Raw genomic sequence first — 461,373 nt, 5'->3', positions numbered from 1 at the left:
ATTTCGCCCTTCAACTTCTTTCCACCAATTATTTCAAATGCATTCATATTGTCAATAAGTATTTGTATTTTAAGATTGGTAGGCTAGCTTCTTTGTTTTGGATTGTTATTACGCTGCTGCGGGCGGCCATTGTTACTTCCTTGTCTGTTTTTGCTATTGCTGTTGTTGTTGTTATTGTTTCTTCCACGATTGTTGTTAAGAGGCCTGGCAACAACCGGTTTAAATTCAACCTTAGCTAGATTGATGTTTTCATCTAATTCTAGTTCTCCGTTTGAAAGTTCACGTAGGTTTTTGATGATCGTCTCGTCAGTTACTGAATCTTTATTCCAGGTAACGTATGCCATTTTCATGAAGTTGGCGATGCCCTGCACCATAGAAGCTCGTTTTTCAGGTTCATCTTTTACAGCTTTGGCTTTCTCAATCATTACTTCGACAGTTTTGCCATAGTGTTTATATTTAATCTTTTGTTGAGGGTAACCGATATGCGCAGGTTTAACTAACGCAGCTTCAGGTGTTGGTTTTGGATAAGGAGAATCTACGTCGATCTTATAGCCGGAAATGATGTGTAAATGGTCCCAAAGTTTATGTTTGAAATCAGCAACATCTCTTAAATGCGGATTTAAAAATCCCATAAGGTCAATTACTGCTTGTGCGTATCTATTTCTTTCTTCAAGATCCGGTAACTCTATAATGTACTTAACCATATTTTGTACATTACGGCCATATTCTGCCAGAATCAGCTCGTTTCTTGTGGTGTTATAATCAAAATTCATGCGTATTTATTTCTATGAATGTAATCGTTTATCTTTTATTTAACAATTCGCAATTTAGCAAATTTTAGCAACAACTGTTTGTTGCCCAATCCCTGGAAGAATACAGTGGCTTTGACATCAGGAAGATTACCTTCCAAACTTACAATCTTACCGAATCCAAACTTCTCGTGCTCAACATCCATACCATTTTGAAATGCTGATGCCACATCTGGAGTAAAGCCAGGTGTTGGAACGTGTGCTTTAGGAAGTATCGAAGTAGTTTTCGGTCTCTGAACCGGTGTTCTCGAAGGGGTAGAGGACGCTGTAGCCTCCCGCTGCTGTGACCAGGTTCTGCGTTCGGTATCGAAACTATTATCTCCCAATACACTTTTTGTCGGCTTTACCACCTCTAACTCAAGAAATTTAGCGTTTATTTCATTGATAAAGCGGCTAGGTTCACAATTCGTCAAAGTTCCCCATCGGTATCGGGAGGTGGCGTAGGTTAAAGTAAGCTTCTTTTCAGCACGAGTGATAGCGACGTAGAACAATCGGCGTTCTTCCTCAAGATCTGTTCTTGAATTGAGACTCATTTGTGATGGGAAAAGATTTTCTTCCAAGCCGACGACGAAAACGTTCTTGAATTCCAATCCCTTAGCGGAGTGAATGGTCATCAAAGAGACTGTATCCCTTGTTTTGTCGTCCTGACGGTCGTCGTTCGTTAGTAGTGCGATGTCCTGCATAAAAACAGCCAAACTCCTGTCTTCAATGTCTTCACGCTCTGCGAATTCTTTTATACCATTTAATAGCTCTTGTATATTTTCATAGCGACTACGGCCTTCAACGCTGTCGTCTGTATGTAACTCTTTGAGAATACCTGAATGCTGTGCGATATACAGGGCTGTTTCATAGGCGTCTAACTTCTTTGATTCTGCAGCGAAACTTTGGATTAACATCGCAAAGTCGTTAAGCTGATTCGCTATCCTGCCTTCAATATATTGCTGTGGGGCACAAATTACCTCCCACATTGTGATATCATTTTTGTCAGCAGCAACAATTATCTTATCGACTGTTGTATCACCTAGTCCTCTTTTTGGATAGTTAATAACCCTTTTTATAGCCTCCTCATCAGACGGATTAAAGGTTAATCGAAAGTAAGCGATAATATCTTTTACCTCTTTGCGCTGATAGAAAGAGAGCCCACCATATATTTTATAAGGTACATTCAGTTTTCTTAAAGCTTCCTCCATTGCCCTCGATTGGGCGTTAGTGCGGTAAAGTATAGCGAAGTCATTGTGGTTATATCCTTTGGATGTTCGCTCTTGAACAATCGCTTCTGCAACTAGCTTTCCTTCCTCATTGTCCGTGAACGCGCGCTGAACTTTAATCCGGTCGCCTGGTTCATTGTCGGAGAATACATTTTTCTCCAGCTGATTTTTATTATTGGCGATGATACTATTAGCGACTTCAACGATGTTTTGTGTAGATCGATAATTTTGCTCAAGCTTATAAACTTTCAAATCGGGGTAATCCCTTTCAAAATTCAATATATTTTGAATGTTCGCCCCCCTAAAGGCGTAGATACTTTGAGCATCATCACCTACAACACAAATGTTTTGGTAAGCAGCAGCTAACTTTTTAACGATTGTATACTGTGAAAAGTTTGTATCCTGGTACTCATCCACCATTAGATACTTGAACTTCTGTTGATACTTGTTAAGCACGTCGGGGTGGCTTTTCAACAATACGTTTGTTTTAAAGAGTAGATCGTCGAAATCCATAGCACCAGCTTTAAAGCAGCGCTTGGTGTAGGTTTCGTATATAGTGCCTAGTAAAGGTCTTTTATTACCGACATCTTCTGACTGAATTTCGGCACTTTCCAAATATTCAGAGTGAGAAATAAGATTGTTTTTTGCTGAAGAAATTCGGTTGTAGACGAAGTTTGCATTGTAAAGCTTATCGTCGAGCTGTAACTCTCGAAGGATGGATCTGATCAGGCTTTTGCTATCATCGGTATCATAGATTGTGAAATTTGATGGGTATCCAATTTTTTCAGCCTCTACTCGAAGTATCTTCGCAAATACCGAGTGGAAGGTACCCATCCAGATATTCTTAGCCTCAGACCCCACAACTTTCATGATACGCTCGCGCATATCCTTGGAAGCTTTATTAGTAAAAGTCAGCACTAAAATGTTGAAAGGGTCTATTCCTTTCTCAATTAAGTAAGCTACCCGATAAGTGATTACACGGGTTTTTCCAGAGCCGGCACCTGCCACTATCATTGCCGGGCCTTGTGTATTTTCTACTGCTGCACGTTGTTGGGGGTTTAAACCTGCTAAATAATCCAAATCCGTTTCCTGTTCTTGCTGTTTAAGATATGTTTGCTAGGAAGCATGAATATGCTTCTGAACCACAAAACTACATTTTTTTCAGATTACATCCAGTCCTTTTCCGAACTTTCAACCTGATATAACCAATAATTCATCAACATTTGAAGGGTATCATAGTTGCCGAATCTGAAGGTGATATTTCCTGCTGCAGTGTGGCAGGTGATATAGCCAATATTGGCTTTACGGTGCCAAAGCATTTGCTTGATGGTCATGGCTTGAATCTTATGCGGTACGATGATTTGGCGCTCAATATCCCAAATTCCATGTTGCTTTATGATGTACTCACCGGACACAAACAGCCGGTGGTTTCTAAACCTATAGTAGATCATAGTTGCAGCCAAGATTGCATAAGCCACGAAATACGGAACGTAATCCAGCATCGGGTAACGCCAGTTATTTAAGGTTAGGAGAATTAAAAACGGAACAATGATCCAGAAAACTATGCTTAGAAATACAAAGCGGTAATTAGGTGACAATTTAAGTCCTTCTTTTGGCACCTCATTAAAGATCATTGTGAGTATCTGGTCGCGCTCTTTTGAACTGCAACCAGGTATTTCTATATCGCTATTTTTGGTTTCCTTGTTACTTTGTGTGACCGTTGAATTTTGTTTCATTCGCATGTCCAACATGTTCAGTTTCTTCTGGAAGTAGTTTTGCGTATAGACGCTGATCTGAACACGATGAGGATTTAAAAAGGTGTTCTTCTTTGCCAGTAAGCCAGAGTTGACCACAAGGGAGTTTTTTTGCTTAAAAACCTCGAAGTCGAAATACTTGATAAATGTTCGGATAATGTTCAGGACAAGAAGGAAGATGAGCACCCCAGAGATCATGATGCCGATGGAGATAAGGGTAATTCCTTGTTGAAATGCTTGACCAACTTGATCTCGGTCCACTTCAAAGATGTCTATGATATCTTTCAAACTTTGGAAACCGGCAGCCAAAAATGCGATAACAAGTGCTATAGTCTGTCCGTAATTAGAAGTAGCACCGATTTTAAGCAACGTTAAAGGGCTTAATTTTAAGAAAGGCGTGGTAACTATTGGCTCGTTGGACAACTCGGCAGAACTCATTTCTTTCTGCAATTCCGGCCTGTTATCCCGGTTTAGCAGTTTCTTTTTTAACTCTTCAGCAGATGTCTTATCTATTGCTCTGATTGTTCCTTCCTTTTTGTCGCTCCCCGCAGTATCAATTTGCAGGGTGTAGAAACCAATAATCCGTTGTAAAAAAGACTGATTGATATTCACTTGCTGAATTTTATCGAGGTGTATGGTCAGACTTGTTTTTACGAACACACCTTCGTTTATCACAAAGGCATCATCCTTTTCATTGATGTAAAAAGTGAAGGATTGGTATCTGAAGTATGCAAACACTGCCACTAAAAGAACAACAATGCACATTCCCAGAAAGATATAGGATCTTGAAGAGGTATCAGATCTAAAAATAATAACAAGAAGAGGTATCGCCAGGTTTCTGATAAGTTTCTGAAGTGTATTAAGAAACATAAATATTATCCCAGTAGCCGATTGTTTTCTTGGGCTACTGAAATCGTAATTATTGGATTCCATTATTGAGGCGTTTAGCTAATAATTCTCTTATGCTTTTTGCCTGATTGATTTCAAGGCCATAAATCTTAATGTTTCCTGTAGCCCCACCGGCTGTGAAAACATCAATCGCACCCAGATGATACATTCTAGAAAATATCCCTTCGTTTAGCGTCACATGTTGGACGCGATTGAAGGGTATCACAGTTGTCGTAGCAGATAAAATTCCACTCCGATATATGATGTCTCTTTCTCTGACTGCTAGTCCGCGTCTTTTAAAACTAAGCCTAAACAGAATGAAAAGGAATGCGCTGAAAAAAATTATTGCTAGAATGATATATATGATATAAGCCCTTGTTTCTTCACGAAGCACCAGGATCAATGCTGCTGCTGCGCAAATAAATAAAATACTGATACAAATATTCAGCACTATCACTTTCCAATAGTTAGGATGGAGTGATTCGAGCGGTATTTCCTGATAACGAGGTAGTGAATTGATGTCAATTGGCTCGTTGCTGAAATTCTCCATTAGGACTTTAAGTTATGGTAGGTAACGAAAGTAAAGAATAATTATATTTGTCCAAAATCAATCGTATGCAAGAGATCAAAAACTATGTAGAAAGCAATAAACAGCGTTTTTTAGAGGAGCTGTTTGAGTTGCTGCGCTTCCCATCGGTAAGTGCAGACCCGAAATATAAAGCTGATGTTTTAAAGACGGCCGATTTTGTTGCACAGAAGCTAGCTGATGCTGGTGCAGACAAAGTAGAGATTTGTGAAACTGCTGGATACCCGATCGTCTATGGCGAGAAATTAATTGACCCTTCATTACCTACTGTACTCATTTATGGTCATTATGATGTTCAGCCTGCTGATCCACTGGAACTATGGAAGACACCTCCTTTTGAACCAACAATTAGAGACGGTAAGATTTATGCGCGAGGTGCCTGTGATGATAAGGGCCAGTTCTATATGCATATAAAGGCATTTGAGTTGATGATGCAAACGAACACCCTTGCTTGCAATGTTAAATTTATGATTGAAGGCGAAGAAGAAGTGGGTTCCGCTAATCTTGGGATCTTTGTTAATGCTAATGTTGGCCGCCTTAAAGCAGATGTCGTTTTAATTTCAGATACTTCTATGATCAGCATGGAAAACCCGTCTATTGAAACCGGACTGCGTGGACTAGCCTATATGGAGGTCGAAGTCGTTGGACCAAATCGCGATCTTCACTCCGGTGTTTACGGTGGTGCTGTAGCCAATCCGGCGACTATCCTGTGTAAGATGATCGCTTCTCTGCACGATGAGAACAACCATATCACTATTCCGGCATTTTATGATAAAGTTGTCGAGCTTTCTGATGAAGAAAAGCTAGCACTCAATTCGGCGCCTTTTGATTTGGAAGATTATAAAACAGATTTGGATATTGCAGAAGAATGGGGTGAGCAAGGCTATTCAACGTTAGAGCGGACTGGAACCAGACCGACTTTAGAAGTTAACGGAATCTGGAGTGGTTATATTGGAGAAGGTGCCAAGACGGTGTTACCATCAAAAGCTAATGCAAAAATTTCAATGCGTTTGGTTCCGCATCAAAGCTCAGAAGAGATCGCAGAAATCTTTACCAAGCACTTTGAAAGCATTGCTCCTTCTAATGTAAAAGTAAAAGTGACGGCTCATCATGGTGGCGAGCCAGTAGTAACGCCGACCGATAGTATTGCATACCGTGCTGCGGAACAGGCAATTCTGGATTCCTTCGGAAAGCTACCGATTCCTACGAGGGGCGGAGGAAGTATTCCTATTGTTGCTTTGTTTGAAAGTGCGCTTGGAATCAAGTCTGTACTATTTGGCTTTGGTCTTGACAGCGATTCACTTCATTCTCCCAATGAGAAGTATGACATATATAACTACTATAAGGGAATTGAGACTTTGCCGTTGTTTCATAAATACTTTGCAGAATTGAGTAAAGTGTAGCGTTCTTTCGCTCTGTTGAAAACACCAATATTCCTTCTCTCCTCGGATTTTGAAGTAAATCCGGATGTCGATCAGGAACATTGGTGTTTTCAATTTGGCGGGAAGAGTGGGGTTTGAGTTATGGACGAATTATTACTGGTATGAAATTAACGGATGGAGCGTAAGAATCCGATTTTACAGAAAGGGAAGGGTAATGCTGGGGTTACAGGGGCGAAGGGTACAAGCCGGGCGAAGGCGGGTGTTGGCGGAGCACCAGGTAGGAGCCGAACGAAATCTGCTACTCCGAGGAAGAGAAAAAGCACAGGTAAAGGGCTTTCGTCGGGTTTAAGGGTTGCTCTTGTCTGTATGGTGCTAGTTCTACTATCACCTTTCTACTATGGATATGTGATCAAGGTTTTTAGTTCAAGCTGGAGATGGATCACAGATATAGGAGAAGATCCGAATTACAGGACGTATAGTAGCTATAACATTAAGATTCCAAAGGGGCATTCGGTGCATGGGATTGATGTCTCCTCCTATCAGGGCAAGATAGATTGGAAGATGGTAAAAGCGATGCGGGATGACGATGTCGGCGTTACTTTTGCCTTTATTAAGGCTACAGAGGGGATGTTTAAGGTTGATCCGTATTTCCAACGGAATTGGCGGGAAGCCCCCAAATCCGGTATCATCTGCGGTGCCTATCATTATCTGATACCGAAAAAGTCTGGAGAATGGCAGGCTAAATTCTTTTTACAGACCGTGAGGTTCGAATCTGGGGATCTACCGCCTGTATGCGATATTGAAGAACTTAGTGGTGTCCCTGCTTCAAAGATGAGGGTTCAACTCAGCGAATTTTTGGAACATGTGGAAAGTAAAACCGGTGTAAAGCCAATAATATATACAGGCTTGTCATTTTATAAGGACTATTTAGAGGGGCACTTCGATGGGTACCCTTTGTGGATCGCACACTATTACCAGCCAAAGCTCAAAGTAGGAAAGCGTACAAAATGGCAGTTTTGGCAACATTCGGATAAAGCAAAAATTTCAGGTATCGGACATGTAGTCGATTTCAATGCATTTAATGGTGACAGTCTGGCCTTCTATAATATGCTAATTAAGTAGAAGCCTTTGAGCAATGTTTGCCTTCCAAATCTTCTGCTTTTCGTCATTGAAGCCATGTTCGGTTTCAATATCGTATCTTCTATTTTCTTCGGCAAGAACCTTCATAAGTTGAAGGTAAATAGTTCTTGTTTTTGTTTTAAAGTTCGTTGGTAGATACCTCTGCGAGCTTAATTGTTTATATAGTGTTCTCCCGTAGATAACGGCTAAATCAGTATGGCCTTGCTCGTGCTCAAGTAATTTTAGCTTTCCGCTTGTTCTGAGGTTTTGCAGCCGCTGGAAGTTGACTACGGTATTTGGAGTATCTAGCATTATCCGCACCTCAAAACTCAAACTAACGCTGTTTCCTTTTTGAATTGCACGATATTTATATAATGTCTTATGAGCCGTATATGCAATATAGGGTAGGCGAGAATTCTCTGTCTTTTTGAATGCGCTCCAAGTGAGCTTTATCCTGGGTATTTTTTGATTTTGTGCAAACGGTTTGCTCGCAGTCAAGCAAAGGAGTTGTAGGAATACTAATATTTTAAAGAGATAAAGAGAAACTGCTCTGCTCAAATTATCGGCTATTTAATGAATTGTCCATTTCTCGCAAGTGTCAAGGAATGCAGGATCGGCGTCTGCACCAATGCCGGGCGTATCTGGTACATCAATGGTATACCCATTGTATGTAATGCCGCCTAGTACAGGATCAATGAGATGGCCAAGTAAAGGCGAGTCCATATCAAAAAAGGTAATATTCGGACTTGCCAAGGCGAAGTGCATACTTGCACTAATAGCAATTCTCGTTTCTAACATTCCTCCCATCATGCATTTTATCCCACTTTGTAAGGCAATCTCATGTATTTTTTGGGCTTCTAGTATTCCTCCAGATTTAGAAAATTTGATATTCAAATAAGAACATGAAGCACTATTAATCAGCTTTCGAGCGTCGTGGTGATTATAACAACTTTCATCAGCCATGATTTTAATTGGAGAGTTTGCGTGTAGTTCGGGTAGCCTGTCATCGTACCATGTACGCATTGGTTGTTCACAAAATTCAATGTTAAAATCTAGCATTGCAGTTAATGCATATAGCGCTTCGTCAAAATCCCAGCCTTGATTGGCGTCGAGCCTGAGTATCATTTCTTCGCCAACTGCGGACCTGATTTGCCTTACTCTTTCGATGTCATCATGTATGCCTTTTCCTAGTTTGACTTTGATTATGCTACATCCCGTCGCTTTTAAATCACGGGCCGCTGCAGACATGTTTTCAGGGCTGTCAATGCCGATTGTTATATCAGTCACCAGGCTACGTTTTTGTCCGCCGAGAAACTGGTATAATGGCACTCCGGCATCTTTGGAAGCAATATCGAACAGTGCCATATCAAATGCACTCTTGATGGTACCGTTGTGTGCAGCATACCCTAATAAATCATCCATTCTATCTGGGATTGCTAAAGGATCTTTGCCAACAAGAATTTTAGCAAATTCTTTTGCCATGGCAATGCAGGTCTCCTGATTTTCACCTACAATCATTGGGAAGGCGGAGCACTCCCCAACTCCAACAATATTTTGGTCTGTATATATTCTAACCAAAACATTCTGAGCAAAGTACATTGTGCCCGTCGAGATAACAAAGGGCTTTATCGGGATGCTAAACCTGTAAATTTCAACATGTGTGATCTTCATGGCATAGGGCTTGTGGCGTAAAAGTACGATATATCTTTTACCTTTAAAACATGAATTCACAACCTAACCGTTTGATAGAAGCCTCGTCTCCATACTTATTGCAACACGCTTACAATCCTGTAAACTGGTTTGAGTGGGGTCCGGAGGCGCTGCAAAAAGCTCAAGATGAAAACAAACTTATCCTGGTAAGTATTGGTTATTCCGCCTGCCATTGGTGTCATGTAATGGAAAGGGAAAGCTTTGAATTGACTGAAGTGGCCGAAGTCATGAATGCTCATTTTGTTTGCATTAAAGTAGATAGGGAAGAGCGGCCAGATATCGATCAAATTTACATGATGGCTATTCAATTGATGACCGGTAGTGGGGGCTGGCCTCTGAATTGTATCTGTTTGCCGGATCAACGCCCAATTTATGGTGGTACTTATTTTGGAAAGGATGACTGGATCAATGTCTTGTTGAGCGTTTCAAACCTTTGGTCACAGGAACCTGAAAAGGCATTCCAATATGCCGACCGGTTAACAGATGGTATTCAAAAATCTGAAAAGTTCGTACCTAATGAATTGCTCAAGGACTTCGATCGTGAGGATCTTGTTAATATTATCACACCTTGGAAACGACATTTTGATATGGTTGAAGGCGGTTATAGTAAAGCGCCTAAATTTCCGTTGCCTAACAATTGGCAGTTTATGCTCCGGTTTAGCAAACTAATGGCAGATGACGTTACACATGTGTCTGTTATGCACACACTTGAAAAGATGGCTATGGGTGGTATTTACGATCATATTGGTGGTGGGTTTGCCAGATATTCAGTGGATGGACAATGGCATGTTCCGCATTTTGAAAAAATGCTTTATGATAATGCACAGATGCTAAGTCTTTATGCAGAGGCTTATCAATATTCAAGAGCACCTAGATTTAAAGAGGTAGCGGATGAGATCATCGCATGGCTTCAACGGGAAATGATGTCAGAACAAGGACTTTTCTATTCCGCTTTAGACGCAGACAGTGAAGGAGTAGAGGGGAAGTTTTATGTTTGGGATAAGCAAGAGTTTGATGAAGTACTGGGTGATGATGCATCATTGCTGCACGATTATTTTGATGTAACCAAAGATGGTAATTGGGAAGAGGAACAAACAAATATTCTCCGTACCAAATACGCTGAAGAAGAATATGCGCAGGTAAAGGGAATAACTGTTTTAGAGCTGCAGGAGAAAATACTTGAGGCCAAGAAGAAACTGCTGCTGCGGCGAACTGATCGTATTAGACCTGGCTTGGACGATAAGTGTTTAACAGCATGGAACGCAATGACAATTAGAGGTCTCATCAACTGTGCCCAGGTTTTTGAGAATGATCACTATTACCAGCTTGCTACCAAAGCCGCGAAGTTTATATTATCCGACTTAAAAACAACTGAAGGCAGCGTCTATCGTAATTTCAAAAGTGGGAACAAGAGTATCCCGGGATTCTTGGATGATTATGCCTTTTTGATTGATGCGCTCATCGGACTTTATGAGTTTGACTTTAACGAACGCTGGTTGGACGAAGCAAAAGAATTGACAACATATGTGTTGAGCAACTTCGCAGACGATGATTCGCCGATGTTATATTATACTTCCCAGGAAGGAGAAACTTTGATTGCAAGGAAACATGAAATCATGGACAACGTAATTCCCGCATCAAACTCTATAATGGCTCAAAATTTGCAAAAACTAGGTTTGATGTATGACGTAAGGGAGTTCTCTGAACGCGCGTCTGCTATGTTGGCGTCCGTTCATCCGCAGATTAGCAATTACGGTTCCGCCTATTCAAACTGGTGCATTCTGTTGTTGTATGAAGTGTTTGGAATAAATGAGATTGCGATAATTGGAGAAGAGCCCGAGAAAACAAGGCGGGAGTTCAATCACAATTATATACCTAACAAACCTTTTTTAGCAGGAACAAATTCTGAACTTCCTTTGTTAAAAGATAAGCAAAGCTTTGAAACAAAGATTTATATTTGCCGGAATAAGGTTTGCCAGTTGCCCGTGAGTACGGTTGAGGAAGCATTACTATTGATAACTAAATAACATCATAATGAGTATTAAACCCAATACAGTAGTATCATTAACGTACGAATTACATACTACTAATGAAGAAGGACAACAAGTTTTTGTAGAGAAAGCCGATGAACAAAATGCATTGGTATTTCTATATGGTACAGGAATGATGTTACCAAAATTCGAAGAGCATTTAGCAGGCTTGCAGGTTGGTGATGAATACGGCTTTGAACTTTCTGCAGCCGATGGTTACGGAGAGTTAGATCCAGGGGCGTTTGCAGATCTTCCAAAAGATATGTTTAAGGATGTAGATGTTCCATCTGTTGGCGACGTAATTCCTTTGCAAGATAATGAAGGCAATCATTTTCAGGCTGGTGTTACGGCGGTAGGTGAGGAAACCATTTCCGTAGATCTGAACCATCCAATGGCTGGCAAAGATTTAATATTTGCAGGTAAGATCATCTCTGTTCGTGAAGCGACACAAGACGAATTAAGTCATGGTCACGCTCATGGAGCTGATGGTCATGCGGGTCACTAATTGACCACTAGCTAAAAAAACCTTGTTTGATTCCCCTCCTCGGATTTTGAAGTAAAATCCGGATGTCGGTAAATCAAACAAGGTTTTTTTATAGACGGGTAATTGTTAGGGCTTTGATTAGGAAATGAGGTAGAAGTGATGAGACAACTCGATCAATTAGTTAATTAATTAGTTAATTAATTAATGAGGCGACTAAGGCAATGGGAGGATTGTCCATTGCGTTTCCAACGTTGAGCTTCAGTGTTCCTTTGACTTTCACCGTTTGATAGGTAAACTTTATCGGTTCGGTCATTTCAACCATGACCATTATGGGAACTCCATTTTTACCGCAATAAAAACATTGGTTTATAGGCAGGGTAGAAAGCATGAATTTTGTTTGCTTCATTCCATCTTTAATGGGAACGATGTATCCTTCCAGTTCAAAAGTTTTGTTAGCGAATTTCTTTATATTGTTGTTGTAGACAGCATACATTTCTGTATCCTTCACAATTTTGAAATCAACGCTACCGATAACATCCCAATTGTCCGAAATAATCTGATCATCAGGGTTATGTTGTGCTTTAACAGCTAGTCCGGTAAATAGTATAAGTGCTAAAAGTATCTTTCTCATAGGTGATTAGTTTTTAGATAGTATTTTCGAAATATTTGCACCGTAAGCTTGTATTGCGGGTATCACAGAAGCAAATATACCGATTGCTAATCCTGCAACAAATAGATAAATCTCAGTATTAAGTAAAACTAGCCCCGTTAGCTTTGCCTGGCTGCTTTCCTGGTAAGCACCTACAATTTCGATTGCCAAATGCCCTAAAGCTATTCCTATGACTGTTCCGGCGAGAGTTAATAGTACACCTTCCGAAATAATAATAAAGAATAACGTCCCTCTGGAAGCGCCTAGTGTACGCATTATGGCGAGGTCATAATTTCTTTCTTTAAGAGAATTGTATAGATTGATAAATACGCTGATAGCAGCAATCAACATGATCATTACAGCAAACCATTGTAGGGTCTCTACGCCAACGCCAATTAGAGAAAAAAGACGGGTACTTTCTTGTGCAGGTGACGCTGCTTGCATATTTGTTGACTCATTTACCATCCTTGGGAACATCACCACAGACATCGGAGATCGGTATTGAATTAAAAGTGAAGTTAATTCCCGCTCTTCATCCTCGTGACTTCCCTTCGTGTCGTGGTCGTGATCGTCATGCATTTCCCAAACACTTTCTACATCGGTTAGTATTAAGTTGTCTGTTACATTGCCCTGACTCTCGAAGATACCAACCACAATATAAGGATGAGCCTTATGTACATCAGAGCTTCCTGTAAGTCCGTGTGCGCCATTGAATTTATCACCAACTTTTAGCTTTTGTTCTTTAGCTACATTACTACCAATGTTGGTTTCGAATTGCGCTGAACGGAGCTTACCTGACGCGAGCTTTAAATTATATAAGTTAACAAAATTACTGTCCGTACCCACAATCCTAACTCCATTATAATTGTCTCCCAGCGCAAGAGGTACCGCTCTCTTTACAAAGGGACTGTGTGCAAGTTCCATCGCTTCTTTTAATGGAATATTTCCAGTAGGAAAATCTATATAGTATATACTGCTTAAAATTAGTTGAAGTGGACTCCCTTTTGCACCAACTACCAGGTCAATATCCTTTGAATTATTCTCCAGCTTATCACTAATTTGTGATGACGCAAGCAGAAGAATTGTTAATATACCTGTGCCAAAAGCAATTAGCAGAATATTCAATGCAGAAGATAACGGTTTAGACCAGATACTTTTCCAGCTGATTTTTAGTGGGCTCATTGCAACTCGTATCTACGGGTAAACGCTTCTTTAACTCTATTGTCATGTGTTGCTACCACTAGTGTTGCCTGATTCAAACTTGACTGAGTTAACAGTAAATTTAATACCGCTAATGCGTTTATGTTGTCTAAGCTTGATGTAGGTTCATCAGCAATCAGCAATGATGGTTTATTTATAACTGCCCTGGCAATGGAAACTCTTTGAAGCTGGCCCTGGCTAAGTTCATTGGGATAAGCATGTCTTTTCTCTGCAATATCGAGGGACTCCAGAACTTCTAATATCCGAGTCTTATCTACAGGAAGTTTTGCGAAGCTCTGCGCCATTGCTAGATTTTCAATAGTAGTAAGGCTCTTGATAAGATGCGGCCGTTGGAAAACAATGCCAACGTTTCGCCCCCTGAACTGATCAAGTTGTTTAGGACTAAGGTTATAGATGGAGGTGTTGTCAATCGCTACCTCTCCCTTTGTTGGTTTCAAGATACCGGTCAGAATATGCAATAACGTAGTTTTTCCACTCCCTGAGGAACCTAACAACAACCATTGCTCCCCAGTGCCTATTTCCCAATCTTTAAAGGAAATTACTTTGTCAGCAGTGTAGCTATGGAAAATGGATTTTAGCGTAATCATAGAAGGATATACGGAGTTTAAGGCAAAAATAGTATATCGCTTTGAATTGAATATACATTGGATGTAAAGGATTTGCTACTGCAATGCATTCTCTACCTTCTTGGTCTCGAATAAATTATCAGGACGGCATATCCAAAGAACTGGTATTAGTAAAACGGTAGCAATGGGTAGAATTCTGTAATAAAGCAAAAGTTGGTAAGGCATGCTGCCAATGACGTCCCTGCCTATGATAGGTGTAAATATTACACCAACAATAACTAGCATAATCCACATAGGAATAGTCATTCTTAGCTTAATGGAAGTCCAGTTTGTGACAAAGAACCAGCTGAGATAAACAAAAGCTGGAGCTATATAAAGAAAGGCATACAGTTGTTGATGAGGATAAATTAAGGGGACCGCAATAAAAATATAAGACATTTCCCAATACTGGCGTAATCTATTACTGATGCTTTTGAACGGTAGACTGCGTAAAAATAACAATGTTAGAAGGACGAAAAATGCCCGCACTACATTAAGGATAAGTGTCGCCTGCTCAATGGGCAGATTTATAAAATTCCTTTTATAGGGAAGAATTCCTACAGTATCTGTCAGGTATACCGGGATCAACGCTACAAGGCTACTAGGCCCATCTTCTGCTTCAATCGTCCACTCCTTATTTACAGGGTTAATCACACTAAACCATTCCTTAAGCAAGCTCGCGTTCTTTTCCCACCCGAGGAAAAGAGCAGGAAGATACAAGTATATGCCATACAATAAGCAAGTTAGTAATCCTGCCTTAATTTTCTTTCTGTAAAAGAGGTAGAAAAGGAAAGCGAGCGGCAAGAGCTTAATATTGATCGCTAAAGCCAGTAAAGCAGCGCCGGAAAAGTTCTTTCCATTTCTAAACCAATGCATGCTTTGCAACGTGGCCCAAAGTAGGAAAGTCGTCATCTGCACACAGCGCATATCGAATAAGATAAAGCGTAGCGTAAAGAGTACTACCAAAAATAACCACCACTGCTTCTGCTTCTCGGTGAGTGTGGAAATGGCGAAGTAATCGGTAGAGAGAACCCAAATTCGGTACATCAAAAAATAGGAGAAAAAGATCCAGATAATTTGGGGTACAATAATGGGTAAGGAGGAAAATGGTGCTAAAAGAAGCGCAAACAGAGGACTATAATAGTAATTCAAGTTTTGAGCAAAAGGTGGCCTATAGATATTTAGTCCATTGATGATCTTATGACCAGCATCCAGAAACACCTCAAAGTCGTGACCGTTTTTAGCACAGTTAAAGGCATAAATAGAAGCGATAAGAAAAACGCCAATCTTAAAGATTAAAATTCTGTTAGTCCGAAGCGTTTTTAGCATACCTATCCCTGAGCCATCATTTTACCGGTTGTCGAAAATTATTTATTTCCTCTTGATGCGGCAAATTCTTCTGTCTGAATATACTCATCATAACTCATCATCTTATCAATTCCACCATTTGGCGTTAATTCAATGATCCTTGTTGCGACAGACTCGGTTAAAGCGTGATCTCGTGAAGTAAATAAGGCAGTGCCTTTGAAATCTTTAAGGCCATTATTGAGGGCAGTAATTGATTCCAGGTCAAGGTGATTGGTCGGCTCATCTAACAACAACAAGTTTGCATGTTTAAGCATCATCTGCGAGAACATACAACGCATCTTCTCTCCACCAGATAAGACTTTAACATTCTTAAGTACCTCTTCACCAGAGAAAAGCATTCTCCCTAAGAAGCTTCTAACAAACTGCTCATCCTGATCTGTTCCCGAGTATTCGCGGAGCCAGTCTACCAGATTCTCATCTTTATTCTCAAAATATTGTGAGTTATCGTTAGGGATGTCTGCAATATTAATAGTTACGCCAAATTTGAAATCGCCTGTGTAGTTTTTCTCACGTCCGCTTAATATATTGTAGAAAGCGGTAGTAGCAAGACTATTTTTAGACAGCATGGCAATCTTATCACCTTTGTTGACCATGAAGCTCACGTTTTTGAACAACACGTCACCGTTAAGCGTACAAGACAAATTCTCGACCTGTAAAATTTGGTCACCTGCCTCGCGTCCTAAGTTATTAAATAGGATCGCAGGATATTTTCGGCTCGAGGCTTTAATTTCCGATATATCAATTTTATCAAGCGCTTTTTTACGGGAAGTAGCCTGTTTTGACTTCGATGCGTTCGCACTAAAGCGTTGAATAAATTCCTGAAGTTCCTTTACTTTCTCTTCCAGCTTTTTGTTCTGATCACTTCTTTGCTTAAGCGCTAATTGACTGGACTCGTACCAAAAAGTATAATTACCTGAATATATATTCATCTTAGCAAAATCAATGTCTACGATATGCGTACATACCGCATCAAGAAAGTGCCTATCATGAGAAACCACTAAAACGATACTTTGATAGTCAGCTAAAAAGTTCTCTAACCAGGCAATTGTATCTATATCGAGATCATTCGTTGGCTCATCCAGTAAGAGAATATCTGGATCACCAAACAAGGCTTGCGCAAGAAGTACGCGTACCTTCTGGTTACCATCAAGCTCTTTCAACTGTTTGTAGTGATGTTCTTCCTTAATACCCAGGTTGCTTAGCATTGTTGCAGCATTGCTCTCCATGTTCCATCCGTCCATTTCGGCAAACCTATTTTCGAGCTCACCAGCGCGTTCTCCATCTTTATCTGAGAAATCTTCTTTTAAATAGATAGCATCCTTCTCTTTCATGATGTCATAGAGTTCTTTATGACCCATCATAACAGTTTCGATCACGCTAAACTCATCAAATTCATAGTGATTTTGTTTCAATACCGCCATCCGCTCACCGGGTGTAAAAGCAACTGTCCCAGAGGTTTGGTTGACTTCCCCAGAAAGTATTTTGAGGAATGTTGACTTACCGGCACCGTTGGCACCGATTACGCCATAACAATTCCCCTGGTTGAACTTTAAATTAACATCTTCAAATAAAGTGCGTTTTCCGTAGCGGAGGGATAGGTTAGATACTGAAATCATATATTGAATATAAGCCGCAAAGGTAAGTAATATTTATAAAATGATTTAAAAACAGACATCGAAGTTTTATACGAGATCATAACGCGAAGAAGAAGTGTCTTTCCAATAAGCAATAGGTTCAACTTCATCCAAAAAGCTACCTGAGTCGGAAGAGATTACTGCAGCCTGTGCTATGCAAATATGGCCCTTACATAAAAGGCTTTTAATGTAGGTGCGTACTGGAGTTCTCCTTGAATGGTTGTAGAATTAAAGGATTATCTTAACTTAGGGGGAACAAGAAAAGTGTGTTGGCTTGTTACACATGGAATATCTTAAAGAAAAACCGAAAACAGCTACACGCACACCAATTGATAACAAGATCAAGTGGATAGACTCATAAGTTATGCAAGCAATTAAAAATCAACTATATCAACAAAGTTTAACCTTTATTGAACAACGAATTCAAACCGCTGAAACGGCTTTACAACAAGCCAGAGAGGCAAGTAATGATGACACTAAGAGTAGTGCTGGGGATAAATATGAAACCAGTAGAGAAATGATGCAACAGGATATTGATAGGAACAAACGCTTGTTATTAGACGCGCAAGACAATTTACGCGTGTTGCAATCAATAGATTCTTCTGTGAAATCGATAAATGTTGCACATGGTAGCTACGTGATCACCAACCAAGGCTCTTTTTATATTAGTGTGAGTGCAGGTCAGCTTCATGTAGGTGACAAAACCATATTTGCCATATCGCCCGCGTCACCGATAGGTAAGTTGTTACTTGATAAGCAAAAGGGAAATGGCTTTGAGTTCAATGGTAAGAAATACCAGATAGAAAGTGTAGAATAAAGATTAAGAACAGCTTAAAAGCTGTTCTTAATGCTGTTGCTAAGTGTTTTTGGACTCCAATATCCGCTAGCAATGATTCTTCTTATCGTGAACAATGGTTCTTTCTCATCACGTTTTGTGGATAAAGCAAAAGCCATCTTAAACCCACGTTTTTTTAACTCAGGAATACCTTCTGCGTTCCATAGTCCAAAGGGGTAGGCAAATTCGGTCATTTTCTTGCCCGTAATTTCCTCCAACTTCTTTGTCGGCTTGTCCAGTTGTTCTTCCCAATCTTTGCCCGTGTATTTCTTAAAGTTTTTATGGTCGTAAGTGTGGCTTCCAATCACATTTCCAGCATCTGAAAGCGATTTGATTTGCTCTCTGGTCATGTAATCAACAAACTTACCTTTGCGTCCTATTGAAACCGTCATAATAAAATACACGGCTTTAAACCCATATTTCTTTAGTGTAGGTGCAGCAACGGTATACTGATCCATATCAGTATCATCGAAGGTGAACATAATTGGTTTACTCGGTAAAGACGCTCCCGTATTCAAATACGCATACAATTGGTCGGGAAGAATAGAGTGATAACCGCTGTCCGCAAGCATCTTAACCTGATCCTTGAAATTTTGTTCTTCAACAATATAGTCTTTGCCAACCTTCCCGTCTGAAGCTTTCCAGTTCCGAATCTGGTGATAACAAAGGATAGGTACCTGCCTGCGGCCAAGAATAACTTTTGCATCAGCAACCTTAATCGTATTGATATCAATTTTTGTGTTAGTTATCGAGTCGTCGGAATTCTGACCGTTTTCATCTTTCGCAGCTGACGTAAGTTCCGTCTTGCCTTCAAATGCACCGTTGGCTTCTGAATTTGACTGGCATCCTGAAGTAACAATGGTAGCGGCTGTTAAAAAGGTTAATAGATAATGCTTCATTTAATGATTTTTGCTACAAAACTATAAAATCAACTGATTATTTACTCCGGTTGCTAACACATTTATTACAATTAATATCCCTGCAAGAATATTTTAATCAATAATTTAGGCAGCTAACTAATTCACGTTATGAAGAGACTTTACATACTGTTTTTATTGATTTCATTCGTTTGCTATAATGCGACTTCGCAGGTTAAAACTTATACGATGTCTGAAGTAGCGCCACCATCGCCAAAAGCTAATTACCAACTCGCCTCTAGATTCTCTCCTAACAAAGTGAGAAAAATGGTTTATTCTACCGCCGTAGATCCTCATTGGTTAAAAATGAGCAATCGTTTCTGGTATGAGTATGAAACTCCAAATGGGAAGCAATGGTACATCGTGGACCCAATTGCTAAAAGCAAAAGAAAGATATTTGATAATGCGAAATTAGCTGCCGAGATCACTACGATCATCAGAGACCCCTTTGATGCACAGCATTTGCCGTTAATGAACGTCAAATTTGCGGCCGACGAAAAGAGCCTCACCTTTGAAGTTTTAAGTTCTATTGATGAGCTGAAGAAAGACCGTAAAGACAAAAAAGCTGCAGATTCCATGCAGAAAAAGACTTATAATTTTAACTATGTTGTTGCAAGTCAAAAGCTGACTGAAGTGCCAAACTTTAGTAAGCCAAAGGCGAAACCTATGTGGGGTTCAGTAGCCCCAGATTCTTCGGCAATTATATTCTCCAGAAACTACAACCTGTATTGGATGGACAAAGTGAATTACAAAAAGGCCGTTAAAAATGAAGAAGATAGTACCATAGTGGAACATCAACTCACTAAAGACGGGGTTAAGTTTTACGCATATGGAAGTGACGGAGATGGGGAAAGCAACGAAGATGAATTAAAAAACATTAAGAAGCGGAAAAGAGCATTTGTGTTATGGTCTCCAAACGCTAAGTATTTTGTCCTGTCTCGTACGGACTCCAGAAAAGTGAAAGACCTTTGGGTGATAAACAACGTAGCTCCAGGCCGTCCGACACTTGAAAGCTATAAATATCAGATGCCTGGCGAAAAGGAGTCGCCAATAGATGAGCTTCTGCTTTTCAATTTCCCTGCTAAGACCTTTAAAAAACTTAATATTGCTGCTTTCAAGGACCAGTCTGTATCGTTGTGGTCTGCTCCCTCTTTGAATAAAGACAGAGACAACGAGTTCAGACCCTCTCTATGGTTAGGGGACAATAGCAAACTGTATTTCTCCCGGACGAGCCGGGATTTAAAGAGAATTGATGTCTGTACCATTGATATCAATACAGAAAAAGTGAATCCGGTTATCGATGAGCGGTTCAATACATACGTTGAGATCTCCCGTCCCGGTCTGGTTGATGGCGGTAATGAATTGATACATTGGTCGGAGCGGGACGGATGGGGCCATTTTTATCTTTTAGATAAGGCTGGAAAAGTAAAGAACCAAATTACCAAAGGTCCTTTCCACACCGAAAACATCATTAATATCGATCAAAAGAACCGAGTGCTTTACTTTACAGCTAATGGCCGAGAAGTGAATGAAGATCCATACTACTATCACTTGTATAGGATAAATTTTGATGGCACAGGGATGAAACTTCTGGATGGGGGCGACTTTGATCATGCAATTAATATGAATGATGAAGGGAAGTTCTTTGTAGACAATTCGTCAAGAGTTAATACTGCACCTAAGTCCGTGCTAATGGACAATACGGGGAAGGTGGTGATGAATCTGGAAGCTACGGATCTTAGTCTTTTAATGGCAACAGGTTATAAGTTTCCTGAACCGTTTAAAGTGAAGGCTGACGACGGCGTTACTGATATATATGGAGTAATGTACAAACCTTTTGATTTTGACCCCAACAAAAAATATCCAATTATAGAATATGTGTACCCTGGGCCACAGACGGAAGCTGTGAATAAGTCTTTCACAAAGAGCATGGACAATACGGATCGCCTTGCACAATTGGGATATATCGTAATCTCAGTAGGTAATAGGGGAGGGAATCCGGCAAGATCAAAGTGGTACCATACATTTGGATACGGTAACCTACGTGATTATGGTCTAGCGGATAAGAAAGCTGCTATTGAACAATTGGCTGATAAATACAAATTTATTGATGCAACTAAGGTTGGCATCACCGGGCACTCTGGAGGTGGCTTTATGTCTACAGCAGCAATGCTCGTTTATCCGGAATTCTTTAAGGTAGCTGTTTCAAAAGCAGGTAATCATGATAATAGTATTTACAACAGATGGTGGAGTGAAAAACACCATGGAGTAAAAGAGATTATATCTGCCAAGGGAGATACTACGTTCACCTATGACATTGAGAAAAATCCACAAATTGCCAAGAATCTAAAAGGTCATTTAATGATCATGACCGGTGATATTGACAACAATGTTCATCCTGCAAATACCATTAGACTAGCTAATGCACTCATGAAAGAAGGTAAGCGGTTTGAATTCGTAATTTTACCAGGTCAACGTCATAGCTTTGGTGACTTAACAGAATACGCCTTTTGGAAGCTTGCAGATCACTTTAACAAATATTTGATCGGTGATTTTGAGACGCCGGATCAGGTGGACATGGTTGAGATAGACCGGGAGGTGGAAAGAAAGAAATAGTTATTGCAATAAAAAAAAGGTCTATATTATGAAACCTTTATACGTATTACAAATGTTATCTAAAAATGAGACTATTAATAGAACGTAAACCAGTAAAAGTATATCCCGATCCTAAAAGGGTAATAGCAAGATTCTTCTTCAACGGAGATAAAAGAGCCCTAGATGTAGTTAAACATGTGATGAGTCTTACTCCCGTTGAGGTTTTTGGGATTATTTCACCATTACTCCAAGAGTACTCTAAGAGACACCGAAACATAACAAAAATACTCACCAGGCACTGCAAAAAAGTGAAGCCTAGCATTGAGGAAGCAGGGCATGATTTTGAAAGCCTGGAAAAATATCATAGGTTATTGATAGGTTCTTACTTTACTCATGAATATTCGATTGAATCTGCAGCTTTCTTCAACCCTTCTATTGTTGAAGATCCTGACCAGTCAGACCTGGTAGAAGGGGAGCGCAGAGTGATCATTAGTTTCAGGGCTGTTGGCGAGGGTCACATTTCATCAGTCGTTTTTAGACGGGCATTGATTGATAGGAATAATGATATTACAGTTATTCCGGCAGGGAACTATATCGATGAAGCCGAAGTCATAAAAAATGCGGTGTACAATAAGAAATTATTCCTGAAGAAGGCCGCCGACTCGAAGATAGATGTAGAAATATTAGACGAGGTGGGTACAAAATTGGAAGAAAAATTTGATTACGCTACCCTTCGTAAAATCATTTTAGACTCTAAACATCTCCAACAAGAGGATTTGAGGAAACTAGAGTATGATAAGATCCTCTGGCTTTCTGATACCTATCATGAGATCAGTTTTTCTAGAGACACCGATATCTCAGATCGGGTGATCTTCCCTATTTCGGAATTTGAACGTAAAGGTATTGAGGATGCAAGGTTTGTCCGTTTCGTAAAAGATGACGGTTCCATAGTATACTACGCTACTTATACTGCATTCGATGGTGCTATGATTATGCCCAAATTGCTTCAAACGACAGATTTCTACGATTTCAAGATCAGTCCGCTACATGGTGTTGGAGCGCAAAACAAAAACCTGGCGTTATTTCCTCGCAAGATCAACGGGAAATATGCAATGATGTCAAGAATTGATGGTTGCAACAATTACCTGATGTATTCAGATAAACTAACGGTTTGGGATAACCCAGTGAAGCTACAAAGCCCTAAGTTCCCTTGGGAGTTTATCCAAATAGGAAACTGTGGTTCGCCAATAGAAACCGAAGCTGGATGGTTAGTCATCACTCATGGAGTCGGACCAATGCGCCGCTATTGCTTAGGCGCTAGTTTGTTTGACCTTAATGATCCTTCTATTGAAATAGGAAGATTACGTGAGCCTTTGGTAATTCCCAATAACGATGAACGTGAAGGGTACGTGCCAAACGTGTTGTATTCATGTGGTGCCATTATCAATAATGGTGAACTGATAATCCCCTATGGATTATCAGATTATTGTTCATCATTTGCCACAGTAGGCCTTGATGTTCTATTGGAAAAGTTGAAAAACTCCGATACTTTATAAGCCAATTATAATATTTGATGGTAGAGGGCGATATAGTCTTCTACCATTTTTTGTTGAGAGAAATTGTCTGTCGCCCAGTTTCTACAATTAAGCCTGTTCAGCTCTGAAACATTAGCAACTGATTCCACAGCTTCGTCAACATTATTTACCAGGAAGCCTGTCTCTCCGTCTCTAATCAATTCGGGCATCGAGCCGCGATTAAATGCGATGACCGGGGTGCCGCACAACATTGCTTCAGCAACACTAAGGCCAAAAGGTTCATCGAAACTGATAGGATGCAAGAGTGCGAAGGCATTGCGCAACAATTCGTTCCTTTTCTCTGGACCGGCAGAACCTATAAATTTAATATCATCATTTAGAAAAGGCTCAACCTTTTCCCTGTAGTATTCCGAATTCTGTATGATACCCGCAATTACCAGCTTTCTTTTGGTCTTAAGCGCAATTTCTATGGCCTCAGCAGTTCCTTTATCAGGATGAATGCGACCAAAAAATAACAGGTAGTCACCCGGATGGTCGTTGAAATCAAAACCTTTAATGTCTAACCCATTATATACAGTTGCTAAATACGCCAAAGACGAATGTCTGTTTGCATCACTTATAGAGACATAATGTCCTAAAGCGTTATATTTTTGATATACTTTTAAGATCTTTTCAGAAGAAAAACCATGTATAGTAGTAATCAAAGGCGTTTTGATTAAACCGCTATAGCTTAGTGGCAAGAAATCGTAATGATTGTGGATGATATCAAACTTGTCGGCCTTCTCCATCAGGTTACTGATATGCAAGCATTCTGCCACCTTGGCATCCTGAGTCCGGTCTTCCTCATAGCTTGCATCTATCACTGAATCCAGGGACCCAGCGGTCAGAGAGTCGCCAGTTGCAAAAAGTGTAACATCCATTCCCTTTTCTACCAATCCTTCGGTAAGATTAGAAGCCATTTGTTCCCAGGGCCCATAATGGCGTGGAGGAGTCCTCCATGCCACTGGTGCCAATACTGCTATCTTCATCTTAACTAAAATGTCTGTTGTTGTGCAGCAACAAGGTCATTGCTTTGCATAAACTCGTATTCAAACTCCATCGCTTTCAAAACAACCAAATGGGATATCCAATAAGCCAGCGTACTCTCTGCACCTTGATTTCTATTTAATCCGTGCGTCTGTAAGCCATCAGCACACCCTTTGGTCTCATGATCAAATAATGGAATTCGCAGGATGTTTTCGCCCAGGAACCATTGGTACGAAAGGTACATTTGTTTAATATAGGTCTTGTCATGAGTAATTTCGTAGGCTTTGAAATACATCAACACCATCGCCATAGTTTCTATAGCCTGCTGATCATAGACCGCCATTTCTGAGCCATCTCTAAACAACCATCCATCATTTCCAACTGGATTCAGGTAACCATTGATCAGAGTTTTTTGAGTCAGGTACTCCATGCTTTCAAAAGCTATATCATATGCTTCCTGATCCTTGCTGATTTCATAATAGCTCAAAAGGGCTAATGGCAAAATAGCATTATCGTAGGTCATCTTTTCTTCAAACCAGTTCCAATGACCCTTCTTATTCTTGCGGTAAGCAGCTTTCAGCGGCTCCGCTAATTTATCCAATTGATCTTTGATATGCTCATCCCCAGGATGTGCCTTTAGAAAATAGGTCAGGCCAATAATGGTATTTCCGAAACCTCGTAAATGCTTCAAGCCTTTGAAATGCGGAACAGATCTTAAAAACAACTCTCTGGCAAATTCCCTATAGGAGTTGTTAGGTGCATTCTTGATCAAATAACCTAGCGACCAGATGGTTCTTCCGAACGAATCTTCCGTCCCTATTTCATCCAGGTACTCTCTTCTGAAGCTTAAGAAGTTTCTAAAGTTTCCATCATCACATTGCATGTATTGGATATAACTCAAGTAGATTGGCAGAAGCTCTAAAGCATCTTTACTTTTATTCTGTTGATAAGCAAGGATGGTAAGTATTAAAGCTCTGGCATTATCATCAACACAGTACCCTTCCTTCAAGTTAGGAATGCCATATTTCGCATGCTGAACAATACCAGTGTCATCCGTTAAACGTTTAATATGTGCCAGATTAAACGCAGGCATGATATCCGGATCTATTATAGGTTTACCACCAGTTGCTTTTTCAGAAAGATATTTGTCTATCGCTTCGTTTAGAACATCAACAAAAACGTCGCCGGTGCTTGGCCAACGCAGGTGCAACCCATACTCATAGGCATTTGCTTTTAACTCTTTAAGTTTTACTTCGTCGGCGAAAAGCTCATTGACAATTTCTGCTAATAAAGTAGAATTTTTAAAATCAAAAAGTCTGCCCCGTTGTTCGGAAAGCAACTCCTGTGCATGCCAGTAGGGCGTCGAAACTACTGCGGCACCCGCACCTACTGCGTATGAAAGCGTACCACTGGTAATCTGGGCCTCATTAAGATAAGGCGTGATATACATGTCACAAGCGGTTAAGTAATCGTGCAACTCTTCCTCAGACACAAATTTATTTATAAATGTGAGGTTATCCTCAACGTTCAGACTCTTAGCCAGTCGCTTCAAACTATCTCTATACTCTTCGCCAGAATTCTTTATTACACCAGGGTGAGTAGTTCCTAATATAACGTACATCACATTAGGGTTCTGGGCAACAATAGCAGGCAAGGCTTCAATAACCGTTTCCAGACCCTTATTCCTACTGATCAAACCGAAAGTAAACAACACCTTTTTGCCTTTAAAAGCAATGGAATTCTTCACCGGATTTTCTTCTTTTGGCTCAAGATCCGGAACACCGTGCTCTATAAGTTGAATTTTATGATAGGGTATGCCATAAATGGTAGTTAGAAAGCGCACGGCGCGGTGACTCATAACTACAATCCTCGAAGAATATTTAGCTATTTCACGCAACACCGTAAGTTGCATGTAATTCGGGTCTTTAAGAATCGTGTGGAAAATAGTGATTAACGGCTTTTGTAGACGGGCAATAAGCGGAAGGATGTAGACTCCACATTCTCCGCCGTAAATTCCATATTCATGTTCTAAAATACAGGCATTTGCCAAACTTGTGTTTATATAGTCTGCTGCACGGATATAGTCTTTTTGATTCTCTTGTCTGATAACACATTTTACTTCTTTAGGATACTCGTATTCATCTAACGAGTCCGCGTCATTCATGGCAACAACAAAACTCTCCTCAGAAACCGCGTTTTTATTAGAGCCGATTGCTCTAAGCAGATTATGATTGAAAGTTGCGATGCCGCATTCCCGAGGGGGATAAGAAGATATGTAAGCGATTTTCATAATTAATATTGTCTTATATATATAACAAAAAAAACAGAGAAATGTTCTCTATTGGAGTATATGGGAAACAGAATTTACCATTAAGTTAATTTTTATTAACCATTTAGAATCATAGCTGTTTGTAATGTGGCAAAATAGAAACGGGAATTATTAACTTTGGGCTTTTTATACAAAACCTATGAATAACACGGCTCCAACTTCAGATATTGTTGAAAAGACTGTATTCCCAATCCTTTTTGCAATAAGCTTCTCCCATCTGCTCAATGACACCATACAATCCCTAATTCCTGCAATATACCCAATCGTAAAGAATACTTACCATTTAACTTTTTCGCAGATAGGTTTAATCACCCTGACGTTCCAAATGGCAGCCTCTCTTTTCCAACCGTTTGTTGGCATGTACACCGATAAAAACCCACAGCCGTACTCTTTAGCCTTGGGTATGAGTTTCACCCTTTGCGGTCTGGTTATGCTAGCATTTTCAACCGGCTTCTACATGATGCTGTTTTCTGTCGCATTAGTAGGAACGGGCTCTTCAGTATTTCATCCTGAAGCCTCCAGAATGGCAAGTGCAGCATCAGGCGGCAAACGCGGTTTGGCCCAATCTATCTTTCAACTTGGTGGTAATGCCGGCAGTTCCATCGGACCGCTATTAGCCGCTTGGATTATTGTCCCGAATGGACAGTTTAGTATTGTATGGTTTTCTGTTATTGCATTGCTCGCGATTTTTATCTTAAGCAGAGTAGGGGGTTGGTACAAACAACATATTGTGTTAAAGGCAAAACAGGGTTCTCGCCAACAACTGATCACAAACCATTTTTCCCGTAGAAAAGTGATTTTTGCAGTAATCATTTTGTTGATACTTATATTTTCTAAGTATTTTTATATGGCCAGTTTAACCAGTTATTTCACATTCTATGTGATTGATAAGTTCCATCTTTCTGTCCAAAGCTCCCAAATTTACCTTTTCGTTTTTCTATTTTCAGTTGCAGCCGGAACTTTAGCTGGCGGTCCAATAGGAGATCGATTCGGAAGAAAGTACGTGATCTGGTTCTCCATTCTTGGAACAGCTCCATTCGCGTTAATGCTGCCATATGCAAACTTATTCTGGACAGGTGTTTTAATCGTTCCAATAGGCATGATTCTGGCATCTGCCTTCTCCGCAATACTCGTTTATGCTCAGGAGCTCATTCCAGGTAAAGTAGGTTTGGTGTCAGGTCTGTTCTTTGGTTTTGCTTTCGGAATGGGCGGAATCGGATCGGCCTTACTAGGTAAACTGGCCGACATAACCAGCATCAATTATGTATTTCAGGTCTGTTCATTTCTCCCACTGATCGGTCTTTTAACCGGGTTTCTTCCAAATATTGAAACCAAGAAGAAATAAAGAAAAACGGCTTGTGTCGGATTTCAACACGAGCCGTAGCTAGTTACTTGTTGTTAACGAAAACAAACTGATGTTCGAACATGTCAAGCTTAATATGACTATCCTTGTCGATCTTTCCTGCCAGAATCTCTTTAGACAATTCATTTAGTATGCGTTTCTGAATGACACGTTTCAGTGGTCTTGCTCCAAACTGTGGGTCATAGCCTAACTCCGCAAGCCAGTCCAATGCCTCCGGCGAAGCCTCGATGGTTACGCCCATTTCGGCAAGCGTTTCCTGTACATGCCTGAACTGTAGATCTACAATGTTTCTGATCTCTCCTCTATTTAACGGAGTGAACATGATTAATTCGTCTATCCTGTTCAGAAACTCTGGTCTAATGGTCTGCTTTAACAATTCGAATAGTTCGTTCTTAGTCTTTGCTATAACCTCGTCTCTGTTCTCATCGCTTAGTGACTTGAAGTTATCCTGTATCAAATGAGATCCGATGTTTGAAGTCATGATAATGATCGAATTCTTGAAATTTACCACCCTACCCTTATTGTCAGTCAATCTTCCATCATCCAACACCTGTAGAAGAATATTGAATACGTCGGGGTGTGCTTTCTCGATCTCATCCAGAAGGATTACTGAATAAGGTTTCCTTCTTACCGCCTCCGTTAGCTGACCACCTTCATCATATCCTACATATCCCGGAGGCGCTCCAATCAAACGAGAAACCGCATGACGTTCCTGATATTCACTCATATCTATCCTCGTCATCGCATTCTCGTCATTGAAAAGGAACTCCGCCAATGCTTTCGCCAATTCTGTCTTACCAACTCCCGTGGTGCCTAAAAATATAAAGGAACCGATTGGTTTACGTTTATCCTGTAAGCCAGCTCTGGACCTCCGGATCGCATCAGATATAGCTTCAATAGCTTCATCTTGTCCTGCAACACGTTTGTGAAGTTCCGCCTCTAAGTTTAGTAACTTCTCCCGTTCACTTGAGATCAGCTTAGTGATAGGAATGCCCGTCCATCGTCCAACAACGCCGGCGATGTCATCAGCAGTCACTTCTTCTTTCAGCATTCTGCTTTCGCTTTGCTGACTGGCCAAAGTTTCTTTAAATTTTTCCGTCCTGTCCTGAGCTTCCTTAATTTTTCCGTAGCGGATTTCAGCAACTTTACCGTAATCACCGGCACGTTCCGCCTGTTCTGCCTCGAGCTTATAGTTCTCTATTAGCTCTAACTCGTTATTAATATTGTCTACAAGGTCTTTCTCACCTTGCCATTTTGCTTTGATCTCATCTCTTTCTGCCGAGATATTAGCGATCTCTTCTCCAAGACTTGCAACTTTCTTTATATCGTTCTCCCGTCTAATCGCTTCCCTTTCGATTTCAAGCTGCATGATCTTGCGATTCAACTCATCCACTTCCTCCGGAACGGAATCCATTTCCAGCCTCAGCTTTGAAGCCGCTTCGTCCATTAAATCTATCGCTTTATCTGGTAGAAAACGGTCTGCTATATAGCGTTGTGACAATTCAACGGCAGCAATAATCGCTTCATCTTTAATTCTAACCTTATGGTGGGTCTCATATCTTTCTTTAAGTCCGCGCAAAATCGAAATTGCATCTTGAGTATCCGGCTCATTCACCATTACCTTTTGGAAACGCCTTTCTAATGCTTTATCTTTTTCCAGATACTTTTGATATTCGTCAAGAGTCGTCGCGCCAATAGCACGCAGTTCTCCTCTTGCAAGCGCAGGTTTTAAAATGTTTGCGGCATCCATTGCACCTTCACCACCACCAGCGCCAACTAAGGTATGAATCTCATCAATAAACAGGATGATATCTCCATCACTTTGAGAAACCTCCTTGACTACAGCCTTAAGCCGCTCCTCAAATTCTCCCTTGTACTTAGCTCCCGCGATTAAAGCGCCCATATCCAATGAGTAAACGGTTTTGCTTTTTAAGTTAGTTGGTACATCACCTTTAATAATTCTGAAAGCGATACCTTCAGCGATGGCAGTTTTACCTACACCCGGCTCACCGATTAATATAGGATTGTTCTTAGTTCTTCTTGATAGAATTTGAATAACCCTTCTGATCTCGTCATCACGGCCGATTACCGGATCTAACTTACCAGATTCTGCATATTCATTTAAGTTCCTGGCGTACTTACCGAGTGCCTGATACGTAGCCTCTGCGTTTTGATCCGTAACCCTGTTATCGCCCCGAAGACTTATGATCGCCTTTTTAAGGTCCTTTTCATTCACTCCCTGGTCTTTCAGCAAATTAGAAGTTGCATCGTTAACCGATAAAATACCCAACAGTACATGTTCTACGGAAACAAACTCGTCCTTGAATTCTTTCAGATAAGACTGTGCTTTTTGTAAAGTTGAATTGCTTCCGGAAGTTAAATATGGACTGCTTCCGCTAACTTTTGGAAACTTTGAGATCTGGGAATCAAGATTCTGGTTAAGTATATTTAAGTTGAGGTTCAACTTCTTCAAAACATACGAAACCACATTTTCATCAACAGTAAGCAAGCCTTTAAGGAGGTGTGCTGTCTCAATAGCTTGCTGCTGATTGCCTTCTGCTATTGCGGAAGCCTGTTGAATTGCTTCCTGAGCTTTGATTGTGAAGTTGTTGAAGTTCATATCTCCAGTTCAACAAAGGAGATGCCAGCAGGCTTTAGTCTTTAGATATCGGAAATTATGTCCGCTCTCCGCATATCAAAATAACTAATTGTCTGATAAATAATGATTTAACCGGAAAAATTGTCTTGTCTGAAGAAAAAGAACTGACGTTCTTTCCTTGGAACCTCTTACTTTTCAGTTATAACATGGGATGGCCCTGAGAAGATTATTTAAGAATCTCTTTCAAACGCTCAGTTTGATGATCAGCAAGTTTCTGCAAGGGACCTGCAGCAAGCATCTTCATCATCATATTCAAATCAGCAGATAAAATATGTTTCGCAGTAGTGCCCCCGTGACCATTGTCCTCAACAGTCCATTTTAATTCCACATCAAAAGGTGGTTTCTCGGTAGGTATGGCGGTCAATTCTTTATTCTCAATGCGTTCAGAGATTTTGATCGCAAGTTTAGCCATGTTCTGGATGGTGAAACTTGCTTCGTCTTTTGTCGATGACCAGTTATAAATGTTTTCAGGCATCAACTGTTGATGGTTGTTTAGATCCGCCAAAAACTCATATACCTGTGGAACCGGAAGATTAATCTCAGTAGTACTTTCTATAACTGTCATTCTATGATTATGATAATTTTTCTAATTCTTTACCCCATTCTGATGGGTTGCTGCGCCATTTCGTAAGCATGTCAACGTCATTCTGCGCAATAATACTATGCTCGGCAGCATAGGAGATCAGCGTGTTGTAATCTGATAATGTGGCGTATCTGCACTTTGCAGCCTTGAAATTCTCATCTGCCTGATCAAAGCCGTAAGTAAAAATAGCCACTAAACCCGCTACTGAAAGGCCAGCATTTCTTAAAGCATCAACCGCTTGTAGACTGCTCTTCCCTGTAGAGATCAAGTCTTCGATAACAACTACCCGTTGACCTTCTACAATTTCACCCTCAATTAAATTACCTGTTCCATGCTCTTTTGCCTTAGCTCGTACATATGCAAATGGCAAACCAAGCTCCTGAGCGACTAAGGCGCCTTGTGGAATTCCTGCTGTAGCAACACCCGCAATTAAGTCTACAGAACCAAATTCCTCTTGAATTAATTGTGTAAGTTTTTGTCTGATGTATGTTCTCACTGAAGGATGAGATAGCGTGACTCTATTGTCACAATAAATTGGCGATTTCCAACCCGAAGCCCAAGTAAATGGATTATTAGGTTGTAACTTTATTGCTTTAATTTGTAATAAAAATTCCGCTACCTTTAGTTCAATATCACTTTTATTATACATGGCTCAAAAATACAGAATTTATATTAATGACAATACCTTGTTTATCGCAGATTCTGCGCCGAAGCAACTGAAGAAAATCCAACAACTTGAAGCAGAGGATTTTGATTTTCCAACATTTTACAAAAACATAGACAAGGCCGCTCTTCAAGACTACCTCCTAATTGCTTCAGACCCTAAGAAGTTGTTCAATAAGATCAAAAAAAGTTGTGAATTAATCAAAGCAGCAGGCGGTCTGGTAAAGAACGCGAAAGGTAGTTACCTTTTTATTTTTCGCAATAAAAAGTGGGATCTTCCAAAAGGAAAGGTAGAAAAAGGGGAGAAAATGAAGGAAGCTGGATTGAGAGAAGTAGAAGAGGAATGCGGAGTAAAAATTCATACCAACGATAAAAAGCTTTGTAAAACTTACCACGTCTATACACTTGGCAACAAGCCTGTTCTAAAGAAAACAAACTGGTACAGCATGACAGTGAAAGGGGAACCTAAACTGATCCCTCAAAAAGAGGAGGGTATCACCAAAGCAGTATGGCTCAGAGCAGACGAACTGAAGCCAGTTTTAAAAAACACATTTCCTTCCATCGTACAGGTACTTGAAGAGGGTAAGTTGCTTTAAAAAAGAGAAATTTATTTTATAAAGGGCACAGCTTCGACAGGAATAAACTTACTGACGTCACCGCCATGCTTTAAAATTTCGCGTACTATCGTCGAGCTGATCGCACCGTATTCAGGTCTGCTAAATAATAGAATGGTCTCAATGTCAGGCATCATGGTTTGGTTGATCTGGGCAATTGGTTTTTCATACTCAAAATCACCAACGGATCTTACGCCCCTGATGATAAAGGTCGCACCGTTTTGTTTGCAAAATGTAACCGTCAGTCCTTCGTAAAGTTGAACTTCCACCTTATCAATTCCAGCGAAAACCGCCTTAACAACGCCTTTTCTTTCTTCAGGACTAAAACACCCTTGCTTAGCGCTATTAATACCAATTCCAACTATAACCTTATCAAACAATGGTAACGCTCGTTTCAGAATGTCTGCATGAGCTATGGTTATAGGGTCAAAGGAACCTGGAAAAACTGCGATCTTCATAAGTACGGATATGCTAAATAATTTTTTCAAAGAAGCTAAAAGAAGAATTTCCGTATCGCCGTGTCTCTTTAAAACCGGGTTGTGCATTCAATTTCAATAGCGATGGATGTTCTACAATCAGTAAGCCGTTATCGGCCAGAAAACCGTTATTCATAACCAATTCCGGAATCTTAGGAATAGTTGGTAGATCATAAGGTGGATCAGCAAATATGATTTGATAACTTCTCTTAGGTAAAGCCAGGTATTTGAAAACGTCAGCTTTCTCCACAGTGATCTCCTTCAACTGATGTGTGTCAATCACGGATTTTACCCAATAAATGCAGCCAGAATGCTTGTCTACAGCAGTTACGCTTCTGATTCCCCTTGAAGCAAACTCGAAACTAATGTTTCCCGTCCCGCAGAATAGATCGAGTACATCACAACTGTCAAAATCGTACGTATTGTACAAGATATTGAACAATGCCTCTTTAGCCATGTCAGTAGTAGGACGCACCGGCAGACTTTCAGGAGCATTAAATCTTACGCCTTTTAAGCGACCTCCGATTATTCGCATAATTGCAAAGCTAATAAGCCACTATAATATTGATTAGGCATGTCATAAAGAATTGTGCCATTCAGCTTCTCTGCGTCAGGCTCTAAAAATTCTATTGCAGAAAAGTATCGCCCTATAACTTCGAACTTCTTATCCTCCTCGTGAATGATGCCACTTATATATACTTTAGTTGTCTGTGTATCAATGGTCAACTGTTTGATCATCAGTAATAAATAATAATTAAATTCTTCAGCGTCGGCTGTTTCATAGTAGTTCTCAAAAATCAACTTCCCATTATCCATAAGCAGTCCATTAAACGAACCAACAGTAAAATCTAATATAAGATGCTTGTTAGACTGCATACCGGATAAAGCAAAAAGAGGCGCCGTATGGTCATAGATCTTGCTAATTCCAAACCTGGTAATCAGCAGTTCTTCCATATCGTGATCGAGGTTAAAAATAGATGTGAACTTTTCTCCGCCTTGTAAATGCAATTGCTCGGACTGCCCGGGAATAAAAAATTTAGCATAAACATTTAGATTCCTGGCGTCTAGCAATTCATTAGGGATGGCAATCGTATTCCGGGTATAAACCGAAGCTTTTATAGTCTGGAAAGAGATGGACAGGTAAGGATCATTACTTAGAACATCAGAAAGCTCAGCGACCACATTTTTACTTTCCTGCTGGTCGTAAAGAACAACCAGGCGGTTTGCTGTTGTATCAATAATCGCATAAGAAAAGTTGTCTGTAGTAACTTTAATCAGCAAGTCACAATTGTGAGCCGAGTTCAAGTCAAATTCCGGATCAACTAATATTATGCTATTTTTGCTGTTCATATTCACAAACATATTCTTTTTTTTTAAAATCATCACCACCGCACATTTGATAAATGGATAAAGCCAGCTTAATCGCGCAATCATATCAATTTAGTCCTACCGAAGAGCAACTTGTTTTCTGCCAGGAAATGGCTACTTTCCTATCGCAACCACTGGATAAGCAATGTTTCATCTTGCGTGGTTATGCCGGAACCGGTAAAACCACCTCTGTTGGCGCTTTAGTTAAAGCGCTTCCCAGATTTGGATACCGGAGTGTGTTAATGGCTCCAACCGGTCGTGCGGCAAAAGTGATGAGTAATTATACCGGTCGGATGGCGCTAACAGTGCACAAAAGAATCTATCGTAAAAAATCCTCGGTCGCCACTGAAATGTCCTTCCAGCTTGCACCGAATCTTGCAGAATACACCCTGTTTATTGTGGATGAAGCCTCCATGATCGCCGATGAATGGAACCTTAAAACGGGATCCTCTTTTTTGAAAGACCTCATGCAATATGTTTATAACGGAAAAAATTGTGCAGTCGCTTTTGTCGGTGATACTGCTCAGCTGCCCCCCGTAGGAAGTTTAGACAGTCCGGCATTAAACGCAAGTTACATTGCGCAGCAGTTTGGCCTGGCCGTCAAAGCCGTCGAATTAAAAGAGGTAGTCCGACAAGAGAAAAAATCAGGCATTTTAGCAAATGCGACCATGCTTCGGAAGATTATTAACAAGGAACTAGAGGAGGATGAGAAGATTGAGCTTCCCAAGTTCCTCACGAAAACTTACAAGGATATCTTCAGAATGACCGGTTTGAAGTTCGTGGAAGGACTAGAATATGCGTACAGTAAGTTTGGTATAGAGAATGCACTGGTTGTTTGTCGCTCCAACAAGTCTGCCAACATCTACAACCAGCAGATCCGTTCCCGTTTACTATATCGCGATGAAGAGCTGACTGGCGGGGATCAGATCATGGTGGTAAAAAATAACTACTTCTGGCTCCCGGAAAATGAATCGGCGGCCTTTATAGCCAATGGCGATATGGCTCGAATCACAAGAGTAAGGGGTATTGAAGAACGTTATGGTCTTCGGTTTTGTGAGGTGAATCTGGAACTGATAGATTTTCCGGAAGCAGGAAATATCACTTGTAAGGTAATGCTCGACACGCTCACGTCGGAGTCCCCAAGCCTCAATTATGAACAAAACAATAAGTTGTTCGAAGACCTCAATCTGGATTACGACCATTTAAGCAATAAGAGAGAACGATTTGCCGCCATTAAAGAGGATCCATATTATAATGCCTTACAAATAAAATTTGCTTATGCGGTAACCTGCCATAAGGCTCAAGGCGGGCAATGGGACGCTGTATTTGTAGATCAGGGGTACCTTACAGATGAAATGGTAGATATGGATTTTATGCGTTGGCTATACACAGGGGTTACCCGTGCAAAGAAAGAGTTGTTTCTCGTCAATTTTTCCAGTAACTTATTCACCAGTGTAATGGAAGACGAGTATTAACAGAAGACTTATGAAGCTTGCATATGGAGTGAAGCAGAAAACAAAGATAGCAGCAATCTTATTGTGCATCTTGGCTTGTACGATGTCGATCAGAGCGCTCGAAGAAAGAAATATAAAAAGCTTGAACAGCTCGTTTTCCTCGGTTTATTCGGATAGACTGGTTCCTACGATACTCCTTTTTGATATCGCAGAACACCTTCACGCAAGAAGCGCTTTATTTAATATAGTAAGCTATGACGAAAGTGATGTACGGCTGCCGGCTGATTTCAATGTAAATATAGCTGCACATGATGCCGCCATCCGCGAGCTATTGACGAAGTATGAAAAAACTTATTTGGTAGAATCTGAAAAACAGCAATTGAGAAAGTTGAAAAGCTTACTGACCGAATACAAGTTGGTAGAGCATCAGATCGCACTATACACTCATCTTAAGGATACGTTATCTGCCAGGCGGATCCTGGATCTCAAGAGAAATACAACATTTGATGCTGCCTTTAAAAGCCTTAAAGCGTTAATGAATATACAGAACCAAGTAGGCGAGGAGTTGATAAAAGATTCAACCTTCATTATTTCCGATAGCAAGTTATATTCTGCTTTACAATCGGCACTGGCCGTAATTATTGGTGTTTTGATTGTGAATCTGGTGTTCGTGTCGAAAGTGACCATAAGGCCTACTGATAATTTTCATTTGAACTAACTTGCACGTGGCATTGATATGATAAATGTAGACCCTTTATTCTCTTCTGTTTCGAGAGTTAAAGTACCACCATGCTGTTCCACGATGTCTTTAGAGATGTGTAAACCTAAACCTAACGATTTCTCTCCATTTAACCCGGCCCTCCCTGCTTTAGAGAACTGATCAAACAGCAGATTTCTTAAATTCTCAGGGATGCCTATGCCATAGTCCTTAACGCTGATCAGGCAGTGTTGCTCAAATCTTGACACCTCTATTTCTATTGGAGTGTCATTATCCGAGAACTTGATACCATTACCTATCAGGTTATCGATAACCCGATTAAACTTCGCCGGGTTTAAAGGGGTGAATAAAACTGCTTCTGCACAGTTAAATTTAATCTTTCTGTTCTCTTGAGCGTTCATTTGCCAACTGGCGCAGATGCTGTTGATGTAATCAACCAAGTCAACGGTCTGAAGCTGATAAGGTGCCTTTTCCACTTGAATTACCTCTACAAGGTCGTTAATGATGTCTTTCGCCTGCCTTGCAGAACCTAAAATCAAATCAAGTTCTGTGTGCTCATTTTGTTGGTTCTCCTCAATGAGTATGCGGCTCAAAGCTTCAATATTATTAAGCGGATTTCTAAGATCATGTGCAACAAAGCCCAGTATCTCTCCTTTTTGCCTGTTAAGTTCCTGAACTTCTATATTCTTTTCTTCCAGCTGCCTCAGCTGTACAAAATGTTGCGACTTATAAAAATAACTATACCGGGAGCAGATGTAAAGCACAAATGCCATTAGGATAGAGGCTACCAGATTTAAAAACTGCTGTGCGGGCGTTAGGCTTGGAACGATCATCCCAACGGCAAATAGAAAGATGACAAACAGCGATAGCGAAATAATGTACTTAAACTCAAGGGCGAAAAAAAGACTGACCACAACTATACCGGTGAGAAACAAGGTAAGCGTGTTTTTCGCATTGTGCATCGAATAAACATAACTTAAAAAGAAGGTCACCGAAAGTAAGAATAACGTAAAAGCGAAGGTCAGCAGGTTTCTTTGTTGTGCGTTCCAGTTCTTATATTTTAGGGCTATTGAACTCAATATAATAAAGCTGGAAGATCCGATCAGCTGTATTAAGTTGCTCAGATTGTATTCCATGATGTTTGGAACGGTGATAATATTAGCATACTGCAGATGGGCAAGGAACCTGATGAAAGAAGCGAGAATAAACAGCGCGGTACTCAACAGTCGGACTTGCCTAACGTTTATATAGCTGTATGCATCCTTAAAATCTAAGGAGTAGTTAACTGGCGTTTTATAATTGAGAAGGTTAAGCAATCCAGGGATTTTAAACACAATATTACACAAAAGGAATCTTTTATTATCTTATTTTTGGCAAAAGATTTTCTATGACCCATATCGCCGCAATCGAATTCAATAAAGCCTTTATTCTAAAGTTTATAAAGTTTGGTGTAGTCGGTTTTTCGGGGATGATTGTTGATTTTGGAATCACCTTCCTTTTTAAAGAAAAGCTAAAGATTCATAAGTATGTTGCTAACTCTCTGGGTTTTATTGTCGCAACAGGTACAAATTATAGCTTAAATAGGCTCTGGACCTTTAACAATCATGATCCCAATACGGCAATGCAGTTCGGGAAATTTTTTGTGATCTCTTTGATAGGACTTGCAATGAGTAATGGCATCATTTATCTATTCCATGAAAAGCTGAAGTGGAACTTCTATTTTGCAAAAGCTTTCGCAATTGGCCTGGTTTCTTTATGGAATTTTTTCGCAAACTATCTCTACACCTTTACAGGATAAAGGATGTTGAAAAAAGTCAAAACCGCTAAGCAGTTACTTCCTATATTCCTTGCGCTCTGGGCCATCATGAACCTGATACAGGCCTTTTTTATGGATCTGCATCCCGATGAGGCTTACTACTGGCTGTATTCGAAGTTTCTAGCCTGGGGATATTTCGACCATCCGCCAATGGTGGCTTTATTTATAAAAATAGGCGACACCCTCAGTCATACACCGTTGGGTCTCCGGCTGGTTACGATAATTAGTACCACAACCGCATTTTACCTGCTTTGGAAGGTAGTTAGCGCCTATACGCAGCACATCACACTATATATTCTTCTCGCCGGTTCTATTGTTTTATTCCATGTTTATGGATTTGTAACCACTCCGGATGCTCCGCTCTTCTTCTTCACCGCGCTGTTCTTTTATGTATATCAGCGATACCTTAAAGAAGATAGCTACCTAATGGCCTCTATTTTAGCCCTTGTGGTTGCCTGCCTGCTCTACAGTAAGTATCACGCCATTCTTATACTATTCTTTACTATCCTATCTAACTTTAAGTTATTCAAAAGGCCTTCTTTCTGGGTGATCATCGTCTTTGCGATCACTGCCTTTCTGCCGCACCTCTGGTGGCAGTTTCAGAATAATTACCCTTCTTTCTATTATCATATCATAGATCGGTCAGCAGAAGCCTATCGTTTTGAGTTCACTTACCAGTACCTTTTCGGACAGCTGGCTCTGGCCGGACCATTAGTTGGCTGGTTCTTATACCAAAGTGCTTCCAGGTACAAATCTGAGGATTACTTTACTAAAGCACTGCTCTTTAATTTTTACGGAATCTTTATCTTCTTTTTCTTAAGCACATTCAAAGGAAGGGTAGAAGCCCACTGGACGCTACCAGGGATGATCTGCCTGATGCTACTTGCTTACCTGCAATTGGCAAAAAAAGGAGTTCCAGGGTGGTTTACAAAAGTCGCCATTCTCAACATATTCATCATCCTGATCATCAGAATCATCATGATCGTACCTATTCCAATCCTAATGAAGAATAAGTTGGTCAAGAGTTATTTCGGTAATAAGGAATGGGCATTGGAGATCCAAAAGTTCTCAGGTAACAGTCCTGTATTATTCGAAGACTCCTTTCAGCTCGCCTCCAAGTATAATTATTATACCAACAGCACCAAAGGGTTCGCATACAACTCCAGAAATTACAGGAAAAATCAATATGATATTTGGCCACTTGACGATCAATTCAGGAATCGTCAGGCCTACTATCTGATGCTTCAGCCAGATCCGACTAAAAAACTCGATACCATGTTTACCAACAAGGGAATTGTGTTTGGTACCGGGATCAACCACGTCAGGATGTACCAGCGTGTAAACATAGCATCAGTAGCAGCTATAGGAATACTCAAGCCCGGAACTGTTGTCCAATTGAAACTGAAGATCACAAACCCATATCCCGATACCATCACCCTTGGGAACAAAAATCAGATATGGAAGTGTTTCCTTGAATATGGTTATAAGGTGAACAACAAACTCATCCACCCTATGATCGCTGTGACTGCGAATTTAGAAGGCACTATAATCCCTCAAGGACAATCTGTTGTCGTTCCTGCAACAATTATCTCGCCGGAAAAGGCTGGCAAGTACAAGCTCGAATTCTCAGTAAGAACAGAGCCTTTCATTGGCAGTAGAAACAGCAGCCGCATCAGTGTAGAAGTTGCTCCGTAAAACAGCTAATTAACCCATGCGGCCTTTCAAACTATTGTGCGTCGTAGATAACAACTTTTTCAAACAGCTCGCGAAATTGGTCTAAAAATGCCGTGTGTAACTCATGAACCTGGTATACATCATGACCTTCCATGCCTTCGAAAAAGATAATCAGTGAAAATGTATAGGTAACGTCAACCACCGCACGGTCAATAGCTGCGGGAGTTCCAATGTGGAACGTTTTAACGGTTTCTATATTTTCAAGTGATTCCAGGCCTTTTTTAAAAGCGGCGATTTGATCTTCTGTAGTTTCGGCTTTCAACCAAAATAAAACGTGATGAGCTAACATAGTTATCGATTTTCAGCAAATATATAATTATTACTGCATCCGGCCTCTCTCGTCTTCGGAAGCATTGTTCTGGTGTTTACTCTTTCTAGCGAAGCTGTCGCTGCCAAACCGATAGGTAAAAGCAAGTCCAACCCGCTGTGTATCCGTTCGGGTCGTCTGGAAGTACTGCGCATTTCCCAGGCCAACAGAACCATTGTTATACACCCATGAATTAAATATGTCGTCAAAATTGAGGCGGATGCTTGCCTTATCATTCCATATCTTCTTCTGGATCCCTGCATTCACGCGGTACATACCTGAAGTAAACGTTTGTCCGTTATAGTCCCTGCTGGCATAATAGCCACCTGCTTCAGCAGCCCAACCACCCTTAAAATTAAACTGGTTATTTAAGTTAAACCTCGCTATGTAGGTGCTGAAATGAATGATCGACTGCGTGGTTTTGCCTTTTAATCCTATGTTAGAAAGCTGGATGTCACTGTTTGCAGTCCACCATTCTGTAACAGGAACATTCAAGCCTGTATTAAACAGTATCATATACCCCTGTCCAATGTTATCCTGCTTGGTATAGAATATGTCGTCGATAACAGTGGTTGTTGGTAGGATCACATCAATAAAATGGTTGTAACTCACCCCAAACCTCAACCAGCGCTGATGTTGGTATTTAAGCTCATAGCGGTATTGTGCCTGCGCTCTAAGCATCGGATTGCCTACTGTATAAGAATATTTGTCCCTGAAAAACACAAAGGGATTCAGATTTTGATAGTTCGGCCTGTTGATCCGCCTGCTTAGCACAAGACTAAGGGACCTCGTATTGGTGCTGTCAAGCTTATACATAAAAGCAACTCCAGGGAAAAACTGCGTGTAACTCCTGCTAAAGTTGCTTTCGGCGACGTCTGCGTTCCCAAATTGCTTGCCCGACGCGTTCGTGTTCTCCACTCGCAAACCCACTTGAACGCTCCATGCCTTCCAGGCCTTCTGACCATTCAAATAAGCAGCATTAATGTTTTCTGTATAGTTGAAATCGTTTGACCTTGTATTATCCAACAAAGGAGCGGAGCCGTTCAATAGGTAATAGTTCGCTATATTGTTGTTGTTGACTAAGCTACTTTTAAATCCTGCCTCCAACTTCGCTTTGTTTTTTAGGGGATGTACATAATCTCCCTTTACTGTGTAGATTCTACTATCAGAAGGTAAAAGGTATAAAAATTGATCGTTGGTATTTTGATCGCCATCACCATTGTACCTTAAGTAGCTGGCATCGAACGACAACTCTTTTCCGCTCTTTCCAAAATTATGAGCAAGATTAAGGTTGAGCCCAACGTTTGTTCTGTCGTCTAAAGAGCGTGTATTTCCAGCGCTTAAGCTGTCAAGCTGATCGCCAGCATTGAAGGACTTACTGTCATAATCCAGCAGAACATTCCGTTTATAGGTACTTAAACTAACTTGCATGCCGACCGTCGTAAAAGTGGTTAGAGCGTAATCAACTCCCAAGCTTCCATTTAACCCTTCAGCTGCGGACTGTTGATCATTCAGCAAGATAATCCTGCTGGTCAATTGTTCCTTTTCGCTGTAAAAGTTACGGTTGTAGTATCCAAAGAGAAACCCTTATCTCTGCTGTAACCGAGATTGCTGAAAACGTTCAGTTTTTTGCGGTTGTAATTTAAATTCAATGAGTGGTTGCTTCTACCCAACTGTCCCTGACTGTAGGCTGTAGCCAAGTTTCCGATGACACCAGCTGTCCTGTCTTTTTTCAGCTTAATATTTATGATCCCATTGCCTGCAGCATCATATTTTGAAGAAGGATTATCTATCAGCTCTATTTTATCGAGGCTGCTCCCCGGCAAGGATTTCAAGTAATTAGTGAGATCAGAGGCCGACATATACGTTTGCCTGCCGTCAATAAGCACCATGACCCCAGCTCTTCCATTTAAACTAATCACACCGTTCGCATCTATAATTACGCCAGGCGTTTTTTCCAGGACCTCCATCGTGTTGCTACTCGAACTACTGATCATAGACCCTACATTTACAATCGTTTTATCAATCTCCATTTGTATCAAAGGTTTCTTCCCTTTGATAGTTACTTCATTCAGTTTGATGTCTTTCGTTTCCTTTTGAAGGGAGTCTTTAAGAGCGGAGGTTTTCGTTGGGGGCTTTTGCGCAAAAGCAATAGTTGTGGTAAGCAATGCGAAGAGGAACGTAGTATACATTTTCATTTGATTGTTGTTTTACAATTCAAATGTTGTCTTAATCGCTTATTGCCGAGAATATAAATGTTGTACCTTAGGAAGGCGATGATAGAAGTGTCTTTATCGGTGACCAACGAACTGATCCCCGTTTAACAGGGGTTCGTCACTAATAGCTTATCATTTGACCTTTATTATTTCTGTCTTCTGAAAACTTGTGCAGCTTTGTAGCCATGGTTCAATTAATTTATAGTACTGTTTAAATGAAACTCTTCAGCAAAGGATCAGCTAATAGTTTCTTCGGAAACAACCTCTATTTCATACTTGCCTGCCTTAGCGGCATCCCCATATTCATTGCTATACATCCCTATGTAGAGTCCATTTCAATAAATGACGATGAATCTGTTTCTTTTGCTGCCACTGTTTTTTTCATATTGGGCGTCTTTAGTGGGAGGTACATCTCCCAGGTGTGGTCGGCCAAGTTAACCAAGCTCCCTATTCCTTTGATGTTTTTCCTCGCGGTTTTGATCACAAGTTCAGTTGGTTGGCTTTTTTTTCATGCAGACTTCCCGTTACAAGGCCGCGCCGCTATTAACCTGATCTTGTTTTGGATACCCTTCATTTTGGTCAGCATTGCACTGGGTGTCATGATCAAGGTCGTTCATGCAGTCACACAAAATCAACTGATCGAAGCGCAAAGCGATGCAGCGCATAGCAAGAGCGAGCTTAATCTTCTACAATCGCAGTTAAGCCCTCATTTTCTGTTCAATACGCTCAATAACTTATATGGCCTTTCCATCTCTGATCACGAGAAAATTCCTCAACTGTTATTAAAGCTCTCAGAATTGTTAAGATATTCGGTATATGATGCAACTGAGGTGTATGTCCCCCTAAAAAATGAGATGTCGTACATCAGGAACTATATTGACTTTGAAAAGATTAGAATAGGAGATAGGCTGCTGCTTACTACAGAGATCGAGGAAATGTTGGATCCGGAAATTAAAATAGCGCCCATGCTGCTGATTGTGTTCATAGAAAATGCTTTTAAGCATTCCAAAAATACCGCTTCTCCAGAGATATTTGTGGACCTAAAATTAAGGATATGGGGCAACTCAATTTTGTTCCTTATTAAGAACAGTTTTGGAATAGAAAAGGAAGAGAACAGTATATTGGGTAAAAGTGGCGGTATCGGATTGGCAAACGTGACTAAGCGGTTGGAACTGCTCTATCCAAACGCACATGAGCTTATTGTGAAAAGTGACGAACGTTTTTATTCAGTAGAACTGCGCTTAAATATCAGATAATATGACTGCATTGAACTGCCTAATCGTAGATGATGAACCTATCGCAAGAGATATCATTAACAGCTATTGTGCGCATTTAACTAACTTGAAGGTCATCGCATCCTGCGGAAACGCACTTGAAGCTAAAGCGATTCTCCAAAATCAACACATTGATATTTTGTTTCTGGATATTAATATGCCAGTAATTGACGGGGTATCTTTTGCAAAGACCTTGAAAAACAAACCGCAGATCATTTTTAGCACAGCCTATAAGGAATATGCAACCGACGCTTTTGACCTGGAAGCATGCGACTACCTTCTAAAGCCCTTTTCGTTCGACCGTTTCATGATCGCGGTGGACAAAGCGATTGCCCGGTTAAAGCCAGGAATGGCAATTGACAATTCTGGCCTAACTTCCGGAGCGCCCGATCAAAAGGAGGATTACCTATTTATAAAGACCGATGGAAAAATTTTCAAGGTATTATTTGATGAATTAAAGTACGCAGAGGCGCAAGGTAACTATACAAGGATCGTCACTCAAACGACTACTTTGATGCCTAAAATGCCTTTTTCCAGTTTTGAAGAACTGTTGCCCTCTAGTCGCTTTATTAGAATTCACAGATCCTTTATGATCAACAAATCGAAAATAAGTCACATTGAAGGCAACAGGGTGTTTATTGGCGAGGCCGAACTTCCAATAGGAAATAACTACAGGGAGCTGTTGTTGAAAGAGTTAGGGTTTAATAAAGCATAAGTTCAAAAGGGGCGACAAGTTCTCCTGCCGCCCATTAAATCAATTGTGTTATCCCTAAGACACGCTTAGTTTAAACCTTATCTGACTTTGGTACACGAGTACCTTTTTCGCCTTTTTGTTTTCCAGCATGGTCTTTCATGCCTTGTTTGCGTTTCTCTTTCCATTCTTTGTAAGATGCACGTTGTTTTTCATCAAGAACGTTGTTGATTTTGGTATCTCTCTCTTCCATAGCTGCTTTCATAGCAGTTCTGTCCCTGTTCTCACCTTTAACGTGTTTCGCTTTAACCTTTTTTGAATCTTCAAGGTTTAGCGCATAGATCTTAGATTTCTGGTCCGCCGTTAACGATAACTTTTTATCCAGTACGTCTGTTGCTCGTTGAGCACGTTCTTCAGGGGACTTCTGAACTCTCTTAGAGTCTGTTGTTTGTGACATTGCTACCGTACCCATGCTGATGAGTAGTATAGCGCTTAGAATGAACTTTTTCATAGGATTTCCGTTGTGTTTAGTGAATAGATCGAATCGGCAGACAATAGTTTAATCCTTAAATGTTAAGAAATGTTAAAGGAAGTTAAGGAGTTCGACCGTTTATACTTCAGGGGAACTTAGACTGGGTGCTGGACTGCCTAAGGGCAGGGTTTGACGTAGGGCGAAGGTTAATCGTATTTAACCAGGACTTAACAGGGTGTTGACAGGGGCAACCTCCCTGTTAGGTCCCTGTTATCTCCCTGTCGGATACAACTAAATCCGGTCTTTAACAGCTATGCGTTGGCTATTGCTCGGGTTACTTTGTCGTTAAAGTTAACAATTTAATCGCATATTCTATTATGCTCCATTTAACCGTTGAAATCCTAACATACCAGGGTCGGTTTAACATATTTTAACACAAAACACTTGATTTAAAACTTGCAGGAAGTCTAACGTTTGTCTAATTTTCGCAGCGAAAAAATCGGTCTAAATGGAAGCGTTAAATACAAATACAGACAATTCAAACTATGGCACAGATCTGCGTGCCTTGAATGAAATGATACAGAAAGAGAGCACCTTCATTGATCTCCTTTTTAATGAAATGGATAAGGTTATTGTTGGCCAGCGGTACATGGTAGAACGTCTGATGATTGGTCTTCTGGCTGATGGTCATATACTTTTAGAAGGTGTTCCTGGATTAGCGAAGACATTAGCCATCAATACTTTGTCGAAATGTATCGATGCTGGTTTCAGCAGAATTCAGTTTACTCCAGACCTTCTTCCTGCCGATTTATTAGGTACAATGATCTATAACCAGAAAAAGGAAGAGTTTATTGTAAGGAAGGGTCCTTTGTTCTCTAACTTCATCCTAGCTGATGAGATCAATAGAGCGCCAGCAAAGGTACAAAGTGCTTTATTAGAAGCAATGCAAGAACGTCAGGTAACTATCGGCGACAACACTTTTCCGCTTCCGACCCCATTTTTAGTACTTGCTACACAAAACCCGATTGAACAAGAAGGAACGTACCCGCTTCCTGAGGCGCAGGTCGACAGGTTCATGTTGAAGGTGGTGATTGGCTATCCTAAGAAAGAAGATGAGAAGCAGATCATGCGTGCAAACATAGCCCCTCAGGGCATGCCTAAGCCATCAAAAATTCTTCATCCAGACGATATCATCCGGGCAAGAAAAGTGGTGAGAGAGGTATATATGGACGAGAAAATTGAGCAGTATATCATCGACATCGTGTTTGCTACACGTTTTCCGGAGCAGTATAAGCTTGCAGATTACAAGAATCTGATCAGCTTCGGTGCATCGCCCCGCGCAAGTATTAACCTTGCCCTGGCAGCTAAAGCATACGCTTTTATTAAAAGAAGGGGATATGTGATCCCGGAAGATGTGAGGGCGATCTGTCATGATGTGCTAAGACACCGCATAGGCCTGACTTATGAAGCCGAAGCGGAAAATGTAACCTCGGAGAATATCATCACAGGAATATTAAATGCAGTTGAAGTACCATAATTTATGGATACCAAAGATCTCTTAAAAAAGGTTAGAAAGATCGAGATAAAATCCCGTGGATTGAGTAACCAGATCTTCTCTGGGGAGTACCAATCTGCTTTCAAAGGACGTGGCATGGCCTTTTCTGAGGTTCGGGAATACCAGGTTGGCGATGAGATCCGAACCATCGACTGGAATGTCACTGCCCGTTTTAACCACCCTTACGTTAAGGTTTTCGACGAAGAACGGGAAATGACTGTCATGCTGCTGGTCGATGTCAGCGGGTCAAAGAACTTTGGTACGCAGACGCAACTTAAGCAGGAGTTGGCTACGGAGATCTGTGCAGTACTTGCCTTTTCAGCGATTCAAAATAACGATAAAGTCGGCGTTCTTTTTTTCAGCGACCAGGTAGAAAAGTTTATACCTCCAAAGAAGGGAAGGAGTCATATCTTGATGATCATCAGAGAGCTGATTAATTTCGAGCCTAAACAAAAGGGTACGAACGTTGCAGAAGCGCTTAGGTTTTTTACTGGAGCGATCAAAAAACGATGTACCTCATTTTTAATATCAGATTTCATGAGCAGCAGCTTTGAGAATGAGCTGAAGATTGCCAATAGAAAACATGATCTGGTGGCATTGAGGCTGTTTGATTTACACGAAGAAGAGTTTCCGAACCTCGGACTTATCCCTGTAAAGGATGAAGAAACCGGTCAGGTAGCCTGGATAAACACAAGTGATAAAGAAGTGCGATTTGAATTTAAGCGCGCGGCTTTAGAACGGAATGGTAGGCTAGAGGATTTGTTTAAAAGATCTGGTGTTGATTTTACCAAAATAGGTACCCATCAATCTTATATAAAACCGTTAATGACATTGTTTAAAAAGCGAGGAGCAAAGAGGTAAGTATGAAAGGACATATTAACTGGTGTTTACTGCTGTGCTTAACGGCATTTAGTTTTTCGGCTAAGGCACAGGATGTTAGGGTTTCATCTAAGCTTGATAAAGCGACTATCCTACTAGGAGATCAGACGATATTGCGACTAACCGCGGATCTGCCGGTAAACGGAAAGGTAAGCTTTCCGATCGTTGGGGATACGCTTTCTTCAAAGGTACAGGTGGTCAGTGCTGGGAAATTGGACACCTTAAAGGATCAATCTGGAAGGTGGACCATCAGTCAGGCATATACCATTACCGCTTTTGATGCGGGGGTGCAGATCATTCCCTCCTTTACCTTTACTTCAAACGGTGCAGCGGTTAAAACCGATCCGATAACACTGCAGGTGCAGGCCGTAAAGGTGGATACCACAAAGGCAATTTACGACATCAAGCAGCCTTTAGCTGTGAAGTACAGCTTTATGGATTGGCTTCGGGACAATTCTGTTAAGGTTTTGTTAGGACTACTGCTGATTATTATTTTGATTGGGGTATGGTTTTATTTCAAGAAGAGAAAGAAGCCAGAGCCGGTTGTTATAGCCGTAAAGCCCGTTATCCCTCCGGATGTGCAGGCCTTAAATAAGCTAACGGCTTTACGTGATAAAAAGCTTTTGGAGCAAGACGAAGTAAAGCAATATCACAGCGAACTTACTGATATCATCAGAGAATTTCTGGAGAAAAGGTATAAGATCAGAGCAATGGAGCAGACTTCTGATGAGATCTTCTCTGGAATACGACACCTGGAGATTACTGAAGAAAACAAGAACAGGTTGAGACAGATGCTGATGCTTGCCGATTTGGTCAAGTTTGCTAAACAAAAGCCTTTAAACAGTGACAATAACCTCAGTATGGATAATGCAATAGGCTTTGTAAGTGCCTCAGCAGAAGTGAATCCATTCCCTAATGATGCAGCAAAGAGAGATGGACTTATTTAAAGGAATTGAATTTGCAAACCCGGGCTTCTTTTGGCTTCTGGTTTTTCTTCCCTTGATGATCGGCTGGTATATCTGGAAGAATAAGACGTTACAAGGTACATTGAGGATGTCGACCGTGACTGGTTTTACGAAAGTTAAGTCAAGTTATGGTGTTTTGAGGCACTATGGAATTGTGTTCAGAGTATTGGCAACGCTGTTTTTGGTGATTGCAATGGCTAGACCTCAGTCGGCCTTAAGTTGGCAGAACTCTACCACCGAAGGTATAGACATTGTGATTGCAACTGATATTTCTGGAAGTATGCTGGCGGAGGATTTGAAGCCTAACCGTCTAGAGGCAAGTAAAAACATCGCGATAGATTTTATAAAAGACAGGCCGGATGACAGGATCGGATTGGTGATCTTTAGTGGAGAGAGCTTTACGCAATGTCCGCTTACTATTGATCATGATGTGCTGATCAACCTTTTCAAAGATGTAAACAACGGGATGATCGAAGATGGAACGGCGATTGGAATGGGACTTGCAACCGCGGTTAACCGGTTGAAAGATAGTGAAGCGAAGAGTAAAGTGGTTATACTACTTACTGATGGATCCAACACAGGAGGCTCGATCCCTCCGTTGACGGCGGCTGAGATTGCAAACAAGATGAAGATCCGTGTGTACACGGTAGGTGTGGGGACGAAGGGCATGGCGCCTTATCCGGTGCCTACGAGCCAAGGGATCCAGTATCAGCAGGTGCCGGTGACCATTGACGAAACAACATTGACCGGAATAGCAAAGGCTACCGGCGGTAAATACTTCCGGGCAACCAACAACGAGAAGCTTAAAGAGATTTATCAGCAGATTGATAAGCTTGAAAAAGCGAAGATCGCTGTTACAGAATACCACAAAAAGACCGAGCGTTTCTTGCCTTTTGTGCTAATTGCATTGCTGCTTCTACTGATAGAATTCGCATTGAGAAACACCATATTTAAAGGAGCCTTAAGTTAGTATTATGTTACGTTTTGAACACATACAGTTGTTATGGGCCTTGGCATTGTTGCCAATAATGATCCTTGTATTTATTCTGATCAAAAGATGGCAACGGCAAGCGCTTAAAGCTTTTGGCGATCTTAAGACGGTTAGACAGGTGATCCCTGAGGTCTCATTTAGCCGACCAAAGATCAAGTTCTGGATATTTCTGATCGCTTTTGCTTCATTGATCCTTGCTGCGGCAAACCCTCAGATTGGAACGAAGACGGAGGAGGCGAAACGTAGTGGATCAGACCTGATGATCTTGCTGGATGTTTCTAATAGCATGCTAGCCGGTGATCTATCGCCCAACAGATTGGAGAACGCTAAGCGGGCAATATCGCAACTTATTGATAATCTGCATAATGATCGTGTTGGAATCATTATTTTCGCGGGGGAGGCCTATGTTCAGCTTCCAATAACGACCGACTATTCGGCTGCTAAACTCTTCTTAAACAACATTACGACCGACATAGTCCCAACGCAGGGAACTGCAATCGGGGCTGCCATTGAGATGGGAATGAAATCTTTTGACCTAGTAAACGGTACGAGTAAAGCGATGATACTGATGACTGATGGAGAAAACCATGAGGATGATGCGGTTAGTGCGGCAAAAGCGGCGAATTCGAAGGACGTAACCATCCATGTGATTGGGTTAGGTTCAACGGAGGGTGCGCCAATGCCAATTTTCGACAACGGAAACCCTGTTGGCTTCCGGAAAGATGAGAATGGTCAGACTGTGGTAAGTAAATTGAATAAAGAGATGTGTAAAGAGGTTGCCGCTGCTGGGAATGGGGCGTATGTTAGGGCTTCCAATGCAAACAGCGGCTTAAATATCATAATGGACCAGGTAAATAAGATGCAGAAAAAGACCTATGATAGTCGCATGTTCAAAAACTACGAAAATCGGTTTCAGTTTTTTATCGGCATCACTCTGATCTTGCTCCTGGTAGAATTCTTTATCTCTAACAGGAAGAATTTGAAGTTAAGTGCATTAAATCTATTTGAGGTAAGGGAGTCATGAGGGTATTAATTATTATCAGTTTTATAGCATTTCAGGGTTCTTTGCTCTACGCACAGAAGGAAAAGAAGGACATCCACGAGGGTAATCAGTTGTATCAACAGAAGAAATATAAGGAAGCGGAAGCCAGTTACAGGAAATCAGTTGTGAAATCCCAACAGTCTGTGGCTGGTAATTTCAATCTTGGAGATGCTTTATATAAGCAGAAAAAGCTGGAAGATGCAGGTAAGAAATTCACAGATATCGCCAATACCTCTACTGATAAAGCAGTCAAATCACAAGCTTATCATAACCTTGGTAACTCGCTTTTAGAATCTAACAAGATTGAAGAAAGTATTGCGGCTTATAAGAAGTCTTTGATCAACAATCCAAAAGATGATCAGACGAGGTACAATCTTGCCTATGCGCAAGAGAAGCTTAAGCAGCAACAGCAGGACAAGAAGAACGATAAGAAAAAGGACGATAAGGATAAGAAAGATCCGAAGGACAAGGATAAGCAGGATCAGAACAAAGACCAGAAAGACAAAGATAAACAGGACAAGGACAAACAGAATCAGGATAAGAAGGACCAGGATAAGAAAGATGAGAAAGGCGAACAGCCACAGCCTGATAAATTGTCTAAGGAGGAAGCGGAGCGCTTATTGGAAGCTTTAAATCAGGAAGAGAAACAGACGCAGGATAAGCTTAAAAACAAAAAAGCTAAGGGCGTTAAAGGGCGTATCGTAAAAGATTGGTAGGTTTGACTGACAATGAAATTTAAGTATATCATATTATTTCTGGGCTTCCTGCTGGTCGCGAAACCGCTTTTAGCCGCAGATATTACATTTACAGCTTCGGCAAGCAGGACCAGGGTAGCTGTAGGTGAAGTTTTTGAAGTAAGTTTCGCTGTAAACGGAAGTATTCAACGTTTCGGACCTCCTGCATTTGAAGGTTTCCAAGTTGTCGGCGGGCCTAATCAATCCTCAAGCATGACTTCTGTGAATGGCGTTACTACGGTGAGTATGTCGCTCGGTTACGACCTCGTCGCTGCCAGGGAAGGGGTGTATACGATTCCTGCTGCTGTAGCAGTGGTTGACGGGAAGCAATACCGGTCTAACGCGATAAGAATTACTGTTGTGAAAGGACCGCCCGCCGGGCAGGGAGGTAATCGTGCTGGCGCAGCCGATTTAAGCGCATCTAATACTGATCCTTCTTTTGATATTAAGAAACGGCTGTTCATCAGGGCAGTTAGCGATAAAACAAGCGTATATCAAGGTGAACAGCTGGCAGTTACTTACAAACTTTACACTAACATTGATATTGTGGACAATGCGCTGGACAAGTTGCCGGATTTCAATGGTTTCTGGAGCCAGGAGATTAAGATAAATACCCAGAGTATTGACTGGACCACTGAGATCTTCAATGGCGCGAGATATAATGTTGCCACCTTAAAAAAGGTGCTTTTATTTCCAGAAAGGTTTGGGAAGCTTGCTTTGGATCCACTAGCGATGACGTTCGTTGTAAGACAACAGGTGCCATCGAATGACCCTATGGAACAGTTTTTCGGCGGCGCTGTTAAGGATGTGAAGTATAAGATCAAAAGCTTACCGATCAGTATCAATGTAAAGCAGCTTCCGGAGGCAGGTAAGCCAGAAGGATTCCAGGGCGCTGTAGGTAATTTTGCGATCGCTTCCTCAATCGATAAAAGTGCTTTAAAGGCCAATGAGGCCTTGAATTATAAGCTTAAAGTCACAGGATCAGGAAACTTCAAACTCCTAAAAACACCGGAACTGACCGTTGCTACGGATATAGAAAAGTATGATCCAAAGATTGCTGACCAATTGACACAAACGCTTGAAGGGGTATCAGGAAACAGAGAATACACTTACTTGCTTATTCCCAGGCATGAAGGAACCTATCAATTAGCTCCTTTCCAATTTTCTTATTTCAATCCTGCTACCAGGAAGTATGTCGTGCTTAATACAGCCGCCTATGATTTGAAAGTGGCAAAAGGCGACCCTGGAACTAACGTTACGGCATTTGCAAATGGCGGTCAGCAGGACGTAGCGGAATTAGAGAAGGACATCAGGTACATCAAGACTTCCCCCTCGGATCTTGCAATGTCCGGTAATGGTTTTTATGGCTCGGTATTGTTTTTCTTTTCTTTAATTGCTGGTCCGATAGCTTTTTTACTAGCGCTTGGATACCGTACATGGTCTCGCGATCATAACAAAGATGCGGTGGCGGTGAAAGGTCGCAAAGCCAGTAAAATAGCTGCAAGACACATGGCTAACGCACAGAAACAGCTGACTTCAGGAGATACAAAAATTTTCTTCGAGGCAGTCTATAAAGGGCTGTATGGATACCTTGCCGATAAATTGAATATCTCAGCGGCGGATTTGAGCAAGGAAATCATTGGTGATGCCTTAAGGAAAAGGTCGGTGGATGCAGCAGTGATTAAAGATGTGGATGAAACAATAGACCTCTGCGAAATGGCAAGGTATGCACCTATGTCGGGCGTATCTCAACCTGAGGTACTTGAACGAGCTAAACGTATAATTAAAGACATTGAAAATGCACAGACGTAACCTGATACTATTTCTCGGGCTTTTACTCATGCCCTTCTTTAGTGTTGCTAAAGATTCAGCGGAGTCGCTGTATGTTAAAGCGAATAAGGAATTTGCAGAAAAAAAGTATGAAGCAGCTGTGAATACCTACCAGAGGGTGCTGGATGCAGGTGCCAAAACTGCGGCAGTCTACTATAATTTAGGAAATGCACATTACAGGTTGAACAGCTTTGCTTCTGCTATATTGAACTATGAGCGGGCGCGTCGACTGGCTCCGAACGACAGGGACGTTATTGTGAACCTGGCTTTGGCCAATTCAAAGATTACAGATAAAATGGAAGTACTGCCCGAGTTGTTTTTAACGAGGTGGTGGACCTCTTTTCTATTACTACTGACCGTGCAGGGCTGGTCGATGATAGGCGTGCTGTTTTTACTTACCGGGTTTACGGGTCTGATTATCTACCTTTATTCTCAAGCATATAGATCCAAGCGCCTTTCTTTTTATAGCGGTCTGGTGATGGTTGTGCTGGGTATCTGCTTTATATCTTTTGCCAGGGCAGTAGAGAGTTATATGGAAGCGCATAAAGAAGGTGTTGTTTTCAATGGAACAGTCAATGTTAAAAGTGCGCCAGACGCAAAGCAGAAGACGTTAATGCTGATACATGAGGGAACAAAACTCCGGATCATTGACTCGAAGAACGATTGGCTTAAAGTAGAGCTTCCTAATGGAACAATCGGGTGGGTAGAAGCTAGAACGTTGCAACTGATTTAACCTTTTTTACTTGTTTCTTATCAAAATTACCATTTATAGACCGTAATGCCGCTATTAAAGTCCATATGCCTTTTCATATGCATGCTGATCTCGCACTTGGCTGTTGCACAACAGGAGCAGATTCAATTCTCCAGACTTGATCTTGCGAATGGACTGTCCCATGATCAGGTAAATAGCATTTTTAAGGATGACAAAGGTTTCCTATGGTTTGGAACATTGGCTGGCCTTAACCGATTTGATGGCTATGAGTTTAAAGTTTTCAAGCATGATCCCAGAGACAGTACATCCATCAATGATGATTACATACTGAACATTTATGCGCTTCCAAACGATTGCTTATATATCCTGACTCGCAGTGGCGGCAATATCTACGATCCACGACAGCAAAGATTTAGCAGTGATGTGAATGGTTACCTTAAGAAATTACATATTCAGGCAACTGGGATTCTTGATATTTTAAAAGATAAGAACGGTAATTTCTGGTTTAATGCCGGAGCAGAGGGAGTGTTTAAATATGATCCTTTAAAGGCTTCTACCCGTCATTTTCCGATAAGGGGCAGAGGAGCTGTGCTGCACAACAACCCGGTATCGGCATTGCAAATGGATACCAATGATAATGTTTGGCTGATCCATCGCGATAAGGTCATAGAGATGTTAAGTGTGACTACCGGAAAAGTACAGCGACGGATCACTACGCTGCAGGTTAAGGCAGCCGCCGATCAACAGGACTTTAAGCTCTTTATTGACCGTGATGGTGATTTTTGGGTGTATACATTGAACAATCAACGAGGAATTGAATTTTACTCTACAGATAAGAACATCAGACGTTTTATTGATAAAGGAACAGGGGCGCTCAATAATAATCTAATTAATGGAATACTCCAGGATGCAGCAGGGCAGATCTGGATCGGCACGGATCATGGTGGCCTAAATTTGTTGGATAAAGAAGATTTCAGTGTCAGGTACCTTACAAACAAGGAAGACGATCCAAAGAGTATTGGACAGAATAGCATTCTATGTTTATATAAAGATCCCACAGGAATCATATGGCTGGGTACTTATAAAAAAGGCATCAGCTTTTACCATAAAAAGATCCTTAAATTTCCCCTTTATCGTCATCTATATTCCAATCCTAATGGTCTTACCTATGATGATGTTAACCGTTTTGTGGAGGATGAAAAAGGGAACCTTTGGATTGGTACAAACGGAGGCGGTCTCTTCTACTTTAACCGCAAGACGGGGCAGTTCAGGCAATACAAACATCAGGCAGGTAATACCAATAGCCTGAGCAACGACATCATTGTTGGCCTTTACATTGACAGCGCCAAAAAGCTATGGATAGGCACTTATCTTGGTGGACTGGACTGTTTTGATGGGAGTACGTTCCGACATTACAAACACGATCCAAAGGATCCAAATAGCCTGGTAGACGATCGTGTCTGGGATATTATGGAAGACAGTCAGCAGCGGTTGTGGATTTCTACCCTTGGGGGTGGTTTAGATATGTTTGATCGCCAGAAGAATACATTTTTTCATAGAAGAGTTGTACAGCCGAATAGTGTCAGTTCTGATTTTATTTCCTGTACAGTTGCCGATAAAAAAGGCAACATCTGGATTGGTACATCAGATGGACTGGATCAGTTGCAGCCTAACGGTAAAATGTTGCATTATAAAGCCGAGGCTGGGAAACCAAACAGCCTGAACAATAAGGTAATCTACGATCTGATGCTGGATAGCCGCGGCTTTCTTTGGATAGCCACACGAGATGGGCTTAGCAGGTTTAACCCACAAACCAGAAAATTTAGAAATTTTGAAGTAAAGGATGGCCTGAAGGAAATGGCAACCTTAAAGATTGTAGAGGATCATAACCAAAACCTTTGGGTGAGCACTGCAAATGGCTTGTTCTCCGTTACCGTGGAGAAGGACAAGCAAGATTATGCTTACACCTTTAGAAAATACGATGCCTACGATGGTTTGCAGGGTAATGCTTTTAATGCGAATGCAGGATATAAAATGAAGTCTGGGGAACTGCTTTTTGGCGGTGCAAACGGTTTTAACCTGTTTTTACCTGGAAATATCCGGAATGATAACAGCAAACCTACTATCATTCTATCGGATCTTCAGATCGCAAACAAAAGCATAGAGATTGGAGAAACCTATAACGGGAGCATAATATTAAATAAGTCCATCTCCTTTACAGATACATTGAACCTTAATTACAGTCAAAATGGCTTTACCCTTGAGTTTGCAGCGCTTAACTTCTTTGATCCGAAAAAGATCAGGTACCGCTATAAGCTTATCGGGTTCAACAAACACTGGCAAGAGCTGTCTGGCGACAACAGAAGAGCCACATATACCAATATTGATCCTGGAAACTATGTTTTTAAGATCGTTTCCACAGATGCTTCTGGAAACTGGGTAAACAATGCGGTAAGCTTGAACGTTGCGATCCGGCCACCTTTTTACCGTACCTGGCTGGCTTACCTCATCTATCTTTTAGGGATTGCGACCGCTTTGCTGCTCATCCGGCGCAGGGGTATCCAACGACTTCGCGAGGAATTTCTTCTTGAACAAGAAAGGCAGCAGGCCAGGACCATGCATGAACTGGATATGCTGAAGATCAAGTTTTTTACGAACATGAGCCATGAGTTCAGAACACCGCTATCACTAATTATTACTCCGCTTGAGAAATTAATAAAGCATTCCCGTGAACAGCAAAAGCAACCGCTGATGATGATCCAGCGAAATGGACGTCGGTTGCTTAACCTCGTTAATCAACTTCTAGACTTCCGTCGCATGGAGGTTCAGGAACTGTTGCTGCACCGTAAGCCTGGTGACCTGATCAAGTTCATACGTGAGCTTTCTTTTTCTTTTACGGATGAGGCGGAGAAAAAGAATATACGGTTCGCCTTTAGAAGCAGTCGCAATAGTCTGATCACACTGTTTGATCATGATAAGATTGAGCGGATCTTGTTTAATCTTCTATCTAACGCTTTTAAATTTACACCCGAAGGCGGCCAGGTCACCGTAGAGTTAAAGGACGGACCAGACTTTAAGCAGTTGCCCACCTTGGTCCTTCTTGTTATGGATACTGGTATTGGTGTTCCTGATGATAAGCGGGAGAAGATCTTTGAGCGCTTTTTTCAAAGTGATGTCCCTGATTCGATCGTTAATCAGGGAAGTGGTATCGGCCTCTCTATTACCAAAGAGTTTGTTAAACTGCACAACGGGGACATCTCTGTTACAGCCCGGGAAGGAGGAGGGTCCATATTTACGGTCATTATGCCATTGCCAGAAGTGCAATCGCCATTCGAGTACGAAGACGAAGTAGCAGCTTCCGATCCCGAACAGGTTTTGGTGGAAACGGTCGGCAATATCAAGAAGCCGCTTGTCTTGCTTGTGGAAGATAATGACGACTTCAGGTTTTATCTGAAGGATAACCTCAGGGAATACTATGACATCGTTGAAGCGTCAAACGGGCGTTCCGGATGGCAGAAGGTATTGGCCTTGCAGCCGAATCTCGTGGTTAGCGACGTCAGCATGCCGGGGCTTAGCGGTACAGAACTGTGCAGGAAGATTAAGGCGGACAAACGTACGGCCGCTATCCCTGTTATTTTGCTCACTGCCTTGGTAGCGGAAGAGGAGCAGCTGGAAGGATTGGAAACAGGAGCCAACGATTACATGACTAAGCCTTTCAATTTTGAAATTCTTTTGTACAAAATAAGGAACCTGGTTACCCAGCAAAGGATTTCCAAGCAAACCTATCAAAAGCAACTCGAGGTAAAACCTTCTGAAACAATCATAGAGTCGCAGGATGAGAAATTTGTAAGGATGGTTTCTCTTCGTATGGACAATCACTTGTCGGATCCGGATTATTCAGTAGATCAGTTGAGCAGCGAAATGAACATTAGCAGGGTAGGCCTGTACAAGAAATTACTGGCACTAACCGGCAAATCACCCGTTGCCTTTATGCGCAGTCACCGTTTAAAGTGTGCCCTCCCGCTGTTAGAGAAGTCGCAGCTCACTATTGCACAGATCGCCTATGAAGTTGGTTACAACAACCCTAAACAGTTCAGCAAGTACTTTAAACAGGAATATGGGGTGCTGCCATCTGCCTATGTAGCTACTCTAGCGGACAAAAAATAGGCAGTTAACATTTGAGTACCTAATCGTTAACATCTGCATGCCCTCTTCATTTACTCTTAACACTAATTTCGTTATCAATAAACCAATTATAAATCAGCGCCAGGCAGGAATTAATCTTCCTAATGGGTGAAACGAGTTTTTGAATGCAACGACCCAGGCTAAATCAAGCTGTACTATTTTTGTTTTGCGCCGTTACCTCTATTTCTGTTTTTGCACAGGGGCAACGAGATTATACACAGACTCCAACTGGCGTCGAGATTTCCATCAAGCAACCGTTATATGGTATAAAGCTTATACGACTTGAACCGCTCAGTGATAAGATCATTCATGTGACCGCTGGCCAGGATTTGAGTAGCTCCAACAGTTTGATAGCCATTAAACGTAACGATACGAAGGTCGCTTATACTTTAAAGCAAACTGGTGATGTTTTGATCCTGTCTACCAAAGCCATCCGTGCTGAAGTCTCTACCACAACCGGCAACATTATTTTCAAAGATCTGCAGGGTAAAATATTATTAGCTCAATCTAAGACACCCTATCAGGCATTGCTACCCAAGTTGTATAGCGGCGAATCGTCTTACCAGCTGACCCAGGTATTTGATGCTCAGAATAACGAAGCCTATTACGGACTGGGGCAGCACCAGCAAGGTATGGTGAACTACCGTGGACGGCGCGTGGATCTTGTGCAGTACAATACGGAAGTGGCTGTTCCTTTTTTTGTTTCTAATAAAAACTATGGCATATTATGGGATAACTATTCCATCACCCGGGCAGGTGATATCCGTGATTACGAACCGCTAAATGCCCTTCAGCTATTTTCAAAAGACGGTGAAGAAGGATGGCTGACTGCCAGCTATGCAACTAAAGAAGCACCCGAGAAAGTAGTGCTCAGTCAGCCTGCATCTGAAATATCCCTGGACTGGTTGAGTGATCAACATAAATTTCCAACAGCGCTTAAAATGCAGGATGCCATTGTTACCTATGAAGGTGCGATCGGCAGTGGAATTAGTGGTCGCTACCAGTTGCAACTTAAATATGCCGGATATGTAAAGGTTTGGTTTGAAGGAAAGCTTGTTGCTGATTATTGGCGTCAGGCCTGGAATCCGGGTGCCGCGGTCATTGATCTGGACCTTACCAAGGGCAACAAGTCAAAGTTTAAGATCGAATGGATACCTGATGGCTCTGAATCTTACTTGGGTTTAACCTGTTTACCTCCTCAAACGGAAATAGAGAAAAACACCTTTGCATTGCAATCTGAATCTGGAAAGGCTGTGGATTACTATTTCATCCAGGGGGATAACGCAGATCAGGTGATTAGCGGCTATCGCGAGATCAGTGGAAAAGCAACGATGTTACCTAAATGGGCAATGGGTTTTTGGCAAAGTAGGGAGCGTTACAAAACGCAAGATGAAATATTGAATACCGTAAAAGAATTCCGTTCGCGCAAGATTCCGCTGGATAATATCGTACTCGATTGGTCCTATTGGAAACAAGACCAGTGGGGAAGTCAGGAATTTGACCTTAGCCGCTTTCCTGATGCGGATCAGATGATCAAAAAGCTCCACGAACAGCATGTCAACTTCATGATCTCTGTTTGGCCTAAATTTTATAAGGACGTAGATAGCTACAACACCTTTGATAAAGCTAATTTCCTCTTCAAAAGGAACATTGCAGATGGCCGACGCGATTGGATTGCGAAAGGTTATCAAAACACGTTCTATGACCCTTTTAATGCCAATGCCCGAACGGCATTTTGAGAGCTGATGAGCAAAAAACTCTACCACAAAGGAATTGATGCCTGGTGGATGGATGCTACAGAGCCGGATATGCACTCTAATCTTTCTGTGCCACAGCGTAAAGAGCTGATGACGCCTACGGCAATTGGTGCTTCGACAACGTATTTTAATGCCTTTCCTTTACAAAATGCTAAAGCAGTATATGAGGGACAACGGCAGGAGAACCCTGAGAAGCGGGTGTTTATTCTGACCCGCTCTGCCTATGCAGGTTCGCAGCGCTATGCGGCCACAACTTGGAGTGGTGATATCGCCTCCCGCTGGGAGGATATGAAATCGCAGATTGGTGCAGGTATCAACTTTTCGCTATCAGGAATGCCTTTCTGGACCATGGACATCGGCGGTTTTTCGGTAGAACGACGTTACGAAAAAGCTACAGGCAAAGACCTGGATGAATGGCGCGAATTAAACACTCGCTGGTTTCAATTTGGAGCCTTTGTTCCGTTGTTCCGTGTGCATGGACAATTTCCCTTCCGTGAGGTCTACAATATTGCACCTGCCGATCATCCGGCTTATAAGAGTATGCTTTATTACAATCAGATGCGTTACCGCCTGATGCCATATATTTATACGCTTTCTGGCAGGAGCTATCATGAAAATTATACGCTGATGCGTGGGCTCATGATGGATTTTCCATCTGATCCTCAGGTGTTAAATATTGGAGACTCTTATCTGTTCGGACCTTCGTTGCTCATCAATCCAGTATATACTTATCTGGACCGCACACGTAGTGTATACTTGCCCGCCGGACAAGGCTGGTACGATTTCTATACCGGTAAGTTTTTCTCTGGCGGCCAGCGCATCAATGCGGTAGCAGACTATGAAAGGATGCCGGTGTATGTCAAAGAAGGGTCGATCATCCCGATGGGACCAGCTTTACAATACACAGATGAAAAGCCGGCCAACACCATTACCTTATATGTTTATACAGGCAAAGATGCCAGTTTCTCGTTGTATGAAGACGAAGGAAACAGTTATAACTATGAGAAAGGGGCATATTCGAATATCGACCTGCGCTACAAAGAAAGTACACGTACGCTGACTATTGCAGCGCGGAAAGGCAGCTTTAAAGGGATGCTGGAAAACCGGACGTTCAGGGTCATCTGGATAACTCCCGACCGGCCTGTGAAACTGGACTTCGATAAGGAACAGGCGGTCACTATAAAATACTCGGGAAGCGCAATTGAACTAAAAAAGTAACTTATTAACAAATCACCAAATTATAAACGCATGAATAAATTAATTACAAGAAAGGCCTGGCATTCTGTATGCAGATTGCTGTTTCTGCTTTGTTTCTTTGCAATGGACTCTTATGGGCAGGAAAGCCGTATAACAGGAACAATAGCAGACACCCAGGGGGCGGCCATACCAGGTGTAAATGTCAAAGTGAAAGGCACGTCTAATGGGACAATTACTGATGCCTCAGGCAAGTTTAGCATTGCCGCTAAAACCGGTGATGTGTTAACCATCAGTTATATCGGCTTTGAAACGAGAGAGCTTACTGTTGGAACTGCGACCAACCTGGGAAATGTTCAGTTGACATCAGATAATGTGACACTTCAGGAAGTCTCTGTGGTTTCTATCGGTTATGGTACTACCACCAAGAAAGATCTTACCGGAGCCGTATCATCTGTACGTGCTACTGATATCAAGAATGGTTCACTGGCTACCTTTGATCAGGCCTTACAGGGCAGAGCGGCAGGTGTTGTAGTCAACACCAATTCAGGTCAGCCTGGGGGAGGAGTTTCTATTCAAATCCGCGGTGTCGCCACTCTGGGAGGTGCAGAACCATTGTATGTCGTAGACGGTATATTTTACGGGGGTGATGGGAACAATCAAATCTATACCGGAGGAACGCCGACCACTAATCCACTCGCTTCATTGAACCCGAGTGATATTGAGTCTGTCGATATTTTAAAAGACGCTTCGGCGACGGCCATTTATGGTTCAAGAGGAAGTAATGGTGTTGTTATCGTTACCACAAAGAGAGGTGCGTCTGGTGCGCCAAAGCTAAACTTTGATGCCTCTTATGGCGTACAGCAACTGCCATACTATATGCCGGTAATGAGCCTGCAAGAGTTTGCTGTTTTCAGGAATGAAAGAGTTAGGAATATCGGAGGTACTTTTACACCGGAATTTGCAGATCCATCAGTGCTTGGTGAAGGTACCAACTGGCAAAAGGAGATTTTTAACAATGCGCCATTGCAGAACTATAACCTAAACCTGAGCGGCGGTGATGACCGTAATAAGTACCTGATCAGTGCGGGTTATTTTGACCAGGAAGGTATAGCGACGAATTCAAACTTTAAACGCTATAGCAGTCGTATTAATTTTGATAATAAAACCACTAGCTGGCTTAAATTAGGAACGAGTGTATCAATGTCCCGAGTGATAGAAAACATCAATAACCAGAGTGGAAACCTGATTTCCTTTGCCATTCGTCAGTCTCCAGATATACCTGCCAGGAATCCTGATGGTACTTATGGTGGACCATATGATCCCAATTTCCCTTTATCGGGCGGTAACCCGCTTGCCATCGCCGAACTATCTTTGAACGAGCGTAAGCGTGTGGAGCTTTACGGTAACTTTTACTCCGACATCCTATTTTATAAAGACCTGACCTTAAGAAGTGAGGTAAGTGGAAACCTGAACAGCGGTAACATTTACCAATTTACCCCAACTTACAAATTCGGCGTAGTAGAGAATCTGGTAAGTTCTGCTACTCGTGGCAACACCAACGGAACGGGCCTTACCTATAGGAACTATTTTACCTATGTCCATAAGTTCTTTGATAAGCTTGATGTGAATGCTACCCTTGGGCATGAGGCTACTTCATCTGTTTATGAATTTGTCAATGCCGGAACCACTGGACTGTTAACTAATAATATTTCTGAGTTGAGTCAGGGTAACGCCGAAGACGCAACAGCGACGAGCGGTAAAGGGCATTCGGCTATCGAGTCTTATTTCGGAAGGTTTAATGTAACTTTTGCTGATAAGTATTTGCTAACCGCAACCGTAAGGAATGATGGTTCATCAAACTTCGCTGAGAATAAAAGGTGGAATTTTAACTCGGCATTTGGCTTCGCCTGGCGTGTATCAGAAGAGGCATTCATGAAAGAGAGTAACGTCAACCTTAAGCTACGTCTTGGATATGGAACGTTAAATAATCAAAATATCGGGAATTACGCCTACGGCGCTAAACTGAATACGGTGCAGACCGGTGGCTTCGGAACTACAGTTCTGATCTCCAATCTTTCTAATCTTGACCTCACCTGGGAGAAAACCAAAACTTCAAACATAGGTATAGATGTAGGCTTTTTTAACGACCGTATTCAGCTTACCGCTGATGCCTATTTGAAGAAAACAGATGGACTACTACAGACATTGCCATTGGCTTTGTATTCTGGAACCAGTGTTGGTTATGCTACTGGCGCTCTAGGTGCTCCAGCATATAATCTGGGTTCCATAGATAACAAGGGTTTTGAGTTCACCTTGAATACCGCAAATATCAAGTCAGAAGATTTCAACTGGAGCAGTACGCTGACTTTATCCAGGAACAAAAATAAGGTAACTGGCCTGGTGACCAATAATACCATCATTCCTACGTATGTAGATGGAACTACAATTGTTTCACAAACGTCCGTTGGCACTTCTATTGCAGAATTTTATGGTTATGAAATGATTGGGATCTTCAAAGACGCCGCAGATTTACAAAATAGTGCGAGGCCTGCTGGCTCTAATGGCGAGATCCTTCCAATTGATCCCAATAATGTTTGGGTTGGAGATATCAAGTTCAGAGACCTTGACGGAAATGGTATCATAGATGAAAAAGACCGTACCTATTTGGGCTCGCCTATGCCGAAGTTTCAGTTCGGAATTAACAATGCCTTCCGTTACAAAGCGTTCGAACTAACCCTTTTTCTTAATGGAAACTATGGCAATAAGATCTTCAATAATCTTAAAAGAGAGAATGAAGACACTGGAGGTAACTTCGGAATGCTGAAATCTGTAGCCGACTTCGCAAGAATCGGTCTTATCGATCCTGCAGGATCAGCAACAGATGTAAACAATGTTTATCTGATCAACGGAGATACTAAAGTACCACGGGTAACTTATGCGAATGTGAACAACAATGCCAGACCTTCGACGCGTTTTATTGAGGATGGTTCATACATCAGGTTGAAATCTGCTGTGTTGGGATATAACCTACCATGGAACCTGATTCACAAAGCGAAATTAAGCTATATGAAGGTATACGCTAATGTTCAGAATGTGTTTACGATCACCAATTATACCGGATATGATCCGGAGGTTGGATCGGCCTCACAAAGTGCATTATCTTCAGGTATAGATTATGGCCGTTACCCTTCGTCCAGGACGTTCACTTTTGGTTTATCGGCTGGGTTTTAACATTTAATATAACAATTATGAAAAATATAAAATTGCTGCTTAGCACCATCGCCATTTTGATTGTAGCAGCCGGTTGTAAAAAAGACTTTTTAGAGCGCATTCCGTTGGATGCTGTAACTATTGACAATTTTTATCAGACAGAGGGTGACTTAAGAAAAGTGACTGGAGCCTTATATGGTTCTCCATGGTTCGATTATAATGATAAGGTGCTTCTTTTCATCGGGGATGCCTTGTCCGGCAACCTTGGTGGTGGTAATGCCGGCTCCTGGAACAGTTTTGCAGTATCATCAGGCGAAACCGGAGTCAACGAGGGTTGGCGTTCTTTGTACCGCATCATTGCACATTGCAACATGAACATCATCTATTTCAATGAAAAGGCTTCAGCTTCTATTTCTGCAGAATCAAAAAATGCAGCCATAGCTGAACTAAAGTTCTTAAGAGGAACGGCTTACTTCCAACTGGTGCAACTATGGGGAGCGGTGCCGATTATTGAAGACAACAGGACACTGGTAGATATGCCTTCCAGACCAAGAAATACCATTAAAGATATCTATCGTTTCATCATTAATGATTTGCGTTTTGCTTCAGAAAACCTAAGAGTGGTAAAAGATGCAGGACGGGTTAACAAATGGTCGGCTGAAGGTATGTTGGCTAAAGTATACCTTACAAGATCGGGTTTGAAAGATGATGGCACTGGCAATGGAAACGGTATGCGAACACAGCTTTACCTGGACAGCGCTAAATATTATGCTGGCGATGTGTGTAAGAACAGTGGTCTAAATCTGATGCCTGTCTATACAGATCTATTTAAAATTGCGAATAACAACAATGACGAATCACTTTTCGCCTTACAATGGGTAGGTAGTACGACCTATGGTATCGGCAACTCTACCCAATCTTACTATGCTGCCGAACCGAAGTTAACGGGAGTAGGAAATGGCTGGGGGGCAGCCAATACCATAAGTATTGACCTGTTTTCGAATAAGTTTGTAAGCGGCGATACACGCCGCAAAGCAACTTACATGCAGAGCGGGGACGTCTATCCTGAGTTGCTGAAGGCAACTGGTGGTTATACGGTAACTAGTACCACCCCTAATCTGAAGAAATATATTGTTGGTACCCCGGCTGATAATGATGGCAAAGGTGTTTTCTTTTTATCGACAGGCATCAATACGTATATGCTGCGTTTAGCCGATGTATACCTGTTATATGCAGAGGCCATCTGTGCCAATTCATCATCCACAGCTGATGCTGATGCACTGTTATATTTTAACAAGGTGCATACAAGGGCAGGTCTAACTGCCAAAACTGGTAGCCTGACGATTACGGATATCCTTGCAGAAAGACGAATTGAACTTGCTTTTGAAGGCCAGTATTGGTTTGATCTACTTAGACAGCACGACATCAATCCTGCTCAGACAATCGCTAGGTTGGCTAATCAGGATAGAGGAACGGTATCTTACAATTCAACTACCAATACTACCGTATATACAAGCAAAAAAGTAGCGCCATCTGAATCAGCTTTTAAATTGCCTTATCCTGAAGCTGATGTGGTCACCAATCCATTGCTTAGAGATGCACCGGTACCTTATTACAAGTAGATTATTCAATCCAAAATCACTAAAGATGAAAAACTTAATATTCCACCGCCATAAATTACAATTGTTTATTATACTGATCGCGCTTGCCTGCTTTACGGCCTGCAAGAAAGAGAATACTTACAGCAGTAGCGACGCCCCGGTAATCACCCGGATCAGGGCCGTAAGCGCTGCTCCTAACGATTCTACGCTGACTAAGGTACTACCGGGACAACTGGTGGTAATTCAAGGAGACAATCTTCTTGGCGCAACAGCAGTCTATTTTAATGGCGTGTCTGCGACTTTTAATGCCGCTTTGGTAGCTAAAACGAACCTGGTGGTTACGGTACCTGAGCCGGACTTTTCAAAACCTGTTGCCGGTCAGGAAAATACAATCAGAGTGGTTACCAATGCTGGGGAAACTTCTTTCAATCTGCCCCTAGTACCACCGCCACCGACGATCACAGGTGTAGATTATGAATATAGAGCTGCCGGACAAGTGTTAACCATCTATGGTCAATACCTTTATATGGTTAGTAAAGTAGCTTTTACCGGGGGTGATGGGACTAATATTGTCAGCAACGCTACGGGCACTTCGCTGCAGGTAACTATCCCTGCGGCTGCTACCACTGGAAGAATCGTCTTAAGCACTAAAGGTGGCTCAGTATCTTACGCAAGCTACAATGACAGAGTAACAGGAATGTTTTCTAACTTCGATGATATTAATAAATTCCAATATTGGTCGGCTTCACAAACAAACGATGCCACGCTGTTCCCGGGTGGTACTGGCAGTTATGTACAGATGAAGTTTGACAATGTAGGCATCAATGATCAGGCATGGTATGATGGAGGAAGGTCAATCAATATGAATGATGGTGAGTGGGTGCCAGCTGCCAATATCTCTGATCCTACGACAGATTGGGCGTTGAAATTTGACATTTATGTAAAAGAAGCATGGAAGACTGGTGCTTTGCTGATCCGTACAGATTCCTATACCTATATGGCACGTTATGAGCCTTGGAAAACAGCCACGGGTGGTTCTTTTACTACGGCGGGCTGGACTACGGTTACCTTACCACTTTCTAATTTCAAGAAGGAAGCTGCTGGTTTCCAGGGTACGGGTGAGGCTATTCCTAATTTGAGCACCTTGCTAGGTGCGAATGGCACAAAGGCGATGTCATTTATGTTCTATAATGATTCTTCAACGCCAATTGCCAAGTTTGATGCTGCGATCGATAACATCAGGATCGTTAAAATTAAATAGTACATGAGCAGGAAATTGTTATTTCTGGTGGGAGTGATCGCTTTGTCGGCCAGTTCCTGCAAGAAAGATAAAACGACCAAGGCAGAGAATTTGCCTGAGGTCGTCAACCCACCTGTTACACCGGTTACTCCGCCTACAGAAGCTGCGCTAGCGGCCTCTGTAGGCTTTTTTCTGGATGATTGGCAAGCACGGACTTTTACTGCGCCTGCTTTTGCTGAGATTGCAAAACCTACTGCTGCAGCAACAGTAAATGTCACGGTGGATTACAGTAAGACACTGACAAAGGTCTCCAAATACCTGTTCGGTACCAATGCGAATACTTACATCGGGCAGATGGTCAATGAACCGATTTTGATCAACCACTTGAAAAATCTGTCACCCAATGTGATCAGATTTCCAGGAGGAAATCTGTCCAGTATCTATTTCTTTAATGCGACCAACGGGGTTAATCCAGCTGATGCGCCCGGCAAGCTGTATGATACTAATGGCAACCCGGTAGACGCCGGTTATTGGTATGGTAAGAATACAGAGAGCTGGACCTTATCTCTGGAAAACTATTATGCGATGCTGCAACAAACCAACACCAAAGGGATTATTACGGTCAACTATGGCTATGCCCGTTATGGCACGAGTGCACATCCCGATCAAGTAGCTGCTCACCTGGCCGCGGATTGGGTACGAGCTGACCGGGGAAGAACGAAGTTCTGGGAGATTGGTAACGAAAGCAGTGGGCCGTGGCAGGCCGGATGGAAGATCGATGTCCGTTTGAATAAAGACGGTCAGCCGGAGATTATTGACGGCGAGACCTATGGAAAGCATTTCAAGGTCTTTGCAGATTCAATGCGTAAAGCAGCTGTTGAAGTGGGCGCACAGATTAAGATTGGCGCACAACTTGTTCAGCATGACCCTGTTAGTTCCTGGAATATGGTAGACAGAACCTGGAATACCGGTTACTTCAAACAAGCGGGCAATGATGCGGATTTCTACATTGTACATGACTATTATACTCCATTGGGTGAGAACACAAATGCGGTAACAATTTTGAATTCCCCGGTCGGTATTAGCAAGTCTATGATGGATTGGATGAAAACGACCACTCAAAGGGCAGGGGTGCCACTCAAACCAATTGCACTCACAGAGTGGAATATCGGAGCAGAAGGCAGTAAGCAGATGGTTTCTCACGTTGCAGGTATCCACGCGGTGATGGTATTGGGAGAGCTGATCAAAAATCAGTTCGGTATGGCGTCAAGATGGGATATTGCTAACGGCTATAACTATGGCAACGACCACGGGATGTTTAGTTTAGGCGACGAAGGTAATGGCGTAGCTAAATGGTCGCCTAGACCCGCGTTCTACTACCAGTACTTCTTCCAGCGCTTTACAGGTGACCGAATGGTCAATAGTACTGTATCAGGTACTGAGGATGTACTTTGCTATGCATCTGGCTTTAGTTCAGGTGAAGCAGGTATTGTTTTGGTCAACAAAGGTACAAATGCTCAGGTGACCAATGTTAGTATCAATAACTTCAATGCCGGCAAGCGATATTATTATTATGTGCTTACAGGTGGCACTGATAATGGCGAATTTTCAGGAAAGGTGTTGATCAATGACAATGGTCCTGAAGGTGCAGCCGGTGGGCCGTTGACCTATCAAACGCTTTTGGCAAGATCAGTGGCTATATCAGGCGGCATAAATATCACTTTACCACCAAGGTCTGTGGTTTTTGTTGCTGCGGAATAGTATTGCCAGTACAGAAAACGGGCGATTAACCCTGCTAGCTGGAACATTGCAGCTCATCTGATCTAGTTTGGCAAAAGACAATAAAAAATGCCCCAAAGGTCTTAAAAAGCTCTGGGGCTTATTTTATTTTAGTCCTTCTTTTAGTTCTATAGACTTTTGCTCGATTAGTATCTTAGCTTCTTTTAAACTAATATTCGCGACAGCTCCATTTGTATTTTTGACGTAGATGGCTGTGAATCCGATGCCGGTAGTTTCACCAATCGCGACAAGTGTGCTCCCCTTCGCGAAATACACAGTGTCATCGTCGTCTCCAACTAATGTATACCGCTCCAAGTAAAAGGTACCGAAGTCTTGTGGAACAATGTTAGCAGTATTAAATACGACTATTGAGCCCTCCAATAAATTGTTCTTGAAGCTGTAAAATATGTTGCTGATCTTGGTATTCTCCCCATTATACATTAAAGAGGTTGCATCTTCACCACCTGTGGCCAAAGTTCTGGTTTCTTTAGATTTGACATTGGCTTTAGTGAAAGTGAAATCAATGTAGGGCTCTGTGAATAAAGTCGAATAGGGGTTAATAGTTATTTGGGAAGTCAGCGTTTTCCCATCTTTAGTGGCCGTCACTGTCGTTTTGCCAATACGTTTACCTTTAAATAATCCCGATGTTTCGATTGTCCCGATGGTTACATCACTTGATTTCCAGACATAAGTAGATTCATCAATGTCATTGTTTCCTTGTTTAACGGAGAACTGGTGCTCTTTGTCGTAATTCAACGTGAGTTCGGTTGCGTCAATTGTACTTTCAGGAGTAGACTCCTTCTTACTGCAAGCGCTAAGGATGAGAGAGAACGCTACAAGCGTTAATAGATGTTTTTTCATTGCTTTTTTTAAATAAGGTATAAATAAAAGTAGTAAAATATACTCATATCCTTCTTATGAAAAGCTTCAAAATATCGGTTGTGAAATAAAGAGAGCCAGTATCACAAGCCAAGTAATATATATCGGTAGAAAGGCCGTAGAAGCAGGTACTGGCAAAAGACCAGCAGTAACTATACGTCTAGTGAGACCTTTATTGGTTCGTACTGATTGACAACGATTCCATTACTGCAATAAATAGAATCTACTAGCGTAAATGCCTGTCGACTCTTAAAAATGGACAGTCCGGAACCCAGGGCCGTAGGGTTAACAAACAAATGCAGTTCATCTATCAGCTGGCATTCGATAAGCTCAGAAACAAAGGTACCACCACCATACACAATAAGGTCTTTCCCCTGCTGCTGTTTCAATTTGTTGACTGCGCTTACCAGGTCGCCATTTTCCACCTGTACGTTTCTGCCGCTTATGTTTTTCATGGTTTTGCTGAAGACAATCTTTGGCGTATCCACAAATTTTTTCGCATAAGGATATTCGGAGCTGTCGGGCTGGTTGTCAACTACATTTTCCCAGTAGGTAATAAAACCAGCTGCCATCTTACGGCCCATGATGATGGTGTCCATACCATCAGTAAGCGTTTGGAGCCGCTCCAATTGACGACCATCCATTTCGGGTGACATCCAATCCAGTTCGCCGTTTTGGCCTGCAATAAATCCGTCTATCGAGATGTTTATCTGTAACTTAAGCTTTCTCATATTTTTGTTTTTGAAGCGTTCAAGTTAGTTAAAGCTAATAGGTTCTACTGTTTAATTTTCTTGCGAAATGGCCTGAGTGAAATACATAATGGTGGTCACAATGAAATAGTTGTTTTACCCTACTGGCTTAAATTAAGCGTAGAACGATTATTTTTGAAGAGTTATCGCGCATGTTGTACATATATGTGTGCTAAGTATAAAAATTTTAAAAATGGAACTGTTTGATCTGATTAGAGATAGTAGTGAAAACCTACTTCCCAAAGACGGAATTGTAAATTACTATGGGAAAATATTAGAGACAGCACAAGCTGACCAATATTTGGATACGCTGCTGAAAACCATTGAGTGGCGTAATGATGAAGCATTGATCTTTGGAAAAAGGATCATTACCAAACGGAAGGTGGCATGGTATGGCGAAAAGCCTTTTGAATACACCTACTCCAATATAACTAAGCTCGCCTTACCCTGGACTCAGGAACTGATTGAACTTAAGGGTATTGCAGAACAGGCCTGTGGAGAGATATTTAACTCTTGCCTTTTAAATCTTTACCATTCGGGTGAGGAGGGCATGGCATGGCATAGTGATGGTGAAAAAGATTTAGAAACAAATGGTGCCATAGGTTCAATAAGTTTCGGTGCTGAGCGGAAGTTCATGTTTAAACATAAAGAGTCAAAGGACACGGTGGTTTGCCAATTGGAACATGGAAGCCTATTAGTGATGAAAGATACTACTCAAACTCATTGGCTGCATCGATTACCGCCAACAAAGAAAGTTATCACGCCACGTGTTAATTTGACTTTTAGATCGATTGTGAATGGTTAAAACTGATTTACATCGGCTTTTAATAGCTAATTTCCTAGTACTACCTTAACAAGCAATGGTCTCGGATAGTTTGTGAGTTGCTGAGTATACGTAACTTCCTCCTTCCAATAGTCTGTACTTCTATGGGTATTTTAGATACTCTTTATCCATTCCATATTTTTTCTATGTCTTTGGAGCCGAAAGAAAGTATCATAGTTTCTTTTTACGTTACTAACGTCATAGATAAGTATAGAGATTGTTATATCAAGATTAAGCAGCGTATCTAGATACCAATTAGCCTTTGGTGGTCTCCTATGGAACTATTCTATCAACAAAGCCTATAGGTTCTAATTTCGATTAACGGCACATTAAGTGCTAAAAAAAATGGACAAGTGCAGAATTATCTGACTTGTCCATTTTTGTGGAGCCGAAGGGGTTCGAACCCTTGTCCAGTTGTGTGGCAAATTATGCCTTCTACATGCTTATTTTCCAATTGATTTTCGGGATCTGGCGGGCTGGAAACCGACCTTACCGTTCACCTTAGGTGCTTTATCTCACATCTGTACCACACCTTACAAATGCCAGCGTCGTTATTTCGATGCCCCGGATTCTAGCCTAACATCGCGGCAGCCAGAGGGACAAAAGCAAACTAATTCTAAATTAGGCTGCTAAGGCGTAGTTATTTTCGCCAATCAAAGTGTGAACGTTCTCTTTTAAGTGCTCTCCGTACAACGCACTGCATGCTAACATACGTACCTCCACCCTGTCAAATCCAAAACGGCCCCGTTTGTTATTATTGCAAAAGTACTAAAATTATGCCATAATTCTACCAGGATACTGTTTTAAAGCAACATCCAGACAGTCCATCGCTCTGTTAAGATCCTCAGTATTCAATACATAAGCCATTCTAACCTCGCTTTTTCCTGATCCTGGAGTCGAATAAAAACCTGTAGCCGGTGCCAGCATGACAGTTTCACCGTTGTGCTCGAAGCTTTCAAGCATCCACTGACAGAATTTATCGGAGTCATCAATTGGAAACTTCGCCACAACATAAAATGCTCCGCCCGGGTTAGGACAATAAACACCTTCTATGTTATTAAGCCTTTTCACAAGGGTGTCCCTGCGTAAGGTGTATTCCTTGTTCACTTCTTCGAAATAGCTATCTGGGGTGTCTACAGCTGCAGTTCCAGCAATCTGCTCGACCATACCAGGGCTGAGTCTTGCTTGCGCAAACTTGAGTCCGGATTGGATAACTTCTTTGTTTTTTGTTATTAAGCAACCAAGGCGTGCGCCACAAGCACTGTAGCGTTTTGAAACCGTATCCATGATGACTACATGTTCTGATAAGCCATCAAGGTGCATCGGAGAAATGAATTCCCTGCCGTCATAACAGAACTCTCTGTATGCTTCGTCAGAGAAAAGGAACAGATCGTATTTCAAACACAGCTCTTTCAATGCTTCCAATTCTTCTCGCGAGTACAAATAGCCAGTGGGATTGTTGGGATTGCAAATGATGATTGCTTTAGTCTTATCGGTTATCAGCTTCTCAAATTCTGCAATAGGGGGGAGTGCGAAACCATTCTCAATATAGGATAGAATGGGCTTAACAACCACGTTGCTCATGCAGGCAAAGCCATTGTAATTTGCGTAGAAAGGTTCAGGAATAATGATTTCGTCGCCTTCGTTTACGCAGGTTTGCATGGCAATGGTTATAGCCTCGGAGCCGCCAACTGTAACCAGGATATCAGCAGGTGTTATGCCATAACCTAACTTATTGTAATACTCTGCAAGTTTAGTACGGTAGCTCAACGTACCTTCAGAAGGTGTATATGCCCAAACATCAAAGTCAATGTTTTTAATAGCATTCAGCATGCCCTCCGGAGTGGCAATGTCTGGCTGACCGATGTTCAAATGATAAACTTTTTTACCCTCTTGTTTTGCCTTGTCGGCAAAGGGTGTCAACTTCCTGATGGGTGAGGCGGGCATCTGTACCCCTTTGTCTGAAATCTTAGGCATGGCACAAAAATAAAAAACCTCGTTGATTAACGAGGTTTTTTACAAAATATGTTTATTAAATATTATTCGGCAGCAGCTGTAGCAGCTCCAGGAGCAACCGTCTGACCTTTAATGTAAAGGTATTTGGTGCTGATTTTCGCATTTGAAGTAATGGTTACTGGTTTAGTAAATGGCATTGCAGTTGGAGTTGGCGTGTAAGTAACTTTAATTACACCACTTTGTCCTTTTTTAATAGGTGTTCTTGGCCATTCCGGAACGGTACATCCACAACTTGCAGATACGTTAGTAATGATCAGTGGCTTTTCGCCTATGTTTGTGAATTTGAATTCAACTGAAACCGGTTTTGTTGTTGGTATTTTACCGAAATCATATGTTTCCTTGTCAAATTTAAAATCCGGAGCATCAGATTGCTCAGCAGGTTTAGCGGTTTGCGCCTGAGCAGCAACTCCGATCCCTAAGACAAAGGCAAATAGTACGACTAACTTTTTCATTTTACTTGGGTTTTAAAACAAATTTAATGTTTTATACATCAAATCAAAAAGTATTCCAATATATAAATTAGGTCCCCCGCTTAAGTCATACTTTAGATTTTATGTATCTTTGTGATATAACCGATTTGCTTATGATGCCAGATAGTAAATTTACGACAAACCCAATCGACGCTTCCGAATTGAGTTTTGACGACTTCAAAACCATCGTCATCAACGACTACAAAATTGCCTATGAGAGCAGACAAGCTAGCTTATTAGGACGAAAGGAAGTGCTGACGGGTAAGGCTAAATTTGGTATTTTCGGCGACGGCAAAGAAGTTCCGCAAATTGCAATGGCAAAGGCCTTCAAAAATGGTGATTGGCGTGCAGGTTACTATAGAGATCAGACCTTTGCATTTGCAGCTGGTATTTGCACCATGAAGGAGTTCTTTGCTCAGCTATACGCTCATCCAGACCTAGAGGCAGAACCTGCTTCCGGAGGGCGACAAATGAACTGCCACTTTGCTACCCGCTCTTTAAACGAAGATGGAAGCTGGAAAGATCTTACCCAAATGAAGAATTCTTCTTCAGACATTTCTCCAACAGGTGGTCAGATGGCCCGTTTGGTCGGTCTTGCTTACGCCTCAAAGTTATATAGACAAAACAAGCAACTTGACTACCTAACCAACTTTTCAGTTGATGGCAATGAAGTGGCTTTTGGTACCATTGGTAACGCCTCCACCTCTGAAGGAGTGTTTTTCGAGGCCATAAATGCCGCTGGCGTGTTACAGATTCCCATGGCAATATCTATTTGGGATGACGCCTACGGTATCTCTGTTCCTGCTAAATATCAAACTACAAAAGAAGATATATCTGAAGTATTAAAAGGTTTCCAAAGAGAAAAAGGTACCGCAGGTATTGAGATCTATAAAGTAAGGGCCTGGGATTATCCTGCGCTCTGTGAATTGTATGAAACAGCTATCGCGGTTTGTCGCACAGAGCATGTGCCGGTAATGATCCATGTCACCGAAGTTACCCAGCCCCTTGGGCATTCTACATCCGGTTCTCATGAGCGTTATAAAGAGAAAGCGCGGTTGGAATGGGAGAAAGAGTACGACTGCATTGTTCAAATGCGCAAGTGGATGATTGAATCTGCAATTGCTACTGATGAAGAAATTACTAAACTAGAAGAAACCGCAAAGATATTTGTACGTGAAACTCAGCGTGAGGCCTGGAACGAATTTCTAGCTGCAATTAAGGTGGAGAAGGATCAGGCTGTTACCTTGATAGGTGCGGTTGCTAACGGAGATGCGGAGATTAAGAAGATTGCTTCACAGCTTGCTGCGACTGCTGATGCCTCAAGAAAAGACGTTATCTCTTCTGTACGTAAGGTGTTAAGACTGACTACGTCCCTGGATTCAGAGGAGCGGACTGCGCTGTTAGACTGGTACAACGCACAGGGTGAAATCAATGAAGATCGCTACCATACCAAGCTTTTTACAGATGGAGCAGAAAGTCCTTTATTGGTACCACAAGTTGCCCCTGAATACCTGGAATCAAGTAAAATGATCGATGGTCGGGAGATTTTGAATGCTTGCTTCGATGCTAATTTCGCGAGAGACATGCGTTTGGTGGCCTTCGGAGAAGATTTAGGAGCCATCGGCGATGTAAACCAGGGTTTTGCAGGCTTACAAAACAAGTACGGAGAACTGAGGATAACGGATACCGGGATCAGAGAGATGACGATTATCGGACAAGGGATTGGCCTTGCATTGCGTGGATTGAAACCTATCGCAGAGATCCAGTACATGGATTATTTGTTATACGCTTTAAATGTAATGAGTGATGACCTTGCCAGTCTTTCTTATCGGACTAAGGCAGGTCAGAAAGCGCCTGTAATCATCAGAACACGTGGTCATCGGTTAGAAGGTGTATGGCATTCTGGGTCACCAATATCGATGATTTTAGGTTCTCTGAGAGGTCTGCATTTATGTGTTCCAAGAAATATGACGCAGGCTGCCGGTATGTACAATACTTTGTTCAGGGCGGATGAGCCTGCGCTGATGGTGGAGTGCTTAAATGGATACAGACTAAAAGAAAAGCTTCCCGAGAATGTTGGCGAGTATACGGTGCCTCTTGGCCAGGCGGACTTGCTTCGGGAAGGATCAGACATTACCATCGTTTCTTACGGTGCAACACTTAAAATCGTAGAAGAAGCGGCTATAGAACTATCAACCCTTTTTGGTATTTCTGTAGAAATCATCGATCCTCAAACATTGATGCCATTTGATATTGATCACCAATGTGCAGAATCACTTAAGAAGACGAACAAGCTACTGGTAGTGGATGAAGATGTACCGGGAGGTGGTGCTGCTTACATAATGCAACACATTTTAGAAGAGCAAAACGGATATTATTACCTGGATGGTCAGCCAAGAACATTAACTGCTAAAGCACACAGACCGCCTTATGGGTCTGATGGGGATTACTTCAGCAAACCATCTGTGGATGACGTAGTAGAGGCGGTTTACAAAATGATGCATGATCATAACGCATCAAAGTTCCCCGCCATATTTTAACAGGATTAGTTTAGATTTTACTCACTTGAGTTCTTAAGAAGTGATCTGCTAAGACCAGGGCGGCCATTGCCTCGACAATGACTACGGCCCTCGGTACTACGCAAGGATCATGTCTGCCTTTGCCCTTGATCTCTGCTGCTTCACCAGCCGCATTAATCGTTTGCTGGTTGTGCATGATGGTAGCTACAGGCTTAAATGCAACTGTAAAGCTGATCTCCATGCCGTTTGATATACCGCCTTGCACACCTCCCGAAAAGTTCGTTAACGTTCTAGGTTGCTGGCTGCCAGACAAAAAGATATCATTATGTTCTGAGCCTCTCATTTCACTACCGGCAAAGCCAGATCCATACTCAAAACCATGAACCGCATTGATGCTAAGCATTGCCTTACCTAAGTCGGCATGAAGCTTATCAAAAACGGGTTCTCCTAACCCAACCGGACAATTCCTCACAATGCAATTGATCCTTCCACCAACCGTATCACCATCTTTTCGCACATTATCGATGAAATCAATCATTTGATTTGCCGTTGCTGGATCTGCACAGCGAACGATGTTTTCTTCTCTGACGGCCAATAGGTTCTCAATGGAATCACCGCTAAGGTTGGGTGCTACAATCTTCCCTACGGATGAAACGTGCGCAAATATCTCGACTCCATGGTGTTTCAGAAGCAGTTTTGCGATGGCACCAGCTGCCACGCGTGCAGCCGTTTCGCGAGCGGAAGAACGACCACCGCCACGGTGATCTCTGATTCCATACTTCGCATCATAAGTATAATCGGCATGGGAGGGACGGTAAACATCCGTATTGTGACTGTAGTCCTTACTGCGCTGGTCCTCATTTGGAATCAGCATCATAATTGGCGTACCTGTACTTTTTCCTTCAAAAGTACCTGAGAGGATCTGTACCGTATCACTCTCCTTACGTTGGGTAGTTATCTTAGATTGTCCGGGTTTCCGTTTGTCGAGTTCCGACTGGATGAAATCCAGGTCTATGGGTAACTGCGCCGGACAGCCGTCTAGTATGACACCGATGGCAACTCCGTGAGATTCTCCAAAAGTACTGATGCGAAATAACTGACCAAATGAATTACCTGCCATGTGTCTTTATATTTTAGTGTTCTTTAATTGTGAAACCTGCTTTTTCCAGATCTTTCCAGAAGTCGGGATAAGACTTTTCTACCACATCCATATCTTCCAGCTCAACGGTGTTAATGAGCAGTGCAATTGGTGCGAAAGCCATCGCCATTCTGTGGTCATCGTAGGTTTTAATGGTAACATGGTCGGGGAAGTGCAGCCCCTCGCAGTTTAAGCTATAAAACAGATCTTTTTCAATGAGCGAAACGCCGATCTTAGCCAGTTCATTTTGTAAAGCCAACACCCTGTCCGTTTCTTTAATTTTAAGGGTTTCCAGTCCAGTAAACTTTAAGTTTTTACCGAGGACAGCAGCGCATACGATGATGGTTTGAGCTAAATCCGGACAATCTTTCAGGTCCATCACCTCGTCTGAGAAGTTCTTTTCAGCCGTGTTCAGTATTATACCTTGAGTTGTTGACTCGGTTGAAACGCCAAAACTGTGCATGATTTGCCGGATGCGGCTATCACCCTGTAAACTTTTGTCTTTTAGATAGGGAAGGGTAATCTCTGCATTGTCAGCTAAGGCCGCGATGCTATACCAGTAAGATGCAGCACTCCAATCTGGCTCAACTGTCAGGACCGCTTGCTGGAATTCGTGCGGTTTTATCGTGATGTTTTTACCCTGCCATTCATGAGCAATTCCCGCCTCGGCGAGCATCTCTAAGGTCATTTTTACATAAGGAAGAGAGGTCAGTTCGCCCTCAATTTCGAGTGTTAGTCCCTTAGAGAGCGTAGGAGCGATCATTAAAAGCGCTGAAATGTACTGACTACTGATATCGCCTTTTATCTTAACTGAATTTGCAGACTGCTGGAGTGGCCCCTGTATTAAGATAGGCGGAAAGCCATTTTGTTCTGCATAAACGATGTCGGCACCAATGGCTTTTAAAGCTTCGGCTAAAATTCCTATGGGGCGCTGCTTCATGCGCTCAGAGCCTGTGAGTAGAAACTTGCCCTCTTTAGCAGCTAAAAAAGCCGTTAAGAAACGCATTGCAGTTCCTGCAGGTCCAACATCAACAGTTTGCTGATCTTCGGTATTTTGCAAAAGCCCATCGAGTATCCGTTTCAACGTAACCGTATCAGCTGCGTTCGACATGTTTTCAACTGCAACGAGGCCTTTGCTAAGGGCGCTGATGATCAGCGCCCTGTTACATTCACTCTTTGATCCCGTTAAGGTAATTTCCGTACGGATCTGTTTGTCGCCCGTAAAGGAAACAAGCGCATTCTTTATCATATTTTCGTCTGAACGGTCTGACTAAGATTGAACAGTATCTGTATGCGCTTCGGCAGCGATACCTTTTTCAGCCTGACCAGCGTTCATGATTTCAGTTTGTTTTCGAATAGATTCTCCGTGAACAAGCTCTAAAAACTTCTCAATAAAGCTTACATCTAATTTCAAGGCTTTAGCGAAAGAAGCACCTTTTTTAATGATCGCTTCCCAACGGTTAACCTGTAAAATAGTAACTTGGTTGTCACGTTTATATTCACCTATTTTGCCTACAAGAGCCATTCGCTCACCCAATTTCTGCAATAAAACGTCATCGATCTTATCGATTTGCTTGCGAAGGTCAGCCAATTGATCAACAAAAACTTCGTTAGCGGATTCTGGTTCGCGAATAGTAAGGCGATCAGCAAGCTCTGATAAAGCCGCAGGAGTTAGTTGTTGTTTAGCATCTGTCCAAGCCACTGATGGATCAACGTGGGCTTCGATCATTAGTCCTTGCATATCAAGATCCAATGCTTTTTGAGAAATGTATGGAATCAATTCTCTATTTCCACAAATATGACTTGGATCGTTAAGAATCGGTAATTCAGGACATAATGTTTTCAACTGTATGGCAAGTTCCCACATTGGTTCATTGCGGAAAGATGTTTTTTCATAAGAGGAGAATCCGCGGTGAATAGCACCTAATTTAGTGATACCAGCACCGTTGATTCTTTCTAACGCACCGATCCATAACTGCAGATCAGGGTTAATAGGATTTTTTACTAATACTGGGATGTCGACGCCTCTTAAGGCATCAGCTATTTCCTGAACAGTGAAAGGATTAACGGTTGAACGTGCACCAATCCATAGAATATCTACACCAGCAGCCAAAGCTTCTTCCACATGTTTTGCATTAGCAACTTCCACAGCTGTAGGTAATCCTGTTTCTGCTTTAGCCCTTTTTAACCACTCTAAACCGATACTCCCGATACCTTCGAATTCTCCCGGACGAGTACGTGGCTTCCATATTCCTGCTCTTAAAACAGATACTTTACCTGTCACAGCCAAAAGGTGGGCAGTAGTTAACAGTTGTTCTTCAGTTTCTGCACTGCATGGTCCAGAAATGATTAGTGGTTCATTTTTGATGTTTAACCAGGTGCTCAACGGCTGGATGTTTAATTCTATTTTCATTGTTTTGGGGTTTGTCTTGTTTTCTATTCTAGTTAAGGGAAAAGTTAAACTTTATCGTTTTTTTGGTATTCTCCCAGTATATTAAAGTTTGAGGTATATTTTAGTGTTTGTCTAATCGCCTTGTCGTACTTCTCAGTACTTGGCCATTCCAGATCGACGTAGAAGTAATATTCATTTCTCTTGCCTAATACCGGGAGCGACTGGATCTTAGTTAAACTCACTTCCTGTTCAGCAAAGATGTTCAGCACTGTAGCCAACGAACCTGGCTTGTGGCCGACTTGAAAGCATATTGATGCTTTATCAATTTCTTTCCCTTCATCTGTCTTTTCCTTTTTTAGGATCAGGAAACGGGTGTAATTCTTTTTGTTGGATTCAACACGGCGTTCTAAGATGTTTAATCCATAAAGCTCAGCAGCAAGACTATTGGCAATTGCCATAGTATCGGTAAGTTGCTCTTCCTTAATACGTTTTGCGCAAGCTGCGGTATCAGTGCTTTCTTCAATTTTGATGTGTGGGTAATCATAGAAGAAGTCAATACACTGACGAATAGCGATAGGATGGGAGGTCACCGTTTTAATGTCTTCAAATTTCACTCCTGGCAAGGCCATTAAGTGGAGCTGAATCGCTAAATACACTTCGCCGACTACCGAAAAACCGAAGTCCCTGATGAGCGTATAATTTGGTAAAAGGCTTCCGGCGATGGAGTTCTCAATCGCCATCACGACAAAGTCGGCTTCATTCTGCTCTAACTTATCGCAGGTTTCTTTGAAAGAGTTACACTCAACAGTTTCTATATCCTTTCCAAAAAACTTAAAAGCAGCTTCTTCGTGGAACGATGCTTTGATACCCTGGATAGCTACTCTTGATTTTGTCTTCATTTTTATGTTAATCGGTGGTGTTGTCTTAGCTTTAAACGCAAAAAAGTCCCGGCTTCAGGCCGGGACTTTCTTATACAATTATCTTAGTTGAATATGTGCATATCAGTCCCGGCTCTTACTAAAGTAATAGAAGTAACCAAACCAATATGTAGTGATGTTTTTCAAAATTTTCTCTTTTCGTTATTTCAAATGTACTAACAAAATTTAATTTGTCAATAGTTAATTAAAAAAAATGTTCAATTGTTTTAGCTTTAGGTATTGGATAGGCTTCAAACCACGATTGTTCCTTTACTAGTACCGGAACAAGTAGTTATCGCTTTAATGCCTTGATTTGTTCGTTAAAGTAGATTAGGCTGTCTAGAATGTCCTGGGTGGTTACCCTGCAATTGTAACTGCAAGCGCCGATATTTTTCAATAACGAAAACATGATGTGTCCATCTTCATTCTTTTTATCGCTTTGCATGAACTGAAGCAGCTTTGGATGACTTTTAGGCTTTATCTCGTATTTAGGGTATAGGCTCAATAAATAAGCGGTAATTTCAGCTAGCTCTTCTTCTTGTAAAGTGTTGTTTCTGACGGATAGGAATGCCTCGCATATCATTCCAATGGCGATTGCTTCCCCATGGTTTAACGGTTTTTTGTCGTTGATAAGCGAGTAAGTTTCTACAGCATGACCGATTGTGTGACCGTAGTTTAGGATCTTTCTCAATCCTCTCTCTTGTGGGTCGGCTGTTACCACTTCATTCTTTATCTCGACGGACCTATATATGGCGGCTGCGGCTACTTTTTTATAATCAGCTGATTTTAGCTCCTGAAAATACTTTTCATCAGCAATCAGACCGTGTTTAATCATTTCAGCAAATCCGGAAAGCATTTCTCTTACTGGCAGTGATTCCAGGAATTTGGTCTCGATAAAAACCGCCTGAGGTAGCGTAAAAGTACCTACCATATTCTTTACGTTGTCAATATCAATCCCTGTTTTTCCTCCTACAGATGCATCTACCTGGGACAATAGGGTAGTGGGGATGTTGATGAAGTCGATACCACGTTTATAAGTTGAAGCTACAAAGCCGCCCATATCGGTAATGACACCTCCACCAAGATTGATCATCAGACACTTCCGGTCGGCTTCAAAATCCAGAAGTGTTTTCCATATACCTATACAGAAGTCAATGTTTTTATTTTCTTCTCCAGGATCTGTTTCGATCAGGTCGAAGCCCGTATAATCATCAAGCATCTGCTGAAAAACCGGTAGACAGGCTTCAGCGGTGTTACGGTCTACAAACACAAACACTTTGCTGTATCTTTCAGAGCTGATGATATCTGCCAATGGCGCCAATTGTGTGTCAAAATGGATGGAGTGTCCGGCGCTGTCTAAAGTTTTCATTAAATCACCTTTATTTTCTGTCCCATAAAATCAATCACATCGCCAACGCGAACCTTCAATCTCTTGCGGTAATCGACTTTGCCATTGTATTTAACAAGCCCATCTTCTACGACAGTTTGTGCTTCACCACCACTTTGAACAGTTCCAGTTGCCTTAAGCAACGCTATTAGTGGTATAAATTCGCCTTCTAGTTTAAATTCCATCATCGTAAGAGCAAACTTACAATTATTTACAAAGTGTTTTACCTGTCCTTGCTATGGATTGCATATTTTTGCCGCAAAAGAATTTAACTTAATGAAATTGTCCCCCAAGAAAGAACTGAACTTTGACAATACTGAAATAGCTTTTAAAAATAAATCAAATGCTGAGTTGAACGCTGCTTACTTGCTGTTCAAAATAATCAGCAGTAATTTCCTTACGCGCGTTGGTCCGCCAATCACTAACTTTTTTCTAAATATTGGCCTTCCAATCAAGGGGATAATTAAAGCGACGATTTTTAAACATTTTTGTGGTGGAGAGACGATTGCAGAATGTGAGCATACCATTGAGCAATTAAACTCTGGTAAAGTGGGTACCATTTTAGATTACTCGGTAGAGGGGGAAGAAGAGGAAGCTGTTTTTGACTTTACCTGCGAGGAGATTATCAGAACCATTAACCGTGGGGCAGGAGATAGCCGCATTCCAATTACGGTATTCAAGGTTACGGGAATTGGAAGATTCGGTCTCCTGGAAAAGCTGGATGCTAAACAATCTTTGAATGCCGACGAACAGAAGGAGTTTGAAAGAGTTCAGCGCAGGTGCGAGAAAATCTGCAGAGCTGCCTTTGATACCAAAGTACCCGTGATGATCGATGCCGAAGAAACCTGGATACAGGATACTATTGATCAACTGGCTTTAGAGATGATGCGGTTATTTAATAAAAATGGCATCATTGTATACAACACCTACCAGATGTACAGGCATGATAAATTAGCCGATATGAAAGCAGATCACGAGATTGCCAGACGGGAAAGATTTATTCTCGGCGTAAAAATGGTTCGTGGTGCATATATGGAAAAAGAGCGCAGAAGAGCCGAAGAGATGGGTTATACATCACCGATACAGCCAACGAAGCAGGCTTCTGATGATGATTATGATGAGTCGTTACGTTATTCAGTAGCTCATCTGGATGAGATCGCGGTTGTTTGTGGGACACATAATGAACAAAGTTCAAAATTGTTGGCGCAGCTCCTTGATGAGTATCAAATTGACCACAATCATCCACATGTATATTTTGCCCAGCTTTTGGGAATGAGCGATAATTTGAGTTTCAATTTATCAGACGGTGGCTACAATGTTGCAAAGTATGTGCCTTACGGCCCTGTGAAAGCAGTAATGCCTTATCTATTTAGACGGGCACAGGAAAACACTTCGATAGCTGGACAAACGAGCAGGGAATTGGGGCTGATCATCAAAGAGAAAAAGCGTAGAAAGATTGCCGGCTAGGTTGGACGCTAATAGGCGCTATCAATCTGTTTAAAGTTTTAGCAGCTCTTCCATGATTCCTGTAAGAGGTATTGCCGTAACATTTTCTCCCAGCGGGAATTTATCTTGACCGGCATAAACAACAAAGCGCTTATCTGGAGCTATGTCCTGACAAGCCAGGTAATATCCTTTAGAGAGAGACGGCGAGGTGCTACGTTTAATCTCTGTCACCCATTTCTCCCGCCCGGAAAATTCCAGTACCAGGTCGATCTCCGCCCCGCTTATAATTACCATGCAAATTAAACATTAAATGTTGGATTTGCATGGTTCATATCAAATTGGTGCCACTAGACACTATAAATCAAAAAAAAGCCTCCCAGAAAACTGGAAGGCTTGTGGGCCATGATGGGCTCGAACCATCGACCAAAAGATTATGAGTCTTCTACTCTAACCAACTGAGCTAATGGCCCTGAAAAATCTATTAGATTTTGCGAGTGCAATGTTACATATTTGTATCGAATTATGGAAACAGTTTTAGCACAAAATATAAAAAACATTATTTTCGATTATGGCAATGTCATCTTCGAAATAGACTTCAAGAAGGCACAAAATGCGCTTGCACAGTTAGGTATCCCCAACATCGAATCTTTTTTCGGTCACAAAGGGCACAACGAACTTTTCTCTGACTTGGAAACGGGAGCGATTACTGCCGCCGAGTTCCGAACTGGAATTAGAGATGCAGCAAACAATCAGGACCTGACTGATGAGCAGATAGACAATGCCTGGAACAGTATTTTTGTTGGTGTGCCTCCCCGAGTGCATGATACGCTTTTGGAAATGAAGGGCAAATACCGAACGTTTCTGCTCAGCAATACCAATGAAATCCATTACAAATACTTCCTTAGTTACTTAAAAAGAGAGTATGCAATTGATAGCAACGACCACCTTTTTGAAAAGACATATTACTCACAGCTCATGTTTCTTAGAAAGCCGCATGTCGAAATCTTTCAGCGGGTACTAACAGAGAATGGACTTGTACCTGAAGAAACTCTCTTTATCGATGATAGTCCACAGCATCTAATAGGAGCAGCACATGCAGGTATGCATACATTACTGATGGATAGGAAACCAGCGGAACTTAGACAGTTCCTGATCGATCATAAGCTGCTTTAATTAAACCTTAGTTCTCGCAGGCTCAGTTTTCCCATTATGACACGTAATGCAGGAGATGGCGATCATCGCTTTTCCCTCTTTGTCTTTCATGTCATGAAAGTATTTCTTGTTGATTTTTGCCGTCATGCGCATCATGTAACGTGCAGTTTCTTTTTCCTGCTTTTCATCAGATGCAAAGTCCATCTTCTTTGGATTATCTTTCATTGGCGAATGACAAAATCCGCATTTTACACCCAGACCAAGCTTAAAACCATCCATCACCTTGTCAAGATCATCTTTGCTGATGTTCTTTGGCAACACCTTTAAATTTTTAAACTTAGGCTCCGCAGGTTGTTGTTTAGGCATAAATGCACTTAAACTAACAATCATTGCCAATAATAAAGTTAAGGTGATAGTTTTCTTATGCTGCATAGTCTCTAATTCTTGAAACTAATTAAAGCAACCCTTAAATAGCTGAAATTTAGAAAGCTTCAAGATAGACAGCTAATCCAACTGTAAATTTAGAATTTATGAGTATTTTAACATTTTATTACCACCATGAAACGTTTATACTCTATTTTTTTGCTGGTCTTTCCCTTTTTGTGGTTAACCAGTGGCGAAAGCTCCATTCCAACTGCCATTACCGAATCCCGGGAGTTCTCTAATCCTGTTCTTCCATCAGGGGCTGATCCATGGACTATATATAAAGACGGGTACTACTACTATACCAATACTAGCGGCAACAGACTAGAGATTTGGAAAACTAAAAACCTGGTTGACCTTAAAACGGCAGAACGCAAGGTGGTATGGAGGCCACCTCTGGGTACTAAGTATTCCAAAGAGATCTGGGCGCCAGAGCTGCATTATCTGGATGATAAATGGTATATGTACTTCGCAGCTGATGATGGGAATAACAACAACCATAGAATGTATGTCGTAGAAAACGCTTCAGAAGATCCAATGGAGGGCGATTGGGTGTTCAAAGGGAAAGTAGGGGATAGCTCAGACACCTGGGCTATTGACGGCACTGTATTCGAACATAAGAAGGAGCTGTACATGCTATGGTCAGGATGGGAAGGTACAAAGAATGGCCAGCAAAATATCTATATCGCAAAGATGTCTAACCCATGGACGATTTCTACCGAACGCCGGCTTTTATCGTCCCCTCAACTTGATTGGGAAAAAGTAGGTTCTTCTAAAGATCCTTATGTAAGTGTTAATGAAGGGCCACAGATCCTTACACATAAGTCAAAGATATTTTTAGTGTACTCATCGAGTGGTTGCTGGACAGATTCTTATAACCTGGGAATGCTGACTTTTACCGGAAAGAAAGACCTCTTAGATCCTAATTCATGGGTTAAGAGCAAAACGCCGGTATTTAGCAAGTCTGAACAAAACGGAGTTTATGCACCCGGTCACAATTCCTTTTTCAAATCCACGGATGGAAAAGAAGATTGGATCCTGTACCATGCCAACGACAGTCCCGGACTGGGTTGTGGTCGTTTTAGATCTCCAAGAGCACAACGCTTTACCTGGAATAAAGACGGATCACCGAACTTCGGAGTGCCTGTGAGCTTAGGAGAGCAGGTGAAGGCTCCCGAATAATTAAAGGATAAAATACTTTTTTAGCAGTTCTTCCAGTTCCTTTGGATACAAGGGCTTTTTCAACAGCTTGATCACGTTTGGATTAGCCTCTGCCTTCATTAAATCTCCAAAATCAAGGGTAGAAGAAAGAATCGCAATTACACACTTTTCTTTAACCTCTTTAGAGAACTTCTTAAAACTCTCCAGGAATTCAAAGCCATCCATATCTGGCATTTGAATATCCAATAATATGAAATCAGGTATCTCATCGAGCTGATGAATACGCTCGTTAATGTATAATAAACCTTCCTCAGCAGATTGGCAAAGTATGATTTCTTCGAAAAGTCCGGACAAAGTGATGAGTTTTGAATTGACCTTTAAATCAATCATATTATCATCAATTAACATTACTTTTCTTTGCTTATTTGCCATTCGGGATCGTGATTATAAAAGTAGTACCTTCTGAAGTATTGGAACTTACAGAGATTTTGCCATCTATCTTGTTTAAAGCTTCTTTAACAATGAACAACCCAAGGCCACTACCTTGATTGGTCTTGATCTTAAAGAATTGAGTAAAGATCTTCTCCAGGTGCTCATTCAGAATGCCCATTCCATTATCACTAATGGTAATCTCAGCTTCAGTTGGAGTAACCTGGATATGGATGTCAACCTTTTTATCAACTGAATCCTCTCTTTGATATTTTATTGCGTTAGAAATCAAATTGCCTAAAATCACCTCAATACGAAACGCATCGCCATAAAAGGCGATATCCTGTCTAATATCAGTGTGAAAATAAGTTTCCTTATCCGTGTAGGAATATAACTCAATCAGAGAAGGCACCAATGCTTCAAAATCAATTTCGGTATGTTCCGAAACATCCTTACTGTTTTTGTAGTATTGAAGCGTCTTCTGAACATAGTAGTCCAGCTTATTAGAGCAGGTTTCGATTAAACTCCAGTATTCTCCACTAGATTCAAACAATCCTTCCATCTTAACCAGATTAACAATCCCCATGGCAGAAACAAGAGGTGCTCTTAACTCATGAGAGATACTGTAGATAAACCGGTTTAGCTCATCGTTCGTTTTCTCTAACTCAGCTACTTTGTCTCTTAGATCAATCTTCGTCCGATATGCGTCATAGGCATTCTTAATGGAATTATGAAGCTCAAGGTCGTTCCAAGGTTTCGTGATGTACCTATAAATATCACCATGGTTGATCGCGTCTGCCAATGCCTCTATATCCGTATATCCAGTCAGTAGAATTCGTATTGGATCAGGATAAGTGTGTATAATGCTTTTAAAAAACTCAACACCTGTAGTCTGGGGCATCTTTTGATCCGCAATGATTACGTGCACTGAAATATTTTCAAGGATCTTTAGTCCTTCAGCAGCAGAATTTGCGGTATAAATTTCATACTGTCGTCTGAAACCAGCTTTGAAAGCATGTAGATTATTCTCTTCATCATCAATGTACAGTACCCGTACGGTCGTTGCATTCATTCTACGTTTTACTTAGAGTTTATAGGCAATGTAATAATAAATTCTGTACCCTGATTTAATTTTGTAATAACATCTATATTACCATTGTGATTCTCTATAATTCTGAACACAATAGACAATCCGAGACCTGTTCCTTCACCCACATCCTTAGTTGTAAAAAACGGCTCGAAGATCTTTTGCTTAACCTCATCAGGCATTCCGGTTCCAGAATCCTTAATACTGATTTTTACATTTGCGCCATCCTGCCAGGTCTTAATCGATAATATACCTTCATTGTCTTTCGGTTCTTTAGACTTGATCGCATGCACTGCGTTGGTGATTAAATTCATAAATACCTGATTAATTTTTCCAGGCAAGCATTCAACTGGCGGTAGGTCTCCAAAGTCCTTAACTACCTGCAAATGATCGGGGAAAGTGTTCTTAACCAATACAAGAGTGGAAGCAATTCCTTCATTTAAATCAACTGGCTTCGTATCATTTTCATCCAGGCGACTAAAGTTTTTCAGGCTTCTTATAATTTCGGCTGTTCTTCGTGCACCCTCACCGATCCCAGAGAGCAATGATTTAATTTCGTCTCTAACAAAGACAATATCTATCTGCTTCTTGAAAGATTCAATCCTTGCGATTTGAGGTTGAAGATCAGCTTCCGTATCAAGGCTTTCATACATTTTGATAACGGTGTCCAGATCCAGGATGTCTAGCTCAAGGGGCTTAATGTTTGAAGTAACAAAGTTGATAGGATTGTTAATTTCATGGGCAATACCAGCGGTTAGCTGTCCCAATCCTGCCATCTTCTCTGAATCGACCAGCTGGCTTTGAGCTTCTTTCAATTCAGTTAAAGTGATGTTCAGCATCTCATTGGTTTCCATCAACTCCTCTGTTCTCTCCACTACTTTCTTTTCCAAAATAATGTTTTGTTCCAGAACAATTCTTTCATTCTCTTTCAATGCCTGAAGCGTCGCTTCCTGTGATTCTTCCTTATCCTTTTTATAGATATTGATCTTATCCGCAAGAGCAAAGGAAAGTAGGATGACCTCCAACATGGAACCGAGCGTTATTGAATAGTTCGTAAAAGAATTATATGGCAGTATGCCAAACTCTCTCAACACGTAAATAAAAATACCAGCTAATAACGGTAGCCAAGCTAAGAGGAAGAACTTTGCTGGTCTATAGTTTTGACTTGCTGCCCTAATAGAAACGAATAGAATAAAGACTGATACGATGCCGGCAAAGAATTGTAGAATGGTATAAGAGGTACCAAAGTCGCCAATCAGCGTTAACGCTATCGCAACTGAATAGACGATATAAAACAGAAAGAACGCCCTGCTTAACACAGGAAATAGTATTTTAATGTTCAAGAACCGGCGTGCAAATTCTAATCCGCTGATGTTTACTAAAGCAGTTAATACAAAGAATGCCCTGGTTGCAATATACGGGCTTTCGGGCCAAAGATACTGAAAGGAATAACCCTCTATGGTAGCCTGAGTCAGCCCTACAATAAGGATATAGACTACATAGTAAAGATAAATAGAATCATCAACGGTAAAATAAATGAAGAGGTTGTAGAAGAACATCACTGCGATTACGCCGAAAAATACTCCAAAGAGCAAGTTTGAAAGAAGAATGTTATCAATTGCAGTAGGCTTCGTAGTCAAGCTTATGGGGAGCTGGAGGTTTTGCGTAGATAGTATTTTGAAGTAGTACGTTTCGGTAGAACCTATAGGGATGGTGAGATCATATATATACTTATGAAAATTCAACATTCTTGCCGTAAACGGTACAGATTGCCCTGCTCGGCTAACGTCATACCTTCCATTATTGGGATAATAAAATTCGATCTCACGAAATGGAGACTGATCAAATTGAAGGCTTAGCTCTCCCTCGCTGCTGGTATTAGTAACCTCAATTTTTAACCAGACTGGAGTCTTTTGAATACCAAGATCTGGAACTTCATTGACAAAGTGCTTAAATTGAGTAATCCCCCGGATAGCTTGTATATCAGCTCTCCCTGAGCTATCAATATAATACTTCATATACTTGCCTAGCTTAACGGGCTCATCGCTTGCAGAGAAAACGATTTGGGCGTTCAAGGAACCAATGGAAAGACACAGCATTAAAAAGGAGGTAATCATGCTGCGGAAAAAAAACACGTCGTTGTTGTTCATATAATTTATAACGGAAGAACGCTTTTTGGAATTACCAGGTCATAGTGTATGTGAACTTCTCTTTTTCTATGCTTTTCAATACGCTCGATATTTGGAGTTTTAACTAGTTCGCTAATCGCCTGGTATTCCTGCGGACTAGCTTTAGAGAGCACCTGAACATCTTTTAAAATCATGAAGGTAGCCAATAAGTCTAGCTTTGGGTAATAAAAAGTGCCATTATTCCCAGCGGTTGGCTCAATTTCGTAACCCACGTCTTGGGCCATTTGTACCGTATAAGGTGCACACAACGCAAACAGAGAGTTCAAACCAATCTGAACAGATGCTACAACAGCCGCCCTAGTTAAAAAAACAGCTCCTATGCCCATTCCAGCCACCTCCCTTGAGTTCCATAAACCACATATCTCTCCTGTACCAGCAGCTACATACTGGTCGATAATCGACGGGACATACGGGTCTATTATCTTCGTCGCCTCTTCCATCGGTAATCTAAAATCTTTTGTCGCTATATGCACCCTCGCGCCTCCTAATACCCGACCGTTATCTGTGTCAAACACCGTTAGTACATATACATTGGGGTTGTACATCCATGTGTCGGTGGACGAGGTAACCTTCATAATTCCTATATTTTCGAGAACGTGCCTGTGTCCCTGTAGGAACTTCTGACAAGATTCAATATCGTCAACTGCTTTGAATAGCTTTATACGTATCAACTTGTCTTAATTGTTTAGATGAAAAAATGTAGATTCAATCGGTCGTCGCAAAGATAGTGTTGAAGGTTGATTCGCCAATGCCAATCGAAAAATGAATACAGCTTGTCGCCCTCCCAGCTCTGGAACAAGTGTTGCAAATTTTGCTTTGCTGTCCTCAAATTGTTGCTGATAGTAGGGGTCCAGGTCTTCTCCTCCTCCCTCAGTTAATCTTGCGAGCATGAATACAAGCTGTGAGATGGGCTGAAATGATATACCCCTCAGATTAGCTTCGATCCAGATACGTTCCACTGCCCGTCCACCTTTTAAAAAATTTATTGCTGAATATTCAGGCATTGAAATGATCCCCAATGCAGAGGATGCCGCCACCGCTTTGTGAACACTTTTCTTGAAAGCATGACCGCCTTTTAATTCGCGGACCATGGCTATCGCATCAGCATCTTTGGCAATATGCAATGCGGCAACTTCAGAGGCAGTAGCGCCAAGTGTTCTGGTATCTAGACCGTCTCGCTTTAATTCGTTTTCTTCAATGGTCCACCTTAATTCATTTTGGAAAGTATCATAGTGTCCCCGTGGGTGAATAATCCGCAGCATTTCTGTTGTAGCCAAAATCTCTCCAAGGTCGCCCATCAACTGTGGATCCGTCACAAAGTGCAGTTGTGCACCTTCAAAAGATTCAATGGATTTTTGCAGCTCAACATAAACACTTTCATCTAGAAGTTTCTTCTCGGTAAGCGTTCTGTTCGTCAGTCTAAGACCGATTCCTTTTGCAAGGTTGGCCATTGACCGTTCTTTGCTTTCTTTGAAGCTAACTATTGCTACTAATCTTTGATCATCTTCAAGTGGAAAGTACCCCAGACTAGTCGCAATCCCTAAAGACGATGATTTAATATATATGTTCTCTACAACTGCTCCAATAGCTAGGTAGGAGCCAAGATGTTTGTAGTCCAATAGGGAGTGAGAGAAATGTGCATCATGAAATATATGCAGCTTATTGTTTTTATAAACGAACTTCCAGGCCTGTGCGTTGCCACCAGAAGGGGCAAGCGTCCCGGCTGTAACAATTTCAGTAATCGTTTGATTATCCAAAGTTAGGGCATCATTTGAAGAAACTGGAAGCTTCGAAATTACCTTCAACATCTCCGCCTCTGTTAATTCTGCTGGTGGGATAAATGCGGGCAGTATTGCAGCCCCATCTTTCGGGGTCCTATCACCTACCAGTTCATCTAAATCGATATAATACCTACCAGAATCCTTAAACTGATCCAATAATATGCGCCTTGCTACATCTGTTGTTAGTGCGCCGCCCAACACTACTGAAGAGGCAAGTTGCGGCCAGGTGTTAATTGAAGACTCGACCTCAATCATCGATGCCTTTAATCGCTTCGAAATACTGTCGGCTCCAACCATTTTCAAAATATGAGGTATTTTCTGTTCGTTGGTGAGGTCTTTTATATTGTCTGGATTCAAGGTTCCGACGTAGCCATGTAAAATCGGTCGTTCGGGCTCCAAATCAAATCGTTCCACATCAAGCATGCCTCTGTCATTCGTATCCATCACCACAGGCACCTTAAGTTCGCGGGCCTTGAACCGGCTTTCAATTTTTATATCCAGCCCATCGCAAACCTCTACAAATAGGTCAAGGACTCCACCTTCCTGGAAGAACTGGTCCATGTTGTTCTTGTTCAGACCATCAGAAAATAAGACTACATTGATAAAAGGATCGATCTCAGAGATTTCTCTCGCTGCAATAATCGTCTTTTGGATGCCCAAATTATGTACCCCTGTACGCAGTCTGTTCAGGTTACTTAGTTCGGCAGTATCGAAATCCGCAAGTCTCAACTCCCCGCAGGTCCGTTCCATCGCCAGTGTAAGTGCGATCGACTGTCCAACTGAAAGCCCTACAATCCCGATCTTCTTTTCGCTTAGGAGTTTTTGTTCGGCCCTGGTAATCTTATTCTGATTTCTATTGGTACGAACCTCTACAAATTCTACTTCGTCCAGCAAATGTACCAGCATGTTGTTCCAGGGATAATAGACCCATACGCCATACTCATCTATTGGCAGACCATTCAAATGTTTAATTGTTAAAGCACTGAGTTCATCGGACGTTAATCTTTTTGCAGGATTCAGACACTTCATCAACTCATGCAACTGCGAGTTAATTTCATCATGAATCCGCAAAGCGGGGTTTGTAGATAGAAGTTCTTGCAAGGCAAGTTTAGATTTCTGACTATTTTTCCTGTAAAAGAGAGGTTTAAATGCCGACATGAGGGGTACGGATTGGTTACCAGATTTTATCATTAGAAATTATATTTTTAACAATTAAATGTATAAGGTTTGACGAAACAAAAATAGCTATATTTAATAAATTATTACGGTCTGGCTAGTTATTAATCGCTTTTGTTTAATTTTGATCTTGAATGTCAAACATACCAATTAACATCTTGTATGTGGATGATGAAATCCACAATCTCACAGCTTTTCAGGCAACGTTTAGAAGAGTCTTTAATGTTTATCTGGCTGAGTCAGCTAAAGATGGATTATCCATCTTAAAAAAGGAAGATATTCATATAATAATTACTGATCAGCGGATGCCGGGTATGACGGGAATAGAGTTTCTGGCTTCTATACTTATTGATTATCCAGACCCTATTCGCTTCCTCTTAACTGGGTACTCAGATCTTAATGCAGTTATAGACGCTATAAACGTAGGTCAGGTTTACTTGTACGCAACGAAGCCCTGGATGGAAGAGGAATTAAAGAATAACATCATCCGAGCCTTTGAGGTATTTTCTCTCAGAAAAGAAAATAAAGTGCTCAACGATCAGCTGTCAATAGTCAACGGTCAACTCGAATTTATGTTAACACAAAAATTATTGTCATAGCTTTTTAATTTAAAAAAATTCCATTGTGTATTCGACTCATCTAACCACTACCTTTGACAAATGAATTCTGAGGCGGTAATTAATGTTTTATACGTAGATGATGAAGTTCATAACCTGAACGCGTTTAAAGCCAGCTTTAGACGGCTGTTCAATATCTTCATTGCCGAGTCTGCCCTTGAGGGCCGTGCTATCCTGGAAAATAATGACATCCACGTAATCATCACTGATCAACGAATGCCAGTTACTACTGGAATCGAATTCCTGGAATCCATTATTCCTCATTTCCCTGAACCGATAAGAATCTTACTTACTGGATATGCTGATATAAATGCGGTAATCGATGCCATAAACCGGGGTCAGGTCTATAAATACATACAAAAACCCTGGACGGAGGATGACCTTCGTATCAATATTCAGAAAGCCTTTGAAATCTATTCCCTAAGAAAAGAAAACCGGGAGTTGACAGAACGCTTACTACTTGCAAACAAACAACTAGAAATTCTGTTAAGCCGAGACTAACCTAGTTCGTCTTTTTCACGTATATAGTGTTATGGTATGAAGAACTGGGCACTTGTTTTCTTGTTATTATGCAGCTATGCCTTTGTAAATTGTGCAAAAGGGCAGAATATATCAAACGAAGGCACTAATTTTTGGGCTGTCTTCCCCACGCATGATCCCTCTGGTACAAACCTTGCAAGAATCAGACTCTATATTACGGCTAAAGCTTCTTCAGAAGTAACTATATATGTTGGAAATACTCCGATTTTAAGAAAATCTGTAGAGCCCAATGTTGCGGTTCCTATTGACGTACCAAGATCAGCGGCATATATCGATTCTGCCGATAGAAACAAGGTGCTCAGCGGAAGGGGAATTCGCATTCAAGTTACGGAGGGTAGGCCTAAAGTTGCTGTCTATGCACACATCTACGCTGGATTCAGGTCCGCCGCCACGCTCGTACTGCCTGTCGAGTCCCTCGGACAAAAGTATTATTCCATGAATTACACCCAGTCCGAAAACAGGAATTCAACCAACCGGAATTTCATAGTGCTCGTTGCTACCGAAGATAATACGCGCCTTTTAATTCATATGAAGGGAAGTTCTCAAAAGATCTCTGTCCACCTGCCAAAAGCTGGAGATGTGTATGAGTATCTTCCCAACGGTTTAAATGACCTCACAGGTACCTTCGTCGAGGTAGATAAAGCATATGCCAATAATTGCGATAAACGGTTCGCCATGTTTTCCGGAAGTACATCTGTTACCATTGGTGGCAGTTGCGCGCAATCGCTTGATCCCTTATACCAGCAACTCTATCCCACAACGAGTTGGGGCAGAACGTACGGGGTTGTTCCCTTTATCAACCGTTATTATGCCTTACGAATTGTGGCCGAACAGGACGGCACTGTGATCAATTTCAACCGCAGGTCAGTCACTTTGAAGGCAGGGGAATTCTACACTACCGAAGAATTTCTGAGTGAGCCAATGTTTGTCACCGCCAATAAGAACATTAGTGTAGCACAGTATGCGTTGTCACAGGCTTGCGGCAATGTGTCTGGCCCGCCCTTAGGCGACCCCGAAATGGTCATCCTCAATCCGGTCGAATTTAATATCAAGTCGGTGACCTTATTCTCTTCCACATTGGAGGCGATAAGCGTAAAATATCTGAATGTTTTTATAAAGACCGCAGCCGTCAGCTCCTTCCGGATTGACGGCAGGAGAGTAGGGGGCTGGCAGCAGATGCCTGAGAATCCTTCGTACTCCTATGTTCAATTCCAGGTTATCGACAGCACTTTCAAAATTTCTGCCAACGATGGTTTTAACGCTGTGGCCTATGGATTCGGCTCCACAGAGTCCTATGCTTATTCCGCGGGAACAAATCTTGCAGCCAATAATTTCCTGCTTATCAACAATGCAATTACAAAGATTGACGCGCCCAATGCCTGTATTAATCAGGCATCAAGTTTCAAGATCACACTTGATTATAAAGCCGTCAGCATCACATGGAAACTCGACAATCTACCTGCTAGAGAATATACACCGGTCCCCCAGGAAGTTCAGACATCTAGGGGAGTAAGTTACATTTATGAGTACGACGAAAAGTCCACCTTTACAGAAATCAGCAAGCATCAAATGTTGGTCACTGTTGTTAAACCCGATGACGGAAATTGTTTTTCCGGAGCCATCGATTACGAATTTGACTTTGACGTTTATCCGCTTCCAATAGCGACAGCGCTTATAGATTTAAACCCATGCCCCGATACTGAAATCCAGTTTACGGATGACAACAGTGATTCTCAGATCTCTGATAAACCCGTAAACAGATGGCTTTGGGATTTTGGAGATGGTCAAACCTCTACAGAACAGAACCCTACACACGTCTATGTCAGGTCCGGCGTTTTTGAAGTTAAGTTCTTTGCAGGGGTTGACGACGGCTGTTTGTCGGACGTATTTACAAAGAAGGTCACTGTTAAACCCCTAATAACGCCCTTGTTTACTGTTAACGAAACGGGGTGTGTAAATACTGATCTGCTTTTTACCGATGCCTCCACCGTAGAAAATGGAAGTACGATCACCAGCAGGGAATGGGATTTCGGTGATGGCAAAAAGGCGACTACAAACAACGTCAACCATCAGTATGTGGCAAGCGGGATTTACACAGTTAAACTAACTGTTAGATCAAGCGATGGATGTATTAATACTACGACTAAAAGTGTTACCATCCTGAAAGTACCTACTCCGGATTTTAGTTTACCCGACGCTTGCACGAGCGATATTGTGATTTTTCCGAACTTAAGTACAGATGCAGATGCTAGTAGCGGCCCCTTAACTTATGTTTGGGATTTCGGTGACGGTACGGTACCTGCTGCTAGCAATAGATCCACCGAAAAGAACGGCTCCCATCAATTCGCCACAGCAGGTACATATACGGTTAGCCTAACTGGGACCAATGTAAGCGGTTGCTCTTTCACAAAAACACAAGTTTTTACGGTAAATGGAGCTGTAATCACGCCAAGTTTTACAGTTAAAAATGAAGCGAATTTATGTAGCAATCAAGAGATTACTCTAATCAACACCTCCACTGTCAACTCAGGAAAAATTACCAGGGTCGAGTTCTACAGGGGCGCTAATGGCGCCCCGAACGGCCAGCCAGACATCAGTGATACCAGCCCGAACAACACCAAAGAATACAACACCTTCAAATACCCCGCATTCACGACACCAATAGCGCGAACGTTTACAATCACTATGATCGTTTACTCTGGAACGTCTTGCTATGAGCAAGTAACCAAAACCATTACTTTGAAACCTTCACCTGCATTGGTGTTTGATCCGGTTCCACCAATATGCTACAACGCCGGAGTAACCCAGATCACTCAGGCGAAAGAAACTCTGGGCGTTGCCGGCGTCGGAATATTCTCTGGAACCGGGATAACAGCAGATGGTCTGTTCGACCCTGCTCGGGCTGGCGTAGGAACACATTTGATCACTTACACTTACAATGGTCAAAATACCTGCGCTGAATCCATCACTCAAAACGTAGTCGTATATCCTTCCCCAACAGTGACCCTCGACAAAGAGATCTTTCTACTGATAGGCGGACAAAAGAGGATAGAGGCTTCGGCTAGCGGCAACGGATTAACCTACAAATGGACGCCTTCCATAGGTTTGGACAGGGATGACGTTTTAAATCCAGTGGTACAGGGCGATGACGATCGTTTGTATACCCTTACGGTTACGTCGAATCAAGGCTGCTCTACCTCCCAAACCATCATGATAAATATCTTAAGGGCGGTTGAGCCCTATACGGCATTTAGCCCCAATGGTGACAGTGTTAACGATACCTGGAGCATCAAATACATTGATTCCTACCCGGATGTTGAAGTGGAGATTTTTAATCGTTACGGACAGAAAGTGTTCTACAGCAGGGGCTACAAAAATCCATTCGATGGAAATTTCAATAATCAAGCGCTACCTGTCGGAGTTTATTACTATATTATCAATCCAAATATAGGTACGAAGAAAGTTACAGGATCTTTAACAATTTTAAGATAAGTGAAACGACGGGCAACGATATTCTCGATCTTGTTACTGCTTTCTGCGGCGGCTTACGCCCAGCAAAGACCGCAGTATACTCAATATATTTTTAATAATTACCTGCTCAATCCTGCCCTCAGTGGGATGGAAAACTACACCGATCTTAGGTTTGGCTACCGTAAGCAATGGACGGGCATAAATAATGCGCCCCAAACCTCTTTCGTGTCAGCCAACTTTAGCCTTGGCGACGACTATCTCTGGAGAAACGCGCTCTCGCTGCCTGATAAGGGCGACAATCCAATGAGCCGGAACTATATGCAAAACTATACTTCCTCTCCCGCGCACCATGGCTTTGGGGTGATCGCAGTGCTGGATGATGTAGGACCGCTATCAAGGTTAGATGCAAGCCTAACCTACGCTTACCATTTACAGGTTAACAATGCGCTGAATTTTTCAGTAGGAGTGGCTGCGGGCGTATCCAGAATCGGCCTGGACAGGAGTCAATTGACTTTTGAGGAGCAAAACGATCCAGCGATTGCAAATACAATCGTTAGCCAGGTTAAGCCTGATCTTGGGCTTGGTGTATGGTTATATGGAGCCAATTTCTTCGCAGGTGCCTCAGTGCAGCAGATCTTGCCGCAAAAATTGGTGTTCACAACCAGCCCTACAGAATTCAGTACGGGTAAAGAAGTTCCACACTTGTTTCTTACGACAGGATACCGCTTCTTTGTCGCAGAAGATATAGCTATGACACCATCAGTTATGGTCAAACATGTGAGTCCGACCCCAGTATCTGTAGACGCCAACTTAAAAGTTGCCTTCCGGGATAGACTGTGGATAGGAGGTAGCTACCGTAAAAGCGACTCTTTTTCTGCGCTCGCCGGCATCAATCTCAACAAGACCTTCAATCTCACCTACTCTTACGATTTCATTACTTCGGAACTGAATACCGTTAGTAATGGAAGTCATGAAATCGTCCTCGGCATACAACTAAATAATGTGTATGAAGTAATGAGTAGCATGAAAATGTGGTAGCTGCTTTACTTTTCAAATATAAATTACAACTCCTTACGTAAGCGTGCGACAGGAATATTCATCTGTTCCCTATACTTAGCTACAGTCCTTCTGGCGATGTTATAACCTCTTTCTTTAAGAATGTCAGTCAGCTTTTCATCAGCCAATGGCTTGCGTTTGTCTTCATTTCCAATGCAGTCTTCTAAAATCTTCTTAACTTCTTTGTTGGACACTTCTTCTCCACTTTCAGTTTGAATAGCTTCAGAGAAGAAAGACTTTAACAGGAATGTTCCAAATTCAGTCTGCACATATTTGGAGTTGGCAACTCTGGATACCGTAGAGATATCCATATCGATCTTGTCAGCGATATCTTTTAGAATCATAGGACGCATCTTGCGTTCATCACCCGTAAGCAAATATTCATACTGATATTGCATGATCGCATTCATCGTTTTCAGCAAGGTTTGCTGCCTTTGTTTGATGGCATCAATAAACCACTTTGCTGAGTCTAATTTCTGCTTTACAAACTGAACTGCTTCCTTCAATTTTTTGTCTTTTGTGGCAGCTTTATCATAGTGATCGAACATATCGATGTATGAACGGCTTACTCTTAACTCCGGTGCATTTTTGGAGTTCAAAGTCAGGATAAGCACGCCATCATTGTTTGATACGTGGAAGTCTGGAATGATTTGTAATTGTTTGGTGGTAACCTGATTAGAATCTCCGGGCTTAGGGTTGAGCCTTAAGATTTCCGCGATGATCTCTTTAAGATCTTCACTATTTAATCCTAAAGATTTTTCCAGTTTATCGTAGTGCTTACGTGTGAACTCATCTAAATGGAGCTCAACAATCTCAATTGCTTTTTGAATAATGAGGTTGTTGGGATCTTTTCTTTTCAATTGGAGCGTTAGGCACTCTTGCAAATCCCTTGCAGCGATTCCCGGAGGATCGAAGCTTTGAATGACTTTCAGCATGTCTAAAACATCTTCTTCTTCAACCATTAGGTTTTGTGAAAATGCGAGGTCATCTATCATGGAAGTAATGGGTCTCCGCAAATAACCATCATCATCTAAACTCCCGATGATCTGTTTACCAACGATAAAATCCGGGTCTGATAGCGGTACCAGATCCAGCTGCTCTTGCAGACTTTCAAAAAAAGTACTTTCGATAGCTATCGGTGTTTCCTTTTTTTCTTCGTCATCATCGCCATTATTGTAAGATGTACTGTAGTCGTTGGTATTGTCATCCTGCAAATAATCGTCTACGTTAAATTCGTCCGTGTTTTCTTCTTTACTGCTTGAATCATAATCGTCGGGCGTATCATTTAAGTCGTCATATTCACTTTTAACTTCTTCGGCAACCATCAGGCTGGGATCTTCCAGAGCTGGATTCTCTTCTAATTCTTCCTTAATACGTGTATCTAGAGCAACAGTCGGTACCTGCAACAATTTAATAAATTGAATTTGTTGCGGAGATAACTTTTGAAGTAGTTTTTGTTGTAGATGTTGTTTAAGCATAAGAAGATTAATCGGTATATTAATACCAGTTCCAAAAATAGGAATTTTCAAGAATATAAAGTACTATAGTGTTTAATATGTTTGGGGGCAAAAGATTATGTTGCCGGATATCGAATACCATTTTAGTTCGATGCTGGTTCGGGTTTTGCTTTGGGTGAGGCCACCATGCGGCCGCAGTGAGGCCACGGTGAGGCCGCCTTTTGCTTGAAAAAAGGTGGCCTCACCGTGTGAGCACTATGCCTTCTAGGCGGCAACAACCAAAGCCAGAACCGAGCGAGAACCGAACGCACCCGAACTGTAAATCGTCAGCTATATGCCTTCCTTAGCAGTTTTTTGTAAAAAAACATGAACTATATATACGACCAAGCCTATATACTTTATATATTTGCTTTATGAAAACAGCGAATCCTGTCTTTAATAGTATTTTCACGTATTACGTGACCCTTTAAGATCAGAAGTTGTTTCAAAAAAAACTTCGAGCTTCATCAGTCGCCAGGCAGAGTAGCTTTTTTTACTTAAGACCAAACTTAGATGCAAAGCTTTAGAACAGAGTTAGAGAATCCTATTGTCGAAAAAGATATCATTGATCTAGAAAAAAAGATCAGACTATTCCGCGAAGGTAAGATCCATGATGAGAAATTCAGAAGTCTTAGATTAGCCCGTGGAGTATACGGCCAGCGCCAGCCAGGTGTACAAATGGTACGTCTAAAACTTCCTTTTGGTAAAGTCACATTTAAGCAGCTGCTTCGCATTGCGGACGTTGCAGATGAGTACGCGAGCGGCAATTTACACCTGACTACAAGACAAGATATTCAGATTCACTATGTGAGTTTAGATAGAACCCCTCAACTTTGGGAAGAGTTGGAACGTGATGATGTCACCTTGAGAGAGGCTTGTGGAAACACAGTGCGCAACGTAACGTCTTCGCCAGATTCTGGTATCAATCCAAACGAGGTATTCGATGTTTCGCCCTATGCGCACGCATTCTTTACGTATTTTTTAAGAAATCCGATCTGTCAGGAAATGGGAAGGAAGATCAAGTTCTCGTTTTCTTCTGATGACAGGGACACGGCTTACAGCTATATCCATGATCTTGGTTTTATACCGAAGATCAATGAACAAGGTGAACGTGGTTTTAAGGTAATGATGGCTGGTGGATTAGGTGCTCAGCCGTTTCTGGCGTCGCCGATCTTTGATTTCCTTCATGAGGATCAAATTATCCCATATGCAGAATCTTTGCTGAGGGTGTTTGATCGTTACGGCGAAAGAACCAATAGAAATAAGGCACGACTAAAATACCTGGTACAGAAACTTGGTCTTGACGAAGTTTTAAGACTTGTAGAAGAGGAACGCATTGCCAATAAATCTAAGTCCTTCAAGATAGATAGAAATACAGTTCCTGCACCCAATTTGCCGGAAGCAGTAAGTTTTCCCGTGTTGAATGAAGTAGTGAATGCTATGGATTACAAACACTGGCGCGCGACAAATGCCGTTGCACAAAAGCAAGAAGGTTTCTTCGGTGTATACATCAAGGTATCTAAAGGAGACATTAAAACTGAAAGCGCCCGTGCACTAGTGAATGCCATCAAGCCATATGTGGCTGATGAAATCAGGATTACGCAGAATCAGGGATTGCTATTAAAGTTCGTTAGAGAAGATGCATTGCCTTTGTTGTTTTCAGTGCTTAAACCACTTGGATTTGCGGTTCCAGGCTTTGACAGCATCGCCGATGTGACCACTTGTCCGGGTACTGATACATGTAACCTTGGAATCTCAAACAGTATGTCGCTTTCTGTGGCTTTGGAAGATGTGATCTACGAAGAGTATCCAGAGTTAATTTACGATAAAGACCTTAAAATAAAAATAAGTGGCTGTATGAATTCATGCGGACAACATGGTTTGGCGCACATCGGCTTCCATGGTAGTTCTGTGAAAGCAAACGGTAAAGTGGTGCCTGCTGTTCAAGTCATGCTTGGTGGTGGCACTGTTGGAAACGGCGAGGGTAGGGTAGCAGAAAGGGTGATCAAAGCACCTTCTAAGCGTGCTACTGATGTTTTGAGAACGTTATTGAATGATTTCTCGGGCGGATCTGAAGACAAAGAAACCTTCCATAGCTATTACGACAGACAAGGTAAAGATTACTTCTATCAGTTGTTGAAGCCTTTAGCGGACCTTACCAATCTGAAAGATGAAGAGTATGTAGATTGGGGTCATGAGGAAACTTTCGTTACTGCAATTGGTGTTGGAGAATGTGCTGGTGTAGTGATTGACCTTGTCGCGACCTTGCTTCTGGAAGGTTTTGAAAAACTGGAATGGGCAGAGGCGTCTTATGAGTCAGGTGCATGGGCTGATGCCATTTACCATACTTATGCTGTGTTTGTGAGCAGTGCTAAGGCTTTGTTATTAGATAAAGGAGTGAGCAGTAGCACGCAAATTGGTGTGATCCGTGAGTTTGATGCCAATTATGTGGAGACAGGGGAAATCAGTTTACCGAATTCTTTCAATGAACTGGTATTGCAGATTAATAAAAATGAGCCGACAGAAGAGTTTGCGACTGCATATTTATCAGAAGTAAGGGCATTTATTGCTCAGATTAAGACTATGAAATCGCTTTAAGCACAAAAGGGGAAGACCAAAATGACGACTAAAAATATAAATATTAAGGAGCCAAGAATTACCTTGGTTGGAGCAGGTCCGGGTGATCCTGAATTGATCACTATGAGGGGTGCCAATGCCTTAAAAAGTGCCGATGTGGTGTTGTATGATGCCCTTGTGAATGAAGGTGTGTTGGATTACGCAAACCCTGAGGCGATCAAAGTTTATGTTGGAAAAAGATCAGGAGAGCATTCTTTTGGTCAGGAAGTCATCAATAAACTGATGATCGATTACGCTTTGAACTTCGGACATGTGGTGCGTTTAAAAGGCGGAGATCCATTTGTTTTTGGAAGAGGATATGAAGAACTGGATTTTGCGGCTGGTTACAGCATTCCAGTGACGGTGGTTCCAGGGCTTTCTAGTTCAATTTCTGTCCCAGGATTACAACAAATTCCGGTCACACACAGGGGATTGAGTGAAAGCTTTTGGGTAGTAACAGGTACTACAGCTAACGGAAAAATCTCTAATGATCTCTATGAAGCAGCGCGTTCTAAAGCAACCGTGGTTGTATTGATGGGACTTGGCAAATTGAAAGAGATTGTGAAGTTGTTTCAGAATGAGGGTAAAGGTTTATTGCCTGTGGCCGCCATTCAAAGTGGGTCGACCGATAATGAGAAACTGGCGGTAGGTGTGGTGGATACAATTGTAGAGATTGTACAGGAGAAAGGAATTAAGGCTCCAGCATTACTGATCTTCGGTGAAGTGGTTTCTTTACATCCTTCCTTCCAGCCGATCAGAGACTTTTACCAGGCATTGAAAGAAGAGTTATAGTTTCAATGGAAGGCAATCAGTTATTTCCTGTCTTCATAAAACTCGATACCATCCACACCTTGCTCATTGGAGCAGGGCCAATTGGTCTGGAGAAGTTAACGGCTATATTGGACAATAGTCCGAATGCCCGTGTGACTGTTATCGGACAAGAGATATCAGAAGAATTGGCTGAGAAGGCTGCTTTATTTGAGTTTGTTAAGGTTTTTCAAAAGAGCTTTGAGCCATCAGATTTAGAAGGGAAAGATTTGATTGTTGCGGCGACCAATAACGCGCCTTTGAACGAAGAAGTGAAACAGTTGGCCAGCTCGAGGAACTTGTTGGCAAACTTCGCGGATAAACCCGAGTTGTGCAACTTTTACCTGGGATCGGTAGTTAGAAAAGGAGACTTGAAGATTGCAATCTCTACTAACGGTAAATCGCCGACAATTGCCAAGCGTTTGAAAGAAGTGTTGAACGACAATCTTCCCAATGAATTGAACGACACTTTGCAGCAAATGCAAGCATTACGAAATATACTAAACGGCGACTTTGCATCTAAAGTAAAAAAGCTGAATGAAGTGACCGCTTCATTGGTAAGTGATAAAAATACTGCAGTTGTTTTGCCATCGAGTGTTCCAGCGGTTACTTCTAAAGACAACAGGGTCAGTTTGAAATGGCTGATCTGGTTGGCTATTGTATTTTCATTCGCTATAGTAATCACAGCCTTTTGGAATAAGGAACCACAGTTTCAGGCGTTCGTAGCCGATATTAACCCTATATTTTATTGGTTTCTTGTAGGAGGTTTTATCTTCTCTATGATTGATGGCGCTATTGGAATGTCTTACGGTGTTACTTCCACATCATTTTCGTTGGCGATGGGTGTTCCGCCTGCTTCGGCAAGTATGGGCGTTCATTTGTCAGAGATTCTCAGTAACGGCATTGCCGGATGGATGCATTATCGTTTTGGAAATGTGAACTGGAAGCTGTTTAAGTTACTGGTTATCCCGGGTATTTTGGGAGCTGTAACGGGTGCCTACTTGCTTTCTTCTCTGGAACATTACAGCAATTATACCAAGCCCTTTGTGTCTCTTTACACGTTGATCTTAGGAGGTGTTATTTTATCTAAGGCGTTAAAACCTAAACAGAAAGGCAGGCATCAGGGTGGCAAGATCAAAAGGATTTCACTTTTGGGCGCTTTCGGAGGATTCATCGACGCTGTAGGCGGAGGAGGATGGGGTTCCATTGTGCTTTCTAGTTTGATGGCAGGAGGAAGAAGCCCTCGTTTCTCATTGGGCACAGTAAAAATTACCAGGTTTTTTATTGCGCTAATGAGCTCTTTGACATTTATTACCATGTTAAATGGTAAACATTGGGAAGCTGTTGCCGGACTGGTTATTGGCAGCGCTTTGGCATCGCCGATTGCGGCAAGAGTTTCTAATAAGATTTCGGCAAAAGCCATCATGTTATCGGTCGGGGTGATCGTCATTTTGGTGAGTTTGCGCAGTATCATTAATTTTATCGTTAAATAGGTTTGATCATGAAGGAACATTTTGAAGCAATAGCAGAGAAAATAAAAGGCCTTGATCCGGTAGACGCCTTGAGGTATTTTGCAGAGGCGTATAAAGGGAAGATCGTTTTTTCTACTAGTTTTGGCTGGGAGGATCAAGTGATCACGCATATGATCTTCGCTAATAATATTCCAATAAAGGTTTTTACGCTGGAAACCGGAAGATTGTTTCCAGAAACTTATTATGTTTGGAACAGGACTTTGGATATTTATAAGAAGCCCATTCATGCTTATCATCCAAATGCAGAGCTGCTACAGGATCTGGTAAGCGCAAAAGGGCCAAACAGTTTTTATGAATCGGTAGACAATAGAAAGCAGTGCTGCTTTATCCGTAAGATGGAGCCACTGAAACGTGCCTTGTCTGGGAATACTTTTTGGGTAACCGGGATAAGATCGGAACAGTCAGTGAACAGGCATGACATGTCTAACCTGGAATGGGATGAGCAAAATCAGATGATTAAGTTCCACCCGATCTTTGACTGGTCGCTCGATGAACTAAAGGCATATATTAAAGAGAACAACATAGTTTACAATACTTTGCACGATAAAGGTTTCCCAAGTATAGGATGTGCTCCTTGTACCAGAGCGGTTGCTCCGGGTGAAGATTTCAGGGCAGGAAGATGGTGGTGGGAAGACCAGTCGAAAAAAGAATGCGGCTTACATGCCACCACGTAATTGCAATAAGACACATGAGTAAATATAATTTAGATTATTTAGACGAACTAGAAGCGGAGGCCATTCACATTTTACGTGAAGTGGCGGGGCAGTTCGAGAAGCCTGCGCTGCTGTTTTCCGGTGGCAAGGATTCCATTACTTTAGTCAGGCTCGCAGAGAAAGCGTTCCGACCAGGTAAATTTCCTTTTCCATTGGTGCACATCGACACTGGTCACAACTTTGAAGAAACGATTACCTACCGGGATCAGATGGTTGAGCGGATTGGCGAAAAACTGATAGTTGGTCATGTTCAGGATTCAATAAATCAGGGGAAGGTTGTTGAGCAGACTGGCAAGAACGCGAGCAGGAATGCTTTGCAGACAGTTACGCTGTTGGATACCATCGCTCTGCATGGCTTCGATGCCTGTATTGGTGGTGCAAGAAGAGATGAAGAAAAGGCAAGAGCTAAAGAAAGAATCTTTTCAGTTCGTGATGAATTCGGGCAGTGGGATCCTAAAAGACAACGCCCGGAGCTTTGGAACATTTATAACGGGAAGATCCACAAGGGCGAGAACGTACGTGTTTTCCCAATCAGCAATTGGACCGAGCTAGACGTTTGGAACTATATTAAAAGAGAGAACATTGAGTTGCCGACGATATATTTCGCGCATGATAGAGATGTAATTACCCGGAACGGCCAGTTAATGGCGGCCTCACCTTTTCTGAATATGGATGGCGATGATGTGGTGGAGCATAAGAAGGTAAGGTTCCGTACGGTTGGTGATATGAGCTGTACTGCAGCTGTAGAGTCTGACGCCGATCAGCTTGACGACATCATCGCTGAGATCAGTGCATCAAAAATAAGTGAACGAGGTGCCCGCATGGACGATAAAGTATCCGAAGCCGCGATGGAAGACCGCAAAAAAGGGGGATATTTCTAATGAATTTACTAAAGTTTTTTACAGCGGGAAGCGTTGATGATGGGAAAAGTACCCTGATCGGAAGGCTGTTATATGATACCGATTCTATACTTGCAGATCAGCTTGAGGCGTTGCAACAATCGAACCGCAAAAACGACGATGGCAGTATTGACCTGGCCATTTTGACCGATGGATTAAGGGCAGAAAGAGAGCAGGGGATTACCATTGACGTAGCTTATAAGTATTTTCAAACGGCTAAACGCAAGTTTATTATTGCGGATACGCCGGGCCATATCCAATATACCCGTAACATGGTAACCGGTGCTTCGACAGCCAAGTTGGCGATCATTCTGATCGACTCCCGTAATGGTGTGGTGGAGCAAACGATCAGACACTCCTACCTGGTATCCTTGTTAGGTATAGAGCACGTTGTGGTTTGTTTGAACAAGATGGACATGATTGATTATAGCGAAACCGTTTTTGATGCCATTGTTGAAAGGTATAAGCTACTTGCGTCAGACCTGGGATTGAAAGACGTTACTTTTATTCCTGTTAGCGCTTTGAAGGGCGATAACGTGGTGAATGAGTCGGAAAACATGCCTTGGTACCAAGGAACAAGCCTTCTTCATTTCCTGGAAACGGTTGACGTGGAAGTTGGTCCAGATTATAACCTTGCCCGTATGCCTGTCCAGTGGGTGGTACGGCCTCAAACCGACGAGCTACATGACTATAGGGGATATGCAGGCCGTGTATTAAGTGGTGCCTTTAGTGTAAACGATAAGGTAACTGTATTACCTTCAGGGAGTACCTCTGTTATTGAGCGTATCGAAATATTTGACCAACGGCCGCAAGAAGTCGTTGCAGGTCAGTCGGTGACCCTTCATTTGCGTGACAACATTGACATTAGCAGGGGAGATGTATTGGTGAATTCAAATCACTTGCCACAGAGCTCCCAATTAATTGAAGCGGATGTTTGCTGGATGGATTCCCGTCCACTTGACGAAAGCATCACTTATCTGCTACAGCACAACAGTAAGGTAACTAAATGTAAGATCCGTGAGATTGTTTACAAAGTAGACATTAATACCCTTGAAAAGCAGCCTGCTTACGATTTCAAATTGAATGATATCGGTAGGGTAATCCTTAAAACAGCTGATTCATTGCCTTTCGATTTTTACACCGAAAACAAAGCGAATGGTGCTGTAATACTGATAGATAGTCGTACTAATTTAACAGCTGCCGCCCTTATGTTCAGGGCAGTTGCTGATTAGTGTTTAAACATTTTCGATACAACCTGGAAGCTTTTTTCGATGCTGCCAGGTTGTAGTTGTTTTTATCTCTTTCTGTTGTCCGTATTTGTGCTTTCTACTGCAGCTCCGGCAGAGACAATACCTAGTACACCAACACCCGTAATTATGTTGCCATGTGTGGTTGTTCTTTTTGTGTAGAAGACGTCTGAAAAATTTCCGCCGTTATAATCAACCAAATTATTTGGGCTTACATACGACCTGATAGATCTTGAAATATAAAATTCATTGTCAAGTGCGAAAGCTTTCTTTCCAGTTTCTGATTCAGTATATAGTGTAAGATAACTTCTAAAGAATACTGGAGAGTTTTCTCTCGTGAAATTCACAGAATGAACTTTAACCCGCCCTTGATGACTAGCGACTTGTTCCGTTTTCTTGAATGTTGTGTCAGGAAGAGCAATAAAGGCTGCACTTTTTAGAAATATTGTCTTGCTCTCTACTTTTGAGTTTGGTGGTATAAAACTAGTTGGGTTCGGAGTGGCGATTTCACCTTTAATTTCTCCATCAGTTCCTGTGATGTTCGACTGCCGCCAGGTGTCTAAAGAAAGGTCGCCATTGAATGCGATTTTATCCGGGACATAGCTTGTTGACTTTTCTTCAAAGATTAGAGAAGATTTGGCCCAGTCAACATACAGTGGCACTTGCAGCTTATTCTTCACGGTGATCTTGACGGGGGCATTTTCCCCTGCAAAACTGTAGGTGACTTGAACTGAATCGTTTTCAATGTTGAACTGCCCCGTTTGCTCATCCTTGAGCGCATTGGTGCTACTAAGCGTGCTGATGTAATACTTCGAACATGACGTAATGCTCAAGAAGCAAACAGCGCTTAAACAGAGGTTAAATAATCTTTTCATTTGTGTGTTTTTTGTGTACTACAAGTTAAGAATCGCCTATTGAATTTTAAATGGATAACCGCAATGTTACATTAGAGGACTCATTGCTCACGTCTCTCCATCGCATTGGCCTTCCAAAATAGACTTGAACTAAAACTGTTTCTTCCTCTTTCGCTTCCCTTACTTTCCCTTCATTTGCTTTTCGATATACTGCACAATCATTTCATAAAACTTGTTTTTCCATCAACGCACCCCGGAAAACAAAATTTAAATTATTTGTTGCACTTATTTGCTTTCTTCTTGTTATTGCCTAATTTAACTCACTATTAAAACCTCAAATAGAATTATAATGGAAATTATTCACCTCAGTGCAGAATGTTATCCTATCGCCAAAGTAGGCGGTTTGGGAGATGTGGTTGGGGCCTTACCAAAATATCAAAACAAGATCGGGCACATTGCTAAGGTGGTGATGCCTGCCTATGATACTAAGTTCCTAAGAGAGAACGAATTCGAAGTAGTGTATGACGGCTGGGGAAAACTGGGTTTCCAAAATTTTCCTGTCAGAATTTTCAGAGAGATCACCAACAAGTTGGGCTTCGATCTTTTTCTGGTACACATCTCGGGTCTGATGGATAGGCCTAATGTGTACGGTTATGCAGATGATACAGAGCGTTTTCTTGCTTTTCAAATCGCGGTATTAGATTGGATTGCCCAATGGGAGCACCGTCCGGATGTGATTCACTGTCATGACCACCATACAGGTCTCATTCCTTTTATGGCGGCTTATTGCGGTCAGTACCGTCAGCTGCGACAAATTCCAACTGTTTTAACGATTCACAATGCCCAGTATCAGGGTCAGTTTGGCTGGGACAAGCTACATTATCTCCCTGCATTTGACGCCTGGAAGTCGGGGATGTTAGAGTGGAAAGGGATGATCAATCCATTGGCCTCGGCCATTAAGTGCGCCTGGAAAGTAACAACAGTATCACCAAGTTATCTGGATGAGATCAGTTACAAAGCGAACGGTTTAGAATCGCTATTCGCGCAGGAGCGCGGTAAATCGGTTGGCGTTTTGAATGGGATAGACAATGATGTCTGGAATCCTGCTGCGGATTCAATGCTGGAAAAACAGTTCAACTTAAGAACCGTAGATAGCGGAAAAAAAGCAAACAAAGAGGCCTTATGTCGTGTTTTCAACCTGGATGCGAGCAAACCATTGTTTACATTCATAGGCAGACTTGTCGGAGAAAAGGGAGCTGATCTTTTACCAGAAATATTTTATAATGCCTTGCAGCAATTCAGCGGGGCGATGAACGTATTGGTTTTAGGTTCCGGAGACCCGGAAGTAGAGCGCCGGCTGGCACAATTAGAGAGTGTATTTCCTGGTAATTACAATGCTTATATCGGTTACAACGAAGTATTGTCGCACCAGATCTATGCAGGGGCAGATTTTCTGCTGATGCCGAGTAGGGTGGAACCTTGCGGATTAAACCAGATGTACGCCTTGAGATATGGCACAATCCCTCTTGTGCGAAGGATCGGTGGATTAAGAGATACAGTGATAGATATTGGTGATGGAGGATTTGGAGTTTGTCATGATCAAACGAGCGTCTCTGACGTAGGACACGCAATAGGAAGGGCAATGGAATTGTACACAGACAAGAAAAAAGTAAAAGATATCCGTAAGGTGATGATGAAGATCGATCATTCTTGGGATAGAGCGGCACAAGAATATATAAATCTGTACCAAATATAACGACAAACAAACTATGACTGAAAAAGTATTAGGTGTAATTCTTGGCGGTGGCCAAGGTTCCAGGTTAGCCCCACTTACACAAACGAGATCCAAACCAGCGGTACCGATCGCAGGAAAATATCGATTAGTTGATATCCCTATTTCTAACTGTCTAAATTCAGGCATACATCGTATGTTCGTTTTGACTCAGTTTAACTCGGCATCACTAAATAAGCACATCAAGAACACCTATCATTTTAGCCATTTCAGCGACGCTTTTGTAGATATTTTAGCAGCAGAGCAAACTCCTGATAACCCAACCTGGTTTCAGGGTACAGCTGATGCGGTAAGGCAAGTGATGCACCATTTATTAAATCATGAATTTGAGTACGTATTGATACTTTCGGGCGATCAATTGTATCAGATGGATTTCAATGAGATGGTGGATGCACATATTGCTGCCGGCGTGGAGGTTACTTTAGCAACCATACCTGTAAATGCAAAAGATGCGCCTGATTTTGGAATTCTAAAAGCTAATGAGAGCAATATTATTACCTCATTTATTGAAAAGCCTAAAACGAATCTACAAGATTGGACTTCTGACACTGGTGAGGAGATGCATGCAGAAGGTCGCGATTACCTGGCCTCTATGGGTATCTATATCTTTAACAGAGATCTTTTGATCAAGATATTTGCAGAGAACGAAGATGAGAAGGATTTCGGGAAAGAGATTATTCCAAGAATGTTGAACGAATATGATGTGCTAAGCTATCAGTATGAAGGCTACTGGACAGATATCGGTAACATTTGTTCATTTTTTGAAGCGAACCTGGGGCTGACTGACGACATCCCTAAATTTAACTTGTTTGACCATAACCACAGCATCTTTACAAGGGCGCGCATGCTTCCTCCTTCGAAAATTCTGGGAACAACGCTGGATAAAACGATCATCGCAGAAGGCTGTATCTTACAGGCAGAAAGCATCAAACATGCTGTTATTGGCATTAGGTCACGAATAGGTGTTGGTACTCATATCCAAAGTTGTTATATCATGGGAAGCGATAAGTACCAGACGCTGGAAGAGATTCAGGAAGATAAGGACAACGGAAATCCGATGATTGGCATCGGAGATAACTGTAAGATCACCAATGCTATTGTAGATAAAAATAGCCGAATTGGTGATAACGTAACCATCAATGGGGGTAATCATTTGGAAGATGCCGACTTCGAATTATATACAGTTAAGGACGGAATTGTAGTGGTTAAGAAAGGCGCTATCATCCCGGACGGAACTGAGATTTAGTTTCAGTTATATTTAAATACCAGCGAGAAGGTGGTCTTGACTAACGGTGCGGAAGTCACATCTAAGCTGCCATAGTGCATTTTCATAATGTTTCGGGTAATGGTTAGTCCAATACCCGAACCATTTTTCCTAGTAGTGAAAAACGGCACAAATATCTTTTCTGTAAGTTCAGGAGAGACTCCGTTACCATTGTCAGATACATCTATATAGAGCTTATTGAGCTCCAATCGGTAGGCCATCTCTATCTTTCCGTTTTCAATACCTTCCAATGCATATATGCTATTGGTAACCAGGTTAATCAGCGCTTGCTCTACTAGTTTAAGGTCAATGTTCAGCGTTATTTTAGAAGAGGTTTGCGCGACGATCAAAGTAATGTTCTTTTGCTGAGCAAATGATTGCATTAAGGTCTTCATGTGTCTCAGGATTTCACCAATGGTGTGATAGGCAAGAACCGGCGTAGGCAATTCAGCTATTAAACGGTAGTCTTTAACGAAATCTAACAGACCCTCTGACCTGCGTTTAATGGTTTGAATGGCAGGTTTTAGATCTTCCAGTTCATCATAAGTCAACACCGATTTATCTTGTATCATCGAGTTCACTGTATCCGAAAGGGAACTGATTGGGGTGATAGAATTGAGTATCTCATGAGAAATAACGCCGATTAACCTATTCCATGCCTCAGATTCTTTCTGTTCGATCTCATCTTTTATGTTTTGGAAGGAAATGATAGTATAGTTATTTTGATACAGATTCAATGGGATGATCTCTGTTGACAGCTGAGTCAACTTGTCCTGGATCTTGATCTCAATAAACTTTTTACCACCTGCTTTAATGCTGGTTATCTCTTTAGCGAACTGCGGAAGGTGTTGTTCAAGGCGGTGCCAGTACTTATAGGCAGGTACATTAAGTAAGGTTACCGCAGTCTGATTGATCAGAACGATTTCTTTTCGCTCCTCTGCTTCTGTGGTTTCCTGGACTACGATTACACCAACAGGAACTTGCTCCAGGATCGTTTTGATGAGGAGAAACATGGAGTCTTTCTCCAACTGGATATTCTTATGCACCTGAATGATGTCATTAAATGACTCGTAGAGTTCCGGAAAGCTTCCGTTGGTAACCTTGTTACGAAAGTTCAATGTGCTATCTCTTGTCTTAACCGCAAGGATGAACCTTTTGATGTCCTCCCTGATTTGATCGATGTAGTAATAAAGACTGATCAGGGCTGCCAATAAGATAATTGAGACACCAGTTATAGTGAAGTATAGGTTGGTTCGCTTGATCAGGTGATATAAAAGGATCGCCAGTAAGTTGATGACCAGCAAGCGGAAGAGGAGACGGTAGGTGAACCTTTGGTAAAACATTATAGTTCGAATTTCTCTATCCTACGGTACAGCGCTGCACGTGTCAGGCCAAGATCTGCCGCTGCTCTTGAAATGTTCCCCTTGTGCTTGTCTATCGCCTTCTGGACCATTAACTTCTCCATTTCTTCTAATCCAAGGTTGCTGGAAGAGATGGCGTGGTTGCCGAACTTCTGCGGTCTTAGTTGAAGGTCGTTGATGGTTATTTCAGACCCTTCGGACATAATTACGGCACGTTCAATTACGTGCTGCAGTTCTCTTATATTTCCCGGCCATGGATAACTTAGCAGCGCAGATTGGGCGTTTTCGTTGATGTTTGCAAGGTCTTTGTGATACTTATTGCTAAACGTGCTCAAAAAGTGATTGGCCAATAGAATGATATCTTCACCCCGGTTGCATAGGCTTGGAAGCATCAGCTCGACCGTGTTGATCCGGAATAGTAAATCCTGTCGGAACGAACCTTTTGTCACCATCTCATTTAGCGGCATATTGGTTGCAGTGATCAACCGGACATTTATCTTTCGTTCTTTACTTTCCCCCAGTCTGTTGATGGTTCTGTTTTGGATCACACTGAGGAGCTTCGATTGTAACGCAAGGGATAAGTTACCTATCTCATCTAAGAATATTGTACCGCCTTCTGCCATCTCGAATCTGCCGGGCTTGTCTTCTTTTGCGTCGGTGAAGGCGCCTTTTGCATAACCGAACAGCTCACTTTCGAAAAGATTCTCGTTGAGGGAGCCAAGATCAACATGCATAAATACCTGGTTTTTGCGGGGGGAAAGCTTATGCAGTTCATAAGCGAAGACTTGTTTCCCAGTGCCATTTTCGCCAAGGATCAGGACGTTAGCGTCAGTAGGGCCAACTTTCACCAATACATTTTGAAGGTGCTTAATGGGTTCAGAGGTACCGATAATGTTTTCGAACTGACGATTGACGTCTTTCTGCAACGAGGAATGAATCTTTTCAAGCTTGTTAACTTTCTTATTGGATTGGCGGAGTTTCGACGCAGAGGAAAGCGTAGCAAACAACTTCTCGTTTTCCCAGGGCTTTAGGATAAAATCGGTAGCCCCTTTTTTTATCGCTTGAACGGCGAGTTCAACATTGCCATAAGCGGTCATTAAAATCACCACATAATCTTTGTCAATCGATAAAATATGTTCCAGCCAATAAAGGCCTTCTCTACCATCACTGACACCCTTCTGATAGTTCATGTCCAGCATAATGATATCAATTTCATTGCGACTTAAGAGCACATTTATCTCTTTTGGAGATTTACAGGTGACTATCTTAGCAAAGTGCTGTTTAAGGAAAAGCTTTGCACTTAATAGAATATCTTCATCGTCATCAATAACTAAAACTGTAGCATCTATCATAATGGAAGTTTTAAAAATGTGGTGGTCTGGTTAACATTTCAAAATTAATAAAACTGTTCATTGATGCACATCAACTGTCCGGTAATGAACATGAAATGTTATTGAAATTTGTTAATTATTTGATTTACAGTAATATGTACAGATATTTCACTGTGGCATATCGTTGGTATAGAACGAATTGAGTTTTAGCATATAATGGATAAGATAATAGAACGTAAGAGATTTAATAAGAAAACGATACTAATGATTGTGGGCGCTCTCCTTTTTGTGGGCCTTGTGGGATATGGATATAGCTTGTCTTTAAATAAGGTTTATAAGGCTGATGCTGATAAGGTGACTATTAGTCCTGTGATTTATGGTGATTTCGAGGATGTAGTGTTGCTAAATGCGAGTGTAGTGCCGTTGACGTCGGTCATTATTAGTTCACCGGAGGGAGGAACGGTTGCAGAGATATTCACGGAAAATGGGGCGAACGTAGTTAAAGGAACGCCCTTGCTTAGAATTACTAATCCAAATGCGCTATCCAGCTACACCTCTAGTGAAACGGGGATTACCGAACAAATCAACCAGCTTCGGAAGTTGAGGTTGGATCTGGAACAGAATCAACGCGTTATGAGTCAAGACATGATGGAGATTGAAAACAGTCTGAGAACGGCGAGCAGGAAGTTTAAAGTCGATAGCACTTTGTTCTCAAAAAAGGTAATCACTACACAAGAATTTGCTGCTTCGAGTCAGGATTATGAGTATTACCAGGGACGTAAAAAAATTCTTAAGGAGGCGGTTAAACAGGAGAATCAAAGCAGGATTATGCAATTGCAGCAGATAGATTTTTCAATTGGCAGAATGAATGAGAGCCTGGAGACCATTAGGCAGAATATTGAAAACATGACTATCAAAGCGCCTGTGGCCGGTAGCTTATCATCCTACGATCCCATTATTGGTAAATCTTATAATGTCAATGAGATGCTTGGGAAAATTGATGTGATGCAGGGGTATAAACTTCAGGCAGGAGTTGATGAATACTACATTAACAGGGTGAAGGAAGGGCAGACTGCGAATTGCGACTTTAATGGGAAAACATATAAGCTTAGTGTGAAAAAGGTAATCCCTGAGGTTACGTCCGGACAATTTCAGATAGAACTCATTTTTGAAGGTCGGTCGCCTTTAGAGTTGCGAAGAGGCTTATCGATGCAGGTGAAATTAACCTTGTCAGACAATAGTAAATCGTTACTGGTTAGTCAGGGCCAATTCTTTCAAAGCACAGGAGGATCCTGGGTCTTTGTGTTGAAGAATGGTAAAGCCACCCGCAGAAACGTGAAGATTGGGCGTAAGAATTATTTGTATTACGAAATACTGGATGGGTTACAGAATGGAGAACAGGTAATCACTTCGTCTTACGATCAATTCACCCAGTATGACATCATTGAAATAAAGAATTAAAGATATAACCATGATAAGAATCGAAAATCTGGAAAAAGTTTACAAAACAGAAGAGATAGAAACTACTGCATTGAACGGCATAAACATGCATGTTGTAGCAGGAGAATTTGTTTCGATAATGGGTCCATCGGGCTGCGGTAAATCCACCTTATTAAACGTTATGGGACTTCTGGATAAGCCGGAAAGCGGAAGTTATAAGTTTCTGGAAACCGAGCTGTTAAAGCTTAATGATAGAGCACGGGCTAATTTTAGAAAGCAAAACATGGGCTTTGTCTTTCAGAACTTCAATCTTATAGATGAGCTTACTGTATTTGAGAACATTGAATTGCCATTGATCTATAATAAAATTCCTTCTGCGGAAAGAAAGAGGTTAGTTAATGAAATTATTGAAAGGATGAACATTGTGAACCGGAGCGGCCATTTCCCTCAGCAATTGTCAGGTGGTCAGCAGCAACGTGTAGCCGTAGCACGTGCGCTGGTTACCAAGCCGAAGTTGGTTTTGGCGGATGAGCCGACGGGTAATTTGGACAGTTCACATGGGAATGAAGTAATGGAGTTGCTTTGTGAATTAAATGAGACTGGCACAACGATCGTGATGGTTACTCACTCTTCGCATGATGCAAGTTTTTCTAACCGGATTATTAACCTAAAGGATGGCCATGTGATCTCGGAGAAGATTAACAAGAGCCGTAATGAAGAACTGATTTAACCTTTCAAGCCTGATGTTTAGACTCAACTTAAAAATCGCACTGCGCAACCTTTGGAAAAATAAGGGGTTCACGTTAATTAACCTTGGCGGATTGGCAATCGGCTTAGCCAGTTGTATGATACTGCTGCTTTATGTAGCGTATGAGTGGAGTTATGATAAGCAATTTTCAAACAGTGACAAGACTTATGTAGTCTACCAAAGCTCGGTAGCTAATGGTAAAACCTTTAGTTGGGCCTGGACCCCGGGTGTGATGGCGAATGAAGTTGCGGCAAATGTGCCGGGAGTTAAATATGCTTCACACTCAACCTACCCAAACTCTAACCTGATTAGTTACGGAGATAAGAAAATAACCAGCAGAACGGTTTTTGCGGATCAGTTTTTTACAAAGATTCTAGATTTTAAGTTTATTAAGGGCAATCCTGGAAACGTACTGAGGAACGTGAATAGTATAATACTTACCGAGTCTTTTGCGCATAAACTTTTTGGAAATGAAGATCCGATTAATAAAACGGTGGTGCTTGAGAACCAGGATGTATTGAAGGTAGAGGCTGTGATTGAAGATATTCCAGAGAACAGCAGTATACAATTTGAGAGTTTAATGCCATGGGCGTTATTTGAGAAAAGGGAGGAATGGGCTCGTGGAATAAACTGGGGAAATAACATGTGCCTTACTCTGGTTCAGTTAAAAAGCAATGATTTTTTTATGGGTGCAAATGCCTCGATAAGTGGAATTTATAAGCGCAACCAGGAAGAAAATAAGGCTGAAGCTCTTTTGCATCCCTTAACGAAGTGGCACCTGTATAGCGACTTTGACAATGGGAAGTCCGTTGGTGGAAAGATCTCGCAGCTTAAGATATTTTTGCTTTTAGCCTTTTGTATACTACTTATTGCATGTGTCAACTTTATGAATTTATCTACCGCACGCTCTGAGCGGAGGGCAAAAGAAGTGGGTATCAGAAAGGCAATTGGTTCTACCCGTAAATCACTCATAGGCCAATTTCTGATCGAATCAATAGTCATCACGTTTGCGTCGGCAGTACTAGCGTTCGTACTTGTGGAAATTAGTCTGCCTTACTTCAATAATTTATTGAATATTAAATTGACGATTGACTATAGTAGTTTGACTTTTTGGACTACGCTTGTGGGTTTAATGGCGTTTACAGGATTGGTTGCAGGAAGTTATCCTGCACTATATTTATCCTCTTTTGAGCCTATTGCTGTATTAAAGGGTTTGAAAATTAAATCGGATTCCTCTGTCTCTATCAGGAAGGTTTTAGTTGTGGTACAGTTTGTTTTTGCGGTGTGTTTGATTGTCGTGACGCTTGTTATTTATCAGCAACTCAGATTCGTGCAAAACAAACCGATTGGATATGATAAGGCTAATCTGGTTCAGATCAATATTCAGGGCAAAATGGGGGACGAGCATAAGCTTGAACTACTTAAAACGCTAATTATGAAATCTGGAGCAGCAACTCATGTAACCTTTTTTAGCAAGGATATCACGGAAGATGGGAACAATACAACGAATATTTCCTGGGAAGGTAGGATAAAAGGTGAATCCATCTTGTTTAATACCAGAGGCATAGGTTCAGATTTTATTAAAACTATAGGCACATCGCTTGTAAGTGGTAGGGAGCTTTCGACAAAGTTTAGGAACGATAGTGCCCGAGTAATGTTGAATGAAGCGGCAGTAAAAATGATGGGTCTAAAGAACCCGGTGGGCGCAACCATTTATTGGGGTGATACCAAGCTTACTAATATTGGGGTAATTAAGGATTTTGTAGTGGAAAGCGCCTTTCAAAAGGTAGCACCAATGATATTTTATCCAAGTTATATAGATGGGGCATCCGTAATTATCGTGCGTTTGAATTCGAAGCAGAACATCAGTTCTTCCCTGGAAAAAATAGACCAGTTGGTTAAACAAGTTGAACCAGAATACCCGGTGAACAGGAAGTTTGTGGACGAAAGCTTTGCATTAAAGTTCCAAAACGAAAAGCTGCTTGGGATTTTGTCCAACTGGTTTGGAGGTTTTGCAATATCCATTTCCTGTCTGGGATTGTTAGGATTAGCACTATTCATGGCAGAGCAGCGCAAAAAGGAAATCAGTATACGTAAGGTTTTGGGAGCGAGCACCGCCAATATACTTACGCTATTAAATAAGGACTTTATTAAACTGGTTGCTATTGCAAATGTAATTGCATTTCCTTTAGCCTATATCGCTAGCAGCAGATGGCTTTCTGCCTACGAGTACCGGGTTTCTATTTCAGCTATACCTTTCCTTGTTGCAGTTGGAGTGTCGGTGATTATCGCTGTATTGACTGTCAGCATACAATCCGTCAAGGTAGCCAAAGCAAACCCTATTGATGCCTTAAAATACGAATAACGAAGCTATGTTTAAACTTAATTTAAAAATCGCCTTAAGGAACCTTTGGAAAAACAGGGGAATCACGACCATTAATATTGGCGGATTGGCTGTTGCTTTGGCGGCGTTCATTTTGGTAATGATTTACGCTACCTATGAAACCACATATGATAAGGAAAATCCGAATTACGACAACATCTACATTGTGGGTAGAACGCTACCTGAATTCAACACTAATTTTACCCCTCCGCCTTTAGGCAGGGCCATTAAAGCGAATTTTCCAGAAGTTGAAGCAGTTGGGACGACCAAAAAAGGGGGCTTTGAGTTTGCGATAAGCACTGAACAGCATACAGTTTTCGCCACCAATTATCTGATTATGGATTATGAGGCAGCAAAATTGTTTCACCTGAAACCTGATGGGGGCTTGGAAAAGCCAGAGAGTAGTGACCGCCACTTCTTTTATTTAAATAAGGAGACGATGAAAACCTTATTTCCTAATAAGAAAGACACCAAGCCTGAAATGGTAAAGATAGGGGGGCGAATTGCTGGTCAGTCGGGAGAGTTAAGGGGTTCTATAGCCAGTAATCCGCATTCTAATATAGCTTTCAACGCACTGTCATTACGAAGAGAACTTGGTATAGGAGAGAGTTACGGTTACAACAACTACAATACCTACATATTGGTCAGACCTGGAACAGATATTTCAAATCTAGAACGTAAGATTGATGCGCTCTATCAGAGAGAGCAGGTTAAGGACGGTATAGAGTTAGCTTCAGATCACTCTAAGAGAACAAGTATCTTTTTAGACCCACTTAAAAACCTGCATTTACGGCCTAAAGCAGCAAACGACGCTAGTTATAAGGTCATTGTTGCCTTGTCTGTATTGGCGGTTTTAATATTGGTCATTGCCTGTATTAACTTCACGAATTTAAGCATAGCTCAGGCCACCAAAAGAGCTAAGGAAGTTGGAATTAAGAAAGTGCTGGGCGTGTACCGTTACCAACTTACCTTTCAGTTTATAATGGAAATTTTGCTACAATGTTTCGTTGCCACGATACTAGCGCTTGCAATCGCTGAGCTTTTACTTCCGAAATTTAATGCCCTATTTGACGTTTCATTAAGTATTTGGAAGGGTCAAAGTATGTTAGTCTATCAGCTTCCGCTTATTTTACTGGCTATAACGCTCATTGCCGGTGCTTACCCAGCAGTTGTACTTTCAGGTTTTAAACCGGCACTGGTACTTAAGGGTAATTTCAATACTGCTCCCAGTACCTCTTGGTTGAGGAATGCGCTCCTTGTGATTCAGTTTAGCGTTGCCGTTATATTTATTATTGGATTGCTGATCATCAGCAGTCAACTGAAGTACATGCGCACCCAAGACACTGGGTTTAATCCGAAGCAAGTGGTTTACCTAAAAAATATGACTATTTTTTCTAATCCTAAGATCTTCCAGCCTTTTAGAGAGAAGGTAATGGACATCCCCGGCGTGCAGTCTGTTACGGTTGCGAGTGATATTCCTGACGGATCTGAAAATGGCTCAAATACTTATACTGCTAACGGTAAAGAGGCTATGATTGATTTCCTGGATGTAGACTTTGATTATTTTGAAACCCTAGATATCAAACTGGCAAAGGGTCGGTTTTTTTCCAACGATTATAAGACAGATACAGCCAATTCAGTGGTTTTAAACGAATCTGCAGTCGCTAAATATGGCTTGACTGATCCAATTGGAAAGAATATAAGAGGCTGCAACATGGATTACAAGATTGTTGGAGTTGTCAAGGATTTTAAATCTCAAGGTTTTGAGATCCCCGTTCAGCCTACTTTATATGCCATTAAAAATCCCTGTGGCAATATGAAGCTGCAGGTGATGGTTAAGATTGATCAGGCACATATGGCGGAAGCGCTAAAAATCTTGCAGTTACGTTGGTCGGAGATCAACGTAAAAGATGGCGAGAACTTCAGGTATCATTTTTTAAATGACTTATACGGTAAATTGTTTCATAAACAGGAGCAACTCCAATCTGTATTTTTTGCGGCTGCTTTATTAACAATCCTCATTGCCCTACTGGGATTGTTTGCCTTTGCGAAGTACATGACGAACAATAGAATCAAAGAAATCGCTTTGCGTAAGATACTTGGCGCAAGTGATCTGCAGGTATTGCGGTTATTGAACACGTCTTTTTTCAAAATAGTATTGCTTGCTAACCTGGTGTCATGGCCAATAGCCTATGTACTTACTCAGAAATGGTTAGAAACATTTGCTTACCGGGTGGAAATGCCAATACTTCCTTTTGTATTAAGTGCATTGCTAACCATTGTGTTGACAGTAATAACTGTTAGTGCACAAGCAGCAGCAGCAGTGAAAGCAAATCCGGTAGATGCTTTGAAATATGAATAACTAACTAATCAAAATATGTTTCGACTGAACTTAAAAATTGCGTTACGGAACCTTTGGAAATACAAAGGGTACACTGCGATCAACGTCATGGGGCTCTCGGTGGGTTTAGCAGGATGCCTGATGATATTTATTTTCTTGAACTATCAATTGGGATTTGACAAAGGCTACGAAAATAGCGACCGGATATACAGGGCGGTTTCTTCTTTCCAATATCCGGATGACAAATTCTACACCAACGGAGTACCAAGACCCTTTGTGCCTGCTTTAAGGCAAGATTTGAGTCAGCAGTTCGAGAAAGTGGCTGGTGTAAGGGCTAGTGGCGGCATAGTAAGGTATATTGGTGATGGTACCAGGGCAGAGGTTAAAAAAAGTGAACGGATTATCTATGCGGAGCCTGAACTTTTTGATATTTTGAAAATTAAATGGCTTGCTGGCAGTCCGGTTTCCTTGAAAGAGCCTTTTACGATCACGCTATCTAAACATACAGCAGAAACTTATTTCGGCAGATGGGAGAATGCAGTTGGCAAGCGATTGATTTTCAATAATAGAGAAACGTATAGGGTGACTGGAGTATTTGCTGACTTCCCGCAAAACACGAGTTTCCCTTTCAAGCTGGTGATGTCTTACGAAAGCGATAAAAACAGGCCCAATGATGGTTGGGGCTCAGTTTCTTCCAGTCAAGAATGTTATATGCTGCTTAGAAAAGGAATTGACATCAAGAGTCTTGACGGTCCGTTAGCTGCTTTTATTAAAAAATATTACACAAGCAATGCCCCAAGTAAGGAAAACCACATATTTCAGGCGTTGAAAGATATTCATTACGATGAACGCTTTAATAATTTCGGAGGCAACGTTACGCCACGGTCGCAGCTAATCGGACTCACTGTTATTGGCTTATTTCTGTTATTAACTGCCTGTATAAACTTTATCAATATTGCTACTGCCCAGGCGGTGAGCAGGTCTAAAGAGGTTGGTATTCGCAAGGTAATGGGCAGTATGCGTAAGCAACTCATCTGGCAATTTTTGAGTGAGACCACGTTAATAACGATGGTAGCGCTGATGTTTGCCTGTGTAATTACCGAACTTAGTTTGCCAGGAATGGAGTCTTTATTCGGCGAAGGCATCACGTTTAGCCTTTTTGGGCATAAAGAAGTTTACGTATTCATGGTTTTGTTAATTGTCATTGTTAGTTTTCTTGCTGGCTTGTATCCCGCGTTGGTAATGTCGGGTTTTAGTCCGGCGCTGGCAATTAAAAATAAGATCAGCTCGACGAATGCGGGAGGTATAGGATTGAGAAAGACGCTTGTTGTGGTACAGTTTGCCATTACCGCAATCCTGATCATTGGAACATTGGTAGTAATGAACCAGATGAGCTTCATGAGAAGTAAATCTCTTGGATTCGATAGTACCAGTATTGCGGTTGTGCAGATGCCTGCCGATAGCCTCAGCATGGTAAAATTTAATACGCTTAAAGACCTATTGCTAAAAAACAGTAGTATTAAAAGCGCTAGTTTTTGCCAAACGCCGCCTTCTTCTTATAACAATAGTGAAACTAGTTTCTCGTTCAACGGCAGCAAGGATCTTGATTTTCAAGCCAATATCAAAGTGGTAGATGAAGACTATTTTCGTACATTCTCTCTGCCGATAGTGGCTGGGCGTTCGTTGTCTAAAAGCGATACCACTAAGGAGTACGTAGTTAATGAGACACTGCTTAAAAAGCTGAATGTATTGAAGCCAGAAGACGCTTTAGGTAAGCTTATTCTCTTAAATGGCCTTTCGGCGCCCATAGTAGGGGTGGTGAAAGATTTCAATAACGTATCCTTACACGAACGGATCTCTCCTATTATTATGTTCTCCAATAAAAATCGGCTGAGCCAACTTGCAATCAAGATAGAATCAAGCCAGATGATGCCCACAATGAAGATGGTGGAACGCGAATGGAACAAAATGTTCCCTGACTATGTATATTCTTCCATTTTTATGGATGAACAAATCAATAATTACTATCAATCAGAACGGGTGATGGGCACCTTGTTTAAGGTCTTTGCGGGCGTGGTGATCTTTATCTCATTCATAGGGCTGTTCGGCTTAATTTCTTTTGTAGCTACTCAGCGAACAAAAGAGATTGCCATAAGGAAGGTGTTGGGTGCAAGCACGGTTGAACTGGTTAGAATGCTTAATAGTTCGTTTCTGTGGATGGTTTTTATTGCTAATTTAATTGCATGGCCAATAACCTACATTTTTGTATCAAAGTGGCTTGCGGGGTTTGCTTACAGGGCGCCTTTGAATATCTGGCCATTTGTGCTCGCTGCAGTATTATCGGTGGTCATTACGCTGATTACAGTGAGTTTGAGATCATACGGCGCGGCAACCGGTAATACCATTGATTCCTTAAAATACGAATAAAACCATGATAGATTTACAAAACATAGAAAAGTATTACTCCAGTAAAGGCGTTAAAAGTTACATTTTACGTCATGTTTCGACCAGTATTCAAGAAGGTGAATTTGTTTCCATCATGGGCCCTTCGGGTGCTGGTAAGTCGACCTTACTGAATATTCTCGGGATGCTGGAAGAGCCGACGTACGGGGTATATAACTTCATGGGTGAAGATGTGACATCTTTAAACGAACGTAAAAGAATTGAGCTTTACCGCAACCATATAGGCTTTGTCTTTCAAGCCTATCATTTGATTGACGAAATGACCGTTGCAGAGAATATTGAGGCACCTTTATTATATAAAAAGATTGGAAGCTCTGAGCGTAAAAGCAGGGTTGCAGACATGCTTGACCGATTTAATATGGTTGGTAAGAAAGATTTGTTTCCCAATCAGTTGTCAGGCGGTCAACAACAGTTGGTAGGAGTAGCAAGGGCTCTGGCTGCTCAACCAACCATCATATTGGCTGATGAACCAACCGGTAACCTCCAATCCGCACAGGCGCTGCAGATTATGGAATTGTTTAGAAAGTTGAATCAGGAAGAAGGAATCACAATAATCCAAGTGACTCACTCTGAGGTTAATGCACAATATGGAACCCGCATTCTTAATTTGTTGGATGGTGTTATTAAAGAGGATATTCTGACTGCTGGATAACAGAAGTTTAGACTGAATGTCAAACTTACAAGGCAGCCGCTTCTAATCCGGTTGAGGCATTGAAGTATGAATAAGGCTATCTATCTTTGTGGCATGCAGCGAGGTTTTACTGATCAGATTGGTCGCCAGGTTACTTTTGATTATCCCCCTAAAAGGATTGTTTCCTTGGTTCCATCGCAGACTGAGCTTTTGTTTGACTTGGGATTGGACGCAGAGGTAGTTGGTCTGACTAAGTTTTGTATTCATCCGATTGACAAGTTTGCGCGCTGTGTAAAAATAGGAGGAACCAAGAAGGTCAATATTGAGCTGATCAAGAACCTTCAACCTGATTTAATCATCGGAAATAAAGAGGAGAACTCAGTAGCAGACATTGAAGAATTGTCCTCCCTTTTCCCTGTCTGGATGAGTGAGATTTACACAATAGATGATGCCAAGCGGACTATTGTGCAGATTGGCGAGCTGGTAGACCGACAACCTGAGGCGTCATACTTAATACACCTTATAAGTGCAGGTTTCTCAGATCTTCAAACGCTTGCAATAGAGCGTGGGATTAATAAGAGAGTAGCGTACTTAATTTGGAAAAATCCTTTTATGGCTGCTGGCCGAAATACGTTCATAAGTGATATTCTCGTCGGGAATGGAATGAACAACGTGATTAAGGTACCGCGTTACCCGGAAGTGGACTTGTCAGAACTTGCCCTTTTGAAACCCGATTTGGTCTTTTTATCCTCTGAACCTTATCCTTTCACTGATAAGCATGTTCAAGAAATTCAATTACTACTGCCTGATGCCAAGGTGATGCTGGTTGATGGAGAAATGTTTTCCTGGTATGGCAGCAGGCTCGTAAAAGCTGTACAATACTTCTTTGAGTTTCAAAAAGAAATATCGGCGAAATAATATTTTTAGTATTCACCGATATTTTTTGTGCATTTACCGGGGTATGACTGGCTAATACCTGCTAAACATTGATGTGCAAGTGTTTTCATGATAGTTTTGAAGAAAAAAAGTCATGGAAACTCTAAACAGAAAAAACAACCGCAATTTCAATATTGGTGTCCTCTTTATCATCATAGGGGCGATATTCATCGCTAAAAATCTGGGACTACTCATTCCCTTCTGGATCTTAAGCTGGAAATCTTTTCTACTGATTATGGGTCTCTTGATCGGATATAATAAGAACTTCAAACCCGGTGGATGGATTGTTATGGTCTTTATGGGGTTCTTGCTAACGTTAAAGACTATTGTGCCATTCTCGTTGGGTCAATTTGCATTACCATTAATATTAATTGGATTAGGCATATACGTGATATTTAAGCCTAACGGTAATTTTGGCGGAGGTCACTTTAGAAAAGACAAGTTGAACTTTGATCAGCCTACGTCAGAGGGAAAATAATTCTTATTTTTATGGCTTATGGAAAATAAGGCCATTGCACGTAAGCTTCGTTTGTTGTCCCAATTAATGGAGCTTCATAATGTAAATCCATTTAAGATTAAGTCAGTAGCGAATGCTGCTTTGAAGGTCGACAAGCTGCCATTTGCAATTAAGGATAGGTCTCTTGAAGAGATCGGACAAATTGACGGCCTCGGTAAAAGCATCTCAGGGAAAGTTTGGGAATTGCTACAAACAGGAACAATGGGTGACTTACAGGCTATCCTGACAGACACTCCGGAAGGCATTGTAGAAATGCTTGGAATTAAGGGGATAGGGCCGAAAAAGATTGCGGTAATCTGGAAAGATCTTGCCATCGAAAACATAGGTGAACTTTATTATGCCTGCAATGAAAACAGGCTCATCGAGGCGAAAGGGTTTGGTTTGAAAACTCAGGAAGAAATTCGCAAAATCATCGAGTTTAGAATGGCTGGTGAGGGTAAATTTCTTTACTCGCTTGCAGAACCGCTTGTTAATAAGCTCTTCGAAGATCTGTCTGTATGGCTGAATGGTTTTGAAGGCGAGTCCTTGTTGGGCGTTGCTGGAGAATACAGACGGTGCCTTGAGGTTATTAAGGAAATAGAATTGGTATTAGGTGCACAGGATATTGAAGAGGTGGCAGATTGCCTGGCAGACTTTGAGCCTTTACAATTTGAATTACAAACATCTGGTACATATGAAGCAAAAACACCATTTGGACTACAGGTATATCTTCATTTGGTACCAAAGGAGGCATTTTATCTCAAGTATTTTGAACTGACCGGTAATTTAAGTCATGTCGAGCAAGTGCTGTCATTAGCCGGTGTTGGTAATTATGTCAACGAGCACGCTATCTATGAAAAAGCAGGCCTAGCTTATGTAGAGCCTGAGTTGAGAGAAGGACTTGATGAGATTGAGCTGGCTAAATTAAATCGTTTACCAACACTGATAAAATATGAAGATCTGAAGGGAAGTTTGCATAACCACTCGACCTGGAGTGATGGCGTAAATACGTTGGAAGAGATGGCACTTTATTGTAAAGACCACTTGCAGTTGGAGTATCTCGGTATTTGCGATCACTCTAAATCTGCATTTTATGCGAGTGGTTTAAGTGAGCAAAGAATATTTGCTCAACACAAAGAAATCGATGAACTTAACGCAGGGCTAGCGCCATTCAAGATCTTTAAGGGAATCGAAAGTGATATCCTTTATGATGGCTCGTTGGATTATCCACAGGAAATTCTGAATACTTTTGATTTCGTAGTTGCGTCAGTGCATAGCATTCTTCGTATGGATGAGGAGAAGGCAACAACACGATTAGTGACTGCAATCGAAAACCCTTATACTACGATATTAGGTCACCCTACCGGCAGGCTACTATTGAGCCGAAAAGGGTATCCAATCAATTATAAAAAAGTTGTTGACGCTTGTGCGGCGAACAATGTAGTGATTGAGATAAATTCCAATCCACTACGGCTCGACCTGGATTGGCGGTGGCATCGCTATGCTTTAGAAAAAGGTGTTTTGCTTTCTATCAATCCAGACGCACATAGGGCAGAGGGCTTGCATGATATGCGGTACGGCGTGTTGATTGGTAGGAAAGGTGGGTTAGAAGCAAGTCAGTGCCTAAACGCCTTAGGTTTGCAGGAGATTACTCAGCATTTTACTAGTAAGAAAGGTAAATGAGCGCCAAGGGCAAAATATTAATTATCCGGTTTTCTGCCATGGGCGATGTAGCAATGACATCTCCAGTGTTAAAGGAGTTTTCTAAAGCATATCCTTTAGAAGAACTTATAGTGGTAAGTCGAGGCTCGTATCAGCCATTTTTCAGTGATATTCCCAATGTGGAGTTTATCGCCTTTGACTCAAAAGGAAAACATAAGACGTTCTTTGGGCTCTTAAAGTTCTTTTTGCAATTAAGAAGATACAAAATCAAGTGCGTTGCTGACCTTCACAATAATTTAAGAAGTAGAATATTGTGCATTTTGTTCTTTTTCAGCGGGATCAAAACGGCTTCTGTAGATAAAGGGCGTCCAGAAAAGAAGCGGCTTACCAGGAAGCGCGAGAAACAGCTCATACCTTTAAAATCTACCGTATCACGATATGCGGAAGTATTTGCGAAGCTAGGATTCCCTTTCAACTTACGTAATCATTTAACGTCCCATGCGTATGATAAGCCTGACAATGAACATTGGGTTGGAGTCAGTCCTTTTGCTCAGCACTTACAAAAAGTATATCCTTTGCATAAAATGGAACGGGTAGTGCTTGAACTTGCAGGAAAAGGAATTAAGCTATTTATTTTTGGAGGTTCGTCTGACGAAGCTGTAATTGCGAATGACTGGGCATCCAAGCATCAAAATATCACTTCAATGGTTAACAAGATCACATTGGCTGAAGAATTGGAATTTATAGCTAGGCTTGACCTAATGCTTAGCATGGACTCTTCGGGAATGCATTTAGCATCATTAAGTCAGGTACCAGTGGTATCCGTTTGGGGCGCTACCCATCCCTATGTCGGTTTTCTGGGATATGGCCAATCAATAAATGATGCTGTTCAAATAGATTTATATTGTCGACCTTGCTCTGTCTATGGAAATGTTCCCTGCTATCGAGGTGATTTCGCTTGCATGAACAATTTACCAGAGCAGAATATTGTTGATAAAGTACTTGATAAACTTTATAACTATGAAACAGCTATTGTTAATTAGACACGGGAAGTCTGAATGGGGAAATGCCCATCTAAGTGATTTTGACAGGCCTTTAAACCCAAGGGGGCACCGGAATGCACCGGAAATGGCGCTTCGGTTAGTCCGTAAAAATTTAGTACCAGAGATTACTATAAGCAGCCCAGCGTTGCGGGCTCTTACTACGGCCAGCCATTTCGAACATGCATGGCATAGGTCAATAGCGCAAATTAAACAAGATAGTTCAATTTATGAGGCTGCGGTTCCTGCTTTGTTACATCTTGTAAATAACATCGAAAACAAATACAATCGCGCAGCATTGTTTGGACACAATCCAGGTTTTACCGATTTAGCAAATTACCTAACAGATGCGAATATCGACAATTTACCTACTTGTGGGATTGTAATCTTAGAATTTACGACGGATCACTGGAGCGAAATCGCCGTCGGCACCGGAAGATTGCTGGACTTTGATTATCCTAAGAAAGTACAATAACTAGAACTTCAAGTGCTTAACCGTCAGCCCGTTATTTTTCAATTGTTTTAAGGAATCAATTCCTATTTTAAGATGTGTTTCTACGTAGGTACTTGTTACCGCGCTATCGCTTTCGGCAGTTTTAACACCCTCTGGGATCATAGGCTGATCTGAAACCAGCAGTAAAGCACCAGTCGGAATCTTGTTTGCGAAACCTGCCGTAAATATCGTAGCGGTTTCCATGTCTACAGCCATTGCTCTCAACGTTTTCAGATACTTTTTAAAGTGTTTGTCGTGCTCCCAAACTCTTCGGTTGGTAGTAAAACAAGTTCCGGTCCAATAATCCCTGGAGTGGTCTCTGATCGTTGTGGAGATAGCTTTCTGCAATGCGAAGGATGGTAGGGCTGGTACTTCTGGAGGAAGGTAATCGTTGGAAGTTCCTTCACCTCTTATTGCCGCTATTGGTAGAATGAGATCTCCGAGCTGATTCTTCTTTTTCAAACCGCCGCATTTGCCAAGAAATAAGACGGCCTTTGGGCTGATGGCTGTAAGCAAATCCATCATGGTTGCAGCAAGAGGGCTTCCCATTCCAAAGTTGATAATCGTGATCCCGTTCGCAGTTACGCTTTGCATTGGTTTGTCCAGACCCATGATTGGAGCGTTATCGTTCCACTCAGAAAACATTTGTACATATTTGCTAAAATTAGTTAGCAAGATATAATCACTGAACTGATCAAGAGGTCGTCCAGTATAACGCGGCAGCCAATTTCTAACGATATCCGCTTTTGTTTTCAAGCCAGACTTGACCGCGGAATTAACTTCCTTAACCTTTTTAGATTTTGCTACTACCGTTTCATCTTTCTTTACGTCTTTCTCTTCGTTCATATATAATTGATTTTAGTTAATGATGTTGTTAACTGATCTCTTGTAGGTTATCAGTGAGAGGTTGTTCGTTTGCGCTTAATGGTAGCCTGCAGTTTATAGTTATAGCCACGTCTTTACGGCGAAGACAAGGACCTCGGACTGGGTGGTATCGCCATGCCGAGGTCCTGAAATGAATTCAGGATGACGGGGTACTAAACCTGTCATTGTCACTTCTTTGTATTTGCCAAAGCACTAAAACCGCAGATGACGGTGATGTTACTGTTATCACAACTTCTTATACATCGCTAAAAAATACCTGATAAAAAAAATCCCCGGACAAACCGGGGATTAGATATTTTAAGCAGCCTTTAGTTTTTTAAAGTCGGCCTTTTCAAATTTCTCCACCGCATAATCTAATGAGATGTGAAGGTCCTTAATGTTAGGATCGGATGGGATATCGAACATGGCATCCAGCATAATTGCCTCGCATATGGATCTCAAGCCCCTCGCACCTAGCTTATATTCCATTGCCTTATCAACAATGAAGTCAAGAACATCGTCCTCAAAAACTAGCTCCACGTTTTCATATTCAAACAACTTCACATACTGGCGGAAGAGTGAATTTTTTGGCTCTGTCAAGATGTTTCTTAATGCATCTTTATCCAATGGATTTAAATGTGTTAATACAGGTACCCTACCAATCAATTCAGGTATTAAACCGAAAGATTTTAAATCTTGTGGAGTAATGTATTTGTAGAGATTTTTTAAGTCAAGATCGACATCATCTTTCTTTACCTTATAACCAACAGCCTGAGTGCGCAATCGGTTCGCAATCTTACGCTCAATGCCATCAAAAGCACCACCACAAATAAATAGAATATTGTTAGTATTGACCGGGATCATCTTCTGATCCGGATGTTTACGACCACCTTGAGGGGGTACATTAACTACTGTTCCTTCTAAGATCTTAAGTAACGCCTGTTGAACACCTTCACCTGAAACATCTCTGGTAATAGAAGGATTATCGCTTTTCCTTGCTACTTTATCCACTTCGTCAATGTAAACGATACCTCGTTCTGCAGAAGCAACATCATAATCTGCAGCTTGTAACAGACGGGTTAAAATGCTTTCCACATCCTCACCTACATAACCGGCTTCAGTTAATACTGTCGCATCGCATATACAAAATGGAACATGCAGGATTTTTGCAATAGTTTTCGCCAAAAGCGTCTTTCCGGTGCCAGTTTCGCCTACAAGCATGATGTTAGACTTTTCAATCTCAACTTCATCGCCTTTATCAACCTTCTGGCTCAATCTTTTATAATGATTGTAAACCGCTACCGAAAGAACCTTTTTTGCGTCATCCTGACCAATAACATATTGGTCAATATGTGCCTTGATTTCATGGGGTTTTAAAAGCGTAACCGAGGTGTCAAGACCTTTTGATTTTTTGCTTCCTAACTCTTGAACAAGCAGCTGATTGGCCTGGGTAACACATTTGTCACAGATAAAAGCATCAAGACCTTCGATTAACATCAAAGTATCCTGCTTACCAGATCCGCAAAATGAGCAACGGGATTCTTTAGTTTGTTTAGCCATTATTAGTCTTTCTTATTCGCAGTCAATACCTCATCGATCATTCCAAACTCTTTCGCCTGGTCAGCTTTCATCCAGTAATCCCTGTCCGAAGCCTTTTCTACCCAGTCATAAGTTTGTCCAGAGTGATTCGAGATGATATCGTATAATTCTTTCTTCAATTTAAGCATCTCTCTTAAGTTGATCTCCATATCTGAAGCCACACCCTGTGCACCACCCGATGGCTGGTGAATCATAACGCGGGAGTGAGGTAACGCTGCGCGCTTGCCTTTCGCTCCGGCTACCAAAAGTACAGCGCCCATTGAAGCAGCCATACCGGTACATATTGTAGCTACGTCTGGAGCAATGTATTGCATGGTGTCATAAATCCCTAAGCCTGCATAAACAGACCCACCCGGTGAGTTAATGTAAATCTGAATATCTCTGTTGTTATCTGTAGATTGTAAGAATAACAACTGTGCCTGGATGATGTTTGCGTTACCTTCATAGATCGCGTCACCTAAAAATATGATTCGATCCATCATCAAACGAGAAAACACATCCATCTGCGCAACATTCAATTGACGTTCCTCAATGATGTAAGGAGTCATGCTTTTTGGGGAGTTATTGGTAGCACCAATATAACGGTCAACATTCAAACCATTAATGCGGTGATGCTTAACTGCATATTTTCTGAATTCGTCTTTATCTATGTTCATAATATTTTCCTGTCTTTTATCAAACTTTGTTCACCAAATTAGTTAATCTAATGTGGTTATTTATTGTGGTATTGTAAAATTTAACTATTGTGTATAAACAAGGCGGCCTTAAGAAAGCCGCCTTGTGTTAAAAATCCATAAAGTTGTGCTGTTATCAGCCTATTTCAACGCTATAAATTCATTATAAGGTATATCCTTTTGATCCAGGGTTGCAACCGACTTGATGTATTCGAAAACTTTTAATGCTTTCACTTCATCAAAGATGCGATTTGCGTTATCTTTCTCTTTCAAGAAGGTCGCGGTATACTGTGCCAGTTCAGCTTCAGGCATAGGAGCAGGGCTGTACATTCTAAATTGAGCATCCAAACGCTGTTTGGCTGTTGCAAACACATCTTCATATTTAATCTCGATGTTATTGTCCTTAATCAGCTTGTTCTCGATCAAGGTCCACTTCAGGTTCTTAGCGAAGTCGTTATATCCTTCAGCAAGTTCTTCATCAGTCAATTTCTCATTCGTTGCTTTCAACCACCTGCGTAAAAATTCATCTGGAAGTTCGATATTCACACTTTCAAGTAACTGATTGTAGATGTCGTTCTGCAGTTTACGATCTGCATCCTGCTGAAACATTCCTTCTACTTCTTCCGTAATCCTAGTGGTGAAACCGGCTTCGTCCGTCACTGTACCTTCACCAAATATTTTATCAAAGAACTCTTGGTTTAAATCCGACTCTTCTAAACGATTTACGTTTTTGATCGTCACTTTGAATTTTGAATCAAGCTCTTTGGCGTCTTCCTCACTAATGTTTAACAATTTGGCGATAACCACCTCGTTTTTATCAAAAGCTTTCGGAACATCCAGCTCAATTACGTCATCCTTCTTTAAACCAATCAGAGATTCTGCAATCTCTTTGTTAGTAACCAAGTCTAAGCGAATAGAACCGGTACTCGTGATGCCACCTTCAAAAACTGAACCATCAGCAGAAAGTTGTGTTAATTCGGCATAAAGAACATCATCCTCTGCCGAAACTTCAGGGTTTGTCATCTTGCCATAGCTCTTGCGGATGTTCTTGATACGTGATGCAAGGGTCTCTTCGTCAGCTTTAACTTTATATTCAATAAATGTATCTTTCGATGTAATGTCAATATCAATGGTAGGAGCAAGGCCTAGTTCGTAATCAAATTCGAACTCATCAGTGTTGTCCCATCTAAATTCTATGGAGTCGTCCATTACTGGTAGCGGCTGACCAAGAATTTCTACTTTATTATCTGTTAAATGTTTGTTTAGGGTCTCGCTTAGTAAGTTATTCACTTCTTCAACAAGTATACTTCTGCCGTACATCTTTTTGATGTGTGCTACAGGAACCATTCCCTTACGAAAACCAGGAAGGTTAGCTTTTTTTGCTTGCTCTTTTAGAGATCTATCAACCTTTTCAGTATAATCTTCAGGCGCTATTTTAATTTTTACAACTGCACTTAAGTCGTTAATATTTTCCTGTGTAATGTTCATCTTTCTGAATCAATGTTTTATAATCGTCTTTATATAAAAATTCCCCCGTTTAGCGGGGGAATTTTTGTGCGGATGAAGGGACTCGAACCCCCACGCCGTGAAGCGCCAGATCCTAAGTCTGGTGCGGCTACCAATTACGCCACATCCGCAGTTAGGATTGAATTAGGATTGCAAAGATAGAGATAGTTTTTAATTGTCAAAACGCTTTGCAAATTATTTTCGACCTCCAGGCTTAAAGCGCTGGATCTCAGCTAAACATTTTATCTAACAATGAAATCGATTTGAAGACTTATTGTACTTTTATCTCAAAAGGCATCCTCATTTGTACGCCCGACTTCATAATCGTCGATTTAATTTGTTCATATAAATAGAAATGAGCGCCTAACTCCTGCTTCGCATAATACATTCTGATCTTATCAGAACTGCTGTCAATGAAGGACTGAAGTGGGTCGAGAATTTCCGGATATTCAACCACTTTATATTCTTTTACTTTTCCTTTTTTCGCAGCAGCAACAATCGCATCATAAAAACTACCTGTTCTATCAGCGAGGCCGATTCTCACTGCGTCAGTCCCTACCCAAACCCTGCCACCTGCAATGCTATCGATATAGGCTTTTGACCTCTTTCTGCCGTCGGCCACTCTTGTTATAAATCCATCATAAACTCTGTTTACATCCGTCTGGATAATCAATCGCTCCCCCGGGGTAAGTGGGCGATCTGTACTCATAATGTCGGCATACTTGCCAGTCTTAACGCCATCAAAAGTAATCCCTAGCTTTTCGTTATATAATTTTTGAAAGTTTGGAATGACCCCAAAAACACCAATAGAGCCCGTAATGGTATTTGGCTGTACAAATATAGAATCCGCTGCGCAGCCAATGTAGTAACCTCCAGAGGCGGCCACATCACCAAAGGAAGCAATCACCGGTTTAACTTTCTTTGCCAAAACAATCTCTCTCCAGATTACATCGGATGCTAGCGCACTACCACCAGGAGAATTTACCCGCAATACAATGCCTTTAATTGTAGAATCCATTCTTGCTTTTCTAATGGTTCTTGAAATCCGCTCAGAACCAATCTGCATATCAGAACCCTCGCCACCAATGATGTCGCCATTTGCATAGATAATGGCAATCTTATTTTTTCCACTTTCACTTTTCTCATTCGCAACGTTTTTCGCATAATCGTTGATCGATATGGAAGACAGATTGCTCTTGGATTTTTTACCACTCAATGCTTTTAGCTCTTCAAGAATTTGATCTTCATATCTTAGTCCGTCTACGAGCTTCTTGTCCACTGCATCCTGAGGCTTCTGAATTTGGTAATTGTCAGCTATACTATGAAGTTCTGCTACGCTAATTTTTCTGGATCCTGAAATACCTTGTAAAAATGTTTGATACAAACCTCCCATATAGGCAGTAACCTGCTCGCGATTTTTATCACTCATTTTAGTTGTAAAGAAGGGCTCGACAGCACTTTTGTAATTTCCTACACGAATGATCTGAGCCTCTATCCCTAATTTATCCAGGGCACCTTTAAAGAACATCACTTGAGAGCTCAATCCTTTAAATTCTAAAGCACCCTCAGGGTTCAGATAAACTTTATCCGCTGCAGAAGCAAGGTAATAGGCACCTTGGGTGTACACCTCGCTATAAGCAACTATTTTTTTACCACTCTTTCTAAAATTAAGCAGGGCATTACGTACCTCCGTCATTGTTGCATAGCCTGCATTCGGTGAGCTTACATTTATATAGATACATTTGATGTCATCATCTGTCTTTGCGCTTTCCAATGCCTTGATCAGATCGTTAAATCCAATGCTTTTTTCACCGTTGCTTCCAAGTAGAGGAAGATTAGCAAAGGTGTCATCCGGACTACGTTCTACTATAGCTTGATCCAGGTTCATAAACAGCACTGAATTCTTGCTTACCGGAACAGATTTATCTGTCTCCATAGAAGAAACTAAACCTACAATGAGAAGAATGGAAACAAGGATGATAAGGAAAAAAGAAATGACAACACCAAGGACAGTCGCAAAAACGTATTTAAAAAATTCTCTCATTTGAAGGTTAAAGTTTTAATTTGTAAATATAAAATAAAATAGCCTCTGGCTTTTATGGTATTGGATCACAATAAGATTTATTTGTTACTGGGCAGCAATATGGGGGCCAGACTTCAGCTACTCGATAGCGCCGTTAAAAATATCAATAATCAAATCGGAGAAATCCTGGACAAATCTTCAGTTTATGAAACGGCAGCATGGGGCAATACCAATCAGGCAGGCTTTTTAAACGTTGCTTTAGCTGTAAATACGGTGCTTACACCGCTTGAAGTCTTAGGTAAGGCGTTGGAAATAGAAGCGGGGCTTGGCCGCATTCGGGAAGAAAAATGGGGTGCCCGACTTATTGACATCGACATCATTTTTTACGGAAACGAAATTGTTAACGTCCAGGGTTCTCTTTGTATTCCACATCCCGAAATGCACAATCGGAGATTTGTACTTGAACCATTGGCGGAGATCGCTCCAGATCTTGAGCATCCAGTGTTAAAAAAGTCAGTTTCAGCCCTCTTAAAAGAGCTCGATGACCAACTGGAGGTTACTAAAATATAAAATTCACTCATTGCATATAAAAACATTTTTATCTAAGTTTGTTCAACAATGATCGACGTAAACAAAAACAACAAGCCTTTAGATCTTTCTTATCTTAGAGAAATGTCTGGCGATAGTCCGGAGTTCATTATTGAAATGATCGATCTCTTTAAATCCCAGACGCCTATCTATTTATCGGAGCTTGAAGACGCCATTGCTGAAAAAGATTGGGATAAAGTGGCTTCCAGCGCGCACAAGATGAAACCAACATTCACTTATGTAGGTAGGGAAGATGTTAAAGATCACTTGCAGGGAATCGAGCAGGGTGGTCGTGATAAATCAGATATGCAAGGATTAGCAACTGCCTTCGAAGAAGTAAGGGTTTTTATGGGAACCTTGTATGCGCAGTTAGATGACGCAAAAGCCGATCTTCAAAAGAAACTTTAAGCTTTAATTTTTCTAAAGTGTGCCAGTGAAAACCCTATGTACAATAGTAGGATAAAAGGTACGGCAACAAATTTCAAAACCATTGCAAGCGCAATTGAACAGATTAAAAAGAGGTATTTGTATTTGTTATGATTCCAGCTTAAGTTGCTAAGCTTCATTGAAAAAATCTTTATTTCACTTACCAATAACCAGCTTAAGATAACGATCAAAGCGATCAAAACTAGCGTTGAACCTACGATTTGGGGATAGTCTTCCCGGATAAATGGCAGTGAAACAATCAGTAAGGTATTCATTGGCGTATTAAGCCCTATAAAATCTTCTGTTTGCCGCAAATCCACATTAAACTTTGCAAGGCGCAATGCAGAGAACACCGTAACAATAAATCCAAGGTAAGGGACAATTTCAGAATTATAGTCGCTCTCTGATAACAATTTGAACAGTACCACTCCAGGTAAGAATCCGAAGCTGACCATATCTGCCAACGAATCCAATTCTTTACCTATAGAAGATTTTACGTTTAGCGCACGGGCGGCCAGTCCGTCAAAGAAATCGAAGACTCCGGAAAGTAAAACAAAGTAGGCTGCTATTTCAAGCGCCCCATTAAAAGCATAAACTATCCCAATGCAACCTGAGAAAAGATTAGCGCAGGTAATTGCATTGGGAATGTGCTTTTTGATCATCTATTGTAAACTCTAGAATTAACTGTTCATAGAAATAAGGAACTCTTCATTAGATTTTGTCCCCTTGATCTGTGCCTGAACAAATTCCATCGCTTCCTGTGCATTCATATCTGCAAGGTGGTTTCTTAAGATCCAAACCCTTTGCAAAGTATCTCTGTCATGCAGTAGGTCATCTCTTCTCGTACTTGAAGCCGTGATATCGATTGCAGGGAAGATACGTTTGTTTGATAATTTACGATCCAACTGAAGTTCCATATTACCGGTACCTTTAAATTCTTCAAAGATCACTTCATCCATTTTAGATCCTGTATCAGTTAACGCAGTCGCCAGGATAGTAAGTGAACCACCCTTTTCGATGTTACGTGCCGCACCGAAGAAGCGCTTAGGCTTGTGTAAAGCATTTGCATCGACACCACCTGATAAAATTTTACCGGAAGCAGGCGCAGTGGTATTGTATGCTCTGGCCAATCTGGTGATTGAATCCAGTAAGATCACAACATCATGTCCGCATTCTACTAACCTTTTGGCTTTCTCCAAAACGATGTTTGCAATTTTTACATGGCGCTCTGCAGGCTCGTCAAAAGTTGAAGCAATTACTTCAGCTCTAACACTTCTCGCCATATCTGTTACCTCCTCAGGCCGCTCATCTATCAATAAAATGATTAAATACACTTCAGGATGGTTTTTAGCGATCGCGTTGGCCACTTCTTTCAACAAGTTTGTCTTACCGGTTTTAGGTTGTGCAACAATTAAACCACGCTGACCTTTTCCTATTGGAGTGAACAAATCAATAATTCTCGTCGAATAGTTATTTGTTTCTGTAAACAGATTTAACCTTTCTGTAGGAAACAATGGAGTGAGGTAGTCAAAAGGAACCCTGTCTCTAACATCCGCAGGAAGGCGACCGTTAATGGTTTCTACCCTTACTAATGGAAAATATTTTTCTCCTTCTTTCGGTGGACGAATGCTTCCTTTTACAGTATCGCCAGTCTTTAAACCGAACAGTTTGATTTGCGACTGTGATACATAGATATCATCAGGTGAAGAAAGATAATTATAATCCGCAGATCTTAAGAAACCATATCCATCAGGCATGATTTCTAATACACCTTCGTTGGTGATGGTATTGTCAAAATCAAGGTTGGAGTAACTGTTCTCATTCTGTTTCTGAGCAGATATATTACCAGTATTTTGTCCTTTTTGTCTGTTGTCATCTCTGGGTTCTCTTGGTCCTTTAACTTTCTTTTCAAAGGCCGGAGCGGGAGCAGCAACGTTTGGAACAGCTACCTCTGTTGCCGGAGCAGCTTCAGGTGTGTCAGGTGTTACTGGCGCAGTTTTTTCTGCAGATGGAGTGGGTTCCACTTTTTCCTCTGGAGCAGCTTCTTCCTCAGTCTTACCTTCAGAAATACCAACCGGATCAAATAACGAAGCCCTGTTGAATGGTTTTATGGTGTTTTTCTCTTCTTCCTCTTTAGGGATTCTGATTCTTTTTCTTGTAGATTTTTCAGCAGTAGCTTCTTTAGGAGCTTTAGATTTTAAGGGCTTTACAGCCGCGACAGTCTCAACATCAGCGGAGACTTCGATAGGTCCGTCCTGATCTGTAATCTGAGCGATGATTTCCACCAATTCGGCTTTGCGTAACTCGTCTGCGTTTAAAATACCTTGTGATTTTGCTAACTCACGCAGTTCTGCAGTGAGCTTTTCATTTAATTCTGTTTTGTTAAACATTATATGATATTCGGTGTTGAGAAATTTTTATAAAAATATCTATCAGTCAAAGCAAGAAATTCGGCTATTATTAATCGTAGGAAACAAAATTTTGCGAATATTTTCTGGAATGGTCAGATAAACTTTTAAGGAATTATGTTGCAATTGTATGTAATTGTAAACGAAACTGCAAGGAATATTTAAAATTGTTTTTCAAATTATAGCTAAAAACCAAACCTATGGAACATAAACTAAGGTTAAATTTAACATCTTTGTGCACCCATTTCGTACCATAATGAATAAAAAGCAGCTATTTGGACATATAAAAATTAAGAGATCTTTTTTATGTGTTGGTCTTGATCCCGTTTTGGAAAACATACCCAAACATCTTTTAAAGTATGATAATCCTGTTCTGGAATTCAACAAGCAAATTATAGATGCAACAAAAGACCTGTGCGTAGCCTACAAACCTAACACTGCTTTCTTTGAGTGTATGGGTTTGAAAGGTTGGGAAACTCTTATTGAAACATGGAAATATATTCCTACTGACATTTTTACAATTGCTGATGCAAAAAGAGGAGATATAGGGAACACTTCAGCCATGTATGCCAATGCTTTTTTTAATGAAGCGCAGTCCGGTATGAGTTTCGATGCCATTACGGTAGCACCCTATATGGGTGAGGACTCTGTAAGTCCTTTCTTAAATCACAAAGAAAAATGGGTAATCTTGCTAGCGCTAACTTCTAACCTGGGGCACAACGATTTTCAGCTTACAGAAAGTGAAAACGGCAAGCTATATGAGCAAGTAATCAGAACTTCCTCAAAATGGGCAGATAGTGAACAATTAATGTATGTCGTTGGTGCCACCAAGGCTGAGGAATTCAAGAATATACGAACCCTCGCTCCAGATAATTTTTTGCTTGTTCCGGGAGTTGGTGCGCAAGGCGGAAGTCTTTCCGATGTCTGCCAGTTTGGTCTCAACAAAGAATGTGGTCTTTTAGTTAATTCATCAAGAGGTATTATATATGCTTCGAAGGGCGAAGATTTTGCCGAAAGAGCAAGGGAAGAAGCGCTAAAGTTACAGCAGGAAATGGAGCAGATCCTTTACAGTGCCAATATTGTATGAAAGTAAAACCGGATTTACGTCTTGTCCTCGCTTTAGTCGGTGTCGCATTAATCTGGGGCACTACTTATCTTGGGATACGGGTAGCGGTTGATACCATTCCACCATGGTTTGTTACCGCAATGAGGCAAGGGATAGCCTCTCTTATTTTATTTGCAATACTTTGGCATAAAAATGAATTCAAATGGCATGGATGGCCTTATCTGCGCCGTCAATTCCTGGTTTCTACGTTGATGATTGTCATCGGAAACGGGATGACTACCGTGGCCGAACAAAGCATTCCGAGCGGATTGACATCCTTGCTAAATGCATTGAGTCCGCTGCTTGTTTTCATAGGGAGCGTAATTTTCGGCTTGCAAAAACCAAGTTTAAAAGGAGTGCTCGGTGTACTTATAGGGTTCCTGGGTGTCGCTTTCATCTTTAGGGATGGCATCGCCGATCTGGTCGATCCTAATTATCGCTTTGGCATTATTTGTATATGCACAGCGCTTACAGGTTGGTCGCTGGGAACTATATACACTAAAAAGAACTCCTATAAAACAAGCAATATTTTTCTTGATCTTTTTTATCAATTTTTATTCTCTGCGGTCGTGCAGCTTGGGCTTGCTCTGGTGATCCATCGAAATGCTGATTTTTCTACCTGGACCGCAGTAAGCTTGCTTGCGGTTGTCTACCTGGCGATTTTCGGTTCTGTAGTTGCATTCTTTTGTTACCATTACGCATTAAAACGCATAACTGCCACAGAGGTGTCTGTACTATCATACTTCAATACCGTTATCGCTCTCTTCTTGGGCTGGCTTATACTTAGTGAAAAGATTACCTTCGATATCGTGATCGCTACTCTTCTTATCATTCTAGGCGTTTTCATTACCAACTATAAGAAAGAGCCTAAAGCAGCTAACCTGTTATAATTTCACAAAGATAGTAGAGGTTGGTCGGATGGAGATATCCGAAAACTTCCTTTTTTTTATCTGGCGATACCGACTGTTAAACAGTGCTCATCATACATGTGTCAATGGAGAAGTGCTGGAAATCTTACAGCCAGGGATCCTGAATACGCATGCCGGGCCGGACTTTACTGAGGCTAAGCTCTTGATAGATGGTAGAAGATGGGCCGGAAATGTGGAGATCCATACCAAATCATCTGACTGGCAATTGCACAAGCATCAAACCAATGAATTCTATGAGTCGGTGATTTTACATGTGGTGTATGAGAATGATCTTGCTATTAAAAACAAAAGCGGACAATCAATCCCTACTTTGATCATGAAGGGGCTATTCCCCGAGCTGCTCTTTCAAAACTACGTAAAAATGCTTGCAGGCACTGATAGCTTTCCATGCCGCCCACAAATTAAAGAGGTGGAACCAATTGCCGTAACTGCTTTTCTTTCCCGGATACTAGTAGAGCGCTTAGAACAAAAAACAACTGAGGTCCTTGAGAAGGTCAGGGATCTCAAAGGCAACTGGTATGAAACCTTTTATTTCTTCCTTGCAAGAAACTTCGGATTCAAAGTGAATGCTTTGCCATTTGAACTGCTTGCTAACGCGCTGCCGTTGCAGCTGCTTAATAAGCACAGCGATAGTCTTATTCAGGTTGAAGCGATGGTATTTGGGCAGTCGGGCTTCCTTGAAAATTCTGAGCTGGATGGCGAACATGCACAGCTTCTCCAAAGCGAATACCGGTTTCTGCAGCTTAAATACAACTTGAAACCATTAGATGTATCGGTTTGGAAGTTCTTGAGAATGAGACCGGCAAGTTTTCCAACTATTCGGTTGGCACAATTTGCGGCGCTTCATGCCCAGTCAAACCAGTTGTTCGCAAAAGTAATTAAGGCTCCTGATCTTAAAACGATCCATGTCTTGTTTAACAATCTGCCAGTAAGTCCTTATTGGCAGACACATTACCATTTTAAGAAACCAGCGCTTGAAATGAAGGTTCAGCTTGGAAAGAAATCTGTGGAGAATATTTTGATCAATACCGTTTGTGTTTTTCTATTTGCTTACGGTAAATATACTGCCCAAATGCATTTGGCAGACAGGGCGTTGGAATACCTTGAGAAGATTCCTGCAGAACAGAATTCAATTGTAAATCAATATGTTGATGCTGGACTGAAAATTGATAGTGCATTTCTATCACAATCATTGCTGCACTTAAATAAATATTATTGTGTTCACAAAAAATGTTTAAATTGTAGCATTGGAATTAAAATATTAAGGAGGTAACATGTTTCAGAAGACCATCACTTATTTTGAAAAACAAAGTTTCGGTGTATGTACTTACATCGCTGAGCGACTGAACATGTCTATCGGTAAGATCCGACTTTTCTTTATTTACTCCTCATTTTTAGCAGTAGGCTTTCCCATTGTATTCTACGTATTGGCGGCGCTGGTACTTGATATCCGTGGCTATATAAAAAAGATCCGTGTCCGCATTTGGGACGTATAAATTTGATGTTAAGTTACCCCTTGGTTTGTAAGGCATTTATATGGGGTTTTTCTGACTACGTCCTGGCTTTGTGTAAGCTACGTCTATGTTATGTGTTTACTATGTTCCCACCCGAAGTGAAGACATAAATTACACCAAGAGAAGAGCTATGTCAGAACGGGTCTTATAAACTTCATATAAACCAATTATAAACCGCTTCATCCATTTTCCAATGATTTCGAGGATCCTGATTATTATATTATATTCGTATTAGCATCCCATATCGCCGAAATAATTTACGGTCTCGATAAATGCTTAGACAATTTATTTAAGTTTGTTGATTCATAATATTTGTAACGAAAAATGTCGGTAAGGGGTAATCAGTTCAAGTCCAATTCTTTCAAAAACGAACCATCTGGTAAAGAGAATCCCCGCCCATCCAATGCCCGGACGGTGAGAGAGAAAGTAGACTTTATGCCTTCTTTAGACTTCCAGAATGGCAGAGCCATTAAGATAATTGGATTGGTCTTTATCGTATTTGCTTTATATTTCCTCATTGCATTTACCTCCTATTTGTTTACATGGCAAGAAGACTACAGCTATGTAGTAGACGCTAATGGTGGATGGAGTAATTTGTTCAAGTCTTACGAAGAGCTTCAGCTCGTAAATATCCCTCCGGTTGTACAAAACTGGTTAGGTAAATTTGGTGCACTGCTATCACATCAATTTATTTACGAATGGTTCGGTGTTGCTTCCTTCCTTTTCATATTTATATTCTTTGTAATCGGTTATCGATTGTTATTTAAAGTAAAGATCGTTTCTATAGAAAAAGCGTTGGGTTACAGCTTGTTTTTTCTATTGTTCTTTTCACTTGTCTTTGGTTTCGGACATTCGTTCTTAGGTGACACTCCGCATTTTATGGAAGGCGAATTTGGCTATTGGAGCAATAGACTTTTAGTTGCGCAGATCGGAAGGGCTGGAGTAGGTGGGCTGATTGCTTTCCTGGCGTTAAGCATTCTTATCATCGCTTATAATATTGATTTTAAAATGCCTGAGCGTATAAGAGAGGATTCAATCGTACCGGATGAGCCTGAAAGTGTTGAACTCGTATCTGAGGTACGATCGGAACCAGTTGAGTTTACCGTGAATGATAAATTGGGGAGGGTAAAGAAACAGGAACAGAATGTTGTAATCACTCCTTCCAGATTTGAAGAGAAGATTGAAGACGAGGTAATCATACCGAACTTTACACCAGCGGTAAACGTAATGAACGCGCCGATAATCTTGTCTCCCACCATTGATACTCCCTTGGCGAAGCCTGAACCTGTTCTCACCATTGAAAAATCGCCTGAACTCACAATTGAGCTAACTGAAGAAGATAAGAAATCTGAGGAGTTGGTAGAACAGTTCGGAGCGTACGATCCAACTTTGGACTTGGCGAGTTATAAATATCCACACCTGGACTTGCTTGAAAATTACGGGTCTAACAAGATCTCTGTTGATGCCGATGAGCTTGAAGCGAATAAGAATAAGATTGTAGAGACCTTAAATCACTACAATATTGAGATTGATAAGATTAAGGCGACAATTGGCCCAACAGTTACACTTTACGAAATCATTCCGGCACCGGGTGTGAGAATTTCGAAGATCAAGAATCTGGAAGACGACATTGCCTTAAGTTTAGCCGCTTTAGGAATTAGGATTATTGCGCCCATGCCTGGAAAGGGAACAATTGGTATTGAGGTGCCTAATCTGCATCCGGAGATGGTTTCAATGCGTAGTATTCTAGCTACTGAGAAGTTTCAGACCACTACAATGGATCTGCCGATTGCCTTAGGAAAGACCATTTCCAACGAAGTTTACATTGCAGATTTGGCTAAGATGCCCCATTTGTTAGTTGCAGGAGCAACCGGCCAAGGTAAATCAGTTGGGATCAATGCAATCCTGGTTTCTTTACTTTATAAAAAGCATCCTGCGCAATTAAAGTTTGTCTTGGTAGATCCAAAGAAAGTAGAGCTAACGCTGTTTAACAAGATCGAGCGTCACTTTTTGGCTAAACTGCCTGGCGAGGCCGACGCAATTATCACAGACACCAAGAAAGTTATTAATACCTTGAATTCCTTATGTATTGAAATGGATCAACGTTATGATCTACTGAAAGATGCACAGGTGAGGAACTTAAAAGAATATAATGAGAAATTCATTAAGAGAAAGCTAAATCCCAACAATTCACACCGGTTCTTACCTTACATCGTGTTAATTGTGGATGAGTTCGCAGATTTGATGATGACTGCAGGTAAAGAGGTTGAAACACCAATCGCAAGGTTGGCGCAATTGGCACGAGCTGTAGGAATCCACCTTGTTCTGGCGACACAAAGGCCATCTGTAAATATCATCACCGGTACAATAAAAGCCAATTTCCCGGCGAGACTTGCCTTCAGGGTGCTTTCAAAGATTGACTCCAGAACGATTTTAGATAGCGGCGGTGCTGATCAGTTGATTGGTAGGGGAGATATGTTGTTGTCTACAGGCAACGACCTGATCAGGTTACAGTGTGCTTTTGTTGATACCCCGGAAGTCGACCGTATTTCTGACTTCATTGGCACCCAGAGAGGTTATCCGGAAGCTTACCAATTGCCGGAATACATTGATGAAGCTGCAGAATCTGCGAAGCTGGACTTCGATCCAAATGATAGAGATTCTATGTTTGAAGACGCAGCCCGTTTAATCGTTATGCACCAGCAGGGATCTACTTCTTTGATCCAGCGAAAACTGAAGTTAGGATACAACCGGGCCGGAAGGATTATTGACCAACTAGAATCAGCCGGGGTCGTTGGTCCGTTTGAAGGCAGCAAAGCGAGAGAAGTTCTCATCCCTGATGATTATGCTTTGGAACAGTTCTTGAATGGATTGAACAGTAAGTAATCATTAACATCACACAACATGAAACAAATAACGGCGCTTTTGCTATTGACCGTTGGTACGGTATTGGGTTTACAAGCCCAAACAGACACAAAAGCAAAGGCTATTCTTGCAGAGGTTAGCAAGAAATACAGATCCTATAATGTCATCAAGACAGATTTCAGCTTTACGCTGGAGAATCCTCAGGCAAAGATTAAAGAGACTCAACAAGGAAGTCTGATCGCTAATTCTGAAGCTAACAAGTATAAAGTGAGCATGACAGAGCAAGAAGTATATAGCGATGGAAAAAGTCAATGGACGTATTTGAAGGAAAATAAGGAAGTTCAGATTACGGATGTAGACAACAACGCTGATGGTGTTAACCCTGCGAAGATCTTCACCATCTATGAAAAAGGCTACAAATATCTGTTTGTGAGCGAAAAGAAAGTTGGGGCTAAGACGCTTCAGACTATAGATCTTAGTCCGCTCGATATCAAGAAAACCGTTTTTAAAATCCGGTTAACTATTGATAAAGTTGCGAAGCAAATTACTAATGTGGTAATCTTTGATAAAAGCGGAAATAGATATACTTATGCCATCAAAGCCTTCACCCCGAACGTAAAAGTTGCAGAGACAGTGTTCGCTTTTGACGCTAAGAAATATCCTGGCGTTGAGGTTGTAGATCTAAGGTAACATGGTTACATTTGAGCCTTAACGATTCCGATTTGAAAATTACTTTTTTAGGTACCGGTACTTCCCAGGGCGTTCCTGTTATTACGTGTAACTGCGAAGTTTGTCAGTCGGACGATAACAGAAACAACAGATTACGCGTCTCGATTTTAATTGAGACTGCAGATAAGACGATCGTTATCGATAGCGGGCCTGATTTCAGGTACCAGATGTTACGTGCGAAAGTTAAGGACCTTGACGCCATATTGTTTACCCATGAGCATAAGGACCATGTTGCTGGATTGGACGATATTCGCCCTTTCAATTACTTGCTACATAAGAATATTGATATTTATGCAACTGGTCAGGTGCAGGACGCTTTGAAGAGAGAATTCGCTTATATTTTCTCTGATGCTAAGTATCCTGGTTTACCACAAATTGAACTTCATACAATAAATAAAGATCCTTTTTCTATAGGTGAAACTAAGGTTATTCCGTTGGCAATTATGCACTATAAGCTTCCAATCTTAGGGTTCAGGATTGGCGACTTCACTTATATCACTGATGCAAAGACGATCTCTGATGAAACAGTTGAGAAAGTAAGGGGGACAAGGATTCTAGTGGTGAACGCTTTACAACGTGAAAGCCATATTTCGCATTTCACATTGAAGGAAGCGATTGCGTTCGCTGAGAAGATTGGGGCGGAGCAAACCTACTTTACGCACATCAGCCACAATCTGGGTCTGCATGAAGAGGTGGAGAAAGAATTACCTGCAGGCATGAAATTAGCTTATGATGGCTTGACTTTATTGTCTGAATAAATATATATTTGCAACTCTTTAACACCCGGGTGGCGAAATTGGTAGACGCGCCAGCTTGAGGGGCTGGTGCCGGTAACGGTGTGGCAGTTCGAATCTGCTCTCGGGTACAATGGTTAGAGTTAAAGCCCTGTAGATTATACATTTACAGGGCTTATTCATTTTAAGGGTACGTATATGGGGACACTTTTGGCCGTTAATTTTTAAGATATTCAAATTTTAATTTCCAAGCGTATTGCGCCACTGTGTTATTTGTTCTATCCAATCGCGAGTCAAGGAATTGGGCCTTTTAATTCTTAGAAAGGTTCATTAAAGAACTAAGCCACCAACCTTTCCCGACATCCTCGCATTATAACCTTGCCATACACCGAAATTATACATGTTTGTCCTATCAGCATCAAATTGATTCCTTAAATAATCATCTTGGACAATAATGGTCATGTCAGAGTACAGGTTCCTTATTTGATTGTTCGGGTCAGAGGTGATGAAATACACCGGAATGAACCCGTCAGTATAATTGAAGGTTCCGGTTGAAGCGTCAAGTCCTCCAGGGGAAAGCATGTTCATCTGAAAAAACTTAATATCATAAGTCATAGAATACTCAGGATGGTCGCTCAGAACACGACCTCTATAATATTCTCCAACTTCAAGACCAACTTTAAAACCTTGCTCATAGAGAGGATTTAATAGTGGATTCTGTGCATTAGCTTTAAACGCACCAACGTAGCCTACAATGATTAAAAGTGTAAAGATGAATTTTTTCATAACAAAATTTTTTAGGTTATATTTTTGCTTAATTTAACTTATTACTGTGTATAAACAACACGGAATGTAAAAATCATTTCACAATAGTTCCACTCTATTCAATATGCATTTTCTGTGCATCCCTGTATCTTGAGTGATAGTAGAAAAACCTTGATCAATCGCAGATGTTTCACAGCTTTAAGATCAAGTGACCGTATTAAAGTCTTCGCACTGTATCGACTATAAGCCTCCCACACGCGTACGTAAAGACCCCCTTTAATTGCTGATGGCTGCTCCACTATACGTGTAATGATGTGCGAAAAACCTTCAGTACATCCAGATGCTAATATTCTTTTAATGTAAGGTTTTGTAAGGTTTTGATTAATTGCTTTTTATAGTGTCGGAATTTGTAGGATCAGATATTCCTTACACGCACGCGTAGTGACCGACGATAATTATAATTGAACGTTAACATTTGTTAACAGTCGCACGTGTAATAACCTCCGAAAAACCTTTATTAGTTTCAGGTTTTATCAGGTTTTACTTCTGTTATTGATGCTTTTCCCTCGCGCGCACGTATCGTTTTGAAAATTCAATATACCATTTGATCCAGCCTCGCGCGTGTGCGCGTACCGTTCCGAATTCTGCAAATAATGTTAGGTTTTGTTAGGTTTTTGAATAACAAGTTTCAAAGGCTTAACTAGTGGAATGAGGACAGTCCAAAATTAGCCACTCCTATAGGTTGAACTATATTGAACTATAATTTAAAGGGATCCTGTTATGATTAACCTGTTAATGTCATCGTGGGTTATATGATTCACCCGTTCTTTCCGCCTCATCAAATTGCTGTACTTCTTAGTTGGCTTGCCTCTATAAGTTTTTTTAAGGTGCTTCTGCATCAGCTGAGCACAGATATCGTTATTACCAAACACGAAATCTAAGAGCTTATCCAAATCCCTTCCTTTTCTAGATTTTGTTTGACAGGTGTACAAACCATCTATTTGAGACTGGTGTACGAATCTTTGACCATTGAAAAATAGTTTCCAACATAGCTTATTGGTAACCGGGCAAATGAACAACCATATCAAAGCATTATTGCCTAAGTTGGATGTTCTTGAAGTGATCTCAATACGATGTTGCTGCGCTTCTCCTCCAATGTTATAACTCAAATTAATATGACCTCTGCCAGCATTTACGTGAGTCATGGAATGTGTACCCACCTTGGCATTCATTTTAAAGTACTCACTCCATTCCAAAGGACCACTAACCATATGACCGGGTATAATAAAGCCCATCTGCTTTAGGATACTAATGTTTAGTCCCTTGTCTCATCAATTAAGGTTCTACCCTGGCAATGGTATGGCATAGTAATTTATTATTTGAAGCCTAGATTATTAGGGAACTCTAACTTTTTGCAAATATCGCTATTCACTAGATGACGTTGGTATAGCATGGTCTGAACCATAACATTTGATAACAAGCTTGCACGCGCCTGCGTAAGGATAGTGGATAATCCCTCACAGATAGTAACCTTTGGTGTATACGCGTGTAGTGATAGTGTTTAACCTTTAAAATCCCTTAACGCGTATGATAGTAGAAAAACCTTTAGCAGCCTACACGCGTACAGATAGCAACATAAATAGTAAGTCATTTTTGGAGTCGAAAGTTATGCTCCATGACTGACTCTAAAAACACTTCAATAGATCCCGCTAGAATCATTGTTGATTCGTTCCAAAGTAGTATCTATTCGTCTGTCTTTATAAAGGAATCTCGGTAAGAGCTGGCATTAACTAACTTTTTTTATTTTTCGCAAATATTGATATTGAAATGGCTCGAACTGGATTTGTCTATTTTCAATGTGCCTCATAATTTTCATGATTAGTTGCCGTCCTTTTTTAAAAGTTACGCAATATGCGGCTGCACGATAAAACACTTTAGGTTCTTTCAATGTGCTTAAAAATGCCCCTGGATTCCAATTGTTCTTTATTGTTTTATTACAAAATGTACGAATCAAGTTCTCGCAGTAGTCCCATGATTCAACTTGATATTGCTTTTTAGGTTTGAATTTCAATATGTTTACCAGTGTTTCTATAATCCCCCAATCATCATTATCCATATTCTCTTCGAAATCTTTCGGAATTATATTCCAATTATGCTGGCCGAGTTGCAAATTTTCTGCAAAAACATAAACATCTTGAAAAGTGACAGATACTAGCCATTCTGAATTGGCAATATCATTGTTAAAGCCTATCGTTAATAAAAGAGAGGCAAGATATTCAACATTACCTCGATACTCCGTAAGTTTAAGTTTCTTGTAAGCTGTTAACCATGTATTATGGCTGAAACCGAGTGTGAGAATTTTTCTACTGGCGAGATTATCGAAGATTAACGCAAACATTTTGGAATGTATTCTTCTTTCGTTAGATCTTAACCACTTGATAAACTGTTGATCTTTTTCTTTTGTAATGAAGTTTTTCCAACCAGCAGTAAATTGTTGTGTTGCTTTACCCTGGTTATACCATTCTAACGAAGAGTTAAATACTAAATCGTTATTCTTCCAGTATAATTCAAAAATTATTTCACTTCCGACCTCAAGTATGACTTTGATGAGACGCGGCCAATCGCGAATTAAATTATGTTGAAGAAACTGAAAAAATAAATCTCGTTGCTGGTGATGTGGTAACCGCCAGATGGTTTCACTGTAAACTATGTTTTCAGAACGTAATATCAGAGGTAAGGCGGTGGCATAGTTCCTTGACAGCAAATCTAATATTAGATTATCCGGAAGCTCAATTTCATCCCACAGATGGTCTGAAATCCTTCCACTTGGACAATCAGAGATCATAGATAAGAGTTCTTCCAGTTGAATTTTTCCATTCTGTAACAAATTGATTAGCCGACGTTCAATATTCAAAGTTATGCCGTCCAAATAGTCCAAATCAGACGCAAATAGAATAAATTTAACTATTTCTTTCTCTGATTCGGGATAGTCTATCAAGCTATCTTCTGTATAAATTTTTGACTTAAGATTTTTTCCCTGCTTCGGGTTAGAAAAATTATTCTGAATAAGACTGTTAACCTCATGGAAATCTTTTTCAAAATATATTAAATGATACAACTTGATTAGAGGAATATAATTTTTCCTAAAACCGTCAATGTCAGAGCCATAATTCCACAAGAATTTACGCAAGTCGTTCTTTCTACTAGTATGTAGTATCTTAACCCAATCGTTAATCGGATCACTTTTGTGATATATTAATATTTCTGCTTCAGATCGGCTAACAGACTTTATACTTTCTTCAGGAATTATCTGCAAATCAAACAAACGATTGTTCAGGGATTTTAAATTTAAGGCTCCGCTACAGAAAAAGAAGTTTCTTCTTAGACGTGGCCACTGATTACTCCAAAGATTAATAATTTCACTTTCATATTCATTAGGTGAGCCTGCTGGTACAATTATCGGCACACCCGAATTTTCGTATACCATTTGATAAATTGAGTCGTCGATTTCTCTGTTAGAAATAGTCTCTGAACTTCTTAGTAGTGAATTGAATTCAACTTCAATCTGTAAGTTATACTTATCATATTCGTTTACAGTTGGTCGCTCGAACAACTTAACAAGAGCGATTAAGTCAGGTATTTTGCCCAAATCTGGGTATCTAATTAATAAAGTTTGCGTCCAAACACAACCTGGCCGTCTCATTTCACTTGCATACCAAGTCCTTGCAAAAGCATATAGGCTTTCAGAGGCCAGAGGATAGCCTGTAACATAACTTTCAAAATTTGCATTAATCAACGTTCCGGAAAGATCAGACTGGAAGAGTAATACTTTATTACCTTCTTCACCAATGGGAAAAGAACTGGCAAGTACCTGATGCCCGTTTTGATAACCATGCAAAGTTTGTTGTAGTGTGATGATCATTCAATTAACCAGGTTATGGGTGTTGCTATATCTTTAGAATAATTCGCACCATCAAAAATATTTACTCTATCTTCAGGAAGCATCTTAACAAACTCATCTAATCCGTCCGTATTATCATAGTCAACACCTTGTGCACTTACACCAAAGAACTTAAAAATCAAATCACTAGTATTACAATATAAAAATTGATACAGTAAAGGTAAATTACTTTTCACAACTTCATCAGGCCTCTTATTTGGGAAATTTTCCATTACCTTATCCCATTTGGAGACGACAATAGCTACTTTAGATGGTTCTGCTCTACTTAAGCTAAATAAAAGGTATTGTAATATTTCTACTAGTTTTACTTGATTAGAGCTATTGATGTGCTGATAAATCTTTGCATTTGCCAAAGGAGACTTACTTTCCTTGGTATCTACTTTGCCACTTTCTTTATTCTCTTCCTTACCACGCTGTTTTTGCTTGGCTGACTCTTCCATAACGTCTTCCAAATCACCATATTGCTCCAATATCTGCCGCTCATCCATAATTGTTCTAGCGATATTATTCTCATGGTAGGGATCTACAAATAAGATTAATTGATGAGAAGTTTTCATTAAATGGAAATAGTCTTCCGTCCATTCCCGATCTTTGAAATGAGCATCGAAAAGTTCTCCAAAGAAATCTGGAATATTGAGCACAGCAACTTCTTGTGAATCCTTATATTGTAGGTTCATTACAACTTCACCAACATCTTTCGCTAAAAACGTACGGCCGATTTCAGAAAAAGATAACCAAGCCTCACTGATCTTATTTAAATATTGCTGATTGCCAGATTTTAGTGAGTGAAGCCGTAAAGAACAATGAGGACTATTGTTAAGCATTAGCGCCCACAATGCTGCAATATAGGTGGTCTTCCCAGACGCAGGCAAGCCAATAATTGAAATGTTTTTTCCTGGCATATTAAAATAGAAGGTTATCAATCATTCTGGCAGATTTTTCCAGAACAATTGGATTAGGTAAATCCTGAACTTTAACGGTCCATAAATCCATTAACCTGGAAAGACCATGACCAAGTTTGTATTTAACAAAAGTCCGTGGCCTCACCGCGATTTGTAAAAAGCTTAAATCCATGAAATTATCATTAAAATCCCTGGTGAAAGGGGCAACAATTAGAGATTCAAAATCAAAATTGATTTCATCTAGCACATCCCATTTAGAAACGATTATGGAAAGTCTTATGGATTTAGTGAAAATCTGTTCGTCGATAGCCTTTCTTATAAAAGTTTTTGCTTGTGTTAAAACTGATTGTACTGTTCTAGGATTAAGCAATTTTTCACCATCAATGATATAGCTAATATGGACGGAGTCGGTGATGACCTCTAAATCTTTCATATCATTTGTATTACCCTTGGCTCGTTGGACTTTTTCTCCTGCTATATCTGAAATCAGTAAGTGCAATGCCTTTTTGGACTTAGGGTCACGCTTTAAAGCGAGATGCAAAAATCGAAATTCGTCGCTTTTAGTTCTCTCTGTGTCGTAATCGCTGTTGCCTGAGGCTAGTCTTGAATAAAAGCATCGTTTTTCAAACCCGATTTGAGTCAGTGACCCCGCAAAATGCAATTTGTTAAATACTCCTACTTGAAACATTTCAAATAATGTTGCGAGTATAGTTGTCTTGCCACTGTCCTGTTCACCCAGAATAAAAATCTTATCTACTGGGTACCGGTAAGACACCTGCGTCAGTTCATTAAGTTTAAACTCTTCGCCTTTGAAAAGTTTAAAGGTGTTGGTGACAACCGGTTTTTGAGAGGTCGATGGGCTCTGTCCGTTATCCTCCGCTGCACTGTCATCATCAAGTCCTGCAATGTTCTCATCCAAATAAAAATGTGGACATTGCGTAAGATCTTCAATCCCTTCTAAACACTTGCCATCTTTTTTTACAGTACAATCCTCCTGATCGCATTTCTTAAGTCCGGGCATACTAGTTAAGGTTATGTAGAAGAAAAAGTTCTTGGAGAATCTGAGATGCCAAGGCAGGTGGCTGGAAAGTTTTCTTTAGATCACCACCGTTAAACTCAGAAGTGTAAATATTGGCCCAATCAGATGATTTTCCTGTGGTGATAAATCTTGAAAATGCTGTAAGAATGGGGGTAAACTCGGTTTCAGGTTTAAATCCTGATAAAATAGGTGTTATTTCGGAGGTATCAAATTTGCTGATCATATCAAAAGGCGAATACGCCTTGTCTGAGCCCTTTGATTGAACACAGTTTGAAATTGCTTTATTTATTATTGCATCTATTTTTCTGTTGCTCAATGAAAATTCAATAATATCAAATATCTCTTTAGCAATAATTGGTATTGCCTTCGGCAATCCTATAGCTTTAAATGGCTGGTCAAAAGTTTGACTGGCTTCACCAAACAACCACCATAGTATATTAGTTTCCTCGGAAAATACCTTCTGAGCCTGGAACAAAGAATTAACTGCGGTTGTCAAAACAAAATGATCGCCAGCGACAAATGCATAACCCGCTACTTCGCTACGATTCGTAAGATCAGTTATTTCCGTTTGTTGTTCTCCAAGGTTAGTTTCACGCAAAATTGACGCTTGTTCCCTTAGAAAGGTTGTAGCGTTGCTCATTACAGGAATAGTGGAAGTTATTTCATATTGCTCCAAAAAGTTAATTGATTTTATGGCTAAAGCGATTGATATGTTTAACTGAAAATCTTCTTCAAGTTGGAAACATATCAAGATTCCCGCAAGAACTTGCAAAAGATGGTCATTTCCGCTAACCGGGAATACAAGGTCTGCCTCTTTGAATGCTTTTATAAATTCCGTTCTTGAATCTTCATTTACTACCGGTAATCCCCAATACATCCTAATGACGTCGAGCCAAAAGTCCATATCGTCGGTGTCCAATAATTCCCTGATGGCAGTAATTCTGAAAGCCTGGGTTTCTGCGGTTAATTGACTGTCTAGGGGTCTATACCAATCTGCGAAGTTATATTCTGCTGTTGAACTCATTAATTTTTTATTTTATGAATGGATTTTTAAGATTACCAAATGATTTAATTCCGTTTATACCATTCCATAAAGAGGCAATTAACCCTTTTTCCTTTACGAGTTTAAATACTTCCTTATCTCGTTCAATGATATTTTCATGATTTAGAGCGCCAATATCAATTCCGATAGAATCAATGATTTTTAATTTATCAAAGTCGTTTAAACTTAGATAGGCTCTTATTGTACTTTGAATTGGTGACAGCATATTTGTCTCCTTTTTTTGTAACGTAGATGTAAACTGACTCAGAATTTCTTTAGCAATTTCGGTATTAATTTTTTCTTGAATGTCATTTGCAATTGATTCTTTTACTGAGTCATCAACAGAGGAAGCTTCAAAAAATTGTCTAACATGGTCAAATGTGGGATTATCATTAAATATCATCTTAAGTATTCCCTCATTACCTGATGGAAAAAAATGGCCGTTGAAATATTGCTGTAAAATAACGGGAATATTTTCTATGTCTCCATCATCGGGGATGATCGGGAAAAACTTCTCGTTAATTGTTTGATTATTAATTAACTCCTGAGTAATAATTCCACCTTCATAAATTGCACCGCGGCCCTTTCCCGGCTCTTCTTTCTTTCTAAATCTATTTAGATAGGCAGGTGTACAAACGATCAACACCACGTCGCTGGATTCAATTTGATCTGCCATCCATGTTGGCCATCCCATTTTCGGTGGTCTGTTAGAAAATAAGTGATCAGTCGTAACCAATACTTTTCCATTTGCATTAGTAGTGATCCACTGGGCAAGATCTGCGACCTCCTTCTTTAGTTTGTCGCTCTCCCATGCGTAACTGATAAAAACGTTAATTACAGACAAGTGATTTTATATTAGGTTAATATTATGTGTAAATATAGTGATAAAAATTATTCTCATTTAACCTATCAGAAACGTGTCTATGTGCGTATCAAATTTAACAGCTAATATTTAAACGAGATTGGCGCAGTTCAAGCACACTTTTATTGAATCAATGCATGATTGCCGGTTCGGCTGCTTTCACTTTATTCTCTTGTAAGCTATGTTTTTACGGTTTTCCAACCCTCAGGTATATGATGATTCAGTATCACTTATAGGCTGTTGACACACAAATTCTGTTTCGCAGTTAGCACCTAGTCAAGACCAAGCCCTAAAGGGTTTGCTCGGAAAAAATCTTCCCTGCCCAGCAGAAGCTGGCCCAGATTTTTTTTCCGGCAATGGCTTGCCAGTGCTCCTTACTAGATCAGGCGAAGGTGATTATCAAAAAGCCAGGAATAGCTCCTGCCGAAAGGTAGTACGCAGGTGGGAACTTAAAGTATTTAATACAATGGAAATTAAAGTAACAGAAAACGGACAAGCAAAAGTAAACACTGTCAAAGCCGACAAAACCCCAAAATTCGTAGCAGGAAACCCTGTAAATGAGGTACTAAAAAAGGTGAAGAAGGCAAAACAGCGGACACAAAGCCACAGACAACACCTGAAGTGCCAAAGGTCGAGCCGACAAAAGCAGAGATTAAAAGCCATTTCCAGTTGGAAAAGCCTGCTTTGAATTTAGAGCAGACTCTTAAAAATTAAAGATTTAAGCAGATTATCCAATCAAAGGGAAAAGCTGATCGGCACAATTGACAACTTGGAAAGCTTTGAAATTAAACAGGAGGACGAAGCAGAGGAAACCAATCTTTAACCGCTCTCAGCGTTGCGAGCTTAAAATACCGATGAGCGACATCACCTATATCACTACCATAGCCGGTTTCACTTACCTGTCTCTGGTTACCGATGCCTATTCAAGGAAAATAGTAGGACACTATTTATCAAAGGATTTAAAGGCATCAGGGTGCATAAAAGCCCTCAATCAAGCACTGAATGCAAGAATCGATTCCGAAAACACCCTGATACATCATTCTGGTAGAGGCACACAATATTGCTGTGATGATTATGTTTCAAGGCTCAAACAAAAACAGATTTCTATCAGTGTGACTCAAAGTGGGAGCCCTTACGATAACGCTATTGCAGAACGTGTTAACGGGATACTCAAGATTGAATTCGATCTCTACAGGACCTTTCGCTCTTATGATCAGGCAAGCCAGGCGGTGGATCGTGCAATCTTTTAATACAACAACCTAAGACTGCACGCAAGCTGCAACTACCAAACCCCAGAAAACGTACATGAACAGAAAAAAATTAACAATCAAGTACAAAAAACAGGTTATGTAAACCACTATCAGGAAGAAAACATAATATTTTAAACTCAGTACAGTAACAGTAAATTCAATAGTAAACACAGAGTAGTAACAAAACTTTTAGTGTAACTTATTTCAGTATAGGACACTGTGCAACTGTTGGGCTGTTGAGTCGGCGTTCAGTCGGTGTTCAGTCGGGGTTGAGTCGGGGTTGGTTCGGCCATAGCCGTTTTAATGCCTAGTCAACAGTGACTTAACCAATAATAAGTAGTACATTACAATAACACTAAAACAACATATTATGGGAAGGTTAAAAAATGGTGCTTCAGGCGCAGTCACAGGCAAAGTAGGTGGAGTAGTGACTTACGAATTACGTGGTCAAACCGTAGCTCGAAAAGTTGGAACAAGGAAATTTAAGGCAACGGCAAACCAACTGCCATGTAGGGAGGGTATGCGTGTTGTCAATGCATTCTTAAAACCGATAAAAGGTCTTATAAATCTTGGATTTCTTTTTGAAGCCGAGGGTACTACTAAAAATCAATATAATGTAGCCACCTCATACATTTTACTAAATGCATTGAAGGGCAAATTTCCCAACATCAGTATAGATTACGATAAAGTCATGATTAGCGCTGGAAAATTAAAACCAATTAGCAATCCGTCAGTATCAAAAAGCAGCCAATCAATACGGTTAGATTGGACCTACGACTCTAATACTGAATTTGCTAATAGAAATGATAGGACTATGATATTGTTAATCTTTTCAAACGGTGACGAACCAATTTATTTCTTAAGTGGCTCGTTACGCTCAGAGGAAAATCAAATCATCGACTTAGGTCCGAAAAGCCTTAGTGGCTCCTTCCATATCTATGTCTGCTTCTTCGCAGAAGACAGGGCAAGCGTTAGCGATAGCAAGTATCTTTATATCGCTTAATCGGTCAGTTCAGTTAAGTGAATTAGCCACCGAAGGTGGGGTCGAGTAAAGAGCTGTTTATCACTTTTGTGATAGTGGCTTAGAAAATGTTAGTTCATAAATTCCGTTTTTGGATCCCATTCCGATGTAAATATGGTCGGCGATGACGTAACAGAAACTCCATTGTCCAGGCAGTATACCGGAATTCTGAATGAAATACCGTTTCCATTTATCTTCACTTGGCAGATACTCATAAAGATTACGTGTCTCATAATTATCGTAACCCGCTCCGCCATACATAAACAAATGACCACGGTAATTAAACATCGCTGGTTTAAGCGCTCCCCATTCAAAGCCGTCTATCACTAGTGGCGATTTGTCGATCAAGTTTGGCGTTTTCAAGTCCAACTCATACCAAAGAGAACGAAAATCGCTGGGTGAACCTGAAAGTTGTGTACGCCTGGTAGTTGCAGTGACATAAATTTTTTCATTAAATACCATAGCCTTATAATTCGTTACCTTATGATCTAGTACCATAAGCTGCCTCCAGGAACCGCTTGCAGGATCAAATTCGCCTAATATGCTTTCGCTGACGTTATTTTTTGCTATCGCGCTGCTGAAACCATGGATCAGGAATGCATAAATCTTTCCTTGGTAAACAAAGGTCGTGGCATTATCAATGTATTCCTGAGCTGAGTTCGTAGAAACGTAATCCATCAACTTAACCATGCCCCAGATATTACTTTCAGGTGCATACCATCTAATGAATGCGCCTTGCCCGGAGGAGAAAGGCCTAAACCAGATTTTGCCATTGACTTCAAGTCCTTCATCTCCCAACGCTGGATTACCATAAACTTCATTGATTTTCTGACCGGTCAATGCCCAGGTATTACTATTTGGATTCCATGCGGACACGTCGAATACAGTCGTGTAAACGTTGTCTTTAAATCTGAAGAAAGCATTCCCTCCATAACCGCTGGGATGTGTAGACAGTTGTTTGGCAGTGAGCTGATTGGAGTTGTCGTAAGTAAGTTCACTCTCAAATACAAGGCTTCCTTTGTAGTAAAGTTTAAAGGGTAGGGGTCCCGGAGTTTGCGTTTCAAAAACGGAAAAATTCAACAGATAAGTATTTTCCGTTCCGGCTACAGGTGCGACAGATAGGAGAGAAATTTCATTGGCGCCCAGAGTGGCTTTATAGCTCAACATGTTCTTGTCAGGCTGATCGGCAAGCAACTCAAGCGCTATACCGTTGTCTTTTGATTGTACCAGCATTTTGTTAAATTCCCCCGGCCAATGCAAATTGAAACCATTAGAAATGGCTTTGCTGATTTTAAATAAGCGGGTGATGCCTTTGTGGTCGACGGCAAAAATCCTATACCAATAGCTCGTAAATGCGCTGAGTTTCCTTGCCACAACAAGATAGCTGCCATTCTTCTCCACGCCTTTCAGACGAGTCACAGTTTGTTCTTCCTTTACCAACGCAAGGGAGTCCGTAGCGTATAGAAGACCAGTTTCGGAAAACATGTTGTTGTTAAGCTGATAGGATATCGAAAAGCTATTTTGTGTGGTATTGCTTAGTTGAATATCTTTCAACTCGAGCGAGATTTCTTGCTCTACGGTCTCTTTCTTACATGCGTTTACTGCAACCAACAGCACGGCAGATAGTAGCAACGTCTTTAGATTATTCATAATCGCCTTTCGAATTGGTTTTAATTAAAATCATTCCTGCTGGTCCGGCGCTGGTGGTGGTGCCATAAGTGACCCCAGTCATAATGAAGCCTTTGTCTGAAGTCTGTAACAGGCTCCGTCCATTACCATATTGTTTTCCTGGGTAAGTTTTATTCCACTCGAGGTTCAGCTCTGCATCATATTTTAACAAGCCCGCTTTACTGACGTAGGAGCCTTCCATGCTCGTAGAGATGGCAACACCGCCATCTGTTGTATTGACCATACCATATGCTGTTTCGGCAAAACTGAATTGAGGCTTGATCATCTTCACAAGGTCTCCATTCAGCTCTGTTTTCACCAGGTAAATGCGATAGGTAACTGAAGAGCTGAATCCGCAGGTAATGAGTTTATTATCTGAGGTGATGCGAATGGATTGCGCAAAACTGAATCCAGTATTTTCATAGGTACGGCTCCAGAGCACTGTACCATTTTTATCCAACTTAAACTGCCATAGGGAGCTCAGGTCATATCCGGTTTCCTGATCACCGCAGAGGTATAAATTTCCATTCTGATCCTCTACCAAGTCGGTAGCCTGATTACGCCTTTTATCACCATACAATTTTTTCCAGATGACCTGACCGTTTAGGTCTAGTTTGATCACTGCAGCCTTGCTCATCATGGTTTTATCTGTGACTGGAAAGGGGTAATCTTCAATCTCTTGTCCGACAACCACCAAATGGTTGTCTCTAGTCAACGTTATGCTATACAGCTCTCCTTGTGCAGTAGTACCCTGCAGATCTATTTGCTTTTTCCATATGAGGTTTCCGTTAAAGTCAAATTTGAAAACATAATCGGCACTTGACATTGCATAGCCTCCCGGTACCTCAACTAGCTTTGGGTTCCCCGGATAGATGTCCAAAGTCTTATACCACTCCACTTCTCCAAGCAAATTCACTTTAACCATCAGCGTATTCCAGGATTCAAAGGCAATCCTTCCTCCAATAATGTAGCCTCCGTCTGAAGTGGCAAGTATCGATCTGCCTTCCATACCAGCTGGGTTTTCAACATAGAGGGTTTTAAGGAACTTGATGAAGCCGTCATTGGTCCTGAACTCAAATGAAACCGATTCTGAATTTCCCTTAGGGTCTATAGCTATAATTTTACCTTTGTAACTACGGGACGGACTTAGACTTTCTAGTTTAAACGTCTTGGTAGTTAATTTGGAGGCTACTTGCTTCTCCTCTAATTCGACAGTATAAGTCACTTCGTCGTATTCCGGATCAAACGATTCGGACCATTTAAGCACTGCAGAATTATGGGCAATGTCTGAGACACTGACTTCAAATAGTTCCGGTTTAAGGTCCTCTGTTTTTTTCGCAGGTGCGTCAGGAACCAGGATTGTGGTTTTAGTACAGGAACTGAGGGCAAAGCAAATCAGGAGGCTGAGCGTAATTTTGGAGAGCGTATTCATTGGGTTTATTGATGTAAGTGTTAACCAATTTAAGTGAAATTAGCAGCAAAATGATTATTGAAGACTGTTTTTAGAAGCCAGCGCTGAGTTTAGAAATGAAAGAATGACGGAAGCCGGGACTACTATGGTACTTGTGCGGCTGAACCTAGCGATGTTAATTCCGTAGAATTTTCCCATCTGGTCAAGTACCGGACCGCCACATTGCTCAGGCATTATATCAGCACCATGTGCAAAAACAGCATCGAATCCATCCCGCCTGCCGCTTTTACCACCTTTGAGTAGATCTGCTGGATGTTTAGCGGGCCTTTCAGGCCTCGATGACAGTACAATTTCCTTACTAATTCGCTCCCCTAAGCGAAGCACATCGAACTTGATGGTATCGCCTATCCAATATTTTATCAGCTGATTTCCGTAGTCCTCAGGCTTATTGATTGTTGCGCTATCAATGCTAGCCACCTGATCGCCTACCTGGAGACCAGCATTGCCTGCCGGACTTCCTGGCTGTACCACAGTGATCGCGACAGGTTCTTTATAGGCCACGGCAGCACCAAGATATGCCATAGCTGCTACTTTACTTAAAGGAAAGTAAGTACTGCCTATTACGCTCACCTGGCTCAACGTTGCGTTTGGCTGAACTGAGAGGAGGAAATCACCAAGCTTGCCAGTATTGATCGAATCCTTAACGAATGTGTTTAGGCTAATTCCACCTTTAACTTTTGCGACTGGCTCCAGCAAAACGAGGTCTGTTTTTTTGTCCCTATAGATCGCCTTGGCAGAAAGTGTTTTGCCATCGACAAACTTTACAACGGGATTTGCTCCGATCAGAGAGCTTTTACTGATGATATAAGTAAGCTTTGGTGTCTTGATTATAGTGCCCAGCACTTGCTGCGGCTTACCTGCATCAGCACTCTCAATTGATACCACGTTGCCGCTATATAGCTTGGCAGATTTCAAAAAGTTTATGTCAAGGCTTGCAAGTTTGGGGAAGCTTAAGATCTTCATCGGATCATTTCCAACCACATCTTCATGTTCAGGCAAGGCGGTATAAGTCTTTCGTACGTTTAATGCAGTCCAATACTTTCTATACAAATCTACGGGCACTTCGTAGTCCAAATCTCCGTTTATAGCGCTATGCAGGCCAATCACCCGGCCTAAATAATCGAACACTGGCCCGCCGGAATCGCCAGGTTCCATCCTGCAAGTGGTTTGAAGAAAGCCGTATTCATTTATCACACTGGTGATGCTTCCAAACCGTACCAATGGCAGAGGCTGGTTAAGGCTTTCGGGATAAGCGATACTTATAACTGGTTCGTTCAGCTTTATAGCCGAAGACCAGCCCATCTCGGCGTAGGGCCATGTACCCGGCGTTATGATCCTCATCATTGCTACATCAGGCATCATTGGAGTTTTCTCAAATTCAATTTTCCCGAGGCCCTCGGCTATGCAGGTCTTTCCATTAGGGAAAGTTACCATGTAAGTCTGTCCGGGCGTATTCACATGAGCGGCGGTAAGTATGTGTCCATCTGAAGTAACAACTACGCCACTGAATTGCGGACCGGCCTGTTGATTTTTTACGGTGTCATACGCCCACATCCGGATACTGGCTGGATAAGCTTTTTTAATTCCCGCCTTTGTGAGCGATTGTATTTGTTTGACGTCTAACTGCTGACCAAAGCAAAAGTTGTAAGTGAAAAATGATAAAACCAGTAAAAGTATTTTTTTCATGTAAGAGCGGTAATTGGTGTTTTTGCCACGCAGTGTTGGCGGCCCGACAAAACTACAATTAATGTTAAGGTATTCGTAAGCGAATGTTTCGGCATGGCGCTTAATAACTCTTTAATGGCAGCTGATTTGGGGAGATACCGTACTTCTTTTTGAAAGTAAAAGAGAAGTGGGAGAGGTCTTCAAAACCTACTTCAAGGAAAACCTCCGTCGGCTTCTTCTTTTTTTCCGTTAATTGATAGTAGGCAAGTTCCAGTCTCTTTTCCGTTAACCATCTTTGGGGCGTCGTATTAAAGAGCTTTTTAAAATCCCGATTAAAGGTAGACAGACTACGGCCAGTTAAATAGCCAATTTTCTCTAAAGACATATTGAACATAAAATTCCGCTGCATGAAGTTGACCAGGTCTATCTTGCCTGGAACATCAAAATTTGCCAGTAAGTTATCTACGCCCGAATCAATCAGCCGCAGGATATTTATCGCCTCTTCAATTTTAAGTGTCGCCAAACTCTCCGGAAATTCCCCTTCCACATCAAAATAGGGTATGAGTGAAGCGAGGCAGCTCTCCAGCAGAGGGTGGTTGTTAAAACGGTATATCTTCTGTTCAGGTTGGCCGGTTTTTTTAATGCCGATCCTCTCATAAAACTTCTTGAGTCGTTCTATAGAGAGATGCATTACTACAGTCTTATGCGGCAGGCCATGTTTAGGATAATTGATGATCGTGGCCAGTTCATTTCTTGGAATCAGGAAGATATCACCCGTTTTAAAAACGAAACTGGTATCGGCCTGAATGATCTTTGTCTCGCCCGAAATAAACCACACTAGCATATGGTCCTCAAACATCAGATCTGACTTGAACAGCTTGTCTTCATAACTAGAAAGCTTGATTTCTGGACTGAGGTATTTAGATATATGTTCCATTGTTCTAAAGTTATTGGTTTTTATCTGATTTCAATATCTAGCATTCGTCAACCCGAACATCGTGTAGGTGTAGCAAATGTTACGTAAGTCCTGATAAATTTCGCAAAGGTTAACAGAAACAGAAGAATCCCCGGAGGCGCTTTAACCAACTTCAAATACAATCCCAGTCATGTCCTCTGTTAGGCTCCATAGCCTCTTGGCATTGCGCTCTTCTAATGAGTATTCTTGTACCCCGCGTGTGCCTAAACCATTGTCTTGTCCGAAACTACCGAGGTCTAGTTCAGCAATGTCTCCATCTTCGCAATACACGCCCCCTATACCATCAAGCATTGGACTAGTTGCGCACCATATCGTGGTAGCGGCACCTTGTGCGATGGTTTTAAGACTAGCGATAATCTCAGGACGGATCTCCCCATCCTCACCGAAGAAGCCCATCTGTTTAAACAGTTCCAAATCTGCATTCCTAGCCAACTCTGTCCCGTGTATAGATCCCGGGTGCAATGAAAAGGCTCTTACATTGAATGGTTTAGCCTTGTTATCGAACTCAAGGGCGAATAGATTGCTCGCCGTTTTTGACTGCCCATAGGCCTGTAGCGTTTCATATGCGCGGTGCTCGAAATTTGGATCCTCGAAATTAAAGGCTGCCATCTGATGGCCGTAGGAAGATACATTGACTACCCTAGCACCATTAGCTTTTTTTAGCGCCGGCCAAAGTCTTGCCACCAGCTGGAACTGCCCCAGGTAGTTGGTTGCCAATTGTGATTCGATACCGCGACAGTCTCTTTGCAGTGGTACCCACATGATTCCTGCGTTGTTGATCAACAAATGAAGCGGTCTTCCGGATTTCAGAAATTGATCTGCAAAAGTGTCAATTGATGCTGGGTCAATCAGGTTCATAGCTTCCAGTTCTACGTTTGGAATACCCGCAAGGTTCTTCTTTGCTTTTTCCAGGTCTCTTGCTGGAACGATAACTGTTGCCCCTGCAGCTGCAAGCACTTTTGTTGTTTCTAAGCCGATGCCAGAATTTCCGCCTGTAACGATGGCGATTTTTCCTGTAAGGTCAATGCCGTTAATAACTTCCAACGCTGTTGATTTTGCATTAAATCCTGACCCAATTGGGTGTTGTAACGCTCCTTGATAATTGTTCTTTTCCATTTTCTTTTGTTTAAATGATATAGAACAAATTTAGGCAGCTGATGAGGAACCGGTTTTGTTGAGCGTGTCAACTTACTTTGTTTAGAATGTCAACGGTTTGGAACCGATTTGGCTGCGCCCAAATCCGAACGTGAGAAAGAATGAGTAGGGCTCTATTTCGTTTAACCTAATTCCCTTTAATAATCAAGAATTTGGAGGCATTGGTAGCAAAACTGGTTCTGGCTCACTTACAATGACAGTAAATGATGGGCAAACAGGTGATATGCTTTGGAGGTTTTTTAAGGCAATGAGTGATAGCGTCTTTACATCATAAATTGTATAATATTTAATAGATAATCGGTTATTTACCGATTATCTATTAAATATTATACAATTGTGTATGAACATCTTGCAATCTATTAAGGCCTTTGCAGGGCAACCGATTACTCATCAGTTGTTAATCTCCTTACTGAAAGGTTACAAAAGACCTAATGACAAGATCCATTCGTTACTTAAAGAAGGGTTTTTATCAGCTGTAAAACGTGGAATATATACACCCGGGCCAAATTTACCAGACCAACCTCAACCGGAACCTTTTTTGCTTGCAAATCATTTACTAGGGCCAAGCTACGTCTCCCTGGATGCAGCGTTATCATTTCACGGTCTTATACCTGAGCGCGTTTATGAAATAACTTCTGTGACAACTAAGTTTCCGCGTAGTTTCTCAACTCCTGGCGGGTTATTTTCTTATGTGCATCTGGGCCTTCCTTATTACGCTTTCGGTATCCAACAGGTTCAGTTATCAGATAACCAGTTCGCAATGATCGCGTCGCCTGAGAAATCACTTTTCGATAAAATTGTAACAACTTCCGGACTCACGCTAAGAAGCGTAAAATCCGCTCGAAGTTATGCCATTGAGAATTTAAGGATAGATGAGGATAGACTGAGCGCCCTGGATATAACAAAAATGACCTCATGGCTGGATGACGCACCCAAAAAAGAAAGTTTAGTGAATTTGATCAAAATGATGGAGAGCTTATGATAAAAGAATGGTTGGAATCGTATCACCCGCAAATAAGGATGAGGCACAACAGGCCATCTGAAGATACTTCATTAAGAAAACTCGTTGAAGGCGGCGGCGCCAAAGCCAACCAATGGAAGTGAATCCAGGCTCCTTCCTTAATCTTCGCAGAGTGAAGATAGCATTATGGCGTAGTCCGGAATAATCAGTTAATTTGCCTAGAATTTAAACCCATGTTTGACGAACTAAGCAAATACAAAAAGAACGGTCATTTTTTCTTTCAAGCGGATGATCAACTCGCGAAGGTTTCGAACGTACCTAAAGATTTCGAAGGCATTTACCTGATTTACGCCCTTGAGCGAGGAAGAATCAATTTGGTTTATATCAATAGTAAACTCCCCGAAGGTCATTGGGCACCAAAGATGCTTCTCGAAAACATAGAAGCATTGGATGTTTATTGGTATGTTACTCAGGACAAGCGTACAAAAGACGTTCCCAAAGATGTGGAGGAAGAAATACTAGAAATATATCAGTCTATATACGGAACAACTCCACGGTGGAATGAGCGCTTCTAATCTTCTGGCCTTTCTTTCGGATTAGCCATTCTCACTATTCTGGGTTGGAATTTCGCGATTACCTCAACCAGATCATGTTGCGCTGCCATTACCGCGTGAATGTCTTTGTAAGCCATCGGCGCTTCATCCATATCGCTTCCCATCAGTGTAATGCGCTTATCAACAAGATTTGCCGCAATTGCGATTTTGTCCAGCGTTTTAAAAGCTGCAGAACGGCTCATTAATCTTCCAGCTCCGTGGCTAGCAGAATTGATGCTTGATGCATTGCCTTTCCCACGTACAACAAAGCCTGGCGTACTCATCGAGCCTGGAATAATTCCCAGTACACCTTCGCCGGCAGGAGTAGCTCCTTTACGGTGGACCATTACCTCAGTGCCGTCCTCGAGTTGCTCTTTCCAGGCAAAATTATGGTGATTTTCTATGCGCATAAGGGGGTTAAGGTTCAAAGCTTTTGCAATCTTATTGTGAATCTCGTGATGGTTCGCACTCGCATATTCCCCTGCCAAATTCATCGCGATCCAGTATTCCTGTCCGTCTTCTTTATCCAGATCCAACCATGCCAGATGTTTCGCTTCTGCAGGAAGCTTAGTTTTCGTCATCGCGATCTTGCTATAATGATTTGCAATATTCCCGCCGAATCCCCGCGAACCTGAATGAGAAAGCAAGGCCAGGTAAGCGCCCGCTGGAACGCCATCCAATGTATCATCAGGAATGGTAAGCTCCCCCCATTCTACAAAGTGATTACCGGTTCCGCTTGTTCCGAGTTGCGCATATGCTTTATCTCTTAAACTCCGGATTATTTTTGTTTCCTTCCATGCAGAGCTATCAAACAAGGAGCTGTCAAAGTATCTTTTTGTCGTTCCGCCCATGCCGAAATTCGTATGCTCTAGAAGTAAGCTTTTCAGCATGTCTTTCTCTCTGTCCACTGTGGCTGCGGGAAGATCGAAAATGCTTAAACACATTCTGCAAGCGATGTCTACACCTACAGCAAAAGGTATAATTGCGTTTGCGTCTGTAGCAAGCACTCCACCAATTGGCAACCCATAACCCTGATGGGCATCTGGCATTAAAGCCCCTGCAATTGCAATTGGCAACTGTACAGCAGTTCTCATTTGTGCCAGGGCGCCCGCTTCAATGTGTTCCAATCCCCATATGGGAAATTCCGAAACGTTTTCCTTTAGCTTAAAGTTACTGCGTTCGGGCTTCGGCAGCCTGCCACGTTTACGCTGACTAACGACTTCATCTGCTATATTTTTGAACTGTCCACCTTCCTGTAAAGCGTAAGGGAGTGGATCGTCTATCAATGATTCGAGGTTAGCCAATATCTCCGCTTTGCTCATTATCTTGTTTTTCAACAAGCCATTAGCAACCCGACTAAACCTCGCTAATAGCTCTGCCTCGCTGAGTCCTAAAGGAGACAATTCGCTGTTGCTGATTCTTTCTTTTCCCATAACCTTCAATATTCAATACTACAAAGGCACAAAGCACTATATTTCGATAGATACCAAATGAGCCAGACTGCTAGCTAAGATCTTAGGACTTGATCAACAATAACCAATCGTGATCTCCCGCTGGAGGAGTAAAACTCTTCAACTCTTCAAAGGCAACTGGCTGTTTAGGCTCTTTTTTACCAGTAGATGGGTCAACCCATATTGCGGTCAATTGTTTGGAATTAAGCTTTCCGAGATTGATTTTAAGCGTTCTCGGACCAGGGAGGTACGATACAGAGAAGCTGCCATCATTCGCAATTGCCGTGATCGACAGGTTATTGGTCGCCACAACTCCACTACCGGAAACGGCAACGCTTTTCGTAGAATCGGGCACCAGCTTTTCCCATTTCAAGGCTGAAAAGAACTCATAAAAGTGCTTCAACGAAGAAGCTCCCGGTAGTTGAACATAGGTTCTCCAGTTTTGGTCGCACTTCCAGGTGGGGGAGCCGTATCCATTCCCAATGCCTCCGCCGAGCACAGCCCAGTAGGCTTGTTTCCTGGCTTGCAATGCGGAGCCCCAGCTTTCATGCTCTCCTTCATAAGTAGACTCGCCAAGAATAAAAGGCTTTGTTGGTTTTTTAGCATACTCTTTCCATGCTACCTCATAAACATCTGGCTGGTTCAGGTTCCAGGCTTTGTTAAAACCTCTAAAATAAGTGTAAACCATACTGAAATCCAACCAAGACTCATCTTTCCAAACATCAGTGCTGGAGTGAGAGGAGGCTGCATGATAGGTGATCAACTGTTTACTTGAATGCGCTTTTATCCCGAGAGCCAGCTGGCGATAATTGTCTTGATCTCCATTCGGATCGTTATCTCCGCCAAGGATCCAAAGCATATTTTTATATCTAGAAAAGCGCTTGCCCAGAAATTCGCCAAACTTAAAGTTGCCCTCCGGTTTATTTACAGACATCGCTTTGCCTTTTCCAGCCCACCCTTCGCCGCAACAACCCGCCCAAAGCGGTGCAATGGAAAGTATAAGCCTTAACGAGTCCGCCTTTTTAACCACCCATTCCACATGGTCAAAATACGCGGGATTGGGAGTGCTAAAGTCGCCGCTGTTCAAAAAAGGTCGCTGTCCATAACGGTTAATAGGCGATTCACCGTTGAAATCTGCGAAACCTGTTAAAATAATTTGAACAACATTGAACCCTTGGGCTTTTCGCTGTAGGAGGTAATCCAGGGCTTCTTCCTTGTTGAGCTTAATAAACAGCATCCAGGCGGTGTCTCCGTTGTAAAGAAAGTATCTTCCATTTTGATCCACTAAATGTCTCTGGTCTTTTGCTACACGCAACGGCAGCGCCAGTTTTCCTGACTGTCCAGAGGCAGTTATGCATGTTAAGAGCAGTGCAAGCGTAAGAAGTTTCATAGCTAACAAGTTAGAAATAAAAGCTTGACTTTGCTAAAGGCCTTGTCACAGATTATACTGTACTTATTTCGGTTCTCCGTTTCATCCGCGTTGGTACCCCTTTGGTTCTGCTTTAGCGGTACCAAGGCGGTATCAAGGGGGTACCAACGCGGTACCAAGGCGGTCTCAACCTCGGTCGAATGACAATCTGTCCTATACGACAGGTGATAAATAAATAGCAACTTTATAAATGATGCACATCACTTAAAAAGCTAATCGTTGTCAACTGGTAAAGCAAATGATAACACGAGTTTACATGACATTTCATTGCTATGCTAGTGATGAAAAAAATGAATAAGATGCCAGGTTATATTTTGAGACCCTTCCCTTTAGTATTGTGGTTAATGGTGCTGCTATGGCCTGTTTTAGGTTTTAAATCGGCAACTGTTGAATCGAACGCTCCTGGTCCGGTTCGATGGGTTTTAAGTAAACAGAGTACGCTAAAAGTAAATGGCAGTACAAATATCAACAAGTTTAGCTGTTTGATTCCAGAGTATGTAAAACCTGATACCCTAACCCTTGCCAAAATCAACAGCCTGCAACGTGTAAAACTTACAGGCTCTGTAGTTTTGGATGTGCTGAAGTTCGACTGCAAAAATGTTATGATGACCAGCGATCTCCGGAAAACGCTAAAGGCTAAACAGTACCCTAAGCTAAGCATAACCTTCGAAGACCTCAGCAGTTATCCAGATCCATCGCGTTCTGGGAACTCAATTAAAGGTTTTGTAACCATTGAGCTGGCAGGTGCTGTAAAACGTTTTGAAATTGATTATCAGTTTGTGATGACGGGTAGTACTAACCTTCGTCTCATTGGCAGCAAGAGGGTGAATTTCTCCGATTTTAATATTGTCCCCCCGAAAAGACTTGGAGGAATGATTAAAACAAACAATGAGTTGGATGTAGAATTCATGCTCAACATAAAAATTCTAAACTAGTAATAATGAGAAAAATTATTTATCCTGGCTTTGTCGCAGGAATCGTACTGTCTATCCTGAGTTATGGTAGTTTGTATCTGGGCATCAAGTTTTTTCCAAGCTTTTTTGTGGATTATAACAATCCGTTATTTGATTCCCATGGTGATCGGGATATCCTTTTTTATACACATGCCTTTGTGATCAGCTTTGCTTTATCCTGGTTTTGGGATCGCTTTAAAAAATTGTTTGCGGGATCATTCTTGCTAAGGGGGCTGGAGTTCGGGTTTGTCTATGCTGTGGTTGCGTTGCTACCCGTTATGTGGATTACATTTAGCGCAATGGATGTTACCGTGGTGATGGTGGTCAGCTGGTTATTGTATGGGTTTGTCCAATCTATCATCGCTGGGATCGTGTTCGCTAAGCTTAATCCATAAAGAAATGCCTCGTCTTATAATTCTAATTAAAAAGCACGAGAGCTCAGGAAATAATGTGACGACAATCACCTTTATAGATGTTTGCAATTATTTGTAGCGAAATACTTTAGTATACTTTTGATTAAACAAATTAATCAAAATGTTATGAAAAAAATTCTACAATTTAATCGGTTAAATACCACTTTAAAATACTTTTCAGCTCTGATCTTTGCGCCGCTATTATTTGGCACTCAGCTGCATGCGCAGGACACGTACAAGTTAAACGGTTCTAAAGAAAACGTGGTTAAAGTCTCTGGAAAATCCAATGTTCACGATTGGGATATGACTGCACAAAATCCTGTATCTGATGCAGACTTTGGTCCTTTAGTCGGCAGCGACAATGTACCTAAATCTTTAACTTCCCTGAACTTCAGTGTAAATGCCAAAGGTCTCAAAAGCGAGCACAGTTCTATGGATACTCGTACTCACAAAGTGATTAAGGCAGACGCTAATCCTAAGATTACTTTTAAATCCAGTAGCGCTGTAATTACTCCGGTATCTAAAGGCAAGTTTTCGGTAAAAGTAACTGGATCCCTAAGCATCGCCGGTGTTTCTAAAATAGTAACCCTGCAAGCCATTGGTGTAGTAAACGCCGATCAAACCATTACTTGTAACGGAATTCAAAAGTTAAAGCTGACCGACTACAGCATTGAGCCACCAAGTTTTATGCTTGGCGCAATGAAGGTAGGAGATGAGCTAAGCATTGCCTACAACCTCAACTTTAAAAATTAACCAACAATCAATCATACTCACGATCATGAAAATAGCAACATGGGCAATTATTGCCTTTAGTATCGCACCATTCACTTCATTTGCACAATTCCAGAAAATCGACAACCTAAGACCCTATGACAAAACCGGGATTAACGTATTCGAAGATCCAAAAGATTCATCTACGACCTTCGATGGTTTAAAACTGAAGTTTGGTGCTGGATTTACACAACAATTCCAAAATTTAAAACACAAAAATCCCGGTGCAGTAAATAATAACATTGGTTCGTTCAGCCCGGCTGTTCCGGGTAACAGATTGAAGATCATTACTCCAGGATTTCAAACTGCACAGGCCAATCTGTATATGGATGTTCAGTTGGCGGATGGGATCAGGTTGAACATCACCAGCTACCTTTCTACCAAACACCACAATGAAACTTGGGTAAAAGGAGGGTATATTCAATTTGATAAACTACCATTTGATGGCAAAATCTGGGACGATATCATGGAGATCGCTACCATTAAGATAGGACACTTTGAAGTAGATTACGGCGATCAGCATTTCCGCAGAAGTGATGGCGGTAGCGCTATTTACAATCCATTCATGGAGGGCAATATTGTAGACGAGTTTGCTACAGAGATTGGCGGACAAGTCATGTTGAGAAAAAATGGCTTTTTCGGTGTAATCGGTGCAACCAATGGAATGATAAAAGGTAATGTTGATTCCTTGTATGCAGCATCAAATCCTGATGGCGATTACCACAAAGCTCCATCCATATTGCTAAAAGGGGGATTTGATAAACAAGTTATGGATGATGTGCGCCTAAGAGTAAGCGGTTCATATTACGGCAATCAAAGTTCTGGAGGAAATACCATATTTGGTGGCGACCGTTCTGGTTCTAACTATCAATACGTAATGGAATTGAATTCTGCTAACCCAAGCAGCACATCAGGCGCTGGAACACCATTGGCTTTTTCCGGACGTTTCAATCCCGGCTTTAGCAAGAAAGTGAACACATTCATGTTCAACGGATTCTTAAAAGTTAAAGGATTAGAATTGTTTGGTACCTACGAAACCGCTTCTGGAAGAACTTCACGAGAAACAGACAACAGGAAGATGAGTCAGTTCGCAGCAGATGCAGTGTATCGCTTCGGTAAAAATGAAAACTTGTTCATAGGCGCTAAATACAATACTGCTAAAGCACGCTTAGCGAATACAACTGCGGTAACCTACACAGGTGACGTAACAGTTAATCGCATTGCAGGAGCAGCTGGTTGGTTTTTAACTAGAAACGTGTTGTTGAAAGGTGAATATGTGGTACAGAAATATCAAGATTTCCCTACTCAGGACTATCGTGCAGGAGGCAAATTCAACGGATATGTTATTGAAGCAGTAGTTGGATTTTAATCTTTAAGATCATGATACCTAAAACAATGAAAGCAGCGGTTATCCATGAGTTTGGAGCACCGTTGCATATCGAGGAAGTTCAGGTTAGAGAACCTGAAGAAAATGAAATCCTGGTAAAGGTGATTGCCTGTGGCGTTTGTCATACAGATTTGCATGCATGTACCGGTGACTGGCCTGCTAAGCCAACAATGCCTTTGATACCAGGGCACGAAGCGATAGGATATGTAGTGGCTCTGGGCCGTAATGTTAAGCATATCAAAGATGGAGATATAGTTGGAGTGCCTTGGTTATATAGTGCCTGCGGATGTTGTGAGTACTGCTATACGGGTTGGGAAACGCTTTGTGAGAGCCAGCAGAATGGTGGCTATAGTGTTGATGGAGGCTTCGCGGAATATGTAGTTGCCGATTCAAGATACGTAGCACGCTTTCCTTCCAATATCGATTTTACAGCGATGGCACCTATCATTTGTGCAGGTGTTACGGTATATAAAGGTTTGAAGGAAACTGAAGCTAAACCAGGAGAGTGGGTAGCCATTTCGGGTATTGGAGGCTTAGGACATCTTGCTGTTCAATATGCAAAAGCCATGGGATTACATGTTGCTGCTATTGACATTTCTGATGATAAACTGCAACTCGCAAAAGACCTGGGTGCAGATCTGACTGTCAATGCGAGAAATGTAGATCCTGGAAGCTTCTTAAAGAAAGAGACTGGCGGGATGCATGGTGTTCTTGTTACTGCTCCGTCGCCAATTGCCTTTAATCAGGGATTAAGTGCTTTGAGGCGCAAAGGAATCCTTTCGATCAATGGCTTACCAGCGGGAACTTTTGACTTGTCCATTTTCGATACTGTGATTAATGGCACAACCATTAGAGGCTCTATTGTAGGTACAAGAAAAGATATGCAGGAAGCAATTTCTTTTGCACTGGAAGGAAAGGTTAAAGCTACTGTCAAGGCTGCTAAGCTGGAAGATATAAATTCCGTGTTTGATGATATGAAAAAAGGAGATATCAGTGGTAGAATAGTATTGGAGATTGCAAAACCTTAACTTTGCCATTTCAATACCTAACTGTCAATGACTTTAATTCATAGCGTCAAACCATTTAACGGTCTATCGGCCGACGAGCTTTATCAAATACTTCGCTTACGCAGCGAAGTATTTGTTGTAGAACAAAACTGCGTTTTTCTGGATCAGGATAATAAGGACCAGTATTGTTACCACGTTTCTTTATTCTCTGAGGGGCAGTTGGCCGCTTATAGCCGACTAGTGCCTGCAGGCGTTTCCTATGTAGAGGTGTCAATTGGCAGGGTAGTGACTTCCCCGGCGTTCAGAGGTACGGGCTTGGGTCGGGAGTTGATGAAACTTTCCATTCAGAGCTGCGAAGAACTGTATGGCAAGGGTGACATTCGGATTGGGGCTCAAACTTATGCTTTGCCTTTTTATGCTTCCTTAGGTTTTATAGCTGACGGGGACGTTTACGATGAGGATGGCATTGAGCATGTGGAAATGGTTAGAGCTGGCGGTTCTTTCCCGAGGTCCCGGGCTTCTAACGGATGACGGAAGAAAGCTAGCCATTATCTACGAATCCCGGATACAATGTCATACCACCATCCACATAAATGGTGGTGCCTACAACGTAGTCACTCTCATCTGATGCGAGCCAAACGGCAACTTTTCCGATATCTTCAACATCACCAATGCGCTTATAAGGAATGAGCTTCAGCAATTCTTTCTTCTTTTCTTCGTCACTCCAAACCTCTTCGTTGATGTCGGTAGCAATTGCTCCGGGCGATATTGCATTTACCCTGATCTTTTTAGGGGCAATTTCTAGCGCGAGTGATTTCATGAGCATCAGGATACCTCCCTTCGAAGAAGCATAATTGACGTGTCCAGCCCAAGGGATAATATCATGCACTGAACTGATAAATATGATGTTTCCTTTGCAATCACCGTTATCTTCTTTTGTTTCGAAGTGTCTGATCGCTTCGCGAGCGCATAGAAATTGTCCGGTAAGGTTTGTGTTGATTACGCCCGACCATTCATCTAAAGTCATCTGAGAGAAGGAATTGTCCATTTGGATCCCTGCATTATTGATCAGGACATCAAACCTTCCGTAGGTGTCTATTGCAAGGTTCATCAGTGCGGCTGCTTCTTCTTCAATGCCCACATCGGCTTTGTAAATGAGACCCTTACCACCCGATTCTATGATGGTGTTTAGGGTATGGGTTGCGCCTTCTTCGTCGCTATGGTAATTGACCACTACATTTGCACCAAGTTTTCCGAACGCAATAGCGATCCCTTGACCTATTCCGGAGCTAGCTCCGGTTACGACTACTGTTTTATCTAGTTTCTGCATAGGAGTTTTTTGGTTACAACAGAAGATTTTGAAGATCGTTTGAGTTGTTAAAGAAATTACGAGAGGCAGGCGGTGTGGCGATCGTCCAGTTGTCTTTAGTGGTCGTTCAGTTGTTTTTATCGGTCGTCATTCCGGTGAAGACCGGGACCTCGTAGTTGGTGGCATCGCCATACCGAGGTCCTGATACCGGCCTTCGCCGGCATGACGAATTCAAGTTGACGGAGTTGTAAACCTCTTTACAATGAGAATATGCTTGACTCCTGAATTTCATCCTGGGCATGGGTCACTAGCAGTACCGTAGTGTTCTGTTCTTGAAAAAGCGTCTTCAAATTGGAGATCAGTTGTGTTTTTAAGACTTGATCCAGTGCAGAGAAGGGCTCGTCCATTAAAAGAAGTGCTGGTTTTGTGGATAGGGCTCTTAGGATTCCAAGTCTTTGCTGCTGTCCACCTGATAACTGCCTGGGAATGCTATTTCTGAAAGATTCCATTTGTCCGATTTCTAGCAAATGGCTGATGTAAACCTCATCTTGGCTTCCGTAACGCAAGTGTTGCTCCACAGTCATGTTAGGGAACAATGCGTAATCCTGAAATACAAATCCAACGCTGCGGTCTTGAATCCTCTTTGAGTAATTTGCGGAGGAGTCAAACCATAACTCCTCATTTACTTTTATAGTACCATGTTCAGGCTGAATCAGTCCTGCAATAACTTTAAGTAAGGTGGTCTTTCCTGCGCCGGAAGCGCCAGCTATCCTACTGATGCCTTTCGATTGAAAGGAAGTTTTAACCCGCAGTTCTACAATGCCCCCGTAGGTTTTTATACGCTTGGTTATGTCAATGTCTATCATTCAAAAGGACTTTTAACTGCTTTTCTATTGAACAAAAAGACGGCCAGCACGATGCTGAATGTGATTGCGAAAAGTATAAGGGCATAGTCATTCGCTGCCCTGTAATCCATCGTTTCCACAGCATCGTAAATGGCTATTGAGGCCACCTTGGTTACTCCGGGGATATTTCCCCCGATCATTAAGACCACGCCAAATTCTCCTAAAGTATGTGCAAAGGTAAGCACTGCTGCGGTTAAGATTGAAGCTTTTATGTTAGGCAACTGTATTTTTAAGAACGTCTCCATTTTTGACTTCCCCATAGTAAAGGAAGCTTCGGCCAAAGATCTGGGTAGTTGTGAGAAGGCAGATTTAATTGGGCTGATCATGAAAGGTAAGCTGTAAATTAGGGAAGCAATTACCAGGCCCTCGAATGAAAAAACAAGCTGGACATCGAAGTGTTCTTGCAACCAGTGTCCTAAGGAATTAGTCGGACTAAAGGCCAATAGAAGGTAGAAGCCTAACACTGAAGGCGGCAAAACAAGTGGCATCGTAATAAGTGCTTCAATGATTAGTCGGGCAACTGAACTTTTACGTGATAACCAATACCCTATAGGAATGCCGATTACGAGTAAGATCAAAGTGGTTAAAAGCGCCAGTTTTATGCTAAGCCATATCGGTTCCAGGTCCATATTACTTCTTTGTGATCGGGGAGTGGTACCCGCTGTTGCTGATAATTTTTATCGCCTCAGGGGAAGTCAGATAGTTGAAAAATCTAACGGCTTCTGTTAATTTACCTGGTTTGGCGTGGCGAAGCAGAATAGCTGCCTGTGCGATTGGATGGTAACTTTTAGAATCGATTCTTGCCCAGTTCAGGTTACCACTTTTATTATCTTCATAGAGAAACGCCTCCGTTGTAAAACCAATTGTTACCGCTCCGGTCTGAAGATACGTATTCACCTGCGAGATGCTTTCTCCACGTATGAGTTTCGATTTAATCTTCGTATCTAGTTTGTAGAATGCCAGCGCTTCTTCAGCGGCTTTGCCGTAGGGTGCTGTTAGTGAATTGGCAATGGCAACCTTCTTTATCTGATTGCCAATTAAAGTATTTTGCCAGTTATTTAAGTCCAGTTTGTCGTTTCCACATATAATTAAGCTCCCTAATGCATAGATAACAGGTTTTCTTAAGCCGAAGCCGGCCGCGTAGAGTTGATCTGGAAATTTTGTATCAGCCGAAAGAAATACATCATAGGGTGCGCCATTCATAATTTGAGTACTGAGTTTGCCAGAGGCACCTATAATTGCCTCCGTCTCGATGCCTGTGCGCTTTTTGAAGTCTGCCTGCAGTCTTTTCATTAGTCCTTGCGCATTTGCCGCGACTGCAACCCTAAGCGGTTGTGCGAAGGTCTGATTCCCAAGAAGAATCAATAACATTAACAGCAGGGTAGGGTGTTTATTCAATCTCATTGTTTGAAAGCGGCTTTTATTGCTCCCCTTAATATCCGGCTCAATATAGTAACGATTGTTTACTCCTACCGGGTAATATTTAAAAAGGTTGCTCTTCTGTAACTAAGAATTGTAATTTCACCTTGTATAAGAAAACAAATGGCTTAAAAGCGAGCTTAACAGGACAAAACATATCATGTAATGCAAGAAGAACAAAAATCTGATAAAGCCATTATGGTTTGCTTCGGGGAAGTCCTTTGGGACGTCTTCCCTGATGGTGCAAAGAAGCCTGGAGGGGCACCCATGAATGTAGCATATAACTTGCGAAGGCTGGGCGTAGATTGCACAATGATCTCGCGAGTGGGAAATGACGACAATGGCAAGGAGCTGCTGAAGCAGCTGGAGACTTGGGGAATGACGACGGAATACATTGAGCAGGACCCTGAATATCCGACCAGCACAGTTGCGTTAGTGCTTGATGAGCATAACGATGCCTCATATACTATCTTTGAAGACGTGGCCTGGGATAACATCCCACTTTTAGAGCTCTATAAGATGAAGGTTCAGGAGTCTGAGGTTTTGGTTTTCGGGAGTCTCGCTATGCGCAGTTCAACTTCCTATAATACCTTGATGGAATTGGTAAAGCTGGCTAAGATTAAAGTTTTGGATATAAACTTAAGGTTGCCACATTTTAACCTTGAAAAGATTGTCGCCATTTTACCAGAGATAGATGTTTTAAAACTGAACAAAGCGGAACTTAATTTCTTGATTGAGGCATTGGAGGTTGATATTGAGACGGATGAACACCTACGGATTAAGTATATTCAGGATCGTTTTGGTATAGCTGAAATCGTTTTAACTAAAGGAAGTAAGGGAGCCAATTATTACCGTTATAATAATCAACTTCACCAGGACGCTTATCAGATTGACATTAATGATACGGTTGGGAGCGGGGATGCTTTCTTTGCCGGCTTTTTAGCAGCTAGATATGATTTGAAAACTGCTGATAACAATGCTGAAATACTGAATATGGCAATAGCGACCGGTGCTTTTATTACTACAAAAGAAGGAGCTTGTCCGCCTTATACTTTACCAGAGCTGCTTGACTTCCAAGAGAAACGTACGATCAGATGATAAAGTTTGGAGCATCAATACTGTCCTGGATATTGCCTGACTGGAAAGCAGTCGAAGGCGAATATGCCATCAAGAAAACAGCTGCTGCAGGTTTCGATCTACTGGAAATACTGTTGCCACCTTCCCGGAAAATTGAAACGGCTACAGTCAGGAAACAGCTCAAAGAAAACAGAATTGAGGCTGTTTGTTCTTTTAATCTACCGGCAAACAGCCATATTCCCTTTTACCCGGATAAGGCCTTAAGCGATATTAAGTGGGCGCTTGACATTGCTAAAGAGTTAGATTCTCGAATTCTAGCGGGTGTCCTTCATAGTGGAATTGGTGTGTTCTCGGGAGCCGTAAAAACTTCCACGGAACAAGACACCGTAGTTCAGGTTCTGTCTGACGCAGCGGATTATGCCGAGCGTTTGGGTATTGTCATATGCATCGAACCGATTAACAGGTATGAAAGCTACATCTGTAATGTTGCCAGCGATGTATTGAATTTGATTGATCAGGTTGGTTCAAGCGCTCTGGCTGTACATTTGGATACTTTCCACATGAACATTGAGGAAGAAAACTTTTCTGATCCCGTACTCAAAAGTGGATATCTTCTTAGACATCTGCACATCACAGAAAGTAACCGGGGGATGCCGACTGAAGGCAACGTACGTTGGGACGACCTTTTCCAGGCATTAGCTGATATCAATTATCAGGGTGCATTGGTACTGGAAAACTTTTCATCCTCGATTGCGGGTATGTCAGCACGTGTAAATTTATGGCAACCTTCAAAATATGATGCTGACGAATTAGCAGCCGGTAGTTTGGCTTTCATTAAAAGAAAAGCGCTGGAATATGGGCTCTAACTAAAACAGGTTAATTCATCGGTCAAGCCATTGCTTGAAGTTGACCGCTTTTTCCCGGCTGATCACGATTTCTGCATCAGGGTATTTTTTGATGACCACCTTAAGCTTGCCATTGAAGTAATTGTGAATGTCTTTGATCACACCCAGAGAAATGATATGCTGTCTGTTGGCCCTGAAAAATAAGGAAGGATCCAGTTGTTCCTCCAGTTCGTCCATAGTTTGAGTGGTTGCATATACCTGCCCATCGGTCGAGACTAGATGCGTTACTTTAAATTCGGAATAAATATAATCTACGTCCTCGACACCTACCGATTTATAACCATCATTTAAGGGAATCAAAAACCTGGATCGGAAACTCGCCCCTTGTTTTTTAATAATATTGATCAGGTCGGCGATCCCCGGGTCTGGCTGTTTGCTATGAACCAATTGCCTGAATTTAGTAAGCGCTGCCTCTAGTTCAGGTTTGTGAATTGGTTTTAACAGGTAATCTATACTATTTACTTTGAAAGCCCGAATGGCGTACTCATCATATGCTGTAGTAAAGATAACGGGAGCCGTTACTGTACAGGAAGAAAAGATCTCGAAACACAATCCGTCTGCTAACCTAACGTCCATCAGAATCAAATAGGGAGCAGGCTGATTATTAAACCATTCGATACTATCAGAAACGCTCTCCAGTATATCGCAAACTATAAATTCAGGATCGATTTCCTTTACCATCGCCTGCAATCGGTTTGCATTGTGTTTTTCATCCTCGATAATCAAGATCTTCATTAGTTAAGTGGTTAAATCCATTAATGGAAGTTTGACCTGAAACAGATTATCTGCTTCAGTAATTTCGGGCAATCTTTCAGAAAGCAATTTATAACGGCTTTGAATGTTCAGTAAACCAGTTCCTGTTGAAGGTATATTATAATTAAGGCGTTGTAAGGTATTCGTAACTAGCAGGTCTCCATCTTCATCTGCAGTTATGGTGAGCAGCAATGGCTTTGAACGGGAAGCAGTGTTGTGTTTAATGGCGTTCTCAATCAATAGCTGTAGGGTGATAGGTGGAATTCCCTTTTTCAAAACCGAGTCAGGAAGGACCAACTCCATCTTAATGTTTTCTCCAAGGCGAATCTTAATCAGGTAAAAGTAAGCGTTAGCAAAGTCTATTTCTTCTTCAACCGAGATGATGTTTTTATGTACATTAATAATCATGTATCGGTACACTCTAGAAAGTTTCTCCAGGAAATGTTGTGCAAGATTTTGGTCTTCAGCGATAAGGGCGGAAAGAGTGCTGAAATTGTTAAACATGAAATGTGGGTCGAGCTGCATTTTAAGTGATTCCAATTCTGCTTCAAGTGCTATACGCTTAAATTCTGCTGCCCTTAAATTTAGGGTAGAGCTCTCCATTAAGGCTACTTTCCACTGCTGCAAGAAAAAGTTTCCGGTATAGATCAGGCTGATGAGTATGGATAATAAAACGCTAACAACGAAAGTTTGCCGAAGTGCAATCGAATTGATGTCGCTGAACTTTCTACCATCACCGAATAAGGTCATGGTGGTATTCATATATAAATATAAAAAGACAATTGTTGTCAGTATTTGCACACAAAACTGCAGGATAAGCCGGGCCATGAGAAATTCCTGCCATCTCATTTTTCTGTCAAGAAATTTTGCGAGTGCCAGGCTGATTTCTGTTAAACCAATACAGTAAATCAGGACGAAAATAAGTTCTCTGAAGATTGCGGTTCTTGTTCTTTCAAAAAAGCTTGTCCAGGAGCGATATGGGTCTATCATCACAGACAGAATATAAAAGGCAATAAATACCACAGGTATAACGATGAACCTGAAATACTTATAAAAGTCTTTTGCCTGCCTGTTTAACTTCATTTTGGTTATTGAGCTACAAGATTAGTAAAAGTTTAGTCTTTTTTTGTGCGATAACTTACTCAAGGGTAATATTTTCCTACTAAAACGGAGAAATAGAGAACTCAAGCAAATGGTTGTTCGGTTGGGTATGCTTTTTGTGCTGCTTCAGTTATGAATTTTCTATGTTCAGTCAATTTTTCAACAACATCCATCTCAATTCAGGATACTTTTGCACTTTCAATTTTCCAGGTCATATAACTATGAATTTTAATTACCTAAAAGTCTTAATACTCGCTTGCGCAAGTGTCCTTATTCCAGGGATCGTATTTGCGCAAACGGATAGTGCTGGGACGGTGTTACAGAAGGCCACATTGCAAGATGTGATTAATTATGCCTTAAGAAATAAGCCCTTAGTACAACAGTCGCTGATTGATGAAGAAATCGGCGAGCGTGATATTAAATCTGCGCTGTCAGGCTGGCTACCTCAAATTAATGGAAATGGTACCATCAACCATAATCTTAAACAGCAAACGCAATTGCTTACCACAAACGGACAAAGCTCATTGCTAACATTTGGTGGTAAAAATACCTCTTCATTCACATTGCAAGCAGATCAACAGATTCTTAATGCCGGGTTGATACAGGCTTCAAAAACCGCTAAATATTTTAGACAGCAATACAAGCAGACTACAGAGAATAACAAGATCAATACTGTAGTTGATGTCAGTAAGGCTTTTTACGATATTTTAACAAGTAAGGAGCAACTGAACATCATCACCGAAAATATTGCACGTTTGGAAAAGCAATACCGTGATGCCAAAGCTCAGTATGAGGCCGGCATTGTTGATAAGACGGATTTTCAAAGGGCACAAATCAGCTTAAGTAATTCGAGAGCCGATTGGAAACGAACTCAGGAGTTACTCAAAGCCAAGTATGCCTATTTACGGGAGCTTATTGGTTACACTGCGAATAAGGAATTTGATCTGGCTTACAGTGAAGGAGAAATGGAAAGGAACATGCTGATCGATACCAACCAGAGGGTAAGTTATCCTGGTCGTATTGAATATCGTTTGCTTGAAACACAGCGGGAGTTGCAACGGATAAATACCAGCTATAATAAGCTTTCTTACCTGCCGTCTTTATCTGGATTTTACAATTACGGATGGAATTATCAAAGCCAGGAATTTAGTCAGCTTTATGATCGTGTTTTCCCGAGCTCCGTAGTAGGACTAAAGTTAAGCATTCCAGTATTTTTAGGAGGAAGGCGTACTCAAGAGATTAAAATTTCTCAATTACAGGAGAAAAGGATTGATCTTGATTTGCTGGAAACCAGAAATCAGATTAACACGCAATACGAATCGGCTATGGCAACGTATAAAGCCAACCTCAACGACTTAAATACATCCAGGGCGAACGTCGAGATTTCAAGACAGGTCTATAACACCATAAAACTGCAATATGATGAGGGAATAAAAACCTATCTGGATCTGATGACTTCGGAAACAGATCTTCGTACTGCTCAATTAAATTATTTAAACGCATTATATAGCCTTTTGTCATCAAAACTCGACGTACAACAGGCGTTAGGCACAGTATCCATCAATTAATATGCATCAAATGAATATGATTAGCAACATAAAACTGGGAGTTATAATTCTTGGTTCCATCGCCCTAGCCTCTTGTGGAGGAGGAGACCAAACCGCACAACAACAAGGACCGCCCCCGGCTACACCAGTAACAACCGCTACTGTAACAGAAGAGGATGTAGTTACCACAGACACTTATCCAGGTGTCGTTGTAGCTTTGAACGAGGTTGAATTACGACCACAAGTTGGCGGTTATGTGACGGCTATTTTTGTGTCAGATGGACAAAAAGTAGTTAAAGGCCAGAAACTGTATGAAATAGATAGAACAAAGTACATTGCAACTTATAATGCAGCTAAAGCTGATGTTGCTGTTTCAAAGTCAAATCGTGATAAGGCAAAAAAAGATGCAGACAGATATACAAGACTAGCTGAACAAGATGCTGTGGCCAGACAACGCGTAGATTATGCATTGACTGACTTAGCAAACGCCGCGTCACAGGTAGCTGCTGCCCAGGCTCAACTTTCTTCTGCTGCCAATGATCTGCAACGTGCGACTATAGTTTCGCCCTTAACTGGAACCATTGGTATTTCACAAGTTAAGCTTGGTGCACTTGCTTCGCCTGGTACGACCCTATTAAACACAGTTTCTACAAATAACCCTATAGCAGTAGATATCACAGTAAATCAAGCTGAGATCCCACGTTTCACAAGGCTTCAAAACACATCATCGGCTGTAAAAGACTCACTATTTAGTGTTCAATTGCAAGACGGTAGTATTTTTAAAGGTCAAGGCCGTATTGTAGCGATAGATCGTGCTGTTGATCCTCAAACTGGAACAATCAGAGTTCGGATTAGTTATCCAAATCCTCAGGGCAGATTGATTTCAGGTATGACGGTTAATTTGAAAGCGCTGAATATGTCGTCGGGACGCCAACTGGTAATACCCTATAAAGCAGTGCAGGAGCAGCTGGGGATGTTTAACGTGTATGTAGTTGGTGACAGTAGTAAAGCTGAAGCCAGAAACGTTAAGCTTGGAAAGCAATTTGGCCAAAGTGTTGTTGTAAGCAGTGGTTTAAATCCAGGTGATGTGATTGTAGTGGAGGGTGTACAAAATGTTAAACCTGGTGCAAAGGTACAAGCCGGAACGCCGGGTCAGGCAGCTGGACAACAACCTGCTACTGCTGCGACATCAGTTAAGAAATAGTTTAAAGATCTAAGAAGAACATAATGATTTCAGAAGTTTTTATAAGACGACCGATCACAGCCATTGTAATTTCGCTGTTGTTGGTGTTGATAGGTACGATTGTACTTACAACATTACCGATCAGTCAATACCCCAATATTGCGCCACCGACGGTAACAGTTAGTGGAACGTATACAGGAGCCGATGCCCAAACTGTAGAACAAACTGTAACAACACCTATTGAAAGCCAGATCAATGGAACACCGGGGATGAAGTATTTATCGTCGAACAGCACTTCTGATGGTCGTTCTGCCATCACAGTAACGTTTGATGTAGGGACTAATATTGACGTTGCGGCACTTGATGTACAGAATAGGGTGGGTATAGCAGAGCCGGCATTACCGGAAGCTGTTAGACGCCTAGGTGTTACCACTAAAAAAGCAAATAATGATATCTTGATGGTTCTTGGTTTATATTCACCAAATGGAACCTATGACCAGAAGTTCATATCCAATTATGTTAATCTTTATGTTAAAGATGCACTTCTCCGGATACCCGGGGTAGGAGATGTGCAGGCATTTGGTCAGCCTTTTAGTATGCGCGTTTGGCTTGATGCTAACAAGTTAGCCAGGTTAAACATTACGCCAGCAGAGGTTTCTGCGGCGATAGCAGAGCAGAATTCACGTATACCAGGTGGTACTGTTGGTGGGCCTCCACAAAACTCGAATCAAACCTTTGAATTTTCAGTTCTATTAGATGCGGATTTGAACTCTCAGGAGCAATTTGAGAACATCGTTGTTAAATCTGGAGTTGGTGGTTCTTCGGTTTATTTGAAAGACATTGCCAGGATCGAACTTGGGGAGTTCAGTTATGCGACCCGTTCAAAAGTTAATGGAAAGGTTTCGTCCATGATGGCAATCAATCAGACTCCAGGTGGAAATGCAGTGGCTACGGCCGATGGGATTGAAAAGCAATTGCAGGAGCTTAAGAAGTCCTTTCCTAAAGACCTGGATTACGTTATAGGATATGAGACCGTTTCCATAGTAAAGGTCTCCATAAGTGAGGTGGTTCACACCTTGGTTGAGGCGCTGATATTGGTGACACTGGTTGTATTTTTCTTCCTGCAAAGTTGGAGAGCCACACTAATACCGGTTCTTGCAATACCTGTATCCATCATTGGTACTTTCATTCTCTTTACGATACTTGGCTTTTCAATCAACGTCTTGACGATGTTTGGATTTGTATTGGCGATTGGTATTGTAGTGGATGATGCAATTGTTGTGGTTGAGGCCGTTCAGCATTATATGGATCACGAAGGGCTTTCTGCTCCAGAAGCTACCCGGAAGGCGATGAAAGATATAACAGCGCCGGTTATAGCGATTGCATTAATACTAGCGGCAGTATTTATTCCTGTCGGGTTTATTCCAGGGATGGTAGGTCAACTTTATCAACAGTTTGCCATAACGATTGCTGTTTCTGTGATACTTTCAGCCTTTATTGCTTTATCACTTACGCCCGCATTATGCTCATTGTTATTGAAGCCGATGAACTTAAATTCAGAATCCAGAGGCTTGAATAAATTCTTTTTCAAGTTTAATGTCTGGTTCGCGAAGGTGACAAACAAGTACTCGAATGGCGTTAAATGGGCCTTGAAAAAAGCACCACTGGTTATAGTGATCCTGGTATGTCTGTATGTAGGAACGGTTGGGTTATTTGTTAAAAAGCCTGGAGGATTTATACCGGGTGAGGATGCTGGTATCTTCCTGATGGGAGTAACCTTACCTGAAGGAGCATCTGCAGCAAGAACGGATGCCTTTATTAAGAGGATTACCGAAACCATTCAGAAAAAATATCCTGAGGTAAAGAACATCACGTCTATCGGAGGTATTAATATATTGAATAGATCATTTAAATCCAATGCTGCAACATTTTTTGTTCAACTGAAAGGTTGGGACGATCGTGAAGGAGATGTGGCAACAACGATAGCTGGTGTGACCAAAGAGTTCGCTGGCGATAAAGACGGAAGTGTGCTTGCTGTAGCACCACCTCCGATTCCTGGTTTAGGTATCAGTGGAGGATTCTCGCTGCAAATTCAGGAAAAACAAGCGGGAGACATTAAAGCTTTTGAAGCGAACGTTGGGAAGTTCTTAATGGCGGCAAATCAAAGGCCTGAAATAGGTATGGCTTATACCCTGTTCAATTCGAAAACACCAAACTACCAGGTTCATGTTGATCGTGACCAGGCAAAAAGAATGGGGGTTTCAATAGGTGCGGTTTATAGTACCATTTCCGCTTATCTGGGTAGTAGTTATGTGAACGATTTCACCAGGTACGGTAGAAACTTTAGGGTGGTAACGCAGGCCGATACGAGCTTCCGTAAAGGAATTGAAGATCTAAGCAGACTTTATGTAAAAAATACTTCTGGTAATTCTGTGCCCTTGAGTTCGATAGTAAGTTATGAGATTGTAGAAAAGCCCTCGATTATTAATCACTTTAACTTGTTCAGATCGATAGAAATTACTGGATCTGCTAAGCCGGGATCGAGTTCTGGGGATGCGTTGAAGGCGTTGGAAGAAGTAGCAAAGGAAACTTTGCCTGCGAATTATAGCTACAACTTCTCTGGACTGAGTGCTGAGGAAAAAGAAGCTGGTAACAGTACGACTATGATTTTTGCCTTGATTATTGTATTTGTATTCTTGTTGTTAGCATCCTTATATGAAAGTTGGTCTGTTCCGTTCTCTATTCTGCTGTCTGTTCCATTAGGCTTATTTGGCGCTATCCTGGCGTTGACTTTCCTACCTAAATTGGACAATAACATTTATGCTCAGGTAGGATTAATAACATTGATCGGACTTTCAGCAAAGAATGCGATTTTGATCGTTGAGTTCGCAAAAGAGCGTGTGGATTGGGGTATGGAATTAATTGCTGCAACAATAGAAGCAGTTAAGCTACGTTTAAGGCCAATTATAATGACCTCCCTAGCCTTTATTTTGGGTGTTATTCCCCTGATCATTTCTCATGGTGCCGGTGCAGTATCAAGGAAAACTATTGGATGGACGGTTGCTGCCGGTATGCTTTCAGCTACAATTCTAGCACTTTTCATTGTCCCTGTGCTGTTTGTACTGATTACTAAGCTTGCCTATGGTAAGAAGAAACTGGCTGAATTAGAAGCCTCTTACAATGCAGATGAACATAAGGATACGCTACACGCGGATTAAATTTAAAGTTTGATTTATACCATTATAAAAGTGGAAGTTAGTTAATTCTAGCTTCCACTTTCTTTTAGTACCTGAAGCAGATCATCTGCACCGCCATCGAATTTAGTGCCGTTAATAAAAAAGGAAGGCGTGCCATTTACGCCGCTTCTTACGCCACTCTCGAAATCGTTCTCGACTTTAGTAGAGATCTCTTCCGAATTTAAGTCCCATTCAAACTGTTCCCTGTCTAATCCAAGCTTTTCCGCCAGCGTATCGAGGAAGTCTTCATTAAGCTGATCCTGATTTTCAAATATGGCATCATGCATCTCCCAAAATTTACCCTGTTTGCCAGCTGCCTCAGCTGCCTGAGAGGCGATGTTGGCATATCGATGTGCCTCTTGTAGGGGAAAGTTTCGAAATACAAATAATATTTGATCACCAAATGTAGATTGTATGTTTTTAACAATGGAATAGGCGTCCCGACAATATGGACACTGATAATCGCCATATTCTACTAATTTGACTGCGGCCTGTTCATTACCCTGGGTTTGATCTGCAGGTCCGATTTCTGGTTTTAGTGACATAAGCTATTTTGATTTGGTTAGTTCTTCAAGTGCTTCTAATATTCCGTCCGCTCCGGGGTTCATCGCCGTTGGCGACACATAACTCCATGCAATGGTACCTTGGGTATCAATAACAAACAGCGCCCGCTTACATTCGCCTGCAGCTTCATCGTATACTCCATATTGTTTAGATACTTCCCCTTTAGGCTCAAAATCTGAAAGCAATGTGAAGTGTAATTTTCGGTCTTTTGAGAAAGCGAGGTGGCACCAGCGGCTGTCTACAGAAATGCCTAAAATGGTTGCATTGTATTTGCCGAATATTTTAAGCATCTCGTTGTAAAGAACCATCTGATCGCTGCAGACCGGACTCCAATCTGCTGGATAAAACGCGAGTACTACGTTTTTCCCTTTCAGTTCACTTAACTTAACCTTTTGATCTGGGGTGGCAAATAATTCGAATTCTGGTGCTTGTTCTCCTTGTTGTAGCATGGTATATCGATTATATACAATAAGATACTATGAAACGAGCAATATTGTTTTCTTTTACAATGCGTTTTGCAATTTGACGACAATTAGCTTGCCGCTAATCTCCCCGGGCTTTAAGAGAGAAGCATCCACAACTACATTTTTGCCGGAAGACTTGATCTTCAACTCTTTGTTAATCCCGAGGATTGAAGCTTTGGTGCCACTCTTCAGTTTAAGATCTCTTATTGTAAACTTGGATGCGAATGCTGGGTAAATGCAGTACAAATCTTTTCCCTTAATGGTAAAGAATGCTTCAACATGAGCTTGATCACCTGCAGGGAGCACCATTTTAGCAATGTCGTAGCCGGCCATATAAGACTCTCCTTTTTTCTCTGGCATTTTCCCCTCACTCCATTGATAGGATTTAGTATAAGCTTCGCTACCATAAATGGCTTCACCATTAACCCCTAACCAGGTGCCTATATCAGTAAGCCTTTGTTGCATGATCACGGGGATGCGGCCATCAGCAGTTGGCCCGATATCCAATAGGAGATTACCGCCCCTGGAAACAATGTCAACCAGCATTAAAATCAAGTCATGACTTGTTTTATAATCTTCCAGTTTCTCATTCCTATTGTAACCGTAGGAGTGTCCGATGCCACGACTTTCTTCCCATATTACATTTGGATCCATGCCGCTGCCATATTCGGAAGTTGTGTAAGTAGAGCCCGTGTTTTTACCCCTCGTATTTTTACCCCAACGATCGTTAACTACGACAGATTTCGCCACTGGAGATTCGTTGTAAAGCCAGGCCAACAGCTCTGGACTACGCCATTCTTCGTCTGTAAGATCCCATTCTCCGTCTGAGAATATCACTGCAGGTTTATATTTTGTGACCAGGTCTTTGAACTGAGGAAACAAGTGTTCCGACACAAATTTCTTTTTATCACTTTTCCAGAGCGGATTAAACCATTCATAGAGCGAATAGTAAAAGCCCATTTTAAGGCCAGCATCGTTTACAGATTTTGTAAGGTCGCCCAGCAAGTCCCGCTTAGGCGTACCAGTTACTGCGTTCCAGGGTTTGCCCCAGCTTTTATCTGCCTCCTTGCTTTCCCATAATGCATAGCCCTCATGATGCTTAGAAGTTAGCACTACGTATTTAGCACCTGATTTCTTAAACAGATCTGCCCATGCATTTGGATCATAGAGCTCTGCTTTGAAAGATTTCTCAAAAGAAGGGTACATAAACTCGCTGCCATAGTTCTTATTATGGAAGCTGCTAAAGTCCTTTTGTTTTTCAATCAAACGCCACCAGTACCATTCAGAATAGCTATCACCACTATTTTCTATAACAGGCGCGTAGGAGGGGACTGCATAGACACCCCAATGTATAAAAATTCCAAATTTATCCTGATGGAACCATTCCGGGATTTTCCGTTGATTTAGTGAGTTCCAGTTGGCCTCGTACTTTTGGGCAACCGCAACTGTTGCGAATAGCGTGCTTAGCATTAGCAGTATAGATTTTCTCATATCATCCAATTTACAATTAAATCTCTTTTATTAACTTAGATTTTATGAAGATCAAAGCCATAGTTATTTATGTTCTTGTTTGCGTTAACGGATTTCAAGAAGTATCTGCTCAAACTAAAGAGAAAGTATTTAACGCTGATATTATTATTTACGGTGGTACATCCGCAGCAGTTATGGCGGGTGTTCAGGCAAGTAAAATGGGTAAAACGGTTATACTGGTATCCCCCGACAAGCATTTAGGTGGCCTCACTTCGGGGGGTCTTGGCTTTACAGATACAGGTAATAAAGAAGTGATTGGAGGCTTGGCAAGGGAATTTTACCATCGGATATTTCTTCATTATTCACGAGACTCCGCCTGGAAATGGCAGAAGAAAGAGGATTATGGCAATAAGGGACAGGGCACACCGGCGATTGACGGCGCCGACCGCACGATGTGGATCTTCGAACCCCATGTGGCCGAACAGATTATGGAAGACTTCGTTAAAGAAAATGCATTGGCTGTTCATCGCAACGAATGGTTGAACCGGAAGAAAGGTCTAGTAAAAAAGGATGGTAAAATAGTCTCCATAAGAACGCTTAGTGGCAAAGTATACAAAGGGAAAGTGTTTATTGACGCTACTTATGAAGGAGATTTGATGGCTGCGGCTGGAGTAAGCTATCATGTGGGTAGGGAAGCGAATACGATCTATGGTGAGACGTGGAATGGTGTACAAACGAACGTTTTTCAACACGGCCATCATTTTGCGAAAGCAATTGATCCTTATAAAACCCCTGGTAAGAAGAGCAGCGGCTTATTGACAGGAATTTCTGCCTCCGCTCCAGGCCTGAGAGGGCAAGGCGATGATAAGTTGCAGGCCTACTGCTTTCGGATGTGTTTAACAAATAATCTAGACAACAAGATCACTTTTCCAAAGCCCGACCGCTACAATGCCTTGGACTATGAGTTGTTAGTCAGGGTTTTTGAAAGTGGCTGGAAGGAATTATTTGATAAATACGACCCAGTTCCTAATAGGAAAACTGATACGAACAACCACGGACCTTTCAGTACAGACTTTATAGGAATGAATTACAAGTATCCTGAAGCTACGTATGCCGAAAGAAAGAAGATCATTAAGGACCATGAAAACTATCAAAAAGGTTTGATGTATTTTATGGCAACAGACCCCAGAGTACCTAAGGCTTTACAAGATAGATTGAATACCTGGGGCTTGTCGAAAGATGAGTTCACAGACAATGGCAACTGGCCTCATCAATTGTACATTAGAGAAGCGAGAAGAATGGTCAGTAATTTAGTCATGACTGAAAATGAAGTTCTCGGGAAACGAGAAGTGCCAAAACCGATTGGAATGGGTTCCTATTCGTTAGACTCTCATAATGTTCAACGGTATGTGAGTAGCGAAGGCTTTGTTCAAAATGAAGGTGACATAGGCGTCAAAGCCCCTAAACCTTATAGCATCGGTTATGATGCTATTGTTCCTAAAGAAATCCAGTGTTCAAATTTACTTGTTCCGGTATGTCTTTCCAGTTCTCACATTGCTTATGGCTCCGTAAGAATGGAACCTGTTTTCATGATACTGGGAGAATCTGCCGCTACCGCCGCTTCTATCGCGATTGATGATAGTCTGACTGTTCAACAAGTTCCATACATCAAATTGGCTCAGCTATTATTAGGGCAAAAGCAGCGTTTAAACTAAACGTCTTTGATATTTGTTACGCTTAAAACTGTTTTAATGGTCTAAATTCTACGGTAATTCCATTACGAAGTGATATTTATTGCAATTCTTCATGTTTAATTTACATGTCAGTGCTTAATTCTAGGTTTTTGTGTCTTTTAACAAAGATATTTTAAACTTTTGCTTAGTACTCACTACTAACCAGGCATTTATTATTAAAAAATTGATTTTTTACGCTGTTTCGAGCTCTAAAATTGAATTCTTTGGCTAAAACAATTATCATAGAATTGCAATATCCTAGGGATTATGGAGAAAATGCTTAGTGTAAGTTTTACACTATTGAATATTATTTCTACATTTGTAGAGTCAAGCAGCAACGCTGTGATCATAAAAAGAATAAATAGGTAATGTGCAATTACCTTAAGGACAAAAATCCCGTTCATACAGGGTTTATATTTGGTTAGAAAGAGATAGAGCTTGGATGAGTCTATCTCTTTTATTTTTTACAAATACTTGCCAATTTTATTTACCTTTCGTTATTTACTAACCTATTTGCATCACATTCCCTATGAAACAATATATAATCGCCTTTTTGCTGATGGCTATCGCCTATACCAGTTCCGCTCAAAACAAGGATGCCATTCTAGGTAAATGGGTTAACTCAACGAATGAGGCGCATCTTGAAATCAACAAAAGATCCAATAAATTCTATGGTAAGCTCGTCTGGCTAAAAGACCCTAAGGACGAGAAAGGTAATGTAAAAACAGATTTTCAAAATCCTAATGCCAACTTAAGATCTAAACCGATCTTGGGACTCGAAATTCTTAAAGACTTTGTTTACGAAGATGGCAAGTGGACAGACGGTAACATTTACGATCCAAAGTCTGGCAAAGTCTACAGTTGCAATTTGACATTGAAAAGCAACGGCGATCTGAATATGAGGGGCTACCTAGGCGTATCTATTCTTGGTAGAACAGAAGTTTGGAAACGCGTTAAATAATGAAAAAGCTACTATTCTTAGTTCTATTATTACCATTTGTTGTTTTGGGGCAGTCTTATAGTTTCATCCAACAAACAAGTGGTACTTTAACAAGTATCAGAGGGATGTCAATTGTTTCAGATGAAGTCGCATGGGTAAGTGGGAGTAATGGTACCGTTGGCAGAACGGTAGATGGTGGGTTGCATTGGCAATGGATTAAGCCGGAAGGTTATGAGAAGTTTGATTTTAGAGACATCGAGGCTTTTGATAGTAACAGAGCAATCATAGTCAACGCAGGTTCACCAGCATATATTCTGATTACTAAAGATGGAGGTAATTCCTGGACACAAACTTACAAAAACATAGATTCTGCGATTTTTCTTGACGGTATGGATTTTTGGGATGAGAAGCGTGGAATCATCTTCGGCGATCCAATCAAGAACAAGATGCAGATTCTTAAGACAATTGACGGGGGACTTTCATGGGAAAACATATCAGCGAATTTAAAGTCGGATTTACTTCCAGGAGAGGCTGGTTTTGCCGCGAGTGGAACTACAATTAGAGCTTTGGGCAATGGGAAGGTATGGGTTGCTACTGGCGGTGCAGCTTCCAATTTGTATTACTCCAATAACTATGGCGACAAGTGGGGCGTCTATAAGTGTCCCATTCTCCAAGGCGAAAGTAGTACTGGACCTTTTTCAATAGCATTCTATAATAAGAAAGTAGGGGTAGTAGTCGGCGGGAACTATTTGAAAGATAACGAGAAAAGCAACAACGTCTTATTGACAACCAATTCAGGACGAACATGGACCAAGCCGCTTAAACCAGTCGATGGTTACCGGTCCGGCGTAATCTATGTTAATAACAAGACCTTGATAGCGACCGGCTCTTCTGGGACAGATTTGTCGACTGATGGAGGCATCAGCTGGTACAATATTTCTAAACTGAACTTCAATGTTATTCAAAAATCTAAGTCTGGAAAACTTGTTCTTCTCGCTGGCAATAAAGGTGAGATATACAAACTAATAAGTAAGTAATGGCAGTCAAACTGAGATCCGTCCACCATATTGCGATCATTTGCACGGACTACGAATTGTCGAAGCGATTTTATACTGATGTCTTAGGGCTGCAAATTATTCGCGAAGTATACAGAACTGAAAGGCAGTCTTATAAGTTAGATCTATCTTTGAATGGCGATTACATAATTGAGTTGTTTTCATTTCCGACGCCCCCACAGCGACCGTCTAAACCTGAGGCGGCAGGCTTAAGGCATCTTGCTTTTGAAGTCGAAGAACTTGACGAGATTGTACTTGAGCTTAAAAGGAACGGCGTAATTGCGGAGCAAATTCGTATAGATGAATTTACAGGAAAGCGTTTCACATTCATTGCTGATCCCGACGGTTTACCCTTGGAATTTTATGAAAAATAATAAAGCCAGGTCATCCAACCTGGCTTATTCAAACAAAACTTAGATCTAACCAAACATCTAAAGATCAAACAATACTTAAATTGTATTTGACGTCAAGGGCGGATTCGAACCGCCGTGGAAGGTTTTGCAGACCCTTACCTAACCCCTCGGCCACATGACTATAAGACAAATATAGGTAAAGTCTATTAAATTGGTAGATATTTGTGAAATATTTTTTATATATCTTTTTCGAGACGAAGAGTAATTTCAATTTCCTCTCCAATTTCATCTATAGTAGCTTCATCCAGAATCACGTTCGCTCTGTCTGAATTTAAATCATGTCTATAGAAGGGCAGATCGCCAGCCTGTAGTTCTTCCTCTGAGACCAAGTCCCAACAATCTGCCTCATACTTTACTGCGCCTAGAATTGCCCCAAAATAGATTACTTTGTATTGCTGATCGGAGGTAGGTAAGATCGTTAATGTGACGTTATTGTCACCGTAACCAATCTTTATGTTAAAAGGTTCCATAATACACTTAACCGCTCGGGTCCTCAATTGTTTTGCTCCAGCTTAAGGCCTGACTGGACAATCTGGACAGCCAACCTGGTGATAGCAGTCCTACTTCGAGGCGATTGTAGCGCCGGTTTATACCTATTCTTTGGAGACAACCGATCGGTTGCCTTTGTGCAATCCGCTTCTAAAATTGAATGTCATTAAACCACTTTTTGTAGATAGTTTGATATACACCGTTTTGTTTCAGTAAACTTAATACGTCGTTAAACTGATCTTTAAGTTGAACATCGCCTTTTTTCAAGGCAATAGCATACTGCGAGTCGGTGCCTGGAAGGTACATTCCTACTTTGAGTTTTTTATTCTTTTGAAGAAAACCACCGGCTATCGGGGAGTCATCGATCAGCAAATCGATTTTGCCGGATTGCAACTTTCTATAAAGATCCTTATTCGTTTCGGCATGAACCATATTGTTTCCCGGAAAATTCATATGAACATACCGTTCTGCCTCCGTTGCCTCTCTAATCCCAATCGTTTTGTTTTTGAAGTCGGTAATTCCTTTAAGACTGTCTTCCTCCTTGATCACCGCGCAAAGTCGGAAATGTAGATAAGGATTTGTGAACTCCAGGATATGCCTACGAGAGGGGGTAACTGTTACTGCGGAGCAGATAATATCCAGTTCGCCTTTAAATAAGTGTTCTAGTATTGTAGACCATAAAGATACCTGGTATTCTATTTCTAACCCCAAATGATCAGTGATTGCCTTTAAAAGGTCAACCTCAAAGCCTTCAAAGCCTTCGGAATTGTAGTCAGAGTGCATCGGAAATGGAGCGGCGGAATCTAATCCGACTTTTATCACCTTTTTTTCGGTCATCTGATGAAAAAACAAATAAATGGTTACTTATTCCAGCGAATTTAATGCTTTAATAGCGAAAAAGGGTCAGGTTTGAGTCTTAATCCCGTTACTTTATTCAGATGACCTTGTGTTTTCTTGGCTTATTTGGTGCTCGGCATATTAATAATAAATCAAACCAATAGTTCTCAAAAAGGTTGAATGCATATACCTATCGAGAAATATTATGAATGAAGCAGATAAAATAAGCCGCCGTAAAGCATTGGGCGGTCTTGGCGTAGGCATTGCAACTATAGCAGCCGGACCTGCATTTGGTGCCGCCGACTCGGATGTCCTAAGTGGTAATGCTACAGCAGCCCTTGACGATCCAACTACGAAGTATCCTAAACCTCCCTTCAAGGAGCAGTCTCAGCCCTGGCCAGGTTTAGCCAGTAAAATGGATCCAAAGCCTGACCATGGAGAAACGAGCTATAAAGGGTCCGGGAGATTAGCTGGTCGTAAAGCACTAATCACTGGTGGCGACTCCGGAATGGGTAGAGCAGCCGCCATAGCGTTTGCCAGGGAAGGTGCAGATGTGGCAATTAATTATCTACCTGACGAAGAGCCCGATGCTAAAGAAGTAGTAGCGCTTATCCGGAAAGCCGGACGTAAAGCGGTTGCAATCCCAGGTGATCTCAGAGATGAAGCATTTTGCAAAAGACTTGTTGAAGAAGCGGTTAAAGGTCTTGGTGGTTTGGATATTCTAGTTAATAACGCCGCGAGACAGCAGACTCACGAATCCATTTTAGACATTAGTTCTGAGCAGTTCGACTGGACGATGAAGACGAATATCTACGCTCCGTTTTGGTTAACTAAAGCTGCTTTGCCACATCTAAAACCAGGCTCTGCTATCATTTCGACCACATCACAACAAGCTACTGATCCATCTGCAGAATTGTTTGACTATGCACAAACCAAAGCGGCAAATACGAGTTTCGTACGTTCGCTTGCCAAGCAGTTAGCTTCAAAAGGTATCCGTGTTAATGGTGTAGCGCCTGGACCAATATGGACTCCATTACAAGTTAGCGGCGGTGCCACAATGGAAAAGTTGAAGACATTTGGTGGCGATACTCCAATGGGCAGACCAGGTCAGCCAGTAGAACTTGCTTCTATTTACGTACAACTAGCGGCAGCAGATGCAAGTTATGCAACGGGCCAAGTTTACGGAGCTATGGGTGGCAGTGGTCAGCCTTAAATAGCTAACTTTGAATATGAATTGGACCAGTCATTTGCTAGATCAAAGCGCTCAGGTAGCACTAATTAAGAATAGAGACCAGAAGCAAAGCGTTGCCGATAAGATTGCAGACCGTGTCAGGAATGGTGATGTCATTGGCGTTGGTTCTGGTTCAACATCGTTATTAGCTGTTTATTCTATCGCGAAAAAAGTAGCTGATAAAAATTTGAGCATTAAAGTTATTCCCACTTCGCTGGAAATGAAATTTGCCTGTCAGAATTTAAATCTACTCATAACCGATCTTACAGTAGATAAGGTAGACTGGTGCCTCGATGGTGCCGATGAGGTTGACTCCGAATATAACCTAAATAAGGGCAGGGGTGGTGCACTATTCAAAGAGAAATTAGTAATGATGAGTTGTAATGAGCGTTATATACTCGTTGATCCAAGTAAGTTGGTTCCTGTCATAGGAACCAACTTTCCTATACCTGTAGAAATATATCCAATGGCTTTAAGATACGTAGAATCTGAGCTGATAAAACTCGGCTCAACAGAGATGAGTATGAGATTAGCGGGAGGGAAAGACGGTCCTGTGCTTACTGAAAGCGGATGTCTCATTCTAGATGTATATTTTGAGAAGATATACACTGGATTGGAAAAAGAGATTAAATCAATTACAGGTGTATTAGAAAGTGGTCTTTTCCAGGGTTACAATCCTATACTAATTACTTCCTAAAGTTCAGTTAAGACCGGTAGAGTAAACCAAAAAATGCTACCACTATTTAATTCGCTCTTTGCGCCGATTTGACCATGGTGTTTTTTGATAATTTCTTCACAGATGTACAGACCTAAACCAAGGCCAGTGTAGAGAGAACTTGCGTTACCAACCTGATAGTAACGGTCAAAAAGATAGCGAATCTTTTCTGCAGGTATTCCGGGGCCTTTATCGATTACCGATACCTTGACGTAACCGTCTATTTTTTCAATCTCTATTAAAATCGCTTTCGCATCAGGGGCGTACTTTATTGCGTTAGTAATGAAATTAACCAAAACCTGTTCAATTCTGATCGTATCCGCCAGAACTTCAATTTCCCTTTCCCCTTCAATTATTATGGTATGTGAAGCCAGATCTAGTTCATCAACGCAGGAGGTAATAAGATTAAAAAGGTTGAACTGTTGGCGGCTTATGTTGAGTTGACCTTGATTGGCCATACTTGCATTTAATAAATCCTCGATTAATACATTGACCTTGTCAAGACTTTTACTTGCCTGAGCAATAAGTCTAAATGATAGATCAGACGGAGCGTTTGCCTTTATCCGGTCAAGCATTTGCAGTGAGCCCTTCAAACTCGTAATAGGTGTTTTTATTTCATGACTGGCAATGCTGATAAAATCATCCTTATACTGCTGTAATAGTCGAAGTTCCTGAATATCTGTGGCAGTACCTACCCAAAGTTGTATATGGTCCTGAGCCTTAATCGGCATTAGCCGGATTAGGTGCCACCTAAATATTTCGTCAGATCTTTTTATCCTAATTTGGAATTCGCCACCATCTTTCCCACGCAGGATGGAAATAAATCCAGCTAAACCAAGCACCAGATCGTCAGGATGGATTACAACTTTAAAGCCCTGCATCTCTGTTCTAACACTATCCAGACCGGTATAGTCATACCAGCGTTGATTGTAATAGTCTACCTTACCACCCACTGTATTCGTCCAGGCGATTTGCGGAATAGTCTCCATCATGCTTCTAAATCTGCTTTCACTTTCCAGAAGCGCTGTGGTGCGCGTAACCACTCTTGTTTCCAACTCCTGGTTGAGGGAGAGAAGCTCAAAATTGAGCATCTTCAATTCTTCGGCAATTACTAGTTTCTCCTTCCTTAGCTGCGCATCATCAATAGCTCTTTTAATTTTTGTAGGCAGCGTAAAGAGATTGGCTTTTGATACATAGTCCGTTACTCCCGATTTAATGAGTTCAACCGCATTTTCCTCTCCGATAACTCCTGAAATGATGATAAAAGGTGTGAGTGGGTTGTTCTGCTGTTTAATTTGGAAAGCAGTCACAGCATCAAAGGAAGGCAAAGAAAAGTCTGAAAGGATTAGGTCTGGTTTATAATTCTCTAAAGCTTGTTCAAACGTTTTTCGTGTCTGAACGATTTCCGAAAGAAATATAACTCCTGATTTTCTTAGTTCACGACAAAGCAGATCGGCATCGCTTTCATTGTCTTCTACAATTAGAATTTTGATCATGTACTTCTAAAGTGCAGGTTGACTTAAGACCATCCAATACATTCCGATTTGCTTAACGGCCTGGAAGAAATTATCACTATCCACTGGTTTAACGATGTAGCTGTTTGCTCCTAGAGCGAAACATTTTTCGATATCAGGTCCTTCGTTGGAAGATGTTAACATGACCACCGGAAGGGACTTTAAGTTCGGATCCGCCTTTATAATCTCCAACACTTGAAGGCCTGATACTTTCGGCATCTTTAAGTCCAATAGTACTAACTTCGGAAACTCTTTTGGATTACGCTCTGAATACTCTCCACGGCAAAATAGAAAATCCAACGCTTCTGCGCCATTGATTACATGATGCAGCTTGTTGTGGAAACCACTTTTATTTAAAGCGCGAACGGTAAGTGCAGCATCATCCTGACTGTCTTCAACGAACAAAATTTCAACGTTATGGTAACTCATTATGTTATTCTAAATTATAGTTTGTTCTATGCTTGGTAGGCTAAAGTAGAAAGTGGAGCCCTCATCTAATTTTGACTCCGCCCATGCTACACCATTGTGACGCTGTACAATCTTCTGTACAATTGCAAGGCCGATACCTGTACCTTCAAATTCCTCCTGAGAATGCAGCCGTTGGAAAACCCCAAATAGCTTATCATAATATTGCATGTCAAAACCTGCGCCTTTATCTCTTACGAAATAGACAATCATATTATTTTGCTTATAGGCACCTACCTCAACAACTGTTTCTGCTTTATGTCTGGAATATTTAACTGCATTTGAAATAAGGTTGATCCAAACTTGTTTAATTAACAACTTGTCACCCATGGCAGCAGGTAAAGTGTCGATAGTATAAATCGGTAGGTTTTCATCATCTTCTGTTAATTCATCCTGAACGGCCCTAACCAAAGCGTTCATGTCCATGGCTGAAAAGCTTACCTGTTTTCTTCCTAGTTTTGAAAATGCAAGTAAGTCATCAATCAGCTCGCCCATTTTCTTTGAGTTACGGGTAATGGAATGAAGAATTTTAATACCTTCATTATCGAAGGCTTCCATATAATCTTCTACAAGTATTCTCGTGTATCCATGGATGGCACGTATAGGCGCCCGGAGATCATGCGAAACAGAGTAGGAGAATGATTCAAGCTCCTTATTAACAACTTCCAGTTCTTTATTAGCAAATTCCAGTTGTGACGTTCGCTCAATGACTTTTCTTTCTAGTTCATCATTAAGTTTACGGATGTCATCTTCAGCACTTTTCAGCTCACGATTTGCGATAATAAGTTCTTCTGCGCGCTTTTCTTTTTCCTCGTTTTGGAAAGCTAACTCTTTGTTAGCGATAATGAGTTCTTCAGCCCGTTTCTCTTTTTCCTTGTTTTGGAAGGCAAGTTCTTTATTGGCTATGACAAGTTCCTCAGCCCGGGTCTCTTTTTCCTTGTTTTGGAAAGCTAACTCTTTATTAGCGATAATGAGTTCTTCAGCCCGTTTCTCTTTTTCCTTGTTTTGAAAGGCGAGTTCTTTATTGGCTATGACAAGTTCCTCAGCCCTGGTCTCTTTTTCCTTGTTTTGAAAAGCCAGTTCTTTATTGGCAATAAGTAATTCTGCAGCGCGCTTCTCTCTTTGAAGGTTCTGAAGGGCAATCTCCTTATTAGCCAGGAAGAGTTCATCGTTCTCTTTATTGTTCATTCTTATTGTGAGATTTATCCAGGACTTGATAGAATATTAAGACTGGTTTAGGGGCAGCACTTCTCTAGTGCCAAAGTTTTAAAGCTAAGCTATTAATTGATCAAACCAGCGGTATTTCACATATATCGCTCCCTATCATTCTGCAGCAATGTGTCATGCACGATAACCATATAAACTTTTTATTGCCTAAACTGTTATTTAACGCAATCTAGACTTATGAATATGATCAGAACACTGCTCTGCGCTTCATTGATTTTTCTAACCTGCGAATCCGGTTACGCACAGGCAACAAAAATGACTAGTGTTAATTTATTTAATCCTGTTCCGAAAGACATGTTGCGCGATATGGAAACGGACCGTCCTGATATTACCGAATCTCCATTTACCGTTGATGCAGGGCACATTCAATATGAAGCAGATCTGCTAAAGTTTAAACGCGAAAAAGATGAGCTTAGTAATCAGCAAACATTGCTAATCAACCAGGCGAACTTGAAGCTTGGTATTACCAACTCAGCTGACTTACAGATAATCATACAAGCCTTTGGCACACAGCGCGACTTAGATCTGGTTACTGGGAACAAGACAAACACTCATGGCCTTGGCAATTTGATACTCCGGCTAAAACAGAATATATCGGGAAATGGTGGCGGAAACTTCTCTATTGCTATTTTACCCTATATCAAATTTCCAACATCTCAACTGGAGCCAGACCAAAGGTACGAGGGTGGGATAATTCTACCCATGCAGCTGAAGCTTCCAAATGATTGGAAACTGGGATTCCAGATCGAAGGAGATCGTTTACAAGATAAATATGATCACAGTCTACACACGGAACTTTTACAATCGTTAACGCTAAGCCATGAAATCATAAAGGGACTGGAAGGTATAGGAGAGACTTTTTATACCTATGATTTTAAGCAGCACCATTGGTCAAGCTATTTGAATGGATCGTTGCAACTCTCATTAGCAAATAATCTTTTACTTGACGCAGGGCTTAATTACGGTATCCAGGCGGATGCGGAAAAAACGTACTTTATTGGGACGTCTTTTCGATTCTGATTAAAAATATTCCGATGGAATTATCTATTGTTTAGCTTTGAAGGAAAGATCTGCTTGCTCGTTAGAGTTGCAAAATGCAAATGATAAATCGAAGGCTGGGCCTTTTCAATTAAGGAAATCCTATGAACCGTAATAAAAGAATGGCTTCCCAAATTTGAAAAGCCATTCTTTACTATTTTCTTATTCGAAGTCCTGAGCGGTATAGTCGCTCCATTGAGCTACACCATCCGGTTCAGACTGCTTTACTTCTGTACTTCGTATAGCACTTAGATCTTTATTAAGCTCTTCGCTTTCTGCGATTTCAGCTTCTTTTTCATCATCGAGTACTGTAAGACCTTCAGTTTGCATAACTTCCGTCACAGGGTCTGAGATGTATTCCCACTGTAATCCCATGCCTGGCATTTCGCCTTGGTTCCAAGGACCTCGCACGCTTTGAGAAGGCGACATATTGAAATACTGTTGTGTAAATCTAGGATCAGCTTGTAGAACTCCGGGAGGGAAATTAGGCTGAATTGTTTCCAGTGCTGCTTCGAACATTTTGTAATGCGCAACTTCGCGTGTCATTAAAAACGAAAGCGTTTCCTTTACGTAAGGGTCATCAGTAAATTTCATCAAATGCTCATAGACTAATTTCGCACGGGATTCCGAGGCAAGATTACTTCTTAAGTCAACTGTAAGGTCTCCATTAGAATGAATATATGACGCACACCATGGAATACCCTGACTATTTCTCAAAGTTGGCCCACCACCAGTAATGATAGGAAACTGCGGGTTTGCACTTAAAGCCGCATGAATAATATTTTCTTTGGCAGCTTTACCTTCTAAGACCTGCATGATTTCCGAAGAATCAGCGGCATCCTTAAGTTCACCGTTAACTCCTTTTAACAACATTTGGATCGTAGCACCCACGATCTCCAGGTGTGAAAATTCTTCAGTAGCGATGTCCATAAGCATATCATACTTATCGGGATGCGGCTGTTTAGCCCCAAATGCCTGCGTAAAATATTGCATGGCTGCTGCTAGTTCGCCATTTTCTCCGCCAAATTGTTCCAGCAAAATGTTGGCAAATGCTGGGTCTGGACGGGATACCCGAGCATTGAATTGTAAATCTTTTGAATGGTGAAACATAACTTTAATTTTAGGTTTAAAAACACTTTGAAAGAACAATGCACATGCCGACGTTAGGAAAACCGGTAATATTAATATCGAAGGGGTATTTTGATTCAAAGAACACGTAGATTAGTCCTTCATCCAGTACAATTCGGTTAATACGCGTTTATAGAGTATTAATACGCATTTTTTAGACTGAATTGTTATTGGCACTTACATTGATTTAACTTGCCGCAAGCCGCTTAAAGGCTGTATAACATCTAAATAAATGATTAAAGAAAGTTCTGTATACGATTATCTAATAGTTGGAAGTGGCTTGTTCGGCTGTGTCTTTGCACACGAAGCTACCAAACGCGGCAAACGTTGTCTAGTGATAGATAAGCGAGAGCACGCCGGTGGAAATGTTTATTGTGATCATATTGAAGGAATAAATGTCCATAAATATGGAGCACATATTTTTCATACCAATGACCGTCAAATCTGGGATTATGTTAATTCGTTTGTAGAATTTAACCGCTATACGAACAGTCCGTTGGCTAACTTTGAGGGAACTTTGTATAATTTACCTTTCAACATGAATACCTTTTATCAGTTATGGAAAGTTAAAACCCCTGAAGAAGCTAAAGCAAAGATCCAGTCCCAAATAGATCAGAACAAAAGCGGCACTCCAGCAAATCTTGAAGAACAAGCAATTTCGCTTATTGGGACAGACATTTACTATAAGATAATTAAAGGCTATACAGAAAAGCAATGGGGCAGAGCAGCTACTGAGCTACCTGCATTTATTATTAAACGTTTACCTGTTCGCTATACTTATGATAATAACTATTTTGATGATAAATATCAGGGGATTCCAATTGGCGGATATAATAAATTAACTGAAGGCTTGTTGGCCGGTATTACCGTAGAACTTGGTGTTGATTATTTTGCAGACAGGGAACGCTGGAACAGCATGGCTGATCAAATTGTTTTTACCGGAAATATTGACCAGTATTATGGATATCAGTTCGGAAAACTAGAATATAGAAGTCTTAGATTTGAACATACCGTATACGATCAGGAAAATTATCAAGGTAATGCCGTTATTAACTACACAGAACAGCATATACCTTATACCAGAACAATCGAACATAAACACTTCGAGTTCGGTACTCAAGCCAAAACGGTAGTTACTAAAGAGTATCCGGAAGAATGGACCCCGGAGAAAGAAGCATATTATCCTGTAAATGATGCTCGAAATACTGAGTTATATCTAAAATATAAAGCACTCTCAGACCAGGAACGTAATGTAATTTTTGGAGGTAGACTTGCAGAATATAAATACTACGATATGCACCAAATTATCGGTTCTGCCTTAAAAAAGGTCAAAACTCATTTTTCAGAGTAACAGATTCAACTAAATGCTCAGCCAAAAGGAATTGCGATTCTAATAAGGCTGAGGCATACGGTTGATTTAACCACCTTGCATTTGGCTGGCTTTCACTTGCGTCCCAAAGACCTGAATGATGCCAGTTATGCAAGTGATCCCAATCTGGGCGGTCAATAATTGGGTAAAGACAAATGCCTTCTAACGGTACGCCAAACTCTATTGCCTTAATACATTCTTTAGTAATCAGTTCTAACCAATTTGGTCTATGTTCGCCAGAATGACTTGTCTCAGCGATTATCACTGGTTGACCGTATCTCTGATAGGCCTCTAGAAGCAGTGAAGAAAGGCCCCTCCATCTGGGATCAGGCTCAAGGTTTGCCCATGGCAGGAACTCAAACAGATTAGATATCCACTGATTATTATAATAGAAATTGAATCCCATGTAATCAATGAGTCCAGATTCACCACCAAGTTCAGGACACATTTTACCTGTAAGCATATCTAAGGCCTGATATTGTATCTCGTGTTGTTCATTAGAATTTAAAATTTCAGCATCAGAAGCATTAAGTGGCGGTACAATATTCACTATTGGCTCCGTACTCATTATAAGTATCGTTTCATCGATAGCTTTCATAGCTTTAATGCCCTGAATATAAGCTCGAATCAACGAATATTTTACATCCCAACCCATTCCTTTGCAATATGGGGTAGTGCTAGCATGATCACCGCCGAGCCAGGATATAAATCCTACTTCATTAATTGGAGTCACAATTAGTAATCCTTCAGGTGAAATACCTCTATAAAACCGGACGAAGGCCTCACACAAGGCGACAAACCGGCTTGAAAAGTGGGGGTGCAAGGGAGACAGGTCATCTGGAAATCCAAAGTGGCATATATCCCATATCTGTTGGATGCCTTTGTCTTTTCCAGCTTTGATCATCAACTCAACCGTTGAAAAATTATATACATAAGGCCGCTCTTCTACCTTACTCCAACGGATTCCCTCTCTAACAGTGCTAATATTAAGTTGTGAAAGTAAGTCGTAATCTTCATGAATCTGATCAATGTGACCAGTAAGGCTAAGTAAGTCTACCCGGTTACCGTAGTGGTTGAGTTGGTCAGTACATTCATAACCTGCCATCCAAAAGGATCTAAAAGGAGTGTTATCCATATTAGCTTGCCAGCAATTTGTCTTGAGCCTGAACCTGAGATATCTTGCTTTTCATCTGGGAATAGGTGTTATCCCAAGACTTGTCAGCTAAAAATGCATCTACTTTCGCTAACCATTTAGAAGATTTTTTAACACTCAATAGTGTGTCAGCGGCAGATAAAAATTCTTCCTTCGTTCCTGCTACTTGTACTAGTCCTTGCAATCCGTAAGGATTAATTACATCACGAATAGGCGTAGAGACCACCGGTACACCAGCAGCTAAATACTCCGGGGTCTTCGTTGGGCTAATAAACCGGGTCGATTCATTAAGTTTAAAAGGAATCATTGCTAGATCCCACCCGGATAAGTATCCCGGCAATTGCTGATAAGATCTCTGACCCATGTAGGTAATATTAGGATGTTTTGGCAAACTCGAAGGATCAATCTTAACCACAGGTCCAATAAGAATTATTTGCCAATCAGGTCGCTGCTGCGCAATATGATTTATAAGTTCAAGGTCAAACCTTTCATCAATCACGCCGAAAAATCCAACTTTTACACCTTTTACTCTTGCCTGATCTTCAGGTTCAGTCTTTATCAATCTGGATGACGCGAAATGCTGTTTATCGATGCTGCTTGGAAATGCAAAAATGTTGCCATGATGATGTTTTTTAGCTTCATAAAGCGAATAACCGCCTGTGAAGACAAGATCTGATACCCTTAGCAACTTCTTTTCTAAGTCCAAAAGTTCTTTTGGTGCAAAGTCGAAAGCAGATAGTTCGTCCATACAATCGAATATAATTGTATAGGGTTTAAGGTGTGAAGAAAAAGAAAGCGCCATTGGTGTATAATACCAGAATATCCATTCCTGCAAATCCTCTTTATAAAGGAATTTATCAACGATGGACTTTAACGAAGAATTAGTTTCTTCGGTACTAAGCCCAGACTTGAAATGCGGTCTTAAAACGGTTAAAGTATCGGACTTTTTGTCGACCTCAAGATAAGCCATTTCTATTGTGTCAAAAATCGGCTCCTCAAGAAAGAAGACATTCAAGTCCTGCGAAAAACGTGTCAACAAATGTTGCGGACGTTGAAAAACGAAATCCCAGCGTAAATGTGAGAAGCACAATAAATTTTTTTGTGATGATTCCTCAGAACCGATTGAATTATAACTTTTCTTCATATTTTAAACATAATTAAAACCAGGTTTTCTTCCTTTTTTTACGCATTGAAAAGTACAATACAACGCCTATTGCAGTGAGCGTCGCAACTTTAGTAGCCATTCCTTTTGGGTTGTATTTCCATTCGACTTTCCATCCTCTTTCTGACACGATATTTGGTACATGTCCTTTGGCGAAATCTTCTATAATTCCTTCGAAAACATTAATACGGTCGGCAAGAATAAGTGGAATCCAATGGCGGTAACGGTCCTCGCTATGTTTGAAAGCATAGCGTCTTATGACCCCACTCAGACCAGATGGCGGAACGGAAGTTCCAAATACCCGTGTCATTGCAGGACGCTCGGTAGACATCAATACTTCCACAGATTCAGGTTGTTGCTCAGCACGTTCGTAGTGACTTCGGTTATGGTCGTCACCTGTGTAATTCTTCATTGGATAATTTGGCTCGTTCTCTGGATCAGCGTCCATTCCCCAGCCAGGTATCTCTTTATAATCAAAATTGTTTGTTTCCATTTCTTAATGTTTAAGGGATCAATACGGTCTTAATGCAATTGTCAAGTTTAGATGAGAACAATCGGTACGCATCTGCCACCTCTGCAAGAGGCACTCTGTGAGTAATTAGTCCCTTTGGGTTTAATCTCCCCGAAAGTACATGATCAATAAGCTTAGGAAGCAATCGCTTCACAGATGCCTGGTTGGCTCTGATTGTTATCCCCTTATTAACAACATTACCAATAGGAATTAAGTTAAAAGGGGGGCCATATACGCCAACTATCGAGACAATACCACCTTTTTTAACTGAATTAATTGCCCACTGCAATGCAGTTCCTGCGCCTGCCTGCATCAACATGACACGTCCACTAAACGTTTGAAGCGTATTTCCTTCAGCTTCACATCCAACGCAGTCGATACAAACATCCGCACCAAACCAATCTGTAGTCTTCTTTATAAACATTACTGGATCTGCCATATCCTTGAAATTATAGGCTTCACACTTAGCATAGTTCTTAGCAAACTCAAGTCTGTAATCTACGTGATCAATTATAATCACCCGTGAAGGACCAAAGAACCAGGCACAACGCGCCGCCATAATCCCAATTGGACCTGCACCAAATATTACTACCGTATCGCCTTGCTTGATTCCACCCATTTCAGCGGCCTGGTATCCTGTAGGAACAACATCTGTAAGCAACACCGCATCATCCGGATCCATTTCTGCAGGTATTACTGTTGGACCCACATCAGCATAAGGTACCCTCACGTATTCCGCTTGACCACCATCATAACCGCCTGCAGTATGCGAATAACCGAATATTCCGCCAACAGCAGTTGCCATTGGATTAGATTCGTGGCAATTACCAAATAAACCTTGCTTACAAAAGTTACATTTTCCACATGCTACATTGAACGGAACCAGCACCTGGTCGCCGACTTTCAGATTCTGTACTAAAGGGCCAACTTCTTCAACGATCCCAGTAAACTCGTGACCAAACGTCGAACCTACCCGGGTATCCGGCACCATCCCATGATAAAGATGAAGGTCTGATCCGCAAATACAAGTGCGAGTAACCCTCACAATAGCATCTTCCGGGTGTAAAATCTCTGGCATAGGCCGCTGTTCAGCCCTGACCCGATATGGGCCTCTATAGTTCTTGCTAACATAAACGATTGTTATATTGGTGAATAGTTTCCTATTGTATAAAAAATTTGCGTCCTGTTTGTTTTATGTATTGGTACAATACGTATTCTCCGCAGTCAGGAGCCACATTTTGGGGTCAAATACTTGCTAGTTTTCAAACGTTCCTATCCGGAAAGTTCAATTTTTTATTGAATAATATTACTTAAAACAGCCTTTCTAATCAGACTAGCAGTATTCGTTGTACTTGTCTTTTTAAGCAGTTCCTGGCGATGGCCCTCAATTGTCCGTTTACTGAGGAACAGCTTTTGAGCCATTTCATTATTTGTCATGCCTCCCGCAATAAGATTCAGCACTTCCAGTTCTCGCGAACTAAATCGTCGGTTGTCTATCATACAATCTTTAGACTTAAAGTTTGATAATAGCTGTACAGTCAATTTGCCGGGAATATAAACACCGCCTTGCATTGCGAATTTTATTCCGAAGAAGAGTTCTGATCTATCAATATCTTTAGTCAAAAACCCATGAGCACCTTCATTAATTGCTTTCGCAACTTGATCAAAATCATCAATCATTGATAGGAAAACGATTTTTATTTTAGGGTAAAGTACACGAAGCTTGCTTAGCAAGTTGATTCCGTCCATTTCCGGCATGGCGATGTCGGAGAGCACCAAGTCAGCCAGGACGTCCTTACTTAATAAGTTCAAAACATCTAGACCGTTATCTGCTTCGCCTACGACGTTTAATTCCGGATCTTCTTTAAGAAGCATCTTTATTCCCTTTCGAACTAGCTTTTGGTCTTCGGCAATAATGATGTTGATCATAACAATATTTTGGTTTGGACTATCGCAATATTTTTATCCATACTTTAATTGGTCTGGCCAGGGGATGGACTTACTTCTTGTAGATCATCACCGTTATTCACATTGCTTAAATTAAGTGTCTTGCCAATGGCTACCGCTTTATTGTAATGCGCCTGAATAATTGGGAGTGTTTTGGCTGCAAATGCTTTAACATCAGGATTAGTTAATTTCTGACCGGCTGTAAATAATTTAACTGTCTTAGCATGATCTGAAAGCATCATAGTGATATATTGCTGATCAAATTTGTGGTCATTTAAGACTTGTAGGTCACGTAGGTGCTTTGCGTGATCTTCTGGCAATGTCTTCGGAATAGTTGCTAAAACTTTGCCGGCAAGCATCGCAACCTCCTGATTAGCCTTTCCGTGATCTTTTAGCATTAACATTGCAAACTCTTTTACTGCAGGATCTTTAGTCTGTGTGGTTGCTGCATTTGCTGCCTCAACTTCCATCAAACCACCTACTGCTGCAGCTTGTAAAAATGTGGTCTCATCGGTCGCATCAGCATCATGAACATGTTCAGTATCATTTAGCATGGTGGAATCCTTGATAGAGTCAAGCGCAGTGGTTTTTTCATTGGCAGCGTCCTTATTTTCATTATTTGCGCAAGATTGAAGCAGAATAGCTACAATAAATAGTGCAGGAATTTTTAAGCTGGTTTTCATGTTCGTTGTTTTTGGTATGCAACACTTAGTATTATGTATTAGTTTTATAAATTTAAAGCTTGAATAAAGCTCAACCCACAATTAAGCGACGCTATTTTCAATTTTCATCTTAGTGATGTAACTTAGGACTAAATTTTTTTACAGAAATATGCTTGAATCCAAGAAACCACAAGGCGAAAACATTGAGGAACTGAACAGTCAAATCGACGGTCATCAGTTACGAGAGGTTCAAATGAATGCTGAAATTAGGGGCCAGGAGGCGATAATAGCTAAACTACGCCTGGCCGAAGAACGCAGCGCCATTCTTGCTGCGATCGTAGATTCCTCAGACGATGCAATTATTAGTAAAGATCTGGACGGCATCATTACAAGCTGGAATCATTCTGCTGAGCGAATTTTTGGTTATTTAGCTTCGGAAATGTTAGGACATTCTATCATAAAATTGATCCCAACAGACCGCACTAATGAAGAAGCCCTTTTCCTGAGTAAGATACGTCTGGGAGAACGAATACAGAATTTCCAGACCATAAGGGTTGCCAAAAATGGAAAGCAAATAAATGTGTCATTAACTATTTCTCCAGTGAAAGATAATCAGGGTTTAATCATTGGTGTTTCAAAGATTGCCCGGGATATTGCGGAACTGATACAGGCCGAAGGAAATAGTGCAATGCTTTCTGCAATTGTATCTTATTCGGACGATGCAATTATTAGTAAGGATTTGGACAGCATTGTGACTAGTTGGAACCGTTCCGCAGAGCGTTTATTTGGCTACAGCGCAGCGGAAATGATAGGAGAGTCTATCGTAAAACTGATACCTTCTGACCGTCGTCAGGAGGAACCTGAGATTATAGCTAAACTGAAAACAGGTAAGCGGGTTGACCATTTTGAGACTAAACGTTTGACTAAAAGAGGTACGCTTCTTGACGTCTCCTTAACCATTTCACCATTAATTGATCAAACTGGGAGAATTATTGGGATTTCCAAAATTGCCAGGGATATCACAGATAAAAAGCTGGAAGAGCAGCGTAAGAATGATTTTATAGCGATTGTTAGCCATGAACTTAAAACCCCGCTAACGTCCATGCGCTCCTATGTCCAACTTGCGTTGCTAAAAGCCCAGGAACGTGATGACACTTTTAGTATAAGCGTGTTAAATCGAGCAGATAATCAAACTCTTAAGATGACTACAATGATTCGGGATTTCTTGAACTTATCCAGACTGGAAGAAGGGAAGATGTCGTTGAACCGCTCAGACTTTTCTTTGATGAAATTGATGGACGAAGTTGTGGCAGACAGCGTTACCATTGCACCTGCTCATATTATAAACTATAAGCCATGCCCAAGTACCATGATTAATGGCGATTATGAGAAATTGTCTCAGGTGTTAACCAATTTAATAGGCAACGCAATCAAATATTCTCCAGAGGGTAGTACGGTCACAGTAGCATGCACTGTTGAAAGCGACCATGTGAGATTTCTGGTCTCTGATCAGGGATATGGCATTTCAGCCGCTGACCAGCCCCGGCTTTTCGAGAGATTTTATCGTGTACAGGACGAGCGGCAACACCAGGTAACCGGGTTTGGGATTGGCTTGTATCTAGTATCTGAAGTACTCAAGTTACATGGTAGTGAGATAAAAGTGCAAAGCGAACTAGAAAAAGGTTCTACATTTTCGTTCAACCTTCCGCTCAACATTAGTGCATAATTTGAGTTAATACTCCTAGATGACTAATCTCTTATTTTTCGACGATGCGCTGGCACCGTTTTTACTGGCTCACTGCTATTAGTAGATAAAAAGCTGTTAATTTTTATCCCTAAGTAATTGACTACTTCTGTGGTCAACTCGATTTCCGTACGAGAGTTTTTATACCCCATTTTATATTCTGGTAGCCCAGATTCAGGGATAGAATTGCGATCCATCAAAACCCAGGAATGACCCAGATACTGCACTACCCCTAGTACTCCACCAAAATAGACGATGGTAAATTGCATGTCAGTATTAGGAAGGATGGTCAGGGTGAGTTCCTGAGCATTGTAGTTAATTCTGATATTAAAGGGTTCCATAGTTCATACAGATAACATCTGCTGAAAACAATGGTTTAAAAGACTGATTCTAAACTGCAGCTCTCCAACTAGAACGAAAAAAGCCGGCTACCTGAACAGATAGCCGGCTTAAAAGAATAGATCCTTCTAAAATCTGTACCCTAAAGTCGTGATGAACTGACGAGGGGCGATGGGATTAATACTATAATTTTCATGTACAAAGTAGTTTAACTCGTTCGTAATGTTAGAGATCTTTGCAAGGAGCGAGAGATTTTTCCATGAATAACCTCCTGAAAGGTCAAATGTAGTAAAGTCACCCAAAGGAATCAATCTGCTTGCCGTTTGGATTTTGGAATCATTATAACCACCATTTCTGTTTCCAGTGTAATAGGCGGATGCTCCAACTTTGAGACCTTTTAACTTGCCATCCTGAAGCGTATAAAATAAAGATCCATTTGCTGTATTCTTAGTCGTGCCTACCAGACGTTGACCTTCAACAATACCGCCTACAGTTGAAGTTGCTTTTCCAGAAGGGTTGGCAGTCGTCACTGGTACATCATAAGTAATTAAAGTTTTATCACGGGTTTCCGTATACCGGATAAAATTATAGCTATAACCTGCAATGAAGTTTAGTCCTGGCCATATTGTTCCCGTCAAGTCTAATTCAACACCATCGCTTAGGGTTTTGCCATTCAATTCTTTAATATTACTGTCGCCGTTTCCAGTGCCGTCAGCTTTAACCAACGCCTGCTGGGCAAAGTTGTTATTTTTAATACTGTAGGCAGTAATATTAGCTGATAACTTCCCATTCAGGAAATCGTTTTTGATACCTGCTTCATATTGGTCTACCAGAGAAGGGTCTAGTGTCGCTCCATAAATATCTAGACCAGTATTAGCAATCAAGTTGTTTGCATAACTCACGTATATTGAGCTAGTCTTTAGCGGTTGATAGATCAAAGCTAATTTAGGAGAGAATGCTTTCTCAGTTTTACCTGCTCCTTTGGTAGTCGTATTGGTGGCGAATGTATTAATATTTGTGCCAGGTGTTTTTTGGAACGTGTAACGAATTCCGGCCAGAACCTTAAATTGGTCAGTTAATGATACCAAATCTTGCACAAAAGCACCCATTCTATATATTGGAGCTCTAGTTCTGCTAATATTGTTTGCTATCGGCTCAACACCACTGCCAAAAAATGTTGCTGGATCTAAAAGATTTACACTTCCATAATTGAAGGTTGCCGAACCAGTTTGCCCGTAATTAAAGCCATTCGAAGTGGTTTTAGACTGATCCGCGTCTGCACCAATTAATATTTTGTGGTTAATTCCACCAGTGTTTACGTCACCGTTTAAGTTAATTTGCTGATTGTACGAAAACTCTTGAGTTTTTGATCGGGTCACATTACGAAGCGCAACTCCAGCGGCGTTTGCGAAGGGGCGTTCTGTGCTATAATAATCTCTGTTATAGGACTGTAATGAACCAAGAACATTGATTTTCCAGCTATCATTAAACTGATGATTAACACTCAATTGCGAAGAAACTGTATTTGTGTTGTTGTATGCCCATGGTGCATTAATATAGGTGCCGCGACCAATGTTTACGATCTTGTTATCTATTGTTCCGATACCAAAATCAGGAGTATAATCACTTTTTAAGTAGTCACCCTGGAGTAAGATGTCAGTTTTATCAGACAGCTTATAAAGCAAAGATGGATTTATATATACCCTGTCGGCCTTTACGTTGTTTCTATAACTCGCAGCTTCCTCATAAGTACCAATAGCACGGAAAGCTAACTTCTTACTAATTGGGCCATATAGATCAACCGTTGGTTTGTATAGATCATAACTTCCTGTACGAAAAGAAACCTCGCCACCGTTTTCAAACTTAGGTTTTTTAGTCACCATATTTACTACAGCACCCCCGCTAACACCACCATATAAAAGTGCAGCACTTCCTTTCAAAACTTCTACTGATTCTAAAGTACTCGTTTCCGGCATTCCGCCTGTGCTGGTACGCGCACCGTTCTTAAAAACGTTGTTTCCACCAAGGCTATATCCGCGAGCGAAGAAAGTCTCGCCACTTACACCACCTCTATTTTCACCGTAAGCCACACCGTTAACATTTTTTAAAACATCGCTTAACCGATTTGCTTGTTGATCAGCAATGATCTGGGTCCCAATTATTTGTAAAGCTTGTGGAAGATCCCTGGACGGAATACTGATTTTACCAGTAGTGATAGATTTCGCATTTGGCGATTTATAAGTTGATATCACGATCTCATTTAATTGTGAGCCACTTTCTGTTAAGGTAAAGTCTGCAGTTACAGCATCCCCATCCACTACAGTTACTTTCTGACTTTGCACTTGCAAACCAACTGAAGAAGTTCTTACAGTGTACTCGCCACTTTTGAGATTGTGAAAGATGAATACTCCAGATTCATTAGTGGAGGTTTTCTTGCTGTTTTCAACAATCAAAACAGTAACAGAGGCAGCCGGCTGCCCATCGTTCGTCTTAACTTTTCCACGGATTGAGCCATTGGCAATTCCGGAGGCTAACTGTGCGGAGAGCGAAATGCTTGACAGCAATAGCATAGCTATAAACATGGTGGAGTAAAAATATTTCATTAGCTTATTTAGATTAATTCTATGCAAATGTAATTGTGTAAGCCAACATTGCCAAATTTATTTAGAATAAGTTTAAATAAGCAGTAGTTTAATGTTAAATTGCTCTAAAACAGGAGCCCTTTGCTAAACTTTAAGACATTGAAAGGGTTATATACTATGTCTATCAAAAAACATATGGAACACAACTTGGAACGATTTATAGCAGCTCAAAAGGGCGTTTTCCAAACTGCACTTTCTGAACTTCAACAAGGCAGGAAGCAAACCCACTGGATGTGGTTTATTTTTCCTCAAATCCAAGGTCTTGGTTTTAGCGATACGGCCAAATTTTACGCTGTCGAGAATTTAGCAGAAGCCCAGCACTTCATGCAACATCGGGTCTTGGGTCCAAGACTGGTTCTTATTTCTTCTGCTTTATTAGAACTAGAATCGGCAGATGCCTATAAAATCTTTGGCAGTCCAGATGATCTTAAGCTACACTCCTCCATGACACTGTTTTCGGAAGTACCAAACACAAACCCAGTTTTTACGAAAGTTTTAGAGAAGTTCTTTGGTTCCAGAAAAGACAACAAGACCTTGAAGATGCTTGCTTTGTTAAATGGAACGCGTTAGTGACTTTCCGCAATCCGAATTGTAGAACGGGCGTTTTCAACAGCATAGCCTTCAATATCATTGTTAAAGTAAAGATAAGCCTTAGTTGAAGCTGGCGTTTCGTTGATTCGGTTAATGACGTTTTTTAATTCGTTATCAGTGTAGCCGGAGGCATAGAGATGCTCTCTTCCATGTAGCCGATAATAAACATGCGTTGTATTTGCAATTAGGTCATCAGGAAAATCTGGATGTGACATACCGCAAAACGCAATGTTCCGCTGACCTAGTCGAGCAATTGCTTCGTCGTTCCACCAGCTTTTATGTCTGAATTCAACTACGTTTTCAAAAGTTGGGTCAACGCTATCCATGATTCTTTGAATATTGATTTCTGTGTATGAAAAGTTGGGGGGAAACTGAAATAGTACGCTACCTAACTTTTTCTGCAGACCTTCTCCAATGAGGCCGTAAAAATCGCCAAGCATTCGGGAAGTATCATTCAACTTCTTAAAATGGGTAATGGACCTGGGTACTTTAACCGAAAATACAAAATTAGCGGGTGAATTTTTGTGCCAATCCTGTAGTGTTTCCAGCTTTGGAAACCGATAAAATGTCACATTGAGTTCTAGTGTAGAAAAGTACTGGCAGTAAAAGGCGAACCAATTTTTAACAGCAAGACCTTCGGGATAAAACTTCCCCCTCCAATGTTTATAATGAAAGCCGGAACAGCCTACTAAAAACTGCATATTTGTCTAAATAATAGGATAAACCAATATTCAAACAAATATGTTCACCGTTGAGACAAAATAATTGATGTCGAATGGTTTTTCTATATAAGCGTCCGCCTTGCAAGCTAACGCAATCTCCGGCAGTCCGGGGCATGCTGAAATCAAAATAGCTGGTGTATCAGCAGTAAGGATATTGTTTTTAATCTTTTCACACAAGTGAGCGCCATTGATAAAATTTCCTAATTTATAGTCAATTATAATTATATCGGGATGAATTATTCGAAGATCGACATCAAAGGAACCAACCGTAGTTTGAAATACTACGTAGCCAGCTTGCTTTAAAATTTCCATTATAATGTAAGCTGTGTCTACATCGTTTTCAATAACCAAAATTTTTTTACCCATAAGACGTGTTATGAGGCAAAGTTCAATAAATAAACTTCAATGAAAATACGTATGTTAATGTGTTAAGTACGGAAACAAAATTAAGTACTAGTAGTTGGACACCGTAAGCTAATATTTTAAAAGTGCTCTAACTATTGCCTTACATTCCTTGTGACGCTTCCTTTGCTGATGTTTAGTTTGAAACGAACTTTAGCCCAACAATTGACCCTACGAGCGTTGTAATGAACAGTAGCCTCCAGAAAGTAGCGGGTTCATTGAAGACAAAAATACCCATTAGCACTGTGCCAACCGCACCTATTCCAGTCCAGACTGCATAAGCAGTGCCAATTGGCAATGTTTGTGTAGCCTTCCATAATAAGGTCATGCTTGCAAGTAGTGCTGCAAGAAAAAATACAAACCACCAATATTTTGCAGCACCAGTCGCATCTTTCATCTTACCAAGGCAAAAAGTAAAGCCTACCTCGAATAGGCCGCCTATAATTACTAAAACCCAATTCATATCTTTAATTTATAATACAAAGAACTACAAAAAAATTGAGGCTGATTCTATCCAATTCTAAATAGTTGAACTTTTAGGGAGCGAAGATTACTTGATTAGCAACAGCCTGGCTACTCCACATTTAACAATCGGTTGTTTATACATTGTGATTATTAGTAACATTGCATAGTGGAACCTGAAAAAAAGATAAAATACGATAAACGGACCGGACTTGTAAAGGCTGAGAACTACTGTGCCTATCAGGAACGTTCGCAACAGGAGGTAAGGTCTAAGCTTTATGATTGGGGTCTTTGGCCAAATGAGGTTGAAGAAGTTATTTCTGAGCTTATTGAAAATAATTTCCTGAATGAGGAAAGGTTTGCCAGGGCGTATGTATCTGGTAAGTTCAATATCAAACATTGGGGTAAGATCAAGATCAAGCAAGGATTGAAATTAAAGAAGATCACGGATAAGATGATTGCGGTTGCTTTAAATACGATCGATTATGACAAGTACTTACAAACTATTCTTGATACAGCGGAAAAGAAATTACCTCTTATAAAAGAAAGTGATCCCTATAAAAGAAAATATAAGCTGGTGACCTATCTAATGACTAAGGGTTTTGAAAATGATTTAATTTTAGAGGTACTGAAATCCAATAACTTATCCTAACACATCTTTTTTTTATTCGAAATAACTTGACAACGATAGAAATCTGTTTATATTTGCATTCCCAAACGGAAAGACAGGGATTGTAAAACAAGCCTTTCTAGACAGCGGGAATATCGGATGATGTTAATTATACCAATGCGAAAGTAGCTCAGTTGGTAGAGCACGACCTTGCCAAGGTCGGGGTCGCGAGTTCGAATCTCGTCTTTCGCTCTAAATGCCTTCACCTATCATGAAGGCATTTATTTTAAAAGGTTAACACCTGCTCAGATGGTGGAACTGGTAGACACGCAGGACTTAAAATCCTGTGACCTTAAAAGTCGTGCGGGTTCGATTCCCGCTCTGAGTACAAACCCGGATACAGTACGAATGGTCGTTCTGATCCGGGTTTTTTTATTGCCTAACGTGTTGTTAATCTGATAGATAAGAAGTGCTGCTTCATTGACTAAAGCGGTTCGATGTCCTGTTTCTGAATAAGTCCATTTTTCGGGGAACATCGAACCGACAATAAACCGCTGACCTTCAATATCGGCGTTTAAATACAATAGATCAAGCTTTTTAAGGTTTTCTATAGCTTTGTAAACGAGAGCATCAATATCGACACATGCACCACTCCCGGCAGTACAATCAGTTAACTTTGCTTCCAACCTCACAATCTTTTCTTTGGCTTCGGATTTAATTAATTTATAATCAGCTTGATCAATACTATCATTTAAAAGAAGTTCTCTGGCTTTAGTAATACGATTATTATTATCTGTAATTTGGGATATTAGGTTCCTCTTTTCATCCTGTTCAAATTGCTTCCCATCTTTGTACAGATCGCAAATTACCTCCTTGAATAATTCGGCCATTCCGGGTTTAGGAATATACTTTCTTAATTCTTCAACGAATGCCATATTTACGGTAGAAGCCTTATGCCTCACCCGACAAGCAGACCGGCAATGATAATAGTGGTGATATCCATTTCTGCCTTTTGATGCGCTACCGGTAAGCACTCTGGAGCATTTTGTGCAATTAAGAAATCCTCTTAGAGGAAGTTTTTCTTGCGAGACTATTGTTATTCCTTGTGGAGCTATATCTCTTTTTCTGCCCGTAAGTATATCCTGCACATCGTAAAAAAGTGATTCAGGAATAATAGGCTCATGCAATCCTTTAACTAAGTACGATTCTTCATTTTTATAAGCGGCCACATATACTTTCCCGCAATAGCCTACATTTCTAATAGCCGTCCAAAAACTGTTTACACTACATTTTAATCCCCTTTCTCTTGCTATTCTCCATATCTCCGAAGTGGAATAAATCCCCTCAGCGATTTGTTCAAAAGCCCACCTAATATGAGATGCCTGCGGCTCTGAAATAGCCACATACTTTCTTCCGTTTTCGTCAACCTTGTTAGCATAGCCCGGAGGGGCAACGCCCATCCACCGACCCTCTTTTCTGGCTTGACGCATCCCATGTTTCACGTTTAATGCGCGTCTGTCATTTTCGATTTCCGGTGTGGTCAGATAAACGGCAAGCATCATCTTATTTTCCGGGACATTCATATCTAGGGGCTGCTCGATAGCCTGTGGCTCCACTCCAATTTTTCGTAGGGTGCTAATCATTTGATAAGCATCACTTGCGTTACGGCTAAAACGATCCCATTTTGTAAAAAGCACTAAATCTGTTTTTTCCTTATGTTTTTTAAGTTCAGCCAATAGGTTTTTCCATTGAGGCCGTTCAAATGTTTTAGCTGAATGATCTTCAAATAATACTTTCCGGACTTTGATATTGTTGATTTCGCAATATTTTAGAAGGACATCCTCTTGGTTGCGTTGGGAGTAGCCTTTATCAGCCTGTTCATCTGTACTGACACGTATATATAGGTCTGCAATTTTCATAGATAATCAGCGGGAGTGATTTTATTTTTTCTTGTTAACTTGTTGATCTATTGCCAATTTAGCGAATTTATACATGAAGTCCAAGATTTTTTTTGCTTCATCTATGGATAAAATTGTGCCATATTCCTGAAGGATTTTAACGGCTTTTTCCGGTGTTATCGATCGTTTTTCCTGTTGCATTTATCTCACCTTTCTTTTATACGATCGTAAATCTGCATCCATTTGAGATAGATTAATCGCAAGGATTGCGCAAGGTGCGAGAGATATTAATCGAGAAATTTTACGGATGAATCAGTTCTATTATAATCACTTCACAAATTTTCTGTCGTTAGAATGGGGCATTGGAACCTGTTATTTTTATTTACCGCACCTACCGTTTCAATTGCGAACCCCGGCAAGGTATGCTCCTCACATTTGCTATCAATTCAGAAAGTCTGAACCAAATTCGCAGAAGCCGAACGGTAAGCACCGGCCCTCGTGTGGCGGGCAGCAAGATGTATTTTTGTCCACAAAAATATCTTGCCGTCCTTGAGGCCGGGACTTCGCTGCGGAACTTGCGAAGTCTGAAACATTTTAAAAGAGCTGAAAATGCCAAGGAAAAAAGCGGTAAACCAACAAGAACTTTATACCTGTTCGATCAGGACAAGAGTCACTCAAACGACTTTCGAAAGGCTGGAAAAAATTAGGAAAGAAAGTGACTGTGCATCTATCGGAGAAATAGCCCGTAAGGTGCTTTCAAATGAAAAGATTAACTGCTTTTACCGAGACGTCTCTCTGAATGCGCCAATGGAAGAGATGGCACTAATCCGCAAAGAACTTAAAGCAATTGGCATCAACATCAATCAACAGACAAGGCATTTTCACACCAGTGAAAAAGAAGCGCAAAAGGCTTTTTACATACTAAAGACCACAGAATTGTACACAAAAGTAGGTACTAAGGTAGAGGAGTTACTAATCATTATATCACAATTAGCAGATAAATGGTTGCCAAAATCATAAGCGGCAAAAGTATCAGGGGTATGCTTCACTATAATGAGAATAAAGTTTTAGAGAAGTCTGCTAGCTTAATGTTGGCTATTGGGTTTGCCACGGATGTTATCGGCATGAGCCTGACCCAAAAGTTACAGCGATTTGAGCATCTTACGATGTTAAACGGCAAAGTAAAAACGAACGCAGTACATATATCATTGAATTTTGATAATGAAGATAAATTGAATGATGATCAGTTGCAACGAATTACGATTGCTTATATGGATAAAATTGGTTTTGGCGATCAACCTTACTTGGTTTATAAACATAATGATGCCGCCCACCCGCACATTCACATAGCCACTACTAATATGAAAGCCGATGGAAAACGGATAGACCTGCACGGCATCGGCAGAACACTATCAGAAACTGCAAGAAAGGATATTGAAAAGGAGTTTAATCTAATAAAGGCAGAAGGTAGGCAACTTAGCAATACGCTAGGGATTAAAGCTGCTGATATAGAAAAGGCCAGTTATGGAAAAATTCCCACTAAGCGGGCAATCAACAACATTGTAAATGCGGTTGTCAGTACTTACAAATTTACCTCGCTTGCAGAGTTTAATTCTATACTCCTACAGTTCAACGTAATTGCTGACCGGGGAAAAGAAAATTCTTTAATGTTTCAAAAAAATGGGTTGATGTATTCGCTCATTAATGAAAAAGGTGAGCAAGTGGGTGTTCCGATTAAAGCCAGCGCACTTTACAACCAACCAACTTTAAAAAACCTCGAAATAAAATTTGGGCAGAACTTAGAGAAGCGAAAGGCATATCGTGAAAACTTAAAGGAAGCCATCGAATCTATATTCAGTAAATACGCTAATATTACTAAAGCTACTTTCATAACCGAAATGGCAAAACAGAATATTAACATAGCATTCCGGCAAAATGAGTCGGGATTTATATACGGGGTCACATTTATCGACAACAAAAACAAAACCGTATTTAATGGGAGCGACCTAGGAAAAACTTATAGTGTCAAAGCCCTCACAACACGGTTTGAAAACAGTGATAAACTAGTAAAACCGGAACTAAAAACCTACCTCAAGCCAGTTCAACAAACCGATTATCTTAAAAAAGATCAGTCCGTTAAAACGTATTTGAAGCCATTGGAACCAACCAATTACCTCAAAGGACTACTGAGTAAAACCACAACGGACTTTGCTTCAGGAATGCCATTTAAAAAGAAAAAGAAGAAAAAAGGACAAGTTCAAGAACACTCGCAATCATTATAAATTTTATTCATTCTCCTTTCAGGAGAGTTCAGTAAAAGACTTATGCAAACAGGAGAAGATACACAGGGATTACGCAAGATTATTGATTTTACCAGGCTTATTAGCTTATTTATTCTAAGCGTTCATTTCTATACCGCTTGTTATGAAGCCTTTCAGCAGTGGGGCTGGACAGCAGAAATTACCAATAGGATTATTATGAATATTAGCAGAACAGGGTTGCTTATGGGAATGCTAAAGCCAAAACTTAGCGCATTGGTATTTCTGATTATTTCATTAATAGGTGCTAAGGGCAAAAAAGATGAACAAATGCGAAAGGATACAATTGGGATTTATTGCGGATTGGGATTGTTGCTGTACTTTACCAGCGTTTTAAGTTTCTACCTCAATGCTCCTCCAAGCGTTATCGCCATCAGTTATATCGGATTGACTAGCTTAGGATATTTATTGATTTTAACGGGAGGTGTTCGATTATCCAGGTTATTAAAATCGGCTATGCAAACGGATATCTTTAACAAGGAAAATGAGACTTTCCCTCAGGAAGAACGGTTGCTGGATAACGAATATTCTATAAACCTTCCTGCGGTATATAATTTAAAAGGCAAGCAACGGAAAAGTTGGATAAACTTTATAAACCCTTTTCGCGGGATACTTATTGCCGGAACACCTGGAGCAGGTAAAAGCTATTTCATTATCCGGCATATCATTGATCAGCATATGAAAAAGGGCTTTACAATGTTTCTATATGATTTTAAATACGATGACCTGACGAAAATAGCTTATAACAAATTACTGAAATATCAGAATAACTACCCGAAAAAGCCTTCATTCTATGTGATTAATTTTGACGACTTGAACAGAACTCATCGCTGTAACCCGCTCGATCCGCATGGAATGGAAGATATTACTGATGCCACAGAAGCAAGCCGTACTATCATGTTGGGGCTAAATAGGGAGTGGATTAAGAAGCAAGGCGATTTTTTTGTGGAATCACCAATCAACTTTCTAACAGCCATAATTTGGTTTCTCAGAAAATATGATAACGGAAAATACTGTACGTTGCCGCACGTGATTGAATTGATGCAAGCAGATTACGATGCATTGTTTGCTATACTGCAAACTGAAGAAGAAATTAAGGTTTTGATCAACCCATTTATTTCCGCCTATAATAACAATGCGAAGGCTCAGCTTGAAGGACAAATTGCCAGTGCAAAGATTGGTTTGGCAAGATTATCTTCACCTCAATTGTACTATGTGTTATCTGATAATGATTTTACTTTGGATGTAAATAATCCTGACGACCCTAAAATTGTTTGTTTAGGTAATAATCCTCAAAAGCTACAAATCTATGGAGCGGTACTCTCTCTTTATATCTCCCGAATGATAAAACTGGTAAATCGTAAGAATCAGCTTAAAAGCAGTTTAATATTCGATGAATTCCCGACTATCTATTTCAATAATATGGATAGCCTGATAGCTACAGCACGAAGTAATAAAGTAGCTACTATTTTAGCTGTTCAGGATTTTAGCCAATTAAAGAAAGATTATGGTGCAGAGCAAGCTGATGTCATTACAGGCATAGTGGGTAATATTATCAGTGGACAAGTAACTGGCGATACCGCAAAAACTTTATCTGAGAATTTTGGAAAAATTGTACAGGATAAAAACAGTATGACAATTAATAGCTCTGATACCTCAACAACTAAAAGTACCCAATTGGATTATGCCATACCTGCCGCTAAAATAGCCGCATTGTCTTCCGGTGAATTTGTGGGTATTGTTGCCGATAATCCTGAACAGAAAATACAGCTTAAAATATTCCATAGCGAAATACAAAATAATCATGCTGAAATAAAAAGGGAAGAAGAAAGTTATAAGCCCATTCCGGTTATTCAGAAAGTTTCTATAGAGGATATTCAAGAGAACTATCAAAAGGTAAAACTAGAGATTCAAGAATTAATTGAATCTCAGCTTATCTTATTAGAGAATCCAAAATGCGAAAAGGTACTAGAAAGCGAAGATAGTTCAATTAGTAATACAGGATTATCAATGTAGGAAAATGAACAAATGCCAGTAGTTTCTTATATACTAAAGAGGTTATTACTATCATTTTTGTAAATGAATTTAATTGTTACTGGTTTTAAAAGCTTCAAGTTATCAATCCTTATTCTTTATATACTCCTCCGCCTTCTTATTGCATTTATCACAAATCCCGTACACTATTAAAGTTACGTTTGCGGTGGTGAAGCCTGCTGGCATAGAAAGCTTTGGTAGGTGAAGTTCATCTAAGCAGTAAACATTTAAACAGACGGTGCAATTGAAATGAACATGCTTGTCATCATGTTTTTGTTCTGAGCAGGATTTATCACAGGTAGCATAATTTGCAGTACCATTCATGTCCAGAATTTTATGTATAATGCCTTTCTCCTCAAATGTTTTAAGAACACGGTACAACGTTACCCGATCTACTTCTTTGCCCAGAATTTCTTCCAAATGGGGTTGTGAGGTAGCCGTTTCACGGGAAGAAAGAATTTTTAAGACGCTTAATCTGGGTTTGGTTTTTTTGAGGTCATTCCTCTCCAGTAATTGGTCAAATTCATTTTCAGTTTTACGTCCTTCCATACCATGTAAAAGTAAGAATTTTATCTTGAAAGGGCTTTTGTAATTAGCTTGAGAGGGATGTATTGTATTATAGATGTGAAGCAGATTAGGGAATAGTAGTTACCTCAAGAAATACTTAATGACAATAAGTTGCATTTAAAGATAGTATTGCGTTCCTTTGCAAATCATATATGCGGAATCAGGTATTCATAAAATCAACAACATTGATATTGCTTCTAGCGATATTTACCTATGTTGTGCCTGTACATCAGTTATTTCATAAGCATAAGGCCAACACTGATTATTCGGTTTCTGATAGTAAGGTAACCGTTAAGAGCCATGAAAAACCTTGCTGTAAACCCGTACAGTTTTTAAAAGATTCTATACTTACAACAACTACCATATTTGCTTATTCTGTGAAAGCAGATGTAGTATTTATCATAAGTTCGCCTAAAAAGGTATTCCAATCTTTATTTTTCATCACCAATAAAGCTCCTCCAATCTACAGCTAAATAAAAGCTAATTAGATTTAAGAGGAACATATGAAAAATTATCTAAGGCAGATATTGCCTTTAATTACAGCTTTTTTACTATATCCTTTTGTTTCAATTTCTCAGCCATGTAATTACATGATTTTTGGCTCGGTTAAAGATTCAAAAGATAAAAACATTCTTTCAGGAGCAAGTATCAGGATCAAGGAACTTAATCAATCGATACAATCTGAAGATGATAGCCATTATCATTTTAGCGGACTTTGCAAGGGGAAATACACCTTGCTGATTTCATTTGTTGGTTATCAGGATAAAGAGATTAGTATTAATTTAAATAAAAGCGCTACCGAAATTAATATTTTTCTGATATCGGAAATTTCTCAGCTTTCGGAAGTTGAAGTTACAGGCTCACGAAATACTACCAAACCTTTACAGACCAGTAGTAAACTCAGCGGCAAACAGCTTGAACTCAGCCGGGGCCAGTCTCTAGGTGAAGCACTTAAAACTATTCCTGGCTTAAATTCCATTCAAACAGGCCCATCAATTTCTAAGCCCGTTATTCATGGGCTTCATTCTAACCGGGTGCTTATATATAATGCCGGAGTTAGGCAGGAAGGCCAGCAATGGGGCAGCGAACATGCTCCGGAAATAGATCCTTTTATTGCAAACCAAATTACGGTAGTAAAAGGTGCCGCCAGCGTGATGTATGGAGCAGATGCTATGGGTGGTGTTATTTTGCTTGAGCCCTCCCCTTTAAAATTTGAAAAGGCTTTGTTTGGGCAGGTAAACATGGTTGGCATGAGCAACAACGGTCAGGGTGCTTTTTCAGGAATGCTAGAAAATTCTCATGGTAAACATTCCTCTTTTAGTTGGCGGGCGCAGGGAACATACAAAATTGCCGGAAATTCTAAAACCGCAGATTATTATATGAATAATACAGGTTTTAGTGAATATAATGGCGCTTTAATGTTTGGCTACCGAAAAGCCGGATTTAGTGGGGATGTTTATTTAAGCAGTTTTAATACCAAAATCGGAATATTTAGTGGCTCACACATAGGCAGTACAACGGATCTACTGAATGCCATCAGTAGAAACGAACCTTTTAAATCTGATCAGTCAACACTTTCTTATCAAATAAATAGGCCATACCAATTAATTCGGCATCAAATTTTAAAGCTAAAATCAAGTTACGCTATCAGTGGGTTAGGAAGCCTGAATGCGCAATACAGTATTCAGCAAAATAATAGGGAAGAGTACGATATAGTTCGGCAATCAAACGAAAATAAATACCAGCTTAAGTTTGATTTGAATACACAAACTGCCGATGTATTTCTGGATCATGATCCGATTTTAGGATTGCGTGGCCGAATTGGAATCAACGGGATGTTTCAGCATAATTTTTACGATGGCAGGTATTTAATTCCATTTTTCGACAGCTATAGCGGCGGTGTTTTTCTTATTGAACGATGGACTAAAAACAAGCTGTCAATCGAAGGCGGTATCCGTTATGATTATAAGATGATGGAAGCCCGGCTCCGTGAAAACGTTTATGATAACAACAGCTCGGAAATACGGCCCAAGTTTAATTTCAATCAACTGTCTGGAACCTTAGGGGCATCTTATAACCTAACGGAAAATTATCGTTTCAGCACCACCATCGCAAAAGCATGGCGCCCTCCGGCAATAAATGAATTGTTTAGCAATGGGGTTCATCACGGAAGTGCCTCTTTTGAAAAAGGCGATAGAAATTTACAAGAAGAATCCTCTTTTAATTTAACAGCCGGTGTGAGTAAAATAACTGGCAAATTTAAAGGGGAAGCAAGCATCTATCTGAATACAATCAACAACTATATCTATCTAAAACCAGATCTAGTTCCCGTACTTACCGTTCGGGGTGCTTTTCCATCTTTTCAGTATGTACAAGTTGATGCTCGTTTTACAGGTGCTGATTTACTTTCTAGTTATCAATTTAATAATACCCTAAATACCACACTGAAATATTCGTTTGTAAGGGCTTATGACGTTGCTTCGGATAAGCATCTTGAATTTATTCCCTCAGACAAGGTAACGCTGACAACAGGATTTAATCTGCCCGATTTTAAAGTTTTTAAGAATTCTGCTATTGATTTAACGGGCAGCCACACCGCTCGGCAATGGAGAGTAAAAGCGGAGCAGGATTACGCCCCAACTCCCCAAGCATACACCTTATTTAATGTAGATTTTAGTACCACAATACCCATAGCCAGCCATCAGGCAAGTATAAGTTTAAGCTGCTGGAATGTATTTAATACCGCCTACCGGGATTACCTGAACAGGTTTAGATACTATACAGATGATACAGGCAGAAATTTTATCATACGTCTGCAAATACCAATAGGAACAAATAAAAATCAACTAAATAATTAAAATTTAAAACTATGTTAAAAAGCAAATTCAAATTATCATTACTAGCTGTAGCAGCCATAATGTTAAGTGTTTCTTCATGTAAAAAGGATGATCCGCTTCCCGAAGTGGAAGAAAATGAACTCATTACTACGCTAAGGTTAAAGTTTACCAATAAAGCCAATGCATCTGATGTTAAACTAGTGTCTTGGAAAGATTTGGATGGCGATGGAGGTAATGCACCGGTAATTGGTGAAATTATACTGGCTCCTAATACCAGCTACAAAATGGAGATAGATGCGGTGTTGAATGAAGCACAAAATCCCGTAGTGAATACTAAAGAAGAGGTTATTAAGGAAGCAGTAGACCATTTATTCGTTTTCAAACCTACCCCTGCCAATGTACTAACTGTAACAGTTACCGATAAAGACAGTAAAAATTTACCTCTTGGTATTGTATCTGATGCGGTTACAACAACTGCTGCTACAGGTAAATTACAGGTAATTTTAAGGCATCAGCCAGGTATTAAAACAGGCTCTGAAACTCCAGGCAGTACAGATTTAGATGCAACTTTTAATGTGAAAGTTCAATAAGATTAAACTTAAGAGGCTGTTTCAAAATTTGATGCAGCCTCTTAAATTATTTTTAAGCTGGTTAAAAACTTTCATTAATAAGTTCTTTATTCATCATTGCTCCCGCCATTGTTCCTGCCGCAATCGCAGCAGAAAGAGCACGCATAGGTGTTGTATTATCCCCAGCGGCATAAATTCCAGTAACCGAAGTTCGTTGCATATCATCTACTTTGGTATATCCGGTATCAGTTAACTCACAGCTTAAAGTTTCAGGTATATTAGTATGCTGCTCAAATGCTATTTTCGCAAATATTGCCTTAAAATCTACTGCGGGTTTATCCTTAAAAACCACATGCTTTATTGTGCCATTTTCATGCTCAAAACTTGTAATCTCGTTTTCGATAATTGAAATCTTATTCCTTTGCAGTTTATCGGTTTGATCAGTTGTTAAGGTTGATTTTCCGTTAGTTAAGATGGTTAGATTTTTTGACCAGTGATGTATCATTTTGCCCATCTCAAAAGCTAATTCACCATTTGCCAGAACAGCCAGGTTTTGTCCAGCAACTTCAAATCCATGACAATAAGGGCAATGTAAAACGGAAATTCCCCAGCATTCGGCGAAGCCCTTTATATTGGGCATTATATCTTTCACTCCCGTAGCGAAAATTAATTTCTTAGCATCGTATTTTTTTCCGGCCAGAGTGACTGCCTCAAATTCATTGTTTTTGCCCGAGATGGAAACAGCCGTATCATTGATTGATTTGATTGTTTTGTAGCCAAGCACCTGTGATTTTGCGGTAGCTGAAATTACAGCCGGATGTTGTCCATCGTGTGTTATGAAGTTGTGCGATTGCGGTGTTTGCCTGTTGCAAGGCAAACCGCTATCAATGATAAGCACTTTTCTTAAAGAACGGCCTAACGCCATAGCAGCAGAAAGACCGGCGTAACTGCCGCCTATTATAATTACATCGTATTTTACTTCTGATCCTTTAAAACTCATACGGTAGCATTCAATATTGGATATGTAAGATTTGTATTCGATATCATCCTTTTCGTTTGCCTTCTAACCACAAAAAATACAATGAGCATGTATAAAATATTTTCAATAAAAAGGCCATAATACACTCCGCTTTTCCCAGCGAAAGTGGGCAACAAAATCAGTAAGGGGATGAATAGAACCATCTCTCTACCTAAAGCTAAATAGGTAGCAATTTTTGCGTTCCCTGTACCTTGTAAAAAAACCATACTCGTAGAAGATATGGGTGCTAAGGGAAGAATGCACATTAAAAGCCTGAAATGGAAAATATTTTGTTCTGAAAATTCCATTTTCGGTAATATGAGTGAGAGCAGAACCTCTGGAAAAAGAAAAACCGGAATCAATATCAGCAACATCAAACTGCTACAGGCAATTCGGAATAGTTTTAAAGCCGAAATACTGCGTTCGTAATTTCCTGCACCATAGTTTATTCCAACAATTGGCTGCATGGCTTGCAGCATTCCAAAAATAGGTATTACCGAAAAAGAAAAAATGCGAAAAACGGCAGAAAAAAAAGCCACTTCTGAACTGTTGTTGTATAAAGTGACCGTTTTAAAAAGGAATATCTGCCTTAAAAAATTATTTAACTGCATAACAAGGGCGGATATCCCGACAGAGGAAATAGCTGAAATAATTACCCAATCTGCCTTAAACTTATTCAGATTTATGGTTACAGCACTTCGTCCAGAGAGTAAGTAATATAGTATCGAAGCGGAATAAATGGCCATTGATATAATAGTAGCCCAAGCAGATCCCATCACACCTAAACCAAAATAACCCATCAATATAGGATTAAGAATAATATTTATCAGCACAGAAACCGCAGTGACACGCATTGTAAATTTCATTAGCCCTTCTGCACGGATAAGAGCCGACACCCCAAGTCCGAAAATGCTGGTAACACAGCCAGCCATCATCCATTTATAATACAAAGTTCCTTCTTCAAGTACACCAGTTTCTGCTCCCATCAACATCATAAGCGGCCGGGCATAAGCAAATCCTAAAACACCTAGAATGAAGGATACGCCGATAGTATAGATCAATACATACGTAAAAATATTTTTGGTGACGTATTCGTTTCCGTTGCCAATGGCACGACTTAATACGTTCGACGCTCCTGAGGAAATAAAGCCTGTTAACGCAGAGTTAACCACCAATAAAGGCATAGACAGCGAAACCCCCGCCAGCGCATCGGCACCCATAATCCGCCCTGCAAACACGGCATCTACAAAAGAGTTAAGAGAAATAACCAGCATACTCATAATCCCCGGAAGGGACATTTGATACATCAGCTTTCCTAGCTTATCTTTAAGAATCGCATCTTTTGAGCGCATCTGAATAAAAATATTAAGTGTTTTTTTGAGCAACAACATAAGCTGCCACGAAAAGAATAAGTGATATGATTAAAAGCTGCATCATTCCACTGATAATGGGATAATCGGTTGCCTCCGATGCCTTCTGCTCTGTAAATTGGGGTGCTTGAAGATAGTCGCTTTTCACAAAGTTTTCATCACTAAACAGTTTGGAATAGTAAAACTTAACCAAAGTTTGATGATAGGCTGTGACCGAATGGTTAAAGCGTTGAAAAGCATATAAATTCGATTCACTAATGGCATCAAAAAGGTTTTGGGCCCGTACAGCTGGGTTTATCACATTAAAATGACCCGCAATTTGGTCCCGTTCTTTTACCTGGTTCTGGTAATTTTCAACAAGATTTTTCGACTCTTGGTCCCTTAAAACGGTGAAAGCAGCATGGCCCTTACCATACAGGTTTTTAGTGGTATCTACCTTCTTAAAATCAGGATGGTGATGCAGAAATTCACGAATAACCGCTTTCTGATTGGCATCATCTTCTTCATTAGCAACACCCATCCTTCGGCTTATTCCAGATAATATTGTGGTGTTTAAGGGCATTGCCACCGTGATCATAATATTTATTAAAGCCGGAATAATAATCAGAAACAACAACCATAAACCGATTCCAGAAATAGCGTTAAAGGCAGAATTTCTGTTAAATGAAATGATAAGGAAAAGCAGCGTAAACCAAAAAAGAAAGTAGACTAAAACAGTTCCTACCCAGGCGAATACCTTATCATATTCTACTGAAAAACTGATTTCCGAAAAAATGAACCCCACAATGCAGAGGATAATTGCGGTACTAAACAAGAGCACAAAGTAAAATAGCAGCTTAATTAACATGATTTTATGAACAGGCACCGCTTGAGATTTTAATAAAGGGAGCACACCCTTGTCCTTGTCGGACGAGAGGATACTATAACAAAAAGCAATGATAACCAATGGGAAGAGGTAGATCAAAACAAACGATAAGTCGAAATTTCCGGCCAGCAGTTTCTGAGGATTGGCTATCTCGTTTTGAAAAATCTGGTAGTATAAACTCATTGCCGAGAGCTTATAATAGTAGGGCTGTAAATCACGCTGACCGATAGAAAGTGGCGCAAGCGCTGACGGTGTAAATATTGCAGCGTATTGATGCTTGTGCCAGGCAAAACCAGGAACCGCAGCTAACTGCCATGCTTTTTTACCTTCTTTTGTAGTAGTATCAGCGTTAAAGCCTTCTTCAATTTTTACTAACTGTTTTGCTTGTAGTTGCTTTACCTGCTCTATAACCTGCCGCTGTTTTTGTATTTCTGTACAGCCGTAATAAATAGCGTAAAAACCTAGCAGAGCGGTTAAAAACAGAATAAATAATTGAAATCTGTTTCGTGTAAAATGCAGCCATTCATACTTAAATAAAAACTTAATCATAGTGTTTGTTGTGGTATTTTAATTCAGCCTTCAGCTTTGAGCCTTCACCTTATATCGCCGATTTATTCACCCAAAAAGTAACAAGTACCGAAATCATTATAGCCCAAAACACCAATGTCAAAAACTCAAATCTGTAATTTGCTATAGCGTTTTTCACTCCCGGTATTTCATAACTAAAATCTTTAACAGACTGCCATAGCTTTCCATCTGCCTTATACTCGTAAAACTCTCCGGTTTTAGAATGGTCTCGGTAATCGAAATTCATTTTTCGCACCAAATCCCTGCGGTATTGTTCAGCTGCATTTTGAAAATCAGCATACGTATAAAAGTCGGTAGCCGAAAGTGACATAGATAAATTGCGGATGGATAAATACGGGTTAAAACTACTAGCGTACGTACTCACTTCATTCTGCTTCACGAATTGATTAAATAAGCTTTTAGAATGCTTATCGTGTATAGAATTCGAAAAATCTTCATAAACCTGTGCACAGGCAGCTTCGTAATTTATAGGCAATTGCGCAACCGAGTCCACCCGGTATTGCTTTAAAAGCCTGCTGGTAAAATTTACAATAAGCGTATCCTTAAGCGTGTTGCGTTCAATTCTACTATCAATATCTTGTTTAATTTTCTGGTGATAACTGTTTATAGAGGGTAGCGGAAACAAGTTTCCGGCAGTATTTGCGGTGGTTTTTGGTATAATAATGGTAAACAGAATCCAAACTGCAAGCAGGGTAAGCAACGCATTTCCCGATACATTCGAATACGATGAAACCCATACCGACAATCCAATGAATATGAAAAAGTAGAGGGAGTAGCTTATCAATAGAAATGAGATTCGCCAAAAAATATCTTCCGTAAACATCATCTCCGGGCGTGTAAATATTCCCACCATCAGCATGAGGATAGCCGGTATCAAAATCGCAAATATCAACATACTATAAGCCGTAATTTTGCCCCAGGCCAGTGTTTTAAACGAAATACCCTGACTCAGTATGATTTTTAATGTGCCATTTTCCCGCTCTTGAGTAAACGACGAAAAGCATAAAAATATAATCAGTAGCGGAATTAAAATCTGCAATACCAGGGCAATAGATAATTCACCAAACCGAATCATAGCTCCATAATCCTGCGCCGGCCTAAACATAAACTCGTGCTGGTAATGAGCTTCTAAATAAATAGACGAACCCGTGTAAGCATCCAAGCCGAAGTCAAAAAAACTCAAACCCGTTTTGGGCTTAAATACAAACGTTCCGTAGTGCGCAGCAATATGCGGGTGCTTATCGCCCTGGTTAAGCCATTGTTGTCTTTTCTGCTCTTTTGCATAAGCAAGTTGTTCTTTTTGGGTTTTGTAATTCAGGTAGCCGCCCGCTCCGGCTACTAACAATAAAATACAAATAATACCCGCCGTAAGCTGAACCTGCAGATTTCTTGTAGCTGTAAAAATTTCTTTCTTTATAATAATTTTCAGTTTGCTCACGCTTTTACATTTTAACGCAGACAGCGTTCTGAACGCTGTCTGCGTTTGTTTATACAAAGATTGTCGTGTGGTCCCAGCCTTACCGGGAATTATTGGGGCGAGCCCCCAATGAAGAATTGGGGTCGGGCTTTACGTTGCAAGTCCTCGCCCCAAAGAAAAATTGGGGCTGTGGGCTTTCCACTACAATCCCTCACGCAGCCTGCAAAACGCTTGATTTGTTATCTAAATCTCCACTTCCTTAATCAGCCCATTAGCTATCATTTCCTCATATTCCGTCTCACAATGGTTAAACAGAACACTTGCTTTTGAATTCATCCCATCCGCATTATTCCAGATCGCTCTTGTTTTACCTTCCAAAATATACGCCTCGTCTGTTTCCCGGTTCAAAATGTAGGTGCTGGCCTCCGCTTCTTTTTCTAAAATCAGAAAATACGGATTGCGAACAGGTAAGTGTTCTTGCGGCAAAACCGAAATGATTTCCCGTTCTTCGTTATAGCTTAAAAAGGTATGTTCAGACTTAAAAGTAATCTCCTTTTTTTCATCGCCACGCAGCTCAAACGCCACTATATTTTCAGCTAATAAATCATTTTCGGGATAATACTCTATCAGTTTTATCGGCACAGGTTCAGGAGAGTAATTCACCAAAACAGCTTTACCATTGCCCTCCAGATATCTAGAATCATCAATCCCCACTTTCTCTACAAAAAAGAAATCGTCGGCTGCTGTTCTAGAATGGCGTATTTCTCCATCGCTTATTACTTCAGAAATCAGCGTATATTTTCCTAAAACAGCATTATCAGGTACTGCGTATGTAAAATAAAAATGCCGCCCGCCTTGAATATTTTCTAATATATCAACCAGTTTTTCCCGACTGTTTTTCCCGCTTAAATAACTCGCCACAAAAAGTAGGGGGAAGTTTTTATTCAGGTATAGAAGTTTGTTTTCTTGTACCGCCTTTGTCTCATCAGCTACAGATGGCAAAGCCAGCACATGTTTTTCAAACAACATGGTAATATTTCCTTCGGGGTCTTTAACACCTATCCTAACCAAAGGAAACCAATATGTGCCCTTTAAAGCAGCGGTGTTAATATTCCAGTGGATAGTAACTGATGTGCCTTGCAGTGTTCGTTTAGGAAAGATGCTCATTTAAATTTTTCTTAAATTTTTTATGTTTTCCGGACTATAAATAGCCGGATAGGTGTGAAACCACTTAATTACTGTATCATCGCCAAAATGGTCATAGGTAGTAGAAATGACTCTTTCTAGCTTAGCGGTAAAGGCAGATTGCGCAGCATCCTTATCAGTTACTAAAAGTTCTTTGTGTTGTAATTTTTCAGCTTTTGTTGCCGGTTGGTGATGTAAAAAACGTGCGAAATTTGTTTCGCAAAAAGCATGGTATTCTCGTGTAAAGAGGATAAAATTATGCCACATTTCATCTAAAATCAAAAGCTCGTCGGGTATAAAAATCCCGGGTAACAGACTTAGGTATAAAAACTTTTTGGTTTCAGTAAAAATATCCTGGGCTTCATCTTCCGTAACGTTCATCATATTGGTGAAACGATAAATAATATCCTCGTTTTGATACGCCAAAATAGCTGTGAGTTGTTGTGAATCCATTTTGATAGTGTTGTAAACAGCGGACCCTTAGGCCCGCTGTTTAAATTGTTATAACGTTCCAGTACAGTGACCAGCACAATGAGTACTAGAACCATTAACTCTGTTTGATAGAATTAAAGCGATTAGCTCTTCTTTACTTAAGTTTTTCATGTTATATAAGATTAAATTTTTCGCCTACTCTGGTTGAGGTTTTCAGCTTCCCCTCGTTATTGCAATAACAATACAAGTATAATGAAATATTATTTAAATGCAACTATGTTGCATTTAAATAATAAAATGTTTTTTATGTTTTAGGGGACAAGGATGAGAGTTTAAAGCCGGTCGGATTCTTCAATTCGCTGAGTCTTGTTACCCGATAAATGCCCTCCTAAATGATAAATGAGCGTAAAATTAAATCGTCTGCTATCCGGTTTTGTACTATAACTGGTAGTAGCTGTATTGGTAATGGTATAACCCTGATATCGAATGGTTCTGAACAAATCAGAAAAAGAAAAACGGGCATCAAGCTTTTTATTGAAAAAGGATTTTTTAAAGCCACCATCTATTGAAAAAAAGGATTTATAAACATAAACTCCGTTTAACGTGGGCGAGGTATAGTGTGCTGTTAGCTCTGATTTTATTTTTTTTGGTAAGTCAAAAATATGGCTACTGATAACATCTACCGCCGTTTTGCTGACGTTTCGTATTCCGTTCATTTCTTGTAATGGATATTCGGTATAACTTAAATTGATGGTATTGGTAGTATTCCAGAACGAAGTCACCTTGTTCGGACTTACCAATAAAAGATCGTACCTGCTTCTGTTTTTGAAATTTGCATTACTCGTTATCAGTACCCCCGAACTATTGTCTAAAACTGCACTTTGAGAGATGAAGTTATTAGAGCGATTATAGCTAAGTGTGGCTATATATTTATCATAGATTGAATAGGTGATAGATGATAACCAGGCTATCTCTGGTTTTAAGCTTGGGTTTCCTTGGAAATAAGCATACTTATCAGAAAAGTACCTTACCGGATTTAAATTACTGTAAGCTGGCCGGTTAATTCGGCTGCTTATAGAAAAGGTGATTTTATGGTTTGTATTTATATCTCGACTTACGGAGAATGAAGGAAACAGGTTGGTATATTCTCTTGAGTTTTGAGTGTTAGTGCTGATAGAATTTCCATTTGAACGGGTGTGTTCTAAACGAAGCCCGGCATTAATGCTGGTGTTTTTCCATTTTTGTTCCGCCGAAAAATAGGCCGCAGAAATTTGCTCGTCATAAATAAAGTTGTCGCTAAGCGAGCGAGCAAATATGTAAGTGTTGTTGATTAATGAGTCATATTTGAAATCATTGTTTATCGTTACGGAAGAGTACTTTAAGCCAATTTTAAAGCGGATTCCTTCAAAAGGCAATTCCAAGTCGGTTTTTATAGAACGTATGGTGATAGTGCTTGGCTGGTGAAAATTTAATTGCTGGTAAGGCTGTAACATATTACCGCTGATATCCTTCCAGCTGTTGCTGATGGAGCCGTCGGAATTGTTACGATAAGCTATATAATCGCCATTTGCGGTAAGCACAGTTCCATTAGTATCCAAACTGGTTTTATAACTTAGGTTGTACCCGTTATTGTAATAGGGTTCCTTCAATATATTTTGGTTTTGAATAATGGATTGAGAACCAGAAACTGCGGATGAGACAAGCGTAGGGCCGCCTGAGTTTCGGCTCCAATCATCCGTGTAGCCATTGTATGAAAAGCCCAGTTCCATATTTTTCTTCAGGTAAATATCCAGACCGGCCCGATAGCTGTAATAATATGTCTGCATTTCATCGGCTATTTCACGATTATAAACTAAGGTTTCATTATTTTTTTGCCTGATTTGCTCACCGTTTCGCCGGGCTAAAGAATGGCGATGGTCATACCCCAGATTACCATAAAAATTAAATTTTTTGGTCTTTATATTTCCCGTAATACTTTCACGGTTTAAAAGATAATGACCTGCCCCAATGCCGGCACTTATATCGGTAGCATAGCCTGGCTTGTTGCTCTTCTTTGTAATGATATTGATAACCCCTGCGTTACCGGAAGCATCGAATTCTGCTGTTGGCGTATTGCTGATTTCTATCCTGCTGATATTGGATGAATTCATGCCTTTTAACATATTACTTAGTTGCTGGGCCGATAGGTAATTTGCTTTCCCATCAATCAATACATTCACTGCAGACGAACCTTTGAGCAGGAGGTTTTCGTTTTGGTCGACTGTAACTCCGGGCGTTCGTTGAAGAAGTTCCAAGGCTGAACTTCCGGTTGCTGCCGGACTTTGTTCAATGTCGTAGATCAGCTTAGCGTCCTTTAGTTTTAAAGCATCTGTCTTGCTGGTAATTACAACCTCTTTTAATGAGTTCATCTTCGGCTGAAGAACAATTGCAGTCAGTACTATTTCTGGTTTATTAGCAGTTGCCTCAATAATTGAAGATTTGAAAGAAGCGTACGCTAAGCCTGTAATTTTGATGAAATACCTTCCGGAAGAAATCTTAAACTGAAACACACCTTTTTCATTGCTTTGCGTGTTACTCACAAGCAAACTGTCTTTCTCTGCATAAAGCGATACGGTTAAGCCACTTAAATGATTTGATTTTAAATCTGTTATTTTTCCTGTTATGGTGATGCTTTCTAACGATTGAGAAAACACTTGCGAATGGAACACGAATAACAGTAGCAATAAATAGAAATGGATGTATTTCATGTCGGTTTTTTATGCGCTAGTGCGTTAACGATGGAAGCGGCATCCTTTTTGGCTTCTCCAGCCAAAAAGATACAGCGGACAGCGTGTTAAAACGCCCAAACTTTTATATTACTACTTTTAACTTAAAACTTTCAACTTTTCACCTACCTGTGCATGTGCTGCAAATAAAGTTTCTCCAATTCTTCAAAGCTTATATCGTCCGAACGGAAAGACTCTAATAAATTACCTTGCTTCATGATGCCGATATGTGTACCCGTATCTTTTGAGCGAAATAAATCATGCGTTGCCATTAGCGTAGCTACGCCCAAGGTTCTCATTTTCAAAAGCAGTTCAGAAAATTCGTTGCTAGCTTTAGGGTCAAGCCCGGATGTGGGTTCATCCAGTAACAGCACTTTTGCATTCTTAGCAATAGCCAGGGCAATACCCACCTTTTGCCTCATCCCTTTAGAGTAAGTGGAAACTCTTTTATTAAAGAAATCTGCCTGTAAACCTGCCTGACTTAAAAAATCTTCCAGTTCCGCATGTTTGAATTTCTTATCAGACAAGCCGCAGAAAAAGTCAAGATTTTCCAATCCCGTAAGCATGGGATACAACATCAAATTCTCGGGGATATAGGTCAAAAACTTTTTAGTATTTACAGGTTCGGTTACTACATCTAGTTCATTAATCAGTACTTGCCCTGATGTAGGCTGAATAAAATTGAGAAACAAATTGATAGTTGTTGATTTCCCCGCTCCATTCGCTCCCAGTAAACAGAAAATCTCACCCGGACGAACGGTAAGGTTAAGATTGTTTAAGGCGATATGATTTTGGTACTTCTTGCTTAGTTCAATAGCTTGTAACATGAGATTGATTTGAATTAAGTTTCAGACACCTTTTGAGGTGTCTGAAACTATTGATGACTTATTGATCTATTTTTGCGAATCCGTTACATGGGCCGGAGCTGAAATCGAACTCTTTAGCTACCGCTCCATCGCTAATTTTGTAAGAGTAAATTGAGTTGCTTGTGGCTGCATTTACATTAAAGTAAATCTTGCTATTATCAAATTTAGTAGCAAATGCATACCTTCCTTTAAAGCCTGGAATTGTGCTTGATATATTGCCGGAGGTAGTTTTATTAGCCAGATCAATTTTGTAGTACTGACAACTGAAAACAGTAGATTTATCAAAGGGATACGCTGTAGCATCATCAAATCGTACCGTAAACGTCTGACCGTTTCCGAAGTGTAGAATTCCTAAACATGGCTTTCCAGTTGCAGCATTCAGGTCGAAAAAGTAAGCAGGGTCAAAAGTAGTTTCCCCGTTTTTTATTTTTAGTATACCGCTTGGCTTGCCTTTATTGGCATAGCCCATTACATAAATATCACCGTTAGAATCTTTAACTAAACCGTTAGCTGCGAATGATGATTCTGAACCACCGTTCCACATTTGACTGCTTCTGTCATCAGATATTAGTTTCACAAGAGTGCCGGTAGTTTTATCAATTACGGCTATAAAAACTTTATCTTCCAAATTATTGAAAGTGGCATCTTGATAGTTTACTCCCATATAAATGTGATTATCTCTTTGCACCAGGCCGATGTAATACATTTCGGTTGCACCAGTTTTTAATAGTCCGCTTAGGTCTATAGTGCTAGAAACTTGCATTGTTGACGGATTGAACTTCACCAATTTTGGCAGACTGCCGAAGCCTGCAACGGTTGCATAAGCTTCAGTTTCACTAGTAAAAGAAACCGCCCCCATAGTTTTTAAACCAGGTATTACAAACGAACCCACTTCTTGCGGTTTCCCTTCAGCATCGAAAAAGTATTTTCTAAGTGTTGCGGGCGCACCAAAGTTATTTTGGTAAACGTATTTTCCATACTTGTAAATTGTCGCCGAACTTGGTGATTCTAAAGCTGTGCTAGTGCCTAATGTTCCACTCGGAAATGTAGGTGTACTGAACAAATAAGAGGTAGTAGGTGCCGTTGTTCCAGTTATACTGATAGCATACTTGGCTTCACCTGTTTCTTCTTTTACTTCATTATCGTCTTTTTTACAAGCTTGAGTGCTGATGACTAGGAATGCCGATAAGGCCAGAAAATAGTTTGATTTTTTCATTTTTTGTTAATTACGTTGGGTTTTTGATATATAAAATCTTGTTTTAAGACTGAACGAGCGTCCGGGAAGCTGGACGTTAAAATTGTCGTAGGTTTTCTGATTGCTTAAATTGTAGCTTTCGAAAGTGAACGTAAGGTTATTTTTAAAGGAGCAGGATATTCCTGCGTTTTGAAGAAACTGAGAAGGAATAAGATTCTTTCGATTTTTATCTCCATCAACCTCCCAATACAGAAAATATTCATGAGTATAATTGAGGTTTAACCATAGCTTAGTTATAACATCTCTGTTAAAAAGCCTGTTTCTATTATAATTAATGCCACTATTAGCAATAAAATAAGGGATATTAGGTATACGCGAGTTAACATACCGGCCTGAGCTGGCATCACCTGTAATGGTTCCTCTGTTTCTTAAATCCTGATAAGTAGCATTGCAATTAAAGTCTAAAGCCTTATTTAAGTGGTAGTTTGCCGCTGCTTCTATTCCTTTTATTCTTGCGGAATTAAGGTTTTTACTCATGCCGTTTCCCCTGGTGTTGGTTTCAAGGAATATCAGATCCTGAACGTTTCTGTAAAATCCGGTTATCTCCGCATCAATTTTGTCTTCATTAATTAGGACGTTAAGGTTTAAATTGTCACTTGACTCTGGTTTCAGATTCGGATTGGGCTTTATCAACATCAGGTTTCCGAACGCTTCTTCTACATCAGGCAAACGAAGAGCATGTTCAAAAGAAGTTTTAAGAAGAATATTATTGTTTAGCGGATAAGTGAGTGCTGCATTATAGGTGATATTTTTAATATTTTGCAAAGATTGAATATGCTGGTTATTGACAAGTTCATAACTGCTCATCTCGGCATAAAAATGCTTTACCGAAGTACTTAACCTTAGTTTGTTATTAAATAAAGTTCCATCAAAGCCAATACCGCCAATGTTTTTTAGCAGAACAGAAGGTTTTCCGAAAAAATCAATTCCGTAATTAGCGGATTGCGATAATGTATCTTTGCCTGTTCTGCGATAATGCTGGAAAGTGTTTATGAAGGAGATTTTATATTGATCACTAAGCCGCCATGACAGCATGGTGCGTTGATTGATGATATTAGTGTAAATATTTAAATATTTAGCTTTTTCAAGTTCTCCTTCATCCGGTTTTAATCTGCGATCAAAAACATTCCCGTTCCAGATGTATATATTTTGAGAGGTATCAACATTTACACCATTAACCCTATTGAAAGATGATTGACTTATCAGACTGATCCCCTTAAAAAGATTGTTTTTTTGATATTTCAGTAAGGCATTGTATAGCGTTTCATGATAAGTTGCTTTACCGTATGGCTGAGTCATTATCAGATTATGCTGCAATTGTTTATCCAGCTCACTTCTGCTGAGAGTAAGTGCAAGCTGATCTGCCCATGAGATATTTACAATTCCAGCTTCCGCCTTAACTAGCTGATTTTTATACCTGTCGTGAAAACGCTCGACTTCACGGGTTTCCAGATTATAATTTTGATTAGGAATGCCAACCGTTATTTTATAGTTATTATCTGAATAACCACCAGAGGCAATTAAACTGGTATAAAATTTTTCAGACCAGAATTTTTTGCCTGCAAAGTTTAACCTGTGTGTATTAAAGGAACTTAGTGCATATGAAGCATCTATATAATTGATTCTTTCCTTTCGGGTAATGATATTGATAGCCCCGCCTAAAGCATCAACTCCTAATTCTATTGGTAGCACACTTTTGTAAACCTCAATTCGCTCTATCTGCTCAAGCGGCAAATTATTTACTCCCTGTGTTTCGCCTAGATTATCTAAGGGCAGGCCGTCCAGAAAAAATTTAATTTGCTTTCCTGTGCTGCCGTTAACAAAGAAATCAACCCGTGATCCATACCCACCATCCTGTTTTACTTTTATTCCAGAAGTTTGCCTTAATATTTGTACCGGCGTTATATTAGAATTATAATACGGCTTAACATCAACTACAGTAACGTTGCCGGGGCTTTCCTTTATTATTTTTAGAATGTTGCTTTTTACTACAACCTCTTGTAAGTTGTGCAATGAATCAAGCGTATGCTTAACCGGCTTTGTTACAATTTGCGAGTAGCATATACATGGCACAAGCCACATATACAAGGCAATTGTTCTTGTCATGAAAGAAAAATTTAAAAATATAACCGTGAAAATTTAAAGGAGAACTATCCTTGAAAATTGCAAAACAGAAAGGCAAGCCGCCACAAAAGCAATCTTGTTTTCTATTAATTAAGGGGTTAAACTAAAGAAGGAGGGCCTTTATTGGTCCAGCAATGGACAAGGGATTTAAAGACACTTAATAGATAAAGAGTATTAACTGTTATTGTTGATTTAAAGAATGTTAAAAGCTCAATGGAATCAAAACCGATAGAATTACCCGTTTGTTGGGTGGATAAGAATTTACATATATCGCAGATTGGACTCGGTGTATGTATTACTTTTTCAACGCTGTTTTGGTTCTTGTTGGTGGATATCTGGATATCACCTGATGAGGAATGATGGTGCAAAGCCTCTATAATGGGAATGGAAATAAATAGTGAAAGCAAAGCAAGGGCTACCCCACGTTGCAATACTTTATTCAGTTGCTTTGAAAAACTAATTCTTCTCATTAATTCAACAAAGTTGCATTTAAAAATGCGATTAAAAAAAATTATTTGATTATTTCTTGGAATAATTCCAGTTGTGTTTGATAGATTATGGTTGAAAGATAAGTTTCAATCTATGAGTTGATTACTTTTCTTGCTCGATTAGAATACTAAGGTTGACTTCCAGAGCAATTGATATTTCCAGAAGAGTAGATAGCATAAAATCTTCTGTAGCGTTTTCAATCCGGCTTATTTTAGCCCGTTCCACATCGCACCTATTTGCGAGGTCTTGCTGTGAAAAACCTTTTTCAAGTCTGATTTTCCTTAAGTTATTACCTATAGCCGTGTAAAAATCTTTGTGCTTTTCCTTCATGGATTGGAAAAGTCAAAGTGCGTGCTTGCGCTAAATTAAACTCGTGTCAGTACTGACACAAATAAAAATACTGTCATAACACAACTTTGTTGCAATAACATTAAGGTAACGTAAAGATTCTGTTTACACCTTCTTGGAAAAACATTTAACCGCAAAATTAATAACGTGCCGACCTATGAAGAAAGCAGCATACCGTGATAAACAATTTATCATCAACATCCTTACTGATTCATTTCAAACCAACCAAAGTGTAAACTATCTGATTCACCAAGACAAAAAGAAAACAGATCGTATCAGATATTTAATGGATTATTCTTTTGAGACGTGTTTCAATTATGGAGAAGTGTTTATTTCGGATGATGAGAAAGCTTGTGCCTTAATTCTATATCCTGACCAAAAGCGAACATCTTTAAAATCGGTTATGCTTGATGTAAAGCTGATTTTCAATTGCATAGGCATTGCTAATATTAAAAAAGCTATGTCTCGCGAATCAAAAATAAAAAGCATACAACCAAAAATGGCTTTATACTATCTATGGTTTATTGGTGTCGAGCCAGAATTTCAAGGCTCTAGCATAGGAAGCAATCTTCTAAAAGAGGTAATAGCACACAGTCAGAAAGTGAACAGACCTGTTTTTCTTGAAACATCTACCTTGAAAAATATACCCTGGTATCAACGATTTGGCTTTGAAATATATAACGAACTCGATCTAGGCTATAAATTGTTTTTTCTGAAAAGGGTTACTGATAAATAATAATATGTTGGTATTTGGTACAGAGATGCACGTGGTTACGTTCATCTTCGCAATTTTGGAAATTATTCTGTTTTCCTATCAGCTAATATATTATTTATCAAGACCGCAAGACAAGGGCAGGTATTGGTATTTAATACTTCTGTTCCTTCTTATAGTATATAATATAACCGGAGGATTATTTCCCGACCCCGGTATTGGCATTCCAATAGTCGTTCAAAATATTATTGCTTATGGGAGTGGCTTTATTATGGCCTCATATTTTCCTTTTTATTTTTACAAGGGATTTGAGTTAAACAGATTAAGGTTTCATGCCATTTATGGTGTTTTATTATTCCTGCTTCTCCCTTACCTGGTATTCTTTGTAATTGAATATTCTATCCATCAGAATTTAGACTATGCAATAAAATATGGCATAGTAGTTCCATTTTTTTATTCTTTGGTATTGCTGTGGGCTATAATCAGGGCTGTTTATTTAAAATATAGACAAAATAGGAATAATTGGGAAGTTATTGCTGTTTGCCTTGCGGTAGTTCCCTGGGTTTCGATGACTGTACTTGCATACCTGCACGCCAGCCAATTAATTGAAGTTATTTTCACTAATGGCGGTTTTGTGGTAATCACCATCATTTTTATATCTAAATCCATCACGCAGGCTAAACTTGAATATCAGCAGTTGATAGATTTGACAATTAATGGAGTGCGGCCAACTTCCTTTCAAGAAAATTGCTGTCAATTTCAATTTACTAAAAGGGAAATTGAAATTGTACAACTGCTAAGGCAAGGCCTTAAATATCAGATTATAGCAAACCAGCTTCACATTTCTGAATTGACGGTTAAAACTCATGTTCAAAACCTCTTTGAAAAAGCGGGTGCCAAGAACAGAACAGAACTCATTCATAAATTGGAAAATCGATAGATTTTATTGTCTTACAAAGTTAGTTAGCTGATTTTTGCCTAAAATACTCCTTTAGAAGTAGTAGAATACTCCAATTAGCGTATTGGCATAACGATATAGTTTATGGAATTTTAACAAGCAAAATGAAAGGAAGCATTATGGATAAATTTCTACTATTTTCTTGCTTTAGTGAATAGAGATAAGCCAGTTAACGGGCAAAAGCAGGATTCATTTAACCTGTGTTATTTATGTTACATCTATCAATGGATAAGCTGTACCTCCAGCTTAATGAAGACCTGGAAGCGATTGAGAAAAATGAAAGTGACCCACTAAAACGAATGGTGAGTGCGGTAAGTAAAATCCGTGATTCATTAGACAACCTAAAATTACTGATAGTTAACAACCCATTTTCAGAGATTACCGAAGAAATTCATTTTTTCAAGCACATCAAACCCAAATTTTCTTCAAAACTCATCTATCAAATCGAAAGCTACAAAATTAATTGTGCCAGACCTTGCGGGACATTAGAAACGCTTAAGGCATATTTTGAAAAGGAATTGATTTTTATTGAACGGTTTTTCCGTCAAAATCAATTTCTATACGAGTATTACCGTCAAGGAATGGTAGAGCTTGATTCAATGTATTTCGTTCGTGGAGCAGGAGTTCAGACAGGAATTTTACCGGACATCCCAGATCTGCAATCAGATTTCTCGACCAGTTGCGATTATTTATTCTCCAAATTCATCGCTTATGAATTATTGCAAATTTACATTTTAACAGAGTTGGGCAAACTTAATTCGACCAGCATTTATATCCCTGAAAACAAGAAAGAACTTCCTGAACTAAAGTGGACAGGTGATAAAGTTAACCTGGTGGAAGTTATTTATGGGATTTACTTTACGGGCCAGTTAAATCATGGCAATGCAGACCTTTCTGTAATTATCCGATTCATGGAAAGGTCATTGCAAATTGATTTGTCACGATCCTACCGTGATTTTATAGACATCCGAAATCGTAAACGATCAAGCCCAACCCGGTATATAGATGAAATGCGGGAATCTATTAGCAAGAAAGTGGATGAGGATTTAGCGTTAAAACGACCTAGAAGAACAAGTATAAATGCTGATTTAAAATAAATCGTTCGCAAGGTGCGATGTTCTTGCGAGTCAAAAATTTGCAGACGGGCAACCTTTGCTTTTGTAAATCCGGCACAATGTAGTGCCGGGAAAAGCAACGTATTATGTTACATCAATTCACATGGCTACAGTTTCTAATTGCCGCCCTCATTTTCGTACTGATTTGGTATCTGGCTATTATTCTTTTGTTTTACAGAGATAAGATAGCAGAACTTTTTTCTGGAAAATCAAAATCTCAACAACCCGAAAAACTTAGGCGGGAATGGGAGGAAGACTTTGAATATGATGAACCGGAAAATGATGACGACCTGATGGGAAGGAAAGTTTTTCCCGATGGAGAAAGCGAGGTAAGTATGCACATGCTGGGCTTTGTTCCAAAGGTAAACCCAGATGAAAAGCTTGCTCAATTAGGTGTAATTCCTGATGTGATGGAAGAATTAAAAAGCATCTTCCATATTCTGGAAAAAGAAAACGGCACAAAGGAGGATTTTATATCGCTGTTCGCTCTGGTAAGTTCAAAGTACCCCAATCTTAGCAATACGTCCAACCTGGAGAACTTAAACAATTTTATACGGGAAAATCTGCCTTTTGAGCTTACAGAGGAAGAGTTAAAAAAGCTTTGGTCATAGTCTCACTATACCATGAATCACAAATATTTCAACTAAAACCCATGAAAAATCAACATATAAGTCCTAAAAAACAAGCATTAGCAAAATCACTTTTACTCGCTTTTACACTCTGTGTTTACAATATGCTTTGCAGTATTTCACTATTTGCACAGGATGGTAATGCCGGGATACAGGAAGCCACGGATAAAGTGAAAGGATATTTTGATTCCGGAACCGATTTGATGTATGCCATTGGTGCGGTAGTAGGAATTATCGGTGCTATCAAAGTCTTCAATAAATGGAATGCAGGGGAACCAGATACCAATAAAGTTGCGGCGGCTTGGTTTGGCTCTTGTGTTTTCTTAGTAGTAGTTGCCACAGTTCTAAAATCATTCTTCGGTATTTAATTAATCATAAAATTAATCCTCCCTTCATCGGGAGGATTTTAGGAGGCATTATGAGCTCAGTATATCATATCAATAAAGGCATCAATAAGCCAATAGAATTTAAAGGTTTGAAAGCGCAATACATCGCTTACTTAGCATTAGGTCTTGTTTTCCTGCTTATCAGTTTTGCTGTATTATACATTTCCGGATTAAGCCTTTTCGTTATTCTTCCGGTCATCATTGGCTTGGGAACGCTTTTGTTTTTTACCGTTTTTCACCTGAGTCACAAATTTGGCGAGCATGGACTGATGAAGTATTTTTCTAGGCGCAACCATCCAAAATACCTAAAGGTAAATTCAAGAAGAGTCTTTATTCAGCTTAGAAAGGAGGCTTATGCTACCTATTGAAAAAATAATGCCATTGTATAAAGTACATCACCATGCTATATTATCTACTCATGGCGACATTACCATTGCTTTTGAAGCAACGCTGCCGGATATATTTACTCAATCAGACCGGGATTATGAAGCTTACCATCAGGCTTTTGTGAAAGCGATTAAGGTTTTACCGAAATTCAGTATATTCCATAAACAGGATTGGTTTACCGAAGCTTCATATCGTGCAGATTTTGACAAGAGTGGCAATAGCTTCTTATCCAGTAGCAGTGAAAAATTTTTCAATGAGCGGCCTTACCTTGCGCACCGATGTTACATTTTTTTAACAAAAAAACCTGATGGCAGGAGGTTGTCCAGCTCCATATATTCTAATATTCTAAGGAAATCAATCGTTCCCCAACAAACAGTCAATCCAATATTATTCAATGATTTTCTGGATTGTGCTGGTCAATTTGAACGCATCTTAACGGATAGCGGGTTTGTGAAATTGCGGAGACTGAATGATGAAGAGCTCGCAGGAACGGCAAACAAGCCGGGTATTATTGAACGATATTGCTTTTTGCTTAAACCCAATCAGCATTCTATTATCCGGGATATTCACCTAAAAGATAAAATCAGTATTGGCGACCGGCAATGCGAGTTATACACCTTATCCGATGCACAAGATCTGCCAACTTTATGTGGCAGCCGGATCAATTATGATAAGTACAGTACTGACCGTACAAAGTTTAGTATTGGTTTTGCTTCGCCTCTGGGACAATTGCTCAACTGTAATCATATCTATAATCAATACCTGTTTATTGAGGATGCACAAAAGATCATTAAGCGACTAGAGGCAAAAAAGTTAAGACTGCAATCTCTTTCCAGTTATAGCAGAGAAAATGCCATTGGCAGGGATGCTTGTAATGATTTTCTCAATGAAGCCATTGGTCAGCAACGCCTTCCGGTTAAAGCCCATTTTAATGTACTGGCATGGTCGAATAATGAAACCAAAATAAAAGACCTTAAAAATTTAGTGGGTTCTGCAATGGCCCAAATGGATGCCACAGCCAAACAAGAAACGGATGGTGCACCGCAAGTTTGGTGGGCTGGTTTACCGGGCAATGAAGCCGATTTTCCGATGAATGATACTTTCGACACTTTTGTGGAACAGGCCGCTTGCTTTTTTAACCTGGAAACCAATTATCAGGATAGCATCAGTCCGTTTGGTTTGCGTTTGGGTGATCGCCTTTCCGGAAAACCGGTGCATGTTGATATATCAGACGAACCCATCAAGCAGGGCTATACCACCAATCGCAATAAGTTCATTTTAGGTCCAAGCGGATCAGGCAAATCTTTCTTTACTAACCATCTGGTGCGTTCATATTATGAGCAGGGCACTCATATTGTTTTGGTGGATGTAGGACATAGCTATAAAGGCTTATGCGATTTGGTTGGAGGGTATTACTTTACGTATTCTGAAAAAAATCCCATTAAGTTCAACCCCTTTTACCTGACCGATGGAGACGTATTAGATACAGAGAAAAAAGAAAGTATAAAAACCCTCCTTCTTGCTCTTTGGAAAAAAGAGGACGAAACGTTCCGCCGCTCAGAATATGTGGCCTTATCTAACGCTTTGACGGGTTACTTTGAGCATTTGGATAAACACCTGAATATCTTTCCTTGCTTCAATACCTTTTATGATTACCTGATGAAAGAATACTTGCAGGTGCTGGAAGATGGAAAGGTAAAAGAAAAGGATTTTGACATTGGCAATTTTCTATATGTGCTCAACCCTTATTACAAAGGAGGGGAATTTGACTATTTGCTTAACGCGACAGAGAACCTCGATTTGCTTAATGAAAGGCTGGTAGTATTCGAAATTGATTCCATAAAAGACCATCCGATTTTATTTCCTGCTGTAACGCTCATCATTATGGAAGTCTTTATTTCCAAAATGCGTAAGCTGAAAGGAATCAGAAAGATGATTCTGATTGAAGAATGCTGGAAAGCTATTGCGAAGGAAGGAATGGCAGAATACATCAAGTACCTTTTTAAAACGGTAAGGAAATTCTTTGGTGAAGCGGTAGTTGTTACGCAGGAAGTAGAAGATATTATTAGTTCTCCGGTAGTTAAGCAGGCCATTATCAATAACAGCGACTGTAAAATTCTCCTCGATCAAAGTAAGTATCAAAATAAATTTGACCAGATACAGGAGCTTCTCGGCTTGACTGAAAAAGAGAAGGCCCAAATTCTTTCCATGAACAAAGCCAATGATCCCAAACGCAAATACAAAGAAGTATTCATTTCACTAGGCGGGCAGCATAGCAAGGTTTACCGTACGGAAGTGTCTTTGGAAGAATATCTGGCTTATACAACCGAGGAGAGTGAAAAAATGAAAGTACAGCAATACGCGGATCAATACGGAAGTATTCAAAAAGGTATAGCGGTACTGGCACAGGAGATTAGAACTGCGCAGCATTCATGAGACCAAAAAGAAGAGAAAAAATATCAATCAATCAAATCATTAATACCATGAAAGTAAACATCATTTTAATTGCAATCGTAGCTGTTTTAATATCAGGCTGCACAGACGACAAAACCAGATCATTTATTCCCGGAACTTATGTAAACCATGCCGAAAGTGAATATAGCACGGTCAATGACACGCTAACTATCGAAGCTTCCGAAAGTAATAATTTCCAGATTATTCGAAACACTGGATTTAAGCGCATTAGAAACGGAAAGGCAGGAAAGAAAGAATACGAAACCGAAAAGTGGAATGCCATTTATGATGAAGGAACTAAAACCCTGACAGAAACTAGTAAAGGCAAGCTTATCACTTTTTACCCGGATGCAAATAAGCTAATGGTCGGAAAGCGTGAATATCAAAAAATTAATTAATCATAGAACCTATGAATAGTAAGAAACCAATCGATGTAAACCCTTACATCGGTGCAATTCAAAAAAGTATGAAAAAGTATATGGTCATTCTGCCCATGAGTGCTATGACTCTCTTTGTGTCATTGCCAGCAGATGCAAAAGCTCAGGTTGCCGTAATGGAGGTAATTAAAGCAGGTGTTAAAAAGGTTATCAAAGCGGTAGACCTTAAAGTTCAGCGATTACAAAATGAAACCATCTGGCTTCAAAACGCACAAAAAGTATTGGAAAACCAACTTTCAAAGTTGAAACTAACTGAAATTGCGGATTGGACAACAAAGCAAAAAGAGCTTTACAGTAAGTATTACACTGAATTATGGGAAATTAAGTCTGCTATTACCTACTATAAGCGGATTAAAGAGCTAACCGAAAAGCAGATTGCCATTGTTGACGAATATCGCTGGGCCTGGGGATTGTTTACGAAAGACAAACACTTCTCGCCTGAAGAGCTCAATTATATGGAAACCGTCTATTCCGGTATTCTTGATGCCAGTATCAAAAATCTTGACCAGATCCTTTTAGTAGTGAACAGCTTTAAAACCCAGATGTCTGATGCGGCACGTTTGGAAATTATCCACGCCGCCGCTAACGAGATGGATACCAATTACAACGATCTTAAAAAATTCAATACCCAAAATAGTATGCTCAGTATTCAGCGGGCAAAATCAGCAGACGAGGTAGTTACATTAAAAGAACTGTATGGAATTGAATAAGGTGAAAGCAGAAAGGTTAAAGTTGGGAAGTCCGTTCAAGGGTTTCGGGTTCTTCCTTTTGCTGATTTTTTTCACCCAAGCAATATATGCACAAACATGGGATGAATCTTTCAATCAGAAGAAAACTCAAATCAAGTATTTGGGGGAACAACTGGCAGCATTAAAACTTTACGCTGGTTATATGAAGAAGGGTTATGAGATTGTAGGAAATGGCGTTCATACAGTTAAGGATATTAAAAATGGAGAATTTACCCTACATCAGCGGTTTTTTAATTCTTTGGAAAACATTAATCCGGCTATTCGTAACAGCAATAAGATTGCTGATATAATATCCAGTCAATTAGCAATTAACAAAAGCTTTAAGCTAATTAAGGGTAATAATAATCTATCCGATTCTAATCTGGAATATATCACCAGGGTAAAGAACCAAGTTCAAGAAGAATGTAATAGAGATTTAGAAGAACTGCTTTTAGTTATTACTTCCGGAAAAATTGAAATGGAAGATGATGAGCGAATCAAGCGATTGGAAAAAATTTATAACTCTATGTTGGATAAATCAGCTTTTGCACAATCTTTCTGCAATGAGGTTTTTCTGTTGATCCGCCAAAAAGAGAACGAACAACGATCTATAAACGTAATTCGAGATTACTATGAAAAAGATTGAATCACTAGTTTGTGCAGTGAGAGTTTACTGCAAAATAGTAGGACTTACCCTTTGCATTTGTGCTTTTTGCTTTAACTTTTCCTGGGCACAATCACAGGAAGTACAACAGCTATTGCTGAATGTAGAAAAGCTAAGTCAGCTTAAAAATATTTTAAGTGATATGAAGAAAGGCTATCAGATAGTCAGTACTGGTTATAATGCTGTAAAAAATGTATCGCAAGGAAATTTTTCGCTTCATGAAGTATTTCTTGATGGCTTGATGCTGGTAAACCCAGAGATTAAAAAGTATCATCGGGTAAAAGATATTATTACCTATCAAACAGACATCGTAAAAGAGTACAAAAACGCTTTTAACCGATTCAAGAGTTCCGGTAACTTTACTGGAAAAGAAATCCATTATTTAGGTAAAGTCTATCAGCAATTATTTGATCAGAGTTTGAACAACCTGAATGAATTGACATTGGTGATTACCTCATCTAAATTGCGAATGTCTGATGATGAACGACTGCAGGCCATCGACCGGATATTTATAGATACTGAGGATAAACTTCAGTTCCTTAGAGATTTTAACAAGCAAGCCCATATTCTGAATATCCAGAGGACTAAAGAAAAATTGGATATTTCTGCCACCCAAAGACTTTATCCCATTAATTAACCCCTAAAACCACGAAATGAAATTCTTAAAAAACTTCTCCGCCAACTGGCGGGGGTTAGGGGGCTTATGTTTTCTGTTTCTGCTTCCCTCACTTTCTCAGGCTCAGAGTTTGGCAGGAGAGATAAATAGTATGCAATCTGAACTTGATAAAGTATACAGTCAGATGTTGCCGTTATGTTCCAGATTAATTGGTGTAGGCCGAGGTATTGCCGGATTTGCCGCTTTGTGGTATATCGCTTCAAGGGTATGGCGACAAATTGCCGCAGCAGAGCCGATAGACTTCTATCCCTTATTGCGTCCTTTTGCTTTAGGGATGGCTATTGTGATGTTTCCGGCGGTTATCGCTTTAATAAACGGGGTGTTACAGCCAACCGTTTCAGCAACTAAAGCCATGGTGAAAGATTCTAATAAAGCCATAGCTGTCTTGCTTAAGAAAAAGGAAGAAGCAGTTAAAAAATCAGATTCCTGGCAAATGTATGTAGGCGATAGTGGGAACGGTGATTCGGAGAAATGGTATAAATACACCCATCCCAAAGATCCCGACCGTGACGATGAAGGAATGTTTGAAGGTATCAGCAATGATATAAAGTTCTTCATGGATAAGCAGAATTATAATTTTCGCAATTCCATTAAGCAATGGCTTAGTCAGGTATTGGAAGTACTTTATGCTGCATCGTCCTTATGTATTAATACACTCCGAACTTTTTTCCTGATTGTACTAGCTATTCTTGGTCCTTTGGTGTTCGGGTTTGCCGTATTTGACGGATTCCAACATACATTAACTGTGTGGTTGGCAAGGTATGTAAACATTTTTCTATGGTTGCCCATCGCTAATATCTTCGGAAGTATTATAGGTAAAATACAGGAAAACATGCTGCGCCTTGATATTTCGCAAATTGGGCATCAGGGAGATACCTTTTTCAGTAGCACCGATACAGCATACCTGATCTTTCTCATTATTGGCATTGTGGGTTACTTTTCTGTTCCTAATGTGGCAAATTATGTGGTACATGCAGGAGGGGGAAATACCATTCTGCAACGGGTAAATACAATAGTGAGTAGTACCAGTTCTACCGCACAGGGCGCAGCAATAGCTGGCGGAGGAATGGCAGCTGATGCTTTAGGAGATGGAGCAAGAAGAGTAATACAAAGTTTTTCGGGTTCTGGTAATAGCGACTATTTCGCTGACAAAGCCGGAGGATCACAGCATCAACACGATAAGTTATCAGGAAAGTCTTGATACTAAATACTGATTAAAAACACTCAAAGATGTTTACACAATTCAAAAATATCGACACAGCTTTTAAGCATATAAAAACGTTTAGTATTTACCTGATAATGGCTAACATACTAACGATATGTTTCTGCATTTATAAAAGCTATCAGCTCGTTAATGATGCACAGAGCCGGGTGCATATTCTATATAATGGTAAAGTTCTGGAAGCCATAGCTTCAGATAGAAAAACTAACCTGCCAGTAGAATTAAGGGATCACATTAAAACCTTTCATCAACACTTCTTTAATCTTGATCCTGACGATAAAGCCATTCAGGCTAATATTTCTAAATCATTGTATCTGGCAGATGAATCGGCAAAAAAGGAGTATGATAATCTTCGAGAATCCGGGTACTACAACAATCTGATTTCTGCTAATATCAGCCAGGAGATTGAAGTGGATAGCATTAATGTGGATGTTAATCAATACCCTTATTTATTTACCTGTTATGCGACACAAAAACTGGTTAGATCAAGCAGTACGGTAACAAGAAAGCTGATTTCAAGGGGCTTGGTTAGGGATATTAAAACACAGACCGACAACAATCCGCACGGCTTTTTAATACAGAAATGGGAAATATTAGAGAATCGGGATGAACTTAAGGATTGAGTGTGATGAAGGCTTTTAACGAAAACAAGAGTAGAAAGCACCCTACGCCTCAACAGGAAGAACTCGCATTCAGGATGGCAAACCGAATCATTCTAACCCAGAAGAAATTAGCCAATTATTTAAATCAAAAAACCAGCAATTTTTCAGTTAAAGTTCAGATGGTTCTATTAATAGTGTTCTGCTTGCTATTTGCGGCTATAAATACTTATCTGCTCGTCTGTCAGTAATTCAAAAAATTATATCAAAATGGAAACAAAAGAAAAAAACAAAAGAAAACTTTTATTAGTGCTGCCTCTATTGGTATTGCCTTTTCTTTCACTTGCTTTTTTTGCTCTTGGAGGTGGTAAAGGCGATCTATCATCCGAAACCCAAGCCGTTCAAAAAGGTATTAATACCGATTTGCCGGATGCACAATTTAAAAGAAACGATCCACAGGATAAGCTAAGCTTATATGAACTAACTAAACGAGATTCTGCGAAGGTTCAAAGTGATTTGAACAATTTTTATTTAAACGAGGAAATTGAGGATAATTCCTTTCCTACTGCTAAAAATTATCTTGATCCGAATGAGCAACGCATCCAGGAAAAGTTGTCACAAATTAATCGGGAAATTAATAAACCAGTTCATCAAAATTCGTCTAAAGCTACCAATACCTATCCGACGCCAAGCTCAAAAATTGATATTGGCAGCGATGTTGACAGGCTGGAAAAGCTAATGAAAACGATGCAAGCAGGGGGAATTGAAGATCCTGAAATGGAACAACTAAGCGGTATGTTGGATAAGATTATGGTAATTCAAAATCCTGGATTAGCTGGTAAAATATCAATAAAAACTCCGTCAAATAATGATAATGCCTTTGAAGCTATACCTGTTGTTATTGAAGGAGATCAAAAGGTATCTCAAGGTGGAGTAGTGAAGCTTAGACTGTTGGATACCATTAGGCTGAGAGGTCAAATGATCCCAAAAAATCAGTTACTATTTGGTTCATGTAATATCACCAACCAACGGCTAATTCTTAATATTAACACGATACGTTTGGGGAACTCTATTATTCCTGTCGACCTCTCAGTATACGATTTGGATGGGATAAAGGGAATAAATGTACCTGAAGCCTTAATCAAAGATGCTGTCAACGATGGCACAGAAGATGCCATCCGCGATATTCAATTAATGACGATTGATCAGTCCATTGCCACACAGGTTGCCGGCGCCGGAATTAACGCCGCTAAAGGCCTTATTAGCAAAAAAGTTAAGCGTATAAAAGTTAAGCTGAAAGCAGGACAATCGGTCTTGCTTCGGAATAATGCGATTAAGGACAGATAGATCAATGTAAATAAAAATAGCCATGCATTTACAGGCCCTGAAAATAGAAGCAGCCCAGGAAATTGCAAACTATGTTAAAAAGCAGATGGAAGAAGGGAAGGGCTGGGTAGTGTATGAAACGGATACCCCAATGACTGGTACTTGGGATGTAAAATGTTTTGCCTCCCGGTTCGATGCCTTGCATTATGAGCATGATAACAGTGTGATTTGGGAAATGCTGAATACAATAGCTATAACTGAATTCCTGTTTATGCTCGGGCAAGCTGGTAAAACAAAGGAAGATAGTTTAATTAACGGGGAATTTCCTCAAAAAACGGATAGTATGAATTTAAACAATTTAGAAAATCTTAAGGAAGAGCTCAAGGAGCTTCGCTTTGACAAAAAACTGGCAGAGGAAATGGAGAAAAATATGCACAAGAATTTACCTGAATTTCAGCTTCGTCAGCATTTACCTGCCGACAAAGGACAAGTAGATTTCACCTTGCATTTTAAACAATCAGGGCAGTCTGATTTCTTTTATTTCAATAAGTATGAGGTTGCTGTTAATAATGCCAAACCTCTTGATGAAGGTCAAAAATATATGGTGATTTCTCCCGGAGAACAAGGGAAACCCGTATTTCGCAAATTTGACAGCCCTAATGAAGCAATTACTTATTTTAAGGAACAGAAAGGTAGCAGCGAACTGGCTTCCGGTAAAGATGTAGCACATAAAACCACCCTTGCCACAATGGAAAAGGATAAGGTAAATTATGTTTCTAAAGATTTCCAGAAAACATTTTATACTCCTGCTGTAACCCAAACGGTATATGTGGAGAAAGGCCAGGGCTTCACCGCAGAGCAAGCAGCCAATCTCATTCAGGGACGATCCGTATACCGGGATAATTTACTGAACCTTGGCGGACAGCCTTACAAAGCTTGGATTAAATTAGATTTTGATAGCCCGAAAGATCGCTTTGATAATTTTAAAACCAAGCAGTACCATGATCCATCTTATGGATTTGATTTACAAAAAACGTTAGATAAATACAACATCAAAGAACTTGCCGATCCTGCCAAGCGAGAAAAATTAGAAGAATCTCTTAAAAATGGGAATCGCCCATTGATTACCACTTTCAAAGAAGGACAAGAGCAAAAGTTACGCATAGAGGCAGTGCCTAGGTATGCTCAGGTGAATATGTTTGCTGAAAACGGTAAGCCGGAAAAAAGGGAACAATTTTTAAAAGAGCCAAAACTGGAGCAAGCCGTAAATCAATCCAAAGGGAAAGGCAAAGAAAAAGAGATGGCCGAAAGCCAAGGATTGAGCAGATAAAGATATAAACAGTTAAAAATAATTTTTAATTTCAATTTAAAATTCAAACATGGAAAAATTTCAAAAGATAAAAGAACTTATCGAAACCGCTGAAAAAGATGCAAGTGCATTCTATGAGAAAGGCACCAAAGCAGCAGGTACAAGGCTTCGTAATGCTATGCAGCAGTTAAAGTCTGCGGCCCAAGATATTCGAAATGAAGTAACTGAACTAAAAAACCAAGAAAAATAAGTTTTTTAAAAGAGTCTGAAAGTTGTTTCAGGCTCTTTTTTTTATCCTCCTAAAGTAATTAGAACCAAATAGCAACCTGTAATAGGCCAGCAATAAAATCCGGTTCTTCCATTCTTCCATCACCCGATTTTCTTGAATACAGAAGAGCAAATCGTTCCTCATTGCACTTCTTGCCGTTTTTAATATAAAACTATCCTAGACCTTTACGTAAACTCAAAGTTTTAAAAAGCTGAGTTATGTCAGCAGAAAACAGGTTCGTCATACTTCCCTCACCCGTTTCTTGCTAATTTGGAAGAACAGGTTCCGTTCCTCCACCTGCACTTCCTGCCACTGGTATTTTCATAATCTTCTTTAACCGCATATAAATTTCCCCCAGACTTTTTGGTTAGCAAATTTCTGAACAATGCCTTTGTCGTCAAGACCAAGCCCTGCGGGTTTGCTGAAAAATAATCTCCACACCTCCGCTGCGCTCCGGGTAGTATTTTTTTTCGCAAAGTCTTGCCTTTCAAAGGCATTGTGTTCAGGTGAGGGTGCTTAACAAAAAGCCAGGAGGCCCTGCCGACTGACTTTCTAACAATTGAGCTATGAAAGTACAAAAAGGCAGAAGCCCACCAAAACACGAATTCGCAGAGAAGCCGAAGAAAGCAGATGCTCCAATCGGGAAATTATCCAAATTATTTTATTAAGTAAAAAATCAAAAATCATGAAAACGCAAGAAGTAAAAACAATCAGCTCTAACAAATCAGTAAGTAATAACGCACCCACTAAATTAGAAAACGTGGGTATCAATCCTGAAAAAGTTAATGGATTACCCATCAGTACAGATTTTAACGGGGAAAGTAAAAAAGATGAACCTAAAAAACCTGATGAAACCCCTGCAACCGAGCCTACAAAAGAAAAGGAAATAAAGGAAGCTGAAAAAACAGAAATCAAGTTTCAAAAACCCGCTCTTAACCTCGAAAGTACCTTAAAGTTAGTGGAAGAATTACACCGCCGGAAAATTCAGCGTGACCGGCTTTTAGAAACTATTGATACGTTGGAAGCCTTTGAAGTAGCCCAAATTGATGATGCAGACCAAACGGACAGCAATCATTTTCAAGGTTGTGTTTTGACAATTGAAGACGACGAACGCAGGAAGTTTACAACCAAAAACCCTGTTATTATACAAGCGGTGGCACAATTTGTAAATAGCATGTGTGTAAATCGACTTTCAGAAATTGAGGCAGGAATTACCATCCCTGCATAATAATAATTAAACGCCCCTTGATTTGAGGGGCGTATTTTCTAATCTAATAGAGAAAACATCATGTACGAATTATTTATAGAGTTAACCAACCAAATTTTTTGGGAAGGTTATGCAGAACAGTTAGCTAATGAAAACCCGCAGGTTTTCACCATCGAATACAATGATTTTTTATCAAATTACAATTAACCTTATGAAAAGAGAAGTAGTTTATTTAATGGTATTGGCGGAAATAGAATCCGAACATAAAAACATATCAGATACCGTTCACGAATTGGAAACAGAATCAGTTCTTAGCATGAGTGATACCCCAAATGTTAAGGTTCTGATTACAGAACTATTATTAACCAGAGTTAGAAACCCAAAAACAAAACGTCATGGCTCACAATATTAATTATAATACCCAAACACAGAAACACAGCTTTTTTAGTGTAAAAGAAAAAGCCTGGCATAATTTAGGGCAGATTATCGAAGATTACCCAACAAGTGCCGAAGCAATTATTCATGCAGGTTTAAATTATACCGTAGAGAAACGCCCACTATTTACTTTTGATAATGAAAATGCTAACTGCGAATCCGATTTAATCATTCCTGAAATTGAAGTTCCCAATTTTTATGCGACTGTGCGAAACGATACAGAACAGGTTTTAGGAGTAGTTGGTAATGATTACGAAGTAATCCAAAACGTAGATGCGTTTGGTTTCTTTGATTCCATTGTAGGTGGAACGGACGGTATTCTATACGAAACGGCCGGGGCTTTGGGAAATGGTGAACGCATCTTTATAACTGCAAAATTGCCCGACTATATCCGAGTTGGAAGAGATGATTTAATAGAGAATTATCTCTTTTTAACAACCTCGCATGATGGTTATGGAAGCATAACGGCTTCATTTACACCTATCAGAATTGTTTGCAACAATACGTTGAATGCCGCTTTAAAGGGTGCTGTAAATTGTATCAAGATTCGACATACTTCAAGTGCATCCGAGCGTTTAAAACAAGCTCATAAATTGTTAGGTATCAGCAATCTGCTAGCTTATGAATTGGAAGAAGTATTTAACCACTGGTCTAAAATCCGTATCACGGATCATGCCGTTAAGCGATTGGTTCAAGTGGCAATGGCACCCAATAAAGAAGTATTGCAAAATCTTCAAAATGGAAAAGAGGATGAATTATCAAGCACGTTTAATAATATGGTAAGTTCTGTTATGGATTATGCTTTAACAAGTCAAACACAGCAGGAAGCCACTACAAAAGGAACTTTATTTGGTGCTTATAATGCGGTAACGGGTTATTTTCAGAACGTGAGGAATTATAAAGATGAGGAAAGTAAGTTGAAATCTATTATGTATGGTACTGGCTTGCAACGGTCACAAACGGCATTTAATCTGTGTGAAGAATTTGCATTGCATGGTGTAAATGTGCTTAATTGAGTATTAAAATGCCCTTCATGCCCATTGGCAATATGTGTATGAGGGCATTTCGCCTTGCGTTTTAAGTGCCTTTTAAGTTCTGAAACTGTGTCACATAAGGGCTGCCACAAGAAATAATATATAATTGTATATTTTTCATTAGTCTTGTTTAATTTAAAATTATTGCTCCTGATAATCTAATGCTTGTTGAACAAAATTCATTACTTTATCAATGTCAGCTATAGAAGCCACTCCAACTTCAACATCACCATTTCCCCAGCGCCCTAAATCTGTTACATTTTTACAGACATTGTCAGGGTCAATGAGTTCGGCGAATGGCATATTTAAGGATAGGCGAAGTCGTGATTTTTGAGGGACTATATCCACAAAATTTGTGGACGTTTTAAAGGCGATGTATAACTTTTTAAACTCCTCTCTAACGGATTCATCTAACTCAAGAATTCTTTTTCTAAGTTCTTCAAATGTTCCAAGCATATCGCCTGAAAGGTATTCATAATGAGATAAGGAATATTCATTAGCCTGCCGTTTTTCCGATTCAGCATATAATCCAAGTTTTTCAGTCGGAATATTTGGGTAATTCCAAATAAGTGATGCTTTTTGAGCTAGTTGCTCTGCGCGTTGTTGAATGTGAATATCGTCCCAAACTTCTGTGGTACGCAGGTAGCTGTTTAAGTTAAGGGGCGAATTATTAAACCCTCCATCAATTGTTTTCTTTCTATTGAAGGAATGATCGCTAAGTTCTGAATTATAGCCGGTCAAGGTAATATTGCCTAATGTGTGTAACCATGTGCTTTGAATTTCCTTCCAATCTTCTCCTAGCATTTGTTGCCATTCACTATTTAAGTTTTCATTCTGTGGCAAAATATGCTCTATAGTATAATCACTAATGGAAACCCACTCTTTCCGCTTATAATTCTCCATCTTACTTAGAAAGTAGGTTTTCGAACGGAAATTGTAAACATCTTTTATCTTTATCTCCCTTATAAATTCATTATCATTCGGGAAGCGCTTGTACCCATTAAACAATTGCATGGTAGCCGCCAAGCTGTTCCAATAATCGGATCTATCAACAGATTTGTATAGGGTGAGAAAGGTCTTATTTAAACTGTTTGTGGGAATACCACAGATTGCTCTGCGGAAGACATAATTTTCTACAAGTTGGAGTACCTGAAGGAAAATTTCCTTTGTTATAATACTTTTTGAGTAATCATTATAAACGGCAAGTAAAAATGGATACGCAACATCGACTCTTAGGGTGGCAAGATTTTTAAAAGCGATAAGAAGGTCTCTATCTTTCTCTTTTAATAACACCATATTAGCATAGTAAGCTGCATATTCAGTTATTTCAGCTACGATATCTTCAATTAATAATCCATTAGCATAAACTTTAAAAGCGTTGTATACGCTATTGATATTGGGAATTAAGCCTGTTTTAGCAGAAAGAAAATCCCTCATGAAACGGTCAAAATACGCGGTGTAGTCATTGCCATAATTCTGTTCCATTGGATACCAATACTTCTCATACAAAGTTGATTGTATCTTAATTTCCTGACCCATTAGAATATAATTCCTAATTAAGTCGGCTTGTGATAAATCTAGACCCGTAGAGTTCATGCTCTCAAAGATTAATTGGGGATTATCTTTCTCTTTTTCAAGTGTTACATCTACAACAAACAACTTCATTAAGCCATTATAAATAGCTATGACATTATCACTAGAAATTTCTTTTTTGAAGAATTCATAATTTTCTGTAATACGCTGAGAGTGTTTTTCTGGAAGCGGATGCCCGTTTAATAAACTTATGTAGGTTTCTTTATCTTTTCTGGTTAAGAGCAATTTATAATGCAGATCCTTATCTTCTTCCGCATTAAGTAAATAATAGTTTTTGAGTTTAGTATTATTAGTTTCAATATCAATCTCGGTAGTTTTCAGAAATTCTGATAATGCGAGAATAATTAAACACACAGTTGTAACGCGCTGCTGACCGTCTATAATTAATAGTTGGGGAACATCTGTGGTATTGTAAATACTTTCTTGAAAATAAACTACAGATCCGACGAAATGGCCCGATGTAGATTTGGTATTGCCGGCCTTTAATATATCCTGGAAAAGCTGTCTGCATTGTGATAATTGCCAGCTGTATGTTCTTTGATAAATCGGAATTACAAACTGTTTTGGTCCTTTAATGACATCAAGTAATCGAGCTGATTTTGCTTGCATAATGTGTAGGTGGAATTTTAGTTAGTCATTTCCATAACATTGTCCTCGCCGAACCATTCTCGGGCTTTAGTTACAATATTTGGATGTGGATTATGATAAAATACGGCTAACTTCTCTTTAGCCCTTGTACAGCACACGTAAAATATTTTTTGGGTTCTTTCAAGAATTCTTGGAAATGATTCCAACTTACTTTTGGTTTTTGATTTTCCAGCAACTAGCTCGTTATGTACGTTTTCGGTATCAAATAAATAGTTGAAGTTATAATCACTCCATCCTCCGTTGTCTAAAATAACCAATACATCATCAAATTCAGTTCCCTTAGTTTTGTGCTGAGTTGAAAACGGGGTTTTGCCTTCTAAATAGTTATATAATAGTTGGAAATCCGAAAAGCGCACGCACTTAACTCTGTTATACAGATAAGGCTTACTATCAATAAAAGCGTTAAGCCTATCGTCAATAAGGCAGATGCCTTTTTCATCTGCCGCGACAATTATCTCTTCGATGGTTTTATCTCCAACGTTTATTAAACTCTCGATGTTTTCCTTTAATATCTTCTTGTCAGCGATATTTTGTATACGAAATCTGTAATCAGTAGCACGGAGAAAGTCATTATAGAATCGCTGTTGGTAAAGTGAAATATTAGTCTGTATCTTAAATAGATGTTTTATTAAATTATCTCTTTTAGTTCCCTTTTTTGCAGCGTCTTTTTCATCTTTCTTCTTGTCGTCGATTAGAGCATCCTTATCCAGATAGATTTTTCGAACTTCTGAGAATAATTGATCCTTCAACTGATTATATAATTCTGCACTTGCTGGTTCCTGAAGGAGAATAGTCTTTTTCAATTCTCTTTGCCTGTTCTTTAATTGATATTTGTCTACTACCATATCAAAAGTATCGGTATCAAATATTTCTATTTCAGTAACATTATTTTTTTTGTTGTCTTTTATTTTCTTCAAAATATCAGCTTTTAGGCCAATGACAGGATCTTTATCATAAATATCCATTAGTGTTCTAAATCCAGCTTTATCTGCTATTAGATTATGGGTCAGGTTCAACTCTTTTGTCTTCGCTGCATTCTTAAATTGCCAGGCGGAATGCTCGGAAAGGAAGTTTTCAACTCTTGAAATATCTCCGTTAACTGAATAAAGAAATAATATATCTCCTTCTTTTAACGTGCCGTCTGACATATTAGGAGCTTGATTATCTAATGACGGAACTTGAACTATTCCATCAGTTCTCAACAGATTGGCCAGCTCAATAATTTTTTTCGGATTACGGCGGTTCTGTTTTTTTTTTATCTCGGGGACTTCATCTGAATAGTCATCTAGATTGCCAATAGTATCGTCATAGATCGATTGCATCGCATCACCAAAGAACCCTATTATATTTTGCTTTTTACTAAGACAGAAGTGGACAAGAAAGATATCTACCACAGACTGGCTAGTATCCTGATATTCATCTATAAAAATAAAAGGGTATTTATCTTTGACGATATCGCTCAATTTAGGATACATCTTAAAAAGGACGTTGGCAATAGTCAGTATCTCGTCGTGAGATATAATACCTTCTTTTAACTTCACATACTCCCTGTATTGAACACCTTCCTCAAATAAGTCGAAATAGTCCTGTGGTAGAGGGTGGAGCTCATCAATCGCAAATTGCGTTATTGTTTCATCATTGCAAAGACTTACCAAGGCAAGCTTTAACTCTTTTTGAAAATGTTTTATATTGTCCCAAAGAAAATCATGAATTGTGGTAACATTTAGATTTTTGTGATTAACACGTTCTTCAATCTCTTTTACAGCTGCATTAGTGTAAGTCATGCATGCTATTTTTGAGGAAGGATGTTCTGCTATTACTTGTCTGATGACCTGAACTAATGAATAAGTCTTGCCACTGCCGGCACCACCGCTAAGCAGAAAGTTTTTGTTCGCATCAATAGCGGTAAATATTTCCTGAACCTCTGGCTCGAGCTCTAATCTTGTTTCAACCATAATAAGCCTTCTTTAATGTATGCAGGAATCTTCCAGTTACTCAAATTAGAGTCACTATGGTAAATTATATCCATAGCGAAATGTGTTTTTTTCTTTATGCATTTTTCCGCCAAGAAATACGCATTATTATTCGCCACGTCCAAGAAATTTCTGTTTTTTAGCCCATTAAAATTATCTTTATTATCGGCGATAAACTGTCGATTGATATGGATATAGGCATCTTCAAAACTTCTTCCGTGGTATCCATCATCCATAATTTGATAAATAACACACAATTTTCCATCTTCCGCATTTTGCCAAACCTCAGCTACCTTGTTGAAGCATTTGTTCGTTATAGTATAACTTTTTAAGTCGTTTAATGTAGCAGCACCAAAGAAGAAACTAAGTGCAGCATTAGAGTAATTGATGCCGTCTGCTACAGCTACTGCTTGCATGTTTTCATCTATAGCATCTAAGTCCGTGACGATTAAAGATTTTATACCCAGAAAGTCGATGAATTTTTCAAAAATGTGAGAGTAAGCACCAACTTCAATGACCGATATATTCTGAGAAAGAAGTGGTAGGCAAGTATCTTCTTCACCGGCTAATTCAAACTTTGCTTTCTCTTGAATATCGATTTTTTTCATCATTGTCGGCAACAAAATTCTTTCTGTGTCGCCCTCAATGAGTATCGCTTTGTCAGCAAAGAAAATTTCTGCTCTGCTGATAGTAAGATATTGAGTTAGAAATTGGTATTGATTTGTATTCAAATCATAGTCTTTTTTAAGATCTTTTAAATTTTTCGCATCAATCCCGTTAATGCCTTGTTTCTTCAAGTATTTGATGTCATTAAAGTCGCTATCGGCAACAATATGTGAAGAGTGTGTGCTAATGATATATTGTAACTTTCGCTGAATACCATCTTTCCTTAAAATACCCTCACCCAGGAGGCTTTTAATGTTTTTAATAAAAACATATTGCATTTGCGGGTGTGTATGAGCTTCTGGTTCTTCGATAATGAGAAGGTTTATATCTGCTGGAATTTTATCTGCCTCTCTCTTGAACTCATGTACCAATATTTCGATTTCAAATATCATACTGATTAGGTTCATATAACCTAATCCATTATAATGTTCAGGCAGTCGGTTTTCCTCATCATGTTTATAAACAACAGTTGTATTGCCCTTTAAAAGTTCCCGATGTTGTAGTGTAGATATAATTTCAATGTCGGATTCGTTTATTTTTACGCCTCCAAAAGCTTTAACTTTCTCAACTATTCCGTTGAATAAGGATTTGTAAATACCGCTTAGATGATCATCTGTTTCACTGAGGGTTTCTTTAAAATCATCTACTGCCTTGTTCTGCTCCTCGGTGGATTCTGTTTTTTCATAGATTCTAGATGTTTGGCCAGAAAGGGTTTTATCTACCTCCTTGTTCGTAACATCCCTTCGTGCACTGATAAACTTGAAATTAATAATATCCTTAGTGCTTATATCTTCTTTAGTTAAATTAAGATAGACGTCTTCATTTACATTACTATATATAAGGTTGTACTCAAAAGATTTTTTATGGAGTTGAAAAAAGTCTTGTTGCTTCCCCTTTAAAAATTCATAAACACCTTTTGTCCTATATTTTTCATCGTTAGCTAACTTTGCAGCTTCAACTTCTTTATGCTCTGTAAATGCATTTCTTATTTTTAGATAATTCGTGTAATCAAGCAAGTATTCAAAACCAAGGACAATAATGTTATTGTTGGGATCTAAATCCATCATCACGCGGCTAACATTAGATAGATTGTCATGTTCGTTGTATTCTATAAAAACTTTAAGTTTTATGCCTGATGTGCTGTATTCATTTTCTAGAAGTAAGTTATCGCTCTCTAGTAAACCTTTAACATGTTTTTTATATTCTATATTAAAATCATCAAACAGAAATTTATTCCGCTCCGACTGATTTAGAAATTTCTCTAACACAACCAGAATGGATGTCTTTCCCGTATTATTCTTCCCGATTACAAGAGATAACTCATTTTCCAAATCCATGGAAAACTGTCTTAATAGTCGGAAGTTTATGATTTCAATTTTGAATATTTTCATGATAATGTTAGGTCATTGTTAGCTATCTACGCATCTATATGCTATTTTCTATTAGTTCTTCTGCTTGCCATTTTTTTCCAGATATCCCTCAGAACTTTTAATTCCTCCTTTTTAAAACCATGATATCCTATTAGAAGCTCATTGTCTACTATATCAAGAGCATCTTCTATTTTTCGTTGCCTTATTAAAGAATCCAGTTTCAAAAAATCAATATTAATATCTCCAACTATAGGAATTTTTATCTCCTGGATCTCTGTGGGTTCAAATGTTAAGACACCTCCACCATAACTTCTTCCAGTAATTTCTGAAAAGGCAAATGTTAGTGAATTCAAAAATGAGGCAGTTACAATATTTCTGTCTGTATTTCCCTTAAACTTTACTCGGTGTATTGTATCTGTTGATGAAGCTCCCGTTTTATTCATAATCATTTTAGGATAGTCGCCAACTTGTCGCAATGCAAATGCGTCCGGCACCCATAATGAAGGAGTAATGTACCAGCGTTTCCTTATCCTCGTTTTATATCCAGTATGAAAACTCTGTTCTTCCCCATATTTTATGTATTTCTGACACGCTTTTGGAAGCATTTCGAAATCTTCATTAGGAGGCATGAATAGATATATTGAATTTTGTGCTACCGAATTATTTGAAAAATCTTCCTCTGAAAACGTAATTCCTTTAAGTTGATTTGACCTGCTGACAACAGGAATAGTATATGGCTGTAATTTCCATTGATTTACCTGTTGTTCGTTTAACATGAAAAATTCATTTCTGCCAGTAACCAACCCAACTTCCACTTTCATTATGTCACCGCAAGAAATAATTCTTTTGTCGTTCTTTAATCGCTTTAATAAATGTATCTCCTCTTCGTTAAGGAAATACTTAGTCCATTTTTCAGTACTGTGATCAATCGGTTTAACGTTGGAACCATTTATTTCTTTAAAGTTCAAGCCATCTAAATCCTTTATATTCTCACATTCAATTACTCTTATTCCTTTACCGTGATGTACCTTTTTCTCGCATAAAAGCAGAACTACTTCTTGTTGGATATCTTGAAAAACTAACTTTTTAAATGTCACAATTGTGATGCGTTGAAAAAACTTTGAAAGGAACACCCTTGTTTCAGCTGCATATTTGACCTGAAATAACTCTGCTGGAATTACCATTGCCATCTTGCCCGAATCCTTTAGTAGTGAAGCGGATATGACAAGAAATGGCACCCAGATATTTGTTAGTTTATTTGGTTTTAATCCCAGGTCTTGCATCATTTGTATAGCCAGTGCCCTGTGTTCTTCAGGAAAATTTTGATACCTTATAAAAGGTGGATTTCCTATAACAACATCATATTTTTTGGAAGTGCTACTTTCTATATAACTAAAGAAATCACTATTGATAATAGTATTGGAATTTAGACCTAATTTGGCTGCTCTTTTCTTTGCCTTTATAGACTCCTCTTCGATTAGCTCAATACCTTTTATCCTTCCTTTGAGACTTTCTCCTTTAATACCTAATTCTTTGAAACGAAGGATAGCGGATTCTACAAAGTTACCATCTCCGCAACTTGGCTCTAATATACTTTGCGTGTCAGCATTTATGCTCCATCGGCATAAAAATTCGGCAATCGCTTTTGGAGTATAGTACCCGCCTCTTAGCTTTTGATCGATTATATTTTCTTTAACTTCTTGCATTAACTTCTATTGATAATTCAGTTTTAAACATTTCATCACTCATGACAATGTTATAATCGTCATTGCTTATTTGGTACAGCTTATTGACTGCTTCTATTACATACTTCTGAAGAGTATCTAATTTTCTTTTCAAGACCGTTCTATTACTACCATAAGAACCACTCAAATATTCCTTTTTTGTGGTCATTAATTCATCTACAGTTTGTACAATGTAATTGTAGAGATCGACATCAACTTTTTCTTTCCAGTCTATCGTTCGTATGGGAAGGTTTTCAATAAATTGTTTACCATGGGAATAGTAAGCGCCCCTAAATTCACTTGCACCAGATTTTACCATATTTTCAAAAAGTGGGTGTGATAATATTCCCAGAAAGTAATTCAAAGAATATTTGGACCTGTTTAACAGAGCATAATATGGCCCGTTACCCCCACCAGTAAACTGTATATCATCTTTATCCAATGCATAAGGAGCTTCTGTTGCTAAAACTGACCATATTAATTTAGGGGTATTATGAAATCTCGTAAGGCTTTGCGATCGGCCAAACTGAAACCATTTCACTTTACTTTCTTCACCCTTTCTTGCTGCAATTTCGTAGTGATCACCAATCTTTTTGTTATCGATTTTCCGCTGCAATAGCTTATCCCTGTTAGATAGCAGATATTCATAGGCTAATGGGAATTGGTTTTTCAATTTTTCTTCCGTAAAAAGTAATGCTTTACCATTAGTAATCTCATACGGGAAAATAATCTGTGCATTTGGTGCAATTGATTCGAATGAGCTAAATGACAATTTGTAGATTGCTGGTAGGCATATGTCTTTTTCTAATTCCCATGTTTTTCCGTTTTTTGAAAAAAAGTAGGAACTACTTGTTGACTGGGTAGGTTCAAATATATAAACCTTATCATCACTGGTCTGCAATCCAACACTGATTTCTGCGAGTTTATTTAAAGAAACTGAATTCGTACTTCTAATCCGGTCAAATACTTCTTTTGTTTTAGGGGCAAGAAATATCCAAGGATCAGACTTATACTCAGCAGTAACATATTCAATACATTCTTGGTCAGATCCAAGTTGCTGAGATGATATTCTTTTTATCCGTTTGAAAGGGAAGGTGTTTTTTTTATTCTTCTGGAGAATTAGAATTGCCGTATAAGTTGAACGTTCTGGAAATACTTGAGTAACGCCAAAATGTATGATCTTAGATAGTTGACTATTAGACGTAATATAATTTCTTAATGCCTTACCACCCTTTATAAGGAAAAATTTATGAGGAATAATATATCCTAAAAGCCCATGAGAATTTAAAAGGGCTATTGCTCTTTGGATGAATACATAATATTTATCAATCGTATCTTTTGACGCTACAGCATATCCTGAAATAGCAGACTGATAATATTTGACTTCTTCAGGCGCATATTTCACGAGGTTTTGAATACGTACATATGGAGGATTACCAATTATGGCGTCGAAGCCTTTGGTTTCTGCCAAAAAGTTAAATTCTTTTTCCCAATCAAAGGGTTTCAAATCAAACAAAAGCTGGTTGTTTGATATCGATCCTCGTAAAAACTGGAAAAACTTACTATCAACTAAAGAATTTCCACATTTGATGTTACCTTTCAAATTAGGTAATACCTTTTCGGGATTGTGACTAATGAAACTTTCAACGGAAGCTAAATTCTCTCCCTCTAAAAGCTTTAATAATAGGCTAAATTCTGTTACTTCAGCGGCGTAAGGATTAATATCGACTCCGAATAAATTTTGCTCTAAGATCTGTCTCTTCGCTTTTAATGTGAGGCTGATAGTGGATTCGTCTATATTTTGTATTAATTGCTTATCAAGTATCTTTTCTTTAATTATTTGCTGTAGAATCTTCTCTGTCAAAAAATCATACGCCGATAACAAAAAGGTTCCTGAGCCACAACATATATCCGCAACTTTAATTTTTATCAATTCACTATAACTTTTCCCGCTTGTTGCTGGAAAAAGAGTGTCATTTACAATTTGATCAACAATAATTTTAGGTGTAGGTACAACGCCTTTCGACGCTGAAACTTCGGGCTCTTCTAAAATTAATAGTTGTCTTTCATCAGTAAACGCAATCCGGCTTCCTAGAAACCGTTCATAAATTTGGCTTAAAATAGATGGATCAACTACAGAAAAATCGTACGGACTTAGCGGGTAGTACAATTCGCTAAAGATTTCAATCAACACGTTAGAATCTAAATCTATTCGGAGTGTTAATGTATCTTCGATGAAGTCAAATAGGCCAGAGTTGAATTTTTTGTCAGATTGGCTAAATAATTGTTTTAACTCCGAATAGCTTTTTATATTCCTTAATGTCTCAAATTTCTCTATAGTTCTATCCTCACAAATCCGGAGAAATATAATTCTATTTAGTAATCTCTGTATTAAGAAATTTATATCATCGACATTTAAAGTGGCATTTGCGCTTATAGCCGACTCTGCTAGACTTTTTCGCCACTTCTCAATTTGTTTAAGAAAGTAATCGTCAAAGGTTTGACCTTTCCTTTCATAAACTGAGTATAAATCGTCGAGCAATCCAGAGTTAGCAGAATCAAAAGACATCAGCTGAGTTATTTCCGCGAACGCATCTTCATATTCGTCGTAATTGAAAACTTTGATACGGGCCACCAATTCATTTTCTAAACTATCGGGTTTGAACCGACAGTCATAGATAACGATATTTTCAAAATTTGTAAGCACCGAAATACCAAGATTGGCATTCCAACCATATCTTCTTGTCTGGAAAGCAGCCTTAGCCGATTTTAATATATCAACGGAGGGCTTCTTTACTTCAACAAATAATTTTCTTGTACCGTTAATACGCAAAGTATAGTCTGGACTTTTCTTTGTCTGCTCATCTTCAATTTCAATATATTCCTCTTGAATTACATCCCTTAAGAAATGTGTTTTACCTTTTTCGTTGTCAACATCCCATCCCATACATTTAAGTAAAGGATCAATAAAGTCGTTACGTAACTGTGTTTCGTTATAAACTGCTTTAAGGTAGTTAATTCGTTCAAAGTTATACTTTTGTATGAGTTCGGAAATGTTCATTATTTATCAAAATCAATTTTTCCTTGGTGAATATTTTTTGCTTTTAAAAATTTAATTTTTTCTTCAGCTACCTTAAGTATTTCATTTGGATTATCCTCCTCTAATAGATCATAAGCAACTTTATCACTTAATAATATAAGTCCAAGTTCATTCTCTTTTTCATGAAATAAAGTAGCTAGTGGATTGAGCATATCTTTATTGGCCGAACGTTCACCACGTTCTATCTTGCTAAGTGTTGATGGGTCAATGTCAAGCGCAGCTGCAACTTTTCGTAATGGTAATCCATTATGCTCTCTTAACTTCCGAATATGTTCCCCAAAAGATTCTTTATTGATTGCCATTTTACTAAAATGTCTGGATTTATAATTTTGGACAATTTATGTCAAAAATATTACATTTGCAATGACAATTACTGTCCTGCTATCAAATGCATTGGCCCAAAATTTTGAACGTCTGTTGTATTCAACGAGATAATAAAGAAACTAAAGGTAATACGACCATCACTAAAGCCGCACGTACATCAGAGGAAAGTAATTTGTAAACTAATGTCGCCAATATATGGTTTAGCAGTTGATTCGACTTTAATCCTGTTTTGATATTTTTAAAATGTCTTTCAGGCCACCAAAGCAGCTATTCGCTTTAAATCTTCAATAAACTGGTTCGACAATAGTCCGGTTTTGAGTACTCCTAACGGATTAAACCCTTGTAATTAATAACTTACAGGGGTTTTTTATTTCACAATACAGTGTTTATAGAAACTTACTTACTGCCTTTAGGGTAGTTTCCTATGCTTTTGCGATTTGGTGTAATTGGCCTCCAGGTTTTCTATCACATCCTTGCGCTTAAATCGGAGTTGAGCATCTAACAATGTGTGCCCTATCTCGTTCGTATGCGACTAAATCCAGTTGTTCTTAAATCAAGTCATTCCATAACCTGTGTGCTTGATAGGTATAGTGCTTGGTGACTTAATACAGTAGCTGCATAAATTTATTCAATCATTTCTATCAACATCTGATATGCGCTCGATTCTATTGTTATTACTCCATACTAATTTTTAGGAAGGGCTCAAAGATGTAATCACAGTACCTTTGGTCCAACTTGTGTTGAGCTTACATCAACACCAATATGAAAGCTATGCAAATCAGTAGTAAGTCCAAGTTTTACTGGGCTAGATTGGACTTGTATTGCTTTTACATTGGACTTGCATTGGACTTGAGCAAAATTCAACCTAACTCTGAGTATGTCCTGAAGTGGTGTGCCCTCGCCAAAAAAAGACCCTACATATTTGCAGGGTTTAACTTTATTTTACTTTCAACGGTATTGACGGCATTGAGTCAGGCGGGATTGTATCAGGAGCAACCGGGTGTTTGTAATTAATCTCAGGTGCCGTCAATGTCTCTTGGCTGCAACCTGCGAGTCCTAGACTCGTCAAGCTGATCAAAATTATAAGTCTTTTCCCGTCCTGTGTTAAACCGATGTGATTGGCCTAACTCCTTATGATGTGCGGTCAATGCCTTGTCTGCTTTCTTGCGTCCTTTGATCAACTCCCTTTTATAAGATTTAGCATCCGGCCCCCCCGTATACATACTTTAACTCATCCGACATTGGCATCTCACGATGAGAAAACGCAAAGCCATGAAATAGAAAGTTGCAAAGATACCTTGAGGAAGTATCCGGCAGGAATATTGACATCATTGCTTATCCCACAAATTATAATGATATCACTATTGAAGTTGTGAAAACAGAGTTTATCTTTGGGATTTACCACAAAGGCAAAAGTTATAGAGACTTTGTGCAATCCATTCGAATTAGGCAGATGACAAGTCATAAATCAGGACGGAGAGTCTTTAACGAAGTTTTAAATACATTTGGCTTTTAATTTAGTAAATTTTTGGTGCTTAGCGTCGAGAAGGATACCCATCGGGATGTCAAATTTACCCCACTTATTAAACATCTTACGTATACTATGCCCATAATCCAAGACCATTTGTTTGAATCTTTTTTTACAAATACATTTTTATCAAGGGCCGTTTTAACCCCAAGAGAGCGTTCGCTAGTATCTAATTGGAGTGAAAAAAGGATTAACGAATTTAGTACAGGGCGCTATTGTGCCAGAAAGACGCTTGAGGCTTCAGGCCTAGAACACCATGATCTTTTAATTGGAGATAACAGAGAGCCCTTATGGCCCGAAAGTGTCACCGGCTCAATTAGTCATTGTGAAAATCTCGTAGGAGCTATTTCCGCGAAGAAAGATAAAGTAAGAGCACTTGGATTAGATATTGAAATGGTAGGCAAAGTAGAGCGTGAATTATGGGATTTGGTGTTCACTGCAACAGAACAAAACTTTTTGAAAGAACTTAAGCCTGAATTTGCGGCCGTTTTCAGCACTGTAATCTTTAGCGCAAAAGAGTGCTTTTATAAGTTACAATTTCCACTTACAAATACATATATCGATTTTAAGGATATTGAAATATCAATTAATAATGGGGAACTCAAGCTATACTGGGTAAAGGAGTATAATGATATAGCACCAATTTTTAAAAAGGTAGTGCTAAAGTTTATCAAACAAAAATCCAATGTCATCACTTATGGTTATCTACTTTGAGAATGTGAAAATTGCACCTTTCTTTGTGATACCAAATCCAAGCATATAGCATTAGGTTGTTTACCATTCAAGTACGCATATGAAAAAAATAAACATTATCTGTTTGCCATTTGCCGGAGGCAACAAGTATTCTTACAGAGCATATTCCGTCTCTTATACTGCATCGTTAAATTTTGTAACGTTAGAGTATCCTGGAAGAGGAGCAAGAATTAAAGAAGCCTTAACAGTCAATCTCGAGGATTTGGTAGATGATCTGTATACCCAATGTATCGCATTAATTAATGAAGGCGACTATGCTTTATATGGACACAGTATGGGCGGATTACTAAGCTATCTGCTTGCAAAAAAGATTCTAGCGAATAATTTGAATGTTCCTAAACATTTATTTGTTACTGGTACAGTTGGTCCATCAGCCCCGGTGCGGTTAGAAAAAAAGCGCTCATTGCTGGGGAAAGAAGCGTTTCTTCAGGAAATAAAAGATTTTGGCGGCATGCCTGATGAAATCCTGAAAAATGATGAGCTGTTGGATTTCTTCGAGCCTATTTTGCGTGCGGATTTTACGGTGAGTGAAAGTTATCGCCACAATGTCATCCCCCCACTAAATATTCCTATTACTGTTATAACAGGAAGTCAAGAGGATATGGAAATTGATGAAATTAAGACCTGGCAAAGAGAGACTACCGAGCCAGTTGATTTTAGAGTATTAAGTGGAGGGCATTTTTTTATTTATGAGCACGTTGACAGTATCTTAAAGATCATTATTAATAAACTTTCTTCAGTGCGAACTAGATAAATAACTTACCGATTTATAAACAATTTTATAAGAAGGGAATCAGATATTGCTGCCAGCCCGCTTCAGATGCTCCAATACAAGCGGTAATATATCAATCAGATACAAAATTAATGCTAATAGATACTTGCAATTACCACACTCCCAGTTATTATGCGTGATTTTAATAAAATGACTGCATATCCCTTAAAAATGCAACATTCTGTTAAATTGATTCTAAAATTTTTGAAGATGAGTAAGTTTATGCTAAGAATTTTTAAACATTAACTTTTGGATCCTCCAATTACATTATGGGCGAATGCTGATGATTATAAATCGAAAATGAATGATGATAATGCTCACATAATTTCAATGTCTAATTAATCTTATTTTACATATTTCTACTTCTTCAAATTAGTTTTTTGTGTAACTTTATATTCCGATATTCCTTGAACGACTATTTTATGAATGATAAAGTAATGTATTTAAAACCCAATCTAGTTTTAGAACCATTGGTAGATAAATGGTATGCTTGGAGCCATTTAGTTTCCCCGGCTACAGCCGCTATGAACATTCTTGGACGTCATCTTACCATTATTGAATCATATTTATCTGCACCGGATATACATGCAGAAGCCGTTCTTAATCCCAAAATGCGGGGCGGCCCTTTTATGGATTTTGGCGGCAAACGTCTAGATGAAGTAGAAACTCTCGAGCAGGAGTCATATAAAAAGCAGGAAAAAGTGATTCAGTTTGCAAAAGCCGTAAAAGAACTGGATAAATTATTATTGAATGAAGCAAAAGGATACGGTTTAGAAGACCTCTATAAAAAGGTACCGGAACTGTTGAAAGGCTATGTTGAATTATTTTACGACCGTAACAATAATCCAGGCTTCCGATTTTTCGAATCTCTGCTTTACGAAAGTGAGTTTTATAATAAAGCGTCACAAAGTATTGCTTTATGGATCACTAATAATGATGAACGACCATTTTGCTTAAGTACGCCACGTTTGGCAGAGCCAGATGTACTGCATATGGACTTACCTTTTGATCATCCATGCATCGATGAACTGGCCAAAATGAAACGCAGTCCTCAAACGCTGGGTTTTATTAAAGCTATTTGTGGTATACCTCCTGCACAAGAAGCCCTATTTGATAGTTTTTTTACTGAAACTCCTCCTCCTCCTTACGAGAAATATTCAGGCGATAAAATCAGAATGCGTTATTTTGGTCACGCCTGTATCTTGGTAGAAACAAAAGACATTAGCATACTTGTCGATCCATTAATCAGTTATTACGGCTATAATTCATCTGTAGATCATTTCTCTGATGTAGATTTGCCCGATACCATTGATTATGTTTTAATCACTCATAATCATCAGGATCATATCCTGTTCGAAACCTTGCTGCCTTTAAGACACAAAATAAAAAATCTTATTGTGCCAAGAACAAACAGCGGCAAATTGGAAGATCCGGATTTAAGGCTTATGTTTCAAAATGTAGGTTTTAACAATGTGATCGCCATGGATGAGATGGAAACGATAAAATTCAGCGATGCGTTAATTACCGGCTTGCCTTTTATTGGTGAACATTCTGATTTGAATATTTTAACTAAGATGTGTTACTTAATAAAGATAGGTGAATTCAAATTATTATTCCTGGCAGATTCACGTGTAGTTGAACCCGAATTATATAGGAATATTTATCGCCATATCGGCAATGTGGATGTGATGTTTTTGGGTATGGAATGTGATGGTGCACCACTTACCTGGTTATATGGGCCGTTGTTGACTAAGAAACTCGCCAGAGACATGGATGGAAGCAGGCGACTTGCCGGTTCTGACTGCGAAAAAGGTATGGCGCTGGTAGATATATTTAGTCCGAAGGAAGCTTATGTATATGCCATGGGGCAAGAGCCTTGGTGTGAGTTTATAAGTAGTATTAAGTATACCGACGAATCTAATCCAATTGTGCAATCTAACAAGCTTGTAAATTTATGTAGAGCGCGAGGAATAGTAGCAGAGCGATTATTTGGTGAAAAAGAGCTGCTTTATAACAAACAAATTACCACAGTTTAATTTAGATGCTCAAGAGCTGAGCGTTCTCATATGTCAGATACCCATTTTCCTTTGCACCCTGCACAGCAGGAGGTTTATACAGACCAATTTCTAAATATGGATAGCCCCTTATATAATATAGGGGGCTATATTGTATTACGAGGGAAATTAGATAAAGCAAAATTTTATGAAACAATTAATTCGGCTCCTGCAGTATTTGATTGTTTTAAATTAAGATTCAAGCTGGACAAACCAGATTATTTATGTCATTACGAAGAGGATTATACCACATATAATTTATCTGAGCTCGACTTTAGTAAAAAAGAGAACTCAGAAGAGGAGGCAAAGATTTGGGCACAAAGCAGGTTCAATACACCCTTACTTTTAAACCTTGATACTCCCCCTTTTGAACAATACTTATTAAAAATTTCCGACAATGAGCATTGGTTTTTTGGCAAGTATCACCACTTAATTACTGATGGTTATGGCTTTGTTGTTTGGATACAATATATCTCTAAGAAGTATCAATCTTTAATAGCTGAAAATAACCTTGAGTTTTCATATCCTTCCTACAAAGATGAGGCAATTAAAGCTACTCAATATTTACACTCTTCTGATTTTAAAACCGATGCTTCCTATTGGAAAGAAAGGATATTAAATAAACCGGAAAAGCTGCTTCAAAAAAAACGTTTCCATCTAAATAACTTAAACGGAAGCACATCTATCTACAAATTTATTCTCACTAATGATAAAAGGCAACTGCTTGAAGAATTACAACTGAATACAAAAGCCAGTTTGCAACAATTAACTCTTGCAGCATTACTTATTTATTTTGGTAAAACAACCGGAGAAGATGAATTTGTATTCGGCGTGCCTATCCATAAACGCGGATCCAGAGTCTTACGGAATATTGTGGGAATGTTCAGCGGCATCCTTCCTTTTAAAGGGCGTTTTCAGAAACAAAGAATTTTAAAGGATTTTTTAACTGAAATTTCCGGTATTCAGAAAACAGATTATCGCCATCAGAATTACCCTATCGGAGAAATAAGCAGACATTTAAAAGTTAATAACTCTGACGGTTATTTTTATGATGTTGTTGTTAATTATGAGCCTTTAAATTTCGAACTAAACTTTAATGAACAATTACAATCAAGCATTGTCCGTTTAGCCAACGAGGATGAGCGAACTCCTTTACAGCTAGCTTGGCGCGATTATGGCACACAGCAGGCACTAGAGCTTCAGGTTCATTTCAGTCAGGAGTACTTTAGCGCTGAAGAAGCAGAGCTATTCACCAAGCGTATTATTTATATAATTGAACAGTTTTCTGAAAAACTGAACGATACTATTGGAAGTATTCAAATACTTCCCTCTAAAGAGCTAGCCTTACTATCTTCTTACAATTCACCTGCATATCCGTATTCGTCAAATGAAACGTTAGTTGACTTGATTGAACAGCAGATTGAAAGAACCCCTTATAAAATCGCCGTCTTAAATGAAGAAGCACAAATTAGTTATGCAGAACTAAATGAACGTTCTAATCAGCTGGCGCATTATCTGCAAAGTAAGGGCGTTACCGCCGAAACACTTGTGCCAGTATGTCTTGATCGCAATATTAACATGTTAATTGGTATTCTTGGTATTTTGAAATCCGGCGCAGCATACGTTCCGATTGATCCTGAATACCCAAAAGAGCGTATAAGTTATATGCTTGAAGATACCCATGCAACTTTAATAATAAGTAGTGTCTATAGTCGAGCTAGTTTGCCCGATTGTAAAGGAGTTACAGTAATTGAACTGGACGGCATTAATCAAATAAAAATAGCAAACCAGCCGACAAGTAATTTAAAAGGAACAACACGGCCTCACACACTTGCCTACGTAGTTTATACTTCAGGCTCTACAGGCATTCCTAAAGGTGTAATGATTGAGCATTCCAATGCGTTTTCATTCCTTAACTGGTGTCGCCGGGAGTTTTCTGGTAGTATTTTTGAAACTGTTTACGCTACAACCTCTATTTGTTTTGATTTATCAGTATTTGAATTATTTTATCCGTTAACCGTAGGTAAAACATTACGCATACTTGAAAACGGATTAGAGATTGGAAAATATCTATCAAAAGATCCATCGGTTCTGATTAATACGGTACCAAGTGTTGTAGACAGCTTATTAAATGAACGTATAGCCTTGAACCTCGCCTCGGTTATTAATATGGCCGGTGAGCCTGTTCCTTTAAACATCTTACAAAAAATAGATACTGAAAAAACAGAAATCCGTAACTTATACGGCCCAACAGAAGACACCACTTACAGTACGGTCTACCGCTTAAAGAAAAACGCTCCTATCCTTATTGGTAAGCCAATATCCAATACCTACATATATATACTTAGTCAGGATAAAGAATTGTGTCCGATTGGTGTTTCTGGTGAGATTTACATAGGAGGTTCTGGTCTGGCAAGAGGATATTTAAATCAATTAGAATTAACAGATAAAAATTTTCTAGCCGATCCTTTTAGTCCAGAAGCTGGGCCTAAAATCTATAAAACGGGTGATTTGGGAAGATGGTTACCTGATGGAAATATAGAATATTTAAACCGGATCGATTATCAGGTAAAGATAAGGGGCTTTAGAATTGAACCCGGTGAAATTGAAAACGTACTAATGCAAAATAGTGCGGTAAAGCAGGCGGTTGTATTAGCCAAGGAAGATATAACAGGAAATATGCGTTTGATAGCTTATATCGTTCCGGGAGATAAACTTGATAAGGAAGCAATTCAAAACTACCTGCAAAAAAAGGTACCGCATTACATGGTGCCTGCATTATGGGTGGAAATGGAGCATTTCCCATTAACTCTCAATGGAAAGATTGACCGTAAAGCTCTTCCTAATCCTGAAGAAACGGACTTGTTGCATGCGCAATATACTGCACCTCGTAACGATTTGGAAAAGGCGCTTTCTGTAATCTGGCAGCAAGTATTGCAGATTGAACAAGTTGGGGTCCATGATAATTTTTTCGCACTAGGAGGCCATTCACTTCTGGGCATGCAGGTAGTATCAGCTATCCGGCAAGAATTAGCTTTGGAGCTGCCCATAAAAAGCCTGTTTATCCATCCTACAATTGCCGGATTGGCAGCTCAGCTGGGGCAGCAACAAGAGCAACATCTTCTGCCAATTAAGCCACTGCAACACAACGTAGGGTCTATTCCTTTATCTTTTAGCCAGGAGCGGTTATGGTTTATTGACCAATTAGAAGGCAGTGTTCAATATCATCTTCCAGCAGTGTTACGCTTGCGTGGGAAGCTGAGTGTGTCAGCTTTAGAGTCGGCCTTTAAAGCTATCGTTGAGCGTCACGAGATCTTGAGAACAGTTGTTCTTGAGAAGGAAGGGCTTGGTTATCAGGGAATTATAAGCGCCCAAACATGGGGGATGTCAAAATTAGATGGAAAAGCTTATGTTGAGAATGAAGCCTTATTACAGGCCTATATTCAAAAGCAGATCCTTATGCCATTCGACTTGTCTTCTGACTATATGCTACGAGCAGAGTTGGTCAGTTTAGGTAAAGAAGAATACATTTTAATAGTGACCATGCACCATATTGCCTCGGATGCCTGGTCGATGTCTATTATTGTAAAAGAGGTGGCGGAACTTTACAACATTTACAAGCAAAACCGTCCTTCCTCGCTTTCTCCCCTTCCTTTGCAGTATGCAGATTATTCAGTATGGCAGCGTGAGAACCTACAAGGAGCTTTATTGGAGCAAAAACTGAACTATTGGAAAACCAAGCTTAGTGGACTTAAACCCTTGGAACTACCATTAGATTATAGGCGGCCAATCGTACGAAACATGCATGGCGCAACAGTAGGTTTTAGTATTGATAAGGACTTTACGGAACAACTTCAATCGTTTAGCCAGAAGCAGAATGTTACTTTGTTCATGACCCTTCTTTCTGCCTTCAAGGTATTGCTTCATCGCTATAGCGGACAGGAAGACATATGTGTAGGAACTCCAATTGCTAACAGGACTCTGCGTGAAACAGAGAACATGGTTGGGTTCTTTGTGAATACCCTGGCATTACGGAGCGATTTGGGAGGTGACCCTACGTTTAAGAATCTCCTACAAAACATAAGAGATATAGCGCTGGAAGCTTATAAATATCAAGATGCGCCATTTGAGAAGGTTGTGGAAGCGGTGGTTAAAGATCGGGATCAGAGCCGCAGCCCTCTTTTCCAGGTAATGCTGGTACTCCAGAATACACCTTATATTCCGAAACTCGACCTTGGAGAGGTAAAATTGACTTCTGAAGAGTTTGCAAATACTACCTCGAAATTTGATCTCACGTTTACACTGACCACCACAGTATTAGGACTTGAATGCTATGTGGAGTACAATACCGACCTGTACCGCAAAGAGACTATTGAACGCATGATTGGCCATTACACCACTCTATTGCATTCGATATTGAATAATCCTGACCAGCAAATTAGTTCTTTAACATTGCTCGGTGATTCCGAGAAAAATCAGCTTCTTAATGAGTTTAGTGGTTACCCGGCTCAATTTCCCACTGATGAGACCATTGTCAGCCTATTTTATAAACAGGTAATTATAAATCCTCATGCTCTTGCCTTAGTGTTTGAAGACAAGGAAATGACTTACCGGCAGTTGAATGAACGGTCAAATCAGTTGGCTCGTTACCTTCAAATCAAAGGAGTAAAAGCTGAAACACTGGTGGCCATATGTCTGGAACGTGGGTTAGATATGATCATAGGGATTCTTGGCATACTCAAAGCCGGCGGGGCCTATGTTCCAATTGATCCGGAATATCCGCAAGAACGGATAAACTTTATGCTTGAGGATACTAAAGCTAACCTATTGATAACGAGTCTTGAATGCAGAGGCAAGATTACTGACCACGAAGGTATTACACTCATAGAGCTTGATGGAAAAGATCAGGAAAAGATTGACCGTCACGAGTTAACGAATCTACCCGACGTTAGTTTTCCACGTAACCTAGCGTATGTGATTTATACTTCCGGATCTACCGGTAAGCCTAAGGGGGTAATGATTGAGCACGGTGGGGTCGTTAATCTGACATATACCCAAATTAAACCTTTGGAATTACACACAGGTATTAGTGTTTTTCAATTTGCATCTTTTAGTTTCGACGCTTCCTGCTACGAGATTTTCTGTACTCTGTTATCCGGGGGAAAACTAGTGTTAGCCAGAAAAGAAACGCTTTTGGATGTGAAAGCACTTGGAAATATTCTTAAAAAGCATCAGATAGAATTGATAACACTTCCTCCAAGCTATCAATCCATGCTTAGAGATGATATATTCAGTGTAAAAACGATTGTATCAGCGGGTGAGATTCTTAATACTGGACACGTAACGGCATTACAGAAAAAAGGAGTAAAAGTAATTAACGCTTATGGCCCAACTGAAAACACTGTGTGCGCAGTCTTATCAGAAAACCCAATTGATGAACATGGACGCATATCAATCGGCAAGCCTCTTTCGAATGTATCGGTATATATTGTAGATAAGGTTGGCCAGTTGTTACCCATTGGGGTAGCAGGCGAGTTGTGGATCGGCGGAGTGCAGGTTGGGAGGGGCTATTTGAACCGTCCGGAACTGAGTGCAGAAAAGTTCATAAGTAATCCCTTCAGTTTAGAAGGCGGTCGTTTATATAAGACAGGAGATTTATGCCGCTGGTTACCTGATGGGAACATCGAATTTCTTGGCCGTATCGATCATCAGGTCAAGATTCGCGGTTACCGTATCGAGCTTGGCGAGATCGAGAGTGTATTGCAGGAGCATCCATCAGTAAGCCAGGCCGTAGTATTGGCCCGCAAAGATGCACAAGGCAATAATCGCTTGGTAGGGTATACGGTACCAGCAGAAGGCAGCACGTTTGATAAAGTAGAGATTCAAACCTACCTGTCCTCCCGTCTGCCGGATTATATGATACCTCAGTTGTGGGTAGAGCTCAGGGAACTTCCTTTGACATCCAGCGGCAAGGCAGACCGTAAGGCTTTACCTGATCCCGATGTGAGCGATCAGTTAAAAGATCAGTATGTTGCTCCGGTAACAGAAAGCCAAATCTCCTTGGCCAGGATCTGGCAGCAGCTCCTTAATGTTGACCAGGTAGGAATTCATGATAACTTTTTCGAGCTGGGAGGTCATTCCCTTCTTGCCATGCGTGTCATCTCTACGGTAAGACGTGAACTTGATCAGGAGCTGTCGATAAAATCTTTATTTCAATACCCCACCATTGCCTTGCTGTCGAAGCATCTGGAAGAGCAGGAACAAGAGTCCGTACTGCCCGCTATTATAGTTGGCCCTCGTCCTTCCTTAATACCCTTATCTTATAGTCAGGAGCGGTTGTGGTTTATAGACCAGTTAGGAGGAAGTGTCCATTACCACCTGCCTTCAGTGCTGCGACTAAGTGGGAAGCTGGATAAAGGCGCCCTGTCACAGTCCCTTGCCTCCATCATTGAGCGCCATGAAGTATTGCGCACGGTGATTAGAGAAGAAGAAGGACAGGCCTATCAGAATATCCGTCCGGGCCGGCAGTGGAGCCTTCGGGAGTTAGCAGCCCCCTCCTGGAAAGAAGAAGAGCTTACCTCACATATCAGCGGCGAGATCAGTTTACCATTTGATTTGAGCAAAGATTACATGCTACGGGCTCTGCTGATCAGTCAGGCAGAAGAAGACCATCTTCTGGTGGTGACGATTCACCACATTGCTTCCGATGCCTGGTCAAGCTCGATATTGGTCAGGGAAATGATAGAACTTTACAGTTCCTATCAAGAGGGCCGCAAACCCAATCTGCCAACCCTTCCTCTCCAGTATGCCGACTATTCGCTGTGGCAGCGAGCATACCTGCAGGGCGAGATACTAGCCTCCAAGCTGTCTTACTGGAAGTCGAAGCTTGATGGGTTAAGTGTTCTTCAGCTGCCTACGGATTATGTTCGGCCGGCCGTTCAGAGCACACGCGGGGATTCATTCGCATTCAGCATCGACCAAAACCTATCAGCATCTCTTCAGGCACTGAGCCAGGCCGAAGGTGTGACTCTATACATGACCCTGCTTGCCGCGTTCAAAATATTGCTTTACCGGTACAGCGGACAGGAAGATATTTGTGTAGGCAGCCCCGTTGCAGGGCGCAGCCACCATGAAATCGAAGGTTTAATCGGTTTCTTTGTCAATACGCTGGCTCTGAGAACAGAGCTTAGCGGAGACAGTTCATTCACCACGGTGTTACAATCGGTTAAAGAAACTACCCTGGAGGCCTACAACCACCAGGAGGTACCTTTTGAGAAAGTGGTAGAGGCAGTGGTTCGTGAACGTGATCCCAGTCGCAGTCCGCTCTTCCAGGTCATGCTTGTGTTACAGAACACCCCTGATGTTCCAGAGCTTCGCTTGGGAGAGGTGTCCTTAAGTCCGAAAGTTTTCAGTCAAGATATTTCCAAGTTTGAGATGTCTTTTAATATGATTGAGACTAATAACGGTCTTCAGGGATCAGTCGAATACAATACTGACCTGTACTCACAACAGACCATACAGCGGATGACCACCCACTTTGCAAACCTGCTGGACTCTATAATAAGATTTCCTTCAGGGGAAATAAGATCCTTTGATTTGCTAAGTGGTTCGGAAAGGTCGATGCTTCTGGAAGAATTCCAGGGACCAAAGAGTTCCTATCCTATAGATAAAACAATTACAGACCTGTTTGAAAAACAGGTATTGGAGAGTCCGGATGCCATAGCAGTAGCATTTGAGGATACCCAGCTAACTTATAATTCTCTAAATATAAGAGCAAACCAGCTTGCTCATTACCTATTGAGCAAGGGAGCAGCACGCGGGCAACTCATTCCAATATGTATTGAGCGTAGCACTGAAATGATTGTAGGCATTTTGGGAATCCTAAAGGCCGGATGTGCCTATGTTCCTATAGACCCGGATTATCCTCAAGAACGTATCAATTATATGCTTGAGGATACTCAGGCATCTTTGGTGTTAAGCAGCCGGTCAACTAAATGGAAACTAAGCCAGTTAAAGGACGAAGAGATCATCGATCTGCGTACAATAGATCTCAAAGATCAGCCTGAGCTGAATCCTGATACTGGTTTATCATCTTCAGATCTAGCGTATGTGATCTATACATCCGGATCTACCGGTAAACCCAAGGGAACGATGAATGAACACCGGGGGATTGTAAACCGGTTGGCATGGGCACAGGATTATTTCAGACTAAGCAGTGAAGATTCGATTCTACAAAAAACCACCTATAGTTTTGACGTTTCAGTATGGGAGCTTTTATGGCCTTTACTTGCAGGAGCCAGGCTGGTATTTGCCAAGCCGGGAGGTCATAAAGACAACGAGTATTTAAAAGATATTATTAACAGGGAAAAGATAACGATGCTGCATTTTGTGCCATCGATGTTAAGCGCCTTTTTAACTGAATTTCAGGAAGGAGAATGTCCCGGTCTGAAACGAGTATTATGCAGCGGGGAAGTGTTAAGCCCAGCTCAGGCAGCCTTATTCAAAGAAAAATTACCATCTTCAGAGTTGCATAATTTATATGGGCCAACAGAGGCAGCCATAGATGTAACTTACTGGAGCATGCCGGCTGAGGCAGAGGATGTTAGTATAGTGCCGATTGGCAAGCCTCTTTCTAACGTATCGGTATATATTGTAGATAAGGTTGGCCAGTTGGTACCCATTGGGGTACCAGGCGAGTTGTGGATCGGCGGAGTGCAGGTTGGGAGGGGCTATTTGAACCGTCCGGAACTGAGTGCAGAAAAGTTCATAAGTAATCCCTTCAGTTTAGAAGGCGGTCGTTTATATAAGACAGGAGATTTATGCCGCTGGTTACCTGATGGGAACATCGAATTTCTTGGCCGTATCGATCATCAGGTCAAGATTCGCGGTTACCGTATCGAGCTTGGCGAGATCGAGAGTGTATTGCAGGAGCATCCATCAGTAAGCCAGGCCGTAGTATTGGCCCGCAAAGATGCACAAGGCAATAATCGCTTGGTAGGGTATACGGTACCAGCAGAAGGCAGCACGTTTGATAAAGTAGAGATTCAAACCTACCTGTCCTCCCGTTTGCCGGATTATATGATACCTCAGTTGTGGGTAGAGCTCAGGGAACTTCCTTTAACATCAAGCGGCAAGGCAGACCGTAAGGCTTTACCTGATCCTGATGTGAGCGATCAGTTAAAAGATCAGTATGTTGCTCCCGTAACAGAAAGTCAAATCGCCTTGGCCAGGATCTGGCAGCAGCTCCTTAATGTTGACCAGATAGGAATTCATGATAACTTTTTCGAGCTGGGGGGCGATTCGATTCTAACAATACAGGTCATAAGTCGTATGCGTAGTGCCGGCTATGAGCTTCAGCCAAAAGATATATTTACAAGACAGACAATAAGCCGCTTGTCTAAGTTGTTATCGATTGGGTCCGCTGCAACCATATCGGGAGAAGAGGGAGTATTAAAGGGATCTGCTAAGCTACTGCCCATTCAACGCTGGTATTTAGAACAATCTCAAGATCCGATTTCTTATTTTAACCAAAGCGTTTTATTACAGATAGATAAGAGTATAACAACTCCGATACTTATAGATGCATTCCAGCAGTTACTTGACCATCATGATGCGCTCCGATTTGTTTATACAAAAGTAGAAAATGAGTGGTATCAGGAGTATGGAAAAGGACAATTAGAGCTGGTAACTGAAAATCTGCAGCTAATCGATATGGACTCGCTGCCAAACCGTATACTCGAGTGCGCAGACCGTATTCAACAAAGTCTGGACATCACAACAGGTCGCCTTATAGGGATATTATGGATACAGACACCATCCGTTGAAAGCCATAACCGTTTATTAATCGTCATCCATCACCTGGCAATAGATGGGGTTTCCTGGCGGATTGTGCTAGAGGATCTACAGCGCTTATTGGCGGGCATCAAAAATAAACAGTCTGTCAACCTTGGGCCCAAGAGCAGTTCGTACCGCCAATGGTATGAAGCTCTCGAGTTGTATGGAAAAAGCGAAAGTATATTAGCTCAGGAAACCTACTGGTCAAAGATTTTAAAAAACTACAAACCTTTAATTACTGATAAACTGTACGAGAGAAAAGTGCAGGTAAAAAATTTAAGTCAGGTGATGCGTAGTTTGGATACTGACCAAACACGACTATTATTACAGGAGGTTCCTCGGGTTTATCATACCGAGGTTAACGACATCTTGCTAGCGGCTTTAGCCCAGACTTTGTGTGAATGGCAGAACACTAAAGCTATTGTCATCGGCCTTGAAGGACACGGAAGAGAACAAATCTCTGAAAAGGTTGATATCAGTCGTTCGGTAGGGTGGTTTACCAGTCTTTATCCTGTGTTGCTTCAAACAGGCGCTGTGCAAGAAGATGGAGATCTGATAAAGACGATCAAAGAACTGTTGCGTCAAGTGCCAGATAAAGGCGTTGGTTACGGCGTATTGCGCTATATTACCGGGAAGTCTGCACTACAAGAGACTGATCCGTGGGATATAATATTTAACTATTTGGGACAGCTTGATACTACCTTAAGTGAAGATAGTGTATTGCAAAGTAGTATTGAGTCATCGGGTTCCTCCCAGAGCGATTTACATCTAGTGAGGGAAAAGCTCTTCGTAAGCAGTTCTGTTCAAGAAGGGCAATTAGTTCTTCAGTGGCGATATAGCACCCTTCATTATCACACCTCTACCATAGAATCGCTGATTGAAAATTATCAGAAGAATCTGCAATCTCTAATCTCACATTGTATAGATCAAGGTAAGAAAAGCGTGGTTTATACTCCTTCGGATTATGGCCTGGGTACAGTTATAACTTATCAGGAACTTGATAGATTTTTAGAGGAACCAGTTAACGGAAAGAAGAGAGAAGCTCAGATAGCAGGTCTCTACGGGTTAAGTGGCTTGCAGCAAGGGATGCTATTTCATGGTCTTTACGATGGAAGAGCTGGTTCATATGTGGAGCAGCTTAGTTGTGATGTGATTGGAGTAAAAGATCCAAAAGTTATTTTTAATAGTTGGAATGATTTATTAGCCCGTCATAGTATACTTCGGAGTAGCTTTCATTACGATGAATTTGCTGTACCAATACAATGTGTTTACCGGGAGGCCACATTGCCAATAACAGAACTGGACTATCGGAATATATCATCTTCCGAGCAACTTATTGCACTAGAAGAGTACCAGCTTGCCGACCGTGCTAGAGGCTTTGACTTTAAGGATGCACCACTAATGCGACTGGCTTTTATTCGTTTAAGTGCCGACCGTTACAGGATGCTTTTGACCTACCATCATATTTTATTTGATGGCTGGTCTTTGCCTATCCTTCTTGAAGAATTTTTAAATACCTACGATCTGTTGTCGAGTGGTATAGAAGCACTAAGATTTGAAGAAGACAGGTATGAAGATTATATCAGGTATATTGAAAGCAGGGATAAATTTGCTGCGGAACTCTATTGGAAGAAGTATTTACAGCGGGTAGAGCAGCCTACTCTTCTTCCCTTTATAGGAGCAACATTAGAGCGCACAAAAGGTGCGGGGGTGTATAAAGCTGAGCATTTACGCTTTGGATTTAAGCAAACTTCCCGTATATCAGATTATGCACATACTCATCATCTGACCTTGAATACCATTATGCAGGGCATATGGTCCTTCCTTCTGCACCGTTATACTGGAAGTAAAGATATCCTCTATGGAGTGATCGTATCCGGCCGGCCGGAAGAGTTGCCTGGGGTGGAGCAGCGCGTAGGAATGTATATTAACACTCTGCCTCTTCATTCAATAATTGAAGAAAATCAACCAATCACCGAGTGGTTGCAGGCTATTCAGAATGGCCAAGTATCATCCCGTCAGTACCAGTACACTCCTTTACAGGATATACAGCGCTGGACCGGAGTTCAGGGAGATCTATTTGACAGTTTACTGGTCTTCGAAAACTATCCGGTAAGTAAAGTGATCTCATCAGCACAATGGAGTCTGCAAGTTGAGAATGTTCAGATACAGGAACAAGTCAATTATCCGCTTAGCATCAGGATAGCTGTTGGGGAAGAAATTAACATCAGTTTCAGTTACAACTCCGGATTGTTAAAGAAAGAGTATGTACAGGAAATAAGTGAACATTTTGAACATGTCTTGTGGCAGATACTAAGGAATAGTGAAGCCAGGCTAAGTGCCATAAATTTGCTGACAGCACGCGAAAAGAAACGTCTTTTGAAAAATTTTAACGGGCAAGAGGCTTCTTATCCCGATAAGACAATTGCAGCTCTGTTTGAGGAACAGGTTTTAAAAACCCCTGAATCAGTAGCAATAGTCTATGAAGAAATTGAGCTAACCTATAAAACACTTAATACAAGAGCTAACCAGCTTGCCCATTACCTGTTAAACAAGGGAGTAGAATGTGAGACCTTAATTCCCATATGTATTGAACGCAGTGCTGAGATGATCGTAGGTATTTTAGGTATCATCAAAGCAGGCTGTGCCTATGTACCGATTGGTCCGGGTTACCCTGTTGAACCTATTAATTATATGCTCGAAGATACCGGAGCCACCCTTGTTTTGAGCAGCAGCTTAAGTAAGGAGAAGCTGAACCATGCAGGAGGTATACAGATTATTGAGTTGGATACGATTGATTTTAGCGATCAGTCAGAACACAACCCTGAGACCGGTTTATCATCTTCGAACCTGGCTTATGTAATCTATACTTCGGGATCTACAGGTCGGCCAAAAGGGGTAATGATTGAACATGGATCAGTAGCCAACTTCCTTTATACCCAGGGAAGGTATTTTAATATCGGAGAAGATGAGCGCATACTGCAATTTTCCAATTACACTTTTGATGCATCTGTTGAGCAAATATTTTTAGCCTTGCTTAATGGCAGTTCGTTGATCATGTTTGCAGAGGGATTACAACAAGATCCAAGACTTTTTGAAGATTTTTTACAAGAAAAAGCGATCACCCATTTACACGCTACCCCGTTGTTCCTGGAAAATATAAATGGAGGCAGTTATAAGAGCTTAAGGCGTGTAATTGCCGGCGGTGATGTATGCAGAAAAGGCCTTGCTGCCAGATGGAAAGATAAAGTTAAGTTTTATAATAAGTACGGACCCACCGAAACTACAGTAACAGCCCTGGAATATCATGAAATTAGTATTCAAAATAACGATCATTTACCGATTGGCAAGCCTCTTTCCAATGTATCGGTATATATTGTAGATAAGGTTGGCCAGTTGTTACCCATTGGGGTAGCAGGCGAGTTGTGGATCGGCGGAGTGCAGGTTGGGAGGGGCTATTTGAACCGTCCGGAACTGAGTGCAGAAAAGTTCATAAGTAATCCCTTCAGTTTAGAAGGCGGTCGTTTATATAAGACAGGAGATTTATGCCGCTGGTTACCTGATGGGAACATCGAATTTCTTGGCCGTATCGATCATCAGGTCAAGATTCGCGGTTACCGTATCGAGCTTGGCGAGATCGAGAGTGTATTGCAGGAGCATCCATCAGTAAGCCAGGCCGTAGTATTGGCCCGCAAAGATGCACAAGGCAATAATCGCTTGGTAGGGTATACGGTACCAGCAGAAGGCAGCACGTTTGATAAAGTAGAGATTCAAACCTACCTGTCCTCCCGTCTGCCGGATTATATGATACCTCAGTTGTGGGTAGAGCTCAGGGAACTTCCTTTGACATCCAGCGGCAAGGCAGACCGTAAGGCTTTACCTGATCCCGATGTGAGCGATCAGTTAAAAGATCAGTATGTTGCTCCGGTAACAGAAAGCCAAATCTCCTTGGCCAGGATCTGGCAGCAGCTCCTTAATGTTGACCAGGTAGGAATTCATGATAACTTTTTCGAGCTGGGAGGTCATTCCCTTCTTGCCATGCGTGTCATCTCTACGGTAAGACGTGAACTTGATCAGGAGCTGTCGATAAAATCTTTATTTCAATACCCCACCATTGCCTTGCTGTCGAAGCATCTGGAAGAGCAGGAACAAGAGTCCGTACTGCCCGCTATTATAGTTGGCCCTCGTCCTTCCTTAATACCCTTATCTTATAGTCAGGAGCGGTTGTGGTTTATAGACCAGTTAGGAGGAAGTGTCCATTACCACCTGCCTTCAGTGCTGCGACTAAGTGGGAAGCTGGATAAAGGCGCCCTGTCACAGTCCCTTGCCTCCATCATTGAGCGCCATGAAGTATTGCGCACGGTGATTAGAGAAGAAGAAGGACAGGCCTATCAGAATATCCGTCCGGGCCGGCAGTGGAGCCTTCGGGAGTTAGCAGCCCCCTCCTGGAAAGAAGAAGAGCTTACCTCACATATCAGCGGCGAGATCAGTTTACCATTTGATTTGAGCAAAGATTACATGCTACGGGCTCTGCTGATCAGTCAGGCAGAAGAAGACCATCTTCTGGTGGTGACGATTCACCACATTGCTTCCGATGCCTGGTCAAGCTCGATATTGGTCAGGGAAATGATAGAACTTTACAGTTCCTATCAAGAGGGCCGCAAACCCAATCTGCCAACCCTTCCTCTCCAGTATGCCGACTATTCGCTGTGGCAGCGAGCATACCTGCAGGGCGAGATACTAGCCTCCAAGCTGTCTTACTGGAAGTCGAAGCTTGATGGGTTAAGTGTTCTTCAGCTGCCTACGGATTATGTTCGGCCGGCCGTTCAGAGCACACGCGGGGATTCATTCGCATTCAGCATCGACCAAAACCTATCAGCATCTCTTCAGGCACTGAGCCAGGCCGAAGGTGTGACTCTATACATGACCCTGCTTGCCGCGTTCAAAATATTGCTTTACCGGTACAGCGGACAGGAAGATATTTGTGTAGGCAGCCCCGTTGCAGGGCGCAGCCACCATGAAATCGAAGGTTTAATCGGTTTCTTTGTCAATACGCTGGCTCTGAGAACAGAGCTTAGCGGAGACAGTTCATTCACCACGGTGTTACAATCGGTTAAAGAAACTACCCTGGAGGCCTACAACCACCAGGAGGTACCTTTTGAGAAAGTGGTAGAGGCAGTGGTTCGTGAACGTGATCCCAGTCGCAGTCCTTTATTTCAGGTGATGCTTGTGTTAGGTAATACTCCGGACATTCCAGACTTAAGGTTCAGTGAACTCAATTTGTCGGATTATGCCCTTGAACAAACAACTGTTAAGTTCGATCTGACGTTCTTTATTAGTGAAACCAACACTGGCTTACAAGGAATGGTACAATATAGTACCGACTTATACAAAACAGAAACAATACAGCGAATGACGGGTCATTTTATGACCCTTTTAGAGTCGATCGCTTTCTTTCCAAAGGCGGAGGTAGGATCAATACAGATGCTTGGCAGGTCAGAGCAACAGACCCTGCTATCTGGAATCAACACTTCTAATGTAATATACCCAAAAGAAAAAACGATTCTAGACTTTTTTGAAGAGCAGGCGTTAAAGAGTCCTGACTCAGTAGCGGTAGTTTTTGAGGGAGAGAAGTTAACGTATCGGTCACTTGCGGTTAGGTCTAACCAATTGGCCCACTATCTTTTGAGCAAAGGTGCAGAGCTTGAGAGCCTCATACCAATATGTATCGAACGCAGCACTGATATGATTGTTGGCATCCTTGGAATCATGAAAGCAGGATGTGCCTATGTTCCTATAGACACTGATTATCCGCAGAATCGGATTAATTATATGCTCGAAGATACAAAGGCCAGGATAGTAGTGAGCAGCAGTACGAGCTCTTGGAAACTGCCATATGCGGCAACGCTGGAGGTGATTGAGTTAGACGGAGACCGTGTAACACTGAGACAGCAAAGTACAGATCGGCCTCAAATAAGCGCTAAAGCAAGTCATTTAGCATATGTAATCTATACCTCCGGCTCTACAGGTATGCCCAAAGGCGTATTGGTAGAACACAGTCAACTGCTGGACTACGTATTCGGCCTTGATGCCCGAACGGGTATTAACAACTGTAGTTCTTTTGCGCTGGTTTCAACCACTGCAACCGATTTAGGGAATACCATGCTTTTTAGTTGGCTGGTATTTGGGGGCGCATTACATATATTCTCTAAGGAGACGGTTAGCGATGCCGAGGCTCTTCATAACTATTTTGAGGAACATGATATTGATTGTTTAAAGATAGTCCCCTCACACTGGAAAGCCCTTAGTCCTGACAATAGTTTAGTACTACCTAACCGACTGCTTATATTCGGAGGAGAGGCGCTGCCAGTGGGAATTATCGAATCAATCAGGCTATCCGGATCAACCTGTCGTATCGTGAACCATTACGGTCCTACAGAGACGACGATTGGGAAGTTATTGCACGAAGTAGATTTAGAGCGGGAGTATGACCAGACGATCCCAATCGGGACACCATTTTCCAACACCAGAGTTTACATTTTAAGCAGGGATAATTCCTTATGTCCAATAGGGGTACCAGGCCAGCTATACATTGGCGGCTTCGGCCTTGCCCGAGGATATTTAAATAACGAAGCCTTAAGCAGCGAAAAGTTTATTCCGGATCCCTTCAATAGCCAAGAGCCATCGCTGCTCTATAGTACCGGCGACCAGGTCAAATACGAGACAGACGGAAACATCACCTTTATCGGACGGGTAGACAACCAGGTAAAGATACGAGGCTACAGGATCGAACCCGGTGAGATAGAAAACACTATCCTGCAGAGCGGCTATGTAAGCCAGGTCGTAGTGTTGAACCATGCTGATAAGCAGGGGAACAATAAACTGGCAGGGTACATTGTAACTGAGGCCGGCTTTTCCAGAGAAGAGCTGATGGGTTATTTGAAAAAAATGCTGCCCGAATATATGATCCCTTCTAATATCATAGAGTTGGATGCCCTGCCCCGGACAGCAAATGGAAAAGTAGACCGACACGCCCTGCCTGATCCCGATTCAGGAAGTCAGGCAGGAGAAAGCTATACCGCTCCCGTTACAGCAACCCAGCAGCAGCTATCAGTGATATGGGCAGATATCTTAGAAGTAGACCAGGTAGGCCTGCATGATGATTTCTTTGAACTAGGAGGACACTCACTTCTGGCCGTACGCCTGATGTCGGTGATCCGAAAAAACTTTTCAGCCGAGTTAGCTATCAGTGATATCTTTGACTATCCCACGGTAGGTCAGCTATCGGCCCATCTGGATCAGCAGCAGCAGGAAGAAACCCTTCCGGGCATAAAGGCAGTAGATCCGCGGCCGGCACAAATCCCCCTCTCCTTCAGCCAGGAGCGTCTGTGGTTTATCGATCAGCTCGGCGGGAGCCAGCAGTATCACATCCCAGCCGTGCTCCGTTTACAAGGAAATTTAAACATCCGAGCCCTTGAACATGCCCTAAAAGGCTGCATTGAGCGGCATGAGATCCTTCGGACGGTAGTCCGGCAGGAGGAAGGCCAGGGATACCAGTATATTCAGAGCGCCCCGGAATGGCAATTGGCCAAAACCAAAGGGGATAACCTGACACACGAGCAGCTAGAGGCCCATATCCGGGAACAAGTCACCGCCCCCTTTAACCTCTCATCAGACTACATGCTTCGGGCGGAGTTGATCAGCCAGGCTGCAGAAGAACATCTGCTGGTAGTGACGATGCACCATATCGCCTCAGACGGATGGTCTCGTTCAGTGCTGGTAAAAGAAGTAGCTGAGCTTTACCGATCTTATGTCGAGGGTCGGCCTGCCGGCTTAGCTCATTTACCTGTTCAGTATGCCGATTACGCCATCTGGCAGCGGAGCCACCTTCAGGGCCGAATCCTGGAAAAGAAACTCGATTACTGGAAGAACAAGCTCTCTGGCGTAAGCCCGCTGCAGTTACCCACCGATTACAGTCGTCCTGCCCTCCAGGGCAGAGCAGGAGCGATGTACCATTTCCAGCTCGATATAAGCCTGAGCAGCCAGCTTAAAGACCTCAGTCTGTCCTCAGGAGCCACCCTTTATATGACTCTGCTCTCTGCCTTTAAAGTATTACTTTATCGCTACAGCGGTCAGGAGGATATTTGCGTAGGCAGCCCAGTAGCAGGGCGCAGCCACTTGGAGATCGAAGGCCTGATCGGCTTTTTTGTCAATACGCTGGCTCTTCGGAGCCAATTAAACAGCCGGATGAGCTACCTTGAACTTTTAGAAAGCGTAAAAGCTACCACGCTTGAAGCTTATAATCATCAGGAAGTACCTTTTGAGCGTGTAGTGGAAGCCGTAGTAAAAGATCGGGACCAGAGCCGAAGCCCCTTGTTCCAGGTCATGTTTCTATTACAGAATACTCCCGAAGTACCTGAGCTGCGCTTAGGTGAAGTAGCGTTGCGAGGAGAAGATACAGGACACGCCACCTCCAAATTCGATCTGACCTTCGGAGCACAAGAGACATCTGATGGCCTTCAGTGCCAGGTAGAATACAGTACAGAATTATATAGCCTGGAAACGATTAGCCGGATGGCCGGTCACTTCCAACGACTGCTGACCTCGATTGTCAGCCATCCGGGCAAGGCGATCAGCGATCATATTATGTTAAGCCCGGCCGAAGAAAAACAGTTACTCCAGGACTTTAACGCAACAGAAGCAGCATATCCTCAAGCAGCCACAATCGTAAGCTTATTTGAAGAACAAGCAGGACGGAGCTCCGGAGCCACGGCGGTAGTATTTGAAGAAGAAACACTCAGCTATGAAGAGTTAAACGAGCGATCCAATCAACTGGCCCGTTACCTGCAAAAGCGAGGAGCAGGCCCCGAGACGCTGGTTCCCGTTTGTTTAGAGCGGAGTCTAAATATGATCATCGGTGTGCTTGGCATACTTAAAGCCGGAGCTGCGTATGTTCCTATCGACCCGGAGTATCCGATCGACAGAATCAGCTATATGCTGAAAGACAGCGGCGCAGGCATTATGCTAAGCAGCGGCACTATATTAAAGAGTCTACCTCTGCCAGAAGGGATGGAAGCCATTGATGTGGAAGCAGCTAAAGAAGCTATTGCTCAGGAGAGCACACAAGACCTTCCTCTTGCCGCTCAACCTCATAATCTGGCTTATGTAATTTATACCTCTGGTTCTACAGGCAAACCAAAGGGGGTTAAAATGCCGGTAAGTAGTTTAGTGAATTTACTATGGTGGCAGGAGCAACAATTTAAAACTCATAGCAGACGGGTTTTACAATTTGCGAGTATTACATTCGATGTAAGTTTTCAGGAAATATTTTCTACGCTTTGTTTCGGAAGCGAACTATATTTGATAGGAGCAGATAGGAGAAGGGACATGAGTGAAATTGTGAAATTGATAGAAAAGAAGGCTATCACTCATTTGTTTGTTCCTTATATTGTATTGAAAAACCTTGCGGAATATATAAACCAGGCAGGTTATCGACCAGTTTCTCTACAACAAATTATTGTAGCCGGAGAACAGTTGAAGCTAACAAATGATATACAAGATCTAGGCATCAAAAACGGAATCAGATTTATCAATCAATATGGACCAACAGAGGCACATGTGGTTACCAGTTATGTAATAAATAACGATGACAGGTCAATATTACCCCCAATAGGCCGGCCAATTGATAATTTAAACATACACATAATTAATAAGGACGGTAAGTTAGTACCCATTGGCGTTCCCGGCGAAATTTGTATCGGAGGAGCAGGCTTGGCAAACGGATATTTAAATCGCGAAGAGTTAACCGCTGAAAAATTTGTAGAAAATCCATTTAGTAGTAAACCTAATGCCAGGATATATAAGACAGGCGACTTAGGCAGCTGGTTACCTGATGGAAATATCAGATATATTGGAAGAATTGATGAACAGGTAAAAATTCGGGGCTTTAGGGTTGAGTTAGGCGAAATAGAGAGCGTTCTGCAAGAGCATGATAAAATAAAGCAGGCTGTAGTTATAGCTAAAGAAAGCACTGAAGGTAATAAAAGACTGATTGCCTATGTAGTACCACAAGATGTATATAAAAAAGAAGATCTGGTAAATTACCTTAAGGAGCGACTGCCGGAATATATGGTGCCTGCCTTATGGATAGAACTGGAACATTTACCGGTTACAAAAAATGGAAAGGTTGATAAACGAGCATTACCTGACATTGAATTTAGTAACCCATTAAGCGATGAGTACATTGCTCCGCAAACGGAAACTGAGTTAACCTTGGCGGAAATGTGGAAGGAGCTTTTAGGTGTTGAACGGGTGAGTGTGCATGATAATTTTTTCGAAATAGGCGGTCACTCCTTAATGGTTATTAAGATGGTCTCCCATATTAAGAAAGAGTTTGAATTATCAATACCAATCTCGGTACTATTTAAATTTACTACTATTGGCGAGTTAAGTAAATATTTGGAATGGGAAAAAAGTACTAGCCAAATTGAGGATACAAGTTCTTTTGAAGAGTTAGATTTATAAAAGTAGATATGGTTAGCAAAATTATTGATCTGTTACAGGTTGCTAAAAGCAAAGGTATCCATGTTTTATTAAACGACGGAGGCCTTAAACTTAAGTTTTCCAAAGACAATATTCCTGATCCGAAATTAATTCAGGAGATCAAAGACAACAAAGAATTGATCCTTGATTTTTTAAATGAAAGTAAGAGGTCAGCAAAGGTGGAAGCGTTTGAAAGCGAATTGCAGGCATTTAACAGAAGTACTTATGAGCATATCCCTTTATCTTATAGTCAGGAGCGATTATGGTTTATTAACCAACTAGCGGGCAGTGTACAATATCATATGCCTATTGTTCTTAATTTAAAAGGTAGATTAAAAAGGGATGTATTAGAAAAGGCTTTAAAGTCAGTTGTAGACCGGCACGAGATCCTGAGAACTGTATACGCAGAAAACGGTGTAAATCCATACCAAATTGTTAATACTGCGGTAGACTGGAAATTAGAGAATATTGATGGATCTATTTACACAAATGATTCTACAAAATTAAATGAACTTATTCAGGACAGTATTTACACCCCGTTTAATCTTGCAAAAGATTATATGCTTAAGGCATCACTGGTGCAATTAACCCGGGAAGAACATATATTGGTTGCTACGGTTCATCATATCGCAGCTGACGGATCGTCTATCCCGATTCTTATTAAAGAGTTTATTGATTATTATGAATCTGCTGTGCGAGAACAGCCCTCAACACTTGAAGAACTTAAAATTCAGTATGCCGATTTTGCCATCTGGCAAAGAAAGTATTTAAGCGGGGAGTTTCTGGATAAAAAACTAGAATACTGGAAAAAAAAACTTAGCAACATAGCTCCGCTACAGTTGCCAACTGATTTTCATCGCCCTGAGGTACCAAGCAGTAAAGGGGCTATTATCCCTTTTAGTATAGATGAAGCACTAACAAAGCAGTTACTTGTACTAAGTCAAATCCAGGACGTAACACCATTTATGTTGTTGCTTTCTGCTTTTAAGGTATTACTATATCGCTACAGCGGAGAAAAAGATATTTGCGTAGGTGCACCTACTGCGGGTCGTCAGCATCATGCAGTAGAAAATTTGATTGGCTTTTTTATTAATACTTTAGTATTACGTACTTATATAAATCCTGAGGCATCTTTTGTTGAACTTTTACAATCTGTAAAAGCAACTACATTAGAGGCGTATGAGAATCAGGAAGTACCCTTTGAGAAGATAGTTGAAGCAACAACAACCGGTCGTGATTTGAGTCAGAACCCTCTGTTTCAGGTGATGTTTGTTTTTCAGAATACTCACGAAGTTCCGGTAATCCGGCTAAGCGATTTAGATTTAAAAATTGAAAATTCTGTTCATGTCACTTCAAAATTTGACCTGACTTTAATAGTTAAGTTAACCCAGGGTGTCTTACATGGCTCAGTAGAATTTAATACAGATCTGTTTAAGAAGGAAACGATAGAACGACTCATTGGACATTTTACCACGTTGTTAAATTCTATAGCAGCCTTACCTCAACAAAAGCTAAGCGGCTTAAAAATGCTATCGAAAGAGGAACTTCACCTTTTAGAAGGTTTTAATTACTCCACCAAAAGTTATCCTCAGTTAGGTACCATTATAAGCCTTTTTGAAGCACAAGTTCTGAAAATCCCTGATTCTACGGCACTTGTTTTCGAAGGAAAGGAATTAACGTATAAAGAGCTGAATGAACGTTCCAATCAATTAGCCCGCTATCTGGAAAAAAAGGGAGTAACTGCTGGTTTATTAGTGCCAATTTGTATAGAAAGAGGCCTTAATATGGTTGTCGGAATCTTAGGCATCCTTAAAATAGGAGCGGCTTATGTACCTATAGACCCGCAATACCCGCAAGAGCGCATCAATTATATGCTGGCAGATACGGCGGCTAATTATTTAATAACCAGCAGTACTGCAGTAAACAGACTTTCAGGATTAAAAGAAATAGAAGTTATAAACTTAGATAGGGAACTGAATCAGATCAGTAATGAATCTATAGAAAATCTTCCGCAAAGTATAAGCCCTCATAATCTAGCTTATGTAATCTATACGTCAGGATCAACAGGGAAGCCTAAGGGGGTAATGATAGAAAATCGAAGCGTAGTAAACCTTTTTTACAGCCTGATTGATCCGTTACATTTGCGGGAAGGAATCAGCATATTGCAATTCGCCTCCTTCAGTTTTGATGTATCATGTCATGAAATTTTCTGTTCGTTATTATCAGGCGGTAAACTTATACTGGTAAGTAATGAAACGTTGCTTGATAGGGCCAAATTGGGTGATATTTTAAACCGTTACGAGGTAGAATTAATTACAGTTCCACCTTCCTATCAGGCAATATTCAAAGAGGAGGTATTTAAATTAAAGATTGTAGTATCGACAGGGGAAATGCTTAATACCGAATATGTATTGGCTATACAACAAAAAGGGATTAAGGTCATTAACGCTTACGGCCCAACCGAAAATACCGTTTATGCCACCTTAACAGATGAGCCTTTGCATTCTAACGGCGCGGTTTCTATCGGAAAACCAATTGCTAATACATCCATCAACATAGTAGATAGACACCATAATCTTTCGCCCATAGGCATACCAGGTGAACTATATATCGGCGGATTACAAGTGGCCAGAGGTTATTTAAATTTGCCAGAGTTAACCGCAGAAAAATTTATAATCAATCCTTTTAAGGAACATTCGGATGAGCGGTTATATAAGACAGGAGATTTGGGGCGATGGCTTCCCGATGGAAATATTGAATTGCTTGGCCGAACAGACGATCAGGTTAAAATTAGGGGTTATCGAATCGAGCTTGGTGAAATTGAGCAGGTAATTCAGCAAAGCGGACTGGTAAATCAGGTGGTGGTAACAGCCAGAGAAGATGCGGCGGGTGCTAAACGCCTTATAAGCTATGTATCAGCCGACAACGGATTCAAGGAAAAACTTATAAGGTATCTTCAAACTAAACTACCTGCTTATATGATACCAGGCTTTTGGGTGTTAGTGGAAACATTTCCTTTAACACCAAACGGTAAGATTGATAGAAAAGCCTTGCCTGATCCTGAATTGAAAGATATTATCCTGACTGAATATACCGCGCCTCGTACCGCTGAGGAAAGCCTAATCGTAAACATTTGGAAAGAGTTACTTGGTGTTGAACGAATAGGAGTTCATGATAATTTTTTTGAACTTGGCGGGCATTCTCTTTTGGCTATGCGAGTCATTTCCTCATTGAGAGAAGCACATGGCACGGAACTTCAAATACGGAATATATTTTTACATCCCACTATTGCAGGTTTAGCAACCCTGCTAACTCCGGAGACCGAGAATATCCAGCCGGCTATTACCGCAATTTATCCGCGTCCTGAAAAAATACCTTTGTCATTTAGTCAGGAACGTTTGTGGTTTATCGATCAGCTGGATGGCAGCGTAGAATATCATATACCCGCAATCTTAAATTTAAAAGGCTCACTAAATTTTAAGGCATTAGAATACGCCTTAAAAACATTAGTGGAACGCCACGAGGTGTTACGTACAGTCATATTGCAAGAAGAAGGTCTCGCATGGCAACAAGTACGACCGGCAGACAATTGGTCGCTTAATCGTATCGATAATGCCTCCTGGGTTAGCAATCCGGCACAATTAAGAAGTAATATTCAAAACTTGTTTTTACACCCTTTTGATTTATCATCAGATTTTATGCTTCGCGCGGATATAATTTGTGTAAATAATTCTGAGAATATTCTTGTGATAACTATGCACCATATTGCTTCAGATGGGTGGTCGATTGCCATTATAGTGAAGGAGTTGGTGGAACTTTACAATTCTTATGGGAAAGCCAAACCACAATTAGCAGCATTGCCGATCCAATATGCCGATTTCTCTATCTGGGAACGTAATTTTTTAACTGGGCCGGTTTATAAACAGAAATTAGATTATTGGCGTTCCCAGTTGTTGGGAGTAGTACCCTTAGAGCTCCCAACAGATTTTACACGCCCGGCTTTTAAAGGAAAAAACGGATATGGATATGGTTTCAAAATTGATAAAATTTTAAGCAACGGGCTAAAAGAATTAAGCCGTTCTACGAACAGTACTTTATTCATGATCTTGCTTTCAGCATTCAAAGTATTACTTCATCGCTACAGTAATCAGAAAGATATTTGCGTTGGTTCGCCTATTGCCGGGCGGAGCCACAAGGCCGTCGAGGGGATGGTAGGATTTTTCGTAAATACACTTGCTATAAGAAGTAATGTAGAAAGCGAAAATGAATTCATTGAACTGGTTGCACAGGTAAGGTCTACGCTATTAGATGCGTATAGTCACCAGGAAATACCCTTTGAGAAAGTTGTAGACGCGGTAGTGAAAGACAGGGATCAAAGCCGCAACCCCTTGTTTCAGGTAATGTTTACCTTTCAGAACCTACCTGAAATGGTAGAACTTCGATTGGGGGACGTTGAATTAAATACCGAGTCGTTTGTAAACACCACAGTTAAATTAGAGTTGGGGTTCAAATTTAAAGAAACAGACGATGGCATTATTGGTTACGTAGAATACAGCACAGACCTCTATAACAAATCTACCATCCACCGCATGGTGGAACATTTTACTACATTACTTACTTCTATAATCAACAACCCAAATGAGCGTATCGGGCGGTTGAAGTTACTTCCTGTGGAAGAAGAAATACAAATTGCGAATTTCAACAGTTCTATAAATCCTTTTCTCGAGATTACTGTTCTTGCGCTGTTTGAGCAGCAAGCTATGAAAAGCCCACATGCGATTGCGCTGATTTTGGAGGAAGAGGAATTAACGTATGCCAAGCTCGATGAAGACTCGAACCGGTTAGCACATTATCTCATTTCCAAAGGCGTAAAGTCTGAAGTGCTGGTACCAATATGCCTTGAAAGAAGTTTAGCGATGATTGTGGGGATTTTAGGAATACTTAAGGCTGGCGGTACTTACGTACCAATAGATCCGGAGTATCCACAAGAACGGATTAAGTATATATTAGAAGATACCGCCGCAACATTGGCGGTAGGGAGTGCTGCCAGTTCATCAAAAATTAAATTCAATTCAGAAATACAGGTAGTTGAGCTGGATGGGGTAGACCATAAAGCAATTAATAACCAATCCAATTCTCACCCGCAGCTAGTTGTTAAGCCTGACAGTTCCGCGTACGTAATCTATACATCGGGTTCTACCGGCAAACCCAAAGGGGTGATAGCTGACCATGCTTCGGTGTCAAACTTGATACAGGCTCAAACCAGATATTTTAATATTACGGAAGAAGAGAGGATACTGCAATTTTCTAATTACGCTTTTGATGCGTCTGTAGAGCAAATATTTTTAGCACTATGTAATGGTGCTAAACTCATATTGTTTAAAGAAGGATTGCAGTTAGATACCGAGCGGTTTGAGAATTACTTAAATCAAAAAGAGGTAAGTCATTTACATGCTACGCCACTTTTTCTAGAGCAACTAAAAAATCATAATTTCAAGAACTTAAAACGCGTAATTGCCGGGGGCGATGTTTGCAAAAAAGAATTAGCCAACAGGTGGAAAGATATTACAAGCTTTTATAACGAGTATGGGCCAACCGAAACCACTGTAACGGCCATAGAATATTTGGAAGATGGAAGCTCTTCCACGCATAGTCAGGTACCCATAGGAAAACCACTACCTAATACCCAGGTCTACATTGTTGATGGCCAACACAACCTGGTTCCTGTAGGAATTTTCGGCGAACTATATATTGGTGGATTGCAAGTTGCCAGGGGCTATTTAAATATGCCCGAGGAAACGAAAGAAAAGTTTATTGATAATCCCTTTATCACGGGAAGGGGCCGCTTGTATAAAACCGGAGATTATGGCCGGTGGCTTCCGGATGGAGATATAGAATATCTTGGAAGGAAAGATAATCAGGTAAAGATACGCGGCTATCGCATCGAGCTTGGGGAAATTGAAAGCATTGTTCAGCAAAGCGGTCTGGTAAGTCAAAATTTAGTGCTTGCCCGGAAAGATAAGCAGGGGAATAAACGACTGGTGGGGTATGCAGTTGCTGCCGGTAAGTTCGACAAACTCAAACTAACCGAATATCTTCTTGAAAGATTGCCCGCCTATATGGTGCCGAGCTTATGGGTAGAACTAAGTTCTATACCCTTAAACAGCAACGGAAAGGTTGATTATAAAGCTTTACCCGAACTTGAATTGAGTGAATCGCAGACAAGCAATTTTTTTGCGCCGCGAAACCTGGTAGAAACACATCTTGTCGAAATTTGGAACGACCTGTTAGATGCTCAGCAAATTAGTATAGAAGATAATTTTTTTGAGCTGGGAGGCGATTCAATTTTAACGATACAAGTAGTTAGCAGAATGCGTCGTTTAGGATACGAAGTGCAGCCAAAGGATTTATTCATGTTTCAAACAATCGCTGGTTTATCGGCAGCAATCTCAGAGCGCACCGGTGCTAAATCGTCCGGTGAACAAGGCATATTATCCGGCTCCTGCGATTTGTTGCCTATACAGCAACGGTACCTGGAGTTAAAACCACAAGCAGTTTCTCACTATAATCAAAGTGTTTTAATTGGACTTAGTAAGCAGTTAAACCGATCAATAATTGAAAAAGCATTACAGCAGTTAGTGTCACATCATGATGCGCTTCGTTTCAGCTACACTTTGTTAAACGGAAATTGGCAACAGAATTACGGGTTAGCCAAGGTAGAGTTATTAACTCTTGATCTTAGTGATGCTGCACCTGGCCATTTAAGTTCTTTAATCGAAAATCATGCAAACTATATTCAACAAAGTTTGGATATAAATGCTGGCGGAGTTGTGAAATTTCTATGGATTAAAACACCCGAGCATGAATCTCACAATCGCTTATTATTTATTATTCATCATTTGGCGATAGACGGTGTTTCATGGAGAATTTTATTAGAAGATCTGGATTTAGCATTAACCCGTATTGAAGCTAACGAGCCTGTGGACCTGGGCCAGAAAAGCAGTTCTTACCGCCAATGGGCAAACGCCTTACATCAATTCAGCCAAGACCGGAAATTACTTTCACAGCAAAATTATTGGTTAACTATTGCTGGCAATAGTCAAAGCTTAAAGTATGATAAACTTAGTACAGGCAGAGCTACAATCTTCGATACGGCACAAATAAAGATGTGTTTGGGAGTTGAACATACAAAATATTTGTTGCACAACGTTTCTCAGGCTTATCAGACTGAAATCAACGATATTTTGATGACCGCCCTAGCCATCACTTTATGTAACTGGATAGGCTCAGAAAAGATAGTTATAGGCTTAGAAGGTCATGGAAGAGAACATGTGCAAGACAATATTGATACCAGCCGCACAGTAGGATGGTTCACTACTATATATCCAGTTTTGCTGCGCATAGAGCCGGGTTTTGATTATGGTGATCTTATAAAATCTAACAAGGAGCAAATTAGGCAGATACCGGATAAAGGAATAGGTTATGGCGTGCTCAAGTATATTGCAAAAGAACCTTTATTACAAAACAAAGATCCATGGGATATAGTATTTAATTACTTAGGACAGGTTGATAATGTAATAAACAAAAGCGAATGGTTTACTGCCGCAATCGAAGCTACCGGAACATCAGAAAATACGTCTCACGAAATTGTTGAAACCATTTCTGTAAACGGCTCTATAAAGCGTAGTAATCTATGTCTTACCTGGCGGTATAGCACCGCTCATTTCGAAGAGCACACGTTGCAAACTTTAGTAAATAATTATCAGTTAAACCTGGTTAAGTTGATCGAACACTGTGTTGATCAAGCCGGAAAAGGGACAGTTTATACGCCGTCGGATTATGGTCTGGGCTCAGACATAAGTTATCGGGAATTGGATAATTTTCTTGAAGATAACGACACCGATGACATTATGAGTTTTTAAATTTAAGTATGGAAATTAAGGAGTTCATCTCTTCTCTTGAGAAAAAACATTTTTCGTTGGTGGTACAAAACGAAAAGCTTGTTCTTAAAGGAAATAAAAATAAGTTAACGAAAGAAATGATGGACTCTATTAGAGGAGACTATCAGATAATCGACTATATCAAAAAAAATAAGGAAGAGATAATCAGCTATATTTTAAACGCTGAGTTGAGCCTTCCGGAGAGAAAATCGAAAAATATAGTTTCTATTTATCGGTTAAGCGGTTTGCAGCATGGAATCTTATTTCATGCGCTATATGATAAAACCGCCGGTGCGTTTGTAGAGCAGCTAAGCTGTGATTTGGTTGGAGCCGATGTTGAGATTTATAAGCGCAGCTGGGATACTATATTGCGTAACCACACAATATTACGCAGTAGCTTTAATTATGATGAATTTAGTATACCCGTACAATGCGTTTACCGCGCAGTTCAGTTACCTATCGAAGAACTTGACTATAGTAGTCTGACTGTTGATGAACAGGTTGCTGCCATTCGGGCGTATGAGCAGACAGACCGGGTGAGGGGTTTTGATTTTAAGGTGCCTCCACTAATGCGAATAACATTAACCCGCCTTAATGATAACCGTTACCGGATGCTATTGACTTACCACGCCATTTTATTGGATGGATGGTCGATGCAAGTTCTGATGGAGGAATTTTTGCGCAGCTACGACCTGTTATCGACCGGAGAGAGTATTCCACCTGTGGCCGAAGACCGGTACGAAGATTTTATCCGTTACCTCGAAAGTCCAGATAAAGCGAATTCAGAAGAGTATTGGCGTAACTATCTAAAGGGGGTTACAGAAAGTACCCTCCTGCCCTTTACTTCATCAACTGCCGATCGCAACAAAGGAGTTGGCGAATATGATACCATAAAATTGAGGCTCGGGGTGGATGAGACTTCACAGATAGAGCGATTTGCCCAAGAAAATCGCCTTACAGTAAACACGATTATGCAGGGAGCCTGGTCTTATCTGTTACATGGTTATACTTGCCAGAAAGATATTGTTTACGGTATTATCGTATCCGGAAGGCCAGATGATTTGCCAAATGTAGAACAGAGGGTTGGGATGTATGTTAACACTCTTGTGTTACGTTCAGAAATGCGGGAAGAGCAAACCATCTCAGCCTGGTTGCAAAACATTCAGGCGGAGCAGGTAGCTTCACGTCAACATCAGAATACTCCTTTGCAGGAAGCATTAAGATATACCGACGTTCAGGGAGATTTATTTGATAGCTTATTGGTTGTTGAAAATTACCCGGTAAGCAAAGCCATAGGTTTAAAAGAGTGGCGCTTACAGGTCGAAAACGTGCATATCAACGAGCAGATTAATTATCCTTTAAGCATTATGATCGGCATAGCCGGAGAAATTACCGTCAACTTTAATTATAATGCTGATGTAATACAAAAACAATATGTTGAGAATATAAGCCGCCATTTTAAGCATATTCTATTACAGATTGCACAGCGGGGGAACCTAATAGTTGGCGACTTGCAACTATTGCCTGCAGATGAATTGCAGCAAATTGAAAGATTCAATCTGACCAAAAGAGACTACCCTGAGGATAACACTCTTGTAGATCTTTTTGAAAAACAGGTAACACAAACACCACTTACCATAGCTGTGGTGTTTGAAGGAAAGCAACTTACGTATGATGAATTAAATAAGCGGTCTAATCAGCTCGCACACTTTTTAATATCTAAAGGTGTTAGGGCCGAAACGCTGGTGCCACTTTGCATCGAGCGAAGTCTCGAGATGATTATAGCAATTTGGGGAATTTTAAAAGCGGGAGCTGCGTACGTTCCTGTTGACCCTGAGTATCCGCAAGAACGTATTAATTATATTATAGAAGATACTGGTGCGAAGTATTTAATAAGCAGCACAATTTTTCTTTCGAAACTGGCGTACTTTAAAAAGATAGCAGAGATCATCGATCTTGAAACCGATTGGCCTTTAATAAATGTACAGAAGACAGACAATCCATTCCGCGTGGCTCAACCCACAAATCTTGCCTATGTGATTTATACTTCGGGCTCTACAGGGAAACCCAAAGGAGCCATGAACGAACATCGGGGCATTGTTAACAGACTTTGCTGGGCGCAAGAAAACTATTGTTTAACCAAAAACGATGCCGTCCTTCAAAAAACCACCTTCTGTTTTGATGTATCTGTTTGGGAGCTTTTATGGCCTTCTTTAATTGGTGCTAAATTAGTATTTGCTAAGCCGAACGGGCATAGAGATAACGAGTACTTAAAATCTGTTATCAACACCGAAGGTATTACCATCTTGCACTTTGTGCCATCCATGCTGGAAACTTTTTTGGCGGATCTTCAACCTTTGGAGTGCGCGGGCTTGAGAAAAGTATTATGCAGCGGTGATGTCTTACAGCCGTCTCAGGCAATGTTATTTAGAAAAAAATTGCCTTTAGCAGAATTGCACAATCTGTACGGTCCCACGGAGGCGGCTATTGATGTTACATACTGGGAATTACCCAATGATGAGAGCGAGATAAGAACCATCCCGATAGGGAAACCTGTAGCCAATACAACTATACATATCTTAGATAAAAACAAACATTTCGTTCCAATTGGTGTCGGGGGAGAGATCTTTATAGCAGGTGTGCAAGTAGGCCGGGGTTATTTAAATCAGGAAGAATTAACCAATCAAAACTTCATTGCGAACCCATTAAACGCCGGATCCGAATCGAAAGTATACAAAACTGGCGATCTGGGCCGTTGGTTAGCCGATGGCAATATCGAGTACCTTGGTAGAAAAGATGATCAGGTAAAAATTCGCGGATATCGCATTGAACTTGGTGAGATAGAGGTTGCATTAGAAAAAAGCGGCTTGGTAAATACACAGATTGTTATTGCCCGCGATGATTTTAACGGAAACAAGCAACTGTCTTGCTATGTGGTGCCAGCCGAGGGGTTTACCAAAGATAAAGCTGTAGCATTTTTAAAAACCCGGTTACCCGAATATATGATACCCGCGTTTTGGGTTGAGCTAGACTCTTTACCCACAACGGCAATTGGAAAAGTCGACAGAAAAGCATTAATAGCTATCAGGCAAATATCAAAACCGACATATATAGCTCCTCGAAATGAACTTGAAATAAAGCTGGCCACAGCCTGGCGAGAATTACTTAAAATTGATAAAATAGGGGTAAACGATAATTTTTTTGAACTTGGTGGACATTCCTTACTCGCTATGCGGATGCTTTCGTGGATTCGGCGAGAATTAAAAGCGGAAATAGAAATAAAGGAGTTATTTGAAAATGCAACCGTAGCCGCTTTAGCATCCCGACTTGCTGACAAAAGTTCAGACGAGTCGCTCGCTTCAATAAAAGCGGTACATCCACGGCCGGAAAAAATACCACTTTCTTTTAGTCAGGAGCGGTTATGGTTTATAGATCGCCTTGGCGGAAGTTTGCAATACCACTTGCCGGTAGTGTTGTGTTTGGAGGGAAAGCTAAACGTTGAAGCCCTGGAATTTGCTATGAAGACTGTTGTTGGGCGGCATGAAATTCTAAGAACAGTGATTCGTGATACCGAAGGTCAAGGTTTCCAATATGTGAACAGTGCCGAGTTTTGGTCGTTGAGGAAAGTAGATAAAGCTGAATCCATACCAGATGACGTAACAATCCAATCTTACATCCAGGATTGCATAAGCTCCGCCTTCGACCTTTCAGAAGATTATATGCTCCGTGCCGAATTAATCAGAATAAAAGATGATGAGCATATACTCGTAGCTACTCTACACCACATTGCATCAGACGGCTGGTCAATGCCTATCTTGGTTCAGGAAGTTGTAGAATTGTATACTGCATATACTCAATTACGCGAGCCAAAACTGCCCCCATTGCCTGTTCAATATGCAGACTATGCACTTTGGCAGCGAGGATATTTGACCGGTGATTTCTTGGAAAAAAAAGTTAGTTATTGGAAAAAGCAGCTTGATAACGTAACACCATTACAACTTTCGTCTGATTATGGGCGCAAACCATTTCAGAAGATAAATGGTGTGCTTGCCGAGTTCTCCGTCCCTCTAGAACTTGTTAAACAGATCAGGAAACTGGCATCTACCGAAGATGCAACCCTTTTCATGACTTTATTAGCTGCCTTTAAGGTATTGCTATACCGTTATACTGATCAGGAAGATATTTGCGTAGGAACCCCCGTTGCAAACCGGAACCACGCAGATATAGAAGGCTTAATCGGATTCTTTGTAAACACACTAGCTTTACGAACCAAAGTTCAAGGCGAACTAACCTTTCCGGAGCTTCTTCGCGAGGTGAAATCTACCACACTTGAAGCATACAATCATCAGGATGTTCCTTTTGAAAAAATTGTGGAGGCCGTGGTAAAGGATCGTGACACCTCACGCAGCCCACTATTTCAGGTTATGTTCGATTTCCAGAATGCACCTTATGTACCGACTTTAAGTTTGGGAGATTTAACACTTTCAAGCATTAAATCAGCACATAATACAACCCAGTTTGAACTCAGTTTCACCCTAAAAGAAACGTCTGAGGGCTTGCGTGGTTCGGTGGAATACAATACCGAGTTGTTTAATGCAGATATGATTAATGGACTAATAAACCATTTTATCATCCTTTTAAACTCAATTGTAACCAATTTGCATAGCAAAATTTACAGCCTGCAAATGCTAGGCCCGGCCGAAGAACATAAACTGTTGAACGGCTTTTGTGCTACGCAAGCTAGGTATGCAACCGATAAAACAATTCCCGAACTGATTGAGGAGCAAGCTGTCAACAGTTCCGACTCAGTAGCTTTAGTATGTGAAGATAAGCATATCAGTTACAAATCGCTGAACGAGCGGGCAAACCAGCTTGCCCATTTTTTACGGGAAAAAGGAGTAGTTGCTGGCAGTATAGTACCTGTCTGTATGGAGTGCAGTGTACAGATGATCATTGTATTTATTGCAGTACTTAAAGCCGGAGCCGCCTACGTTCCTGTAGATCCGGAATATCCGCAAGACCGGATAAATTTCATGCTGAAAGATATTGATGCTAAGCTTGTAATCTGCAATACCACCCTAAAGGCGAAGCTCGACATTGACGCTTCAATTGTTACCATAGACACTAGCGCTGAACAAATCAGTATCGAGAGCAAAGAAAATCTGGATTTAAAACCCGCCTATACTGATCTGGCTTATGTAATATACACCTCGGGCTCAACCGGGCAGCCCAAAGGGGTTATGATAGAACATAAAAGTTTGTTAAATTATGTATTAACGTTTAAACAATATTTTTCCGTTTCCGCTGCCGATACTGTTCTACAGCAGTCGTCCATTTCCTTTGATACTATGGTCGAGGAGCTTTATCCCGCTTTAATTTCCGGCGCCCGTGTTATTCTGGTAAAAGGGCGTGGTAAAGATATTAATGCTATCAAAAAATACATCGAACATGATAAAGTTACCCTATTAAGCACAACCCCTACAACATTAGAATGGCTCAATAAAGAAAACATATCATCTTCTTATTTAAGATATATCATAAGCGGAGGTGAAGTTTTATCTGCGGAATATATAACAAATCTATTTTCGAAAGTGCAGATAGTTAATTCATACGGCCCAACCGAAGCCACTGTATGTGTAACTTATAACGAAGTTAAAGAGCTTTCAACAGCGCATATAATTGGTAGCCCATTACCGAATATCCGTTTGTACATTTTAGATAGCTATCAAAACCTGGTACCTATAGGAGCCGTCGGCGAACTTTATATTGCCGGGGTGCAGGTTGCCCGAGGATATTTTAACAGGCCGGAATTAACTGAGCAAAAGTTTGTTGACGACAAATTCAGCTCTGAGAATGGAGCCCAGCTATATCGCACCGGCGACTTGGCAAGATGGCGTACCGATGGAAACCTCGAATATTTGGGCCGTAATGACGAGCAAATTAAAATTCGGGGTATCCGTATTGAGCTTGGTGAAGTAGAAAACGCAATACGCCAAAGTGAGTTGGTGGAACAGGTAGTAGTTTTGGCTAAAGATAGTCCACAAGGTAAGCGACTGGTTGCTTACTTTATTCCGGCTTCGACTTATGACAGAGAGGTGCTTGGAAACCAGTTGCGAAGTATGCTGCCCGAATACATGCTCCCGTCGTCTTGGGTAGAGATAGAAAGCCTGCCCCTGACACCTAATGGAAAGATAAACAGGAGATATTTGTCAGCCCTGGAACAAGAAGATATCAGTCCGGTTGCGTATATTGCCCCTCGTAATGAATTGGAACAAAAGCTTGTGTTATTATGGCAAGAGCTACTTAACACCGAGCGAATCGGCATCAACGATAACTTTTTTGAGTTAGGTGGACATTCTTTGTTGGCAATGCGGCTAGTATCTTACATGGAAAGTAAATTACAGATAACTGTGCCGATACATATATTATTTCAGTTTTCATCCATCAGTGAGTTAAGTAAGTATTTGGAGGTGCAAAAAAACGTAGACCCTCCACAAGAAACCACATCATACAAATTAATAGACGTTTAAGCAGCTGCGGTAATTAGGAGAATATGGAAACCACGTTTCAGAAAGCGATAGATATTTTATATGCCGCCCGGCAGAAGGGGGTTGAAATTCTATTGAATAAAGATAAACTCCAGCTAAAAATTGATCAGAACCAGGAGATAGATGAAGATTTACTTCAGCTTATCAGACAAAATAAACAGTTACTAATTGATCTTTTAAGTGAGGACGGCTGGAAGTCAAAAAAAACATCTGATGAACAGGATTTAATTACACCCTTCGACAGAAATAGAGTTTCTCAGATTCCATTATCTTTTAGCCAGGAGCGTTTATGGTTTATCGATCAGTTGGAAGGCAGTGTTCAGTACCATCTTCCGGCTGTGCTTCAATTACGTGGCACGCTAGATACAAGTGCTCTATCCCAGGCCTTAAAAGCCATCGTAGATCGGCATGAGGTGCTTCGCACTGTTATTGTTGAGGAAGGAGGCGTTGGTTATCAGGTAGTAAAAAGTGCCGAAAACTGGGAGTTAACCCTCGCAGCAAATGAACTCTATGTGAGGGATGGGGCATTATTGCAATCATACATCCGAGAACGGATTATGCGTCCTTTCGATTTGTCATCAGACTATATGTTTCGGGCCGAGTTGATTAAACTGGCCGAAGAGGAGCATATCTTAGTGGTAAACATGCACCACATTGCTTCAGATGCCTGGTCTATATCTATTATTGTAAAGGAGGTTACAGCATTGTACGAAGCATATAGGCAAGGGCGTCCGTTACCTCTTGCACCTCTAACCTTGCAGTACTCGGATTATTCTTTATGGCAACGCCAAAGTATGAGTGGCGCTTTACTTGAAGAAAAACTAGGCTATTGGAAGAATAAGTTAAACGAAGTAGAAGTGTTAGAACTTCCTACCGATTACGACCGACCAGTAGTGCAAAGTACCATCGGAGCAATGGTGTCCTTCAATGTAAGCCAAACTCTGAAAAGCCAGCTTAAGGATCTTAGCCTATTACGTGGAGTAAGCCTCTATATGACTATGCTTTCAGCTTTTAAAGTTCTACTTTATCGTTACAGCGGCCAAGAGGACATTTGTGTAGGCACATCCATTGCTGGTCGGCCTCAGCCGTCGTTGGAAGAGTTGGTTGGATTTTTCGTGAATACTCTCGCTTTACGCGACAAGTTAAGCGGAGATATGGCTTTTTATACCCTGCTAGATAAGGTGAAATCTACCACACTTGAGGCCTATGCAAATGTTGAAGTGCCTTTCGGAAAAGTTGTGGAAGCGGTAAGTAAAGAGCGCGATCCTGGTCGAAGCCCATTATTCCAGGTGATGCTGGTAATGGGTAATACTCCTGAAGTACCGGAGCTTCGCTTAGACGACCTCGTGCTTACAAGCTTAGGGCAAGAACTAACAGCAGTAAAATTCGATCTAACCTTTTTCCTTACAGAAACCCCGTCGGGCTTAACCATAGCTGTTCAGTACAGCACCGCCTTATACACGCCAGAGCGAATAGAAAGGATGGTTGGTCATTATATTAACCTGTTAACGTCTGCGGTAACAAATCCGGCCGATCAAATAAGTCGTTTAGAGATGTTGAACGATACAGAAGTTGCAGAGTTAACTAATGGGATTAATGTTAGCAATAGCAATTACCTTCCAGGGAAGTCTCTTCTGGATTATTTTCAATCTGAGGCAATGCGAAGCCTGGATTTCGCTGCAGTAGAATTTGAAGGAGAGACCCTCAGTTATGCCACCCTGGAAGAGCGTTCCAACCAGTTAGCAAACTACCTGATCAGCCGAGGCGTTCGGGCTGATAGTTTAGTGCCATTGTATATAGACCGTGGCCTGGAAATGGTCATCGGTATTCTCGGAATATTAAAATCTGGTGGTGCTTATGTACCCCTTGATACGGGTCTTCCAGATGAGAGGCTAAATTTTATGCTGGAAGATACTAAGGCTACTTTAGTGGTAAGCAGTAGTGCAAACAGGCCCAGGCTAGAGGCCAGTGGCCTGCATATCATAGAACTCGATCACCCAGATTCTTCACTCCAAACTCAGATCAAGAGCTTACCGTCACTAAAAATTTTACCTAATCATCTAGCCTATGTAATCTACACCTCCGGCTCTACCGGTATGCCCAAAGGCGTGTTAGTAGAACATGGTCAGTTGTTAGATTATATATTCGGCTTAAATTCTCGCATTAATATCAACAGCTGTAGTTCTTATGCGTTGGTTTCAACCTTTGCAACGGATTTAGGCAACACTGTTTTGTATAGTTGGCTTGTGTCGGGCGGAACGTTGCATGTATTTTCGAAAGATACGGTTAGTGATGCCAAGGCACTACATGCCTATTTTCGGCGTCACCGCATCGATTGCCTAAAGATTGTACCTTCACACTGGCAGGCTTTACTGCTGGATGGCGAACCCCTGCTTTCTCGTAACTTGCTGATTTTTGGGGGAGAAACCTTAACAGGGAGTCAGATAGAAACAATCCGCGAAAGCGGAACGAGTTGCCGCATCGTGAACCATTACGGGCCCACCGAAACTACCATCGGAAAATTATTACATGAGGTTGATTTAGACAAACAATATGGAGAGAAAGTTCCCATCGGGAAACCGTTCTCTAATACCAGGATATACGTGCTTAGTGCAGATAATGCCTTATGTCCGGTGGGCGTACCTGGTCAATTATTTATCGGCGGTTCCGGCGTATGCCGCGGCTATCTAGACAATGAGAAACTGAATCAGGAAAAATTTATAACAGACCCCTTCCACCGGGGTACTCTTGTAAGACTTTATAAAACCGGCGACCGTGTGCGCTATCTGCCTGGGGGTGATATAGAGTTTATTGGCCGGGTAGACGACCAGGTAAAGATACGCGGATACAGGGTAGAGCCTGGAGAAGTGAGTCGGGTTTTAGAGCAGAGCGCGGAGGTAAAACAGGCTGTAGCTATCGCTTATCAGGATAAGTTTGGCAGCACCCAACTGGTTGCTTATGTAGTTCCGGCGCACCGCTTTGACAGCGACTCGCTCCTTTCCTACCTTCGCTCAACCCTGCCGGACTACATGGTTCCCACCCATTTGATAGAGTTAGAATCCCTACCCTTAACAGAAAATGGAAAAGTCGATCGTCGTTCCCTACCCGATCCCGAGTTCGGAATTCTTCCGTGGGCGGGAGGCTACACCCCACCGGTTACAGCCACCCAGCAGCGTTTAGCCGAGATCTGGGCAAATATTTTAGAAGCAGAGCAGGTAGGCTTGCACGATGATTTTTTCGAACTAGGCGGTCACTCGCTTCTGGCTGTACGCTTGTTGTCGGCCATCCGTAAGAGCTTTTCAGCCGAGTTAGCCATCAGTGATATATTCGACTACCCCACGGTAGGCCAGCTGTCAGCCCATTTAGATCAGGATCATCAAAAAGCAGATATCATACCGGGTATTGAAGTCATCCAGCCCCGCCCCGAACAAATACCCCTATCTTTCAGCCAGGAGCGGTTATGGTTTATCGATCAGTTGGGGGGGAGCGGGCAGTATCATATCCCCGCCGTCCTCCACCTGCACGGGAAGCTGGACACTGCGGCCCTGGAGCAGGCCTTGAAGGCAATTATTCAGCGTCACCAGGTCCTTCGCACCGTAGTCCGGCAGGAAGAAGGCCAAGGATATCAGTATATCCGAAGCGCAGACGAATGGCAGCTTAACAAGACCCGTGGAGAGGCACTTACCAGGGAACAGTTAGAAGCCCATATCGAAGAACAAATTACCGCCCCCTTCGATCTGTCGGCAGACTATATGCTACGGGCAGAGCTGATCAGCCAGCAGGAAGAAAAACATATTCTAGTGGTTACCATGCACCATATCGCCTCAGACGGCTGGTCGCGTCCGATACTGGTAAAAGAAGTAGCCGAACTTTACCGCTCCTATACCGAAGGTCGTGCCGCCGCGTTAGCCCCTTTACCCCTTCAGTATGCCGATTATGCCATCTGGCAGCGAAGTTACCTTCAAGGGGCAATACTGGAGAAGAAACTGGAATACTGGAAGAACAAACTCTCTGGAGTAAGCCCCTTACAGTTACCTACCGATTACAGCCGCCCGGCCCAGCAGGGTACGGCGGGAGCGATGTACAATTTCAAACTGGACAGCAGTCTGAGCAGTCAGATAAAAGAGTTAAGCCTGTCATCCGGGGCCACCCTTTATATGACCCTGTTGTCCGCCTTTAAGGCATTACTGTACCGCTATAGCGGACAAGAAGATATTTGCGTAGGCAGTCCGGTAGCAGGGCGCAGCCACCAGGAGATTGAAGGGCTGATCGGCTTCTTTGTCAATACGCTGCCCCTTCGGAGCGAGCTAAACGGTCAGATGAGTTTCCGTGATTTATTAAAGAGTGTAAAAGCGACCACGCTGGAAGCCTACAGCCACCAGGAAGTACCATTTGAGCGCATAGTAGAAGCCGTAGTCAAAGAACGCGACCAGAGCCGCAGCCCTTTGTTCCAGGTGATGTTTTTACTTCAAAACACCCCCGATGTACCCGAGCTTCGCTTAGGCGAGGTAACTATAGCGGGAGAAAACATCGGCCACGCCAGCTCCAAGTTCGATCTTACCTTCGGGGTGGTAGAAACCCTAGAAGGGCTGCAATGCTATGTAGAATATAGTACAGAGCTGTACAGCCGGGAGACGATCATCAGGATGTCAGATCACTTCCAGAAGCTTCTGGCCTCCATCGGCAGTAACCCAGGCAGCCCGATAAGCGATTTAGGGATGTTAAGTACCTCGGAAGAAAAGCAGCTGCTGGAAGAGTTTAACGCAACAGAGACGGCTTATCCCGAGTCAGCTACGATTGTTAGTCTGTTCGAGGACCAGGTAAGACAAAGACCTGGAGCAACGGCAATAGTATTCGAAGAAGAAAGGCTGAGCTATGAAGAATTAAACGCTCGTTCCAACCAGCTGGCCCACTACCTGCAGCGTAGAGGATGCGGCCCTGAGAGTTTAGTGCCGGTTTGTATAGTACGGAGCCCGGATATGATAATCGGTATTCTTGGAGTTCTGAAAGCAGGGGGTGCATATGTACCCATCGACCCGGAATATCCGGCAGACCGGATCAGCTATATGCTGCAGGATAGCGGATGTGGCATGTTGCTTAGCAGCGGCAGTGCACTAAAGCGTTTAGCGCTGGCCCCGGAGATCGAAGCTATCGACATAGAAGGAGCCGGTGAGGCCATCGGCAGGGAAAGTGCTGAAAACCTTCCTCTTGTAGCCAGTCCCCCCAACCTGGCTTACGTGATCTATACCTCGGGCTCTACTGGGAAACCAAAGGGGGTGATGATAGAGCATACCAGCGTTGTCAATCTGATTCATAGCCAGATCGAGCCACTCCATCTACGCCCCGGAATCAGCGTTTTTCAGTTTGCCTCTCTAAGCTTTGATGCCTCTTGCTACGAGATATTTTGTACGCTGTTGTGTGGAGGAAAACTGGTCCTTGCCCCTAAAGACACGCTGCTTGATGCATCAGCCCTTAGTAAGATTCTAAGCAATCAAAAAGTAGAACTTATTACCCTTCCCCCAAGCTATCAGTCAATATTTAAAGAAGAAGTCTTTGATCTCAAAACGATCATATCTGCGGGCGAGGCTCTGAATGCAGAATACGCATTGGCATTGCGTGAAAAAGGCGTTCGGGTAATTAATGCGTACGGGCCTACAGAAAATACTGTATGCGCGGTTTTAACAGATGAGCCTATAACATCAAATGGTTCCATAACCATTGGTAAGCCCATCTCCAATGTTGAGATTTTTATTCTTGGTGCAGCCGGAGAGTTATTACCGGTAGGAGTGACAGGAGAGCTCCATATAGGCGGTTCGCAACTGGCACGGGGCTACCTTAATCGTAACGAGTTAACTAAAGAGCGGTTTATTCCAAACCCTTTTGATTTGGATTCAGGCGCCCGTTTATATAAAACTGGCGATGTAGCACGCTGGTTGCCGGATGGAAATATTGAATACCTAGGCCGTATAGATGACCAGGTAAAAATTCATGGTTACCGGATAGAGCCGGGCGAGATAGAAAGTGTAATTCAGCAAAGCGGTCAGGTAAAGCAGGCAGTAGTATTGGCTCGGGGTCAGCATCTAAGTAAGTACCTGGTAGGGTATGTGATATGGTCTTCCGATTCTAACAAAGATACTCTTTTAAGTTATCTGGGAGGTGTTTTGCCAGAGTACATGATACCGGGCTTCTGGGTCGAGCTTGAAAGTTTCCCCTTAACGCCAAGTGGGAAGATTGATCGGAAAGCTCTTCCTGAACCCGAATTGGCGAATATAGTAACAAGCCGGACCTATGTTGCCCCCCGTACAGATTTTGAAGTTGGTGTGGCTCGGATCTGGGAACGGTTGCTAAACCATGAACGTGTAGGGATGGAAGATAATTTCTTTGATCTGGGAGGGCATTCGTTACTGGCTATGCGAGTAATAGCATCCACACGCAAAGAGTTCGGCAATGAGCTGAATATTAAAGATCTGTTTGTTTATCCCACTATCGCTGGATTATCAAATAGGTTGATGCAAATAAAGGGAAATCAAACTGACGATTTTAACTCAGAAGTTCTTGTCCCGATTAAGACAGGAGGTTTCAAAGATCCTTTATATTTCATTTGTGGTGCAGGAGGAACGGTCTTTACCTTCAAGATTTTTTCAGAGTATCTGGATGAAAATCAACCTGTGTACGGCTTACAACAACCCACCGAGATTGCTTCGTTGGAATCATTTCCTGATACTTTGGAAGGCATAGCTTCGAGATACATAGAAGAGATACTGAGACAAAATCCTTCTGGCCCTTATGCACTTGCCGGACATTGTCAAGGTGGAATAATTGCATTTGAAATGGCCAGGCAATTAAAAGTCCTGAAAAGAACGGTGACTTTGTTGAGCCTAATTGATACGATTATTATCGAAAAGCCGAAGAGAATGGCTCCAGGCTTTAGCAATTTTTTCAATTTGCGTTCTATCGCTCTAAAGGTGATAGCAAATGTAGTTTTGAAAGTTCATTTTGAGTTTTTCTTGGTTAAAAACCATCCGAGGCAAGCTCTAAAATATAAGATGAATAAAATCCAGGGTGTTTTAGGGCCTGGGATGTCGGGAAAGGTAGAGGATAGGGGAGTTTTTTCACAAATGGAAAATTTATTACAGGAAGCCACCCTTAATTATCGCATAAAGGATTATGATGGAGATATTCTGGCATTTTACGCTAAGGATCATTATTATTTTTTAGATAACTTGAACAACATAGCGTACGGTGCAAGAAGTTATGATGAAAAAATAAAAATGGCTTGGAAAGAATATGCAAAGGCTGTTAAGATTTATGAATTGGAGGGCGAGCACTCCACAATTTTTACCCGCCGATATGTAAAACGATTCGCAGAGATTATGCAAGCACATTTAGACAGGAAAAGTATATGGTTATAGTTGGCAATGAAAGATAGTTGGAAGCACACTTTTGGTAAAAAGGATAGCTCAGGCAAAAAAAAATCGGGTTTCTTGCCTCTGCAAGACCGACTTGGGGCCTATCGTTATCTCCCGAAATTCTTAAATCTGATTTGGAATACAAGCCCTTGGCTAACTTCGGTAGGTGTTTTTATGCGCATTTCGCAATCGGTATTGCCGTTGGGAGTACTCTATGCTGGAAAGCTGATTATCGATCAGGTTGTAAATATTATACGAGACCAAACTGTGTCTCATACATATTTGTGGCAATTAGTAGGAATTGAATTCGTTTTAATAATCCTTATCGCAACATGCGGCAAAATCAGTATGCTTGTTGAAGAGTTGCTCGGCGATTTACTAACCAGCCGAACAAGCATAATGATAATGTCTCACGCCGCCAAGATTGATTTAGACCAATTCGAAGATTCTGTTTTTTATGATAAGCTAGAGCGCGCCAGACAACAGACGGGAGGACGAGCCCAACTTCTTTCACATATATTTGCCCAGCTCCAAGATGTGCTTACCGTAGGAATTATGGCTACCGGTTTAGTAGTTTACAACCCGTGGCTAATTTTAATACTGTTTATAGCAGTTATTCCTTCGTTTGTTGGTGAAGCATACTTTAATTCTAAAAACTACAATTTAATCCGTCGACAAACTCAGGGCCGACGCGAGCTCGACTATCTAACTCTTATTGGAAGTGGAGATACGGCTGCCAAAGAGGTAAGACTTTTTGACTTGTCTCAGTTTCTTATCACCAGATTTAGAAATTTATTCACTGCCTTTTACAGAGATAGAAAATCGTTGGGTGTTCGAAGAACAGGTTTGGGTATTTTACTAGGAATACCAGGTTCTTTAGGTTATTATATTGTTTTTATATATATTATAAGGGATGTAATTTCAGGCGCAATTACTATTGGTGGCTTAACCCTTTTGCTAGCAACGATTCGCCAGCTTGGAATGCTTTTTCAAAATGTGGCAAGGCGTTTCAATGCGGTTGCTAAAGAAGCAATTTATTTACAAGATTTCTTTGACTTTTTCGAAATTATGCCTAAGATTAAAGTGCCGCTTAATCCGAGGCCCTTTCCTAATCCCATTAAAATGGGCTTCACTTTCGAGAATGTTGGTTTTAAATATATTAATTCAGAGCGTTGGGCCAATCGACATTTAAACTTTACGCTTCGCCCGGGCGAGAAACTGGCGCTGGTTGGGGAAAACGGAGCGGGTAAAACAACTTTGGTAAAACTCCTGGTTCGACTTTATGATCCTACTGAAGGTCATATTTTGCTCGATGGTCACAACTTGCAAGAGTATGATTTAACAGAGTTACGGAGGGAGATGGGAATTATTTTTCAGGACTTTCTCCGCTATCAAATGACAATGTCTGAAAATATCGCTGTTGGTAATATCAGTCAGAAAGACAATGAAAAACTGATCGTAAACGCAGCAAAGCGAAGCCTAGCCGACGCAATCATTCAAAAATTGCCTCATCAATATAACCAGATGTTAGGGAAACAATTTAATAACGGAGTTGAACTTTCGGGCGGTGAATGGCAAAAAGTGGCCTTAGCAAGGGCTTACATGCGTGATGCGAGGATAATGATTCTCGATGAACCAACGGCAGCATTGGATGCCAGATCTGAGTATGAGGTTTTTCAGCGCTTTTCTGAGGCTACAAAAGACAAGACTGCAGTACTAATCTCACACCGTTTCTCTACAGTTAGAATGGCAGACCGAATTTTGGTGCTGGATAAGGGTGAAATACTTGAAATTGGCAGCCATGAAGAGTTATTGACTCAAGAAGGAAGATATGCCGAGTTATTTCAATTACAGGCATCCGGATACAAATAAAGGACAGATTAACTTTCAGCATTATTTTATTGCTGGCTCAGCCGGGTATTTTTTGGCCAAATAGCCGCGAGTTCGTAAATCCATTCGGGTGCCTTCCATTCATTAATCTGCCCCAAGATGGAGTTAGGCTGAATAAGGCACTGCGATTCTCTCGTCGGCCATCTCCGACGTTAGATGCGTCTTGACTCGGAGACAGCGTTTAGACTTGATTTTAGATATGCGGCGGATTATTTTGCGGTATAACGAAAGCGTCCCCTTTTGATAAAAAATGCGTACAGAGATTTCGAATAGATATTGCATCCTTTGAACTGAAATGGAGAACATTGCTTTCCGTGATGTTGTGACCTTCGATCATAATAACTATTCCACTTCCAACAACTTCCGCTTCAATTCCATTTCGGACTACAATTGCTGTATCCTCCTCTATTCCTATACCGATACAGGTTGGGTTAGTAGCTATGACCTGTGCCATACGTACCACGCGTCCACGGTCCACAAAATGAGTATCCAGGCAAACGTCTTTCAGAAATTCGAGGCCAGTTGTGACCTTTACTTCACCAGTAATCTGCTGTACCTCTTGATTGCCCGCATAAATCATTGGTGTAGACATTGCCATAGCTCCCGCACTTGTACCGCCAATCACTAACCCGTCATTAATATAACGTTGCTTTAGAACCAATAAAGCTTTGCTTCCTCCATATAATGATGTTAGCTTCAGTTGATCACCGCCACTAAAAAATACTCCATCTACCTCTTGCATCCAGGATATATCGTCCTTTAATACCTCTTCTCTAACTTCGTGATGGATATGAATCAGATTTTCAACGTTAATTTCTGCGAAGGCCTCCTTATAGTCCTGGAAAATTTCAGCGCCTTCGCTACTCGCTGTAGTTATAACCGCAATAACTGGGTTCTCTTTCCCGATGATGCTAACAAATGACCTTAAGATTTCAAGCGGTTCTGAATTCTCCTTCTGAATTTCCTTTTCCGGCTTCTCGCCTTTACTCTCTTTTCCTCCGATGATCACTAATACACCATTAGGTACCGGGCATTCATTGATTGGTTTTTGTTTCATAATAGAAGATCTCTCAAGGAAACTCCTCATGTTAAGCTTTAGTTTTGCTAAAGTAAATTAATAAAAGAGGCTTTGCGTTTGGTACAATCGAAGCATGTTCTAAGTTCAGTACTTTTCCTGCCACGATGGGTAAAGTGCTCATTTGTTAGTCGACCGATGACGGCTTTATTGTGAGTTATACGCCTGATGCACTGGCCCTTTCAACAAGGAATACGTATTCTTTAGAAGCATAAACCTTCTCGCCCTCATCGTATTGCGTATTTGAAAAAGCATTGACATGAACGTAACTGTAGAGAAAATCAGCCAGACAAGGGGTGCAAGCTTCGGCTTACACATACAGCGCATACGGGAAGATTTTCCCATGTTGAAAATGAAGTATCATATGGTATCTTGTTTATTTAAAATTTGTTTATTTCTAATGATTCTAAACTACTTACCGCACGCTAACTTAATATACATTTAATTTTCGCTCAACATTCACAGTCTAGTTTTGTCGCAAACGAAAACAAAACTATGAACAACAAATTATTTAATAAAAAGTCACTTACGCTTGCAGTGGCGGCATTCGTAAGCGCCGCAGTCGCAATCAGTGCGTGTACCAAAGATAGAGGTCAGGAGCAAATCGTTCCGCCGGTAACATCAGCAGAACTAAAAGACTTTTCTGTAAACCCGTCATTGCTGACTACGATGCCTGGTTTCGAAAGCTTAAAAATAACGACTTTAATCAGCTCAGATGATGTGCTTGCAGAATCACCCAATTTTATATTTGGTGCTCAGCCAGACGGTGCAGGAATTATTCGGAATCCAGCAGGTGAGGGCTTTATAATGATAAACAATCATGAAATCCTTCAATCGGTTTCCAGGGTTTATCTGGATAAGAATTTTAAGCCGGTAAAAGGTGAATATATTGTTGACTCAGATGGCGGTATGACGAGACTTTGCTCTGCAACTTTAGCAACACCTGAAGAACATGGTTTTGCCAAGCCTATTTTTTTAACAGCCGGAGAGAGCGGTGCTGAATCAATGATTCATGCTATAGATCCATTAGCAACTGCAGAGAAAAAGAACAATCAAAGAACGCTAAGTGCTTTAGGTAGATGGAGTGCAGAAAATGCGGTTCCGTTGCCGAAGGGTGCTTATAGTGGTAAAAGTGTAATCTTGATTGGTGAGGATGAAACTGATGGTCAGTTGGCAATGTACGTTTCCAATACCCAGGGTGATCTTCAAAATGGAAAACTATATGTGATGAAACGCAGTACCAATGATCCTGTAGAGACGAGCATGAGTAAAGGACAAAGTTATGATGTAGAGTTTGTGGAGCTGGACAATGTGAAAAGCAGTATTGGAGCGCAACTTCAACAGCAGACTATTGATAAAAAGGCTTTAATGCTGGCCAGGGTAGAAGATATAGACTATAGAAAAGGCAGTGCAGCAAATGGGAGAGAGATTTACTTTACAGCAACTGGCGTAAGTCAAGGCGATAAATTGACGCCAGTAAATGGAAAGACAATGTGGGGTAGAGTATACAAGTTGGTATTAGATGAAAGCAATCCTCTAAAAGGTAAACTTGAAGTAGCTGTTGACGGAAACGACAGTCCTGGAAAAAGCATTGTCAATCCAGACAACATATGTGTCACCGAAAACTTTGTTTACATCCAGGAAGATGGAGATTCTTTCTATAAGAACAATGATCACGACGGTACAATTTGGCAGTTTACAATGGCTTCAAAAGCGTTGAAACCAATGCTACAAATGAACCATAGAAGAGGAGACGCAACCTTTAACGCCAAATACAATCCGTCAAATAATTTACAATTAAGTACTTGGGAATATGGCGCTATGTACGACGTGTCTGAGTTGACTGGAACACCGGACACATTTGTAGTGAATTTACATCCACATACCTGGACTAGTGATAAATACAAGAATGCAGACGGTGGCTCTACAAGATTAGTTAACAATAACGAGGGTGGTCAAGTGGTCATCGTAAGAGGTATTTCAAAATAATTGCAATTCCGTTTTATGTATCCCTGGCAACTCTTGTTGCCAGGGATATTTTATTTCAAGTGATCAATGATAGTGTTTAATAAAAAGATTGGTGTTTTTGCGACACTCCTATTGCTAACAACCTCTGTATCTATTTTCTGTAATCTTGAACAAGTAACCGAGACTGTGTTGGTTAAACAGTACTTCGATAAAAATCTGCTTGAGTTACAGGAGATAGTGAGTAAGTCTTTTTTAAGCGCCGTTAACCATGGGGACGAAAAGAAAATCAAAGAAGAATTTCTACTTACGCGGCAAAAATATAAGGAGGTTGAGTTTTATGTAGAGTACTTTTTTCCGACTACAGCAGTCCTGCTAAATGGGGCACCCATAGACGAAATTGAACTCGGTGAAAATCTAATTGAAAATCCTACAGGGTTTCAAGTTATGGAGGAGTTAATTTTCAACGGCCCAGTTGCTAAAAATAAAGAAGAGCTGCTTAACGAGATCAAAAAGATGAAACTTAATTTGGCTAGGATCTCCAGGTTCAATGAACAGTATCAGATTACAGATGCCCAGATCCTTGATGCCCTTAGATTGGAGATTTTTAGAATCACGAGCTTAGGAATAACTGGTTTCGATGCCCCACTCGCTTTAAACTCGCTGCCAGAGTCGGCATCGGCCTTGCGTGGCGTTCATGCCGTTCTGGATTGTTATGGTGATCAAACAACTAATGTGCTTGTTAATCAAGCTATCAACTTTGTGCAATCGGCGGAATCTTACGATAATTTCGACAGACTCCAGTTTACTACGGAGTTCTTGCAGCCTATCAATGAAGGAATCGCCTCATTGCGAAACAAAAGACAAATACTGACAGCAGCAAGTGGTTCGGCACTTAGGGAAGATGCAACAAGTATGTTTGGGAAAAACGCTTTTGATGTAAATCGTTTTGTAAGTAACAGCGCCTCCTTTATCAGTAAAGAAAAATCGACATTAGGTGAAGCCTTGTTCAGTGATGTAATTTTGTCAAATAACGGCGGGCGGAGCTGTCAGAGTTGTCATCATCAAGCTTTGGCTTTTACCGACGGATTACCGAAGCCGGCGGGAATCTCCAAATTAAAAATGCTTGACCGCAATACGCCGACATTAATGTATGCCGGTTTACAGCGTGGTTTCTTTTACGACTTAAAAGCTGGATCTTTAGAAGATCAGGCCCTTGACGTTGTTCATCATAAAGAAGAGATGGGTGGTTCTCTGGAACAGGCTACAATCCGCATTAATAAAACGAAAAAATATAGTAAGCTTTTTAAAGATGCCTTTCCCGATTCTACAGGTACGGCAAATCCCTGGAAGATTCAGCATGCATTGGCATCCTACATAAGGTCTTTGTCTCCATTTACCTCAAAGTTGGACCGCTATATGGGAGGAGACAAGTCGCAGTTAACATCCGTTGAGAAATCTGGTTATAATCTTTTTATGGGAAAGGCTAAATGTGGCAGCTGTCATTTTGCTCCCATCTTCAATGGAACTCAGGCACCACTTTTCCTTAAGAGTGAAGCTGAAGTACTTGGTGTTCCTTCAGCTCCGGATACGATCGCTGCTGTGATTGATTCGGACCCGGGAAGGTTTGGTCTTTACCAATATCCTCAGTACCGTTATGCTTTTAAGACGCCTACAGTAAGAAATATTTCTAGAACAGCTCCTTATATGCACAATGGGGTTTACAGAACGTTAGAACAGGTGCTTGATTTTTATAATCGGGGCGGTGGCGCAGGAATTGGAATACATTTAGACAACCAAACACTTTCAGGTGATCCGCTTAAGCTAAGCCGCAATGAAATTAAATCGGTCATTGCATTTTTGAACGCACTGGAAGATAAACCTTAAGAATTGAAATCAGACAATCACAACTCCCAATTCATATACTTTTTAACAGCGGCCTTATAATCCATGCTTGTGGGAATCATCAAATAGACATCATTAGGCAACAGCAATAACTTGGTAGGGTAGGACGCAATCTTGAATTGTTTTTCTACTTTATCATCCGACATGAGTACCTGATAGCTAAATTTCTTCTTCTCCATGAAATCATCTACCAAATTCTTTTTGTCGTAACATGCTATTGTCGTAACCATCAATTTATCTGGCACAGGGTTGTTAACATGTAAGTCTTCAATTTTATCTATTTCAGCGACACAGGCGCCACACCAGGTACCCCAAAAGTCGATAAAAACATATTTACCATTACCAGTTGCATTGTTAACCTCCAAACCCCCACGTTCTTTTAAATTGAACTTAGGCGACGCCGGTAACTTGTCTTTTAATGCTTGTCTAAAAAACACGTTAAAATCCCCTTGCGGAAAAGCTTTGACATATTTTTCTTTCAATATCGTATAGCGATCGGGCTCAACAATCACCATGTCCACATACTTTTTAAGCATTTCCTCCGGAGACATCCCTGTTGCCCCTGCAGAATTAATATACAACTCTGTATAGTTCCTTTCGGGTAAAAAAGGATATTCGTCGCTAACTATATACTTGTTTCCAATGAGTTGATCTTGGGTCGGTAGGTAGTCGCTGGCTAGCTGCAAGTATCTCGTTGCATGTTTCGGTTCCATTAAACTCTTCCTGTAATACGCATCGGCAAGTTGCTTTCGCAACAAGAACTGGAGCGGCTGCACACGACTTTCAAAGTGATACCTGTCCATACTTTCGCCCTCAAAGGGCTTGCTTGCATCTGCGATCCCATCTCTAAACATCTCCATACTGTAATCCAAATAGGCGTTACTGATTGAATCAGGAACCTTAAGTGTCTTCATCCGGTCGTATATCAATAGTCGATAGCGACCATAATTGTCAAATACACTACTGAAGCGCTCATCGGCCAGGGTTTCAACTTCTTTAGGGGTACTAGCTAAGGTTGCGCGAAGATACACTGCTACGCCATCGAAGACGTCGCTCAGCTTCGGTAGGTTAAGTTTCAAAGCTCCATTAACCATTTCCTGGATCTTTAAGAGCTCTGCTCTGCTGGTTTTTGGATTACGGATATCTTCTGCGATGGTAAAATTCGCCACATATGCAACATGCGCCACATTTGACGGATAGTCGCCACTTGCGGCGAACTTAGTAAACATAACTTTCAGTGCTTCTGTAAATTTTTCTGTATTTCTTTGCTCATACGCCTTTGTTGCCTTAGACGCTACGTCAGCATCAGTGCGTAAGTACTCCAGCGGAACTTTCTCGATCAGTTTCATCTTGGCTTCATAGTCAAACCAGCTTAACACCTGTATCGCAGCAGCGTTAAATTCAAGGTCGTTAGGATCAACCAGCTTCGACAGAGAATCGAGCTTCTTTCTCGCAACTTCTTCTAAATCCACTTTTCCTTTGCTTTCGCCGTACCATTCATATAGGTCAATAGCATCCCGGACAGCTTTTTTCTGGGGAGTTTGGTAAGCTTTAAGGTTGGTTTCATTTGCGAATTCACTGAACAAATCCATAGTAGACTTAAACCCGGCGATGTTGGATGACTTTAGACTAAACCACCATCCATAACGGTCAGATTGCTTTGTACCTTTAATGGGGACCGTCCCCTGAGCAATAGAGTCCATATAAAAGAAATTAGTCAGTCCTGAACTAATATCAACCACGGTTTCCTTTTTCAGAGTTATGAGTGCATCAACTTTTCCTGGCTCAAATTTGCGGAAGACGGTATCTATTTTTGGCGCAGTGCGACGGTTAAACGCATACCCGATCTTCCTGATAAAGGACTCTGGGAGAGTAGCGTATTTAATGAATTTTTCATTGGGGTCTCCATATCGGTTCTCTGGTACTTGCTGCTTAATTGCTTGTCTTTTGATCTTCGCTACGATACTATCAAGGCCTCTGATAGCCGTGACCTTTCCAGCGGTATCCATATCGAAAAATACCGGATTTTTGCTGAGAACATCGTTAATAACGTTGGAGATGGTTGACGTAGGAGTAGAAGGTACGTTGCTATCTTCTATTCGGCCATTATGGGAATAATAAGATAACTTTCTACCAGATTGCATTTTTATATTATAAACTCCCTTTTTCCATCCAAGTACCTCAAATTGATAGGTACTTAGGTTAAGGCTCTTAATCTCTATGGAATGCAGGTAACTGTTTCGTTCCAGCAACTCATATGTTAATTTCTGGCCTTTAACTAGTTTCACTTTTTGTGCCTTGGCAAAAGTACCGACAATAAGCAATGCCAGACAGAGAATAAATTTTTTCATGAGCGTTTTATTTGGTATTCCTCAAATAAAAGTCAGAGTTCAGACTAAGCCAATATTTGGTTATCAGCAAGTTAGTTAAAATGTTTAATAACTAGTAGACTTTAGTGAGCTAGCTCATCATGGCCCCAATTTTTTAGGGAATAGTGCCAGTTCGAATCTGAAACATCGCCTGTTGGCTTTTGCGCCAAATGCCGCTTTATATATCCTATCACTTTTTGCATATGTTTGTAGTCGGATTCAGCAAGGTTACTTTTATGTTTACGCAAGATTTCTGTAATCCGCTCTCCAGATTTATGTCCAATCGACTCCCCATCGCCGCTGTCCCATCCGACAGATTTAGATTCTTCTGATTCCAACCACTTATCGAGCTTTGATGGGCTCATGTTTACCAAGTCTGTAAACTCCTCGTAGATTTCTTTCTGATCCATTGTCGACAATTTATTAATACTTAACGCTTCAAAAGAAAATTCGTTTACAAAGTATCGCGTTGCGAATGTTATGGCCGACTGGCTGAATAGATAGCAAAAAGAAACCAGTCTATCTTCGAGGATTCACATCGCTTAATTCTGGGGTAGGTACCGCCAGATCGGTACTCATCTTAAGCATTCTTTTAAAAAACTTTTCTACATCATCGGCTTCGTTAGTGATTTTAACTACCTGACCTTTTGCGTTTACAAGGATATGGGTTGGGTAACTGGAAACATTCAATTGCTTGGACATATAACCTTCTTGTTCTGCTACGGTCTCATAGTCAAACCTGGTCTTTTCCAGGAACCTTTTCAAATGCTTTTTGTCATCTATAGCCAAGCTCAAAAAAATAATATCGTTTCTGTTCTTGTAGCTTTCGACAAGATCGTTTAATTGAGGCATTTCTTTAACGCATGGAACGCAAGAAATAAACCAACACTTCATCAAGATAATTTTGCCTTTAGTATTTTCATTCGTATAATGCGCACCTGTTAAGGTAGTAAAATCGAATTTCGGAACCTGTTGGCCTTCCATATTAAAAAATACCAACTGCTCTGTAGCAAATTGCTTCATATACTCAGAGATATACTTGTCCGATTTCTTAGGCGCGCGTTTTAATTGATAGCGTATGGTATCACTTGGATTGATTAATATGGGCTGAAACTTACCAGTGCTTAAAAGGTTCAAGAACTTAGTTTTTGAAACCCTCTTATAATTGTTGTCAGTGGCAAGGAAATCTTCATTTAGTTTTATATTCTTGCTGTAGTAGTTCCAAAACGAATTGAATTCAGTAAAGGGTGTAGCTTCTTTAATAGTTTCAAGCTTAGTTTGAACCACAATGTCTATTTTAACAATAGGCTCCCTGGTTGTGTTATTGTTGCAACTGATTAATAGAATAGCTAACGAAACAACCGGTGTTATATAGCGCATGACCTTCAAATGTATGATTAAGATAACAATTTTTTGTTTGATACAATCTACAAGTTGCCTTACATTTGATTTATTTTCCGCCATAATGAAATTATCTATCAAACCTGAGAGGCTATCACGAGTATTCAAGAAACATCATATAGAAGGTCTCCCTTTTTCCGCTTCAATCAATGAGTTTAGCGCTCCAGACACTGGTGATCCACATGACCATCCTTTCGACTTTGTGACGCATATTTTAGATGGGGGATATACAGAGCGAACGTATAGCATAGATGAGCAAGGTAATGTTAAAATCCAAGATGTCGAACGCAAGCCTGGCACATCTCATTTCGTTAAAGCAACAGATATCCATCAGATAGTTCACCTTACCACGGGCCACTGCGTAACGCTAATGATCCCACAATCTGGTCATGTCAGGGCTACTTGCTTTTATCGTTTTTTAGATGGAAGAGCTTATCGAAGGTTGTGGAACAAGCGTAAATTTATGCCAGTGACCCAAGGGGATTTGGTTTAACACAAACGAAGATATTGCTTGTTATTTACCAATGGAAACAGCAGTGCCAGGCTTATTTTTATATTCTGATTTTATTGATGAAATACGGGAAAAACAACTATTAGAAGAGATAGATAACCAAAAGTGGGTTGTTGACTATTCAAGGAGGTTACAGTATTACGGCTTTCGCAATGAGCTGGATAAGCCGTACGACCTCATAGCATTCCCAATACCTATCCCACCGCAAATCCTCCAATTATCATTAGAGATTGTAGAACAGAAAGTGCTGCTTCTCCAACCAGACCAGGTGATCATCAATGAATATACTCCAGGGGAAGGAATTAAGCCACATAAAGACCGGAATTATTTCGAGAACCAAATATGTGGTGTAAACTTAGGAAGCGGTTGCATCATGAAATTTATTAAAGGCAAAAATCTGGAGGTTTTTGATGTGGAGATTCCAAGACGATCCTTATATGTGATGCAGGATGATGCTCGCAGGAAATGGAGTCATGGTATACCACCGAGGAAGAAAGACAGTATAAATGGCATTGTGCAACACCGGGAAAGAAGGGTGTCAATTACTTACCGAAAAGTCAAACCTTCGAAAGTACAACCTCTCGATCCTAATGGAAAAGTGGCCAAAATGTTAAAGGAGGTATTCTTGGTCGGCCAGTAACTAATTAAGTATTATGGAAATACGAGAACAAATCAAGGCGTATATTGAATCTCAAGCGGAACCAAAACGCAGTGAAATTATAGAACTGCATCAACTCATCTTGAGAATAATGCCAGACTGTAAACTATGGTTCATAGATGGTAAAGACAGCAAAGGGAAAATTGTTTCTAACCCGAGTATAGGATATGGATTACAGAGCATTATCTATGCAGATGGAAAAACCAGGGAATTTTATCAAATCGGTATCAGCACAAATACATTAGGAATTTCAGTTTATATCCTTGGTATCAAAGACAAGAACTACTTAGTACAGACCTATGGGAAAGACCTCGGAAAGGCAAGTGTAACGGGGTATTGCATTAAATTCAAAACGTTAGCAGGTATAAAAATTGATAAGCTTGAAGAGGCAATTCGTTACGGCTTTGAGCATAATCATTCAGCTACATAGCAAACGCCAGATCAGCCAACACAACCATTCGTCACATATTCAAGTAGGTTCATCACATTTTTATTCTTGTAAAAATAAGTAGGCGTAACATTGTGAATCAAATCCGCTTATCATGACTAAATTAAACGAATCTGCCCGGGTAGAACTCATCGCATTTACAGCAATTGCCATTGTGGCTTTCCTTTTTAATGCTTTCGAAGCCGTAAATGAACACATAAGTATTCAAAACCATGTGTTTTATGAAAGATTCTGGATCCACCTGCTTTTTACCTATGTAATTACCTGTCTAAGTTATTTTATACTGTTCTTTTATGTAAGTGCGGAAACAATTGGCGGAGCACCTAAATCTCCCAATGCCATCATTCTTGTCTCCTTATTTATTGAAATATGCTTTATTGTTGGACTCATCAATCCATACTTTGCAATGATACTGGCCATAAAAATGATGACCATTTATGTTCTCTCCATCAAGAAACAGGAAAAACAGAACGTTGCACAAGATGCGTTGCTATTGTTTTCTCTTGCACTTTTTGTTCATGGTGTCTCTGTAGTAGTAAACTATAATATTGAAATTGCTCAGATTTTAAGCACTATATTACCTATTGCCATACTTCATTACCTGTACATCCTTCATGTTATACTACCGAACCTGAATGGTAAAAGGAGATTGTTCTGGAAGTTCTTGGGACGAATCGTGCTAACAACCCTCGCTTGTCAACTGCTTTTAGCTCTTATGATGTTGGCGTTTGACATTAATGACGCAGTAAATTACCTTATTCCGTTAAACACTGGCGCACAATTAATCGCCGTACCTCTGATCTCCTTTATTGTATACAAAGGCAGAATGAGGAGAGATCTGGAGGAAATTAGAGCGCTTAAAACCGAACTTGGCAAATCTGACGCTAATCTCAACTTTCTGAAGTCCCAGATCAATCCGCATTTCCTGTTTAACGCACTAAATACGCTATATGGAACTGCCTTGCAGGAAAATGCAGAGCGTACAGGTGAAGGGATTCAAAAGTTAGGGGATATGATGCGCTTTATGCTGGAAGAGAACGTAGCGGACAAAACGTTACTGGCCACAGATATCAATTATCTGAAAAACTACATCTCATTACAAAAACTACGAATTGCGACGAGTCCAAACATCAACATCGAAACGGATATAGAAGAACCGGCAGAGCAGTACCTCATTGCGCCGATGATGCTGTTACCTTTTGTAGAAAATGCTTTTAAACACGGGATCAGCCTTAACACCCCTTCTCATGTTAAATTAACTCTTCAGACTAAAGACGGTCAACTGTTTCTGGATGTAAGCAACAGCATCAACAAAGCCAGTGAAACAGATCCTGAGCGCTTGCATGGAGGCATTGGGTTACAGAATGTAAAACAGCGTCTCTCGCTGCTCTACCCCAATAAGCATGAACTTATCATCAGGGAAAATGCGAAAGAGTTTTTTGTACATCTTACAATTGAGCTGTCCGGAATTGATTAGTTTTATCCTATGATCGCAATTGCTATTGATGATGAACCTATTGCTCTTGATATTGTGAGGTTACATGCTTCTAAACTGCCAATCTTAACACTAGCGGCCACTTTCACCAACGCCTTCGAAGCCATGCATTACTTGCAGCAACATCAAGTGGATCTAATCTTTTTGGATATTAAGATGCCTGATATTAACGGGATAGACTTCATTCATGCCTTAAATAGCCCACCTATGGTCATTTTTACTACGGCTTATTCAGAACATGCCGTAAAAAGCTTCGAACTGGATGCCATAGATTACCTGCTTAAACCTTTCTCTCTTCCACGTTTTATAAAGGCTTGTAATAAAGCAAACGAATTATATAACCTTCGGTTAAGGCCGGCGGGCGATCAACCTCAGGAATATTTGTTTATTAAGGATAGTTATGAGCAGATCAAAGTTCAATTAGAGGACATTCTGTTTATTGAGGCAGCCGGAAACTATACCAGAATCCAACTACAGGACCAAAGAATGCTTAGCACACGGATGACCATCGGCGACATGTTGAAACTGCTTCCCCTTAAAAAATTTGTACGAACGCACCGTGCGTTTATAATTGCCCTGAATAAAGTGGATAAGTATGATCGGAGTCAGATATGGCTCGGAAGTCACATTGTTCCTATAGGAAACACTTATTCGCAGTGTCTTCAGGAACTCCGCGATTCGCCCAGCTCTTGAAAATTGTTAGTAGATGCACTTATAATTCTTCCAGATGTTCAAGGCAATAGTTGGCGCGTAGTAAAATAGCTTCTCTGTCTAGTGCAGCCATTTTATCCCATAAGCGATAAACCATTGAAAGTCGAAAGTTTAAGCTCAACTTCTCGCGATGGCGATCATGAAAGTCCCAGTAAAGGCTATTGAATGGACAAGCGTTATATTCTGTTCTTTTCGTCCGGTCATAGTGGCAATTCTCACAATAATTACTTTGTTTGTGAATGTAATTGGCGCTTCCAGTGTAGGGTTTGGATCCAGTGATTCCCCCATCTGCATACTGACTCATCCCTCTGGTATTCGTAACCTCGACCCATTGAATTGCATCAATGTAAATTCCGAGATACCAAAAATCAACGTCGTCCGGATTAATACCTGCCAACAAAGCAAAGTTACCAGAGATCATCAAGCGCTGGATATGATGTGCGTAGGCATGTTCCAATGATTGGCTGATGCTATGCTTTAAACAATTCATTTTGGTCTTCCCAGTCCAATACCAATCTGGCAATTTCCTTTGGTGATTAAAATAATTCAAAGTCTCGAATTCCGGCATCTTCAGCCAGTAGATACCACGCATGTACTCGCGCCAGCCTATGATCTGTCGAAGAAATCCCTCCAATTGGTTAATGGAAATACTCTTTCTATCTTGTTCCCAGGCGGCAATTGCGGCTCCCACTACTTCTTTGGGCGAAAGCATCTTTGAATTCATTGCGAAAGACAGTCGGGAATGGTAAATCGACCATTCGTCTGTATGCATTGCATCCTGAAACGTACCAAACAAGGGGAGGCAGTATTCGGTGAAATAGTTTAACAGTTTAATAGCCTGCTTATGGTTAAGGGGCCAGTAAAAATAATCGGGATTTATGGAACCAATTGTTTTTACGTCTGCTTTCGTAATGCGCTCATATTGGGCTCGCACATTGTTATCTAACAACAATGGTGGGTTCGGCTTGTGATTCTTCGGTAATTTACTTCTGTTTTCTTCATCGAAATTCCATTTTCCTCCTACAGGTTCCTTACCAGCCATAAGTATCTGATGTTTCCTGCGCATCTCCCGGTAGAAGTTTTCCATTAATAACCCTTTTTTCCCAGAGAAGAATGTGCCTAATTCCTCCCGATCAGTATAAAAATGTTCGGTATCGTAGGCCTGACTTGGGATCTCTAATCTGCTACAGTATGCTTTTAGATTTTCATCCAGCCGATACTCATCAGGCAGCTGATATTCAAATTTTTCTATAGTAAACTTTTCTATCAGGGTATCGCAGTTGGCTTCAAAGCTTTGCTTATTCGATGGTTCATCAAGTTTTATATAAACCGTATCGTGACCTGTAGCTTTTAGATCCTCTGCAAAATTCTCCATTGCTGCGAAGAATGCACAGGCCTTTTGAATGTGATGCCACACATAATCAGTCTCCGACCGCACTTCCATCATTACATATAAGGTCGATGCATCCTGACTGGCGTACCAGCAATGCCGAAAATTGAGCTGGTCGCCCAAAATCAGTCTTAATGTCTTGTACTTGTTTTCCATGAATAGTTAACATTTCAAGTGATTCTAACCGTCCCAATTGAGATGGGGCCCTATCAAATTTAAACATTGTGAATAGTGACGCTGCTAGAATATAATAGTCTATTAAACGACATTCAATTCAAACCATGAATCAATTTGATAAGCTTAACATGTAATTTGAATGAAATGTTCTACTATGGGGAATGGATCGTAATGATGATGTAAGAGTCGTTTCCATTCAACATATTCGTGTGATTCTCGGAATCCGATAGTGTGATCCTCCAGTTTATCCCACTCAACGAGAAGAACATACTTATTAGAAACCTCAATACATTTCTGTAAACTATGCTTTTTATATCCTGGGATCGCCGATATATATTTGCCAGCCTCTTTGAAATCGTTCTCAAACTCTTTGATTTGATTGTCTTTTACAAATAGCACAGCAATTTCTGTTATCATCTCAAGATTTTTGTTGCAATATATAATGTTATATTATATGGGTAATATTTAAATAGTTCCATCTGCCCCCAATGCGATTTTCTTAAATTTTACAAGATATCTCTTAAAAATCTAGCAGCCGTATCTAACAAGATTGTCGATCCAACGTTATAGTTGCGCATCAATATTATGGAGTATTTACTGTCATCATCGATTAAATACTGAGAAGCATAACCTGGAATTAGTCCGCTGTGACCGATCAAATTAACGTTAGTTCTAGGGTCTAACCCTATGCCTAAGCCGTAATCTTTACCTCCTTTTGGCGTTATTTGCATCTTACGTATGCTGGCTTTAGTTAGTAGACCTGATTTTACTATAAATGTGCAGATAAATTTAGCCAAATCTGTGGGAGTTGAGAAGAGGCCGCTATTCGGCACACCGTACCCTAATCCTTGCAACTGTGATTTTGGTAATCTCTTATCTACGACTCCATCAGGATTATGTAGCCCTTGCGCAACATGAGACAAACAGGCACTGTTAGGTGCAAAGAAAGTATTCTTCATACTCAACGGATCGAGTATCCTCTGTTTAATCATTTCCATATACGGCTTACCCGATGCGCGTTCTAAAGCAAGCCCAAGAATGCAGAAACCAACATCTGAGTGCAGCCAATGATCTCCGGGCTTTGATTCAAACCTTAAGCTACTCAAAGAAGATAATGTTATTTTGTCCCATTCATTGACAGGGCCGAAATTAGCACCACTCATTTCAGACCATCGCATCAACCCTGAGGTGTTAGACGCCAATTGCCTTAATGTAAACTTTGTATCCTTGCTATAACCAATTATATTAACTACTTCAGGTAGATATTGTTCGGCCGGATCATCTAAATTGACGATTTTATCCTCAACCAATAACATTAATAATGTTGCTGTAAAGGTTTTTGTTATGGATGCTATGCGGTATATAGTACGAGTATCGGCTACCTCTTTACTATCTTGGTTAGCGTAGCCAAAGGCACTTGACCATATCACTTTATTATTTTTGATTACCGCTGCAGATATGCTTCCGTCTAAGCCATCTTTGCTTAAATCTGTTCTTAGTTCTCTCTCAAGCCGAGCTTATTGCTTGCGTTTCACGTTCGCTATTCTGCGCAAAGCATGCTATTGGACACAAATAAGTAAGGAGCAGCGCTGCAGTAAAGGCAAACCAAGAACTTTTAAAAGGTATCATATATGCTTAGTTTCTAAATTATAATAAGTTAGAAGCATTTGGCTTATCGAAGATAATGTTTTTTAAAAAGTATTTTACTTTCGTTTGTAAGACTTCAGACCACTACGGTTTACGAAACAATGCAATATTTTGAGTGATCAAAAATTAGTTCAGTACAATTTTAACCAGTTATTACCCGTAATGATTAATTATTTTTCACAACCATCCTTTACAGTATTCAAAGGCTTAAAACGCTTAAAAAGAATTGTATTTTGTACCCAATGTGTCAGATTAAGTTGCCTTTCCTATTAGCAAACATAAATAATCATAAAATGAAGTTACCATTTCTCATATTCTTCAGTCTACTGAGCACTATTTCCTGCCTGGCTCAAAATACTTCCAAACTATTAAAAGACACCACAACCCTCAGAGTTTACTACGTTCTTTCCAAAAAGGCTAAGGGTGCAGATCAGGTTGCTCGTGTTGATACGATGCTTTTAGACATTGGAAAAAGCTTTTCCAGATTTTATGATCCTGGAAGATTGAAAAGAGATTCTGCAATCAGCAACATCATTAGTACAACTGACCCAAGTTCAATAAAAGGTGTAAACGTGATCAAGGACGACGAAACAGGTAGTATGTCTGAGATGGAGGGGACGGTTTCATCTAGTGCTCTGGAGGGTGAAAGCTATCAAATCATAAAAAGTAGAAGAGGGGAAGTGACGGTCTTTGATTATGGTCAGCACATAGTGACCAAACTGCAGTATGAAGACAATTTCCCTAAACTGATCTGGCAATTACAAGAGGGAACAGATTCCATCGGTGGTTATGCATGTCAAAAAGCAACTTTAAACTTTAGAGGTCGTAATTATACGGCTTGGTTTACCACCGAGATTCCGATCAGTGAAGGCCCCTGGAAATTATCTGGACTTCCTGGATTGATCTTAAAGGTCGAAGACGCAGAACAGCTATTCTCTTTCATCATGATTGGCTTAATCCAGCCCAAACAGATCATGCCTTATCAAGTTGCCAAATCAGAGTATTTAAAAATTAGCAGAGAAGATTACAGGAAACAAGTGCTAAAAAGGGGCGCTGGGATGAAAGTCAACTTCACCAATGGGATCATGACCATAGGAACAGTTCCTAACAAGTCTACGCCAACCCTAATGGAGCTGGAATGAAAGTCAAGATAACGCTCTCTTTGATTTTTATACTTTTTGCTTTTCATCAATTGTATGCCCAAACAACATTTCGCGGTACAGTTAAAGACGTTGACGAGAAAAAACCCATGTCGGGAATCAGCATTACTGTAAAGGCAAAAGGAGCAACTGCTATCCTTAATTACGCTTTGTCTGACGACAAAGGCAACTACAAACTGACCTTCAAAACGTCTTCTGATAGCGTTTTAGTGGCTGTCTCCGGCATGAGCATTAAAAGGCAAAACATCTCTTACTTGAATAGGGATCAAACCCTAGACTTTAATGTTGCTTTTGAAAGAGTCGTCTTAAAAGAAATGACCGTAAAGCCGCCCAAGATCCGCAGACTGGATGACACCCTGAATTACGATGTAGACCAATTTACCAATAAAAGCGACCGCACCATCGGCGAGGTTCTTAGACGAATGCCTGGAATTAAGGTGGCAGAGAATGGGTCCATATCGTACAACGGTAAACCAATTAACAGATTTTATATCGACAATCAGGACATGTTGGAGGGGCGATATGGGGTGGCAACAAATAATATTGAAGCAAAGGATGTTGCTTCGGTGCAAGTGATGGAAAATCACCAGCCTATAAAAGCTTTAAAAGGCAAAGAGTTCAGGGAGGAGGGAGCAATCAATCTCAAACTAAAAGAAAGTGCCAAAAATGTACTAGTAGCCACCGCCCAGATTGGCGCAGGTGGCGCTCCTTTCTTGTGGAATAATGAAGCGTTTAGTATGTATTTCGGTAAGGGAAAGCAACTTTTGACTACGTATAAAGGCAACAATACCGGTGATGATTCTGCATCTGACCTACAAAATTTCTTTGGCGGTGACAACTATTTGAGCTTCCCGATTGGCTTAGGAATCCAATCCCCGTCTGGTCCGGCTGTAAGTCGCAAACGATACTTGCTAAATAATGATCATGCCATATCCGTCAATAGTCTGCGGAGTTTCGGCAAAGACTATAAGTTAACAGGAAATATTGGGTATGCTACTGATAGGCAGAAAAAGGATAGCTATTCTAGGATTGAAAATTACCTTCCTGGTGATAGTACTTTAATAATAGAGGAACGCCTTCATTCTTTAGAGCGTTATCATTATGTGGATGGAACTGTAAAGCTAAATGCCAATACCGATGCTTATTTCTTCGACAATTCATTGAGGTTTAATGGAGATTTAGCTCGCAACGATTATGGTAGCGTAAGTAATAGTCAGTTTATTGAGCAAAATAGATCAGCGCCTTACTTTAGAATCAGCAATAACTTAAGTGTGATAAAGAATTATAAGAAAACAACTGTCCGACTGAGTTCTTATAACGGCTATGGAACAAAAGATGAGCAATTACTTGTTCGGCCGATGCTTTATCCAACACTATTTGCGGAGGGTACTACATCAAATGGATTACAGCAATCTTTGGCACAAAAAAGTTTCGTTAGTGTAAGTAATATAGGCTTTGGAGTGAATCATGGGAAGTTCAGACAAAATTATAATACAGGATTCAATGCTAATGTAGTTCACCTAAACTCCGCTTTACAAAGCGCTGGAAGTATCGGTGATTTAGGTGGTAAAGCTGATTCGCTGAGCAATCTTATCAACTGGCGTAGATACGATACATCCCTATCGCCAGAATATTCTTACATTGATAAGGTAGCAAATATCACCCTAAGGCTGCCTGCAACGTATATTGTTCAGCAGAATAATGACAGGTTAGGGAATATGGAGCGTGATATGAATCGCTTATTTTTTACCCCTTCGATCGCTGTAATTTATAGATTAAATCTGCTTTGGCAACTGAACGGTCGTGCTGGATACTCCAGAGGCCTGGATGGTTTGGCTTATGGATTTACCGGGTACATCATGGAATCATACCGTTCCTTAACTAGAAACGAGGGCCAATTGCCGGAAATGAGCTCCCTATCTTATGCCTTTGATTTAAAATATAGCCACCCAATTACCCAGGTATTCGGTTACCTATCTGGCGGTTCTTACAAATCTAAAAGTAACCTTCTTTTTGGCACGGAATTTCAGGGATTTTTGGCTATTAGGAGAACCTTAATTATTCCGAACTCCAGTAAGGGGTATAACTTTACTTTAAATGCGGGGAAGGGCTTTGATGGTACGTTTAAGAAAGTTGAATTTACAGCCAGTTACAACAATTCAGAAAATGTACAGCTCAATCAATTGGTAATCACTCAGTTTGAGAACAGAAGTTATGCGGCGGGTGCAGGTATAGAATTAAAGGCATCGAAGTGGGGTAATTTTGATTACGGAATAAGCTACTGGAGAAGTGAGAATGTTGTTCAATATGATACCAGGAACTTTGATCCCATCAATTCTTTTTCACAAATTGGAGTACTGAATTTCTATCCTGTAAAAAAGTTGATCGTCAACCTAAAGTACGATTACAATTACAATAGCGCAGTTACTGGCAACGGTAGGATTATGAATTTCGCAGATGCCAGTATCCGATACAAGCTTAAGACCGTGGAATTTACGCTTAACTACAACAACATCTTCAATACAAAACGATATATTTCTGCAGCATATAGTGGAATTGGATCTTACTATGCGAGTTATGATTTAAGGCCAACTCAGGTTTTAGCCAAGATTAGGTTTAAGATAAATTAGTTTTGAATTAATCAAAATGAGTAGCTAAATAATGAACTGAATGCAGCTGACTTAAATATTTGATGCGCTATAGGCTGATGATTTCTCCTACAGCGGGAAGCAAGAGGGTAGCAGAAAAAGCATTTTCATCCTTCAGCTGCGTAATTAAGCGGGCGGGTTCAAGCAGCGGCTCATCGGATAAGTCGAAAGTACCATAATGCATCGGAATCAAATGAATAGGTTTCAATTCATTACTGGTTTTAGCCACTTCTTCAGGGTGCATATGTGATGGAGACATGAACCAGCGGGGCGCAAAAGCGCCAATACCGGCTAAATAGTAGTTTATAACACCAAAAAGTTCACCCACTTTTTTTACATGATTCCCATAGCCGCTATCTCCGCCAAAATAGATATTCATACCCTTGCTTTGAATTATAAAAGCACCCCACAATGTGGCATTAGTATCACTAAAACCACGACGTGACCAGTGCCTTGTTGGAAGAAACGCTATTTGGAGGTGAGCATGATTTAGCGGGTACTGCTGATACCAACCGGCTGCCTGAATTCTTTTGGACCCCGTCCACTCTTTCAGCAAAAGCGTATCCAGTCCTAGTCCGCAAAGCCAGGTAGCTTCCGGGTTTTGTTTGGCTAATAGTTGAATACTTTCTTTATCACAGTGATCGCGGTGATTATGTGATATAAGTATATAATCAATATCCTCAAAAACTTGGGTTTTAAAAGGCAATTCTGATTGTCTTTTTAAAAACCTACTGGAGGTCAATACCGGATCAATGAGCAAGCGGATACCGTTTAAATGAATCAGAAAGGAGGCATGCCCCAGCCAGATAATAGCATTATCCGGGATTTCATCAAGGGCGTGTCGTTGAATTACTTGTAATCGTCGGGTATTGCTTTTCTTTTCGGCTTTATAAGGATTAGCGGTGGTTTGCCATTTAATTAAATCACGCATTTTGGGCAAGAAAACATGCTCTTCGTTCATAAATAATCCTTTCTGGTCTAATGGCGTACCAGGATAATTATCGGTACCCGGCACTGCAGAAAACGAAGGATTGCTGGTATAAGTGGTTTGAATCGGCATGTAACGTTTAGATTTATGTATAGCGTAGGCAGAAGTAGGAATATCCAAAGGAGCTCTACCTAACAAGTAAAGATAAGTGCATAGCTTAATTCTTCAATAAAAACTTCTACTGATACAATGGTATTCGAAATTACCAATCCTCTATTTTTGGTGAAAACGGCCTCTATTCACTCAATTATGATGCTATTGCTTACATATGCACTACTTAAAAGATTTATCAAAACATAAACCGGTTACTCCTTTTGAAAAGTTATGTGTGCCAGTTTAAAAATACATATAGCCTCGCGTTTTTGAAACAGGATCCTGGTGATTTATTTTCAAATTTAAGCGGCGAATCTAAAATGAACATTGTTAAATTAACTATATTATACTGAAAAAATAAATCCTGTATCAAATCTAAAATTTTAATTACCAAATCATCTGAAGATGGCTCTTAAACCCTTACCCCCGCATATAGATATCGAGCGCGCTCAAACACAATTAGGAGTCAATAGAACTGTCCTTACTTATATTTATAACAAGTTTGAGGACAAGCCTGATTTTACAGCACTTGATCTTCCTTGTGGCAATGCAGAATTTCTAACTTGTTTGAAACAACTTTTTCCTGCATCATCTCTAACCGGTGGGGACATGCTTACGCCATCTAAAACTGACCATATCAACTTTTATCAGATGGATTTAACGGAGGATTTTCCTTTTGCCAATGATGCGAGGTTTGACATGGTTACTTCCATCAGCGGAGTAATGATGTTTAGCAATACGTTACGATTTCTAAAAAATTGCACCTATCATTTAAAACCTGGTGGAACTTTTATTCTTACTAATGATAATTCAAGCAACATTAAAGATCGATTGGCATTTTTGATTTTGGGGCGTTATCGCCTTTTTAATTTGGTTTTTGAAGATGATCAGCCAATGACAGAAAATGTTCCAATTAATGAACTCGTAAGAATAATCCGCAATCATGATATAGAGATAGAAGATATTTTATATACTTCACTTTACAAAAAAGATTGGATATATGCCCCAATTGCAGCTATAGTGTATGCAACGCAATACCTGTATTTGAAAAGAATGAAAACGAGAATACCTGAAGCCCTGAAATGGAAAATGTATCCTTTCAAGCATCTGCTTTGTAGACACTATATTATTTATGGTAAGAAAAGGTAATAATACATCTTAGATTTACTGAAAATATTAGAATCACTTTAACTAATTGGAGTAAATCAATTCTTCGTTCTTTAAGACACCTTCTACCAAAAGGATATCTGAAATGCTTTTACAACTAAATTGATATTTTTCTTTTTTTAGGTACATTGTTACCTATTTCCTTATCTAATTTACTTTTCACCTATGAAATTGGAAATTCGAACAAGTATATCACATAGGTCGTTAGTGGACATTTCCCTTTGCTGTATCATGCGTATAATTCGACAACTCTTACATGTAGATACTTAAGTCTTTGATTAAATTGTTACTTTAGTTCGTAACCAACCCAGCTCTCATGACTAAAATAAAAAATGCTCTTTTTCTTTTGTCAATTACATGTATTTTGAATTCATGTGGACTCACTAAGGGTACAAAAAACGAACCGAAGGCTATAGCTAAAGGTACTACTGTAAACGGTATTGAAAGGAAGTCCTGGGTAACGAGATTTACCATCGGTATGTTGGAATATTTCGGTAGAAAACAAGATGGGCAAGAAGATAAGCATCCTACCGAGAAGGTTTGGCCTCCAAAGAAATAGTTCGTCCCTATTGGTGATTAACAGCGATCCAGCTGGCCACTTTTGTAGTGGATATTTTTCATACTTAAGAGAATCTTGTGAGTATATCGAACTAGTGATTATAGAAAACCAAAGGAAAATACAGTAGCCTTTCATACTTACGGATCAAACTTTATGGTAACTCGTTACTTAACTATTTTCCCAAACCTCTAATTCTGATTTCATTGAATTTTTCTAAATTCTCTTTAGACCTTGTGCTAATCTGAATGAGAGATAAGTTGCGATTGGCACCTTTCAACTTCATTTCTCCGGGCAAGGTTACATTAACAGATAGTATATAACCCTCCTCAATTTTTGTAATTGACTCATCAACTAGTTGCCCGTCAACAAAGTAAAGGGCTGCGCTGGAAGCAAGCTTCGCGTACTTATTTTTAATCTCTGAAGGGGTTAGAAAGGTTAATTTGTTATCGTTTTTTGTTTTTATATATATTTCTCCGGCCGTTGTTTCGTGTTTAATCTCTATAGATGCAATCTGCTCTGAATTGAAGAATGGATTTTGAATGTCAAGCGATACTCCGTTTACAAAGTATGCTGGCGAATTAACTTTTTTTTGCGACGGCTGCAAATATTTCACTTGTATAAGGTCTTTATTATCCTGCGAAATCCCAATAGCAGGTAGGAAAGAAACAAATATTAAGGTTAGCATTTTAATTTTTGAGTGCATGGCCATCGGTTTAGATAACGAATTAACAAGATACATAAAATCTTACTAAGCCCGATTACCCTTATGAACTTAATATCATTTTTAGCAGTTGGCTTTATTCTTTTATGTGAATAGGTGACTAAAAGAAATACAGCAGACAAAATGGTTGCGACAGTAAAAACTTCGTTATTAAAATAGTTTCTAGGTATTTATGACTAAAACTTAGGCCAGTTCAGTGTTAGGTTGCACAATTACTTCTTCAATGCTAAATCAAGAATGTTTTCATTCTCCGGCAACAGATCCCAAAGGCCTTGAGCAGCTGAACTAACAATTTTACCTCCTCTGTCTATCACTACATATCTGGGAATTGAATTGATATTGTAATCTTTGGATACGCCAGAATTATTGGCATTTTCAGTAATTAGGTTGACTCCGTTCAAATTTAAACTTGCAATGGCTTTTTTCCAGGGCTGCTCCGTTTCATCAGTGCATATGTTAAGGAAAATAACATCCTTCTCTTTATATTTCTCATGCACCTTCGCTGAATTCTCTAATATATCTAACCTGCATGGACCACAGTGTACGCCCCAGAAATCAATATAAACAACTTTACCATTAAAATCTGACAGGGATACCATTTTACCGTTCGTATCGTTTAAAGTAAAACCAGGTGCAGGTTGACCTACACTTAAATTCTTCAAATTAGAATAGTATTTAATCAGGTTTTTTTTCAAGTCTGAATCCGCAGTCTCCAATAAATAACGATTGTATATTTCAAGTGTATTTGTATACTCACTACCCTCAAATCCATCTTTTATAATCATTGCTCCGTACCAATCTCTAATCCGACGTATATTTAGAAAAGCTTGCCCCATCAGGTATTGGGATTTTATAAAATTGGGGGTCTGTTCACTTTTTTCTAATGCGAGGTGACCATTAAACAGTCCTTGAAATCTAATCCATTCGAATAAAAACTTTCGGTAATTAGTTGACTTATTGAACGCGATTTCATTCAGTAACTTATAATCTAACAGCGACGAAGATATATTTTTATTCAGTGCTTCCTTTACTATAGGATCGGCAATGGTTAATTTATATTTGTCAATTAGCTTGGCGTCGACTAAAAGACCCATGTACTTATAATTCGTTGTAAGCAGCATTAAGCTGCTCAAATTTGGTGCTGCTATCAATCTTAACTTCCTGATTTTTATCCCTAATTTTTTCAAGCGCAAACAGCTCAAGAATCGCTTTGTATTCGCCAGTCCGTCCTTTTTGATTTCCCTGTATTGCAAACGTTTTACTAAAGTTCTTATGATCCCAGGTCAGCGTAATGGTATCTCCCGGTTTTGCGAAAAAGGTATAGGTTTCATTGTTTAGCTCCAGTATAAAGTCTTGTAGACTTTCAGTTTCAATTTCCCTAAAGAAGTTTCCCTCTTTGTCTACAACAATGTTGTAATTTTTCCAGTCTAAAAAGGCATCCTGTACCATTCCAAAATAAGTTTGGTCATAATTTTTTATATTTCCCCGTATGATGTATGAGCTGTTAACCTGAGAAAAAGCGACGACAGGAAGACCAAATGTTATTAAACTAATTAGCAGTTTTCGATAATTGAGGCGTATGGACTTAATCATAACTATTTGAGATAAACGTTATTAAATATACAGATAAACTGAGTCTAGCTGCTACTTATAATTTTATTTCAGCTGTGGTTTTATGGTTGGAGCACAGAGAATAGTTAAAATACCTATGGGAGCATTTGAATCCTTCGGGCACTCCACGGATATAAACTATTTTAACCTATCTACATTTACGTAAAAATCTGTATCTAAATACAACGGTGACTTCGGTATTCCCTTTAAATTGATCGATTTCCATTTCATAGTAGGAAGGAGCCATTTGCCGTTAGTAAAACTAGTTTTAATTGGCATCTCGAAGCCTAAAATACAGCCATTATATCTGTAATACATTTTCTTTCCGGTCAACCTATATTCGAAAGTTGGAATCTCTTTATTTCTTAAATACTGATTAAAAAGTGGCTTTAAGTTTTTGCCGCTTGCCTTATTTATAAAGGCTTCGACATCGCTTGAATTAACAGTTTTATGATAAAATTGAGAGGACAGTGCCTGCAGTATCACACGAAATTGCTTATCATCATCGATAATTGTTCTCAGCATATGAACCAACTTCCATCCCCTTAGATACATATAGGATCCCCCGCTTTCAAATACCCCGTAACGTCTGATGAGCGGCTCCAGGTTTTTCGTTTTCCCGATCGTTCGGAATTCAAAGAACTCCTTAGCTGCCTTTTTACCATACTGATTTTCGATAAAAAGCTCTTCAGCAAATCCTGCAAACCCTTCATGGATCCAATTTTCTGTAATATCGTTCACCGTTATACTGTTACCGAACCACTCATGTGCAATTTCATGAACCACTAGTCGGTCTGTTTTCAGGTCCCAGAAGCCAAGATTATTAATCTTGATTCGTCCGTATTTAAAGCCATTTCCATACGCAACGGCACTTTGATGTTCCATACCCGGATATGGTGTCTCCACCATCTTAAAACTGTCTTCATAGAACGGATAAGCACCAAACCAGTATTCCAAAGTTTTCAATGTTTTCTCTACCTCAACTTGTAAGTAAGACTGAACTTTATCTAGATTATAATCCAACACCCAGTAGTCCGTATTTAAATTTCCTTTTATCCCCTTATATAGCAGCGGCACCTCTTTATATTTACCAATGTAAAATGCGATGCCGTAATTATTAATTGGGTTGACTACTGTCCATTTGTAAGTGACTGTGCCGTCTTTATTGTCAATCTGGCTACTCATTCGACCATTTCCGACTGCTTTTAAGGTATCAGGAACCCTAATTGAAATTGAAGCACCCCTTTCAGGCTCATCACTTTGGTGCTCTTTGCAAGGAAACCAAACACTTGCACCAACAAGTTGAGCACCTAGAGTAATCCAAGGCCGACCCAATGAATCGGCAGTCCAGGAAATTCCGCCATCCCATGGGGGATTTGTAGACTCTTTCGGTGTGCCTGAATAATAAATATCTATTACATGGTCAGATTTATATTTCAGAGTAGGAAGCCTAATAAACCATGCGTCGCCTTCTTGCTGCAAGGAAACGCTTTGCTGTTCAAAGATGGCGCTATCAATAACTAAAGGTGCCTGCAAATCAATTTGCATCGAATAGTTTTGTACACTTTCTACTGTTTCAAATGATATCCTATTTCTTCCGGTTATTGACTTTTGACTAACGTGAGGGGTAACAAATAAGTCATAGTGCTTGAGATCCCACCATCTCCTGCCTTCCATAATACTACCCTTTAGCGTGTCTTTTCTGGAGGGTACCTTAGTTGTCTGGGCTTGCAGATGCCAGTGGACCGTAATCAACAAGAAAACAAGGCTTATAAATTTTAATCTCATAAGTTTCTAATAGCTAGATACAATCCCAATCTAGGAGGTACCTGATTGATGCTTTTTGTCATCGCTTGCTGTCATTGGTAGTTGATAAATGATAAGGTACACATCATTTGGCAGTAGTAACAACTTATCCTGTATTTTCTCTAAGACGTCTTGTACAACCTATGTCTTGACAATCTATAAGCTTTGTCCTGGATATTTTCTATTACCGCTCGGCAAATAGCGGTAACAATAGAGTCACATAGGTAGCCTTGTCATTCTCTAACTGCAACATAACTGCTGAAACCACTCTTTTTCTAGGTCAGCCTTGGTCTTTAGAGATGTTTTTCCTGCATTATGGTTAAGTCAATCTCATTAGAATTGAGACCATGACACAACTCCATCCAGATGATATCCGTACTTGTCCGGATTATAAACTGCTTATACTTGTAAGGCATAGGATCATACATGTCTTCCGCATAAACGGGTTTTTCCTTATCGATCAATTCGGCTGCCGCCCTTGGTAGGCCACCAGAATAGATCTGAACTCCACCAAGCTTCTCGATTTCTTTAGTAAACTGGTTTACCACATAAGTATCTTCAAATGAGTCGCCAGATTGATAGACGCGCGAGTGGTAATAGACACCACTTACCTTCTGGACCAGACTATCATTGTAGAAATAGTATTTTTCTTCAAGCTTCCTATTTTTATCACTTGAAAACTTATAGCCCTCTGGCGCTTTCAAATAGGGAAAAGTACCCAGTTCATTTGTTGAAATAGGCACAAGATCTAAGTTAAACCCCACTGCACTAGCTGCAGGGGTGGCGGACTTTACTTGCAATGTATCGGCACTGCCAACGATCGGGCCTTTGTTCTTCTTATCGTTAGTACATGAACCTGAAGCCAATGACACCACTATAAGGATAAAGCAGTAAACTCTCATGTCTTATTTTTACTTTCCCAAAAGTAACATGATTATTTTAATCGAAAGTTCATTGATTGTTAACCTGGTATTATCTTATCGCTAACTGCTTAAAAACTGGTACTAATCATCACTTGCATGATGTCTCTTCGGACGTCTCCATCAAGCTCACGCTGTAACCACCTCAAATAACCGACTTCAAAATCAAGTTTTTTACTAGCCCTAAAACCTATTGCCGCATAAGGCCGGTTCTGATCAAATATGCTCCCGTTAACCCGGTCACGATGCTGTACATTAAGAAAAATCTCATCCTGCAACTTAATATATAGTCCCTCACTGAAGTCAGAATTAGCTATAATTGGCGCCTGAAGGCTGGCGAAAATTCTGGCTCGCTGACTAAATTCTACCGCTTCTTCTTTAATGAAGCGCTGCTCGAACCGTCCTCGTAGCGAAAATTCTTTTCTCCGATGCTGAAAGTCAAACTGATATTGCTGATAAATGCGGTGCTCCCTGCTATACTCTTTTCCTTCGTCTGTCTTCTCCCACTCACCCAAATAAGCATATCCAAGTGCTACACTATGTTGCTTACTCAAGTTGTAACTCAGCGCCGTGCGTGACAACAAGTTCTTCCAGTAAGTATATTGATCAGCAGTACGCAGTTGAACGTCGGCCAGCAAGTCAATCTTCGAAGAGATCTTCTGCGTATGAGAAAGGAAGAGCCAACCGCCATTTTCCGACCTCTGTGCGGTTACATGAGTAATCTGCAGGAGAAATAGACTGGTAATTACGATTTGTTTAAACTTCACGGATTTGGATATTTTGCAGAGGCAACAGATGGAGTTGGAATTGGTTTGCATTATGCAACAGTTTGTGCCTGTTTGAGGTAGTTATAAAGATTTAATTATAACTTGAACAGTATAAAAGCTCAGTAAACCCAGTATCGATGTTAAAACCAACTCTTACAGCTGCTGTATTATTTATCATGTCGTTTTCAACGGCCATTGGCCAAGACAAGCCGACCGGTTTATTGGTCAATCTAATAGCGCATACCGAAAAGACCAATACATTGATAAATTCAAAGCTTCCTTTGTTCAGCTGGATAGTGCCCGGAAGTGCCAATGGAACACGCCAAGTTGCCTATGAATTGATACTATCGGATTCTTTCCTTGAAGCGAAGAACGGAAAAGGGAACGTTTGGACCAGCGGAAAAAGAGGAGTAGATAGCTCAATATCAGTAAGGGCCATTGACGTAAATCTCCAACCCTCAACGACATATTTTTGGCGGGTGAAAACAAAAACTAACACCGCAGGCGAGAGTGACTGGTCAGATATAAAAACTTTTAAGACAGCAGATCAGCTGAATGAATCCAACGTTTCCTCGGAAGCACTGGTAAAAACAAGGCAATCACCATCAACAATCAAACAGCTTTCTTCAGAGCTTTCGTTTCTTGATTTTGGCAAGGATGCATTTGCTCAATTAAGTTTGAGTCTGTCTTCAAAAGATGGACGCGACACCGTGGTAGTCAGTTTCGGAGAGGCAATTAAAGCGGGTCGGTTGGACGCAAATCCTGGCGGTACTGTTCGGTACCAGAAGGTCAGGGTGCCACTCTCAAAAGGAAGCAAGCGCTATCAAATCAAATTTAATAAGGATCAAAGAAACATAGGTCCGGCAGCCATATTAATGCCCGACGAGGTAGGCGAAGTGTACCCCTTCCGCTATGTAGAAGTGGAAGATTACGGCACTCGTCTGTCTAAAAAAGATGTGCAGCGCGACATGGTGCATTACCCATTTGATGATGAAGCTTCATACTTTAAATGTAGTAATGATACCTTAAATCAGATATGGAAGCTTTGCAAATACTCCATCAAAGCGACGTCATTTGCAGGTATTTATGTGGACGGAAATCGAGAAAGAATCCCTTATGAAGCGGATGCGCTCATAAATCAGCTTGGTCATTATGGTGTAGATCGGGAATATTCTATGGCCCGTAAGTCAATGTCTTATTTATTAAAACATCCTACCTGGCCTACAGAATGGATTCTTCAGGCATTAATTATATCCTGGAATGACTATTTGTACACGGGTGACAAGCAACTCCTGGAAAGCAATTATGAGATCTTAAAAAACAGAACATTGATGCAGCTCAAAGGAAATAATGGTCTAATATCCAGTACCTCTGGCTTGCAAACAAATGAGTTTGCTGAATCCATTAACTTCAACGGAAAAATTAGGGATATTGTTGACTGGCCACTAAGTGAAACGGATGGTTATGTTTTTAATAAATATAACGCAGTTGTGAATGCCTTCTACTATCAAGCCCTGGTCAAAATGGAGAAGATCGCTGGCGCACTCGACCGAAAATCTGATGTGAACTTTTACAGACAGGAATCAGAAAAGCTTAGAGCTGCCTATACCACAACATTTTTAGATCCCACAACCGGTTTATATAAAGACGGAGAAGCGACCACCCATTCTTCTCTGCACGCAAATATGTTTGCTATGTCTCTTGGGCTTGTCGATGAAAAGAATAAAGGCCAGGTGTCGGACTTCATAAAGTCCAAGGGCATGGCATGCAGTGTCTATGGGTCGCAGTTCCTGATGGAATCATTATACGACGGGTTCAATGGTGAATATGCAAGGAAGCTGTTGACTGATAGTGGAACTCGAAGCTGGTATAATATGATCAGGGTAGGGTCCACCATCACGTTGGAGGCATGGGACAATAAGTTCAAACCCAATCAGGACTGGAATCATGCATGGGGTGCTGCTCCGGCCAATATCATCCCGAGAAAGCTAATGGGAATCGAACCAACTTCCCCGGGTTTCGAAGATATTTTGATCATGCCGCAGACTGGTGATCTTGAAGAAGCAGAAATCTTAACACCAACTATTCGTGGCCCAATATCTTTGAAAATAAGCAATAAGAAAGTGTATACCCTTAAAGTGACATTGCCGGCTAACATGCGCGGCCAGGTCTATTTGCCCGTACTGGAAGGGAAAACGGAGATTACTTGTAACGGAAAACGTGTTTCAGCGAGTCCGGTTCCAGGTAAGCCATTTTTCAATGCCGGAAAGATAGAATCCGGTACCTGGACCTTCACAATGAAACAAAAATGAGTAGTTTTGAACCATGAGTCACGCCAGTTATTCGATTGCTCTTATAGCAAAAATTTTAGAGGCAGCCCCTGTTTTTGCTGATTCAAAAGCGGTGATCAGTCAGCTGGTGACCGACAGCAGAAGCGTAATAGACCCAGCTGAATCCTTGTTTTTTGCCTTAAAGGCACAAAGAGACGGCCATATGTACGTTGCTGATGCCTATGCTAATGGAATTCGAAACTTCGTCATCACTGAAATCAGATCTGTTGAAACGTACGAAGATGTCAACCTGCTCATTGTATCAGATGTACTGCTTTCACTTCAAAAGCTATCAGCCTACAATAGAAGTCAGTTTGACCTTAAGGTAATGGCAATCACCGGTAGCAATGGAAAGACGATAGTTAAAGAATGGCTTTATCAACTGCTGGCAAGTGATTTCAACATTGTTAAAAGTCCCAAAAGCTTCAATTCTCAAATCGGAGTGCCTCTTTCAGTGTGGCAAATTGAAGAAGAACATACCCTGGGTATCTTTGAAGCCGGTATTTCCAGAACCGGGGAGATGGATAGTCTGGCCCAGATCATCAAGCCAACGATAGGAATTCTAACGAACATCGGGGAGGCCCATGCTGAAGGTTTCTCTTCCCACCTGGAAAAGCTGAAAGAAAAACTAAGACTCTTTACCGACGCAGAATTATTAATCTACAGTGCGGATTATACAACGGGACTTACTTCTAAAGACCTTCCTGGTAAAGTCCAGTTTTCCTGGAGCTTGAAAGAAAAAGCTGATCTACAAATTCTTTTCATCGAACCCATCGAGGGGAAATGTTATGTAAGGGCTTTGTATAAACACGAAGAGATCGAATGTTTGATACCTTTCCGGGACCAGGCCTCTGTTGAAAATGGTATCATTTGTTGGGCCACCTTGTTGGCACTGGGATATACCGGAAAAGAGGCTGATGCCAGATTAGAAAAGTTAAGCCGGGTTAGCATGAGGCTAGAACTAAAGACAGGTATTAATCAATGCTCTGTGATAGACGATTCTTACAGTGCAGATACCTCTTCATTAGCAATTGCACTTGACTTTTTAAACCTTCAGAATCAACACGCAAAAAAAACGTTAATCTTATCGGATCTCGTAGAAACCGGTAAGACCAACGAGGTGCTGTATACTGAGATATCGGCGCTCCTTAAACAGAAAAACTTAAACCGTTTAATTGGAATCGGTCCGAATATCTCTGGCTCGGCGGAGCTCTTCGATCTTGAGAAAACTTTCTTTGAAGATACTCAGTCGTTCATTCAGAATTTTCCTGCGCTACACTTTAACAATGAGACTATTCTAGTTAAGGGTGCGCGTAAGTTTGAGTTTGAGCGGATCAGTAAATTAATCACACAAAAGATCCATGATACCGTTCTCGAAATTGATCTGAACGCTTTGTCTGGTAATCTCCAGTTTTATAAAAACAAACTCAAGCCAGGTGTAAAGGTAATGGCAATGGTTAAGGCATTCTCGTATGGCAGCGGAAGTTTCGAGATTGCCAACCTGCTTCAATACCATAAAGTGGATTACCTGGCAGTAGCCTATACCGATGAAGGGGTATCACTTAGAACAGCAGGCATTACGATGCCAATTATGGTCATGAGTCCGGAACCTTCAGGCTTCGATGCGATCATTAAACATAACCTGGAGCCTGAAATTTACAGCTTAGAGATTTTGAAAAGCTTTGGTAGCTATCTTAATGACAACGAATACGATTACCCTATCCACCTGAAGCTTGATACCGGAATGCATCGTTTAGGGTTTGAAGAGCCAGATCTGCAAGATCTCTTACGCACAATAGGCGAAACCAAAAAGCTGAAAGTGATTTCCGTATTCTCGCATTTTGTTGGGAGCGACAACGCTATTCTGGATGAATTTTCAACCTACCAGTTGGGCAGGTTTCTGGATATGGCCAAGGTCATTGAAGAAACGCTGGGATATCCATTTATCAGGCATATTTCAAATACTTCTGGAATCACAAGGCATACCCATGCTCAACTTGATATGGTGAGAATTGGAATCGGATTATATGGTTTTGATGGCAGCCTTGTAAACAATCAAGGTCTTAAAACAGTCGCTGTGCTCAAAACGACCGTCACACAGGTAAAGAAGCTAAAGGCCAATGAGACCGTTGGCTATAGTCGCAAGGGTGTGCTGCCCGGTGGAGGAGAGATTGCAACGGTTAAAATAGGTTATGCGGATGGCTACAACCGTCAATTTGGAAATGGAGTGGGTAAAATGATTATAAACGGGAAGCGGGTAAGCACTGTTGGTGTGATTTGCATGGATATGTGCATGCTTGATGTAACCGGTTTAGACGTGAAAATAGGTGACGAAGTGATTGTTTTTAATTCTGAGCTTCCAATAGCAGAGTTGGCTAATCAAATAGATACCATCCCTTATGAAATATTGACTAACATTTCTCAAAGGGTTAAACGTGTCTATTTTTACGAGTAAGACAAGCGATTTTCTCCTTAAAACAGCTAAGCGGCTTAATTTTTTCTAAGTTTGCAGCATGAACAAGATCGGCAGGGCATTTGTAAATTACATGATCAAAGGATTGTTGATCGTTTTGCCGATTGCATTAAGTGTATTAATTGTAATCTGGTCGGTCACTACCGTGGATAGTTGGTTAAACGTCAACAACATCTTAGGGGTTGATCCGCACACCGGTGCGAGCAGAAATATACCTGGACTCGGCCTGGCCCTGGTGTTAGCAATCGTCCTCACAGCAGGTATTTTTGTGACTTACTTCGTTACTGAACCAATGTACAACTGGTTTCAGCGAATAATGAATAGGTTGCCCATCGTAAAGTTTATTTATTCCTCGATAAAAGACCTCACAGAAGCCTTTGTAGGTGATGAGAAAAAGTTTAATGCCCCAGTCATCGTTGAAGTAGAAGGTGAAATGAAACGGATAGGTTTTTTAACGCAAAGTGATCTTGCTTCCATTGGGCTGCCTGGAGAATCAATCGTTTATTTTCCGTTCTCTTACTCTTTCGCCGGACAAGTTTACGTCGTTAAAAACGAAAGGATCAAAGCTTTAGACATGAGTGCAGCAGACGCAATGAAACTTGTTGTTTCAGGCGGCGTTACCCATTTCTAGCACCTGGAAGTTGTGCCCTTTTCTAACACTTAAAAATTCGGTTTCAGTACGTATTTCTCGTAGAACCTGAAGATATGTTCTGTTGCTTCTTCTGCAGTATCAACAAGTCTAAACAAGTTCAAATCTTCTTCATGGATATTGTGCTCTGCATGCAGCATGGTCTTAGTGATCCAGTCTACCAAGCCACTCCAGTATTCTTTGCCCACTAGTACAATTGGGAACCTTGCTATTTTACCGGTTTGAATGAGCGTGATCGCTTCAAAAAGCTCGTCCATTGTTCCCATACCGCCAGGTAACACGATAAAGCCTTGTGAATATTTCATAAACATCACTTTTCGGATGAAGAAATAATCAAACTCCAACAGCTTATTATGGTCAATGTATTTATTATGAAATTGTTCAAAAGGGAGCTCAATGTTCAAGCCCACAGATTTCCCGCCATTCATGTGTGCGCCTTTGTTTCCGGCTTCCATGATACCCGGTCCGCCGCCTGTAATCACGCCGTAGCCACGATCAGTAAGCAGCTTACCACATTGAACTGCAATTTCATAATACTTGTTTGTTTCTGCAGTTCTTGCTGAACCGAAAATGGATACGCATGGGCCGATTTTAGCAAGTTTTTCAAACCCGTCAACAAACTCAGCCATAATTTTAAAGATCTGCCAGGAATCTGTAACCTTAATCTCCTGCCAGTTTTTGTTTTCAAACGCACTTCTTATTTTCTCTTCACTAGTCATTCTTTTGCTCTTCTAAAATTTGGTTTGCAAATCTGTTTTCTTACTGATCAGTAATAATCCAATAAAGGTGATCATACCATTAACCAGAATCAGTTCTACACTAAACTTGTATCCTCCTAATAATTGTGCCGAATATTCATTGAGTACGTAACAAATTGCAGGCGAAATAAGGCAGATAAAAGGCACTAATTTATCATGCAGGCCACGATTTCTGACAAACAAGCCGAAGCTGTAAAGCCCTAAGAGGGGGCCGTAGGTATAAGAGGCCACCCGAAATATCCCCTTCACTACCGATTCGTCATTTATTGTGTTAAACACAATGATCACTAAAAACATGAGTATGGAAAAGCCAACATGTACTAAATGTCTCTTGTTAACAGATGCCTTTGAATTGGTGTCATTACCCTTGTCCATCTGTAGAAAATCTACGCAGAACGAAGTAGTCAACGCAGTAAGTGCAGAATCCGTCGTCGCAAAAGTAGCCGCCGTTAAGCCGAGCATAAAAACAATCCCTGGGATCAAGGTCAGGTGATTAAATGCAATTTCAGGGAACAGAAAGTCAGTTCGTGGTTTTCCCGTTATATGATCGAGTGGGATTTCAATGCCGTTTTTAGCAGCAAAAATGTATAGTAAAGCGCCCACGCTAAGGAAAAAGATATTCAATACAACGAATACTGCTGTAAATGTAAACATGTTCTTTTGTGCCTCGCCAATGGTTTTCATGCTCAGGTTCTTTTGCATCAGGTCCTGATCCAGTCCTGTCATTGCAATGGTCACAAAAATCCCCCCCAATAGCTGTTTGCTAAAATGGAAGTTGCTCGTCAGGAAGTCTTCATAGAAGAACACCTTGGCATACCCGCTATTCTTTATCGTTTCAAAAGTTTCTGGAATATTCAGGTTCAGACTGCTACAGATAAAATAGAGGGTAAGGAATACTGATAGCACCAGGAAAAATGTTTGGAGTGTATCTGTTATAATAATTGTCTTTAACCCTCCTTTGAAGGTGTATGACCAGATCAATACTAAGGAAATCATTACAGTAGCCCAAAACGGAACCCCGTAACTGTCGAAAATAAAGCGTTGTAAAACAATGACTACCAGGTAAAGTCTGAAGGCAGAACCGATGGTTCTGCTGATCAGGAATATGAATGCTGCGGTTTTATAACTGTAAAAGCCGAGCCGCTGTTCGATATAACTATAAATAGACGTCAGCTTCATTCTGTAATAAAGAGGAAGAAGTACTGTGGCTATGATGATGAACCCAATCGCGTTACCTATAATGAACTGAAAATACTGAAACTGATTTCCTGCAGGTGAACCTACCTCGCCCGGGACAGAAATAAAGGTGACGCCTGAGAGTGCGGTACCAATCATTCCGAACGCTACCAGGTACCATTTCGAGTTTCTGTTGGCAATAAAAAAGGTAGAGTTATCAGATGACTTTCTTGATGTCGCAAATGCGATAATTATCAGAATGAGAAAGTAACCGATGAGAAAAGATAACAGGATAGCCGGACTCATAGTATGTTTTTAGCGGTTAAATGTAAGAAATGAAACGGTGAAACGGAGAAGGTACCAAAATAATTTTAAAGGCACATGGAAATGCTTAAGCACTTTTATTTAAGTTTGTAAGATGAACTTTTCTTCCAAATTACTTGAAGACGCAGTTAGTGAATTTGCTAAATTACCAGGGATAGGACAAAAGACTGCCCTTCGTTTGGTGTTGCATTTACTGAACAAGGAAACCGAAGAAGTAGCTCATTTTGGCAATTCGATCATCCGGCTTAGGAACGAAATTAAGCACTGTGTAATTTGCCATAACATTTCCGATCACAACACCTGTGAGATCTGTACCGCCAATAAACGTGACAGAGAGGTTATATGTGTAGTAGAAGATACAAGGGACGTGATGGCAGTTGAAAACACATCACAATATTTTGGCGTTTACCACGTATTGGGCGGACTGATTTCTCCTATGGATGGAATAGGCCCAACGGATCTTTTCATTGACTCCCTAGTACAGCGCGTGGCAACAACACCAGTGAAGGAAGTGATATTGGCATTAAGCGCAACAATGGAAGGGGATACCACACTTTTTTACCTCTATAAAAGACTAAAAGAATATCAGATTCCAATTACTACCATTGCAAGAGGGATTGCCTTTGGAGGTGAGCTGGAATATGCTGATGAAATCACTTTGGGAAGGTCTATCGTCACGCGAATTCCCTACGAAAACTCACTAATCAGATAGTTTATATGAACTTTAAGCATAAAGTTGTCATTATTACCGGTGCATCATCCGGTATCGGAAAAGCCTGTGCTGAGGAATTTGCGAAGCGTGGTGCTAATTTGGTACTTGCCGCAAGACAATACGTTACCCTTTGCGAGATCACCGCCCAGCTGGAGAAGCAATATGGCATCAAAGCAGTTGCAGTTCAGGCAGACGTAAGTAAAGAAGAAGACTGTGCACATTTGATCAACCAGGCGGTTGCTACGTTCGGCCAAATTGATGTATTGATCAACAACGCAGGATTATCTATGAGGGCACTATTTCAGGATGTTGACCTCAGCGTGTTAAAGAACCTGATGGACGTTAACTTCTGGGGAACGGTGTATTGTAGCAAATATGCGTTAACTGAAATTCTAAAAACCAAAGGCAGTATCATTGGCGTATCTTCAATTGCAGGCTATCGTGGCTTACCTGGCCGAACCGGTTATTCTGCTTCTAAGTTTGCGATGAATGGCTTTATGGAATCACTGAGAACAGAGCTATTGAAAACTGGCGTGCATGTAATGGTTGCTTGTCCGGGCTTTACTACTTCCAACATTCGCGTTGCAGCATTGTCAGAAGATGGAAGTTCTCATGGAGAGACCAGTATGGATGAAGGTAAGATGATGACAGCTGAAGAAGTAGCGGTTCTAATGGCGAATGGAATAGCAAACAGAAAACGGACTCTTGTCATTACCGGACAAGGGAAGCTTACGGTATGGCTAAATAAATTGTTGCCGGGCTTGGCAGATAAACTGGTGTTCGATCACTTTACAAAAGAAAAAAACGCCTTAATAAGATAAAATGAAACTTGCTTTGATGTGGCTAGCTTTTCTTGGGATGCCTTTGGTGGTGCTTGCAAAAGTTAAAGTCGAGAAGAATATTAATTACAGCAGTTCAGTAAATGACGTTCGGCGTCAGCTGGATATCTATCATAAAGCTAAAGTTGACACCGCACAGGATGTATTGATATTCGTTCATGGTGGTTCATGGAGCAGTGGTAAGAAAGATATTTACTGGTGGCTGGGCAGAAACTTTGCCAGAAAGGGGGTGGTCGCCGTGACAATTAACTACGGACTAGCTCCCGATAATCAATATGGGCAGATGGCTAATGATTGTGCAACCGCCGTTAAATGGGTAGTTAACCATATCTCTGAATATGGCGGTAACCCAAAGCGGATTTACTTGATGGGACACTCAGCAGGGGCACATTTAGCCGAGCTCATCAATTCGGATCCACAATATTTTAAGGCCCTTGCAATTGCTAATCCTATAAGAGGTGTCATCTTGAATGATCCCTTTGGCCTGGATATGCGGGAGTACCTGACTCAGGCGGAGAAAGACAATAATTACTTCGATTTCCTAAGGACTTTCACTAAAGATCAGGAAACCTGGACAAAAGGTTCACCTTTAAACTATGTATCCAACGTACATAATCCGCACCTGCTGTTTTACGGAGAGAAGACTTATCCTGCAATTCAAATTCAAACTGAACGGTTAAACAAATTGCTACTGGAACAGAAAGTTCCTCAGGAAATGCATGTAATAAAGAACAAAAAGCATGTCGGTATGATCACTCAAATGATCTTTCGCTTTAATGATCTTTACGACTACGCACTTACTTTTATTAAACGCAATTAATTGTAATTTTTTGAGGAAACATTTGTTGCTTTGCAAAAACAACTCCATATTTGCCTTACAATGATACTAACGAATGGACTTAATAACTGGTGGTGGCACAATGCGCAAGCATAGTGTAACCCTATTTTGAACATTTTATTTTTTATAATAATATTTCAGGGTTGCTATAAGGCAGCCTTTTTTGTTTTAGCGCATTTCATAAATTATCGTTCAGAAGTTTAAGCATGAAAAAAATACTTAGCCACTTATTTGAAAATAAAACATTTAGCAGGACTGAATCCCAGAAGATTCTAACCTCAATTGCTTTGGGTGAATTCAATACTTCTCAGATCGCAGCATTCATCACTGCCTTTGGTATGCGAAATATTACTGTTGCAGAGTTGCAAGGTTTCAGAGATGCCATGCTTGACCTTTGTTTGAAAGTAGATTTTTCAGATTATGAATTGGTTGATCTATGCGGAACCGGGGGGGATGGAAAGGATACTTTCAATATCTCTACACTTGCATCGTTCATCGTTTCGGGAGCAGGATACAAAGTAGCCAAGCATGGTAACTACGGTGTTTCTTCTGGCTGCGGCTCATCTAATGTGATGGAGTATGTTGGATATAAATTTACCAACGATCAGGATCAATTGAAGCGAAGCTTAGATAGCGCAGGGATTTGTTTTATCCACGCGCCGTTATTTAATCCCGCTATGAAAACTGTTGCCCCGATCAGAAAAGAGCTTGGTGTAAAAACCTTTTTTAACATGCTGGGCCCAATGGTAAATCCTGCTCAGCCTAAAAATCAGATCGTAGGTGTGTTTTCTCTTGAGTTGGCCCGCTTATATGCTTATCTGTATCAGGATACTGATAAAAACTACACCATTCTCCATGCGGTGGATGGCTTTGATGAAATCTCATTAACCTGTGATTTTAAAACTTTTACTAAAACCGGCGAGTCATTTAGAACAGTTTCAAGCCTTGGATTTGAATTGATCAGCGAAAACGACATTAAAGGTGGCGATACCGTAGAATCATCAGCGAAGATTTTTATGGAAGTATTGAATGGAACTGGCACTGCTGCCCAGCAAAATGTGGTGCTTTGCAATGCGGCCCTTGCTATAAACACCATCGATGATAGTAAAACATTTGGCGATTGCTTCTACGAGGCAGAAGAATCTCTGATGACTAAAAAAGCATTGCAGAGCTTTAAAACATTGCTAGACTAATGAGGATTAAACTGAAAATATGTGGGATGAGAGATTCCGAAAATATTCGGGAGGTGAGCCTGTTGAGACCAGATTTCATGGGCTTCATCTTCTATCCCTATTCAAAAAGGTTTGTTGGCGGGCTTGATCCTCTAGTGCTTTCGCAATTACCTGAAAACATCGCGAAGGTAGGGGTGTTTGTTAACCATGATCTGATAGAAGTAGTTCAAATTGCGGAACGTTATCACCTGAACTTACTGCAATTGCATGGAGATGAGTCGGCCAATTATGTGGTAGCTTTAAAACAGCAACTTGCAGGTAGTGATGTCAAAATAATGAAGGCTTTTGGAGTAGACGAAAAGTTTAATTTTTCAGCGCTTGATAACTATCAAGCCGCTGTGGATTACTTTCTTTTTGATACGCAAACCTCTGAATATGGCGGCTCAGGCCAGCATTTTAACTGGGACTTATTGAAAAGGTATACACTCGATAATCCTTACTTCCTCAGCGGAGGAATTGGTTTGGAGAGTCTGGAGTCATTAAAAAAGATAGACGATAAACGGCTTTTTGCAGTGGACGTAAACAGTAAGTTCGAGCTGGAGCCTGGTATGAAAGATATTAATAAATTAGATGAATTTAAGAAACAGCTATGAGTTATTTTGTGAATGAAAAGGGTTATTACGGAGATTTCGGAGGAGCATATATCCCTGAAATGCTGTATCCAAATGTAGAGGAGCTTAGACTTAATTACTTAAAAATCATAAACGATGAAGGCTTTCAAAAGGAGCTTCATCAGTTGCTGAAAGATTATGTAGGCAGGCCATCACCTCTATACCTAGCTAAACGCCTTTCGGAAAAATACAATGCTAACATCTTTCTAAAAAGGGAAGATCTGAATCATACGGGCGCGCATAAGATTAACAATACCGTAGGTCAGATTCTTCTCGCGGAGCGCCTTGGTAAGAAGCGAATTATAGCAGAAACAGGTGCCGGGCAGCATGGTGTTGCAACAGCCACAGTTTGTGCCTTGAGAGGTCTGGAATGCGTGGTATATATGGGTGAGGTAGACATCAAAAGACAAGCTCCTAACGTTGCAAGAATGAAGATGCTTGGGGCAAGGGTTGTACCCGCAACTTCAGGTAGTAAAACGCTGAAAGATGCAACCAATGAAGCCATGCGTGACTGGATTAATAATCCCATTGATACCCACTACATCATTGGATCAGTGGTCGGTCCGCATCCTTATCCTGATATGGTTGGGTTGTTCCAATCTATTATCTCCGAGGAGACAAAGAAGCAGTTGATCGAGCAGACCGGCAATGATCAGCCAGACTATGTATTGGCTTGTGTTGGTGGCGGTAGCAATGCATTAGGCATGTTTTATCACTTCTTAGACGATGAGAACGTTAAGTTAATAGCTGTTGAAGCAGCCGGTAAGGGGGTTAGCAGTGGCTTTTCAGCGGCAACCACCTCATTAGGCAAAGAAGGCGTGCTGCATGGAAGCCGGAGTATCCTCATGCAAACTCATGATGGTCAGGTTGTCGAGCCACATTCCGTATCCGCTGGTCTGGATTATCCTGGTATCGGTCCCCAGCATGCCCATTTATTCAAAACTGGCCGGGGAAAATATGTTTCGATCACCGATGATGAATCTTTAGATGCAGGCCTGTTATTAACACAGCTTGAGGGGATTATTCCAGCAATCGAGAGCGCACATGCACTTGCTTACCTCGAAAAAATGACTTTTGTGGGTGGCGAAAATGTTGTGATTTGTCTTTCTGGTCGCGGCGACAAAGACATGGATACTTATATGAAACATTTCAACTTATAAAATGAGCAGATTAAAACAGTTATTTCAGGAAAAGAAAAACATCCTGTCTATATATTATACGGCGGGCTATCCATCCCTGGGAGATACCGTTGCGATTGCTGAGGAGTTGGAACGTTCAGGTGCAGATCTTCTGGAAATAGGTTTCCCTTATTCAGACCCTGTTGCTGATGGACCTATCATACAGGCAAGCAGTAAGATTGCGTTGGATAATGGCATGGACCTGAAGTTATTGTTTCAACAGCTGAAAGATCTTAGAAAAACGGTCAGCATTCCAGTTTTGTTGATGGGTTATGTAAATCCGATGCTTCAATTCGGGGTCGAGAATTTCTGTAAATCTTGTGCAGAAGTAGGGGTTGATGGCTGCATTGTTCCCGACTTACCCATGGTAGAGTATGAAGAACTTTACGCAACAATATTTGAGCAATACGGATTAAGTAACATATTTCTGATTACTCCTCAGACTTCTCCGGAGCGCATTCAAAAGATTGATGGCTTAAGCAGTGGATTTATCTACCTATTGTCTTCGTCAGCAACTACAGGGCAGAACTTAAGTGTATCCGATGCTACTGAAGCTTATTTTGCCAGAATAGCCGATTTAAAGCTGAAAAACCCAACAGTTATTGGGTTTGGGATCAGTAGCAAAGAGACTTTTGATAAAGCTTGTCAGTATGCAGGTGGCGGTATTATCGGAAGTGCCTTTGTAAAAAGTTTAGATGCAAATGACTTGAAGGGAAGTATTCGCAACTTTATGAAAGACTTTAAGCCTCAGATAGAACAGCTTACTAGCTAGGCAATCATGCTTTCGAGATCACCTTTTCCTTGTCTGATGATTTCAAAGCCACCGGAAGTACAATCTACAACTGTTGATGGTTCGTTATCACCATAACCGCCATCAACAATAAGATCTACTTTATCTTCATACTTTTCATGTATCAATTCGGGATCTGTTGAGTACTCTATGACATCGTCATCATCATGGATGGAGGTACTTAGAATCGGATTTCCGAGTTGTAAAACGATTTCTCGGGCAATGTCATTATCAGGCACCCTAATTCCAACCGTCTTTTTGTTAGAACTAAGCAGCTTGGGTACGTTGTTATTGGCGTTGAAAATAAAAGTAAAAGGTCCAGGTAATGCCTTTTTGAGCACTCTGAAAACTATGGTATCGATTGGTTTAATGTAATCCGAGATATGTCTCAAATCAGAGCAAATAAAAGAGAAGTTCGCTTTTTCAGGCTTTACGCCTCTAAGTTTACAAATCCTTTCTACAGCTTTTTGATTGGTAATGTCGCATCCCATGCCATAAACAGTGTCGGTAGGATAGATGATAATCCCTCCTTTTTTCAATACCTCTACGACCTGTTCTATCGCTTTCGGGTTTGGATTCTCAGGATATATTTTGATAAGCATATGTAAAATTAAGCAAATCCTAAGCCGGAAATAGCTTTAATAAGTCTTCAGACTGTAAATCTGAAGACTATAGAACCATCTTTATTAAAATTCGGCATTTTTAGGGAAGCGCGGGAAGGCAATTACATCTCTGATGTTGGTCATTCCGCTCACAAATAAGATGAGGCGTTCAAAGCCAAGCCCGAAACCAGCATGTGGGGCGGAACCGAATCTCCTGGTGTCTAAATACCACCAAAGTTCATCCTGAGGGATATTCATCTCGTCCATGCGACTGGTTAACCTATCAAGACGTTCTTCACGCTGTGATCCGCCAATGATCTCTCCAATGCCCGGAAAAAGGATATCCATTGCAGCAACGGTTTTTCTGCCTTGAGCATCCGGTTCATTTTGTCGCATATAAAAGGATTTAATATCCGCAGGATAATCGGTAAGAATAACAGGTTTTTTGAAATGTTTTTCTACTAAAAAGCGTTCATGTTCTGATTGGAGATCCGCTCCCCACTCATCAATGATATATTTAAATTGTTTTTTCTGATTGGGTTTAGAAGATTTAAGAATCGCGATAGCTTCAGTATAGGTTAAACGCTCGAAATCGTTATTCAGGCAGAAGTTTAGCTTGTCGATAAGCGATAGTTCTGAGCGTTCACTCTGAGGCTTAGACTTCTCTTCTTCCAATAAGCGGCCATTTAAGAATTCTATCTCATCCTTGCAGTTTTTTAAGGCATAATCGATCACATATTTCAGCATATCTTCTGCCAGTTGCATATTGTCTTCGAGATCTGCAAAAGCAACTTCTGGTTCAATCATCCAGAATTCTGCAAGGTGACGGGTAGTATTCGAATTCTCTGCTCTGAATGTTGGTCCGAAAGTATAGATCTGACCAAAAGCCATTGCTGCGAGCTCGCCTTCCAGTTGCCCGGAAACCGTTAGGTTACTGGAACGGGAAAAAAAGTCTTGTGAGTAATCAACTTTTCCATCTTCGGTACGTGGCACATTGTCGAAATCCAATGTAGTTACTCTAAACATTTCTCCAGCACCCTCTGCATCTGATGCCGTGATGATTGGCGTATGCATGTAGACAAAACCTCTTTCGTTGTAGAATTGATGAATGGCGAAAGCGAGTGCATGGCGAAGTTTAAAGACCGCATTAAAGGTGTTGGTGCGGAAGCGCAGGTGAGCAATCTCCCTAAGAAACTCAAGACTGTGCTTCTTAGGCTGTAAAGGAAATTTCTCAGGGTCACTATCTCCGAGAATTTCTATGGAAGTTGCTTTTACATCAACGCGTTGACCTTTCCCAAGGGATTCGACAATAGTTCCTGTTACTGCAATTGCAGCACCAGTGGTGATCCTTTTGAGAAGTTCCTCCGGGGTGTTATTAAAGTCTACCACGATCTGGATGTTTCCCATGCAGGAACCATCGTTTAAAGCAATAAACTGATTGTTTCTGAAGGTTCTTACCCAACCCATTACGGTTACTTCTCTATCGAAATCTGTTGTTTCTAACAGACGCTGTATTTTTTCTCTTTTAATCATGATATTTTCTGGAGCGGGGCAAAAATAATCAAATCCTCGAAGAATCAGATGCAAATATTTAGGATTGCTAAATCCTATAGAATTATCAATTTTCCAAGTGATTTTTTATTAAATATTGTAATTTCTGTATAAATGGAATGTTAATCTGGAATATTCTGTCTCTACTTCAACTCTTAAAGTCAAAAACAGTGTAAAAGACGAAAAACTAGGATGATTTATATGCGTTAATCAAGATTTGGTTGAATTATCTATATAAAAAATCATTTATTGTAAATAAAAGATGTTTAATATCAATGATTTAGGTATAAATAGGCTATTTAACCCAATAATTATTCAACAATTTTATAAAATAGTAGTTTTTCTAAAAAAAAGTTCCTATGTTTGTATTGCTCGTTTAATTTATATTTGGTTAGAGAGGCCTACAACTGGATAGTTGTAGGCCTTTTCTTTTTAAGGCATTTCCCAAAAATAATATTTATAAAAAAAGAGCTGCGAATGCAGCTCTTCAGATCTTAACCAAACTGCCAGTTCATTAGCAGTATTGACTTGTGTTTATGCTAGTACTTGTGTAACTAAAGCTGCAGCATCCTTCAATGCGATTGCAGAGTATACTTTAAGTCCAGACTCATCAATTAATTTCTTTGCTTCTACAGCGTTTGTGCCTTGCAGACGGCAAATGATTGGCACTGGGACATCACCAATTTCTTTGTATGCATCAATAACACCTTGCGCAACTCTATCGCAACGTACAATACCACCAAAGATGTTGATCAGGATTGCTTTAACATTAGGGTCCTTAAGAATAATGTTGAAACCAGCTTTAACAGTTTGTGCATTAGCGGTTCCACCTACGTCCAGGAAGTTAGCAGGTTCACCACCGGCAATTTTAATGATATCCATGGTTGCCATTGCTAAACCAGCTCCGTTAACCATACAACCTACGTTTCCGTCAAGTTTCACATAGTTAAGGTTTGATTCACTAGCTTCCACATCTGTTGGATCTTCTTCCAGTTTATCACGCATCGCTGCATAATCAGGATGACGGAACAATGCGTTCTCATCTAAGTCAACTTTCGCATCTACAGCGATTATTTTATCATCAGAGGTTTTAAGGACAGGATTGATCTCAAACATTGCTGAATCCGTGCTGTCATACGCTTTATAGAGTGCAGTAACAAACTTTACCATTTCTTTGAAAGCAGCACCACTAAGTCCTAAGTTAAAAGCAACCTTGCGAGCTTGAAACGCTTGAAGACCAACTTTTGGATCGATTTCTTCTTTGAAGATCAAGTGTGGAGTATGTTCTGCAACTTCCTCGATGTCCATACCGCCTTCAGTAGAATACATGATGATGTTTCTGCCACTTGCGCGGTTTAACAAAACACTCACATAAAATTCTTTTGTTTCAGATGCTCCAGGGTAATAAACATCCTGAGCAACCAATATCTTATTCACTTTCTTTCCTTCCGGACCAGTTTGAGGAGTTACCAATTGCATACCTAAAATAGCGGTTGCCCTTTCTCTTACCTCATCAAGGTTTTTGGCAAGTTTAACACCTCCGCCTTTACCTCTTCCTCCAGCATGGATTTGTGCTTTAATCACAACCCAGTCAGAATTATAATCGGTTTTCATTTTTTTAGCAGCTTCTACAGCTTGCTCAACCGTATCTGCAACTACGCCTTCCTGTACGGAGACACCAAAACTTTTGAGGATTTCTTTACCTTGATATTCGTGGATATTCATTTGCTGAAAAAATTTGCTCAAATCTACAATTTCAGATTGGTTTTAAAAACACTAAGTTTGCAATTATGCTAAAAGCAACGGGTATCAAAAAAGCTTATGGGAGCCTTCCCATTTTGAAGGGTGTAGACTTTAGTGTTGCCAAAGGAGAGATCGTAAGCATCATTGGAGCCTCTGGAGCTGGCAAAAGTACACTGCTTCACATACTTGGAACGCTAGATAAGCCAGACCATGGAGAAGTTGAATTAAATGGCACTAAGATTAATAAGCTAAATGGGGAGTTACTTAGCATTTTTCGCAACAGAAACATTGGCTTTGTCTTTCAATTTCATCATCTTTTACCAGAATTTACAGCCTTAGAAAATATATGTATTCCTGCTTTTATTGCGAAAGTCCCAAAGAAGGATGCAGAAACACGGGCTCATGAACTTCTGGAGCTCTTGGGTCTTAAGGAGCGGGCACATCACAAGCCAAATGAACTATCCGGAGGCGAACAGCAGCGTATCGCCGTTGCACGTGCACTGGTTAACCGTCCTTCTATTGTGCTGGCCGACGAACCATCAGGTAACCTCGATTCAGCCAACGCAAGCGCTTTACATCAGTTCTTTATTACGCTAAGAGACAATTTTAAGCAAACATTTGTTATTGTAACCCACAATGAGGATCTCGCAAAGATCAGCGATAGGGTAGTTACAATGAAAGACGGACTAATTATATAACCTTGAAAATACTAATAACCGGAGGTAAATCAATTCAGGCTTTAAAGCTTGTGAAGGCCTACCCTGAAGATCAGGTGATTTTAGCGGATTACGGCGACATGCCTTCTTTTCCATCTGCCACTTACCGTTTCATCTCTCTCGGCGATCAAAATAATGAGGTTATTGCGCATAACTTGCTAACCATCTGTTTGGACGAGGCCGTAGACGAAATACTTCCTCTCCATAGATTTGAAGCTGATGAGTTGCTGAAGTCGAAGATCTTATTTGATGAATACAACATCACAGTCATAACACCATTGCTGGACCAATTAATTGATTAAACAGAATGGGAGCGGAGCGTGACCTCGGAAAGTATGAGTCCTTCATATTTGAGTACGACAATGTATTGTATCCTGAAAAAGATTATTTACTGCAAGTATATTACTTGTTTGCGCAGTTTGTGGAATACGCAGAGCAGCGAGATGCAGTGGAGCTACTAGCATATATGACAGAAGATTTTGCCAACAATGGGCATGATGGCATCTTTGAAAGAACGGTTAAGCAATTTGATCTGGAAAAAAAGTACAGGGTGAATTTTGACTTGTTGATGCAAAATGTAAAGTTGCCTTTGAAACTATTGTTATTCGACGAGATGCTTCAATTGCTTATTTCCGTAGCGAAGAATGGGAAACAAATATTCTTACTAGCAAACGGAGATCCTGTTGTGGCCCTAAATAAGATCAGACAGACCGAATGGAATGGTATGGAGTCAAGTTTAACAGTTTACTTTGCTGAAGAGTTCACTGAGGACTCAACAGAGAATATTCTCTTAAAAATCCTTGAAAAGCATGGTGTTAAGAGAGAAAAGTGTCTATTTGTGGGACATTCTAGTCAGGCAATTCTCATAAATCCGCAAAGCGGAATTAATTACCTGAATGCTGCTGATCTATTCGCCTGACAATTACGTTTATACGTCTTTAAGTTGTAAATTCACGCTGTCATTTACAAATAAAATAATTAATCGCCCCTTCTACTACTAATTAAGAAATCATCCAACACGAATGAAAAACAAGAACTTCAAAAAATGGGCACTTCTTTCAGCGGTGTTTATAACTGTAGCTGTTTCAGCATGCAAGAAGAATAAAACGGACTCAGAGCCAGTTGATCCCCCTACTACGGAAACTAATGCTAAGCAAACGTCGACAACTAACAGATTGGAGTTAAGTAACGACTCCTTGTTTTTGTATGCAAAAGAAATTTACTTCTGGAATGAGTCACTGCCTAGCTATGACGATTATGAGCCAAGGAAGTACAGTAAATTAAGCGCTACGGCTACAGAGTCGGCAACGCTTGTAAACTTAGAAAACAACCTGTTCAATTTGATTAAAGTGTCAGGAAAAGCCGATTACGTTAGTACTTCCGGATCGCCTAAATATTCCTATATTAATGATAGCGACACTGATAATCCAACTCCAACGTCTGCTTCGCCAAATGATCAGGCATCAGTTGACTTAGAAGGAAACGGAAATGATGTTGGTATTTATAGAATATCTGCTGTTGGACAAACCGCAACAGAATACAGATTGTACATCTCTGCAGTATTTGAAAACAGCCCCGCATTTAAAGCCGGTTTGAGTCGCGGTGCTTACATTACACATATTAATGGAACAAAGATTGGTGCCATTGAGCAAACGGCTACCGGCGGAGCTATCGCCTCATCTGAGGTTAATTTAATCAACTCCACTATTTATGGTAATCCAACTTCCATAACAGTTGCTGGGGTGAAAACTAATGGTTCTTCGTTTGATGTTACATTAGCTAAAACGTCTTATAAAAGTAGTCCGATCTTCAAGAGTAATGTCCTGACTGCAGGTAGCAGAAAAATCGGTTATCTGGCATACGCGCGTTTTTCTAACACTGCCAACTCGATTGACACTTTAAATGGTGTATTTAAAGATTTTGCTGCAAAAGGCGTGACAGATCTTGTTATAGATTTACGTTATAATGGAGGCGGATACGTTAGTACTGCAGAACATTTGACCAACCTAATCGCTCCATCAACGGCATCTGGCGTAATGTATATCGAGCATTTCAACAACAACCTGAAGAATAGAAAGACGACAGATCCAAGTATTTTAAAGAATCAACCTTTACTTGATGCCAATGATAAAGTTCAGTATAATGCAAAAGGAAGTATGATTACTTATGCAGACATTGACTATTCAGTTGCTAACAATACCAATAACTTCGCTAAAAAGGGTAACCTGGGCGGTGTTACGAATGTTGTCTTTATCGTTAGCGGTGGTACTGCTTCAGCGAGTGAATTGGTAATAAATAGTCTTAAGCCAAAGATGAAGGTCACACTTGTCGGTAAAACCACATATGGTAAGCCTGTCGGATTTTTCCCGGTCACACTGGAAAATAGATATGAGGTTTATCTCTCATTGTTTGAGACTAGAAATTCTCTTGACCAGGGCGGGTATTATACAGGAATGATACCTGAGGTCGACGGTGGTAGTGACTTAGGAAACTATGATTTTGGTAATCCTCTGGACGGTTATTTGGCTAAGGCAATAAGCGTGCTGGCACCCGGTGCAACTGCTGTAGTATCATCCAACAGGTTATCAAGTGCGAGTGGTGTTAAAACGAATCAAGTCAAAGTTAACGCAAACTTTGATGAAGAGGGCAGAGGCTTTGTTGGTATGATTGAAACCAGGCTTAAAGTTAAAAAATAAGTTCTTTTATAGTTGTTTGGAACCTGCCTCTTTTTAGAGGCAGGTTTTTTTATGTGATCAGTTTTACCAGTAAGGTGATAACATCATTTTTTTGTCATGCTTAGTTTAGGTATTGGTACTTAAGTGAATTAAATGCATATTTAATCATACGAAAAGCCAATTATATATATATGTTAGGTGAACTTATTACCAAAGAATCTATCGAACTCAGTCAAATTATCCCAGCTGAAGAGAATCATATTGAAGAACTTAGAAGCAAGTTAAATTCTGCACAGCGATTGGGTAACGAATTCAAATCGAAAACTGATATTACTTTCAACACAAGACAAGGGCCTAAGACAGTGAGTACTACGGTATGGTCAGTAACTGAAAAGTACCTGCAATTGAAAAGTGGGGTCCACATTCCGCTGAACAGTATTATTGATATAGACTTTTAGTCTATTGCTTTTTCATCTGCAGCTTATCCTTGAAGATTTGCTGGATATCGCGTTCTTTATCAATATTGTTGGCAATCTCTAATATTGCGTTTACTGCATTTGAATAGAATTCCTTATTGATATTTTGAAACTCGTCGGTTGCTTTATGATAATCTTTATGGTCTTCAACACCGAAGTATAGAAAGGGGATATTCTTAGCATTAAAAGCGCCCTGATCACTTTGGTCGGTCCAGTCATTATCCCTGCCCAGTTTCGGGTCGTCGTGTCCGAAAAGCACTTTAATATCCGGGCTTTTTAGTGTGAAATATTTTTTAAGCTCCGGATACTTAAATGTTCCACAGGCATAGAGCTCGCTCTTGTCATTGTGGGCAATCATATCCATATTGATATTAAGCTTAATTTTCTCCAGTGAAACTGTTGGATTAGCAACGAATGCTTTGGCACCTTGTAAACCCATCTCTTCCGCATCAAAAGCGGCAAATATAATGGTGTTATTAGGTTTGTTTTTCGCAAAATAGGTAGCAATGCTTAAAAGTCCCCCTACGCCAGAAGCGTTATCATCTGCACCATTAAATACCTCATTTTTCACAATGCCCAAATGATCATAATGGGCGGAGATCACAATGACATTGTCAGTCTTGCCTTGCACATACCCAATCATGTTAATGCCCTTTACGTCGGCAGCCGTACCTCTTTTGACGCTAAATGGTTGTTCAAAGCCTGGAGTACTGCTAAATGCTTTCAAGCCAAGTTCTTTAAATCTTCCCAAAATATATGTCCTTGACATTTCAGCTCCTTTAGTTCCCGTTTTTCGACCTTCGTATTGGTCGGAAGACAACGTTTGGACATCCTTCAACAACTGCGAGTCTCCAGACTGCGCATCTGTCTTTTTAACGGTGCTACAGCTTAATAATAGGCCAAGGGGTAATAATAGGAGTAATTTCATAGTAAATATTTCAATAAAGATAGGCATATAACAAAAAAGATCGAGCGGTGGGCTCAATCTTTATTATAATAACGTGGCGTTATATCATTTTCAACTACTATCGTCCTTCCGGCGAAGGCTGGAATCTTATTATCCTAAATAAGATTTCAGGATTTTGCTTCTTGAAGTATGACGAAGACGTTGCAATGCTTTGTCCTTAATTTGACGTACACGTTCACGAGTTAGGTTAAACTTCTCTCCAATCTCTTCAAGGGAAAGGGGGTGGTTGGTGCTTAATCCGAAAAACAATACGATGATCTCGCGTTCTCTTTCAGTTAGAGTAGATAGTGATCTTTTAATTTCTTCAGACAAAGATTCATTGATCAGGTTACTATCTGTGTTAGGCTCATGGTTTTCCAATACATCAAGCAAAGTGTTTTCTTCACCTTGAACGAATGGCGCATCCATTGATACGTGTCTTCCGGAGTTACTTAGCGTGTCGGAAATTTTATCTACTGTAGTTTCTAGTACATCTGCTAACTCTTCAGGAGAAGGCTCACGCTCAAATTCCTGCTCTAGTTTAGAAAATGCTTTACTGATCTTACTCAGTGAGCCAACCTGGTTCAATGGTAAACGAACAATACGACTTTGCTCGGCAATAGCCTGTAAGATCGACTGACGAATCCACCACACTGCATAGGAGATAAACTTGAAACCCTTTGTTTCATCAAAACGCTTTGCCGCTTTAATTAAACCAAGGTTTCCCTCGTTAATTAAATCTCCAAGAGTTAAACCCTGATTTTGATATTGTTTTGCAACTGAAACAACGAAACGCAAATTTGTCTTGGTCAAACGTTCTAATGCGGCCTGGTCACCCTCGCGTATCTTTCTTGCTAATATTACTTCTTCTTCGGCTGTAATTAAATCTACCTTACCAATTTCGTGAAGGTACTTATCTAATGACTGACTTTCGCGATTAGTAATCGACTGCGTGATTTTGAGTTGTCTCATTTATATGCTTTGGTACTCTTTATGTGTCTGAACGTGCAAAAGTAATAATTTTAAGGTCATTTATACATAAATTCCCGAAAACGTTACACCTTACACAACTTATTTATACTTTAAATTACTAGCAAAAATTATTCCAAAATACTTTTGTCAGTGCCACTAAAGAACAGGCATTAACAACTATTATTTATTGAATTACAATAAATATATTATGAATATCAATAATAACTCGTTATGTTTGCTTTTAGTAAAATTATAGCAATTGAAATGGAGAGGCATGCTCACAGAACAAATATTTTTCCTGTTTGAACTGCTTTGCCTTTGGAATCAAAAGCATTACTTAAAATGTATAATCCCTTAACTATTTAGTATTCAGTAAAATGAGAGATGAACTTAAATTTCTAAAAGTAACAAAGGTCGTTTTGGTGATTGTGGCTGTTGTTGCTTTTGCAATTACCTGCTATCAGGTGAGGGAAGGTTTTATGAAAGGATGGAAGGGTGGAGCTGAAGCATCGGTTAATTCCAAAGCCCATCATCTGCCACTTTTCGAAAATAACATTATCCCTGCGAATGATTCCTTGCACTTTATTGGCAGTAATGGCTCCGCCTTCTATCTGAAAACAAGATATCAGGTTTCAGGAGATGTTTATATTAGACAGCGTCCGCAGAAGATAATTTCCTTTTTTTATGGTTTTAAAAATCTACTATCCTTATCAATGCTCGCATTTGGTGTTTTATTGTTGTTAAAGCTGTATCGTTTTATCGATGACTCTTCAAAAGGAAGAATCTTTACCCTTGAAAATATCAATAGGGTGAAAATAATAGGAGTGTATTGTATTTTGCTAAGCTTTACGGCTTTTATATGGGATCTTTGCAGCTATTTTATCATCAAAGAAGTATTTAGCCACACCTCGTTTACTACTGCCTATTCTTTCGATTTTAACTATTTGTTACTAACCGTTGGTATTGTAACAATCGTGATCATGCAGGTGTTCAGAAAAGGGTATGACCTACAACAAGATCAAGAATTAACAGTATAAATGCCGATTATAATCAATCTTGATGTGATGCTTGCCAGGCGCAAGATGTCATTAACCCAATTGAGCGAACGGGTAGGAATTACGATGTCAAATCTTTCTATATTAAAGACAGGAAAAGCCAAGGCGGTAAGGTTTGAGACACTGGAAGCAATTTGTGAAGTGTTACAATGTCAGCCTGGCGATCTACTGGAATACCGTGCTGAAGCTTAACATTTAAATACTTTCCAGACTGAATGTTTCGTTTAGTCTGATGCCTTTTTCCGTTTCCGTTACGGTACAACATTCGTGTACAGCATCGTGCTCCAAGAAAAGTATATAGTCATTGTCGGCCGCTTCTTTCAAAAAGGCTTTCTTTTCAGTCAATGTTTTCATCGGAAACATGTCGTAGGCCATCACATAGGGTAATGGAATGTGACCGGTTGAAGGCAACAGATCAGCCATGTAAATAATTGTCCTATTTTTATACTTGATCTGTGGAAGCATCATAGCGTCCGTATGGCCATAAGCAAACCTAATACTTATTCCCTCTTGAAATTCTACACCTTCTTTGTCTTCGATGAAACGAAGTTGGCCGCTCTCCTGTATAGGCATAATGTTGTCTCTTAGAAAGGATGCTTTTTCTCTATCGTTGGGATTAACCGCCCAGTTCCAGTGTTGTTCATTGCTCCAATAGACAGCATTTTTAAAAGCCGGACGAAGTTTTTCTCCCTCCCGAACAATCGAACCTCCGCAATGATCAAAATGTAAGTGTGTTAGAAACACATCGGTGATGTCATCTTTGTGAAACCCTTTTGCCGCAAGTGACTTATCGAGGCTGTCATCTCCATGAAGGTAATAGTGTTTCAAAAACTTTTCATCTTGTTTGTTGCCAATGCCATTGTCGATCAGTATCAACCGCTCCCCATCTTCTACCAGCATACAACGCATTGCCCAGGTACATAAATTATTTTCGTCGGCGGGGTTAGTTTTATTCCAGATTGATTTTGGAACAACGCCAAACATGGCACCGCCATCTAGCTTAAAAAGTCCTGTTTCTATGGCGTGTAATTTCATTGCGGTAGAATAGATTTTTAAAAAGAAAGGCCGCGTAAGCGGCCTTCATATGTTAACAAGGAATATATTATAAATGGATTACTTCGCCATAAGCATCGGCTGCAGCTTCCATTATTGCTTCACTCATGGTTGGGTGTGGGTGTACAGATTTAATTATCTCATGTCCTGTAGTTTCCAATTTTCGGGCGACAACAATCTCTGCGATCATTTCGGTAACATTGTTTCCAATCATGTGCGCACCTAATAACTCACCATATTTAGCATCGAAGATCAACTTGACGAAACCATCTTTTGCGCCTGAAGCACTCGCTTTACCAGATGCAGAAAACGGAAACTTACCTATCTTCAATTCATAGCCCGCAGCTTTAGCCGCTCTTTCAGTGAAACCTACTGAGGCAATCTCAGGACTGCAATAGGTACACCCAGGGATATTATTGTAGTCCAACGGTTCTGGTTTGTGCCCAGCAATTTTTTCTACGCAGATAATTCCTTCTGCCGAAGCTACATGAGCAAGTGCTTGTCCGCTTACGATGTCGCCAATTGCATAGTAACCCTTAACAGATGTGTTATAGAACTCATCTACAACAACCTTTCCTTTTTCAGTTTTGATGCCAGTTTCTTCCAGGCCAATGTTTTCAATGTTGGCCACAACACCAGCAGCAGAAAGCACGATATCGCATTCTAAAGTTTGCATTCCTGAAGCAGTTTTCACCTGCACCTTACAACCGGTGCCGCTGGTATCAACCGACTCTACACTCGAGGAAACCATGATATCGATGCCCACCTTTTTGAAGCTCCTAAGCAGTTGCTTAGATACGTCTTCATCTTCAACCGGTACCACATTATCTAAAAACTCGACGATGGTAACTTTCGTGCCCATTGTCGCGTAAAAATATGCAAACTCAACGCCGATAGCACCTGAACCTACAACAACCATAGATTTAGGTTGCTCAGGAAGAACCATTGCTTGTCTATAGCCTATAACTTTTTTGCCGTCTTGTTTAAGGTTAGGTAATTCTCTTGATCTGCTACCTGTAGCAACTATTATATTTGTAGCTGTGTAATCTTTAGAAGCGCCATCTGCACCCTTAACTTCGATTGTATTTCCAGGTTTCACTTTTCCAGTGCCCATGATCACATCGATTTTGTTTTTTTTCATAAGGAATTGAACGCCTTTGCTCATTCCATCAGCAACACCACGACTACGTTTAATAACGGCGGCAAAATCGGCTTCACCAGTCGCTTGAATTCCATAATCGGACGCGTGGTTGATATATTCAAAGACTTGAGCGCTCTTAAGTAAAGCTTTAGTAGGTATACAGCCCCAATTCAGACAAATGCCACCTAATGACTCGCGTTCAATAACAGCAGTTTTCAAACCGAGTTGAGAAGCCCTGATTGCGGCTACGTATCCACCTGGACCGCTACCTAATACAATTAAATCGTAGTTCATATCTTTAATTAAAGGAATTTTAACTTAGTAAAAGCCAAAATTATAAAAAATGTTCATTAAAAGTAAAGTTAAGTTCTATGTGGCTTGTCATATTTGATTACTAAGGAAATCTGTATGAGATTAAAAGCTCCGAAGCTGTTTAAGGAGTATCGAAGACCTCCTAGGCCTATTCATTTACTACAATTGTCCAAATATTTTCTGATAACATTGGTGTCTTCCTGACACTCTTAGGGGTGCCTTCCTTATCTGTTCCACCGTTAATAAGGCGTTCATTAACCCTTGCCAGGCCCTCTTTAGGGCCGCTAGCCCTACCAAGGCCCTAGCAAGGCCCTAGCAAGGCCCTAGCAACGCCCTAGCAACCCCCTGGAAACCTCAAATTAATGACAGTGAAATTCCTGATAGAAAGCAACTTCCAGTTTTTTGGTCATAACATTAAAATTTCGCTCAAATTGTTGAAAAGTATAGCTGTTGTTAACGATAAATTAACATTGAAATCAAAATATCGTGTTTTTTAATATATACCTTTGCCGCAGTTATACTAATTTTCATTTTTTCACTTAAAAAACAAACAAACAAAACAAAAAAGTATGAATAAATCTCTACTATTTAAAATCGTAGTTCTGTTATTCGTTTTTGTTGGTTCTATTGGCGCAGTAAATGCCCAGGTTACCACTTCAACATTAACGGGTACCGTAAAAGATGCTAAAGGTATTTTGCCTGGTGCGGGGGTTAAAGCTACTCACACTCCAACAGGAACAGTCTACAGCACAACAACAAATGCAGAAGGCCGTTTCAACATTGTAAACATGCGTATAGGTGGTCCTTATACAATTGAAATCAGCTATATCGGCTATCAGTCAGGACGAGTATCTGATATTTATCTAAAATTAGGTGAACCATTCGTTCTGAATACGTCACTTAACGACAATGCCAATCAGTTAACTGAAGTCGTAGTAACAGGAACTAAAGACGCTAACTTTAATGGAAAGCGTGTTGGGCCATCTACTAACGTAAGTAGAGAACAATTACAAAACCTTCCAACGCTATCTCGTTCATTAAACGATTTTACACGTTTAACGCCACAAGCTAGTGGTTCAATCAACGGAGGTTCTGGTCAGTCTTTTTCTGGTGTCAACAATAGATATAACAATATCTCTATTGACGGAGCGGTAAACAATGACGTTTTTGGTTTAGCCTCTAACGGAGCACCAGGCGGTCAGGCGAATACACAGCCTATTTCACTTGACGCGATTCAAGAAATTCAAATCGTTTTGTCACCGTACGATGTAAGTAATGGTAATTTTGCTGGTGCTGGTATCAACGCGGTAACCCGTTCAGGGTCAAATAAATTTGAGGGGTCTGCTTATTTCTTCGGTAGAAACGAAAATACAGTAGGGAAAAGTCCGGATGCTGCAAGAATTAAAGCAACTGAATTTTACAATACACAATATGGTTTCCGTCTAGGCGGTCCAATTATCCAAAACAAATTATTTTTCTTTGTTAACGGAGAGCTTGGAAGAGTACAACAACCAACTACTTTCAACGTTGGTGACCCAGGATCTCTGCTTTCATCAACTGACGCACAATCTATTGTTAATACCTTAAACACTAGATACGGATACAATCCTGGCTCATATGATGCAATAAACACTAAGACACAAAATAATAAAGTATTTGCACGTTTAGACTGGAACATCAATGCAAAGAACCAGTTAACACTTCGTCACAATTACATTAAAGCGTTTGACGATAACATTTCAAGAAGTGCTACTTCATTCCGTTTTGGAAGCAATTCTTACAGATTTAACGATTTGCAGAACAACTCTGTATTAGAGTTAAGAAGTTCGATATCTGACAAATTGTCTAACAATTTAATCGTAGGTTACTCAAGGATTAGAGATACAAGAGCATATGAAGGTCAGTTGTTTCCTCAAATCAGGATCAACAATATCAGTAATATTTCTACAAACTCTGTTTTCTTAGGGTCTGAAGCAAGTTCTACGGCTAACGAATTGGATCAAGATGTTCTTGAATTCACAGATAATTTTAAGATTTTCGCTAACAAGCATACTTTTACAATCGGTACTCACAATGAGTTCTTCAAGTTCAGGAACTTGTTTATGAATAACGCGGCCGGAGCCTATGTTTATAACAATCTAGCTGATTTTACCAATAACGTTAAACCATTTTCTGCCGCATCGAGTTATTCGATTGTTCCAGGAGAAACAAGACCAGCTGCAACGTTTAGTGCTGCACAATTAGGTTTTTACTTTCAGGATGAGATTGATGTGTTTACCGGTTTCAGATTAGTAGCTGATTTAAGAGCAGACGTACCTATCATCAACGATACGCCTCCGGCTAATCCGTTGGTTGCGTCAACTTTCGCTAATCAAAGAACAGATCAGATTCCTAGTGGTCGTATCTTAGTTTCACCACGTGTTGGTTTCAACTGGGATTTAACTGGCGACAGATCAATTCAATTAAGAGGTGGGACAGCCTTATTAACAAGTCGTGCTCCATATGTATGGCTATCCAATCAGTTCTCTAACAACGGTATGTTAACTGCAAATATTAATGCAACAAACAGCACCGGTACATTTATTGCCGATCCTGCAAATCAAAAAGCAGCTGGTGGTACTGTAGGTACAACGTATGAGGTTAACTTGGCTAACCCTAGCTTAAAATTGCCTCAATTGTTTAGAAGTAACCTTGCTGCCGATTTTAAATTACCTTTAGGTATTTTGGCAACTTTAGAAGGTATCTACTCTAAAACCATTAACAATATTCTTTATAGTAACATTAACTTGAAGAACTCAACGGGCAGAATCAACCCTAATCTTTCAGCAGGGAATGATACTCGTCCTATATTTGCTTATCCAACTGCTGGTGGTAAAGTTAATCCAACTTTCACCAACGCCTTTTATTTGGACAATACTAGCAAAGGTGATTCATACTCCTTAACTGCACAATTACAAAAAGCATTTGGAAATCTATATGCTACTGCAGCTTATACGTATGGAGAGTCGAGAGACGTGAACTCTGGTACAAGCAGTACTGCTTCTTCAAACACCAATTTTGTTCAAACGTTAACAGGTCCTAATTATCCGCCATTGGCAATATCAAACTTTGATATTCGTCACAGGGTTATCGGTAGCTTAAACTACACGATTAACTATGGTAAACAAAAATCTTCAGGTACTACAATATCATTGTTCTATCAAGGCAGATCTGGAACTCCTTTTACTTACTTATATGAAGGAGATTTAAACCAGGATGGTGCTACAGGAAACGATTTGTTATATGTTCCGCGTAACCTTTCTGAAATTAAATTAGCAATCATTCCTGCGACTACCGTTGGTGGTGTAACAACTCCAGCTGTACCTATTGAAACACAATGGGCTAATCTAGATGCGTTCATTAGTAATGACCCATATTTGAGTAAGATCAGAGGTCAGTATACTGATCGTAACGGTGCAAGAATGCCTTGGGAAGATATGTTCGACTTAAGAATTATGCAAACTTTAGGTACTATTATCAAAGGATCAAAAAACAATATCCAGTTGTCATTTGATGTATTCAATGTTGGTAACTTGATCAACAAAGACTGGGGAAGATCTTATTTCTTAGCAAATCAGGCTTCTACTTTGATCAAATACAATTATAACGCAACTACAGGTGGTACTTTCAACTTCACTCCGCCTGCGAACGCAGAAAACAAAGCATACTCAGTGTCATCATTTACTTCAAGATGGCAAGGTCAGGTTGGACTTCGTTACAACTTCAACTAGTAGCTAATAATAATTTTTTTATAACTACATTTTGTACCTTCATGTCAAGCCAAAGCCTAATGAAGTGTCGATTACTGAGTCTATTATTTAATAGTATTCTTGCTCTAGTCTCTCTATCGCCCCTTAGTATAACCGCTCAATTTGCGACACCTAAATTTAAAGTAGTTGCTTTTTATACCGGAAAAAACGATCAGGTACATGTGAGTTTCGTTCATGAAGCCAACAAATGGTTTCCCAAGATGGGATTAAAGCATGGCTTTGATTACGATTCGACCAGCAACTGGAACAATTTGAATAAAGAATTTTTATCAAAATATCAGGTCGTGCTTTTTCTGGACACAAGACCTGAAGCACCTGCTCAGCGTCTGGCATTTGAAGAATACATGAGAGGAGGGGCATGGATCGGGTTTCATCATGGGGCATAATGATATGGACTATGAACACGCCCCTTACACTAAAGAGCTATCCCGAACATTTGAAATGAAGAACAAAACAAGTTTATCATCTCTGGTTTATTGTGGTTAGGGCATTCCAAATAATAATTTTATTACTTTTATAGTATGATCAAATTTTCCAAAAGCTATCAAGCCATGTTAGTTGTATTTATGGCTTGCTCAACTTCAATATCCACCTTTGCGCAGTTGCAGTTCCCGGGTGAGGGAAATCTTAAATATGTAGACCCTAGAATCGGAAATGTAGGTGCAATCCTGGAGCCAACCAGACCCACCATCCAACTTCCAAATCAGGTGATTAGAATGACCCCACAACGGGCAGATTACATCGATGATCAGATCAGTAACTTTCCATTAACGGTTGTTTCGCATCGCAATGGACAGGTGTTTTCAGTGAAACCCGCTATAGCAGCGACAGACCAGAAGCGCATGACCTATGATCACGATCTCGAGGTCAACAGACCATGGTATTATTCTACTTACCTCGTTGATAATGATATCAAAGTTGAGTTCAGTCCTGGAAAAAAAGCCGGTATATTTAAGTTTAGCTTCCCGGAGAATGGCGGTAAAGCTCTTGTATTGGGCCATTATAACGGTGGAGTAAGTGAATATGACCTTTCATCTGATAAGGTTCTCACGGGAATGGAAACCTGGGATGGAGTGAAAGTATACCTTTACGGTACCTTAAACGCAAACTCAACTTCGGAGAAAAACGGTAACAAGCTCTTGGTTACGTTTGATAGTCAAGCACCTAAGACGATTGAACTCAGATATGCATTGTCATTCATTAGTGCCGAGCAAGCGAAAAAAAACTATAGCAATGAATTAAAATCAGTGAGTTTTGATCAGCAAACCAAACTTGGTGAGGCGGCCTGGTCAAAAGTGATCAACCAAGTTCAGTCGACCGGTGGAACTGAAGCTCAAAAACGTTCTTTTTACACTGCACTCTATCGTTGCTACGAGCGTATGGTAGACATCTTAGAAGACGGTCAGTATTATAGCGGGTACGATAAAAAAATACATACTTCCAACCGGCCTTTCTTTGTGGATGATTGGGTTTGGGATACTTATCTGGCACAACACCCTTTAAGGACAATTCTCGATCCTGCAATGGAAGGTGATATCCTGAACTCTTATGTTGACATGTATAAACAAAGTGGTTGGGTACCCACATTTCCTCTCCTGTATGGTGATAATCCATGCATGAATGGATTCCATTCGACGATTACGTTCCTTGATGGTTATCGTAAAGGAATCAGAAACTATGATGTTCAGGCTGCCTATGAGGGCATGTATAAAAATGCCACTCAAGCAACGATGTTGCCATGGAAAAACGGTCCGAAGACTGATCTGGAAGATTTCTATTATGATAAAGGCTATTTCCCGGCATTAAAAATTGGTGAAAAGGAAACCAATAAAACTGTTCATGGCTTCGAGAAACGTCAGGCAGTTGCCATTACACTCGGTCATAGTTATGACGATTGGGCCTTAGCTCAAATGGCTAAAGACTTAAACAAGACATCGGATTTTGCTAAGTTTTCTGCCAGGGCAGACTACTACAAGAACCTTTGGGATCCTAAAACGCAAATGTTCCTGCCAAAAGATAAAGATGGTAAATGGGTGGAGATCGATCCAAAGTTCGATGGTGGAATGGGTGGTAGAGATTTTTATGATGAAAATAATGGCTGGACTTACCTTTGGCAAGTCCAACACGATGTTAAAGGGTTAATCAACCTATTTGGCGGAGTGCCTAGTTTCGAAGCAAAGTTGGATCAATTGTTCCGTGAACCACTTGGCAGAAGTAAATATGAACTTTGGGCAAAGTTTCAAGACTTTACGGGTATCAATGGACAATATTCTATGGGTAACGAGCCGAGTTTCCATATTCCATATCTATTCAACTTCACATCGTCTCCATGGAAAACACAAAAGAAAATACGTTTCCTTTTGGACACCTGGTATAAAGACAATGTATTTGGAATCCCAGGTGATGAAGATGGTGGTGGGATGTCGGCTTTTGTTGTGTTTTCTTCCATGGGCTTTTATCCGGTAACTCCAGGGACTCCGGTATATACTATTGGTAGTCCAGTATTCGAAAAAGTAGCCATTGACCTTCCAAACGGAAAGCAGTTTCAAATGATTGCGAACAAATGTTCCGTCATGAATAAGTACATCCAAAGTGCTAAACTAAATGGAAAAGTGCTCGATACGCCGTGGTTTACCCATGAGCAACTTGTTTCTGGTGGCAAGCTTGAACTGGAAATGGGACCGCTTCCAAACAAAATGTGGGGGCTAAAATAGCTGAATAGATTGCCGTTATTGTTTAGTATACATATAACTTTTTCGTAAGATATATGTATACCTTCATATCAACTGAATATAAACAATAACACCAATTAATGAAAAGGAAATTCCTAATCTGCATTATCGGGGTGTCTATGCTGGTATATGCCTGCAAAGTAGCACAACAATCACTCCCGAGAGATGCCAGTGGTAAAATCATAGTAAATCTTAATCCTTCTCCTACCTACTTAAGTCCTCAGGAAAGTCTAAAAACCATCCACCTTCCTAAAGGATATCACTTAGAACTAGTGGCTAGCGAGCCCATGATTAACGAGCCTGTAGCCATAACTTGGGACGGTAACGGTCGCCTGTTTGTTGCAGAGATGAATACCTATATGCAGGATGCGAATGGAACAGGGGAATCAAAGCACGTGTGTACGATCAAACGGTTGGAAGATACCAATGGCGATGGCAAAATGGATAAGTCAGTCGTATTTTTAGATAGTTTGCTATTACCTAGAATGATCTTAGCGCTTGACGACCGTCTACTGGTTGCTGAGACGTATGATAATAACATTTACAGCTACCGGGATACCAATGGTGATGGCATCGCTGATGAAAAGAAAAAGGTGTTCAGCAACGACAAGGAAAACCGAAGCAATCTGGAACACCAAAGAAGCGGACTCGTGTGGAATCTGGACAATAAGATCTATGTCACGGTGGAGAATGTTCGATATAAATTTGAAAACAATGTATTAGCATCAGAGAATTTACATGATAGTCCGGGTGGGCAGTGGGGGCTTGCTAATGACAATTATGGCAGGCTTTACTTTTCCTCTGCCGGTGGTGAGAACCCGGCTTTTAACTTTCAACAGAATCCATATTACGGAAGTCTGGATTTGAAAGACCAATTTAATGAGGAATTTCAGGCGGTGTGGCCGATCATTTCAACTCCGGATGTTCAAGGAGGAACAGGTAGGTTGCGACCTGATAGTACCCTAAATCATTTTACGGCATGCACAGGACAATCTATTTTTAGAGGTAACGCTTTACCTGCGGACTTCAATGGTGATTTGCTGGTTTGCGAGCCAGTTGGCCGGTTGATCAGACGTGCTAAAGTGACCAACACGAACGGCAAAATCACTTTAAAGAACGCTTACGATAAAGAAGAGTTTATTGCGTCGACTGACATGAACTTTAGACCTGTGAATACTGCAACTGGTCCGGATGGCTGCTTATACATCGTCGACATGTATCGTGGAATCATTCAGGAAAGCGCATGGACGAAGCCCGGAAGTTACCTGCGACCAGAGATTGTAAAAAGGGGTTTAGATAAAAACACCAGTCGCGGCCGTATTTATCGCTTAGTATATGATGGCATTAAGCCTGATAAGACTTTGCCAAGGATGCTTAGTTTACCGAGTTCACAACTAGTTCCTTACCTATCACACGCCAATGGTTGGTGGAGGGAGAATGCACAAAAAATATTAGTGGTTCGGGGTGATCAGTCAGTTTCCCCTGCTTTGAAAACAATGGCGTCGACCTCCAGTAATGCCCTTGCAAGGATTCATGCCTTATGGACACTGAAAGGTTTAAAAGCTTTAGATCGGGAGACCTTGTTACAAGCGTTTCAAGATAAGTATGCAGAGGTTAGGAAGACCGCCGTATGGATTGCGGACGAAGATGTTAGAAACGGCGACAAAGAACTTGTTGCAGCATTGGCGCCACTTATAAACGACCCGAGTGCAGATGTCCGCTACCAACTGGCCTTGACATTAAGATTTAACGATTCAGAAATGTCAGAAGCGGTAAAAGCTGATCTGCAGAAATCTCATCCGGAAGACATTGCTATGGTAGCCTCACAGCGCAGGTATCAAAATCAGATCAACGATCGTTTGAGAAAGGAACGCGAAAATAAAATGTTAGCCGAAGCAGACCAAAAGTTGGTTGTAGAGGGGGCAACTATTTTCAAACAGCTCTGTGCAACCTGCCATGGTGCCGATGGCAAAGGAGTGGCCAATGGAGGAAAGGGCTTTCCGGCACCTGCATTATATGGAGCAAAAGATGTGAAAGGCGATTCGGACAAATTGATCAAGATCCTTCTTCATGGACTCTCAGGTCCGGTTGATGGTAAAAATTACACTGATGTTATGCCTGCTTTAGGCTTCAATAGCGATGAGTATATAGCTTCAGTACTCAGCTATGTTAGAAACGATATGGGTAATAAGGCATCAATAGTAAAAGCTGCGGATGTGAAGAAGGTGAGGGAGTCCACATCAGGAAGAACTAAGAATTGGACCATCGCAGAACTTGATGCTTTGAAAAAATAATAGGATATTTAAAACGGTTGCTACGAAATGTAGCACGCTAACCAAATAATAAAAAGAAATACATGCTGCTACTAGGAATCGATGTAGGTACATCATCCATTAAGGTCTCCGTTGTTGATGCTGCTAATAGTAGCATTATAGCGACGGCTCAATATCCAGATACAGAGACAGAAATCCTTACTTTAAAACATGGCTGGGCTGAACAAAATCCAGATATGTGGTGGGAACACGTTCAAAAAGCTATCGATAGATGTAATCGACAGCGGAAGTACAACCCGGCAGATATCGCTGCAATCGGTATCGCTTACCAAATGCATGGGTTGGTGATCATCGACGAAAATGGCAAAAGCTTGAGGAACAGCATCATATGGTGTGATAGTCGTGCCGTTGAAACCGGAGATCAGGCAATGACAGCCATTGGTTCGGAACGCGCGCTTGAACATTTACTCAATTCACCTGGTAATTTTACTGCGTCTAAACTTGCCTGGGTCAAAGCCAATGAGCCAGAGAACTATGCTAAGATTTCGAAAGTAATGCTTCCGGGCGATTATATCGCGTTTAAGTTGACAGGCGATGTAACGACGAGTATATCTGCCCTTTCTGAGGGGATCTTCTGGGACTTTAAAGAAAATGAACTTTCAAAAGATGTGATGAACTATTACGGTTTTGACGAGGCTATCATACCAACAATCAATCCGGTATTCTCTGCTCATGGACATTTATCAAACTCCATCGCTGCATTACTAGGCTTGAAGGCAGGTATTCCGGTATCTTATAAATCGGGTGACCAGCCTAATAACGCGTTGTCATTAAATGTTACCGAGCCAGGCGAAGTTGCAGCCACAGCCGGAACATCAGGAGTCATTTATGGGGTCACCGACCAATTGTTGTGTGATCAGCAGTCGCGTGTAAATACATTCGCTCATGTGAACCACAGCATTGAAAAGCAGCGTTTAGGGGTTTTACTCTGTATCAATGGCACAGGAAGCATGAACAGATGGACTAAAACACTGGCTGGTTCAGCGTTGAGTTATTCTGAAATGAATAAATCAGCCTCCGCTATCCAGCCTGGAAGTGAAGGACTGAGAGTTTTGCCATTTGGAAACGGAGCAGAGCGGATGTTAAATAATAAGATTGCTGGTGCTCACCTTCGCAACATAGACCTGAACTTGCATACAAGTGGACATATATTCCGCGCGGTTCAGGAAGGAATTGCCTTTTCATTCAGATACGGATTAGATATTTTAAGAGAGAACGGCATGCAGCCTTCAATAATACGGGCCGGACAATCGAATTTATTTCTAAGTGAGGTTTTTACACAATCGTTTGTAGATATTACCGGAGTACCTGTGGAGTTGCATGAAAGTGATGGCAGCTATGGCGCTGCGATCGGAGCTGGAATTGGCGCAGGAATTTATGCCTCGGCGAGTGAAGCTTTCAGTTATAAAAAAACATTAAAGGTCGTAGAGCCATCATCAGTTTCGCTAGAAGATTATTATCAGGATTGGAAAACTATTTTAGTTAGCCAGTTGTCAAATTAACATAAATTTTAAACACATATCAACCATTGTACTATGTCAGCACTTCATTCAGAGAACGAATTTTTTAAAGGAATCCAACAGGTAAAATTTGAAGGACCTGGAAGCGATAATCCACTAGCATTCCGTTATTACGACCCGGAGCGGGTTGTTGCAGGTAAAACATTGAAAGATCATCTGCGCTTTGCCGGTGCCTATTGGCATTCGTTCTGCGGAAACGGTGCCGATCCATTCGGTGCACCTACCCACAATTTTGCATGGGATGTGAAGTCTGATCCGGTAGAACGCGCTAAAGATAAGATGGATGCTGCATTTGAGTTCCTGACTAAAATGGACCTTCCTTACTATTGTTTCCATGATTTGGATCTGGTAGATTATGGAACCGATATCAGGGAAAACGACCGCAGGCTGCAAGCTCTTGTTGACTATGCTAAAGAAAAACAAGCAGCTACTGGAGTGAAACTGTTATGGGGAACTGCTAACTTGTTTTCAAACCCGAGATACATGAACGGTGCTGCCACTAATCCAGACTTTCATGTTCTGGCTCATGGTGCAGCACAGGTAAAAGCAGCCATAGATGCTACTATTGCGCTGGGCGGTGAAAATTATGTATTCTGGGGTGGAAGAGAAGGCTATATGTCGCTTCTAAACACGAATATGAAGCGTGAACAGGAAAATTTTGCGAAATTTCTACATGCATCGAAAGATTATGCGCGCAAAAATGGCTTTAAAGGCACCTTCTTTATTGAGCCTAAACCTTGTGAGCCAACGAAACATCAATACGATTACGACGCGGCAACAGTATTAGGTTTCTTACAGAGATATGATTTAATGGATGATTTCAAGCTTAATCTTGAAGTTAACCATGCGACACTTGCAGGCCATACTTTCCAACATGAGTTGCAAGTTGCTGCAGATGCAGGTTTACTTGGTTCAATAGATGCAAATCGTGGCGATACACAAAACGGTTGGGATACAGATCAATTTCCTAACAACATCAATGAACTGGTTGAATCTATGTTAATCATCATTGAAGCAGGTGGATTACAAGGTGGCGGTATTAATTTTGATGCTAAAATCCGCAGAAACTCTACGGATCCCGCAGATCTTTTTTATGCACATGTTGGCGGTATGGATCTTTTCGCACGCGCCTTGATTATCGCTCATGAGATCTTAGAGAAATCTGATTACAAAAAAATCAGAACCGATCGCTATGCTTCTTTTGATACAGGAAAAGGTAAAGAATTTACAGATGGTGGATTAACACTTGAGCAGTTACGCGATTATGCAATTGAACAAGGTGAGCCAGCAACTATAAGCGGTCGTCAGGAGTATCTTGAAAACTTAACCAACAGGTACATATAAACGCGGCATGAAAAGGATCGTCTCCTTGATGTCGCTAACATTGATTGTTTTCAGCAGTTTTTCGCAGTCCAGGTCCCCATTAAATGGGGACCTGAAACTGTGGTATGATAAACCTGCTGATAAAGTTTGGGAAGCGGCGCTGCCCATTGGCAATGGCCGCATCGCGGGCATGGTGTACGGAAATCCTGCATCCGAATTGATCAAGCTAAACGAGAGCACTATCTGGTCTGGCGGACCTAACAGGAATGACAATCCGAAGGCATTGGCTGCACTTCCGGAAATAAGAAGATTACTATTCGCCGGTGAATATGGGAAAGCTAGTGATCTTGCTGCACCAAATGTAGAGTCCCGAATTAACGGGATGAATTACCAGTTATTGGGTAATCTTAAAATTCTATTTCCTGGGCATGAGCGTTACATTAACTATTATCGGGACCTTGATATTGATAAAGCGGTTGCAAAAACGAGTTATACAGTTGATGGGGTTACGTTTACCAGAGAGATATTTGCCTCACTGACTGATCAGGTAATTGCACTGCGAATCACCGCAACTAAACCAGGGCAATTAAACTTCTCTGTGGGTATGGAAAGCAATCAGAAAGTCCAGCTGTCCACCCGTAAAGGGAATGAGCTGGTACTAAATGGGATCTCGGGAGATAAAGATGGTATCAAAGGCGCGGTTAAGTTTAACTCAATCGTACGAGTGACCACCGACGGAGGAAAGGTCAATGCGGAAGACAGCTCAGTAGAAGTAAAAGGTGCTAATTCTGCGACGTTGCTCATTTCAATTGCAACTAACTTTAATAACTATCAAGATTTATCTGGTGATGAAAAGAAACGCGCAGCTGATTATCTTTACAAAGCAGTTTCAAAGAACTATGGACTACTTAAGAGTAGTCATATCGCGGCTTACCGGAAATTATTTTACCGTGTCAAGTTAGATCTGGGCACCAGCGCTGCGGTAAAACAACCGACAGATGTCAGGATTGCGAACTTTGCAAAGGGTGGAGATCCGTCGTTGGCGAGTCTTTACTTTCAGTTTGGACGGTATCTGTTAATTTCTTCTTCACAGCCAGGAGGGCAACCGGCCAATCTTCAGGGCATCTGGAATGACAAAATGAACCCGCCCTGGGGCAGTAAGTACACCATCAATATCAATACAGAAATGAATTACTGGCCTGCGGAGTCCACCAATCTTACAGAAATGCATGAGCCTTTAATTAAAATGGTTCAGGAGCTTTCTGGGACAGGTAGAGAGACCGCTAAAGTAATGTATGGGTCGAATGGCTGGGTTGCCCATCACAATACAGATTTGTGGAGGATTACCGGTCACGTCGATGGCGTATATTCGGGCATGTGGCCTATGGGTGGTGCATGGTTAAGCAGACATCTATGGGATAAGTACCTGTATAGCGGCGATAAAAAGTACCTGGCTTCTGTGTATGATGCATTGAAAGGATCAGCACAGTTTTATGCCGATTTCTTGACAGAAGAGCCTAGTCATAGGTGGCTTGTAGTAGCCCCTTCGAATTCTCCGGAGAATGCACCTGCAGTTGCCAAGGGTAAGTCTACGCAGGCAGGAACGACGATGGATAATCAGATTGTATTCGAGCTGTTCTCAAATATGATCCGTGCTGCAGCAGTATTAGGGAAAGATGCTGAATTTGTAGAAAAACTTAAAGGACTGAGAAAACGACTTCCGCCTATGCAGATTGGTCAACATAACCAGCTGCAGGAATGGATGCTTGATCTGGATAATCCGGCTGATAAGCATCGGCATGTTTCTCATTTGTATGGTGTATTCCCTTCGGGGGAAATATCTCCATATCGTACGCCGGAATTATTTGACGCTGCCAGGACTTCATTATTATATAGGGGTGATGTTTCTACCGGCTGGTCGATGGGTTGGAAAGTTAACTTATGGGCGCGCTTTCTTGATGGAAACCATGCTTATAAGCTGTTAACAGATCAGTTAAGCCCAGCTACGAATCGTTCAGAATCCGGAGGGACATATCCTAATCTTTTTGATGCACATCCGCCATTTCAAATAGATGGTAATTTTGGATGCACTGCAGGCATTGCAGAAATGCTAATGCAAAGTTACGATGGTGACATTCATTTACTTCCTGCTTTGCCGGATGTCTGGTCGGAGGGAAGTGTAAGCGGATTAAGAGCAAGAGGCGGTTTTGAGATCGCAAACCTGACCTGGCGTAATGGCAAAGTGACTAAGCTGGTAATTAAGTCAAATTTGGGTGGGAAATGCAGAATACGGGTATCGAGTTCTTTGAAAGGTAAGCTGGTTCCGGCTGTAGGCGACAACCCAAATCCATTCTACGCAGTCAATGAAACCCCTAAGCCTATTATCTCAGAGAAGGCTAAACTGAAACCAACTGGTGTAAAGGAAACATTACTTTACGATTTTAATACAAAACCGGGACAAACGGTTATATTTACCTTATAGTTTTATAAAAGGTCAACCAAATATTTATAATCAATCATGAACGATTTAGCCACTAAGCCCGCTTTCACGGACAAGAAATTCCTTGTAACCATCATTTTCGTTACCTCATTATTTATGTTTTGGGGGATTGCCATTACTATGGCAGACGTATTGAATAAGCACTTTCAGCAGACGATGAGTTTGTCCAAAACACAATCCGCCTTTGTTCAGTTTGCAGTTTTTGGTGCTTATGGCATAATGGGAATTCCGGCAGGCCTGTTCATGAAAAGATTTGGTTATAAAAAAGGCGTACTACTAGGTCTCTCACTATTTGCGGCCGGGGCTTTTCTATTCATACCTGCTGCAAATGTCTCGTCATTTGCCTTTTTTGCGGTTGCATTGTTTATCGTAGGTTGCGGGTTATCTACGTTAGAAACAGTTGCACACCCTTTTGTTGCTTCTTTAGGTGACCAACGCACCAGTGATTTACGGATTAACTTTGCACAGACGTTTAATGCAGTTGGCACGATGCTGGGCCCAATCATTGGAGGCTATTTTCTATTGAGTAATAATGTTGAAGGCAGTACAGATCTTACTTCTGTGAAAGTGCTTTACGCGGTGATCGGTGCAGTTATACTGGTTGTCGCTATCTCGTTTTCATTCGTTAAGGTGCCGGAATTAACGGATCCACATGTAGTGACTTCAACTGATGAAGCTGCAGTAAATGTGGATCTTGCTCCTGAGAAAGGCCTTTTTAGTCACAAGCACTTTGTGTGGGCGGTAATTGCTCAGTTCTTTAATGTTGCAGCTCAGGCGGGTACATGGGCATTTTTCATCAATTACTCGCATGAGATCATCGGATTAGAATCTTCAAAAGCGTCCTACTATATGGGTGGCTTTTTCATGGGAATGATGCTGGCAGGCCGTATCATCGGTACGTTTGTAATGCGTTATATTGCTCCTAATAAGTTACTTGCGGCTTTCGCCCTGGGAAATATTATTATGTGCGTCATTGTGGCTCAAGGTTTTGGAATGGTATCGTTTGTAGCCTTACTCATGATTAATTTCTTCTTTAGTATTATGTTTCCGACCATTTTTAGCTTGGGTCTAAAAAATTTAGGTAAGCACACACAACAAGCAGCGTCATTTATATCAATGGGCGTTGTAGGTGGAGCATTCTTTCCATTTGTGATGGGCTATGTCGCAGATAATTACAGTGTTGCTCAGGCCTATTATACACCAATGATTTGCTATTTTGTGATCTTTCTTTTCGGATACAAATACTATAAAGTAAAGCATCACTAAGAACTAACTCGGTTTTACTTTTGAACGGAATATACTAATGAAAATATCAGCTAACAAATGGCTAGTAGGAGCCGCATTATGCTTGTGCAGTCAATCTGCTAAAGCGCAAGACTGGCCAAATTTGAAACGTTTTCAGGAGGAAAATGCTAAGCTAGCCGCACCTGCTCCTAATGAAAAGCGGGTCGTGTTTATGGGTAATTCAATTACTGAAGGTTGGAAAAATACCTCTCCGGAATTTTTTAACGGCAGGCCTTATGTTAACAGGGGGATAAGTGGACAGACGACTCCACAAATGCTAATTCGTTTTCATCAGGACGTGGTGAACCTAAAGCCAAAGGTTGTCGTTTTACTTTGCGGCATTAATGACATTGCTGGTAATACCGGACCATCAACGTTGGAAATGATCGAAGACAATATCGCTGCGATGGCTGAGATAGCTAAGGCGAACAAAATAAGTGTGGTATTGTCCTCTGTACTTCCTGCCTTTGACTTTCCCTGGAAGCCGCGGATGGAACCAGCAAATAAGGTAATTGCATTAAATAATTGGATAAAAGAATACGCTGTTGCAAATAAGCTGGTATATCTGGATTACTTTTCTGCAATGAAAGATGAAAGAAACGGTTTGCCCGTAAATCTTGCTTACGATGGTATACACCCTACAAAGGCTGGTTATGCGATAATGGAGCCATTAGTCGAAAAAGCTATTGCGCAGGCAATGAAAAAGAAAGTCAAGTAAGTATCCTAATTATATACGAACTCACCGTTTTCTGTAATAATGGTAACTTGCTTTTTGCCAGAAGATTCGACTCTGCCGATAATTTTTGCATCAATATTAAAGCTCTTCGAGATCTCAATGATTGAATCCGCGATTTCCGCAGGAACATATAGCTCCATTCTGTGGCCCATATTGAAAACTCTATACATCTCTTTCCAGTCTGTACCGGATTGTTCTTGAATCAGCTTAAAAAGAGGAGGGATTGGAAACAAATTATCTTTTATGATGTGGACATTATCATTTACAAAGTGAAGCACTTTTGTCTGGGCACCACCACTGCAATGAACAATACCATGGATCTGAGAACGAAAGCCTTCTAATATTTTTTTTATTACAGGAGCATAAGTGCGGGTCGGGGACAATACAAGCTTCCCAGCAGTCACTGTCGTTCCTTCTGGATCTATTTCAACAAGATCTGTCAGTTTCTTACCTCCCGAAAATACTAGGTCATATGGAACGGCAGGATCAAAACTTTCAGGGAATGCTGCTGCAACTGATTTATCGAAGACGTCATGTCTAGCAGAGGTTAATCCATTAGAACCCATGCCACCATTGTATTCGCTTTCATAACTAGCCTGTCCGCTTGAGGATAGGCCTACAATAACGTCTCCCGCCTGAATTTTGTCATTGCTAATGATTTTATCGCGTTCAAGGCGACAAGTAACAGTAGAGTCTACAATTATCGTTCTTACCAAGTCACCTACGTCGGCTGTTTCACCACCGGTAGAATAAATGGAGATGCCTTGGGAACGCAGTTCGGCTAGTATCTCTTCCGTACCGTTAATTATGGCAGCGATAACTTCGCCTGGAATCAGGTTCTTATTTCTGCCAATCGTGGACGATAGAAGGATGTTATCAGTAGCACCAACACAGATTAAATCATCTATGTTCATGATGATTGCGTCTTGTGCAATACCTCTCCAAACAGAGATGTCGCCAGTTTCTTTCCAGTACACGTAAGCCAATGAGGATTTTGTGCCGGCACCGTCAGCATGCATAATGTTACAGAATGCATCATCCCCACCTAAAATATCAGGAATGATCTTACAGAATGCCTGAGGAAAAATACCTTTGTCAATGTTCTTAATTGCCTGGTGTACATCCTCTTTTGATGCAGAAACGCCGCGTTGATTATACCTGTTATCACTCATGTGTTGCAAAGATAGGGAAACACCTGAATTCTACAATTCGGAGGGTCTATTTGGTGCAAAAAATAACCCCTGCTGTGAAAGCAGGGGTTATCAAAAAGCTTGTTTTATTTAGATGGTGAGTTTATTTTAAGAATAACAACTCTCTAAATTTAGGTAAAGGCCAAACGCTATCGTCAACGATTTGCTCTAATTTATCTGTATGGTAACGGATGGTGTCAAAGTAAGATTTCACCTGCTCATCATAACTGATTGCTTTCTCACGAGTATCTTCAATGTTGTTGGTCACTTTGCGTGCCTCTAACATGGTATCAATGCTGGTTTTAACAACGCCTAAATGCTCGGAAATTTTGTTGATGATTGATAAAGGAGTTGCTAACGCTTCTTCGCTAAGCCCAAGATCTTTTAATCCTTTTGCATTTTGTATCAAGGTATTTTGGTAAGCGATCGCAGCAGGTATGATCATGCTATGCGTTACTTCACCCATTACTCTCGCCTCAATTTGTAGCTTTTTATAATAGTTCTCTAACAAGATCTCATGACGGGCGTGAAGTTCACGTTTGCTGAAGATGTTCGTTTTAGTGAACAGCTCAGTAGATTTATTACTTACATAAGCATCTAACGCAACTGGAGTGGTTTTAATATTAGACAATCCGCGTTTTTCCGCTTCGTCTGCCCACTCCTGGCTATATCCATTTCCTTCGAAACGAATGTCTTTAGATTCTTTAATGTATTTTTTGATCACCGTTAAAAGAGCGACATCTTTCTTCTCACCTTTCTTGATCAATTTATCAACGTCAACTTTAAACTTAACCAATTGATCAGCAACGATTGCGTTTAAAACTGTCATTGGTGCTGATGAGTTGGCAGAAGAACCTACCGCTCTTAACTCAAATTTGTTACCAGTAAAGGCAAATGGAGAAGTACGATTACGATCTGTATTGTCCAACAAGATTTGTGGAATCTTAGGAATACCTAACCACAATGCATTGTCTTCTTTAACTTTCTTGCTGATACGTGAGTGCTCAATCTCATCTAATACCTCGTTCAATTGCTGACCAAGGAAGATAGAGATGATCGCTGGTGGAGCTTCGTTGGCACCTAAACGGTGATCGTTGCTTACTGAAGCAATTGACGCTCTTAATAAATCTGCATGCTCATGAACGGCCTTGACTGTGTTCACAAAGAATGCTAAGAACATCAGGTTGTTTTTAGGCGTTTTACCTGGAGCCAAAAGGTTTTTTCCTGTATCAGTAATTAGTGACCAGTTGTTGTGTTTACCTGATCCATTAATTCCAGCATATGGTTTCTCGTGCAATAACACTTTGAATTTATGTCTTAATGCAACTTTCTCCATCAAATCCATTAACAATTGGTTATGATCGATCGCTAAGTTGATTTCTTCGTAAATAGGAGCACACTCAAATTGCATCGGAGCAACTTCATTATGTCTCGTTTTTAAAGGTATACCTAATTTTAAGGCCTCATTTTCAAAGTCAACCATGTAGCTGAATACACGCTCAGGGATAGATCCAAAATAATGATCTTCCAATTGCTGTCCTTTAGCAGACATGTGTCCGAATAAAGTACGGCCAGTCATTACTAAATCTGGACGAGCATTATATAACGCAAGATCTACTAAGAAATACTCTTGCTCGATACCTAAAGAGGCATTTACTTTGGTAATGCTTTTATCGAAAAACTGACAAACATCAACAGCAGCTTTATCCATAGCATTTAATGCTTTTAATAAAGGAGCTTTATAATCTAATGCTTCGCCAGTGTAAGAAACGAAAACTGTCGGAATGCAAAGTGTTTTACCAGCTGCGCTTTCCATAATGAATGCTGGTGATGAAGGATCCCAGGCCGTGTAACCACGAGCTTCAAAAGTATTACGGATACCTCCGTTCGGAAAACTAGAAGCATCTGGCTCTTGCTGAACTAAAGCGCTACCCGCAAATACTTCGATCGGACCATCACTGCTAGGTTCAAAAAAGGAATCATGTTTCTCAGCAGTAGTACCTGTTAATGGTTGGAACCAGTGCGTGTAGTGCGTTGCGCCTTTTCCCATTGCCCAGCTTTTGATCGCAGTTGCAATATGGTTAGCGTCTTCCTGGTTGATCAATTCACCGTTATCAATGGCTGAAACAAGTTTATTGTAAACCTCCTTTGATAAGAAATCTTTCATTTTTTTCTTATCAAAAACATTAGCGCCAAAAAAATCAGAGATTTTCGTCGATGGCGACTTAACCTCTGGAGAAATCCTTGATTGCGCTTCTTTTAATGCAATTGTCCTTAAGCTTTTCATTTATTTGTTTGAATATTTATTGAAAATAAAGTTTTTGTTCAGTTTTTCTACGGAATTGTTGTAAAAATACGAATGTGAATATATATTCAAAGTGTTTTTTATTATTTGTTAGTAATTATCTAAGATTTAAACATTATTTCTACAAACAATAATGCAGTCAGTACGTTTCTGCCCCTGGTTCAGACAGTTGTAACTATCCGTCTGATAATATATCTTGTATATACAAGTACTTTTATTTATGTTTGGTTTGTGTGTTTTTATCACCTAACGAAATACCACTTGAAAAAATCACTGACAACTCTTTTTGCGGCATTAGCTCTAATGGGTAGTGTTTTTGGACAAAGCGCTAAGCCCAAATCAACTCCATCAAACCTTTCTTTTGTTGATCCGTCCATAGGCGGAGTGGGCCTTATTCTTGAACCGACCCGTCCAACTGTTCAGCTTCCCAACCATATGATCCGGGTATTTCCGGTTAGAAGAGATGCATTGGATGATCAGATCAGTTTCTTTCCCTTGACTGTTGCATCTCACAGAATCGTATCTCTTTTTCAATTCATGCCGGTCAGCGGTACAGTTAATAATGAGATATGGGATAAAAAAGAGGTCTATAACCATGAATCCCTTAGCCCATACTACTATAAATCTGAATTAGGAGCCGAAAGTACTATCATTGAGTTCGTGCCTTCTAAGAAATCAGGATATTTTAAAGTCAGATTCCAAAATCACCAGCCTCATTACCTGAGAATGGGAATATTTAATGAGGATGGCAGCATATTGTTTTCGGGAGATAGATTCATTAGCGGAACAGAAATATTCAGGGGTATGAAGGCTTACTTTTATGCAGAGACGAGTACTGATATTCAGGAGGCGATTTATCGTACACCAGACAATAAAAAGCAGTTGCTACTTAAAACCGGTGGTAAGGAATTGAGCTTCAAATACGGGATTTCATACATCAGCATTGAACAAGCGAAATTAAATCTGCAGAAAGAAATACCTGCCTGGGACTTTCAAAAGCTGAAAGCGAATGCGCATGGAGCGTGGGACAAAGTCTTGTCTCAGATCAATGTGGAAGGAGGAACAACAGCACAGAAACGCGTTTTCTATACGTCGCTTTACAGAAGTTACGAGCGTATGGTGGACATCAATGAATATGGAAGATATTATAGTGCTTATGATCACCAAATCCACGAAAGCAATAAGCCGTTTTTTGTAGACAATTGGATTTGGGATACTTACATTGCCCTTGAGCCTTTGCACATGATACTCAATCCAGCAAAGGAAGCGGACAAGATTAGCTCTTACATTACCATGTACAAGCAGGGTGGTTCTATTCCCGCATTTGCCACGATCTTTGGAGACTGGCCCGCTATGACTGGCAACCATGCTGCATCCTGGTTTGCAGATGCTTACTATAAAGGTATTCGCAATTTCGATCTGAACACTGCTTACGAAGGTCTAAAAAAGAACTCCCTACAGGCAACCCTACTTCCATGGAACAACGGACCACTAACCGTTCTGGATTCTTTTTACAATGCGAAAGGTTACATGCCCGCTCTTCCGTATGGAGAAGCCGAGACTGTCCCTCAGGTAGAGAACGTTTGGGAAAAGCGCCAGTCGGTATCTGTCACGCTTGAAAACAGTTTCAGTGATTGGAATATCGCTCAGTTAGCGGCAGTATTAGGTAAAAGAGAGGATGAAAATCTCTTCCTAAAAAGGTCGAAAAACTATGAAAACGTCTATAGAAAAGATAAAGGGTTCATGTGGGCGAAAGATAAAAATGGCAATTGGATAGATAATATGGATCCAAAAGCAGCTGGTCGCGAATTCTTCACAGAAAATAATGCTTATACCTATAACTGGGTGGTGAAGCACGATTTCAAAGGTCTGTTTAACCTGATGGGTGGAAGGGAAAAACCGGAGGAAAAGCTAGATCAATTGTTCAGAGAAGACCTTGGTAATTCCAAGTTCGCTTTTTGGAAGACACAGCCTGACGCTTCTGGGTTAGTCGGACAATTTGTAATGGGCAATGAGCCTAGTTTCCATATCCCTTACTTATACAACTATACTGGTGCCCCATGGAAAACGCAAAAGAGGATTAGGATGTTGTTGGATACCTGGTACACGGACAACTTGTTCGGTATTCCTGGTGATGAAGACGGAGGAGGGATGACTGCATTTGTCGTATTTTCCATGATGGGCTTTTTTCCTATCACACCTGGAATCCCTGTATATAATATTGGGAGTCCGGTGTTTACGCAAGCCACGATCAATCTACCCTCTGGTAAAAAGTTTACCATCAAAGCCTTAAACAATTCAAAAGAGAACGTCTACATTCAAAGTGCAACGCTAAACGGCAAGCCCCTGTTAAAGCCATGGTTTACACATAACGATCTGTTGAATGGGGGTATGATAAAATTGATTATGGGCGACCGGCCTAATAAAACTTGGGGAGTTAATGTTGCTAGTGCTGCGCCACCGTCAGCGATTGACTTCAACGTTGGAAGTATGAAGTAATATTTCTTAAAAATGTTATGGAAAGCATAGTATGGATTCATCCTATCAGTGAACCAATACTTAAAATCATGCTAAACACCTCATCAAATTTGTACAAGGCGGAGTGGCTTAACCTCGTCTTCAAAAGTCGAAACCAATCGTATGGTGCATATGCACTTCGCTCAGAATCTGCACGAACAACTATGCTTGCATTGTTTATAGGCTCTGCTATTTTTATTCTTGCTTTCACAGGTCCCAAGATCTATTCCTTATTCAACAAAGAAGAGGTTGTTGTCAATACAATCAGCGATGACAAAATTGTAGATATCGTATTGCCGGCCAAAGTTGAGCAGCCTAAGATCAATGAAAAGCTTGAACTTCCCAAGGCAGATCCGATCAAGGAAAAGATTAAAACGGTAAAGCCGATGTCAAGACCAACACCAGTCGCAGATGCGCCTCCCTTTTCTCCGCCTACAATTGAGGAGATGGACCATGCCGCCGTAAGCACTGTTACTCAGTCAGGCGTTGAGACGGATCTGGGTACTGCACCTTTAGAAGGTGCTGGAAATGGTACAGGAGTAGGGACAAATGCTTCAGAAGGAACAGGTACCGGTGAGGAGATTTATGATGTGATAGGTATTGAAGCTTTGCCAGAGTTCGAAGGAGGCATGAAAGCCTGGTATAAATTTATTCAACGAAACCTAAGGTATCCCGCTGCCGCAATTGATCAGGAAAAGCAGGGCAAGGTTTTTATTTCCTTTGTGATCGAACGTGATGGTTCTATTAGTGATGTGAAGGTGATGAAAGGGGTTGGCTACGGAATGGATGAAGAAGCATCAAGGGTAATTAAAAAGTCTCCCAAATGGACACCGGGCAGACAGAACGGTAAATCAGTTCGTGTCAGGTTCAATATGCCTATCACTTTTGCTATTGGATTGTAGGAATAGGTAAATCGAGACAAATCCCTATCTTTAATAGATGACATTCAGATCCTTATACCTCAGCCTTTTTTTCTTAATTAGCACTTCATCGTTGATCGCTCAAAACAAAGTCATCGTTCCAGGCGGAGTCTGGCCAGATAACAAGGGAAATCATGTTCAGGCGCATGGTGGTGGGATCATCAGGATGAAAGATACTTTTTTTTGGTATGGTGAGGAGCGGAGGCAGGGGCTGGATAAGGTTTCCGGTATGTAAGCTGTTATTCTTCCAAAGACTTAATGAACTGGAAGTTTAGAGGCCACGTGGTGAAGATGGCTGATCCCGAGCAATTAGGTGAGGGATGGGTGCTGGAGCGGCCAAAGGTCTTTTTTAATAAGAAGACCAAAAAGTACGTGATGTATTTTCACCTGGATGATAAAAAATATAAATTGGCAAGGGTAGGCATCGCTGTGAGTGATAAAGCGGATGGGCAGTTTACGTATGTGAAAAGTTTCCGCCCATTGGGCGAGCAGAGTCGGGATATCGGTCAGTTTATCGATGATAATGGTACACCTTATTTGATCTTCGAAGATCGGCCAAACGGTTTTCATATCGCAAGCTTATCGGAAGACTATATGAATGTGGAAAAGGAAATGACGTTGGTAAAAGCATTCATGGAAGGTGGTGCGATTGTTAATTATGGCGGCATGTACTACTCAATAGGCTCGCATTTAACAGGTTGGGATCCAAATCCTAATGAATACTCTACTGCGCCGACACTTAGTGGGCCCTGGGCTCCGTTTAAAAACATCGCACCTATAGAAGCCAAAACTTACGGGTCACAGTCTACCATGCTGCTTAAAATAGTGGGGACAAAAAAGACGACCGTTATATTCATGGGCGATCAATGGAAGCCGGCTTCCCAATGGGATTCACGATACCTTTGGATGCCCCTTGAAATCGGTGACGGTAAGTTATTGCTTCCAGAGCCGAAGCCCTGGACAATAAATGTTAAGACTGGAGAGTGGAAGTATGTTGACGCTCCACCCAAACCCTAGCATTCACGAAAGCCTCCATCCATGGAGAAACCTGATCTTTACGTCCTTTTGGATAATTAGCCCAATTCCATTGGAATAAAGAACGCTCAATGTGAGGCATCATTACCAGGTGACGACCACTTTCATCACACATCATCGCCGTGTTGTAATCCGAACCATTAGGGCTGGCAGGGTAGCTTTCATACGCATATTTGGCGACAATGCGGTACTGTTCTTCTGAGTAAGGCAGTTGGAAACGACCTTCGCCATGGGAAACCCAGACACCTAATGTGCTACCTGCTAAGGAAGAAAGCATTACTGAGTTGTTTTCTGCTACGGTTAAAGAACTGAAAACGCTCTCATGCTTATGACTTTCATTGTGCAGCATCTTAGGTTTCTCAGTATGGTCTTTATTAATAAGCCCCAGTTCCACAAAGAGCTGACAGCCGTTACAAACCCCTACTGAAAGCGTATCCGGACGGGCAAAGAAGTTTTCTAAAGCAACTTTTGCCTTTTCGTTGTAAAGGAAGGCACCTGCCCAACCTTTTGCAGAGCCCAATACATCTGAATTGGAAAATCCGCCTACAGCACCTATAAATTGAATATCTTCCAGCGTTTCTCTACCGGAGATCAAATCGGTCATGTGTACGTCCTTCACATCAAAACCAGCCAGGTACATCGCATTTGCCAATTCCCTTTCTGAGTTACTTCCCTTTTCACGAATGATAGCTGCTTTAGGACGAGGTTTAGTCGCGTCAATAACAGGTTTTAGTCCGTCAAAATGGCTTGGAAAGTTATATATTAAAGGCTGATTTTTGTAATTATCATAGCGCTCTTTAGCTTTCAAAGGACCGCTCTGTTTTCTGTCAAGTAAGTATGAGGTCTTATACCAAACGTCACGTAGGTGATTGATATCAAGGCTCAAAGTATCTGCGGCGCCATTCTTAATGGTCAAGGTTGCGTTTGATGTTACTTCACCAATTTTATAAGCCTTGATTAAATGGTCTGATAAAACAGATTCTACTTCTGTCGAAGCTTGAAATACAATCCCTACGTTCTCTGAAAATAACAGTTTGATATTATCCTCTTCATCTAATGAAGTAAGGTCAAGGTCTGCGCCAAGGTCTAGATCAGCAAAGCACAATTCAAGTAAGGTAGTAATCAAACCGCCTGAGCCTATGTCATGACCTGCCTGGATCTTTTCGTCTTTTATTAATTGTTGAATGGTGTTAAAAGTGGTTATTAATTGATCAACATCTTTAACATCAGGGGTTTTTGTACCAATCTTGTTTAGGATCTGTCCGAAAGAAGAGCCACCAAGCTTATAATTATCGTTAGATAGGTTGATGTAGTAAATTGAACCACCATCTTTTTGCAATACTGGCTCAACAACTTTAGTAATATCGTCACAATTACCAGCTGCCGAAATAATCACCGTTCCGGGAGCGATAACCTGATCATCCTTGTATTTTTGCTTCATGGAGAGCGAATCCTTCCCGGTAGGAATGTTAATTCCAAGACCGATAGCGAAATCTGAACAGGCTTTAACAGCGTCGTACAACCTTGCATCTTCTCCTTCGTTTTTACATGCCCACATCCAGTTGGCTGATAAAGAAACGCTTTTTAAGCCATCCTTAAGCGGTGCCCATACAAGGTTAGAAAGTGATTCTGCTATTGCAATGCGACTTCCTGCTGCGGCATCAATCAACGCAGATATTGGCGCATGACCGATAGAAGTAGCGATGCCTTCTTTACCCTGAAAATCCAAAGCCATTACTCCACAATTATTTAAAGGTAGTTGCAATGGGCCAGCGCATTGCTGTTTCGCAACGCGACCACCAACGCAGCGGTCAACTTTATTGGTTAACCAGTCCTTTGAAGCAACAGCTTCAAGCTGTAGAACTTGCTCCAGGTAGGTTTGAAAAAGATCAGCTTCATAAGTGATCTCCTGATATTTTCTCTCAATAGCTTTATCTTCCATTACCACTTTCGGTGAACTCCCGAACATGTCTTTTAGCTCCAGATCCATCGGTTTAGCACCTGTAGATTCAGATTTGAACGTAAAGCGATGGTCGCCGGTCACGGTACCAACAGTGTACATTGGCGAACGTTCACGGTCTGCTATCTTTTGAAGTGTTTCTATATCTTTCTGCCCAATCACTAAGCCCATTCGCTCTTGTGATTCATTACCGATGATCTCTTTTGAGGATAGGGTAGGATCTCCGACCGGTAACCTATCAAGGTCAATTAAGCCACCTGTTTCTTCTACCAGTTCTGAAAGGCAGTTTAAATGGCCACCTGCACCATGGTCGTGAATGGAAATAATGCTATTTTGTTCGCTTTCAACCATACCACGAACTGCATTGGCAGCACGTTTCTGCATTTCAGGGTTAGATCTTTGAACGGCATTTAATTCGATGCCGCTACCTAATTGGCCAGTATCAGCTGACGACACCGCCGCACCACCCATACCTATTCTGTAGTTTTCGCCACCAAGGATAACGATTTTGTCACCCTCAGCAGGTTTCTTTTTAATGGCCTGACTTGCTTTGCCGTAACCTACGCCGCCAGCAAGCATGATCACCTTATCAAATCCAAGCTTACGGGAATGTTCTTCATGTTCAAAGGTTAATACCGAGCCGGTAATTAGCGGCTGACCGAATTTGTTACCAAAATCTGTTGCTCCGTTGGAAGCTTTGATCAGGATATCCATCGGTGTCTGATACAACCATTGTCTTTCCTCCACCGCTTTTTCCCATGGGCGATCATCTTCCAGACGAGACAATGCCGTCATGTAAACAGCCGTTCCTGCAAGGGGCAAAGAACCCTGTCCACCTGCCAATCTATCTCTGATCTCACCACCCGCACCTGTTGCAGCGCCATTGAAAGGTTCTACAGTGGTAGGGAAATTATGAGTTTCTGCTTTAATTGAAATAACAGATTCGAAGTCGCTGACGGTATAATAGTCAGGAATATCTGCACGTTTTGGTGCGAATTGTTGAACAGTTGGCCCTTTAACGAAAGCCACATTGTCTTTATAGGCCGAGACGATGTCATTAGGATGCGTCTCAGATGTTTTCCTGATTAACTTGAAAAGTGAGCTAGGTTGCTCCACGCCATCTATAACGAACTTCCCGTTAAAGATCTTATGGCGACAATGTTCAGAATTAACTTGCGAGAAGCCAAAGACTTCTGAATCTGTCAGCGGTCTTTCTAACCTTTTAGCAAGTGTTTCCAGGTATTCAACTTCTTCTGCACTTAAGGAAAGACCTTCTTGTTTATTGTAGGCCGCGATATCTGTGATGGGTAATATAGGTTCGGGCTTTATGTTAATCGTATATATATCTTGATTCAGTTCTTCATACTTCTGAGACAACATAGGATCGAAGTCGGAATGACCTTCCTCCGCTACTGTAAACTCTTCAATTCTGATGATGCCTTTAATGTCCATGTTTTGAGTGATCTCGACTGCATTGGTACTCCATGGAGTGATCATGGCTGCACGTGGACCTACGTAAACGCTATTTAAGGTTGTTTCTTGTTGAAGTTTTGCGCCGCCAAAGAGCCATTCTAGTTTTGTGATGTCTGTTGGGGAAATGTTTTCTGCTGTCTGTAATGCGAAAACCGTCTTTGTTGGGCTTGAGAAGAAATAAATCATGTTTATTTTTTGAAGATGCAAATTTAGCTTTAAAAATTTAAAAGGGGGAGGATCGATGCTAATATCTCCTGCTTTTTTAACTTTGGGCAACTACTAAAAGTATGGGCAACCTTTTTAAGTTTAAAGAATTTCAGGTTGACCAGCAAGGTTGCGCTATGAGGATCAATACGGACGGCGTTATTCTAGGCGCTATAAGTGAGTTTCCTTCTTCTGCTTCGCTATTTAGGGCCTTGGATATAGGAACCGGGACTGGGGTCATTGCGATGATGCTTGCACAGCGGTTTAAGACTGCGATTATAGATGCGGTTGAGATAGACAACTCCGCTGCAAAGGCAGCCGGAGTAAACTTTTTAAACTCTACTTTTGCTGATCGCGTAGCTGTAGTTTCTGGTGATATTGCATCTTATCAGTCTTCTGTTTCATATGATTTAATCGTCTCAAATCCCCCGTTCTTTACCAATGATTTAAAGAGTTTAGAGTCAAGGAAAAGCCTTGCACGTCATGCTGCGGATAGTTTTTTTGAAGTGTTGGTTTCTAAATCTTCGAAACTGCTTTCTGTCAACGGCTTGCTCTGGTTGATATTGCCAGTGAAGCAAGCAGATGTAGTAATAGGTTTAGCCGTTGCCCATGGACTTCATCTGAATCGGGTAGTTTATATTCATTCGGATGTAAACAAGCCTTTGATTAGAAAAGTAATTTGTTTAGGTAAACAGGTAGAAGATTTGAAAGAAGAAACGTTATATATTTACGAATCGGAAGGAGTGCACACGCAGGCGTACAGATATTTGTTACGGGAGTTCTTTTTGGCGTTTTGAGTAGGTTGGCATGTTGTTAGGCTGTTGTCGCTGTTCGGCTTAACCGGTCTTCCTGAATTCGTCATGCCGGCGCAGGCCGGTATCAGGACCTCGGCATGGCGATGCCACCCAGTCCGCGGTCCCGGTCTTCACCGGGATGACGCACGTTTAACAACAAAAACACACCACACCACCAACACCAAAAACACACCACACCACCAACACCAATAACAACACCCTAACCCTAAACCCTACACCAACAAAAAACTAATGGTTAAAATAGGCCTAATTTCCGATACTCACAGCTACCTCGATGACGCCGTATTCAAGCACTTCGCTGACTGTGATGAAGTCTGGCATGCCGGTGATTTCGGACCCGGTGTTGCCGAGCCACTAAAGGCTTTCAAGCCCTTGCGTGGGGTATACGGAAATATCGACGACCAGGTCATCAGACAAGAGTTTCCTGAGCATCTTCGTTTTACCATCGAGGGGCTCGATGTTTGGATAACCCATATCGGCGGCTATCCTGGAAGATACAGCTTAGAAGTCAAAAAGGAAATCCTTTCCAATCCTCCTAAGCTGTTTATTACCGGGCACTCTCACATTTTAAAAGTAATGTTCGATAAAAAAATAGATTGCCTGCACATTAATCCTGGTGCAGCCGGAAACTCAGGCTGGCATCGCGTTAAAACACTTGTCAAATTCTCTATTTCTGAGGGCAAAATCCAAGATTTTCAAGTAATAGAGATCGGTAATCGCTAAAACCGGAAGCCAGGTCCTAAGTCGGTCCTTCAATCTGATATGGTGGTATCAGGCCAAGGTAAGTCGTACCGGAAGCTTTCTTCCGGTTAAAAGACACTACAGCAATGTACGCATGCAATGGTTTACCTATCATTTGCTCACTCATAGAGAACCGGTGTTCCTTTTTTGAGCGATTGACGTTTCCGATAAAACCATCCGTCGACTTAAGTTGCTCGCTATAAACTGCGAGCATCACCTGATCATTGAAATGTGTTAATGGGCCCGAATTGTCGTCCCATAAGATATTATTGTTTGACTATCAATGTATGATAGGACTACGTTGGTCAGTCCCGCTAAGGAGCCGGAGCTGATCTGCATTTCCGAATAATCAATGTCCAGGTCGGGCATCGTTCCTGTAAAGACAGTGTTATAGACACTTGAGAGTGCCGCTGCCATAGTAGTCTTTCTGACTGCAAGCGCTTGAAATCCAGTGGCAATGTATGGATGAAAAGGAACGAGCCATTCGTTTACATAAGCAAATTTTTGATTATTTGCCTTTTGAGCGACACTTCGTATTGGGTTTTTAACATATTTCTGTGCCTTTTTTAGATAAGGAATTCCCATCCAGCTGGAGCCTATTAGTGCGCCCAACTTTCCTGTTAAAGGCCCGAATATGCCTTGTTTGATCTTTGCCATCGCAAATCTGTGTTTAAAATTGAATATTCTAGTTAATATGAGCTTTGTACCGAAGTTCTTTAAGTACTTGGTTGTTGTGTGATTTTAATGTAATTGCTATGGTCCACGCGCTAGCTTACACATAGGTAGGACAAAGCTTACACGGAGCCAAGACATAGCCTGATAAACTAGTAATGAACTGCAACGTAGATCTGTGTTAAGCGAAGGAATGGTATTGTATGGAGTAAAATTTATCATGATTTGGAGCGGCGTTATCTTATCGCTGAAACGAACCTACATTATGTTATTCATCGATTTCTATCTTTTACAGTTAAAATGAGTTATGTGTACACTTAAACTGATTATCTATACACATAAAATGATTATCTGTACACTTAATACTTATGTGTACACTTAAAACGGTTACCTGTACACATAACTGGTAGGTGCGAACCGAAACAAATCCAGGAGGATTAACGATTTACAGTTACAAGCCCAGGATTTAAACAAATTTTGTGTAACTATGAATGTACATGCTTCACGCTTGTTAACAAATTGTCTGTCAGACTAGCCAAATATAAAATGAAGGTCTCCCTTAGCCATCTACTTCTTCTGATGTTTTTTACAACATACGCAAGCAACGTTAACGCTTTCCAATCCAGAGAAGATTCATTACTAACTAAAGCCAATGTAGTAAAGCAAATGGCAGAGGACCTCATTAAAAAAGGTTTCACTGCCGGTGATGGGTATGGCGAAGTTTGGATCAGGGATTTCAATACTTTCATCAATGTTTCCTCGATGGTTAATGACAAGGCTACCGTCAAGAAATACCTACTCACCTTCCTTAAATTTCAACAGTCGGACGGCAGCATCCTTGATGGTTACATCCCGTCTACCAATACCAGCGTAGGCTACAATTACTACAAATCACCCTTGGCTCCCGAATACATTGGACATAAAAATACTGTGGAGAAAGACCAGGAGTCATCACTCCTTCAGGCGGTGTCCAAATACATAAAGATTACTGGAGACAAAGCAATTTTGAAAGACACAGTAGGAGGTAATTCAGTGCAAAAACAGTTAGAAGGAGCAATGAAGTTCTTGTTAAAAGACCGTTTTGAAAGCAAATATGGATTGATCTGGGGAGCGACTACCTCCGATTGGGGAGACGTCCAACCCGAGCATGATTGGGGAGTTGAACTTAATGCGGATACCCACAAGGCGATTGACATCTACGATAATGCCATGTTTGTCATTGCCATTAATAACTTCCTTGAATTCGCAGAACTGTCCAGTCAAGACCGGAAATACTGGACTAAAACAGGTGCCGATCTTAAGGCAAACATAAGAAAGTACCTCTGGGATCAGAAAAGGCAAAAGTTCAGACCGCATATTTACTTGAGTGGTTCGCCATTCCCAAATACATTTGATGAAGAAGAGATTTACTATCACGGGGGAACAACTATTGCAATAGAAGCCGGTATCCTTACCAAGAAACAGGTAAAGGAAGCTTATTTAAAAATGGAAGACAATGTTTCAAAGGCTAAAGCGGCTACAATTGGGTTGACATTGTATCCAGTGTATCCCGCAGGAACCTTTAAAAACGGCGGCATGGGACCTTATTCTTATCAGAACGGCGGTGACTGGACTTGGTTTGGTGGTCGGATGATTTCTGAACTCATTAGACATGGTTACCTCACTGAAGCAAGAGCGGCGCTTTCCCCTATGTTAGATCGGGTGATTAAGAACAAAGGGTTTTACGAATGGTATACTCCAGATAACCGACCTCAGGGTTCTTCGAGCTTCAAGGGCGAGGCGGGTGTACTTTGGACTGCAATTACTCAGCTTAATGCTGCAGCGTTAAAAAACAAATAATTCATTGAAATATGTCAGGTAAGTTACTTAAGTCAATCGGGTTGGCGATCCTCATCATCTTTAGTACGGGAGTGTCGAGGGTACAGTCACAGGTGATCTGGGAAATTGGTAAGTCAGACAATAAAAGTGAAGAGATGGCCCTGGCCCCCGCTGGCTATGCAAAGTTTCTGGATCAGGACTTTGGCTGGGAAGATCGTTTCTTCTTAATCGGCTATTCTAAAGCAAAAACCGACTTTGCTTATGTATTGCCCGGACCTGATGATGGCTGGGGAGGAACGGGACCGACCTCGGGATTAAGAACTCATCATGCGAACGTCTTATTCGGTTTAAAGAACAAACCGGTTGAAGGGAATTATAAATTGGTAATCGATCTCCTTGGTTACCAGTCGGTCACACCACCTTTATTTAAGGTAAGCATTAACGGTAAGAGCTACGTAAAACAACTGCCGAAGCACAGCCTTGACAATTCCGTTACTGGTGATCTTAAAGGTGCTCAAGAGTTTGTTTGGGAAATTCCGCTAAAAGCCAATCAGTTAAGGGAAGGCGGAAACGAGGTCTCGTTAACTACACTCGACGGCTCATGGATGGTCTTCGATCAACTTAAACTGATCGGTCCGAAGATAGTAGAACTGACCACTAATACCACTGCTTTCCTACGCAACGTAGCTGCGGCCAGCTACGAAATTCAGTTAGATGGGAAGCGTTATCAGCCGTTGCTTACAGATGTTCAACATTTATCTGGTAAACCTGTAATTACTGTGAAGCTTGATGGAAAGCAGATTTTTAAAGAACGGTTAGACAGTGCCAGGTATCAGTTTGAAGTACCAATGCCGGCTGTTCGCACAAAGTTAAACAGCAAATATGAGATCTTTAGCGGCGGCATACTCCTGGAACGTGGTATCGTTACACGATCGCCATTTAAAGAGAATACACCAGCTGATTATGTAGATACTAAAATGGGTACAGCGCATTCCAGGTGGATGATCGCACCTGGACCATGGATGCCATTCAGTATGGTGAAACTAAGTCCCGATAACCAGAACTCTGGTTGGCAAAGTGGTTATGATCCTACTTTTGAAAGCGTTGGGGTATTCAGTCACATCCATGAGTGGACTATGGCAGGGTTAGGGACGCTTCCAGCAAACGGGCCGTTAAAGATTAAAGGGGGCGACGAGCGGATTGCTGATGACGGCTACCGCTCTGAGATAGATAAAACTACAGAGGAACCACCTTTAGGATATTATAAAGTTATGCTTAAGAAATATAACATTAAAGCAGAACTTACGGCCACTACACGATGCGGTTTCCAACGGTATACTTACCCAAAAGCAGTGGACTCAAGAATAATGATTGATCTGCAGATTCCTGCCGAGTATAATTATTCGCTAAAAAATGTCAGCCTCAAAAAAGTAAGCGATTACAGGATTGAAGGCTTCAGTAGACAATTTACTCCTAATGCATGGTCAGGCGATGTCAATCAGGATTATACCGTACATTTTGTGATCGAGTTTGACCAGCCAATTAAAAAGTTTGGCTCTTGGATCAACGAGGATGTAGGGGATAAAGATTTGATAGAAACTGGTGCTGTGAAGGACGCTGGTGCATTTGTAGAGTTTGATACCCGAAAAAATCAAGTCGTTCAAATGCGTACGGGAATTTCACTGGTCAGTGTAGCTGGTGCTGCGCAAAACCTGGATAAAGAAGTAACCAGGCCTTTCGGTTGGAGCTTCGACAAAGTAAGGGACGCCCAGCGAGATTCCTGGAACAAGTTGATTGGCCGCGTCCAGATCAGCGCTAACGATCGTCGCGAAAAGATCAGGTTCTATAGCAATATGTACCGAGGTTTAGCTAGTCGCAATACCTGGAGTGACGTTGACGGCAAGTGGGTAGATGCGACACAGAAGATCCAGCAATTGAAAGACCCGGAAGCCCTGGCGCTGGGTTGTGACGCTTTCTGGAATACCTTCTGGAATCTAAATCAGTTTTGGAACCTGATCACACCCGAATGGTCGTCCAAATGGGTCAAATCTCAGCTTGCGATGTATGATGCAAATGGCTGGCTGGCGAAAGGACCGGCGGGTATGAACTACGTACCGGTAATGGTTGCTGAGCATGAGATCCCTTTAATTGTAGGTGCTTATCAAATGGGGATCCGTGATTTCGATGCGGATAAAGCATTTAGCGCTGTTTATAAGATGCAAACCACACCTGCGCAAAAGGTCGGACTTGGTTTTGCCGGCAACAGGGATCTGGAAGCATATTTAAAATACAAGTATGTTCCGTATGACAAAGGACGTTTCTCCAATACACTGGAGTATGCATATGATGATTGGACGGTTGCTCAATTTGCAAAGTCACTTGGAAAAACACAGCAAGCTTCCGAGTTTACATTGAGATCAGCGTATTGGAAGAATGCTATAGACCAGGAATCCGGATACGCTAAGCTTAAGAAATCTGATGGCAGCTGGTTCCCTGATTTTGATCCGTTCAAATCAGGCGCAAACGAGCATTACGTTGAGGGAAATGCCTGGCAGCTTACCTATTTTGTGCCACAGGATGTTTCCGGGTTAGCAAAGCACATTGGGACAGATAGGTTCGTGGAAAGATTATCCTGGGGATTTGGCGAAAGCAACAGGTTGCGTTTCAATGCACCAGGCGACCAGTATTGGGATTACCCGGTAATACAAGGGAATCAGCAGTCGATGCACTTTGCTTTCTTGTTTAATTGGGTTAAAAAGCCATGGCTAACGCAGAAATGGAGTCGCGCCATAATCGACCGGTATTACGGTTATGATTTGGCAAACGCCTATCTGGGTGATGAGGATCAGGGACAAATGAGTGCCTGGTTTGTGATGGCTTCTTTAGGTTTGTTCCAAACAGACGGTGGTTGTAGTACGGAACCTGTGTATGAGCTTGGAAGTCCTATTTTCTCAAAAGTGACTATCGACCTTGGGAACCAGTATGGAAGGGGAAGATCTTTTACTATTGAAGCAAAGAATGTATCAAGAGCTAACAAATACATTCAAAGTGCTACTTTAAACGGCAAGCCTTTGAACTCATTTAAGTTTCCAGCTTCAGAACTGCTGAAAGGTGGATCGTTGAAGCTCATCATGGGGTCAAAGCCGAATGAAGCCTGGGGAGTATTTTAGCTAAGCTCTCCGACTCTCTACAGTGTAGATGAAACTATCTGCTTTGTAATACCCTAAATTGTATTCTATTGGCTTACTTGTCTGATCGAATACATAGCGTTTGCGGAATAGAATCGGACTGCCAACTTCTGTTTCGAGTTTCCCTGCAATAAATTTATCAGCAGATTTAGCACTTATTTCCTCTTTAGAAAGCTCTGTGATCACATTATAATCCTTTTCTAAAATATCATAAAGTGGTCGTTTAAAATCTTCTTCTCCGGTGAGGCCAGTTTGAGGATGGAAATAAGATACAAAATAAACAAACGGACCTTCTACGCGCCCTCTTAGTCTTTCCAACTTTAGTATCTTTTCATTAGATTTTATGTTAAAGAACTGAGCAATTTTCTCTTCCGGATACACCCAACTTACATGCAATTCAAAGTTCTTGATGGGGATCCCCCGCGCTTTCATTTCCTGAGAAAAGCTCAGCCAGTTCACCGATTTTGAGCTAATCGTAGCGTCAGCGATCTTAGTGCCTACGCCTTTTTTCCGAATCAATAAGCCATCATAAACCAGTTTATTGAGCGCTTGTCGCAATGTAGTTCTCGAGATACCCAGCTGTAACGCTAGCTCCACTTCATTTGGCAGCAATTTACCGTTTTGATATTGTGGATCCTTGATCATTTTACGCAAAAGCTCTTCCGCCTGAATGTGAAGGGGGACTGAGCTTTTATGATTAAGTGTGATTTTCATAGCTTATGTGGCTGTTAGGAGGCCGCAATATAAATAAAATTAAGCTTCAGTATAATTAGTTATGTGTGTACAATATCATCGTATATCGTTTGGTATGTTGATACATATACTTATATTTGAATATACCATATTTTACATGACGAACCCAAATATAGATACTCCCTGGAGAGAAAGTTCCCAGCCCCTTTTGCCTGCACAGCGCAGCCTTGAAGCTAAAAAACATCACCGCTACGACCATATTCCTAGTCATGCCTTAGGCGATGGAAAGGTTTTTAATGGTTACAATAGCCTTGTCGCCTGGATCATTGAACAAGAGACAGTAATTATTGATGGTTATGTAGGGGTATTTTTTGATACCGTACAACAGCAGATTGATTCAAAATTGAAAGCGCTTGGATATAGCGTAAACTGGCAGCTATCCGCCGATTATCTGAAAACAGAAACCGAGCTGGATCTGCTTGTTAAACCATATTTAGGTGCAACCGAAAGTGTTTGGGGTACAAAGACGGACTTACAATTGGAAAATTTCTTCAATAGCGAGCTTGCAAAGGTACAAACAGATCCAGCCTGCCAGATCAATATTTTCATAGGCTTAGGTGCCGCAATTTGCGGATGGGATGCTCCGGTAGTCTATTTTGATATCCCTAAAAATGAAATTCAATACCGAATGCGTGCGGGTTCTGTAATGAATATTGGAAAATCGCAGACGGAGGCCGGTCCTGCTATGTATAAGCGTTTCTACTTTGTAGACTGGGTTGTTGCAGATCAACACCGCAACGGAATGTTAACAAAGATTGCGATAATCGCAGATGGCCAGTGGAATGACAATGTAACCTGGTGTTTGAAGGAAAGTTTGTTGGAAGGCTTTGCAGCAATGTCAAAAACTGTGTTTCGTGTGCGTCCATGGTTCGAGAAAGGATCCTGGGGCGGACAGTGGATGAAGGAAAATGTAGGCGGTTTGAACAACGCCGAGGTCAACTACGCCTGGTCTTTCGAGCTGATCACACCGGAGAACGGGCTCATTTTTGAAAGCGATGACAATCTATTGGAAGTATCTTTTGATTTCCTGATGCGCTATCAATATGCCGCTGTAATTGGTAAGCATGCGGAGCTTTTTGGGCCCTATTTTCCAATAAGATTTGATTTCCTTGATACCTTTGACGGAGGTAACTTGTCCATTCAATGCCATCCATCAAAGGAATATATCAAAGATAATTTCGGAGAGCACATCACTCAGGATGAAACTTATTACATTTTGGACTGCAAACCAGGAGCAAAGGTCTATCTGGGTTTTCAGGAAGATATAGAGCCAGTCGAGTTCCGTAAAGTGCTGGAAAATAGTGCAGCTAATAATGAAGAAATAGAAGTGGAGCGCTTTATACAGGCATTTCCAGCTCATAAACATGATCTGTTTCTTATTCCTAATGGTACCGTTCACAGTTCCGGCGTAAACAATATGGTACTGGAGATCAGTGCTACGCCCTATATATTTACTTTTAAAATGTATGACTGGTTGTCACTCGATCTTAACGGCAACCCAAGGCCTATTAATATCAATCATGCGTTCAACAATCTTCGTTTTGAAAGGAAAGGGGAGGTCGTTCCGTCGGAGCACATTGCGCATCCTGTAGTGTTAGAGAAAGGCGAAGACTGGGCACTCATTCATTTACCGACACACAGAGAACATTTCTATGATGTGCACAGACTCGATTTTGTTACCAGTGTTGATGTAAACACTGAAGATTCCTGCCATGTGATGATGCTTGTTGAAGGTGAATACGTGGAACTGGAACTTAACGGACAATCTGCCGGAACATTCGCCTATGCGGAAACCTTCGTGATCCCTGCGGCTACTAAACATTACAAATTGATAAATCGAGGTCAAACGTCCGCCAAAGTGATTAAAGCCTTTATTAAAGAAGAAACCAAATTATAATTATATAAGTATGAACACATCTTATCGATTTTACCTCGGGTTAATCACCGTAGTTGCATCCCTCGGCGGCCTGCTTTTCGGCTTTGACATGGCCGTCATTTCCGGCGTATTGCCCTTTGTCAGAAAACAGTTCGACCTGACTGCGCTTCAGGAAGGATGGTTTGTCTCTTCCGCATTAGTAGGTTGCATCGTTGGAGTTGCTTTCTCCGGCGACTTAAGCGACAGGTTGGGGCGTAAGAAACTCTTATTCTTTTCAGCCTTCTTATTCCTGATCTCTGCGGTTGGTTGCGCATTGGTCCATTCATTAACCTGGTTAATCACTTTTCGTTTAATTGGTGGTGTTGGCGTCGGTATCGCTTCCATAGTTGTCCCTTTATATCTATCTGAAATTGCCCCTGCTAGTATCAGAGGTAGGTTAGTGACTTGTTACCAGCTTGCTATAACTGTCGGTATTTTGCTGGCCTACATCACTAATTCATTATTATTAAGCCATTCTGAGTCGTCAATTGGTTCCGTTACTACTTCCTTATTTGACCTCGTATACGTTTCAGAAGTGTGGCGTGGAATGTTTAGCATCGGAACCATTCTTGCAATATTGTTTCTTATTGGGTTGTTCTTCGTTCCCGAAAGTCCAAGGTGGTTAATGAGAAAAGGCCAGGTTTCAGAAGGACTTCTCATTTTGAAGAAGATAAACAATAATGAAGAAGTTCCGGTTAATCAAGCTGGAAGTGGCCTGGAAGACAATGACTCCGGAAGCTACAAAGAGCTTTTTAGTCCACGGTTACGTAAAGCCTTACTTTTAGGGATTTTACTACCGTTATTTTCTCAGTTGAGCGGGATAAACGCTATCATTTACTACGGACCATCTATATTGAATGATGCAGGTATCGCGCTGAGTAACTCCTTCCTTGGTCAAATCATATTCGGCGTTGCCAATCTTGTATTCACTTTCATTGCCATCTGGAAAGTTGACGACTGGGGTAGAAGACCGCTTTACATTGTCGGAACGCTGGGCGCAACTATCAGTCTGGTAATCACAGGAGTATTTTTTTATTTAGGGATGACTACCAGCATATTTCTAATCATAAGCATGACACTATTTCTAGCCTGTTTTGCATTCTCTATTGGACCCTTGAAATTCGTAGTGGCTTCTGAGATCTTTCCTACTAAAATCAGAGGCAAAGCAATGGGTGTAAGCATCATGGTGATGTGGGTAGCCGATACCATAATGGGTCAGCTAACACCGGTTTTACTCCGTGAAGCTGGGTCTGCCGTCACTTTCTGGGTCTTCGGGTTTTTCTGTATGATTGCGTTTATAACAGTGTACAAATTACTCCCAGAGACCAAGGGTAAATCTTTGGAAGAGATAGAGAAGTTCTGGCTAGACAAATAAAGCTATTGTGTGGAAGGGGGAGGTACATTTACTCCCCAATTCACATTTGGCTGTGCGCCCATTTTGAATTCCAAGTTACCACCTTGCATCAGTTCATCCCTAAATAACCAGCAGTTATCCAATTGCTTCCCGTTAAAGCTGGCAGACTGGATATAAATATTCTCTGCTGAATTACCGATAGCAGAAATATTTAGCTTCTTCCCGTTACCAAGTGTAATGGCAATATCTTTAAATACAGGGCTACCTAATTCGATTATCGGCCTTAGGTCAGTCAAACCTTTGACGTCAAACAGGCCCATAGCAGCCATTACGTACCAGGACCCGAGTTGACCTTGATCTTCATCCTGTCCATAGCCATAGCCATGAATAGGGTCAGTTCCATAAAATTCATCACAAATCGCACGTACCCATTTTTGAGTAAGCCAAGGTTTTCCGGAGAAGTTGAATAACCAGCTCACATGCAGGTTTGGTTGATTCCCATGGTTATAGTTTGATTTTATGCCTGCAAACGCGTCAATCTCTTTACCACCGCCAAAGCCGTTCTTTTGTGCAGTACTAAAAATGTCGTCCAGTCTGTTGTTGAATTCATCTTTGCCTATTTTACTGATCAAGCCAGCAGGATTGTGAGGCACATAGAAAGTATATTGAACCGCGTTTCCTTCCTGGAAACCACGCCAAGGCTGAAGCGGGTCAAACTTATCGATGAATGAACCATTTGCGATTTTAGGCTGTATGAGCTTATTCTTCGGATTGAACAGTAGCTGCCAGCCATTAGATTTTTCTTTGAATAGGTTATAGTCATCTATTTTACCCAATGCCTTTGCCATCTGTCCGGCGGCAAAGGCGCTATAGCTGTATTCCATAGTATGTGAGGCAGAAAATTGAGATCCACTTGGATTTGTTGTGTTTTCATTAAGAAAAGGAACATACCCATATTTCATGAAGGCTTCAACATCAAGCTTTCCTGAGCCAACAGGCCTGTTGGCTCCATCAACTTCATTGGCTTTGATCGCCTTGTAAGCAAGCTCAACATCATAATCCCGTATCCCGGAATTATACGCTCCAACAATTGCCAGTCCAACGAAGTTTGTTCCAACTCCAGATGTAAACTGTCCATTTGAGATGCCATCACCGAACCAACCCCTATTTTTGTATACCTCTAGCTGCGTTTGTACATAGTCCTTATACCGGTCTGGGTAGGATAGGGCCCAGAGCTGTGTCAGGTTCCAAAATGCTCCCCAAATTGCATCTGTATTATAGAAGTTATAGTTTGGTTTGCCGTTTGCATTCAGGGGTAATCTTCCAACTGAGTCCTTCCCAAACTTTGGAAAGTAGCCATTCACATCACTTGCAATGCCTCTGCCTAGTAGGGCGTGATAAAGACCAGTATAGAATTTAGTCTTATTCTGTTTATTGGTATCCGTAACAGTGATCTTACTGAGCTCTTTTCGCCAGATCTGCTGCGCTTTGTCTTTTGCTTGCTCGAAAGTTAAATTCGAGGCTTCTGTCTGAAGGTTGATCTTTGCATTGTCAGTTGAGGTGTAAGACAGCCCTATCTTCATTTCAACCGTCTCATTCGCAGCAGTCGCATACTCCAGAAACAAACCAGCGCCTTTACCCTTTATGGCTCTGGTATTCTCGTACGCCTGCTTTGCATCAAAAGCGCCCACACTTTTCGGCGTTTTGCTAAGCTCTCCATAGAAGTACATGGCTATTTTCCCTTTAGCATCGTATTGTTGGATGTATTTAGGGTAGGTGACTACAAATCCTTTAAAATGTGTTGGGTCGACCATCTCTATTGAAGCGTCGGTCACGTCCGAACTTTCACCTTGCTTATTACCGATGTCCAGGATGATTCTAGATTGTTGATTTTGCGGGAAAGTGTAACGATGGATTCCAACTCTTTCCGTAGCGGTAAGCTCTGCCGTAATATTGTAGTCATCCAAAAGAACTTTATAATAACCCGGTTGAGCGATCTCATTCTTTCTGTCAAACGACGACCTATAGCCGATTCCTGGCTTTTCCAGTTCCCCAGGCCTGACTTTTAACGGACCTGTTGTTGGCATTACGGAAACACCACCGATTTGCCATTCATGAAAATGTACAAATCCTTCAATAGAATTGTGTCTTGTATCATACCCTACTGCTTCCCAACCTGAAGGGTTACCATAGTGCGCGTTCGTTGATGGGGCAAGTTTGGCCATACCGTGAGGCAGTGCAGCTGGCGTATAAAAGAACCACCTGCTGTGCGCTGTGCCGATATTGGGATTTACAAATCGAAGTACATCGTCTTGTTTAAGTGTTTTACAAGATGCAAATGCAAATAGAATCAATGCAATTGGGAGAAACCTATGTTTGTACATAATCAGAAAGATGAGCAGTTTATAATTCGGTATGTACAAACATATCGATAATTTATGTATTGGCATAGCGTCGTGTAATCTGTTTATTTATTACGTTCTTGTTTTTACCAGTGGTGGATAATGACTATCATCAATTGAAACCCTGATGACCGTCATATAATTCAGATCATCTTTTAATAACCTTTGGGTATAAACAAAAAGGTTATGAAAAAAGTAATCGATTCAACACTGTCAGCTGAGCTTCAAGAACTTTATCTTGAAAATAAGGAATGGCTATCAGACCTCTTGTATCTGCAAGATGAGATGCGTTTCTTCAAAAAGCTATTTAATCAGATTCTTTCCACTGGTGTTGAAAGAGAGCATCTTTTGAAACTAGAGATGATCACCTCGAGCATGAACTGCATCAAGAATCGCCGGACACATCTTAAGACGCTATTGGAATCCCGAAAGTCTCAACTTTCACAGCTGCTACAAGGAAACGATGTGGAGATAAAAATAGAATTTATAGAAGAGGATGCTGCCATTGTTTTGGAGATTAATTCAATAATGCTAGCAGAAACGGTGCTTAAAAATGAGTTGTTTAAGCTATCCAAACATCAGCGATCAGTTGACACACTGCTTGTAGCCAGAAAACCATTAAGGGTTAAGCGTTATCCCCTTCTCTAATTCATCATGAAAAGCTGTCTCTTCAAAACGGGTTGTTTACTCTTTATCCTAAATTCTTTTGTTTTTAATGCCACTGCGCAAACGCTATATCGTACCACTCTTAAAAGCCCGCCATTACAGGTCAAAGCAAAGTTCGACAGTACACAGGTCAGTGTATTTATGCGCTCATTTCCTAAACTGAAGCGCTACGAAGATGAACTACGAACATTCTACCGAAAAAGAGATTACAACTTTGCCTGGTTTCAAGATGGAAAGTTAATTGAACAAGCCGGCGCTTTGAGGAACAGGCTACTGAATTTAAAGGCGGATGGTGTATATAAAAAGCTTACTTATACAGATTTACTGGATTCACTGGTGCTGGAAAAGAATATTAGTGTTGCGCTAAATATCAAGCTCGAACTCCTGTTAACAGCTGAATATTTTGTGTTCTCTAGTTTGGTCTGGGAAGGTATGGATACCTTCGTAAGTACCGACAACAACTGGCTTCTACCGAGAAAGAAAGTAGCCTATGAACTGTATTTGGATAGCCTGATTCAATCTTCAGGTTCTGCTTCTACTGCAAACAGGGAACCTGTATACAGACAGTATGAATTGCTTAAGGCAAGTTTGGGAAAGTATAGAGACCTTGATAGTCGGAACGTTTGGGTAAAGATCCTTTCAAATACGAACGCGAAGTCGTCTAATACCGCCTTCACAATTAGCCAGGTAAAGAAAAGGTTATTTCTATTAGAAGATTATTCGGCAAAGCTTTTAGATAGTTTACCTGACAATGAACTCAATTTAGCACTGGTACGCTTTCAGAAAAGACACGGCCTAAATCCCAATGGCAAAATTGACAAAGCAACACTATTTGAGTTAAATACACCGCTTAAAACGAGAATTCAACAGATCCTGGTGAACATGGAAAGAAACAGGTGGCTTCCAGTTACCGCAACGGGTGACTATGTAGCTGTAAATATTCCAGAATTTCAAATGCACGTTTACAACAACGATAGCCTCTTGTGGAGTTCTAATGCGGTTGTAGGCAAAGTCGCAAATCCAACCACTTTGTTCTATGGTGAAATTAATCAGGTAGTTTTCAGTCCGTATTGGAACGTTCCGGAGTCTATTGTAAAACAAGAAATCCTTCCTGGTATAAAGAGAGATTCCAAATACCTGGGTAAACATAACATGGAGATTACAGGTCGGCGAAACGGACTGCCAATAGTAAGGCAGAAGCCCGGTATTTCAAATGCTCTGGGACAAGTGAAGTTTCTATTTCCTAATAGCTACAGTATCTACCTGCATGATACACCCCGGAAGTCGCTATTTAATGAGTCTGACAGAGCTTTTAGTCATGGCTGTATACGTGTTGAGCAACCTGAGAAGTTAGCGGCCTTCCTGTTAAAGGACAAGCCACAATGGAACGATGAAAGCATTGAAAGAGCAATGCAGTCTGGAAGGGAAAAATATACTTCTCTAGACCAAAAAGTCCCTGTGTTCATCGTCTACCTGACCGCTTTTATAGACCGTGAAAATAAGCTGAATTTTAGAAAGGACATCTATGGGCTTGATCCCAAGCTAGCCGCAACTATCATTTCAGGAGAAGGAAACTATTAAAATCAAACTGCTTAGAATTTGCTTTTTTTATAATAACAGCGGTGGCTCCCGTTCGTCGAGAAATTACGGGCGTTCGTCTAAGGGTTACTCATGCTGGTATATTACCAGGTTTTTGCTTGCAACGTTTCTGTGATGACTGCGTCTTAATAACAGAAAACGAAACAAAATCTTAAAATCTAAATACATGAAAAATCTTACCAAAACATTATTCGCAGCAGCATTAACAGCAGTAGTAATCACTTCATCAGCAATGACAACTTTCGCAACCGAACCTGTTGCAGCAAAGACGACAACTTATTCAGCAGAAGGCTTTAACAAAATCTGGGTGAGCGGAAACGTAAAGATCGTATTGACACAAGGTGATAACCAAAGCGTAGTCGGCACCAGCAACTATGACTCGACTAAAACTTCAGTATTGAGCAAAGGACAAACATTGTTTATCAATTCCATGGAGTCTAGCCAGGTAACCCTTAACATTACCGTAAAAGACTTGCAAAGGGTAGAAGCGTACGGACAATCAGTGGTGATTACCAGCAACAACTTTGATGTGTCGAACCTCCAGTTGTTTCTAAATCAAAGCGCTACTGCAAACATCAAAACTACAGTAGGCAGTTTATATACTGTTGTTAACGATAAAGCAGTACTTAAACTAAACGGTACTGCAGACAAAAGCACTATGGTTGCTATCAACATGAAAAATGTGAAGCTGCGTAACTTTGCAAGTTTAAGATCAGAATCTTATGCTTCTGAAGCCATCATGAAGGCAGGACAAACTGCAATGGCGTTAGCAAAATAGAAAGGTTAGTTTTTAGTTGAGTTGCAGCTGCCCTTAGGGCAGCTGTTCTTATTTACTATTTCCGGTCTACTGGAAAGAAGACTGCAGTTCTATAAGGTCTGAATAAACAATTGCTGCAGGATTATGAAACTGCAGGTCAAGGATAGCGTCTGGTATTTCCAAAACACCGGTAGTAGTTTGCACGGCGATGCCAGCTCTGATTTTTTTATACGACAGGTATTCCCCAATAGCCGGATCTAATTCTTTCAGCCTGATGAGCAATTCATAGATGACATAGGATGAATGCATGCTGCAAAAGTACAGAACTTGTTTGACGCTTTAGTCAAAAGGCCGTCATTGGGCAGCGAATCCCCTTAAATCTTATTGTCTTCGTGTTTTTCTGGCTTAGCCTCAGACTGGTTGGCTTCTTTCTCAAATTTCTTTTCATCTTTCACGTTTCTCTTGATAAGCCAAGCTAATAAGATAATGACGAGAAGGATAAATGGAATTAAAATCCAATAGTTTATTTCCATAGTGTTTTTATGAAATGATTAGCAAGAAGGTAATATAACAATATTTATCTGTTGTTGACTTCGAAGCCGCCATAAGTAAGCATTTCGGCGTGGTGAGCGACAACCAGATTAAGCTCCAATCTTTCAATCAGATCTTGCGCCTGACGAATGTTTCTATGCATATCAATAATTCCCCTTATTTCTATTCCTTTAGCCATGAGCTTGAATTTATTCGGCTCAAACTTGTTAATGAAAATCTGAAGGTCAGGGCTTATAGCAATTTTCTTTGTATCCATGTAGAGAAGCTGTTATGTAGTGCAAAGGAAGTCGGTTTCCATCAATATAAAGTGGCGAAGATGTTATCTTGTTGTTAACCTTAAAGCCATTGGTTAACACATGATATAAGGGTAGATGTGTTTTTTAACGGAACATAGTTTGACCTGGCAATACCAGTGCCGCTTAATATTGAGTTATTCATTATAATTTCTGAAAAGGTTAACGGTAGCTTAATATAGGTGCGGTAATTTTGTTGCGACTAGCATCATGAGCAACAAAACAGACCAAGAACTTTTCCATGCCATGCAATCGGGCGATGAACTTGCTTTTCAATCTCTGTTTAATCGGCACTGGGAAGCTTTGTACAATAGCGTATATAAACTTCTGGCAGACGATGACCAGACGAAGGATGTACTTCAGAATGCATTTATCGAAATATGGAGCAAAAGAGACACTTTGGTGGTAGGATCCTCAATTTTTCCTTACCTGGTCAGCGTTGCGAAAAATGAGGTGATTAGCCTCTTTCGTAAAAACAAAATACGGCTCGCAGGGGACGAAGTTTTACTAGCTAATCTTCATCGGGTAACCTATCCGGATGAACAATTAATTGCTGGAGAGCTGCAACATGTAATTGACAGCGAACTCGTGAGCATGCCTAATAATATGAGGCAATGCTTTGTTCTCAGTAGGTATGAAGACAAATCCATTCGTAAAATATCCAGAGAGTTGACCTTATCGGAACAAACGGTAAAAAACAATATTTCAGAGGCCCTGCGAAGGTTGCGTAAGCGATTGAACCGAACCTCGACAGGTTATCCAGCACTACTGTTGATTCTGCTTATAGATTTAACACAAAGGTAATGTTGAGATAAAGTACTTTTTCTGCTTTCATTCGCTATTAGGTAGATGAAAGTAAACAAGAGGTCTTTAAAAGAATATTTCAGGGACTATCAATTGGGCCGGCTCAATAAAGATGAAAAACAATTAATTGACGATTGGTTTGACATTCAAATCCAAGATGAACTTAAAGACCCTGTTGATCGTAAACTAGTTCTTTCGTCAACCAAAGAGAAAATATTTGAAAACATTAGCAATGTAATCCGCCAGAAATCACTTAGAAAAAGTAATTTTCTGGTAAAGTGGCTAAGTATAGCTTGCATGCTATCTGTTCTTACAACGGGAGGATTATTACTTAATAGTTCGCTTCAAAATAAGTCAAAAGAGAAATATACCTGGAAGCCCTACCAGACCTCGAAAGGGGAGGTTAAACAAATAATACTTTCAGATGGCACCCAGATTTGGATGAATTCAGATACAAAGATTCAACTTAGATCAGATTTCAATGCTGTTTCAATGAGAACTTTAAGATTGGAGTTTGGAGAGGCTTTCTTTCAGGTCAAACGTGATCCTTCAAAGCCTTTCTCTATTACCACAGGCCAAATTACAACTACGGTGTTAGGTACGTCATTCAATATCAGGTCTTACCCTGAGATGTCTGCTTACAAAATTGCCGTTGCCACCGGAAAGGTAAAAGTGGACTTCAGAAACGGCAAGAAGAGTAAAAATTTAGCCGAACAGCTAATCAAAGATCAGGTGCTTAACGTTGACGCTAAATCAGGTAGGGCACAGATTTCTACTACAAACGTTTCCGTTATTGGTAACTGGCGCTTAAACCGTTCAATCTATATGGACGCGCTTACCCTTTCTCAGATAGGCCAGGAGCTTTCGAGGCAATATAAAATTAACGTTAAGGTGACTAGCGGAACTGGTCATAATGAACAAGTATATACCCTTACACTTCGCCATCAAGACTTAAACACTGTGCTTCGGCAGCTTGTGCTTGAAACAGGGATGAACTACCAATTAACTGATCAAATGTTAACCTTAAACCCTTCCAGATGAGTTAGAAAGACAATTTTTAAAAAAGCCGAAAGTGTTTACCCACTCCCGGCCCGATCAAACTATAGTAGTTTGATCTGATTCAATCAATCATAGAAACTAATCAAAACAATTAAATATGCATTATTATTACCACATATTACAAAGAGCGGTCAGAAAAGTAACTTTCCTGACCCAAAATCGCGTACTCTATACATTCATCGCGTTCATGCTAATTGGAGCGAACGCGCTCGGACAATCCACGGATGCCTCGGTGAACGGAAAAGTTACAGATGAAAAAGGTTCAGGAATTCCAGGTGCTTCTATTGTTCTTCGCAACGAATCAACCGGTTTTCGGACAGTTACCGCAACAGGTAAAGATGGCTCATACTCTTTAATCCAGCTACCTCTGGGTAGACCATACACATTAACGGTAACCTATATCGGTTATCCAAAGCAAGTGAAAACAGATTTTGCATTGAATCAAGGGGATCACATTGTCGCCGACTTCAAACTAACGGAGGCTGCTAACCAGCTTACTGAAGTTCAGGTGAATGGTAATGGCCTGGCAAAACGTATCGACAGGCTCGGATCCAGCACAGCGATCACTGCACAGAACATCCAGCAGCTTCCTACCCAAAATAGAAACTTCAATAATTTATCAGCTTTAGCACCAACTACAAATGGAACCAACATTAGTGGGCAACGCGCCTCTTCGACTAATTATCTGATTGACGGTGCTAGTGCTAGAAATAACTTAACCTCAGGAGCGATAGGAAGCGGTCCATATTCGTTATCGCTTGAAGCCATTCGCGAATTTGAAGTGGCAACCAACGTGTATGATGTTTATAAGGGAAGAGAAGGTGGAGGTACTGTAAGTGCGGTTACCAAATCGGGTACCAATACATTAACAGGGTCTATTTTTGATTATTACCGTTCGGACTATTTAGCAAGTCCATATGATATTCGTGGCGTTAAAAGGGAACAAAAGTTTACGACCAATCAATATGGTTTTAGCTTAGGTGGTGCAATAATCAAGGACAAGCTTCATTTCTTTACAGCCTTGGATCGCCAGGATGAAAGTATGCCTTTCTTTATCGCTGATATCCGTGACAACGATGATGCGATCAGCTTAGGTATCAGTAAAGGTGCACTGGATAGTGTGGTAAATATCGGAAGAGCCAAATATGGATTGGGTAGCGGTCCTCAGGTAGGAGAGTTCAAACGTAAAACACTGGCCAATACTTTCTTTGCACGTTTAGACTGGCAAATTAACGACAAGCACCGGTTAACTTTGAGAAACAATTACAGCGACTGGAACAATCCGGTAAGTAACAGTGACAATTCGAATATTAATCTTTTTGAAGTATATGGCGATTTTAAGTCCAGAGAAAATAGCACCTTGCTGTCACTCAGGTCTCAACTCGCACCTACCTTTTTAAATGAGTTTAAAGTGCAGTATCAGTCTGCAACAAGAAACTACGTACCGAACAGTGAACTTCCTGCAGCAAATATACCAAGGGCAATTGTAACTGTACGTTCAACCTTACCTAACGGAACTCTAGGTAGCAAAACTGTTCAGCTTGGCGGACAACGTTTTTTTCCAGAAAACAATTTGGAGAACCAGTTCCAATTGGTGAATACCTCTTATTATAATGCAGATAAGTACAAGTTCACCTTTGGAACCGACAATACGCTGACCTATATGGATACCTATATTTCAAGCGAGCAGAACGGTCGATTTATCTTTAACAGTTTGGCAGACTTCAACAATTTGAATGCTTCCAGATATGCCAGGGAAGCGCCGATTAATGGTAAGCCAACGGTTCAGCAATACATCTTAAATGCATCATTATTTGGTCAGGTTGAATTTGACGTCATTCCAAACTTAAACGCCATGTTTGGGGTACGATATGATGTTACAAGTTTCCTAACCCAAGCAGATTACAATCCGGTTGTAGAGCGAACATTAGGACTTAGAACTGATAGTAAAATTACAGATGCAGGTAAAATACAGCCCCGTGTTCAATTGACATGGGATATTAATGGAGAAAAAACAGATATCATTCGTTTTGGCGGAGGTATGTTTTCCGCGAATCCTGTGAACTATGCACAAGTAAATAATATCCAAAATAGCGGAACAAAAGTCGCTTCAATCGATGTATCTCGTCCGGCTAATGGAACAAGTCTTGTTCCGGTTCCTGACTTTCCTTCATATAGAAGAGACCCTTCAACTGCTCCAGGAATCATTGCAGGGGTGCCTTATGTATCCACCATTAATTTAAATGACCCTAATCTAAAAATGCCATCCATTTTTAAGACTAACTTAAGCTATAACAAAATTATTGGCGATCGCTTAAGATTAGGCATAAATTTATTGTACAGTTACACCAGAAACAATTACGTCTACCTTGATCGAAATTTAGTAGACAACCCGTATTTCCGATTGGCTAACGAAGAAAACCGTGGAGTATTTGTGCCGGCCACTACCATTACAGCTTCCGGCACTACTAATAACGTTTTGGGAAGAAAAACCAATGAGGTTGGGCGCGTTTTAATGCTCACAAATGGTGCGAACTTAGAACAAAAAGCCATGATATTGGACGCTAGTTTCCGCTATCTCAAAGACGGCTATATCAATGTGAGTTACACGTTGAATGATGCAAGAGACAATTCGTCTTATAATGGGAATGTAGCCAATACATCTACCTTTAGACCCGTTAAATCTGATCCGAGAGACTTATCCGAAGTTTCCTATTCTGACAATCAGTACCGCCATAAAGTAGTGGTTTACGGTACTACACCATCCTGGAAAGGCTTTTCGCTTAGTGGAGCATTCAGAGGAATTGGAGGTACGCGTTACTCCCTTACTGTTGATGCCGATCTAAATGGCGATTTCGTGGGTGGTCCGGGCGATGACAATGATCTTGCATTTGTGTTTGATCCGAATAATGCGTTAACAAGCGCGACTGTTAAAGCTTCTATGGAAAAGATATTAAACAATCAAGACAACAGGGCGAAAGATTATATCCGTGAAAGTTTAGGTAAAATCGCCAACCGTAATGGTGGAGAAAATCCTTTTTCAGGAACGTTTGATCTAAGAATAATGAAAGACTTTAAAACTTATGAAAGTCAGAAACTAACTGTGAGTGTGGATGTGTTCAACTTCGCAAACTTATTAGATAAAACAAAAGGAGTAAACTATAATCTGGGCAATCAATCACTATTATTAGTGACAAGATTTGATCAGGCAAAACAACAATATGAATATCGGGTGAATGAAAACGTGGGAGTGACACAAGCGGGAGGTACCCCTTATCAGATCCAGGTTGGTGCCAGATATTCTTTTTAATTAACTATTATTCATGGATTCACGTAGAGACTTTATTAAAAAAGCTGCCTTCCTAACCGGAGGTGCTGCTTTTATTCAAACATTACCGCCGGTTATTCAAAAGGCCTTGGCTATCGATCCTTCGCTGGGCAGTACATTTTATGACGCAGAACACGTTGTTTTCCTAATGCAAGAAAATCGTTCGTTTGATCATGTATTTGGCACAATGCAAGGGGTTCGGGGATTTAATGATCCAAGGGCAATTGATCTTCCAAACAAAAATAAAGTCTTCCTGCAAACCAATGCTGCGGGTGAAACTTACGCCCCGTTTCATTTAGATATCAAAGAAACGAAGATTGCATGGATGGGGTCAACACCACACAACTGGACTGATCAAACCGATGCAAGAAACGAAGGAAAATATGATAAGTGGTTGGACGTTAAAAAACCATACAAGACTACTTATGCACATATCCCTTTAACCATAGGCTATTGTAAGCGAGAGGATTTTCCATTCTACCACTCCCTGGCGGATGCATTCACGGTTTGTGACCAAAACTTTTGCTCGGTAATAGCAGGTACCCACCCAAACCGATATTATTGGATGACAGGTACTAACCGGGAGAAGAATATTCCTGAAGCTAAGGCTCACGTTTGGAATATCAACAACTACGATAAACCAACACTAAATTGGAAAACTTTCCCTGAAAGATTAGAGGAACAGGGATTATCCTGGAAAATCTACCAAAATGAGCTCACAATGGGCTTTGGACTTAACGGCGAAGCTGGTTCCTGGCTAGGTAATTTCGGTACTAACGTAATCGAATACTTTGAGCAATATCAGGTTAGACTTCACCCCGGTGCGATCGCTAACCTCCAGGAAAAGAAAAAATTACTAATGGACCAGATTGCTTTGTCGGAAAGCCAAAACCTGACTGCTGAGCAGTTAACAAAGGTCGAAGCAGTTAAAAAGCTATTGCAGAAAACGCTTGCGGAAGAAAAAGTATATACTACAGCTGCCCATCAGGACTTGTCTGCCACTACAAAAGCTTTGAATGCGAAAGCTTTCAGTACAAATGTGGGCGACCCTAACTTTCATAACGTTGCGCCATTTACTTATGATGACAAAGGTGTTTCTCGCGAAATGAACCTTCCAAAAGGAGATATTTTACATCAGTTTAGAAAAGATGTTGATGAGGGAACCTTGCCATTAGTATCCTGGCTGATGACCCCTGCAAACTTCTCTGACCACCCAGGTTCCCCTTGGTTTGGATCATGGTTTGTAAATGAGGTAATGGAGATTCTTACTAAAAATCCAGAAGTCTGGAAGAAGACCATTTTTGTAATGACCTATGATGAAAATGACGGTTATTTTGATCATGTGCCTCCATTTGTGCCACCAAATCCATTTGGAGAACATACAGGAAAGGTGTCGGAAGGTTTAAATACAAAGATGGATTTCGCCACTAAAGCGCAGCAAACTAATCCATCCATGAAAGAGAGTAACTATCGTGAGGCGCAGATCGGATTGGGATATCGGGTACCCATGGTTATTGTGTCGCCTTGGACTCGAGGCGGATATGTGTGTTCTGAGGTATTCGACCATACATCATCGCTTCAATTTTTGGAAACTTTCATCGAAAAGAAAACCGGTAAGAAGATCCTAGAGGAAAATATAACGGACTGGAGGAGAACGGTATCTGGCGACCTGAGTTCTGCATTCCGACCATACAAAGGGGAGGAAATCAAAACTCCGGAGTTTATGGAGAAGCAGGAGTTTGTTAAAAAGATCTATTCTGCTAAATTTAAAGAAGAGCCTGATAATTATAGGAAGCTAAGCGCTGATGAGGTTATTCAAATTAATCAGGATTCACTAAGCTCTCCTTATTTTCCGCAGCAAGAGAAAGGCATCCGCTCCGCATGTGCGCTTCCTTATGAACTGTATGTGAACGGAGCAGTAATTGAAGACAAATTCCGTATCAGTTTTAAAGCTGGCGATGCTGTCTTTGGAAGTCAGTCATCCGGAGCACCTTTCATGGTATACGCTATGAACCCTTTTAAAAACGAAGTATTAAGAAGTTGGAATTACACAGTGAAAGCTGGAGACCTACTTACTGACGAGTGGTCTCTAAATGATTTTGAAGGGAAAAACTGTCACCTAAGAGTTTATGGCCCTAATGGCTTTTATCGGGAATTTCAATCTTCTCACAATGATCCTGGATTAAGTGCAGAATGTAATTATCAAAACGATGCAATAAGACCATCAAATCTAAGTGGTAATCTAACGCTTAGTGTAACTAACAATACCAATAAGGTAGCCCACATATCGATTCAAGATAAGAGCTATAAGAAAGGAAAGAAACTGTTAACAGTTAAGGCAAACGGGAAGTCAAGTATTGTATTTGACCTTTCAAAGAGCTTCAACTGGTACGATCTTGAAATTACTGCAGCAGAACATAATGGTTTTAGCCAGCGGTTTGCAGGCCGTGTAGAAACTGGTTTAGTTACTAAAACAGATCCATTGATGGGACAAATGGTCTAAGGAAGATGCGTAGCTACTGCTTTCTTTTATTGTTTTCATTGTTTATAGCAAATCCATTTTTGTCGTTTAGTCAGACGACAAAAACTACCTTGGGAGGGCATGTTAGCGCACAATTTCAACAAGATTTGGCAGGAGTCTCTATTAGCTTAATCCATCTTCCATCAGGAACTATCTATGGTTGTAGTACTAACTCATCTGGAACTTATTTTTTACCAGACTTAAAACCGGGCGGTCCTTACCGGATAGAAGCTTATACCAAGAACTTTGAAAAATACCAGGAAACTGGTATTTTTTTTAAGCTTGGTCAACCTGCTAAGCTAAATATAGTGATGCAAAATCAGACCTATCAATTGCCTGAAATTAAAATCACTGCTACCTTACCCAAATCGATAAAAGAAAGTTCAACTGGCCCCGTTTTCCATGCTGGCAAATTAGAATTGGAAGCGTTACCAAGCAGTCGTAGAAGCTTATCGGACTATGTTAAGCTTAATCCACTGGCTTTTGGAGCAGCCATTGCCGGGGGCAATTATCGACAAAATTTCATTACAATCGACGGCTCCGAATTCAATAATAACTTTGGGGTGGGTGATAATCTCCCGGGTAATGGTGCCCAGCCGATTGCGCTTGATGCCATAGCAGAGATTTCAGTTGAGGCGGCGCCATATCATTCTATTTGGGAATCTGGCTTTATAGGAAGCGCGATCAATATTATCAGTCGCTCAGGCAGTAACCAGGTTGAGGGATCACTGTATGGCTATTTTCGAAATCAGGACAGCTATGGTTATAAGGCAGCAGATCAACAAATTGAGAAACGACTCGTTAAGTACTACCTTACCGGTTTCAGATTAGGCGGACCCATAATAGAAAATAAACTGTTTTATTTCGCAAGTCTGGAAACAGAAACCGAGCAATTACAACCTCAGCCGTTTAAAGCGGCCACTCCAGGGCAGGCTTACGGTAGCAATAATTATATCTCCAGACCAACTGCTACTGAACTAGATGAAATCAGTAACTACCTATGGAATACCTATGAATACGAGACCGGCCCGTATCAAAATTATAATTTTAATAATCGAAGCACCAAGGCATTGCTGCGATTGGATTGGAATGCTGGTGCTAACCATAAAGTTAGCCTCCGATATAATCAATTGCATGCCCAAAGGCCAGAACTGCTAAATGGTTCAAGAAGTCCGCTGGTGCCTTATGCTGCGAGCGCCGGACGCAGAACAGTAAACGCTCTTCCATTTAGCAACTCCAATTTTACCACGCTGTCTGACTTTTATTCGCTCGCGGGAGAATGGAACAGCCGACTGTCTCCTGCACTAACGCATACCTTACGTGCTTCCTACACCAGACAATATGAACCCCGAAAATCTGAAAGCGCTTTATTCCCCTTCGTAGACATCTTAAAAGACGGCATACCTTTTACTTCATTTGGTTATGAGCCCTTTAGTTACGGGAATTCGCGGGATGTTTCTTTACTATCTTTAAATGACCGAGTACAATGGATACATGGCACCAGCATCTGGACCGCGGGTTTTCAGTTAGATTACAGCAGTACAAAAAATAGTTATATGCCATTTGGAACAGGATATTACACTTTCCGATCCTGGGAAGATTTCACTTCCGGTGAAAAGCCTGTTGATTATGCGTTGACTTCTTCACAAAACGGACAGGCCAAAGTCCCTGAGTATAGCTTTAACTACCTATCTAACGCTGTCTTTGTACAAAATAACTTTAAATTAAATAATAAGCTTAGCCTAACTGCGGGACTAAGAATTGATTTACCTTTCTTTCCCAAACCTCTGCCTGAAAATAAGCTGCTTGCGTCACTAACCTTTGCTGGCGGTCAACACATAAATACTGCTCAGCTACCCAATCCAGCTCTACTATTTGCACCAAGGGCTGGAATTACATACAACTTAAATGCTGATAATTCAATAAGGCTTAGATTCGGGTCAGGTATATTTACCGGCAGAATACCCTTTGTATGGGTTATCTCCCAGGCCCGTTATTCTGGCGTTTCTCAGCTAACTCAAACTTGGCAAGGCAGTCAAAACACACCATATAGTTTCCAGCAAAATCCACAGAATCCAAACCTTTCTGAGCAGACTACGGCATTGCCTTCTGTAACCAGTGTGTTGGCTCGCGATTTTAAGATGCCACAAAGCTGGAAGTCAACGATTGGGGTTGATATGGATTTGCCAGGAGGGTTAAAAGGATCTATAGAAGCCCTTTATAGCAGAGATATCAGGGGTATTTTGTTTAAAGACATTAATCTTGTTGAACCAGTTGCGTTGAACATTCCGGGCTATGCTGATCATAGACTGGTATATCTCTCCCAAAACCAATCGAAGTTCATAAATCCATTAAATAAATCAGGACAACTTGACTCACAGGGGAGTTCGGCGCTGAATGTAGTCGTAGTAGGCAATTCTTCGAAAGGATTTTACTTTGCCCGCACTTTAAGGATTGAAAAGCAAGCGGGGAAAGACTTCTATTTCTCCTTTGCCTATAGTAGGAATCTCGCCAAAAACAATAACGATGGAGATGGTGACCAGACCTTATCAGCCTTAAATGCCACTCCAACGATTAATGGAATCAATCATCCTGAACTCGGCAATGCAGCGTATGTTCCACCAAATCGAATTGTCTCCACTTTAATTTTTACAAAACAGTACACCAAACACCTCAAACTTACTATAGGTATGGTTTATCAGGGTGCTAATGAAGGTCGCTTCTCCTATACCTACGGGAGAGATTTTATAGGCGACGGTACCAATCGGTCGCTTATCTACGTACCTAATGATGCATCAGAAATTACTTTCTCGCCATTGACAACAACGCTTTCCGGAAAAACAATTGCCTATAGCGCCCAACAGCAGAAAGATGCCTTTCTAGCTTACATCGCTCAGGATTCCTATTTACGGAAGCGAAAAGGAAAGTATGCGGAACGTAATGCAGCTTTGATGCCCTGGAGACATCAGTTCGATATTCGGTTTATGCAGGAGTTGCTTGATTTCGGTCCAGGCAAAAAGCATGGATTAGAATTAAGTATTGATGTAATTAATGCAGGTAACTTAATAAACAGAAACTGGGGTTTAAGACAACAGGTAACCGCGAGCTCTATTCTCATCCCAAGTAATCTTGACCAAATCAGTCCCAACGGAAATACCGTTCCAACTTTTCAAATGGCTACTTCCGGAGGTAATCTGGTGACCCAAACTTTCAAATACGACTTGAGCACCAATTCCACCTATCAAATGCAGTTTGGATTAAGATATTCATTTTAATAAGTCGCGGCTAGCTACTATAACGTAATTGACTTGTAACAAGTTAAGTACACTAAATCCTTTGGGCATTGATATTGTAGTTTTACTGCACACACAAACTAATATGAAATTTTTTACGAGAACAGCTTTGATCATGCTTCTGCTTACCGGCAGTATTCTGAGTAGCAAAGCGCAAAATTACACGGTTAAGGGGTTGGTAGTGGACACCGCAGGCCTCCCGCTTCCAGGTGCCGTGGTCCGGGTTAAATGGGGAACTGATAGCACGGGAATCTCTGCAAATAATGACGGATCATTCAGTTTAGGCAATGTCAAGTCAAGACAATTTACCCTTTCGGCTGCATTTATTGGTTTCCAAACCCTTATAAAGCAGTTTAGCTTTGCAGAAGGAAGTGTTTTTGACGTCTCTGCACTGAAGTTGAAAGTAGAATCAAACACACTTGATGCAGTTGTGATCTCTGGTATGCCGCCAGTCAAAGTTACTGAGGATACCGTGAGCTTTAATGCCACGTCTTTTCCTGTAAGAGAAGGCGACGCTGTTGATGAAATACTAAAAAAGCTGCCTGGAATTAAAGTGGATAAAGATGGGAATGTAACCAGTCAGGGAACTCCGGTAAGCAAGATCAGGGTAAACGGAAAAGACTTCTTTGGTACAGATGTAGCTACGGCAATCAAAAATTTGCCTGCTGACATTATCAAAAACCTACAATTTATAGATGATTATGGAGATCAGGCAAATCTAACGGGCCTTAAAACCGGCGAACCTCAAAAGATACTGAACCTTACTATTCAAGAAGATAAGAAAAAAGGATACTTTGCTAGAGCTTCCGGCGGCCTTGGCAATGCCGAAAGATACAATACAAGTCTTAGGGCCAATAGCATGAACAATGAGCGGCAGATTAGTTTTGACGGTACAGTAAATAACGCTAATAACCGTGGCGGAGGTGGAGACGGCTTAACCACTCGTGATGCTGCCGGACTGAATTACCGCAACGAATGGAATGAGAAGCTATCAGCAGATGGCTGGTACAACTTTGAGCACGTAAATAACAATACCGTAAGTACGTCACTCACCCAGAATTTCCTGGAGAGCACAGGAAGTCAGTTCACCAGGCTTGAAAATGCGAAGAATGACAATACGAATATTCGCGACAACCATGGTTTCGGAGGTAATTTGGAATACAAGGCCGACACGTTGAACTACCTTAAAATATCTCCGGAGTTTAGTTATAATCAGAACACTGGACGTTTTGGTGGTATCTCTAACATTTCACAACAGAGCTTGTTTACCAATAGAACTAGCAATAATACCAGCGCCAACAGTTCCTTGAACCTTAAAACGAATCTCTTTTATAACCATAAGTTTAGCAAAAAAGGAAGAAACTTTAGCCTTTGGGGGAATGTAAACTATAACAATGGAGACAATAGTAATGATGTTTTTAACGATTACAGGATCACGGAGAACGGGGTAGACTCCACCAGAACTCAAAACCAGCTTAATGATCAGTCGAACAAAAGCTTTGGTACCTACGCTGGATTTTCTTACATGGAGCCATTGTGGAAAAAGACATTTGTGGAGTTCAATTATAATTATGGAAGAACCGCCACTACGAACAACAGAAACGTATATGACGTTTATAGCGGTCTGGAACAATTTAATACAGACTTAAGTAACAATTATGACTATCAGTTTGTCACTAATAAAGTGGGTATGAATTATCGTTTCATAGACGACAAATTCAACTATACCCTGGGGTTAAACGCTCAGCCCGCGGTGCTTACAGGGCAAAACTTAAGTAAGAATATTCAAACTTCACAACGGACGTTTAACATCATCCCTTCTGCCAGACTATCCTACAAGTTCACAAACCAGAAGTCTTTTGACGTTAATTACTGGGGTAAGAACAATCAGCCAGGTTTCTATCAATTGCAACCAATTACAGATAATTCAAACCTTCAAAATACCATCACTGGTAATCCTAATCTTAAGCCAGAGTTCGTGCATAGTATTAATGCGCACTATAAACAGTCAGACTGGAATCTTGGGCATGTGTTATTCGCAAACGTAACATACAACCAGACCCAGGACAAGATTGTGACTACGAAAGTGTTGATTCCAGGAACATTAAATCAAACGACCAGTTATACCAACACAGATGGTTTTTACAGCCTTCAGGGAGATTATTATGTTGGTAAGCCTTTTATGGAGCGTAAGTTTTCCATTGGTTATTCTGGCTATGGACGATTAAATAATAATGTTGCATTCATTGACAATAACAAGAACTTCGGTAAAAATACCGTTTGGAGGCAAGAGCTTGAGTTCAAAGTTGACCTGGAAAACATTGTTAATCTGGAGATAGAAACGGCTTACTCTCAAGACAAAACGGAATATTCCCAAGAGAGCTTTGAGGACCGTCTCACCAGGCGATACGAGTACGGAATTGAAGGAAGGAATTACTTTTTCAAAGACCTGACAATTGGATATGACCTCACGAAACAGATCAATACCGGGTTCAATAACGCTCAGGTGCGCAATCCAACGATCTTACGTATGTTTATGGAATATAAGCTAATGAAGAGAGACCGTGGAACTTTGCGCCTTGATGGCTTTGATCTTTTTGATGAAAACTCAGGGATATCCAGAGATGTTTTTGATAACGTTATTGTCGATAGACAGGTAAACAGACTAGGCAGATACTTCATGTTATCGTTCATTTTCAAGGTAAACAAATTCGGATAAGCAGTTTTAGTCTTTACTCCTTATGGTTGTAAATTAGGTTTACTTGGCACAAGGTAAGTGTCAATGAAAAACTGTATTTTTGGAGTCAAGTCTTCCCAACCTGCCTACCATGACTAATGTTTCCAACGGAATCAAACATCCTGAAAATACAACGCATAGAAGCCTCTCTTCTTCTTTTATAGAGGCTGATCTGGCGCTGGTTGCGTTGGATTCTGCCAATGTAGGTATCTGGATCATGGATGCGAACTCCGGGGAGTTTTTGTCTTCCATACGCACAAGAACACTGTTTGGGCATGCCCCTGATGAAGAACTCGGGTTTGAGCACGCGATCCAGCGCGTGGCAAAGAAACATCAAAAGATGGTTATAAAAGCGGTACTTAATGCCACCCAGAACAAGACGAATTTGTATGTGGAGTGCCCGGTAATCTTCTCTTCAGATCATAAGCAGCGGTGGTTAAGTATCACTGGCGGATTTGGCTCCTCAGGCGTTGGAGACGGTTTCTTTTCCGGAATCGTCGTCGACATTACCACACAAAAGCAGAATGAAATGCGCAGGAGCAAATTCATTGGTATTGTTAGCCATGAACTCAAAACGCCGCTGACAGCATTAAAGGCTTATGTACAACTGCTGAGCAACTGGGCAAAAAAGCAGAAGGATAGTTTCACCATTGGCGCACTGTCCAAGGTGGAAAGGCAGGTTAAAAAGATGCTCAGCATGATTAATGGCCTGCTTAGTTTGTCTGGCGCCGAAGCTGGAAAGATCCATCTCACTAAAAAGTCTTTCTTAATCTCAGAACTTGTGGATGAAGTGATTGAAGAAACCATGTTCTTAACCTCTTCACATAAGATAACAAGAATGCCTTGTGAGCCAATAATGGTAAGTGCAGATCGCGATAAAATTGAACAAGTGCTCGTTAACCTCTTAAGTAACGCAGCAAAATATTCCAGTCAGGACCTGCCCATAGAGATTGTTTGTGCCGACAATAACAATTTTGTTGAAGTAGCAATTAAAGATCATGGGATGGGTATTGATTCGGAGGACATTACTCAGCTCTTTCAACCACATTACCGCGTAGAGCGTGCCGAAACCGAGAGTATAGCGGGATTTGGTATTGGATTGTACCTCTGTGCTGAAATTGTACGGCATGACGGCAACATCTGGGTAGAGAGTGAATTAGGGAAAGGTAGTACTTTCAAATTTACCCTTCCTGCATAAGCTTGTTTATGCAGTGTTGAAATAGTGAAGCAGCAACAAGAGCGTCTTCGCATCGTTGATAGTCCCAGCCTTCAACTGCTCTCTTGCTTGTTCAAAGCTCAGTTCAACCAGTTCTATTTCTTCACCCTCTTCTTCCAGACCACCGCCTTCTTCATGTTTGCCTGAGCTTGCGTAATTTGCTATAAAAAGGTGCAAAAGTTCGGTAATGGCTCCAGCAGAAGTATAAATAGCTGCAACTTTTTGAAGGTTTGTAACTTCAAAGCCCGTTTCCTCCATCACTTCCCGTAGCGCAGCTTCTTCTGGCTGCTCACCTTCATCAATCAGCCCTGCGCAGGTTTCAACAAGATAGCCGGTTTCGTTGCCGTTTAAGTATGTTGGCATTCTAAACTGTTTTGTCAACAAGAAAACTTCTTTCTCCGGATCCGCCAATAGCACACTAACAGCGTCAGGTCGAAAGTAAACTTCGTTTTTCTGTTCATGCATGTCGCCCTTAAGCGTAGGTTTTTCGTAAGTGATCGATTTCAGTTGAAATTTCTCATCAGAAATCACTTCCTCCTTTAAAATCTTTATCTTTTTCATAGTAGCGTAAGTTGCCAGTAAAGTGTGCGACAGCAGGAGCGACGCTCACGGTCTCTGAGACTAACAACTTCTACAGACTGTAGTTTTGCGCAAAAAAAAGATATCGCTTCCCTGTTTTCTTCTTTATAGCAGCTAAACGCGGTAAGCACCGGGCGTTAAAGTGGTTTGCTTTTTAAAAAAGTTATTGAAGTGTGATGGCGCCTCAAAGCCAAGGCTATAACTGATTTCCGAAATATTCCAGTTGGTATGTTTCAATAATGCGATGGCTTCTGTCGTTAGTCGTTCCGCAATATGCGATGTAGTGGTCTTACCCGTAGAAGTTTTTACTGCCCTGTTCAAATGGTTGGTGTGCACATTCAGCTTATCGGCGAAATCTTTTGCTGAGCGGAGTGAGAACTGCTGCGACCGTGTTTCTATTGGGAACTGACGCTCTAAAAGCTCGGTAAAAACGGCCGTGATGCGTGCATTGGCATCCGCGTGTGTATAAAGTGTTTCCGACGGTTGAAGTTTTAACGCACCATGAATCATTTCCAGGATGTAATTCCTAATCAGGTCATACTTGAAAACGTAAGTTGAATCCAATTCATCCAGCATCTTTTCAAAGATTTGCTCAAATGCTGTGTCCTGCTGCGGAGTTAATACGTACGCCGGTTTCCCATTCACCGCATACATGGGTAAGTCCTTAAGACTGCCACGTATATGCTCGGCAAAGAAAGCGTCTTTTAATATGCAGAAGTATCCACCTTCATCTTCCGTTAGTCGTTCAAAGGTATATGGTATTTGAGGGTTGAAGAAAAGCAGGGTGCTGCCAGCTACTTCAAGGGTTTTGTCGCCATAATGATAAAGGTGTTTCCCGCGCATTAACGCGATTTTATAGAAGTCCCGGCGGCTGTACTGAATTGGCGGCCGACCGGGCAGGTAACACTCTTCCATCTTAAATACGTTGAAATGCCCCAGGTCATTGTTGACATGATCGTATTTGAGATTGAACTTATTCTCATAGAAATCCTTCAGTGTCTCTGTTACTTCCATATTGTAAATTTAAAACATTAATTGTCAAAACCGGTACTGGTACCCAGCGCTCTGTAGACTTCCATGTCTTTTTCGACCAAGGCGATCTTTTGAGCGGCTGTCTCGTAAGCGTCAGCGCCAAGGAAAAGATGCAGGGCAGGATTCTCGTCCTGAGCGACCGCGATCATTACATCGGCTGCCTTTTCCGGATCACCGGGCTGATTGGCATTGATGCTTTGCTGATGCGCCGTTTGCATAGCCCTGACATTTACGTATTCTTCAATCTCATTTTTAGGAGTAACGATGGAGCCTTCATCCAGGAAATTAGTACGGAAATATCCAGGCATCACCAAAGTGACATTGACGTTGAAAGGTTTCACTTCGTGCGATAAGGATTCTGTAAAACCATGCACAGCGAATTTAGTGGCGCAATAGATTCCGAAAGCCGGGAAACCTCCTGTAAAGCCGCCGATGGATGAAATATTGAAGATATGACCGTTCTTTTTAGCCCTAAAATGAGGGAGTGCCTGGCGGATAACGTTAAGTGATCCAAAAACATTTACATCAAAGTTTGTTCTGGCCTCGGCGTCCGACAGCTCTTCCAAACCGCCCATTAGTCCGTAACCGGCATTGTTTACTACTACATCGATACTGCCAAAATGCGCGATCGCATCGCCCATTGCTTGTCTGACGTCTGCTTCGTCAACGAGATCCATTGCCAAAGGTAAAAAGTTGGCGGATTCAATCCCGACAGCTGCTATTAGTGTGTCGATTGTTCGCGATGTTGCGGCTACGTTGTAGCCCTGTGCTAGTAATTTTTTTGTTAAGGTTAGTCCGAGGCCTTTAGAAGCTCCCGTGATAAACCATGTTTTCCTTATGTTCATAGTTGTAATTTTATGGTACAAAGGTGCCCTAAACGGAAGCATAGGTGTTAGCAAGGTTCAAACAGATCCTTGCGAAATTCAAACAATTGGATGTGCGATCAAGTACTTAGTTTACTTTGAATTGAAAGACCTCGGACTGAGAGGTATTGCCTTTTGAATCTTTAGAGACCACTTTCCAGTAATATAATGTCCGAGAAGAAACCGGAACATCAGCCAGGAAACTATCAGCATGATTGTTTTTTATTAATACGGGGACTGAAGGACCGAAATAAATGTCATATCTGATGATGTCTTTGTCAACATCACTTCCAATCCAGTGCAGCTTCACCTTTCCATCTGGAGTTGTAACATTTTCTCCCATTAAAGGACTTAAGATTTCAGCGGGGAATGGCGCATAAGTAACTGCTCCGGGTCCCGAATTGTAAAATTTCCATTCATCACTCTGAGCTAAAGAACCGGAATTTCTAGAGATCACGTGCCAGGAGTACGGTGTGTTCTGATTGATGGTGATGGTAATAGTATTCTCCGACGTGTTATAAGAGGAAGAGGCTCCTGTCAGCAAGTTTCTTATCACTAACTCATAGGAAGAAGTATTTTCAGATGGATTCCATTTAAAAACAACCGCACTCTGTGTGCCTGATACGATCGAACCTGTGGTACATGCCTCATTTAGGAGCGGGGATACCAGCGTTACTTTAGATGGAATAAGATCAGGTTTGCTCTTGCTGCATGACAGTGAAAATAACAGAAAGAACAGGAGTATTAGTTTACGCATCATTTTTTCTCGATTTTATGTACGGATTCAGTGCCATCAGATTTAAACCGGAGCAGATACATTCCTTTAGAAAGGATAGATAAGTTTATGCTTATTGTCCCATCTTGTGACGACACATTTTGGGAGAATACAACTCTACCTTGGAGATTAATTATGTTTATAGAAGCTTTCTGAACTGTAGTGGATATACTTAACTCATCGTCAAACGGGTTAGGATAAACTAGAATTCCCTCGGCATTGATCATTTTGCTGAACACACCTTGGCAGTCTTTTTCTGTGGACACCTTTAGTTGATTGCTGCCGTTTTTAAGTTTCAAGGACAGGTGACTTTCCGAAGTACTATATATTTTTCCGTTAAGATCAATGATGTAAGACGTTCCGCCTTGCATTACAAGATCAACCATATTCGTGTTTAGGTTAACAGAAGAGTAAACAGATAAATCCTTAGGCTCAGTGATTACCACATCGTAGCACTGTTTATATGCCGCCTGTCCTTCTACATAAATACAAATATTATAGGATCCTGATGGTAGGTTTTTAATCTCCAGGCCTGTAGTAAAGGTATAAGTATCGTTCAAATTGTTTCCTGTGATAACCGCTTTATAGTTCATGGATTGAACCGCTTTGATACCAACCAGTCCATTGTTACTGGTTTTGCAGGTTTCTCCGTTAATTTGTAAGGTGAAATTGTTAGCGGGCAAACCGAAGACAACTGTGACATGAATTGCATTTGACCGCACTTCTACATTATTCAAAACAACGCTTGCGACGTAGCTTCCCTGTTCTGTAACCGTTAGAGACGTTCCGTAGATCCCCGGGATCTCAACGTCATCCTTGTACCATTTGTAGGTATAACCCGACCCTGCAGTCAGCGACAATACAACATTTGAACCCGTCGAGAAAGTAGTTTTGCCGCTAGCGGTTAACACTGGAACAGGAATAAACGTAAAGCCTGAAATCTTTGCAGTTCCTGCCGCAGACTCCACTACAATATCTCCTGATTTAGCTCTTTGTGGTACTTGTGCCGTTATGGCTGCTGAAGCAACTTGCATGATTATGGCCGGTGCTCCACCGAAAGTTACAGACAGTACGTTTTCGAAAGCTGTTCCTTTAATTTCAACTAAAGTGCCCGCCTCTGCTGTTAATGGGATTACAGAAGTAATTGTCGGCATTGGTAGAACTACATTCTTTATATCTAATCTATAGGTTACTGAAGGAGAGGCGTCTCCATACCTGTTGTATACCCTCATGTAGTAAGTGTCACCTACTTTCAAGTTGGTTAATGCCGCTGTTTTTATTTGTTGATAGCCTGAAATTTCTGAGCAATGTATAGAAGTAAGATTGCTTGGAGTACCGCTGTAGACCTGGAACATGGATTCATCGAAACTTACCGGACTGAGTGCAAAACTTAATGCAGTGCTGGTTGCTACAAATTTGTACCATACGTCCTTTGCTTCGTATCCTGTGTCGTAACAAGGCGCAAATGATTGTGTGGCATACTCCAGTGATCCGTTGAAAGTAGTATTGACGGCTATTGAAGTTGCCCCGGCGGTCTCATCATTTGCTGGGATCGCCCGAGTGGTGATGTAGGTATTGAAATCTGTAGTCGCGGTACTGCCGTCCCTCAGATAAAGCCTGTAGTAATACGTGTTTCCAGGAACCAGGTTTACAAGCTCTGCAGTATTGTTTGGAGAATCTTTGCAGAGGATTGATGTGAGATTGCCGCAGGTTCCTTGAAATACCTCCACAATATGCCTGGCACTGTTGATTGCCCTTGAGATCACCTGATGCCTGGAAGCGGTAGCGGTAAATCTAAACCAGATGTCATTCCCGGCTGAGCCCGAACAAGCGGGCATGGACAAGGTTGCTCCTAGGTTTGAAAAGACGGAACTCACCGTGCCTGTATTTGTGTTAATGTCTATTGCGCCAGAACAATCGTCATTTGCAAGCTTGTTATCTGTTGTAGTTATATCTAACTTATAGGTTACAGAAGGGGAGGCATCGCCCCACCTGTTATATACCCTCATAAAATACGTGTCACCCACTTTAAGGTTGGTTAATGCCGCTGTTTTAATCTCTTCATATTTTGAAACTCCGGAGCAGAATATAGAAGTAAGATTTCCTGGAGTTCCGCTGTAGACCTGAAACATAGATTCGTCGAAACTTACCGGGCTCAGTGCAAAGTTGTGTGCAGTGCTGGTCGCCACAAACTTGTACCATACGTCCTTTGCTTCGTATCCTGTGTTGTAACAAGGGGCAAATGATTGAGTAGCATATTCAAGTGATCCGTTAAAAGTGGTATTGATGGCTACTGAGGCTGCCCCGGCGGGCTCGTCATTTATTGGAATTGGGCGTGTGGTGATGTAGGTATTGAAATCTGTGGCCGCGGTACTGCCGTCGCCGAGGTAAAGTCGGTAATAATACGTGTTTCCAGGAACCAGGTTTACAAGCTCTGCAGTATTGTTTGGAGAATCCTTACATAGAATTGAGGTCAGGTTGCCGCAGGTTCCCTGAAATACCTCCACAATATGCCTGGCACTGTTGATTGCCCTTGAGATCACCTGGTGCCTGGAAGCGGTAGCGGTAAATTTAAACCAGATGTCATTCCCGGCTGAGCCTGAACAGGCGGGCATGGACAAGGTTGCTCCTAGATTTGAAAAGACGGAGCTGACCGTACCTGCATCTGTATTGATAGGTATTGCACCAGAACAATCGTCATTTACAGGAGATATTGGTGATGCTTTTGCAGAGATCCCTGTCAGTGAACAAAACAAAAGTAAAAAAACAAGTATTTGCTTTTTCATTGAGAGGTTAATTACGTTGTTTTATAAAGATATAAAATAGTAGTTAAAGATGACACACGAAAAAGCTGGGTTATCGAGTTAAAAAAAATCACAATACGTCAAGGAACAATTGTGAGCGCTTCGCAGCAGACACAAGTGACACCTACATTGTCCGATTTCATTCTGTTATGAAATGAAGCGATAGTGGTGCCCGCTAACTACTTTTTTTTTGAAACTATAGGCTATCCTTGTTGATCAATCATGGGGCCCGTCGGATCGAATTACAGTAATAGCAGTAAAATAATAGCAATGGTTTGTAGTAAGGAAGGATGGTGCTACTGATGTCAGCTTTACGCTGGACATTCCAGATTCGATGGTTCTTATCTGGTATCTTGGTTTAAATACGCATAACGCCCGCAACTTTGTTTGGCTGTAGTTAACGACGGTTGTAATCAGCTTATATTATTTTGAAACTGGCAGCATAAAACCAAAATTTTCATTAGAATAATATACTTACAATATACGAAAATTAGCTGATAAAAACAAATTATTCAGCGCTTATTTTCGACTTAAACGAAAGATAGTCAGTGATTTCAGGGCTTGAATTGCTTATAAAGACTATTTAAAAAACCAAGCTCGATATTTGATTTTTTAAGGCATTTTAAAGCACAGCTATCACATCAAGAAGTCCAAAACTACTAAGCGGATATAATATAAGGCAAGACCTTAGAAACTGGACAAACTGGGGACTCCTTGGGAACTCAGAGGGGACTCAATGGGAAACGGCCTGCCTTTTCCCAAAGAGTACCCTCTGATATACCTCGTAATGCGCAGGTTATGCAAGAGGAGGTACCAACAAAAAAACCCCTTACCAAATTAACGGCAGGGGCTTCTCAACTAAACTAATCTAAACCACTTATACAACCAAATGGAATAGAAATAGTTTTAATATTTGAACAATTAAATTAGCAAAGAAGGCCCTATGCACGGTTTTTCTACTAATTATGCACTATACCTTATATCCCTATAGAGAGTTCTGTCTTGAACGGACTTAAGAAAGAAAAAAACGTGCTTGCAATTCATATCGCAAATACTGCTGGCGGTGCCTGGCTGGATGCAGGATTGGTATCGAAGGTAGTTTCCTCTACTCCGATTGCGCTTGCACAACAGAAGAGCGTAAATATCACTGCGACTCAAACAAAGTATGAGTTCAAATCAGGTGGTGTTGATCTATCACTTACTTTTACTTCGCCTTTATTATTGGATGATTTGCATATGGTATCCAGGCCGATTTCTTATGTAACTTATAAAGTAAAAGCCAATGACAAAAAGGTTCACAATGTAGAGGTGCTCTTCAATGCCTCTACTAATATTGCTACAAATACATCTGGACAAGAAGTTAAGGCAGATGTCGCAAATTCCGGCCCACTGGCAATTTTGAAAGCAGGTACCACAGAACAGCCTATTTTAAAGAAGAGAGGAGATGATCTGAGAATAGATTGGGGATACATGTATATCGCAACGCCTGTAACTAATAAAGCAAGTCAGTATATTGTTTCTCAAAAGAATGCGGTTTCCGACTTCACAAAGGGCCTGAAAATTAGCAGGCCCTCGTCTCAAACAGGAACAAAGTTGTCTTTAAGCACAGTGCTTACTTTTGGTAAAGTAGGTGCAGTAGAGAAGCAGCAATATGTGATGGTGGGATATGACGACCAGGAATCCGTTCAATACTTCGGACAAAACTTAAAAGCATACTGGAATAGCGATGGAAGCAAAACGTTCAATAGCGAGCTGATCAAAGCTAGCGTAGATTATAGTAAGATCATTCAGAAAAGTAATGCTTTCGATGCATCAATGTATAAAAACGCTTTAGTCGCTGGTGGTGAAAAATATGCGAAACTCTGTGTCTTAGGGTACAGACAGGCCATTGCTGCCCACAAACTGGTGAAGAGTCCTACTGGTGACTTGTTGTTTATGTCAAAAGAAAACTTTAGCAATGGTTCAATATATACCGTTGACATCACTTATCCTTCAGCTCCTCTATTTCTTGCTTACAACCCTGAACTAGTTAAGGGTCTGTTAAACGGTATATTCGCTTATAGTGAAAGTGGGAAATGGGTTAAACCGTTCGCAGCACATGATTTGGGAACCTATCCATTGGCAAACGGGCAGACTTACGGTGAAGATATGCCGGTTGAAGAATCAGGTAATATGATCATCCTAACTGGCGCCCTTGCTAAAGCTGAAGGCAATGTCGACTATGCCAAAAAGCACTGGAAAACGCTAGGGGTGTGGGCGGAATATCTAAGTAGAGAAGGTTTTGATCCTGGAAATCAATTGTGTACAGACGATTTCGCAGGTCACCTTGCAAGAAATTCAAACTTGTCCGTCAAGGCGATAGTTGCTTTGGGAACGTATGGCATGTTGGCAGAAAAGCTCGGTGAAACTGCTGAAGCCAAAAAATATACCACTATGGCAAAAGAAATGGCTTTGAAATGGATGACGATGGCTGATGATGGCGACCATTATTCATTAACTTTTGATAAAAAGGGCACATGGAGTCAGAAGTACAATATGGTATGGGATAAACTATTGGAACTAAACCTATTTCCAAAATCAGTTTATGAGAAAGAAATCAAGTTTTATCTTACTAAGCAGAATGCCTACGGACTGCCCTTAGATAGTCGTAAGACTTATTCAAAATCTGACTGGATTCTATGGACTTCTGTATTGGCAGATAATAAAGCAGATTTTGAGGCTTTAGTAAACCCTGTTTACAAATATGCTAACGAAACAACCTCAAGGGTGCCTTTGAGTGATTGGCATGAAACAACTACCGGCAAAATGACTGGCTTTCAAGCGAGAAGTGTTGTAGGTGGGTATTTTATCAAGATGCTGGAGTACGACTGGAAAAAGAAGTAACTTTTTTTACTTACAATAAAGGCCATAGCGTTATCAAACACTATGGCCTTTTGTATGATTGACAGATTTCTATTTGCCTAGCGCTTGATAAATCTCCGTAAAAAGTAATCCGCTTCCTCCACCGTAATGGTGTACAATAGGTACTTTTCTGACCGATCGGTTAAGGTTTTGAATTAGCTCTTCTTCTTCTTCAGGCTTTAGACCTGCTCCAATTAGTACGAGTTGAAACGAAGTCGCTTTAAAAAGCGTTAATGCCTGCTCAAGCGTATTCGCTCCCGTTCCGCGCATGGACGAATTAGCGTCGATAAGTCGAACAATGGTTTTCAAAATTTCATCATGCGTACAAACAATCAGTATCTCCGTTTTGTCCATGTTAATAGTTCATTGGTACTTCCATTAAAAGTATGTTGCTTCCTGCTGTAGCTTTTATAACCACCTCTTCAGTATCCCATATTCCAAAACCATCCCTGTCATTCAACATTTGTTGGCCGACTTCTGCCGCTCCTTTGATCATGAATACGTATAAGCCATTCTCTCTGTTCTTTAGCTTATAGGTGGTGGTGGTTACGACATCGAACTCTGCAATGTTGAACCATGCGTCCTGATAGATCCAAACTCCGGCGTCATCGCTATCAGGAGACAAGATTTGTCTGAACTGATTTGGCACCGTATCATTTGAATATCGTTGTTGCTGATATCTTGGTTCCACGTTCCTTTGATTGGGAAATAGCCAGATCTGAAGAAATGCTGCAGCTTCAGCTTCATTTTTATTGAACTCTTTGTGGTAAATCCCTGTTCCAGCGCTCATCACCTGGATTTCACCCGCTTCAATAACTGCGACATTATTCATACTGTCTTCATGCTGCAAAGCGCCACTAAGGGGGATAGAGATAATTTCCATATTATCATGTGGATGCTCTCCAAAGCCCATACCGCCATTTACCCAGTCGTCATTCAAGACCCTTAGTGCACCAAATTGAATACGTTCAGGATTATAGCTGCCTCCAAAACTGAAGGTATGGTAGCTTTTCAACCATCCGTGATCTGATTTATCTCTGCTTTCTGCAGTATGTAATATTGACTGTGCCATATCGTTGCGGTTATAATATTTGTCAAAGTTACTGCTGAGTAAGTTTAAAAATCTTAACCTAGAATAAGAAAGGAGGTAGAAATCTTGTCAATCTTAATTAATTGGAATGGCGTGGAGCTTGGTCTTCCTTATTTTTTCTTTACAGGTACTTTTTTAGCATCCTTTGCAGAGGTAGAATTTTCAGGTTCTGAACCTTTGGGCTTTTTTGGATCCACAATCTCTGCTTTTTGAGTTTTGTTCTTTGGAGTTTTCATGGCTTTCGTATTTACTGAATATGATATATTTGTTAACGTTAACAATTTGATGTCTTAATAAGTTTCCGATACCTCAAAAAGCTATATATTTAGCCACCAAAGATGTTTCTATGCGATTAAAGTTCCTGTGCCTTGTTGCGCTTCTATTCTCTGCCCTAAATGTTGTTCAGGGACAAAATGTAGAGGGAAGTGTCGGCGTCCATTCTTTTGCAGACAATCGCGAATATGGGAAGTCGGGGAGATATCCTCAAACCATCTTTGGAATAAGGCTCTCTCCGGAAATCGGATTACTGCTTGACAGCACTCATCGAATCCGTGTAGGCTTTAATGCGCTTCATGAATTTGGTTCTTCAAAGTTTACTGATCATATCGATCCGGTCGCTTATTACCAGTACGTTAAGAAGGACTGGGATTTTTATATGGGCGCTTTTCCGAGGTATCAATTGCTTACGGATTACCCTAGATCTATATTAACCGATACGCTAAACTACTACAGGCCAAACGTTGAAGGGATGTTAGTCAAGTTTGAAAATGAACATTACAGACAGACACTCTGGATTGACTGGACGAGCAGACAGACCGCAACGGCAAGAGAAAACTTTCTTTTCGGGTTATCCGGCAAGTATAAAACAGGTCTATTGTTCATTTCCCATTATGCAATGATGCTGCATAACGCCGGTCCTGCCGTAAGCATAGAGGGTGATCACATTGAAGATAACGGCGCTCTCGCAGTGAAAGTTGGCCTCGACCTTTCAAAAAAGACCTTTCTGGACTCCCTCACAGTAAATGTTGGTGGCCTGATGTCATTTGAGCGTGTCCGCACAATTGGTGGCTGGAAAACTCCCAAAGGTCTACTACTTGAATTTCATGCAGAATACAAAGGGTTTGGAATCATAAACTCTTATTATAATGGCGAAGGTCACAACATCAGGTTTGGAGACCGCTTTTACACCTCCAAAGTTTACAACAGAACAGACCTTACCTGGAGGCCCATTCTCTTCAAAAATATTGAAGGCATTTTAGACCTTTCTTTTCATTTCGTGGATGGCGTAGTTGACAGTCAGCAAGCTTTCGGACTCCGCTATAATATTATGGGGAGTAAAAAAATCAGATAGTTATGAGAAATATCTTTACGCTTATCATTCTGTTATATGTCAATTTTGCCTTAGGGCAACAGAAATCTCCTGTTGATATACACGGACAACTGAAAATCTCTAAGGGGCAACTGCTCGATAAAAATAATGCACCGCCACAGCTTCGTGGAATCAGTATGTCATGGAGCATTTGGGGAGGGCAAAAGTATTATACGCCTGAAGTTATCGGTTGGTTACATAGAGATTTCAAGGCAAATATCGTCAGACTTGCCATGGGCATTGAGCCTGATGGCGGTTATTTGAAAAATCCAGCAATGCAGAAGCAATTGATAATCAGTTCCATTGATGCGGCAATAGCAAATGGTATGTATGTGCTGATCGACTGGCACGATCACCATGCAGATCAGCACCAGCATGAAGCTATTTCTTTTTTTAGCGAGATGGCCAATCGATACAAGAGAAAGCATAATGTGATCTATGAAGTGTTCAACGAGCCCACGAAAATTGATTGGAAAATTGTCAAAAGCTATTCCACGGCGGTAATAAAAGCGATCAGAAAATACGATAAAGAGAATGTAATTGTAGTCGGAAGCCCGTCATGGGATCAGGATGTTGATGTCGTAGCTAAAGATCCGATCCTGGGGTTCAAAAACATCGCTTACTCTTTTCATTTCTACGCTTCAGATCCAAACCACCAGGCTGCATTGATGAAAAAGGCTGATGTGGCTATCGCCTCAGGTTTAGCTTTGGTTGTTACAGAGTGGGGAGTTGGGGAGTCTAACGGTAATGGCGTTTTTGATCTAACCAAGACAGAAAAGTGGGTGCAATGGATGGAGAAAAATAAACTAAGCTGGGCAAACTGGAATATCACCGATAAAAAGGAGACAACCGCTATACTGAACAAAGGCGCTTCAATTAAGGGCAACTGGACCGCTGAGCAACTAACACCAGGCGGTAAATATATTAGAGAAAAGCTTAGGACACTAAACGGCACCGCTAACATAAAATAGCATGAAACTTTCCGTACTTCTTTTTATACTTTGCCTGGCGGGACAATCTCAAGGCCAACCATTTACAGTAGCCACTGGTAAACCAGTGGACCAGGTGAACGTGTTCCTGGGCTCCTCGGGCGACCATGGTCAGATGTCGCCTGCAGCATCTTACCCTTTCGGAATGCTGAGCATCGGACCGCAAACGTACCCCACCACACATATGGGGTATGAGCACCTGGCAAAGAAGTTTACAGGCTTCACGCATACCAGATTCGAAGGAGTTGGCTGCACTGGAAGTGGTGGTCTTATCCTTGTGAAGCCTTTTTTAGGTAGCGATCCAGCTAGTTCTCTACTCATCAAATCCACTGAAAAAGCCAGTCCTGGTTATTACGAAGTTGGTTTTGTAAATCAGATTAAGGCCCGGCTTACGGTATTAAAAAATGGCGGTAAGCACCACTACGACTTCCCTGAGGGCGAAAAAGGGTTGTCTGTCGATCTTTCTCATGCCTTTTCCGGAGGGTTTGTGGCAGAGGAACATCAGATTGACAATAACACATTAACCGGTTGGATAGATGCGAAAACCACTTGTTCAGTTGGCAGGTATAGGGTCTATTACTGTCTTAGTTTAGCAGCAGATGCCACCTGGAAAGATCTTGGGGACCATAAGTTGCAGGTTATGTTGGCAATCGACAAAAAGGAGGTTGAACTCAATGTAGCGCTCTCTTCAATTAACATCGCTGCGGCAAAAGCATCCATCAATAAAGACAACTTCACCGTATTACAACGACAAACGAGTGCTGAATGGAACAACTTACTGAGCAGAATTGCTGTTGAAGGAGACACAAAAGATGCGAGCCTCTTTTACTCCTTGTTATACAGAACGATGCAATCTCCGTATATGATTTCAGAACCTGATGGCCAATACCGTTCAACAAAAGGTGAAATACAAAAAAGCAAGGAGTTGCGCTATAACGGCTGGGCAATATGGGACAACTACAGAACACAGTTGCCATTGCTTTCATTAGTCACGCCAGAAAAATACTCCGGAATGGTAACCTCACTTGCAGATTTATACAATTCGGGCAAAAAGGACTATGCAACGCTTACAGAACCGTCAAATACCGTGCGTTCAGAACACGCCATCGTCGTTTTGCTAGACGCTTACAGGAAAGGGTACAAAGTCGATTTTAAAAAAATCGCTGATTCTCTTGTAAAGGAAGTTGATGGTCTGGATTATAAGGCGCCAGACAAAGCACTGGAATCCAGCTATGATGCCTGGGCACTTTCAGAGATCTTTTCAATATTAAAGAACAATGAACTGGCGGATAAATATAAGGCAAAGGCGCTTGAATATAAGCAATATTGGGTCAAAGACTTCCAGGATATGAAGAGACGCGATGTAGATCAGATGCAAGCAAGAGGGTTATATCAGGGAACCATTTGGCAGTACAGATGGTTTGTTCCTTATGATGTTAAAGGTTTGATCGCGCTTAATGGTGGGGAACAATCTTATCTTGCCCGACTTGATGAATTCTTTGACAGGGACTTATACAATCATGCAAATGAGCCTGATCTTCAAGTACCTCTAATGTACAACGTTACCAACGAATTATGGAAAAGCCAGGATTGGATGCACCAGATCGCTGCGGATACGGTAATCCAAAACTACTTTAACGACAACAGCAGAGGAATTGGTTCTAACATCGGTAAGATTTACAGAAACCAACCAGATGCCTATTTAAGAACCATGGACGATGATGCCGGCGCTATGTCGGCCTGGTACGTCTTTACAGCCAGCGGTTTTTCACCTGCCTGCGTTGGTTGGCCGGTATATTACTTAAACGTTCCACTCTTTCAATCGCTTACCTATAAGCTTCCAAAAGGAAAGACCCTACGCATTGAAGTAGAGAACTTTGGCGCTCATAATAAATATATAAAGAAGGTATTGTTGAATGGAAAGGAGTTTAACCGGAACTACATCACACAACATGAAATCAATGCAGGCGGTACGCTAAAGATTATTGCTTCAGCCGTCCCGGTTAAGGATTGGCAACCTGAAAAGTGGGTAAGCTCATTTAATTAAGACCAGCCTTGCGACTGATCACCTTTGTAAAGCTTTTAAAAAACGGCCAGGTTCTAAGACTTTTCATGACTTTAAGTTCTTCAATAATGCTGCTTTCTCCATCCAAAAAAGAGAATACAGTTTTTGCATCGGTGCTTTTAAAGAGGTCGCTAAATAATTGATGCCCTTGGTACTTGCCTTCTGCCAGTACATTTAAAAGGGTAGCATCATATATTCTCTCTTTTTGCCCCAAGGATTCTTTATCAAAAAAAGGCGTTGCCGTTTCCTCAAAGGCCTGCAAAATCTTGGTGATCGTCCTTTGAACATTAGTAAAAGTATAGCCTGTCGACCCCCGTGTATCACCACCGGAGGTCCCAATGTTTATTACGTTTCCAGATCTTCTTTCAAACTGATAATCCGTCATTGGGATCACGCCAAATTCACTATCAATGACCTCATAATCATCCAACTTCAGCACTTCAGTAATATATTTTTTGAGTTCAGCATCGTACTCCTCCTCCTCAAGCAGTTCTTTTGAGAATAGCGTATACTCCACAAAAATCTCCTTCTCACTCATCGGTAGTGTATAAAGAAAGGTAGTTCCATTTCTCTGTGAGGTCCTGAAATCCATTAAATATGCTTGGTCAGAATAAAATTTCCCATCATTAGTTCTAATCGTTAAGCCCTTGAAGTGTTGAAGAAAGTACTGCTCCCATGGCTTTAAAGCCGGTTTCTGGAATAAGGAATTAAAAGCGAACCTACATTGATAATTTGCTGTATCGGTTTTAACCACACACGAGTCGCCTACTGATTCAATTGAGCTGATCGAACCTTCAAGCCAATCAACTTCCTTAATTGTCTTCAAAAAATCAACAGTTAACCTATAGAAATCTATTCCCTTAATGGTCTTATAAGTATAAGGGAGGTGATTTAGATTTATTTGTTGATGGTCATTTGTAAAAAATACCAACTGGTTCCACTTGTGGTAGACCAGATCTTCGAACACTCCAGGTGATTTTTCCCAAAAAGACCAGGTCCTGTCATTGCTGTCTTTTTTAGATCGATCAATGATCAAAACACGCTGATTTTTCCAGACGCCAGAAGAATACGCCCTGTAGGCCAGACTGAGTCCGGCGAGTCCGGCCCCACAAATAATAATGTCGTATTTCTCAGCCATAGGAATTAGTCAGTTCTACTTTCCGTAGGTGAAGCTTACGCTATCCTTTACAACCAATCCACTTATATTCTGAGAGTTATATTTTAGCTTGTACGTTGCGGGTTTTGTTATCGCATAACCCTTCAACAGGTCTACTGTTACAGATAGGCTATCCTTCGGTTGAATCTTAACATAACTTTCCGCAGGAGGCGGCATCATCCGTTTTGCCATTGCGCCTTTATACATTGCCTCTTCGCCGCTTTCATCTGTAATGTCTAAATATTTGCTTATTAACGGCTCAAAAGGCGTATGCCATTTACAGAATTGCTGAACACTGTCGGCATCATTGTAAACTGTAAACCGCATTTGAACTGCTTCACCAGCCTTAATAACTGGTGCAACCGTCATTTTTGCGTACAAAGGTGATGAAACAGCTGTGATTGTGGTATCTGATTTTAAAGAATCGGAGCTGGCTGCAGAATCCGAGTTTCTAGTACTTTGACTGCAAGAGGCAAGCGTAAGGGCTGCTAAAACAAGAATAGAATTTTTCATAATATATGACCTGATTAGCAGGAATAATGCCACGATCAACTGCAAAGATATAAATTACATGCGGTAGTGGTTTGATGTCATACTTTTAAACTTGGCTGGTAATAATTAGGTAAGAAACTTTCAAATTCTATTGTTAAAAAACGTTAAATGACAGTCCCTCTAGCTCTAAAGTCTAATATCCTGGTATATTTGGAGCTTAGACCCGTTCATACAGGTTTATATTTGGTTAGAAAAGGGGAGCATCCGGATGGAGAGCCCCTTTTTATTTTTAGTTTTAAATTAAAATGCTAATATTTGTAGCATATGTCTCGCGAACTAACAACAACCGTCCTGGCTATCAAAGAGCCTAGACCTGGGAATGACCTGCCGCTACAGAAGGTAATGGATAAGAGGTTAGATAAATTTGCTTCTGAAATGCAATCTGAGCTGGAGATCCTTTTGGAAGGTGAGCAGGACTGTGAAGACCTGGTGGTCTGGATTAGCTATACCGCTAATTATGCCATCCGCTGGAAAATAGTGAACGATGTTCCTCCTCAAATCGAGAAAGTAGTATATGATCTTTGTGCGAAGCGCGGTTACATCATTTGGAAGGGTAGTATCATTAGTGTAAAAAAGTATTAAGGAAATGACGATAGGAGAGATCGAAGATATTGAAGGCGCGTTTCATGGAATTACCCTACCTGAGGGCCCAATTTTATTAAATGAAGCTACCAGGATTATCGACGTAAAAGCTTTTATCGAAGCGCAACTGAGCATTATCAAGAATGCTCCGGAAAGCAGGATGAGTCTACCAGCCTACGAGCGATTAATCGCTTTGAAGGAGATGATAACTGCATAATCTGCAGATTGTAAGAACGATGTTTACGCTTTTTCAAACCGATATTAAACACTGCCAGATCCCAGACGGTCTGAGTCTCCTAGTCGACAACAAACCACACGAACTTTCTTTATTAGCAGCAGCAGAATTACAACACCTCCTTAGCCATAGTGAGACGCTTTTTCATAATTTTGGTCTGCATGAAACAACTGAATCTGCTATCATTGGAAAAATGTTTGGCGTCCTGGCCGTGCAGCTAAATACAGGTGAGTATGGATATTTGGCAGCTTTTTCCGGGAAACTAGGGGGCAAAAATACCTATCGGGAGTTTGTGCCTCCGGTTTTTGATCTGCTCACAGAGGGTAGTTTCCTAAATCTTGGCATGCAGGATTTGACCCGGATGAATGAGGAGATCAGAGCGCTTGAGCAAAATGATCCTGAGCTGAAAGCATTGAAATCCAGCCGCCGCAGTCACTCCATTGCATTGCAAAAACAGATTTTCGAGCAATATTACTTTTTGAACCAGAAAAGGACACAAAAAAGCCTACTTGAGATATTCGAAGATGCAGGCTATAAAAACCCCCCTGCGGGTGCCGGCGAATGCGCGGGAATCAAACTACTTCAATACGCATTTCAACATGGAATGAAGCCTTTGGCACTAGCGGAATTCTGGTGGGGACAATCTCCTAAATCTGCTACCTGGAAACACGGTCAGTTTTATCCCTGTTGTAAGGAAAAGTGCGAACCGATACTAAAGCACATGCTCAGTTAGCTATTTAAACATTTCGTATTCAAAAGTGTATTTTGCTTCCCCAACCTGCCTCTCACTAGCATCCTTAAATGTGGAGACTAAAGTGAACGGAAAGCCATCTGAGTCATATGTATAAATATTTTTAGTGGTTAAGAAAGAACCGTTGTCATAACTAACTTTACTTTCCAACACCTCGTTCGCAGAATACCGGTCCAAGCCACCTTCAATACCAATTACATATTTCAAGCTAGCATTAAAAAACCTATTTTTTTTTGTTCCATATTTTATATCCTCGATAACTAATCCTTGTCCAAAATCTGAAGTTGTTTTAATAATATTATGGTTTGCATAGGTATATTTAACTAGATTCACTACTATACCACTTTGAGTTTCATGTGTTTCACTAACCTGGTCACCATCGTATAGGTAGCCGGTAGTAATGGTTTTATCAGGAAATGTGGTTGTCGCTTTAGTAGGTCGGCCATTCGTAAAAGAAATGGTAATTTTAGCTGGACCTATTTCCATCGCAGACAAATCTTTACCATCGTAAGTATAAGTTCTGGTGCCGTAAGTTTCTTTTATGGTCTTCAATCTTCGCTGGTTGTCATAAGTATAAGTTGTAAAGCTAGTTGTACCACCCTGAACCTGAATAGCCCTTACTAACAACTTTACAGGCAAACTTTCTTCCTGAACTTCTTTATATTTCTTGCAGGAACTCAGGCTGAGCATCACCATCGATGCAAGTAGCGTCATTCTCATTTTCATACGTTTATCTCTGGTTAGTAATACTTTATACAATGTAAGAAATATTTTAATCCGAAGTGAATTCGTTCTTAATTCCCACGCGAAAAACATTTTAGCTTGGTTTACAGTTTAATGCTAAACAATTAATCAGAACAAAATCCAATGGAAAATCATACAATGCTGCAGTACTTTGAATGGTATTATCCCAAAGATGGAACTTTATGGAAAAAGTTTCAGGCACATGCTGAAAAGCTAAAGCAGTCTGGAATTGATACCGTCTGGTTACCTCCTGCACATAAAGGTATGGAGGGCCTTGAGTCCAGAGGATACGATTCTTATGATCTGTATGATTTAGGTGAGTTCAACCAGCAAGGTTCGGTCAGAACAAAGTATGGCACAAAAGATGAATATATTGCGGCTGTAAAATCAGCAAAAGAGCATGGCGTCCAGGTTTATGCAGACATTGTCTTAAATCACCTAGGTGGTGCAGACGAGCATGAGCCAGTTATAGTTAGAAAGGTCGATCCGAATAATCGTAATGAATTTATTTCGGAACCCTACGAGATAGATGCCTACACAAAGTTCACTTATCCCGGAAGAAATGGACAATATTCGGATTTTCAATGGGACCACAAATGTTTCACGGGTACCGATTATGATGAACGTACAAAAGAAACTGCGATTTTTAGTATACAAAACGAGTACGGAGACGGATGGGAAGATGTATTAGATAAAGAAAATGGTAACTATGATTACCTGATGCTTGCAGATATTGATTTCCGGAATCCCTACGTGAGAGAAGAATTGAAACGATGGGGCAAATGGTTTTATGAAACAACTGGAATAGATGGTTTTCGCTTAGATGCCATAAAGCATATGCCGGCTGGCTTTTATAATGAATGGCTGGACTTTATGCGCAGGGAAACCGGAGCAGAGCTGTTCACTGTTGGAGAGTATTGGGCACCTTATGACCTGCAGTCGCTATTGGATTATCTGAGTCTTACAGAAGGGCGAATGTCCTTATTTGATGCCTGCCTCCAAGCTAATTTCTCCAGGGCATCAAAGGCCGGAGAACATTTTGATCTATGTACAATTTTCGATGGATCTTTGGTGCAAGTGCGACCGGAACTTGCCGTTACTCTTGTTGAAAATCACGATACTCAGCCATTGCAATCTTTGGAGCAGACCGTCGAACCTTGGTTCAGGGCCCATGCTTACGCTATGATCTTACTGCGCGCAGCAGGTTATCCCTGCGTTTTTTATGCGGATGTTTATGGTTCTAACTATATCGATAAGGGAACAGATGGCGGCGATTATGAAGTAACAATGGAACCTCTTCCACAATTGCCTGCGTTGTTACAGCTACGCAAGAAACAGGCCTACGGCGAGCAAAGAGATTATCTGGACCACCCCAGCTGCATCGGCTGGACAAGATTAGGTGATGATGAGCACGAAAATTCTGGATTAGCTGTTGTACTTTCAAACGGAGAAAAAGGACACAAAACAATGGAAATAGGTAAAGCGTTCGCCGGAAAATCATTGAAGGACTGCCTTGGTCAGGCTGAAGGAGAGGTCTTGATTAACGAGGAAGGCTGGGGAGATTTCTATTGCGAAGCCGGATCTGTATCGGTTTGGGCAATCTGCGAATAAACACTTAACTTCGTTTTAAAGAAACTAAACTCTTTAAGCATGAACAAAAAAGGTTTATTGATTATTTTAATGACTGTTTTCACAAGCGGTCATCTATACTCAGAGGACAAACCTAAAGATTTTTACAAGAAAGAGCTGCAGTCGTTGCAGGCATCTATTCAGAAGAATTTTTACGATAAAGCATCTGGTTATTATTTGGTTGTGACAGACCCATCACAGCGCGAAAATAAGAATGGTTACCTCAGAGAATATACCTATCTGTGGTCGTTGTGTGCACTATTCCAGGCGGCAAATGAGATAGAGAAATTAGATCCCAAAGCGAATCTTATGTCACCTTTAGTAACTAATATGGCTGATTACTTCAATCCTGCTCCTCCTAGAGGGGGCTATACGGATTATATCATGAAGCTTAAGCCTGGCGAGCGCTACTACGACGATAATCAATGGATAGGCATCACCGCTCTCGACGCCTATGCGAGGAAAAAGAAGAAGTCTGACCTCGAACTCGGTAAGTCAATGTATGATTTCATGATGACAGGTTACAACCAGGTTTTGGGGGGAGGAATTTACTGGAAGGAAGGCTCTTTGGATTCTAAAAACACCTGTTCAAACGGTCCCGGCGTTTTGGTTGCCCTTCAGATGTACCAGGCTACCAAACAAAAAGCTTATCTGGACACTGCCTTGAAGATATTTAACTGGACAAATGAGAAACTGAGAAGCCCGGCTGGTTTGTATTATGACAACATCAGAACAAAGGATGGGAGTGTTGACAAAGCGACGCTTTCATACAATACAGGAACCATGCTGGAGTCCAATGTTTATCTCTATGAGTTAACAGCAGACAAGAAGTATTTAGCAGCTGCAAATGCGATTGCAGATAGCTCTCTCACTTTCTTTTATGGCAGCAACAAGTTTAGAGATGGATATTGGTTCAATGCGGTCCTGTTACGTGGCTACCAACATCTTTTAAAGCACAACAAAGACACAAAATATATTAAAGGTTTTCAAGCTGCCTTAGACAATGCGTTGAAGACTGAAAAGAATGAGGCAGGTTTGTTTAACGCAAAAGAGGGAGTTCAAAATCTCGTTGAACATGGAGGTATGTTAGAAATACTAGCGCGCTTTGCATGGCTGGAAAAAGAGAAAGTAATATAAGTAAGCACATGATCAAGCATTTTAAATCCGCCATTTTCACGTTGCTGTTCGTCAGTATTTCTTTTCTTAGCAAGGCCGGCCCCGGAATAACAAAGATTCTTTACGGTGAAATAGCAGGTCAGAAAGTTTACCAATATACGCTGGTGAACAAAAAAGGCATGATCGTTAAGATTATCACTTATGGCGCCAGCATAACAGATGTGATCACTGCCGATAAGAACGGGAAGATGGGTAATGTAGTATTTGGCTTTGATTCTCTTAGTGCCTATACCGGTCCTCAAAACGCACTGATGGGTGCAGTTGTGGGCCGCGTTGCTAATCGGATAGCTGGAGGCAAGTTCATATTAAACGGCAAGGAGTACCAGCTAAGCGCTAACATCCATGGCGGTAAAATAGGTTTTGATAAGAAGGTTTGGACTGCTGAAGAATTAACGTCTAAGAAGTTGGTGCCTTTAAAACTCAGTTACTTCAGTAAAGATGGGGAGGAGGGTTATCCCGGTAATCTAAAAGCAAGTGTAACCTATTCGCTGACTGAGAACAACGAATTAATCATTCAGTATGACGCGACTACAGATAAGCCAACTCATGTCAATTTAACCAATCATAGCTATTTTAACCTCTCAGGTGGACATGATCCTACGATACTGAATACAAGCCTTACAATTCTGGCAGATCAGTGTCTTGAGGCCGGAAAAGGCAATGTTCCAACCGGAAAGCTGATTAATGTAAAGAATACTCCGTTTGATTTTAGCACAGCGCATAAAATTGGCGAAAGGATAACAGAAAAGTATCCGCCAACATCCGAAGGGAATGGTTATGACCTTACCTATGTGCTCCGCAATCAAAGCGGCGAATTAAAGTTGGCTGCTACGGCTTATGAACCTACGACTGGGAGAGTACTACAAGCCTATACAACGGAACCGGGCCTGGTATTTTATACCGCTAATCACTTCAATACAAAACTAATCGGGAAGGGTGGCAAGCCGGCTGAAAAGCATGGTGCATTTTGTCTGGAAACGCAACATTATCCCAACGCTCCAAATCAACCAATGTTTCCATCTACGATTCTAGATCCCGGGAAAACTTACCAGTCAAAAACCATCTTCAAATTTTCGACATTATAATACTGCCGCTGTCAGTAAGCACTGTTATTTTGCTATGTTTGGTTAACCTTAAAACCAAACAATGAAAAACATCTATATTTCTTTCGCCCTGGCGATGACTATCCTTTCCTGCAAGCAAGCCGGCAAATCAGACGCGAGCGTAGCGAACAAACAGTTTGCCGTTATGTGTGAACAATACTACGAAGACGGTTTAAAACTTAATCCCTTAGCGGCGACTTACATCGGCGATGAACGGTACAATGATTTACTCGCCAATGATGGCTCCCAAGCATTCATCAATGAATACAAGAATTTCAATCAAAGATATCTCGACAGTTTAACAGCCTACGACAGGGAATCTCTTGATGCCAATGATAAGCTCTCTTTCGACTATTTAAAAGATCAGATTGATATGAACATTGAAGGTCTAAAATATCATTCAGAGTATCTACCTTTTAACCAAATGTTCGCATTGCCTTTAACAATAGGGCAACTTGGATCAGGGACTGGAGCACAACCGTTCAAAACCGTAAAAAATTATGAAGACTGGCTGAAACGTGCCTCGGCATTTTCTGTATGGGCTGATACTGCGATAGCTAACTTTAAAAAAGGTCAGGCGGCAGGTATTGTACTTCCTAAAGCCCTTGTAGTTAAAATGGTTCCTCAAATGCAAGCCATGGTAGTCAATGATCCCAAAACAAGTCTGTTTTATGGGCCGATTAATCTAATGCCAAAAACATTCAGCGCAGCAGAGAAGGAAAAATTGACTCAAGCCTATTTGAATGCGATCTCGTCAGTCGTTATCCCAACTTACAAACGACTTGGTGACTTTCTGCAAAACGAATACCTGCCAAAGGCAAGAACGACCTCTGGTTATTCTTCCATGCCTGGTGGCGCAGAATGGTATGCCTATTTGGTTAGACAACAGACCACTACTAATAAGACACCTGAAGAGGTATATCAAACCGGCTTGAAAGAAGTCTCGAGAATTAAGTCGGAAATGGATAGTATTAAAAACTTGGTCGGTTTCAAAGGTAATCTTCCAGCGTTCTTTGAATACATGAAAACGGATAAGAAATTTATGCCTTATCAAAATACAAAGGAGATTCTTGGGGCTTTCGAAAACATCCATCAAAGAATGAAACCCAACCTCAAAAAAATGTTTGAGAAGGAGCCAAAAACACCTTTTGAAATCCGTCAAACAGAGGCGTTCAGAGCTGCTTCAGCAAGCGCTGAATATAACCAAGGCTCTGCTGATGGTAAGCGGCCCGGGATTTTTTACGTACCAATATTGGACGCTAAAACATTCAATATTACCTCAGGTATGGAATCCTTGTTCCTTCACGAAGCTATTCCTGGTCACCATTATCAAATTTCACTAACACAGGAAAACACACTGCTTCCAAAGTTTCGTCGTTTTGGAGGTCACAATGCATATGTTGAAGGTTGGGCGCTATATTGCGAATCATTAGGTAAGGAGCTTGGCTTGTATCAGGATCCTTATCAACACATGGGTGCCTTGGGTGATGAAATGCACAGGGCGATACGTTTGGTTGTAGACGTTGCTATTCATACCAAAAATATGAGCAGGGAAGCGGCAATTAAATATATGACTGATAACGAAGCGATCGGTACGGAAGGGGCTACTGCAGAGATTGAGCGCTATATGGGAATACCGGGACAAGCATTGGGTTACAAGACTGGCGCCATGAAAATCAGAGAGCTTCGGGCAAAGTACATGAACCAAATGGGGGCCAAGTTCAAACTTGCTTCGTTTCATACCGAAGTGCTAAAAGACGGCTCCTTGCCTTTGTCCGTATTTGAGTCCAAAATGGACGCATGGGCAGATAGTCAGAAATAGAGGAGCACAATTGATCTGGCATGGTTGTAGTGATATTGAGTATTATTAAACCATGCCACATGCGAAAACTTTCGATCAGTTCATTTAGTACGAAAAATATAAGCCTTCAATTCAGGCGAGGAATAAAGCGCCTGTCTGCAGGAGGGTTTAAGCAGATTTTCTCTAACATCGATCAGTTAGGCATCAAAAGGGGAGTGGATAAACTGGGAATAGACAAATTCATCAATCAATGCGCCTATATGGCTGCAGGATCAGGGCTTGTTACTGGAATAGGTGGGATCAGTTCGATGCTTATTGGGATTCCTTTAGATGTAATCAACCTGATCACACAGCAATTTAGAGTAACTTTGGCTATTTCCTATTACAAGACAGGAAGTTATCAAATTAATTTTGAAGACTTCTTTAAGATCGTAGCGACGACAGTCAAGGCTGATACCAAGCTTGCGCTTAGTAAAAACATAATGGAGGAAGTTGCAGAAAAGCTGGCGATGACGCTGGGCTCGAAGACCTCTCAGCGTTTGGTTCCTATCGTGGGTGGATTGATAGGTGGAACCGTCAACTATCTGTTTATAAAGGGAGTAGCCAAGACGCTGCTTAATGCGGAAGCGCCTGACACTAAAACATTTCTTAGTTGATTTAAACAATGGAAAATACACCTCAATTAAAGCCCAAGGCGTTTTTGTTTGACTTGAACGGTACTATGATCGATGATATGCAATTCCATGCGACAGCCTGGTCAAGCATACTTAATGATGATCTTGGTGCAGGCCTCAGTCTGGAGCAAGTAAAACTACAGATGTACGGCAAAAATACAGAGTTATTGGAACGCGTGTTTGGTAAAGGACGTTTCAGTAAAGATCAAGAGCAAGAGATCTTCATAAAAAAGGAAGAGAAATACCAGGCGGAGTACCTTTCACATATGAAATTGATAGATGGTCTCCATGGGATATTTGTTGAAGCCCTGGGAAAGGGAATAAAGTTAGCAATCGGATCAGCCGCAAGCCCTTTTAATATTAATTATATTTTAGACAACCTTGATATCCGTCATTACTTTGAAGCCATTGTGAGTGCTGATGATGTGGAGATCAGCAAGCCTGATCCAGAAACATTTTTGAAAGCAGCAAAAATTTTGGGCGTACCTGCGGAGCAATGTATTGTTTTTGAAGATGCACCGAAAGGAGTCGAGGCGGCTAAGTATGCTGGCATGAAAGCAGTTGTACTGACAACCATGCATAAGAAAGAAGATTTCGAACCGGGTCCACATATCATCGGCTTTATCTCTGATTATACGGACCCTCTGCTGTCTAGCCTGTTTGCCTAACTTTCCAGTTTTTCGTTAGTACGAAACAGATCGCATACTGCTGCTGCAAGCGCTACTAAAATAAAAAGTAGAATGGGATAGTTGAATTTCATATGTCTTGTATTTCTATTCAATTTAAAGATGCAAACGTAGTATAAACTGAATGTTAATCTCTTGTAACCATTCAGTCCCCATTAAATCGAACTTCTAAACAAGATCCTGATTTCGCTGTTAATAGTTTTAGAAACTCCTAGCTACGCCCTTCTATGCCTGAACTACCTGACTTGGAAATATTTGCTGCTAATCTCGAAAAGCAGTTTAAGAACAAAACATTAGACAAGCTGGAAGTCGTTGTTGCAAAAAAGCTAAATGCAACTGTAACGGAACTCAAGGAAGCTTTTGAAGGTAAAAAGTTACAGGCAGTACTTCGGGAAGGCAAAACGTTGCAACTACATTTTAGCGGGGGGCAGGTTCTCGGGCTACACCTGATGCTTCATGGCGCAATCCGTTTGCTCGAAGAAGACAATGAAGTTAGATTTAAAATCCTGGAGTTTCATTTCAAGAATCACAAAGGTTTTGCACTCACTGATTTTCAGAAGCAAGCGACACCAACACTTAATCCGCCAGATTCTGACGTACCTGATGCCTTATCAAAAGATTTCAATATCACCTATTTTAAACAGTTGCTAAGCAAGAAGAAGACATCAATCAAGCAAGTACTGATGGATCAGAAGCTCATCCGTGGTATTGGAAATACTTATGCAGACGAGATCCTATGGGATGCTAAAATCTCGCCTTTTTCCATCGCCAAGGCCATTCCAGAGATGAAAGTTAAAGACCTTTATCAATCCATTGAGGCAGTTCTGCGTAAAGAAATTATGCAACTTACACGAGCGATTCCTGATAGTTTTGACACTGAAGTTAAAGACTTTCTAAAAATTCATAATCCCGATTTAAAGCAATCGCCAACAGGTCATGAGATTAAAATCGATAAGAACGCCGGCAGGAAGACCTATTATACGATTGAACAAGTTGAGTTCCAATCGGAGCTTATCCGGCATTCTTAGTAGTCCGGGAGTGCGTTACCAAGCCTTTTCTACACCCTTGCTTAACCCTTACTAAGGCCGCTAGCCCTACCAAGGCCCTAGCAAGGCCCT

Annotated in this window: 353 protein-coding genes, 6 tRNA genes, 1 other RNA gene and 2 pseudogenes (1 of these 362 only partly in view); 200 read left to right on the top strand and 162 right to left on the bottom strand. The window is 40.8% G+C overall.

All coding sequences use genetic code 11. The features are described 5' to 3' along the window. From murA to WKF66_RS08515, 5 genes are all read right to left on the bottom strand, one after another. On the bottom strand, positions 1-47 hold the 5' portion of the coding sequence (gene murA / locus WKF66_RS08535) for a UDP-N-acetylglucosamine 1-carboxyvinyltransferase (RefSeq protein ID WP_489674007.1). 1,279 nt of this gene lie to the left of the window's left edge; only the first 47 of its 1,326 coding nucleotides appear in the window; its start codon is at positions 45-47; its stop codon lies off the left edge, out of view. Positions 48-83: 36 nt separating this feature from the next. Further along, positions 84-773, bottom strand: a complete 690-nt coding sequence (locus WKF66_RS08530) for a DUF4290 domain-containing protein (RefSeq protein WP_489674006.1) — start codon at positions 771-773, stop codon at positions 84-86. Between the two features lie 35 nt (positions 774-808). Next, complete coding sequence (locus WKF66_RS08525) at positions 809-3,097, bottom strand: ATP-dependent helicase (protein WP_489674005.1); 2,289 nt, start codon at positions 3,095-3,097, stop codon at positions 809-811. 86 nt (positions 3,098-3,183) lie between these two features. Further along, a complete protein-coding gene (locus WKF66_RS08520) occupies positions 3,184-4,704 on the bottom strand; it encodes a PH domain-containing protein (RefSeq protein ID WP_489674004.1) in 1,521 nt (506 codons plus the stop codon). After that, on the bottom strand, positions 4,691-5,209 hold the full coding sequence (locus WKF66_RS08515) for a PH domain-containing protein (RefSeq protein ID WP_489674003.1): 519 nt from the start codon (positions 5,207-5,209) through the stop codon (positions 4,691-4,693). The genes WKF66_RS08520 and WKF66_RS08515 overlap by 14 nt, the downstream gene beginning before the upstream one ends. 65 nt (positions 5,210-5,274) lie before the next feature. On the opposite strand from WKF66_RS08515, the gene WKF66_RS08510 reads away from it, so the two are divergent. Both WKF66_RS08510 and WKF66_RS08505 read left to right on the top strand, forming a co-directional pair. Next, on the top strand, positions 5,275-6,648 hold the full coding sequence (locus WKF66_RS08510; RefSeq protein ID WP_489674002.1) for a dipeptidase: 1,374 nt from the start codon (positions 5,275-5,277) through the stop codon (positions 6,646-6,648). 153 nt (positions 6,649-6,801) lie between these two features. Continuing rightward, complete coding sequence (locus tag WKF66_RS08505; protein ID WP_489674001.1) at positions 6,802-7,749, top strand: glycoside hydrolase family 25 protein; 948 nt, start codon at positions 6,802-6,804, stop codon at positions 7,747-7,749. On the opposite strand, the gene WKF66_RS08500 is transcribed toward WKF66_RS08505, so the two are convergent. Next, positions 7,738-8,244 carry a DUF922 domain-containing protein gene (locus WKF66_RS08500; RefSeq protein WP_489674000.1) on the bottom strand — a complete coding sequence of 169 codons (507 nt, stop codon included), beginning with the start codon at positions 8,242-8,244 and terminating at the stop codon, positions 7,738-7,740. The genes WKF66_RS08505 and WKF66_RS08500 overlap by 12 nt on opposite strands. A 72-nt stretch (positions 8,245-8,316) precedes the next feature. Continuing rightward, positions 8,317-9,417, bottom strand: a complete 1,101-nt coding sequence (locus tag WKF66_RS08495) for a mandelate racemase/muconate lactonizing enzyme family protein (protein ID WP_489673999.1) — start codon at positions 9,415-9,417, stop codon at positions 8,317-8,319. Between the two features lie 50 nt (positions 9,418-9,467). On the opposite strand from WKF66_RS08495, the gene WKF66_RS08490 reads away from it, so the two are divergent. Together WKF66_RS08490 and WKF66_RS08485 are read left to right on the top strand one after the other, a co-directional pair. Next, entirely contained in the window at positions 9,468-11,483 is a 2,016-nt protein-coding gene (locus WKF66_RS08490; protein ID WP_489673998.1) for a thioredoxin domain-containing protein, read from the top strand. Between the two features lie 7 nt (positions 11,484-11,490). Further along, a complete protein-coding gene (locus WKF66_RS08485) occupies positions 11,491-11,991 on the top strand; it encodes an FKBP-type peptidyl-prolyl cis-trans isomerase (protein WP_489673997.1) in 501 nt (166 codons plus the stop codon). A gap of 172 nt (positions 11,992-12,163) precedes the next feature. Here WKF66_RS08485 and WKF66_RS08480 read toward each other — a convergent pair whose 3' ends face one another. The 5 genes from WKF66_RS08480 to WKF66_RS08460 all read right to left on the bottom strand — a co-directional run bounded on the left by WKF66_RS08480 (position 12,164) and on the right by WKF66_RS08460 (position 17,429). Next, positions 12,164-12,601, bottom strand: coding sequence for a hypothetical protein (locus WKF66_RS08480; protein ID WP_489673996.1), 438 nt, complete (start codon positions 12,599-12,601; stop codon positions 12,164-12,166). Between the two features lie 6 nt (positions 12,602-12,607). Next, positions 12,608-13,801, bottom strand: coding sequence for an ABC transporter permease (locus tag WKF66_RS08475; RefSeq protein ID WP_489673995.1), 1,194 nt, complete (start codon positions 13,799-13,801; stop codon positions 12,608-12,610). Beyond that, positions 13,798-14,427: an ABC transporter ATP-binding protein gene (locus WKF66_RS08470; protein WP_489673994.1), complete on the bottom strand. Its 630-nt coding sequence runs from the start codon at positions 14,425-14,427 to the stop codon at positions 13,798-13,800. The genes WKF66_RS08475 and WKF66_RS08470 overlap by 4 nt, the downstream gene beginning before the upstream one ends. Before the next feature lie 75 nt (positions 14,428-14,502). Then, positions 14,503-15,774, bottom strand: coding sequence for a glycosyltransferase family 87 protein (locus tag WKF66_RS08465; RefSeq protein ID WP_489673993.1), 1,272 nt, complete (start codon positions 15,772-15,774; stop codon positions 14,503-14,505). A gap of 38 nt (positions 15,775-15,812) precedes the next feature. Further along, on the bottom strand, positions 15,813-17,429 hold the full coding sequence (locus tag WKF66_RS08460) for an ABC-F family ATP-binding cassette domain-containing protein (protein ID WP_489673992.1): 1,617 nt from the start codon (positions 17,427-17,429) through the stop codon (positions 15,813-15,815). A gap of 382 nt (positions 17,430-17,811) precedes the next feature. Here WKF66_RS08460 and WKF66_RS08455 point away from each other — a divergent pair, with 382 nt between their 5' ends. Next, positions 17,812-18,264: a 3-oxoacyl-ACP synthase gene (locus tag WKF66_RS08455; RefSeq protein WP_489673991.1), complete on the top strand. Its 453-nt coding sequence runs from the start codon at positions 17,812-17,814 to the stop codon at positions 18,262-18,264. Between the two features lie 14 nt (positions 18,265-18,278). Here WKF66_RS08455 and WKF66_RS08450 read toward each other — a convergent pair whose 3' ends face one another. Continuing rightward, positions 18,279-19,181, bottom strand: a complete 903-nt coding sequence (locus WKF66_RS08450) for a polysaccharide deacetylase family protein (RefSeq protein WP_489673990.1) — start codon at positions 19,179-19,181, stop codon at positions 18,279-18,281. 129 nt (positions 19,182-19,310) lie between these two features. On the opposite strand from WKF66_RS08450, the gene WKF66_RS08445 reads away from it, so the two are divergent. Together WKF66_RS08445 and WKF66_RS08440 are read left to right on the top strand one after the other, a co-directional pair. Next, the gene (locus WKF66_RS08445) at positions 19,311-21,815 is read left to right on the top strand and encodes a S9 family peptidase (RefSeq protein WP_489673989.1); all 2,505 of its coding nucleotides are present in this window, start codon (positions 19,311-19,313) and stop codon (positions 21,813-21,815) included. A gap of 65 nt (positions 21,816-21,880) precedes the next feature. Beyond that, entirely contained in the window at positions 21,881-23,350 is a 1,470-nt protein-coding gene (locus tag WKF66_RS08440) for a glycoside hydrolase family 130 protein (RefSeq protein ID WP_489673988.1), read from the top strand. 5 nt (positions 23,351-23,355) lie between these two features. On the opposite strand, the gene WKF66_RS08435 is transcribed toward WKF66_RS08440, so the two are convergent. Then, complete coding sequence (locus WKF66_RS08435) at positions 23,356-24,357, bottom strand: glycosyltransferase family 4 protein (RefSeq protein ID WP_489673987.1); 1,002 nt, start codon at positions 24,355-24,357, stop codon at positions 23,356-23,358. 5 nt (positions 24,358-24,362) lie between these two features. Beyond that, positions 24,363-26,645: a glycosyltransferase gene (locus WKF66_RS08430; RefSeq protein ID WP_489673986.1), complete on the bottom strand. Its 2,283-nt coding sequence runs from the start codon at positions 26,643-26,645 to the stop codon at positions 24,363-24,365. Positions 26,646-26,823: 178 nt separating this feature from the next. On the opposite strand from WKF66_RS08430, the gene WKF66_RS08425 reads away from it, so the two are divergent. Further along, on the top strand, positions 26,824-28,029 hold the full coding sequence (locus tag WKF66_RS08425) for an MFS transporter (RefSeq protein ID WP_489673985.1): 1,206 nt from the start codon (positions 26,824-26,826) through the stop codon (positions 28,027-28,029). A 43-nt stretch (positions 28,030-28,072) separates the two neighbouring features. Here the strand turns inward: WKF66_RS08425 and clpB are convergent, their stop codons facing one another. The 3 genes from clpB to pyrE all read right to left on the bottom strand — a co-directional run bounded on the left by clpB (position 28,073) and on the right by pyrE (position 31,938). Further along, a complete protein-coding gene (clpB, locus tag WKF66_RS08420) occupies positions 28,073-30,667 on the bottom strand; it encodes an ATP-dependent chaperone ClpB (protein ID WP_489673984.1) in 2,595 nt (864 codons plus the stop codon). Positions 30,668-30,872: 205 nt separating this feature from the next. Then, entirely contained in the window at positions 30,873-31,271 is a 399-nt protein-coding gene (locus WKF66_RS08415; protein ID WP_489673983.1) for an SRPBCC family protein, read from the bottom strand. 7 nt (positions 31,272-31,278) lie between these two features. Next, complete coding sequence (gene pyrE, locus WKF66_RS08410) at positions 31,279-31,938, bottom strand: orotate phosphoribosyltransferase (RefSeq protein WP_489673982.1); 660 nt, start codon at positions 31,936-31,938, stop codon at positions 31,279-31,281. Here pyrE and WKF66_RS08405 point away from each other — a divergent pair. Continuing rightward, positions 31,937-32,548 carry an NUDIX hydrolase gene (locus WKF66_RS08405; RefSeq protein ID WP_489673981.1) on the top strand — a complete coding sequence of 204 codons (612 nt, stop codon included), beginning with the start codon at positions 31,937-31,939 and terminating at the stop codon, positions 32,546-32,548. The two genes, pyrE and WKF66_RS08405, sit on opposite strands and share 2 nt — an antisense overlap. Before the next feature lie 11 nt (positions 32,549-32,559). Here WKF66_RS08405 and coaD read toward each other — a convergent pair whose 3' ends face one another. Genes coaD through WKF66_RS08390 form a run of 3 tightly spaced genes read right to left on the bottom strand, consistent with a single transcriptional unit; the run spans position 32,560 to position 34,392 of the window. Further along, positions 32,560-33,024: a pantetheine-phosphate adenylyltransferase gene (coaD, locus tag WKF66_RS08400; protein WP_489673980.1), complete on the bottom strand. Its 465-nt coding sequence runs from the start codon at positions 33,022-33,024 to the stop codon at positions 32,560-32,562. 13 nt (positions 33,025-33,037) lie between these two features. Continuing rightward, positions 33,038-33,577: an RsmD family RNA methyltransferase gene (locus WKF66_RS08395; RefSeq protein ID WP_489673979.1), complete on the bottom strand. Its 540-nt coding sequence runs from the start codon at positions 33,575-33,577 to the stop codon at positions 33,038-33,040. Then, positions 33,568-34,392, bottom strand: coding sequence for a DUF3822 family protein (locus WKF66_RS08390; protein WP_489673978.1), 825 nt, complete (start codon positions 34,390-34,392; stop codon positions 33,568-33,570). Before WKF66_RS08390 ends, WKF66_RS08395 begins: the two co-directional genes overlap by 10 nt. Before the next feature lie 53 nt (positions 34,393-34,445). Here WKF66_RS08390 and WKF66_RS08385 point away from each other — a divergent pair, with 53 nt between their 5' ends. Further along, positions 34,446-35,885, top strand: coding sequence for an ATP-dependent DNA helicase (locus WKF66_RS08385; RefSeq protein ID WP_489673977.1), 1,440 nt, complete (start codon positions 34,446-34,448; stop codon positions 35,883-35,885). 10 nt (positions 35,886-35,895) lie between these two features. Continuing rightward, entirely contained in the window at positions 35,896-36,582 is a 687-nt protein-coding gene (locus WKF66_RS08380; RefSeq protein WP_489673976.1) for an MCP four helix bundle domain-containing protein, read from the top strand. On the opposite strand, the gene WKF66_RS08375 is transcribed toward WKF66_RS08380, so the two are convergent. Beyond that, entirely contained in the window at positions 36,579-37,898 is a 1,320-nt protein-coding gene (locus WKF66_RS08375) for a sensor histidine kinase (RefSeq protein WP_489673975.1), read from the bottom strand. The two genes, WKF66_RS08380 and WKF66_RS08375, sit on opposite strands and share 4 nt — an antisense overlap. Positions 37,899-37,969: 71 nt before the next feature. Here WKF66_RS08375 and WKF66_RS08370 point away from each other — a divergent pair, with 71 nt between their 5' ends. Together WKF66_RS08370 and WKF66_RS08365 are read left to right on the top strand one after the other, a co-directional pair. Next, entirely contained in the window at positions 37,970-38,380 is a 411-nt protein-coding gene (locus WKF66_RS08370) for a GtrA family protein (RefSeq protein WP_489673974.1), read from the top strand. A 3-nt stretch (positions 38,381-38,383) separates the two neighbouring features. Next, the gene (locus WKF66_RS08365; protein ID WP_489673973.1) at positions 38,384-40,093 is read left to right on the top strand and encodes an ArnT family glycosyltransferase; all 1,710 of its coding nucleotides are present in this window, start codon (positions 38,384-38,386) and stop codon (positions 40,091-40,093) included. A gap of 31 nt (positions 40,094-40,124) precedes the next feature. Here the strand turns inward: WKF66_RS08365 and WKF66_RS08360 are convergent, their stop codons facing one another. Genes WKF66_RS08360 through WKF66_RS08350 form a run of 3 tightly spaced genes read right to left on the bottom strand, consistent with a single transcriptional unit; the run spans position 40,125 to position 42,637 of the window. Then, a complete protein-coding gene (locus WKF66_RS08360; protein ID WP_489673972.1) occupies positions 40,125-40,421 on the bottom strand; it encodes a Dabb family protein in 297 nt (98 codons plus the stop codon). A 30-nt stretch (positions 40,422-40,451) separates the two neighbouring features. Beyond that, entirely contained in the window at positions 40,452-41,975 is a 1,524-nt protein-coding gene (locus WKF66_RS08355) for an outer membrane beta-barrel family protein (protein ID WP_489673971.1), read from the bottom strand. Further along, the gene (locus WKF66_RS08350) at positions 41,972-42,637 is read right to left on the bottom strand and encodes a hypothetical protein (protein WP_489673970.1); all 666 of its coding nucleotides are present in this window, start codon (positions 42,635-42,637) and stop codon (positions 41,972-41,974) included. Before WKF66_RS08350 ends, WKF66_RS08355 begins: the two co-directional genes overlap by 4 nt. Before the next feature lie 233 nt (positions 42,638-42,870). Here WKF66_RS08350 and WKF66_RS08345 point away from each other — a divergent pair, with 233 nt between their 5' ends. Next, positions 42,871-43,911, top strand: coding sequence for a sensor histidine kinase (locus WKF66_RS08345; protein ID WP_489673969.1), 1,041 nt, complete (start codon positions 42,871-42,873; stop codon positions 43,909-43,911). A gap of 1 nt (position 43,912) precedes the next feature. Next, positions 43,913-44,644, top strand: coding sequence for a LytR/AlgR family response regulator transcription factor (locus tag WKF66_RS08340; RefSeq protein WP_489673968.1), 732 nt, complete (start codon positions 43,913-43,915; stop codon positions 44,642-44,644). Positions 44,645-44,714: 70 nt separating this feature from the next. Here the strand turns inward: WKF66_RS08340 and WKF66_RS08335 are convergent, their stop codons facing one another. Next, complete coding sequence (locus WKF66_RS08335; RefSeq protein ID WP_489673967.1) at positions 44,715-45,131, bottom strand: DUF4890 domain-containing protein; 417 nt, start codon at positions 45,129-45,131, stop codon at positions 44,715-44,717. A gap of 469 nt (positions 45,132-45,600) precedes the next feature. Between WKF66_RS08335 and WKF66_RS08330 the strand changes: the two genes are divergently transcribed. The 15 genes and pseudogenes from WKF66_RS08330 to WKF66_RS08260 all read left to right on the top strand — a co-directional run bounded on the left by WKF66_RS08330 (position 45,601) and on the right by WKF66_RS08260 (position 68,751). Next, entirely contained in the window at positions 45,601-46,629 is a 1,029-nt protein-coding gene (locus tag WKF66_RS08330) for an AAA family ATPase (RefSeq protein ID WP_489673966.1), read from the top strand. 3 nt (positions 46,630-46,632) lie between these two features. After that, entirely contained in the window at positions 46,633-47,508 is an 876-nt protein-coding gene (locus WKF66_RS08325; RefSeq protein ID WP_489673965.1) for a DUF58 domain-containing protein, read from the top strand. A gap of 2 nt (positions 47,509-47,510) precedes the next feature. Then, positions 47,511-48,473, top strand: a complete 963-nt coding sequence (locus WKF66_RS08320) for a BatD family protein (RefSeq protein ID WP_489673964.1) — start codon at positions 47,511-47,513, stop codon at positions 48,471-48,473. Beyond that, positions 48,442-49,461 carry a vWA domain-containing protein gene (locus tag WKF66_RS08315; RefSeq protein WP_489673963.1) on the top strand — a complete coding sequence of 340 codons (1,020 nt, stop codon included), beginning with the start codon at positions 48,442-48,444 and terminating at the stop codon, positions 49,459-49,461. The genes WKF66_RS08320 and WKF66_RS08315 overlap by 32 nt, the downstream gene beginning before the upstream one ends. A gap of 4 nt (positions 49,462-49,465) precedes the next feature. After that, the gene (locus WKF66_RS08310) at positions 49,466-50,506 is read left to right on the top strand and encodes a vWA domain-containing protein (protein ID WP_489673962.1); all 1,041 of its coding nucleotides are present in this window, start codon (positions 49,466-49,468) and stop codon (positions 50,504-50,506) included. After that, on the top strand, positions 50,503-51,240 hold the full coding sequence (locus tag WKF66_RS08305) for a tetratricopeptide repeat protein (RefSeq protein WP_489673961.1): 738 nt from the start codon (positions 50,503-50,505) through the stop codon (positions 51,238-51,240). Before WKF66_RS08310 ends, WKF66_RS08305 begins: the two co-directional genes overlap by 4 nt. A 12-nt stretch (positions 51,241-51,252) precedes the next feature. Continuing rightward, a complete protein-coding gene (locus WKF66_RS08300) occupies positions 51,253-53,070 on the top strand; it encodes a BatD family protein (RefSeq protein WP_489673960.1) in 1,818 nt (605 codons plus the stop codon). Further along, entirely contained in the window at positions 53,057-53,821 is a 765-nt protein-coding gene (locus WKF66_RS08295; RefSeq protein ID WP_489673959.1) for an SH3 domain-containing protein, read from the top strand. Before WKF66_RS08300 ends, WKF66_RS08295 begins: the two co-directional genes overlap by 14 nt. An 81-nt stretch (positions 53,822-53,902) precedes the next feature. Beyond that, positions 53,903-57,967 (top strand): hybrid sensor histidine kinase/response regulator transcription factor, encoded by a 4,065-nt coding sequence (locus WKF66_RS08290; protein WP_489673958.1) that lies wholly within the window; start codon positions 53,903-53,905, stop codon positions 57,965-57,967. Positions 57,968-58,110: 143 nt separating this feature from the next. Next, positions 58,111-60,324: pseudogene (locus tag WKF66_RS08285) on the top strand (TIM-barrel domain-containing protein); the annotation flags it as partial. Then, entirely contained in the window at positions 60,301-60,960 is a 660-nt protein-coding gene (locus tag WKF66_RS08280; protein ID WP_489674220.1) for a DUF5110 domain-containing protein, read from the top strand. The pseudogene WKF66_RS08285 and the gene WKF66_RS08280, both read left to right, overlap by 24 nt. 30 nt (positions 60,961-60,990) lie before the next feature. Then, positions 60,991-64,170 carry a SusC/RagA family TonB-linked outer membrane protein gene (locus tag WKF66_RS08275; protein WP_489673957.1) on the top strand — a complete coding sequence of 1,060 codons (3,180 nt, stop codon included), beginning with the start codon at positions 60,991-60,993 and terminating at the stop codon, positions 64,168-64,170. A 17-nt stretch (positions 64,171-64,187) separates the two neighbouring features. Continuing rightward, a complete protein-coding gene (locus WKF66_RS08270) occupies positions 64,188-65,771 on the top strand; it encodes a RagB/SusD family nutrient uptake outer membrane protein (protein ID WP_489673956.1) in 1,584 nt (527 codons plus the stop codon). Between the two features lie 25 nt (positions 65,772-65,796). After that, a complete protein-coding gene (locus WKF66_RS08265) occupies positions 65,797-67,011 on the top strand; it encodes a glycan-binding surface protein (protein WP_489673955.1) in 1,215 nt (404 codons plus the stop codon). Between the two features lie 3 nt (positions 67,012-67,014). After that, positions 67,015-68,751 carry an alpha-L-arabinofuranosidase gene (locus WKF66_RS08260; protein WP_489673954.1) on the top strand — a complete coding sequence of 579 codons (1,737 nt, stop codon included), beginning with the start codon at positions 67,015-67,017 and terminating at the stop codon, positions 68,749-68,751. A 123-nt stretch (positions 68,752-68,874) separates the two neighbouring features. Here the strand turns inward: WKF66_RS08260 and WKF66_RS08255 are convergent, their stop codons facing one another. Both WKF66_RS08255 and WKF66_RS08250 read right to left on the bottom strand, forming a co-directional pair. Beyond that, positions 68,875-69,630: an Ig-like domain-containing protein gene (locus tag WKF66_RS08255; protein ID WP_489673953.1), complete on the bottom strand. Its 756-nt coding sequence runs from the start codon at positions 69,628-69,630 to the stop codon at positions 68,875-68,877. Between the two features lie 170 nt (positions 69,631-69,800). After that, a complete protein-coding gene (locus tag WKF66_RS08250; RefSeq protein WP_489673952.1) occupies positions 69,801-70,379 on the bottom strand; it encodes a dihydrofolate reductase family protein in 579 nt (192 codons plus the stop codon). Between the two features lie 211 nt (positions 70,380-70,590). Here WKF66_RS08250 and WKF66_RS08245 point away from each other — a divergent pair, with 211 nt between their 5' ends. After that, a complete protein-coding gene (locus WKF66_RS08245) occupies positions 70,591-71,202 on the top strand; it encodes an alpha-ketoglutarate-dependent dioxygenase AlkB family protein (RefSeq protein WP_489673951.1) in 612 nt (203 codons plus the stop codon). Between the two features lie 398 nt (positions 71,203-71,600). Here the strand turns inward: WKF66_RS08245 and ssrA are convergent. The 3 genes from ssrA to WKF66_RS08230 all read right to left on the bottom strand — a co-directional run bounded on the left by ssrA (position 71,601) and on the right by WKF66_RS08230 (position 73,688). Then, positions 71,601-71,966: a transfer-messenger RNA gene (gene ssrA / locus WKF66_RS08240) on the bottom strand. 28 nt (positions 71,967-71,994) lie between these two features. After that, positions 71,995-73,197 (bottom strand): pyridoxal phosphate-dependent aminotransferase, encoded by a 1,203-nt coding sequence (locus WKF66_RS08235; RefSeq protein WP_489673950.1) that lies wholly within the window; start codon positions 73,195-73,197, stop codon positions 71,995-71,997. A 62-nt stretch (positions 73,198-73,259) separates the two neighbouring features. Beyond that, on the bottom strand, positions 73,260-73,688 hold the full coding sequence (locus WKF66_RS08230) for a DUF1573 domain-containing protein (RefSeq protein ID WP_489673949.1): 429 nt from the start codon (positions 73,686-73,688) through the stop codon (positions 73,260-73,262). A gap of 131 nt (positions 73,689-73,819) precedes the next feature. On the opposite strand from WKF66_RS08230, the gene WKF66_RS08225 reads away from it, so the two are divergent. After that, the gene (locus tag WKF66_RS08225; protein ID WP_489673948.1) at positions 73,820-76,246 is read left to right on the top strand and encodes an alpha-ketoacid dehydrogenase subunit alpha/beta; all 2,427 of its coding nucleotides are present in this window, start codon (positions 73,820-73,822) and stop codon (positions 76,244-76,246) included. Between the two features lie 10 nt (positions 76,247-76,256). Here WKF66_RS08225 and aroC read toward each other — a convergent pair whose 3' ends face one another. The 6 genes from aroC to WKF66_RS08195 form a co-directional block, all read right to left on the bottom strand. Further along, positions 76,257-77,345 (bottom strand): chorismate synthase, encoded by a 1,089-nt coding sequence (gene aroC, locus WKF66_RS08220; RefSeq protein ID WP_489673947.1) that lies wholly within the window; start codon positions 77,343-77,345, stop codon positions 76,257-76,259. 13 nt (positions 77,346-77,358) lie between these two features. After that, a complete protein-coding gene (gene aroA / locus WKF66_RS08215; RefSeq protein WP_489673945.1) occupies positions 77,359-78,612 on the bottom strand; it encodes a 3-phosphoshikimate 1-carboxyvinyltransferase in 1,254 nt (417 codons plus the stop codon). Between the two features lie 21 nt (positions 78,613-78,633). Beyond that, entirely contained in the window at positions 78,634-79,776 is a 1,143-nt protein-coding gene (locus WKF66_RS08210) for a chorismate mutase (RefSeq protein WP_489673944.1), read from the bottom strand. Positions 79,777-79,820: 44 nt separating this feature from the next. Beyond that, positions 79,821-80,654 (bottom strand): prephenate dehydratase, encoded by an 834-nt coding sequence (locus tag WKF66_RS08205; RefSeq protein ID WP_489673943.1) that lies wholly within the window; start codon positions 80,652-80,654, stop codon positions 79,821-79,823. Positions 80,655-80,964: 310 nt separating this feature from the next. Beyond that, positions 80,965-82,041 (bottom strand): 3-dehydroquinate synthase, encoded by a 1,077-nt coding sequence (gene aroB / locus WKF66_RS08200; RefSeq protein ID WP_489673942.1) that lies wholly within the window; start codon positions 82,039-82,041, stop codon positions 80,965-80,967. Beyond that, positions 82,041-82,247 (bottom strand): RNA-binding S4 domain-containing protein, encoded by a 207-nt coding sequence (locus WKF66_RS08195; protein WP_489673941.1) that lies wholly within the window; start codon positions 82,245-82,247, stop codon positions 82,041-82,043. Before WKF66_RS08195 ends, aroB begins: the two co-directional genes overlap by 1 nt. Before the next feature lie 88 nt (positions 82,248-82,335). Here WKF66_RS08195 and WKF66_RS08190 point away from each other — a divergent pair, with 88 nt between their 5' ends. Then, positions 82,336-83,526, top strand: coding sequence for a proline dehydrogenase family protein (locus WKF66_RS08190; protein ID WP_489673940.1), 1,191 nt, complete (start codon positions 82,336-82,338; stop codon positions 83,524-83,526). A 30-nt stretch (positions 83,527-83,556) separates the two neighbouring features. Here the strand turns inward: WKF66_RS08190 and WKF66_RS08185 are convergent, their stop codons facing one another. After that, positions 83,557-83,799, bottom strand: coding sequence for a DUF4143 domain-containing protein (locus tag WKF66_RS08185; protein ID WP_489673939.1), 243 nt, complete (start codon positions 83,797-83,799; stop codon positions 83,557-83,559). A 102-nt stretch (positions 83,800-83,901) separates the two neighbouring features. After that, a tRNA-Ile gene (locus tag WKF66_RS08180) sits at positions 83,902-83,975 on the bottom strand. A 52-nt stretch (positions 83,976-84,027) separates the two neighbouring features. On the opposite strand from WKF66_RS08180, the gene WKF66_RS08175 reads away from it, so the two are divergent. Continuing rightward, positions 84,028-84,678 carry an HAD family hydrolase gene (locus WKF66_RS08175; RefSeq protein ID WP_489673938.1) on the top strand — a complete coding sequence of 217 codons (651 nt, stop codon included), beginning with the start codon at positions 84,028-84,030 and terminating at the stop codon, positions 84,676-84,678. Here WKF66_RS08175 and WKF66_RS08170 read toward each other — a convergent pair whose 3' ends face one another. Further along, positions 84,679-85,089, bottom strand: coding sequence for a c-type cytochrome (locus WKF66_RS08170; RefSeq protein ID WP_489673937.1), 411 nt, complete (start codon positions 85,087-85,089; stop codon positions 84,679-84,681). Positions 85,090-85,215: 126 nt separating this feature from the next. Here WKF66_RS08170 and WKF66_RS08165 point away from each other — a divergent pair, with 126 nt between their 5' ends. Then, a complete protein-coding gene (locus WKF66_RS08165; RefSeq protein WP_489673936.1) occupies positions 85,216-86,262 on the top strand; it encodes a glycoside hydrolase family 43 protein in 1,047 nt (348 codons plus the stop codon). Here WKF66_RS08165 and WKF66_RS08160 read toward each other — a convergent pair whose 3' ends face one another. From WKF66_RS08160 to WKF66_RS08140, 5 genes are read right to left on the bottom strand one after another with little or no spacing between them, the layout of a single operon-like run. Beyond that, positions 86,263-86,673 carry a response regulator gene (locus WKF66_RS08160; RefSeq protein WP_489673935.1) on the bottom strand — a complete coding sequence of 137 codons (411 nt, stop codon included), beginning with the start codon at positions 86,671-86,673 and terminating at the stop codon, positions 86,263-86,265. After that, the gene (locus WKF66_RS08155) at positions 86,663-87,742 is read right to left on the bottom strand and encodes a hybrid sensor histidine kinase/response regulator (protein ID WP_489673934.1); all 1,080 of its coding nucleotides are present in this window, start codon (positions 87,740-87,742) and stop codon (positions 86,663-86,665) included. Before WKF66_RS08155 ends, WKF66_RS08160 begins: the two co-directional genes overlap by 11 nt. A gap of 8 nt (positions 87,743-87,750) precedes the next feature. After that, positions 87,751-89,907, bottom strand: coding sequence for a sensor histidine kinase (locus WKF66_RS08150; protein ID WP_489673933.1), 2,157 nt, complete (start codon positions 89,905-89,907; stop codon positions 87,751-87,753). 5 nt (positions 89,908-89,912) lie between these two features. Further along, on the bottom strand, positions 89,913-90,617 hold the full coding sequence (locus tag WKF66_RS08145) for a hypothetical protein (protein WP_489673932.1): 705 nt from the start codon (positions 90,615-90,617) through the stop codon (positions 89,913-89,915). A 6-nt stretch (positions 90,618-90,623) separates the two neighbouring features. Beyond that, positions 90,624-92,885: an Rv1355c family protein gene (locus WKF66_RS08140; protein WP_489673931.1), complete on the bottom strand. Its 2,262-nt coding sequence runs from the start codon at positions 92,883-92,885 to the stop codon at positions 90,624-90,626. 152 nt (positions 92,886-93,037) lie between these two features. On the opposite strand from WKF66_RS08140, the gene WKF66_RS08135 reads away from it, so the two are divergent. Genes WKF66_RS08135 through WKF66_RS08120 form a run of 4 tightly spaced genes read left to right on the top strand, consistent with a single transcriptional unit; the run spans position 93,038 to position 98,569 of the window. Further along, a complete protein-coding gene (locus WKF66_RS08135; RefSeq protein WP_489673930.1) occupies positions 93,038-93,502 on the top strand; it encodes a response regulator in 465 nt (154 codons plus the stop codon). A gap of 60 nt (positions 93,503-93,562) precedes the next feature. Continuing rightward, a complete protein-coding gene (locus WKF66_RS08130) occupies positions 93,563-94,021 on the top strand; it encodes a response regulator (protein WP_489673929.1) in 459 nt (152 codons plus the stop codon). Positions 94,022-94,057: 36 nt separating this feature from the next. After that, positions 94,058-97,552 (top strand): PKD domain-containing protein, encoded by a 3,495-nt coding sequence (locus tag WKF66_RS08125; protein WP_489673928.1) that lies wholly within the window; start codon positions 94,058-94,060, stop codon positions 97,550-97,552. Then, positions 97,553-98,569, top strand: a complete 1,017-nt coding sequence (locus tag WKF66_RS08120) for a PorP/SprF family type IX secretion system membrane protein (RefSeq protein WP_489673927.1) — start codon at positions 97,553-97,555, stop codon at positions 98,567-98,569. A gap of 23 nt (positions 98,570-98,592) precedes the next feature. Here WKF66_RS08120 and rpoN read toward each other — a convergent pair whose 3' ends face one another. Next, on the bottom strand, positions 98,593-100,065 hold the full coding sequence (gene rpoN, locus WKF66_RS08115) for an RNA polymerase factor sigma-54 (RefSeq protein WP_489673926.1): 1,473 nt from the start codon (positions 100,063-100,065) through the stop codon (positions 98,593-98,595). A 531-nt stretch (positions 100,066-100,596) separates the two neighbouring features. Between rpoN and WKF66_RS08110 the strand changes: the two genes are divergently transcribed. The 6 genes from WKF66_RS08110 to WKF66_RS08085 are packed head-to-tail and all read left to right on the top strand — an operon-like array spanning position 100,597 to position 107,882. Continuing rightward, positions 100,597-102,681, top strand: a complete 2,085-nt coding sequence (locus tag WKF66_RS08110) for a nitrite reductase (RefSeq protein ID WP_489673925.1) — start codon at positions 100,597-100,599, stop codon at positions 102,679-102,681. 21 nt (positions 102,682-102,702) lie between these two features. Next, positions 102,703-103,491, top strand: a complete 789-nt coding sequence (gene cobA / locus WKF66_RS08105; protein ID WP_489673924.1) for a uroporphyrinogen-III C-methyltransferase — start codon at positions 102,703-102,705, stop codon at positions 103,489-103,491. A 5-nt stretch (positions 103,492-103,496) separates the two neighbouring features. Further along, entirely contained in the window at positions 103,497-104,999 is a 1,503-nt protein-coding gene (locus WKF66_RS08100) for a TSUP family transporter (RefSeq protein ID WP_489673923.1), read from the top strand. A gap of 8 nt (positions 105,000-105,007) precedes the next feature. Then, entirely contained in the window at positions 105,008-105,712 is a 705-nt protein-coding gene (locus WKF66_RS08095; protein WP_489673922.1) for a phosphoadenylyl-sulfate reductase, read from the top strand. 14 nt (positions 105,713-105,726) lie between these two features. Then, positions 105,727-106,632 (top strand): sulfate adenylyltransferase subunit CysD, encoded by a 906-nt coding sequence (gene cysD, locus WKF66_RS08090; RefSeq protein WP_489673921.1) that lies wholly within the window; start codon positions 105,727-105,729, stop codon positions 106,630-106,632. Then, positions 106,632-107,882 (top strand): sulfate adenylyltransferase subunit 1, encoded by a 1,251-nt coding sequence (locus WKF66_RS08085; protein WP_489673920.1) that lies wholly within the window; start codon positions 106,632-106,634, stop codon positions 107,880-107,882. The genes cysD and WKF66_RS08085 overlap by 1 nt, the downstream gene beginning before the upstream one ends. Before the next feature lie 62 nt (positions 107,883-107,944). On the opposite strand, the gene WKF66_RS08080 is transcribed toward WKF66_RS08085, so the two are convergent. Continuing rightward, on the bottom strand, positions 107,945-108,772 hold the full coding sequence (locus tag WKF66_RS08080) for a hypothetical protein (protein WP_489673919.1): 828 nt from the start codon (positions 108,770-108,772) through the stop codon (positions 107,945-107,947). 328 nt (positions 108,773-109,100) lie between these two features. Here WKF66_RS08080 and WKF66_RS08075 point away from each other — a divergent pair, with 328 nt between their 5' ends. Both WKF66_RS08075 and WKF66_RS08070 read left to right on the top strand, forming a co-directional pair. Then, positions 109,101-110,507 carry a glycogen synthase gene (locus WKF66_RS08075; RefSeq protein WP_489673918.1) on the top strand — a complete coding sequence of 469 codons (1,407 nt, stop codon included), beginning with the start codon at positions 109,101-109,103 and terminating at the stop codon, positions 110,505-110,507. Between the two features lie 13 nt (positions 110,508-110,520). After that, positions 110,521-111,789, top strand: coding sequence for a glucose-1-phosphate adenylyltransferase (locus WKF66_RS08070; protein ID WP_489673917.1), 1,269 nt, complete (start codon positions 110,521-110,523; stop codon positions 111,787-111,789). A 2-nt stretch (positions 111,790-111,791) separates the two neighbouring features. Here the strand turns inward: WKF66_RS08070 and WKF66_RS08065 are convergent, their stop codons facing one another. Next, positions 111,792-113,150 (bottom strand): sensor histidine kinase, encoded by a 1,359-nt coding sequence (locus tag WKF66_RS08065; RefSeq protein ID WP_489673916.1) that lies wholly within the window; start codon positions 113,148-113,150, stop codon positions 111,792-111,794. Beyond that, positions 113,150-114,520 carry a sigma-54-dependent transcriptional regulator gene (locus tag WKF66_RS08060; protein ID WP_489673915.1) on the bottom strand — a complete coding sequence of 457 codons (1,371 nt, stop codon included), beginning with the start codon at positions 114,518-114,520 and terminating at the stop codon, positions 113,150-113,152. Before WKF66_RS08060 ends, WKF66_RS08065 begins: the two co-directional genes overlap by 1 nt. Positions 114,521-114,715: 195 nt before the next feature. On the opposite strand from WKF66_RS08060, the gene WKF66_RS08055 reads away from it, so the two are divergent. From WKF66_RS08055 to WKF66_RS08005, 11 genes are all read left to right on the top strand, one after another. Beyond that, positions 114,716-115,960, top strand: coding sequence for an efflux RND transporter periplasmic adaptor subunit (locus WKF66_RS08055; protein ID WP_489673914.1), 1,245 nt, complete (start codon positions 114,716-114,718; stop codon positions 115,958-115,960). A gap of 10 nt (positions 115,961-115,970) precedes the next feature. Beyond that, positions 115,971-116,669 (top strand): ABC transporter ATP-binding protein, encoded by a 699-nt coding sequence (locus tag WKF66_RS08050; protein ID WP_489673913.1) that lies wholly within the window; start codon positions 115,971-115,973, stop codon positions 116,667-116,669. Between the two features lie 13 nt (positions 116,670-116,682). After that, positions 116,683-119,052 (top strand): ABC transporter permease, encoded by a 2,370-nt coding sequence (locus WKF66_RS08045; RefSeq protein WP_489673912.1) that lies wholly within the window; start codon positions 116,683-116,685, stop codon positions 119,050-119,052. 7 nt (positions 119,053-119,059) lie between these two features. Further along, positions 119,060-121,432: an ABC transporter permease gene (locus WKF66_RS08040; RefSeq protein ID WP_489673911.1), complete on the top strand. Its 2,373-nt coding sequence runs from the start codon at positions 119,060-119,062 to the stop codon at positions 121,430-121,432. 15 nt (positions 121,433-121,447) lie between these two features. Then, positions 121,448-123,838, top strand: coding sequence for an ABC transporter permease (locus WKF66_RS08035; protein WP_489673910.1), 2,391 nt, complete (start codon positions 121,448-121,450; stop codon positions 123,836-123,838). Between the two features lie 4 nt (positions 123,839-123,842). Beyond that, entirely contained in the window at positions 123,843-124,526 is a 684-nt protein-coding gene (locus tag WKF66_RS08030) for an ABC transporter ATP-binding protein (protein WP_489673909.1), read from the top strand. A gap of 66 nt (positions 124,527-124,592) precedes the next feature. Next, positions 124,593-125,423 (top strand): helical backbone metal receptor, encoded by an 831-nt coding sequence (locus WKF66_RS08025; RefSeq protein ID WP_489673908.1) that lies wholly within the window; start codon positions 124,593-124,595, stop codon positions 125,421-125,423. Between the two features lie 112 nt (positions 125,424-125,535). Then, the gene (locus tag WKF66_RS08020) at positions 125,536-125,919 is read left to right on the top strand and encodes a LiaF transmembrane domain-containing protein (protein WP_489673907.1); all 384 of its coding nucleotides are present in this window, start codon (positions 125,536-125,538) and stop codon (positions 125,917-125,919) included. An 18-nt stretch (positions 125,920-125,937) separates the two neighbouring features. After that, on the top strand, positions 125,938-127,620 hold the full coding sequence (locus WKF66_RS08015) for a DNA polymerase/3'-5' exonuclease PolX (protein ID WP_489673906.1): 1,683 nt from the start codon (positions 125,938-125,940) through the stop codon (positions 127,618-127,620). Then, positions 127,617-128,642, top strand: a complete 1,026-nt coding sequence (locus tag WKF66_RS08010; RefSeq protein WP_489673905.1) for a glycosyltransferase family 9 protein — start codon at positions 127,617-127,619, stop codon at positions 128,640-128,642. Before WKF66_RS08015 ends, WKF66_RS08010 begins: the two co-directional genes overlap by 4 nt. Further along, the gene (locus tag WKF66_RS08005) at positions 128,620-129,114 is read left to right on the top strand and encodes a SixA phosphatase family protein (RefSeq protein WP_489673904.1); all 495 of its coding nucleotides are present in this window, start codon (positions 128,620-128,622) and stop codon (positions 129,112-129,114) included. Before WKF66_RS08010 ends, WKF66_RS08005 begins: the two co-directional genes overlap by 23 nt. Here the strand turns inward: WKF66_RS08005 and WKF66_RS08000 are convergent, their stop codons facing one another. The 6 genes from WKF66_RS08000 to sppA form a co-directional block, all read right to left on the bottom strand. Next, positions 129,115-129,978, bottom strand: coding sequence for an AMP nucleosidase (locus WKF66_RS08000; protein WP_489673903.1), 864 nt, complete (start codon positions 129,976-129,978; stop codon positions 129,115-129,117). A 336-nt stretch (positions 129,979-130,314) separates the two neighbouring features. After that, positions 130,315-131,556 (bottom strand): ATP-dependent Clp protease ATP-binding subunit ClpX, encoded by a 1,242-nt coding sequence (clpX, locus tag WKF66_RS07995; RefSeq protein WP_489673902.1) that lies wholly within the window; start codon positions 131,554-131,556, stop codon positions 130,315-130,317. A gap of 2 nt (positions 131,557-131,558) precedes the next feature. Continuing rightward, the gene (gene clpP / locus WKF66_RS07990) at positions 131,559-132,251 is read right to left on the bottom strand and encodes an ATP-dependent Clp endopeptidase proteolytic subunit ClpP (protein WP_489673901.1); all 693 of its coding nucleotides are present in this window, start codon (positions 132,249-132,251) and stop codon (positions 131,559-131,561) included. Between the two features lie 159 nt (positions 132,252-132,410). Next, positions 132,411-133,757: a trigger factor gene (gene tig, locus WKF66_RS07985; RefSeq protein ID WP_489673900.1), complete on the bottom strand. Its 1,347-nt coding sequence runs from the start codon at positions 133,755-133,757 to the stop codon at positions 132,411-132,413. Between the two features lie 67 nt (positions 133,758-133,824). Further along, a tRNA-Leu gene (locus WKF66_RS07980) sits at positions 133,825-133,906 on the bottom strand. Between the two features lie 140 nt (positions 133,907-134,046). After that, positions 134,047-135,819 carry a signal peptide peptidase SppA gene (sppA, locus tag WKF66_RS07975; protein WP_489673899.1) on the bottom strand — a complete coding sequence of 591 codons (1,773 nt, stop codon included), beginning with the start codon at positions 135,817-135,819 and terminating at the stop codon, positions 134,047-134,049. Positions 135,820-135,873: 54 nt separating this feature from the next. On the opposite strand from sppA, the gene folK reads away from it, so the two are divergent. Together folK and WKF66_RS07965 are read left to right on the top strand one after the other, a co-directional pair. Beyond that, the gene (gene folK / locus WKF66_RS07970) at positions 135,874-136,368 is read left to right on the top strand and encodes a 2-amino-4-hydroxy-6-hydroxymethyldihydropteridine diphosphokinase (protein WP_489673898.1); all 495 of its coding nucleotides are present in this window, start codon (positions 135,874-135,876) and stop codon (positions 136,366-136,368) included. A gap of 48 nt (positions 136,369-136,416) precedes the next feature. After that, on the top strand, positions 136,417-136,794 hold the full coding sequence (locus WKF66_RS07965) for an Hpt domain-containing protein (protein ID WP_489673897.1): 378 nt from the start codon (positions 136,417-136,419) through the stop codon (positions 136,792-136,794). Here WKF66_RS07965 and pssA read toward each other — a convergent pair. Both pssA and rho read right to left on the bottom strand, forming a co-directional pair. Continuing rightward, complete coding sequence (gene pssA, locus WKF66_RS07960; RefSeq protein WP_489673896.1) at positions 136,791-137,474, bottom strand: CDP-diacylglycerol--serine O-phosphatidyltransferase; 684 nt, start codon at positions 137,472-137,474, stop codon at positions 136,791-136,793. The two genes, WKF66_RS07965 and pssA, sit on opposite strands and share 4 nt — an antisense overlap. Before the next feature lie 18 nt (positions 137,475-137,492). Then, positions 137,493-139,202 carry a transcription termination factor Rho gene (gene rho / locus WKF66_RS07955; protein ID WP_489673895.1) on the bottom strand — a complete coding sequence of 570 codons (1,710 nt, stop codon included), beginning with the start codon at positions 139,200-139,202 and terminating at the stop codon, positions 137,493-137,495. A 274-nt stretch (positions 139,203-139,476) separates the two neighbouring features. Here rho and pyrF point away from each other — a divergent pair, with 274 nt between their 5' ends. From pyrF to WKF66_RS07915, 8 genes are all read left to right on the top strand, one after another. Beyond that, positions 139,477-140,307, top strand: coding sequence for an orotidine-5'-phosphate decarboxylase (gene pyrF / locus WKF66_RS07950; protein WP_489673894.1), 831 nt, complete (start codon positions 139,477-139,479; stop codon positions 140,305-140,307). Further along, on the top strand, positions 140,304-141,215 hold the full coding sequence (locus WKF66_RS07945) for a DMT family transporter (protein ID WP_489673893.1): 912 nt from the start codon (positions 140,304-140,306) through the stop codon (positions 141,213-141,215). Before pyrF ends, WKF66_RS07945 begins: the two co-directional genes overlap by 4 nt. 28 nt (positions 141,216-141,243) lie before the next feature. Next, positions 141,244-142,527 (top strand): DUF2851 family protein, encoded by a 1,284-nt coding sequence (locus WKF66_RS07940; protein WP_489673892.1) that lies wholly within the window; start codon positions 141,244-141,246, stop codon positions 142,525-142,527. 1 nt (position 142,528) lies between these two features. After that, positions 142,529-142,750 (top strand): PspC domain-containing protein, encoded by a 222-nt coding sequence (locus tag WKF66_RS07935; RefSeq protein ID WP_489673891.1) that lies wholly within the window; start codon positions 142,529-142,531, stop codon positions 142,748-142,750. A gap of 342 nt (positions 142,751-143,092) precedes the next feature. Further along, complete coding sequence (locus tag WKF66_RS07930) at positions 143,093-145,654, top strand: DNA translocase FtsK (RefSeq protein ID WP_489673890.1); 2,562 nt, start codon at positions 143,093-143,095, stop codon at positions 145,652-145,654. Positions 145,655-145,672: 18 nt separating this feature from the next. Continuing rightward, a complete protein-coding gene (gene lolA1 / locus WKF66_RS07925; RefSeq protein ID WP_489673889.1) occupies positions 145,673-146,323 on the top strand; it encodes an outer membrane lipoprotein periplasmic chaperone LolA1 in 651 nt (216 codons plus the stop codon). A gap of 32 nt (positions 146,324-146,355) precedes the next feature. Further along, positions 146,356-147,120, top strand: coding sequence for an MBL fold metallo-hydrolase (locus WKF66_RS07920; protein WP_489673888.1), 765 nt, complete (start codon positions 146,356-146,358; stop codon positions 147,118-147,120). A 23-nt stretch (positions 147,121-147,143) separates the two neighbouring features. Further along, positions 147,144-147,227: transfer RNA gene (locus WKF66_RS07915), tRNA-Leu, on the top strand. Between the two features lie 199 nt (positions 147,228-147,426). Here WKF66_RS07915 and WKF66_RS07910 read toward each other — a convergent pair. The 7 genes from WKF66_RS07910 to WKF66_RS07880 all read right to left on the bottom strand — a co-directional run bounded on the left by WKF66_RS07910 (position 147,427) and on the right by WKF66_RS07880 (position 155,649). Beyond that, positions 147,427-147,882 carry a hypothetical protein gene (locus tag WKF66_RS07910; RefSeq protein ID WP_489673887.1) on the bottom strand — a complete coding sequence of 152 codons (456 nt, stop codon included), beginning with the start codon at positions 147,880-147,882 and terminating at the stop codon, positions 147,427-147,429. A 743-nt stretch (positions 147,883-148,625) separates the two neighbouring features. Then, entirely contained in the window at positions 148,626-149,156 is a 531-nt protein-coding gene (locus WKF66_RS07905; RefSeq protein WP_489673886.1) for a hypothetical protein, read from the bottom strand. A gap of 491 nt (positions 149,157-149,647) precedes the next feature. After that, a complete protein-coding gene (locus tag WKF66_RS07900; RefSeq protein WP_489673885.1) occupies positions 149,648-151,783 on the bottom strand; it encodes a GAP1-N1 domain-containing protein in 2,136 nt (711 codons plus the stop codon). Next, positions 151,780-152,724 carry a TRAFAC clade GTPase domain-containing protein gene (locus tag WKF66_RS07895; protein ID WP_489673884.1) on the bottom strand — a complete coding sequence of 315 codons (945 nt, stop codon included), beginning with the start codon at positions 152,722-152,724 and terminating at the stop codon, positions 151,780-151,782. Before WKF66_RS07895 ends, WKF66_RS07900 begins: the two co-directional genes overlap by 4 nt. A 1-nt stretch (position 152,725) precedes the next feature. Continuing rightward, on the bottom strand, positions 152,726-153,745 hold the full coding sequence (locus tag WKF66_RS07890) for a TRAFAC clade GTPase domain-containing protein (protein ID WP_489673883.1): 1,020 nt from the start codon (positions 153,743-153,745) through the stop codon (positions 152,726-152,728). Between the two features lies 1 nt (position 153,746). After that, the gene (locus WKF66_RS07885) at positions 153,747-154,640 is read right to left on the bottom strand and encodes a GTPase-associated system all-helical protein GASH (RefSeq protein ID WP_489673882.1); all 894 of its coding nucleotides are present in this window, start codon (positions 154,638-154,640) and stop codon (positions 153,747-153,749) included. Between the two features lie 154 nt (positions 154,641-154,794). Further along, on the bottom strand, positions 154,795-155,649 hold the full coding sequence (locus tag WKF66_RS07880; RefSeq protein WP_489673881.1) for a toll/interleukin-1 receptor domain-containing protein: 855 nt from the start codon (positions 155,647-155,649) through the stop codon (positions 154,795-154,797). A gap of 484 nt (positions 155,650-156,133) precedes the next feature. Here WKF66_RS07880 and WKF66_RS07875 point away from each other — a divergent pair, with 484 nt between their 5' ends. From WKF66_RS07875 to WKF66_RS07865, 3 genes are all read left to right on the top strand, one after another. Then, positions 156,134-156,355: a hypothetical protein gene (locus WKF66_RS07875; protein ID WP_489673880.1), complete on the top strand. Its 222-nt coding sequence runs from the start codon at positions 156,134-156,136 to the stop codon at positions 156,353-156,355. A gap of 166 nt (positions 156,356-156,521) precedes the next feature. Continuing rightward, positions 156,522-156,917, top strand: a complete 396-nt coding sequence (locus tag WKF66_RS07870) for a transposase (protein WP_489673879.1) — start codon at positions 156,522-156,524, stop codon at positions 156,915-156,917. 370 nt (positions 156,918-157,287) lie between these two features. Next, positions 157,288-157,920: a DUF6266 family protein gene (locus tag WKF66_RS07865; protein WP_489673878.1), complete on the top strand. Its 633-nt coding sequence runs from the start codon at positions 157,288-157,290 to the stop codon at positions 157,918-157,920. 60 nt (positions 157,921-157,980) lie between these two features. On the opposite strand, the gene WKF66_RS07860 is transcribed toward WKF66_RS07865, so the two are convergent. From WKF66_RS07860 to WKF66_RS07840, 5 genes are all read right to left on the bottom strand, one after another. Further along, on the bottom strand, positions 157,981-159,588 hold the full coding sequence (locus tag WKF66_RS07860; protein ID WP_489673877.1) for a Kelch repeat-containing protein: 1,608 nt from the start codon (positions 159,586-159,588) through the stop codon (positions 157,981-157,983). Further along, positions 159,581-161,038 carry a fibronectin type III domain-containing protein gene (locus WKF66_RS07855; RefSeq protein WP_489673876.1) on the bottom strand — a complete coding sequence of 486 codons (1,458 nt, stop codon included), beginning with the start codon at positions 161,036-161,038 and terminating at the stop codon, positions 159,581-159,583. The genes WKF66_RS07860 and WKF66_RS07855 overlap by 8 nt, the downstream gene beginning before the upstream one ends. Positions 161,039-161,092: 54 nt before the next feature. Next, positions 161,093-162,763: a S1C family serine protease gene (locus WKF66_RS07850; protein ID WP_489673875.1), complete on the bottom strand. Its 1,671-nt coding sequence runs from the start codon at positions 162,761-162,763 to the stop codon at positions 161,093-161,095. A gap of 100 nt (positions 162,764-162,863) precedes the next feature. Further along, positions 162,864-163,679: a helix-turn-helix domain-containing protein gene (locus WKF66_RS07845; protein ID WP_489673874.1), complete on the bottom strand. Its 816-nt coding sequence runs from the start codon at positions 163,677-163,679 to the stop codon at positions 162,864-162,866. A 141-nt stretch (positions 163,680-163,820) separates the two neighbouring features. Then, positions 163,821-164,834, bottom strand: a complete 1,014-nt coding sequence (locus WKF66_RS07840; protein ID WP_489673873.1) for an SDR family NAD(P)-dependent oxidoreductase — start codon at positions 164,832-164,834, stop codon at positions 163,821-163,823. A gap of 379 nt (positions 164,835-165,213) precedes the next feature. Between WKF66_RS07840 and WKF66_RS07835 the strand changes: the two genes are divergently transcribed. Next, positions 165,214-165,855 carry a type IV toxin-antitoxin system AbiEi family antitoxin domain-containing protein gene (locus WKF66_RS07835; protein WP_489673872.1) on the top strand — a complete coding sequence of 214 codons (642 nt, stop codon included), beginning with the start codon at positions 165,214-165,216 and terminating at the stop codon, positions 165,853-165,855. A 212-nt stretch (positions 165,856-166,067) separates the two neighbouring features. Beyond that, complete coding sequence (locus tag WKF66_RS07830; RefSeq protein ID WP_489673871.1) at positions 166,068-166,409, top strand: hypothetical protein; 342 nt, start codon at positions 166,068-166,070, stop codon at positions 166,407-166,409. Here the strand turns inward: WKF66_RS07830 and WKF66_RS07825 are convergent. Then, complete coding sequence (locus tag WKF66_RS07825; protein ID WP_489673870.1) at positions 166,406-167,860, bottom strand: RtcB family protein; 1,455 nt, start codon at positions 167,858-167,860, stop codon at positions 166,406-166,408. The two genes, WKF66_RS07830 and WKF66_RS07825, sit on opposite strands and share 4 nt — an antisense overlap. Before the next feature lie 82 nt (positions 167,861-167,942). Next, entirely contained in the window at positions 167,943-169,268 is a 1,326-nt protein-coding gene (locus tag WKF66_RS07820; protein ID WP_489673869.1) for a glycoside hydrolase family 140 protein, read from the bottom strand. 329 nt (positions 169,269-169,597) lie between these two features. Here WKF66_RS07820 and WKF66_RS07815 point away from each other — a divergent pair, with 329 nt between their 5' ends. The 6 genes from WKF66_RS07815 (at position 169,598) to WKF66_RS07790 (ending at position 174,369) form a co-directional block, all read left to right on the top strand. Next, positions 169,598-170,242, top strand: coding sequence for a YceI family protein (locus WKF66_RS07815; RefSeq protein ID WP_489673868.1), 645 nt, complete (start codon positions 169,598-169,600; stop codon positions 170,240-170,242). Between the two features lie 5 nt (positions 170,243-170,247). Then, complete coding sequence (locus WKF66_RS07810; RefSeq protein WP_489673867.1) at positions 170,248-170,655, top strand: hypothetical protein; 408 nt, start codon at positions 170,248-170,250, stop codon at positions 170,653-170,655. A 144-nt stretch (positions 170,656-170,799) separates the two neighbouring features. Beyond that, positions 170,800-171,426, top strand: coding sequence for a YceI family protein (locus WKF66_RS07805; RefSeq protein WP_489673866.1), 627 nt, complete (start codon positions 170,800-170,802; stop codon positions 171,424-171,426). Between the two features lie 25 nt (positions 171,427-171,451). After that, positions 171,452-172,813, top strand: a complete 1,362-nt coding sequence (locus tag WKF66_RS07800) for a hypothetical protein (protein ID WP_489673865.1) — start codon at positions 171,452-171,454, stop codon at positions 172,811-172,813. Between the two features lie 11 nt (positions 172,814-172,824). After that, positions 172,825-173,859, top strand: a complete 1,035-nt coding sequence (gene adhP, locus WKF66_RS07795; RefSeq protein WP_489673864.1) for an alcohol dehydrogenase AdhP — start codon at positions 172,825-172,827, stop codon at positions 173,857-173,859. Positions 173,860-173,886: 27 nt separating this feature from the next. Next, positions 173,887-174,369 (top strand): GNAT family N-acetyltransferase, encoded by a 483-nt coding sequence (locus tag WKF66_RS07790; protein ID WP_489673863.1) that lies wholly within the window; start codon positions 173,887-173,889, stop codon positions 174,367-174,369. Between the two features lie 10 nt (positions 174,370-174,379). Here WKF66_RS07790 and WKF66_RS07785 read toward each other — a convergent pair whose 3' ends face one another. The 4 genes from WKF66_RS07785 to modA all read right to left on the bottom strand — a co-directional run bounded on the left by WKF66_RS07785 (position 174,380) and on the right by modA (position 177,456). Continuing rightward, positions 174,380-175,168, bottom strand: coding sequence for a glucose 1-dehydrogenase (locus WKF66_RS07785; protein WP_489673862.1), 789 nt, complete (start codon positions 175,166-175,168; stop codon positions 174,380-174,382). Between the two features lie 236 nt (positions 175,169-175,404). Beyond that, positions 175,405-176,013 carry an ATP-binding cassette domain-containing protein gene (locus WKF66_RS07780; protein ID WP_489673861.1) on the bottom strand — a complete coding sequence of 203 codons (609 nt, stop codon included), beginning with the start codon at positions 176,011-176,013 and terminating at the stop codon, positions 175,405-175,407. After that, on the bottom strand, positions 176,010-176,681 hold the full coding sequence (modB, locus tag WKF66_RS07775) for a molybdate ABC transporter permease subunit (protein WP_489673860.1): 672 nt from the start codon (positions 176,679-176,681) through the stop codon (positions 176,010-176,012). Before modB ends, WKF66_RS07780 begins: the two co-directional genes overlap by 4 nt. Before the next feature lies 1 nt (position 176,682). Then, positions 176,683-177,456 carry a molybdate ABC transporter substrate-binding protein gene (modA, locus tag WKF66_RS07770; protein ID WP_489673859.1) on the bottom strand — a complete coding sequence of 258 codons (774 nt, stop codon included), beginning with the start codon at positions 177,454-177,456 and terminating at the stop codon, positions 176,683-176,685. A gap of 180 nt (positions 177,457-177,636) precedes the next feature. On the opposite strand from modA, the gene WKF66_RS07765 reads away from it, so the two are divergent. Both WKF66_RS07765 and WKF66_RS07760 read left to right on the top strand, forming a co-directional pair. Then, on the top strand, positions 177,637-178,569 hold the full coding sequence (locus tag WKF66_RS07765; protein ID WP_489673858.1) for a carbohydrate kinase family protein: 933 nt from the start codon (positions 177,637-177,639) through the stop codon (positions 178,567-178,569). After that, entirely contained in the window at positions 178,566-179,414 is an 849-nt protein-coding gene (locus WKF66_RS07760) for a sugar phosphate isomerase/epimerase family protein (RefSeq protein ID WP_489673857.1), read from the top strand. The genes WKF66_RS07765 and WKF66_RS07760 overlap by 4 nt, the downstream gene beginning before the upstream one ends. Positions 179,415-179,429: 15 nt before the next feature. Here the strand turns inward: WKF66_RS07760 and WKF66_RS07755 are convergent, their stop codons facing one another. Together WKF66_RS07755 and WKF66_RS07750 are read right to left on the bottom strand one after the other, a co-directional pair. After that, a complete protein-coding gene (locus WKF66_RS07755; RefSeq protein WP_489673856.1) occupies positions 179,430-180,188 on the bottom strand; it encodes a LytR/AlgR family response regulator transcription factor in 759 nt (252 codons plus the stop codon). A gap of 3 nt (positions 180,189-180,191) precedes the next feature. Continuing rightward, complete coding sequence (locus WKF66_RS07750; protein WP_489673855.1) at positions 180,192-181,289, bottom strand: sensor histidine kinase; 1,098 nt, start codon at positions 181,287-181,289, stop codon at positions 180,192-180,194. A gap of 239 nt (positions 181,290-181,528) precedes the next feature. Between WKF66_RS07750 and WKF66_RS07745 the strand changes: the two genes are divergently transcribed. Genes WKF66_RS07745 through WKF66_RS07735 form a run of 3 tightly spaced genes read left to right on the top strand, consistent with a single transcriptional unit; the run spans position 181,529 to position 187,255 of the window. Next, positions 181,529-182,875 carry a TolC family protein gene (locus WKF66_RS07745; protein WP_489673854.1) on the top strand — a complete coding sequence of 449 codons (1,347 nt, stop codon included), beginning with the start codon at positions 181,529-181,531 and terminating at the stop codon, positions 182,873-182,875. A 16-nt stretch (positions 182,876-182,891) separates the two neighbouring features. Continuing rightward, complete coding sequence (locus WKF66_RS07740) at positions 182,892-184,058, top strand: efflux RND transporter periplasmic adaptor subunit (RefSeq protein ID WP_489673853.1); 1,167 nt, start codon at positions 182,892-182,894, stop codon at positions 184,056-184,058. A 23-nt stretch (positions 184,059-184,081) separates the two neighbouring features. Then, a complete protein-coding gene (locus tag WKF66_RS07735; RefSeq protein WP_489673852.1) occupies positions 184,082-187,255 on the top strand; it encodes an efflux RND transporter permease subunit in 3,174 nt (1,057 codons plus the stop codon). A 47-nt stretch (positions 187,256-187,302) separates the two neighbouring features. Here WKF66_RS07735 and WKF66_RS07730 read toward each other — a convergent pair whose 3' ends face one another. The 3 genes from WKF66_RS07730 to WKF66_RS07720 are packed head-to-tail and all read right to left on the bottom strand — an operon-like array spanning position 187,303 to position 189,792. Next, complete coding sequence (locus WKF66_RS07730; RefSeq protein ID WP_489673851.1) at positions 187,303-187,818, bottom strand: DsbA family protein; 516 nt, start codon at positions 187,816-187,818, stop codon at positions 187,303-187,305. A 3-nt stretch (positions 187,819-187,821) separates the two neighbouring features. After that, complete coding sequence (locus WKF66_RS07725) at positions 187,822-188,286, bottom strand: redoxin domain-containing protein (protein ID WP_489673850.1); 465 nt, start codon at positions 188,284-188,286, stop codon at positions 187,822-187,824. Between the two features lie 54 nt (positions 188,287-188,340). Further along, a complete protein-coding gene (locus WKF66_RS07720) occupies positions 188,341-189,792 on the bottom strand; it encodes an alpha-L-fucosidase (protein WP_489673849.1) in 1,452 nt (483 codons plus the stop codon). Positions 189,793-189,836: 44 nt separating this feature from the next. On the opposite strand from WKF66_RS07720, the gene WKF66_RS07715 reads away from it, so the two are divergent. The 4 genes from WKF66_RS07715 to gloA2 all read left to right on the top strand — a co-directional run bounded on the left by WKF66_RS07715 (position 189,837) and on the right by gloA2 (position 193,873). Beyond that, positions 189,837-191,486, top strand: coding sequence for an FAD-dependent oxidoreductase (locus tag WKF66_RS07715; RefSeq protein ID WP_489673848.1), 1,650 nt, complete (start codon positions 189,837-189,839; stop codon positions 191,484-191,486). A gap of 547 nt (positions 191,487-192,033) precedes the next feature. Beyond that, positions 192,034-192,465: a DUF2147 domain-containing protein gene (locus tag WKF66_RS07710; RefSeq protein WP_489673847.1), complete on the top strand. Its 432-nt coding sequence runs from the start codon at positions 192,034-192,036 to the stop codon at positions 192,463-192,465. Continuing rightward, positions 192,465-193,481: a WD40/YVTN/BNR-like repeat-containing protein gene (locus tag WKF66_RS07705; RefSeq protein ID WP_489673846.1), complete on the top strand. Its 1,017-nt coding sequence runs from the start codon at positions 192,465-192,467 to the stop codon at positions 193,479-193,481. The genes WKF66_RS07710 and WKF66_RS07705 overlap by 1 nt, the downstream gene beginning before the upstream one ends. After that, on the top strand, positions 193,481-193,873 hold the full coding sequence (gloA2, locus tag WKF66_RS07700; protein ID WP_489673845.1) for an SMU1112c/YaeR family gloxylase I-like metalloprotein: 393 nt from the start codon (positions 193,481-193,483) through the stop codon (positions 193,871-193,873). Before WKF66_RS07705 ends, gloA2 begins: the two co-directional genes overlap by 1 nt. A gap of 89 nt (positions 193,874-193,962) precedes the next feature. Here gloA2 and WKF66_RS07695 read toward each other — a convergent pair. The 3 genes from WKF66_RS07695 to WKF66_RS07685 form a co-directional block, all read right to left on the bottom strand. Continuing rightward, a tRNA-Cys gene (locus tag WKF66_RS07695) sits at positions 193,963-194,033 on the bottom strand. Between the two features lie 55 nt (positions 194,034-194,088). After that, the gene (locus WKF66_RS07690) at positions 194,089-194,382 is read right to left on the bottom strand and encodes a hypothetical protein (protein ID WP_489673844.1); all 294 of its coding nucleotides are present in this window, start codon (positions 194,380-194,382) and stop codon (positions 194,089-194,091) included. 169 nt (positions 194,383-194,551) lie between these two features. After that, positions 194,552-195,238 carry a substrate-binding periplasmic protein gene (locus WKF66_RS07685; RefSeq protein WP_489673843.1) on the bottom strand — a complete coding sequence of 229 codons (687 nt, stop codon included), beginning with the start codon at positions 195,236-195,238 and terminating at the stop codon, positions 194,552-194,554. A gap of 205 nt (positions 195,239-195,443) precedes the next feature. On the opposite strand from WKF66_RS07685, the gene WKF66_RS07680 reads away from it, so the two are divergent. Next, positions 195,444-196,451, top strand: a complete 1,008-nt coding sequence (locus tag WKF66_RS07680; protein ID WP_489673842.1) for an SDR family oxidoreductase — start codon at positions 195,444-195,446, stop codon at positions 196,449-196,451. Between the two features lie 16 nt (positions 196,452-196,467). After that, positions 196,468-197,166 carry a ribose 5-phosphate isomerase A gene (gene rpiA / locus WKF66_RS07675; protein ID WP_489673841.1) on the top strand — a complete coding sequence of 233 codons (699 nt, stop codon included), beginning with the start codon at positions 196,468-196,470 and terminating at the stop codon, positions 197,164-197,166. Here the strand turns inward: rpiA and WKF66_RS07670 are convergent. The 3 genes from WKF66_RS07670 to WKF66_RS07660 are packed head-to-tail and all read right to left on the bottom strand — an operon-like array spanning position 197,163 to position 200,351. Then, on the bottom strand, positions 197,163-198,680 hold the full coding sequence (locus tag WKF66_RS07670) for a sensor histidine kinase (RefSeq protein ID WP_489673840.1): 1,518 nt from the start codon (positions 198,678-198,680) through the stop codon (positions 197,163-197,165). The two genes, rpiA and WKF66_RS07670, sit on opposite strands and share 4 nt — an antisense overlap. Before the next feature lie 6 nt (positions 198,681-198,686). Beyond that, positions 198,687-199,127: a response regulator gene (locus WKF66_RS07665; protein WP_489673839.1), complete on the bottom strand. Its 441-nt coding sequence runs from the start codon at positions 199,125-199,127 to the stop codon at positions 198,687-198,689. Between the two features lie 9 nt (positions 199,128-199,136). Then, positions 199,137-200,351 carry a sensor histidine kinase gene (locus WKF66_RS07660; RefSeq protein WP_489673838.1) on the bottom strand — a complete coding sequence of 405 codons (1,215 nt, stop codon included), beginning with the start codon at positions 200,349-200,351 and terminating at the stop codon, positions 199,137-199,139. A 222-nt stretch (positions 200,352-200,573) separates the two neighbouring features. Between WKF66_RS07660 and WKF66_RS07655 the strand changes: the two genes are divergently transcribed. Then, entirely contained in the window at positions 200,574-201,410 is an 837-nt protein-coding gene (locus WKF66_RS07655; protein WP_489673837.1) for a transporter, read from the top strand. A gap of 180 nt (positions 201,411-201,590) precedes the next feature. On the opposite strand, the gene WKF66_RS07650 is transcribed toward WKF66_RS07655, so the two are convergent. Continuing rightward, positions 201,591-202,538, bottom strand: coding sequence for a manganese catalase family protein (locus tag WKF66_RS07650; protein WP_489673836.1), 948 nt, complete (start codon positions 202,536-202,538; stop codon positions 201,591-201,593). 250 nt (positions 202,539-202,788) lie between these two features. Between WKF66_RS07650 and glf the strand changes: the two genes are divergently transcribed. After that, on the top strand, positions 202,789-203,907 hold the full coding sequence (gene glf / locus WKF66_RS07645) for a UDP-galactopyranose mutase (RefSeq protein ID WP_489673835.1): 1,119 nt from the start codon (positions 202,789-202,791) through the stop codon (positions 203,905-203,907). On the opposite strand, the gene WKF66_RS07640 is transcribed toward glf, so the two are convergent. The 6 genes from WKF66_RS07640 to WKF66_RS07615 all read right to left on the bottom strand — a co-directional run bounded on the left by WKF66_RS07640 (position 203,885) and on the right by WKF66_RS07615 (position 209,381). Next, on the bottom strand, positions 203,885-205,060 hold the full coding sequence (locus tag WKF66_RS07640; protein WP_489673834.1) for an amine oxidase: 1,176 nt from the start codon (positions 205,058-205,060) through the stop codon (positions 203,885-203,887). The two genes, glf and WKF66_RS07640, sit on opposite strands and share 23 nt — an antisense overlap. A gap of 1 nt (position 205,061) precedes the next feature. Next, positions 205,062-206,222 (bottom strand): glycosyltransferase, encoded by a 1,161-nt coding sequence (locus WKF66_RS07635; RefSeq protein WP_489673833.1) that lies wholly within the window; start codon positions 206,220-206,222, stop codon positions 205,062-205,064. Positions 206,223-206,235: 13 nt separating this feature from the next. Continuing rightward, positions 206,236-206,733: a hypothetical protein gene (locus WKF66_RS07630; protein ID WP_489673832.1), complete on the bottom strand. Its 498-nt coding sequence runs from the start codon at positions 206,731-206,733 to the stop codon at positions 206,236-206,238. A gap of 10 nt (positions 206,734-206,743) precedes the next feature. After that, positions 206,744-207,829, bottom strand: coding sequence for a zinc-dependent alcohol dehydrogenase (locus WKF66_RS07625; RefSeq protein ID WP_489673831.1), 1,086 nt, complete (start codon positions 207,827-207,829; stop codon positions 206,744-206,746). 215 nt (positions 207,830-208,044) lie between these two features. After that, complete coding sequence (locus tag WKF66_RS07620; RefSeq protein ID WP_489673830.1) at positions 208,045-208,680, bottom strand: response regulator; 636 nt, start codon at positions 208,678-208,680, stop codon at positions 208,045-208,047. A 44-nt stretch (positions 208,681-208,724) separates the two neighbouring features. Next, positions 208,725-209,381, bottom strand: coding sequence for a DUF4142 domain-containing protein (locus tag WKF66_RS07615; RefSeq protein ID WP_489673829.1), 657 nt, complete (start codon positions 209,379-209,381; stop codon positions 208,725-208,727). A 148-nt stretch (positions 209,382-209,529) separates the two neighbouring features. On the opposite strand from WKF66_RS07615, the gene WKF66_RS07610 reads away from it, so the two are divergent. After that, the gene (locus WKF66_RS07610) at positions 209,530-211,086 is read left to right on the top strand and encodes a PAS domain S-box protein (protein ID WP_489673828.1); all 1,557 of its coding nucleotides are present in this window, start codon (positions 209,530-209,532) and stop codon (positions 211,084-211,086) included. Between the two features lie 23 nt (positions 211,087-211,109). Here the strand turns inward: WKF66_RS07610 and WKF66_RS07605 are convergent, their stop codons facing one another. Both WKF66_RS07605 and WKF66_RS07600 read right to left on the bottom strand, forming a co-directional pair. Beyond that, positions 211,110-211,445, bottom strand: a complete 336-nt coding sequence (locus WKF66_RS07605; RefSeq protein WP_489673827.1) for a hypothetical protein — start codon at positions 211,443-211,445, stop codon at positions 211,110-211,112. 126 nt (positions 211,446-211,571) lie between these two features. After that, complete coding sequence (locus tag WKF66_RS07600; RefSeq protein ID WP_489673826.1) at positions 211,572-214,046, bottom strand: TonB-dependent receptor domain-containing protein; 2,475 nt, start codon at positions 214,044-214,046, stop codon at positions 211,572-211,574. 174 nt (positions 214,047-214,220) lie between these two features. Here WKF66_RS07600 and WKF66_RS07595 point away from each other — a divergent pair, with 174 nt between their 5' ends. Then, positions 214,221-214,655, top strand: a complete 435-nt coding sequence (locus WKF66_RS07595) for a DUF1810 domain-containing protein (protein WP_489673825.1) — start codon at positions 214,221-214,223, stop codon at positions 214,653-214,655. Here the strand turns inward: WKF66_RS07595 and WKF66_RS07590 are convergent. The 3 genes from WKF66_RS07590 to WKF66_RS07580 all read right to left on the bottom strand — a co-directional run bounded on the left by WKF66_RS07590 (position 214,652) and on the right by WKF66_RS07580 (position 216,263). Beyond that, a complete protein-coding gene (locus tag WKF66_RS07590) occupies positions 214,652-215,377 on the bottom strand; it encodes a DUF72 domain-containing protein (protein ID WP_489673824.1) in 726 nt (241 codons plus the stop codon). The two genes, WKF66_RS07595 and WKF66_RS07590, sit on opposite strands and share 4 nt — an antisense overlap. A gap of 30 nt (positions 215,378-215,407) precedes the next feature. Then, the gene (locus WKF66_RS07585; RefSeq protein WP_489673823.1) at positions 215,408-215,764 is read right to left on the bottom strand and encodes a response regulator; all 357 of its coding nucleotides are present in this window, start codon (positions 215,762-215,764) and stop codon (positions 215,408-215,410) included. Between the two features lie 172 nt (positions 215,765-215,936). After that, positions 215,937-216,263 carry a DMT family transporter gene (locus WKF66_RS07580; RefSeq protein ID WP_489673822.1) on the bottom strand — a complete coding sequence of 109 codons (327 nt, stop codon included), beginning with the start codon at positions 216,261-216,263 and terminating at the stop codon, positions 215,937-215,939. A 168-nt stretch (positions 216,264-216,431) separates the two neighbouring features. On the opposite strand from WKF66_RS07580, the gene WKF66_RS07575 reads away from it, so the two are divergent. From WKF66_RS07575 to WKF66_RS07565, 3 genes are all read left to right on the top strand, one after another. Next, complete coding sequence (locus tag WKF66_RS07575; protein ID WP_489673821.1) at positions 216,432-216,914, top strand: regulatory protein RecX; 483 nt, start codon at positions 216,432-216,434, stop codon at positions 216,912-216,914. Positions 216,915-217,051: 137 nt separating this feature from the next. After that, positions 217,052-217,124, top strand: a tRNA-Gly gene (locus WKF66_RS07570). Positions 217,125-217,175: 51 nt separating this feature from the next. Continuing rightward, positions 217,176-217,260 (top strand) — tRNA-Leu (locus WKF66_RS07565). Between the two features lie 748 nt (positions 217,261-218,008). Here the strand turns inward: WKF66_RS07565 and WKF66_RS07560 are convergent. Beyond that, a pseudogene (locus WKF66_RS07560) lies at positions 218,009-218,791 on the bottom strand (recombinase family protein); the annotation flags it as partial. Between the two features lie 588 nt (positions 218,792-219,379). Between WKF66_RS07560 and WKF66_RS07555 the strand changes: the two are divergent. From WKF66_RS07555 to mobC, 3 genes are read left to right on the top strand one after another with little or no spacing between them, the layout of a single operon-like run. After that, positions 219,380-219,790: a mobilization protein gene (locus tag WKF66_RS07555; protein WP_489673820.1), complete on the top strand. Its 411-nt coding sequence runs from the start codon at positions 219,380-219,382 to the stop codon at positions 219,788-219,790. Further along, positions 219,772-221,052: a relaxase/mobilization nuclease domain-containing protein gene (locus WKF66_RS07550; protein ID WP_489673819.1), complete on the top strand. Its 1,281-nt coding sequence runs from the start codon at positions 219,772-219,774 to the stop codon at positions 221,050-221,052. Before WKF66_RS07555 ends, WKF66_RS07550 begins: the two co-directional genes overlap by 19 nt. 42 nt (positions 221,053-221,094) lie before the next feature. After that, the gene (gene mobC, locus WKF66_RS07545) at positions 221,095-223,104 is read left to right on the top strand and encodes a conjugal transfer protein MobC (RefSeq protein ID WP_489673818.1); all 2,010 of its coding nucleotides are present in this window, start codon (positions 221,095-221,097) and stop codon (positions 223,102-223,104) included. A gap of 102 nt (positions 223,105-223,206) precedes the next feature. Here the strand turns inward: mobC and WKF66_RS07540 are convergent, their stop codons facing one another. Next, a complete protein-coding gene (locus WKF66_RS07540; RefSeq protein WP_489673817.1) occupies positions 223,207-223,671 on the bottom strand; it encodes a Fur family transcriptional regulator in 465 nt (154 codons plus the stop codon). Positions 223,672-224,192: 521 nt separating this feature from the next. On the opposite strand from WKF66_RS07540, the gene WKF66_RS07535 reads away from it, so the two are divergent. Beyond that, complete coding sequence (locus WKF66_RS07535) at positions 224,193-226,547, top strand: TonB-dependent receptor (RefSeq protein WP_489673816.1); 2,355 nt, start codon at positions 224,193-224,195, stop codon at positions 226,545-226,547. A gap of 11 nt (positions 226,548-226,558) precedes the next feature. Continuing rightward, a complete protein-coding gene (locus tag WKF66_RS07530; RefSeq protein ID WP_489673815.1) occupies positions 226,559-227,116 on the top strand; it encodes a hypothetical protein in 558 nt (185 codons plus the stop codon). A 61-nt stretch (positions 227,117-227,177) separates the two neighbouring features. Here the strand turns inward: WKF66_RS07530 and WKF66_RS07525 are convergent, their stop codons facing one another. The 12 genes from WKF66_RS07525 to WKF66_RS07470 all read right to left on the bottom strand — a co-directional run bounded on the left by WKF66_RS07525 (position 227,178) and on the right by WKF66_RS07470 (position 241,799). Next, positions 227,178-228,095, bottom strand: coding sequence for an NAD(P)/FAD-dependent oxidoreductase (locus WKF66_RS07525; RefSeq protein ID WP_489673814.1), 918 nt, complete (start codon positions 228,093-228,095; stop codon positions 227,178-227,180). Then, a complete protein-coding gene (locus WKF66_RS07520; protein WP_489673813.1) occupies positions 228,092-229,465 on the bottom strand; it encodes an MATE family efflux transporter in 1,374 nt (457 codons plus the stop codon). Before WKF66_RS07520 ends, WKF66_RS07525 begins: the two co-directional genes overlap by 4 nt. 13 nt (positions 229,466-229,478) lie before the next feature. Beyond that, the gene (locus tag WKF66_RS07515) at positions 229,479-230,897 is read right to left on the bottom strand and encodes a DUF3526 domain-containing protein (protein WP_489673812.1); all 1,419 of its coding nucleotides are present in this window, start codon (positions 230,895-230,897) and stop codon (positions 229,479-229,481) included. Between the two features lie 49 nt (positions 230,898-230,946). Beyond that, complete coding sequence (locus tag WKF66_RS07510) at positions 230,947-232,374, bottom strand: DUF3526 domain-containing protein (RefSeq protein ID WP_489673811.1); 1,428 nt, start codon at positions 232,372-232,374, stop codon at positions 230,947-230,949. 222 nt (positions 232,375-232,596) lie between these two features. Further along, on the bottom strand, positions 232,597-233,520 hold the full coding sequence (locus WKF66_RS07505; RefSeq protein WP_489673810.1) for a hypothetical protein: 924 nt from the start codon (positions 233,518-233,520) through the stop codon (positions 232,597-232,599). Beyond that, positions 233,521-233,991, bottom strand: a complete 471-nt coding sequence (locus WKF66_RS07500; protein WP_489673809.1) for a glycine-rich domain-containing protein — start codon at positions 233,989-233,991, stop codon at positions 233,521-233,523. A 311-nt stretch (positions 233,992-234,302) separates the two neighbouring features. After that, positions 234,303-236,717 carry an outer membrane beta-barrel protein gene (locus tag WKF66_RS07495; RefSeq protein WP_489673808.1) on the bottom strand — a complete coding sequence of 805 codons (2,415 nt, stop codon included), beginning with the start codon at positions 236,715-236,717 and terminating at the stop codon, positions 234,303-234,305. Between the two features lie 143 nt (positions 236,718-236,860). After that, positions 236,861-237,562, bottom strand: a complete 702-nt coding sequence (locus WKF66_RS07490) for an ABC transporter ATP-binding protein (RefSeq protein ID WP_489673807.1) — start codon at positions 237,560-237,562, stop codon at positions 236,861-236,863. Between the two features lie 58 nt (positions 237,563-237,620). Continuing rightward, a complete protein-coding gene (locus tag WKF66_RS07485) occupies positions 237,621-238,817 on the bottom strand; it encodes a DUF4374 domain-containing protein (RefSeq protein WP_489673806.1) in 1,197 nt (398 codons plus the stop codon). Between the two features lie 6 nt (positions 238,818-238,823). After that, complete coding sequence (locus tag WKF66_RS07480; protein ID WP_489673805.1) at positions 238,824-240,962, bottom strand: TonB-dependent receptor domain-containing protein; 2,139 nt, start codon at positions 240,960-240,962, stop codon at positions 238,824-238,826. 116 nt (positions 240,963-241,078) lie between these two features. Continuing rightward, on the bottom strand, positions 241,079-241,450 hold the full coding sequence (locus tag WKF66_RS07475; RefSeq protein WP_489673804.1) for a hypothetical protein: 372 nt from the start codon (positions 241,448-241,450) through the stop codon (positions 241,079-241,081). 121 nt (positions 241,451-241,571) lie between these two features. Continuing rightward, positions 241,572-241,799: a helix-turn-helix domain-containing protein gene (locus tag WKF66_RS07470; RefSeq protein ID WP_489673803.1), complete on the bottom strand. Its 228-nt coding sequence runs from the start codon at positions 241,797-241,799 to the stop codon at positions 241,572-241,574. A 175-nt stretch (positions 241,800-241,974) separates the two neighbouring features. On the opposite strand from WKF66_RS07470, the gene WKF66_RS07465 reads away from it, so the two are divergent. From WKF66_RS07465 to WKF66_RS07375, 19 genes are all read left to right on the top strand, one after another. Beyond that, a complete protein-coding gene (locus WKF66_RS07465) occupies positions 241,975-242,553 on the top strand; it encodes a GNAT family N-acetyltransferase (protein WP_489673802.1) in 579 nt (192 codons plus the stop codon). A gap of 4 nt (positions 242,554-242,557) precedes the next feature. Next, complete coding sequence (locus tag WKF66_RS07460) at positions 242,558-243,469, top strand: response regulator transcription factor (protein ID WP_489673801.1); 912 nt, start codon at positions 242,558-242,560, stop codon at positions 243,467-243,469. Positions 243,470-243,696: 227 nt separating this feature from the next. After that, entirely contained in the window at positions 243,697-244,584 is an 888-nt protein-coding gene (locus tag WKF66_RS07455) for an RteC domain-containing protein (RefSeq protein ID WP_489673800.1), read from the top strand. Between the two features lie 104 nt (positions 244,585-244,688). Beyond that, complete coding sequence (locus WKF66_RS07450; protein WP_489673799.1) at positions 244,689-245,213, top strand: hypothetical protein; 525 nt, start codon at positions 244,689-244,691, stop codon at positions 245,211-245,213. A 41-nt stretch (positions 245,214-245,254) separates the two neighbouring features. Then, positions 245,255-245,599, top strand: a complete 345-nt coding sequence (locus WKF66_RS07445; protein ID WP_489673798.1) for a DUF4134 domain-containing protein — start codon at positions 245,255-245,257, stop codon at positions 245,597-245,599. A gap of 50 nt (positions 245,600-245,649) precedes the next feature. Beyond that, entirely contained in the window at positions 245,650-245,985 is a 336-nt protein-coding gene (locus tag WKF66_RS07440; RefSeq protein ID WP_489673797.1) for a DUF4133 domain-containing protein, read from the top strand. Further along, entirely contained in the window at positions 245,972-248,440 is a 2,469-nt protein-coding gene (locus tag WKF66_RS07435; RefSeq protein WP_489673796.1) for a TraG family conjugative transposon ATPase, read from the top strand. The genes WKF66_RS07440 and WKF66_RS07435 overlap by 14 nt, the downstream gene beginning before the upstream one ends. After that, positions 248,437-248,856, top strand: a complete 420-nt coding sequence (locus WKF66_RS07430) for a hypothetical protein (protein WP_489673795.1) — start codon at positions 248,437-248,439, stop codon at positions 248,854-248,856. Before WKF66_RS07435 ends, WKF66_RS07430 begins: the two co-directional genes overlap by 4 nt. An 11-nt stretch (positions 248,857-248,867) precedes the next feature. Next, the gene (locus WKF66_RS07425; RefSeq protein ID WP_489673794.1) at positions 248,868-249,605 is read left to right on the top strand and encodes a conjugal transfer protein TraI; all 738 of its coding nucleotides are present in this window, start codon (positions 248,868-248,870) and stop codon (positions 249,603-249,605) included. Beyond that, positions 249,592-250,269, top strand: a complete 678-nt coding sequence (locus WKF66_RS07420; RefSeq protein ID WP_489673793.1) for a hypothetical protein — start codon at positions 249,592-249,594, stop codon at positions 250,267-250,269. The genes WKF66_RS07425 and WKF66_RS07420 overlap by 14 nt, the downstream gene beginning before the upstream one ends. Beyond that, complete coding sequence (locus WKF66_RS07415; RefSeq protein ID WP_489673792.1) at positions 250,256-250,924, top strand: TerB family tellurite resistance protein; 669 nt, start codon at positions 250,256-250,258, stop codon at positions 250,922-250,924. Before WKF66_RS07420 ends, WKF66_RS07415 begins: the two co-directional genes overlap by 14 nt. Positions 250,925-250,940: 16 nt before the next feature. Beyond that, positions 250,941-252,164, top strand: a complete 1,224-nt coding sequence (gene traJ, locus WKF66_RS07410) for a conjugative transposon protein TraJ (RefSeq protein ID WP_489673791.1) — start codon at positions 250,941-250,943, stop codon at positions 252,162-252,164. Between the two features lie 29 nt (positions 252,165-252,193). Further along, complete coding sequence (gene traK / locus WKF66_RS07405) at positions 252,194-252,808, top strand: conjugative transposon protein TraK (RefSeq protein ID WP_489673790.1); 615 nt, start codon at positions 252,194-252,196, stop codon at positions 252,806-252,808. Positions 252,809-253,054: 246 nt separating this feature from the next. After that, entirely contained in the window at positions 253,055-254,131 is a 1,077-nt protein-coding gene (locus WKF66_RS07400) for a conjugative transposon protein TraM (RefSeq protein WP_489673789.1), read from the top strand. An 85-nt stretch (positions 254,132-254,216) separates the two neighbouring features. Further along, positions 254,217-255,440, top strand: a complete 1,224-nt coding sequence (locus tag WKF66_RS07395) for a hypothetical protein (protein WP_489673788.1) — start codon at positions 254,217-254,219, stop codon at positions 255,438-255,440. Between the two features lie 49 nt (positions 255,441-255,489). Continuing rightward, positions 255,490-255,669 carry a histone H1 gene (locus WKF66_RS07390; RefSeq protein WP_489673787.1) on the top strand — a complete coding sequence of 60 codons (180 nt, stop codon included), beginning with the start codon at positions 255,490-255,492 and terminating at the stop codon, positions 255,667-255,669. 703 nt (positions 255,670-256,372) lie between these two features. Next, positions 256,373-256,915, top strand: coding sequence for a hypothetical protein (locus tag WKF66_RS07385; RefSeq protein WP_489673786.1), 543 nt, complete (start codon positions 256,373-256,375; stop codon positions 256,913-256,915). A 190-nt stretch (positions 256,916-257,105) separates the two neighbouring features. Continuing rightward, positions 257,106-257,306, top strand: coding sequence for a hypothetical protein (locus tag WKF66_RS07380; protein ID WP_489673785.1), 201 nt, complete (start codon positions 257,106-257,108; stop codon positions 257,304-257,306). Further along, on the top strand, positions 257,290-258,345 hold the full coding sequence (locus WKF66_RS07375; protein ID WP_489673784.1) for a DUF932 domain-containing protein: 1,056 nt from the start codon (positions 257,290-257,292) through the stop codon (positions 258,343-258,345). The genes WKF66_RS07380 and WKF66_RS07375 overlap by 17 nt, the downstream gene beginning before the upstream one ends. Before the next feature lie 159 nt (positions 258,346-258,504). Here WKF66_RS07375 and WKF66_RS07370 read toward each other — a convergent pair whose 3' ends face one another. From WKF66_RS07370 to WKF66_RS07345, 6 genes are read right to left on the bottom strand one after another with little or no spacing between them, the layout of a single operon-like run. Further along, positions 258,505-260,565, bottom strand: a complete 2,061-nt coding sequence (locus WKF66_RS07370; RefSeq protein ID WP_489673783.1) for a GmrSD restriction endonuclease domain-containing protein — start codon at positions 260,563-260,565, stop codon at positions 258,505-258,507. A 17-nt stretch (positions 260,566-260,582) separates the two neighbouring features. Continuing rightward, a complete protein-coding gene (locus tag WKF66_RS07365) occupies positions 260,583-262,559 on the bottom strand; it encodes a UvrD-helicase domain-containing protein (RefSeq protein ID WP_489673782.1) in 1,977 nt (658 codons plus the stop codon). Beyond that, positions 262,541-264,634 (bottom strand): ATP-dependent nuclease, encoded by a 2,094-nt coding sequence (locus WKF66_RS07360; protein WP_489673781.1) that lies wholly within the window; start codon positions 264,632-264,634, stop codon positions 262,541-262,543. Before WKF66_RS07360 ends, WKF66_RS07365 begins: the two co-directional genes overlap by 19 nt. 41 nt (positions 264,635-264,675) lie before the next feature. Beyond that, positions 264,676-266,319: an Eco57I restriction-modification methylase domain-containing protein gene (locus tag WKF66_RS07355; protein WP_489673780.1), complete on the bottom strand. Its 1,644-nt coding sequence runs from the start codon at positions 266,317-266,319 to the stop codon at positions 264,676-264,678. Beyond that, positions 266,306-269,398, bottom strand: coding sequence for an Eco57I restriction-modification methylase domain-containing protein (locus WKF66_RS07350; protein WP_489673779.1), 3,093 nt, complete (start codon positions 269,396-269,398; stop codon positions 266,306-266,308). Before WKF66_RS07350 ends, WKF66_RS07355 begins: the two co-directional genes overlap by 14 nt. Beyond that, positions 269,398-269,739: a helix-turn-helix domain-containing protein gene (locus WKF66_RS07345; protein ID WP_489673778.1), complete on the bottom strand. Its 342-nt coding sequence runs from the start codon at positions 269,737-269,739 to the stop codon at positions 269,398-269,400. Before WKF66_RS07345 ends, WKF66_RS07350 begins: the two co-directional genes overlap by 1 nt. 1,625 nt (positions 269,740-271,364) lie before the next feature. On the opposite strand from WKF66_RS07345, the gene WKF66_RS07340 reads away from it, so the two are divergent. The 8 genes from WKF66_RS07340 (at position 271,365) to WKF66_RS07305 (ending at position 319,013) form a co-directional block, all read left to right on the top strand. Next, positions 271,365-272,003, top strand: a complete 639-nt coding sequence (locus WKF66_RS07340; protein WP_489673777.1) for a 4'-phosphopantetheinyl transferase family protein — start codon at positions 271,365-271,367, stop codon at positions 272,001-272,003. 79 nt (positions 272,004-272,082) lie between these two features. Further along, positions 272,083-272,796 carry a thioesterase II family protein gene (locus WKF66_RS07335; RefSeq protein WP_489673776.1) on the top strand — a complete coding sequence of 238 codons (714 nt, stop codon included), beginning with the start codon at positions 272,083-272,085 and terminating at the stop codon, positions 272,794-272,796. A gap of 440 nt (positions 272,797-273,236) precedes the next feature. Then, positions 273,237-274,850 carry an MBL fold metallo-hydrolase gene (locus WKF66_RS07330; protein ID WP_489673775.1) on the top strand — a complete coding sequence of 538 codons (1,614 nt, stop codon included), beginning with the start codon at positions 273,237-273,239 and terminating at the stop codon, positions 274,848-274,850. Between the two features lie 30 nt (positions 274,851-274,880). Next, on the top strand, positions 274,881-295,226 hold the full coding sequence (locus WKF66_RS07325; RefSeq protein WP_489673774.1) for a non-ribosomal peptide synthetase: 20,346 nt from the start codon (positions 274,881-274,883) through the stop codon (positions 295,224-295,226). An 8-nt stretch (positions 295,227-295,234) separates the two neighbouring features. Further along, positions 295,235-303,166, top strand: a complete 7,932-nt coding sequence (locus tag WKF66_RS07320) for an amino acid adenylation domain-containing protein (protein ID WP_489673773.1) — start codon at positions 295,235-295,237, stop codon at positions 303,164-303,166. Positions 303,167-303,174: 8 nt separating this feature from the next. Then, complete coding sequence (locus tag WKF66_RS07315; RefSeq protein ID WP_489673772.1) at positions 303,175-309,714, top strand: amino acid adenylation domain-containing protein; 6,540 nt, start codon at positions 303,175-303,177, stop codon at positions 309,712-309,714. A gap of 23 nt (positions 309,715-309,737) precedes the next feature. Then, positions 309,738-317,144: an amino acid adenylation domain-containing protein gene (locus WKF66_RS07310; protein ID WP_489673771.1), complete on the top strand. Its 7,407-nt coding sequence runs from the start codon at positions 309,738-309,740 to the stop codon at positions 317,142-317,144. A 6-nt stretch (positions 317,145-317,150) separates the two neighbouring features. Continuing rightward, positions 317,151-319,013, top strand: coding sequence for an ABC transporter ATP-binding protein (locus WKF66_RS07305; RefSeq protein WP_489673770.1), 1,863 nt, complete (start codon positions 317,151-317,153; stop codon positions 319,011-319,013). Between the two features lie 211 nt (positions 319,014-319,224). Here WKF66_RS07305 and WKF66_RS07300 read toward each other — a convergent pair whose 3' ends face one another. Further along, positions 319,225-320,088, bottom strand: a complete 864-nt coding sequence (locus WKF66_RS07300) for a cyanophycinase (protein ID WP_489673769.1) — start codon at positions 320,086-320,088, stop codon at positions 319,225-319,227. Between the two features lie 513 nt (positions 320,089-320,601). On the opposite strand from WKF66_RS07300, the gene WKF66_RS07295 reads away from it, so the two are divergent. Next, positions 320,602-322,095: a PhoX family protein gene (locus WKF66_RS07295; protein WP_489673768.1), complete on the top strand. Its 1,494-nt coding sequence runs from the start codon at positions 320,602-320,604 to the stop codon at positions 322,093-322,095. 66 nt (positions 322,096-322,161) lie between these two features. Continuing rightward, positions 322,162-323,958: a cytochrome-c peroxidase gene (locus WKF66_RS07290; protein WP_489673767.1), complete on the top strand. Its 1,797-nt coding sequence runs from the start codon at positions 322,162-322,164 to the stop codon at positions 323,956-323,958. Positions 323,959-323,975: 17 nt separating this feature from the next. Here the strand turns inward: WKF66_RS07290 and WKF66_RS07285 are convergent, their stop codons facing one another. From WKF66_RS07285 to WKF66_RS07275, 3 genes are all read right to left on the bottom strand, one after another. Next, positions 323,976-326,327: a redoxin domain-containing protein gene (locus WKF66_RS07285; protein WP_489673766.1), complete on the bottom strand. Its 2,352-nt coding sequence runs from the start codon at positions 326,325-326,327 to the stop codon at positions 323,976-323,978. Between the two features lie 101 nt (positions 326,328-326,428). Then, positions 326,429-326,755: a DUF3140 domain-containing protein gene (locus WKF66_RS07280; RefSeq protein ID WP_489673765.1), complete on the bottom strand. Its 327-nt coding sequence runs from the start codon at positions 326,753-326,755 to the stop codon at positions 326,429-326,431. Between the two features lie 109 nt (positions 326,756-326,864). After that, positions 326,865-327,725, bottom strand: coding sequence for a TlpA family protein disulfide reductase (locus WKF66_RS07275; RefSeq protein ID WP_489673764.1), 861 nt, complete (start codon positions 327,723-327,725; stop codon positions 326,865-326,867). 85 nt (positions 327,726-327,810) lie between these two features. On the opposite strand from WKF66_RS07275, the gene WKF66_RS07270 reads away from it, so the two are divergent. The 5 genes from WKF66_RS07270 (at position 327,811) to WKF66_RS07250 (ending at position 331,551) form a co-directional block, all read left to right on the top strand. Continuing rightward, positions 327,811-328,239, top strand: coding sequence for a cupin domain-containing protein (locus tag WKF66_RS07270; RefSeq protein ID WP_489673763.1), 429 nt, complete (start codon positions 327,811-327,813; stop codon positions 328,237-328,239). Between the two features lie 31 nt (positions 328,240-328,270). Beyond that, positions 328,271-328,897 (top strand): alpha-ketoglutarate-dependent dioxygenase AlkB, encoded by a 627-nt coding sequence (locus tag WKF66_RS07265; RefSeq protein ID WP_489673762.1) that lies wholly within the window; start codon positions 328,271-328,273, stop codon positions 328,895-328,897. A 13-nt stretch (positions 328,898-328,910) separates the two neighbouring features. After that, positions 328,911-329,345, top strand: coding sequence for a hypothetical protein (locus WKF66_RS07260; RefSeq protein ID WP_489673761.1), 435 nt, complete (start codon positions 328,911-328,913; stop codon positions 329,343-329,345). A 112-nt stretch (positions 329,346-329,457) separates the two neighbouring features. Further along, complete coding sequence (locus WKF66_RS07255; protein WP_489673760.1) at positions 329,458-330,840, top strand: sensor histidine kinase; 1,383 nt, start codon at positions 329,458-329,460, stop codon at positions 330,838-330,840. A 9-nt stretch (positions 330,841-330,849) separates the two neighbouring features. Then, entirely contained in the window at positions 330,850-331,551 is a 702-nt protein-coding gene (locus WKF66_RS07250) for a LytR/AlgR family response regulator transcription factor (RefSeq protein ID WP_489673759.1), read from the top strand. 19 nt (positions 331,552-331,570) lie between these two features. Here WKF66_RS07250 and WKF66_RS07245 read toward each other — a convergent pair whose 3' ends face one another. The 3 genes from WKF66_RS07245 to WKF66_RS07235 all read right to left on the bottom strand — a co-directional run bounded on the left by WKF66_RS07245 (position 331,571) and on the right by WKF66_RS07235 (position 334,596). Next, entirely contained in the window at positions 331,571-333,115 is a 1,545-nt protein-coding gene (locus tag WKF66_RS07245; RefSeq protein WP_489673758.1) for a cryptochrome/photolyase family protein, read from the bottom strand. Positions 333,116-333,259: 144 nt separating this feature from the next. After that, positions 333,260-333,553: an antibiotic biosynthesis monooxygenase family protein gene (locus WKF66_RS07240; protein WP_489673757.1), complete on the bottom strand. Its 294-nt coding sequence runs from the start codon at positions 333,551-333,553 to the stop codon at positions 333,260-333,262. Positions 333,554-333,642: 89 nt separating this feature from the next. Further along, positions 333,643-334,596 carry a serine hydrolase domain-containing protein gene (locus tag WKF66_RS07235; RefSeq protein ID WP_489674219.1) on the bottom strand — a complete coding sequence of 318 codons (954 nt, stop codon included), beginning with the start codon at positions 334,594-334,596 and terminating at the stop codon, positions 333,643-333,645. A gap of 480 nt (positions 334,597-335,076) precedes the next feature. Between WKF66_RS07235 and WKF66_RS07230 the strand changes: the two genes are divergently transcribed. Together WKF66_RS07230 and WKF66_RS07225 are read left to right on the top strand one after the other, a co-directional pair. Continuing rightward, on the top strand, positions 335,077-335,925 hold the full coding sequence (locus WKF66_RS07230) for a GLPGLI family protein (protein ID WP_489673756.1): 849 nt from the start codon (positions 335,077-335,079) through the stop codon (positions 335,923-335,925). After that, positions 335,922-338,573 carry a porin family protein gene (locus WKF66_RS07225; protein WP_489673755.1) on the top strand — a complete coding sequence of 884 codons (2,652 nt, stop codon included), beginning with the start codon at positions 335,922-335,924 and terminating at the stop codon, positions 338,571-338,573. The genes WKF66_RS07230 and WKF66_RS07225 overlap by 4 nt, the downstream gene beginning before the upstream one ends. A 67-nt stretch (positions 338,574-338,640) precedes the next feature. On the opposite strand, the gene WKF66_RS07220 is transcribed toward WKF66_RS07225, so the two are convergent. Continuing rightward, complete coding sequence (locus tag WKF66_RS07220; protein WP_489673754.1) at positions 338,641-339,651, bottom strand: MBL fold metallo-hydrolase; 1,011 nt, start codon at positions 339,649-339,651, stop codon at positions 338,641-338,643. 426 nt (positions 339,652-340,077) lie between these two features. On the opposite strand from WKF66_RS07220, the gene WKF66_RS07215 reads away from it, so the two are divergent. Together WKF66_RS07215 and WKF66_RS07210 are read left to right on the top strand one after the other, a co-directional pair. Continuing rightward, positions 340,078-340,821: a class I SAM-dependent methyltransferase gene (locus WKF66_RS07215; protein WP_489673753.1), complete on the top strand. Its 744-nt coding sequence runs from the start codon at positions 340,078-340,080 to the stop codon at positions 340,819-340,821. A gap of 334 nt (positions 340,822-341,155) precedes the next feature. Next, on the top strand, positions 341,156-341,398 hold the full coding sequence (locus WKF66_RS07210) for a hypothetical protein (protein WP_489673752.1): 243 nt from the start codon (positions 341,156-341,158) through the stop codon (positions 341,396-341,398). Between the two features lie 172 nt (positions 341,399-341,570). Here the strand turns inward: WKF66_RS07210 and WKF66_RS07205 are convergent, their stop codons facing one another. The 6 genes from WKF66_RS07205 to WKF66_RS07180 form a co-directional block, all read right to left on the bottom strand. Then, positions 341,571-342,101 (bottom strand): hypothetical protein, encoded by a 531-nt coding sequence (locus WKF66_RS07205; RefSeq protein WP_489673751.1) that lies wholly within the window; start codon positions 342,099-342,101, stop codon positions 341,571-341,573. Positions 342,102-342,331: 230 nt separating this feature from the next. Further along, positions 342,332-343,240, bottom strand: coding sequence for a TlpA family protein disulfide reductase (locus WKF66_RS07200; RefSeq protein ID WP_489673750.1), 909 nt, complete (start codon positions 343,238-343,240; stop codon positions 342,332-342,334). Beyond that, a complete protein-coding gene (locus WKF66_RS07195; protein ID WP_489673749.1) occupies positions 343,218-343,712 on the bottom strand; it encodes a hypothetical protein in 495 nt (164 codons plus the stop codon). The genes WKF66_RS07200 and WKF66_RS07195 overlap by 23 nt, the downstream gene beginning before the upstream one ends. Before the next feature lie 156 nt (positions 343,713-343,868). Then, on the bottom strand, positions 343,869-345,518 hold the full coding sequence (locus WKF66_RS07190) for a M1 family metallopeptidase (protein WP_489673748.1): 1,650 nt from the start codon (positions 345,516-345,518) through the stop codon (positions 343,869-343,871). A gap of 311 nt (positions 345,519-345,829) precedes the next feature. Continuing rightward, on the bottom strand, positions 345,830-346,438 hold the full coding sequence (locus WKF66_RS07185; protein WP_489673747.1) for a hypothetical protein: 609 nt from the start codon (positions 346,436-346,438) through the stop codon (positions 345,830-345,832). An 89-nt stretch (positions 346,439-346,527) separates the two neighbouring features. Continuing rightward, positions 346,528-347,223, bottom strand: a complete 696-nt coding sequence (locus tag WKF66_RS07180) for a DUF2490 domain-containing protein (protein ID WP_489673746.1) — start codon at positions 347,221-347,223, stop codon at positions 346,528-346,530. A gap of 137 nt (positions 347,224-347,360) precedes the next feature. On the opposite strand from WKF66_RS07180, the gene WKF66_RS07175 reads away from it, so the two are divergent. From WKF66_RS07175 to WKF66_RS07165, 3 genes are read left to right on the top strand one after another with little or no spacing between them, the layout of a single operon-like run. Continuing rightward, positions 347,361-349,535: an alpha-L-rhamnosidase-related protein gene (locus WKF66_RS07175; protein ID WP_489673745.1), complete on the top strand. Its 2,175-nt coding sequence runs from the start codon at positions 347,361-347,363 to the stop codon at positions 349,533-349,535. Positions 349,536-349,548: 13 nt separating this feature from the next. Next, a complete protein-coding gene (locus WKF66_RS07170; protein WP_489673744.1) occupies positions 349,549-352,008 on the top strand; it encodes a bifunctional UDP-N-acetylmuramoyl-tripeptide:D-alanyl-D-alanine ligase/alanine racemase in 2,460 nt (819 codons plus the stop codon). Between the two features lie 58 nt (positions 352,009-352,066). After that, positions 352,067-352,657, top strand: a complete 591-nt coding sequence (locus tag WKF66_RS07165; RefSeq protein ID WP_489673743.1) for a DUF502 domain-containing protein — start codon at positions 352,067-352,069, stop codon at positions 352,655-352,657. Between the two features lie 29 nt (positions 352,658-352,686). Here WKF66_RS07165 and WKF66_RS07160 read toward each other — a convergent pair whose 3' ends face one another. Together WKF66_RS07160 and WKF66_RS07155 are read right to left on the bottom strand one after the other, a co-directional pair. Then, on the bottom strand, positions 352,687-353,394 hold the full coding sequence (locus tag WKF66_RS07160) for an LOG family protein (protein WP_489673742.1): 708 nt from the start codon (positions 353,392-353,394) through the stop codon (positions 352,687-352,689). Positions 353,395-353,406: 12 nt separating this feature from the next. Beyond that, positions 353,407-354,915 carry a sodium:solute symporter gene (locus tag WKF66_RS07155; RefSeq protein ID WP_489673741.1) on the bottom strand — a complete coding sequence of 503 codons (1,509 nt, stop codon included), beginning with the start codon at positions 354,913-354,915 and terminating at the stop codon, positions 353,407-353,409. Between the two features lie 112 nt (positions 354,916-355,027). Here WKF66_RS07155 and recR point away from each other — a divergent pair, with 112 nt between their 5' ends. The 7 genes from recR (at position 355,028) to trpA (ending at position 361,115) form a co-directional block, all read left to right on the top strand. Next, entirely contained in the window at positions 355,028-355,645 is a 618-nt protein-coding gene (recR, locus tag WKF66_RS07150) for a recombination mediator RecR (protein ID WP_489673740.1), read from the top strand. A gap of 5 nt (positions 355,646-355,650) precedes the next feature. Further along, entirely contained in the window at positions 355,651-356,466 is an 816-nt protein-coding gene (locus tag WKF66_RS07145; protein WP_489673739.1) for an SDR family oxidoreductase, read from the top strand. 1 nt (position 356,467) lies between these two features. After that, positions 356,468-357,304 (top strand): alpha/beta hydrolase, encoded by an 837-nt coding sequence (locus WKF66_RS07140; protein WP_489673738.1) that lies wholly within the window; start codon positions 356,468-356,470, stop codon positions 357,302-357,304. 224 nt (positions 357,305-357,528) lie between these two features. Next, the gene (trpD, locus tag WKF66_RS07135; RefSeq protein WP_489673737.1) at positions 357,529-358,515 is read left to right on the top strand and encodes an anthranilate phosphoribosyltransferase; all 987 of its coding nucleotides are present in this window, start codon (positions 357,529-357,531) and stop codon (positions 358,513-358,515) included. Positions 358,516-358,541: 26 nt separating this feature from the next. Continuing rightward, positions 358,542-359,147 carry a phosphoribosylanthranilate isomerase gene (locus tag WKF66_RS07130; RefSeq protein WP_489673736.1) on the top strand — a complete coding sequence of 202 codons (606 nt, stop codon included), beginning with the start codon at positions 358,542-358,544 and terminating at the stop codon, positions 359,145-359,147. Next, positions 359,144-360,325, top strand: coding sequence for a tryptophan synthase subunit beta (gene trpB, locus WKF66_RS07125; RefSeq protein WP_489673735.1), 1,182 nt, complete (start codon positions 359,144-359,146; stop codon positions 360,323-360,325). Before WKF66_RS07130 ends, trpB begins: the two co-directional genes overlap by 4 nt. 1 nt (position 360,326) lies before the next feature. Beyond that, positions 360,327-361,115: a tryptophan synthase subunit alpha gene (gene trpA / locus WKF66_RS07120; RefSeq protein ID WP_489673734.1), complete on the top strand. Its 789-nt coding sequence runs from the start codon at positions 360,327-360,329 to the stop codon at positions 361,113-361,115. On the opposite strand, the gene WKF66_RS07115 is transcribed toward trpA, so the two are convergent. The 3 genes from WKF66_RS07115 to sucC all read right to left on the bottom strand — a co-directional run bounded on the left by WKF66_RS07115 (position 361,112) and on the right by sucC (position 365,011). Continuing rightward, positions 361,112-361,735, bottom strand: coding sequence for an L-threonylcarbamoyladenylate synthase (locus WKF66_RS07115; protein WP_489673733.1), 624 nt, complete (start codon positions 361,733-361,735; stop codon positions 361,112-361,114). The genes trpA and WKF66_RS07115 overlap by 4 nt on opposite strands. Before the next feature lie 84 nt (positions 361,736-361,819). Then, the gene (gene asnS, locus WKF66_RS07110; protein ID WP_489673732.1) at positions 361,820-363,268 is read right to left on the bottom strand and encodes an asparagine--tRNA ligase; all 1,449 of its coding nucleotides are present in this window, start codon (positions 363,266-363,268) and stop codon (positions 361,820-361,822) included. 552 nt (positions 363,269-363,820) lie between these two features. Further along, positions 363,821-365,011 (bottom strand): ADP-forming succinate--CoA ligase subunit beta, encoded by a 1,191-nt coding sequence (gene sucC / locus WKF66_RS07105; RefSeq protein ID WP_489673731.1) that lies wholly within the window; start codon positions 365,009-365,011, stop codon positions 363,821-363,823. Positions 365,012-365,076: 65 nt separating this feature from the next. Between sucC and WKF66_RS07100 the strand changes: the two genes are divergently transcribed. The 5 genes from WKF66_RS07100 (at position 365,077) to WKF66_RS07080 (ending at position 368,878) form a co-directional block, all read left to right on the top strand. After that, positions 365,077-365,727 (top strand): ABC transporter ATP-binding protein, encoded by a 651-nt coding sequence (locus WKF66_RS07100; RefSeq protein ID WP_489673730.1) that lies wholly within the window; start codon positions 365,077-365,079, stop codon positions 365,725-365,727. Positions 365,728-365,729: 2 nt separating this feature from the next. Continuing rightward, a complete protein-coding gene (locus tag WKF66_RS07095; RefSeq protein ID WP_489673729.1) occupies positions 365,730-366,047 on the top strand; it encodes a hypothetical protein in 318 nt (105 codons plus the stop codon). 5 nt (positions 366,048-366,052) lie between these two features. Next, positions 366,053-366,664 carry an HAD family hydrolase gene (locus WKF66_RS07090; RefSeq protein WP_489673728.1) on the top strand — a complete coding sequence of 204 codons (612 nt, stop codon included), beginning with the start codon at positions 366,053-366,055 and terminating at the stop codon, positions 366,662-366,664. Positions 366,665-366,767: 103 nt separating this feature from the next. Further along, a complete protein-coding gene (locus WKF66_RS07085; RefSeq protein WP_489673727.1) occupies positions 366,768-368,441 on the top strand; it encodes a S41 family peptidase in 1,674 nt (557 codons plus the stop codon). Between the two features lie 170 nt (positions 368,442-368,611). Beyond that, positions 368,612-368,878, top strand: a complete 267-nt coding sequence (locus tag WKF66_RS07080; RefSeq protein WP_489673726.1) for a hypothetical protein — start codon at positions 368,612-368,614, stop codon at positions 368,876-368,878. 1 nt (position 368,879) lies between these two features. Here the strand turns inward: WKF66_RS07080 and WKF66_RS07075 are convergent, their stop codons facing one another. Together WKF66_RS07075 and WKF66_RS07070 are read right to left on the bottom strand one after the other, a co-directional pair. Continuing rightward, entirely contained in the window at positions 368,880-369,824 is a 945-nt protein-coding gene (locus WKF66_RS07075; protein WP_489673725.1) for a M28 family peptidase, read from the bottom strand. A gap of 129 nt (positions 369,825-369,953) precedes the next feature. Further along, positions 369,954-370,814, bottom strand: a complete 861-nt coding sequence (locus tag WKF66_RS07070; RefSeq protein WP_489673724.1) for a sigma-70 family RNA polymerase sigma factor — start codon at positions 370,812-370,814, stop codon at positions 369,954-369,956. A gap of 377 nt (positions 370,815-371,191) precedes the next feature. Between WKF66_RS07070 and WKF66_RS07065 the strand changes: the two genes are divergently transcribed. Then, positions 371,192-371,851, top strand: coding sequence for a DUF2975 domain-containing protein (locus tag WKF66_RS07065; protein ID WP_489673723.1), 660 nt, complete (start codon positions 371,192-371,194; stop codon positions 371,849-371,851). Beyond that, complete coding sequence (locus tag WKF66_RS07060; RefSeq protein ID WP_489673722.1) at positions 371,852-372,061, top strand: helix-turn-helix domain-containing protein; 210 nt, start codon at positions 371,852-371,854, stop codon at positions 372,059-372,061. A gap of 3 nt (positions 372,062-372,064) precedes the next feature. Here WKF66_RS07060 and WKF66_RS07055 read toward each other — a convergent pair whose 3' ends face one another. Further along, the gene (locus WKF66_RS07055) at positions 372,065-372,904 is read right to left on the bottom strand and encodes an MBL fold metallo-hydrolase (protein ID WP_489673721.1); all 840 of its coding nucleotides are present in this window, start codon (positions 372,902-372,904) and stop codon (positions 372,065-372,067) included. A 67-nt stretch (positions 372,905-372,971) separates the two neighbouring features. Beyond that, a complete protein-coding gene (gene lpdA / locus WKF66_RS07050; RefSeq protein WP_489673720.1) occupies positions 372,972-374,357 on the bottom strand; it encodes a dihydrolipoyl dehydrogenase in 1,386 nt (461 codons plus the stop codon). A 587-nt stretch (positions 374,358-374,944) separates the two neighbouring features. Between lpdA and WKF66_RS07045 the strand changes: the two genes are divergently transcribed. From WKF66_RS07045 to WKF66_RS07005, 9 genes are all read left to right on the top strand, one after another. Beyond that, on the top strand, positions 374,945-378,145 hold the full coding sequence (locus WKF66_RS07045) for a TonB-dependent receptor (RefSeq protein ID WP_489673719.1): 3,201 nt from the start codon (positions 374,945-374,947) through the stop codon (positions 378,143-378,145). Between the two features lie 59 nt (positions 378,146-378,204). Continuing rightward, the gene (locus WKF66_RS07040) at positions 378,205-378,570 is read left to right on the top strand and encodes a ThuA domain-containing protein (RefSeq protein WP_489673718.1); all 366 of its coding nucleotides are present in this window, start codon (positions 378,205-378,207) and stop codon (positions 378,568-378,570) included. Positions 378,571-378,705: 135 nt separating this feature from the next. After that, complete coding sequence (locus WKF66_RS07035; protein WP_489673717.1) at positions 378,706-380,898, top strand: GH92 family glycosyl hydrolase; 2,193 nt, start codon at positions 378,706-378,708, stop codon at positions 380,896-380,898. Positions 380,899-380,996: 98 nt separating this feature from the next. After that, positions 380,997-383,210, top strand: coding sequence for a DUF7133 domain-containing protein (locus WKF66_RS07030; protein WP_489673716.1), 2,214 nt, complete (start codon positions 380,997-380,999; stop codon positions 383,208-383,210). A gap of 62 nt (positions 383,211-383,272) precedes the next feature. Next, entirely contained in the window at positions 383,273-384,751 is a 1,479-nt protein-coding gene (locus tag WKF66_RS07025; RefSeq protein ID WP_489673715.1) for a xylulokinase, read from the top strand. Between the two features lie 33 nt (positions 384,752-384,784). Beyond that, on the top strand, positions 384,785-386,113 hold the full coding sequence (gene xylA / locus WKF66_RS07020; RefSeq protein ID WP_489673714.1) for a xylose isomerase: 1,329 nt from the start codon (positions 384,785-384,787) through the stop codon (positions 386,111-386,113). A gap of 7 nt (positions 386,114-386,120) precedes the next feature. Continuing rightward, complete coding sequence (locus WKF66_RS07015; protein ID WP_489673713.1) at positions 386,121-388,574, top strand: glycoside hydrolase family 95 protein; 2,454 nt, start codon at positions 386,121-386,123, stop codon at positions 388,572-388,574. A gap of 36 nt (positions 388,575-388,610) precedes the next feature. Next, a complete protein-coding gene (locus WKF66_RS07010) occupies positions 388,611-389,858 on the top strand; it encodes a sugar MFS transporter (RefSeq protein ID WP_489673712.1) in 1,248 nt (415 codons plus the stop codon). 37 nt (positions 389,859-389,895) lie between these two features. After that, positions 389,896-390,594, top strand: a complete 699-nt coding sequence (locus WKF66_RS07005; protein ID WP_489673711.1) for an SGNH/GDSL hydrolase family protein — start codon at positions 389,896-389,898, stop codon at positions 390,592-390,594. A gap of 5 nt (positions 390,595-390,599) precedes the next feature. On the opposite strand, the gene WKF66_RS07000 is transcribed toward WKF66_RS07005, so the two are convergent. Both WKF66_RS07000 and WKF66_RS06995 read right to left on the bottom strand, forming a co-directional pair. Then, complete coding sequence (locus WKF66_RS07000) at positions 390,600-391,784, bottom strand: AIR synthase related protein (RefSeq protein WP_489673710.1); 1,185 nt, start codon at positions 391,782-391,784, stop codon at positions 390,600-390,602. A gap of 121 nt (positions 391,785-391,905) precedes the next feature. After that, positions 391,906-394,089: a glutamine synthetase III family protein gene (locus tag WKF66_RS06995; RefSeq protein WP_489673709.1), complete on the bottom strand. Its 2,184-nt coding sequence runs from the start codon at positions 394,087-394,089 to the stop codon at positions 391,906-391,908. A 279-nt stretch (positions 394,090-394,368) separates the two neighbouring features. On the opposite strand from WKF66_RS06995, the gene WKF66_RS06990 reads away from it, so the two are divergent. From WKF66_RS06990 to WKF66_RS06975, 4 genes are read left to right on the top strand one after another with little or no spacing between them, the layout of a single operon-like run. Further along, positions 394,369-396,606, top strand: a complete 2,238-nt coding sequence (locus WKF66_RS06990) for a GH92 family glycosyl hydrolase (RefSeq protein WP_489673708.1) — start codon at positions 394,369-394,371, stop codon at positions 396,604-396,606. 17 nt (positions 396,607-396,623) lie between these two features. Further along, entirely contained in the window at positions 396,624-397,526 is a 903-nt protein-coding gene (locus WKF66_RS06985) for an energy transducer TonB (protein WP_489673707.1), read from the top strand. Positions 397,527-397,563: 37 nt separating this feature from the next. After that, entirely contained in the window at positions 397,564-397,779 is a 216-nt protein-coding gene (locus WKF66_RS06980; protein ID WP_489673706.1) for a hypothetical protein, read from the top strand. Between the two features lie 23 nt (positions 397,780-397,802). Continuing rightward, a complete protein-coding gene (locus WKF66_RS06975) occupies positions 397,803-398,561 on the top strand; it encodes a family 43 glycosylhydrolase (protein ID WP_489673705.1) in 759 nt (252 codons plus the stop codon). On the opposite strand, the gene purL is transcribed toward WKF66_RS06975, so the two are convergent. After that, positions 398,515-402,198, bottom strand: a complete 3,684-nt coding sequence (gene purL / locus WKF66_RS06970; protein WP_489673704.1) for a phosphoribosylformylglycinamidine synthase — start codon at positions 402,196-402,198, stop codon at positions 398,515-398,517. The genes WKF66_RS06975 and purL overlap by 47 nt on opposite strands. A gap of 101 nt (positions 402,199-402,299) precedes the next feature. On the opposite strand from purL, the gene WKF66_RS06965 reads away from it, so the two are divergent. Then, entirely contained in the window at positions 402,300-403,013 is a 714-nt protein-coding gene (locus tag WKF66_RS06965; RefSeq protein ID WP_489673703.1) for a tRNA1(Val) (adenine(37)-N6)-methyltransferase, read from the top strand. Positions 403,014-403,262: 249 nt separating this feature from the next. Further along, positions 403,263-403,754 carry a metallophosphoesterase family protein gene (locus WKF66_RS06960; RefSeq protein WP_489673702.1) on the top strand — a complete coding sequence of 164 codons (492 nt, stop codon included), beginning with the start codon at positions 403,263-403,265 and terminating at the stop codon, positions 403,752-403,754. A gap of 16 nt (positions 403,755-403,770) precedes the next feature. Here the strand turns inward: WKF66_RS06960 and WKF66_RS06955 are convergent, their stop codons facing one another. After that, entirely contained in the window at positions 403,771-403,986 is a 216-nt protein-coding gene (locus WKF66_RS06955; protein ID WP_489673701.1) for a hypothetical protein, read from the bottom strand. Positions 403,987-404,006: 20 nt separating this feature from the next. Beyond that, on the bottom strand, positions 404,007-404,429 hold the full coding sequence (locus tag WKF66_RS06950; RefSeq protein WP_489673700.1) for a DUF6266 family protein: 423 nt from the start codon (positions 404,427-404,429) through the stop codon (positions 404,007-404,009). Between the two features lie 594 nt (positions 404,430-405,023). Here WKF66_RS06950 and WKF66_RS06945 point away from each other — a divergent pair. Next, positions 405,024-406,283, top strand: a complete 1,260-nt coding sequence (locus WKF66_RS06945) for a GH36-type glycosyl hydrolase domain-containing protein (RefSeq protein ID WP_489673699.1) — start codon at positions 405,024-405,026, stop codon at positions 406,281-406,283. A gap of 11 nt (positions 406,284-406,294) precedes the next feature. Further along, a complete protein-coding gene (locus WKF66_RS06940) occupies positions 406,295-409,432 on the top strand; it encodes a GH92 family glycosyl hydrolase (protein WP_489673698.1) in 3,138 nt (1,045 codons plus the stop codon). Here the strand turns inward: WKF66_RS06940 and WKF66_RS06935 are convergent, their stop codons facing one another. Then, positions 409,433-410,164: a GntR family transcriptional regulator gene (locus WKF66_RS06935; RefSeq protein ID WP_489673697.1), complete on the bottom strand. Its 732-nt coding sequence runs from the start codon at positions 410,162-410,164 to the stop codon at positions 409,433-409,435. 136 nt (positions 410,165-410,300) lie between these two features. Here WKF66_RS06935 and WKF66_RS06930 point away from each other — a divergent pair, with 136 nt between their 5' ends. Both WKF66_RS06930 and WKF66_RS06925 read left to right on the top strand, forming a co-directional pair. Next, entirely contained in the window at positions 410,301-412,100 is a 1,800-nt protein-coding gene (locus WKF66_RS06930) for a class I mannose-6-phosphate isomerase (protein ID WP_489673696.1), read from the top strand. Between the two features lie 10 nt (positions 412,101-412,110). Then, a complete protein-coding gene (locus tag WKF66_RS06925; protein ID WP_489673695.1) occupies positions 412,111-413,493 on the top strand; it encodes a sugar porter family MFS transporter in 1,383 nt (460 codons plus the stop codon). A 2-nt stretch (positions 413,494-413,495) separates the two neighbouring features. Here the strand turns inward: WKF66_RS06925 and WKF66_RS06920 are convergent, their stop codons facing one another. Next, complete coding sequence (locus WKF66_RS06920) at positions 413,496-415,922, bottom strand: GH92 family glycosyl hydrolase (protein WP_489673694.1); 2,427 nt, start codon at positions 415,920-415,922, stop codon at positions 413,496-413,498. A 138-nt stretch (positions 415,923-416,060) separates the two neighbouring features. Between WKF66_RS06920 and WKF66_RS06915 the strand changes: the two genes are divergently transcribed. From WKF66_RS06915 to WKF66_RS06905, 3 genes are all read left to right on the top strand, one after another. Further along, a complete protein-coding gene (locus tag WKF66_RS06915; protein ID WP_489673693.1) occupies positions 416,061-416,522 on the top strand; it encodes a hypothetical protein in 462 nt (153 codons plus the stop codon). 6 nt (positions 416,523-416,528) lie between these two features. Next, positions 416,529-418,121: a L,D-transpeptidase family protein gene (locus tag WKF66_RS06910; protein ID WP_489673692.1), complete on the top strand. Its 1,593-nt coding sequence runs from the start codon at positions 416,529-416,531 to the stop codon at positions 418,119-418,121. Between the two features lie 184 nt (positions 418,122-418,305). Beyond that, positions 418,306-418,917, top strand: coding sequence for a GIN domain-containing protein (locus tag WKF66_RS06905; protein WP_489673691.1), 612 nt, complete (start codon positions 418,306-418,308; stop codon positions 418,915-418,917). A gap of 66 nt (positions 418,918-418,983) precedes the next feature. Here the strand turns inward: WKF66_RS06905 and WKF66_RS06900 are convergent, their stop codons facing one another. The 3 genes from WKF66_RS06900 to WKF66_RS06890 all read right to left on the bottom strand — a co-directional run bounded on the left by WKF66_RS06900 (position 418,984) and on the right by WKF66_RS06890 (position 419,704). Beyond that, entirely contained in the window at positions 418,984-419,205 is a 222-nt protein-coding gene (locus tag WKF66_RS06900) for a hypothetical protein (RefSeq protein WP_489673690.1), read from the bottom strand. A gap of 65 nt (positions 419,206-419,270) precedes the next feature. Then, positions 419,271-419,429, bottom strand: coding sequence for a hypothetical protein (locus WKF66_RS06895; protein ID WP_489673689.1), 159 nt, complete (start codon positions 419,427-419,429; stop codon positions 419,271-419,273). A gap of 44 nt (positions 419,430-419,473) precedes the next feature. Beyond that, positions 419,474-419,704, bottom strand: coding sequence for a hypothetical protein (locus WKF66_RS06890; RefSeq protein ID WP_489673688.1), 231 nt, complete (start codon positions 419,702-419,704; stop codon positions 419,474-419,476). A gap of 247 nt (positions 419,705-419,951) precedes the next feature. Between WKF66_RS06890 and WKF66_RS06885 the strand changes: the two genes are divergently transcribed. The 7 genes from WKF66_RS06885 (at position 419,952) to WKF66_RS06855 (ending at position 434,681) form a co-directional block, all read left to right on the top strand. Further along, on the top strand, positions 419,952-420,545 hold the full coding sequence (locus tag WKF66_RS06885; protein ID WP_489673687.1) for an RNA polymerase sigma factor: 594 nt from the start codon (positions 419,952-419,954) through the stop codon (positions 420,543-420,545). Positions 420,546-420,590: 45 nt separating this feature from the next. Next, the gene (locus WKF66_RS06880; protein ID WP_489673686.1) at positions 420,591-421,586 is read left to right on the top strand and encodes a FecR family protein; all 996 of its coding nucleotides are present in this window, start codon (positions 420,591-420,593) and stop codon (positions 421,584-421,586) included. A 115-nt stretch (positions 421,587-421,701) separates the two neighbouring features. Next, positions 421,702-424,914: a TonB-dependent receptor gene (locus WKF66_RS06875; protein ID WP_489673685.1), complete on the top strand. Its 3,213-nt coding sequence runs from the start codon at positions 421,702-421,704 to the stop codon at positions 424,912-424,914. Positions 424,915-424,927: 13 nt separating this feature from the next. Beyond that, a complete protein-coding gene (locus WKF66_RS06870; protein WP_489673684.1) occupies positions 424,928-427,435 on the top strand; it encodes a phosphocholine-specific phospholipase C in 2,508 nt (835 codons plus the stop codon). Between the two features lie 38 nt (positions 427,436-427,473). Continuing rightward, the gene (locus WKF66_RS06865; RefSeq protein WP_489673683.1) at positions 427,474-430,728 is read left to right on the top strand and encodes a TonB-dependent receptor; all 3,255 of its coding nucleotides are present in this window, start codon (positions 427,474-427,476) and stop codon (positions 430,726-430,728) included. A gap of 103 nt (positions 430,729-430,831) precedes the next feature. Continuing rightward, positions 430,832-433,465, top strand: coding sequence for an outer membrane beta-barrel protein (locus WKF66_RS06860; RefSeq protein ID WP_489673682.1), 2,634 nt, complete (start codon positions 430,832-430,834; stop codon positions 433,463-433,465). Between the two features lie 109 nt (positions 433,466-433,574). Beyond that, complete coding sequence (locus WKF66_RS06855; RefSeq protein ID WP_489673681.1) at positions 433,575-434,681, top strand: PAS domain-containing sensor histidine kinase; 1,107 nt, start codon at positions 433,575-433,577, stop codon at positions 434,679-434,681. A 6-nt stretch (positions 434,682-434,687) separates the two neighbouring features. Here WKF66_RS06855 and WKF66_RS06850 read toward each other — a convergent pair whose 3' ends face one another. The 5 genes from WKF66_RS06850 to WKF66_RS06830 form a co-directional block, all read right to left on the bottom strand. Next, complete coding sequence (locus WKF66_RS06850; protein ID WP_489673680.1) at positions 434,688-435,260, bottom strand: NUDIX domain-containing protein; 573 nt, start codon at positions 435,258-435,260, stop codon at positions 434,688-434,690. A 132-nt stretch (positions 435,261-435,392) separates the two neighbouring features. Beyond that, positions 435,393-436,292 carry a helix-turn-helix domain-containing protein gene (locus WKF66_RS06845; RefSeq protein ID WP_489673679.1) on the bottom strand — a complete coding sequence of 300 codons (900 nt, stop codon included), beginning with the start codon at positions 436,290-436,292 and terminating at the stop codon, positions 435,393-435,395. A gap of 17 nt (positions 436,293-436,309) precedes the next feature. Beyond that, a complete protein-coding gene (locus WKF66_RS06840) occupies positions 436,310-437,155 on the bottom strand; it encodes an SDR family NAD(P)-dependent oxidoreductase (protein ID WP_489673678.1) in 846 nt (281 codons plus the stop codon). A gap of 106 nt (positions 437,156-437,261) precedes the next feature. After that, positions 437,262-437,933, bottom strand: coding sequence for a hypothetical protein (locus tag WKF66_RS06835; protein WP_489673677.1), 672 nt, complete (start codon positions 437,931-437,933; stop codon positions 437,262-437,264). After that, entirely contained in the window at positions 437,930-440,734 is a 2,805-nt protein-coding gene (locus tag WKF66_RS06830) for a T9SS type A sorting domain-containing protein (protein WP_489673676.1), read from the bottom strand. Before WKF66_RS06830 ends, WKF66_RS06835 begins: the two co-directional genes overlap by 4 nt. Positions 440,735-441,781: 1,047 nt before the next feature. On the opposite strand from WKF66_RS06830, the gene WKF66_RS06825 reads away from it, so the two are divergent. Beyond that, positions 441,782-443,635, top strand: a complete 1,854-nt coding sequence (locus WKF66_RS06825) for a glutaminase domain-containing protein (protein ID WP_489673675.1) — start codon at positions 441,782-441,784, stop codon at positions 443,633-443,635. A 69-nt stretch (positions 443,636-443,704) separates the two neighbouring features. Here the strand turns inward: WKF66_RS06825 and WKF66_RS06820 are convergent, their stop codons facing one another. The 3 genes from WKF66_RS06820 to WKF66_RS06810 all read right to left on the bottom strand — a co-directional run bounded on the left by WKF66_RS06820 (position 443,705) and on the right by WKF66_RS06810 (position 444,979). Then, complete coding sequence (locus WKF66_RS06820) at positions 443,705-444,007, bottom strand: hypothetical protein (RefSeq protein WP_489673674.1); 303 nt, start codon at positions 444,005-444,007, stop codon at positions 443,705-443,707. A 1-nt stretch (position 444,008) separates the two neighbouring features. Continuing rightward, positions 444,009-444,725, bottom strand: coding sequence for a pirin family protein (locus WKF66_RS06815; protein WP_489673673.1), 717 nt, complete (start codon positions 444,723-444,725; stop codon positions 444,009-444,011). A 128-nt stretch (positions 444,726-444,853) separates the two neighbouring features. Further along, entirely contained in the window at positions 444,854-444,979 is a 126-nt protein-coding gene (locus tag WKF66_RS06810; RefSeq protein WP_489673672.1) for a hypothetical protein, read from the bottom strand. A 110-nt stretch (positions 444,980-445,089) separates the two neighbouring features. Here WKF66_RS06810 and WKF66_RS06805 point away from each other — a divergent pair, with 110 nt between their 5' ends. From WKF66_RS06805 to WKF66_RS06795, 3 genes are read left to right on the top strand one after another with little or no spacing between them, the layout of a single operon-like run. Beyond that, positions 445,090-446,094 carry a hypothetical protein gene (locus WKF66_RS06805; protein ID WP_489673671.1) on the top strand — a complete coding sequence of 335 codons (1,005 nt, stop codon included), beginning with the start codon at positions 445,090-445,092 and terminating at the stop codon, positions 446,092-446,094. Between the two features lie 2 nt (positions 446,095-446,096). Next, the gene (locus WKF66_RS06800) at positions 446,097-447,083 is read left to right on the top strand and encodes a glycoside hydrolase family 5 protein (protein ID WP_489673670.1); all 987 of its coding nucleotides are present in this window, start codon (positions 446,097-446,099) and stop codon (positions 447,081-447,083) included. 1 nt (position 447,084) lies between these two features. Next, positions 447,085-449,148 carry a glycoside hydrolase domain-containing protein gene (locus tag WKF66_RS06795; protein WP_489673669.1) on the top strand — a complete coding sequence of 688 codons (2,064 nt, stop codon included), beginning with the start codon at positions 447,085-447,087 and terminating at the stop codon, positions 449,146-449,148. Here WKF66_RS06795 and WKF66_RS06790 read toward each other — a convergent pair. Beyond that, entirely contained in the window at positions 449,141-450,304 is a 1,164-nt protein-coding gene (locus tag WKF66_RS06790) for a lycopene cyclase family protein (protein WP_489673668.1), read from the bottom strand. The two genes, WKF66_RS06795 and WKF66_RS06790, sit on opposite strands and share 8 nt — an antisense overlap. Before the next feature lie 15 nt (positions 450,305-450,319). Next, complete coding sequence (locus WKF66_RS06785) at positions 450,320-450,835, bottom strand: protease (protein WP_489673667.1); 516 nt, start codon at positions 450,833-450,835, stop codon at positions 450,320-450,322. 303 nt (positions 450,836-451,138) lie between these two features. Here WKF66_RS06785 and WKF66_RS06780 point away from each other — a divergent pair, with 303 nt between their 5' ends. Genes WKF66_RS06780 through WKF66_RS06770 form a run of 3 tightly spaced genes read left to right on the top strand, consistent with a single transcriptional unit; the run spans position 451,139 to position 452,424 of the window. Continuing rightward, complete coding sequence (locus WKF66_RS06780) at positions 451,139-451,456, top strand: hypothetical protein (RefSeq protein WP_489673666.1); 318 nt, start codon at positions 451,139-451,141, stop codon at positions 451,454-451,456. Positions 451,457-451,460: 4 nt separating this feature from the next. Next, positions 451,461-451,673: a DUF6965 family protein gene (locus WKF66_RS06775; RefSeq protein WP_489673665.1), complete on the top strand. Its 213-nt coding sequence runs from the start codon at positions 451,461-451,463 to the stop codon at positions 451,671-451,673. A 19-nt stretch (positions 451,674-451,692) separates the two neighbouring features. Beyond that, entirely contained in the window at positions 451,693-452,424 is a 732-nt protein-coding gene (locus WKF66_RS06770) for a hypothetical protein (protein ID WP_489673664.1), read from the top strand. Here the strand turns inward: WKF66_RS06770 and WKF66_RS06765 are convergent, their stop codons facing one another. Beyond that, the gene (locus WKF66_RS06765; protein ID WP_489673663.1) at positions 452,425-453,162 is read right to left on the bottom strand and encodes a hypothetical protein; all 738 of its coding nucleotides are present in this window, start codon (positions 453,160-453,162) and stop codon (positions 452,425-452,427) included. A 147-nt stretch (positions 453,163-453,309) separates the two neighbouring features. On the opposite strand from WKF66_RS06765, the gene WKF66_RS06760 reads away from it, so the two are divergent. From WKF66_RS06760 to WKF66_RS06730, 7 genes are all read left to right on the top strand, one after another. After that, positions 453,310-454,797, top strand: a complete 1,488-nt coding sequence (locus tag WKF66_RS06760; protein WP_489673662.1) for an alpha-amylase — start codon at positions 453,310-453,312, stop codon at positions 454,795-454,797. A gap of 39 nt (positions 454,798-454,836) precedes the next feature. After that, positions 454,837-455,952: a glycoside hydrolase family 76 protein gene (locus WKF66_RS06755; RefSeq protein WP_489673661.1), complete on the top strand. Its 1,116-nt coding sequence runs from the start codon at positions 454,837-454,839 to the stop codon at positions 455,950-455,952. Then, the gene (locus WKF66_RS06750; protein ID WP_489673660.1) at positions 455,925-457,076 is read left to right on the top strand and encodes an aldose epimerase family protein; all 1,152 of its coding nucleotides are present in this window, start codon (positions 455,925-455,927) and stop codon (positions 457,074-457,076) included. The genes WKF66_RS06755 and WKF66_RS06750 overlap by 28 nt, the downstream gene beginning before the upstream one ends. A gap of 61 nt (positions 457,077-457,137) precedes the next feature. Then, positions 457,138-458,916: a DUF885 domain-containing protein gene (locus WKF66_RS06745; RefSeq protein ID WP_489673659.1), complete on the top strand. Its 1,779-nt coding sequence runs from the start codon at positions 457,138-457,140 to the stop codon at positions 458,914-458,916. Positions 458,917-458,975: 59 nt separating this feature from the next. Then, positions 458,976-459,551, top strand: coding sequence for a hypothetical protein (locus WKF66_RS06740; RefSeq protein ID WP_489673658.1), 576 nt, complete (start codon positions 458,976-458,978; stop codon positions 459,549-459,551). Positions 459,552-459,559: 8 nt separating this feature from the next. Beyond that, positions 459,560-460,237 (top strand): HAD family hydrolase, encoded by a 678-nt coding sequence (locus WKF66_RS06735; RefSeq protein WP_489673657.1) that lies wholly within the window; start codon positions 459,560-459,562, stop codon positions 460,235-460,237. 245 nt (positions 460,238-460,482) lie between these two features. Beyond that, positions 460,483-461,283 carry a DNA-formamidopyrimidine glycosylase family protein gene (locus WKF66_RS06730; RefSeq protein ID WP_489673656.1) on the top strand — a complete coding sequence of 267 codons (801 nt, stop codon included), beginning with the start codon at positions 460,483-460,485 and terminating at the stop codon, positions 461,281-461,283. The last annotated feature ends 90 nt before the right edge of the window (positions 461,284-461,373 follow it).

Source organism: Pedobacter sp., from assembly GCF_037719805.1.
In the GTDB taxonomy this organism is placed as follows: Bacteria; Bacteroidota; Bacteroidia; order Sphingobacteriales; family Sphingobacteriaceae; genus Pedobacter.
This window is presented reverse-complemented; position numbering and strand designations above follow the sequence as displayed.

What these genes read in the sequence shown, in the direction of transcription:
- WKF66_RS08530 (WP_489674006.1), bottom strand. Translation starts at nt 773, where the DNA reads ATGAATTTTGATTATAACACCACAAGAAACGAGCTGATTCTGGCAGAA.
- WKF66_RS08520 (WP_489674004.1), bottom strand. Translation starts at nt 4,704, where the DNA reads ATGGAATCCAATAATTACGATTTCAGTAGCCCAAGAAAACAATCGGCT.
- WKF66_RS08515 (WP_489674003.1), bottom strand. Translation starts at nt 5,209, where the DNA reads ATGGAGAATTTCAGCAACGAGCCAATTGACATCAATTCACTACCTCGT.
- WKF66_RS08510 (WP_489674002.1), top strand. Translation starts at nt 5,275, where the DNA reads ATGCAAGAGATCAAAAACTATGTAGAAAGCAATAAACAGCGTTTTTTA.
- WKF66_RS08505 (WP_489674001.1), top strand. Translation starts at nt 6,802, where the DNA reads ATGGAGCGTAAGAATCCGATTTTACAGAAAGGGAAGGGTAATGCTGGG.
- WKF66_RS08495 (WP_489673999.1), bottom strand. Translation starts at nt 9,417, where the DNA reads ATGAAGATCACACATGTTGAAATTTACAGGTTTAGCATCCCGATAAAG.
- WKF66_RS08490 (WP_489673998.1), top strand. Translation starts at nt 9,468, where the DNA reads ATGAATTCACAACCTAACCGTTTGATAGAAGCCTCGTCTCCATACTTA.
- WKF66_RS08485 (WP_489673997.1), top strand. Translation starts at nt 11,491, where the DNA reads ATGAGTATTAAACCCAATACAGTAGTATCATTAACGTACGAATTACAT.
- WKF66_RS08480 (WP_489673996.1), bottom strand. Translation starts at nt 12,601, where the DNA reads ATGAGAAAGATACTTTTAGCACTTATACTATTTACCGGACTAGCTGTT.
- WKF66_RS08475 (WP_489673995.1), bottom strand. Translation starts at nt 13,801, where the DNA reads ATGAGCCCACTAAAAATCAGCTGGAAAAGTATCTGGTCTAAACCGTTA.
- WKF66_RS08470 (WP_489673994.1), bottom strand. Translation starts at nt 14,427, where the DNA reads ATGATTACGCTAAAATCCATTTTCCATAGCTACACTGCTGACAAAGTA.
- WKF66_RS08465 (WP_489673993.1), bottom strand. Translation starts at nt 15,774, where the DNA reads ATGCTAAAAACGCTTCGGACTAACAGAATTTTAATCTTTAAGATTGGC.
- WKF66_RS08460 (WP_489673992.1), bottom strand. Translation starts at nt 17,429, where the DNA reads ATGATTTCAGTATCTAACCTATCCCTCCGCTACGGAAAACGCACTTTA.
- WKF66_RS08455 (WP_489673991.1), top strand. Translation starts at nt 17,812, where the DNA reads ATGCAAGCAATTAAAAATCAACTATATCAACAAAGTTTAACCTTTATT.
- WKF66_RS08450 (WP_489673990.1), bottom strand. Translation starts at nt 19,181, where the DNA reads ATGAAGCATTATCTATTAACCTTTTTAACAGCCGCTACCATTGTTACT.
- WKF66_RS08445 (WP_489673989.1), top strand. Translation starts at nt 19,311, where the DNA reads ATGAAGAGACTTTACATACTGTTTTTATTGATTTCATTCGTTTGCTAT.
- WKF66_RS08440 (WP_489673988.1), top strand. Translation starts at nt 21,881, where the DNA reads ATGAGACTATTAATAGAACGTAAACCAGTAAAAGTATATCCCGATCCT.
- WKF66_RS08435 (WP_489673987.1), bottom strand. Translation starts at nt 24,357, where the DNA reads ATGAAGATAGCAGTATTGGCACCAGTGGCATGGAGGACTCCTCCACGC.
- WKF66_RS08430 (WP_489673986.1), bottom strand. Translation starts at nt 26,645, where the DNA reads ATGAAAATCGCTTACATATCTTCTTATCCCCCTCGGGAATGCGGCATC.
- WKF66_RS08425 (WP_489673985.1), top strand. Translation starts at nt 26,824, where the DNA reads ATGAATAACACGGCTCCAACTTCAGATATTGTTGAAAAGACTGTATTC.
- clpB (WP_489673984.1), bottom strand. Translation starts at nt 30,667, where the DNA reads ATGAACTTCAACAACTTCACAATCAAAGCTCAGGAAGCAATTCAACAG.
- WKF66_RS08415 (WP_489673983.1), bottom strand. Translation starts at nt 31,271, where the DNA reads ATGACAGTTATAGAAAGTACTACTGAGATTAATCTTCCGGTTCCACAG.
- WKF66_RS08405 (WP_489673981.1), top strand. Translation starts at nt 31,937, where the DNA reads ATGGCTCAAAAATACAGAATTTATATTAATGACAATACCTTGTTTATC.
- pyrE (WP_489673982.1), bottom strand. Translation starts at nt 31,938, where the DNA reads ATGTATAATAAAAGTGATATTGAACTAAAGGTAGCGGAATTTTTATTA.
- coaD (WP_489673980.1), bottom strand. Translation starts at nt 33,024, where the DNA reads ATGAAGATCGCAGTTTTTCCAGGTTCCTTTGACCCTATAACCATAGCT.
- WKF66_RS08395 (WP_489673979.1), bottom strand. Translation starts at nt 33,577, where the DNA reads ATGCGAATAATCGGAGGTCGCTTAAAAGGCGTAAGATTTAATGCTCCT.
- WKF66_RS08390 (WP_489673978.1), bottom strand. Translation starts at nt 34,392, where the DNA reads ATGAACAGCAAAAATAGCATAATATTAGTTGATCCGGAATTTGACTTG.
- WKF66_RS08385 (WP_489673977.1), top strand. Translation starts at nt 34,446, where the DNA reads ATGGATAAAGCCAGCTTAATCGCGCAATCATATCAATTTAGTCCTACC.
- WKF66_RS08380 (WP_489673976.1), top strand. Translation starts at nt 35,896, where the DNA reads ATGAAGCTTGCATATGGAGTGAAGCAGAAAACAAAGATAGCAGCAATC.
- WKF66_RS08370 (WP_489673974.1), top strand. Translation starts at nt 37,970, where the DNA reads ATGACCCATATCGCCGCAATCGAATTCAATAAAGCCTTTATTCTAAAG.
- WKF66_RS08365 (WP_489673973.1), top strand. Translation starts at nt 38,384, where the DNA reads ATGTTGAAAAAAGTCAAAACCGCTAAGCAGTTACTTCCTATATTCCTT.
- WKF66_RS08360 (WP_489673972.1), bottom strand. Translation starts at nt 40,421, where the DNA reads ATGTTAGCTCATCACGTTTTATTTTGGTTGAAAGCCGAAACTACAGAA.
- WKF66_RS08350 (WP_489673970.1), bottom strand. Translation starts at nt 42,637, where the DNA reads ATGAAAATGTATACTACGTTCCTCTTCGCATTGCTTACCACAACTATT.
- WKF66_RS08345 (WP_489673969.1), top strand. Translation starts at nt 42,871, where the DNA reads ATGAAACTCTTCAGCAAAGGATCAGCTAATAGTTTCTTCGGAAACAAC.
- WKF66_RS08340 (WP_489673968.1), top strand. Translation starts at nt 43,913, where the DNA reads ATGACTGCATTGAACTGCCTAATCGTAGATGATGAACCTATCGCAAGA.
- WKF66_RS08335 (WP_489673967.1), bottom strand. Translation starts at nt 45,131, where the DNA reads ATGAAAAAGTTCATTCTAAGCGCTATACTACTCATCAGCATGGGTACG.
- WKF66_RS08330 (WP_489673966.1), top strand. Translation starts at nt 45,601, where the DNA reads ATGGAAGCGTTAAATACAAATACAGACAATTCAAACTATGGCACAGAT.
- WKF66_RS08325 (WP_489673965.1), top strand. Translation starts at nt 46,633, where the DNA reads ATGGATACCAAAGATCTCTTAAAAAAGGTTAGAAAGATCGAGATAAAA.
- WKF66_RS08320 (WP_489673964.1), top strand. Translation starts at nt 47,511, where the DNA reads ATGAAAGGACATATTAACTGGTGTTTACTGCTGTGCTTAACGGCATTT.
- WKF66_RS08315 (WP_489673963.1), top strand. Translation starts at nt 48,442, where the DNA reads ATGATGCAGCAAAGAGAGATGGACTTATTTAAAGGAATTGAATTTGCA.
- WKF66_RS08310 (WP_489673962.1), top strand. Translation starts at nt 49,466, where the DNA reads ATGTTACGTTTTGAACACATACAGTTGTTATGGGCCTTGGCATTGTTG.
- WKF66_RS08305 (WP_489673961.1), top strand. Translation starts at nt 50,503, where the DNA reads ATGAGGGTATTAATTATTATCAGTTTTATAGCATTTCAGGGTTCTTTG.
- WKF66_RS08300 (WP_489673960.1), top strand. Translation starts at nt 51,253, where the DNA reads ATGAAATTTAAGTATATCATATTATTTCTGGGCTTCCTGCTGGTCGCG.
- WKF66_RS08295 (WP_489673959.1), top strand. Translation starts at nt 53,057, where the DNA reads ATGCACAGACGTAACCTGATACTATTTCTCGGGCTTTTACTCATGCCC.
- WKF66_RS08290 (WP_489673958.1), top strand. Translation starts at nt 53,903, where the DNA reads ATGCTGATCTCGCACTTGGCTGTTGCACAACAGGAGCAGATTCAATTC.
- WKF66_RS08280 (WP_489674220.1), top strand. Translation starts at nt 60,301, where the DNA reads ATGCGTTACCGCCTGATGCCATATATTTATACGCTTTCTGGCAGGAGC.
- WKF66_RS08275 (WP_489673957.1), top strand. Translation starts at nt 60,991, where the DNA reads ATGAATAAATTAATTACAAGAAAGGCCTGGCATTCTGTATGCAGATTG.
- WKF66_RS08270 (WP_489673956.1), top strand. Translation starts at nt 64,188, where the DNA reads ATGAAAAATATAAAATTGCTGCTTAGCACCATCGCCATTTTGATTGTA.
- WKF66_RS08265 (WP_489673955.1), top strand. Translation starts at nt 65,797, where the DNA reads ATGAAAAACTTAATATTCCACCGCCATAAATTACAATTGTTTATTATA.
- WKF66_RS08260 (WP_489673954.1), top strand. Translation starts at nt 67,015, where the DNA reads ATGAGCAGGAAATTGTTATTTCTGGTGGGAGTGATCGCTTTGTCGGCC.
- WKF66_RS08255 (WP_489673953.1), bottom strand. Translation starts at nt 69,630, where the DNA reads ATGAAAAAACATCTATTAACGCTTGTAGCGTTCTCTCTCATCCTTAGC.
- WKF66_RS08250 (WP_489673952.1), bottom strand. Translation starts at nt 70,379, where the DNA reads ATGAGAAAGCTTAAGTTACAGATAAACATCTCGATAGACGGATTTATT.
- WKF66_RS08245 (WP_489673951.1), top strand. Translation starts at nt 70,591, where the DNA reads ATGGAACTGTTTGATCTGATTAGAGATAGTAGTGAAAACCTACTTCCC.
- WKF66_RS08235 (WP_489673950.1), bottom strand. Translation starts at nt 73,197, where the DNA reads ATGCCTAAGATTTCAGACAAAGGGGTACAGATGCCCGCCTCACCCATC.
- WKF66_RS08230 (WP_489673949.1), bottom strand. Translation starts at nt 73,688, where the DNA reads ATGAAAAAGTTAGTCGTACTATTTGCCTTTGTCTTAGGGATCGGAGTT.
- WKF66_RS08225 (WP_489673948.1), top strand. Translation starts at nt 73,820, where the DNA reads ATGATGCCAGATAGTAAATTTACGACAAACCCAATCGACGCTTCCGAA.
- aroC (WP_489673947.1), bottom strand. Translation starts at nt 77,345, where the DNA reads ATGGCAGGTAATTCATTTGGTCAGTTATTTCGCATCAGTACTTTTGGA.
- aroA (WP_489673945.1), bottom strand. Translation starts at nt 78,612, where the DNA reads ATGATAAAGAATGCGCTTGTTTCCTTTACGGGCGACAAACAGATCCGT.
- WKF66_RS08210 (WP_489673944.1), bottom strand. Translation starts at nt 79,776, where the DNA reads ATGAAAATAGAATTAAACATCCAGCCGTTGAGCACCTGGTTAAACATC.
- WKF66_RS08205 (WP_489673943.1), bottom strand. Translation starts at nt 80,654, where the DNA reads ATGAAGACAAAATCAAGAGTAGCTATCCAGGGTATCAAAGCATCGTTC.
- aroB (WP_489673942.1), bottom strand. Translation starts at nt 82,041, where the DNA reads ATGAAAACTTTAGACAGCGCCGGACACTCCATCCATTTTGACACACAA.
- WKF66_RS08195 (WP_489673941.1), bottom strand. Translation starts at nt 82,247, where the DNA reads ATGATGGAATTTAAACTAGAAGGCGAATTTATACCACTAATAGCGTTG.
- WKF66_RS08190 (WP_489673940.1), top strand. Translation starts at nt 82,336, where the DNA reads ATGAAATTGTCCCCCAAGAAAGAACTGAACTTTGACAATACTGAAATA.
- WKF66_RS08185 (WP_489673939.1), bottom strand. Translation starts at nt 83,799, where the DNA reads ATGGTAATTATAAGCGGGGCGGAGATCGACCTGGTACTGGAATTTTCC.
- WKF66_RS08175 (WP_489673938.1), top strand. Translation starts at nt 84,028, where the DNA reads ATGGAAACAGTTTTAGCACAAAATATAAAAAACATTATTTTCGATTAT.
- WKF66_RS08170 (WP_489673937.1), bottom strand. Translation starts at nt 85,089, where the DNA reads ATGCAGCATAAGAAAACTATCACCTTAACTTTATTATTGGCAATGATT.
- WKF66_RS08165 (WP_489673936.1), top strand. Translation starts at nt 85,216, where the DNA reads ATGAAACGTTTATACTCTATTTTTTTGCTGGTCTTTCCCTTTTTGTGG.
- WKF66_RS08160 (WP_489673935.1), bottom strand. Translation starts at nt 86,673, where the DNA reads ATGGCAAATAAGCAAAGAAAAGTAATGTTAATTGATGATAATATGATT.
- WKF66_RS08155 (WP_489673934.1), bottom strand. Translation starts at nt 87,742, where the DNA reads ATGAATGCAACGACCGTACGGGTACTGTACATTGATGATGAAGAGAAT.
- WKF66_RS08150 (WP_489673933.1), bottom strand. Translation starts at nt 89,907, where the DNA reads ATGAACAACAACGACGTGTTTTTTTTCCGCAGCATGATTACCTCCTTT.
- WKF66_RS08140 (WP_489673931.1), bottom strand. Translation starts at nt 92,885, where the DNA reads ATGTCGGCATTTAAACCTCTCTTTTACAGGAAAAATAGTCAGAAATCT.
- WKF66_RS08135 (WP_489673930.1), top strand. Translation starts at nt 93,038, where the DNA reads ATGTCAAACATACCAATTAACATCTTGTATGTGGATGATGAAATCCAC.
- WKF66_RS08130 (WP_489673929.1), top strand. Translation starts at nt 93,563, where the DNA reads ATGAATTCTGAGGCGGTAATTAATGTTTTATACGTAGATGATGAAGTT.
- WKF66_RS08125 (WP_489673928.1), top strand. Translation starts at nt 94,058, where the DNA reads ATGAAGAACTGGGCACTTGTTTTCTTGTTATTATGCAGCTATGCCTTT.
- rpoN (WP_489673926.1), bottom strand. Translation starts at nt 100,065, where the DNA reads ATGCTTAAACAACATCTACAACAAAAACTACTTCAAAAGTTATCTCCG.
- WKF66_RS08110 (WP_489673925.1), top strand. Translation starts at nt 100,597, where the DNA reads ATGCAAAGCTTTAGAACAGAGTTAGAGAATCCTATTGTCGAAAAAGAT.
- cobA (WP_489673924.1), top strand. Translation starts at nt 102,703, where the DNA reads ATGACGACTAAAAATATAAATATTAAGGAGCCAAGAATTACCTTGGTT.
- WKF66_RS08100 (WP_489673923.1), top strand. Translation starts at nt 103,497, where the DNA reads ATGGAAGGCAATCAGTTATTTCCTGTCTTCATAAAACTCGATACCATC.
- WKF66_RS08095 (WP_489673922.1), top strand. Translation starts at nt 105,008, where the DNA reads ATGAAGGAACATTTTGAAGCAATAGCAGAGAAAATAAAAGGCCTTGAT.
- cysD (WP_489673921.1), top strand. Translation starts at nt 105,727, where the DNA reads ATGAGTAAATATAATTTAGATTATTTAGACGAACTAGAAGCGGAGGCC.
- WKF66_RS08085 (WP_489673920.1), top strand. Translation starts at nt 106,632, where the DNA reads ATGAATTTACTAAAGTTTTTTACAGCGGGAAGCGTTGATGATGGGAAA.
- WKF66_RS08080 (WP_489673919.1), bottom strand. Translation starts at nt 108,772, where the DNA reads ATGAAAAGATTATTTAACCTCTGTTTAAGCGCTGTTTGCTTCTTGAGC.
- WKF66_RS08075 (WP_489673918.1), top strand. Translation starts at nt 109,101, where the DNA reads ATGGAAATTATTCACCTCAGTGCAGAATGTTATCCTATCGCCAAAGTA.
- WKF66_RS08070 (WP_489673917.1), top strand. Translation starts at nt 110,521, where the DNA reads ATGACTGAAAAAGTATTAGGTGTAATTCTTGGCGGTGGCCAAGGTTCC.
- WKF66_RS08065 (WP_489673916.1), bottom strand. Translation starts at nt 113,150, where the DNA reads ATGTTTTACCAAAGGTTCACCTACCGTCTCCTCTTCCGCTTGCTGGTC.
- WKF66_RS08060 (WP_489673915.1), bottom strand. Translation starts at nt 114,520, where the DNA reads ATGATAGATGCTACAGTTTTAGTTATTGATGACGATGAAGATATTCTA.
- WKF66_RS08055 (WP_489673914.1), top strand. Translation starts at nt 114,716, where the DNA reads ATGGATAAGATAATAGAACGTAAGAGATTTAATAAGAAAACGATACTA.
- WKF66_RS08050 (WP_489673913.1), top strand. Translation starts at nt 115,971, where the DNA reads ATGATAAGAATCGAAAATCTGGAAAAAGTTTACAAAACAGAAGAGATA.
- WKF66_RS08045 (WP_489673912.1), top strand. Translation starts at nt 116,683, where the DNA reads ATGTTTAGACTCAACTTAAAAATCGCACTGCGCAACCTTTGGAAAAAT.
- WKF66_RS08040 (WP_489673911.1), top strand. Translation starts at nt 119,060, where the DNA reads ATGTTTAAACTTAATTTAAAAATCGCCTTAAGGAACCTTTGGAAAAAC.
- WKF66_RS08035 (WP_489673910.1), top strand. Translation starts at nt 121,448, where the DNA reads ATGTTTCGACTGAACTTAAAAATTGCGTTACGGAACCTTTGGAAATAC.
- WKF66_RS08030 (WP_489673909.1), top strand. Translation starts at nt 123,843, where the DNA reads ATGATAGATTTACAAAACATAGAAAAGTATTACTCCAGTAAAGGCGTT.
- WKF66_RS08025 (WP_489673908.1), top strand. Translation starts at nt 124,593, where the DNA reads ATGAATAAGGCTATCTATCTTTGTGGCATGCAGCGAGGTTTTACTGAT.
- WKF66_RS08020 (WP_489673907.1), top strand. Translation starts at nt 125,536, where the DNA reads ATGGAAACTCTAAACAGAAAAAACAACCGCAATTTCAATATTGGTGTC.
- WKF66_RS08015 (WP_489673906.1), top strand. Translation starts at nt 125,938, where the DNA reads ATGGAAAATAAGGCCATTGCACGTAAGCTTCGTTTGTTGTCCCAATTA.
- WKF66_RS08010 (WP_489673905.1), top strand. Translation starts at nt 127,617, where the DNA reads ATGAGCGCCAAGGGCAAAATATTAATTATCCGGTTTTCTGCCATGGGC.
- WKF66_RS08005 (WP_489673904.1), top strand. Translation starts at nt 128,620, where the DNA reads ATGAAACAGCTATTGTTAATTAGACACGGGAAGTCTGAATGGGGAAAT.
- WKF66_RS08000 (WP_489673903.1), bottom strand. Translation starts at nt 129,978, where the DNA reads ATGAACGAAGAGAAAGACGTAAAGAAAGATGAAACGGTAGTAGCAAAA.
- clpX (WP_489673902.1), bottom strand. Translation starts at nt 131,556, where the DNA reads ATGGCTAAACAAACTAAAGAATCCCGTTGCTCATTTTGCGGATCTGGT.
- clpP (WP_489673901.1), bottom strand. Translation starts at nt 132,251, where the DNA reads ATGAACATAGATAAAGACGAATTCAGAAAATATGCAGTTAAGCATCAC.
- tig (WP_489673900.1), bottom strand. Translation starts at nt 133,757, where the DNA reads ATGAACATTACACAGGAAAATATTAACGACTTAAGTGCAGTTGTAAAA.
- sppA (WP_489673899.1), bottom strand. Translation starts at nt 135,819, where the DNA reads ATGAGAGAATTTTTTAAATACGTTTTTGCGACTGTCCTTGGTGTTGTC.
- folK (WP_489673898.1), top strand. Translation starts at nt 135,874, where the DNA reads ATGGTATTGGATCACAATAAGATTTATTTGTTACTGGGCAGCAATATG.
- WKF66_RS07965 (WP_489673897.1), top strand. Translation starts at nt 136,417, where the DNA reads ATGATCGACGTAAACAAAAACAACAAGCCTTTAGATCTTTCTTATCTT.
- pssA (WP_489673896.1), bottom strand. Translation starts at nt 137,474, where the DNA reads ATGATCAAAAAGCACATTCCCAATGCAATTACCTGCGCTAATCTTTTC.
- rho (WP_489673895.1), bottom strand. Translation starts at nt 139,202, where the DNA reads ATGTTTAACAAAACAGAATTAAATGAAAAGCTCACTGCAGAACTGCGT.
- pyrF (WP_489673894.1), top strand. Translation starts at nt 139,477, where the DNA reads ATGAATAAAAAGCAGCTATTTGGACATATAAAAATTAAGAGATCTTTT.
- WKF66_RS07945 (WP_489673893.1), top strand. Translation starts at nt 140,304, where the DNA reads ATGAAAGTAAAACCGGATTTACGTCTTGTCCTCGCTTTAGTCGGTGTC.
- WKF66_RS07940 (WP_489673892.1), top strand. Translation starts at nt 141,244, where the DNA reads ATGGAGATATCCGAAAACTTCCTTTTTTTTATCTGGCGATACCGACTG.
- WKF66_RS07935 (WP_489673891.1), top strand. Translation starts at nt 142,529, where the DNA reads ATGTTTCAGAAGACCATCACTTATTTTGAAAAACAAAGTTTCGGTGTA.
- WKF66_RS07930 (WP_489673890.1), top strand. Translation starts at nt 143,093, where the DNA reads ATGTCGGTAAGGGGTAATCAGTTCAAGTCCAATTCTTTCAAAAACGAA.
- lolA1 (WP_489673889.1), top strand. Translation starts at nt 145,673, where the DNA reads ATGAAACAAATAACGGCGCTTTTGCTATTGACCGTTGGTACGGTATTG.
- WKF66_RS07910 (WP_489673887.1), bottom strand. Translation starts at nt 147,882, where the DNA reads ATGAAAAAATTCATCTTTACACTTTTAATCATTGTAGGCTACGTTGGT.
- WKF66_RS07905 (WP_489673886.1), bottom strand. Translation starts at nt 149,156, where the DNA reads ATGGGCTTTATTATACCCGGTCATATGGTTAGTGGTCCTTTGGAATGG.
- WKF66_RS07900 (WP_489673885.1), bottom strand. Translation starts at nt 151,783, where the DNA reads ATGATCATCACACTACAACAAACTTTGCATGGTTATCAAAACGGGCAT.
- WKF66_RS07895 (WP_489673884.1), bottom strand. Translation starts at nt 152,724, where the DNA reads ATGCCAGGAAAAAACATTTCAATTATTGGCTTGCCTGCGTCTGGGAAG.
- WKF66_RS07890 (WP_489673883.1), bottom strand. Translation starts at nt 153,745, where the DNA reads ATGCCCGGACTTAAGAAATGCGATCAGGAGGATTGTACTGTAAAAAAA.
- WKF66_RS07885 (WP_489673882.1), bottom strand. Translation starts at nt 154,640, where the DNA reads ATGTATTGGGGATTACCGGTAGTAAATGAAGATTCAAGAACGGAATTT.
- WKF66_RS07875 (WP_489673880.1), top strand. Translation starts at nt 156,134, where the DNA reads ATGGAAATTAAAGTAACAGAAAACGGACAAGCAAAAGTAAACACTGTC.
- WKF66_RS07870 (WP_489673879.1), top strand. Translation starts at nt 156,522, where the DNA reads ATGAGCGACATCACCTATATCACTACCATAGCCGGTTTCACTTACCTG.
- WKF66_RS07865 (WP_489673878.1), top strand. Translation starts at nt 157,288, where the DNA reads ATGGGAAGGTTAAAAAATGGTGCTTCAGGCGCAGTCACAGGCAAAGTA.
- WKF66_RS07860 (WP_489673877.1), bottom strand. Translation starts at nt 159,588, where the DNA reads ATGAATAATCTAAAGACGTTGCTACTATCTGCCGTGCTGTTGGTTGCA.
- WKF66_RS07855 (WP_489673876.1), bottom strand. Translation starts at nt 161,038, where the DNA reads ATGAATACGCTCTCCAAAATTACGCTCAGCCTCCTGATTTGCTTTGCC.
- WKF66_RS07850 (WP_489673875.1), bottom strand. Translation starts at nt 162,763, where the DNA reads ATGAAAAAAATACTTTTACTGGTTTTATCATTTTTCACTTACAACTTT.
- WKF66_RS07845 (WP_489673874.1), bottom strand. Translation starts at nt 163,679, where the DNA reads ATGGAACATATATCTAAATACCTCAGTCCAGAAATCAAGCTTTCTAGT.
- WKF66_RS07840 (WP_489673873.1), bottom strand. Translation starts at nt 164,834, where the DNA reads ATGGAAAAGAACAATTATCAAGGAGCGTTACAACACCCAATTGGGTCA.
- WKF66_RS07835 (WP_489673872.1), top strand. Translation starts at nt 165,214, where the DNA reads ATGAACATCTTGCAATCTATTAAGGCCTTTGCAGGGCAACCGATTACT.
- WKF66_RS07830 (WP_489673871.1), top strand. Translation starts at nt 166,068, where the DNA reads ATGTTTGACGAACTAAGCAAATACAAAAAGAACGGTCATTTTTTCTTT.
- WKF66_RS07825 (WP_489673870.1), bottom strand. Translation starts at nt 167,860, where the DNA reads ATGGGAAAAGAAAGAATCAGCAACAGCGAATTGTCTCCTTTAGGACTC.
- WKF66_RS07820 (WP_489673869.1), bottom strand. Translation starts at nt 169,268, where the DNA reads ATGAAACTTCTTACGCTTGCACTGCTCTTAACATGCATAACTGCCTCT.
- WKF66_RS07815 (WP_489673868.1), top strand. Translation starts at nt 169,598, where the DNA reads ATGAATAAGATGCCAGGTTATATTTTGAGACCCTTCCCTTTAGTATTG.
- WKF66_RS07810 (WP_489673867.1), top strand. Translation starts at nt 170,248, where the DNA reads ATGAGAAAAATTATTTATCCTGGCTTTGTCGCAGGAATCGTACTGTCT.
- WKF66_RS07805 (WP_489673866.1), top strand. Translation starts at nt 170,800, where the DNA reads ATGAAAAAAATTCTACAATTTAATCGGTTAAATACCACTTTAAAATAC.
- WKF66_RS07800 (WP_489673865.1), top strand. Translation starts at nt 171,452, where the DNA reads ATGAAAATAGCAACATGGGCAATTATTGCCTTTAGTATCGCACCATTC.
- adhP (WP_489673864.1), top strand. Translation starts at nt 172,825, where the DNA reads ATGATACCTAAAACAATGAAAGCAGCGGTTATCCATGAGTTTGGAGCA.
- WKF66_RS07790 (WP_489673863.1), top strand. Translation starts at nt 173,887, where the DNA reads ATGACTTTAATTCATAGCGTCAAACCATTTAACGGTCTATCGGCCGAC.
- WKF66_RS07785 (WP_489673862.1), bottom strand. Translation starts at nt 175,168, where the DNA reads ATGCAGAAACTAGATAAAACAGTAGTCGTAACCGGAGCTAGCTCCGGA.
- WKF66_RS07780 (WP_489673861.1), bottom strand. Translation starts at nt 176,013, where the DNA reads ATGATAGACATTGACATAACCAAGCGTATAAAAACCTACGGGGGCATT.
- modB (WP_489673860.1), bottom strand. Translation starts at nt 176,681, where the DNA reads ATGGACCTGGAACCGATATGGCTTAGCATAAAACTGGCGCTTTTAACC.
- modA (WP_489673859.1), bottom strand. Translation starts at nt 177,456, where the DNA reads ATGAGATTGAATAAACACCCTACCCTGCTGTTAATGTTATTGATTCTT.
- WKF66_RS07765 (WP_489673858.1), top strand. Translation starts at nt 177,637, where the DNA reads ATGCAAGAAGAACAAAAATCTGATAAAGCCATTATGGTTTGCTTCGGG.
- WKF66_RS07760 (WP_489673857.1), top strand. Translation starts at nt 178,566, where the DNA reads ATGATAAAGTTTGGAGCATCAATACTGTCCTGGATATTGCCTGACTGG.
- WKF66_RS07755 (WP_489673856.1), bottom strand. Translation starts at nt 180,188, where the DNA reads ATGAAGATCTTGATTATCGAGGATGAAAAACACAATGCAAACCGATTG.
- WKF66_RS07750 (WP_489673855.1), bottom strand. Translation starts at nt 181,289, where the DNA reads ATGAAGTTAAACAGGCAGGCAAAAGACTTTTATAAGTATTTCAGGTTC.
- WKF66_RS07745 (WP_489673854.1), top strand. Translation starts at nt 181,529, where the DNA reads ATGAATTTTAATTACCTAAAAGTCTTAATACTCGCTTGCGCAAGTGTC.
- WKF66_RS07740 (WP_489673853.1), top strand. Translation starts at nt 182,892, where the DNA reads ATGATTAGCAACATAAAACTGGGAGTTATAATTCTTGGTTCCATCGCC.
- WKF66_RS07735 (WP_489673852.1), top strand. Translation starts at nt 184,082, where the DNA reads ATGATTTCAGAAGTTTTTATAAGACGACCGATCACAGCCATTGTAATT.
- WKF66_RS07730 (WP_489673851.1), bottom strand. Translation starts at nt 187,818, where the DNA reads ATGTCACTAAAACCAGAAATCGGACCTGCAGATCAAACCCAGGGTAAT.
- WKF66_RS07725 (WP_489673850.1), bottom strand. Translation starts at nt 188,286, where the DNA reads ATGCTACAACAAGGAGAACAAGCACCAGAATTCGAATTATTTGCCACC.
- WKF66_RS07720 (WP_489673849.1), bottom strand. Translation starts at nt 189,792, where the DNA reads ATGAGAAAATCTATACTGCTAATGCTAAGCACGCTATTCGCAACAGTT.
- WKF66_RS07715 (WP_489673848.1), top strand. Translation starts at nt 189,837, where the DNA reads ATGAAGATCAAAGCCATAGTTATTTATGTTCTTGTTTGCGTTAACGGA.
- WKF66_RS07710 (WP_489673847.1), top strand. Translation starts at nt 192,034, where the DNA reads ATGAAACAATATATAATCGCCTTTTTGCTGATGGCTATCGCCTATACC.
- WKF66_RS07705 (WP_489673846.1), top strand. Translation starts at nt 192,465, where the DNA reads ATGAAAAAGCTACTATTCTTAGTTCTATTATTACCATTTGTTGTTTTG.
- gloA2 (WP_489673845.1), top strand. Translation starts at nt 193,481, where the DNA reads ATGGCAGTCAAACTGAGATCCGTCCACCATATTGCGATCATTTGCACG.
- WKF66_RS07690 (WP_489673844.1), bottom strand. Translation starts at nt 194,382, where the DNA reads ATGGAACCTTTTAACATAAAGATTGGTTACGGTGACAATAACGTCACA.
- WKF66_RS07685 (WP_489673843.1), bottom strand. Translation starts at nt 195,238, where the DNA reads ATGACCGAAAAAAAGGTGATAAAAGTCGGATTAGATTCCGCCGCTCCA.
- WKF66_RS07680 (WP_489673842.1), top strand. Translation starts at nt 195,444, where the DNA reads ATGAATGAAGCAGATAAAATAAGCCGCCGTAAAGCATTGGGCGGTCTT.
- rpiA (WP_489673841.1), top strand. Translation starts at nt 196,468, where the DNA reads ATGAATTGGACCAGTCATTTGCTAGATCAAAGCGCTCAGGTAGCACTA.
- WKF66_RS07670 (WP_489673840.1), bottom strand. Translation starts at nt 198,680, where the DNA reads ATGATCAAAATTCTAATTGTAGAAGACAATGAAAGCGATGCCGATCTG.
- WKF66_RS07665 (WP_489673839.1), bottom strand. Translation starts at nt 199,127, where the DNA reads ATGAGTTACCATAACGTTGAAATTTTGTTCGTTGAAGACAGTCAGGAT.
- WKF66_RS07660 (WP_489673838.1), bottom strand. Translation starts at nt 200,351, where the DNA reads ATGAACAATAAAGAGAACGATGAACTCTTCCTGGCTAATAAGGAGATT.
- WKF66_RS07655 (WP_489673837.1), top strand. Translation starts at nt 200,574, where the DNA reads ATGATCAGAACACTGCTCTGCGCTTCATTGATTTTTCTAACCTGCGAA.
- WKF66_RS07650 (WP_489673836.1), bottom strand. Translation starts at nt 202,538, where the DNA reads ATGTTTCACCATTCAAAAGATTTACAATTCAATGCTCGGGTATCCCGT.
- glf (WP_489673835.1), top strand. Translation starts at nt 202,789, where the DNA reads ATGATTAAAGAAAGTTCTGTATACGATTATCTAATAGTTGGAAGTGGC.
- WKF66_RS07640 (WP_489673834.1), bottom strand. Translation starts at nt 205,060, where the DNA reads ATGGATAACACTCCTTTTAGATCCTTTTGGATGGCAGGTTATGAATGT.
- WKF66_RS07635 (WP_489673833.1), bottom strand. Translation starts at nt 206,222, where the DNA reads ATGAAGAAAAGTTATAATTCAATCGGTTCTGAGGAATCATCACAAAAA.
- WKF66_RS07630 (WP_489673832.1), bottom strand. Translation starts at nt 206,733, where the DNA reads ATGGAAACAAACAATTTTGATTATAAAGAGATACCTGGCTGGGGAATG.
- WKF66_RS07625 (WP_489673831.1), bottom strand. Translation starts at nt 207,829, where the DNA reads ATGCCAGAGATTTTACACCCGGAAGATGCTATTGTGAGGGTTACTCGC.
- WKF66_RS07620 (WP_489673830.1), bottom strand. Translation starts at nt 208,680, where the DNA reads ATGATCAACATCATTATTGCCGAAGACCAAAAGCTAGTTCGAAAGGGA.
- WKF66_RS07615 (WP_489673829.1), bottom strand. Translation starts at nt 209,381, where the DNA reads ATGAAAACCAGCTTAAAAATTCCTGCACTATTTATTGTAGCTATTCTG.
- WKF66_RS07610 (WP_489673828.1), top strand. Translation starts at nt 209,530, where the DNA reads ATGCTTGAATCCAAGAAACCACAAGGCGAAAACATTGAGGAACTGAAC.
- WKF66_RS07605 (WP_489673827.1), bottom strand. Translation starts at nt 211,445, where the DNA reads ATGGAACCCTTTAATATCAGAATTAACTACAATGCTCAGGAACTCACC.
- WKF66_RS07600 (WP_489673826.1), bottom strand. Translation starts at nt 214,046, where the DNA reads ATGAAATATTTTTACTCCACCATGTTTATAGCTATGCTATTGCTGTCA.
- WKF66_RS07595 (WP_489673825.1), top strand. Translation starts at nt 214,221, where the DNA reads ATGGAACACAACTTGGAACGATTTATAGCAGCTCAAAAGGGCGTTTTC.
- WKF66_RS07590 (WP_489673824.1), bottom strand. Translation starts at nt 215,377, where the DNA reads ATGCAGTTTTTAGTAGGCTGTTCCGGCTTTCATTATAAACATTGGAGG.
- WKF66_RS07585 (WP_489673823.1), bottom strand. Translation starts at nt 215,764, where the DNA reads ATGGGTAAAAAAATTTTGGTTATTGAAAACGATGTAGACACAGCTTAC.
- WKF66_RS07580 (WP_489673822.1), bottom strand. Translation starts at nt 216,263, where the DNA reads ATGAATTGGGTTTTAGTAATTATAGGCGGCCTATTCGAGGTAGGCTTT.
- WKF66_RS07555 (WP_489673820.1), top strand. Translation starts at nt 219,380, where the DNA reads ATGCCAAGGAAAAAAGCGGTAAACCAACAAGAACTTTATACCTGTTCG.
- WKF66_RS07550 (WP_489673819.1), top strand. Translation starts at nt 219,772, where the DNA reads ATGGTTGCCAAAATCATAAGCGGCAAAAGTATCAGGGGTATGCTTCAC.
- mobC (WP_489673818.1), top strand. Translation starts at nt 221,095, where the DNA reads ATGCAAACAGGAGAAGATACACAGGGATTACGCAAGATTATTGATTTT.
- WKF66_RS07540 (WP_489673817.1), bottom strand. Translation starts at nt 223,671, where the DNA reads ATGGAAGGACGTAAAACTGAAAATGAATTTGACCAATTACTGGAGAGG.
- WKF66_RS07535 (WP_489673816.1), top strand. Translation starts at nt 224,193, where the DNA reads ATGAAAAATTATCTAAGGCAGATATTGCCTTTAATTACAGCTTTTTTA.
- WKF66_RS07530 (WP_489673815.1), top strand. Translation starts at nt 226,559, where the DNA reads ATGTTAAAAAGCAAATTCAAATTATCATTACTAGCTGTAGCAGCCATA.
- WKF66_RS07525 (WP_489673814.1), bottom strand. Translation starts at nt 228,095, where the DNA reads ATGAGTTTTAAAGGATCAGAAGTAAAATACGATGTAATTATAATAGGC.
- WKF66_RS07520 (WP_489673813.1), bottom strand. Translation starts at nt 229,465, where the DNA reads ATGCGCTCAAAAGATGCGATTCTTAAAGATAAGCTAGGAAAGCTGATG.
- WKF66_RS07515 (WP_489673812.1), bottom strand. Translation starts at nt 230,897, where the DNA reads ATGATTAAGTTTTTATTTAAGTATGAATGGCTGCATTTTACACGAAAC.
- WKF66_RS07505 (WP_489673810.1), bottom strand. Translation starts at nt 233,520, where the DNA reads ATGAGCATCTTTCCTAAACGAACACTGCAAGGCACATCAGTTACTATC.
- WKF66_RS07500 (WP_489673809.1), bottom strand. Translation starts at nt 233,991, where the DNA reads ATGGATTCACAACAACTCACAGCTATTTTGGCGTATCAAAACGAGGAT.
- WKF66_RS07495 (WP_489673808.1), bottom strand. Translation starts at nt 236,717, where the DNA reads ATGAAATACATCCATTTCTATTTATTGCTACTGTTATTCGTGTTCCAT.
- WKF66_RS07490 (WP_489673807.1), bottom strand. Translation starts at nt 237,562, where the DNA reads ATGTTACAAGCTATTGAACTAAGCAAGAAGTACCAAAATCATATCGCC.
- WKF66_RS07485 (WP_489673806.1), bottom strand. Translation starts at nt 238,817, where the DNA reads ATGAAAAAATCAAACTATTTTCTGGCCTTATCGGCATTCCTAGTCATC.
- WKF66_RS07480 (WP_489673805.1), bottom strand. Translation starts at nt 240,962, where the DNA reads ATGACAAGAACAATTGCCTTGTATATGTGGCTTGTGCCATGTATATGC.
- WKF66_RS07475 (WP_489673804.1), bottom strand. Translation starts at nt 241,450, where the DNA reads ATGAGAAGAATTAGTTTTTCAAAGCAACTGAATAAAGTATTGCAACGT.
- WKF66_RS07470 (WP_489673803.1), bottom strand. Translation starts at nt 241,799, where the DNA reads ATGAAGGAAAAGCACAAAGATTTTTACACGGCTATAGGTAATAACTTA.
- WKF66_RS07465 (WP_489673802.1), top strand. Translation starts at nt 241,975, where the DNA reads ATGAAGAAAGCAGCATACCGTGATAAACAATTTATCATCAACATCCTT.
- WKF66_RS07460 (WP_489673801.1), top strand. Translation starts at nt 242,558, where the DNA reads ATGTTGGTATTTGGTACAGAGATGCACGTGGTTACGTTCATCTTCGCA.
- WKF66_RS07455 (WP_489673800.1), top strand. Translation starts at nt 243,697, where the DNA reads ATGTTACATCTATCAATGGATAAGCTGTACCTCCAGCTTAATGAAGAC.
- WKF66_RS07450 (WP_489673799.1), top strand. Translation starts at nt 244,689, where the DNA reads ATGTTACATCAATTCACATGGCTACAGTTTCTAATTGCCGCCCTCATT.
- WKF66_RS07445 (WP_489673798.1), top strand. Translation starts at nt 245,255, where the DNA reads ATGAAAAATCAACATATAAGTCCTAAAAAACAAGCATTAGCAAAATCA.
- WKF66_RS07440 (WP_489673797.1), top strand. Translation starts at nt 245,650, where the DNA reads ATGAGCTCAGTATATCATATCAATAAAGGCATCAATAAGCCAATAGAA.
- WKF66_RS07435 (WP_489673796.1), top strand. Translation starts at nt 245,972, where the DNA reads ATGCTACCTATTGAAAAAATAATGCCATTGTATAAAGTACATCACCAT.
- WKF66_RS07430 (WP_489673795.1), top strand. Translation starts at nt 248,437, where the DNA reads ATGAGACCAAAAAGAAGAGAAAAAATATCAATCAATCAAATCATTAAT.
- WKF66_RS07425 (WP_489673794.1), top strand. Translation starts at nt 248,868, where the DNA reads ATGAATAGTAAGAAACCAATCGATGTAAACCCTTACATCGGTGCAATT.
- WKF66_RS07420 (WP_489673793.1), top strand. Translation starts at nt 249,592, where the DNA reads ATGGAATTGAATAAGGTGAAAGCAGAAAGGTTAAAGTTGGGAAGTCCG.
- WKF66_RS07415 (WP_489673792.1), top strand. Translation starts at nt 250,256, where the DNA reads ATGAAAAAGATTGAATCACTAGTTTGTGCAGTGAGAGTTTACTGCAAA.
- traJ (WP_489673791.1), top strand. Translation starts at nt 250,941, where the DNA reads ATGAAATTCTTAAAAAACTTCTCCGCCAACTGGCGGGGGTTAGGGGGC.
- traK (WP_489673790.1), top strand. Translation starts at nt 252,194, where the DNA reads ATGTTTACACAATTCAAAAATATCGACACAGCTTTTAAGCATATAAAA.
- WKF66_RS07400 (WP_489673789.1), top strand. Translation starts at nt 253,055, where the DNA reads ATGGAAACAAAAGAAAAAAACAAAAGAAAACTTTTATTAGTGCTGCCT.
- WKF66_RS07395 (WP_489673788.1), top strand. Translation starts at nt 254,217, where the DNA reads ATGGAAGAAGGGAAGGGCTGGGTAGTGTATGAAACGGATACCCCAATG.
- WKF66_RS07390 (WP_489673787.1), top strand. Translation starts at nt 255,490, where the DNA reads ATGGAAAAATTTCAAAAGATAAAAGAACTTATCGAAACCGCTGAAAAA.
- WKF66_RS07385 (WP_489673786.1), top strand. Translation starts at nt 256,373, where the DNA reads ATGAAAACGCAAGAAGTAAAAACAATCAGCTCTAACAAATCAGTAAGT.
- WKF66_RS07380 (WP_489673785.1), top strand. Translation starts at nt 257,106, where the DNA reads ATGAAAAGAGAAGTAGTTTATTTAATGGTATTGGCGGAAATAGAATCC.
- WKF66_RS07375 (WP_489673784.1), top strand. Translation starts at nt 257,290, where the DNA reads ATGGCTCACAATATTAATTATAATACCCAAACACAGAAACACAGCTTT.
- WKF66_RS07370 (WP_489673783.1), bottom strand. Translation starts at nt 260,565, where the DNA reads ATGCAAGCAAAATCAGCTCGATTACTTGATGTCATTAAAGGACCAAAA.
- WKF66_RS07365 (WP_489673782.1), bottom strand. Translation starts at nt 262,559, where the DNA reads ATGGTTGAAACAAGATTAGAGCTCGAGCCAGAGGTTCAGGAAATATTT.
- WKF66_RS07360 (WP_489673781.1), bottom strand. Translation starts at nt 264,634, where the DNA reads ATGAAAATATTCAAAATTGAAATCATAAACTTCCGACTATTAAGACAG.
- WKF66_RS07355 (WP_489673780.1), bottom strand. Translation starts at nt 266,319, where the DNA reads ATGCAAGAAGTTAAAGAAAATATAATCGATCAAAAGCTAAGAGGCGGG.
- WKF66_RS07350 (WP_489673779.1), bottom strand. Translation starts at nt 269,398, where the DNA reads ATGAACATTTCCGAACTCATACAAAAGTATAACTTTGAACGAATTAAC.
- WKF66_RS07345 (WP_489673778.1), bottom strand. Translation starts at nt 269,739, where the DNA reads ATGGCAATCAATAAAGAATCTTTTGGGGAACATATTCGGAAGTTAAGA.
- WKF66_RS07340 (WP_489673777.1), top strand. Translation starts at nt 271,365, where the DNA reads ATGCCCATAATCCAAGACCATTTGTTTGAATCTTTTTTTACAAATACA.
- WKF66_RS07335 (WP_489673776.1), top strand. Translation starts at nt 272,083, where the DNA reads ATGAAAAAAATAAACATTATCTGTTTGCCATTTGCCGGAGGCAACAAG.
- WKF66_RS07330 (WP_489673775.1), top strand. Translation starts at nt 273,237, where the DNA reads ATGAATGATAAAGTAATGTATTTAAAACCCAATCTAGTTTTAGAACCA.
- WKF66_RS07325 (WP_489673774.1), top strand. Translation starts at nt 274,881, where the DNA reads ATGTCAGATACCCATTTTCCTTTGCACCCTGCACAGCAGGAGGTTTAT.
- WKF66_RS07320 (WP_489673773.1), top strand. Translation starts at nt 295,235, where the DNA reads ATGGTTAGCAAAATTATTGATCTGTTACAGGTTGCTAAAAGCAAAGGT.
- WKF66_RS07315 (WP_489673772.1), top strand. Translation starts at nt 303,175, where the DNA reads ATGGAAATTAAGGAGTTCATCTCTTCTCTTGAGAAAAAACATTTTTCG.
- WKF66_RS07310 (WP_489673771.1), top strand. Translation starts at nt 309,738, where the DNA reads ATGGAAACCACGTTTCAGAAAGCGATAGATATTTTATATGCCGCCCGG.
- WKF66_RS07305 (WP_489673770.1), top strand. Translation starts at nt 317,151, where the DNA reads ATGAAAGATAGTTGGAAGCACACTTTTGGTAAAAAGGATAGCTCAGGC.
- WKF66_RS07300 (WP_489673769.1), bottom strand. Translation starts at nt 320,088, where the DNA reads ATGAAACAAAAACCAATCAATGAATGCCCGGTACCTAATGGTGTATTA.
- WKF66_RS07295 (WP_489673768.1), top strand. Translation starts at nt 320,602, where the DNA reads ATGAACAACAAATTATTTAATAAAAAGTCACTTACGCTTGCAGTGGCG.
- WKF66_RS07290 (WP_489673767.1), top strand. Translation starts at nt 322,162, where the DNA reads ATGATAGTGTTTAATAAAAAGATTGGTGTTTTTGCGACACTCCTATTG.
- WKF66_RS07285 (WP_489673766.1), bottom strand. Translation starts at nt 326,327, where the DNA reads ATGAAAAAATTTATTCTCTGTCTGGCATTGCTTATTGTCGGTACTTTT.
- WKF66_RS07280 (WP_489673765.1), bottom strand. Translation starts at nt 326,755, where the DNA reads ATGGATCAGAAAGAAATCTACGAGGAGTTTACAGACTTGGTAAACATG.
- WKF66_RS07275 (WP_489673764.1), bottom strand. Translation starts at nt 327,725, where the DNA reads ATGCGCTATATAACACCGGTTGTTTCGTTAGCTATTCTATTAATCAGT.
- WKF66_RS07270 (WP_489673763.1), top strand. Translation starts at nt 327,811, where the DNA reads ATGAAATTATCTATCAAACCTGAGAGGCTATCACGAGTATTCAAGAAA.
- WKF66_RS07265 (WP_489673762.1), top strand. Translation starts at nt 328,271, where the DNA reads ATGGAAACAGCAGTGCCAGGCTTATTTTTATATTCTGATTTTATTGAT.
- WKF66_RS07260 (WP_489673761.1), top strand. Translation starts at nt 328,911, where the DNA reads ATGGAAATACGAGAACAAATCAAGGCGTATATTGAATCTCAAGCGGAA.
- WKF66_RS07255 (WP_489673760.1), top strand. Translation starts at nt 329,458, where the DNA reads ATGACTAAATTAAACGAATCTGCCCGGGTAGAACTCATCGCATTTACA.
- WKF66_RS07250 (WP_489673759.1), top strand. Translation starts at nt 330,850, where the DNA reads ATGATCGCAATTGCTATTGATGATGAACCTATTGCTCTTGATATTGTG.
- WKF66_RS07245 (WP_489673758.1), bottom strand. Translation starts at nt 333,115, where the DNA reads ATGGAAAACAAGTACAAGACATTAAGACTGATTTTGGGCGACCAGCTC.
- WKF66_RS07240 (WP_489673757.1), bottom strand. Translation starts at nt 333,553, where the DNA reads ATGATAACAGAAATTGCTGTGCTATTTGTAAAAGACAATCAAATCAAA.
- WKF66_RS07230 (WP_489673756.1), top strand. Translation starts at nt 335,077, where the DNA reads ATGAAGTTACCATTTCTCATATTCTTCAGTCTACTGAGCACTATTTCC.
- WKF66_RS07225 (WP_489673755.1), top strand. Translation starts at nt 335,922, where the DNA reads ATGAAAGTCAAGATAACGCTCTCTTTGATTTTTATACTTTTTGCTTTT.
- WKF66_RS07220 (WP_489673754.1), bottom strand. Translation starts at nt 339,651, where the DNA reads ATGCCGATTCAAACCACTTATACCAGCAATCCTTCGTTTTCTGCAGTG.
- WKF66_RS07215 (WP_489673753.1), top strand. Translation starts at nt 340,078, where the DNA reads ATGGCTCTTAAACCCTTACCCCCGCATATAGATATCGAGCGCGCTCAA.
- WKF66_RS07210 (WP_489673752.1), top strand. Translation starts at nt 341,156, where the DNA reads ATGACTAAAATAAAAAATGCTCTTTTTCTTTTGTCAATTACATGTATT.
- WKF66_RS07205 (WP_489673751.1), bottom strand. Translation starts at nt 342,101, where the DNA reads ATGCACTCAAAAATTAAAATGCTAACCTTAATATTTGTTTCTTTCCTA.
- WKF66_RS07200 (WP_489673750.1), bottom strand. Translation starts at nt 343,240, where the DNA reads ATGCTGCTTACAACGAATTATAAGTACATGGGTCTTTTAGTCGACGCC.
- WKF66_RS07195 (WP_489673749.1), bottom strand. Translation starts at nt 343,712, where the DNA reads ATGATTAAGTCCATACGCCTCAATTATCGAAAACTGCTAATTAGTTTA.
- WKF66_RS07190 (WP_489673748.1), bottom strand. Translation starts at nt 345,518, where the DNA reads ATGAGATTAAAATTTATAAGCCTTGTTTTCTTGTTGATTACGGTCCAC.
- WKF66_RS07185 (WP_489673747.1), bottom strand. Translation starts at nt 346,438, where the DNA reads ATGAGAGTTTACTGCTTTATCCTTATAGTGGTGTCATTGGCTTCAGGT.
- WKF66_RS07175 (WP_489673745.1), top strand. Translation starts at nt 347,361, where the DNA reads ATGTTAAAACCAACTCTTACAGCTGCTGTATTATTTATCATGTCGTTT.
- WKF66_RS07170 (WP_489673744.1), top strand. Translation starts at nt 349,549, where the DNA reads ATGAGTCACGCCAGTTATTCGATTGCTCTTATAGCAAAAATTTTAGAG.
- WKF66_RS07165 (WP_489673743.1), top strand. Translation starts at nt 352,067, where the DNA reads ATGAACAAGATCGGCAGGGCATTTGTAAATTACATGATCAAAGGATTG.
- WKF66_RS07160 (WP_489673742.1), bottom strand. Translation starts at nt 353,394, where the DNA reads ATGACTAGTGAAGAGAAAATAAGAAGTGCGTTTGAAAACAAAAACTGG.
- WKF66_RS07155 (WP_489673741.1), bottom strand. Translation starts at nt 354,915, where the DNA reads ATGAGTCCGGCTATCCTGTTATCTTTTCTCATCGGTTACTTTCTCATT.
- recR (WP_489673740.1), top strand. Translation starts at nt 355,028, where the DNA reads ATGAACTTTTCTTCCAAATTACTTGAAGACGCAGTTAGTGAATTTGCT.
- WKF66_RS07145 (WP_489673739.1), top strand. Translation starts at nt 355,651, where the DNA reads ATGAACTTTAAGCATAAAGTTGTCATTATTACCGGTGCATCATCCGGT.
- WKF66_RS07140 (WP_489673738.1), top strand. Translation starts at nt 356,468, where the DNA reads ATGAAACTTGCTTTGATGTGGCTAGCTTTTCTTGGGATGCCTTTGGTG.
- trpD (WP_489673737.1), top strand. Translation starts at nt 357,529, where the DNA reads ATGAAAAAAATACTTAGCCACTTATTTGAAAATAAAACATTTAGCAGG.
- WKF66_RS07130 (WP_489673736.1), top strand. Translation starts at nt 358,542, where the DNA reads ATGAGAGATTCCGAAAATATTCGGGAGGTGAGCCTGTTGAGACCAGAT.
- trpB (WP_489673735.1), top strand. Translation starts at nt 359,144, where the DNA reads ATGAGTTATTTTGTGAATGAAAAGGGTTATTACGGAGATTTCGGAGGA.
- trpA (WP_489673734.1), top strand. Translation starts at nt 360,327, where the DNA reads ATGAGCAGATTAAAACAGTTATTTCAGGAAAAGAAAAACATCCTGTCT.
- WKF66_RS07115 (WP_489673733.1), bottom strand. Translation starts at nt 361,735, where the DNA reads ATGCTTATCAAAATATATCCTGAGAATCCAAACCCGAAAGCGATAGAA.
- asnS (WP_489673732.1), bottom strand. Translation starts at nt 363,268, where the DNA reads ATGATTAAAAGAGAAAAAATACAGCGTCTGTTAGAAACAACAGATTTC.
- sucC (WP_489673731.1), bottom strand. Translation starts at nt 365,011, where the DNA reads ATGAATATCCACGAATATCAAGGTAAAGAAATCCTCAAAAGTTTTGGT.
- WKF66_RS07100 (WP_489673730.1), top strand. Translation starts at nt 365,077, where the DNA reads ATGCTAAAAGCAACGGGTATCAAAAAAGCTTATGGGAGCCTTCCCATT.
- WKF66_RS07090 (WP_489673728.1), top strand. Translation starts at nt 366,053, where the DNA reads ATGGGAGCGGAGCGTGACCTCGGAAAGTATGAGTCCTTCATATTTGAG.
- WKF66_RS07085 (WP_489673727.1), top strand. Translation starts at nt 366,768, where the DNA reads ATGAAAAACAAGAACTTCAAAAAATGGGCACTTCTTTCAGCGGTGTTT.
- WKF66_RS07080 (WP_489673726.1), top strand. Translation starts at nt 368,612, where the DNA reads ATGTTAGGTGAACTTATTACCAAAGAATCTATCGAACTCAGTCAAATT.
- WKF66_RS07075 (WP_489673725.1), bottom strand. Translation starts at nt 369,824, where the DNA reads ATGAAATTACTCCTATTATTACCCCTTGGCCTATTATTAAGCTGTAGC.
- WKF66_RS07070 (WP_489673724.1), bottom strand. Translation starts at nt 370,814, where the DNA reads ATGAGACAACTCAAAATCACGCAGTCGATTACTAATCGCGAAAGTCAG.
- WKF66_RS07065 (WP_489673723.1), top strand. Translation starts at nt 371,192, where the DNA reads ATGAGAGATGAACTTAAATTTCTAAAAGTAACAAAGGTCGTTTTGGTG.
- WKF66_RS07060 (WP_489673722.1), top strand. Translation starts at nt 371,852, where the DNA reads ATGCCGATTATAATCAATCTTGATGTGATGCTTGCCAGGCGCAAGATG.
- WKF66_RS07055 (WP_489673721.1), bottom strand. Translation starts at nt 372,904, where the DNA reads ATGAAATTACACGCCATAGAAACAGGACTTTTTAAGCTAGATGGCGGT.
- lpdA (WP_489673720.1), bottom strand. Translation starts at nt 374,357, where the DNA reads ATGAACTACGATTTAATTGTATTAGGTAGCGGTCCAGGTGGATACGTA.
- WKF66_RS07045 (WP_489673719.1), top strand. Translation starts at nt 374,945, where the DNA reads ATGAATAAATCTCTACTATTTAAAATCGTAGTTCTGTTATTCGTTTTT.
- WKF66_RS07040 (WP_489673718.1), top strand. Translation starts at nt 378,205, where the DNA reads ATGAAGTGTCGATTACTGAGTCTATTATTTAATAGTATTCTTGCTCTA.
- WKF66_RS07035 (WP_489673717.1), top strand. Translation starts at nt 378,706, where the DNA reads ATGATCAAATTTTCCAAAAGCTATCAAGCCATGTTAGTTGTATTTATG.
- WKF66_RS07030 (WP_489673716.1), top strand. Translation starts at nt 380,997, where the DNA reads ATGAAAAGGAAATTCCTAATCTGCATTATCGGGGTGTCTATGCTGGTA.
- WKF66_RS07025 (WP_489673715.1), top strand. Translation starts at nt 383,273, where the DNA reads ATGCTGCTACTAGGAATCGATGTAGGTACATCATCCATTAAGGTCTCC.
- xylA (WP_489673714.1), top strand. Translation starts at nt 384,785, where the DNA reads ATGTCAGCACTTCATTCAGAGAACGAATTTTTTAAAGGAATCCAACAG.
- WKF66_RS07015 (WP_489673713.1), top strand. Translation starts at nt 386,121, where the DNA reads ATGAAAAGGATCGTCTCCTTGATGTCGCTAACATTGATTGTTTTCAGC.
- WKF66_RS07010 (WP_489673712.1), top strand. Translation starts at nt 388,611, where the DNA reads ATGAACGATTTAGCCACTAAGCCCGCTTTCACGGACAAGAAATTCCTT.
- WKF66_RS07005 (WP_489673711.1), top strand. Translation starts at nt 389,896, where the DNA reads ATGAAAATATCAGCTAACAAATGGCTAGTAGGAGCCGCATTATGCTTG.
- WKF66_RS07000 (WP_489673710.1), bottom strand. Translation starts at nt 391,784, where the DNA reads ATGAGTGATAACAGGTATAATCAACGCGGCGTTTCTGCATCAAAAGAG.
- WKF66_RS06995 (WP_489673709.1), bottom strand. Translation starts at nt 394,089, where the DNA reads ATGAAAAGCTTAAGGACAATTGCATTAAAAGAAGCGCAATCAAGGATT.
- WKF66_RS06985 (WP_489673707.1), top strand. Translation starts at nt 396,624, where the DNA reads ATGGAAAGCATAGTATGGATTCATCCTATCAGTGAACCAATACTTAAA.
- WKF66_RS06980 (WP_489673706.1), top strand. Translation starts at nt 397,564, where the DNA reads ATGACATTCAGATCCTTATACCTCAGCCTTTTTTTCTTAATTAGCACT.
- WKF66_RS06975 (WP_489673705.1), top strand. Translation starts at nt 397,803, where the DNA reads ATGAACTGGAAGTTTAGAGGCCACGTGGTGAAGATGGCTGATCCCGAG.
- purL (WP_489673704.1), bottom strand. Translation starts at nt 402,198, where the DNA reads ATGATTTATTTCTTCTCAAGCCCAACAAAGACGGTTTTCGCATTACAG.
- WKF66_RS06965 (WP_489673703.1), top strand. Translation starts at nt 402,300, where the DNA reads ATGGGCAACCTTTTTAAGTTTAAAGAATTTCAGGTTGACCAGCAAGGT.
- WKF66_RS06960 (WP_489673702.1), top strand. Translation starts at nt 403,263, where the DNA reads ATGGTTAAAATAGGCCTAATTTCCGATACTCACAGCTACCTCGATGAC.
- WKF66_RS06955 (WP_489673701.1), bottom strand. Translation starts at nt 403,986, where the DNA reads ATGCTCGCAGTTTATAGCGAGCAACTTAAGTCGACGGATGGTTTTATC.
- WKF66_RS06950 (WP_489673700.1), bottom strand. Translation starts at nt 404,429, where the DNA reads ATGGCAAAGATCAAACAAGGCATATTCGGGCCTTTAACAGGAAAGTTG.
- WKF66_RS06945 (WP_489673699.1), top strand. Translation starts at nt 405,024, where the DNA reads ATGTTTTTTACAACATACGCAAGCAACGTTAACGCTTTCCAATCCAGA.
- WKF66_RS06940 (WP_489673698.1), top strand. Translation starts at nt 406,295, where the DNA reads ATGTCAGGTAAGTTACTTAAGTCAATCGGGTTGGCGATCCTCATCATC.
- WKF66_RS06935 (WP_489673697.1), bottom strand. Translation starts at nt 410,164, where the DNA reads ATGAAAATCACACTTAATCATAAAAGCTCAGTCCCCCTTCACATTCAG.
- WKF66_RS06930 (WP_489673696.1), top strand. Translation starts at nt 410,301, where the DNA reads ATGACGAACCCAAATATAGATACTCCCTGGAGAGAAAGTTCCCAGCCC.
- WKF66_RS06925 (WP_489673695.1), top strand. Translation starts at nt 412,111, where the DNA reads ATGAACACATCTTATCGATTTTACCTCGGGTTAATCACCGTAGTTGCA.
- WKF66_RS06920 (WP_489673694.1), bottom strand. Translation starts at nt 415,922, where the DNA reads ATGCCAATACATAAATTATCGATATGTTTGTACATACCGAATTATAAA.
- WKF66_RS06915 (WP_489673693.1), top strand. Translation starts at nt 416,061, where the DNA reads ATGAAAAAAGTAATCGATTCAACACTGTCAGCTGAGCTTCAAGAACTT.
- WKF66_RS06910 (WP_489673692.1), top strand. Translation starts at nt 416,529, where the DNA reads ATGAAAAGCTGTCTCTTCAAAACGGGTTGTTTACTCTTTATCCTAAAT.
- WKF66_RS06905 (WP_489673691.1), top strand. Translation starts at nt 418,306, where the DNA reads ATGAAAAATCTTACCAAAACATTATTCGCAGCAGCATTAACAGCAGTA.
- WKF66_RS06900 (WP_489673690.1), bottom strand. Translation starts at nt 419,205, where the DNA reads ATGCATTCATCCTATGTCATCTATGAATTGCTCATCAGGCTGAAAGAA.
- WKF66_RS06895 (WP_489673689.1), bottom strand. Translation starts at nt 419,429, where the DNA reads ATGGAAATAAACTATTGGATTTTAATTCCATTTATCCTTCTCGTCATT.
- WKF66_RS06890 (WP_489673688.1), bottom strand. Translation starts at nt 419,704, where the DNA reads ATGGATACAAAGAAAATTGCTATAAGCCCTGACCTTCAGATTTTCATT.
- WKF66_RS06885 (WP_489673687.1), top strand. Translation starts at nt 419,952, where the DNA reads ATGAGCAACAAAACAGACCAAGAACTTTTCCATGCCATGCAATCGGGC.
- WKF66_RS06880 (WP_489673686.1), top strand. Translation starts at nt 420,591, where the DNA reads ATGAAAGTAAACAAGAGGTCTTTAAAAGAATATTTCAGGGACTATCAA.
- WKF66_RS06875 (WP_489673685.1), top strand. Translation starts at nt 421,702, where the DNA reads ATGCATTATTATTACCACATATTACAAAGAGCGGTCAGAAAAGTAACT.
- WKF66_RS06870 (WP_489673684.1), top strand. Translation starts at nt 424,928, where the DNA reads ATGGATTCACGTAGAGACTTTATTAAAAAAGCTGCCTTCCTAACCGGA.
- WKF66_RS06860 (WP_489673682.1), top strand. Translation starts at nt 430,832, where the DNA reads ATGAAATTTTTTACGAGAACAGCTTTGATCATGCTTCTGCTTACCGGC.
- WKF66_RS06855 (WP_489673681.1), top strand. Translation starts at nt 433,575, where the DNA reads ATGACTAATGTTTCCAACGGAATCAAACATCCTGAAAATACAACGCAT.
- WKF66_RS06850 (WP_489673680.1), bottom strand. Translation starts at nt 435,260, where the DNA reads ATGAAAAAGATAAAGATTTTAAAGGAGGAAGTGATTTCTGATGAGAAA.
- WKF66_RS06845 (WP_489673679.1), bottom strand. Translation starts at nt 436,292, where the DNA reads ATGGAAGTAACAGAGACACTGAAGGATTTCTATGAGAATAAGTTCAAT.
- WKF66_RS06840 (WP_489673678.1), bottom strand. Translation starts at nt 437,155, where the DNA reads ATGAACATAAGGAAAACATGGTTTATCACGGGAGCTTCTAAAGGCCTC.
- WKF66_RS06835 (WP_489673677.1), bottom strand. Translation starts at nt 437,933, where the DNA reads ATGATGCGTAAACTAATACTCCTGTTCTTTCTGTTATTTTCACTGTCA.
- WKF66_RS06830 (WP_489673676.1), bottom strand. Translation starts at nt 440,734, where the DNA reads ATGAAAAAGCAAATACTTGTTTTTTTACTTTTGTTTTGTTCACTGACA.
- WKF66_RS06820 (WP_489673674.1), bottom strand. Translation starts at nt 444,007, where the DNA reads ATGGACAAAACGGAGATACTGATTGTTTGTACGCATGATGAAATTTTG.
- WKF66_RS06815 (WP_489673673.1), bottom strand. Translation starts at nt 444,725, where the DNA reads ATGGCACAGTCAATATTACATACTGCAGAAAGCAGAGATAAATCAGAT.
- WKF66_RS06810 (WP_489673672.1), bottom strand. Translation starts at nt 444,979, where the DNA reads ATGAAAACTCCAAAGAACAAAACTCAAAAAGCAGAGATTGTGGATCCA.
- WKF66_RS06805 (WP_489673671.1), top strand. Translation starts at nt 445,090, where the DNA reads ATGCGATTAAAGTTCCTGTGCCTTGTTGCGCTTCTATTCTCTGCCCTA.
- WKF66_RS06800 (WP_489673670.1), top strand. Translation starts at nt 446,097, where the DNA reads ATGAGAAATATCTTTACGCTTATCATTCTGTTATATGTCAATTTTGCC.
- WKF66_RS06795 (WP_489673669.1), top strand. Translation starts at nt 447,085, where the DNA reads ATGAAACTTTCCGTACTTCTTTTTATACTTTGCCTGGCGGGACAATCT.
- WKF66_RS06790 (WP_489673668.1), bottom strand. Translation starts at nt 450,304, where the DNA reads ATGGCTGAGAAATACGACATTATTATTTGTGGGGCCGGACTCGCCGGA.
- WKF66_RS06785 (WP_489673667.1), bottom strand. Translation starts at nt 450,835, where the DNA reads ATGAAAAATTCTATTCTTGTTTTAGCAGCCCTTACGCTTGCCTCTTGC.
- WKF66_RS06780 (WP_489673666.1), top strand. Translation starts at nt 451,139, where the DNA reads ATGTCTCGCGAACTAACAACAACCGTCCTGGCTATCAAAGAGCCTAGA.
- WKF66_RS06775 (WP_489673665.1), top strand. Translation starts at nt 451,461, where the DNA reads ATGACGATAGGAGAGATCGAAGATATTGAAGGCGCGTTTCATGGAATT.
- WKF66_RS06770 (WP_489673664.1), top strand. Translation starts at nt 451,693, where the DNA reads ATGTTTACGCTTTTTCAAACCGATATTAAACACTGCCAGATCCCAGAC.
- WKF66_RS06765 (WP_489673663.1), bottom strand. Translation starts at nt 453,162, where the DNA reads ATGAGAATGACGCTACTTGCATCGATGGTGATGCTCAGCCTGAGTTCC.
- WKF66_RS06760 (WP_489673662.1), top strand. Translation starts at nt 453,310, where the DNA reads ATGGAAAATCATACAATGCTGCAGTACTTTGAATGGTATTATCCCAAA.
- WKF66_RS06755 (WP_489673661.1), top strand. Translation starts at nt 454,837, where the DNA reads ATGAACAAAAAAGGTTTATTGATTATTTTAATGACTGTTTTCACAAGC.
- WKF66_RS06750 (WP_489673660.1), top strand. Translation starts at nt 455,925, where the DNA reads ATGGCTGGAAAAAGAGAAAGTAATATAAGTAAGCACATGATCAAGCAT.
- WKF66_RS06745 (WP_489673659.1), top strand. Translation starts at nt 457,138, where the DNA reads ATGAAAAACATCTATATTTCTTTCGCCCTGGCGATGACTATCCTTTCC.
- WKF66_RS06740 (WP_489673658.1), top strand. Translation starts at nt 458,976, where the DNA reads ATGCGAAAACTTTCGATCAGTTCATTTAGTACGAAAAATATAAGCCTT.
- WKF66_RS06735 (WP_489673657.1), top strand. Translation starts at nt 459,560, where the DNA reads ATGGAAAATACACCTCAATTAAAGCCCAAGGCGTTTTTGTTTGACTTG.
- WKF66_RS06730 (WP_489673656.1), top strand. Translation starts at nt 460,483, where the DNA reads ATGCCTGAACTACCTGACTTGGAAATATTTGCTGCTAATCTCGAAAAG.